This window comes from Serratia sp. 25CWL12 (assembly GCF_055790885.1).
In genome coordinates, this window is record NZ_CM147698.1 from 1,093,898 (window position 1) to 1,555,270 (window position 461,373).

Below are 461,373 nucleotides of genomic sequence, written 5' to 3' on the forward strand. Positions count from 1 at the left end.
CTGGAGAATGCTGGGCTAACGTTAGCCACCGGCAGTGTCACGACGGTTGGTACCGGAACGGCAAGTACTGAAACGGTGCGGGATCTGGTGATGGACGGCGGTACGCTGAAATTTACCGGTGGAGCACCGTTGTCAATTGCACAGAGTATTATCGACACCAATAATCTGACTACCACCGCTAACGGCGGCATTATCGACGTAATCACTGGAGGTAGCTGGAGCAATGACCTGCCAGTGGTAGATCCAAATCTGTCGATCCTCGATCAGAACTTGGGTACCACGGCAATGACGCTTATCACTGCCACCAATGCCAGTGGGGCTGCTCAACTGACACTGAATATTGACGGCCAGGCGGTGACGCCAGCGGGTATTGTTTCCGAGATTAACCAGAACAGTGTCCATGTGGCTGATGCGACCTACAATTACTCCTTGTCCAACACTAGCGGTAGTGCCAATGGCCTGTATCTCAACTATGGTCTGAGTGCCATTAATCTGCTGTTGGACGATGCTGATGCGTTGATTATTGCCACTGATGTCAACCCTAACTCCAATAGAGAGTTGACGGCCCTTTTGACCGGGGGTGGGGGCATCGTTTTTGATGCTACCTTGGGTTCGGGTGCGTTGACGGTAACCAATAGCAACAACCTCTACCAGGGCACGACCACGGTACAGGGCGGCACCGTGCAACTGGGGAGCAACAATGGCTTCGGTGAAACCTTGTTGCTGACAGTTGCAAGTACCGGCACGTTTAATGGCAACTCGTTTAACCAAACGGTAAAAGCGCTGGATAACCAAGGTACAGTTAACGTCGGTACCGGGGTCCTGACCAATAGCGGGTTGTTGACTAACACTGGGGTGATTGATATCACCGGCGGTACGCTGAACCTGAACGGGGGAGGCACCTCCACCGCGGTGGGTGGCCTGACCGGTGCGGGGGCGTTGAACATCAACGGCGGTACCTTGACCCTGAGCGCGGCCAACAGTGGCCTGACAACCGTGACCAACACCCTGATAGCAGCGCTGGCAATCGTCAATTTGACTGCGGCCGATGCCTTGGGTAGCAGTGCGGTGAATGTGTTGGGCTCCCTGAATCTGAATGCCGCTGATACGTTGGCCAACATTCTCAGTGGTGACGGCACCATCAATACCAATGCGGCAGTGACCTTGGAGGGGACCAATAATTTCACCGGTCAGCACAATATCAATGCCGGTGGTGTATTAACCATTACCGAGGTCAATAACCTGGGCACCTCGGATGCCAGTGTTGACCTGACAGCCGCGGGTGCTGAACTGATACTCGATGGGGTCAGCGGTACGCTGGCTAACACCTTGAGCGGTGATGCGGCCTCAACGATACAACTGACCAATACTGCAAACACCACGCTGACCGGTAGCAACACCGGTTTTGATGGCCTGTTTGATTTGGTGGGCAACAGCACGCTGAGTGTGTCGCAGAATGCCAACTTGGGTGATGGTCGCGTCAGTATCGCTGATGGCAGTACCCTTAACTTTAACGCCTTTGAAGGCGGTACCTTGACCTCGCTGGGTAATGTTATCGATGGCGCAGGGAGCTGGGTGCTGAACAACAGCAATATCGACCTGAGGGATAATAGCAATGCCTCTGGCTTTAGTGGCTTGCTGAATATCAATACCAACTCAGCATTGACCATCAACAGCGCTACCGGGTTGAATGCGGATACGGTGCTGAATGTTAATGGTGCCACCAGCACCTTGAATATCACCAATGTGGGTGACTTTACCTTAAACAACACCCTGACCGGTGCTGGGCAGGTTAATGTCTCTACCGGGGGGAATGCCTTCAACTTCGACACCGGGGTAGGCAATGCCTTTGCCGGCAATGTGACGCTGAATGACACTACCTTCTCACTGGCGGGGACCAATACCGCAACGCTGGAGAATGCCGGCCTGACGTTAGCCACTGGCAGTGTCACGACGGTTGGTACCGGAACGGCAAGTACTGAAACGCTGCGGGATCTGGTGATGGACGGCGGTACGCTGAAATTTACCGGTGGAGCCCCGTTGTCAATTGCGCAGAGTACTATCGACACCAATAATCTGACTACCACCGCTAACGGCGGCATCATCGATGTCATAACCGGAGGTAGCTGGAGCAATGACCTGCCAGTGGTAGATCCAAATCTGTCGATCCTCGATCAGAATCGGGGTACCACGGCGATGACGCTCATCACTGCCAGCAATGCCAGTGGGGCTGATCAACTGATACTGAATATTGACGGCCAGGCGGTGACACCAGCGGGCATAGTTTCACAGATTAACCAGAGCGGTAACCATGTTGCCGATGCAACCTACAATTACCAACTTTCTAACCTCAACAGCAGCAATGCCAATGGCCTGTATCTGAATTATGGTCTGAGTGCCATTAACCTACTGACAGATACTAGCAACGGCGGTGCGCTGATTATTGCCACTGATGCTGGCGCTGGCTCCAACAGAGTCTTGACGGCCCTGTTGACCGGGGGGGGTGGCATCGTATTTGATGCCACCAATGGTGGATTGACGGTAACCAATAGCAACAACCTCTACCAGGGCAGTACCACGGTGCAGGGCGGTACCGTACAACTGGGGAGCAACAATGGTTTTGGTGAAACCTCGTTGCTGACAGTTGCAAGTAGCGGCACGTTTAATGGCAACTCGTTTAACCAAACGGTGAAAGCGTTGGATAACCAGGGTACGGTCAACGTCGGTACCGGTATCCTGACCAATAGCGGGTTGTTGACTAACACTGGGGTGATTGATATCACCGGCGGTACGCTGAACCTGAACGGGGGAGGCACCTCCACGGCGGTGGGTGGCCTGACCGGTGCGGGGGCGTTGAACGTCAACGGCGGTACCTTGATCCTGAGTGCCGCCAACAGTGGCCTGACAACCGTGACCAATACCCTGATAGCGGCGCCGGCAATCGTCACGTTGACTGCTGCCAATGCTTTGGGGAGCAGTGCGGTGAATGTGTTGGGCACCTTGAACCTGGATGCCGCCGATACGCTGTCTAACGTGCTCAGTGGTAACGGTATCATCAATACTGATGCGGTAGTGACACTGAGTGGTAGCAATAGCTTTAGTGGTACCCACGATATCAATACCGGGGGGGTGTTAACCGTCAGTGCCGCCAATAACCTGGGGACTTCCGTTGCCACTGTCAATCTGAACGATGCGACCTCGCAACTGATATTCAATGGTTTGAGTGGCGATGTGGCCAATACCGTGACGGGTACACCTGATTCTACAATTACCGTGAATAACCAAGCCAACATGTCGCTGTCTGCTAACAACAGTGGATTTAGTGGTCAGTTTGGCATTGCCGGCAATAGTATCTTAAGCGTTAGCCAAAACCAGAATCTGGGAGCGGGCTCAGTCAATATTGATAGCGGTAGCCAACTGCAGTTCTCACAACTGACCGGGACGCTAAGTAATGTGATTAGCGGGGCTGGAATCTGGGCGCTGTCAAACGCCAGTAATGTTACGTTGGATGGCAATAATGCCTCGACATTTGTCGGAATGGTGAGTATCAACGGCGGCTCAGTGCTGAATCTGACCACTGCCGATTGGTTCAATCCATTAGCCACCGTGGATGTTGTTGCTGCTGTTGATACGCTGAATATCAGCAACGATGGTAACTTCAGCTTTAATAACCGGTTATTGGGTGCCGGTGTACTTAACATCAGTACCAATAATAATGTGTTCAGTTTTGGTAGCAATGTGGGTAATGGATTTACCGGACAGGTCAATCTGCAAAATACCCAGTTCAATTTGTCCGGTGATAATACCGATAGTAATACCAATACCACTCTGAACCTGGAAACCAACAGCCGTACTTCTGTGGGTGATGGGGTGCAGCGGATCGGTGCGCTGACCATGAATGGCGGTACGTTGATCTTCAATAATATCATTGACAACGATGGGATACTCTCATCTGCCGGGACAATTGAGGCCAACAGTATCAATACGACGGGTGGTGGTACGGTGAGTGTTAATCTGCCGCCTGATGTTTCCCCAAGCCTGGATGGGCTGAGTATTCTGGAGCTGGATACCGGTTACATTGTGGTTGATTTGGTGAAAGGCGCAGCCACTGGCAGTGGTCGTGAACTGACTCTGACCGATGAGAATAATGTGCCGATCACGCAACAATACCTTGAACCGCTAACCAATCCGAACAGTGACCTCATCGCGGCGATGGGCACCTTCGACTTTGGTCTGACGACGGGAGGCCAATTGGATGGGCTTTACGTCAACTATAGCCTGAAGAGCATGGAGCTTCTGTTGACTGGCAGCGATGCGCTGGAGCTTATAGCCAGTGCCACAGATAATGGAACGCTCGCCAACGATCTCTTTGCACAGGTGACTGGCGCAGGGGACTTGGCGATTAGTGAAGCTGAGGCTGGAGCAATCATTACCATCTCAGGCACCACTAACACTTACACTGGTAAAACGTTGGTGCGTTCCGGAACCTTGCAATTGGATGCGGATACCGCGTTAGGGAGAACCTCGGATCTGGTGATTAGCAGCGGAGCTGCCGTCGATATCAATGGACATACTCAGACTGTCGGGGCTTTAAACAGTGATACCGCCAGTACCTTGAACCTGAATGGTGGTAATTTAACCGTCAGTCGCGGTGGTACGGTAGATGGGGCCCTGATGGGGGCTGGTAATCTGGTCTTAACCGACAGTACGTTGGCAGTGAATAGCAACAATACCAGCTTTAGTGGCATCACCACCATCAGCAGTGCAGCAACCGCTGCTCTGACTCAGGCGAAAGGACTCGGAACCGGTGCTATTGTGGTCGATGGAACACTGCACCTTGATGGTAGTGCTGGCGGGTTGCAAAGCGCGACACTGGTCAACGTGCTACAAGGCAGTGGTAGTACGCTGTTAAGTGATGGTGCCAATGTCATACTGAGTGGTAACAACCTTGATTATTCGGGGACCTTTACCACCCAGGCTGGCACTACCCTGACAGCGATGGGGGGTGAAAACTTCGGTAGCGCATCGGTTCTCAACTCAGGGAGTGTGGTACTTAATACCGCGAGTTACTGGGATCTCACCACGCCAATCAGTGGTACTGGCAGCCTGATCAAACAGGGTAGCGGTATGGTACTGATTGGCAATAGCCTAGTCAGTGCCGGTATGACCACGGTACAATCCGGTACGCTATTGGTGGGTTCTGCACCGGTTAACGTGGTGTCACCAACAACCTTTGCTTCGCCAGTCGCTACCGCTTCAGCTCAAGCAGCAACCTTGACCAGTGATGTGACGGTACAGGCCAACGGCACCTTCGGTGGCGATGGGCAGGTCATCGGTAATGTTAGCAACGCTGGGAATATGGTGATTGGTCGCGCAGCGACGGGCGGCAACTTCAGTGACTTTATTATCAACGGCGATTATGTGGGTAATGGCGGTAACATTGCTTTCAATACGGTTCTGGCAGGCGACAATGCGGCAACCGATAGATTGGTGATTACCGGTAATACCTCGGGCGCCAGTACGGTATCGGTAACCAATATTGGCGGTAATGGTGAGAAGAATATCAATGGTATTCAGATCATTAACGTTGGCGGTGCGTCCAACGGCAACTTTACCTTAAATGGTCGTGCTCAGGCTGGTCTGTTGGAATACTTCTTGTATCAAGGGACGCCGGGTAATCCTGCAGACGGTAGTTGGTATCTGCGCTCCAATTACCAGGACAAAGAGATCACTTATAACCCTGAGGCAGGTGGTTTTATTGCTAACCTCGCTGCTGCCAATACGCTGTTCAACACTCGGTTGGAAGACCTGCATTCATCTGATGCACGGGATGCAAACGAGCTGAATGGTGAGGGTACCCGCTCTAGCTTGTGGTTACGTCAGGTGGGTTCGCGTAATGAGTTTGAGGACTCCTCTGGACAGCTTTCCAACTCAAGTGATCGCTATGTGGTGCAATTAGGTGGCGAAGTCTGGGAGACGCAGTTTACCGATCAGGATCGCTTCGCGCTGGGTGTCATGGCGGGTTATGGTCGCTCTACGGGTACCACCGATTCGCGGGAAACCAGCTACCAGTCTGATAACAGTTTGACCGGTTATACTGTTGGGGTCTACGGTACCTGGTATGCACGGGCAACTGACCGTCATAGCCCTTATGTCCACGGCTGGTTGCAGTACGAATGGTTTAATGCCTCGGTCAGTAGCAACTCTTATGACAGCGGCACCTACAATTTGAATGGGGTAAGTACTTCGTTAGAAGGCGGTTATCCAATTGCAATTTATCAAGGTGAGCGGAATCACACTTATCTGACACCACAAGCACAGGTGACGCTCAATTCGACCTCGATGGATGATGTGAACAATGGCGGAGTGAAGGTAGAGCAGGACGGTAATAACAATCTGCAAACGCGTGTGGGATTGAAACTGTCTAACGATACCTTTATCGGCAAAGACAAGTCACGCATCCTGACGACTTATCTGAATGTTAACTGGATCCATAATGGCAGCCAACCTGCTGTTATGTCTGATGGATTCGGTATTGAGCAGACTGGTAGTCGTAATGTGGTTGAGGTGAAAGTCGGCATTGATGGCAAGGTGACTGAGAATCTCAGTGCTTGGGGGAGTTTGTCTCAGCAGATTGGTCAGAATGGTTATGATGAAAAAGCAGCGATGCTTGGGGTGAAATACTCGTTCTGATGGTGATGTGTGGTTGAATCTACTGGCTGCCTTTTTAGGCAGCCAGTTTGCTATTGGGTGCACCGTAACCAAGCAGTTAACCGGAAGCATACGCTGGAAGTCCCTTGGAAGTGATATTAAGAAAAATCTTATAAATCATTGAAGTGAGGGATAATGCGCCTTGGTGGGGTTTGAAATATTTACTTACACTTATCCTGTTTATTAATTTCCTTAATGCTTCTATGGTGGTCGCCATAGGTTTTTATCTGACCATTTTTCCAGTCTCAGAAAAACTTATGATACACAGCGCTCTGCCCTTATCTTGTTATATAAATAGGTTGGTTGGTGACCCTGTTGTTGTCTGCATCCGGTGATGCAAAAGGAAGTGGTTGTTTGGCAAGGGGCCATACCGGTTTATTTCCCGAGGCAGACCGCTATTCATTATCTTCATTGAATAGGGTTAGCAATGTCAAATTCCTTCCAAAGTGAAATTCCTAAAGCTAGGATTAATCTGAAACTAGCACTGCATACGGGTGGCGCACAAAAGAAAACCGAAATACCGTTGAAATTGTTAGTGGCGGGTGACTTTAGTCATGGTCAAGAGACGGCCTCGTTGTCTGAGCGTGAAAAGGTGAACATAAATAAAAATAACTTCAATTCGGTATTACAGGATTTTTCACCCTCTGTCAATATTGCGGTGGAAAATACCTTGGCGGGGGATGGCAGTGAAGAGAATATCTGCCTGACCTTCCAGAACATGAAAGACTTTACCCCCGAACAGGTCGCCCGTCAAATCCCGCAACTGAAAGCCATGCTGGCGATGCGCAGTCTGCTGCGTGACCTCAAATCCAACCTGCTGGATAACCAGGCCTTCCGTAAAGAGCTGGAAAAAATCCTGCGTGACCCTGCCCTGAGCAATGAACTGCGTTCTGAACTGTCTGCCCTGGCGCCTCAACAGGCTTAACCGGCGACCGGATTTTAATGGATTAACACGAGATAATGCTAATGACTGTAAAACATGAAAATGCGACCGCGGGTGAAAGCGTGGTATTAGAGCGCCCGGCGGCCGGCGGTGTTTATGCCTCCCTGTTTGAAAAAATCAACCTGAGCCCGGTTTCTCACCTCAGTGCGCTGGATAGCTGGCAGGATGCCCAGGCGATGTCTGATGCCACTGCCGATGAACGTTTGACCGCCGGGGTACAGGTGTTCCTCGAGCGTTTGCGCCTGGCCGGCACCAAAGTGGAAAAACTGGATAAAACCCTGATTGACCACCATATCGCCGAACTGGACTTTCAGATCAGCCGCCAACTGGATGCGGTGCTGCATCATGAAGAGTTTCAGGCTGTTGAGAGCTTGTGGCGTGGCGTCAAATCCCTGGTGGACAAGACCGATTTCCGCCAGAACGTGCGCATTGAACTGCTGGATTTGTCGAAAGAAGATTTGCGTCAGGATTTTGAAGATGCGCCGGAGATTATCCAGACCGGGCTGTACAAGCACACGTATATCGATGAATACGATACGCCTGGTGGCGAGCCGATTGCTGCACTGATTTCTTCCTATGAATTCGATGCCTCGGCACAGGATGTGGCGCTGCTGCGTAACATCTCCAAAGTGTCAGCTGCTGCCCATATGCCGTTTATCGGTTCAGCCGGGCCCAAATTTTTCTTGAAAGAAAATATGGCCGATGTTGCCGCTATCAAAGACATTGGCAACTATTTTGACCGCGCCGAGTACATCAAGTGGAAATCCTTCCGCGAGACCGATGACTCCCGCTACATTGGCTTGGTGATGCCGCGCGTGCTGGGTCGCCTGCCGTATGGCCCGGATACCGTGCCGGTACGCAGCTTCAACTACGTGGAAGAGGTCAAAGGCCCGGACCATGACCGTTACCTGTGGACCAATGCCTCGTTTGCCTTTGCCGCCAACATGGTGCGCAGCTTCATTAATAACGGCTGGTGTGTACAAATCCGTGGCCCGCAGGCCGGTGGTGCAGTACAAGACCTGCCGATTCACCTGTATGACCTGGGTACTGGCAATCAGGTGAAAATCCCGTCCGAAGTGATGATCCCGGAAACCCGTGAATTTGACTTCGCCAACCTGGGCTTCATCCCGTTGTCGTACTACAAAAACCGCGATTACGCTTGCTTCTTCTCCGCCAACTCCACCCAGAAGCCGGCGTTGTATGACACGGCTGATGCCACTGCCAACAGCCGCATCAACGCGCGTTTGCCGTACATCTTCCTGCTGTCGCGTATCGCTCACTACCTGAAGCTTATTCAGCGTGAAAATATCGGTACCACCAAGGACCGCCGTCTGCTGGAGCTGGAGCTCAACACCTGGGTACGTAGCCTGGTGACCGAGATGACCGACCCGGGTGACGAACTGCAAGCCTCTCACCCGCTGCGTGATGCGAAGGTGATTGTGGAAGACATCGAGGACAACCCGGGCTTCTTCCGCGTGAGACTGTACGCTATTCCGCATTTCCAGGTGGAAGGGATGGATATCAACCTGTCACTGGTTTCGCAGATGCCAAAAGCGAAGGCTTAACACGGAGACAGAATGAAAATCTATCGTCCGTTATGGAGCGATGGGGCCTTTCTGGCCCCGCAACTGTTCCAGCAGCAGGCACGTTGGGACGCTCATACCATGGATTGTCTGGCGCATATGGCGCTGGCCAACCCGTGGGGGGTGGTCAGTGCCGAGTTTGATGACAGCGCGCTGGCGGTGTCCCGCCTCAGTGCCCTGGAGTTGGTGGTACGTTTCCAGGATGGGACGCTGATTGATAGCGTGCTGGCGGATAACCTGCCCCCGGCCAGTGATTTGTCGTCACTGACCGGGCGTGAGGTGGCGGAGGTGGTATTGGCGCTGCCGTTATTGCAGGCCAACGGCGGCAATGTCGATGAAACCGGCCAGGCAGAGCGTCCGCGCCGTTACCTGCGGGAGTGGGTTCGGGTGCAGGATTTGTCCGGTCAGGAGCTCACCGACATTCCGGTACAACGCCATGCCCTCTCACTGCGGTTTGCCCATGAGGAAAACAAGGAGTACCTGACGTTGCCGGTGGCACGCCTGGTGCGCAATGGCCAGGGGCAGTGGGCGTTTGACCGCCATTTTATTCCCCCGATGATGGCGCTGGTTGCCAGCCCGCTACTGCTGGAGTCGGTCCGTCAATTGACCCACCGCCTCAAGGCCAAACGGGGTCGCCTGATGGCGATGCGCCGTGAGAGTAACCAGCGCATGGCGGATTTTGCCGTGGCGGATGTCTCGCTGTTCTGGTTGCTCAATGCGTTGAACAGTCACGAGCCGATACTGGATGATTTGCTGGCCAACCCGCGTTTGCACCCGGAACTGCTGTACCGGGAGCTGGCGCGTCTGGCGGGCAGTCTGCTGACGTTTTCCCTTGAGCATGATGCCGATGCCATTCCGACCTACCAGCATTCGGCTCCGGAGCGGGTGTTTCCGCCGCTGTTGTCACTGCTGGGTGACCTGCTGGAAGCCAGTTTGCCATCACGCGTCATTGCCATCGAACTGACCCACGAAGACCAGTTCTGGCGCGGGGCGCTGCACGATGCGCGTTTGCGCGAAGAGGCCGATTTTTACCTCTCCGTGCGCTCCACCTTGCCGGCCTACCAGCTTCAGACCCAGTTCCCGCTGATGTGCAAGGCGGGCAGTCCGGACGACGTGGCCGATGTGGTGAACATTGCGCTCAGTGGCATTCCGTTGAAAGCCCTGACCCAGGTGCCGGCCGCCATTCCGCTGCGCCTGGAAAATCAATATTTTGCTCTCGAACTGACGCATCCGGCCGCTCAGGCCATGCTGACGGCCGGCACCTGCGTGTTTTATGTGCCGGAGACGTTGGGGGATGTTCAGCTTGAACTGTTTGCGGTGCTGCGCTCATGACAAATACCCGACCGGACATGACTGAAACAACGACGCCGGGTGGCAAGGCGTCGGTTAACGTTGACCAACTGTTTGCCGAGACCTGGCTGATGGTGTGTCAACTGCGTAATGGTGCGGTGGTGACCCAGGGGCGTGAACTGTATCGCAAGGCCTGCACCCTGGTGGACCAGGCACGCCGCCAATTGGAAAGTGCGCGTCTGTCCTCGGCTGCGGTGGAGCACATGCTGTATGCCCAGTGTGCCTTGCTGGATGCAAGCGTGATGGGCCGCCAGACCCAGGATGACGGCTATCGTGAGTGGCTGAAATCCCCGTTGCAGGCCCGTTATTTCAATACGTTGGATGCGGGTGAGCAGTTGTGGGACCGCATACGCCGTGTGCTCAATGAGCCTGCGCCGGATATCCGGGTGCTGACCTGTTTCCACCGGGTGCTGCTGCTGGGTTTCAATGGCCGTTATGGGTCACAGGACCCGACGCATTGTGACGAGGTGCGTGAGGTGCTGGCACAACGGGTACCGCCATTCAGCCTGCAGCAGGATTTACCGGTGGTACTGCCCGCCGGGCGTGGGCGCCGTGGGCGTCGTGCGGTCTGGTACTGGTGGCTGGCGGGTCTGGTGTTGCTGGGTTTACTGTGGTGGGGGCTGGATGCGTCACTGCATCAGACCCTGCAGCAGCTGTTACCAAAGGAATAACGGATGCCGAGCAACGCAAAAGGTGGATTGTGGTTATGGGCCGGGGTGCTGGCCCTGCTGCTGGTCTGGGGGTTTCTGCCGCTGAGTACCGGGCACCGGGTGGTGCTGACCGTGGTGGTGCTACTTCTGGTGGTTGCCATGGTCCTGTGGCTGCGCCGGCAAGCCGCTCAATTACAGAGCCGGGTCGGGCAATCATCCCCCTGGCGCTTACCGGACGCCGGGTTTGATGGCGCGCTGGTGTTGGTGTGTGGCGACAGCGACACGATGTTTACTGAGGGCAGCGAATATCGCCAGACCCATCAGGGCTGGTATCTCGCCACCCCGACCCCCGAGGCGTTTACCCTGGCGGTGGAGTGGATTGCCGCCACCGACCCGATGCTGCTGGGTCAGGTGTCAGTGGCGTTATGTGTGGCCCCGGAGCGTCACCAGGATGAGGCGCTGCTGCGTGGTGAAATTCACCAGTGGCGCATGCAGTTCATCCGCGCCCGTCGTCGGCTGTCTCGCCTGCCGACGGTGGTGCTGTGTGGTTACCTCAACGGGGTGATACCGACGGACGACCCGACGGCGAATGACTGGTTTGTGCATGACGGTGACAGCCGGCTGTCCGGGATGAGTGTGTATACCGAGGATGGGCATGGCCTAACCTTGGCACGGTGGTCACAACAGGACCAGGCTTCCTCGCGGATGGCTCAATTGTTGTGGCTGGACAGTGCCCTGGCGTGGTTGAAGGCGGTGGTGATTGACGAACTGCATCAACCGCAGACCGGGGTGTCGGCCATTCCGCTCAGTGCCGTAGCCCTGCGTTTTACGCCGCTGCCTGCGGTGGAGAACAACCTGTGGCAGCGGGCGATTGGTGAACAGACGACCTTGCCGCCGGTGACAGCGAGCGCAGACGCGGTGGCGGCTCACAGCTTACCGTTCCCCGATTGCCTGGTGCCGGGCTTGCCGGGTCGCCGTGGCCTGACGCCCGCACAGCGTGTGGGGCTGCGGGCCGGGGCGCTGGTGTGGGTGTTTGGTGTGGCGGCCTTGCTGGCGAGCTTTGCCAATAACCATCGCCTTATCCGCAGTGTGGGAGATGACCTGGCTTTTTATCATCGCCTCACTGGCACACCGCCGGAGCCGAAGATACAGGCGCAGCAACAGTTACGCCATGATGAGCAACTGCTGGCGCGTTATCAGCGCCAGGGTGCGCCGTTGTCACTGGGGTTGGGCTTATACCAGGGGCAGGTCTTGCATCCCCCGGTGCAGTTGGCTCTCAGTGACTGGGTGCCACCTAAACCGGCAGCCATTGCAGTCAAGGAGAAGGAGCAAGCCCAAATCATTCGCCTCGACAGCCTGTCGCTGTTTGATTCCGGCAAGGCGGTACTGAAGCCCGATTCCACCAAAATGCTGGTGAATTCCCTGGTGGGCATCAAGGCCAGACCGGGCTGGCTGATAGTGGTCAGCGGGCATACCGACAACACCGGCAATGCCAAACAGAACCAGACGCTCTCCTTGCAACGTGCCGAAGCGGTGCGTAACTGGATGCGTGATACCGGTGATGTGCCGGAAAGCTGTTTTGCGGTGCAGGGGTATGGCGACAGCCGACCTTTGGCACCGAATGACACGGACGCCGGACGGGCACAAAACCGGCGTGTCGAAATCAGTCTGGTACCGCAGGCAGACGCCTGCCAGGTACCCGACAACAACCCGCCGTCATCACTGGATGGTGACGGTACACAACACTAAATGGAGACAATCCCATGGCAATACCTGTTTATCTGTGGCTGAAGGATGACGGCGGTGCCGACATCAAGGGTTCTGTTGATGTCAAAGACCGTGAAGGCAGCATCGAAATCGTTGCTCAGCAGCATAACCTGTATATCCCGACTGACAACAACACCGGCAAACTGACGGGGACCCGTATTCACACCCCGTTCCTGTTTACCAAGGAAATCGATGCCTCCAGCCCGTACCTGTACAAGGCAGTGACCACCGGCCAGACCCTGAAGTCAGCGGAGTTCAAGTGGTACAAAATCAATGACGCGGGCCAGGAAGTGGAGTACTTCAACACCAAACTGGAAAACGTCAAGGTGGTGAAAGTCAACCCGGTGATGCACGACATCAAAGACCCGGCGTATGAGAAACACAACCACCTGGAGCAGTTAGAGCTGCGCTACGAAAAAATCACCTGGACTTACAAAGACGGCAACATCATTCATTCCGATTCCTGGAACGAACGTACTACCGCGTAATACCCCAGCGGACAGGTTCGCCTGTCCGCGCTTACTTTTCTGAGTACCTGTCGACGGGTATTGAGCAAAGTGGTTATCTCACTTGCCTTTCGAGTTGCGGTTCACACCTTGGCAACTGAAAGGAGATGAGGGAAACATTGAGAGAATTTTACCTAGTGCGCTTTGGTTGATAGCGAAGGGCGGTAGCGTGTCAAAAGAACAGCCTCAAAGAGAGAGAATAATGGAAAATCCAGCCATCCTGTTACGTCGTCTTAACCCTTACTGTGCCCGTGCCATGGAAGGGGCCGCTTCACTGTGCCAGACCCGCGCCCATGCAGAAATCCTGCCGGAGCACTGGTTGCTGAAACTCCTGGAACAGGGGGAAGGGGATATCACGGTACTGGCCCGCCGTTACGAGTGGGAACTGGACACCCTGTGGCAAGAACTGCTGGCCTGGCTGGATAACCGCCCGCGCTCGGTGCGTAGCCGCCCGCAGTTGGCGCAAACCACCCAGACCTTGCTGCAAGAAGCCTGGTTGCGTGCCTCACTGGCGGGGGAAGAGTCTATCCGCAGTGTCCACCTGCTGATGGCCCTCGTCGATAAACCCAAACTGATAGCCTGCGATGCGCTGTGGCCATTGCTGACCCTGGGGCAGAGCCAACTGGAACGTTTGCGCCCACTGCTGGATATGCAGTCGGACGAACGCCCGGAAGTGCAGCAGGAAGCTGAACTGGCACAAAACGGCCACTCACCGGAACTGCACACCGACGCCACCCCTGAAACGGCGCTCAAGGCCGGCGAACTGTCCGCCGCCCTGCAGAACGCGCTGGACAAATTTACCCTGGATGTCACCGCCAAAGCCCGCGCTGGTCAGATTGACCCGGTGTTTGGCCGTGACACCGAAATCCGCCAGATGGTGGATATCCTCTCTCGCCGCCGCAAAAACAACCCGATACTGGTGGGGGAGCCGGGGGTAGGGAAAACCGCCCTGGTGGAAGGGCTGGCACTGCGTATTGCCGAGGGCAATGTGCCGGAAAGCCTCAAACCGGTGGCGCTACGTACCCTGGACCTGGGGTTGCTGCAAGCGGGTGCCGGGGTTAAAGGGGAATTTGAACAGCGGCTGAAAAACGTCATTGATGCGGTACAACAATCACCGACACCGATACTGCTGTTTATTGATGAAGCGCACACCATTATCGGTGCTGGTAATCAGGCCGGTGGCGCAGATGCCGCCAACCTGCTGAAACCGGCGCTGGCACGAGGCGAATTGCGCACCATTGCCGCCACCACCTGGAGTGAATACAAACAGTATTTTGAGCGTGATGCCGCTCTCGAGCGCCGCTTCCAAATGGTGAAAGTAGACGAGCCAGACGATGACACCGCCTGCCTGATGCTGCGTGGCCTGAAATCCCGCTACGCCGAACACCACGGCGTACATATCACCGACGATGCGGTGCGTGCTGCAGTCACCCTGTCGCGCCGCTATCTCACCGGTCGCCAACTGCCGGACAAAGCGGTGGACCTGCTGGACACCGCCGCTGCCCGGGTGCGCATGAGCCTGGATACGCTGCCGGAGGCCATTGTGCGCCTGAAAGCGCAACTGACGGCACTGGAGCTGGAGCAACAGGCGCTGCTGGAAGATATCGCCACTGGCAGCCAGCAACACGGTGAGCGCCTGAGTGCCATTGAAATTCAGCGTGGCGAACTGGATACCGCACTGGAAACCTTAGACCGCCGCTTTAACGCCGAAAAAGCCCTGGTGCAACAACTGATGACCTGCCGCCAGGACCTGAGCCGTCAGGCTGAAGTGACCACGCTGCAACATCAGCTTGAACAGTTGCAACAGCCGGAACCCCTGATACAGGTGGATGTGGACACCCGCACCGTGGCCAACGTGATTGCCGACTGGACTGGCGTGCCGCTCTCTTCATTGATGAAAGATGAGCAGACCGAACTGCTGAGCCTGGAAGGGGAGATTGGTCAGCGGGTGGTGGGGCAAGATACCGCCCTGACCGTCATTGCCCAACGCCTGCGCGCCGCCAAAACCGGCTTGACGCCGGAAAATGGCCCGCAAGGGGTGTTTTTACTGGTGGGCCCGAGTGGCGTAGGGAAAACCGAAACCGCGCTGGCGCTGGCCGATGGCCTGTACGGTGGCGAAAAATCACTGATTACCATCAACCTCTCGGAATACCAGGAGCCGCACACCGTTTCACAACTGAAAGGCTCGCCACCGGGGTATGTGGGGTATGGCCAGGGCGGCATACTGACTGAAGCAGTACGTAAACGCCCCTACAGCGTGGTGCTGCTCGATGAAGTGGAAAAGGCCCACCGGGACGTGATGAACCTGTTCTATCAGGTGTTTGACCGGGGCTTTATGCGCGATGGCGAAGGTCGCGAGATTGATTTTCGTAACACCGTGATATTGATGACCGCCAACCTCGGCAGTGACTTGCTGATGCAGTTGCTGGACGAACAGCCGGAGGCCAGCGAAGGGGATTTACACGAACTGCTGCGCCCGGTACTGCGTGACCACTTCCAGCCCGCCTTGCTGGCGCGCTTCCAGACAGTGATTTACCGCCCATTGGACGCCACGGCGATGCGCACCATCGTACAGATGAAACTGAATCAGGTCAGCCAGCGCCTGCAACGCCATTACGGCCTCACTACCCAGATAGGTGGCAGCCTGTATGACGCACTGACCGACGCCTGCCTGCTGCCGGATACCGGGGCACGTAATGTCGACAGCCTGCTCAACCAGCAGATATTGCCGGTGCTGAGCCAGCAGTTGCTGACCTATATGGCGGCGAAGCAAAAACCCAAGACCCTGACCCTGGGCTGGGATGAGGAACAAGGGATTGTGCTGGAGTTTGGCGACTAGTTCACTGACTGTACCGCACTTATACCCAAGTTCAATGGCGTTGCAGGTAGACGGCAACTGAGCGAAGCCCCAGGAGCTTAAATGAGTAAGTGACTGGGGTGAGTAAAGGCAGCCAACACCCCTGCGGCTTCATTAGCGATGGGTATAGACCATGGAAGTACCTGTTATTATCACGGAGTCAAGACCATGAGCCTGATTGATACATTGCAAAATACCTTGTCGGCAATCACCACCCTGAACCGATACCACCTGAATATTCCCTCCTGTTCGTCGCCGCTGGACGTCGAGGATTTCAGTGGGTCGGAGGCGCTAAGCCAGACTTACCACTACAGCATCCAGTTCACCAGTACCGACAAGACGATTGCTGCCGAGCAGCTACTGCGCAAGCCCGCCACGCTAAGCATGGGCACCGGCCCGTTGCAGACCTTGCTGCAACAGAAGGTGGTACACGGGGTGATCACCGATTTCAGCCGCATTTCCGGCTCGGCAGACCAGGCGCTGTATCGCATCACCATTGAGCCCTATATCGCGCTGCTGGATAAACAGTTCCGTACCCACCGTTTCTTTATCAATAAAACCGTACCAGAAGTGGTGGCGGAGATATTGGCGGAACACAAGTTCAAGGATTGGGAGTTTGAATTCAAGCTGAAACAAGCTTACCCCCGGCGGGCGCAGATCAATCAGTATCAGGAAAGCGATCTGCAGTTTATTGAACGCTTGCTGGCAGAGGTGGGGATCTTCTATTTCTTCACCCTGCAACCAGACACCCAGACTGAAGTGATCCACTTTGCTGATCGGCAGACCGCTTACCAGTTTGGTAAAAAACTGCCGCTAAACAGCCCGTCAGGCATGAGTGACTCGGGGGCGGTGTCGGTATGGGGGCTGAGCTACCAACAAAATGTGGTGGAAGCCAGCGTGACCACCAAGGATTACAATCACCATCAGGCCCAAAAAGGGCTGCAATCGGCCACAGCGGATATGACGCGGGGTGATGGCGAAGGGGTCACTTACGGTGATGTTTATCATTATCAGGCCCGTCACCAGGAGGATGGGGACAAATATACCCCGGATGCCGAAACCGGTAACTTCCATGCCCGGTTGGATCATGAGCGTTTTCTGTCACGCCAGATACAAATCAGTGGCAACAGTACCGACCCCACCCTGAGCCCGGCGCAATTGCTGACCATCATGGACAGCACGCTGCCCTCAACCTTGCCGGAATTGCTACAAGCACCGATTCTGATGGTTCAGATCGGCTTTACCGCCAGCCGCAAAAATGCCTTGCGGGTGACCTTTGCCGCCGTGCCTTTCAGTGAAACCCTATGCTGGCGACCGCCGTTAAAACCCCGCCCGGTGATCAGCGGTTCGTTGACGGCACGCGTCACCAGCCCGAAAGCCAATGACATCTATGCACATCAGGATAAAGACGGCTTGTACTGGGTGAAGTTTGATGCCGACCTGGACGCTAAAAAAACCGGTTATGAAAGCATGCCGGTGCGTTTGGCCAAGCCTTATGGAGGTGACACCTACGGCTTCCACTTCCCATTGATCCAGGGCACGGAAGTAGCGATTGCGTTCCATGAGGGGGACCCTGATCGCCCATACATATCGCACGCCCTGCATGATTCGCGTCACCCGGACCATGTCACCGAACTGAATAATACCCGCAATATCATTCGCACCGCAGGCCTTAACAAATTGCGGATGGAGGACAAACGCGGGGCTGAACATATCAAGCTCAGTACCGAATATGCTGGCAAGAGCCAACTGAACCTGGGGCATAACGTTGACCAGGAACGTAAACTGCGCGGTGAAGGTGCCGAATTACGTACCGATAAGTGGGTAGCGGTACGGGGTGGTAAAGGTATTCTTATCACCGCAGATATGCAAGCTACAGCGAAAGGTAACATGCTGGAGATGCAACCAACGCTGGATCGGCTGAAAGATGCCAGTGAGCAGATGAAATCGCTGTCTGATGATGCCAAAACCGCCCAAGGGGAGCCCGCTCAGCTAGACGCACAGCTTGCTTTTATGCGTGAGCAAATTGAACAACTCAAGGAAGCGGTAGCAGTACTCAGCGCCCCGAAAGGGATCGCCCTGAGCAGTGGTAAGCATTTACAACTCACCGCAAGTCAAAACCTGATGTTCAATGCCGGGGCTGATGCGGATATGGGGGTCATCAAGCGTCTGTTTATTGGCGTGGGTGAGGGCCTTAGCCTGTTTGTGCGTAAGCTGGGGATGAAACTGATTGCCAATCAAGGGCCGGTGACCATCGAGGCGCAAAACGACCAATTGCAATTGTTGGCACGTCTTGGCTTGGAGATCGTCAGTACCGAAGATGAAATACACATTGTCGCCAAGAAGAAAATCATACTCAATGCAGGCGGCAGTTACCTCACGCTGGATCCGTATAAAATCGAACTGGGTACCAACGGTGATTTCATCGTGAAATCCGCTGACTTTTCTTACAATGGTCCGGCGAGTATGCAAGCCAACCATCCTGAATATCCGCCACTGCAGGCCAATATCAAGCAAACGTTACGGCTCAGTTCATTAGTAGCCCCTAATGCGGCGGGTTCGAGTTGGGTGGGTATGCCTTACACCCTTTATGCGGATGGGGCCCCCGTTAGTAAAGGGGTGTTGGACGCCACGGGACAAGTGGAGATTGAACACCAGGTAGTGACGAAAAAATACACACTGGAAATGGCCAACGGCGTTAGCTACAACATCCCGGTGGTGAGTGCATATAGCAACCCAGAGCAAGGGGTGCTGGCTAACCAGGGGCTGCATAAGTATTCGGGGCAGGCGAGCGATGTTGGGGAAAACACAAAGTCCCGTAACCTGTATGCAGAAGTGTTAGAAGGACGCAACAATAAGGAAGAAAGCGTATGAGTAAGCCAGAGATTACTGTACCTATCGCGACTTGTGAAACCAATCAGGCCACTATCACTCCTCCCTGGTTTGTCGTCAAAGAGGATGAGTGCAGTCTTACCAAGGCGACGTATAAACCGTTGGTGAATGGCGAAGAAGCATTTGCAGCCGTGTACCACGCAATTGCCAATGCACAAAAAACGGTCGATATTATTTGCTGGGGCTTTCAGCCGTCTATGTTTTTTCTTCGTGATGGTCAAGCACCTTGTATTGGAGAGTTACTCAGAACTCTCGTGCGGGAAAAGCAAGTACAGGTGCGTATTTTGGGGTGGGAAATGCCACTCAATGCTGCAGGAGCAGGAGGCGAGGCTAACTTGCCGGGTAAACCTGGTATAAAGCCTCGCGCTGGGCAAAGTGCCACTGATGAGCAACATGAATATGATAAAAGATGGTTTTTAGAACATACATGGTACGATCTGAAAGTGTTACCAGGCAATTCCGCAGTTTGGCCTAATACGGCAGCCAATACAATGTCAAAAACAACCCAAGCTTGGCCGAACCCACAAGCTAGCGGGATGTCACCTAATACCCAGTTTTGGCCTAATCCAGCGCCAAAAGAAGATAATTTGAAAGGTATAATGGGTGAACGTTGGCCCCTTTTTGTCGGCCGTGGATTTGGTACACTCAATCGAGCAGAAATTGCCTATCGTGCCTCTTTTAAAGCCTTTGACAAAGATCTCAGTCTATCAACAATTGGTGGTCTAGCTGGAGCTCCCTCTCACCATCAAAAAACTGTGCTGGTAGATTTTGAATTACCCGAATCGGCGGTGGGATTTGTTATGGGGCATAATATGCTGGACGAATATTGGGATACTGATGCCCACACCGCAGAGCGTCGCCCTGGTGCAGATTCATTAGAATATCGTGAGAACGTATTCGGTTTTCTCCGGGAGCCCAATAAGGGGCCAACCGGTTTCTTGCCGCGCCAAGATATCTCTAGCCAGGTAACTGGCCCGATTCTGGCTGGCCTGCATAAAAACTTTGCCACTGCCTGGCAGAAGGAAACCGGTGAGGATTTGCTTACTGCCCGCAAGGCTGATGAGGTGGCCAAACGGCTGGAGCCTCGGCCGGAATATGGTACGGAACTGCCGGCACAACTGGTGCGTACCCAACCGCAGGAAGGAATGCGTGAGATAGAAGCGCTTTATCTTAATGCGGTGAATAATGCTACTCAGTTTATCTATATTGAAAACCAGTATTTTCGCTGGCCCGCATTTGCAGAGGCGATCAAAACAACAGCGGCGGCTCAGACAGCCGGGGGTAAACAGGGGGCGATACATCTGTTTGTAACCACCAATGTGACCGACGGCGGAATAGGTGCTGGAACGGTGAATACCCAACGTATGATGGCAAGCCTAGGGCGTGCGGATATGATCCCCGAAGTGACTAAATTGGGTAAGATAAAGAAAATTCCTGTACCTGATATAGATATAGACTTTAGTAATCCCCCTGATAAGGCAGCCATGGATAAATATCAGCAGGAAGTAAAAGAGTATGAAGCGAAAATTGAGGAGATTAAAAATACCCCTATTATGCAAGGCCCCACTCCCCCAGGCCTGAAAATGCATATCTGCTCGTTGGTGGCGCCAGATTCACCAGGAAACAGTTGGATGCCGGTTTATATCCACTCCAAACTGATGATTATTGATGATGTTTTTACCACCCATGGTTCGGCAAATATCAACACCCGCAGTATGCAGGTGGATAGCGAAATGAATATTGCCCACGATTCGCACCTCGTGACTAAAGCCATGAGGCAACGGTTATGGAAATTGCATACTCACCCCCCTGCGGGTACTAACGAAACAGATGGGAACGATAAGCAGGAGGGGCCTAATATAGCAGCAGAAGTGGCGTGGGGAGATGATCCGGCGGAAGCATTTGAGACTTGGGGTCAACTCCTTAAAGAAAACAAGAGACTTCAGGGGAAAAAATTCCCTCCTATAGCTTCAATAATTGAGTTTCTTTATCCCTCTGCAACTTGGGCGGACCTAGACTAATGCGCACCCTATTACTGCTATTTTCCTGCCTGCTGCTGATCGCTTGTGATCCCGGTAGCACAACCAATTCGATTAAAAAAGAGGCCCCGATGGACCCACTCAGTGATATTAAAGCCAAGCTGGCGTTTACCTGCAAACATGAAGTGATCCCCGAACCAACGGCAGAGGCCGATATGCTGTTTAAGTACGCCCGCTGGCTGCAAGTGAATAACCAGCTAAAACCGGACCCCAAGGTGGACCAGGAGGTGGAGCGGTTGTATCGTATTGCGGCCACCAACGGGCACTATAAGGCCAGTATCAATCTGCAAAATGGCGGCATGCGTGGTCAGTTTCATCTGCGCAGTGCAGAATATTTACGCATCAGCCAGCAGTTGATTGATGCCAAGGTCGCCTCGGGCTACTACTTTATCGCGGTCTATCTGGAACAAGGTGCCGCTGGGTTAAAACAAGACCCGGAGATGGCGCTGCGTTATTACCGCAAAGCGGCGGATGAGGGCAGTGCACTGGCACAAGCCTATGTCGCTGATAAGCTGGAGCCCATTGATATTGCCCCCGATATTGCGCGCCAAATGCGCCATTGTGCCGCAGAACAAGGCAATGGTGATGCTGCTCTGGCTTTAGGGATAGATCTTAAAATAGATGGCCATTATGCAGAAGCTTTGAAGGTTTACCAGTTAGGGGTGACAGCTGGTAATTCTACTTCTGCTTATACCTTAGCAAATACATTTTCTGGGGTTTCTTCCCGCGATAGAGTGAACTATCTTGCTCAACAAATAGATCCTGAACGTGCCCAACGTTACAAACAAATCTGGAAGGTGTTAAGTGACTACTCTTATGCCAACCCCTCAGTACCAGAAATCAATGAGATTGTACCGCTACCCCCGGCACCATTGCCTGCCTGGGACGGTAAGTTGAAATGGCTAGAAGCGCGCGAAGCCAATATTCCGCCCCCAAAACCAGCCGAATCACTGATCGCAGAATTGGCACGAGCGAAAAAGCTTAATCCGCTTACTGGTCGCCCCCTGCCAGACTCACCAGATTTTGATAAAAACACCGGTGCGCAGTTGTTGTGCCATAGTGGTGACGTTTGCCCGAAAAGTGGTTACTGGGTGGCTTGGTCGGCCTATGGCAGGATCAATCAACAAAATCGCTATTTTAAGCAGGGTATGCTGATGCCCATTGCACGAGTAGAAAGTTATCGACCACGCATTTGGCCGCTGAACCCTAAATATGTGGTGCAGGATATAGCCGTAGAATGGAGCCTCCTAGGCGAAGCATGAGATTAACGCTTATTTTTATCGACTGATTATGTTGAAGGAACAGGACTGATGCGCTGCTTGTTATTGCTGGTTTGTTTTCTGCTGGTCGCTTGTGACCCAGGCAGTGCATCTAGCTCGGTGAAAAAGGGTGTCTCGCTAGACCCACTCAGTGATATTAAAGCCAAGCTGGCGTTTACCTGCAAACATGAGGTGATCCCCGAACCGACGGTGGATACCGATATGCTGTTTAAGTACGCCCGCTGGTTGCAAGTAAATAATCAACTAAAACAGGACCCCAAAGTGGATCAGGAGGTGGAGCGGTTGTATCGCATTGCCGCCGCTAACGGCCACGTTAAAGCAAGTATTAATCTGCAAAATGGCGGCATGCGCGGTCAGTTTCACCTGCGCAGTGCAGAGTATTTACGCATCAGCCAACAGTTGATTGATGCCAAAGTTGCCTCTGGCTATTACTTTATTGCGGTCTATCTGGAACAAGGTGCAGCGGGGTTAAAGCAAGACCCGGAGATGGCGCTGCGCTATTACCGTAAAGCGGCTGATGAGGGTAATCCGCAAGCACAGGCTTATGTTGGCAAAAAACTGGCCCCGATCGATATTGCCCCAGAGATTGCGCGCCAAATGCGTCGTTGTGCCGCTGAACAAGGTGAAAGTGATGCGGCTCGAGCTTTAGCTACTGATTTAAGAATTGATGGACATTATAAAGATGCACTGGAATCTTATCAGCTTGCTGTGGGCGCTGGTGATGAGTTTGCCGCCTATTTTTTGAGTAATGGATTTAATGGGCCCGCTTCCTCCGATAATATGTACTATCTTGCCCTACAGAAAGACCCCGAGCGTGCTCGGCGTTATGAACAGATCAGTGATATATTGGGCAATTATTCCTACGCCAACCCCTCAGTGCCAGAAATCAACGAGATTGTGCCGCTGCCGCCAGCACCACTGCCTGCTTGGGACGGTAAGTTAAAGTGGTTGGAGCCACGCGAGGCCAATATTCCGCCCCCCAAACCGGCTGACTCACTGATTGCAGAATTGGCACGAGCGAAAAAGCTCAATCCGCTTACCGGTCGCCCGCTGCCTGATTCCCCGGATTTTGATAAAAATACCGGTGCCCAACTGTTATGCCAAAGCGGTGAACCGTGCCCGAAAAGTGGTTATTGGCAGGTGGCTTGGGCGCCTTATGAGGGGCTCAGCCAACAAGAGGTCCGCTATTTTAGACAAGGTACCCCGATGCCCACTGATCGTATAGAAACCTACCAACCCCGCATTTGGCCGCTCAGCCCCAAAATGATAGTACAGGATAAGTCAGTGGCTTGGCGGTTCTTGGGTGAGGCGTAGTGATTAACGCTTATTTCTATCAACGGATTATCTTGAAGGAACAGGACTGATGCGCTGCTTGTTATTACTCGTTTGCTTTCTGCTGGTCGCCTGTGATCCAGGTAGTGCATCAAACTCGGTAAAAAAGGGTGTCTCGCTAGACCCACTCAGCGATATTAAAGCCAAGCTGGCGTTTACCTGCAAACATGAAGAGTTCCCTGAACCGACGGCAGAGGCCGATGTGCTGTTTAAGTACGCCCGTTGGCTGCAAGTAAATAACCAGCTAAAACAGGACCCCAAGGTGGATCAGGAGGTGGAGCGGTTGTATCGCATTGCTGCCGCCAATGACCATTATAAAGCCAGCATTAATCTGCAAAATGGCGGCATGCGTGGGCAGTTCCATCTGCGCAGTGCCGACTATTTACGTATCAGCCAGCAGTTGATTGATGCCAAGGTGGCGTCTGGCTATTACTTTATCGCGGTCTATCTGGAACAGGGTGCTGCGGGGTTAAAGCAAGACCCAGAAATGGCGCTGCGTTATTATCGTAAAGCAGCGGATGAGGGTAATTCGCAAGCGCAAGCCTATGTCGCTGATAAATTAGCCCCCATTGATATCGCCCCGAATATCGCGCGCCAAATGCGCCGTTGTGCCGCTGAACAGGGTAATGGTGAGGCGGCTAAAATGTTGGCAGCTGACTTAAGAATTGACAAACAATATCTGGCAGCACTGGATGTATACCAATTAGGGGTGGCGGCAGGTAATTCCACTTCAGCCTCTACGTTAGCTGATGGATTTGCTGGAGCTCTCCACTCAGATACACTGAATTATCTCGATCTACAGAAAGACCCTGAACGTGCCCAGCGTTATGAAAAGATCTGGAATATGTTAAGTAATTACTCCTACGCCAACCCCACGGTACCGGAAATAAATGAGATTGTACCGCTGCCCCCAGCGCCGTTACCAGCCTGGGATGGTAAGTTGAAGTGGTTTGAAGCGCGTGAGGCCAATATTCCGCCCCCAAAACCAGCCGAATCACTGATTGCAGAATTGGCGCGAGCGAAAAAGCTTAATCCGGTTACCGGTCGCCCGCTGCCAGATTCCCCAGATTTTGATAAAGACACTGGGGCGCAGTTGTTGTGCCAAAGTGGTGAACCGTGCCCGAAAAGTGGTTACTGGCAGGTGGCTTGGGCTCCTTATGACGGCAGTAGTCAACATGGGGTTCGCCATTTTAAACAAGGCACCCCAATGCCCACGGATCGTGTAGAAACCTACCAACCCCGCATTTGGCGGCTCAGCCCTAAAGTGGTGATGCGTGTCTGGATAAATGAAATCACGTTAAGCTCTTTTTTAGGTGCATAGCGGCGAGTGACATGGAGTTCAATTTAGGAGCCTAATCGTTATGTTGAAAAATGAAAAATTCTGGCTGTTAGTTGCCATATTGTTAGGTGGTGTTGGTTTTTTTAGCGGGTTTTTGAGTCTAGTGGGTGCTTCGGGAATTGGTAGTATCGCTTGTTACAGTTGTTTATCTAATGCAAAGATTGCAGCAGTTGTAGGCATTTTCTCTTTTGGTGCGGCATTCTTTTCTGCCATTTGCGCAGTTTGCCTTTCTGGGAGCGAGGAGGAACGTTCTTCAGGCAATACGCTAGTGAAAATACTGGGGATTTTGACTGCGCTGATAGCAGGTTTGTTTTTTTTCCTGCTCATTGGGTTGATAGACCAGATATAACCCACTTACCTTAAAGGAATGATTCTATTTAACAAGTTGTTATTTTTTTATAAAAACCCCTTGAATTTTATTGCTAATAATACTGACGAGGATGGAATAAAAAATGAAAGGCATTATTCGCATTGGTGATAACAATACCGGCAATGGCTCGGTACTGAGTGGATCTGGCAAGATGAAATTCATGGGGATTGGCGTGGCGCGCCAAGGTGATCCGGTTAGCTGTTCAAAGCATGGGCAAAACAGTATTGCTGAAGGGCACCCTAGCTTTAAGGACAACGGCGTTCCTGTTGCCTTTAACGGACACCGTTGTGCTTGCGGTTGTGTGCTTATTTCGAGCTTGCCACAAGCGGCGGCAAGCTAACATGGCGGTTAATCTTAAACTGGTCCCACCACCTGCGCCTCTTCCCAAAGCCCCTAAATGGTGGGTGTGGTTACTGTTACTGATTGTCGCGTTATTAGCTGGCATTGCTTATGCCGTATTCATTAACCAAGCAAAAACCCAGATAAATAACCAAGACTTTTGGCAAACAGCGTTGGCTATCCCGACCTTGTTCTGGCTTATCTTACTGCTGTTGCGTATGGCGTGGTATCAAGGGGTATCAGCAACGGCAAAGGGGTGGAATCGTGACCGCGAAAAAGTCATTGAGCGTGAAACCCAACGGGGTCGGCGTTCTTTGCAAATATTGGGCCTCAGCCTGAATAGCGCATTGCGCGAGCTTGATGATACAGATGGGCAGACCCAGTGGGACGCATTGCAGGCCAGAACACAGGCGCTTAAAACACAGGCATCCTGGCAGAGTGATAAAGGGATACGCCATAGTCGGTTGGCACGGCGAGCGCACGAGGCCCTGGAGCCGTTGTTGACCCGTGAATTCACTAACCTGCTGGATGAATTGAGCCGTTTGCTATTATCGGTGCCTGCGGATGTGCCATTGGCATTATTGATAGAAAATCACAGTCGTTTGCCTAATGAGCAGGTGCAGGCTCTCTGGCAATCCAGTTGGCAGGCCAGCCAGATCAAACACCGTGTGATACCGGTTGAGGGCAGCGGCCTGGCTGCGGTGGACCAGTGGCTGGATCAACGTGCCCATGAGCAATCGCTGTTACTGGTGGTGGCAATGCAAATTGAACCGGAATCACCGGAAGGGACAGCGGAAGCAGTCATTGGTTTATTACTGGGAAATCCTCACCTGCAGACTGAACTGGCACCGATGGCCTGCCTGCATCGGCCGGAACAAGCCCATGGAATCGCACCTGAAGACGTGAACTATGCGCTGGTACAGTCTCTGGATTGGGGGCAGGTATCTGCGGATGAGGTCACCGCAGGTTACATGATAGGTGTTGATGCAACGTGGCATACGGCGATTGCCACGGGGCTGGAAGCTTTATCAAGCCCGATGAAAATCGGCCAGGATCTGCACGACCTGGGCAGTAGTCTGGGCTATGCTGGGCCCGCCGCCCCTTGGCTTGCCGTTGCCTGTTCAGCAGTAGAATGCGCTGGCGGTAAACCTCAACTCATTGTCAGTGGTGATAACCAGGCGAATACACCGCTTTGGGCCACACTGGTCACGCCAGCAACCCAATCCTAGGGGAAATCCCCGCGCAGGCATTCAGTCGCGAAATCATTACCGTCAACATGTCGGGTTTCGTCTGGCGGACTGAAAGAATCAAAATAATAAAACGTATTGTGGTATCTCAGGGATTGTTTCACCCTGGGTTGCCGCTGCATTAGACGCTGACTTTACTTGTATTGGGCAACAATCAGGGTTGGCATCATCGACGACAGGAGCGGAAAGTTTTGTCTATACCATCACATCAGGAAGTAGGAATGAACACATTGAGTCGAGTCTGGCGTGTCGGTGGGCTAACGCTCTTGCTGCTGGCGGCGCTAGGACTGATTGGCTGGGCTATCTGGCATCATGGCGAAATGATAGGGCTCGATACGCCGCGACAAAAGGCGATAGCTATCCTGCTCATTAGTTTGCTGGGGGTGGCACTGCGCGTTGGGCCAGCATTGTTTCGGCGGTTACAACACAAGGGGTATCACCAAGAGGAACAGAATACGCCGGCAGGTCGTGAAAATAGCCTGAAACAGGCGCGCCATTCGACCATCACCGAACTACGCCAAGCCCTCCGTAACACCTATGGCCGCTTTTGGGCGAGCAAGGTGCGTATTTTACTGATTACCGGCAGTGCGGCGGAGGTGGAACAACTAACCCCGGGCCTGACTACCCAGTCCTGGCAAGAAAACAATGCGACGGTGCTGCTATGGGGCGGTGATCTCGCGGCCCCCGTTGATGCAGCCTGGTTAGGGGCCTTGCGTCCATTGCGTCACTGTCCGCTCGATGGCATGGTTTGGGTCACTGCGGCATTCGCCTGCGACACCACCTTGGGGCAAGAGACGGCCAGGACAACGCTGTCTGCCGATATGATGGATAACGTAGCACGAGCGTTTACTGCGCGTTTCCAAACACTTGGTTGGCGGTTGCCGCTGTATGTTTGGTCACTGCAAGAGAGCTCCTGGGATCAACAAGGGCGTATCAGTCAGTCAGTGGGTTGTCTGTTACCGACTGGCTGTCAAGAGGAAGAGTTGGCGCAGCGCCTGACCCAACTGCTGCCCACGCTGGCCGAACAGGGTACCCAGCAAGTACAAGTCGACTCACGCCATGATTTTCTGCTGTCGTTGGCCCATGGCTTGCGCCATGGGGGTATCGACCGGTTAAAAAATTCGCTGTCGGTGCTGCTCAGCCGTTATCAGCCGCTGCCGTTGGCGGGGGTGTTTTTCAGCCTGCCTTCGGCCTATACAACAACCCGAGTGCCACATTATTGGGGCAAAGATAACCGCTGGGATGTGTTACTCGATTCATTACCCGCCTTACCGAAAGGGCTGGCCACCAAAAAAATGGGGGGAGCTTGGCATCAGGTACTGGCCATGGTGGCAGCGGGCGCGATGGTACTGTGGGGGGCCGGTATGCTGGGCTCGTTCTATGCCAACCGCACACTGATTAACGGCAGTGCGCAGCAAAGCCGGCAGGCGCTGGACAACCAACGCCCGCTGACGGAACGTTTGCAGGCCCAGTATGCACTGCAACAGACCCTCGCCAGTTTGCAATACCGAGTGGCCACCGGCAGCCCGTGGTATAGCCGTGCCGGGTTGAACCAGGATGCGGCACTGTTGCAGGCGCTATGGCCCTTCTATCAGCAAAGCAATAACCAGTTGATACGCGATGAAGCCGCCCGTTATCTGCAACAGCAACTGGCGACACTGGTGGCGATGCCGCCGGAAACGCCACAGCGTATTGCCCAGGGCAAGCTGGCGTACAACCAGTTGAAAGCCTACCTGATGATGGCGCGCCCGGAGAAAAACGATTCGGCCTTTTTGAGCCAGACCTTGCAGACTACCTGGGCGCAGCGCCCGGGGGTGGATGCCGGGCAGTGGCATGCGCTGTCACCGGCCTTGCTGGGGTTCTATGCCGAGAACCTGGCGGCACACCCGGAATGGAAGATTGAGCCGGACAGCAACCTGGTGCGTGACGTACGCCAGATTTTGTTGCGTCAGTTTGGGGTGCGCAATGCCGAAGCCACGCTGTATCAGAACCTGTTGCAGCAAGTGGCCAAAAACTATGCCGACATGACCCTGAACCAGATGATTGGCGATACTGATGCCAGTCTGTTGTTCTCCACCGAAGAGGTGGTGCCGGGGATGTTTACCCGTAAAGCCTGGGAAGAGAACGTATCGAAAGCCATCGACCGGGTGGTGAAGGAGCGGCGTGAAGAGATTGACTGGGTGTTGACCGACAGCACCCAACCGCTGGGCAGCGATATCTCCCCGGAGGCATTGAGAACGCGCCTGACGGAACGTTATTTCACTGATTTTGCCAGCAGTTGGCTGGATTTCCTTAACAGTATCCAGTGGCACCGGGCGGAAAGCCTGTCGGATGCTATCGACCAGTTGACGCTGATGAGCGATGTGCGTCAGTCGCCACTGATTGCTCTGATGAATACGCTGGCGTGGCAGGGCAAGGCTGGGCAGACGGGGGGGCGCTTTCTGACTCCCTGGTCAAATCAGCCCAGAATCTGTTCAACAACAATGGTCAGCCCAGTATTGACCAGGAGGCGGGGCCGAAAGGGCCGCTGGACAGCAGCTTTGGGCCGTTACTGGCCTTGATGGATGGCAAGGCAGGCGGGCAGGGCAATACCAACCTGAGCCTGCAAACCTTCCTGACCCGCGTGACCCGTGTGCGCCTCAAACTGCAACAGGTGACCAACGCCACCGACCCGCAAGCCATGACACAATCCCTGGCGCAAACGGTGTTTCAGGGCAAAGCGGTGGACCTGACCGATACCCGCGATTACGGTAGCCTGGTTGCCGCCAGTCTGGGGCAGGAGTGGAGCAGCTTTGGTCAGGCGATGTTTGTCCAGCCAATGGAGCAGGCCTGGCAACAGGTGCTGACCCCGACGGCGGACAGCCTGAATGCCCAGTGGAAAAGTGCCATTGTGGATGACTGGAACAGTGCCTTTGGCGGGCGTTATCCGTTCAAGTCAGTGTCTGCCGATGCGTCGCTGTCGTTGATGTCACAATACCTGCGGGCTGACAGCGGGCGTATCCAGCGTTTTCTGGAAAGCAATCTCGGCGGTGTGTTGCACAAAGAGGGCAGCAAATGGGTGGCGGATACCGTTAATGCCCAGGGGCTGACCTTTAACCCGGCGTTCCTGGCGGCGGTGAACAAACTCAGTCATCTGGCGGATGTGGCGTTTACCAACGGCGATGCCGGGCTCTATTTTGAGCTGCGTCCGGGTACCGCCAAGGAAGTAATGCAAACTGATTTGGTTATCGACAGCCAGCGCTTGACCTATCTGAATCAGATGCCGGCGTGGAAACGCGTTGCCTGGCCCAACGACACCTCCGCCCCGGGGCAAGCCTCAGTTGGATCAGCACCCAGGCAGGAACGCGGCTGTATGCTGACCTGCCGGGGCAGTGGGGGCTGATACGCCTGCTGGAGAAAGCCACGGTCAAAGGGTATATGGGGGGCACCACCGTCTTTGACGTCAGTTGGAAGACGCAAGACGGGTTGCCGCTGAATTACTCACTGCGTACTGAACTGGGGGAAGGCCCACTGGCGCTGCTGGCCCTGAAAGGGTTTGTGATGCCGGAGCGTATTTTTGTCACTGGCAATGCGGCGGTGGCGGACGCCGATGTGGCTAGTGCGAAATAACCTGAGTTACCGGGCGTGGTGAGGCAGTTACTATGCCCGGTTGCCCGGTGATACCCCTTTAATTGATTTGAGTCATAAGGACGTCGTATGGAACAATCGGTTTTTGCCTGTTATCTGGCGGGTTGGAAAAAGTGCTTTGTCTATCAAGGCACTGCCAGCCGTAAAGAATTCTGGTCATTTATCCTTGGCAATCTGTTGATTGGGATTTTGCTGCAGTTTTTGATCATTATCTTGGCGGTTGTTTATGCGGGGAGTGGGGGGATAGCACTGGACTTGATTTCCTATGTGGTATTTCCCATGTTGATTCTTTTTCCCTTGATGTTACTGCTAGCGGTGACTGCCTTGGGTATTCGGCGTATGCATGACATCGGCAAGTCAGGGTGGTGGTTCGGTGGGATGCTGGTGTTTAATCTGATTATTCTGCCTGTTATTCAGATGAGTATTTTTTCCTTTTTCATTAATTCAAGGGGATATGATGAAGGACTTGAAGTGGTCAGTATCATTATTATGCCCCTGTTTTTGATATCCTTGGCTTACCCTCTCTGGCTCTGCAGCCAACCAACAAAAATAATTTCATCCCCTTCATCGCCGGATGTCACGAATTAATATTATTGAGGTCGTTTATTGTCATGAAGGACTTAACCCTGCGTTATTTTGACGCCGAAATGCGCTACCTGCGCGAGGCGGCCAAAGAGTTTGCCGAGGCACACCCTGACCGGGCAGCAGCGCTGGATCTGGACCGGGCCGGTGTGCCGGACCCGTATGTGGAACGCCTGTTTGAAGGTTTTGCCTTCTCGATGGGGCGCTTGCGCGAGAAGCTGGACGACGACCTGCCCGAATTGACCGAAGGGCTGGTCAGCCTGTTATGGCCCCATTATCTGCGTACCATTCCCTCACTGTCGGTGGTGGAAATGGCCCCGCCTGCGGGCAATATGAAAATGAGCGAAACGGTGCCGGCCGGGTTTGAAATCCTCTCCCAGCCAGTAGGGCCGAAGAAAACACAATGCCGTTACCGCACCACCCAGGACCTGACGCTGCAACCGGTGTCTCTGTCCAAGGTTGAGCTGTTGACCGAGCCCGATGGGCGCTCGGCTATCCGCTTGCGTTTTGTCTGTAGTGATCTGACGGACTGGACCACTGTAGACCTCAGCCAACTGCGCTTCTATCTCAATGGCGATGCGCCCCTGACCTGTGCCCTGCATCTGGCCCTGACCAAGCGTCAGGCTTCAATGTCGTTGAGCTTCTTCTCCCATCAGGGTCGGATGGCGGAGCCGCAACCGCTGGCGGGGCATTTTTCCCCAGGCGGGTTTGCCGAAGATGACCGGCTGTGGCCAAAAGGGGATACCGCCTTCAGCGGCTATCAGTTGCTGCTGGAGTATTTCACCTTTCGTGAAAAATTCATGTTCGTGTACCTCAATGGGCTGGAGAAGGTCACCTTCCCCGAGAATATCACCGGGTTCGATATTGACATCGTGCTGAGCGAATTGTGGGATCACCAGTTGCCGATCTCCACCCACCACCTTCGCCTGCACTGTGTGCCGGTGATTAACCTGTTCAAGGTGGAAGCCGACCCGCTGATTATCAACGGGCTGGAAAGCGAATATCTGCTGCGCCCCCGTCGTTTGCAGGATGGCCATACGGAAATCTATTCGGTGGATGAGGTGGTGGGCTCCCTGCGCACCGATGATGCGGTGTATGTGCCGTTCACCAGTTTCCGTCACCGGGGGGGCATGCTGCGCCGCACCGCGCCGGAGCGCTATTACCACACCCGCGTCAAACGCGGCGTCTCGGGGCTGCATGATACCTGGCTGATCCTCGGTGGGCAGGCGTGGGAAGATGACCGGCTGTTTGAGCGGGAAACGGTGTCACTGCTACTGACCGGCACCAACGGCCAGTTGCCGCGCAAGGCACTGCAAAGCACCTTACTTGACCGGGCGGAGCAGGCGCTGCCGGTGCCGCTGAAGATCCAGAACCTGTGCAAACCGACGTTACCGGCCTATCCACCGGCGGAAGACCGTTTCCACTGGCGGGTACTGAGCCACCTGGGCTCCAGCTTCCTCAACATGATGGCCAGTGCCGAAGTGCTGCGCGGCACCCTGGCGTTGTATAACTGGCTGGATGACGAGATGGTCAACCGCAAACTCGATGCGATAGTGGACGTCAAACACTTCCAGACCCAACGCTTTGAAAAGGGCTTTTTACTCCGGGGGATCGACATTGTGGTGACCCTGGATGCCAACGGATTCAGCGGTGAAGGGGATATCAACCTGTTTGGTGAAATGCTCAACCGCTTTTTTGCCCTGTATGCCGATATCCATTTATTTAACCAGCTGACGCTGGTTATTCAGCCCAGTGGAAAACACCTGCGATGGAAAGAGAATCACAATCAGCGCATACCCGGCTGATCGACAAACTGGGGAAGAAAGCCCCCTACATCAACTTTTACCGCTTTTGCCAACTGCTGGAGCAGAGTCAGCCAGGGCAACCGGGTTTGGGGACCGGGCAATCGCCGCACCCTGACCCGGTGCGTTTTCGTCCCCACCCGGGGATGGGGTTCCCGGCCAGTGAGCTGAAAAGTCTCAGCGCCGATCCGGATTATCCGCACCGGCCGCCTACCGCCCGGGTGACGTTCCAGGGGCTGTATGGGGTGGAGTCGCCGTTGCCGACGTCATACATTGATGACATTGCGCAACAGCGTGAAGGGAGCGAGGCGGTCAGTGATTTTCTTGATATATTCAACCATCGGCTGACCACGCAGTTTTACCGCATCTGGCGTAAATATTCCTACCCGGCCACCTTTGAGCCCGGGGGCACCGATGAAACCTCACAATATCTGCTGGGGCTGGTGGGGTTGGGGATCCCGGGGAGTGCGGCGCATATTGGCACGCCGATTTCGCGCTTTCTGGCGTTGTTGGGGGTGTTGCGTTTACCGACCCGCACTGCCGAGGGCATCTCGGCGTTAGTCAAACTGTTGGCCCCGAATACCCGGCCGACCGTGACCCCTCATGATCGCCTGTCCATTGCGCTGGACAATCCGACCATGATGTCTTGCCGCCAGCCGGTGACGTTAGCCAGCTACCCGGTGATGGGGCGCAGTACCGTTGAGGTCAACAGCCAGGTGCTGCTGACACTGACCACCTCGGATCCGCAGGAAGCTCAGGGGTGGCTGCCGGGGGGCGAACTGTATACGGACTTGTTTGCCTTGCTGCATGTTTACCTGGGGGCACGGTTGCATGCGCGCCTGCAATTGCGCGTGCCACGGCCGTTGCTGCCGGATGCGCAGCTTTCCTGTTCTCCCCGGCTCGGTAGCCCGCAGTTGGGGAGAACGGCGATCATGCGGCGCATGGCGGCCCCCCCGAGCCCGGCGGTGGAGGACATTGTTACCATCAGTTTAGGGCGTTATCAGTCCGTTTTTGAGAATACTAACTACAGGGAGGCCGAAAGTGGCGAATATCAATATTAAGGGCGCGATGTTGTTTAAAAACGCGGTGTTCTGGCGGCGTAAACCGGCGGCGGCGCTACTGTCGCTATTAATGGTGAGCGGGCTGTTGTCCGGTTGTGGACTGACGCAACGGGTGTCTGACGGGGCGGTGTCGATGACCAAAGCCGTTTTTTACAAACAGGTGAATACCTTGCATCTGGACATCATGGCGCGGCCGGCCACCAACAATAATGCCAGTGGTGCGCCGCTTTCCACGGTGGTGCGTATTTATCAATTGAAAGACCGCAAGACGTTCGATAGCACCGATTATCCGTCGTTGTTTGCCAGCGACAGCCAGGCCATCAAGGCGGATTTACTGGCTGAAAAAGATGTTTCAGTCAGGCCGGATGAAACGGTCTCCATTGATATGCCGATGGAGAAGGAGACCCAGTACGTGGCGGTGGCCGGGATGTTTTTGTCGCCGAATCAGGAGAAAAACAACTGGCGTGTGGTTCTCAAGCGCGATGAGCTGGATCCGGACAAGGCACGGCAAATCGAACTTAAAGATCAGGGTCTGACCCTGCTCCCGTTAAAGGAGTAACCCATGCCCCGTCCCTCATTATATGAAACCCTCTACGGCAACTTTGCCGGGGGGCTGGATTTACACCAAATTAGTGAAGAGAACCAGTTGATTATGTCGGTGCTGGACAATATGCAGCGTATACTCAACTGCCGCGCGGGGACCTTGTCGCACTTGCCGGACTATGGCCTGCCGGATATGAGCAAAATCCTGCAGGGGATGCCCGGTACGGCTCACCAGTTAATCACTACCCTGTCTGACGTGTTGCTGAAATATGAGCCGCGCCTGAAGAGGATTGATGTGCTGATGCTGGAACAGAGCACCCCCGGTGAGTTACGCTATGCCATTGATGCCGAGCTGAAAGGTGTGGGTCTGGTGCGCTATGGCACCGAATTTACCCCACAGGGCAAAGTGTTGCTGCGCCACCTGCGTCAGCAACAGTTTATGGATAGCCAGTCACTTTATTGATTAATGTTCTTTGGGAACAGATGGTTGTCATCGTATTACAGGTGTGAGTGATGCACCTTAGCCGATCACCCCTCGCTGGGACGCGTGATACGCGCCCTCAAGGATGGGTTCACGACGTGTCGGCGTTGCGCTTCACTTTCACCACCCTGATGCTTAGTGTGAAGTGATAGTAAGTGTAGTTATTGAGAACAGAGGGAGCTTGTCACATGAATACACGCAAACAACTTAAAAACGGCGGTGACCCGCGCGCCCTGGCGGATTATGCTGCGCTACGGGATGAGATGATGAAGCTTTCCCATCCGGCTCGGCCGGATGTGAACTGGAAGCAGGCGGAAACCCTGTGCCTGCGGCTGTTTGAACAAAATGGCGTCGAGCTGCAGACCGCTGCCTGGTATACCCTTGCACGTACCCATATCGCCGGGGTGGTGGGGTTTAACGAAGGGCTGGCGCTGCTTGATGCGCTGGTGAGTTATCAATGGGCGGTGATGTGGCCGGGGCATAGCCATGCGCGGATAGAAATCATCGCCGGGCTTAGCCCTCGTTTACAGGCGGTGTTGCGCACCTTTCCCCTGGATACCCGTGATGAATTGCCGGCGTTGTATCAGGCGGAGAAAGGGCTGAACAGCTTTTGTGAGGCGCTGGCGCGCCATGAACTGAAACAGGCCAGCCGCATGGACGGGTTGTTGAATCAGGTCAAGCAGGCCATTACCCGGTTGGAAAATTCCCCCCATGAAGAGCAATCTGAGCCGACGGTGGCTCTGCCGCCACAAGCCGTCACGGCAGAGCCGGAGACTGAACTGAGCGGTCATCAACCGCTGGTGTATGTTGCCCAATCGCTGCCGGAACCGCCGCCAACATCATCACTACCCCCATCAACACCCTTACCTCAATCACCGCTACCTCAATCATCGCTACCCCCATCACCACCGCCACCAGCGGATAAACGGGGTTATGTGTGGTCGTTTATCGGCGGGGCCAGTAGTGCCTTACTGGTGGGGGGCCTGCTGCTCTGGGGTTGGCAGTACCAGTATTCGCCTATGGCGGTGGAGCAACAACTGGTGGCATCAATAACGCCGTTGCCGGAACTCCCGCGTCAGGCGGGTCAACTCAATGCATTGCGTGAGCCCGGTTCACTGGCCCAGCGGCAGGCGGAGAGTCTGGTACAGCAACAGGGGGCGCAGCTTAACTGGTTGATGGCACTGCCCCCGGGTTGGTCGCAGCAGTATGGACAGCAACTGATTACGCAGTCTCAGACCCTGTGGCCGGATAACCCGGAGGCAGAACAGATGCATACAGCCTGGCAACAACAGCTGGAAGCCAATGCCTTGCCATTGACGGCACTGGACAACTGGCATCAGGGGATGGTGAAACTCCAGCAATTGACTGACAGCCTGAATGCGCTGGATGAACGCAAGGGTAAATACCTGACGGGAAGTGAACTGAAAACCATGGTGTTTGCCATTACCCAGGAATTTGGCAAAACAGTGCCGATGGAAGAGCAACTGCGCCAACTGGCGGCGGTCTCAACAGATAACAGCTTATCGGCCAATGCGCAGTCTCAGGCAGAGCAGCGACTGGCGCAATTGCTTAACCGTTATGTGCTGATAAAACAACAGGTAACAGCGCCATGATACCACTCCCCGTCTGGTTCTTTGATGCCTTTGAACATCTGGCAAAACAAGATATCGATGCATTGAAACAGTTATGGGGAGCGGAGCCCGTGCTGCGAGCAGCAGTGGTACGCCTGGATAAAGATAACCCCGCATTGCATCCCCACAAATACTGTCCTCATTGTGGCAGTGATCACTATGTGCCTAATTCCCGCGAATGGGAATACCGTTGTCTGGACTGTCTTAAACAGAGTTCCCCTGCTACCGAAACCCCCTTTGCAGGCTTGCACCGTCGGAAATATTATATTTTGTATGCCGTGCTGATGACACACTGGGTTAATGACTATATTGAAGATGTGGTCTGGCTTTCAGGGTGCCATAACAAAATCTACTGGAAAGAGTATGCCAGCCGTCTTGAGCCGATATTGGCTGCGTTACCGGCACCTGTTACCCCTTTTCCTCGCTATCTGCATGGGTTCACACCCGAGCAGCAGGGGATGACCTGCCCGTCTTGCCACTCTCACCAGGTGAGGTATAAAGACCTGATGCCTGCGGCTAACCCGGATTTATCCTGCCAAGTCTGTCAGCACCACTTTGTGATGCATCCGAATATGCCCAGGGGGATGCTGCGTGATGGTACTCAACCAGAGGTGCCTGACTGGTTTGAAAAGGAGTTTGATCATACGTCAAATGCCGAGTATGAACACCTGGTAACAGTCTGGCACCGTGAACTGGTACTGCGTGAATTGGTGGATCGTCTGGATGAGCAGAACCCGGATCTGAATCGCGTACAGGAATGCCCATATTGCCATAATCACCGTATTATCCAGCCAGCAAGCGACTCGGAAAGCTATGCCTGCCCCGCCTGTGGTGCAACCTTTGTCGCTGCTACAGGAACAGTTTTTTATAAAATGCCCAAAGACCGTTATTTGGGACTCTATCGTGTGCTGGTGTTACTGTGGGGGCAGTGGTACCTGACAAAAGCGCTGCCGATATGCCGGATCTCTTCGGTCAATCAATTTCGAATCTATGAAAAACGGCTTCAGCCGTTATTTGAAGAACTGAAGGGTAGGCCGCTCACCCCACGGCCCCGCTGGTTGCTAGGGTTTACACCAGGGGAGCAGGGGGTAAGATGTTTGCATTGCCATTCGTTGAATTTAACGACGGAGGGGCGCACGGTGTCGCCATTGGATGACCCGAAAATAATCTGTGAGGCATGTGGTCATGAGTTTATGTTGCGGGAATGGTTCAAAGAGCGCGCAAGGAGCAACATGCAGCAAAAATCATGAGCCTGCTGGAAACCGCGAACCTGGCTGATGGGTGTTCTGCGGCGTCTGCAGGCTGGCCGCAAGCGCATCTGTAGGTGTTGCTGCCGCTGCAGGGGGCACCTTGTCGACTGGAGAGTGCAGACTGTCGTTTCGCCAGTTCCACACTAAGGACTGGCGCTACTGAGAGGGTAAATATCGGAACTCTACGCAAGGCGTGGCTTCAATGCCATGCACAACTGACTCAGCGCCTGTACCAGAACTCCTCCAACATCCCACTCAGTACATCACCACCTGACCAGCGCCTTACCAGGAAAGCTGTCAATATGAGTTAACCGTAACCAGCCATTAACTAAACAGGGTTTGTGCCCAGCGTGCTAAACCTGCAGTGACCGAACCAAAATCGTTACCACTGATGATGGGAATACCGGGTAATTGCTGTTGCAGTGCGCTACGCAGTAATGGCGAACGGGCACTGCCCCCGGTCAGGTAAATCACTTGTGGGTTACACTGACTGGTGGCCAGTGTCGCTCTCACTTGCTCCAGAATGCGTTCCAAAGGTTGCTCAATCGCGCTAGCCAGTTGCTCCTGAGTGATGGTTTTCTCCAGTCCCGAGTGCACAAACGCCAACTGAGTACAGTTGCTCTTCTGCTCAGACAGGGCGATTTTGCTCTCCTCCGCACTTCTTACCAGCCGGTAGCTTAAATGTTGCTGGTGTATTTTTAACAGGTATTTCACTTTCTCTGGTTCAGCGGCATCACGGATTAAATCACGTAGCAGGCGACCGGTGGGGGTACTGTAAAAATCCATTTGTGCCGGAACATCGTTAGTTGCCACGGCGTTCCAGTAAGGCAATGCGGGTAGGGCGATACCTTTTTCGGTTTTGCCACCCAAGCCAAACAGTGGCATCAACTGCTTAAAGGCCAGCATGATATCGAGGTCATTACCCCCTACACGGCAACCGCTATGCCCGAGCAGACTCTGCTGACGCTCCACGCGATTTCGCCATTGCGGGCCCATCAATAGCATTGAGCAGTCCGTTGTTCCCCCACCGATATCGACCACCAGCACGGTTTTCTCTTCGCTCAGTGTGGCTTCAAAATCCAGCCCGGCAGCCACCGGTTCGAATTGGAATTCAATCTGCTTGAAGCCCACTCGCTCGGCGGCGCGTAGTAAAATGCCTACCGCCTGACGATTAGCCTCTTCACCGCCACTTCCCTGGAAGTTGATGGGGCGGCCAATCACCGTTTGCTCAATATTCTGTTGTAAAACGCTTTCTGCTTGGCACTTAATGTGCCACATCATGGCGCACACCAGATCCTCAAACAGGGCAATTTGCTGCGGTTTCAACCCATTGGCACCCAGGAAGGATTTCGGTGAGCGGACAAAGTAGGTCTCTTCCGGCTCAGCAAAATAGTGTGCCAGTGCCTGCTGACCAAACGACACGCAGTCACTGCTGACCAGGATATCTTCGTGGCGATTAAAGGTGATGGCACGTTGCAACAGTTGCTGATTATCATCACTGCCGGTAGGTACCTGAGCATAACGATACAGCCACTCACTGACCGCCTCGCGTGTTGGCGCACACAGCATAGAAGGTAAATAAGGGCTGTTGTTTTCTAGCGACAATAATTCCGGGTGATTATTGTGCATGATGGCAACAGAACAGTTGGCGGTGCCATAGTCAAAACCAATAAACATTTTCTTTCCCCATGCCAATGAAGGGGGGCGACTTTACATTAGAGTGTTACGCTGGGCAATATCTATACTCGTAATACTTCAAGTTGCTTGGGTGTTGGCTGCATCCGTTCGCACCAGTCACATAGTGGCCTATGCTCCTGGCAACTCTCGGACTTGCCGCCTACAGGCAACACGAATTATTTAGAGTAAATACCGTCAATGAATAAATATTTAGCCAAGGTCGCGTCTACCTGTTTATCTTGATCAGGTTGATGTCCGGTTCCCGCACGTCAACGCTGGGTTTAAGTTTCATAATCCAGAAAAGTCGATTGAAGTGATGCCATGAAAAACCAACAACACGCGCTGTATCGTGCATTAAGTGCACGAGACCCTAAATTTGATGGCCGTTTTTTTGTCGGCGTCTCTTCCACCGGTATCTATTGCCGCCCAGTGTGCAGTGCTCGCACGCCAAAAATCGAAAACTGTACCTTTTACCCGAGTGCTGCCGCTGCTGAGTTAGCGGGGTTTCGTCCTTGTCTGAAATGTCGCCCGGAGCTGGCACCAGGATTGGCACTGATCGATTTGGGCAATCGTTATGCCCAGGTAGCGGTGCAATTGATTGAACAAGGCTATTTGGTGGAACATAGTTGCCAACAACTGGCGGCTCGATTGGGTATTTCTGATCGCCACCTGCGGCGTATTTTTGCCGAACAGTTTGGTGTATCGCCGATTGATTATGCGCAGTCATTTCGTTTATTACAGGCTAAACGACTACTGATGGACACCGACTTACCACTGGGTGAGGTGGCGTTTGCCGCTGGGTTTGGTAGCCTACGGCGTTTCAATGAGCTGTTTAAAAGCCGTTATCGGTTGATTCCTTCGCAATTGCGCAGTAATGCCGGTCAGCATCGGCAGACCACCCAGGCGGGGTTGGTGTTTCATCTGGGTTATCGTCCCCCTTATGATTGGCAACGTATGCTGGATTTTCTGCAGGCGCGTGCCGTCAGTGGGGTAGAGAGTGTAGTCGGAAAACACTATCTGCGTTCAATCACTATCCGCCAAGGGGGGGCTGATTATTCTGGTTGGGTGAGTGTCAGCCCGGAAACGTCACGTCACCGGGTACGAGTGGAAATTGCCCCTTCACTCAGTCGCGTGACCACAGAGGTTTTGCAGCGGATCCGGCAACTGTTTGATTTGGATGCCTCACCAGACTGTATTGTTGATGTCTTGGGGGAACTGGCGATGGATAAGCCAGGGATGCGCTTACCCGGTTGTGTTAATAGTTTTGAACAGGCAATGCGGGCGATATTGGGGCAACTGGTGAGTGTCAAAATGGCGGCCACCTTTGCCAGCAGGATGGCAAAACAGTGGGGGGAATCCTTGCCACAACCTTATGGCGAGATCACCCATCTGTTTCCCGATGCGACACGGATAGCGCAGTTGCAACCGGAAGAACTGCGTCCATTAGGGGTTCAATTGAAACGCGCTGCGGCGTTGATCGGTGTTGCGCGTGCGGTGAGCGAAGGGCGGCTGCAACTGGATAATGTGCTGGATATTGAGCAGGGCATCAAGGCGTTGACAGCATTACCGGGAATTGGCAGTTGGACGGCCAGTTATATCGCCATGCGTGCCTGGTCGTGGCCGGATGTTTTTCTGGCAGGGGACTATCTGATTAAACAGCGTTTCCCCGGCATGACACCGCGCCAGATTGAACGCTATGCCGAACGTTGGCGGCCTTGGCGCTCTTATGCCACGTTACATCTCTGGCATAATGACGTGTTATACGTTAATTGAGTTTAGTCGCTGCTTTCATTGGCTTGATAGCGGTAAACCTGCCCACGCCCGCCATTTTTGGCTTTGTAGCACGCAGCATCGGCCTCGGCGAGCAACGCTTCACTGGTGCCACTCTGGGCATCAATGGCGGTGATGCCGGCGCAGGCACCGACATGGTGTATTTTGCCTTCCCAATAGAATGGATACTCTTTTATCTGGGTAATCATCTGTTGCATCAGAGTCTGGGCATTTTCTAGCGTACAACCAAATAAGATCATGCCAAATTCGTCACCGCCCAGTCGCGCCAGACAGTCGTTATTACGCAGTTGGCGTAGCATCAACTGGCTAATCTCTTTCAACAGAGCATCACCTGCCGCATGCCCAGCACTGTCATTAACCGCCTTGAATTTATCAAGATCGAGGAAGACCAAGACATGGCGTTGGTGGTTATCTCTGGCATTGGCAATAGCATATTTCAGCTGTTGTTCGAAGCTGGTGCGGTTTTTCAAATTGGTCAGGGCATCGTGTGAGGCGTTGTAGCTGAGTTTATTCATCAATTCCCGTGCGGCACTCACGTCTTGCAGTACGATTACTGTACCTACCACGTCGCCATCAATGGTTTTCAATGGTGATATTGACTCTTGTACATCAAAACAATGACCATGTTGGTTATGGAGCACCAGTGAATTATCTGAGGGTAGGGCTTTGCCTGCCTGCAGAGTGTATTGCAGCGGGTTTTCCACCTTGGGGCCATCGATACCATCAGTTAAGTGTACGATGTTGTTGATGGGCATGCCCAGTGCCTGGGCTAACGGCCAACCACACATCTGCTCAGCCACGGGGTTCATAAAGGTGATGCGCATTTCGCTATCAGTAGAAATAACCCCTTCACCGATGGCGTCCAGGGTAATGTGTAAACGCTCTTTTTCTTGGTGCAGAGCCTCGGTCAGTGACTTTACTTCCGTCATATCGATATGCGTGCCGATGATCCGCTGTTGATTACCCTGTTTATCCAGAATCACGTTACCTTGGCTGCGCATATGGCGGATCTCGCCTGAAGGTTTTTTGATACGAAATTCCATGACAAATGCTTGGGCATGCTCGGTTATCGCCATCATTTGCTGTTTAATACGTTCTCGATCTTCCTGTAGCAGCATTGATTGCCAAAGTTTGAGTGTTGGGGTCTGGTCTGCCGTCAAACCATACAGTTCGAACATCCGTTTATCCCAATTGAGTTTCTTCTCACTGGGCACCCATTCCCAAATACCAATCCCACCTGCCTGATTGGCCAAGGTAATACGCTCCACCAAGCGGCGATTCTCTGCCTCGGTACGTTTCAATTCGCTGATATCTTCCACCTGGAAGATAAAATAGAGGGGGTGGTTTTTCGCATTACGCACCAGTGATACCGCTTGTAAGGTCCAGATGCTATCCCCTCCCTGACGAAGGTAGCGTTTTTCCATGGTGTAGCTACTGATACGGTTCGCCAGCAGATCTTGCCGTTGTGCCAGGTCACTCTCCAAGTCGCTTGGGTGGGTGAGTTCTTGGTATGTCAGGTGGTGTAGTGCCTCAGCAGGGGAGTTCAGCAGTTTGCATAAAGCCTGATTAACCTGTAGCCATTTTCCTTCCGGTGACACTAACGCCATACCGATGGCTGAATACTCCAATGCATTACGGAAACGGGTCTCACTTTCTACAATATGCCGCTTTTCTACCCGCAGGGTATGCATGACCATCGCCATGGCATGCGCTGGGATCAAAATCAGCAACAGTGGCATATAGACCTCTAAATCACTCAAAAAGGGCAGCCGACCCTGAAGATCTAGCACTCCGAGGGAGGTCATAATGGTAATCATTAAGGTGGCCGCAAAGCCGGTGATAAAGGTTTCCAGCCGGGGGAGGCTGAGTGCGGCCAACAGCAGTGGAGGAATAATAAAAGTAAAGGGAAATGGCAGATTGAGCAGGGCCAGATAGGTCAGCACCAAGGTGCCCACCAATACCAATAACAACTTGAACAGATTATCTATCTTTAACATTGAGCGGCGATAGACCAGCCCGATCGGTGCCAGAGCCAATACCCCGATGGCCTCCGAAATAAACCAGGTACCGACGGGGCGCCAAAATGAGACTTCGGGTTTGGCTACCACGGTTGCTGCCAGCAGGGCGGTGATCAAAGGGGTAAAAATGACGGCACAACCGACAAATTTCAGCCAATTGATCATACTGTTAAGGGGATCGTTTGCTGGCAGTATCTGCTGTAACAGCATGGTGCTGAGGGAAGCCCCCAGCAGGTTAATCAACATCAATTTGACGGGTAACCAGCCTAGACCGAACAACAGGAAATTGGCAGCACAGATAGCGGTGCCACTGAAGAGTAATGATAACCCCCAGCTATGCCTTGGGCGGCGGTAGAGCTGCATAATGATGGCTGCCGTGGGGAACCAGAGTGGGGTAAATGCCTTGGCTTCAAAGGAAAGCGTCAGGCAAATATAGGCCAACAGGAAAACAATAATTGCTGTTAGCAAGGCGTGAGTGAAGACAGAACCTTGTTTTTTGCTTGGCGGGGTAACGGTACTGATATCCATGGAGAACCTTACTGTTCTGTCGGCGACTGCACTATCCCCATGGCTCTTCTGGCTATTGGGGCAGGTTATTATTGCGCCTTTCCATGGCTTTTCCCCTTTCGGAGGGGTTGCGAACAACTGTACAACAGGATAAGAAGTCGCATTCCGGCGATTTTTCTTCAGGTTGCTTTTCTTAATATTTTTAGGTTACGGCATGCAAATCAATTTCTGACTGATTTTCCTCAACTTTCTCGTTAGCAAGCAACTTGAAAGCTAACCCCTATAGTATAATAAGGTCACAAACGATTATGTAATTATATTGTTTCTAATTGGTATTGAAATAAACATATTTATTCTATTTACAATAGGAAAATAGTCGCCAAACCGAGGAAAATAAAGAAACCACCGGTATCGGTCAGCGCGGTAATCAGTACGCTGGAACCCACCGCAGGATCACGGCCCAGTTTAAGCATGGTCATCGGTATAACAACGCCCATCAAGGCGGCGACCAATAGGTTGAGAAGCATCGCCAGTGCCATCACGCTCCCCATTGCTGGGTCGTCATACAGCAAATAGGTGACCAGCCCCATAATGCCCCCCCAAACGATGCCGTTAATCATTGCCACCCCAAGCTCCCGGAGTAACAGCCGGGGGATATTACCGGCTTCGATCTGGTGTAATGCCAATGCGCGTACAATCATGGTAATGGTTTGGTTACCGGTATTTCCACCGATCCCGGCAACAATAGGCATTAAGGCCGCTAACGCCACTAACTGTGAAATGGTGTTTTCAAACAGCCCAATAACCCGTGAAGCGATAAACGCGGTGCACAGGTTGATAGCTAACCAGGTCCAACGGTTTTTTACTGCTTTATAGACCGGCGCAAACACATCTTCTTCCGGACTTAATCCCCCCATGCGGCGCAGGGTGCTATCACTCTCTTCGGTAACGGCATCCACCACTTCCTCAATACTGAGACGGCCCATGAGTTTGCCTTTGCCATCGACGACGGGGGCGCTGATCAGGTCATAGCGCTCGAAAGCACTGGCTGCAGCTTCCGCTTTGTCTTCAGGTTGAAAGGTCGTCGGGTCATTATCCATCACTTGTGATACCGGCGTTTGCGGATCATTAAGTAAGATAGCGGTTAAAGGCAGTTCACCGAGCAGCGTATTTTTACGGTCGGTCACAAACAGTTTATCGGTCGCTTGGGGGATGGTTTTACGTTGGCGCAAGAAACGGTGCACGGTGCCGAGAGAGACTTCTGGACGTACGGCAATCAATTCAAAGTCCATCATCCAACCCACCGTATCCTTACCGTATTGAATCACTTCACGGACTTGGGCACGTTTATCGGGTTGCAGTGATGTCAGCAGGCGCCCCATCAGATTTCGCGGTAGATACTGCGCCAGATAGGCTTGCTCATCGACATCCAATGTTTTGATCGCTTTGAGCAGGTCTTTATCGCTCATGGTTTCGATCAGGCTATCCCAGACCGGTTCTGCGACTTCCACCAGTGTTTGACCACGTTTGGTATTGTCCACCAGACGCCATAGCGCAAGACGTTCATCCTGTGGCAAGGCTTCCAGTAGGTCTGCCAGGTCGGCAGCGTGCATCTCATCCAGCAGATGAGTGATTTCGGCAGTATCGCTCAGCAGGCTCCTTTTGCGAAACTGTTTTCCTACTGTGGGGCGGCCAAGTATATCATCGACCAAGGGTTTGTTGTTTAATAGCAGCCCGAGAATGCGTTGACGATGTTCGGCGACTTTCTTAACGTTATGTGTAGTATTGGACATGCTATGCCCTAGTCTATTCAAAGTGCAGTCAATATACCCGCAGCTTGAATAGCTACGAGAGTATTGGGACTATAGATAAGGAATATTCTAGGGTTTTTTATTGGTTTTTGCTCTATATAATTGATTATGACTCAATGTTAAGCTATGCCTATGAGTAGAATTTACAGCCGTTCTTGATGTGAGCCGAATGTATTAGTCAACTCTTCGAATGGACTGGCGGCTGGATAGGACCCTGCCTTATCTACGGTTTAAATACCCTTAAGTACCAAAGTGAATCATGTCTTGGCGGATACAGTATCTTGATGGTTATTTTAAAGTTTTGGGATAAATTACGTGACCATTGGTGGGGGCAACCGCTCGTGTTGAGCCTGCTATTGTTACCTATTGCTGGCTGGCTTTCACCGCGCTTGATGTTGCCCGGTGGTAAAATTTACCTGGTTTATTTGCCACTAGCCGCCTGCCTTTCTTTGCTGATGGTGTATAACTGGCGTGCGCTGCCAGGCATCGCGCTGGCGATACTTATCCGTTATTCCAACCGTGGAAGCTGGCAAATTGATCTGCTCATGATGTTGGTCTACGTTGGCTGCTTGAGCGCGTGCTGGTGGGGATATCGTTGTCAGACCCAGCGCCAATGGTGTTTGGGGTTTACTGAGCTGAAGCTGGGTAAACATCGGCTAATCTGGCTGGTGGTGTTGCCACCGATAGTCATGATTTTCACATTACAGATAATTATCAATTTGGGTCTGCTGCCTGACGAATTGGGTATGCTGTCTAATAAAGACAATAATCTGTATGCACTCATTAACCTCCAGGCGATGGTGCTTGGTTGCCTCTCTTCCATGCAACTGTTCTATTGCGTGCTACGGGTGCTTAAAACCCCTAGATTTGCTGGCGTTCTGTTGGGGCGAATTCGCCGGGAGATGGCACCCTCAGTAAAAAATAGCGAGTTACAGTTGTGGTTTGCGGTACTGGCTATTCTCTTGCTAGTCCTGTCTTATCACACCGCCGAAATTGGCTTTTTGCAGGTTCCTGATTATACGCTAACGCTGTTATTACCGGTGATGCTGTATAGTGCCATGCGCTATGGTTACCAGTTTAACGGTATTGTCTGGGCGGCAAGCCTGCTGGTACTGTTTTTCAACTATCAGGGCTATGTGCAGTGGAATAATTTGTTGCATAACCTGACCATGATCTCTGCAATGATGCTGGCCTTCACCCTCAGTATTTTATTGACCTCTGCGGTGCACACCCGGCAACGGATTGATCATGCCAAGGCGCAGAGTGCTTCATTGAAGGATCCAGTCATTGGTTTGCCCAACCTGCGTGCGTTAAAACTCGATCTGGCTAAAGCGTCACGTTCAACACTCTGTTTTTTGCGTATCTCCGAGCTGGATCTGCTCAGCCGTAACTATGGCATGCAACTGCGTATTCGCTTTAAACAGGCGTTGGCGGCGGAATTGCGCAACAAGGTGTTGGAAGAGGGGAAGAAGTTTACCATATGCCAGGTTATGAACTGTTGATTCGTCTGAATAGTTTTGAGGCAGAATCCCGGCTGGCTAATATCCAAGAGGTACTGGATAAGTTCCGTTTGGTGTGGAACGGTCTGTTAATTCATCCGCCATTAGGTATGAGTTATTGCACCGTCTATTCAGAGGTTGAGCATTTGCATGTGCTGCTGGGGGAAATGAGCTCATTGGCGGAGTTATCCTTGACCACGGGTCAGCCGGAAAATATGCAAGGTACTCAGCATATCGTACAAAATGAGATCAAGCGGAAAGTCTCTTTGTTACATTCGGTGCAAGGCTCATTGGATAACGACAGTTTTATTTTGATGGCTCAACCCATCGTCGGTATCCGTGGTGATGTTTACCATGAAATTCTATTGCGTATGCTCGATGATCAGGGCAACTGCCTGCTACCTGATCAATTTCTACCGGTGGTCCATGAGTTCGGCCTGGCCTATAAATTGGATATGTGGGTGTTAAACCAAACGCTGAAATTTATGGATAGCAACCGCGATACGCTACCCAGTGTACGGTTGTCGGTAAATTTGTCACCTTTTTCGCTGTGCCGACCCGGTTTGGGGCAGGATGTACGGCACGCGTTGCGGCAATATAACATTGAGCCTTATCAGCTTATTCTGGAGATCACTGAGTCCCATTTGATGGGGGATATCAAATATGCACAAAATTCGTTAAGAGAATTGCGCAAATTAGGTTGTCGCATTGCTCTGGACGATTTTGGTACTGGCTATGCCACTTACAACCGTCTTAAAGCACTGGATGTGGATACGGTGAAGATCGATGGGAGTTTTGTGCAGAATATGTTGACCAACAGGGTGGATTACCAGATTGTTTCCTCAATCTGTAAGGTGGCTCTGATGCGCAGGTTATCCATTGTGGCGGAGTATGTGGAGTCGGCAGAACAGCGTGATGCCCTGCGAGGTTTGGGGGTAGATTACATGCAAGGGTTCTTTATTGGCCGGCCTCAGCCGTTGAAATCCTTGCTGGTAAAGCCGCCAAAGGCAAACCAAGAGTAAAGCTGCCAAAGGCAAACTAGGAGTAAACCAGCGTGTTTGATTCTCCGCCTCTCTTTGTTATAGAGGCGGAGTTATAGAGGCGGAGGGGTTACCAATAACCACCAACCAATGATCCTCGACGACGATATTAGTCTGACTGAACTTTGTCTGCCTCACCCTCTTCTTCAATAATCAACCTCCAGCCAACCACATCATTCCAGTAGGTTTGTTCCCGCTCAAAGTCCAACTGGACCAGGTTATTCTGAGTGAGATAGCCAGCGGGAAAACGTAGCGTCCAGTGGTTATCATCGGTTGTCAGGCGGAGTGTTTCTGGCGTGGTGGTGGATTGACGTTGGTTGTTGAGCAGGGTGCTCAGACGTAATAGCTGTATTAATGGCAGGTAATATTTTTTCTTGAACAGATTTAGCCGGGGTAATTCGTCAAGCTTGATTGCCTTACGTTGAAAACGTACCAATGCTGCCAGCAGCAGTTGTTGCTCTTGATTGAAGCCGGGCAGATTGGTGTTTTGCAGAATATAGGCAGAATGGCGGTGCATACCGCTGTGGTTGATACTCAATCCGACCTCATGCAGCATGGCGGCCCATCTTAACAACGCTTCGAGCTGCGGTTGTACTAGCTTGGTATTTTGAGCCATCCATTGGGCGTACAGCAGTTCGGTGGTTTCCAGCACTCGCTTGGCTTGTTCTCGGTCGATATTGTAGTGTTCAGCCAGGCTGGCTGCAGTACGGCTGCGAATATCTTGATGGCGGAAACGACCTTCCATTTCATAGAGCACGCCCTCGCGCAGTGCACCGTCGGAAAGACGGAGTTCGCGTACCGCCAGCGCATCAAAGACGCCACAAAGGATGGCTAAGCCGGGAACAAACACAAATTGGCGGTCTTCCGACAGCCCGGGTAAGTTCAGGGTGCTGAAGTCTTTAAACTGCAAGACTTGTTCCACCAGCATTTCGAGCCTTTCAGGGGTAATCAGGCCCTCTTTTTCGCCGATGGCAACCAACACCTCATAAGCCGCCTTAATGGTACCTGAGGCCCCCAAGGCATATTGCCAGCCTTGAATACGGTATTGCCAGGCCAGAGTTTCCAGCTTCTGGGCGGCGGCCAGTCGGGCCCGCTTGAAGTTGGTTTTGCTTATCTCACCGGCGGGGAAAAATTGTTGAGCAAAGCTCACACACCCCATACGGCGACTCTCTGCCAACAAGGGTTCGAAGCCTTCACCAATCACCAGCTCAGTGGAGCCACCGCCAATATCAATCACCAGCTTACGGCCTTTTTCTGGTTGGGTATGTTCTACCCCCATAAAGATAAGACGCGCTTCTTCCTGGCCCGAGATAATTTCGATGGGATAAGGGATCACTTTAGCAGCACGTTTCAAGAAAACTTCGGCGTTGACCGCCTCGCGCAAGCTATGAGTGCCGACAATTGTCACGTTGTCAGCGGGGAAACCCTGCAACCGTTCAGCAAACAGTGCCAGACAGGCCAGCCCTCTTTCTATGGCTTCCTCGCTGAGCACATTATTGCTGTCCAAGCCATCAGCGAGGTGCACTCGTTGTTTTAAACGGCCTAATATCTGTAAGGCACCATTGACGACGCGGGCAATGACCATATGAAAGCTGTTCGAACCCAGGTCGATAGCCGCGATTTCTTGTGGTTTATTGGTCGTGGAACTGGTGGTTAGTGGCATAGGCTGACCTGATTTTCCGGTTGTTCCTGAGCTTTTAAGTACTCATAAATCGCCATCTGGGCACGTACTTTACGGCGATTACCACGAGGGACGTACTGGTTGCTCAGTTCTTTATCAAGATAACGGGCTTTAACGGTATCGCTGAACAGGATCTCCAGGATATCCAGAACACGTTGTTTCAGTGTGGGATCCAGTACCGATACCGCGACTTCAATACGGTAATCGATGTTGCGTGTCATCCAGTCGGCAGATGAGAGATAAACCCGTTTATCGCCTTTATTTTCAAAAACATAAACCCGATCATGCTCAAGAAAACGGTCTACTATACTGATTACCTGAATATTTTCACTGATTTTCGCCAGGTTGGGGATCAACGAGCACATACCACGAACCAGTAGACGGATCTTCACGCCAGCGGCGGAAGCGGTATATAAACGATCAACCAGCCCCTTATCCACCAGGTTATTTATTTTTAGCATAATGCCGGCATTTTCCCCAGCCAGTGCATTGGCAATTTCCTGGTCGATCAGGTCATATAACATCCGGCGCGAGTTCTGAGGCGAAACCATCAAGTTATCGAAGGTCACTGGCCGATAAGGATGTTGAATGAAATTGAATACTCTGCGTACTTCATTGGTGATGCGAGCATCAGCCGTTAGCAATGAATAGTCGGTGTAGAGCCGAGCGGTTTTCTCATTAAAGTTGCCAGTACCAATATGAGCATAGCGCACAATGTCTTCGCCTTCACGGCGTGAAATCAAGAACAGTTTGGCGTGGATCTTCAAGCCAGGTGCGGAGAAAATGACATGCACTCCCGCTTCTGTTAGCCGTTTGGCCCAGTGAATATTGGCTTCTTCATCAAAACGAGCTTGCAACTCCACCACCACCGTCACTTTCTTGCCGTTATGTGCGGCGTGGATCATTGATTCGATAATGCGCGAATTTTTGGCTACCCGGTAGATATTGATTTTGATCGCTAAGACGCTCGGGTCGAACGATGCTTGACGCAACAGTTCTAACACATGCTCAAAGGTATGGTAGGGGTAGTACAGCAGCACGTCTTTTTCGCGGATGGCATCAAAGCCGTTGCGGAATTTATCAAACCAGATATGGCGCAGGCGTGGCAGCGGCGGGTTGAGTAGATTGGCCTTGCCGACATTAGGAAAGCTGATGAAATCTTTGAAATTGTGATAGCGGCCACTGGCAATCACCGAGTCATAATTCGAAATCCCTAGCTTGAGACGTAACATTTCTACCATTTCACTTGGCATATCACGCTGATAAACAAAGCGTACCGGTTCTGCTGTCAGGCGCTGTTTGAGGCTGGATGACATTAATTCCAACAGGCTGGATTCCATTTCGGTCACCAGGTCGTATTCTGCATCACGGGTCATCTTCATTGAATAGGCATTGAGTGCGTCATAATCAAAGAACCCCTTGAAGATGTCATCCAGGCAATAGCGTAGAATATTATCCAACAGGATCATCGGCTTGCGGCGTCTTGGTGCTTCAGGTGGCAGATTAACGAAGCGGGGAACCTTATCAGCAGGGATTTCCAGTAACGCATACTCGATATGTGTGCCACGAATAATCTCCACCGCCAGGTAGGTGTAATCGTCTTTTAGGAATTCCACCAGATTGGTATCGCGGTTGAGCAGTATCGGTGTGATATGTTGGCGTAGGTTGTGCTTAAAATACTGGCGCAGCCAGATTTGCTGGTTTTCTGATACTTGGCGTTCGTTAATCAAGAAGATTTGGTTACGTGCCATTTCCAACAAGAGTTCGTTGTACAAAGTGTCGAATTCTTGATCCGTTTTTAATACTTTGGCCTGAATTTTTTTCAGTAAATGACGGGAAGTGCCTACTGAACCTTGCTCTTCACTGATTAATAGGCGCCGCTTCAGATCGGCAAAACGGACTTTATAGAATTCATCAAGATTGTTGGAGTAAATGCCCAGAAAGCGCATACGCTCAATCAAGGGATTGCTCTTATCTGCCGCTTCCTGTAATACGCGTTCATTAAAGGATAACCAGCTTAATTCTTTATCGATGTAGAGCTTTTCCTGACTCATGGTCACTCCAGTTCAATGTTAGAAAAGGATCTGCGATACCGCTTTGTCTCCTACGCTATTATCGCGAGAGATTGACAGGAATGTCCAACTTATCTGCGGGGTTGCCCCCGCCGTTATGTCGTGTCAGTAATCTTTCGCGAGAATAAAGGAGAGATTACTGACCAAGGGGGCTTAGGTTTTACTGACCTGGTCGAATATGTTGGCCTGTTCATCCTTTTCTGACTTGGCCGAGTTGCTGCCTATTTTCAGCGGAGCGGCCTTTTCTTTCCCTGGTTGTATCTGCGGAGGCGTTTTTTGCATCAGATGAGATTGACCAATAAACAAGCCGCCTTTCTCAATAGAAATTTCATCGGCATAAATATCACCCTGCATACTCCCTTTGGTCAGAATTGACAGTGAGTCCGCATAGCAACGCCCTTCGACTGACCCATTGATCATGATCTGCTGGGCACGGACCTCACCTTTCACTTGACCACTGTGTTCAATACGAACGCTTTGTGTACAGGTAATATTACCCTCGATTCTCCCTTCAACGATGATACTCCCCTCCGCTTCGAACATGCCGGTAAACTGGGTACCTGTGGAGATAAAGGTATCTTTTTTAGCCCGGACAGGCTTGATGGCATCGATGGCGTCGGCCATTACGGCTGATTCAGTGGGCGGTGAAGGCTGTTCGGGCAGCTCATCGGGGGTTGGTTCGTTGTTGGTTTTTTTTTGTTTGTTGAATGACAGCATTTTATTCACCTTTGTTATTTTGCAGATAAAAACCAGTGTCGCTAATGACGCTAATATCAAAACGGTCAGTAGCCCACGTTTAAAGTAGACACCTGCAAGGCTGAACCCTGTTAGCCAGAGTATGATAAATAGAACCCATAATGCCCAGATACACCATAACAAGTTGTAATTACGCATATTTTTAGGTCAGTTAACGTTCATTTTGCAACGGAGCGTGGTGTGTCCGGCACAACCTGCCCACAGTAAGATCACTGTTCCTGTGAGCGTTATCCGCTTTGGTGTGGGGGATAATACTCAATACTTCAATTGTGGTTCAAGTTATCTGGTAGAGACTTGCCATATTCATTTTTTATGGATGCTGGCAGAACCCTCTGTTTAGCTGATTTATTCATCTGTTATCGGGGAGGTGAGTCCCCCCAATTTATTGCCATTATGCTTGTGGTTTTTTGAATATCGCCAGATATTGGGGCTGGAATATACACATACGCAACACCGTACGGTATTCACCATTAACAAAGAACTCGTCAATCAGCTCCCCCTCAACTTCAAAACCCAGTTTACGGTAGATATGGATCGCTTTGGGATTATCTTTGTCGACGATCAGATACAATTTATAGAGATTAAGTACCGAGAAACCGTAATCCATGGCTAACTTGGCAGCGGTGCTGGCATAGCCTTGACCTTGATGGGCGGGGTCGATAATTATCTGAAATTCCGCACGACGATGGATATGGTCGATCTCCACCAGCTCTACCACGCCAACCTTGGCGCCTTGATGCTCGATGATAAAACGCCGCTCACTTTGGTCGTGAATATGTTTATCGTAGAGATCGGCAAGCTCGACAAAGGCTTCATAGGGTTCTTCGAACCAGTAACGCATCACACTGGCGTTGTTATCCATCTGATGAACAAAGACCAAATCGTCTCGCTCTAATGGACGCAGTTTAACGTTGGTGGTGCTTGGCATATTTTCTCCTGACAGTTTTCATCTGTGGAGAGTATAAGGTATAACCCCTGAGCCTGATTAAAAAAATAGAGCCTGGATAGTGTGTATCCAGGCCATCTCGTCAGCGTTATTTCAAGGGTAGATATTAGTCTGCTGCGTATCCTTGTGCGGATAAACGTTGCCCATCCAGCCAGGCGGCGTTATCACGCATCTCCAGTCGCCCTTCGATAAACCAGTTCACCACCAGCGGATAGAGGGTATGTTCCTGAGCCTGCACCCGCTCAATCACCTCATCTTCCTCATCACCGGGGAAGATCGGCACTTTAGCTTGCAGGATCACCGGGCCACCATCGAGTTGCTCAGTGACAAAGTGTACCGAGGTGCCGTGTTCACTATCACCGTTATCAATAGCCTGGCGGTGAGTATGTAACCCGGGGTATTTGGGCAGCAGGGAAGGGTGGATGTTTAACATACGCCCAGCATAATGTTGCACCAAGGGGTTACTGAGGATGCGCATATAACCCGCCAACACGATGAGATCCGGTTGATATTGGTCGATGGTTTGTTGCAGTGCACTATCAAAGGCTTCGCGGTCAACAAAGTTTTTGGCCTCGAGCACATCAGTGGCAATACCCGCTTCTTTGGCCCGTTGCAGGCCATAGGCTTGGGGAACATTGCTGATCACCGCCACAATATTGGCGGTGATCCGGCCCTGTTGGCAGGCATCGATCAGTGCCTGGAGGTTACTTCCTTGGCCTGAAATCAACACCACAATCTTTTTCATTACTGAATAACCACTTGTTGTTGGTCAGAAGAGGCCATCAGTTTACCGATTTTCCAGGCTTTTTCACCTGCGGCGGTGAGTAAAGCGAGCGCTTTTTCTGCTGATTCTGCTGGCAATGCAATCACCATACCTACACCACAGTTAAAGGTACGGTACATTTCATGGCGGCTGACATTACCGGCTTGCTGTAGCCAACTGAAGATAGCGGGCCATTGCCAACTCGATTCATCAATCACTGCTTGCACACCAGCGGGTAACACCCGTGGAATATTTTCCCAGAAGCCGCCACCGGTTAAGTGAGCGATGGCATGCACATCGACCTGTTCAATCAACGCCAGGACCGATTTTACGTAAATCCGGGTTGGGGCGAGTAGGTGGTCAGCCAGGGGTTGGCCAGCCAGTAACGTGGTGGAGGGGTCGGTCTGACTGACTTCCAGAATTTTGCGTACCAGCGAGTAACCATTGGAGTGCGGGCCTGAAGCGCCCAGAGCGATCAAGACATCCCCTGACTGTACCTTACTGCCGTCGATGATTGCTGATTTCTCGACCACACCCACGCAAAAACCGGCGACATCGTAATCCTCACCGTGGTACATACCTGGCATTTCGGCGGTTTCGCCGCCAACCAGCGCGCAACCCGATTGTTTACAGCCTTCGGCAATGCCACTGATCACACTGGCAGCGGTGTCGACATCCAGTTTGCCGGTGGCATAGTAATCAAGGAAGAAGAGGGGTTCTGCCCCCTGAACCACCAGATCGTTAACACACATCGCTACTAGGTCGATACCAATGGTGTCATGGCGTTTAAGATCCATAGCCAGGCGCAGTTTGGTGCCAACACCATCGGTGCCGGAAACCAGTATCGGCTCACGATATTTTTGTGGTAATGCGCATAGGGCACCAAACCCCCCTAAGCCACCCATGACCTCTGGGCGACGGGTCTGTTTTACTACACCTTTGATGCGGTCCACCAATGCATTACCTGCATCAATATCGACACCTGCGTCTTTATAGCTGAGAGAGGTTTTATCGGTCACTGCGCGATCCCCACGACGGTTTGCGGTTTGAAATGGTGCTGCCGGTGTTGATTCCGGAACAAGGCGCGCCAATTCTAACAGCGTAAGCAAACGTTTGCGAGAGGCTTTGTGACACGCACTGGGATTTTCGTCTATAAGTTATCATTTGAACTGATAGCTCACCGGTGATCATTTGCCTTACCCAGAGCCTATGGTGATTATTACGCTTTTATTGATCTTGATCGGGCTCTGGGTAGTGGCGTGCTCAGGAAAAGGCGGTATAATCCGGCGATTTTTTTGGCCGCACCGCCTTAAACCGCCTTAATAGGAGAAGAACAATGAAGATCGTTGAGGTGAAACACCCGCTAGTTAAACACAAGCTCGGACTGATGCGTGAACATGATATCAGCACCAAACGTTTTCGTGAGTTGGCTTCTGAAGTGGGTAGTTTACTGACCTATGAGGCGACGGCCGATCTGGCGACAGAAACCGTCACCATCGAAGGTTGGTGCGGGTCAGTAGAAGTGGAACGAATCAAAGGGAAAAAAATTACCGTCGTGCCCATTTTGCGTGCCGGTCTTGGCATGATGGAAGGGGTATTAGAACATGTGCCAAGCGCGCGTATTAGCGTGGTAGGGGTTTATCGTGACGAAGAAACCCTGGAGCCAGTGCCTTATTTTCAAAAGCTGGTTTCTAATATCGCCGAGCGTATGGCCTTGGTGGTCGACCCAATGCTGGCTACCGGCGGCTCGATGATTGCCACCATCGACCTGCTGAAAAAAGCCGGTTGTAGCAGCATCAAGGTATTGGTGCTGGTGGCGGCCCCTGAAGGGTTGGCGGCGTTGGAAAAAGCCCACCCGGATGTTGAAGTGTATACCGCTTCTATTGACCAGTGCTTGAACGAGAAGGGGTATATCGTGCCCGGCTTGGGGGATGCAGGCGACAAGATATTCGGTACCAAATAAATGATCAGCCGACCAGAGAGTCGGCTTTTTAATGCTCTTTGTCTTTCAGGCGTCAGCGTTGTTGTTGTTAACACGTCGGCGAGCAATGAGCAGAGCAGAGATAAAATCGCTACTAGAATAGACACTATTGATTTAACACGAGGAAAGCCACCCATGACCCGTCGCGCCATTGGCGTTAATGAACGTCCACCACTATTACAGACCATCCCACTGAGTTTCCAACATTTGTTTGCGATGTTTGGTGCCACGGTGGTGGTGCCGATCATGTTCAATATTAACCCAGCTACCGTACTGCTGTTTAATGGCCTCGGCACGCTGTTGTATCTGTTTATCTGTAAGGGAAAAATTCCCGCTTATCTGGGCTCCAGCTTTGCTTTTATCTCCCCGGTCATGCTGTTATTACCCTTGGGATATGAAGTGGCCCTGGGTGGTTTTATCATGTGTGGCCTACTCTTTTGCCTAGTGGCCTTGATTGTGAAAAAGGCCGGTACCGGCTGGCTGGATGTGATGTTCCCGCCAGCAGCAATGGGGGCGATTGTTGCGGTCATCGGTTTGGAATTGGCCGGTGTAGCAGCCAATATGGCCGGGTTATTGCCAACGGAAGGTAGCCCCGCCAATAGCACCACTATCATTATCTCGGTGGTAACCTTGGGTGTGACGGTGTTAGGTTCAGTGCTGTTCCGTGGGTTTCTGGCGATTATCCCCATCTTGATTGGGGTGTTGGTAGGGTACGCACTGTCGTTCTTTATGGGGGTGGTCGATTTAACCCCCATTAGTGAAGCTCCCTGGTTTGCTCTGCCCACTTTTTATACCCCACGGTTTGAGTGGTTTGCTATCTTTACCATTCTGCCTGCAGCGCTGGTGGTGATTGCTGAGCACGTTGGTCATCTGGTGGTGACGGCGAACATCGTCAAAAAAGATTTGATGCGTGACCCGGGCTTACACCGTTCGATGTTTGCCAATGGGATTTCAACCGTGTTCTCCGGTTTCTTCGGTTCAACACCGAACACTACCTACGGGGAAAATATTGGCGTCATGGCCATCACCAAGGTATACAGCACCTGGGTTATCGGTGGTGCGGCAATTTTAGCCATTCTGCTTTCGTGCATCGGTAAATTGGCAGCGGCGATTCAGGCAATTCCAGTACCAGTGATGGGCGGTGTTTCTCTGTTACTTTACGGGGTGATTGCCGCTTCCGGTATTCGCGTATTGATTGAATCCAAAGTGGACTACAACAAGGCGAAAAACCTGATCCTGACTTCGGTGATCCTGATTATTGGTGTCAGTGGTGCCAAGGTGCATATTGGTGCGGCAGAATTGAAAGGGATGGCACTGGCGACGGTGGTGGGTGTTGGCCTAAGCCTGTTATTCAAACTGATCAGCCTGTATCGCAAAGATGAAGACGTGATTGATGTGCTGGAAGTCCCTTCCAAGGATCAATAACCTTCCAAGGATCAATAAAAGGTAACAACCTGAAGAACACTATTCAGGTTGTCGTTACCACTCCTCCAGGCCAAGGGCGCACCAGTGCGCCCTTATCAGCCAAGAGCTGTTGCAACTCATTATTTATTGATGGTTTTTTTGTTGGCGATGCCATTGCCATCATCGTTAATCAAACTGTAACTGATACTGTCCGGTTGCCAGGCTATCGCACCACTGATATCCAACGTTTTGCTGGAGAAAGGGGGTAACATGCCAATATCTACCGGGTATGATTGCGTTTTCCCCATTATCTTGGCGGCATTGAAGGTCGCATAATAAGGTGAACTATTTTCCACCTTAAGTTTTAGCGCCCCCGGCAAGCGGATTAGACTAAATTGTTGCAGTTCCAATAGTTTATTAACGCTGGGTTGCAGGTTTTTGGGCCGGTAAAACATCTTCAATTGCAGGCGAATCGCCACTTTCACCCTAGGAACCCCAGGGGGTAATTGGCTGTCGGTAGGTGGGATTTCGTAAATATTGAGCCAGTACAAAGACTCACGATCCTGTGGTTGCTCAGTCTGGGTTGCCAATAGACGAAGGTTCTTTTTCTCCCCTTGCTCCAGGCGAAACTGCCCTGGCAAGGGGATTACGGGAACCTCTCCCGCTGTTTCTGGGGTTCCTTCCGGTGCCCCATCGTCAATCCAGGTTTGTACTATCACCGGATAGGGGTTTCCGTTTGACAACAGCAGCGAGCGTTCTCGATCGGTGGCCGAGAAAACCACTCGTGATGATTCAATAATCACCCCGGCTTGTACCCAACTGCTGATAAATAATCCACCGACCACACAGAGTTTGATTAATTTCCGCATTATTGCACCTGAATAATGACTTGTGCTGTGGCAGACACTTTACCCGCGGTGACTGGTTTAGCGGGTAACGCTTTCAAGGTGGCATTCAGGGTTTTGGTATAGGTGGTGACACCATTGGCCACAGCCCCTGGGGTCGCATCATCCAATACCGGGTACCAACCTGCATTGTTACCGCCAAGTACCGCACCACTGAGGGTACTGAGCAGGTTTAATGGAGTACCATTGGGGCGTGAAATCTGAATGCCGACCCCGGTAGCTACATTGGGGTCCTTACCATAACCATCAGATAACAGGTATTTGACCCCGGAACCCGCGGTTCCAAAACCCGCATCGATGGCCGCCGCGGCATTGGCTGGCTTGACCAGAATCCCCATGGCGGTCTGGTTAGCAGCAATACCGCTGGCTATTGCTGCTACACTGTTATTGGCCGGCGCCCCGGTTTGGCAGTTAAACTGAATGGTAATTGGCATCTGGCGTGTGACACCGGCTTTTAATTCTGGCACCGAAATTATCGGGAAGGTGACGGTGGGGGTGACATTGGTGACTGAGCAAGTGGCCGAACGGCGGATGTAAATGCGATGATACAGGTTTATTGCGCCAGGCCAATAGGCATACCAACCAAGATAGTAGTATGCGGAATCTGCTCCTACGCTTAAGTTTGGGGAGAGGCTTCCGCCCTTGAAAGCGATATAGGCAGCCGGTTGATATCGTTCATAAATGCCAGGTTCTGACCATGCAACAGCACTGCTTAATTTGAATAACTCCACTTTTGAATCACTGAAGTTTTTGGCTTTAACCAGTATCCACCCCAGCGAGTCGGTATCCAGATTGGTCAATAGACGTGCTTTCCAGTAACGGGAATAATATTCTCCGGTTGTCAGATTGGTGGCGCGTATCCCCAGGCCAGTAATCCAAGTCTGGTAGGTCTCCGGTAGGCCATAAGGTGTGCCGATTTCCAAGGAACCCCCGTAAGGGTCATCACCATTGGTGGCATAGTATTCATACAGTTTACCTGCTTCACTGGCGGTACAACGGAACAGCACTTGGTCAGAGGTGTAAGGTTGCTCTCCGGATTGTAAAAAACTGACTATCCCACTGGCGATCAAAGTGCCATCTGGCTGGAAAGTCGAGTTATTGATATTGATGACGGTTGGCAAAGTCCCGGTGGATCCCGCTGTATCAACGGAACCAGCCCAGTAACCGACGGTTCCCCTACCTGGCTCGATATAAGTGGGTGAATTTTTATCGGTGCTGGTGTAATTCAAAGCATCAATTCTGTAACATTCAGCCCAGCCTGGCATGCTTGTGGTCAAACCCGCCGTTGCCAGCAACAGACTGGTGAAGCATTGACGCCAGGTTTTTTTTGTTGTTAGTGGTTGTTGCATGATAACTCCAGACGATAGAGAGACTGATTCATTTCTTGATCACGTAAATCATAATTCAGCGTACATTGTTCACTGGGTGAATCGCCCAATCTCACCCGTAATACACCTTGTTTATCTGCGGGACGGGCATAAATTTGATTACTCTGCCCCACTAGGCCGACGATAGTATTTTGTTTGTCATAAACATTGCTGCCCAGGATTAAATTGTTAACCTGTGGTCCACGTACTTTGATCAATAACGGGTAACCTTCCCGGGTTTTGAAGTGGATTTTGACCACGGAGCCAGCATAGGGCGCGACACGTTGTTGGTTTTCCGACAGTTCAGCATTGGCATTCTCAATCCCCTTGGCATCAAGACCAATATCGTTATAACGGTAAGGGATCAACGAGGGGGCAATGGCATAACCGAAACTATTTATTTTTGCTCCCATCCCGTTAATCACGTCAGCGCCTTTTACCCCTTCTGCTTTAACCAACGCGAAGGTATCACCCAGATAAGGTCCTAGAGTGATACCATCACGGTGCAATACTGCAGCGCCGCGAACACTGGCTCCACCCTGGGTATAGTTTTGGCCTTGCGAGAAGTTGGCCCCTAATGTGGCCAGCGATGCCTGCTTGGTCAGATTACCGCCCATACTGGTTCCCGTACCGCTGGAATTAAAGGCACCATTCACCGCATAACTGAGGCTTTGGTCTTCCCCCAGCGTTCCCGCTAATGAGGTTTGATAACTGGTATTACTGTTCTCGCCAGTAGAATGACTGACGCTGGAAGAGAGGGTTGGAGAATGTGAACTTGCACCTAACGGGATTGAAACCGATAACATAACGATGTTCTGCACTGTACCGCTGGCAACCTGATCGGTTGATTGCATCCCATAGCGGGTACTGCCGGTTTTTTGGCGACCAATTGACAAGTTATAGCTGATATTATTGAAATGATTCGAATAGGCCATTTGATACTGGGTATCACGGCCACGACCACCGCGATAAGTGCTGGTTGAACCAGAAAAGTATAACTGACCGTACTCACCTAAACTTTGGCTGATGCTAGTGACGAATTGATTACTCTGTTGATAGGTACTGGATGACCAAACGTTATCGCTTTTATCGGCATCACGGGTTCCCAGAACATCAACCAAGTCACGATAGCCTTGAGTAGAATGGTGATAGCCTGCCAGTGTGAGGGTGGTGGCAGTGGGTGTAAAGGTACGGCTGTAAGTGGTGCCCAGTCGCCAACCATCAACAGTCTGCTCCCGTATATCTGCCCGTGAATAAGCGGTGTTAAAGCCTAATGCGCCAAACCGACTGGTGAAGACGGCACCACCGAGTAGTGACTGGTAGCCATCAGAAACACGAATCCCTGAATTGGCGGTAATGGCGTTGGTTATCCCTCTCTGATAGGTTAAATCAGCAAATTTGGCCTTGCTGTCAGCGATATTGCGCACCTGTCCGGCCACCAGGCTGAAGTTTCCGTGGCCGGGGCGCATCGAGTCAGGTACGGCAGCAAATGGCACGGTAAATGAGGAAACGCGCCCATCGGCCTCTTGAATCTCTACCGCCAGATCCCCCTGGAAGCTGGTGGGATACAAGTCATCAATAACGAAGGCACCCGGTGCCACCGTGGTTTGATAAATCAGTACACCGGATTGGCGCACGCTGACTTTGGCCGTGGTGGCGGCGACACCACGAATACTCGGCGCATAACCTTGCTGTGATTGTGGCAACATACGCTCATCGGTCTGGAGCATCACGCCACGGAACCCCACACTGCTGAATAAGTTACCGGAGGTGAAACTGTCTCCTACGGTTAACTGGCTACCGAGGGAAGGTAATGGTCGTTGCACGTAAGTGCGTATGGAGTTCCAACGGGTATTACTTGGACTATTGTCACTGGTATAGCGGGTAAAACTGGATTGTTGACGGAACTGCCACAAGCCGAGGTTGATACCTGAATTTAACCCTAAAAAGGCCGAATCCGTCGTATTACCCGATGCTTTGGCGCGATAGTAGTTGGTATCGTAACTGGTAAATGCGGCAGTTTCCCCAACTGATAAATCGTTGACTGGCACTGCACCGCGGGCATCCCGTTGCATCATTATTTGTGGCACGGAAAGATCGAGACGCAGCCGCGCAAAATCGAAACGGCTAGTGGCACCATCAACTTGCTGCTCCGGGCTAAGGCAGTGGGGGCTCTGGTCAGTTTGTTTTTGTATGGCAGCAGGTAAAACACCGGCATCAAGTAGCATCTCTGCTGTTAAACAAGCAGAGGTCTTCCCGGGCGTAGCAGTGCTGAATAGCAGGGACTTACGGGCAAAAAAAACGCCATTGACGAAGATATCAACCTGATAACTACCAGGTTCCACATGGTTAGCCTGGTTGAATTGGGTAATACTGTTTTCCCCTGTGGTTTCGCCGACCAGCATACTGGCGTCGAATTCAAACTGTTTATGCTCTGTGGCGGCAAAGGCGTGTGGTATCAACAGCCCCAGTAAAATGACCAATGGCTTGATACGGGGGGCATTGACACGACAATGACCCAAGGCGACTCTCCTAAGAGGAACATTGATGCAGTGCGAGGAATTGGTTATTTTAATGTGCATTCCTTTGGTTCCTTAAACGCAAAGATCTTGATGATGACTCAATACGGTTGTTGATCAGTTCAATCTGCTCTCAAGGTTGGTATGGCCGCCATAGTCATTGACTAAGGTAAATTTCACTTTCTGTGCTCCGGCAGGGGATTGGGCACCTTTTTCTAATACCCAGCTTGCTTGCGATTTAGGTGCGACCATATCGACTTTAAAGGGCACTTCTTTATTGCCGATAACGGCGACTGCTTTAATAAAAGAGGCGTAATAACCAGAGTCATTATGTACGGTCATTATCCATTGGCTGTCTTTTTGATTAAGCGAAAAACGCAACTGCTGAGCGACGGTATCTGAACTTCCGCTAATGTTTTTCGGACGGTAGAATATTTTTACCCGGTTGCGTAGTACTACCAGCATCTGATTTTCTGCCTGGTTTGCCATATTTTTTGGAGGGATCTGTACACTGTTGAAGTAAAAAACCGATTCACGGTCTTGAGGTAAATCTTTACCCGTAAATATTAAGCGCACCGATTGACCGGTTTGTGGTTCAATACGGAAAAGTGCAGGTACTACGACAAACGGCCCATCAGCGTTCTCCGGTGTTGATGCCGGATTGTTAATGTCCGACCACATCTGCATCACATACGGAATGTTGTCTTTGTTAGTCAGCTGTATAGTTTGCGATTGTGAATCAGCCGGGTAAATGACCCTGGTGTTGAGCATCACTACGCTGGCACTCACAGGGGTAGGGAGCAACACAGACAGCGCCAATAAAGCACTAAATACCATTGGTGGATATTTGATTGCCACGGGAATTATCCTCTTGGTAAGCCCCTTCCATTCACCTGGAAGGAGCATACTGGTTAGTTACTGATAAGAGACAGCGTACTGAACGCTACCGAAGACTGAGCCCGGTGCTGCGGTACCTTCAGCATAATATTGCACTGCGAAATCATGGCTGGCTGTAGTGGCACCGCTGGCCAGAGACAGGCCAGGAGCCCCAGTTTGCCCAGTCAGGTCCAGGGCAACAGTGGGTGCCACTGGGTCAACCAGTCGCAGGGCAACGTTACTGGCATTGCCGGTATTACCCATATTGTTAGCCACTGTCAGGTTGTTACCGACAAACACCGTTTTGATTGCCGTAACGCTGCCAGACGCGGTGCAACCCGTCAGGCTGATGGTGAAGGGAGTTAGACCAGCCGTTTTTCCGCTGCTGTCAAGATCTGCGGCTGACACCGTGGGCAGCAGGATGAGCGGTGTAGATGCATTACCGTTGATGTTGATCGCACAAGTCTGGTCGGCAACTTCACCTTGGAAATTAATCGTGTTGTTGGCCAGTGCAGATGCGGATAAAGTCAGGCCTGCAGCAATAATGGCAAGTTTGTTCATTTTCATAGTTACTATTTCCTTTTAGTTCAAATTATCGGTGACGTCTTAATGTCACGATTACGGGGGTTACAACGTTGTGTTTTTATTATTCTTAGGTTACGACTTAATTAAATTCAAACAACAATATATTTCAATAATCCATTGTTTTAGGAATAATCTTATTAATCATTAATAATAATCATCCCATTGGTAATATATTGTACAATGGTTTTAATTTTCTTTATTTATTTTATGTTTTTTATTAACTTATTTTTATTTTAAGTGTTATTTTGTTAGAGGTGATCATATTATTTGTTATCATTTTAATACTCATTGGTGACGTAATTTCAAATAGAGCTGCTTGACTTGATTAACCTGATGCGATTTGCTCCAACTGCCTGTGATTTTCCCCTTGGTTGAAAATCAGTGCTGAAGTTCAACAGCGTCACGGTTTTGTGCTAGACTGAGGGCGTTTTCTTGCCAGTCTTGGTTGGGGTGCTTTTCTGAATACGTCGGCACAGCTTTCACTGCCACTTTTCCTTCCCGATGATGAAACTTTTACCAGTTTTTATCCGGGTGAGAACTCGTCTCTATTAGCGGCGATCCAGTCTGCACTTCATATGGAGCATGGTAGCTATATCTACTTCTGGTCACGTGAAGGTGGTGGGCGTAGCCATCTGTTACATGCGGCTTGCGCGCAACTTTCTCAGTGTGGCCAGGCGGTGGGCTATGTGCCACTGGATAAACGGGCCTACTTTGTGCCAGAGGTGCTTGATGGCATGGAACAGTTGGCCTTGGTGTGCATTGATAACATTGAATGCATTGCTGGCGACCCTGCGTGGGAAATGGCGATTTTCAATCTCTATAATCGTATTCTGGAAACCGGCTGTACACGTCTATTGATTACTGGGGACCGCCCCCCACGCCAGCTGAATCTGAGTTTACCGGACCTAGCTTCTCGCCTCGACTGGGGGCAAATTTATAAGCTACAACCTTTGTCTGATGAGGAAAAACTGCTGGCGCTGCAATTGCGTGCCAAACTGAGAGGTTTTGAACTGCCAGAGGATGTGGGGCGTTTTCTGCTCAAACGTCTTGATCGTGAGATACGTGCGCTGTTTATGACCCTTGATCAGCTTGATCAGGCATCAATCACCGCACAACGTAAACTGACCATCCCTTTTGTGAAAGAAATTTTTAGCTTGTGATGGCGCGGTTGAACACGCCAACACAACAGAGTTTGCCGAGTGGCACAGAGGTTAAATAATTTCCAACACCTGCTCTGGTGGGCGGCCGATGCGGGCCTGGTTGCCTTTTACCACAATTGGACGTTCAATTAATTTAGGGTTTGCCACCATCGCGGCGAGTAGTTGCTCTTCACTCAACGTTTCATCGGAGAGTTTCAGTTCCTGATAGGTATCTTCTTTTTTGCGCATCAGTTCACGGGCAGAGCGAAAACCGAGCTGTTGCAACAGGGTTTTCAGCTCAGCCACTGAAGGGGGCGTTTCCAGGTAGAGAATCACTTCCGGTTCAACACCCTGTTGTTCCAGCAGTGTCAAGGTTTCTCGGCTCTTGGAACAACGCGGGTTGTGATAGAGAGTGATGTTTTTCATTTCAATGATTCCTTAAATCAAGAGCGCTGGAACTGGCGGAAAGTTTGCTGCAATTGGCGCAATTGGTCGATACGTGCGTCATAGCGTGCCTGTTTCAAACTCCCGAGTTTTTGCAATGCACTGGCGTCACTGAGCAACTTGATCGCCTGGTCCAACTGGCCTGCCAGTGCCAGACTCTCAGCCCGGGCAGCCAGTTCTTCATCGCGTAGCCCTTGTGCCGCACTGGCCTGAGCCAACAGATCCCAACCGTTTTGGTCATTTGGATGGGTAAAGGTATAGCGGTTTAGAATTTGTGAGGCCTTCGCCGGTTGCTTGCCTTCAACGTAAGCATTAGCCAGGTTCAGTAATAACACAGGGTTTTTACTTTGGGCAGCATTGATGGCTTCCAGGCGTGCGATGGCTTGAGGGGCTTTATTCTGACCCAGATCGATATCGGTGATCAGATCCAGCAGCCAGGGGTTTTTCGGGTCAGCAGCCAGCAGGGGCTGGAGGATATTGCGGGCTTCATCGTACTTTTTCGCTTGGTAGTACAGAATAGCTCTGCCGTATTTTGCCGCCAGCTGTTCCCGTACATTGCCCTGACTGTAGCTCATCAGGATATTTTCGTTCAAACCATAGCCTTCTGCACTGTACATACCCAAGGTTCGCACTCTAGCCAACAGATAGTCCTGGCTGGATTGCACCACAATACGCGGCATTTGGTTGGCGCGGTTACGGGAATCAGCAAGGCGACTGTCCGGCAGCGGGTGGGTTAATAGCATTTCCGGTGGTTTGGAGGAATAACGCGAGAGGTCTGACAGCTTTTGCAGAAAATCGGGCATTGCTTCCGGATCGAATCCAGAACGCTGCAGTAACTGAATGCCGATGCGGTCAGCTTCTTGTTCATTTGATTGTGTAAAACTGATAATTCCTTGCTGCGTCCCCGCCATTGTACCGCTGAGTGCCGCCATGCCCATGGCCGGGTTGGCCATCGCCAGTAAAACCGAACCTAATGCACCTGCCCAGGTGAGTGGTGCATTACGCCGTTGGTCTTCCATGGCTCGTGCCAGATGACGTTGTGTGACGTGAGATATTTCATGCGCCAGCACCGAAGCCAGTTGATTCTCGTTGTCGGTTTCACGAAACAGCGCAGAGTGCAGTACCACGTTACCACCGAAGAAGGCGAAGGCGTTTATTGAGTCATTACGTACCAAAAAAAAGTGGAACGGCGTGAGCACCGAAGACGCATTGGCCACCAGTCGGTTACCCAGTTGGTTAATATATTGGGTCAGTAAGGGATCATTGATTAATGGCGCGCTGGCGCGCAATTGGCGTACATAAAAATCGCCCATGATCAGTTCCTGACCAATAGTCAGTGTTCCCCCAGCGGCGACACCCATATCAGGTAGTTGGTCTTGGGTTTCAGCTTTTACCGGCGTTGGTGTAGCGGTAAAAAGTGAACTGAGCAACAATACAGCTAATGCTGTTTTGGTAAACCGAGTGGTCATTGTCAGCAATTTCCTCAAAACATAAGTCATTAACTAAGACGCTTACATTAGATAAGAGTTCTTTAGATAAGAGTTCTTTTTCCGGGCCACACTCTCCAGTACAATCGATCCGAAATTGTGTTGGCTCACAAAAATGCCCTTTCTGCGGATGAACAGTTTGACTCGTGTTGTTCATCACACCATAGCCAGCCGCAATCAGCAATCAAACGTTTATAAGATGTAACCTAGTGCTATATACCCAAGTTCAATGGAGTTGCAGGTAGGCGGCAACTGAGCGAAGCTCCAGGAGCTTACACAAGTAAGTGACTGGGGTGAGTAAACGCAGCCAACACCGCTGCAGCTTCATTGGTGACGGGTATAGCCATGGTCCTATCTGCTGGGGTGTAGAGTAACAAGTTACGCGCCACAATCATTAATGAAATTAAGGAGCAATCTCTGATGTTGGAGATGTTACTACAGTGGTACCGTCGTCGCTTCACTGATCCGCAAGCCATAGCGTTATTGGTTATCTTGCTAGTCGGGTTTTGCATCCTTTACTTTCTGCACGATATTTTGACGCCACTGTTTGTGGCCATCGCGCTGGCCTACCTGTTGGAGTGGCCCACGGCGCATTTACAGCATTTGGGCGCATCGCGAACTTGGGCGGCGAGTATGGTGTTGTTCCTGTTTGGTGGTATCACCCTGCTAATGGCGTTTGTTGTGGCCCCCACAGCTTGGCAGCAGGGCATCAATCTGGTGAAGGACTTGCCGAGTATGCTCAACCAGTTCTACAACTATGGAGTAACCTTGCCACAGCGTTATCCAGCTTTGGTGGACGTGGGTATCATCGATATGATGGCGGACAATATACGTGGCCGCTTGTCGGGTATGGGCGATTCGGTGGTGAAATATTCGCTGGCTTCATTAGTTGGGTTGGTGACCCTGGCTATCTACCTGATCCTGGTTCCCCTGATTGTGTTTTTCTTGTTGAAGGATAAAGAACAGATGCTTAATGCGGTACGCCAGGTGTTACCGCGTAACCGCGGGCTGGCCGGGCAGGTATGGATTGAGATGAACCAGCAGATCACCAATTATATTCGCGGCAAGGTGCTGGAAATGGTGATTGTAGGGGTAGTGACATATCTGGTGTTCTTTACTTTGGATATGCGTTATTCGTTGTTATTGGCTGTGCTGGTGGGGGTTTCGGTGTTGGTCCCTTATATTGGAGCCGTGCTGGTCACCATTCCGGTGGTGTTGGTGGCGCTGTTCCAGTGGGGTATCGGTGCAGACTTCTGGACGTTGATCATCGCTTATTTAGTGGTGCAGGGGTTGGATGGCAACGTGTTAGTACCTATTCTGTTCTCGGAAGCGGTGAATTTGCATCCACTGGTGATCATTCTTTCGATCATTATTTTTGGCGGTTTGTGGGGGTTCTGGGGGGTATTCTTCGCCATCCCATTGGCCACGCTGATCAAGGCAGTGATCAACGCTTGGCCGGACGATACGGTGGCTGGTATGGATGAAAACGCTAATTAAAACGGTTAATCAAGCGCAGCAGTCGTTAAACTGCTGCGCAGGGTTGGGTTACTGCTTGAGATAGTTTAAAACAATGTCGTGATGATTGGTGGTCTTGAAATCATCAAACACTTTTTCAATTTTGCCGTTGGCATCAATCAGGAAACTGATACGGTGGATGCCATCATAGGTTTTCCCCATAAAGGTTTTCTCACCCCAAACGCCAAACTGTTGCGCGACTTGGTGGTCCTCGTCAGATAACAGCGTGAAATTAAGTAACTCTTTCTCAGCAAAACGTGACAGCTTTTCTGGCTTATCAGTGCTGATGCCGAAGATTTCGACACCGGCTTTTTTCAGTTCCTCCATGTTATCCCGTAAACCACAGGCTTGCACGGTACAACCTGGGGTCATAGCTTTAGGGTAAAAGTAAACAAGGACTCGCTGTCCCTGGAGGTCGGCCAAATTAATAACCTCCCCATCCTGGTCGGTTAAACTAAATTTTGGCGCTATATCACCGGCTTTCAATGGGTTCATCACTAATCTCCCTCTTTCTCATCATGCTGCGGATAATTCACAATGCTAATACTGCCTTGTGCATTCAGTTCTGTACATAGGCGATAAAACACTTGCTCAATATTTGATGCATCTTGTACACCGGTACTGTGAGCGGTGATCTGAATATAGAGCTGGGCAGGGAGGCCCCCCTCGGTGACTTGCGTGCGTGATACCAGCTCAGCGATGTTCATTTGCCAGGCGCTGAACAGGCCGGTAAAACGCTCAATAATATGCGGGGAGTCTTTGACTTCCACCTGTACCCACACGGTGGTTGGCATCGGTGGTCTTTCTTGCGAGTTTGTGCGCTTCATCACAATCAATAAATCCAGCTCAGCGCCTTTTTGCGGCAAAGTGGACTCGATCAAGGTGATTGCGTTCCAACTGCCTGAAAGCAGCATGATAAAGGTGAACTCTTCACCCAGCATGGCCAGACGGCTATCTTCAATATTGCACCCGCAGCTACTGACGTGGCGGGTGATGGTGTTGACGATACCGGGGCGGTCAGCACCCAGTGCGGTAATCACAAGATAGTGTTCATCTGGCTTAGGCAAAATGCAGCTTCCTGTCGTGTTCAATGGAGTTACCATGGTACACATAAAAAAAACTGCCTGCCAAGCGCTTACCGCACGTTGTTTGCTTGCTTTTACATAGTCGTCAAAAGTACCATGGGGAACTTGTTTGTAGAGGGGACGGCCAATGTTTACGGGAAGTATTGTTGCACTGGTGACGCCGATGAACGACAAAGGTGCTGTCGATCGTGCGAGCCTAAAAAAACTGATTGATTATCATGTATCCAGTGGGACTGCGGCGATCGTTTCCGTAGGAACAACGGGTGAGTCTGCCACACTGGCTCATGACGAGCACATTGAGGTGGTGCTGCAGACGCTGGAACTGGCTGCAGGGCGTATTCCGGTGATTGCCGGAACCGGTGCCAATGCCACCAGCGAGGCGATTTCGTTAACGCAACGCTTGAGCAACACTGGCATCGTGGGGTGTCTGACGGTCACGCCGTATTACAACAAACCGAGTCAGGAAGGTTTGTACCAGCACTTTAAAGCGATAGCCGAAAGTACTGATTTACCTCAAATCCTCTATAACGTGCCCTCACGTACCGGCTGTGACATGCTGCCGCCGACGATCGCGCGTTTAGCCAAAATCAAAAATATTGTGGCGGTAAAAGAGGCAACCGGGAACTTAAGTCGAGTGAGTCAGATCCAAGTATTGCTTGATGATGAAGACTTTATTCTGCTCAGTGGCGACGATTCCAGCTCTTTGGACTTTATGCAACTCGGGGGAGAGGCGTTATTTCCGTGACCGCCAACGTGGCTGCGCGGGAAATGGCACAACTTTGTCATTTGGCGGAACAGGGCAATTTTGCTGAGGCTCGTCGTTTGAACCAGCGCTTGATGCCATTACATCAGGACCTGTTTGTGGAGCCAAGTCCGACTCCGGTGAAATGGGCCTGTAAAGCATTGGGGTTGATCTCAACAGATACTATGCGCCTGCCGATGCTTCCGTTGACTGATGCTGCTCGTCCTGTGGTAGAGCGTGCGTTGAAAAGCGCCGGTTTGCTGTAACCTATTAGGGATATTTGATGGCTTATTCATTACAGAAGTCGACGGTAGCAACAGTTGTAGGGTTGGCGTTGATGATGACACTGGCGGCTTGTTCTTCCGATCAGCGTGATAATCGCCAGGTCAGTGGCGATGAGTCCTATCTTAACACCGCCCCGCTCAGTCCGTTGAATGCACCGTCTGGTTTGATTTTACCGGTGCAAACCGGTACCTATGACGTGCCAGTCATTACCCGCAAAGGTGATGTTGGCAAGCAACTGGATATTCGTCCACCATCGCAGAGAGTGGCTCCGACGACTGGTGGAGTAGAAAGACCGAGTGTGGTTGCTCCTACTGCTACTGGTGCGCTGGATGTGCAAAGTGGTACCGATGATACCGGTTTGCCGGTGGTGATTGTTCGCGCCCCTTATGTTGTCGTGTGGGAGCGCTTGCCGCCTGCATTGACCAAATTGGGGATGACAGTGAATGATCGCAGCCGTTCGAAAGGCGCTGTAGAGGTTACTTATAAACCCCTGAGTAGCAGTGACTGGCGCGCCTTGGGCGTAACAGACCCGGGGCTATCAAGTGGGGATTACAAGCTGCAGGTGGGTGATTTGGATAACCGTACCAGCTTGCAGTTTATTGATGCCAAAGGTAAGCCGTTGGCACAGCCGCAGAATGATGCCTTGGTGGCGGCATTCCAGGCTGCTTTCAGTCAAACCAATAGCAAATAATCATCATTAAGGGGCTACGGCCCCTTTTTGTTTTGTTGCTACGGTATCGTTTGCGTCACGGATTTGGCACAATATACCCAGTTAAAGCAAGCTCGGTATGGCTATTGGTAGCCACGGTATTTATCTGTTCAATTTTATGTTCAGCCAGTTGTCACCTACAGCGCTATATCTCTGTGGTTTACAGGCTGGAAGCTATAACCCTATTGGAGTCACTAAGATGCAAAAGCTAGCTGAGTTGTATCGCGGAAAGGCAAAAACTGTCTATGCCACTGAAAACCCGGATCTGTTAGTGCTGGAATTTCGCAATGATACATCAGCACTGGATGGTCAGCGCATTGAGCAGTTCGATCGCAAAGGAATGATTAACAACAAGTTTAATCATTTCATCATGAGTAAGTTAGAAGAAGCCGGTATTCCAACCCAGATGGAGCGCCTGCTTTCCGATACTGAGGTATTGGTGCAGAAACTGGACATGATCCCGGTTGAGTGTGTGATCCGCAACCGTGCCGCAGGTTCATTGGTGAAACGTCTGGGCATCGAAGAGGGGCTGTTGCTGGATCCGCCACTGTTTGATCTGTTCCTGAAAAATGATGCGATGCACGACCCTATGGTTAATGAATCCTATTGCGAAACGTTTGGTTGGGCGAGCAAAGCTCATCTGGCTCGGATGCGTGAGTTGAGCTACAAGGCCAATGAAGTGTTGAGTAAGCTGTTTGATGATGCAGGGCTGATCCTGGTGGATTTCAAGCTGGAGTTTGGCTTGTTCAAAGGTGAAGTGGTGCTGGGGGATGAGTTTTCACCAGACGGTAGCCGCCTGTGGGACAAAAAAACGTTGGATAAAATGGATAAAGATCGTTTCCGCCAGAGCTTGGGGGGGCTGATCGAAGCCTATGAAGATGTTGCCCGGCGTATTGGGGTGAAATTAGACTAACGGCTTGTCGCCATTCAAGCACCAGGTAACAACGCTGCAGTTTGAATGGCGATGGTTATATAGCAGGGCGGGAGCACACTTTGCTTTTTATTTAACCAAAGAATAACTGGGCCCGATAATTGTCATCCCAACTTGCCTTTTTTAGCTTGTTTCTCTGACTCGGCGCACCACAATTGCTCTGCTTTATGATGTTCAGAACAAACCGCCGGAATAGCGCCATATTCTCGACCGCATCCTCCATCGCTATTCTGGAGGCATCTTCATTGAACACCACATCAAGAATGTAATGCTGGCTGTTCTCGATCCGCCAGTGTTGACGAATATAGTGCCCGAGCAGCTTGTGTTTGGGGGATAACGAGCTGACATAGTAGGCGGTCTCTACCGTTCCTTTTCCGTTGGCGCTACGGTGACGCTCAACGGCGATGATGCTGCGGATTGTCGGCCATTTCTCCGCCAGCTCAGGCGGTAGTCTTGATTTTAATTGAAAGACATAACGCTCTTCTTGGCGGCCATGACCACTCTCTTTGTGCTCGACGATTATCTTCTCTTTCTGTGCGTCAAAGAGTGCCTGAAATTGCGATTGAACGGCTTGATACAGCTTCGGTTGGTTCTTCTTTACCTGAACCACCACATGCGCCTTCTTCTCGCTAATTTTCTCCAGCGTCTCACGCTGACAATGCAGGGCATCAAGCGTCACAACGGCGCCTTTGAGCTCAAGAATTTCCAGCATTTCTTTGACCGTTTCGAGTTCCCCTTTCTTATTTGGGGTTGTTTTCTGGCTTAAAACCAAACCATTTTCGGTATCGTAGGCTGTAACCAGTTGCAGAGCTTCGGCGGCATTTCCGCGGTAGGAGCCGCGTAACACCTTGCCGTCAAAGGCAATTATGGGTTTGCCTTGATGGGTACGCTGTTCATTGACCCAGCAGAGCAACGCTTCAAGCAGGGTATCGATGACAATGCAGCGCAAAATGCGGGCAATGGTGTGACGGCGCGGGATACCGTTGGCAAAAGGTCGATACTGACGGAGCCAATCGGCCTTTGAATTGCCATAGGTCTCTATGTCCCGCCAGCCTTCGGCACCACTCATGATGGCACTGATGACAAGAAACATGACGTCAACAAGGTCATGTTTACGATTGATGTCAGAGCGAGTTTCTTCAACAAGGGTAAGGTGTTCAATCAATGTCATCGAGCGTGCCTCCTACATGGAGACGTGATTAGATCACAGACGATCTGCCCGTTCAAGTTTCATTAACAAAGTGCGATCCCGCCCTGGGTTATATAGGGCAATGGTTTAATTGTGCGATAACATCGATGAGGTAATGTAGGTGACTAAAGGCATTTCGGGTTATACTCGTCATCCTTCAAGTTGCATGGGTGTTAGCTGCATTCGTTCGCACCAGTCACATAGTCATCTATGCTTCTGGCGACTCTCGAATTTTCCGCCTACATGCAACTCGAATTATTTAGAGTATAAAGGCATGGGAAAGTCATATCAAAAAATAGCATATTACCCGACAATGCCTTAACGCGATAAATCCTTTATCCATCCTATTTCCACACCCAAAATTGGAGATTTTACACGGCAATCAACACATTGAATATTTGACTCGCTCGGACTCTGTCGGAAAACAGGATAAATTGCCTAAAATACGATGGGTTAGGAAATGACAACCTTACCCTATGCATTAACCCTCCAAACAGAATTATTTAAAAATCCAACGCAAAAATTTTATTTTATCTTTATAAGGTGCATAGAGTAATGGTAGATCAATCCAGGTTCTCGACTTAAGGATACTTTTCTGATGAGAGAATCGCTTAAAGCCGTGAATGCCATGATAACTTCCGATACCACTTTCCCCCACTCCGCCAAACGGTAAATAGGAATTAGCGATATGCATAACGCAGTTATTAATACAGCCGCCGCCAAATTGAATATTTTCGATCAATTCGTTTTGAACTGCATCACTGGAAGAATAAATATAACAAGCTAGGGGATGCTGGGGCAGTTTGGAGATAATGTCATAGACTTCATTAAAATCACTGTAATCTAATACAGGTAAAACTGGCCCGAAAATTTCGTCCTGCATCGCCTTGTCATCTAGTTGACAATCACGCAGCACAGTGGGCGCTATAAATTTTGTCTTATTATTGGTCTGACCACCGATAACCACTTTTTCTGGTTCTATCATCGCCGAAATGCGGGCGAAATGACTATCGTTGACGATGCGACCATAATCAGGACTTTGTTCTGGATCATCGCCATAACATTCGCGGATACGTTGCAGCATTTTTTGTAAAAAGACGTCTTTGACATCTCGATGCACCAGTACATAATCCGGCGCAATACAGGTTTGCCCGGCATTCATAAACTTACCGTTGCAAATCCGTTTGACCGCCAAATCCAAATTCGCATCGTGATGCACTATACAAGGACTCTTACCACCTAACTCTAATGTTACCGGAGTCAAATTTTTTGCCGCCGCAGCCATAATTATGCTGCCTACGCGCGGACTACCCGTAAAGAAAATATGATCGAATTTTTGTTGTAACAGCAAAGTGGTTTCTGCAATCTCGCCCGGAATATAGGCGATATAATGTGGCTGGAAGTATTCTCCTAGCATTTTCTGGATTACGGCGCTGCATGCTGGGGTCATTTCGGATGTTTTTAACACTACAGTATTACCGGCGGCTATCGCTGCAATTAACGGCGAAAAAGACAGATTAACTGGATAATTGTACGGTGCTATAATCAGATTAACCCCCAATGGGGAATGATAAATCTGGCTGCTGCCAGGTTGGCAAAGCAAGGAAGTCCAAGTACGTATTGGCTTCATCCAGACCTTCAGTTTTTTTATAGTTTCACTAATTTCATGCTGACAAAAGCCAGTTTCAGCCAAAAAAGCCTCAAATTCTGATTTGCCCAAATCTTGCTTCAAGGCTGCGTGCAATTCATGCTCATAGCGCTTCAACGCTTCTTTCAGTTTATTCAAACAATCAACACGATGTTGGTAGCCACGTGTTATGCCGCTATTAAAGTATTCCCGCTGTTTTTTGATGATTGAAACAATCTCTTGCTCTTGCATTATTAGGCTCTCAGTTAATGTAATGAATGTAGTGACATTTCCTTAAGATTTCCCTCTGATAAGGACGCTAACTCAACAGATTATAATATAACCGGGCGTAGGCGGTAAGAGCCAAGATTGTTGTCTCCCCAGATTAGTTTATGCGGCCTGTTTTTCACGCTCTGGATTGAGCGTGGTAATTGCCTTGCCATTACCCAGCCTAAACTGCTTGTGGAACCGGTATCCAGCGGTCATCTGGGGCAGACCATGGCTGGCTTTGGCTACTCGAAGATACTGATAGTCACCGATGCCATGATCGTCAAATTGGGATTACTCAAAAAACTGACCAATGCCCTCAGTGCTGGTGGTACCAGCTATGTGTCTGTCCCGCGAGCCTAAATACCGACTCCTTTTGCTACCTAACTGCATCTTAATTTCACTTGGGTATATAATATTCGTCACTCTTCCGACGATAGCGCTATTTTCAGGTTGAATTTGAATGTTACAGACAATGCAACAATGCATGCAGCGGCAAGGGATCCGGCGGCTCTTGGTGATTAGTGGCGAGCTGCTCTGGTGTCGGGAGCAGGCTCAACAGCTTGCCACATCGCTTCTGGGAGATGTGCTGTGGGTGAGTGATGATGCTCCGTTGGGCGTTGAAGCACTGACTGGCAACACCGTTAAAACCTTGTTGGGGCAAGAGCGACGCCATGCCGTTTTTGATGCAACAGCAGGGCTGGACGTAGAAGCATTGGCGCAACTTTGCGGAGCCTTATGTGCCGGTAGTTGGTTACTATTATTGGTGCCATCTTGGCAGCATTGGGCGCAACAGCAAGATAGTGACAGCCTGCGTTGGGCCGATTGTTCACAGCCTATAGCCACCCCAAATTTTATCCATCACTTACAGCAACAGCTATTGGCTGACAGTGAAGTGTCGATTTGGCGTCAAGATGAGCCATTACATTTGGCCCCTTTACCACCGCGCCAAGATTGGCAACCACCACCAGGGCACCCTAGCGCCGAACAGCAGGCGATTCTCACTCGCTTGTTGGCGGCAGAGTCCGGTATCTGGGTATTAACTGCCGCCCGTGGACGGGGCAAGTCCACGTTGGCAGGGATGCTAGTCTCCCAGAGTCCGTTAAGTTGCTGGGTCACCGGGCCAAGCCGTGGCGCCACCGAAGTTGCCAGTCAATGGGCTCAGGGGCGGGCTCAATTTTGGTCCCCGGATGCTTTACTGCAACATTGCCGTCAAAATCCAGCCATTGATGCCGGTTGGCTGCTGGTGGATGAAGCGGCGGCGATCCCGGGCCCGTTGTTGCAGCAATTGATCAGTTATTTTCCTCGTGTATTACTGACCACCACGGTACAGGGCTATGAAGGGACCGGCCGAGGGTTCCTGTTGAAGTTCTGTGCTGCATTACCGCAATGGCAGCCATTAAGCTTGCAGCAACCAATGCGTTGGGCAATGGGGGATGGGCTAGAGCGTATCATCGACCACGCCTTACTGTTTAATGAAGAGCCGTTCTGGCAAGCAACCCCGCAACTGCCGGTGATTGAACCGATTGAACAGACAGAACTCTGTGCCGAACCAGCTCGGTTACGGCGATTCTATGCATTACTGTGCAGCGCACATTACCGCACCTCACCGTTGGATTTACGACGTCTGATGGATGCACCGGGGATGCATTTCAGTGCTGCCACTCTGCAAGATGAAGTGGTTGGCGGGTTGTGGCTGGTGGATGAAGGGGGGCTGGAGAGTGAACTGGCCCATGATGTTTGGGCGGGGCGGAGAAGGCCACGGGGCAACCTGGTGGCGCAATCCTTGGCGGCACACAGTGGGCAATGGTGGGCACCGATGTTACGCTCACGCCGTATCAGCCGTATTGCGGTATTACCTGAACTACGTCAGCAAGGGATTGGCACCCGGTTGATTGAGCAACAGCAGCAATGCACACAGGGGCTGGATTTTCTTTCTGTCAGTTTTGGTTATACCGAATCGTTATGGCGTTTTTGGCACTCGTGCGGTTTTATTCTGGTCCGTATTGGCAATAAAGCGGAGGCCAGCAGTGGCTGCCATACCGCTATGGCGCTGTTACCCATCAGTGAGCAAGGGAAAGCCCTGTGCGATGCGGCGCATAGGCAACTCACCCGGGATTGGCGCTGGTTACGGCAGCGCAACCCGCTGCCACTTGATATTGCCGATGATGATAGCGAACCATTATTAAATGAGGCAGATTGGCGAGAACTGGCGGGGTTTGCTTTTGCGCATCGGCCATTGGAAGCCAGCTTGGCGGCATTGCAGAGTTTATTGTTGACCTCAGAACACCCTTGTTTGGCATTACGCAGCTATTTACAACAACAGCACAGCACTGAGCAATGCATCGCCGAACAGCGACTGACTGGACAAAAAGCGCTACTACGCTGTTTTCGGCAAGAGACTGCGCAGGCTCTGGAACAGCTGGACAAACAGCGCTGCCGTGACTGGCAACAGTGGTCACAATCAACCAGGGGATGATGGCCCATGCTCTGTCGCGTTTACATTACTATACCCGTGATACTTCAAGTTGCTTGAAATCCTTGTTAAGTCCGAGATACTCGGGACAATCGCACTGAGGGGCACTCCGGCGGTTCACGCCGCTACGACCCCTTCAGCACGTTTTCCCTAATAACAGGACTGGCTGCGAACGGTGATAACCCGCACCATCTAGAATAACATGGGATTTTTGCTCGTAATTAGGATGAGTTTTTCATATCTCATTGAAAAAAAGATATAAATTATATTCATTTATCGTTTTATATTCGCAGATTAGTGGTGTCGCCAGAGACTGCAGATTCAGCGTGCCCATGATGTTCAGCCGTGTACTGCTAGCCGTCGTTTTTACCGCTTTCCTGTGGCCCATGCGTATCCAGCCATAACTGATTTTAGTGGCCTGAGTCGGATGGACTGCATCAATAAAAATAATTGGCTCACTGCCTAATTTTTCTTTCAGTTCTTCATAATCTTCAATGAATTGTCTTTGTTTCTCTTCGCTGAATTTATGAGGAATACCTGACAGCTTTTTGTAAGTGAAACTGTTACGGTGCAGCCAGTTATTCATTGCTGGAACGCTGAAAGTCACATTCCACGCGCGGACAATAAACGCAATAATATCATGGATATGGTGAAACAAATTATCGGATAACTGAGCGATTAACAGAGCTGTTTGTTCAGCACTGAGTTTGTTGTTTGAGCCACCATTTTCAGGTTTTAAGCTTTCCTTTATTCAGGAACTCGCTGATATGGTGGTCAACGGTTGTCTGATGCAGGCATACAGGCCCGTTGCTGGGTCTGTATCAGCATTCTCAAATTCCCCGTATGTTACTCTGCTGCCTGAAGGGGGATGGGTAGATAACCCCCCTTGTTCCTACTGCTAGAACCGCCCTTCCTGTTGGTGTTTTAGACATTATCTCGCCTCCGTCATTGATTTATAAATCAACCATTTCATTAAATCAGAAGAATTTAGATATAAATTCTTTATATAAAATTAAATTAATAGGATTACTCTTAAACTATAGTGTTATTAAGGTTTTTATGTTGATTAAATATGCTCAGGAAGTACTCTAAGGAGAGATTAATCAATAGGAAACATCGTGTTGTACTGCTGAGAGCTACAACGTGAATAGCCGTGCGTCAATGAGTTAACTCAAAGGGACTATCGAAGCTGAAAATGAACAAACTCGCCATGATTGCTGCCAGCCTGCTTTTATCCACAGCAGCGCAGGCAAATAACACCATTAACTTTCAAGGGGAGGTTGCAGGCCAGAGCTGTGCAGTCAGTATTAATGGCAATGCATCGGCACCGTTGATCCTGTTGCCAACCGTATCATCTGCATCACTCGGTTCTGTGGGCAGCACGGCGGGACAGACAGCATTCACCATTGGTTTAACGGGGTGTACTGCCTCTGGCACGGAACAGACCATCGATACCGTATTTGTGGGTAACAACCTGAATGCGGGTAAGCGACTGACTAATACCGGTAGCGTACAGAATGTCTCTTTAGAGTTGGTTGTTCCGGTAAACGCTGCCGTTCCACTCGGTCTGACAGGGCAAAAGGGCGCGGCAGGTCTGATCCTGGTTGCTGACGCAACAACAGCAAGCCATGACTTCGCGGTGAGATATTGCACCGAAGGTACCGTGACCAAGAAACCTGCTACAGCCGCGTTAAATCGCAACACCTAATGCCGTTCTATTTTCCGTTTCAGGCAGGTATTTAGGTGAAAGGTGCAGGCAGGGAGAGCCAATACCCAAGTAACTTGAAGCATAAAAGATATCTACCGTTACCCATTAAAATAAAAGTTTCAACCAATAGGAGTAATAATATGAACGCAAATGAGTTTATCACTAATCCACGAATGCATTCTTGGAGTAAAGATGACAGGACCATTTATCCTCTGCTCAGTTTTGAAGTTAATCCCGATGTTACCGAGGAGGATAAGCAAATAAAAGTCGGTATTTACTTGGTCAATGCTGAATTTGATTTCGCCCTTGCTAGGGAAGTCCTAGGACGTGAAATACCCAGAGGGACGGCTGGTGACTTTTATTTATGTCTTAATAAACCAGCTTTAAATAGCGTTGCGCAGTCTATTTCTGATATTGGGGTTGGGGGGGACTGTGGGGGAGGTAATGGCCCGGCAGCAGCTGCTCATAGCTGCTTATCCGCATATGATCGATAACGGTATTTTAACGCCCAACTCGATGATGTTACGAGTAAACGCAGGTCAATTTACCAGCGTGATGTTGGGGGTATCGTTCTATGATGACAACGGTAAAAATACCAGTGGGGTCAACTTCTTAGTGTCTGCCTTACCTAAACCCTAAATAAGGGCTATCCTCATCTCTATTCGAACCGCATCTTGAATGGCAATGGGGTGAAATAGCGGGAAGCTACACTGACCACCAAGTGAACGGCTCAGCCAACAGGGAGTGATGGAGCGTCGTTATCAGGCTATTTCCTGGATCCTGATCATTTGAGGGGGAACCTCTAGGAGTACTTGGTGGTTGCGGTGATAATAATGGGCTTCGAAGTTATCAAATACGTCGGTACAATCGCCACTCTTTAACGACCAGAAGGAAGTTTGATGTCCGTTGGTGACAAAAAGCGATTACCCATCACTCAATAACGCTCGTGCTTCGCAACAGTGGTCACAATCGTTGCAATAAATGGAACGAGTTATTCAATAAAACCCGATTTTCTCGATGGTTCAGCAGAGTATATTGAGCGACAGTTGCCGCTAAGTAGGGGCATTGATTGAATCTGAGGAGCCACCATGAAACACGAACATTTTGTTGTCCAGAGTCCTGCTACACCGGCGGAGCAACTGATTTTGTTGTTTCATGGTGTGGGGGATAACCCCAGGGCAATGGGGGAGATCGGCAGTTACTTTACCAAAGAATTCCCCCAAGCCTTAGTGGTCAGCATCGGTGGCCCATTTGTTAGTGATAATGGCAATGGCCGCCAGTGGTTTTCGGTTCAAGGGATCACGGAAGAAAACCGTCTACAGCGTATTGCTGAGGTGATGCCAAAGTTTATTGAAGTGGTGCGTTATTGGCAATTACACAGCGGTGTGAGTAATGCGGCAACCGCTTTGGTCGGGTTCTCTCAGGGGGCGATTATGTCGCTGGAAGCGATGAAAGCTGAACCCAAACTGGCTGGCCGAGTGGTTGCTTTTAGTGGTCGTTTTGCCCAATTGCCCGATGCCCATTTTGGGGAAAGCGTGGTTCATCTTGTTCATGGCGAAATGGATAGCGTGATTGCCCTGGCGCATGCACAAGCAGCGGAAGCCCGTTTAAAGGCGCTGGGCAGTGATGTGACTTTGGATATCGAGCCTGGTGTTGGGCATGGCATCAACCAGGGGATGATGGACAATGCTTTGTCACGTTTACATTACTACGTGCCACAGCATTACTGGCAAGAAGCGATGTCAGGCAAAAAAGGTGATTTGATTGCCTTTAAATATTAAGGGTTGGGCGCATTATGCGCCCATCATTTAGGGCTTTTTCGGCCAGTCTTCGTCATCATCCCATTGGGCATTATTATCCCGATGAGGAGGTACCTCCGGCTTGTGGGCCAGAAATTGCTTATGATCAAGACGGCGTAATTCTTTGATCCCATTAAGGATCATGCCAAACAGTAGGATCAGGATAATCCACCAGTAATCCGCTAACCAATGCATATTTATCCCTCACTCGGTGGGTGTATAAAACGTGCGAATATCAAGGGTAGATGGCTTTCAAGCCAGGATGCCCCTGCAACCTCTTTACCTTGCCAGGCCGCCAGTAGCAACTCGGGGGTCAATAGCTGTTCAGCCTGTTGTGCCAGTGGTTGATAACTCAAATGCCACGGTTCCATGGCAACCCCGCCGCCATTTCCACTAAATGGGCGGTAAAAACCAAATTCAGCCATATGTGCGGTTATCCACTGATTGAGTGGAAAGAAATAACCACCTTGTTGATATTCCCATGGCTCCAAGCGCAGTTTTTGTCCTGTGGGCAGCAGTGATGGATCGTAAATATCCAGATCCGTGCCCCAGTGGTGGCGACTGGCCCCCGGCAGTGCAGACCAGTGTAAAATGGCTTGGCAACGTTCAGCGGTGGAAAGTGGCGAGAGATCGAGCGGCTGGCTTTGTTGATCCACGACCGGCCGCTCACCACAGAACTTGCCGTTCCAGATAGCCAACTGCCGATCGAAGTCACGAAAGGTACTGGCAGGTTGCAGATCAAAACCCGCTGATTTTGCGGCCAGTTGCATGGCTTGAAATGCCACCACCGCAGCCGGTTGCAAGCGATGATGACCACTGAGTACTGCCAGATGTTCTGTCGAGCGCCCGGTGATCATCTCTGCGCTAATCATGCGACTAACTGCTCCATAATCCGCTGATACATACGGCTGAGTAATTGAAGGTCCGCCGCATTAACACACTCATTCACTTTGTGGATGGTGGCATTAACCGGCCCCAGTTCCACCACTTGGGCGCCCATTCGGGCAATAAAGCGGCCATCGGAGGTTCCGCCGGTGGTCAATAACTCGGGGGTTATCTCTGCGTAATGTTCCACCGCCTTGACCACCGCATCCACCAACGCGCCACGTTGGGTTAAAAATGGCTGACCCGACAGCCACCAGTCGAGGCTGTAGTTCAATTGATGACGATCCAACAGCTCGTGTACGCGCTGTTTGATAATGGTGTCGGTGATTTCAGTGCTGAACCGGAAGTTAAATTGTACCGACATCTCACCTGGGATCACGTTGTTGCTGCCCGTACCTGCTTGTATGTTGGCAATCTGCATACTGGTGGGGGGAAGAATTCATTGCCCTGATCCCATTCTATGGCAATCAGCTCATTGAGGGCGGGTAACGCGCGATGAACCGGATTATCTGCCAGATGTGGATAGGCGACATGGCCTTGAATACCATGGATCTGTAGATTAGCGGTAATGGAGCCTCGGCGACCATTTTTTACCACATCCCCAACCTGTTTATTACTGGAGGGTTCGCCCACCAGACAATAATCAAGACGTTCATCACGGTCCATCAAGGCTTGCACCACTTTGACGGTACCATCGATGGCGCTGGCTTCCTCATCCGAGGTGATCAGGAATGCCAGGCGGCCTTGATGATCAGGATTTGCCGCCACAAAGCGCTCGGCGGCCACCACCATGGCAGCCAATGAGCCTTTCATATCAGCGGCACCACGGCCATAGAGCATGCCATTACGAATAACCGGCTCAAAAGGGGGATTATCCCACTGTTTTTCATCACCACAGGGCACCACATCAGTATGACCGGCAAATGCCAGTGTGGTGCCTTGACCACGCCAGGCCCAAAAATTTTGCGTATCACCGAAGTTCATCGGTTCTATGGTAAAACCGCTGGCTTTGAGGCGGGAAATCATGATTTCCTGGCAGCCTTCATCATGTGGGCTGAGAGATCGGCGCTTAATAAGTTGTTGCGCTAATTCAATAACAGGGCAAATCATGCATTAACCTCGGAAATAAATTGTTGATAACTTTCGCTACTGAACCCCAGCAGGGCATGGCCATGACCATCATCCAGCAGGGGGCGTTTAATGATGGCGGGCTGTTCCAGCATTATGGTAATCGCGCTATCCGCGTTATCGCAGCCATTACGCTGAGCTTCATCCAGCTTGCGCCAGGTGGTGCCACGGGTATTCAAGAGCGCTTGCCACCCCAACCGAGCGACAAAATCCCGCAGCAGAGGCTCACTCAGCCCATCTGCACGGTAGTCGTGAAATTGATAGGCTACCCCTTGTTCTTCCAGCCAGCGGCGTGCTTTTTTTATGGTGTCACAATTTTTGATGCCATAGAGCGTAAACAAACTTTTTGAGTCCATATCTACCATGCGAAAGTGCTACCTATCTCTTTGAATCAGTAAGGAAAAGCAAGCTGATAGTGACGGCATATCCCGTCAAGAAGCTATGCTATTGAGTTATATAAAAGATAATGCGGTAAAACGGGGCTGAGATCCAGATAACTATGAGCCGATTGTCGACAAGGGGAGGTCGGCATTTAAAGGCCAGCTTAGGGAAGAGACATCTGGCTTGGGGAAGTTTTTTACTCGTTTGGTTGAAGGAAATATCATTTTGTATCGTTAATAAGGAGAATAGTAGTTGTAAATTTCAATTTAAATTTCTGGTTTATAATGTGATTAGGCAATATTTTGTTAGGATTTTGTTAAAAAATTTAATTTATGTGGGGTTGTATATGTGTGATAGATAATAATCTCGGCGATATGTGTCTTTAAACAGAATTCAACAAATTGATTTTATTGTAAATAATATTTTATTATTACATGCCTATCAAAAAAGTGATTGCTTTAACAAGTAATAATTTACGTGAGTGAGTAGTTAGTTGAATTAAATTGTGATGAGAGTCACAATTATTTTAAAAAGAAAGGAAAATATTTTGATGTATCATAAGATAAATAAAAGCACACCATAAAATGGAATGGTAATGAAAAATATTTTCATATCGTATAGTTGGGACAATGACAGTCATAAAGAATGGGTAAAGAAATTAGCCGATACCTTGGAGGAAGATATAAATTTCCATGTTCATTGGGATGGTTACGATTTAGACGCGCTTTGTGATAAAAATTTTTATATGGAAAAAAATATATCAAATTCAGATTTTATATTAATCGTTTCTACAAAAAAATATAAAGAAAAAGCAGATGAACGAAAAGGTGGGGTTGGAATTGAGTCATATATTGCAACAGCTTCTCATTGGGAAAAAATGCTTGATAAAGATAAAAGAACTAATGTCATTGTCTTATTAAGAGAGCCAGATTCAACCCCAAGATATATTAGTGGGCATTTTCATATAGACTTTATAGAAGATGAACGTTTTCCTTTTGCGATAGATGAACTCAAGAGGTTGCTGTTAAATCAATCTAAACATACCAGACCAGAAAAGCAATCAATGCCTTTACCAAAAAGAACTTATCGTTTAACAAAAGCATCTGAAATTATTGGTATCGGAGCAAAGAATAGAAGTCAAATAATTAGTGCAGATGATGGAACGGATTTTTCTGGTGGAAAAAAAATAAAATTTGAGCTATGGGAGCTAAAAAATCCTGGAGGTATTAGTTCTCACGTTTTAGCTTTGCATAATAACATAAATATAAGTCAAACATTAGAGAGGGCTGCTGTTGAAATTCAAGTTAGAAATATAAATATATCCACATTGCAAATATTAACACCAAAGGAAAAAAAGAAGGGGAAAGGTAGTGTTTCATTCGAAAATATACTTAATCTTAAAGGTTATAAAAAGCAGCTGAATATTAGCGAGCTTACATATGATGAGTATGTTTGGGATTATTGCATTGGTTCCGATTTTAAAAATGTCACACCTCCAGATGCGATAGAGTTCTATACAAACCAGGAATTATGTGATGCAGATGGAAATATATTTGAATCTGCTATTCGTACGCTTGAAAATGATTTGTCGGATTTATCTGAGGTGCCAGAGTATAGTACTAATTTAATTGTTGGATCTGGAGGTATAGGGAAAACTTCTTTATGCCTTTCGTTGGTTAAACGCCTGATTACTGAAAAATCAAATGATTTCCTTACAATACTTATTCGCTCAGAAGATATAAGAAAACATATCGAGAATAAAAAGTTAACATCATTAAGTATTAATGGAATCTATGATATTTACGAATTGCAAGCTAAATACCTTAATCATGTGAATATTTTTGACAAAAACACCTTTGAATTATCTATTATTAGCGGGAGAATAATAATTGTAATTGATGGGCTTGATGAATTGTCATCAATACTAGGGAGTGGATTTGATCTTGTTGAATTTTTAAACTCAATTAATAGATTGCATGATGAGCTTGGGGCTAGCAGAATTGTTCTCACAACAAGAGAAAATACTGTTATATCAGACAGCTTAATTGAATCCCTGAATATAAAAAAATATACATTATTAGGTTTTAAAATAGAAAACTGTGCGAAATATTTAGAAACTAGATTTAAGTATCATGAAAGTAAGGAGTCTATAATATCAAAAATCATCGGAGAAATAGAACGATGTTCACTATCTAGTAGTAGCAGGATAATACCATTTTTTGTTGATGTGATATCCAATATTTATGAGGATAATCTGAATAATGGTGGGGTAAATAGTGACTTTTTTTTGAATGAAGATGAAACGCCATATCCTTCACTTAATGAAATTAATGACCATATTATAATTTCTATTTTCGAAAGAGAGAGAGTTAGGCACAAATTTTCCATTTCTCATGTGGAAATGCTGCAATTGTTTAAGGACATAAACTTTGAGCTTTCAGAATCATGGGAATTAGATAAAGTAAGGGGTATTATTAGTGCTTATTACGATACTCAAGCTTCTGAAATATTTAATTGTATATTAAAGAATCCATTATTAATAAGTGGCGAAAACAAAATAACCTATAAGTACGAATTTCTTCACTCTTACTTTAACTCACTAAGTATTTTTGAGTTAATGTTGAATCCTATTACTAATAGGCAAACGATCCCACTATTATCAAAGTCTGGGAAGGATACTCCTGAGTTTAAAGATTTGGTTAAATTCCTACAAGTAAGAACAGACTCACTAGCTCGATTGAAATCTATACTTATCGATGTAAGAACTCAAGCATTATCAGTAGATATGGCCGATAAAATATTATATCAACGCTCCGTATCCACAATAGAAAATATAATTTTATTAGTAAAATATATAAAACAATCCACAAAAAAAGTGTTTACTGATGATATTAAAGAGCTATATGATGCAACACTAACAAACAAACTGATCGGTTTATTTATTAATGGGGATTTGCCACCGCTCGATTTAACTAATATTCATATATCTCATAGCAAATTTAAAAACTATTCCAATTTTCTAAAGTGTGATTTTGAAGGGGCTCAGTTTACGAACACACAATTTTTAAATTGCCATAATGAATTACATAAAAGCTCAAATTTATTAAAAGCATCAATAGATAAACATACATGTGATGTTGGGAATTTAAACTATTCATTCAATATGCTTTCAGATGTTCAAGAAACCTCTCTTGAAATTTTAAATGAAGAATTGAGAAAGTTTCTTGCATCATTTTATAAAGGTAATAACTTCAGAGATAATAATAAACTTCACATAAGGTTCTCAAGTCATGTTTCTGGATTGCGAACGAGTAATTTCAATAAGTTAATAAGTGAAGGGTATCTAAGTATTAAGACAAAGAAAGAAGTTGATGTGTTTTATGAAGTTTCAGACCATTTTAAACCTAGTGTGAGACGGTTATTAAATGATGGCTATAAAGATGGTAAAATGAAAAAATTCATCAAATTATTGGATTGATGTAGCTTGTCCATAATTCTGTGTAATTGCCAACGCATTAAAGGTGATCGCCCAGGCAGGGCGGGATCGCACTTTGTTAATGAAAGTTGAACGGGCAGATCGTCTGTGATCTAATCACGTCTCCATGCAGGAGGCGCACTCGATGACATTGATTGGTAACCGAACGGTGAACTCGCGTTGTGTGATTAACATAATGTAATAAGCTGGCGGATATTAACTGAAGCTGTTTTCGGCGTAGGGTAATAGTTCATTGATCCAACTGTTCGGTCAGGTGGGTAAGCCAGGCCGAGATCGCGAATGTTTTTTAACCAGATTGAGATGATTTGACCGGCCAATCTGGTTGTGATCTTATACTCTCTTTTGTGGGAGTTTCGTCATGAATCATCAAGCAACATTTACCCAATTCTTCTCCGAGCTTGAAGACCCTCGGCAGGCTGGAAGAATCGCATACCCATTCTTCGATATGGTTTTTCTCACCGTTTGCGCCACTATTGGTGGTGCCCAAGGTTGGGAAGATATCGAGCTTTTTGGCGAGGCACATCTGGAATGGTTTCAGCGTAATGCTCTGTTTAATAATGGATAACCTGTTCACAACACCATAGCGAGAATCATCTCTCGTATTCAGCCTGAGCAATTCCAGAACGCTTTTGTTCGTTGGATGCAGGCAATATCAATGAGTACTAATGGTGAGCTAATTGATCCTACCCAGATAATGTGGACACAGGTCTAAAGTGCGTATTCCGCTCTGTTCAATCACGGATTGGCATCGATGTTCGAACAGTGTTTCGAATCGATTCGATGAGCCCTTCACGCTAAGATCATTGATATGCTTAAAACAGAAAGGTATTCGCCTGATGAGATCCCTAAACTATGCGACTGTGGGCGGGCTACGGTATTCAGAGTGAAAAAAATATGTTGAGTACTGAATCAGCGTAATAGGCGAGTGTGAGTTGATAGATGTTCAGCAGTTTAATCAGAGGAAAGAATAATGAAACACCCAGATGTAAAGCCTTCAGATTGGATCGAAGTTGGAGGGTATGATTGTGTTGTCATGAGAACTTATAATGAGAACTCTCCGTTTGGGGTTTGTAAAGTCGTTTTCAACAAAACTAAACCTACTACGCATGATGTTGACTGGAATGGGGAGAAATGGTTTTTTCCTGAACGTCCTGATTTCGGTGGGTATGGCAGGAATGATGATCCATATGTGATACAACTCAAAAAAGGTTGTTATTAAGCCAAAGTAATTACTTTAACTTGGCAGATTTTCTGCTGTTTTAATTTTAGTTACATTAAATTTGAAAGAATATGTGAGGCTGTCCATGATTTATATTAGCCCAGCCCAGACACGGCACCAAACTAAAACACTGGGAAGCTGGGGTAAGCAAATAATTTCAGTTTAATGAGGAATTTTTTGCTGTTGCAACAATCATGTGAATAGACGATAGGGTAGCGCACGCAAGAGATACGTGCGCTACTGGCAGGCAGGGTGTTATGCCTGAAATGACCCGTTCAACTCGGGTTTTTAATCAAGCTGACTAACGGTAAGCGTTTTGGCGTCGTAATCTAGATCGAATTGAAACAACCCCGCCTGTTCGCTTTCAAACATAAAACCTTCACTACTGTTCTCAACCAAGGTCACCGGTGTGAATAATTCGAGCCGGTTTCCAGCTTGAGGACTGCCTAGGCTTAATAAATGCCCAGTCTGATCTGTCAGATACAGTCGATGAGCTTTAAACTCCGCTTGAGGATCTTCCTGAGCGGCACCCAACCGTGTTACTAGCCGGTATTTTCCGCCCTCCAGGTGCTCAAAGCGATTTCCTCTATAAGCTTGCTTACCTGTATGGCTACCCACCAGATAGAGCTGGTATGGTGCACTGCCTTCAGTCAGTTCTGGCTTTCGGTCCGCTAAGCCAAACTGCGCATAGACACCGGTATGATCGGATACACGCCCAAAAGAACCCTGCGTAAAAATGCGCTGACTCTGTTTGACTTCAAAGGGGCTGTCATCATTGATCACCAGAAAGTCAATCCGTTTGCCGACGTCACCGCTCCAGCCATCTATCGTGCCCCCAATGGTTGGGTCAAGCAAGCCATCAGGGTTTGCCAGTGCATACTGTTCAGAATACCCCGTTCCATTTGTAATAAACTGCTGCGCTTTAGTCGCAGCAACTTGATTAAAATCCCCACAGAAAAGTGTATTGATATTCTGTGCTTTGAGTTCTTTATCCCAGGCAGTTAGACGATTGAACTGGCCTTGAAAAGGTTCTTCATTATCATTCCACCAGCCAGCGTGAATTGAAAAAACATTCAACTGACCTAAACGACCACCAAGATCAATCTGAGCCATCGGAATATTACGTGACTTCCAGAAAGTACGCGTACCATTATTAACATCGCTGATATAGCGGGAATCTTTTTTAACAATAGGGTGTCTGGAAAGTACCGCGGAACCTTCCATCCAGACATCCCATCCAAAATGGGACCAGTCCATCACATAGTCATACTGTTTATTGTCGAGCCTGGAGAGGATCTGCTTGACCATATTGCTGTCCGTCGCGCCGAATTGCACAGTCTCCAGATCGTCTCTCTGCTTACCATGCCACTCCCCGACTTCCTGCAGGCACACCACATCTGGGTTAAGTTGATTAATCGCTGCCGCTACACGGTCGAACAACACTCCGTGCTGGTTCACACGTTCCATCGCCTGGCTGTCGGTCAGATCAGACTCTTTAACACCGGGTGTCTTGAACTCCTGATAGGTATGCAGATTGACACTCAGTACCGTAAACGTATTCTCAGCGTTATTACTCGCGGGATTAGCGGTAAAAAGCAGACCATTCTTCACCCATACTTGCTCCGCACTGCTACGAAAATTTTCTGCCGGGTCTCCTTCATTATTTTCACACTTATAATGAGAACCTGAATAACACCCCTGAGTCGCGCCAAGGTTGATCATTCCGCTGTCCCCTTCAAACGCGAATTCCAGCTTGTCCGCCGTAACCACTGCCGACCACCAGCCTTCTTCATTCTTTGTCATGGCAAGGCGCTGAAACTCTGCCTCGGCAGGATTGCTGCGATAAACTAATTCACCATGGCTCCAATCGGGCATATAAAAATGTACGGTCATAACATGGGAAGCTTGTGACAATTCCTTAGAGTCATCTTTCTTGGCTTCCGAATCAGCGTTATCAGCGTTGTTACATCCAAAGAGCGATAAACTCATTAGTACAACCAGCGTTAAGTTTTTTATTGCTTTTATAATAAGCATTGTGACTTCTTCCCCATTTTTATTTTACTGGCAAAATCTTCAATGAATTTGCCGAAAGCAAGGTCAATCATACAGGCTGTTAGTTTCAGGTTTATGACTCTGCGTCCTGTAGTTGGTGGCAAAATCCCTGAGCTAAACTGTCAGGCGTTGCTACAAACTGATCTTACCCACGAACAATGGACACACAGCTAAGCGAGGTTTTGGTTTTCAAATTGTTCCGGGCTAAGACCACCACAGGCACTGTGGCGACGCCAGCGATTGTAATCGCACTCGATATAATTAAACACGGTTGTTCGCATTATTTCCCGGCTGGCAAAGTGCTCGCCGTGGATACACTCCACTTTTAGTGAGTGGAAGAAGCTTTCAACACAGGCATTGTCGTAACAACAGCCTTTTGCGCTCATACTGCCACGCAGATTATGGCGTTTCAGTAAGGCCTGGTAATCCGCTGAACAGTACTGGCTGCCTCTGTCTGTATGAACAATGACATTTTCCGGGCGTTTACGCCGCCACAACGCCATTTGCAACGCATCGCACGCCAGTTGTGCCGTCATCCGCGAGGACATCGACCAGCCGATGACGGCTCGCGACCACAGGTCAATCACCACCGCCAGGTAAAGCCAGCCTTCATCTGTACGCAAGTAGGTAATGTCACCCGCCCATTTCTGATTCGGCCCACAGGCGGTAAAGTCTTGTTTCAACAGGTTTTCTGACACCGGCAAACCATGCTCACGGTAACTGACCGGCCTGAACCGGCGCGAGGCCTTTGCGCGCAGCCCCTGACGACGTAGGCTAGCGGCGATGGTTTTGACGTTGTACGCTGGAAGCTCATCAGAAAGACGTGGCGCACCATACCGCTGTTTTGCGTCACTGAATGCCTTTCCAACGGCCTCATCGCAGACAAGACGGAACTGCTGACGCGGGGTTATCTGATGATGACGTAGACGCCAGGCATACCAGCCACTGCGGGCGACACGGAGCACCCGACACATGGCTTTGATGCTGAACTCAGCCTGATGTTTTTCGATAAAGACATACTTCATTTCAGGCGCTTCGCGAAGTATGTCGCGGCCTTTTGGAGAATAGCCAACTCTTCATCACGTTCGGCTAATTGGCGCTTTAAGCGGGCATTTTCAGTAGCAAGAGTCTGTTCACGCTCAGAAGCAGATAGGTTTTGCTGTTGCTTAGTACGCCAAGCGTAGATTTGCGATTCATACAGACCGAGTTCTCGCGCAGCGGCGGCCACCCCAATACGTTGGGCGAGCTTAAGTGCTTCGTCACGAAAGGCGGGCGTATGTTGTTTACGGGGCTTGTTTTTCGTTGTTGATGTTTTAGTCATGAGTCACCTCTGGGTTAAGAGTTTACTCACTTAGTGCCGTGTCCACTATTGCTGGGTAAGATCAAACAGATCTTTCAGGGCCTCCATCACCTGATGAAGATGTCCAGAATAGGCGCCAATGATAAAAGATAGCTGAGTTTAAACCTGTTGCTGACAATAGTGCTGTGATCAACAGCATAAGAAAAACCTTCTGTGCACAAGATGCCGATCATGACCGGTATTAAACCGTGCGGAGCATAAAATGGAAAACCCCCCGGCCTGCTGAAAATGGTGATGAGTTCCACATTGAGTGTGTCCTCGACTCAATTCATTCCTGTCATTGGCAGCAGTACACGGGCAAGGATTGGGATTAATCTTAAAATGCCTATTTTACGTGCTTTTAACGGCACATATTCTTCACTTGGTTAAAAAAACAGCGTAAAATATTAGCTTCACAGTTGTACATGAGGATGTGAAGTATCATGGTAGATCGTGAGTTAAAAAACTGGAAAGACTTCATCGACGAGATGTTAGCTAAGTAATATCTTGCTGGAGTATCCAAAGAACGATTGTTTTTTTTGTTAAAACACCGTGGGTAAAAAATTACCATTGCAGTAAAGCAACAAGGTAATCAGGCAGCATCAGAACACCGGTGCTGCCTTTTCTTTTTAGGTCAATAAGTGACTGTATCCATTCTAGTAATCCTGTTAGTGGTCACGTGCTTCCACTGATGACGCTTTCTTATCACTTGGCCCCGCAATCCTTTGTTTGCCAGGGAAACGGCGGCGTACCAGCACAAAGAACAGCGGTACGAAAAATATCGCTAGAACCGTGGCGGAAATCATCCCCCCCATCACGCCAGTGCCTACCGCATGTTGGCTGCCAGAGCCGGCTCCAGAACTGATGGTCATGGGCAGTACGCCGAAGATAAAGGCCAGAGAGGTCATAAGGATAGGGCGCAAACGCATACGTGAAGCTTCCAGTGTGGCTTCCACCAGCCCCTTTCCTTTCTGATGCAGCTCATTGGCGAATTCAACGATCAGAATGGCGTTTTTGGCGGACAAACCGATAATCGTCAATAAACCCACCTGGAAATAAACATCATTTTCCAGTCCGCGCAGCCAGGTTGCTGTTACCGCGCCAATAACGCCCAATGGCACCACCCACATCACCGAGAATGGAATTGACCAGCTTTCATACAAGGCTGCCAAGCACAGGAACACCACCAAGAGTGAGATTGCATACAGCGCCGGGGCTTGGGAGCCTGACAAGCGTTCCTGGTACGACATGGCTGTCCATTCCAGCCCGAAACCTCTCGGCAACTGATTGACCAGTTTTGTCATCTCGTCCATTGCGGTACCGGTACTGACCCCGGAAGCCGCCTCACCAACAATCTCCACCGAAGAGCTGCCATTGTAACGCTCTAGCCGTGGTGAGCCATATTCCCAATGGGTAGTGGCAAAGGCAGAGAAGGGGACCATTCCGCCACTGTTGTTGCGTACGTACCACTTGTTGATATCCTCCGGCAGCATACGAAACGGCGCGGCGGATTGGACATAAACCTTCTTGACCCGACCACGGTCAACAAAATCGTTAACATAGGTCGACCCCCAGGCGGTGGAGAGCGTACTGTTAATCTCGCTGATGGAAACACCCAGTGCTTGTGCCTTACGTTGGTCGATATCAATTTTTAACTGCGGGGTATCATCAAGGCCATTGTGGCGCACCCGTGATAACAGCGGGTTCTGCCCTGTCAACTGCAGCAATTGATCACGTGCCGCCATCAGTTTGCCATGACCTTGACCTGCGTGGTCTTCCAGTTGCATAGCAAAACCGGCAGCGTTACCTAACCCGGTAATGGCCGGTGGGCTGCTGGCAATGACGCGAGCTTCGTTGATCTGTTTAAAAGCCTGGGTGGCACGCTCAATAATATCGAACGAGCTATTGGCGCCCGAACTACGCAACGACCAATCTTTCAGGCGGATAAACATCCGTGCAACGTTCTGGCCGTTGCCGCCGGGCCCGGAACCGATAGTCGCGAATACCGACAACACATCTTGTTTCTCCTTGGTCAGAAAGTATTCTTCAACTTTTTCTACCACTTTGGTGGTTTGTTGCAGGGTAGAACCTGCTGGCAGTTGTATTTGAACCGTAAACACACCACGGTCTTCCTGCGGTAGAAATGAGGTGGGCAGTTTGATAAACAGTAGCGCCATGCCCCCCAGTAGCAGCAAATAAATCATCATATAACGGGCGCTGTGGTGCAGGACTCCGCTGACGCCTCGCTCATAGCGTGCGCTATTGCGGTTGAACATGCGGTTAAACCAGCCAAAGAAACCGCGCTTTTCATGATGCTGCCCTTTGGCTATTGGCTTAAGGATCGTGGCACATAATGCCGGGGTGAGGATCATCGCCACTAGGACGGAAAGCACCATGGCAGAAACGATAGTGATTGAGAACTGACGATAGATGGCACCGGTGGTACCACTAAAGAAGGCCATGGGGACAAAAACGGCAGAAAGCACCAGAGCAATACCGACTAATGCCCCCTGGATCTGCCCCATGGATTTGCGGGTAGCATCGCGTGGCGAGAGGCCTTCTTCACTCATCACCCGTTCAACGTTCTCTACCACCACAATCGCATCATCTACCAGCAGACCAATCGCCAACACCATGGCAAACATGGTCAGGGTGTTAATACTGTATCCGAAGGCGGAAAGGATAGTGAACGTACCCAATAGCACCACAGGGACGGCGATGGTTGGAATCAGCGTCGCGCGGAAGTTCTGCAAAAACAGGTACATCACCAGAAACACCAGCAGCACGGCCTCGAACAGGGTTTTTACCACATCTCTGATTGAAGCCTGGACAAATGGCGTGGTCTCATAGGCGACCTTGGCTTCCAACCCAGCAGGAAAGTAGTGTGAAAGTTCATTAATTTTGGCTTTTACTAATTGGTCGGTTTCCAATTCATTGGCGCCAGACGCCAGTTTAATGTTCACCCCGGCGGCTTGCAGGCCGTTATAGCGGCTCTGGAAGTTGTAATTCTCACTCCCCATTTCAACCGTTGCTACATTTCCCAAGGTGACCAGTGAACCATCCTGGTTGACACGCAGTGTGATTTGGCGGAACTGTTCCGGTGTTTGTAATTGCGATTGGGCGTTGATAGTGGCATTCAACGCCTGTTTATCCACGGAAGGGGACCCACCTAATTGACCGACGGCGACTTGAGCGTTCTGTGCTGTGATGGCGTTAATCACATCCTGAGTGGTGAGCTGATAACCGTTGAGTTTAGTGGGGTCGAGCCAGATTCGCATGGCATATTGCGAACCATAAATATCTATACTGCCTACACCGCTGATACGACTAAGGGGGTCTTGCAGATTTGAAACGATATAATCGGCAATATCCTGTTTATCCATACTCCCATCATTAGAGACAAAGGCCACCATCATTAGCGTGGTATCGCCGGATTTGGACACCGTCACGCCTTGTTGCTGCACGGCTTGTGGCAGCCGCTTGATGGCTGATTGCAACTGGTTTTGTACCTGCTGCATGGCTTGATTGGGGTCGGTGCCTGCTTCAAAGGTTAGCGTTACCGAGGCTTGGCCAGTATTGGTACTTTGCGACGACATATACATCATATTGTCGAGGCCAGTCATGCTTTGCTCAATGATCTGGGTGACGGTATTTTCCAGGGTTTGTGCTGAAGCCCCGGGATAGTTCGCACTAATACGCACGTTGGGTGGGGCGAGATTCGGGTATTGCTCGACGGGTGAAGAAAAAATTGCCAAGGTGCCAGTCAGGCAAAGAATAATCGCCAGAACCCAGGCAAAAATCGGGCGATCGATAAAAAAATTAGCCATCCAGCATCAACCTCGTCATACCTAATAAGAGATATACTCGTCATCCTTCAAACTGCTTGGGTGTTAGCTGCGTCTGCTCGCACCAGTCACATAGTTATCTATGCTCCTGGCGACTCTCTGACTTGCCGCCTACAAGCAACTTTGAATTATTTAGAGTAAATTAGTGTGTTAAGTAGTGCACTTTACTCGGCATAAGGCGGGAAAGCGTGGAGAAAAAATGGAACTCATGTAAATAAACTTGATGTTATCCAAACTCTGTTTACGCCCATTAGCCCCTTATCCCTGAGTTTTTTCTTCAGCGTGTTAACGCCGAGCCAGGGATTCCACGCCGATTATTGGCCTTTAGAACTCAAGTACAGAACGGTGGCCGCCACGCGCGAACGGACATTGAGTTTACGCAACATATTACGTATATGAACTTTCACCGTCTCTTCGGAAATATGCAACTGTGCCGCCACTTGCTTATTGGACATCCCTTGGGCAACTTCCTGCAGGACATCCAGTTCACGCTCGGTCAAGTCTGCAAAGGGATCATGCTGCTCGCGACGTGAGGCAAGATAATCTGCCACGGCGGCACTGATGACATTCTTGCCTGCGGCAGCTTCGCGAATATCAGCCAGCAGTTGTTCCGGCTCGCTGTCTTTCAGTAGATAACCGTCAGCGCCAGCATCGATTAGCGCGTAGACATCGCTGCGTGAATCGGAAACCGTGAGGACGATGATCCGTGCATCAACACCGTCATGACGTAATGCTTTCAGGGTATCAAGCCCGGAAAGCCCCTTCATATTGAGATCAAGGACGATGACATCCGGTGTCAATTGTGCCGCCAAGGCGATGGCTTCATTACCACTGCTGGCTTCGCCCACCACATTGAAAGCGGGGTCCAGCCCGAGTAATTGTTTAATACCACGTCGCATCAAGGGGTGATCATCAACGATCATTACTCTGTAATTTTTTATTATCATGGGATAGCTCCAGTAGCGAGTAACATTACCGCATGGTACCAGATAACACACATCTGGCCCTTTAAAAGCGTCGTCATCAACGACAATCCACCGGCTAATCAGGGAGCGGTTCCCTTATGGCGGGAAAGTCAGGCAAACCTCCGTGCCCCCCAGCTTGCCACGTCGGATAGCTAATGTGCCGCCCAGGCGCGCCGCGCGCTCGCTCATAATGGTTAATCCGTAATGGCCTTCCGGTTCATCCAGGCTGTCTATACCGGAACCGTCATCGCAGATGATGATCTGGTTATTGCCTTCCGCTGTCAGCTCACAACGGACCACAATTTCCTGCGCATTGGCGTGCTTGATCGCATTAAGCACCGCTTCACGCACAATCTGCAAGGCATGGACCTGTTGCTGGGCATTTAACGCCTGTGAGGCAAGCAGGCAGTGTAACTGAATCTGCGTGCTGGTTAGAAGACGTAATGGCTCCAATACCTGCCGGAGTGCGGCATTGAGATCGGCATCCTGAATGCTTAGGCGGAAGGTAGCGAGTAATTCGCGCAGTTGCTGATAAGCATCCGCCAAGGCACGATCAAAATCATCAATAATCTCGTTTGATTGTGAAGAACTCCCCGCCAGTGTGCGTTTGAGCAACGTCAGTTGGATGCGCAGAAAGGTGAGTGCTTGTGCCAGCGAATCGTGCAGCTCACGGGCAATGGTGGCACGTTCTTCCATCAGTAGAAATTGCATATGTTGCTTTTGTGCCCGGTTAAAATAGACCCCGCGGCTGAGCATATTGGTCACACTTTGCATCAACTGTGGGTGGGGGGCTTGGTGATGATATTGCCAACTCAGGCTCCCCAGCGGTTTATGGTCTTGCATAATCATCAATGAATGCCAGGGGAGTGTGGGCTGTGGCTCGCCACTAGCAACCTGCCATTGAGTGAGGCTGTCTTGCACATTGAGTTGGATACATTGTAATTGCTCACTTAACCGTACAATATTCAACAGATTCTCAAATGCGCGCTGATCGAGCTGTTCGGTGTTCAGCGCTTGGGAACAGTTGTAGAGCACTTCCAGTGTGCGGTTGGCTTGTTGTAAACGCTCGGTTTTTTCCCGTACTTTTTGTTCTAATGATTGATACAGTTTGGCTAATTCGCCGGACATGGTGGTGAAGGTTTGTGACAACACGCCTAACTCGTTCGGCAGAGAAACATCCAGGGGTGGATGATTAAAGTTACGCTGCTGCATACTCAGGCTGGCATCCATCAGATGTTTAAGGGGCGTCACCACTTGCCGGCGCATAAAACGGATACAAAATAGTACCAACCCAATGACCACGATATAACCCATCACACTGATGGCGGCTACGATGGTCAATTTCTGTTCAGAATAGCGCTGCAATGCCAGAACAAAATGGTCTATCTGATTGACATAACTGACGACGTTAGATTGATAGTTTCCTGCGGGCCCCATCAGGACCTGTTTTTCCAGATCCTGCCAGGATTGGCGTAACGCCAGATATTTCTGCCGGACATCGCCAGGAACATAAAACCGCTCAAGATTGCGTAGCGCTGGGGCTTGCAGAGACTGTTGGTACTGCAACAGATGTTCACCAAGTCGCTCGGAACCGTTGGTGAGTTCATAAGCCAGGCGGTAGCTCTGCATCCGTAAAGAGCCAGCGATATTCATCGCTTCGGCGTCCCGCAGGCTGCCAGCGACGGTGATCAATGCCAGGCCAGTCGCTAGCACTGAGAGAATCACGATGCTCACCAGAATCTTGGCGAGTGTTGCCGTTACCGAACGTTTTACCAGCAAGTTCCTCTCCTTTTTTCACCAATTTGAGTAAGCCGGGCCTAGGGTCATGACCAAGGGCTCTTTTACCCAATGAGCGTTGGATTGTCACCAACAGCCAAGCGCTATATAAAAATATAAATAACGATTTAACAGATTCATATCAATAAAGTCGCTTTGTGCCGGGCCAGAGATTGATCTAGCGCAATCAACCCCAGGATTTACCCCTAAAGAGGGATTATTTACCCCTTGTGTTCCGCCTATGTTACCCATGCCCATCCTCTGGTGGGAGATAAAAATAATAAAACGCAATAACGATTATTTGCATGTAGGCACGTAGGTGTGTTTTCAACTGATTGGGGAATGACTTTATGGCCGAATTGTCGCGGCGCAGATTGCTTAGCGGACAATGGCATCATCACGCTGACGCGATCCGTCCCCCGTGGTCGCGCGCAGCTTCACTGTTTGTTGCTGGCTGTACCCGCTGTCAGGCATGTATTGAGGCCTGTGAGACCGGGGTGTTGATCAAAGGCAGTGGCGGTTTTCCCGAGATTGATTTCCAGCGTGCAGAATGTACTTTTTGTCGGCAATGCGCAGAAGCCTGTGAAGCTCCGCTGTTCTATCCACCACAGCATTTACCTTGGCAACAAGTGGCAACCATTGCAGCGCATTGTCTGGCGTTACGTGGGGTTGAATGCCGCAGTTGCCAGGATAATTGTGAAGTACAGGCCATTCGCTTTGTTCCCCAACCAGGGGGGATTGCCCATCCCAAGCTTGATGTGCAGGCATGTACCGGTTGCGGTGCCTGTGTCGCGGGTTGTCCTGTTACGGCAATCGCCATAATTCGGAGTGAAAATAATGAATAACGAGTGGCATGTCAGCGGGCTAATGGTGCAGGCTCGGCCGGAAAAGTTCCCGTCGCTGATCCCGGCATTGCTGGCAATTCCAGAGACAGAAATTCCCACCCAAGATCAACAGCAGGGGAAATTAGTGGTGGTGATGCAAGCAGCATGTTCCCAGAGATTGCTGGAAAATATTGAGTCGGTACGCAATTTGGATGGCGTGCTGGCAGTGTCGCTGGTTTATCACCAGCAGGATGAGCAAGGTGAGGTAATAGCATGAAACTCAGTCGTCGAGACTTCATGAAAGCTAACGCTGCAGCAGCGGCCGCGGCGGCTGCCGGGCTGACGATCCCAACGGTCGCCAAAGCTGTGGTTGGTGGTGGTGACGAAATAAAATGGGACAAAGCACCTTGCCGTTTCTGCGGCACGGGTTGTGGCGTACTGGTGGGCACACAAAATGGTCGTATTGTGGCTTCTCAGGGGGATCCAGATGCTCCCGTCAACCGTGGCCTTAACTGCATCAAAGGTTATTTTCTGCCAAAAATCATGTATGGCAAAGACCGTTTGACGCAACCACTGTTGCGGATGAAAGACGGTCAATATGATAAACAAGGCGAGTTTACCCCGATTAGCTGGGATCAAGCCTTTGATATTATGGCTGAGAAATTTAAAGGTGCCATGAAGGAAAAGGGGCCAGAAGCGGTAGGTATGTTTGGTTCTGGTCAGTGGACCGTATGGGAAGGTTATGCGGCGGCCAAACTGTTCAAGGCAGGCCTGCGTACCAATAACCTTGATCCCAATGCACGTCACTGCATGGCTTCTGCCGTGGTGGGCTTTATGCGTACCTTTGGTATGGATGAGCCGATGGGCTGCTATGATGATATCGAGCAGGCTGACGCCTTCGTGCTTTGGGGCTCTAATATGGCGGAGATGCACCCGATCCTCTGGTCGCGCATCACCAACCGCCGTTTGGGCAACGATAAGGTCAATGTCTCGGTTCTCTCTACTTTTGAACACCGCAGTTTTGAACTGGCGGATAATGCCATGGTGTTCAAACCACAGACTGACCTGGTGATCCTGAACTACATCGCTAACTATATTATTCAAAATAACGCCGTCGATCAGGAATTCCTTAAACAGCACGTCAATATCCGCAAAGGGGCCACCGATATCGGTTACGGCTTGCGGCCAAACGACCCGTTGGAAAAGGCAGCGAAAAACCCGGGTAGTGATGCCTCTGAACCCATCAATTTTGAAGAGTACAAAGCCTTTGTGGCGGAGTACACCCTGGATAAAACGGCGCAGATGAGTGGTGTGCCGAAAGACCAGTTGGAAGCCTTGGCCAAACTGTATGCCGACCCCAATGTGAAAGTGGTTTCTTACTGGACCATGGGTTTTAACCAGCATACCCGTGGCGTTTGGGCTAACAACCTGTGTTACAACCTGCACCTGTTAACTGGCAAGATCTCTAAACCGGGGAGTGGGCCGTTCTCGCTTACCGGGCAACCTTCTGCTTGTGGTACCGCGCGGGAAGTGGGGACCTTTGCCCACCGCTTGCCAGCAGATATGGTGGTGACCAACGAAAAACACCGCCAGATTGCCGAAAAACAGTGGCAATTACCCGCCGGGACGATACCTGAGAAGGTCGGCCTGCATGCGGTGGCACAAGACCGCGCCCTGAAAGATGGCAAACTGAATGCCTATTGGGTGATGTGTAACAACAATATGCAGGCGGGGCCGAATATCAATGCTGACCGTATGCCGGGTTGGCGTGATCCGCGTAATTTTATCGTCGTTTCTGACCCTTATCCCACAGTGAGTGCTTTGGCGGCGGACTTGATCCTGCCAACCGCCATGTGGGTAGAGAAAGAGGGGGCTTACGGTAATGCGGAGCGCCGTACCCAGTTTTGGCGCCAGCAGGTGAAAGCACCGGGCGAGGCTAAATCAGATTTGTGGCAGTTGGTGGAGTTTGCCAAACGCTTCAAGGTCGAGGAGGTTTGGCCTGCTGAATTGTTGAATCAGAAACCAGAGTATCGCGGTAAAACCTTGTATGACGTGTTGTTCGCCAATGGTGAAGTCAACAAATACAAGCTGGAAGAGATCCCGGCAGAACAGTTGAATGATGAGTCGCGTGAATTCGGCTTTTATATTCAGAAAGGGTTGTTTGAAGAGTACGCCTTTTTTGGGCGCGGACACGGCCACGATTTGGCCCCCTTTGATATGTATCATCAGACCCGAGGTTTACGTTGGCCGGTGGTGGATGGCCAAGAAACTCTGTGGCGTTACCGCGAAGGGAAAGATCCTTATGTGAAAGCCGGTGAGAGTGTGCGTTTCTATGGTAAGCCGGATGGCAAAGCGGTGATCTTTGCGCTGCCTTATGAACCCGCAGCGGAGAGTCCTGATAAAGAGTATGACCTGTGGCTCTCTACTGGCCGGGTGTTGGAACATTGGCATACTGGTTCCATGACGCGCCGGGTGCCGGAGTTGCATCGTGCTTTCCCTGAGTCAGTGGTCTTTATCCATCCATTAGATGCCAAAGATCGCAATCTACGCCGTGGTGACAGAGTCAAAGTGGCGTCACGCCGTGGTGATGTGGTGAGTATTGTTGAAACCCGTGGCCGTAACCGTCCACCGCAAGGTCTGGTGTTTATGGCATTCTTTGATGCCGCGCAGTTGGTTAATAATCTGACGTTGGATGCTACTGATCCGCTGTCAAAAGAGACTGACTACAAGAAGTGTGCGGTGAAGTTGGAGAAGGTATAAGGCGGCGCCATGGACCAGCAACGGGATAAGGCACCAGCCAGAAGGCGTTTTCTGCGAGATGCGGCGCGTAGTGCTGCCGGATTGGTGGGAATCGGTGTGCTGTTGGGGTTGCAACAAAGACAGTCTCAGGCTCAGGGGATATTTTTACGGCCCCCTGGGGCCTTGGCTGGCTCGGCTTTCGATAGTGCCTGTATTCGCTGTGGCCAATGTGTGCAGGCTTGCCCTTATCAAACCCTGAAGTTGGCAACGTTGTTGTCAACTCAAGCGGCTGGCACACCTTATTTTGTGGCACGGGACACGCCATGCGAGATGTGTGAAGAGATCCACTGTGTGTTGGCTTGCCCCAGTGGCGCGCTGGACTCACAACTGACGGATATCAACCATGCGCGTATGGGGCTGGCGGTCTTGCTGGATCATGAGAGCTGCCTTAACTGGCAGGGGCTGCGTTGCGATGTCTGTTACCGTGTCTGCCCGCAGATTGATCAGGCGATTACGCTGGAACTGCAGCATAACGAACGTACCGGCAAACATGCCAAATTCCTGCCAACTGTCCATAGCGATGCTTGTACCGGTTGTGGCAAGTGTGAACAGGCCTGTGTGCTAGAGCAGGCGGCGATTAAAGTGCTGCCGTTGGCATTAGCGCGGGGACAGTTGGGTGAACACTATCGCTGGGGCTGGCAGGAAAAAGAACAAGCTGGGCACTCACTGGTGCCGGAAGAGCTCAAGTTGCCCGTGCGTGGCGGAATGGGAGGTGGATGATGACCAATCCTGTCGCCCAAGCTGGGCGTGAGGCGCGTTTACGCCATGGTTGGTGGCGTAGCCATCGTTTCCTGATCTTGCGGCGTTGCAGTCAGTTATCGATCTTGCTGATGTTCTTATCTGGTCCGCTTTGGGGTGTCTGGATTTTGCGCGGTAACTACAGTGCTAGCCTGCTATTGGATAAGGTGCCGCTGACCGACCCGTTAATGCTGCTGGAAAGCTTGCTGGCAGGGCATTGGCCCAGTTGGTTGGCGTGGGTCGGCGTGCTGGTGGTACTGATTTATGGCTTGATTGGCAACCGGGTGTTTTGTGGTTGGGTATGCCCCTTGAACCCGGTCACTGATCTGGCGAGCTGGTTGCGACGCAAGTTGGGGTTACGCCAGTCGGCTACGCTACCACGCAGTCTGCGCTACGGCATTTTATTGCTGATTCTGGCGGGGAGTGCCATCAGTGGCACGCTGCTGTGGGAGTGGGTGAATCCAGTCGCTTTGATGGGGCGGGGTCTTATTCATGGGGACGGTAGCGGCGTTTTAAACTGGCTGCAGGGGTTAGTCGCCGCCTTTGGTGCTGGTATCTGGCTGATTGTAGCCCTGTTTCTGTTTGACCTGCTGGTGGTTGAACATGGCTGGTGTGGTCACCTTTGCCCCGTGGGGGCCTTGTATGGGGTGATTGGCAGACACGGCATGGTACAGATCAGCGCAGAAGGGCGGGAAAACTGTAATCGTTGCATGGATTGCTTTCACGTCTGCCCAGAACCACAAATTCTGCGTGACCCAGTATTACTTAAAAAAGGCACCCCCATAGTGGCCAGTGATAGCTGTATTGCCTGCGGACGTTGCCTTGATGTCTGTGCAGAGAATGTATACGAAATTAAGAGTAAATTTTATTATTCGGGAGCCAAAAAATGAAAAGCAGTGTTGTGAAAAAGCAGCTTTCCTTATGGGGCGCGCTGTTATCACTGATAGTGGCAAGTTTGGCATTTGCAGCCAGTGATGTGGATCTCCAGCAATCGCCAGAGGTTTCCGGAACTGTTGAAGGGCAGATCAAAATGCCTAAGCAGCAGGAAAAGATGGCATTAAATTACGTCAATCAACCACCGATGATCCCCCACAGTATTGATGGTTATCAGGTGACCAAGAATACCAACCGTTGCCTGCAGTGCCATGGGGTGGGGAGTTATCGTACCACCGGGGCACCCCGTATCAGCCCGACACACTTTATGGACAGTGATGGCAAAGTATTGGGGGAAGTGGCCCCTCGCCGTTATTTCTGTTTGCAATGTCACGTACCACAAACCAATGCCGCACCTATTATCGGTAATGATTTCAAGCCGATGCAGGGCTTTGGGCACTAAGCGGGGGAGTTATGTCTGAAGGTAACAATGCAGTATCCGAGAAAAAGGTCGGTTTGATCCGCCGTATATGGCGCTGGTGGCGTCGACCGAGTCGTCTGGCCTTGGGAACGCTGCTATTGATCGGTTTTGTGGGGGGTATTCTTTTTTGGGGGGGCTTTAACACCGGTATGGAGGCGGCTAACACCGAGCAGTTCTGTATCAGTTGCCATGAAATGCGCTCTACCGTCTACGAGGAGTATATGGAAAGCGTGCACTACAGCAACCGTAGTGGTGTGCGTGCGACCTGCCCGGACTGCCATGTTCCCCATGAGTGGGGGCCGAAAATGCTGCGTAAGATCAAGGCCAGCAAAGAGTTATATGCCAAGGTATTTGGCCTGATCGACACACCGCAGAAGTTTGAGGAACATCGTCTGACCATGGCCAGTAATGAATGGGCGCGGATGAAGGCAAATAAGTCGCAGGAGTGCCGTAACTGCCATAACTTTGAGTATATGGACCTTAGCGCACAGAAAACTGTGGCGGCCAAAATGCATAACCAGGCGATTAACGAAGGCAAAAGCTGTATTGATTGCCATAAAGGGATTGCACATAAACTGCCCGATATGCGCGAAGTGCCAAACGGCTTTTAAGTTTGGCTAGCAAAACCCCATAGTGCCAAACGGTTTTTAAGTTTGGCTAAAAAAACCCCGTGGTGCGAAATGGCCTACGGGGTTTTTTATTGCAAATTTTTCAGGGTTGCGCTTTGCTATTTGCCAATCAGCCCGCTAATGGAAAAGATCCATGTCATCGAAAATTGAAAACATCAGGCAAGAGCTGCTGTCGGATAATTGGTACACACTGAATAAATACACCTATGATTTAAAAAGGGAAAAAGGGGGTTCCGTTGAGCAGGTGCGTGAGGTTTATGATCGCGGCAACGGGGCCACTATTTTGTTGTATAACCGTGCCAAGGGCACCGTGGTATTAATCAACCAATTCCGTATGCCGACCTACCTTAACGGCAACACCAGTGGCATGTTGTTGGAGGCTTGTGCCGGGCTGCTGGATAATGACTCCCCGGAACAGTGCGTCCGCCGTGAAGCGATGGAAGAGACCGGTTTTCAGCTAACCGAGGTGAAAAAAGTTTTTGAAGCCTATATGTCACCCGGGGGAGTGACGGAGTTGATCCATTTCTTTATTGCCGAGTATCAAGATAGCGAACGCACTAGCGCAGGTGGCGGTATTGAAGATGAAGATATTGACGTGGTGGAGCTGCCCTTTAGCGACGCTATCGCGATGATCGCTGATGGCCGCCTCAAAGATGGCAAAACCATTATGCTGTTACAACATCTACAGATAACCCAACTGATGGCGTAATTTTTTGGCTTTACAGTGACCGCGCTAATCGCAGGAGTAAATCAGGGGGTAAATATTGATAAAATTATCCCTACAGGTGGTTCTGGTAACAAAGCCCCCCTTTGCTGCGTTGCAAATCCCCTTGGCCGACCTATCCGGCCATCGCCACACCGGTAACACAAAATAGTGCTGCTCGATAAGTGTAATTGAACTTTTATTTGCGAATTTTACTCAAGGTTACGGGGTGCTTCAAAGTTTGGAACATTTATCTCACTATACTGGTTGCAGATTAATGCTTTACCTCAACATACATAGTAGAAAACAAGGACCCCATAATGGACGAACAACTCAAACAGAGTGCTCTTGATTTCCATCAGTTTCCTATCCCCGGGAAGATTCAGGTATCGCCAACTAAACCACTGGCTACGCAGCGCGATCTGGCTTTGGCTTATTCACCCGGCGTAGCAGCGCCTTGCCTGGAAATTGCTGACGATCCACAGGCCGCCTACAAGTACACCGCAAAAGGCAACCTGGTGGCGGTGATCTCCAACGGCACGGCGGTACTGGGGCTGGGGAATATCGGCGCACTGGCGGGTAAGCCGGTGATGGAGGGAAAAGGGGTTCTGTTTAAGAAGTTTTCCGGTATTGATGTGTTCGACATCGAAGTGGACGAACATGATCCCGATAAACTGGTCGACATCATCGCCGCACTGGAGCCGACCTTTGGTGGTATCAACCTGGAAGATATCAAGGCACCAGAATGCTTTTATATTGAAAAGAAACTGCGCGAACGCATGAAGATCCCGGTGTTCCATGATGATCAACATGGTACTGCGATTATCACCACCGCCGCAGTGTTGAACGGCTTGCGAGTGGTGAAGAAAAATATCGCTGACGTCAAACTGGTGGTGTCAGGTGCCGGTGCCGCTTCCATTGCCTGCCTCAATCTGCTGGTTGCACTGGGGATGAGCAAGCAGAACATTACGGTTTGTGACTCCAGAGGGGTTATCTATAAAGGCCGTGACGCCAATATGGAAGATAACAAAGCCGTGTATGCCGTTGCAGACCAAGGCCTGCGCACGCTGGGGGAAGTGATTCCAAACGCCGATATTTTCCTCGGTTGCTCCGGCCCCGGCGTCTTGACGCCGGATATGGTGAAAACCATGGCCAAAGACCCGCTGATTATGGCGTTGGCTAACCCTGAACCGGAAATTCTGCCGCCGCTGGCTAAAGCGGTCCGCCCAGATGCCATTATCTGTACCGGCCGTTCCGACTATCCTAACCAGGTCAATAATGTACTCTGTTTCCCCTTTATCTTCCGTGGTGCACTGGACGTAGGGGCTACCACCATCAATGAAGAGATGAAACTGGCTTGTGTGCATGCCATTGCTGATCTGGCGATGGCGGAACAGAGTGATGTGGTGGCTTCCGCTTATGGTGATCAGGATCTGAGCTTTGGCCCAGAATATATTATTCCAAAGCCTTTTGATCCGCGCTTGATTGTCAAAATTGCACCGGCAGTGGCCAAGGCGGCCATGGATTCCGGTGTTGCCTTGCGTCCGATTGAAAACTTTGCCGCTTATGTGGAACATCTGACCCAGTTTGTTTACAAAACCAACCTGTTTATGAAACCGATCTTCTCGCAAGCGAAGAAGGACATGAAACGTGTGGTACTGGCAGAAGGGGAAGAAGAGCGCGTACTGCATGCTACGCAAGAGCTGGTTGCGCAAGGGTTGGCACATCCTATTCTGATCGGGCGGCCAGACGTTATCGAAATGCGCCTGAAGAAACAGGGCTTGCAATTGACGCCTGGTAAAGACTTTGATGTGGTGAATAACCTGTCTGATCCGCGTTTTAAAGAGTATTGGTTAGAATATTATCAACTGATGAAACGCCGTGGTGTGTCACAGGAGCAGGCGCGCCGTGCCGTGATGGCTAATCCCACCTTGATCGCCGCCATTATGGTGCACCGTGGGGAAGCCGATGCCATGATCTGTGGCACCATCGGTAGCTACCATGAACATTATGAGGTGGTGGAACAGGTATTGGGGTTCCGTGATGGGGTGCATGTTGCAGGGGCGATGAATGCGCTGATGCTACCGAGTGGCAATACATTTATCACTGACACCTATGTCAACGATGACCCAACGGCGGAACAATTGGCAGAAATCACGCTGATGGCGGCCAATACGGTGCGGCGTTTCGGTATTGAGCCGAAGGTAGCCCTGTTATCCCATTCCAATTTTGGCTCTGCCAATTGCCCAACGGCAACCAAAATGCGTGAAACGCTGGCGTTGGTACGTGAGCGGGCACCAGAGCTGGAGATTGATGGTGAGATGCATGGTGATGCTGCCCTGGTGGAAAGCATTCGTCATAACTTGATGCCAGACAGCCCACTGAAAGGCGCGGCGAATATCCTGATCATGCCGAATATGGAAGCGGCACGTATCAGTTATAACCTACTGCGAGTCTCTTCTTCTGAAGGGGTGACCGTGGGGCCGGTGTTGATGGGGGTTTCTAAACCGGTACATATCCTGACGCCGGTGGCTTCAGTACGCCGCATTGTCAACATGGTGGCGCTGGCGGTGGTGGAGGCGCAGACGACGGCACTGTAATCAGTAGCCCCGCCTGGTCGCTTAAGTTGGCGACCAGGCGGGTTATCTATCTATCTACCTATCTATCAATCTATCAATCTATCAATCTATCAATCTATCAATCTATCAATCTATCAATCTATCAATCTATCAATCTATCAATGGCACTGTTGCGCAATAGCTTGAATATCTGCCGGAGTGGTACGGCAACAACCGCCGATCAACCGAGCACCTGCACGCTGCCACTCTCTGATTTGACTGTTCAACTGGTTTTGCTCTGTGCCACAACCATGCCAGGTTTTACTGACCGCATCGTAGTGTTCGCCAGAATTCGGGTAAACCACTAACGGTTTATCACTCAATATCGCCAATTGCTGTAACGCAGGGGTGACACTGTCCAATGCGATACAGTTGATCCCCACTGCTAATACCTGCGGATTGTCCGCCAGCCGTTCCATCACCAGCTTTAACGGTGAGCCATCACTCAAGTGGTGGCTGTCTTGCAAGGTGAAGGAGAACCAGGCGCCCAAGGTGGGGAATTCGTGCAACAGTTTAAGCAGTGCTTGTAATTCAGCCAATGAGGGCAGGGTTTCGCAGGCCAGCAGGTCAACGCCTGCTTTGGCCAATGCCGCGATTCTAGGGCGATGGAAAGCCGCCATTTCATTGGGTGGCAAATGGTAATCGCCACGATATTCAGAGCCGTTTGCCAGATAAGCACCATAAGGGCCGACAGAACCGGCGATCAACAACGGCAAGGCTTGCGGTTGTTGAGCCAGATAATCATCTCGCGCCTGTTGTGCCAGTTTTACGCTTTTAGCGATCAGTGCCAGCGACTGCTGCTCATTGAGTCCGCGACGTTGAAAGCCTTGTGGTGTCGCTTGATAGCTGGCAGTAATGGCGCATTGGGCCCCTGCATTGAAGTAATCAAGATGTACCTGATAAATCAGTTGCGGGTTTTCAATCAGCACTTTTGCTGACCACAACGGATCACTGAGGTCACAGCCGCGCGATTCCAACTCAGTGGCGAGGGCACCGTCTAGCACCAAGGTGCGGTTATTCGCCAGCAGTGGGGTGAGAGGGTTATTAACTGACATGTTCTTCTCCGCTATTCAGTGTGCCTTTTTGACCGCTGCTGCGCGTCAGATAATAGACCAGATAACAGAGAGCAACGAATGGCAGGCCACAAAATAAGGCCACTCGTTGTTCTGGATCAAATGCTAGACCAATACAAGCCAATAAACAGAGTATGAACCCGACGATTGGGGTTAGTGGATAACCTGGGGCGCGGTACTTCAGCCCTTCTATAGGTTGACCACTGCGCAGGTAATGGCGACGGAAAGCATAGTGTGAGGCACAGATACTCAGCCATACGGCGACTACCGCAAATCCGGATATAGCAGACAGTGCGACAAACACGGTATCAGGGGCGATCACGCTGGTCAGTAGGGCCAGTACACCACCGAGCATACTGAAAGTCAGTGCATTGATGGGAATGCCCCGAGCATTCAGGCGCGAGAAATAGGCTGGCAATGTACGTTGATTGGCTAGCGACCACAACATCCGCCCTGACGCATACAGCCCGGAGTTCGCTGCGGAGAGAATCGCCGTCAGGATAACAAAATTAAAAATATCAGCCGCATAAGGCACACCAATACGTTCAAATACCTGCACAAAGGGGCTTTTAACCACACCCGCCTGTTCCATCGGGATCAACGCCGCCAAAATAAATACGGTACCGATAAAAAATACCACCAAACGCAATACCGTGGTGCGAATAGCCAACGGGATGACTTTTTCTGGATTTTCGGTTTCACCGGCGGCAATACCGATCAGTTCGGTACCGGAAAAGGCAAAATTGACCGCCACCATGGTCATCAGAATGGGTAATGTGCCGTGAGGCAACCAACCGGATGAAGTCAGGTTATGCAGGAAGGGGGCGGGGCTGCCGTCTTTCATCGGTAACAGACCAAATACCGCAGCACCACCCAACACAATAAAGGCCAGAATAGTGATCACTTTGATCAGTGAGAACCAGAATTCGCTCTCAGCAAAAAAACGGGTGGTAATGGTATTAAGCAGAAAAATGATGGTGCAGAAGATCAAACACCACAACCACACTGGGGATTGTGGAAACCAGTATTGCATGCAGAAACCCGCGGCGGTGAGACTGGATCCTAGCGCCACCGTCCAGGTGAGCCAATATAACCAGGCGACGGTATAGCCCGTGGCTGGGCCAAGATAGCGTGCCGCATAGATATGAAATGCACCGGTTTCCGGCATGGCGACGGCAAGCTCCCCCAGACACAGCATCACCAGATAAACCACCAAGGCACCGATTAAATAGGCCAACAAGGTGCCGAGTGCCCCGGTAGTGGAAATGATATAGCCAGTATTGAAAAACAGCCCGGTGCCGATAACACCACCCAGAGACAGCATCACCAGATGCCGGGTTTTCATGGTGCGTTTGAACTTCCCTTCAATGGGCGCTACAGATTGCATGGTCATTCATCCATTTAGACGTCTATATGGCTAATAGGTATACCCTTAATAGACGCTTAAATCAACGTATCCTTACTATTGCGTTAATGGCAAGGTTAGCAACTTGATGAATGAATAAACCTCATCCTTGAGGTTTCGGCTGGCAGCTTGCCGTCGAGATGTCAGGCGATATATTGGCCTTAAGTGGCGGTAGCCTGCCGCAAAGCAACGTTTTTGCCAAAGGTAATATAGAGTATGGCTGGTATCATTAATCCAACAATCCAGGAGATATCTGTGCCGATAAAATCATACAGCGGGCCGGTATACAGTGTAGTGGAAATAAATGGGACCTGAATCAGCACACCGAGCAAATAGATGCTGATACCGAAAATATTCCAGCGACCATAGCAGCCATTCGGATCCATCAATGCAGCCTTGTCATAATGACCTTTAGCAACAAAATAGAAACTAGTGAGGTTAATGGCGGCCCAGGGGGTGAAGAGGGCGAGTAAGAACAGCAGAAATGCTCTGAGCGCGTTTAAAAAATCATCTTTAGCCAGAAACGCCAGGCAGGTAGAAACACCAACAATAAAAATAACCACCGCAAGTCGCTGGTATCTATTGTAGCTGATATGACCTTTAAAACCACTGATAATGGTTGTCAGACACATTAGGCAACCGTAGGCATTCAGTGTCGAGATGGTGATTTTACCAAAAGCGATGCTGAAATAGATCAGGGCAGCCATGATACCGTTGGCCCCGAGGCTGACGATATAACCAACTTCATTGCCAGCAAAGTGATTGCCCGCTAATGCAGCGGCAAACACCCCCAGTACCATCGAAATTTGCGAGCCGCCAACCGATCCTAACCAGATAGCGAGGAAAACTTTCGACGATGGTGTATTACTGGGTAAGTAGCGCGAGTAGTCAGATGCATAAGGAGAAAACGCAATTTGCCACGATGCAGATAGCGAAATAGCAATCAGAAATTTATCCCAGGCAAAAGAACGGTTATCCAGCAGTAAAGAAATATCATTAACAGACAGCAGGCGAATAAAAAGATAGGTAAATGCCACGATGCCAAAGATAGTTGCTATACGCCCTAGACGATGAATAAAGCGGTAACCAATCATGGCAGAGATAATAATGATGACAGAAAAAGTCAATATCCCGGCAGTATTGCTGACACTGGCCAAATGGGAGATCGCTTGCCCGGCTAGGATAATACCGATGGTATTGAACCCCATGTAGAGTGCGCAGACTAAGACAATCGGAATAGAGGCCCCAAGCACACCGAATTGCACTCGGCTGGAAATCATCTGGGGTAAGCCGAGTTTTGGCCCTTGCATACCATGCAACGCCATGATGACCCCGCCAATTAACTGGCCTATCATTAAACCGATAATGGACCAAAAGGCATCCCCGCCAAGAACAACCGCTAATGCACCGGTCACAATAGCGGTAATTTGCAGGTTGGCACCAAACCAGAGGGTAAATTGGCTGAATGGACTGCCATGCCTTTCATTTTCAGGGATAAAATCGATGATGCGTGATTCTATTAATGGTGTGGCTTTAGTCGTGGTCATAATTATCCTTATTCTTGAGTAGAATATATCTCTCAGGATTTGGCGCTATTTCACTATAACCTTCGATATTCAGGTTGTAGGGAATAAAACCTGAATAAACGAAGGTGGGTTAGCCAAATCACCGGGCACTATTTATTGGTGTAACGCTTTCTCAAGTGCCTGAAGGAACATATTGTTATCATTACGGCTGCCAACTGAAACACGTAAAAAACGGTCATAGCCTGTTTCAAGCCAAGGTTTAATAATCACCCCTTGTTGCAATAAGGCCGTATTCACCGTATTTACCGCCACTGGGCTGGCAAGAAATATAAAATTAGTGACCGATGGAATCGGTTGTAACCCTAAATGCTGCTGTAAAACCTGCTCCATACGGCGTCGTTCACTGCGAACATGTTCGACACTGGCAAGCAAATGATCCGTGTCTGCCAGGGCAGCAACAGCTGCCGCTTGAGCACAGCGGTTGACATTGAAAGGAGTACGGAGTCGGTCAATCATGTCTGCCAATGTGGCATCGCTGGTAATACCATAGCCGATGCGTAATCCCGCTAACGCATAAGCTTTAGAAAACGTTCTTAAAATCACGTAATGGCATTGGCTGTTCTGTAATATGTTCAGGCAGTCGGGATAATCCGTTTCACCGTTGGCATATTCAAAATACGCCTCGTCAAATACCAGCAGAGTATGGGCTGGCAAGTGATCAATCACATATTGCAGTTCATCCCCGTTAAGTGCTGAACCCACTGGGTTAGATGGGGATGAGAACATCAGCATGCGTGTGCGCGGTGTTATTGCAGCCATCAATGCGTGTACATCAATACGCATATCGGGCCCCATGGGAACACCGATCACTTCAGCGCCAGCCGCTTGTGGGTAGATAATATGCAGGCCAAAAGACGGTAAAATGGTGACCACCTGGTCCCCATGATCGAGAAATACCCGGCAGAGTATGCTGATAAGATCTTCAGAGCCATTACCGAAAACCAAACGTTTTTCATCAATAGCCAGTTTGTGAGCCAGCGCGGTGCGCAATAGATGGCAAGATTGGTCGGGATAAAGTGCGCTATTACGGGCTTCTGCCGTCAAGGCGGCTAAGGCTTTTGGCGAAATCCCCAATGGATTCTCATTGCTGCCCAGTTTGGCGACCTGTGAAACACCATATTTTGCTTGTACCGCTTCAATAGAGAGTCCGGCATTGTAACTACTGAGGGCTTGTACTTCAGTACGCGCAAATGTGTTTGAAGCATACATAGGATAAGATCCTTCTAGATTAAGACGATGTAGATAGGGATGGGTCTATCCCTATGGCTACACCATCAGTGTAATAATCATTTTTTAACATATACCCGTATATACAGGTAAGCGCAACTAGGCTTAGGGGCATGATTATTCATTAGCAGTAAAATAGCCATTACTGATAATATTTTTATTTATCAGTAGGTTATTTTTTTCTTGATGATGAGTAGGGGGGTGATTATGGGTTTTTAATGCGTTTTTAACGGAAAAATCAGCACGAAATTGGTTTGTTTTTGAGCTGTCGCTCACACAATATTCACATATTTGTCACATGATGGCAGGCGTTATCAGCGCAAAGCCCCCTTGGCTTGCTGTAGCCATTTGTCCAATTCATTAGCGAATTGCTGGCGCTCACGTTGATTAAGCGGGGCTGGCCCACCACTTTGAATACCGCTGGAACGTAATGTATCGAGGAAGTCACGGATATTGAGTCGTTCACGAATAGTGTCTGGCGTATAGCGTTCACCGCGAGGATTGAGGGCAATAGCCCCTTTTTCTATGACTTCCGCCGCGAGTGGGATATCGGCAGTGACCACCAGATCGGCGGTTTGACAAAGGCGCACGATTTCGTTGTCCGCAACGTCAAAACCTGCTGGCACTTGCAATGTATTGATAAATCGCGATGGGGGGGTACGCACAGGTTGATTGGCCACCAAGGTAACCAGTATCGCGGTACGCTCGGCAGCACGAAACAGGACCTCCTTGATAACATTGGGACAAGCATCCGCATCAACCCAAATCTGCATTATTATTCCCCTGTGATCCGCGACTTACCGGATGTGGCTGTGGTCATTTCTATTTTGTGCGTGACAGACTAGCTCGGTCTTCGCTGGTGTGCATCATAATATTGGAAAAAGTTGATCACACCATCCGTAATCGCATGGGCAATTTTCTCACGAAAAGCGGTGGTGCCTAGCAGGCGTTCCTCGTAAGGATTGGTGATAAATGAGGTTTCTACCAGAATTGAAGGAATAGACGGGGACTTCAACACCGCAAATGCTGCTTGTTCGGTACTGTCACTATGCAGACGGTGTACCGGACGGATCTGCCCCAACACGTGGCGACCTAGCGTCAGGCTGTTATTGATAGTATCGGTTTGTACCAAATCGAACAGTGTCTGTTGCAGATAATTGTCCTGCTGCCGGTATTTGCCACCAGCAATTTCATCAGCGGCATTTTCGCGGCTGGAGAGATAGCGAGCCATCGCGCTGCTGGCACCCCGGTTGGAAAGGGCGAATACGGAGGCCCCTGCAGCGTCTGGGCTGGTATAACCATCAGCATGGATCGAGATAAACAGATCGGCCCGATGTTGATGAGCGATGTCTACACGGCGAAATAGCGGGACAAACTCGTCAACTTCCCGTGTCAGGCGCACTTCCACCTGATCATGTTGCTGCAAAAAACGGCGCACATGGTTGGCAATTTCCAATACCACATGCTTTTCCTTTGAACCTTCAGGCCCTACCGCGCCGGAGTCGATACCCCCGTGCCCTGGGTCGAGCATGACTAATCTTTTACTGCCCGTTTGCTTGGGTGTTGGTTGGCTGCGCTGGTTACGCAACATACCGCCACGATTATTGCTGGTTTGGGCGTAGGCCGCTTTACTACCGAGTAAGGCGAAAGCCAAACCTGATAACAGTAATTGCCGACGTGTTGTTGAAGTCGTGAGGGGGGCAAAATTAAAATAAGGCTTATTTTGTTTTTTCATCACACACATCTCCAACTCAATAAATTGAACGCCGCGACGTTATAGCGCATCGACGATGATTAATCGACTTGAGAACTATTGCTATTTATTTCCTGACTATTGAGTACAGATATATTGAGAGCACTAAATAAGTATACACTTAAGATTATTTAAATTGCAGTTAGAATATAGACCCAAAATAATTCGCATCGCGTGATTTACTGCTACCGCAGCAGTAACTTCGCCATATTGATGGCCTCGATCAGTTGTGGCCGGTTTACCCGTGGTGATTGGCTGTCTAACAGCTGTTGCCACAGGGCTATCGCCTTGGCATATTCAGCATGGGAAAAGGCATCGGCCGCTAACAACATCAATGCCGAGACTTCATTCTTATCCAACGCCAGGGCCTTTTCTATATAGCTCTTTGCCTGTGGGGTAATGCGTTGCCCAGCCTGATAATAGTGCACGGTAGCCAGCGCTGAGTATAATTCTGCATTGTCACCGCGCAGGGTTAGCGCCTGCTGATAGGCAACCTGCGCATCGGCAAAATTATCGTTGTAGAGATAATATTCCCCCAGTTCGGCCCATGCGACACTGTCTTGCGGGGACTGACTGACTTTTTGCTGCAATCGCTGTAATTGGCGTTCATTCTGCTCTTGGGGCGAGAGGGGCTGAACCGGTTTGTGTATCTCGGTGAGCACGCTGGCTGGGCGGCCACTGGCTGCATACCAACAGGCACTGATGCCAAGTACCAACCCGATAAACAACAGATGAAAAGTGCCTCGTTTCATTTCTTGTCCCTACGCCGCCATAACACTAGCGAAATCAACACCAGCATCACTGCCGGAAGCGCCCAAAGTACGAGAGTAGAGCGTTCTAACGGCGGTTGATAACGGACAAAATTACCGTAGCGCGCGGTCATAAAATTCAGGATCTCGTCTGCTGTTTTCCCTTGCTCGGTCATGGCGAATACCTCGTGACGCATTGCCACGGCCGCCGGGGCATTAGACTCCAGTAAGTTCTGATTCTGACATTGAGGACAACGTATCTGAGCCGCTACGGCCAAGGCTTGGTCTTGAACCTCTGGTGAGGTAAAGGCCCAAGTATCCACAATCTGCGCCGCCAGTGGTAACGTTAGGCTTCCCCACGCTATGCTTCCCGACGCTATGTTTCCCCACAACAACAAGAAAGCTAGCCAGCGCATGCCTGTCTCCTTTGCCAACCGCTTGCCAACACACCGATGATCATCAGCCCACCTCCCCACCAGATCCAGCGGATCCCGCTCTGCACATAGAAACGCATGGCGTAACGCTGCTCTCCGCTTTTTTCGCCCATCACCACGTACCAATCATGAAACGCATTCCAGTCGATACCCGGTTCAAACATCTGTTGCCGACGGGCGGTATAAAACCGCCGTTCTGGCATCAGTTGAGCCACCCGTTTGCCTTGCTGCGAAACATCAATAATGGCCTGTTCGCTGGTGAAATTGGGGTGAGCCAATAGGTCGACTGAGCGAAGTTTAAATTCATACCCCGCGAGGGAGACAGTTTCGCCGACAGAGACATTCTGGCTGATTTCATGGCGTTGCAGCGCTGAGCTTGCAATGCCTAACGCCGTCAGCAGCACGCCGGCATGGGCAATGCATTGTGGTAACCGCTGTCGATCGAACCCGCCGTAACACATTAACAGCAAGCCAAACAGCCCAAACGGTAACAGCACCAGGTTGAAATAAGGGGCGCCGACCGAAATTTGTCCCCATCCCATCAACCGGTAAAACATCGGGTACAAGGTACCGACCAGTACAATCAGCGCGGCAGAGCTGAATAATAGCAGTGCACCCAACAGCACCGGGTTAGCTTTGGTTGTTGAAGCCTGCAGGCGGTTAGCGCGCAATGCATAGACCAGGAACGACGCGCCACTCAGGAAAGTAAACAGTATAAACAAGGGTAATGCACGCAGCTCATCCAGTGCAAAGGCATGCACCGAAACCAGCACGCCGGAACGAACGATCAGGGTGCCCAGCAGGCTGAGTATAAAGGTGCCCAATGCTAACAGTATCGACCAATGGTGCAGGCCACCGGTACGTTGGCTAACTGCCAAACTATGCAATAAGGCGCTGGCCGTCAGCCAAGGCAATAAAGAGGCATTTTCGACTGGATCCCAGAACCACCAGCCGCCCCAACCCAGTTCGCTGTATGCCCACCATGACCCCAAAATGATCCCGGCAGTCAGAAAACACCATGCAGGTTTGGCCCAGAGCAGGCACTGCTGAGCAGTCTCGGCAGTAAATGTGCCTCGCAGCAAGGAGGACAACATCAATACACTGCAAACGGCAAACCCACCATAGCCCAGATAAAGCAATGGAGGATGCAAGATCAGGCCGATATGTTGCAGCATGGGATTGAGATCGCGCCCTTCAACTGCAGGAGGAAAGACACGAACAAAAGGATCGGAGAAGAACAGAATAAAAATCAGGAAGCAGCCGTTGATCAACGCCAGAATGGCCAGGGGGAGAGGCTGCACAGAACGCTCTGATTTAGCGCTGAACAGGGCAAAGCAGGCCGACCAACCACTGAGGCACAACAACCAAAGTAGTAACGAGCCTTCGTGCCCGCCCCATAATGCGCCGACTTTCATCAAGGGCGGTAATTGACGATGGCCATGTTGGGCAACGTACAACACGGAAAAATCATTACGCCAAAACAGCAGCAGCAGAATGGCAAATGCCAGTACGATCAGGGCAAAAATGGCATAGCTCCATTCTCGTACCGGCAATAACACCTGACGGTGTTTTGTCAATGAAAACAACGTGGTGCTCGCCAACAGAAATGACGCAACACAGGCAAGTAATAAGGCAATAAATCCCAGTTCGGCTAACCACAACACAACAACCTGCCTTATTTGGTTACAGCACTCAGGCAACCGTCATTTGCCCGGCATACAGAATAAAATAACGCAGCAATAATACGCCACACAAACTACAGCCGCTGATCAACAGGATATGGAGCCGGGTTTTACCCCAACCTACGGCTTTCAGTAGCAACGGAAGAACCAGCCCCAGGCCAACAACGCCCAACCAGAACCACCAGGCCCAGAAACCACTAGCCAACGCAGCCGATAAGGCGCGTAGCTTACCGTCATCCCCCAGCGCTAATCCGATGAAGAACGCAGCCAGCAGGAAAATTTCCAGCCATACCACGGGTGTTTCAAGGCGGTGAAGGAAATGCATCTCACGGCTGTGGATATCGGCTTTGGGCCTGAGGGTGACCACCAGCATGACGACCGCTATCCCCGATGAAATACCGGAGAATAGGAACAGCGCCGGTAACAACGGGTTGTTTAGCATGGGGTAAGACTTCAATGCCGAAAGCAGGAAGCCGGTGTAAGCGCCCAACAATACCGCCAGGACCAGCATCAGTGTTTCTATTGACCGCAACAAAGGCAAGAGGCGAGCCAACAATGTTGGGATCACCGACAGCTTTGGTAGCCAGCGTTGTTGCAATGAGGCCAATTCATCACGGAAAATCAGCGCGAGCCACAACACCAGCACTAACATGTAAATCTGGAACAGCATCACGCCCATGGACATCACTGAGGTAAAGCTGTAGTGGAACATCAGTTTCCAGAAGGTCCACGGGCGGGTCAGGTGAAAAATCAGAATGAACAGTCCGAGCGCAATTGAGGTGGGCGCGATAAACAGTGTGGTCAGCATGATCTGGCTTTTTGAGGACCCTTCCTCGGGATGATAACGCCGCAGCAGGATGGACAGAGTCACCAGACCTGCAGAAATACCAATCAGAAACAGGTAAATGGCAATGGGCCAATCCCAGACCAGAGACTCAAAATGGAAGGCAGAAGTCATTGACTTATCTCCCCATATTTAAACGGAACACGATACATTTTGGGGTGTGTTCCTAATGCAATCTTGTAGCGATAAGTGGTTTTTTGCTGTAACAGACGCGAGATATCACTATCAGGATCGTCAAGGTTGCCAAATGTTAAGGCCTGAGTTGGGCAGGAAAGTACGCAGGCTGGCAACTTGCCCTGGCGAAGGTTGGTCTTGCGGCAAAAATCGCATTTATCCGCCGTTTTATTTACCGGGTGAATAAAGCGTACCCGGTAAGGGCAGGCCGCAATGCAGTATTGACAACCGATGCAGAGATCCGGATTAACGTCGACAATCCCACTGGCAGCATCCAGGAATGAAGCCCCGGTTGGGCAAACATGCACGCACGGAGCACTTTCACAATGCTGACAAGAATGGCGAAAAAAGCGGTATTTCACATCAGGAAACTGGCCTATCGGCTCGCTGCGGATAATCTCTAGGCGTGAAACGCCCACCGGTACCTGATTGACTTCACGGCAGGCATCCATACAGGCAGTACAACCGATACAGCGTGATTCATCATGAACCATGCCGTAGCGGATGCCGTTCACATTCATGCTGCGTGCCAAGAGTTTTTCCGCCGCCATAGAGGTCATGGCCAGCACACCTATTCCTGCAATAAAACGGCGCCGTGAGCAGCTCATGGCTGCTCCTTATCCAGCTTGACCGATGCTGGATTAAACGCTGGGTTCTGCTGCTGTTGGCGATGGCAGTCCACGCAGATTTGTATCCGCCCTTTGTCGCTCAGCCCTTGCATTTTCTCCTGCTCAGGATGAAGCTGGTGGCAACTAGCACAAGATACTTTGGCTAGATGCACATCATGCGGCCAGAAGGCTTTTTGCAATGCCTCGGGCAAATGGCAAGACAGACAAACGCTGTTTTGCTGCTCGACACCGAACATCGTCTCGTTGAAACGCATTACATCCTTGACCCCTTCACGGTGGTGCCATGACGGGGTTCCATGACAGTTGGTACAAGTCACCGGTAATTTGTTATTTGGGTTGATGGCACCCTCATGTTTGCCATGCATCGCACTTTGTTGCGGCTTGTGGCAACGCAAGCAGGCATCATCTGGGTTCCGTTGCAGGGTAACTTCCGCAGAATTCTGTTTGGCTGCGGGACTTTCGGTTTGTGCTGATACCGGTAATACTGTCAGCCAAAGACTGCAGGCAAGCACCCCGGTAGCTAATAACGAACGCAGTACGCTCATATTGACTCCATTTTTTTACGCCCCGCGAACGAGGCGAAGGGGTTAATGGCTTAACAGCCCGGCTTTCTTTGCCTGCTCATCCCACTGGGGAACGACTGTCTTGAGGAACTCTTGTTTTTCGGCATTCAACTTCGGCATATCCATCCCCATAGCCAATTGGGCTTTTTCTTTGGTAGAGATATCCGGCAGCGCTATCTCATGGGTGACCCCTTTGGTGGCGAGCAAACGGATGAGCTGAGTGCGAGCCTGTGCGGCTTGATCAAGCGCCGTGCCTAGAATGCGCAATGCAACATCCGGTGCATGCATATGAATACCGTGTGAAGCGATAGCAAAGTCCCAACGCCATTGGGCGTGACGGATATGGGTCAGGATAGGTTTCATCTCGGCTTCGGTTGCGCCAGCATCCCAGGCAGCCTTGGCTTCAAAGTGCGCGTGAACCAGTTGATCCTCCACTTTCAATTTGATCTCGTTAATGTCGTGCTTATGTTTGGCCACCACTGCTTCCAGGCTGGCTTTATCTTGGGTGTGGCAGTTTTTACAGGTATGTTCGAAGTTATCGAACGGGTTACCAATCTTGTGTTCGGTATAGATCTTGCCTTCAGCGTTTTGCACTTTCGGCATATGGCAGTCGATGCAGGTTACATTGTTCTTGCCATGCATCCCGGCACTCCAGGTTTCATACTCTGGGTGCTGAGCTTTGAGCAACGGTGTTTTCGATAATGGGTTGGTCCAATCGGAGAAAGCGATGTTGTCGTAATAGGCCTCCATGTCATCCACCGTTGTTCCCTTGTCCCATGGGAATTTCACCGCCTTGTCTTTGCCTTCAAAATAATATTCGACGTGGCACTGCCCACAGACCATAGATTGCTGCTCGAAACGACCCGCTTTATCAAAGGATTTACCGATCGTCTGCATGGCTCTATCGGCATAAGGGCGCGAAAGGGTCAGCATGGGCTTGCCAGCGGCAAAATCAGCGGAAGCGGTATTGTGACAATCGGCACAACCGAGGTCGTTAACAATTTCCGGCCCTCCACGCGCCCATTTGCCATGAAAATAGTTCGCTTCCCCTTGTTCGGCGATCACTCTGGCGACATCTGGACTTTTACAACTCCAGCAGGCCATGGGCAATGGCCCGTCTTCCGCTGTTTTTGGCGCGCCAGTACGTAACGTTTCACGGATATCCGTCATGGCATAGGCGTGACCACGCGGCTTATTGTAATCCTTGGCAAACGGGTAGCCGGCCCAAAGAATCACCAGACGAGGGTCTGCTGCTAAAGCGTCTACCCGCTCTGATTGTTCAGCGGTGGCTTTCCAAGATTGGTATTGATCCGGGTGAGAAGCAGAGAAAGTTTCGTTTCTGGCCTCAATCTTCCCCGGTGCCTCGGCGGCAAGTGCCGAAAACGAGAAGAACCCCGTAATCATCCCTGCTAGAAATAGCGTCAATACATTGCTGACCTTATTCATAAGCATCCCATCCAGTTGGTCTGCGTTAACGCAGTACTTTATTAGTTGTTAGGTTCGGTTAAGAACAGATTTTCAACATCACATTTTGTAGGGATAACATAGGCCACATAAAAAATGTTGTTTTTGGTCAATTTACGAAGAGATCTTGAAGACTTGATTGAATTTTGAGAAGCAGCACTAAATTTTATATACCTCTAATTAGTTATTAAAATATAAGGCATTGCGTTGAAAGAGGAATCAATAGAAATTATTGCATACTGCTTTTGATGATTGTCGGTCAAACGCGCCTTAGTAAAAACATAAGATATTTTTATGTTAATTCCTTGTTTGAGTCGTGGCTAGAAGATAAAAACCGAATTTTTGCTCGCTTAACCCTTAGTTAAGGAATAGGGGGGCAGGAACAGACTTGAATATCACCAAGCAGTCACTGTACATCGCTAAGGGCGCTGTAATTTGTGCGATAGCAGAGGCAAATTTCAGTTTGATATTGCGTCATAGAATAATCACGCGATAATCAGGTAAACAGATTAAATAACAGTGGTGAGCATCGATGGAGATTCGCGTATTTCGACAAGAGGACTTTGAAGAGGTCATCACGCTGTGGGAGCGTTGCGATTTGTTGCGCCCATGGAATGACCCTGAAATGGACATTGAGCGTAAATTGAACCACGATCCGGAACTGTTTTTAGTGGCGGAAGTGGGGGGCGAAGTGGTGGGGTCGGTCATGGGGGGCTATGACGGCCACCGTGGTTCAGCCTATTATCTGGGAGTTCACCCCGATTATCGTGGGCGTGGTATCGCCAATGCGTTAATTAACCGCCTGGAGAAAAAACTGATCGCTCGAGGCTGCCCGAAAATTCAACTGATGGTACGTGAAGATAACGATACCGTTATTGAGATGTATGAAAAGATCGGTTACGAGATCCAGAGTATAACCTGCATGGGTAAAAGGTTAATTGAGGATCAGGAATACTAAACGGTGTCCTAATAATTGACTAGGGTATTGTTCGAACAGCTGAAACGTCTTATTGAATTAAAAAAATAGTGGTTTTAAGCTCTTGTGGCAAGCTCGACAATACCCAGTCAATTGAGCTGAATTTAACCTTTATACCCGATCAACTTGAAGATGTTTGACCAAGCCTGTTATTAGGGACGGCGTGCTGAGGGTTCCTAGCGGCGTTAGCCGTCGGAACGCGTCTCAGTACGATTGTCCCGGGTATCTAAGACTCAACAAGAGTTTCAAGCCATTTGAAGTATCACAGGTCTATAGGTATTAATAGACTCTAAATAATTCGAGTTGCATGTAGGCGGCAAGTTCTATAGTCGCCAAGAGCATAGTCTACTATGTGACTGGTGCGAGTGTGACTGGTGCGACAAGTCTGCCGGGAGCAGACTTGAACGCTGCTGGCAGCGGCCAGGCTCAGGACGAGCCGAGTATCTGGACACAGCCAGCACCCATGCAACTTGAAGGATGTCGAGTATAAATAAAAAACTATGGATTGATTTTATTGATTTGTTTTACATCTATTTCCACGTTACGCCAGTCTTTATCCACTTCACCTTGGATCTCAATCAAATCCTGTGGGGCGACGGTAACGCCTTTCCAATATTTATGGTCAATGTCGACAGTGATCGTACCACTGGCATCTTTGAATATATAGGTATCATCCGATACGCGTTCGATGATGTTGCCTTGCAATCTGACCCAAGTACCTTCGCGTTGCTCTTTGGCATTGGCGATTGTGGTGATGCTGTGATTTTTGTCAACAAAGCCACCGGCTTGTGCTGTGGTTTGCGGCCCAGAAAATCCCCCTTGCTGAGCGGCAAACACTGGAGCGGTAGATAAAGCAAAGATAACCGTGCTAATCGCGAATTTTTTCATCATGTTGATCCTTTCTGTTGGTTTTCACAGTGATTAAACCTCATAATTCTTAACGATTCCTTAAGGTGTCAAAAGAAAATATTTTGCTGTACATCTGCGTGATGAGTCGCTTTGATTGACACCAGAAGAGGTGTAATAAAGGAATACTGATGCGCATACTGCTGGTAGAAGATGACAGATTGATTGGTGATGGTATCAAAGTAGGGCTGACGCGCCTTGGCTTTAGCGTAGATTGGTTTACGTCGGGGCGTGAGGGGAAAAATGCGCTGTTCAGTGCGCCTTACGATGCCGTGATCCTCGACCTCTCCTTACCTGAAATAGATGGCTTGGTTATTTTGCGCGAATGGCGAGAGAATAATCGCCAAGAACCTGTATTGATTCTCACCGCGCGTGATGCGTTGTCGCAACGGGTGGATGGTTTACGTTTAGGGGCGGACGACTATCTTTGCAAACCGTTTGCCTTGATCGAAGTCGCAACACGCTTGCAAGTATTGATTCGACGCACTTATGGGCAGACACAAAGTGAGCTTTCTCACGGCAAGGTTACGTTAGACCCAGTTCGGTTAATCGCCAGTTTTGATGGTGAGCCACTTATGCTAAAACCCAAAGAGTTTGCCTTGCTCGAACTGCTGCTACGTAACGCGGGCCGTGTACTGCCGCGCAAACTTATAGAAGAAAAACTTTATAGCTGGAACGATGATATCGCCAGTAACGCGATTGAGGTATATGTACACCATTTACGACGCAAACTGGGTAGTACCTTCATTCGCACAGTTCATGGTATTGGTTACACTCTGGGGGAGGCATGAAACGGACACAACGGCTGAGCTTGCGTGTGCGTCTGACATTACTGTTTCTGTCGCTAGCTGTCGTCGCCTGGGGTTGCGCTAGCTTTGTGGCTTGGAAGCAGACGACGCATAAATTGAATGAGTTATTCGACACCCAACAGTTGTTGTTTGCCAAGCGTATCAGTGCAATGGACTTTAGTGGGCTGAATGCATCAAAGTCGGTAGTACATCCGATGAAAAAGGATACTGGCGGTTATCCGGACGACGATGCACTGGCTTTTGCTGTTTTTACCGCCGAAGGCAAACGCATTCTACATGATGGGGAAAATGGCGCGCAGATCCCTTGGCATTATCAACATGAAGGGTTTAAGGATGGACAGTTACAAGATGATGACGACAAATGGCGTTTTTTGTGGCTCAGCACGCCTGATAAACAACACCGGATTGTAGTAGGGCAGGAGAAAGAATACCGTACAGAGATGGCGCTGGAGATTATTTTGTCGCAACTGCAGCCTTGGCTTGTTGCGCTGCCCTTGATGTTTTTATCACTGATAATCCTGCTGAGTTGGGAACTACAGCCACTTAAGCAACTGGCCAATGCGCTACTTAACCGTGCAGCCGATGCCGACGAACCCCTGGATACCGAGCAGGTTCCAGGGGAGGTGCGCCCGCTGGTTGATGCACTTAACCAACTGTTTTCACGTATTCAGGCACTGATGCTGCGTGAACGCCGCTTTACTTCCGACGCTGCTCACGAACTACGTAGCCCACTTGCTGCATTAAAAGTACAGGCGGATGTCGCACAGTTGGTGATGGAGGATCAGCAGGCGCTTAAAAAAGCATTGTTGCAGATGAATACGGGTATTGAACGTGCGAGTCGGTTGGTGGAACAACTGCTTATACTGTCACGCCTAGATTCACTGGATCATTTGGAGGAAGTTCAGGCTATCGCAATGGCAGAACTTTTACAGTCGGCAGTGATGGATATTTACCCTGTAGCGCAACAGGCGGACGTTGATATACACCTCAATCTGGAGGCAGATAATGGGCTTTACACCGGACAACCGTTATTGCTTGAGCTTCTGGTACGCAATCTGCTCGATAACGCCATCCGCTACAGTCCGTGCGGCAGTGTGGTACAAGTGACGCTCGAGAAGCATCAGTTCAGGGTCAGTGACAATGGTCCCGGTGTCACTGAGGAGGTTTTAACGCGGTTAGGGGAGCGATTTTGGCGGCCACCAGGCCAAGTAAGCACCGGCAGTGGTTTGGGGCTGTCGATTGTTAAACGTATTGCAGCACTACATAAGATGAAGATTTGCTTTGGTCATGCGGCGCAGGGTGGTTTTGAGGTGATCGTGCGCTGGTAAATTTGTGCCAGCGAGATCACATTGCTGTTATTGACATGGCTGATCCTTAAGCTAGGAGGTAATGATAACGTCAACGGGGCGTCGCTACCTACGAGAGAGATAATATCGTTATAGTTTAGCAAGTGATAAGCATAAACGAGAGTAAGTCTGAGAATGGGACTGACGTCATAAGATGAGTAAGCAACAACCTTTGAAACGCACCGTTCTCCGGTTTTCACCGGATGATTATGATCAGCATGGTGTATTGCGTTTACCATGGTGGTTTTGGGGAGTATTAATTCTGCAGGCGCGTACCTGGATACTGTTTGTCATGGCAGGAGCGTCCCGTGACCAAGGGGCCGGGTTACTGCAACTGTTCTACCCTGATACTCAGCGCTTTTGGTTTGGCATGTTGCTGGGGCTACCTGCTGCCCTGGCTTTTATCATCAGTGGACGTCGTCAGCATTGGCCCCGTCTGTGGTATTGCTGGCGCTGGGTCTTAGTCATTGCTGTGGCTGTTGCTCTACTGGGGTCAGCTTACGGCGTGTGGCAGCAGCAAGAGATGAACGACCCTCCGGTAGATATCCTCCTGGTGCTGCTTGATGCGTTGGCGCTGAGCTATCTATTACTGAATCAACGCTTGATAGTGTGCTTTTCCCAGCCGGTGGAACCGAGTTGACGCAGGTCAGTGCACCTAGTGGGTGGCGGGGCTGACAATGGGGTGTCTGGTAACGGGGTTAATTGTTTTTTGGTGGCACTTTTCCCAATTTTTGTACTCCAAACTGGCAACTTACGCTAGAGCCCTGCGGTAATGGGGCTTAAGTCGCTAATCTGTACTCAAAATAATTCGCGTTTCTTGACAAAACGCTGTGTGTTTTGAACAGCGCTTGTGCTAGCTCTGAAGGAACGAGGCTCAGGAAGCGCTGAGTATCAGAGTGTAGCCAACACCCAAGTAACGTGAAGTATTAAAATTATGTTTTATATTAAGGAGTTATTGATGACTATTCGCCCGCTGTTATTAGGGCTGCCGCTGTTGCTGGCAGGGTGTTCTAGCAGTTCCAGCTTCTCTTGGCCTAGCTTCTCTTGGTCTAGCTTGTCACCATTTAATTGGTTTGGTAGTAGCAGCATGGTGGTGAGTGAGAAAGGGGTCGGTGATATCACCGCGACAACACCGATGACAGCCTCAGCCATTAGCAAAGGCCTGCAGGATAACTATCCAATTCTGAGCGGTATGACTAGCTATCAAGGGCAAGTCGTTTCCTACTTTCAAGCGATGGCGGGGAATGACGTCAAGCTGTTGATTACTGGGGAATTTAAAGGGTCGGTACAACGGATCGAGGTCATGGACAGTAAAGTGCCTACCGAATGGGGCAGTAAACTGGGCACACCATTTAGTGAGTTATTCAGCAAGGCGTATGGTGCGTGCAAAGCGGGTGAAGGTGATAATGCTGGCAAAGTTGAGTGCGTAGCCACTCAGAGTCGCCATGTCAGCTATGTATTTAACGGCCAATGGGCAGGTCCACAAGAGATTATTCCACCTGACAATATCCTGCAGAGTTGGAAGGTGAGTAAAATTATCTGGCATGCAAAAGCACAATAATTTATCGCCGGGTTGCCGTTAACTGCTTTGTCTTCGGGTAGGGCTGCGTCTTTTACCAGGTATAGGGTGTAACGCATTTTTCGTAGGGAAATGATCTGCTTACGAATTCAGAAAGTTGAGGATAATGATATGACACAGGTTCAGAGCGGTATTCTGTTGGAGCATTGCCGGTTTGCTATTTTTCTCGAAGCCAGGCTGCAAGGGGAACTTGCCGAGGTACGTCAGGGCTGCAAACAGTTTTGTCAGGTGCTAGGTGAGTTACAGCAGAAATTTCCTGATGCCCATTTAGGCGCAGTGGTCGCTTTTGGTTCTGAGATTTGGCATGCCCTTGCCAATGGTCAAGGTGCTAAAGAACTGAAGCCTTTCGTCCCGCTAGGCAAAGGGCTGGCACCGGCAACTCAGCGCGATATGTTGGTTCATATCCAGTCACTACGTCATGACGTCAATTTCACCTTGGCACAAGCGGCGTTAGCTGCTTTTGGTGCCGCGATCCATATTGAAGAAGAAACCCATGGGTTCCGCTGGGTGGAAGATCGTGATTTAAGTGGCTTTATTGATGGTACTGAAAACCCAAAAGGGGAACAGCGTGCCGAAGTTGCGGTGATTGGTGAAGGTGAAGAGGATGCCGGCGGGAGTTACGTCCTGGTACAACGTTACGAGCATAATTTGGGTCGTCCATGGCAAGGGTTGACCACTGAACAGCAAGAAAAGGTCATTGGCCGCACCAAGCAAGATAGTGAGGAGCTGCCAGCGGATCAACGGCCAGATACTTCACATGTTAGCCGGGTTGATCTGAAAGAGGACGGGGAAGGGTTGAAAATCCTGCGTCAGAGCTTGCCTTATGGTACCGCCAGCGGCAAACATGGCCTCTATTTCATTGCCTACTGTGCTCGCTTGCATAATATAGAAAAACAGCTGTTGAGTATGTTTGGTGAGTTGGATGGCAAACATGATGCGGTGCTGCGTTTCAGTAAGCCAGTGACGGGCAGTTACTATTTTGCCCCTTCGTTGACCCGCTTGTTATCGCTTTAATCTCTTTCTTCGGAGCCAGTTTACTGGCTCTAGCTTGCTACTCTTCCTGCGTGGTACTCCTCCTGCTACCTACCGTGCGCCTTGCCTTATAGCGTTTGATGATGGTAAAGCACTAAACATTCTATAAAAGCGTTACAACTCTGCATCGAGTTATCCATACACTGGTCAATATAGAAACGTCGTTTTTCTGGTTTGATGGTGAGTGACAAGGTGCACAATGAAATATACCTGGATCCCAAATAGAGTGTTGAAAGGCTACTTGGCGGTGGTGTTATTGACCAGCAGTGGTATCGCCTCGGCAGTTGAATTACTTAACAGTTCTTATGATGTGTCGCGCGAATTGTTTGCAGCGCTCAACCCTGGTTTTGAACAACAGTGGAACCAGCAACACCCAAGCGACAAGTTAACCATCAAACAGTCTCATGGCGGTTCATCTAAACAGGCTTTGGCTATTTTGCAGGGGCTACGTGCTGATGTCGTGACCTATAACCAGGTGAGTGATGTACAGATTTTGCACGCTCGTGGGCAATTAATTCCTCAAAACTGGCAGCAGCGCTTGCCGAACAACAGTTCACCGTTCTATTCCACCATGGCATTTCTGGTACGTAAGGATAATCCCAAGGGGATTCACACCTGGGCTGATCTAGTACGTGACGATGTCAAGTTAGTGTTCCCAAACCCGAAGACTTCCGGCAATGGTCGTTACACTTATCTGGCTGCCTGGGGGGCCACCAGCCAAGCCACCGATCACAATCAGGCCGCAGTCCGTGAGTTTATGACCCGCTTGCTGAAAAATGTGGTGGTGTTTGACACCGGAGGCCGGGGAGCAACCACCACTTTTGTTGAACGTGGTTTGGGGGATGTGCTTATCAGTTTTGAATCTGAAGTGAATAACATCCGCAAACAATACGGTGAGGAGAACTATCAGGTCATCGTTCCCGACGTGAATATTTTAGCGGAGTTTCCGGTGGCCTGGGTGGACAAGAATGTTGAAAAAAACGGCACCGAAAACGTCGCCAAAGCCTATCTGAATTATCTCTACAGCCCCGCAGCGCAACAGATTATCAGCAGCTTTTATTACCGCGTCTATGACCCACAGGTGATGGCCGCAGCGAAAGGCCAGTTCCCGGCAACCCAACTATTTAGCGTTGAGGCGCAATTCGGTGGTTGGCCACAAGTGATGAGTACCCACTTTGCAACCGGTGGGGAGTTGGACCAACTGTTAGCAGCAGGGCGTAAGTGATGTTTTCTATAGCCAGCAAGCGAGTGTTACCCGGGTTCACTCTCAGCCTGGGGAGTAGCCTGCTTTACACTTGCCTGATTTTACTGTTGCCGCTCAGTGCATTGGTGATGCAATTGGCACAGATGAGCCTGGCACAGTATTGGCAGGTTATTACCCATCCTCAAGTGGTTGCCGCTTATCAAGTCACACTATTGGCTGCGGCGGTGGCCAGTATTTTTAATGCGTTATTTGGCATGTTGATGGCTTGGATCCTCACGCGCTATCAGTTTCCTGGCCGGGCTTTGCTTGATGGGCTGATGGATTTGCCTTTTGCATTGCCGACGGCGGTGGCGGGCTTGACCCTGGCCGGGTTATTTTCCACCACCGGTTGGTATGGTCAGTGGCTGGCGCATTTCGATATCAAGGTTTCCTTTACCTGGTTAGGGATTGCGGTGGCGATGGCGTTCACCAGTATTCCTTTTGTGGTGCGCACTGTGCAGCCAGTGTTGGAAGAGCTGGGCCCAGAATATGAAGAGGCAGCGGAAACCTTGGGAGCGAACCGTTGGCAGAGCTTTCGGTTGGTGGTTTTGCCTGAAGTGGCTCCTGCATTGTTAGCGGGTACGGCGCTGTCATTTACCCGTAGTCTCGGTGAGTTTGGCGCAGTGATCTTCATTGCTGGCAATATCGCCTGGAAAACGGAAGTAACTTCTTTGATGATTTTTGTGCGGTTACAGGAGTTCGACTACCCGGCCGCCAGTGCCATTGCCTCGGTGATTTTGGCGGTATCACTGCTGTTACTGTTTGCAATTAACACCTTGCAGAGCCGCTTTGGTCGGCGGATTGGAGGGCGCTGATGGCTGATCTTATTGCTGTAGATGAGGCAACACGCCCGCGCATCAATGGGCTTAAATGGTTACTGATCTTGGTGGGCGTGCTGTTTTCGATCCTGCTATTAGTGGTGCCGATGGCGATGATTTTCATTGAAGCATTCTCTTCGGGTATCGCTGCGGTAGGGCATAACCTGGCTGACCGGGACATGTTACATGCTATCTGGCTGACGCTGCTGGTGGCATTAATCACGGTTCCGGTCAATCTGCTGTTTGGTACCTTGCTGGCCTGGCTGGTGACACGTTTTACTTTCCCTGGCCGCCAGTTGCTGTTGACGCTGTTCGATATGCCGTTTGCTGTATCACCGGTGGTGGCTGGGTTGTTGTATCTGCTGTTCTACGGCAGTAATGGGCCGCTAGGGGGTTGGCTTGAGGCCCATGACTTGCAATTGATGTTTGCCTGGCCCGGTATGGTGTTGGTAACGGTATTTGTCACCTGCCCGTTTGTGGTGCGCGAACTGGTGCCATTGATGATGAGCCAGGGGAGCCAGGAGGATGAAGCGGCAGTGTTGCTTGGCGCTTCTGGTTGGCAGATGTTTCGCCGCGTAACCCTGCCGAATATTCGTTGGGCGCTGTTGTATGGGGTGGTGCTGACCAATGCCCGCGCGATTGGTGAATTTGGTGCGGTCTCGGTGGTTTCCGGTGCCATTCGTGGCGAAACCTATACGTTGCCGCTGCAGGTTGAATTACTGCATCAGGATTACAACACCGCAGGGGCATTTACGGCGGCGGCTCTGCTGACCTTAATGGCAATAGTGACACTATTTCTGAAAAGTGCCTTGCAATGGCGCTTGGCTCGTCAAAATATTCGTCTCGAACAGGAGGAACTATGAGTATTGAGATTGGTGGTATCAATAAGTTTTTTGGTCGTACCAAGGTATTGAACGATATCTCGCTGGTTATTCCTTCTGGTGAGATGGTGGCGTTATTGGGGCCTTCGGGTTCTGGCAAAACTACCTTGCTGCGCATTATTGCCGGGTTGGAAACCCAAAGTGGTGGCAAACTGGGGTTTCACGGTACCGATGTGAGCCGCATGCATGCGCGTGATCGCCGTGTCGGTTTTGTGTTTCAGCATTATGCCTTGTTTCGCCATATGACGGTGTTTGACAATATTGCCTTTGGTTTAACGGTGCTGCCACGCCGTGAGCGCCCGAATAGCGCGGCAATCAAACAGCGGGTTGAGCAGTTGCTGGCAATGGTCCAACTGAGCCATTTAGCTAACCGCTATCCGTCCCAGCTTTCTGGTGGACAAAAACAGCGTGTGGCCTTGGCGCGTGCATTGGCCGTGGAACCGCAGATCCTGCTGTTGGATGAACCTTTTGGTGCCTTGGATGCCCAGGTGCGCAAAGAGCTGCGCACCTGGTTGCGCCAGTTGCATGAAGAGCTGAAATTCACCAGTGTGTTTGTCACCCACGATCAGGAAGAAGCGATGGAAGTGGCGGACCGCATTGTGGTGATGAGTCAGGGGAATATTGAGCAAGTCGGCTCCCCGGTTGAGATTATGCGTGAGCCTGCCAGCCGCTTTGTGCTGGAATTTATGGGGGAAGTGAATCGCCTGCATGGCGAAATTCGCGGGACCCAGCTGTTTGTTGGGGCTCACCATTGGCCACTCTCTTTCCAACCTATTTATCAGGGGCCGGTTGATCTGTTCTTACGCCCTTGGGAGATGGAGCTTAGCAGCAAAAGCAGTGAGCGCTGCCCATTACCGGTGCAAGTTTTGGAAGTGAGCCCCCGTGGTCACTTCTGGCAATTGACGGTACAACCGATTGGTTGGCATCAAGAGCCCATCACGGTGGTGTTACCGATCGGTCATATCACTCCCGCTCGTGGTGACCGTTACTATGTAGGGAGTCTTAATGCGCGCCTCTATGCCGGTGAACAACTATTACAACCGGTTGCGTTAGCCAAGATCGCCTGATAGTTTTTTGTTATCTCTATTTTAAGGCAACCTTGGGTTGCCTTTTACATGATATGGGCAATAAGAGTGACGATTCTGGAACAATGTATTGGCAATACGCCATTAGTAAAACTACAACGCTTGGCTGAAGGTTCAGGCAGTGAAGTCTGGGTTAAACTGGAAGGGAATAACCCGGCAGGTTCGGTGAAAGATCGCGCCGCACTGGCGATGATCCAGCAAGCGGAACAGCGTGGTGGACTTAAACCCGGGCATCAGATTATTGAAGCAACCAGCGGCAATACCGGGATCGCACTGGCAATGATTTGTGCGATGAAGGGGTACGCACTGAAATTAATCATGCCGGATAATATGAGCATCGAACGCCAGGCGGCGATGAAAGCTTATGGTGCCGAGCTGATACTGGTGACCCGAGAGCAAGGGATGGAAGGGGCACGAGATCTGGCGCTGGAAATGCAACAACAAGGGCTAGGGGTGGTGCTGGATCAGTTTAATAATCTGGCTAACCCCTATGCCCATTTCACCACCACTGGCCCTGAAATTTGGCAGCAGAGCGCGGGCCGTATCACCCATTTTGTCTCCAGTATGGGAACCACCGGCACCATTACCGGGGTGGGGGAGTACCTGAAAAGCCAAAACCCACAGGTACAAATTATCGGGTTACAACCTGCGCCCGGCAGCAGTATTCCGGGTATTCGCCGCTGGTCACCGGGCTACATGCCGGGGATTTTCCGCCCGGAGTTGGTCGATCAGGTGCTGGATATGAGCCAAAGTGACGCCGAGCAAACCATGCGCCAATTAGCTCAGCAGGAAGGGATCTTTTGTGGTGTCAGTTCTGGTGGTGCAGTTGCGGGTGCATTGCGTATGGCGCAGGGCAACCCCGGTAGTGTGATTGTGGCGATTATCTGCGATCGTGGCGATCGCTACCTCTCTACGGGTGTCTTTGATTAACGGTTTGTCAGTACTGGGGCACTGAATACTTACTATCATTCATTTAGATGATGTGCCTAAAACTATGTTTAAACCTTTTGATAAAATAAAGTATTGCGAAAAACAATGACTGATGAATTTAATTGTCCATGTTGTGGTGGAAAAACGATAGATAACTTAGGTGACTATGAAATTTGCCCCATATGTAAATGGGAGGATGATCCAGTTCAATCGAAGGAACCATCATATGCGGGGGGAGCTAACAGAATGAGCTTGAATGAAGCTAGGGAGGCGTTTAGACAAGGTGAAAAAGTAGAATAATGAATGTGATAGTTCTATAGATAACAAAAACCCCATGTAAACATGGGGTTTAGTGGCATTACGACAGACGACAGTTACTTCTTGATGCGGATAATCGGGGTTTCGCCCACAACTACGCTACCGGACAGTTTGATCAACTCTTTGATCTCATCCATGTTGGAGATAACAACTGGCGTCAAGGTTGATTTAGCTTTCTCTTCCAACAGCGGCAGATCAAACTCGATCACCACATCCCCTTTCTTGACTCGTTGGCCTTCTTCCGCGATGCGCTTAAAGCCTTCGCCTTTCAGTTCTACAGTGTCAATACCAAAGTGAACAAACAGCTCAATACCGCTGTCGGATTCGATAGAAAACGCATGGTTGGTTTCGAAAATTTTACCGATGGTCCCATCCACTGGGGCGACCATCTTGTTGCCAGCGGGTTTGATAGCAATACCATCACCAACGATTTTCTCAGCGAATACTACATCTGGTACATCTTCGATATTGACGATTTCGCCAGAAATTGGAGCAACGATCTCAATTGTGCCGGTATCTTTCTTGTCATCAGAAACCAGAGATTTCAGTTTATCGAACAACCCCATGATCTTCTCCTAAGTATTAAATTGGGCGGCTTTCCAGTGTCGTAGCAGTTTAGCAGCGTGTATTTTCTTCGATGAATTTATCTACGCAATCCATCAATTCTTTCGCCGTGGGTTGTGCCAAGGCTTGCGCGGCTAATGCTTTCACATCTTCGAAGTTCGTGTTACGAATAATTTTCTTGATGCGTGGGATTGAAATCGAACTCATACTGAATTCATCCAGCCCCATGCCCAATAACAACAGTGTAGCACGCTCATCCCCCGCAAGCTCACCACACATACCGGTCCATTTGCCTTGCGCATGAGATGCGTCAATGACCTGTTTAATCAGACCTAATACAGATGGAGACATCGGGTTGTAAAGATGAGAAATCAGCTCATTACCGCGATCTACCGCTAGAGTATACTGGGTAAGATCGTTTGTCCCAATACTAAAGAAGTCAACTTCCTTCGCCAGATGGTGAGCAACCACAGCAGCAGCTGGTGTTTCGACCATCACGCCCACTTCAACGGATTCGTCAAACTCTTTGCCTTCCTGCCGTAGTTGCGCCTTCAAGGTTTCCAATTCGCCTTTCAGGTCGCGCACTTCTTCAACTGAGATGATCATGGGGAACATGATACGCAGTTTACCAAATGCAGAAGCTCGCAGAATAGCACGCAGTTGTGCGTGCAGGATTTCTCGGCGGTCCATCGCGATGCGGATCGCACGCCAGCCAAGGAATGGGTTCTCTTCCTTTGGCAGGTTCATATACGGTAAGTCTTTATCACCACCGATATCCATGGTACGGACGATCACTGCCTGAGAGCCCATGGCTTGTGCAACCGCTTTATACGCCAGGAACTGTTCATCTTCTGTTGGCAGAGAATCGCGGTCCATAAACAGAAACTCGGTACGATACAGGCCGACACCTTCCGCGCCGTTACGCTCAGCACCCGCGACATCACGCACGGTACCAATGTTAGCGCAGACTTCGACCTGGTGCCCATCCAGCGTGATGGCTGGCAGGTCTTTCAGTTTAGCCAACTCGTTTTTTTCAGAGACGTATTGATTGTGAATAGCTTTAAGCTGTTCGATAACATCTGCTGTGGGGTTGACGTAAATATGGTTATTGACGGCATCCAGGATCAGATAATCGTCATTTTTCACCTGCGTAGTCACGTCGCTGGTACCGACGATAGCCGGTAATTCCAAAGAACGCGCCATGATCGAGGTGTGAGAAGTCCGGCCCCCCAGGTCAGTAATAAAACCCAGTACTTTATCCAGGTTTAATTGTGCCGTTTCGGAAGGGGTCAGGTCAGCAGCCACCAGAATGACTTGGTCCTGAATGGCGCTTAAATCGACAATGGGCATACCCAGGATATTGCGCAACAAACGCTTGCCAATATCGCGCACATCGGCTGCGCGCTCTTTCAGGTACTCATCATCCAGTTCTTCCAGTGCTTTCGCCTGGCCTTCGATCACGTTGTAAGCCGCAGCATCAGCAGAGGCCAGATTGTCTTTGATGAGGGCTATGATTTCCTGTTCAAGTTCTTCGTCTTCCAACAGCATGATGTGGCCTTCGAAGATAGCTTCTTTCTCTTCGCCGAAGGTCTCGCCCGCTTTGGTCTTGATCACCTCCAACTGTTCAGAAGCCTTGGTTCGGCCAGCCAGAAAACGTGAGACCTCTTGTTCAACCTGGTCCGCCGAGATTTTTTTCCGGTTGATGACAATCTCATCTTCTTTCAGTAAGAGCGCCTTACCAAAAGCAATACCCGGTGATACTAAAATGCCTGAAATCATAACCCTACCTTACTCATGACTGGTGTTAACTAAAAAGACGAGCTGTTTATTCAAGCTCTGCCATCAGTTTTACCAAATGCTCAACGGCTTTTTGCTCATCTTCACCGGTGGCTTCGATGGTGACTACGGTCCCTTGAGTCAGACCCAGCGTTTGCAGTTTAAACAGACTTTTGGCGCTAGCGCTTTTGCCATTGGAAGTCACAGAAATGTCAGACACGAAGCCTTTGGCTTCTTTAACGAACTGAGCAGCAGGGCGGGTATGCAGACCATTAGGTGCGGTGATAGTAACTTCTTGCTGGAACATTGGTATTTCCCCAACTTATTAGGATTAATGTTGTGGAGCTAAAGTTGAGCCTGAAGGCGTCATTTTAGCTTGTCTGTTTAGCGCCTGACTATGTTGTTACAGGGGCAAGGGTTGATGCAACAAAAAACGACGCTTTAGGCAGTTCAGATCAAAAAACTTAACTTGCGACGTCGTTTGAATCAGCTTCTTATTATGCCGTGTTTTCTACTGAAGCGACAAATGGGTAAATCGATTCAGCTGAAACAATAGCAGGAAGGCGATTAATTTTATGCACCAAAATAATTGCTCGGTTAAATACTAAAGCCAGCCGCTAAAAGCAATCTTCAAGTAGTGTAAATTTTGAAGTAGACCACAAAAAAGCACCCGAAAGGATGCTTTTTGAGCGTTTTTTGAGCCATTTAGTCTATTGCTGTAACTCTTGTTCGGTAAACAAATCGGCGAATAGCGCAGTGCTTAAATAACGTTCACCCGAGGAAGGCAGAATAACCACAATGGTCTTGTCAGCAAAATCTGGCTCTGCGGCGAGTTTGGCAGCGGCTGCGACGGCGGCCCCTGATGAAATCCCCGCCAGTATGCCTTCTTCTTCCATTAACCGCCGAGCCATGGCAATTGCATCATCGTTAGTGACTTGTTCAACGCGATCTATCAGGCTCAGGTCCAGGTTATCTGGAATGAAACCGGCACCGATGCCTTGGATTTTGTGTGGACCGGGTTTGATTTCAGCACCAGCTCGCGCCTGGCTGATTACGGGTGAGTCAGTGGGTTCAACCGCTACACTGATAATCGCCTTGCCTTGCGTGTTCTTGATGTAACGGCTGACGCCAGTCAAGGTGCCACCGGTGCCAACGCCGGCGATAAACACATCGACTTTGCCGTCGGTATCTGCCCAGATTTCAGGCCCAGTGGTTTTTTCATGAATCGCTGGGTTGGCGGGGTTACTGAACTGTTGCAGCAGGATATAGCGGCCAGGATCGGTTGCCACAATCTCTTCGGCTTTAGCTATCGCCCCTTTCATGCCTTTAGTGCCTTCCGTCAGCACCAGGTTGGCACCCAGGGCTTTGAGCAGTTTACGACGCTCAATACTCATGGTTTCAGGCATGGTCAAGGTTAACGGATAACCGCGAGCAGCGGCGACAAAAGCCAGTGCAATCCCGGTGTTACCGCTGGTAGGTTCGACCAGTTCTTTACCCGGGGTTAGAATGCCGCGTTTTTCGGCATCCCAGATCATATTGGCACCGATACGGCATTTGACACTGAAACTCGGGTTACGAGACTCAACTTTGGCGAGAATACGCCCGTTGCCGATACGGTTCAGGCGAACCAGCGGCGTATGGCCGATTGTTAATGAGTTATCTTCATATATCTTGCTCATAGCCCTTCCTTTAACTCTATGAAAATTTAGGGAACATACAGAGCATACGCTAACTCTGCCAGCAGGGAAGAAAGGAATTGCTATAACGATATGTTATTAAGAAATAAGTTTTATACCCCTAATCATGCGCGCTGTAACGGAGTTGGTAGCAATGCAAATAAACCTGGTTGCTTATCCGACAAGCTACAGTGAGATTACCGTGATGTTGGGCATTAACTACAACTTCTAATTGGGTACTTTTTCTCCCTGTCAGCGAGTTATCGGCTGCGGACAGGGAGAAAATATGCGTTTTTGTCAGTTCCTTCCTTTGGTCGACTTTATGGCACTCTCCATACCACAGAGTCTCTAGCGGACGAATTGCGCACGATAGTGGTCCACCCACATTGCCGTTGCACCACACACAGCGACGGGCAGGATCACCAGATTGAGGATCGGGATCATGGTGAAGAGGCTCACCAAGGCACCAAACTGCAGATTATCGGCTCTGCGTGCACGCAAGGCTTTGCGCATATCGGCAAAACTGATTTTGTGGTTATCAAAAGGGTAGTCACAGTATTGAATTGCTAACATCCAGGCACTGAACAGAAACCATAATAGCGGTGCGACGGTTTGGCCGATGCCTGGTACGAAAAAAAGCAATACCAGGACTAACGCACGTGGCAGGTAGTACATTAGTTTGCGCCACTCACGGGACATGATACGTGGCAGATCTTTAACGATCCCAAGTATACCGGTGTCCGGCAGAGGTTGACCGGTGAGGCTTTTTTCCAACTGTTCCGCCAGTAAACCGCAAAACGGTGCGGAGATCAGGTTGGTGATGGTGCTGAACAGATAGCTGAATACCAATAAAACCGTAACCACCGTCAGTGGCCAGAGCAAGTAGCTTAACCATTGCAACCAGCTCGGTATATGGCTCATGAGGCTTGGGATCCACTGGCCTAACTGGCTGAATAGCCACCAGAAAGCGGACCCCATCAGCAGCACATTGACCAGCAATGGTAAGACGACATAGCGTTTGATCCCCGGGCGTGAAATCAGTCGCCACCCTTCGGTAAAATAATGTATACCGCTGCGGGGTTTGGCTGGAGGCTGCATATAGGACATGTTAAGTTTATCTCTTCATCTGAATGGGCAGCGCTATCATATCGGGATGAGTTTTTTCTTGCTAGGGTGTGATTGGCTGAAAAAGAAGCAAAAAAATGCAATATCATCATCTTTATGGCCATAAAGTTCAGTCCGGGCTTGCACTTGTGCCTGCAGGCAAATAAAGTTAAAGAGTGAATGTTTGCCGTGGTGGCAATGTATCGAAACAACTAGAGATAGCAATGATGCAAGATTTGCGTCTTATATTAATCGTTGTTGGCGCGATCGCCATAATAGCGTTGTTATTGCATGGGTTGTGGACCAGCCGTAAAGAACGCTCGTCAATTTTTCGTGATCGCCCAATAAAACGTGCCAAAAACGAGCGTGAGCTAACCCCACTTGATGATCCTGACGAAGGCGTAGGAGAGGTTCGTATTCGTTCCACTCGTTCGCAGAGTGAGCCGACAATGGGGCGTTTTGATACGGAACACGAAGAACCCGCGATCTCCTCACAGACCGTTGACTCCTCTTCGTCAGACATATATCAGTCTGAGCTATTGGCAGCGCAGCAGGATAATGGTGATATTCTGCTGGATAACTACGGGCAGAATGACGACGCTCATCAGCAGCCGTTTTCAGCATCACATCGTGAGCCTCAGCGTGAAGATTTATCGCCAGTCTCCCAGCCAACGGAACCGCTGCATCAGTCTAAACCAGAAACAAAAGTGGCTGAAGTATCACCGTCCTCACAGCCGGCTCAAGAACCGGTAAAATCAGCAAAACGGGCAGAGACAGTTCTGGTGTTGCATGTATCGGCACATCATGGGGGCCTGATTGGCGGTGAGTTGTTGCTACAGAGCATCTTGCAGGCGGGTTTTCAGTTTGGCGAAATGGGCATTTTCCACCGTCATATCAGCCCGGCCGGGAGTGGCCCTGTGTTATTCAGCTTAGCTAATATGGTCAAACCGGGTTCTTTTGATCCTGAAGCCATGTCAGACTTTTCTACACCGGGTGTATCAATATTTATGATGGTGCCGTCTTATGGCGACGCCAGTCAAAATTTCAAGCTGATGCTGCAGTCGGCCCAGCGTATTGCTGATGATGTCGGTGGTGTGGTATTGGATGATGAACGCCATCTGATGACACCACAAAAGTTGGAAACCTATAAAGCCCGCATCCGAGCAGTGTTGGAAAGTAGGTCCTGATAAATTGCAGCGTTCCCCCATTCCTGATGGGGGGCGTGACTGACAACTAGGGTGAGCCAACGGGTATCGTGGTGCAAATCTTCGATAGTTTGCTGGCAAAACTGTTCTTTTGTTAACAACTCTAAACCTCCGCCAGCCGGGGGTTTTTTATCTTTAATGGTGGGTCATGGCCTCGATTAACGAAACAATCAATCAACTACGAACCTCATTACGCCACCACGAATATCAGTATCACGTACTTGATGCACCACAGATCCCAGATGCGGAATATGATCGCCTGATGCATCAACTGCGTGAGTTGGAAGCGGCACATCCAGAACTGGTCACCGCAGACTCACCCACGCAACGAGTCGGTGCCGCACCGTTGACCGCCTTTGAACAGGTGCGCCATGAAGTTCCGATGTTATCGTTGGATAACGTTTTTGATGAAGAGAGCTATCTGGCATTTTACAAGCGTGTGCAGGATCGATTGAAAAGCAGTGAAGCACTAACCTTTTGTTGTGAGCTAAAGCTGGATGGGTTAGCGGTGAGTCTGCTGTATGAGGATGGTGAACTGGTACAAGCGGCCACGCGTGGTGATGGTACCACTGGCGAGAACATTACTGCCAATGTGCGTACTATCCGGGCCATCCCGCTGCGTTTGACTGGAACCGATATTCCGCGCCGTTTGGAAGTGCGCGGCGAAGTGTTTATGCCACAGGCCGGTTTTGAACAGATGAACCAGGAAGCACGGCGTAAAGATGGAAAGATTTTCGCCAATCCGCGTAATGCGGCTGCAGGTTCACTGCGTCAGCTTGATCCACGCATTACCGCCAAGCGACCGTTGACCTTTTTTTGTTACGGGGTAGGGGTGCTGGAAGGGGGCGAATTGCCGCGCAGCCATTGGCAACGTCTGATGCAATTCAGAGACTGGGGCTTGCCTGTCAGTAATCAAGTCAAGCTTTGTACTGGCAGTGCTGAAGTGCTGGCATTTTATCACCAGGTAGAAGCAGCGCGTGCTCATCTTGGTTTTGATATTGATGGTGTGGTGGTCAAGGTTGATGATATCGACTTGCAGGAAGCCTTGGGTTTTGTTGCCCGGGCACCACGTTGGGCGACGGCATTCAAATTTCCGGCACAAGAGCAGATTACGCTAGTGCGCGAAGTGGAGTTCCAGGTTGGTCGCACCGGGGCCATCACGCCAGTAGCACGTTTGGAACCGGTACAGGTGGCGGGTGTGGTGGTCAGCAATGCCACATTGCATAATGCCGATGAAATTGAACGTCTCGGCCTGCGTATTGGTGACACCGTGATTGTGCGTCGTGCGGGGGATGTGATCCCACAAGTGGTGGGGGTGATAACAGAAAACCGCCCACTGGATGCGCGTGAAGTGGTGTTTCCATGCCATTGCCCGGTTTGTGGGTCTGATATCGAACGGGTAGAAGGGGAAGCGGTTGCTCGTTGTACCGGTGGTTTGTTCTGTGCCGCTCAGCGCAAAGAAGCATTGAAGCATTTTGTTTCCCGTCGTGCGCTGGATGTTGATGGTATGGGCGATAAAATCATCGAACAACTGGTGGATAAAGAGTATGTCAAAAATCCGGCTGATCTGTTCCATCTTTCGGCGGGTTTGCTCACAGGTTTGGATCGAATGGGGCCTAAGTCGGCACAGAACCTGGTTAATGCATTAGAGGCTGCCAAACAAACCACCTTTGCTCGCTTCCTGTATGCGCTGGGTATTCGTGAGGTGGGTGAAGCGACAGCAGCCAATCTGGCGGCACATTTTGGTTCGTTAGAAAGCCTGCAAGCGGCAACCTTGGATTCGCTAAAACAGGTGCCAGATGTTGGGGAGATCGTCGCACGTCATGTGGTGAATTTCTTTGCTGAAGCGCATAACCAACAGGTGATTGCCGAGCTGATCAGCCCAGCGGTAGGTATTCATTGGCCAGCGCCGGTGGTGATTGTTGCCGAAGAGATAGACAGCCCGTTCGCCGGTAAAACCGTGGTGTTGACAGGCTCGCTCAGCCAGCTTTCTCGCGATGAAGCTAAAGATCGACTCACGGCGTTAGGTGCCAAGGTCAGCGGCAGTGTTTCTAAAAAAACTGATCTGGTGATTGCTGGTGAGGCAGCCGGTTCCAAGTTGGCCAAGGCTCAGGAGCTGGGTATCAAGGTGATCGACGAAGCGGAAATGATCCGCCTGTTGGGTGCCTGATGGAAAAAGAGAACCTGATTGAGATCGCCAACACTATTATGCCTTTTGGTAAGTATCAGGGCAGGGCATTGATTGATTTACCGGAGGAGTATCTGCTGTGGTTTGCCCGCAAGGGTGAATTCCCCAACGGTAAGTTGGGCATGCTGATGGAAATGACGCTGGCGATTAAAATTGAAGGGTTGGACTATCTGGTTAAACCGTTGAAGAGAAACCCACCGCAGTAATATACGGTGGGTCTATATTCACTAACCGATAGGTCTGGCAACGGGTAGTGTCCTATTTTTACATGGCGTGGAGATCACGAGTCAGTAACCAACTGTTGTGCCAGGCGATTGTGCTGCTCGATCACCAGCGGCATATCTACCGTTACCACTTTCCCATTCTCCACCACGATGCGGCCATTGATGATGTTGTAGGCCACTTTCCCTGGGTTACAAAACACCAGTGCTGCGAGGGGATCGTGCTGTGCGCCAGCCAAGCCGATATTATTGAGATTGAACACGGCAATATCAGCCATCATGTCGGGTGCCAGTGAACCGATATCGTCACGGTTAAGGTTTTTAGCCCCACCCAAGGTGGCAATCTCCAATGCTTCACGGGCAGTGAGTGCTTCCGGGCCAAAACCGACGCGCTGTAATAATAATGCCTGGCGTACTTCCGCTATCATGTCGGCACTGTCGTTGGAGGCGCAGCCATCAACGCCAAGGCCAACATGCATGCCAGCATCAAGCATCTGGCGAATTGGTGCAATACCCGACCCCAGTCGCATATTGGAGCATGGGCAATGGGCTACCCCGGTACCGGTACGAGCAAACAGCTTGATACCGTAGTCGTCGAGTTTTACACAGTGCGCATGCCATACGTCATGGCCGACCCATTCGAGATCTTCCACATACTGAGCCGGGGTTTTATTGAAGGTTTTTTGGCTATATTCAATATCGCTGACGTTTTCTGCCAGATGTGTATGCAGCGACACGCCATAGGTGCGTGCCAGTTTTGCCGAGTCGCGCATCAGTTGCTCACTCACCGAGAAAGGTGAACAGGGGGCAACCACGATACGGATCATTGCCCCGCGACTGGCATCGTGAAACTGTTCAATCACTCTTTGCGTGTCTTTAAGGATTGCATTTTCATTTTCAACAATGGAGTCAGGCGGTAAACCACCTTGCTTACGTCCCACACTCATACTGCCGCGACAGGCGTGGAAGCGCATCCCGATCTCCTGAGCAGCTTCAATACTGTCATCCAGCTTGATGCCATTGGGGTAAACATATTGGTGATCACTGGAAGTGGTACAGCCAGAAAGCATTAACTCGGCCATCGCGGTTTTGGTGGCGATTTTCATCATTTCCGGGGTCAGTTTTTCCCAGATAGGGTAGAGCGCGGTCAGCCATTTGAACAGTTCACCATTCTGTGCATCTGGGATCACGCGGGTCAAACTTTGGTACATATGGTGATGGGTGTTAATCAGGCCAGGGATCACAATATGACCTTTAAGATCGATAACGCGGTCTGCTGTTTGCGGCACTTCGTTTTCCGTGCCTACCGCCACAATGGTATTGCCTTTGATAAAGAGGCAGCCTTTTTTAATTTCCCGGCGATCTTTATCCATTGTTACTAGCAGGTCAGCATTTTTTAGCAGTAGCGTTTTCCCAACAGTAGGGAGTGCAGCATGGGCTTTCACCTCGGCCAGCGAGGTTGCCATTCTCTCTTTTCCTTCCATCATGTTTCCTTGATTAAATGCGCTTGGCTAAGCAGTTTTGAGTGCGAGTTGTTGCACCTAGTATCGTAGAACATGGATGACAACTGTTTGACTGCGCCGACGAAAATGCCAATAAGTAAAATTAAATAGCGAGAGTGGCTAAATAGTTGCGTTTAATTGTGGGGGTAGGTAGGGATAAGTTCGTGGGATCTGTAAGGTTGAGTGTTTAGGGAATGGTTGAGTGCTATTAAGAGAGATGGTGGGTCGTGCAGGATTGAGTCGTGGGATCTATGAGGTTGAGTGTTTGGGGAATGATTGAGTGTTATCAAGAGAGATGGTGGGTCGTGCAGGATTCGAACCTGCGACCAATTGATTAAAAGTCAACTGCTCTACCGACTGAGCTAACGACCCATATTAGTGAGCTAACTGCTCAAGACATGGTTACTACTATTCAAAACTGTGCAAATCCGAGTCAGATCGTGGTGGGTGATGACGGGCTCGAACCGCCGACCCCCTCCGTGTAAAGGAGATGCTCTACCAACTGAGCTAATCACCCACAATATAACTGACTACTGGTACAACCCTGAGAAAATGATGGTGGGTGATGACGGGCTCGAACCGCCGACCCCCTCCGTGTAAAGGAGATGCTCTACCAACTGAGCTAATCACCCTCATATTCTCATTTAAACTATCAGACGAGATGGTGGGCGATGACGGGCTCGAACCGCCGACCCCCTCCGTGTAAAGGAGATGCTCTACCAACTGAGCTAATCGCCCCGTCTTGATGGAGTCGCATTATAGGGATAGTTGAAAGTGAGTCAACGGTTTTTAAAGCGTTTTTATTTGTTCGCCGCAAAATTAGGCAAGGCTCATATCGCCAAAGGAAAAGCGAGAGCGTGTAAAGCGCGTTCAATGAGCGGTGGCGATAATCTGCCAGCGTTGAGGAATTGTCATGGAGTGGTAGAATGACGTCCACTTTTTAAATTCCGAGCAATTATCGGTACTCTGCCGAGAAGCGTTGCATAATAAGGCTGTGAACCCAATGAAAATTAAAACCCGCTTTGCCCCTAGCCCTACCGGCTATCTTCATGTCGGTGGTGCCCGTACTGCGCTCTATTCCTGGTTGTTTAGCCGCCATAACGGTGGTGAGTTTGTACTGCGTATTGAAGATACTGATCTCGAACGCTCAACCCAGGAGGCTATCGACGCAATTATGGATGGCATGAACTGGTTAAATCTGGATTGGGATGAAGGCCCCTATTTTCAAACCAAGCGTTTTGATCGCTACAATGCGGTGATCGATGAAATGCTGCAGCAGGGAACCGCCTATAAATGCTACTGCTCCAAAGAGCGGCTGGAGGCATTACGTGAGCAGCAAATGACCGATGGCGAAAAACCACGTTATGACGGCCGTTGCCGTGATAGTGAGTGTAGCCATACTGCTGATGAACCTTATGTGGTGCGTTTTCGCAATCCGCAACAAGGCTCGGTCATTTTTGACGATAAAATCCGCGGTCCTATAGAGTTTAGTAATCAGGAATTGGATGATCTGATTATCCGCCGTACCGATGGCGCACCAACCTATAACTTCTGTGTGGTGATCGACGACTGGGATATGGAAATTACCCATGTGATCCGTGGTGAAGACCATATCAATAATACCCCGCGCCAGATTAATATCCTGAAAGCACTGGGCGCGCCAGTACCGGAATATGCCCATGTGTCGATGATCCTGGGGGATGATGGCAAGAAATTGTCTAAACGCCATGGTGCAGTGAGCGTGATGCAGTACCGTGATGATGGCTATCTGCCGCAGGCACTGCTGAACTATCTGGTGCGTTTGGGCTGGTCACACGGTGATCAGGAGATCTTCTCGATTGACGAAATGAAGCAACTGTTCACACTGGACGCGATTAATAAATCGGCCAGTGCTTTCAACACCGAGAAGCTACAGTGGCTAAACCATCACTATATTAACCACCTACCAGCAGAAGAGGTGGCGGTCTATCTGGCATGGCATATTGAGCAGCAAGGGATTGAGACCCGCAATGGCCCAGAACTTAAAGATATCGTTAAGTTGCTGGGAGAACGTTGCAAAACGTTGAAGGAGATGGCGGAGTCTTGCCATTACTTCTATCAAGATTTTAGTGAGTTTGATGCGGATGCTGCCAAGAAGCATTTGCGCCCGGTAGCTCGGCAACCTTTAGAGGTGGTACGTGCCAAACTGGCGGCGATCACGACCTGGACACCAGAAAATGTACATGATGCGATTCAGGGAAGCGCAGATGAACTGGGGTTAGGCATGGGTAAGGTCGGGATGCCATTGCGCGTTGCCGTTACGGGTGTCAGTCAGTCGCCAGGTATGGATGTTACCGTGCATGCTATCGGCCAGGCACGGTCGCTTAAGCGTATTGACCAGGCGTTGGCGTATATTGCGCAGCGTGAAGCCCAAGCTTAAGTCAGACCAGCAACAGATAAAGCCCAGAGAAGTGATCGGCTGAGCTTTATGCTGTTGAGCGGGTAAGGTGATTTTTTCGCATTAATGGTGTTGACGTGGTGGCTTTTTCAGCGCTTGATCGAGTAATTCAATTTAGCCGTTGACACTGTTTCAGGGGTTTCATATTATGCGCCCCGTTCACTGAATTTTGTTATTGTGGATTGGGGCTATAGCTCAGCTGGGAGAGCGCTTGCATGGCATGCAAGAGGTCGACGGTTCGATCCCGTCTAGCTCCACCAAACTCTTTTATAAAGAGTCGGTGAACACCGTAACGCCGGTTAATGCGTAGCACTTTGTGGGGTTATAGCTCAGCTGGGAGAGCGCTTGCATGGCATGCAAGAGGTCGACGGTTCGATCCCGTCTAGCTCCACCATCATTCTAAAAAGCCGACTTTAAGTCGGCTTTTTGCTTTTAGCGCATTCTACTTTCCAATATGAAGAATACCCGGTGAGTTTAACCGGGCATTTTCCTATGTTAACAACCTAATACCAGGCCGGCGATGCCAGTAGACAGAATGCTGACTAAAGTCGCGCCAGCAATAAAATGTTAATTATTGGTTTAAATGTAACGACTAATGTTACTTATGTGTGTATTTTTAGCCGGGTGTTGCCATACTCAGTCAGTAAAACAGCAAGGTTTAGCGCGATCCATGAATAAGGTTTGGCTTATTGGTTATCGCAGCGATAAGTATTATCACGATAAATGCGTTTGATAATTATTATCATTAGTGCAAAAGTATATGGCAGGGAATCATTAACAAGGGGTTCAGACAATGCTGAACAGTCGCACAGTGAATGAAACAACATCGATCCGCAGGTCGAGAAAGATCAAACTTTCTCTGATGGGGCCTGCGTTTATTGCGGCTATTGGCTACATTGACCCCGGTAACTTCGCCACTAATATTCAGTCCGGTGCTTCTTTTGGCTATACCTTGCTGTGGGTAGTGGTATGGGCCAATGTCATGGCGATGTTGATCCAGTTGCTTTCCGCCAAGCTCGGCATTGCGACCAATAAAAACCTGGCTGAACATATTCGTGATCGTTTCCCTCGTCCGGTAGTTTGGGCCTATTGGGTACAAGCAGAAATTATCGCTATGGCCACTGATCTGGCCGAGTTTATCGGTGCGGCCATCGGTTTTAAAATGCTATTGGGGGTCTCGTTGCTACAGGGGACCGTCCTGACCGCTATTGCCACGTTCCTGATCCTGATGTTGCAAAGACGCGATCAAAAGCCACTGGAACTGGTTATTGGTGGCCTGCTGCTGTTTGTGGCTGCGGCTTACATTGTCGAATTGGCCTTTTCTCAGCCCCAATTGAGTGGGGTATTGAAGGGCATGGCGATACCGGATTTACCCAATAGCGATGCCGTGTTTCTGGCTGCCGGGGTGCTGGGGGCGACTATCATGCCTCATGTGATCTATCTGCATTCGTCATTGACGCAGAACGCCGGTAAAGACTCTAAAGCTGAGCGTTATGCAGCAACCAAAGTGGACGTCGCTATCGCCATGACCATTGCCGGTTTTGTTAACCTGGCGATGATGGCGACCGCTGCTGCGGCATTTCACTTTAATGGTCACACTGGCATTGTCGATCTTGATCAAGCCTATCTGACATTACAACCGTTGCTGGGCAACGCAGCGGCAACCATTTTTGGCTTGAGCTTGCTGGCTGCGGGTCTCTCCTCCACCGTGGTGGGAACACTGGCGGGGCAGGTGGTGATGCAAGGGTTTATTCGTTTTTACATTCCCCTATGGGTACGACGTGTGGTTACCATGTTGCCATCGTTTATTGTCATTATGCTGGGGATGGACGCAACACGGGTACTGGTACTCAGCCAGGTCCTACTGAGCTTTGGGATTGCTCTGGCGCTGGTACCGTTGCTGGTGTTTACCGGTAATCGCCAACTGATGGGGGAGATGGTTAACAGCCGCACCATCCAATACATCGGTATTTCCATCGTGGTGGTGGTGGTGGGGTTGAATGGTTACTTACTGGTGAGTAGTCTTTTTTAGACCATCGTTACAACCATGCTTTTCCTCAGTGATGACCAATATTCTCACTTAACATAATGATGTCGTCAGATTGCTCGTTCTCGAGTAATGTTTGGTTGATGGGGTTAATAACAGTGAGAAGAGAAAAATGAAGGTACTGGGCTTATTAGGTGGAATGAGCTGGGAATCCACCATACCGTATTATCGCATGATTAATGAGCAGGTAAAAACTCAGCTTGGCGGTCTCCATTCGGCAAAAATTGTGCTTTATAGCGTGGATTTTCACGAAGTGGAGCGGTTGCAACATCAAGGGGATTGGGACGGGGCCGGGCGCCTGTTAGCATCCGCCGCCAGCGCGCTGCGTGCCGCAGGTGCTGAGGCCATTGTCATTTGCACCAACACCATGCATAAGGTAGCGGATGCCGTAGAGCAAGCCAGTGGCCTACCGTTAATCCATATTGCGGATGCCACCGCAGAGCAGGTATGCCAACAAGATATCCGCCGTATCGGGTTGTTAGGCACGCGTTTTACCATGGAGCAGGATTTTTACCGTGGGCGTCTGCAGGATAAATTTGGCCTTGAGGTCATCACGCCGGACGCTGCGGACCGTGAGATTATCCACCGTATTATTTATCAAGAGCTGTGTTTGGGTAATATCCTTGCGCCTTCTCGGGCGGAGTACCAGCGGATTATCAGTAAACTGGAACAGCAGGGTGCTGAAGGGATCATTTTTGGTTGTACTGAGATTAGCCTCCTGGTTGGTGCCCAAGATGCCACGGTGCCGGTCTTCGATACCACGGCAATTCACGCCTATGCCGCAGCCAGGTATGCACTGAGCTGACCCTCCCTTGACTGTCTTAAGCATCAACAAGCAATAACAGCCCAATAGATGGTTGAAAATCGTGCTGGGCGAAACATTTTTTGTGATCGGGTTCGCTATTGGAGCCTGAGGGCTGAATGGAGAGGAGATGTTTAGCGATATGCTTTTACGGTGTATACCGTTTTGCTTTACTGATTAGGGAGAAAATATCAATGACCTATGCTCTCGTAGGTGATGTGGGCGGTACCAATGCCCGTCTGGCGTTGTGTACGCTTGAAACGGGTGAGATTACCCAGGATAAAACCTACTCCGGCCTGGAATTTGACAGCCTTGAGGCGGTGGTTGGTCACTACCTGGCTGAGCAGCAGCAGTGTGTTGAAAATGCCTGTATTGCCATTGCTTGCCCGGTTACAGATGATTGGGTCGCGATGACCAATCATAGCTGGGCTTTTTCAATTAAACAGATGAAAGCTAATCTGGGGCTTAATCATCTGGAAGTGATTAACGATTTTACCGCAGTTTCCATGGCAATCCCGATGTTGTCGGAGTCTGATGTTTTACAGTTTGGCGGCGGTAAAGCGCGTAAAGATAAACCCATCGCGGTGTATGGCGCCGGTACGGGTTTGGGCGTGGCGCATTTGGTGCCGGTTAACCAGCGCTGGGTCAGTTTGCCCGGGGAAGGGGGGCATGTCGATTTAGCACCAAACAGTGACGAAGAGCACAGCATCTTACAGGTGCTACGAGCCGAAGTAGGCCGCGTTTCGGCTGAGCGGGTCTTGTCAGGCCCTGGGCTGGTGAATCTGTACCGAGCCATTGTCAAGGCGGACCAGCGTCAACCGGAAGCGCTGAAACCGCAAGATATTACTGAGCGAGCGTTAGCGGATAGCTGTACCGATTGTCGCCGCGCATTATCGCTGTTTTGTGTAATGATGGGGCGTTTTGGTGGCAACCTGGCACTGAACTTGGGAACGTTTGGCGGGGTATATATTGCTGGCGGCATTGTGCCACGTTTCTTGGCGTTTTTTAAGGCTTCCGGGTTTCGCGCAGCGTTTGAAGATAAGGGCCGTTTTAGAGAGTATGTGCAGGAAATTCCTGTATTTATGATCACTCACCCTCAACCGGGCTTATTAGGGGCAGGGGCACATTTGCGTCAAAGCCTGGGCATGCATTTGTAGGGGATCCTTCGGGCAAGGAGGCCAACATTGTGCAGAAATAGTGAAGAATACGTCTGAAACAGGTAATTGGGCTTTTTCCCTCTAGTATGCGCGCTGTGGTGGCGCTACAGTAATGGCTGAACAGGCAGATTCCATTCTGTAGGGGTTGAGTTAATGAGAAAAGCATTGTTACTGGGGATGTTACTATCATCGGCCCTGCCGATGGTGACTCATGCGGAGGTATCCATCGGTGTTAACGTGCCCGGTCTGTCACTGCATGTGGGGGATCGTGATGCACGCGGCTATTACTGGGATGGTGACTACTGGCGTGAACCACCTAGGAGGCATCGGCATCATCACCATTATGCGCCACCGCAGTATGTCCAGCCGCCACGGGGCTACTATTATGGGCCTCCACCACGGGAGTGGCATTCACGGCCACATTACCGTATGCCGCCACCAGGGTATTATTATCGTGGTCCAAAAGGCCCACGTAGATAATGACTGGCCAATACCCGTCACCATTGAAACGGCAAGGGGGAGCCCGGTGGTGAGGGAAGGTTCATTTTGTTTAATGGCTGCCGTGGTTAGGCAGCCTGGCTATTACTTGATACCTAACTGAGCTTTGCCCAGCGGGGTCAACATCTCAACACCGGCACGGCCAATAAAATCCACTTCAAAATCATCTGCAGCGAAATCAGGTGGCGTTTTACCTGACAGAAAGCTAGGCAACTGCCGCTGCAAGTAGGCATCATTTTTCTTACACCCGGGTGCTGCGGCAATGTACATGACGTTACTGTCAAATTCACCATGGTGCTCATTTTCAACAGAATGAATCACATCACAGTGCCAAAATACCGTATCTCCGGGTTCCAGATCGGGAATAGGGGATAATCCTTGTAATAAAAGGGGATGCCATTTCTCTGATATCGACAAGGCACGCCCTGGCGCTGCATCACATAAATCATCTTCAGCCACATCATCTTGTAACGCGCGCAACAAGATATAAGCCATGGCATTGGCGATCGGTACCACATTGAGTGTGCCAGCATGGGTACGTTGTGGTGTTAATGCCGTCCAGCCCTGAAAGGTTCGGAACATCGAGCATACCGCCGGTGAGGCGATTTCGCGTACTTCGGTACGACCATCGGCAGCAAAAGGATCATACTGCTGCCAATGGCCAGAAAATACATGGCGATAGACGTAGCGGAAATTTTCATCCAGCCAGCGCTCGATTGTGCCACTGTCCACGTGCGGGGAAAGCCCCAGTGATGAGGAGTTTGGCGGGCGGCGACGGGTACGGTCAGCATAAGTCGTGACGCGGGTGGGGTCAAAGTGCTGTTTACCGTTGCTTTCCGTTTCCCACAGGCTATTAAGAAACACCTGTACGGCGTGCATACGTTGGTGCTGGCGGGCTTCAACTTGCGGTTTTGACCAGTAGATACCATATATTTGTGGCTTTTTAGCTTCCAGTTTACCGAAGTAGTTATCTTCGGCGGCGTTCTTTAGCCGCTCAACGAAGTTATTGCGCTCCAGATAATCGCCGATCTCCTGATTCCAGTTTTCCGCCTGGCTTGGTGGAAATACACCACGAATCGCACAGACGCCGCGTTGTTTAATTAATGCGATTTGTTGCTCGCTGACGCGATGCTGGAGAATATCTTCAGCATCAAGCTGAGGAACCGCCTGCTGACCATTTGCCAGTTCCTGACGGATTTGCTCAACCTGCTGGCGAATATCATCTTCCAGAGCCAGGAAGACTTCACGGTAGTTAGGTAGCGTTTGGCGTAACTGCTGTTTGACCGTCTTTATTGCGGCAGGAATGTCATCGATAAGTAAGGCAGCCATGGGTGTTCTCCTTGGGTGGTCTTTGAGCGAGGGCATTCCCGTTGTCATTTAAGGCGCGGGGAGTTTGACCTCAACTTGAATGCACTGGGTACAGAGAGAAGGTTGATGTTTTGTTGTTTTTACGTTAACCATTATCCGGTTTTATTAGAGGGAAATAAAGGGAAATGTTTCATTCATAACTTCCCTGTTTTCGTTATTCGAAACTGATGTCAGTTTTTGGCAAGGGTTTCGTCAATCTTTATTCTCAGTCTGGGACTAAGTGCAAAAGCCTGTTGGTCATCAACGCTGGCTAAGGGATACAGCGCTGCTGAGCCCTGGCATCAAGCCGGAAAAAATTTTTATTGGGGGGACTCGACAGCCTTACGGCGGTGGGATATGTTCAAACACTGGCCACTCAGTGGTCAACGTCGCTCGGATGGTCCGGGCGCTAACGTCTTTTGAGGTATTTATGTCTGATAACAACCCACGCCGTTTCACACGGATTGAACGTCTTCCTCCTTATGTTTTCAATATCACTTCTGAACTGAAAATGGCTGCACGCCGTCGCGGTGAGGATATTATTGATTTCAGCATGGGTAACCCGGATGGGCCAACCCCCCCACATATTGTTGAAAAACTCTGCACGGTAGCACAACGGGAAGATACCCATGGCTACTCAACATCACGGGGTATTCCTCGTTTGCGCCGGGCCATTTCGCACTGGTACCAGGAGCGCTATCAGGTGGATATCGACCCTGAAAGTGAAGCCATTGTCACCATTGGTTCGAAAGAGGGGCTGGCACATTTGATGTTGGCGACCCTTGACCATGGGGATACGGTGTTGGTGCCAAACCCCAGCTATCCGATCCATATTTACGGTGCGGTGATTGCCGGTGCTCAGGTGCGCTCGGTGCCGTTAGTGGAAGGGGGCGACTTTTTTGGTGAATTAGAGCGGGCCATTCGTGAAACCATTCCACGGCCAAAAATGATGATTCTTGGCTTCCCGTCTAACCCGACGGCGCAATGTGTTGAGCTGGATTTCTTTGAGCGCGTGGTGGCACTGGCCAAGCAATACGATGTGTTGGTGATTCACGATCTGGCCTATGCCGATATTGTGTATGACGGCTGGAAGGCCCCTTCCATTATGCAGGTACCCGGTGCCAAAGAGATTGCTGTAGAGTTCTTTACGCTATCAAAAAGCTACAATATGGCGGGCTGGCGTATTGGTTTTATGGTGGGTAATCCAGAATTAGTCAGTGCATTGGCGCGGATTAAAAGCTACCACGATTACGGTACCTTTACCCCACTGCAGGTGGCTGCTATTGCCGCGTTGGAAGGGGATCAACAGTGTGTGCTGGATATTGCCGAGCAGTATCGTCAGCGCCGTAATGTGTTGGTGAAAGGGTTGCACGAAGCCGGTTGGATGGTGGAGAACCCCAAAGCCTCGATGTATGTGTGGGCGAGAATTCCGCAGCCCTACGCTCATCTGGGGTCATTGGAGTTTGCCAAACGCTTGCTGGCAGAAGCCAAAGTGTGCGTCTCGCCAGGAATTGGTTTTGGTGATTACGGCGATAGCCATGTACGCTTTGCGTTGATTGAAAACCAGGATCGTATCCGCCAGGCGGTGCGTGGCATCAAGGCGATGTTCCGGGCTGATGGGCTGATCAAACCCGCCAAATCGTCTACCGCGTAATCAGTTATACCAGACGATAGCCAAGGGTAGACAGCCTCCAGTAATGAACGAGAATCTTTGTGTGGCAGGGTTCCGATTTTGAACTATGCTTTTTTTACTGAATTGTACAGGGTGTGTATATTTTTTATTCAGTAAGAGTATTATTATGTCTGTAGCTTGCTTTGTGAGCTGTCAGCATCTAAGTGATAACACATTGTTTTTTTACTGTAAAACGTTCAGGAGGAGGCAATGGAAACCTTGGAAAAGTGTTACGTTTACGCAAAAAATACGAGCAACATGGATTTTCTCGCTTCTACGGTGGCATTCTTAGAATTTCAAGGGCGTGAAATCGATGCTAATGGTGTGGCTGGTAATATGTCACCTGAACAGTGCGATAATTTTTTTGAGCGTCTCAATCACTATCGCTCTATCTATAAAAAGCAATCGCAGACAGCCTAGGCAATTCTGTATAAAAGCCCCGAGGATAACCTTCGGGGCCTTTTCCTAACACAACTTAACAGTGCTTAGTGTAGCTCTGGCCAGTATTCCTTATTGGCGGCGATCAGGTCATCAAGAATAGCCTTGGCAACTGAAGCACTCGGTACCGTTTTAGACAAGGTGATCGCCTGCCACAGTTTCAGGTAACTCCTTTGTTCCCAGGCGTCGACCACCAGTTTTTCCACCGCCACTTGCTGGCTCATCAAACCTTTCTGAAATTGCGGTATATTCCCCACCACCAAGGGCTCTGGCCCGTTAGTTCCCACCAGACAAGGGATCTCCAGCATCGCTTCAGGATCAAAATTATTGATGGCACCATTATTGGGCACAATCAACAACATGCGTTCTTGAGTGTTGAAGGCGATAGCGGTGGCCAGATCAACAATATAGGAAGCGTGTTCGTCAATTTCCAAATGACCTGCGGAGGATTTCCCCGCCTGAATGATGGCATGACAGGAACCAAAGACTTGTTTTTCACGGTGTTGCATAACCTCGTTTGCCCGGGTGTGTTGCGGGTTGGCATGTTGCACCACGTAATCGGGGAACAGGTAATACTTCAGATAGGTGTTCGGCAGCGTGGTAGGATCCAAGGCCCACACATCTTTCGCTTTTGCGAAGGTATCATTCCAACTGGCTTCGGTGGCGTGATGGTCTGTTGGTGGGACATAACCGAATTTTTCTACATGTTGACGAATTTTCGGCATTAAATCATTGCCTGCCAGATCTTCGACAGACGTCCACCAGCCAAAGTGATTCAGCCCATAGTAGCGAGTGCGCATCTGCTTGCGGTCTTGCAACCCGGCAATTTGCGCCATGCGGGCTTCAATGCCAATCGGCATATCACAGATATTGAGAATTTTGGCTTGAGGGCGCAGCCGGCGCGTAGCCTCGGCAACAATCGCCGCCGGGTTGGAGTAATTGAGCATCCAGGCATTAGGGGAGTACTTCACCATATAATCGGCAATTTCCAGAACACCGCCAATGGAGCGCATCCCATAGGCGATCCCCCCTGGGCCGCAAGTTTCCTGGCCGACAACGCCATGACTGAGCGGAATTTTCTCGTCCTTTTCCCGCATTGGGTATTTACCCACCCGAATATGTGCCATCACAAAATCCACATCACTGAAAGCGGCTTGTGGGTGGGTGGTATAGCTGAATTCAATGTCTGGTGCTTGTTCTTGCAGAATGATTTTGCAGGCTTCAGCAATGGTTTCCTGACGTGCACCATCGTTATCATAGAATTTAATCGCTCGCAGCGGAAAACGGTGCTGGTTAGCTAATAACATCAAGACAATACCGGGGGTAAAGGTACTACCACCACCAGCGACAACGACTGAGAATTTTTTCATGATATAGCCTCCATCATGGTTGTTTTTTCGGGAATAGGAATAGTTTTCATCAGGGCTTCAATTTGATCCCTGACTTGAGGAACATGCAGGCCGACAATGACCTGAATACCATTGCCGCGACGCACCACACCATGTGCCCCCAGTGCTTTGAAGACATCATCACTGGCGGTTTGCGCCATATCTACCAAGGTGATACGTAAGCGAGTGGCGCAATTATTGACGCTGGAAATATTGTCACTTCCTCCTAGAGCTTGCAGGAAAGCAGCGGCCTGTTGGTTGTTAGCGCCTTGGCTTGCCATCGCGGTGGTTTGTTTACGTGCAGCTTGGTAGTCAGCTTTGTTGTAGAGCTTGATTTCACTCTCTTCGCGACCCGGGGTTTTCAGATTAAAGCGCAGGATCAGTGTGCGGAAGACCACAAAATAGATCCCGGTGAACGCGATACCGATACCTATTTGTGTGGCTATCATCGAGGCATGGTTATGGAACATCGGGATCCAGTTCTGTGGCAGGAACTGATCAAGTAAGCCACCGCCCATATTGCCGACCACGCCAAAAAGGTACATCACGGTTGCCATGGTGGCGGCGAGAACGGCATGGACAGCAAAGAGCACTGGTGAAATAAACAGGAAAGTGAATTCCAGCGGTTCAGTGATGCCAACCAACATGGCGGTGAGGGTGGCTGGGATCAATAATCCCGCTACCTTGATACGATTTTCTTTGCTGGCGGTGAAGTACAGTGCCAACGCAATACCGACAGAACCGAACACTTTCGAGTTACCGTGCAAGGCAAAACCGCCTTCAGGGAACAGCGTTTTTAACGGCACGGTACTTTGGCTGAATTCTTGCAGATGCTGCGCCCAGTAAACCTGAATCCCCCCCTCTACGGCAGCCGGGCCGTAAATGAAGGGGCCATAGACAAAGTGGTGCAAACCTGTTGGGATCAGAATACGTTCGAGGAAAGTATAAACCCAGACCCCAAGGGCTCCCGCGCTACGCAGAAAAACCTGTAAAGACTCAATACCCAGCTGGACTTTAGGCCAGCTTAGAAGCGTCAACCAGGCACAAGGGATCATCACCAGGAAAGCGATAATGACCACAAACGAACTGCCTTGAAAAATACCTAAAAATACGGGTAGGGGTTTATCGAAATAGCGGTTATGGATGGCGGTGACCAACCCGGCAATGATAATAGCCCCAATAATACTGGTATCGAGAGTTTTAATCCCGGCGATGACGGTTAAGCCGCTGCCGGCGGTGGGGTCAGCAGTGAAGTCTACACCAAAGTAGCTTCCCCAGGTCATTCCCATGGCATTAATAAAGTAGTTCCAGGTCAGAAAACTGACTAATACCGCCAGACAAGCGCGCCCCTGAGCTTGTTTAGCCAAACCAATAGGCAAGCCAGCAGCAAATATCAGCGGCATATTACGAAATACCGTCCAACCCCCTTCTTCAATGATATGAACAATTTGTGCAAATAGATGCGTGGGGTCTGCCAGCGCCTCACCAACAAACATCGGACTACGTAGCATGATGGCGATACCCACCACCATACCGGCAAAAGGAAATAGCAGCACTGGGGTGAACATGGCGCCGCCGAAACGTTGTATTTGACTGAGCATACTTAAATCCTCATGTAACAACCTGAATAATTATTGATGGTTTTTTTAGTATGAAGCTGGGGGGAGCATAAGAAGTGGTCAGTGATATAGCTTGGTCAGTTGTGGCGATTCGTGATCGCACGCATGGTTTTTATTGCACCAAAGTTGTCTAATTTTTAATGATTTTCTAGACAAAAGAATTTTAACTTAGAGAGTGGGGTGGCGAGATTAAGTATAATTAACTGTTTAATAAATATTTATAGGGAATATTACCTGATGATTTTTTGGTTAAAAGAGATCTGCTGATGATCTACAAATCCATTGCCGATCAACTGCGAATTCGTTTGAACTCTGCCGATTACAACATTGGCAGCCCGTTACCGAGTGAAAAACGCCTGGCAGAGGAGTTTAACGTCTCGCGTATGACGATCCGTAAGGCTGTAGATTTATTAATAAGTTGGGGGTTGGTGGTCAGGCGCCATGGCAGCGGTACTTACGTTGCACAAAAAGATGTGCATCATGAAACCACCAATCTGACGGGTTTTATTGAAGTGATGAAAAATCAGGGCAAGCAGGTGATCAGTGAAGTGCTGGAGTTTGTGGTCATGCCAGCGCCACCGGCCATTGCCAGTCAGCTACGTATCAAGATTGATGAGCGGATCTATTATTCACGTCGTGTCCGTTCAGTAGATGGCAAACCCTTGATGGTAGAAGACAGTTATATGCCAGTAAAACTATTTCGCAATCTGTCGCTAGCGCATCTGGAAGGGTCAAAATTTACTTATATTGAAGATGAGTGCCAAATAGTTATTTGCGGTAATTATGAAAGTTTAACACCAGTATTGGCGGATAAAAAAATGGCCGCATTGCTCAATATTGAACCGCTAACACCGATTTTAAGAATTACCTCCCTTTCTTACAGCGATAATGGCCAATTTCTTAACTATTCGGTGATGTTCCGTAATGCCAGTGAGTACCAGGTGGATTATCACCTGCGGCGCGAGTCACCGCGCCGTGATATACGTTAACTTGTTAAAATCATAGACATCACTTTGGGCAGTTATCACCCCATACGTTATTGCAACACACTAGCATCATAGGGGCAGGTAGCTTGCTCTGTAGGCTCAAACAGATCTTTTGCCCACTTTTCTGCGGCGGTGTACCAAGGAACGCTATTATTAGCTAATTCTTGTTTGGCTCGCTCAACACCATTATCGGCGGCTTTCTGTAACCAGAGGTCCCGTTGCTTGATGTTTACCATTATATCGCCGCTTTTGGCACCGATAGCATACTCATGTCCATACAAATGACTTAGTTCCAGCTGTGCATCGCCATAATTATGTTCTGCGGCCTGACAAAGCCAATAGACGGCTTTTTTATCATTGCTCTCATAACGGGGATCGATTTTGATCGTTATGCCATCAGCAGTGACTCTATAACTTTGCCCGTCACTGTCCATGAACCCGATTTGAATGTCCTGTTTCTTCCAGTACAAGTGGCTTAAATAGTATTGCGCTTCGGCATCACCTTGCTTTGCTGCTTGTTCATACCAGTACATGGCCGTTTGTTCGTTTTTATCAACCCCCGTTCCTTGCAGATAACTGACAGCCAGTTCTGTTTGCGCTAAAACAAGACCTTGCTTGGCCGCCTGTTGTAAATATGAAATCATTTTTTTCATATCAGGCTCACCGAGCAGGCCATCACGGTAAATAATTGCTATTTCAAAAGCGGCGCGCGCATTACCCAATTCGGCGGCTTTGCCATACCAACGTATTGCACCGGGATAATTTTGCTGAGTGTAATAGCTGTAGCCCAAGTTGAATGCCGCACTGGCATCCCCTTTGTTGGCTTTCTCGATCAAAACCAATTCCTGCTCGCCACTTTCTGCTGCTTCAGCGCTAACTGTGGCGGGCTGAGTGGCTTGAGCCGGGATAAAGCTGGCTGGAATAGTGGCAATAAACAGATAAAACGCGGCCCAAGGAAAACGTTTCATACATAACTCCATTTTAAAATAGTCCAGTTGCTATACGGTGAACTGTCCAATTTTAAGTGGGGCATCGGGCAATGAAAAGAAAAACAGATAGGGCAGGGAAGAGGATAGCCGCCAACGTAGCGGGTTTTTTCTGCACAACTTTGATCTGGTACCCGATATTACCCCTAATGGAGTAGCCTTGCATGAGGGTACGGGCTACGAGCACTCAATGGCTTATGTTATTATTTGGCAATCTAAAGAGGAGTATAAAGTCCCCATGCTGGAAGCTAAAAGCCTGAGTTGTTTCCGTGATCAACGTCTCTTGTTTGACGGGCTCAGTTTTTTAGTGAGCCCAGGGGAGATTATCCAGGTTGAAGGGCCTAATGGCGCGGGTAAAACCAGCTTGCTGCGCATTTTGGCGGGGCTAGTGCAGCCAGAGAGTGGTGAGGTGTGTTGGCAAGGGGAAAATACGCGCTACCACCGCAGCAACTATCATCAGCAACTGCTATTTCTCGGGCATCAGCCAGGGGTTAAATCTATGTTGACCCCATTTGAAAATTTGCAATTTTATCAAGCCGTTGATCAACAGCCGGAGCCTGGCGCAGTCTGGCAGGCATTGGAGCAAGTGGGGTTGACGGGCTATGAAGATTTGCCGGTGGCGCAACTTTCCGCCGGGCAACAGCGGCGTGTGGCGCTGGCGCGATTATGGCTGAGTCATAAACCGCTGTGGATCCTGGATGAACCCTTAACGGCAATAGACAAACAAGGTGTCGTTGCACTGGCGGCACTGTTTGAACAACATCGGCAGCAGGGGGAATGATAATACTCACCACCCACCAAGATCTGATCGGTACCCCATCGGCGGTAAGGAAAATTCGCCTGGCAGCAACAAGCGCGGAGAGTTCTTGATGTTTTTTATCATCCTGCGGCGTGAACTGAAAATAGCTTTCCGCAAAGGTGCCGAGATTGTTAACCCGTTATGGTTCTTCCTGATTGTTATTACCCTGTTTCCGTTGGGGGTAGGGCCGGAACCGCAACTGCTGGCGCGCATTGCACCGGGTATTATCTGGGTAGCAGCGCTGCTGGCATCACTGCTTTCTTTAGAGCGGTTATTCCGTGATGACTTCCTCGATGGCTCTTTGGAACAGTTATTACTCTTGCCGAGCCCTCTGGCGATGACGGTGTTGGGCAAAGTCTGTGCCCATTGGCTGGTTACTGGGTTGCCACTGTTATTACTCTCACCCTTGGTCGCGCTGTTGTTGTCGTTGGATATGCATACCTGGTGGGCGATGGCGCTGACCTTGTTGCTGGGTACGCCAGTATTGAGTTTGGTCGGGGGGATTGGCGTAGCATTGACCGTAGGGCTGCCTAAAGGGGGGGTACTCTTGAGTTTGTTGGTCCTGCCGTTGTATATCCCGGTGCTGATATTTGCTACGGCGGCCATTGATGCTGCCGCCATGGGCATGCCCATAGATGGTTATCTGGCTATCCTGGGGGCGATGTTGGCAGGCAGCATCACGTTGGCGCCTTTCGCTACTGCGGCGGCGTTGCGTGTGAGCATACATTGATTGTGAGCAGACATTGATTGTGAAGATACATTGATCCTGAGTATCCATTGATGTGGCGTGGTTATAACCCTAGTACCCAGGGCCGCCACCGAATAATTCTTTACCGTGAGCAAAAAAGATAATGTGGAAATGGTTACATCAATTTGCCCATCCAGAGCGTCTGTACTCTCTCTGTGGGCGCTTAGTTCCCTGGTTTGCCATCGCGGGGGGGCTTTGCCTGTTGATAGGTTGGGTGTGGGGATTTGGCTTCGCCCCCAAGGATTATCAGCAAGGTGATAGTTTCCGCATTATGTATATCCATGTCCCGGCGGCGATCTGGTCGATGGGGATCTATGCCTCCATGGCGGCTGCGGCGTTTATCGGCCTGGTATGGCAGATAAAAATTTCCGATACCTTGGTGGCTGCCATGGCGCCGGTTGGGGCGGTGTTCACTTTTATCGCCTTGGTTACCGGTTCCGCTTGGGGCAAACCGATGTGGGGCACCTGGTGGGTGTGGGATGCGCGCTTAACCTCGGAGCTGGTATTGTTGTTCCTCTATTTAGGCATTATTGCCCTGTACAATGCCTTTGATGATCGTCGTCTGGCTGGGCGTGCTGCGGGTATTCTGGTGCTGGTGGGGGTGGTCAATCTGCCCATTATCCATTTCTCTGTTGAATGGTGGAACACATTGCATCAAGGATCGACCAATATGCAGCAAAGTATTGCGCCAAGTATGCGCACACCATTACGTTGGGCCATTTTCGGTTATCTGCTGTTCTTTATCACACTTACCTTGATGCGTTTGCGTAATCTGATTCTGCTTCAGGAGCGCCAGCGCGCCTGGGTTATCGCGTTGATTAATCGGGAGCGTCAGTCATGAGTAGCGCGGCATTCAACTCCTGGTCGGCTTTTTTTGCTATGGGGGGCTATGGGTTCTACGTCTGGTTGGCGGTGGCGGTTACCTTGCTCTCATTGCTAGGGTTACTCACTCATACCTTATGGCAACGTAAGCAACTGTTGGTGGAGATCCGGCGTCAGGCCGCCCGTGAACAGCGCATTCGTCAATCAAATCAAAAAATGGCAGTACCGCAATCCGCCAATCGACAGGAGAAATCATTGTGAATCCACGTCGTAAAAGCCGCCTCTACCTGGCGATAGTGGTCGTCATGGGTATCGCGCTGACTATCACGCTGTTGCTGTATGCGCTGCGTGCCAATATCGATCTGTTTTATACCCCAAGTGAAATTTTACAAGGCAAGGGGCAGAAGCATGAAAAGCCACAAGTGGGTCAGCGTTTGCGCATTGGCGGGATGGTGATGCCTGGCTCGGTTAAGCGTGATCAGGACAGCTTACGGGTGAATTTCAAAGTATATGATGCTCATGGCGCCATTGATGTGACCTACCAAGGTATTCTGCCGGACTTGTTCCGTGAGGGGCAGGGGGTTGTCGCGCAAGGCGTATTAGGCGAAGGTAATGTTGTCAATGCCCGTGAAGTGCTGGCAAAACATGATGAGAAATACACACCACCAGAAGTGACCGCAGCGATGCAAGAGAACCATCAAGGCCCAGCATCCAACTATAGCAGCCAGCCTCAAGGGGAGAACCTGCCATGATACCGGAAGTGGGTAATTTTCTACTGTGCCTGGCATTAGCGATTTCACTGCTATTAAGCATCTATCCACTCTGGGGCGCTGAGCGGCAGGATAGCCGGATGATGTCAGTGGCTCGCCCGTTAACTTATGGCATGAGCGCGGCAATAACCTTGGCATTCCTCTGCCTGGTGTATGCGTTTATCACCAATGATTTCACCGTGGCTTATGTCGCCGCTAACTCTAATAGCCAACTGCCGGTCTATTACCGTATTGCAGCGACTTGGGGGGCCCACCAAGGTTCACTGCTGTTATGGGTATGGCTATTAAGTGGTTGGTCGCTGGCAGTGGCCTGCTGCAGTAAGCGGATGCCACCTGATGCTGTCGCCCGGGTCTTGGCGGTGATGGGGATGATAACGGTCGGCTTTTTGCTGTTTATTATTGTTACCTCTAACCCATTTGTACGTACTTTGCCTGATTTCCCCATCGACGGTGCCGATCTAAACCCATTGCTGCAGGATATCGGGCTGATTTTCCATCCCCCTTTATTATATATGGGTTATGTTGGCTTCTCGGTGGCGTTTGCCTTCGCCATTGCTTCGTTGATGGCGGGCAGGCTTGATACGGCCTGGGCTCGCTGGTCTCGGCCCTGGACCATGGCCGCTTGGGTATTCTTGACACTGGGCATCGTGTTGGGTTCGGCCTGGGCCTATTATGAATTGGGCTGGGGCGGCTGGTGGTTCTGGGACCCGGTAGAAAATGCGTCCTTTATGCCGTGGTTGGTGGGTACCGCATTGATTCATTCATTAGCGGTAACTGAAAAGCGTGGCTCCTTTAAAGCCTGGACGGTGTTGCTGGCGATTACCGCTTTTTCACTGTGCTTGTTGGGTACCTTTCTGGTGCGTTCCGGTGTGCTGGTGTCGGTACACGCTTTTGCCTCAGACCCGCAGCGCGGGATGTTTATTCTTGCTTACCTGGTGATTGTTATTGGTGGTTCACTGCTGCTGTATGCCGTGAAGGGCGGGCAGGTACGTAGCCGGGTACAGCATGAGGTTTTCTCACGGGAAACCTTTTTACTGGGCAATAACGTCTTGTTGATCGCCGCCATGTCAGTGGTGCTGTTAGGGACTTTATTGCCATTGGTGCATAAACAGTTAGGGCTAGGCAGTATTTCTATTGGCGAGCCCTTTTTTAACACCATGTTTACCTGGCTGATGGCACCCTTTGCGTTGTTATTAGGCATCGGGCCACTGGTTCGCTGGCGACGTGATGAACCAGGCAAGCTTTGGCGGCGTCTTGGATTGGCGCTGGTGGTGACACTGCTGTTATCGGTTCTACTTCCTTGGTTATTGCAAGACAGCATTGCCGGGATGACCGTAGTTGGGTTGGTGATGGCGTTCTGGGTGATCCTGTTAACGCTGCTGGAACTGCATGAGCGGGCCACCCATCGCCATGGTTTCTGGCGCGGTTTGCGCTGCCTTCCGCGCAGCCATTGGGGCATGACCTTGGGTCACTTGGGGGTCGCGGTGACGGTGATCGGTATTGCATTTAGCCAGAATTACAGCATCGAACGTGATGTGCGCATGCGCATGGGTGATAGCGTGGAAATTCGTGACTACCGCTTTACCTTCCGTGATGTGCATGACATCCGAGGGGCGAATTATACCGGTGGTGTCGGGATTATTGACGTCACTCGTAACGATCAACCAGAAGCGACCTTACGGGCTGAAAAGCGTTACTACAATACCGCGCGTAGCATGATGACGGAAGCGGCCATTGATGGTGGCCTGACGCGTGACCTTTATGCGGCGTTAGGTGAGGAGCTGGATGATGGCTCTTGGGCGGTACGCCTTTACTATAAGCCTTTTGTGCGCTGGATCTGGTTTGGTGGCCTATTTATGGCATTGGGTGGAGTGTTGTGTCTTCTTGACCCACGTTACCGTATCAGTAAACAGCAAAAGCTTGCCGAGAACAGCGGGGAATAGCCATGAGACGTAAGTTACTTTTTATCCCATTAATTATGTTTCTTTTATTGGCACTGGCGCTGTTGTTGCAACTAATGCGTAATGCCGGAGGGGAGGAACCTACCCTGCTGGAGTCGGCATTGATTGGCAAGCCGGTGCCGGTGTTCAAGCTTGAATCTCTCGAACATCCTGGGCAAACCTTTGATCAGGCGGTGTTGCATAAGGGTAAGCCGATGCTACTCAATGTTTGGGCCACCTGGTGCCCTACTTGCCGGGCGGAACATGAGTATCTCAATACGCTGGCTGCCAAGGGGGTACGTATTGTCGGTTTGAATTATAAAGATGACCGTAGTCAAGCAGTACGTTGGTTGCAGCAGTTGGGTAACCCTTACGCCCTGAGTTTATACGATGGTGACGGTATGTTGGGGTTAGACCTGGGGGTTTATGGTGCGCCAGAGACCTTCCTGATCGACGGCGAGGGGATTATTCGCTATCGCCATGCAGGTGATATGAACGAACGCATCTGGCAGCAAGAGGTGTTACCCCTGTATCGGCAATTTGGGGGGGATGCATGAGATTCTCCACCTGGCTGATGGCGCTGTTTCTGAGCTGGAACGCGTTTGCGGCGATCGACACCTACCAATTCGACTCCCTGGAACAGGAACAGCAATATCGCCAATTGACAGAACAGTTACGCTGCCCAAAGTGCCAGAACAATAGCATTGCCGATTCCAACGCCATTACTGCGGCGGATATGCGTACCAAAGTGTATGAATTGATGCAGCAGGGGCAAAGCAAACAGCAAATCATCGATTATATGGTCGCGCGCTATGGCAATTTTGTTACTTATGATCCCCCGGTAACGCTTGCGACGTTGATCTTGTGGATTGGGCCACTCTTGCTTGTCTTGATTGGCGGCAGTGTGGTGATCCTGAAGGCCCGTCATCGTCGCGGCGTTGAGGATAAACCAGAATTATCGGACTTTGACCAGCAGCGTCTTGCCGGGTTATTGGAAGAGCGTGACAGGAAGAAAACCTAATGACTTTTTGGTTGCTTATCATAGTGTTGTTAGCGGGTGCGGCCTGTTTGCTGGTGGTGCCGGTACTACGGCGCGGTAAAGTGAACGAGGCGGTTAATCGAGATGCCTTGAATAAAGCGCTTTATCAGCATCATCTTGATGAACTGATGCAGGATGAAGCGTTAGGCGTGGTGGCTCAACCCAGTGAACTGATAAAGGAATTACAGCAGAACCTGTTACAGGATATACCCGAGCAACCGCCAGTGCAGGGCAGTGCTATCAGCCGCTGGGCGTTGGTGCCCGGTGTGGTACTGCTGGTCGTGGTCGCGGTTGGTTTTTATCTGAAAACCGGAGGATTGACTCAGGTGGCGGCTTGGCATCAAGTCGAGCAGCAACTGCCACAGCTGCGTGAGCGAGTGGCTGATGAGCAGGCTAACCCGTTGAGTACCGAAGAGATTGCTCGTCTTGGTCTGGGACTACGCACCTCCTTACAGTATGATGACCGCAATATTAACGACTGGGTTTTACTTGGTCGCATTGGTATGGCGTTGAATAACGCAACCACCGCCACACAGGCTTTTGCTCATGCTTACCGTCTGGCCCCAGATAATATGGACGTGCGCTTGGGTTATGTTCAAGTGTTGATGCGTTCAGGCGATCCGGCTGACAATAAACAGGCGACAGAGATGTTGCGCAAGATGGTGGCAGAAGATCACTCTAATGTGCAGGTGCTGAGTCTGCTGGCATTTAATGCTTTTGAACAGCAAGATTACCCGCAAGCCATCAGCACATGGCAGTTAATGTTAAAATTGTTGCCAGCTAACGATACGCGAACAGAAATAATAAAACGCAGTATGGAGCAAGCAAAACGTCAGATGAGTGGGCAACAGGGTAGCATTGCTGTTAATGTTACCCTGTCGCCGGAAGCCGCGAAGGCCTTACCTCCACAGGGAACGCTAATGGTTTCGGTCACTGATGGGGAAAATCCGCAGCCAGTGGCGGTTAAAAAGTTGGCTCTCAGCCGTTTCCCGCAGTCATTTACGTTGGATGACAGTGACGCTATGATGCCAGAACGCCAGCTTTCGGCTCTGCAGCAGGTGAAGGTGCATGTTCGCCTTTCCGGTGATGGACTGGCTACCCCGCAACCGGGGGAGTGGTTTGGTGAAAGTGAGCTGCAGACCGTGAACGATAAGGAACCGATCAGCGTTCAGATAGACAAGCAGGTTCCCTGACAAAAAAATAATGGTTTTTGATGGAGAAAAGATATGAATTTTCGCCTGACTGGGTTGGCTTTTGCAACGGTGCTGTTAGTTGGATGCGCCAGTTCGTCCAGTAGTGATCCTCAAGGACGATCCGATCCGCTGGAAGGTTTTAACCGGGCGATGTTTAACTTCAACTACAATGTGCTGGACCCGTATGTGGTGCGCCCAGTGGCAGTGGTATGGCGAGATTATGTTCCCACCCCGGCGCGTAATGGCCTGAGCAACTTTACTGGCAACCTGGAAGAGCCAGCCAGCATGGTGAACGAGTTTCTGCGTGGTAACCCCTATCAAGGCATGATCCACTTCAACCGTTTCTTCTTGAATACCTTGCTGGGAATGGGGGGCTTTATCGATGTCGCAGGAATGGCTAACCCGAAACTGGCACGTGAAGAGCCACGCCGTTTCGGTAGCACGCTAGGGCATTATGGTGTTGGTTATGGTCCGTATGTCCATTTGCCGGTCTATGGCAGCTTTACGATACGTGAAGATGGTGGCGATTGGGCTGACAGCGTTTACCCGGTGCTAAGCTATCTCACTTTCTGGATGTCGGCGGGCAAATGGGTGGTTGAAGGGGTTGAAACCCGTGCCCAGTTGTTGGACTCTGACGGACTGCTGCGCAACTCCTCTGATCCTTACCTGATGGTGCGTGATGCCTACTTCCAGCGCAACGACTTCCTGTCGCGCGGCGGAAAACTTCAACCGCAAGTGAACCCAAATGCCAAGGTAATTCAGGGCGAGTTGGATGAGATTGATTCTGCTCCGTAGGTGTTTGACGATTTCATTAACAAATGATACGGTTAGCTTAAGTTATTGAAGTAAAGGTATAAACAGTATTCTATCTTTTTGAAGGCTCCTGGATATCAGGGGCCTTTGTCATGATGTAGAGGGAAAACGCGAATATGGATCTACTGTCTGCGGGCAATGTCCCTTTTCTCACGGCCCTGTGTCTGCTGCTGATTATTGGTGTGTTGGAAATGCTGGCGGTATTCATTGGGGCTTCATTGACCAGTCATATTGATGCAACATTCAATGCTCATTCAGACATTACTTTAGGTGAAAATCTATTTTCTCATGCTTTGGGCTGGTTGCATGTTGGGCGGCTGCCATTTTTAGTGATTATCGTTTTGTTTCTTGGGGGATTCTCCTTAACAGGGTTAGTGCTGCAATGGTTTGCTGGCGGAGGTTTACCTGTTTGGATAGCGGTTGTTGTCGCTTTTATTAGCAGCCTGTTTTGTGTGCGCTGGTTTGGACGAGGGATTGCCCGTTATTTGCCACGTGATGAAAATAGTGCTGTTTCTACAGAAAGTTTTGTTGGGCGGATAGCCATTATGGTCGGGGCTACTGCGACTGCGGGTTCCCCATCTGAGGCCAAACTGACAGACCAGCATGGGCGCATTCATTACATTCTGATTGAACCAGACGAGGCGAGTGTCGCTTTTTCCCGCGGGGAAAAGGTCTTGGTCACAGCGCGTATATCTGGCTCACTTTTTTATGGTACTGCAAATCCTTGGCCGGATTTTTTATGAGAATAGTCTGTTAATGGAATCATTTTAATAACCCTGAAGGAGGAATAATCTAGTGATAATTAATGATAATATTATTTTTTGGGGAGGGATGGCAGGTGGCATTCTTCTGGTTTTTCTTATTATTGGACTGATTTTTTCACGTTTGTATAGACGTGCTTCTGCTGAACAATCCATGGTGCGTACCGGGCTTGGGGGGCTTAAAGTCGTTTTAAGTGGTGGTGCCATTGTTCTGCCGGTGTTTCATGAAATTATCCCGATTAATATGAAAACGCTGAAGTTGGAGGTCAGCCGCGCGATGCGTGATAGCTTGATCACCAAGGACAGAATGCGGGTGGATGTGGTGGTGGCATTCTTTGTTCGCGTGCAGCCAACCATTGAAGGGATTTCTACTGCGGCGCAGACCCTCGGCCAGCGTACCTTGTCACCGGAAGATTTACGTCAACTGGTGGAAGACAAATTTGTTGATGCTTTGCGCTCTACTGCAGCGCAGATGACTATGCAGGATCTGCAGGACACCCGGGAAAAATTTGTTCAAGGGGTGCAGAACACTGTAGCTGAAGATTTGGCTAAAAACGGTCTGGAACTGGAAAGTGTGTCACTGACTAATTTTAACCAAACCTCCAAAGAGTATTTCGACCCTAATAATGCCTTCGATGCAGAAGGGTTGACTAAACTCACTCAGGAAACCGAGCGTCGTCGTCGTGAGCGTAATGAGGTTGAGCAGGATGTGGAGGTGGCGGTTCGTGAAAAAAACCGCGATGCCTTATCCCGCAAACTGGAGATAGAACAGCAAGAAGCGTTCATGTCATTGGAACAGGAACAGCAGGTAAAAACTCGGAGTGCGGAACAGAATTCGCGGATTGTCACGTTTGAAGCAGAGCGTCGGCGAGAGGCCGAGCAGAGTCGTATCTCCGCTGAGCGCCAGATTGAAGAGTCAGAAATTGAGCGTGAACAGGCAATACGAGCTCGTAAAGTGGAAGCGGATCGTGAAATCCGGATTAAAGAAATCGAGCAGAGTAAAGTGACTGAAATGGCGGCCATTGAGCAGCAAAAAGTGACAGAAATTGCTGAACAGGATAAAGCGATTGCCATTGCATCCAAGTCGGAACAACAGTCCCAGGCGCAGGCTCGTGCCAACGAGGCGCTGACCGAAGCAGTAAAAGCGGAGCAAAACGTTGAAACCACCCGCCAGACAGCGGAGGCTGATCGTGCTAAACAGGTTGCTTTGATTGAAGCTCGTCAGAAAGCGGAAACCGAAGCGATGCAACTAACGCTTAAAGCGCGTGCAGAAAAAGAAGCCGCAGAATTACAGGCTGCCGCTATTATCGAATTGGCCGAGGCAGCACGTCAAAAAGGGCTTGCCGAGGCAGAAGCACAGCGTGCATTCAATGATGCAGTTAATATGCTTTCTAACGATCAGACTAGCCTGAAGTTTAAGCTGGCATTACTGCAAGCAATGCCTGCGATCATTGAAAAATCAGTAGAGCCGATGAAGGCGATAGAGGGTATCAAGATCGTACAGGTTGATGGACTAAATCGTTCGAATATGGCTGCAGGTGTAACAGCCTCTTCAGGGGGGAATGCTAATCTGGCAGAACAGGCATTATCTGCCGCCCTTTCTTACCGGACTAATGCCCCTATTATCGACTCTTTGCTGCAAGAAATAGGGATTAATGGCGGGTCATTGCAAGCGCTAACTGCCGCTTTACCACAAACACAATCTGCAGTGATGCAGGAAGTAGAGAAAACAGCAGAGAATACAGCAGAGAAAACAGCCTCTGGGCTTGAACCTTCGTCGGAACAAGAAATATCGATAGTTAACCCAAAGCCAACTCCACGGAAGTTACAGGCAGGGGCCGAGGTAACGACGTCTCCAGAGCTTGATTAATCCCAGGTGATGAGTGAATAGTCAGCCGCAAGTGCTGATTTATCGGTATAAAAAACGGCGGATAATCCGCCGTTTTATTCTGTACTGCACCTTAAGAACTATTAGAAACGGTAGTTGACTCCAGCACCGTATAACCAGGCGCTACCGTCGGATTCAAAACGGTAAGGCCCTTCGTTGATGGTGACTTTCTGGCCATGCATATAGGACAGCCCGACATCAACCGAGGTGTTTTTATTGAAGGCGTAAGTTGCCCCGGCACTTAACCAGGTGCGGTTTTGGTCTGGAATAGAGATGCTTCGGTTTTGGGCGGGTACCGGGCTTTGGTCAAAGGCGATACCGGTGCGGAAGGTCCAGTTATCGTCATGGAAATAGGTAGTCCCGATCGCCATGCGGTAAGCATCGCGGAAGCCTTCATGCTTGTAGAACAGCGTATTACCGCCACTGCCAGTGGCTTTCAGTTCTTGGAACTGACTCCAACTGGTATAGGTCATGTTGTAGTGGACTGCCCATTGTGGTGCCACTTTGTGATAAGCAGAGAGCTCCCACATTTCGGGTAAATTCAAGGTGAGATAACCCGGGATGCTATTACCGTCAGTCCCCATTGGTAATCCGAGCTGCTGCAGTAGGCCATTGTATGCCGATGGCAGTTGACTGCTGTAGTCACCATCAAAATCTATTTTTATTTCAGAACGATAAGTGAAGCCAAAACGGTTGTTCTCATCCATTTCATACAGAATACCGGCATTCCAGCCATAACCCCACTTGCTGCCTTCCAGATGAGAAATTTGCGTATTAGCAGGAAGTTGCGCGACTTGGCCAGCTAAAGCGGGCGGTAGTTTCCCGGAACCGGCGATCAGTAACGGTAAATCACCGGCGTGCCGCTCAATTTTGGCGTCAGCATACACGGCGTCAAAGCCCAAGCCGAAGCTGAAATTCTGATTCAGCCGATAAGCAGCACTTAGGTTTAGATTCAGTGTCGTCAGCTCGGTGTTTCCCCCAACGGAGCCCGCCGGGTAATTGTCACTATATTCCGTCGACAAACCGTAGTTGCTGGTGACGGAACCACCGACTGCCCATTGGTCGTTCAGTGGCTGAATATAATGCAGATCTGGCACCCAGGCGGTTGGGGCGATATCTTTGGCATCAAGGCTCTGCCCGGAAGGTGACCTACCGGTGATATTGACATCAGGGTCGATAAATACGGCACCACCAGAGATGATTGGGCTGCTAAACATCATCATGGTTGCCGGGTTCCGGCTTGCTGACGCAGCGGTATCAGCCACTGCACCTTCACCAGAATAAGCGCGGCCTAAACCAATGGCAGAAAACTCGTTCAATTGGAATCCGGCAGCGTAGACATTGGAGGAGATAATTGCCACTGCAGCGGCAAGCGCTGATTTAGCGAACAGGTTTTTCTGGTTCATGACCAAAACCTCGTCTTATAGGTTTATTATTTGAATAATGTTACACGGTGTAACACCGAATGTACCAGTGTAATAGTCCATTGCCATATCAACAAATCGGACCAGTGCTGAATTATAAGTCTGATTTATTAAAATAGCGCAATGTTGACGGCCAAATGTTGCATATATGATCTCAAAAAAGAGATCTGTACTGCAAAAAAGGGGCTTATTTTAACCGGTGATGGTTATTTAACCAGGGAGCGACTTGGCCAGATTGAACCTGTTCAATGCGCTATTTTGCGACAGAACAATAAGCGTTAGAACAATAATTGAGAGTTCTGGTACGCTATTTGCCAGTTAAAAAACGCGATGAAAAGTAAATCTAGTGATTGGTGGGTCTGAAGCGTAAAATAGCGCTAATAACTTGGCGAGAGTTAACAGAATCAAATAACTATTTATCCGCATGCAATATGCGGTTTGTGAGGAGGTTTACGTTATGTCAGATGCAATTAACAAATGTAGTGCTCAGGAAACTGCGGCTTGCTGCTGTGTGGATGTCGGTACAGTGATGGATAACACCGATTGTACCGCCTCTTATAGCCAGGTGTTTGCCACCCAACCTGAGGCAGAAAAAGCGTTGGCGGCATTGACAGAGAAAGCGCGTAGCGTTGAGTCTGATCCTTGTGACATTAGCAGCCAGATCAAACCGGTTGAAGGTGGCGTGCAACTGGATGCTGATTTTACTTTTACCTGCCAGGCAGAAACGCTGATTTTCCAACTCGGATTACGTTAATCCCATAGTTCTATCCGCCTAGACAAGAGCAGACTCCCTGGTCTGCTCTTGTGCCCCAAGCGCCTGCGTTATTCAACGTATTAGTAATCCTATTCTGACCATGTTCCCGGAAGCTTGCCGAAAGGTCGTATTTAAATCGGCTTATGGCGGGATTTGTCATTCAACTTACTGGTTATGGCTTGAATTACCTGGCAGGAAAGTTGCTGCTGCTCGCAGTTTTCACCGCTCCCCCTTTGCCAAATGTGGCTATCTGGTTAACAATGAGCGGGTCAGGTCAGACCTCTTTGATTCGTTGTGTCAACGGCCTCTCTTTAGGAGTGTTTATGAATAAGGCATTGCCGCTGGTTACTGCTTCTGGTGATCGTATCGCCATTGTTCAGGGTTTACGTACCCCTTTCGCTAAACAGGCTACGGCTTATCACGGTGTACCGGCGGTCGATCTGGGCAAAATCGTGGTCAGTGAATTGCTGTTTCGCAGTGGTATCGATTCGGCATTGATTGACCAACTGGTTTTTGGGCAGGTGATACAAATGCCTGAAGCCCCCAATATCGCCCGGGAAATTGTGCTCGGTACCGGAATGAGTGTACACACCGATGCCTACAGTGTTTCACGCGCCTGCGCAACCAGCTTCCAGGCCATTGCCAATGTGGCAGAAAGTATTATGGCGGGTAGCATCAGCATCGGTATTGCTGGTGGAGCGGACTCCTCATCGGTATTGCCCATCGGTGTCAGTAAGGCACTGGCTCGCACCCTGGTGGATGTGAGCAAAGCTCGTACGCTATCACAACGGTTGAAACTGTTTAGCAAATTAAGACCCCGCGATCTGATGCCTGTGCCCCCGGCGGTGGCAGAGTATTCAACAGGCCTGCGTATGGGGGATACTGCCGAGCAAATGGCGAAAACCCACGGTATTACGCGTGAACAACAGGATGCCTTTGCACATCGTTCCCACCAATTAGCCGCCAAAGCATGGGAGCAGGGGGGGCTGCGGGATGAGGTGATGGTTGCCTATGTGCCGCCCTATAAGCAGCCTTGCGATGAAGATAACAATATCCGCAAAGATTCCACGCTTGAGTCTTATGCCCGCCTGAAACCAGCGTTTGATCGTAAACACGGCAGTGTGACTGCGGCGAATAGTACCCCGTTGACCGATGGTGCCGCTGCTGTCCTGATGATGAGTGAATCTCGGGCTAGAGCGCTGGGTTTGCAACCGTTGGGCTACCTGCGTAGTTTTGCCTTCGCTGCTATTGATGTTTGGCAGGATATGCTGCTTGGTCCTGCCTATGCTACCCCACTGGCCTTGGATCGAGCGGGTATCACTCTGGCTGATCTTACACTGATAGATATGCATGAAGCCTTTGCCGCGCAAGCCCTGGCCAACTTGAAGATGTTTGCCAGTACCGAGTTTGCTCAACAGCAACTGGGGCGTGAACAAGCGATCGGCGCAGTCGATATGGATAAGTTTAATGTGTTGGGGGGCTCAATTGCTTATGGTCATCCCTTTGCAGCAACCGGGGCTCGTATGATCACTCAGACGCTACATGAACTAAAAAGACGCGGTGGTGGGTTGGGATTGGTTACTGCTTGTGCGGCCGGTGGATTAGGTGCTGCGATGATTGTGGAGGTGGAATAATGAGCTTAGATCAGACCTTGCTAGAGCAGCCAGCCCAGCCTTCAGCGTTTCATTTGACTCTGCGACCTGACGATATTGGTGTGATTACCATTGATGTACCCGGGGAAAAACTTAATACCCTGAAGGCTGAATTTGCCGAACAGATCAGTCAGGTGCTATTGGCTGCGCAACAGCACACGGGGCTGAAAGGCTTAGTGATTCTGTCTGGTAAAGCGGATTCGTTTATTGCGGGTGCCGATATCACTATGATTGCCGCCTGTCACAGTGCTAAAGAGGCAGAACAGCTGTCACAGCGGGGGCAGCATCTATTGGCGCAGATTGCGGCGTTTCCGGTACCGGTAGTGGCTGCTATTCACGGTGCTTGCCTGGGCGGGGGGCTAGAGTTGGCACTGGCTTGCCATAGCCGTATTTGTTCGCAGGATGATAAAACAACCCTCGGCTTGCCGGAAGTACAGCTCGGCCTGCTACCAGGTTCGGGGGGTACCCAGCGTTTGCCACGTCTGGTTGGGGTGGTTAAGGCGTTGGATATGATGCTGACAGGTCGACATATCCGCCCCGCTCAGGCGCTGCGTATGGGGCTGGTCGATGATGTGGTGCCCGCTGCTATTTTGCTGCAAACGGCCATTGAGCGAGTCAAACAAGCGGGCCAAGCACCGCGCAGGTTACCCTGGTTGGCGCGTGCGTTTAATTTGCCATTAGCCAGAACTTGGCTGCTAAACCAGGTGCGTAGCAAAACCCTAGCGAAAACCCACGGCAACTATCCGGCAGCAGAGCGTATTATTCAAGTTGTGCGCATTGGGCTGGAGCAAGGGGAGAGCCAAGGCTATCAGGCAGAGGCCAGTGCTTTTGGTAAACTGGCAATGTCATCTCAATCGGCGGCATTACGTAGCCTGTTTTTCGCATCAACGGCGGTGAAGAAAGAGTATGGCGTTACCTCAACAACGCGTGAGTTACAGCGCATCGGTATTCTGGGTGGCGGCTTAATGGGCGGCGGAATTGCCTTCGTTACCGCTATCCGCGCAGGATTGCCGGTACGCATTAAAGATATCAACTCGCAAGGGATTAATCATGCGTTGAAATATACCTGGGATTTGCTCAGCAAACGGGTGCGTAACAAACTGATGCGCCCAGCAGAGCGTCAGAAAAAAATGATGTTGATCTCGGGCTCAACGGATTATCGCGGTTTTGAACGCGTTGATATCGTGATTGAAGCGGTATTTGAAGATATAGAACTGAAACAGCAGATGGTGCAGGACATTGAACAGTATGCCGCGCCACAGACTATTTTTGCCTCCAATACCTCCTCGTTGCCGATCGGCCAAATTGCTGCCAAGGCGGCCAGGCCACAGCAGGTGATTGGCCTTCATTACTTCAGCCCGGTAGACAAAATGCCATTGGTGGAGGTGATCCCCCATGCGACTACCAGTGACGAAACGGTGGCCACCACCGTAGCCTTGGCACACCGACAGGGTAAAACGGCGATAGTTGTCGCTGACCGGGCGGGGTTTTATGTTAACCGAATACTGGCGCCTTATATTAGTGAAGCCGCGCGCTGCTTGCTGGAAGGCGAACCGATCGAGTCGTTGGATAAGGCCTTGGTTGACTTCGGTTTCCCGGTGGGGCCGTTTATGTTGCTGGATGAAGTGGGTATTGATGTTGCCACCAAAATCACCCCGATTCTTAAGGCGGAATTAGGGGCGCGCTTTGCTGCACCAGCGGCATTGGACGCGGTGCTGAATGATGGGCGCAAAGGGCGTAAGAATGGCCGAGGTTTTTATCTCTACCCGACAAATATCCTGCGCAAGTGGCAACGCAAACAGGCAGACAAGAGTATTTACCCCTTGCTGGGGATCACCGCGAAAGTGCATATTCAGCATGCGGTGATTGTTCAGCGCTGTGTGATGATGATGCTTAATGAGGCGGCCCGTTGTCTGGAAGAAGGGGTGATCCGCTGCGCTCGAGATGGGGATATTGGTGCGGTCTTGGGCATTGGCTTTCCCCCTTTCCTTGGCGGCCCATTCCGGTATATGGATGAGCTGGGGGCAGAGAAGATGGTGAAAACATTGCGATATTTGCAGCATCATTATGGCGAACGGTTTACTCCCTGTGAGAGCCTGTTACGTATGGCCGATCAAGGTGAGCGTTATCACCCTTTGTAGTAAGCGCTATTTTTAACCGTAATTTCAATAATAACCGTGGGATAGGGAAGAGTAACGTCGCGTATTGTGATCTACGTGTGGATGTTAAGCTGTGATGGGTTTACCTTGGTGCTCAAGTGGTGTAAAAACAGCGTTTTCTTTCATACGAACTTTCAGGCAAAATGCCTCACCGCTATGATACCGGCCGTTATTTAAGCTGGGTATGGAAAGGAAAAGTGTCATCGCTATTCATTTTGGTTGGAGTTGGAATTGATAAACTCAACACGGCGATACCATCCTGTATAGCGCTATTTTGTCAACAACAGCGGTGCAATATGCAAGTTTTTATTATGCGGCACGGAGAGGCGGCAATGGATGCCGCCAGTGATTCAGTTAGACCCCTGACAACCTGTGGTCGAGATGAGTCGCAACAAATGGCGACTTGGCTGAATGCCAAATCAGTGGATATTGAATGCGTGCTGGTCAGTCCTTATCTGCGGGCCATGCAGACCTTAGAAACGGTACGTGAAGTATTAACCCTGCCAGACGGTGAAGAGGTACTGCCTGAGCTGACGCCGGGTGGTGATGCTGGGCTGGTAAGTTGTTACCTGCAAGCATTGGCGAAAGAAGGGGTTGGAGCGGTGTTGATCGTTTCCCATCTGCCGTTGGTTGGCTATCTGGTTGCTGAGCTCTGCCCGGGTGAATGCCCCCCGATGTTTGCCACTTCGGCGATTGCTAACGTTGAACTGGATGTTAATGGCGCTAGTGGCAAGTTTGTCTGGCAGTGCAGCCCCTCCAATATCGATTCGATGTAACTATTTCCTGTCCCTCTGGTCGTAACAGAGGGAATAGTGACCTGTTGCTGCCGTTGATTTAAATAACGGCGGCCAGATTTTATCCAGTCAACTCTACCAGCACTAATACTGCCGCATTCCCTCCCCACTCTTTTGGGGCCTGGTGAAACGCCAGTACATCTGGATGTTGTGCCAACCACAGTGGCGCTTGTTGCTTAAGAATATGTTTTCCATGACCATGCATTACGCAGGCACAATGGACATGTTCGCGTTTACAGGCGGCGATCATCGCCCCCAGTTCCTGCTTGGCTTGCAATTGTGTCAAACCATGCAAATCGAGAAACAGGTCTGGAACGTAATCCCCCCGGCGTAGCTTCTTCAATTCATAATGGTTATAACCCGGGCGAACATAACGCATGGGCCCCTCAGCATCTAACTGTGGCTGAAATTCATCAGAAAAGTAAAAACTGGCATCCACCTGTTCTTGCAGCAGGCGTTGAGGCGTCACTTTCCTGCTGATTATTTTGGGCTTGGGATGGACGATAGTATCCTGCCGCAATCTTCTGGTGCCCGCGACCGATTCCCTGAAGAGCTGCAATTCGTCTTTGCTCAGCGGGTGACTATTTTTCATCATTAACTCACTGAATATCATTCACTCTATGGCGATAGTTTACCTTGTCGAGAGGTGCTGTCGACGCAAAACTTAATCCGTGAGCCCTTTGTTGCCGTTATAGCTGCTGATTTGTCGTCGGCTTCATGGCAAACTATGCCGATAAATCATGAAACAGCTTGTCTGCTGGAGGGTAAATTGGACAAAATTTTCGTCGAAGAAGCAGTGAGTGAGCTGTACAGCATCCAGGATATGCTGCGTTGGGCCGTGAGCCGTTTCAATGCGGCCGACATCTACTATGGTCACGGAACAGATAATCCGTGGGACGAGGCGGTGCAGTTGGTTTTACCTACGCTGTTCCTACCGCTGGACATTCCTGAGGAGATGTATACTTCGCGTTTGACCTCCAGTGAACGTCATCGCATTGTCGAGCGGGTTATCCGCCGGGTGAGTCAGCGTATACCGGTAGCTTACCTGACCAACAAAGCCTGGTTCTGTGGCATGGAGTTCTATGTTGATGAACGCGTATTGGTTCCGCGCTCACCGATTGCTGAACTGATCAATAATCGCTTCAGTCCACTACTGCCCAATCCACCTCGCCATATTCTGGATATGTGCACCGGCAGTGGTTGTATTGCCATTGCTTGTGCGGATGCTTTCCCGGAAGCAGAAGTGGATGCGGTGGATATTTCCACTGATGTCTTGGCGGTGACTGAGCGCAATATTCAGCAACATGGTGTTGAGCACCAGGTGATCCCGATCCGTTCTGATTTATTCCGTGAACTACCGTTGATCCAGTACGATCTGATTGTCACCAATCCCCCTTATGTCGATGCGGAAGATATGTCTGATTTGCCGCAAGAGTTCCGCTGTGAGCCGGAACTGGGGTTGGCTGCCGGGAGTGATGGCCTGAAACTGGTGCGCCGCATACTGGCTTGTGCGCCAGACTACCTGAGCGAGCAGGGTGTGCTGATTTGTGAAGTGGGTAACAGCATGGTACACCTGATGGAGCAATACCCGGATATTCCGTTTATCTGGCTGGAATTTGAAAACGGTGGTGATGGCGTATTTATGCTGACCAAACAACAACTGATTGATTGCAAAGAGCACTTCAGCATCTATCGTAGTTAACCAACGGTAAGGAGCCGGGATGGCAGGCAACAGTATTGGGCAATTTTTCCGTGTTACCACCTTTGGTGAGTCTCACGGCGTGGCATTGGGTTGTATTGTTGACGGTGTGCCCCCCGGCATCCCGTTAACAGAGGCTGATTTACAGCACGATCTGGATCGTCGTCGGCCAGGCACCTCACGTTACACCACACAACGCCGCGAGCCGGATCAGGTACGCATTCTTTCCGGCGTATTTGACGGGGTGACCACCGGGACCAGCATCGGCTTGATGATCGAAAATACCGACCAACGTTCGCAAGATTACAGTGCGATTAAAGATCTCTTCCGTCCGGGCCATGCTGATTACACCTATGAGCAGAAATACGGTGTGCGTGATTATCGTGGTGGTGGCCGTTCATCGGCACGTGAAACCGCGATGCGCGTGGCGGCGGGTGCTATCGCCAAAAAGTATCTAGCGCAAAAATTTGGGGTAACAGTACGCGGCTACCTGGCTCAGATGGGTGAAGTGTACTGTGAACTGAAAGATTGGCAGCAAGTTGAACAAAACCCCTTCTTTTGTCCGGATCCCGACAAGCTGGAACAGCTGGATGAACTGATGCGGGCGCTGAAGAAAGAGGGCGACTCTATTGGGGCCAAAGTCACGGTGGTGGCGGAGCATGTCCCCGTTGGCCTGGGTGAACCCGTTTTTGACCGTCTGGATGCTGATTTGGCCCATGCCTTGATGAGCATTAACGCCGTGAAAGGGGTGGAGATAGGCGACGGCTTTGCGGTGGTCACCAAGCGCGGTAGCGAAAACCGTGATGAGATCACCCCACAAGGTTTCCAGAGTAATCATGCCGGCGGTATTCTCGGCGGGATCAGTAGCGGGCAGCCAGTGATTGCCCATTTGGCGTTAAAACCCACTTCCAGCATCATGGTGCCGGGTCGTACCATTAACCGCCAGGGGGAAGAGATGGAGATGGTGACCCGTGGGCGCCACGACCCTTGTGTGGGCATCCGCGCAGTACCGATTGCGGAAGCAATGATGGCGATAGTGCTGATGGACCATCTGCTGCGGCAACGGGCGCAAAATGGCGATGTGATTTCTGACGTTCCACGCTGGTAAGGGTAATAACAATGAAAAAATGGATGTTAGTCATTGCCGCCTTGGTTGCCTCCAGTTCTGCCATGGCACTAACCCCGTGGCAAAAAATCAATAACCCGGTCACTGGCACTCCCCAGGCGGTCGGTGAATTCTCCAACGGGTGCATTATTGGCGCACAATCTTTGCCGGTGAATTCTGCGGATTATCAGGTAATGCGTACCGATCAACGGCGTTACTTTGGTCACCCGGACTTGGTGGCATTTATCCAGCGACTCAGTCAGCAGGCTAGTCAGAAATCATTGGGAACGGTGTTGATTGGGGATATGGCGATGCCTGCTGGGGGGCGCTTTAGTAGCGGCCACGCCAGCCACCAGTCTGGGCTGGATGTGGACATCTGGTTACAATTGCCACGGCAACGTTGGAGTGCCCAGCAATTACTCAAACCGCAACCGATTGATCTGGTCGCGGCGGATGGTAAGCAGGTGGTAGATCGTCTGTGGCAGCCACAAATCGAATCCTTGATCAAACTGGCTGCTCAAGACAGTGAAGTGACACGTATCTTCGTCAACCCGGCGATCAAACAGCGTCTATGTCAGGATGCTGGGTCAGATCGTAGTTGGTTACACAAGGTTCGCCCGTGGTTTGCTCACCGCGCGCATATGCATGTGCGTTTGCGTTGCCCTGCAGGGAGCCAGGAATGTCAGGATCAAGCGCCACCTCCAGATGGTGACGGCTGCGGAGCCGAACTGGCTAGCTGGTTTAAACCGCAGCAACCTAACGCCAACCCGGTCAAGACTGAGCCGCCACCATTGCCGCCAACCTGTCAGGCGTTGTTGGACAATCACTTTGCCAAGCGCTGAGCAGGCATAATCTCGCTGTAACGAGCTGAGTTAGGGAAGCCAATGCTACTGCAGCCTTAAATGGCGACGGGTAAATACCCTGCTCTTAGGGCTGCACTGGCATGAATTAGGCATGGTTTCACTTTTTAGGCAGAAAACTTATGGATGGGCTGGCGTTAGCTCCCGAAATACTCGGAATACTGTTTTTTGTGGCGCTGTTTGCTGGGTTTATTGATTCAATCGCTGGTGGTGGTGGGTTGTTGACGGTACCGGCATTGTTGGCTGCGGGGGTGCCTCCGGCACAGGCGTTGGCCACCAATAAGCTGCAATCAGTTGGCGGCTCATTTTCTGCCAGCCTCTATTTTGTTCGCCGTCGGGTGGTGGATCTTAATACCCAGAAACTGACGATTTTCCTGACGCTGATAGGGTCAGTGATTGGCGCGATTCTGGTTCAGCACCTGCGCTCTGACTTGTTGCGCCAGATGTTGCCCTTGCTGGTGATCAGTATCGGTATTTACTTCCTGTTAACCCCGCGCTTGGGGGAAAACGATCGCCAGCGCCGTGTGGGTGCATTGGCTTTTGGCCTGATTGCAGGGGCCGGTATCGGCTTTTATGACGGTTTCTTTGGCCCCGGTGCCGGTTCGTTTTATGCCCTGGCTTATGTGACGTTGTGTGGTTTCAATCTGGCTAAAGCGACAGCACATGCCAAGGTATTAAACTTTACTTCTAACCTGGGTAGTTTGGTGATGTTTATCATGGGCGGGAACGTGGTCTGGACCATTGGCCTGGTGATGCTGGTGGGCCAAGTGTTGGGGGCGCGTTTAGGGGCACGAATGGTGCTGACCAAAGGGCAAAAACTGATCCGGCCAATGATCGTCGTAGTGTCACTACTGATGAGTGGTAAGCTGCTCTACGATAGCCATGGGGCGGAAATTCAGCAGTGGTTGGCCGGGTATTTTTAGTGGTATTTGAACTTGCGCTGGTACTGCATAGCTGAAACGTAAAACCCCTTCGGTATATAATGCCTACTTATTTTATGGTTATTTGAGTTTTTTATATGTCAGAGCAACACCAATATTTACAACTGATTGAAATTTTTAATCAATGTTTTAGTGAAGACTATAATACCCGCCTGGTTAAAGGCGACGATGAACCTATCTATCTGCCCGCTGATGAGCAATTTTCCTATCATCGGGTTATCTTTGCCCACGGTTATTATGCCAGCGGGATGCATGAAATTTCCCATTGGTGCATTGCCGGTGCCGAGCGCCGCAAACTGGTGGATTTTGGTTACTGGTATTGCCCGGATGGGCGTGATGCGCAGACACAAAAGCAATTTGAAGTGGTTGAGATCAATCCCCAGGCGTTGGAGTGGATGTTTTGCGTAGCCGCAGGGTTCCCGTTCAATGTCAGTTGCGACAATCTTAGTGGTGATGTTGAGCCGGATCGTATTGATTTCCAGCGGAAAGTGCGTACCCGAGTGCTGGAGTTGCTCGAAAAAGGCATACCCACACGCCCAGCACGCTTTATTCAAGCACTACAATCGTTTTACCATACGCCTCCGCTCGCCGCTGAGCACTTCCCGTATCCGGAAGATCTTAACTGACATAACCCCTGGCCAATTCAAGTGGTAGCCATCGTTATGTCATTTGAATCATAAGCACGACAAGAGGAAATAAGATGATCGCAGAGTTCGAAACACGCATTCTGGCACTGATTGATGATGGGGTAGAACAGGCCAGCGATGATGAGCTATTTGCTGGTGGCTACTTACGCGGTCATCTGACTTTGGCGGTAGCCGAGTCGGAACAACAAGGGGAGCAGCGTGCCGAACAACTCGACGCACGGGTGCAGAGCAGCCTGGATAAAGCCATCAAGGCCGGGGAACTTTCCCCGCCCGACCAAGTGTTAGTCTTTGAGATGTGGCAGAAGCTGTATCAAGCCGCGTTGCAGGCTAACTAGTCAAACCTCCCGTCCCTTTAATAATTTTCTGATCCACATACGGTTTGGGTTTAGCGCTGCCAGCATCTGAGCATCGCCAGGTAATGGCTCAGCAAACAACTGGGCCGCCAGGATTTCTGCGACCAAGGGCGCGGAGCACAGGCCACGTGAACCCAACCCGCTAATCATAAACAACCCCGAATAGAGCGGTGCTGGGGCAATGGTTTCCCCACCTTGGCGTTGCTGCTGCAAATCACTGTATTGCGCCAATGTGGCGGCATAGTCTGGCACCGCACCGACCATGGGCATATGGTCGCGGGTGGCGCTGCGTACACTACAGCGTGCTTGCTGGTCACTGATATCGACCTGCTGCGGCCATGACAGTTGCGGCAGACAACGCAGCAGGCGTGTACGGTTCTCTTGCTGTTCTGTTTCACTGTAGTGCGTTTCTGATATGCCGCGCTGGTAACTGGCACCGATACAGTGCTGTTGATGGCGCGGGTTGACCGGCGTCAGATAACCTTCGTAACACAGCACCTGTTTTAATGCACTTAAGGCTGGGGTGGTTGGAATATGTGAAACCTGGCCGCGCACTGCATAGATCGGTAGTGCGGAGCAGGGCGCCAAAGTGGAGAGTTGGTGGCCATTCGCCAGGATCACCGTGGCATGTTGCCGTGCTTCGCCATTGGCAAAAAGTAGTTGCCAGCCTTCAGCCAGCGGCTGTAAATCAGTGAGCCGATGCTGATAGTAGCAGTGCAATCCTTGCCGTTGCGCCAGAACCATGGCCTCGGTAGTCAAGTCTGCTGGGCATAGCCACCCTGCCAAGGGGTAATAAATACCACCAACGCCGCTATCAATGCCGCAGAGATGGCTCAGAGTGGGGTGATCAACAGCTTGCACCAAGGCCGGGGGCCAGTCAGTGGCTACTATTTTGGCAATCTTGGCGGCACTTTTCTGGTTATAAGCCAACTGGCTGACGCCGCACCATTGATGATCGAATCTGACCCCTTGCTGTAACAGAGCATCGTACTGGCGGCGGGCGAAGAGAAAGGCGTTGCTGAAGAAGTTTTCTCGCTCATCACCGGAACCATTCAATAACGGATAGAGTGCGCCCTGGCGGTTGCCAGAGGCCCCCGTGGCAGGGCGGGTATCGGCACAATAGAGCGTCACCTTGGCGCCACGGCGTAACAAGGCTAAAGCGGTGAGTACACTGGCGATGCCACCGCCAATAATGGCGATATCATCACGGTTTTTTGCCGCCGGGCGCAGGAACCAAGGGGCCTGATGTGCCACAGGCGCGGTGTTAACCGGTAATTGCCCAATGAGCATCTCACGTTTTTGGCCAAACCCTTTACTGCGGGTGACATTAAAACCCGCCTGTTGCAATCCGCGCCGCACAAATCCTGCTGCGGTAAAGGTCGCAAAACTCCCTTCCGGGCGGGCAAAACGTGCCATGGTGGCAAATAACGCATCGCTCCACATATCGGGGTTTTTTGACGGTGCGAAACCATCAAGGAACCAGGCATCAATTTGACCATTCATACTACTGTCAAGCTGCGGTAACAAATCATTGATATCACCGAACCACAGGTCGAGCGTGATGCGCCCTTCGGCAAGCAGCAGACGGTGGCAGCCGGGTAAAGGCAATGGCCATTGGCTGCGTAATTCATCGGCGAAAGGGGCCAACTCTGGCCATTGTGCATGGGCGGCAGCCAGATCAGCCTGCTGCAAAGGGAATTTTTCAAAACTGATGAAATGTAACCGTTGCAAGTGAGCCGCAGGGTGGTGGAAATCGGCAAATGCTTGCCACAGGGCAAGAAAATTCAGCCCGGTGCCAAAACCGGTTTCAGCGACAATAAATAGAGCGCGGGGGTGCTCAGTGAAACGTTGCGGTAATCGGTTACCGGCAAGAAACACATAACGGGTTTCTTGTAACCCATCCTGATTGGAAAAATAGACGTCATCAAACTGTTTCGAAACAGGTGTACCCTGTTCATTCCAGCTTAATGCTGCGGGTTGGATGGGGGCATGGCTCACGGTAAGAGGCTCGTTATTCAAGGGATGGGGTGATTTTAACCAGGGGCGGGTAGCGGTGCAAACAAGATGGTATTAATAGAGAATTATTCTGATCGGACTTGTTCGGCGTACAACTGTACGCTAAAGTGCGAACAAAATCCCGAATGTGAAATAGTGGAAGAGGTACCGAATGAAACGTGCAGTGATTACTGGCTTGGGAATCGTCTCCAGCATTGGTAACAACCAGCAGGAAGTTCTGGCAAGTTTGCAGGAAGGACGCTCTGGGCTCACCTTCTCTCAGGAGCTGAAAGATTCCGGCATGCGTAGTCACGTATGGGGCAATGTTAAGCTCGATACCACTGGCCTGATTGACCGTAAAGTGGTTCGCTTTATGAGTGATGCCTCGATTTATGCTTATCTGGCTATGCAGGAGGCGATTCAATCTGCTGGGCTAGAGGAGTCGGTTTATCAGAACAACCCGCGTGTTGGCCTGGTGGCTGGTTCAGGCGGTGGCTCACCCCGTTTTCAAGTGTTCGGTGCCGATGCCATGCGCAGCCCACGTGGCCTGAAAGCGGTTGGCCCTTATGTGGTCACCAAAGCGATGGCTTCCGGTGTTTCTGCTTGTCTGGCGACACCGTTTAAAATCCATGGCGTCAACTACTCAATCAGCTCTGCTTGTTCCACCTCTGCTCACTGCATTGGTAATGCGGTAGAACAGATCCAGATGGGTAAACAGGATATTGTGTTTGCTGGTGGCGGTGAAGAACTGTGCTGGGAAATGGCCTGCGAGTTTGATGCGATGGGTGCCCTGTCGACCAAATATAACGACACGCCAGAGAAAGCCTCTCGCACCTATGATGCCAACCGTGATGGCTTCGTCATCGCCGGTGGTGGCGGTATGGTGGTGGTTGAAGAGCTGGAGCATGCTCTGGCCCGTGGTGCGCATATCTATGCCGAGGTGGTGGGCTACGGTGCCACTTCCGATGGTGCTGATATGGTGGCACCATCCGGTGAAGGTGCGGTGCGTTGTATGCAATTGGCAATGAGTGGTGTGGATACCCCTATCGATTACATTAACGTACACGGTACTTCGACCCCGGTTGGTGATGTTAAAGAGCTCTGGGCTATCCGTGAAGTATTTGGTGATCAGGTCCCGGCGCTTTCGGCCACCAAGGCGATGACCGGCCACTCACTGGGGGCTGCGGGTGTGCAGGAAGCAATTTACAGCCTGCTGATGTTGGAGCATGGTTTTATTGCACCGAGCATCAATATCGAGACCCTGGATGAGAAAGCGGTGGGCATGAACGTTGTCACCGAACCGACTAAGCGTGAACTGACCACAGTGATGTCCAACAGCTTCGGTTTCGGCGGGACTAACGCGACATTGGTGATGCGTAAACTGGCGTAAACTGGCGTAATCAAGCGCTATTCGCAGTCAATGTATTGAGTTATCAGGCACGGTTTACCGTGCCTGAACTTTTTTTAGTAGTGCTCAGGTGAGCGTAGTGGTTTCCCTCTGATTAAGGCAGTTTGATTCTGCTGAGTCGTTCAACTGCCAAACTAATCTCACCCGGTGTTAATGCAGAAAACCCAAGCAACCAACCATCACGTTGTGCCGTAGCCGTTTGATACTGTCTGGATAACGGGGGGGTGATAACGCCCAATTGTTGTGCCTGCCTGGTTAACGCGCTTTCTTGACCTGTGGGTAGCCATACCGTGAGCTGTAAACCCCCACTCGCCGCTTGTGGTGTAGCAACATGCTTTAAATGCTGTTCGATTTGAGTTAACAACCAATCACGACGGCTGTGGTAAAGCTGGCGCATATAGCGAATATGCGCGGCAAAATGCCCTTGTTGAATAAACTCTGCCGTTACCGCTTGCATCAATTGGTTGCTATGCCCGTCATACAGGGTGCGTGCGGTAGTGAATGCATTAACTAACGTCGGCGGGACAACCAGATAAGCCAAGCGTAGTGATGGGAACAATGTTTTGGAAAAGGTGCCGACGTACAGCACCGAACCGTGGTTATCAACCCCTTGCAGTGCAGGCATCGGTTGACCGGTGTAATGAAATTCGCTGTCGTAATCATCCTCAATAATCCAGGCATGGTTTTTCCGTGCAGTCTCTAACAGCATCAAGCGCCTTTCCAGACTCAGCGCGACACCAGTGGGATAATGGTGGCCCGGTGTTACGTAGATCAAACGTGGAGCAGGGAGGGTATTATTGGGTTGTAGCCCATCCTGATCGACGCTGACGGGGATGAGATTGGCACCGATACTGATAAAGGCATTTCTCGCCCCCACGTACCCAGGTTCTTCCATCCACACATCATCACCATGGTCGAGTAACAAGGTGGCAATTAACTGTAATGCTTGTTGTGAACTGGTGAGGATGATGACCTGCTGTGCATCACAGTTCACTCCGCGCGTCTGACCAAGGTAACCGGCAATGGCCTCGCGCAGTGGCCGGTAGCCTTGTGGATCACCGTAGCGCAGTAATTGCTCCCCTCTGATGCGTAATTGTTGGTTGGTGATCTGCTTCCATAGTTTCAGTGGGAAAGCGCGCAGTTCTGGTGAGCCAGCGGCAAAAGCTTGTGGTTGTAGTGGGTCCTGGCAACCCCCGGTTTGGACAATTTGGTTACCGCGCTGAGAAAGTTGTAATAACCGAGAAGGTCGAGGCGTCTTGGGCGGCTTGATAATTTTGATTGAAACATAGGTACCCACCCCCACTTTACGCTGCAGATACCCCTCCGCTTCCAGTTGTGAATAAGCAGATTCGACAGTAACACGTGAAATATTCAAATCAGCCGCCAGCACTCGGGATGAAGGCAAGCGTTGCCCGATAGGCAGTGCCCCACTATGAATGGCATTGCGTAAACTACTGCACACCTGTTCACGTCGTGTTCCTGCAGTGTTTTTTGCCTGTTGAAACAAGGGAATCAGTATCTGGCGTGTCATTGGTCTTATTGTGCTGGCTAAATGGGTCTTATTGATAAGACCAAAATCAGGCAAAATTGTCATTAAATTTTAGCCAGACAGGAGCAATGACCATGGGCGACGTTTCACTAGTGTTAGCTTTTCCCCCACCAACGGCAGCCGAGAGTCAAAACTACTTGGCCGCAAAGCTGAGCTATTACACGGATTCTGCCGATGTGGCAGCAGATCTGCGTAATGGCATTGGCGATATTGTGGTGATTGACACGCGATCCGAGGCTTTGTATGGGGCAGGGCATATCCCCGGGGCAATCAGTTTCCCCCATCGTCTAATGAATGAAACCACTACTCGCCATCTCGACCGGAACAAAGTTTATGTGACCTATTGTGATGGCATTGGCTGTAACGGCTCGACTAACGGGGCTTACAAGTTGGCAAAACTCGGCTTCCGGGTGAAAGAGCTGATAGGTGGGTTGGATTTCTGGCAGCGTGATGGTCATCCGTTAGCGCTGGGTGATCAGCCGGGCAGCATGCAAGGTGAAGAAAGTCATCTGGCGTGCGGCTGCTAACCGCATAAGGTTGATTAAATTGGCGGAGTATCCCGCCAATTTGGGTGACTTGTTCTCTATTTACTCAGCAGTGGACAAACGGCGTTGGCGAAGTTTGCGCAACACCGGTGGCAAGATCAAGACGGCGACCGCCAGCCCTAAGAGACATTGCGCAATCGGGCTGCTCCACAGAATAGCAAACTCACCGTTACTGATAGATAACGCACGGCGCAGGTTCTGCTCGAGCATTTCACCCAGCACAAAACCCAGGATCAACGGCGACATGGGAAAGTGCAATTTCCGTAGAATATAGCCAAACACCCCGAGCCCTACCATCAACAGTAAATCGAAGGTAGTACTGTGAACCGCATAAACACCCACTGCCGAGACCGTAGCAATTGCGGGAACTAGCAGCCACAATGGAATGTTCAACATGCGGGTGAACAGACCGATTAACGGAATGTTCATAATCAGTAGCATGACGTTGGCGATCAGCAGTGCGGCAATCAGCCCCCAGACGATATCGGGTTGTTCGGTAAACATCGCCGGGCCCGGGGTAATATTATAGAGCGTTAATGCGCCTAACATTACCGCGGTAGTACCGGAGCCTGGGACCCCCAAGGTTAACATCGGGATAAACGAGCCACAGGCGGAGGCGTTGTTGGCCGCCTCCGGTGCTGCGACACCGCGAATATCGCCCTTGCCGAATGAGTCGCTGTTACCGCTGATCCTTTTCTCGGTCATATAAGTTAGCGCACTGGCGATGGTAGCTCCGGCCCCCGGTAAAATACCGACGAAAAAGCCAATCACCGATGAACGCAGGGTCGGGCCGACGCACTCTGCAGCCTCTTTACGGTTAAACAGCATACGCCCAGTTTTGCGGATCAATTTCTGCCCGCCACTGCTATTTTCCAGCATCAGCAGGATTTCACTGACAGAGAACAAACCAATCACCACCACGATAAATTGAATGCCATCGGAAAGGTGTACGCTGTCGAAGGTAAAGCGATAAACCCCGGTGTTGGCATCGACCCCTACTGTGGCTAAGCCCAGGCCAATCAACGCTGCCAGCAGCGATTTCAATGGGTTTTGACTCATCATGCTGCCCAGGCAAGCAATAGCAAATACCATTAAAGCGAAGTACTCTGCCGGACCAAATGCCAGCGACCAGTGGGCCAGGATGGGGGCAAACAGAATAATTCCACTGATGGCGATCAGTGAACCGAAAAAAGAACTGACGGCGGAGATAGACAGCGCCACCCCGGCACGTCCTTGTTGCGCCATCGGGTAACCATCCAGTGCGGTCATGATGGCGGCTGCATCCCCAGGGACATTCAGCAAAATTGAAGAGATACGCCCACCGTATTCACAACCGATATACACCGTTGCCAGCAGAATCAACGCCGATTCGGCGGGTAATTTTAGTGCAAAGGCCAACGGCAGCAAGATTGCCACGCCGTTAATTGGCCCAAGACCGGGTAATAACCCAACGATGGTACCGACGAAGCAACCAATCAGTGCAATGACCAGATTTTGTGGTAGCAGAGCCACTTCAAAACCTTGTGATAAATATTGCCAGGTTTCCATCATAGCTCCTGTTAACTTAGCCAAATGCCGAGTGGCAGCGTGACATCAAGTAAATAATCAAAGGCGTAGAACAGTGAAATGCTCATGATAACGCCAGAGATCAGCGCTGCAATCAGGCTGGCTTGGAATAGCATGCCAATACTGAAGGTCAGCAGGGTGGTGGCCAGAGGGAAGCCGAGCCATTCGAAACCCCAGGCATAAAGCACCAAGGTGATGACCAAGACCAGCAGGCGTTGCAGGACTTTATGGTGCGGCCAAGCGATCACTTGTGGCTTACTGAATAACAATAGGGCGGCACACAAGGCCATCAGGCTTAGAATAACCAGCGGAAAGGGGCGTGGCCCCAGCGGTTCATAGCTATATTCACTTTGAATATTCCAGCCGACAAACAGACCAGCGAGACACAGCAACAACCATAAACCGGCAAAAATACGTTCACTCATGGCATGTTCCTGGGTTATTTGGCGAGACCAAATGATTTAGCCATTTCACGGTATTGGTTAACCTGTTGTTTCACGTAGGCATCCAGTTCTGGCCCCGTTAAATTGAATTCAAACAGACCGCGTAAATTACGTTGTTTTTTGAATTCCTCGGTTTCTACCAATTTCTTGAAAGTATCGTTCCACCATTGATATTCGGCCTCGCTCACTTTAGGCCCCATATAAAAGCCACGGATGATAGGCCATACCAGGTTGTATCCTTGCTCTTTAGCGGTGGGAACAGAGGCGAGATCACCGGGTAGACGTTGTTCAGCATAGACCGCCAGTACGCGCAGTTTATCGCCATTCAAATAGGGCACCATTTCGCTGAGGTCACCGGATACGGCCTGAATATGGTTACCGAGCAGTGCGGTGACCGGTTCGCCGCCCCCTTCAAAGGCGACATAGCGCATCTTGTGAGGGTCGACACCCACTTCCCGTGCTAGCAAGGCAGTTTTCATCCAATCCTGGCTGCCAATAGAAGCACCAGCACCAAATACCACCGCGTTAGGATCCTTTTTGAAGGCTTCCATCAGATCGTTGAGTGTTTTGTAGGGGGAATCCGCACGCACAGCAATGGCACCATAGTCCGTGCCTATCGCCGCCAGCCATTTCACATCATTAACGTCATAACGGCCAAATTTGCCTTGTGACAGATTCAGTAACGAACCGCCCGAGAATGCGACAACGGTACCAAATTCTGCTGGTCGCTGGGCGACAATCGCGTTATAGGCCACCGCACCAACGCCGCCGGGCATATAGGTGACGCGCATTGGTTTGCTGATGGCGTTGGTTTCTTGTAATGAAACCTGAAGGAGTTTACAGGTGAGATCAAACCCGCCACCCGGCTTGGCCGGGGCGATACATTCGGTACGTCCTGGTGCGTCAACGGCCCAGGTTTGATTGGCAGCTAACAACAGCAGTGCGGCGGTAAAGGTATGAGTCATTATTTTTTTCATGGTTTTCCCCATTGGTTTTATTTCAGTTTGTGATATCGCCACCTGACAGGTAGTTAATATCTTGTTAAAACATTTACCTTTCATTTACCTTTCACCGTCGGGAAAAATTGACAGGATGTGATATGCGTCTCTTGCTTGTAGAGGATCACCCGGAGTTGTCACACTGGTTACAGAAAGCCCTCACCGGACTGGGGTTTGCTGTGGATGTCGCTTTGGATGGTGTGGTTGCAGACCATCTGCTATTAAACGAAAAGTATGCGCTGGTGGTATTGGATGTCGCCCTGCCACGGTTGGATGGTTTTCAACTGTTGGCACGTTTACGTAAGCGTGGTCAGGCATTACCGGTATTGCTTCTGACCGCGCGAACGGAGGTCACTGATCGTGTGAAAGGGCTGAATCTGGGGGCTGATGATTACCTTACCAAACCGTTTGAGCTTGATGAGCTAGAGGCCAGGATCCGTGCGTTACTGCGCCGCAGTGTCGGTATTACGCAACAGGCACTGGAGTTCGGTGCACTCACTTATCACCATGAAGGTTATTTTGCCTTGGACGGTCAACCGTTGGCACTGACCCCGCGTGAGCTGGCGGTATTGACGGTGTTAATCCATCGTCGTGGTCGGCCGGTTGCCAAAATGCAGTTATTTGAACAAGTTTTTACCCTCAATGATCAAGCCAACCCTGAAAGTATCGAATTGTATGTGCATCGCTTACGCAAGAAATTGCTGGGCAGCAATGTGGCGATTATGACCTTAAGAGGGTTGGGGTACAGCCTGGAGTTGTGCAATGAAGTGGTTTAAGGCACCGCGCTCACTGTTTTATCAATTAATGTTGTTCTTCGGTTTACCCTTGTTGGTGTTGGGCAGCGTTTCAATCTATATCCATTATTTTAGCGCCATGAATGCCGCCAGATTAGCCTATGATCGTACCTTGTTGGCTTCCGCTCGGACGGTGGCGGAAAGGGTGGTGGTGCGTAACCAGAAATTGGAGGTGGACGTCCCTTATGTGGTGCTGGATAGCTTCGAACGTAATATGAATGACCGTTTGTATTATCAGGTGATCTCGCCGCAGGGAACCACGATTTCAGGTTATAACGACTTGCCACCGATGCCACAGAAAACCTCTCGTTCCGAGCTTTATCCGGCATTGGTGCATTTTTATGATGCGCAATATCGTGGCCAGCCGATCCGGGTGGCGGCCCTTTTTCAGCCAGTTAATGAAGCGGGTGTTATGGGGGTAGTCACCATTCTGGTGGCAGAAACCTTGGTGTCGCGCCATTATCTGGCACGACAAATGCTGTTAAGCGCGCTGCTCACTCAGGGGGGCGTGGTCATTTTGACCTTGGCGTTGGCCTTTATTTTACTGAAACAAGTATTAAAACCCTTAGGCAAACTTTCCAGCCTGATGTTGCGCCGCGATCCGGGAGAATTGACACCACTACCCATGGTTTTACCTTGGTCTGAAATGCGCCCCTTACTGTTGGCATTTAACCGCTATATCGAGCGGTTACGCTTGATGGTGGCACGTCAAGAGCGGTTTAGCGCTGATGCCGCGCATCAATTACGCACACCTTTGGCGGTACTGAAAACTCAGGTTGGTGTCGCCTTGGCCAGTGATCAACCGGAACAATGGCGTGAGAGCCTGGAAGGGATGAATGCAACGCTAGACAGCACTATTGCGCTCACCGCGCGTCTTTTGTCTCTCTCTCGGCTGAAGAGCGATGGTCAACAGGCTAACCATCAGTTACAGCCGGTGAATTTAGTACAAATATTGCGTGATACCTGCTTTTCATGTTTACCCCAGGCTCGCAGTAAACAGATCGATTTGGGGTATGAAGGTGTTGATGCCGGTTGGGTGGCGGGAGAGGCGCTATTGCTGGCCGAATTATGTGCCAACTTGCTCGATAATGCCTTGAAATATACCCCCTGCGGCGGAACGGTCACTGCACGAGTGAGAGTGACTAGTGAGTTTATTCAGTTAGAAATTGAAGACAGTGGGCCGGGTATTGCTCAGGAACAGCGGGTGGCGGCCTTGCAACCCTTCCATCGCCTGGATAATGCCGGTGATCAGCCCGGTGCTGGGCTGGGGTTAGCATTGGTGAACGATATCTGCACCTATCATGGTACCCGCCTGGAACTCTCCCGAGCTGATTCGTTAGGTGGCTTGCTGGTATCTGTCCGTTTTATCCCTACGGCTATTTGAACCGCAAAAAAACTGCCTTGCTCCGCGCAATGCGGGCACTGCTCGGCTTCATGAAACTTGATCCACTTTTCTGTCGATGCCAGCCTGCAACTTAATGGCGCTTGGGTATAGAATAGGGCGATTGCAAGATGATGGGAGAGAAACGTGAAGATCCTGGTTGATGAAAATATGCCCTATGCGTTGGAACTGTTTGGGCGCCTGGGAGGGGTGCAGGCGGTTCCTGGGCGGCCTATCCCGCAGCAGGCACTGGCTGAAGCCGATGCACTGATGGTGCGCTCCGTGACAAAAGTGAATCAGGCATTGTTAGCCGGGACGCGAGTCAGCTTTGTTGGCACCGCCACTGCAGGCACCGATCATGTGGATGAAGCCTGGTTGCAGCAGGCGGGGATTGGATTTTCAGCGGCCCCCGGATGTAATGCCATCGCGGTGGTGGAGTATGTGTTTTCTGCCTTGCTGTTCTTGGCAGAGCGGGATGGTTTCCATTTGCGTGATAAAACGGTGGGGATTGTCGGCGTGGGCAATGTGGGCTCCCGCCTTGATGCGCGCCTCAAGGCATTAGGGGTACGTACCCTGTTGTGCGACCCTCCCCGTGCCGAACGTGGGGAGAGTGGTGAATTTTGGCCACTGGAAAAACTGGTGGCAGAAGCAGACATTCTCACCTTCCACACCCCATTGAACAAAACCGGGCCTTATAAATCGCTGCATCTGGTGGATGCCGATCTGCTGGATGCGCTGCCGGATGAGCGGATCCTGGTTAATGCCAGCCGTGGTGCGGTGGTGCACAATGCCGCGTTGCTGAAAGCATTAGAGCGCGGAAAAAGGTTGAGCACGGTGCTGGATGTCTGGGAACCGGAACCGGATCTTTGCGTACCACTACTGGAGTGGGCGGATATTGCTACCCCCCATATCGCCGGTTATTCGCTGGAAGGCAAGGCGCGCGGGACCACACAGGTGTTTGCCGCGTTGGCACAACACCTGGGGCAACCCCAGGATATTGAGCTGTCGTCGCTGTTACCGGTGGCGGAGTTCAATGAGATCTGTTGCCACGGTCCGTTGGATGAAGGGAAATTAAAACGATTGATTCACTTGGTGTATGATGTGCGCCGCGACGATGCGCCATTGCGCCAGGTTGCCGGGCTGCCCGGTGAATTTGACCGCCTGCGCAAGTATTACCCGGATCGACGGGAATGGTCATCACTGCGGGTACAGTGTGATGACAGTGCCAGTGCTGAACTGTTGCAGCGACTCGGTTTTTCTGTTCGCTAAACGGTGGCGCAAGGTGAAATCCCTGTCGCCATATAAATAGATACTCTGGAGAACATCCCATGTCTGATGGTTGGAACATAGCTCTGCTCGGTGCCACTGGTGCCGTTGGTGAGGCGTTACTGGAGTTGTTACAGGAGCGCCAGTTTCCGTTGGGTGAGCTGTTTCCTTTAGCTAGTGAGCGCAGTGCTGGTGCGACGGTTCGCGTTAACGGCAAATCCATACGGGTAGAGAATGCCGAAGGGTTTGACTGGTCGCAGGTGCAACTGGCTTTTTTTGCTGCTGGTTGCGAAGCGGCGGCTCGTTATGCTGATGAGGCGGCCAATATGGGCTGCCTGGTGATTGATACCAGTGGTTACTTTGCCTTGGAACCAGATGTTCCGTTAGTGGTACCCGGTGTCAACCCGCAGGTATTGGCGGATTATCGTAACCGCAATATCGTGGCGATAGCCGACAGCATGGTCAGCCAATTGCTGACCGCGATTAAACCACTGACCGAACAGGCGGGTCTTTCCCGTTTACAGGTAACGACGCTGATGTCAGCTTCATCACGCGGTAAACTGGCGGTGGATGAGCTGGCTGGGCAGAGTGCGCGCTTGCTTAATGGCATTCCTGCCGAACCCGGTATCTTTGCCAAGCAGTTGGCTTTCAACCTGTTACCTCTGATCAGTGATGAACAGGGGAGCGTGCGGGAAGAGCGTCTTATCGTTGACCAAGTGCGTAAAGTGTTGCAAGACGCCGGGTTGCCGATTTCCGTCAGTTGTGTGCAAACGTCGGTATTTTACGGTCATGCACAAGTGGTGCATGTGGAAACCTTGCGTCCGCTGACAGTTGAAGAGGCGCGCGGTGAACTAGAACAAGCCGATGATATTCAACTGAGTGAAGATGACGACTACCCGACGCAGGTGACGGAAGCTTCCGGGAGTGAGGTGTTAAGTATTGGCTGTCTGCGGCAGGATTATGGTATCCCGGAAATGCTGCAGTTTTGGTCAGTGGCCGATAATGTGCGCTTTGGTGGTGCCTTGATGGCTGTTGAAACCGCAGAACGCTTGTTGCAGGAGCAGATGTACTGATGTCTGCAGAGTCACCCATTCTCCCGCCAATGCTGAAAATTGCGCTGGGGGTTGAATATGATGGTAGTCGTTATTATGGTTGGCAGCGCCAGCAGGAAGTCACCAGCGTGCAGGCTTGCCTGGAGCAGGCGTTAAGTAAAGTGGCCGATGCGCCAATCAGCGTATTTTGCGCCGGGCGTACTGATGCCGGGGTGCATGCCACAGGGCAGGTGGTGCATTTTGAAACCACGGCGCGTCGTCAGGATGCTGCCTGGACAATGGGCGTCAATACGCATTTGCCGCCAGATATTGCGGTGCGTTGGGTTCAGGGGGTGAGCAGCGATTTTCATGCGCGTTTCAGTGCCACCGCGCGCCGCTATCGCTACATCATCTATAATCATCGCTACCGTCCGGCGATTATGCAGCAGGGGGTAACGCATTTTTATCACCCGCTGGATGCCGAACGGATGCATCGTGCCGCCCAGGCTTTATTGGGTGAGAATGACTTTACCTCATTCCGTGCGGTGCAATGCCAGTCACGCACGCCATGGCGCAATGTAAAACAGGTGAAGGTTTCGCGTTATGGTGGCTATATCCTGGTGGATATCAAAGCCAACGCATTTGTTCATCATATGGTGCGAAATATTGTTGGCAGCTTGTTGGAAGTGGGGTGTGGTAACCAGGAAGAGAGCTGGATAGCCGAACTGTTGGCGTTGAAAGATCGCAACCTGGCAGCCGCCACGGCACGGCCAGACGGTTTGTATCTGGTGGCGGTGGATTACCCAGAGCGTTTTGCGTTACCTCGCCCACCGTTGGGGCCGTTGTTTTTAGCTGACGATTAAACCGTCAGATAGTAGATAGATAAGTATTTAGTACTGGGTAGCGTTACCCGGTTAAAATGAGAGAGTTTATGGACGTTATCAAGTTTATCATTGATTTTATTCTGCATATTGATGTGCATTTAGCCGAGTTGGTGGCGCAATATGGCGTCTGGGTTTATGCCATTTTGTTTTTGATCCTGTTTTGTGAAACGGGATTGGTGGTTACCCCGTTCCTGCCAGGGGACTCACTGCTGTTTGTTGCCGGAGCTTTGGCGGCGTTACCATCTAATGATCTCAATGTTCATACCATGGTCGCTTTGATGGTGGTGGCAGCGGTGCTTGGCGATGCGGTGAACTATACCATTGGGCGTTTGTTCGGTGAAAAGCTGTTTACCAATCCCAATTCCAAAATTTTCCGCCGCAGTTATCTGGATAAAACTCACCAGTTTTATGAAAAATATGGTGGTAAAACCATTATCCTGGCACGGTTTGTTCCCATTGTGCGTACCTTCGCCCCCTTCGTGGCGGGGATGGGGCATATGAACTATCGCCATTTTGCCGCTTATAACGTGGTTGGCGCACTGGTTTGGGTATTGCTGTTTACTTATGCGGGCTACCTGTTCGGGGATTTACCGATAGTGCAAGAAAACTTGAAACTCTTGATTGTTGCCATCATTGTGGTTTCAATTCTGCCGGGTATTATTGAGATCTGGCGCCATAAACGTGCGGCAGCTCGGCAGCAAAAACAGTAAAAGTATCGGTTAACCCGTCAGTTAACGCAGTTTTTTGTCTACAGTATCGGGCCGATATGGTTTAATAAGCAGTATCTATGGTCTGTTTTTGTGAACCCGCCTATAGCCAGAGGTCTGGTGGTGGTTATCGCATAAACAGCGGGCTGGCATCTGCCTGGTTCAAACAGAAAGGTCATCAATGAGCTGGATTGAACGAATTCTTAACAAAAGTAATGTGACTCAAACCAATAAGGTGAGCATTCCTGAAGGGGTCTGGACCAAATGCGCTAGCTGTGGTCAGGTTCTTTATCGTGCTGAGTTGGAACGTAATCTCGAAGTGTGCCCCAAGTGTGATCACCATATGCGCATGTCTGCGCGTATGCGCTTGCATTCCTTGCTGGATCAAGGTAGCGAGGTTGAGGTGGCGAGCGAACTGGAGCCGAAAGACGTTCTCAAGTTCAGGGATTCTAAAAAATATAAAGATCGCCTGAGTGCGGCGCAAAAAGCGACGGGTGAAAAAGATGCGCTGGTGGTAATGAAGGGGACACTTTACGGTATGCCCATCGTCGCCGCTTCGTTTGAATTCGCCTTTATCGGTGGTTCGATGTCTTCCGTGGTGGGTGCCCGTTTTGTGCGTGCGGTTGAGCAAGCCTTGGAGGATAACTGCCCATTGATCTGCTTCTCTGCCAGTGGTGGCGCGCGTATGCAGGAAGCGTTGATGTCGCTGATGCAGATGGCCAAAACCAGTGCGGCGTTAGCCAAATTGCAGGAACGTGGTCTGCCCTATATTTCGGTGTTGACTGACCCGACCATGGGGGGCGTTTCCGCCAGTCTGGCGATGCTCGGGGATATCAATATCGCCGAGCCTAAAGCATTGATTGGTTTTGCCGGTCCGCGTGTTATTGAGCAGACAGTGCGTGAGAAACTGCCGCCAGGTTTCCAACGCAGTGAGTTCCTGATTGAAAAGGGCGCGATCGATATGATTGTTCGTCGACCAGAAATGCGCCGGACTCTGGCAAACATCATTTCTATGTTGACTAACCAACCCCTGCCAGATTTTGATGGTGTTGCTCCGCTAGCCGCAGAGGAAAACCAGGCCAACGCCTAAGGTATGTCAGACCCTGCGTGTCACCATTAGCGGGGTCGTCGTCACTTTATGGTTATACCCAAGTTCAATCAAGTTGCAGGTAGGCGGCAAAGGAGTGAGTCCCTAGGAGCATAGAAAACTATGTGACTAGGGTGAATGAGAGTAGCCAACAACCCTGCAGCTTGAATGGCGACGGGTATATCACGGAATGCCCTCTTGGATTGACTTAAGAGGCGCACCTGACGGATTTTGAACCTAAAGTCAGTGATAGGATGTATGCAAAACCACCAAGCTCCCCAAGCTACGGCACCCCTGAATACGTGGCTCTACTATCTGGAACATCTGCATAGCCAAGCGATAGAACTCGGTCTGGAGCGTGTACGGCACGTTGCCGCTCAACTCGATCTGCTTACGCCGGCTCCGACGGTGTTTACGGTGGCCGGCACCAACGGCAAAGGTACTACCTGCCGCACGTTGGAGGCCATTATGTTAGCCGCCGGGTTACGGGTAGGGGTTTATAGCTCCCCGCATCTGGTGCGCTATACCGAGCGGGTGCGTATCCAGGGGGAGGAACTCAGCGAAACGGAACACTGCCGTTCATTTGCCGCTATTGAGGCCGGTCGCGGTGAAACCTCGTTGACCTATTTCGAATTTGGTACCCTGTCGGCATTATACCTGTTTAAACAAGCTAGACTTGATGTCGTCATCCTCGAAGTGGGGCTCGGCGGGCGTCTTGACGCCACCAACATTGTTGATGCTGACGTGGCGGTAGTGACCAGTATTGCGCTGGACCATACTGACTGGTTGGGGTGCGATCGTGAAAGTATTGGCCGTGAAAAAGCGGGTATTTTCCGTGGTGGCAAACCTGCTGTGGTCGGTGAACCGGATATGCCTCACAGTATTGGGCAAGTGGCTGAGGAGCTGGGGGCCCGCTTGTATCGCAGTGGTGACAACTGGGTGTTCAGTGAACAAGGGGAGCGTTGGCAGTGGCAAGGGGAGGGCACCAGCCTGACTGAGTTGCCGATGCCTAATGTGCCCTTGGCCAATGCGGCAACCGCGTTGGCTGCGTTATACTACTCAACATTAGACATTGATGAGAAAGCCATTTTCAGTGGCTTACAGCAGGCTACGCTGCCTGGGCGTTTTCAAACTGTACAGCACAACCCACGGGTGATCCTGGACGTGGCTCATAACCCGCATGCTGCAAGCTATCTGGCGCGTCAACTGGCAAAATTGCCACGTAACGGTGGCAAGGTTCGTGCGGTGGTGGGGATGCTATCGGACAAAGATATCGCCGCTACGTTGGCTTGCCTGAGTGAAGTAGTGGATATATGGTACTGCGCATCGTTGGATGGCCCAAGAGGGGCAAGTGCAGAACAACTGGCACAATATTTAGTGCAGCCACAACAGTTTGATGATGTTGAAACTGCCTGGCGCCAGGCTATGCAGCAAGCAGATATTCAAGATATTGTGATCGTCTGCGGCTCATTTCATACGGTAGCACCGGTGATGGCAGCTATAGACGAGGGGCGGGGAGTGTGAGTGGCAAGTAAATTTCAGAATCGACTGATTGGCACGGTGATTTTGGTCGCCTTAGGGGTCATCATTCTGCCGGGTTTGCTGGATGGCAAAAAAAGGCATTATGAAGATGAGTTTGCCGCTATTCCCCTGGTACCCAAACCCGGTGACTCCCATGAAGCTGACATGATCCCGCCAGCGTCACAACCATTACCTTCTCACCCCCCTGAAGGGGCGGGGGCATTGGTTGAACAGCAGGCAGCGGTAGAAGCGGCAGCCCAACAGGCCGCCAGACAAAATACTCAGCAGCAGCAATCGGCACCAGTTGTGGTGCCTCCGGCAACCAGTCAACCGATTCAACCCCCGGCGCAGCAGGAAACCAAGCCAGCAGAGGTGAAACCCAAGCCAGTGGTTGAACCGAAACCGGAAGTGAAGCCTGAAACCAAACCGCAGCCTAAACCTGCAACCGAAGAAAAAGCACCGGTGGGGCAGGCCTATGTGGTGCAGTTAGGTGCGTTGAAAAATGCCGCCAAGGTCAATGAAATTGTCGCTTCATTACGTTTGTCTGGCTACCGGGCCTATACCGTGCCTTCGACACCGGTTCAAGGGGTGATTACCCGGATCTATGTGGGGCCTGATGCATCGAAGCAGAAATTGCAGTCATCTTTGGCTGAACTCAATGCCATTAGTGGGTTGAGTGGTCAGGTGAAGCCGTACAGTGTTCGTTGATGGGGCTGAACGGTTCTCTGTTGGCGGCAAACACGGAAGGTGAATGGTATGGCGTTCAGTTTTTTTACCGTTTTATATTTTTAATGTGGCGGGAAATCCGCTACGCAAACGTTTTCTTTTTCTGTTAGAATTCGCCGCGAATGAGATGCAAGGGCGATTCATCATTGGAATAGTTCATGGTCTGGATTGATTACGTCATTATAGCGTTGATTGGATTTTCGGCTTTGGTCAGCCTGGTCCGAGGTTTTGTACGCGAAGCATTGTCACTTGTGACATGGGGATGTGCGTTTTTTATAGCCAGCCATTTTTACCCTTACCTTGCAGCCTATTTCACTCGTTTAGAAGATGAACTGGTGCGGAATGGCGTTGCGATAGCCCTATTATTTATCGCAACGTTGATTGTGGGCGCTATTGTTAACAACGTGATCGGTACATTGGTTGATAAGACCGGGTTATCGGGTACTGATCGCGTGTTAGGTGTCTGTTTTGGCGCATTGCGTGGCGTATTGATTGTGGCGGCGCTCCTGTTTTTTCTGGATACCTTCACCACCTTGTCACAAAGTGCGGATTGGAAACAGTCGCAATTTATCCCCTATTTCAAGCCCATCATCACTTGGTTCTTTGACTATCTGCAAAGCACGTCGAGTTTATTACCCCCCTAGTTACCGGGGCGGTAACGGCTTAGAGGAAAAGACAACATGTGCGGTATTGTTGGTATCGCCGGTTTTATGCCGGTAAACCAGTCTATTTATGATGCGTTGACAGTGCTTCAGCACCGTGGGCAGGATGCCGCTGGCATCGTAACGATTGATGCCTATAACGGGTTTCGTCTGCGTAAGGCCAATGGCCTGGTGAAAGATGTGTTTGAAGCACGTCATATGCAGCGTTTGCAGGGTAACATGGGCATTGGCCATGTGCGCTATCCTACTGCAGGCAGCTCCAGTGCTTCAGAAGCCCAACCATTCTATGTCAACTCGCCATTCGGTATTACGCTGGCACACAACGGCAATCTGACGAATGCCCATGAACTGCGCCAGAAACTGCTTGAAACTGGCCGCCGTCATATCAATACGACCTCCGACTCGGAGATCCTACTGAATGTGTTAGCCACTGAGCTTGACCGTTTCCAGCACACCCCGCTGGAAGCTGATAATATTTTTACTGCCATTGCGGCAATGCACCAGCAATTACGCGGTGCCTATGCCTGTGTGGCGATGATTATCGGTCATGGCCTGGTGGCATTCCGTGATCCTAATGGTATTCGCCCGCTGGTGATTGGCAAGCGGACATTGGATGATGGGCGCTGTGAATATATGGTGGCATCCGAGAGCGTGGCGCTGGATACATTAGGTTTTGAGTTCTTGCGTGACATTGCACCTGGTGAAGCGGTCTATGTCAGTGATCAGGGGCAGCTTGCCACCCGCCAGTGTGCCGAAGATCCTAAAAACCACCCCTGTTTGTTTGAGTATGTCTATTTTGCCCGTCCAGACTCGTTTATGGACAAAATCTCGGTCTACAGTGCGCGAGTGCGCATGGGGCAGAAGTTGGGTAAAAAGATTGCCCGCGAATGGGAAGATCTGGACATTGATGTGGTGATCCCAATCCCGGAAACATCTTGCGATATTGCGCTGGAAATTGCCCATATTCTGGGAAAACCTTATCGCCAGGGATTTGTTAAAAACCGTTATGTGGGCCGTACTTTTATCATGCCGGGTCAGCAAGTGCGCCGCCAGTCGGTACGTCGCAAGCTGAACGCCAACCGTGCTGAGTTTCGTGACAAGAACGTGTTATTGGTGGATGACTCCATCGTGCGTGGCACGACCTCAGAGCAGATTGTCGAGATGGCCCGTGATGCGGGAGCCAAACGGGTTTATTTGGCCTCTGCGGCCCCGGAAATCCGTTTCCCCAATGTCTATGGTATTGATATGCCGAGCGCCTCAGAGCTGATTGCTCATGGGCGTGAAGTGGATGAAATCCGCAAGATGATTGGTGCCGATGGGTTAATTTTCCAGGATCTGACTGATTTGATCGACGCGGTTCGGGAAGAGAACCCAGATATCACTCAGTTTGAATGCTCGGTGTTTGACGGTATTTATGTCACCAAAGATGTCGACCAAGGCTATCTGGAGTATCTGGAGACATTGCGCAATGATGATGCCAAAGCGTTGCGCGGCCAAACCGAAGCGGAAAATCTGGAAATGCACAATGAAGGCTAACCGCTAATCGGGCTGCTATATTCCGGTTCATTCAAGTTGCAGCCTATATTGCTGCAGCTTGAATGGCGATGCGGGTCTAGCATAGAGTTCACTCACCATCCCTTCTGCTGGGGGGCTGCAAAGTCTACCCCAATTCAGCTATGCTAGCGGCCTATCTCCAGGCAGAGACTCGTGTTATGAAAAAACTCATTGTCGGAATTTCTGGTGCCAGTGGCGCCATCTATGGTGTGCGTTTGCTGCAAGTTTTGCGCAGTGTGGAAGGGGTTGAGACCCATTTGGTGATGAGTCAAGCGGCGCGCCAGACGTTAGCACTGGAGACCTCGTTAAATCTGCGTGATGTACAAGCGCTGGCGGATGTGGTCTATGATTCGCGCGATATTGCCGCCAGCATCTCTTCGGGTTCTTTCAAAACCATGGGCATGGTGATCCTGCCTTGCTCAATCAAAACATTATCTGGCATCGTCAACAGCTATACGGATGGGTTATTGACCCGTGCTGCTGATGTGGTGCTGAAAGAACGGCGGCCTTTGGTCCTCTGCGTGCGTGAAACCCCCCTGCATCTTGGCCATCTGCGTTTAATGACTCAGGCAGCGGAGTTGGGGGCGGTGATTATGCCACCGGTGCCTGCCTTCTATCATCGCCCACAAACCCTTGACGATATTATCGATCAAACCGTGAACCGGGTTATCGACCAGTTTGATATTGAATTGCCGCAAGACCTGTTTACGCGCTGGCAAGGCGTTAATTAACAAATTTACAATTAAATCTATACATTTTTGCAGCGTTGCACTGATTTAGTGCCACCTATGCACCATAATAGTTCTGCTGCACCATGCTTTCATACGGGTGTTTACCCAAGGTGAGAAGGGCTAGACTCAAATAACGGTCTATTTCACCAACTGGGTCCTGTAAGATTCACGCCAGCGAATGGAATAGGTGCAGAGTCAATGGCTTATCGTGTTCTGTAACAAGAAATGGCATGATTGCTGCATCCTTGGTACCGGAAGAAGGTCACCTCTGTGTGGACATCGGAAAAATCTAATCGAGGAATATTATGAAAAATCTTGTTAAGGCTCTTCCCTTAGTGTTACTGCTGGGGGCGATGGGTAGTGCTTTGGCTGCTTTGCCCACGACAATAAAAATTGGTACTGACCCAACTTATGCTCCTTTTGAATCCAAAAATGCACAGGGTGAATTGGTGGGTTTTGATATCGATTTGGCCAAAGAGATGTGCAAACGGGCGAATATCCAGTGCACTTTTGTCGAGAGCGATTTTGATGCGCTTATCCCTTCACTGAAAGCGAAAAAAATTGACGCAATTCTCTCCTCACTCTCCATTACTGAAAAGCGCCAACAGGAAATCGCCTTTACCGACAAATTATTTGCCGCTAATTCACGCCTGATCGCACCGAAAGGTTCAACGATTTTACCCACCATAGAAGCACTGCAAGGCAAAAGTGTGGGGGTGTTACAAGGAACCACACAAGAGGCTTATGCTAACGCTTTTTGGCAGCCTAAAGGCATCACGGTGGTCCCTTATCAGAACCAGGATTTAGCCTATGCGGATTTAGCTTCCGGGCGTATTGATGCGGCGTTTCAGGATGAGGTGGCGGGGAGTTATGGCTTCCTTCAACAACCTATGGGTAAGGATTATGCCTTTGCGGGTGAGTCAGTCAAAGATGACAAATACTTTGGTGTCGGTACTGGTATGGGGCTACGCAAGGATGCAACTGAGTTGAAAGCAGCATTGGATAAGGCTTTTGCTGAAATGCGCCAAGATGGCACTTACGATAAATTGGCCAAGAAGTACTTTGATTTTGATATCTATGGTGGTTAATTCTCGTCCTGTCGCATGTTGAAGCCACTGGGTGAGCTTCAATAGGCTGGCATGATCTCGGGAACCGCCGACAAGCTGTGGCGGTTCTATACTCGTCATACTTCAAGCTGCTTGGGTGTTGGCTACGTCAGTTCGCACCAGTCACATAGTGGCCTATGCTCCTGGCGACTCTCGGACTTGCCGCCTACAAGCAATTCGAATTATTTAGAGTATAAGTCAATCAAAACAGGATAAAAGAAATGCTACAAGGCTATCCTCTATTGATCTTCGAGGGGGCTCTGGTGACACTGGAGCTGGCCCTCAGTTCCGTTCTGTTGGCGGTGGCGATCGGCTTGTTCGGTGCTGGCGGTAAGCTTTCGTCCAACCCTATCATCTCAACAATATTCGGTGCCTATACCACGCTGATCCGCGGAGTCCCTGACTTGGTGCTGATGCTGCTGATCTTTTATGGCTTGCAGATTGCCTTGAATAGCGTGACGGAGTCACTGGGTTTTACGCAGATCGATATAGACCCTTTAAGTGCCGGTATTATCACCTTGGGGTTTATCTACGGTGCCTATTTTACGGAAACTTTCCGTGGTGCCTTTCTGGCAGTACCGAGGGGGCAAATTGAGGCGGCCACGGCGTTTGGTCTTTCCAAAGGGCAAATTTTTCGCCGTATTCTGTTCCCGGCGATGATGCGTTTTGCGTTACCTGGCATTGGCAACAACTGGCAGGTGATCCTGAAGGCGACCGCATTGGTGTCGATCCTGGGTTTGAATGATCTGGTAAAAGCGACACAATTGGCAGGAAAAGGCACCTACCAGCCTTTTTTCTACGCCATTGTTGCTGGGGCGGTCTACCTGCTTTTCACCACCCTTTCTAATGGTGTTTTGCTGTGGCTTGAGCGGCGTTATTCACTGGGCGTCAAAAGGGTTGAGCTATGATCGACATCTTGCAACAGTATTGGCAACAACTACTGTGGACTGATGGCTACCGTTTTACTGGTGTGGCGGTGACGTTATGGTTGCTGATTTCATCGGTGGTGATGGGGGGGCTAATGGCTGTCCCGATGGCGGTGGCGCGAGTCTCTTCTGTTCGCTGGCTGAGTCTTCCCGTTTGGCTGTATACCTATGTGTTTCGCGGCACTCCGCTGTATGTACAACTACTGGTGTTTTATTCTGGGGTGTACAGCTTGGAGATGGTGCGTGGCACCGAACTGCTGAACGTATTCTTCCGCAGTGGGCTTAACTGCACCATTTTGGCACTGACACTGAATACTTGTGCCTATACCACCGAGATTTTTGCTGGGGCAATCCGTTCGGTACCCGAAGGTGAAATTGAAGCTGCCAAAGCCTATGGTTTTTCGCGCTTTAAACAGTATCGCTGCATTATTTTACCTTCAGCACTGCGTACCGCATTACCGGCATACAGCAATGAAGTGATTCTGATGCTGCACTCGACGGCATTAGCGTTTACCGCCACGGTACCGGATTTGTTGAAGATTGCGCGTGATATTAATGCGGCGACGTACCAACCCTTTTATGCCTTCGGCATCGCAGCAGCACTGTATTTGATTGTCTCTTACGTGTTGATCAGTCTGTTCCGTAAAGCGGAGAAGCGTTGGATGGCACATGTTACTCATCGATAAATGGCGGAAATAGTCATGTCTGAAAATAAATTAGCCGTCAGTGGATTATACAAACGTTATGGTGACCATGAGGTATTGAAAGGCGTTTCTCTGGCGGCGAACGCCGGGGATGTGATCAGTATTATTGGTTCATCTGGCTCGGGGAAGAGTACGTTTTTACGCTGCATTAATTTTCTGGAAAAACCCACCGAGGGAAGTATCAGACTAAACAATAAAGATATTTCCATGGTACGTGATCGTGATGGTCACTTAAAAGTTGCGGATAGTAAGCAACTGCAGTGGTTACGTACCCGGCTAACCATGGTATTCCAGCATTTTAACTTATGGAGCCATATGACCGTGTTAGAGAATGTCATGGAGGCTCCTATTCAGGTATTAGGCTTGAGTAAAGCGCAAGCTTTTGAGCGGGCAGTGCGCTATCTGGAGAAGGTCGGCATTGATGAACGCGCGCGGATTAAATATCCCGTCCACCTTTCTGGTGGTCAACAGCAACGGGTGTCGATTGCCCGGGCACTAGCGATGGAACCGGAAGTCTTATTGTTCGATGAACCGACTTCCGCCTTGGATCCTGAACTGGTGGGGGAGGTGTTGCGCATCATGCAAAAGCTGGCGGAGGAGGGGAAAACCATGGTGGTGGTGACCCATGAGATGGGTTTTGCACGCCATGTATCCAACCACGTTATTTTCTTGCATCAGGGCGTGATTGAAGAGCAAGGCTCACCAGACGAACTGTTCGATCATCCGAAAAGTGCCCGTTTACAGCAGTTCCTTTCCGGTTCACTGAAGTAAGCGCCGTGATGGTCATTATTTGAAGCTGGTGTTGGTTAAATGGGTCACCTTTTTGCTGGACCAAAACGTTGAATATTTTGGTCCAGCGACTTGCATGGAGTTGCTCTCTATAAACTCTGACGTTGTGACTGGCGATTAACCACATCATCCAGTGCCTGCTCCAACTCCATAAAGTGGAATTTGAAACCCGCCGCCTCCAATTTCCTTGGTATCGCTCGTTGCCCTTCGAGAACCAGTACTGAGGCCTCCCCCATCAGCAAGCGTATGGCAAATGCCGGGGTACGCAGAAAGGCGGGTCTAGCCAACACATTAGCCAAGATGGCGCTGAATTGCTCATTGTGCACTGGGTAAGGGGCCACCATATTAAATGGACCGGACAGTGAGGGATGATCTAACAGATAAATAATGGCATTGACCATGTCGTCAATATGGATCCAGGGCATATATTGGCGGCCATTACCTATTGGCCCACCCAAGCCTAAACGAAACAGGGGGATTAACTTTGCCAATGCGCCCCCTTTGGGGGCCAGTACAATACCGGTACGTAGCAAGCAGACTCGAGTGTGGCTACTTTGCGCCTGAAGTGCCAGGGCCTCCCAACGCTGGCAGAGTTGATGAGTAAACCCAGGCTGGGGTGGCTCATCTTCGGGCACTACCGATTGGCCTTGATCGCCATAATAGCCCACTGCGGAGCCAGAAATCAGTACCGTAGGGGGGAGGGAGCTGGCCTTGATCAAGCCCGCCAGCCGTTCAGTCAGTTCCCAGCGGCTACGGCACAGGCGCTCTTTTTGTGTTGCACTCCACCTTTTATCCGCAATGGGTTCTCCTGCCAGGTTGATCACCGCATCAAATCCATCCAGAGAACGTTGTTCATCCAGCGAAGACCAAAAGCTCACGGTATCACCGAATTTTTCCCGCGCTTTACTGATATTACGGGTCAATAAGGTGAGTTGATGCGAAAGATGCAGAAGCTGCCTGGTGAGGTGGCTACCGATCAATCCTGTTGCGCCGGTAATCAGGATCTTCATGGGCGGATCTCCCTGATAGGTATAAATAGGCTGTTATTCAGAGAGATAATTTATCTCTCTGAATCAGTTTAAGTATAGGAGGGCTCCCGGCAGTAACTCAAGGTCATCGAGACCGAGTCGGCATAACGCAGGGCCAACAATTTATCTATTTCCACTTCAGCATAGGTGACCCAAGGATGTTGTTTCACGATATCGAGCACATCTTGAGTTAATTTTTCCAATAAAGCGAAACGGTTATCTTCGATATGGCGAATGATCGATTTAGTGATCGTGCGGTAATTGAGAGCATCGGCAATATCTTCACTATGACGGGCTTTATCGGCTGGATAGCGAATCACCACATTAACCAGGATATCCTGGCGGTTGTTGATTTCTTCTTCCTTGATACCAATAAAAGTACGTAAGCGCAGGTTTTTAATACGGATAATGGCATCGTTTGGCGGAACAGGCATCGGAAGTCCTCTACAGGTCAGTATGTTGCTACCCAGCATAGATGGAAAATAAGGAAAGACAAAACATTGATCACTGTTACAAGCTAAACGGCGCTGTTTCAGCCGTGGTCGATACCCTTACGGCGGGTTAGGGCCCGCTAATAAAAGTTATCCAGAGCAAGAATGCAATAGTTTAAGAGCCCGAACCAAGCGCAGAACGATTTTCTGCTAATGCTAAGGCATGTTGTTGAATCGTCAGTCGCAACCAGCGGCGCAACCGATCATTATGTGTTCGCTCATGCCAGATCTGCATCATGTCGACACGCGGTAGTTCTAGGGGTAAAGGGTAAAGGCGCAATTCAGGATCGCGAGTCACTGCCTCTTCGCCCACTGAACGCAGACAGGTGAGCAATAAGTCACTGCCTCGGATTAAACGGCTTGGTGCAAGAAAACTGGAGAGCCCAGCAACGACGTTACGCGCGAGGCCTTGGCGTTGAAGATAACGATCAACCACCCCATTGAGATCACCAGTTAATGTTGTCAGAACATGCTCGCAGGCCAGATAAGTGTTCAGGTCGAGCCCATCCTGCAGCAAATGATGACCTGCCGCGGCGAGTACCACAAAATCCTCACTCAGCAAGCGTTGCTGATGAAACGTATCCGGCAGTTGATCGTAGAAACCGGCAATAGCCAGGTCACAGGTTCCCTTTTCGAGTTCTTCCCGTGGTAATAGGCCACGTGTGTTATGGGTGATCAGCACCAGATTGGGCGCCTCTTGTCGCACTATTGGCAACAAGCCTGGCATCATGATCTGCTCCATGTAATCGGTGGTATAGATGTGGATGCGCTCGGCGCGGGCAAGAAAATCACGACCTTCACATTGATCGTAAAACGTCTCAATATCCTCCACTAGCTTTTGCACCTGAACCGCAATTTGATGGGCACGTGGGGTAGGGGCCAGACCGCGTGGTGCCCTAACAAAAAGCGGATCGCCAAACTCATGGCGCAACTTACTGAGTTTATGGCTCATTGCGGGTTGGCTGAGAGACATGCGAACCGCCGCCATTGAGGCGTTACGCTCTTGATATAACACGTGGAAAAACAGCAGCAGATTGAGGTCTTTATTGAATATATTCATTTTTTGAATACCTGAAATGAAAGCTTTTAATTTTTAGAATTATAGCGACTCATCTATGCTTATATCCAGTTCACTGATTCAGGCGCAATAGCGCTCAATGGAGATAAATGATGAAAATCCTGATGGTATTGACCTCTCACGATAAACTGGGTAACACCGGCCACAAGACCGGGTTCTGGCTGGAAGAGTTTGCGTCACCCTATTATGTTTTCCGCGATGCGGGTGCGGATATTACTCTGGCCTCACCGCAAGGGGGCCAACCGCCTCTGGATCCGAAAAGCAGTCAGCCAGATGCACAAACGGCGTCTACTCGTCGGTTCGATCAGGACACCACCGCCCAGCACGCGCTGGCGAATACCGTGAAGTTGCAGGATATTAACGCTGACGATTTTGATGCGCTGTTTTACCCAGGCGGCCATGGCCCGCTGTGGGATTTGGCGGAAGATAGCGTCTCTGTTGCTCTGATAGAACAATTCCACGCGCAGGGTAAACCGGTTGCTGCGGTGTGCCATGCCCCAGCCGTATTGCGCCACGCCAAGAATACAGCAGGCCAGCCCTTGGTTATGGGCAAGCAGGTTACGGGATTCAGCAACAGTGAAGAAGAGGCGGTACAACTGACTCAGGTAGTGCCTTTCCTGGTTGAAGAGATGCTTAAAGGTAACGGTGGGCATTACAGCCGTGCTGAGAACTGGCAGAGCCACGTCGCAGTGGATGGTTTGCTGATTACGGGGCAAAACCCAGCATCTTCCGATGCAACCGCTGAAGCGGTACTCAAATTGCTCAAATAACGAGAGACGCGAACCATCGCTAATCAAACTGCGGGACTCCATTCACAGGGAATGCCTGTGTCTGAGGGCCCGCAGTTATCTGGTTATTTCAAAAAGTCTTCACGCTGAGGGGTAAAGGTATCCAGCAGCGTTCCCGCCTCCAGACAGACACAGCCATGTATCACATCAGGCTTTTTATACAGGGTGTCACCAGCGCCCACTTCTTGGGTAACGCCATCAATGGTAAAGCTGAAACGCCCGGAAAGTACGTAGGTCAACTGCTCGTGGGGATGACTGTGCAATGGACCTATCGCGCCCTGGCTGAAGTTGACCTCCACCGCCATCATGGTGCCACCATGGGCGAGGATACGCCGCGTAACACCATTGCCTAAATCTTCCAGTGGACACTCATTTTTATAGATAAACATAACTTTTCCTCATTACATGCGACAGATCAGGCAAACAGATTTTCAGGTAGTTGCGCCAGATAGAGGGCAGGTTGACCTTCAAAATCTGAAGTGAATAGCACCTGCCGATTGTCCGGAGTAAAGGAAGGATGCGGGTGGGTAACTTGGCGGTCACCGTTGAGCACACGCCATGAGCTGTTATGGGCAGCCAGACGAGCCTGACGTTTCTGCTTGGCATCGAACACATAAAGCCAAGGATCGTTTTCAATGGTATAACCCTGCGCATCTTTAATATCGACCGGTGAGTCGGAACCGTCCCCGACCAACAGGCTACCGTCGTAGTTGCTCATCAGGTGTGAACAAGCCGGCATGGTCATCACAATTTCATCTTTACCGCTTTCAGGATCATAACGGCAGATATTACGCTCTTGCTGGCCTTTTAAATAGGAGACGTACATCAGCGCTGAGCCATCGGGTACCCAGAATTCATGAGTGCAACTCTCCCCTTCAGCATGGTTCTTCACCTTGCGCATATTACTGCCATCTTCATCAATCAACCACATACGCGCATCAACCAGATCGTGTGGCCCTTCATGGCAGAAAGCGACACAATTATTGTGATAAGGGCGATAGATAGGATGGCCCAGCCAGAGGTTATCTTGATAGATGACTCGAGACTCACCACTGTTGAGATCGACGCGTAGCAGGCGGCAGTGTGGTTTTTTGGTAAAGAAACTGTGGAAAATTTTCCAATCGGTCAGGGGTTGCCAATCTTTGCGTGAAATTTCAATCCCCACCAGGCTGGTACAATCGCTGTTCGCCACCCAGGTACCGTAGCCGACCCACTCTTCAGGCACTTGATAGATGGTCTGCTCATCGCCAGTAGTCAACTCGACCCGGCGCAGCTGGCGTTCATTTTTTACGTAAAAGAGAAAACGGTCATCGGGTGATAAAAAACCGCCAAAGGTATTATCGCCAGCCCCTTCGGTCAGTTGAACCGCTTGCTGTTTTTGCAGATCCAGCAGGTAATAGTTGCGATTACCGTCAAACTCACCAGCAAATAGCAGCTTGCTGCCGTCATTGGTAAAGCATTTTTGGTAGAAATAATTGCGGTGGCATAACACATCGGGTGGAGTCAAACGGGTGATCTGCGCGCCGGTACCGGCATCAGTTGAATGATGGAAATTGAAATTGAGAACTGAACCTTTAGCCACAATGGCCTCCCTTAATCTTAGCGATAAACTGTTCAGTGAATACCTGCGCGGTTCAAGCTGTTGTCATGGGGCGGCGTGATTTGGCCTATGTGTAAGCTTTGTCTTGCTGCCGCCAGCCAACAACTCGAAATAGCATGGCGATATGAACAGTAACTTAATTATTAAAACATTATTTCATAAAATAAGAAAAATGAAATCAAATTTACACCCAAGGCCAATCAAGTCGAGCAATTTATGCGAGAGGTATCGCATAAATCGTTTAGTGCTGTGCCGCCTCAGTGCGGGATGACTGCACTTCACCAAGCCTAGCGAACTGTCATGACATACCGTTCAATCACACTAGGGCCTTGTCGCCAAATCCACCGTATAGGTGCTGAGTGACAAATTGATAACTGATGTTTTTGTGATTTATATCACATCAATCTCACCTGCCAAAATGTATAAACTGCGTTCCTTTAAAATTGAAACAATGGTTTATTTTTGTTTAAGAGAAGAGTAGATGAAAACAAGTAGTCGCATTCCCTCGGGAAAGGAGCATAGCGTCACATTTGGGCATCAATTGGCTTATGGTGGGGGGAACCTGCTAGGCAGTGGCGCGTTGGCAATCAGTGGCGCCTGGTTGCTCTATTTTTATACTACTTTCTGTGGTTTGACGCTGTTGGAAGCGTCATTCATCTTCTCTGTTGCCAGTGTTATTGATGCTATCAGTAACCCGGTGATGGGCTATCTGACGGATAATTTTGGTCAGACCTGGCTTGGAAGGCGTTTTGGACGGCGGCGTTTCTTTGTGCTGATTGGTGCGCCATTGATGCTGTTTTATCCGCTGCTGTGGATAGAGGGCTTTGGTTTTTGGTACTACCTCTCCACTTATGTGATATTCGAACTGATTTATACCTCAGTGATGGTGCCTTACGAGACCTTGGCCACCGAAATGACCGATGACTTTGCCGTGCGTTCCAAACTGACGGGTTATAAGGCGATTTTTGGCAAGATGGCCAACTTCCTGGCGGCATTTATTCCTGGGCAATTTATTTTGATCTACGGTAAAGAGTCGGCCACACCGTTCCTCTATACCGGTATTACTTATGGTGTGATCCTGTTTTTTGCTATCGGGACGCTTTATCTGTTCTCGTGGGAGCGCAAAACTGACATCGTGGCCTCGATACAGCAGAAGAAAAAGTCACTGCTAGAAACACTGGTCAATCTGGCGCGTGATATGCAATCCACTTTCTACCTGCGTGTGTTCCGCAAACATCTGGGAATGTATTTGTGTGGCTTTGGTGCTGAGTGGTTGTTTGCGTCGATATTTACTTATTTCGTGATCTTTGTCTTACAGTATGATCCAGCGATGCTGGCGGGTTTGAATAGCCTGAATGCCATACTGCAATTGGTTTCGACCGCTGTTTTCATTGGCATTTGTGTGAAAAAGGGTTTCAGCAAACCTTACATATGGGCACTGGGTATCGTTATCTTTGCCGTTTGTTGTTACTCATTGCTGCATTTCTTCCATCTGCCAGTTTATATCGCAACCATCGCAATTATCGGTATTACGGTGGTATTTGGCCTGGGTACTGGGGGGGTTTATTACATTCCCTGGACGGTGTACACCTTTCTGGCGGATGTAGATGAGGTTTTTACCGGTCGTCGTCGTGAAGGGATCTATGCGGGTGCCATGACCTTCTCCGGCAAAATCATGCGTTCCATTATTGTCTTCACCATGGGGGCTATCCTTAGCTACTACGGTTTTCAATCGAAATCCCATACTCAACCCGAAACCGCGATTGCTGCCATTTCCTGGGTATTCTTTGCTGGCGTGATTTTATTGGCACTGATGGCGATGGTTTTCAGTAGCCAGATGGCGCTTAACCGCCAAACCCACCAAGTGGTGTTATATGAAGTTGCTCGAATCAAGGCGGGCGGCAAGATCAGCGATATTCAACCCGAGGTGCGTTTGGTGATCGAGAAATTGGTGGGGTTACCTTATGAGCAATGTTGGGGTAACAGCAAAATCTGCCAGAAGATGAATATCACTCCTGAGGTTCCCACGACGTTAAGTCAATCATCCTCAACGGTCTGATTAATCTAAACCGGGGCCTCTCACGACATTAAGGGGCCCCGATAACAGGCTGAAAATATTGGGAAATAGTGAAAACCAAACGGGGGCTATTTCTTCATTTGGCAACGTGCAGTTTTTATCATCGGTTGGCAGCGTTGTTTGCTGCCCATTGGCATAAACCGCACTATAGTTGTCATCAATATTAAGCAAGAAAATCAATTTTATTTAAAATAAAACAACGTTTCATTTATTCTTGATTGCAATAAAGATACGCGCTAGACTTGGCATATCCTGATGACAGCAAGGAGACATTGTTTTTCCTTGTGTAACTGCAAGTTGCAGACAGAAAACCATGTGCATCCAAGTGATCGGTAACTGGGGCAGGGCGTGATGCCGAGTTATAGACTCATGCCGGTTCACTTGAAAATAACGGGTATAAACGGGATTGCAAAACGATCCTGACTTTTGATAAGGGCTGTAACGCCCTGAGTAATAAGGATAACAGCATGATTCTCGACAATTTTTCATTACAAGGTAAAGTAGCGATTGTGACCGGTTGTGACACCGGCTTGGGTCAGGGCATGGCGATTGGGTTGGCGCAAGCTGGCTGTGATATCGTCGGTATCAATGTGGTCGAACCCGAAGAAACTATCACTAAAGTGACTGAGTTGGGGCGCCGTTTTTTAAGCTTGAAAGCCGACCTGAGCAAGCTGGAAGTGTTACCTGAGTTGCTGGAAAAAGCGGTGGCTGAGTTTGGCCATGTTGATATTCTGGTTAATAACGCCGGGATTATTCGCCGCCAGGACGCAATCGCCTTCACTGAGAAAGATTGGGATGATGTGATGAACCTGAACATCAAAACTGTTTTCTTTATGTCTCAGGCTGTGGCTCGTCAATTTATTGCTCAAGGTACTGGCGGCAAGATTATCAATATTGCTTCCATGCTCTCTTATCAAGGCGGCATCCGGGTGCCTTCTTATACGGCATCAAAGAGCGCCGTGATGGGTGTAACCCGTTTGTTGGCCAACGAGTGGGCCAGCCATGGTATCAACGTTAACGCATTGGCCCCAGGCTATATGGCGACCAACAATACACGTCAGTTACGTGATGACCAAGCGCGCAGCGAAGCGATTCTTGAGCGTATACCTGCAGGTCGCTGGGGATTACCGCAAGATCTGATGGGCCCAGTGGTATTCTTGGCTTCATCGGCTTCAGATTACATTAATGGTTATACCATTGCCGTAGATGGCGGCTGGTTGGCTCGCTAAGCTTGAGTCAAGTTTGGCATAAAAAATAACTGTTTGATTTTACTGATTGAGAGGAAAAGATGAATATTGCGCTGATGATGGAAAACAGCCAAGCTGCTAAAAATGCGCTGGTTCTCGCACAACTGCAAGCTGTTGCAGCAGGTAATAAGGATGCGGTATTTAACGTTGGCATGTGCGATGACCAAGATCACCACCTGACCTATATCCACCTGGGGATTATGGCCAGCATTCTGTTGAATGCCGAAGCGGTTGACTTTGTGGTCACCGGTTGTGGTACTGGTCAAGGGGCATTAATGTCATTAAACATTCACCCGGGTGTCGTGTGCGGCTACTGTATTGATCCAGCAGATGCGTTCTTGTTTGCTCAGATCAACAATGGCAATGCACTGGCGCTGCCTTTTGCCAAAGGCTTTGGCTGGGGTGCTGAATTGAATGTCCGTTATATCTTTGAGAAGGCGTTTACTGGGCGTAAAGGTGAAGGTTACCCGCTTGAGCGTAAAGAACCTCAGGTGCGTAACGCCGGGATCCTCAATCAGGTTAAAGCTGCAGTGATCAAAGATAATTACCTGGATACCTTGCGCGCTATTGATCCTGAATTGGTGAAGACTGCAGTGAGTGGTGCTCGTTTCCAAGAGTGCCTGTTCTCTCAGGGCAAGAAGCCGGAAATTATAGCGTTTGTTAAGCAGATCCTCGGTCAATAAATCGAGACTGGGTATTTTAGTGGCTGGTGACCTTAGGTCGCCAGCCCTAAATCAAGTTGGCCCTAAATGAAGTTAGCCCCGGCCATTTGAATGCAGTAGGTTATCCCGTTAAAATGGTTTCATATTCTGCATGTGCGAAGGAAAGAGTATGAAGCTGATGTTCGCCTCTGATCTACATGGTTCACTCTCCGCCACTGATAAAATCCTTGAATTGTTCGAGCAAAGCCAGGCCAGCTATCTAATGCTGCTGGGAGATGTGCTCAACCACGGTCCGCGTAACCCCTTACCCGATAATTACCAACCTGCACAGGTCGCTGAATGCTTGAATCGCTATCGCCATAAAATCATCGCGGTTCGTGGCAATTGCGATAGTGAAGTTGACCAGATGTTGTTGTCATTTCCTGTTATGGCGGATTTTCAGCAGGTGTTATTGCCCGAAAGACGACTGTTTTTAACCCACGGGCACCTTTATCATCCCAACAATCTTCCCCCGTTAGCCAATGGTGATGTACTGGTATATGGCCACACGCATTTGCCACAGGCAGAAAGGCAAGGGGAGTTTTATTGTTTTAATCCGGGTTCACTCAGTATGCCGAAAGGCGGTTTTGCTGCCAGTTATGGTACCTTGATAGATAATGTTTTGAGCGTGAATGCACTGCATAGTGGCAAGATGGTTGCTGAGGTAGTATTAACACACTAACTTATACGCTTAGTATATTAACACACTGATGGATCAACCCAGGCGCGGCTGGCATCGTGCCCTAAATAGAAGGTTTTAAAGGATGGCGGAACAGGTTCAGGCTAAAGATATCGAGTGGGTCGATATCGTTAATGAGCAAAATGAAGTGATTGCTCAGTCCACTCGCCAACAGATGCGCGCTCAACGTTTACGTCATCGTGCGACTTATATTGTGGTGCATGATGGGATGGGCAAAGTTTTGGTGCAACGCCGCACTGACATTAAAGATTTCTACCCGGGATGGCTGGATGCCACGGCGGGTGGGGTGGTACAAAGCGGCGAAAATATCCTGGATTCTGCCCGCCGTGAGGCCGTTGAAGAACTGGGTATTGCCGGGGTGCCGTTTGCTGAGCATGGCCAGTTTTACTTTGAAGCTGAGCAATGCCGCATTTGGGGCACCTTATTCAGTTGTGTCTCTCATGGTCCTTTTGCGTTACAAGAAGAAGAAGTTGCCGAAGTAAGTTGGCTGACACCGGAAGAGATCACCGCACGTTGTGATGAATTTACGCCAGACTCGTTGAAAGCGCTATCACTGTGGTTAACGCGTAATCAGAGCCAAAGTCATGGCAAGCCATTGCAGCCAGAAGATATCGCCAGTTCTTCTGATGAAGAAAAGGCCTGATAGACTCTTGGTGTGGCTTTGCAGAGCGTGATGTTGCATGGAGCTATCTTGCTGAGTCCGACTTTGTTGCCGAGTGGGGCATGTTCCACGTGATCGTTCCCGGCCCCGCTATCAATTGAGGGGCTATCTATTAACGCCTTTATGGTTCCCGATAGGGCATCATTTGACCATCCTGTTCACCTTCCCCCCGCTCAGGCTGTTTTGGTTCCATCACAGTTAGCTAACAAGTCCATTTCAAACCCTTAGCGCTCACGTTACATTTAAATCAAAATAATTTATTTTAAATCAGCAGTTTAAGTTTTTTTTGTTGTCTTTTTTTGTTTTCTTATGTAGGTTTGAAAAAAAACAAAACAGCGTTTTACCTTGATCACACTTTAGCAATTCACTGCATGACGTGGGAGAAAATTGCGATATAATAATTTGAAATTGCGTTTCAGTTTGTTTGGTTTTGCGTTTTGTTTAACAGGGAGAAGCTAACATGGACCTGGTGTACCGTATCAAGAGGCTTTTCACGACTCTGTCAATTAAGTTATCCAACAGAATGCCTGCAGCGAAACAACCGCCGCTGGAAAGGGAATGTACAGATACGGTGTTGATATGACGAATAGTAAATAAATTTATGTGGTTATACACAAACTTGTTCGAGTAACAGATAAACGGAAGCTCACCGCAGTTCATCTCTGAACTAAGAAGGGTCGCTGGTATATCTATTTCTTGAAGGGGAAAGAGTTTTTATTGATTACATTATGCTGTGCTTAATCACAGCAGGGCTCATGCTACCTGTTATTGGTAGGTAAAGGATATGGCCAGGTTAATTTTATTTATATCTAATGGACTATTCCTATGAATGAAAACAGAGTGTTGGGGTTGGCCTATATATCACCCTATATAATAGGCTTGATAATATTTACCGCATTTCCTTTTGTGTCATCATTTGTATTGAGTTTTACGCAATATGACTTGATGAGTCCGCCCGTATTCAACGGGATAGAAAACTACCGTTATATGTTTACCGAGGACCATCTTTTCTGGAAGTCCATGGGTGTCACCTTTGCCTATGTGTTTTTGACTATTCCATTAAAACTGGCATTTGCACTCGGCATCGCTTTTGCTCTTAATTTTAAATTGCGTGGCATCGGTTTTTTCCGAACTGCTTACTATATCCCTTCTATTCTTGGCAGTAGCGTCGCCATTGCGGTGTTATGGCGGGCGTTGTTTGCCATTGATGGTTTACTAAACAGCTTTATCGGTGTTTTTGGTTTGGATCCGGTTAACTGGTTAGGTGAACCTTCGTTGGCATTGATGTCAGTTACTTTATTGCGGGTATGGCAGTTTGGCTCCGCGATGGTGATTTTTTTGGCGGCACTGCAGAATGTTCCTCAGTCGCAATATGAAGCGGCAATGATTGATGGCGCTTCTAAGTGGCAAATGTTTATGAAGGTGACGGTACCGTTGATTACCCCGGTGATCTTCTTTAATTTCATTATGCAAACCACGCAGGCGTTTCAAGAATTTACTGCCCCGTATGTGATTACCGGCGGTGGGCCGACGCATTACACCTATCTGTTCTCACTCTATATCTATGATACCGCCTTTAAATATTTTGATATGGGCTATGGTGCGGCACTGGCGTGGATATTGTTCCTGGTCGTCGCTGTGTTTGCCTCGATTGCCTTTAAGTCTTCGAAATATTGGGTCTTTTATTCAGCAGATAAGGGAGGCAAAAATGGCTGATATTCAACCGAACACATTAACGATGACTGATGAACAGCAAATCGCTGAGCGAGAAGTGAAGCGTACCTTACGCAAGGAAAAAATCAGTGCCTCGCTGCGTTACCTCGTGCTGCTGGGGGTCGGGTTATTGATGCTTTATCCATTGGTTTGGATGTTCTCTGCATCGTTTAAACCTAACCATGAAATTTTTACTACCTTGGGGTTGTGGCCTGATAATCCGACTTCAGACGGGTTTGTTAACGGTTGGAAAACGGGTACCGAATATAATTTTGGTCACTATATGCTTAATACCTTTAAATTTGTTATCCCTAAGGTGTTATTGACCATTATCTCTTCGACGATTGTGGCGTATGGTTTTGCCCGTTTTGAGATCCCATGGAAGAAGTTTTGGTTTGCGACGTTGATTACCACCATGTTGCTCCCGAGCACCGTGTTGCTGATCCCGCAATACATTATGTTTCGTGAAATGGGCATGCTGGACAGTTATTTACCCCTGTATTTACCACTGGCTTTTGCCACCCAGGGATTCTTTGTTTTTATGCTGATCCAGTTTTTGCGTGGGGTACCGCGTGATATGGAAGAAGCAGCGCAGATCGACGGTTGCAATTCTTTCCAGGTATTGTGGTATGTGGTGGTGCCGATTCTAAAACCAGCCATTATTTCTGTCGCACTATTTCAGTTTATGTGGTCAATGAATGATTTTATTGGTCCACTGATTTATGTCTACAGCGTGGATAAATACCCGATTGCACTGGCGTTGAAAATGTCTATCGATGTCACCGAAGGTGCGCCGTGGAATGAAATATTGGCGATGGCAAGTATCTCCATTCTGCCTTCTATCATCGTGTTCTTCCTGGCTCAACGTTATTTTGTGCAGGGTGTTACCAGTAGCGGAATTAAAGGTTAATTAAGGATTGATCATGGCTGAAGTCGTATTTAATAATCTGCAGAAAGTGTATAGCAACGGTTATAAAGCCGTTCATGGCATTAACCTGACTATTGCTGATGGCGAGTTTATGGTGATTGTCGGTCCTTCTGGTTGCGCCAAATCGACGACATTACGGATGCTGGCTGGGCTTGAAACCATCAGTGGTGGCGAAGTGCGTATTGGGGACCGTGTGGTTAACAACCTCGCCCCTAAATCCCGTGGTATTGCCATGGTATTTCAAAACTATGCGCTATACCCGCATATGACCGTGAAAGAGAATCTGGCGTTTGGACTTAAGCTGAGCAAACTGCCTAAACAACAGATTGAAGAGCAGGTCAATGAAGCCGCCAAGATCCTGGAGCTGGATGAACTGCTTGATCGTCTGCCACGTCAGTTATCGGGTGGGCAGGCGCAGCGTGTGGCGGTTGGCCGGGCCATTGTCAAGAAACCCGATGTGTTTCTGTTTGATGAACCGCTTTCCAATCTGGATGCCAAACTGCGGGCTTCAATGCGTATTCGTATTTCCGATTTGCACAAGCAACTGAAAAAGAGCGGAAAACCGGCAACCACCGTTTATGTGACCCACGATCAGACCGAAGCGATGACCATGGGGGACCGCATTTGCGTGATGAAGCTAGGGCATATCATGCAGGTGGATACACCAGATAATCTTTATCATTATCCGAAGAATATGTTTGTCGCCGGATTTATCGGTGCACCAGAAATGAATATCAGGCCGAGTAAGCTGGTGGAAAACGAGGGCAAAATCGGCCTGACCGTTGGTGATTATTTCTTGGCTTTAAATCAACAGCAGCAGGATAAAGTTGCCAGCTTTGTGGGTGAAGAGGTGTTCTTTGGGGTTCGCCCTGAATTTATCACTATCTCAGAATCGCCTTTTGCCGATGGACATTCTCAGGGTGAACTGGTGCGGGTGGAAAATATGGGGCATGAATTCTTTGTCTATCTGAAAGTTAATGACTTCGAATTAACTTGCCGGATTCCATCTGATGAAGTGAAACCCATTTTGGAAAAGGGATTACATCGCCCTATTTACTTTAAGTTTGATATGAATAAATGCCACATATTTGATGCAAAAACGGAAAAGAACATCTCTCTTTAACAGGAGTTTTAACCAATGAAAAAAGTAGCATTAAAAGCGCTGATTACCGCTTCTTTATCGATGTTTGCCTATCAATCAGTGGCAGCGGAACCGGTTGAATTGCGTATGTCCTGGTGGGGAGGAAATGGTCGTCATCAGGTCACGCTGAAAGCCATCGAAGAGTTTCAGAAGCAAAATCCGGATATTAAAGTTAAATCAGAATACACCGGTTGGGATGGTCATCTATCACGTTTGACCACACAGATTGCTGGCGGAACAGAACCCGATGTGATGCAGACCAACTGGAACTGGCTGCCGATCTTTTCAAAGGATGGTAATGGATTTTATGATCTGAACAAGGTGAGTGAATATCTCGATTTGACTCAGTTCGATCCGAAGAATCTGCAACCTACAACGATCAATGGCAAGTTGAATGGTATCCCGGTATCGCTCACAGCACGTATCTTCTATTATAATGATGTCACTTGGAAGAGTGCTGGGCTGGAGTATCCCAAGAATTGGGATGAACTATTAGCGGCAGGGAGAACCTTTAATGAAAAACTGGGTGAAAAATATTACCCAGTGGTCTTAGAGCACCAGGATACCTTTGCGCTGTTACGCTCTTATATGATCCAAAAATATAATGTGGATATTATCAATGAGGCGGACAAAAAGTTTGCTTATACCGAAGAGCAATGGGTAGATTTCTTCCAGATGTATAAGACATTGGTTGAGAACCATGTTATGCCTTCGTCCAAACTTTATGCTTCTTTCGGTAAAAGCAACATGTATGAGATGAAGCCATGGATTGCGGGTGAATGGGCGGGGACCTATATGTGGAACACCACCATCAGCAAATATTCCGACAATCTGAAGCCACCAGCCAAACTGGATCTCGGCCCTTATCCGATGTTACCTGATGCCAAGGATGCGGGATTGTTCTTTAAACCCGCTCAGATGTTCTCCATTGGCAAAAGCAGCAAACACCCACGCGAAGCAGCAATGTTGATTAACTTCCTGTTAAACAGCAAAGAAGGTGTTGATGCTCTGCGATTGGAACGTGGTGTCCCACTGAGCAAAACGGCGGTGACTCAATTACGTGCCAGTGGTGTGATTCAGGATCAGGATAAATCTGTGGCAGGTTTGAATTTGGCACTGTCCTTACCTCATGGCATTACCGCTTCACCGTATTTTGATGACCCACAAATTGTGGTGTTGTTCCAAGATGCCATTCAATCAATCGATTATGGCAAGAAAACGGTAAAAGAAGTGGCTGAAGATTTCCAGCGGCAGGGAGATCGTATTCTGAAACGAGCAATGAGATAACAGACATTAAATCTCAAACGGTTATGTATTAATACTCAATGACCGGGCTGTATGTAAGATTCAGGCCCATGGATGGGCCCAATAGTGAATGGATAGCGAATATCATCATCACGGAATTTCTTTAATATATGATGGCTACCTATCAATAATTTAATTATTCACTGGTAAAGCCTCATCCCGTGTGGATGACAATTTTCAGTATTTATCGTGCCCATTCTTTAGAAAGGGAACGTGATTTTATAATTTAATGGTAAGGATGTGTAATAATGAAAATAAAGTTATTAACTTTAATGGTAGCTTCTGTCGTGAGTGTCCAGGCCATGGCAATGAGTATCGACTTAAGACATGAATGGATGGATACCGGCAAAGGTGATCATAAAGATCGCATGCTAGTTTCGCACCGTTTTGCTAACGGTTTTGGTTTCTCTTTAGAAGGGAAATGGAAACAGGATTCCTCAGATGCCACGCCGAATAAACCTTTCAACGAAACAGTGAGTAATGGTACGGAAGCGGTAGTAAGTTATCAGTTTAACGTAAACGATAGCTTGAGTTTGCAACCCGGGTTCTCTATGGACTCTACTAGCAGTAGCAATGGTTATCGCCCTTACTTGCGCGCACAGTATAACTTGACCAAAGAGCTGTATGTTGCAGCCAGATATCGTTATGAATATAAACGTACCCCATCAAAGGGTTCTGACTATGATGCAAAAACCAATCAAGGTGATTTTTGGATAGGTTATACTTTCCTTAATGATTGGCAGGTTGAATATAATTATCTTTATAAAAGCAGTAACCAAGTCATCTTTGATAATGATAAAAACGATTACGAGCATAATGTAAAATTGGCGTACAAATGGGATAAAAACTGGAAGCCCTATATCGAAGTGGGTAACGTCAAGCAAGATAGCTACAATGATAATCGCCAAACACGTTATCGCGTTGGGGTCTCTTATAGCTGGTAATGTAGTGGAATCGTGACCTCGTCACCCTTCAAGCAGTGGGGGAGTGACATGGTCGATTACGAGCAAGATATGCGGAACGGCAAATTGATTACCGATCAATTTGCCGTTCGGCTATTGGCGTTCCGCATCATTAGCACTGAGCTGAAGTGTAAACTGAAGCAAGATTGAGCATCACTATTTAGCAACTACTGCGGCGGCATAACACCGAAGGAATCGACCCTTCCGGTTGCCACTCTTCTTCATTCAAGCGTGCCAAAAGTGCCTTGCCTGCCTGAATACCAATCTCTTTATGGGGGATGGTCATGGTGGTCAACGGGGGTTGGCAAACCTGGCTGAACTCCTGATTACCAAAACCGACAATGGCCAATTGCTCTGGCACCTTAATTCTACGTCGCTGGCACTCATATAACGCCCCGCAAGCCAATTCATCAGCGGCGCAGACCAAGGCATCCAATTCTGGCCAAGCCAGCAAAAATTCCGGCAATTGTTGAGCACCAGTCTGGAAGGTGGCAGGTTGTGCGGCATTAATCACCCGATGAGGGGAGATATGGTTACGCAGTAATGCCTTATGCCATCCCTGCAAATGCTGTTGGAAAATCCACTGTTCCTGATTGGCACAGAGCAAACCGATATTTTGATAGCCGCTGGCAATGACCGTTTGTGTTAACTGATACATGGCAGCGACATAATCTATCCCAATGTTCATGTCGATGGGATCGGCACGGATGGCACCGATTTCGACCACCGGAATATTGGCGCTTCTCAATGCTTGGCGGGTATTGGGCGAATGTTCAACGCTCAATAGTACCGCTGCCGCCAGATTGTAAGAGAGCAGTGTTTCCAATACTTTTTCTTCACGCTCCAGGTGATGTTGGGACTCCGCCAGCATGATCTGGTAACCCGCTGGTTGCAGCACTTGCTGCAAGCCAGCAAACATATCGGCACAACCTGATTCGGAGAAACTCGGTACCACCATGGCGATGGTATAGGAAGAGGCAGAGGCTAATGAACTGGCCGCCAGATTGGGTAAATAGCCTAACTCATTGACGGCAGCTTCAATTTTTTCTCTTAATTTATCAGAAACTTGCTCTGGCGAGCGTAACGCACGCGAGACCGTCATCGAGCCCACGCCTGCCAATTGTGCTACGTCAGCCAGAGTCACCCGGCCGGTACTACGTCGTTTTCTAACGATCGACATGCATAATCCTGACTGAAATCGGTGTATGGCACATTAATAAACTTATGGGTTGAGACGGCACAAGTCTGATGTGCACTGTTGCAACGTTGGCACACATTCTACTCGGTTCATCGCCGGAACGATAAGAAAACTGTGGCAGAGAACCGGCGTCTGATAGATTTGATAGCGCTATCACAAATTGAGAGAATAGCGCTTTGGTAGCGCTATCTTTGTGAGGCGCGTCACTGTTTAACAACCTACGGTTGATTAAGGTTTCACTACTCAGAAGTTTACAGGACAGATAACAAGGAGCGAGTGTGCTTAATCAATGGCTAAATTCCGACCATATTCAATTATGTGATGAGGTTGCCGACTGGCGGGAAGCCGTCACCTTAAGTGCGCAACCGCTGTTGCAGCGCGGCACTATAACTGATGACTACCTGACAGCCATATTCCATCAGTACCAGACGCTGGGGCCCTATTTTGTACTGGCACCAGGTATTGCCATGCCTCATGCCAGACCGGAAGAGGGGGCCAGAGCACTGGGCCTTTCATTACTGAAAATTAATCAGGGTGTCCGTTTTCATTCAGAAGATAACGATCCTGTATTTATAGTGGTTATGCTTTCGGCTCCGGACAGTAGCAGTCATATTGAATTAATTTCATCGTTGGCGGAATTGTTTTCGGACAATGACGCCATGGCGAAGTTATTTAAGGCGGAAAACAAACAGCAAATTGAGGATATTATTACCAACTATTAATATCTGTATGGTGTCATTAAGTTCAATAGTCATAGATACATCTTAATCATTTTAGATGTGGCAGGCTCATATTCTAAATAATTAAACGTGCATGATCTACAACTAGCATCATACAACTTTAATGGTGTTCAATATTTCAATCAAATTCAATAGGTGAAATAATGAAAATTATGGCGATTTGTGGTTCTGGGTTGGGCAGCAGCTTTATGGTGGAAATGAATATCAAAAAGGTGCTGAAAAAGATGAATTTTGAGGCCGAAGTTGAGCACTCCGATCTTTCTTCCGCCACCCCAGGGGCGGCCGATATTTTTGTCATGGCCAAGGATATTGCTGAGAGTGCCAGCGTACCAGCGAGTCAGTTGGTGGTCATCAGCAACATTATCGACATCAATGAGCTTGAAGCCAAGTTACGTGCTTACTTCGAAGCCCATTCTCTTATTTAACTTAACCCATAGGCGAGGTGGATATGTTTATCCAAGAAGCACTTAAGTTTGTGGTTGATATATTAAAAGTGCCAGCAATATTAGTGGGTCTGATTGCTCTAATCGGTCTGTTGGCGCAGAAAAAATCCTTCTCCGATGTGGTGAAAGGGACGATTAAAACCATTTTAGGTTTTATTGTGCTGGGCGGTGGTGCCGGTGTATTGGTGAGCTCGCTGAATCCGTTGGGGAATATGTTTGAGCATGCCTTCAATATTCAAGGGATTATTCCGAATAATGAAGCCATTGTCTCGATAGCATTAGAAAAATATGGTGCCTCAACCGCGCTGATTATGGCGTTTGGTATGGTGGCCAACATTGTGGTGGCACGTTTTACCCGCTTGAAATATATCTTCCTGACCGGTCACCACACATTCTATATGGCCTGCATGATCGGTATTATTCTGACAGTGGCGGGTTTTGAAGGGGTACAACTGGTCTTTACCGGGTCGTTGACGTTGGGACTGGTTATGGCGTTCTTCCCGGCGATTGCCCAACGCTATATGCGGCGCATCACCGGTAATGACGATATTGCTTTTGGTCACTTTGGCACCTTGGGCTATGTACTGTCTGGTTGGATCGGTTCACGGGTCGGCAAACACTCTCGCTCTACCGAAGAGATGGATCTGCCGAAGAACCTCAGTTTCCTGCGAGATAGCTCGATCTCTATTTCGATGACCATGATGATTATTTACATGATCCTGGCGGTCAGCGCAGGCCAAGCCTATGTAGAAGGGCAACTGAGTGGCGGGCAGAACTATCTGGTGTATTCGATTATTCAGGCAATTACCTTCGCTGCTGGGGTATTTATTATCCTGCAAGGGGTGCGGCTGATCCTGGCTGAGATTGTCCCGGCCTTTACCGGTTTCTCTGAAAAGCTGGTGCCTAATGCCCGTCCTGCACTGGATTGCCCGGTGGTCTATCCTTACGCCCCCAATGCGGTCCTGATTGGCTTCCTGTTCAGTTTCCTCGGTGGATTGGTGGGTTTGTTCCTGCTTGGGCAAATGAAGATGGTACTGATCCTGCCTGGTGTTGTGCCGCACTTCTTTACCGGTGCCACAGCGGGTGTGTTTGGTAATGCGACTGGCGGACGCCGTGGTGCCATGTTAGGGGCCTTTGCAAATGGTCTGCTGATTACCTTCCTGCCAGTGCTGCTGTTGCCGGTGCTCGGGGCGTTAGGGTTCGCCAATACCACTTTCTCGGATGCCGACTTTGGGGTCATCGGTATCGTGCTGGGTAATATGGCGCGTTTCTTAAGCAAAGAGATGATTATGGTGGTGATTGTGGCCATCTTTGCCTTACTGGTCGCCCACAATTTGCTGGCTAAGCCAAAAGCGGCGTCAGATACCGAGAGTGCTGATAAGTAACCGCTGACCGCTTGAGGAATAACGCAATGACAGACATTGGAGAATTGCACCGATTAGCTCGGCAGATCCGCTTGGAAACCTTGAAAATGCTCACGGGGCTGGGGTTTGGTCACTACGGTGGCTGTATGTCGATAGTGGAAACGCTGGCGGTGTTGTATGGCGCGGTGATGCGCATTAACCCTGCGGATCCGGATTGGTCTGGGCGTGACTACTTCGTTTTGTCGAAAGGTCATGCCGGCCCCACGTTATATAGCACCTTGGCAATTAAGGGTTACTTTCCGCTGGAGCAACTGAAAACGTTGAATCACAACGGTACCCACTTGCCAAGCCATCCGGATCGCTTATTGACGCCCGGGGTAGATGCCACCACCGGGTCGCTCGGGCAAGGTGTTTCTATTGCCGCCGGTATGGCACTGTCGCATCAGTTGGCGGGTCGAGAGAACCGGGTGTTCACTATTCTAGGGGATGGTGAGCTGAATGAAGGGCAGTGCTGGGAAGCATTTCAATTTATTGCCCACCACAACCTGCATAATCTGACGCTATTTATCGATTACAACAAACAGCAACTGGATGGCCCACTGGAGGAAGTGATTAAACCCTTTGATCTGGCGGCCAAATTCAGCGCGTTCGGTTTTGATGTCCAGACTGTTCGCGGGGATGATATTGCGGCGATCTATGATGCGGTGATGCCAGCGCGTAGCGGTGAACAGCGGCCGTTGGTGGTGATCCTCGATAGCATCAAGGGGCAGGGTGTCGCTTATCTGGAGCAGTTGAAAAACTCACACCATTTGCGTTTGACTCCCGAGGTTCAGTTGGAAATCGAAAAGGCGATAGCCATCCTGGAGGCCGCTTATGTTTAATGTCGACCCACAACAGGGCAAAGACAACATAGAAATGCGCAAAGTGTATGCGGGGGTGATGCGCGAACAAATGGCTGCGGGCAAGCCGGTGATTGCACTGGAAGCGGATCTGATGAGCTCGATGGCGATGGATAGCGTGCATCACGATTATCCACACCATGTTATCAACTGCGGGATTATGGAGGCCAATGTGATCGGCGTCGCAGCCGGTTTGTCGCTTACCGGGCGAGTGCCTTTTGTCCATACCTTTAGCGCTTTTGCCAGTCGCCGTTGTTTCGACCAGCTGTTTATGGCCCTTGATTATCAGCGCAATAACGTCAAGGTGATCGCTTCTGATGCGGGGATTGCTGCCTGCCATAACGGGGGCACCCATATGTCATTTGAGGATATGGGGACGGTCCGTGGCCTGGCTCATGCGGTGGTGCTGGAAGTAACCGATGCCACCATGTTCCAGGACATTTTACGGCAATTGGTTGAGCTGAAAGGGTTCTACTGGGTACGTACTATCCGTAAACAGGCAACGCGTATCTACCAGGAGGGCTCTCGCTTCACCATCGGCAAAGGCAATCTGCTGCGTGATGGCAATGACATTACCTTGATTGCCAATGGCATCATGGTGGCTGAGGCATTACAGGCGGCGCAGATGCTGGAACGGCAAGGTGTCAGTGCGGCGGTGATAGATATGTTCACGCTTAAACCGATCGACCGTGACATCATCAAAACCTATGCCGCGAAAACGGGTCGCGTAGTCACTTGTGAAAACCACAGTATCCATAATGGCCTCGGCTCGGCAGTCGCCGAAGTCTTGGTGGAAGAGTGCCCAGTGCCAATGCGGCGAGTGGGGGTGAAAGGGCGCTATGGGCAGGTGGGAACACAGGCATTTCTACAACAGGAGTATGGGCTGACGGCGGAGCATATTGTGGCCGCCGCCAGGGAGTTGCTGTAAGCAGACCAAACAGGGGGTCACTAGCTGTGTCATTAGCTGTGACACCCCCTGGCTTTTTGCACTGATACTCGCCATCAATCACCCACACATTTTGTCCTACCAGGTGAATGAACTTAGTTATCCAAGGCGAAGAAGGTTTCCAACTGCTGATTAAATAGTTCCGGACAAGCCAGGTTGGAGATGTGCGACGCCGGCAAAATTGCCAGTTGCACATCGGCGGCGTGGCTAACCAGCCATTTGGCATCGGCTACGGTGGTGACGGGATCCTGCTCCCCGGCAATCACCAACATAGGTACGCTCATCTGTGGCACTTCAGCACGCAGATCGGCTAATGCCAGCGCTTGGCAACAGGCGGCATAACCTGCCGCATTCCCTTGCGCCAAGGCTTGCACCAAGGCAGAACACTGTTGCGGTTGCTGGCGTAGGAAATCTGGTGAAAACCATCGTTCGGCGGCGGTTGCGGCGATCGGTGCCAAACCTTCCTGACGGACTTGTTGAGCCCGTTGTTGCCAGCCTTCCGTGCTGCCGATACGCGCGGCTGTATTCGCCACCACTATTTTTTTGAAACGCTTCGGGTGATAGCGGTTGAGCCACAAGCCGGTGAGCCCTCCCATGGAGATCCCGCAGAAATAAGCACGTTCCACATCCAGCTTATCCAGTAGATCAATCACATCCTGCCCGAGAATATCGAGGGTTAATGGGCTAGCAGGGAGTGGGGTGGCACCATGACCACGCTGGTTGTAACTCAGAACGCGGAATGATTGCGCCAACCGCTCGATTTGGGGTTGCCACAGTTCTAGCGTGGTGCCCAGTGAGTTGGAAAACACCAGCATAGGGGCATCCTGTGGGCCCTGCAGGCGATAGTCAATATTCATGTCATACCCTCTCGATAATCAAAGCGATCCCTTGGCCGACACCGATGCACATGGCACACAGGCCATAGCGTCCGCCGGTTTTCTGCAGTTGCCGGGCGGCATTCATCACCAGCCGGCCACCGGAAGCCCCCAGAGGGTGACCGAGGGCTATTGCGCCGCCGTTCGGGTTAACGTTGGCAGCATCATCCGCTAACCCGAGGTCACGCATGACGGCCAAGGCTTGGGCAGCAAAAGCTTCATTAAGTTCGAAGACATCTATCTGATCCAGCTGCAAGCCAGCGAGATGCAATACCTTACGCACTGCCTGGGCGGGGCCAAAACCCATAATGGTCGGTTCGATACCGGTGACGGCACTGGCAACGATGCGCCCCAGCGGTTGCAGACCATGCTGCCGCAGCCCCTGTTCACTAGCTAAGAGTAGAGCACAGGCTCCGTCGTTAAGGCCAGAGGCGTTACCTGCGGTGATGGTCCCTTGCGCATTGACCACTGGCTTGAGTTTTTCTAATGCCGCCAAGGTGGTGGCTCTCGGGTGTTCATCTTGTGTAAAGCACAATGGCTCCCCTTTTTTCTGCGGCACATTCACTTCGATCAACTGTGAATGGTAGAAGCCACTCTCTTGTGCAGCAGCGGTGCGTTGTTGACTGCGCAACGCAAAGGCATCCTGATCCTGGCGGTTGATGCCAAACTTTAGCGCCACGTTTTCGGCTGTTTGTGGCATAGACTCGACACCATACAAGGCTTTCATCTGTGGATTGATAAAACGCCAACCCATGGTGGTATCTTCCAACTGCATGGTGCGGCTGAAGGCACTCTCCGCTTTGCCCATAACGAAGGGGGCTCGCGACATGCTCTCAACGCCACCGGCAATCACCAGGTGGTTTTCACCGGTCTTGATGGATCGGGCGGCCATTGCCACGGCATCCAGGCTGGAACCACAGAGTCGGTTCAAAGTACAACCGGGAACCGAAGGGGGCAACCCCGCCAGCAGCAGAGCCATACGCGCCACGTTACGGTTATCCTCACCCGCCTGATTGGCGCAACCGAACAGCACATCATCCAATGCACTCCAGTCTAGCGCTGGGTGGCGCTGCATCAGTGCCTTCAGCGGTAGCGCGGCCAGATCATCGGCACGAATGGTCGCCAAGCTACCGTTTAGCTTGCCGAATGGGGTACGGACGGCATCACACAGATAGGCTGAGTGCATGTGGTTTCTCTCCATGCTGAAGGGCAAAGGTCAGTTCGACTGGGGTAATATCTTGCAGTTGCTGTGGGGTCAAACCGCCAAAAATTTCTCTCACCACCAGCCCTTGTGGTGTGACATCAATCACCGCCAAGTCACTGTAGATACGGTCGATGCAGCCAACCCCCGTTAGCGGATAGGTGCACTGTTTAACGATTTTACATTCGCCTTTTTTAGTCAGGTGCTCGGTCATCACAAATACCTGACGTGCTCCGATGGCCAAGTCCATCGCCCCGCCCACCGCCGGGATCGCCCCTGCAGCACCGGTACTCCAGTTGGCCAAGTCACCTCGCTCAGAGACTTGATAAGCCCCTAATACGCAGATATCCAAATGGCCGCCGCGCATCATGGCGAAGGAATCACCATGGTGGAAAAAACAGCCACCGGCTAGCAGGGTAACTGGTTGTTTACCGGCATTGATCAGCTCGGGATCTTCTTCCCCGGCTGAAGGGGCGGGCCCCATGCCGAGGATGCCATTTTCGCTGTGCAGGAAGATCTCTTTATCGGCAGGGAGGTAGTTGGCAATCTGGGTGGGGATGCCAATGCCCAGATTCACGTAGGCCCCTTCTGGGATATCACGAGCAATCCGTTGGGCTAACTGTGGATGAGTGAGTTTTAACATAAAATGCCGCCTTAAGCCGATAGTTGCTGTGGCGTTGCCGGAGTGACAACCACACGTTGTACGAAGATCCCAGGAGTAATGACATTTTCCGGGGCCAGTTCACCCAAAGAGACCAACTGATTGACTTCTGCAATGGTGCAGGTGGCGGCCATAGCCATGATGGGGCCGAAATTACGCCCGGTCTTGTTGTAGACCAGGTTGCCCCAGCGGTCGGCACTCTCGGCCTTGATCAGCGCAAAATCAGCTTTCAACGGCAGTTCAAACACATATTGGCGACCATTGATCTCGCGGGTTTCCTTGTTTTCTGCCAACAAGGTGCCAAACCCGGTTGGGGTATAGATCCCGCCCAGCCCCGAGCCCCCGGCCTGGATCCGTGCGGCGAGATTGCCCTGTGGGATCAGCTCTAACTCCAGTTCGCCACTGCGATAGAGATCATCAAACACCCATGAATCTGATTGGCGTGGGAAAGAACAAATCACCTTGCGGACACAGCCGGCTTTTAGCAGTGCTGCCAGGCCAAAATCACCGTTACCGGCATTGTTGCTAATCAGCGTCAGGTCCCGTGGACGCCGGCGGATCAGCGCATCGAGCAGGGCATAAGGCTGCCCGGCAGGGCCAAACCCGCCTACCATCAAAGTGGCTCCATCCGCGATATCGGCTACGGCGCTATCGATGGAAGCTATGCTTTTGTTGATCATCTCTTCTCCTGCATCTGCGGTTGTTTTTACTTGAGGATCTCAACTTAGGGGATTAAAATTTGAGCGACAAGTTCGATTATCGGTTGTTTGTGCGATTATCGGTTTATTTGTTATTTTGATGTTAATTTTGTGATGCAGGTAGATAATTTGATATTTGCCGCTGTACGTCCTGTACTGCCTGCCGACTATCTGCTTAATACGATGATTCATATTAAAAAAGAGGAGCAGTGATGAGTGATGAACCGAAGTTCCCTAGTGACCTGAAGTTACCTAGCGAAGAGCTACAGCGATTGCAGGAAATTGGTGAGTTAACCAACGATAAATATAAGGGCGACCCAAACTTTATGGCCTCGTTGGCCAGAGGGCTGGAAGTGTTACAGGCGTTCAAACCGAACTATTCGGAGATGTCAGTCTCGGAAATTGCACAGATCACCGCCATTCCCCGGGCAGCGGTGCGTCGTTGTCTCTATACCTTGAAAGCGTTGGGCTTTGTCCATTGCCCAGATGGCCGTCACTATCGCCTGTTACCCCGGGTGCTGACGTTAGGGCATGCTTATCTCTCGTCTTCGGAACTGGCGAAAGCGGCACAAAATTCGCTGGATTACCTGAGTAAGCTGCTCAATGAATCCTGTTCCGTGGCAACGTTGGATGGTGACCAGATCCTCTATGTCGCCCGTGCTGGGGTAAAACGCATTATGACCATTGATCTGGGCCGTGGCAGCCGCTTGCCGGCCTATGCGACCTCAATGGGGATGGTATTACTCAGCGCACTTGATACTCAACAGCTAGATAATTACTTATCACGGGTCACGCTCTCGCCACTCACTGAGTTTACCATTACCCAAGCCGAGGTATTACGTGCCGAATTAGCACAAGTTCGCCGCCAGGGATACGCCATCAACGAACAGCAACTGGAAATCGGCCTGCGTTCGATCGCCGTTCCCATGTATTCGCGTAAAGGGGGCGTGGTGGCGGCGATGAATGTGGGGGTTAATGCCTCACAGGTTTCCGCGTCGGAACTGCGGGAACGGGTATTACCCCAGCTACAGCGGGCTGCGATGGAACTGGCGTTATTGCTGTAGTTCCAGCAACGGGCTCAGGGTAATGGCGCGGGTTTAATATAGCTAATGCCTTCTTCTTCATACAGGCTGTAGATCATTTTCAACAGGGTCTTGATATCATCCGATTCATCCAGCAAGCGGGTGCTCATGATAATGGGGGAGACCAGGTATTGCTCATTTAGCGTCTTGTAGACCACATCCTGGCGTTTCAAGCTGTGCAGGCACTGGGGAACCAAGGTGATACCTTCCCCGGCGGCGACCAATCCTAAAGCCACCTGCAACTCACGTACCTCCATGATCCTGGCAGGTTCAAGTGCACGATCACGGAAGGTGGCCAACACCTGGTCGGCAAAACTGGGTCGCGGAGTTTGCGGGTAAACAATCAGGGTTTCTGCTTGCAGGTTGCGTAACGTCAATTGAGCACTTTGTGCCAGAGGATGGTCGGCAGCCATGGCGGCCATTAAGATTTCATCCCGCAGCACTACGCGGCGTACGTTGGCATCCTCATAGCGGATACGGCCAAACCCGACATCGATCTCGCCCATTTTCAGTGCCTGGATCTGCTCCATGGTGGTCATTTCTTTCAGACTCATGGCGACTTCCGGGTATTGGGTGCGAAAGCGACGGATCAGGCGCGGCAAAATGCCATATAACGTTGAGGCAACAAAACCGATCGACAGTGATCGTTCGAGCTGACCAACGCGTTGAGTCATCGACTTGAGTTCCACACTTTGCGCCAGGAATTGTAATGCATGGCGGTAAAAAAAACGGCCAGCTTCGGTTAGCTTCAGTGGACGGAAACCCCGTTCAAACAGCGAGACACCCAGATCCTCTTCCAACTGCTGAATCTGCCGACTCAGCGGCGGTTGGCTGATATGTAGCCGTTCTGCCGCGCGACTGAAATTCAACTCTTCCGCGACAGCGACAAAATAACGTAAATGGCGCAGCTCCATAACTCTCCCTTTCCTAGAATGACATCAGCCCTAGAGTTACACCCGCCCTTGATTATACCTTTAAGGTATCAAGTTGATGCTAAATCGGTGTTAGACGGCCAGCATAAGCTGGTTATATGGTCATATACAACCTGAATATATCAACTTGATACCGTAAAAATATGATTAAAACGATTGAAACCCTATTGTTGGATGTACCCGCCATCCGTCCTCACCGGCTGTCGATGGCCACGGTCAATGTGCAGACCTTGGTCCTGGTCCGGGTGTTGTGTGAAGACGGCATTGAAGGCTGGGGGGAGGCGACCACTATCGGTGGCCTGAGCTACGGCGAAGAGAGCCCGGAAAGTGTCAAGGTGAACATTGATACTTATCTGGCTCCGATGCTGGTGGGGATGGAAGCGAGCCAAGTAGCCAAGGTCATGGCCAGGCTGCGTAAGTCGATTCAAGGGAATCGCTTTGCCAAGTGTGCGTTGGAAACCGCCCTGTTGGATGCACAGGCACGGCGGTTGAATATTCCACTCAGTGAACTGTTAGGGGGGCGGGTCCGCGATGCCTTGCCAGTCGCCTGGACACTGGCGAGTGGTGATACCCAAAAAGACATCGCTGAAGCAGAGAAAATGCTGGATTTGCGTCGCCACCGTATTTTTAAGCTCAAGATTGGCCTGCGTGCGGTAGAGGATGATGTCAAACATGTGCTGGCTATCAAGCGCGCATTGGGCGATGCGGTGAGTGTGCGTGTTGATGTTAATCAGGCCTGGAGCGAGCGGGATGCAGAACAAGGCATTGCGGCACTGGAAGCGGGGGGCATCGATTTAATAGAACAGCCAATCCGGGCAGAAAACCGTGAAGGTTTGGCCCGTTTGGCCCGGCGTTTTACGGTGCCGATCATGGCTGATGAAGTGCTAAAAGGACCACAGGACGCATTTGAATTAGCCTCTCGTGCTGGTGCCGATGTGTTCTCGGTAAAAATCACCCAGTCCGGTGGGTTAACTCAGGCGAGGCAGGTTGCCGATATCGCCAGCCAGGCGGGGATCGACCTCTATGGTGGCACTATGCTGGAGGGGGCAATAGGCACCGCCGCTTCAGCTCATCTATTTGCCACTTTCAGTGAGTTGAAACTGGGCAGCGAACTGTTTGGCCCATTATTGCTGACGGAAGATATCCTGACAGAACCCCTGGTCTACCGTGATTTCATGTTGCACGTGCCCACTGGTCCAGGCTTGGGCATTGAGATTGACCGTGACAAGCTGGCTGCTCTACGCCGCCCCCGATAGAATCTGCTACCAAGGACACCCGCTATGTTATTTCACGTGAAAATGGATGTGAACTTGCCAGCCACGATGCCGGAGGCAGAGGCCGCGGCACTGAAGGCGACGGAGAAGGCTCAATCACAAGCCCTGCAGGCCAGTGGACAGTGGCGTCACCTGTGGCGTATTGCAGGTCACTATTCCAACATTAGCCTGTTTGATGTCAGCAGTATTGATGAACTGCATCAACTGCTGTCGCAATTACCCCTATTTCCTTACATGACGATTCAGGTAATGCCTTTGTGTCGCCATCCCTCTTCGATCAGAGAGGATGACCGCTAAGCCATTCTAATAGCCATTACCCTAGTTTATGTCGCTGTTCCCTGGCAGGGAAATACTGCCGGGGAGAATAAAAAAGAAAACCGTTAAACCAAAAAAAAACAGCCGCAGGAATGTACCCCCTCGGCTCAGTAATTTTTTACTGCCAATATCAATACGGAGCAATGACATGACGCACAATGACATCGATACCTTGGTCAACAGCTTTATTGTTGACACTGCAAAAGGCGAAGTGGATCCACGTGTTCAACAGGTGACGGTACGTTTAGTCAGTGACCTGTTTAAAGCAATTGAGGATCTGGATCTTCAGCCCAGTGAGATCTGGAAAGGGTTGGAGTATATGGCACAAACCGGTGCCAGCCATGAAATGGGGTTACTGGCTGCTGGGTTGGGACTTGAACGTTTCATTGATATTCGCGCCGATGAGGCTGAAGCGAGAGTCGGCCTGACCGGCGGTACACCACGCACCATCGAAGGGCCGTTGTACGTGGCTGGTGCGCCGGTTTGCCAAGGTTTCGCACGCCTGGATGATGGTAAAGAGAGTGCCGAAGGTGAAGTGCTGTTTATGCAGGGGAAGGTATTGGATGCTAATGGCACACCGTTGCCTGGTGCCACTGTAGAGGTTTGGCATGCCAACCTGATGGGCAATTATTCATTCTTCGACAAGAGCCAATCGGCGTTCAACTTGCGTCGCACCATTATCACCGATAGCGAAGGCAATTATCAGTTCCGCAGTATTGTACCCCGTGGCTATGGCTGTCCACCGGAGGGTACCACTCAGCAGTTGCTGAACTTACTGGGCCGCCACGGTCGCCGCCCTGCGCATATCCACTTTTTCGTCTATGCCGATGGTTATCGCAAACTGACTACCCAGATCAATATCGACGGTGACGAGTATCTGTGGGATGACTTTGCCTTTGCGAGCCGTGAAGGACTGGTACCACAGGTGAAAAAGATCTCTGCAGCGGAGCAGCTAGACCGTAAGCAACTCAGCCAGCCTTTTGCCTCCATCGATTTTAACTTTACGTTGCATAAAGAGCGTGCGGCTGCACCGGAAGCTAACGTTGAGCGCAAACGCGCCAAGGCTTGATCAGGCTGTTCACTGTCTCGCGCTGAGGCAATGGAGCCAGCTTAACATTGCGTTGTTCTCAACCGGGACAACGCCTCTCCTCACCATTTTACGATACCCAGATTCAGATATGTTGCAGGACAAAACGCATGACGTTGTGAACCACGTTTGCGCTGGCTGCAAAGGAGCGAGGCCCAGATGGGCCCGAGTCATGCAGACAACACTGCGACAGCTTGAATGGCGGCGGGTAACTATCAGCTACCTGGGGTGGCAGGGGACCAGTCAGAGGCCAGGTACCCAAGGTATAACAGGAGTATTGATGTGAGCACACCACAAGAATTACAAAACTGGCAACAGGTGATTGAGAATAGCCTCGATTTTCGCCCGCAAGAGGGGGTCTATCGGATTGCTCGATCGATGTTTACCAACCAGGCGTTGTTTGAGTTGGAAATGGAGCTGATTTTTGAGAAGCAGTGGATTTTCGCCTGTCACGAAAGCCAGATCCCCAACCCCCATGATTTTATTACGGTGCAAGCGGGCCGACAGCCGATGCTGGTCACCCGAGATGGCAAAGGGGAGCTGCATGCTCTGGCGAATACCTGCCAGCATCGAGGGGCGACATTGACCCGTGTTTGCCAAGGGAATCAGAGTACATTTACCTGCCCATTTCATGCCTGGTGCTATAAATCCGATGGTGCCTTGGCGAAAGTGAAAGCACCAGCGGAATATGGCAGTGATTTTGATAAAAGCCAGCACGGTTTAAAACAGGCACGTATTGCCAGCTACCGAGGTTTTGTTTTTATCAATCTGGATAATGAGTCCGAACAGAGTTTAGACGAGTTTCTGGGGGATACCCGGTTGTTCTTCGACATGATGCTGGAACAGTCAGACACCGCCGAGCTTGAGGTGTTGCCTGGCATTTCAACCTACACCTATCCCGGTAACTGGAAATTACAGAATGAGAATGGGCTGGATGGTTATCACGTCAGCACCGTTCACTATAACTATGTTTCGACGGTCGCCCATCGGCGCGAGTTGAATATCCAGCGCAATGGCGCCAGCGATAACACACTGGATTACAGCAAGTTGGGGGCCGGGGATAAAGACACTGACGATGGCTGGTTCTCGTTCAAACAAGGCCATGGCCTGTTGTTCAGTGATATGCCCAATGCCGCCGATGTGCGCCCCGGTTATCGCCGTATCATGCCGAAACTACTGGATAAATACCCGCAGGAACGTGCTCAGTGGACCATGCATCGTCTGCGTAACCTTAATATTTACCCCAGTCTGTTTTTTATGGATCAGATCAGTTCTCAACTGCGCATTATTCGCCCGGTGAGTTGGAACAAAACCGAAGTGATCAGCTTGTGTCTCGGGGTTAAAGGGGAGTCAGACAGCGATCGCGAAAGCCGTATTCGCCAGTTTGAGGATTTCTTCAACGTTTCAGGCATGGGGACGCCAGACGACCTGGTGGAGTTCCGTGAGCAGCAGCGGGGTTTTGAGGCCCGTAGCACACTATGGAACGATATTTCACGTGGTCACCAGCATTGGCAATATGGTCCGACGCGGCACAGTGAGATTTTGCAGATCTCGCCAGCGATCACCGGTGTCGAAATTACCCATGAAGGATTGTATGTCAACCAGCACCGCGCATGGCAGCAGATGATGCTCGCGGGATTAAAGAAAAAAATACAGGCGGCCTGCTGAATCGGCGATTAGCCCGCGATGACGGAGAGACATCATGCAGAATATGACACCTGAGCAACGGCAATATGCCGTCGAGCAATTTTTATACCAGATGGCTGAGGCTTGCGATAATCAGGATTGGGATCACTACCTCAGTTACTTTGCAGAAAATGTTGAGTTTCATGTTCCTCAGTGGCGCAGTGAGCATGAATATACCCAGGATCCGCGACGGGAAATGTCGCTGATCTATTATGCCAACCGTGCAGGCTTGGAGGATCGGGTATTTCGTATCCGTACGGGTAAGTCCGCCGCCTGTACGCCAATGCCACGCACGTTGCATTTGATTAATAACGTCCGTTGCCAGCCTGAACAGCAGGGGCAACAGGTTATCCATGTCAACTGGTTGACCCATTATTACCGCTTTGGTGAAAGCCGCCATTTTTTTGGCCGAGCGACTTACCATCTGCTTTGGCAAGACCAACAACTAAAAATCACGCGGAAACACGTCCTGGTGCTGAATGACAAAATTGACTCAGTGCTGGATTTTTACCATCTCTGATTGACTACAGCGCGGTGGCGGTGACCACCGCGACGACTAGCCGTATAAACATCAACCGTATAAACATCAACCGTATAAACACAGGAGCAATCATGACTCACAGCGCAGCCATTATTTTTCGCGATGGGCTTACGCAATTTATCCAGGTTGAGCCGAGTGAAACCCTGCTGGATGCCGCTTTTCGTCACGGGATCCAGCTCCCCCTGGATTGCCGTGAAGGGGTGTGCGCCACCTGCCGTGGGGTATGTGAAGCGGGCAGCATCGAAATGGAGTATGTCGATGATGAAGCGCTGAGTGCTCACGAGCTTGAACAAGGGCATATGCTGGCTTGCCAGACAAGGTTGAAGTCATCTGGGACTTTCTATTTTGATATCGACTCCAGCATTTGCCATCTTGCCCAGCAGAGCTACCGTGGGCGAGTGAGCGCGTTAGCGTTGCTCTCGGATACCGTAGCAACGCTGGAAATTACTCTGGAGCCAGGGGAAGCTGAATTGCACTATCTGCCCGGGCAGTACGCACGTATTGAGGTGCCTGGCAGTGGGGAAAGCCGCGCTTACTCTTATGCCAGTGGTAGTGTCCAATCAGGCCGGGTGCGCTTTTTGATCCGCTTGTTGCCGAGCGGATTGATGAGTGACTATCTACGCTCGGGTTGTCAGGTGGGGGAGAGCATTAACTTTACCGCTCCGTTTGGTGCATTTTATCTGCGTGAGGTAACGCGCCCACTGCTGTTTATTGCAGGCGGCACCGGGTTATCCGCGTTTCTCAGCATGCTGGAGAGTCTGGCAGATAAGGGGGGGAGTTACCCGCCGATCCGGCTTTACTATGGTGTTAATCGCGAGAGTGAAATCAGTGAGTTGCAACGGCTCGATGCGCTGGTGGAACAGCTTGATCATTTTAGCTATCAGGTGGTGGTCGCTACCCCGGGCCCCGAGTGGCAAGGTAAAAAGGGCTGGGTGACGGATGCGCTAGAAGAACATCAACTGCAACAACCCTTTGATGCCTATTTATGCGGGCCTCCACCGATGATTGAAGCGGCCAGTAACTGGTTGTCGGCTCACCCCATTGCCGAGCATAAGGTCTATTTCGAGCGCTTTATTTCCAGTTAAGACCTTAGCAGTGCCATTTTCTTGCTTTTGGGCGGGGATTATTTTTGGTGATGGTGATGGTGATGGTGATGGTGATGGTGCGAAAATACATGGAGCATGAGTAGAAATTGGGGGGAGAACAGCAAACAGTCAGCTCCAGGCTAGGTGTGCTTGGAGCTGACAAGGTGCTTACTGCTTGGTTATTAGTGCTTAGGCTTTGGCTGCTTGCGCATCCGCCTGAGCAGACTGAATTGCCGTCAGTGCTACGGTATAGACAATATCGTCAACCAGCGCACCGCGGGACAAGTCGTTTACTGGCTTACGCATCCCTTGCAGCATTGGCCCGATGGACACCAGATCAGCAGAGCGCTGTACCGCTTTGTAAGTGGTGTTACCGGTGTTCAGGTCAGGGAAGATAAACACCGTGGCTTGACCCGCAACCGGTGAATTAGGTGCTTTGGACTGAGCCACATCCGCCATGATCGCCGCATCGTACTGCAGTGGGCCATCAATGATCAGGTCTGGGCGTTTTTCTTGTGCCAGACGCGTGGCTTCACGCACTTTATCAACATCGCTGCCAGCACCGGAGTTACCGGTAGAGTAAGAGATCATCGCTACACGTGGGTCGATACCAAATGCCGCCGCAGAATCAGCAGATTGAATAGCGATTTCTGACAACTGTTCAGCCGTTGGGTCTGGGTTGATGGCACAGTCGCCATAAACCAGTACCTGATCCGGTAACAGCATAAAGAATACTGAAGACACCAGTGAACTGCCCGGTGCAGTTTTGATCAACTGCAAAGGTGGGCGGATGGTATTGGCGGTGGTGTGGACCGCACCGGAAACCAGGCCATCAACCTCACCTTTCTCCAGCATCAGCGTACCCAGAACCACATTATCTTCCAGTTGCTCGCGGGCAACCACTTCGGTCATCCCTTTACTCTTACGCAGTTCAACCAGACGTGGTACGTAGAGTTCGCGCACCGCGACTGGGTCGACAATCTCGATGCCTTTACCCAATTCAACGCCTTGCGCTGCCGCAACGCGCTTAATATCTTCTGGATTACCCAGCAGCACACATTCGGCAATACCACGTTCGGCACAAATAGCTGCGGCTTTCACGGTACGTGGCTCGTCGCCTTCTGGCAGCACGATACGTTTGCCTGCATTGCGTGCCAGTTCAGTCAGTTGGTAACGGAACGCTGGTGGCGACAGGCGACGTGAACGCTCTGACGCTGCGGTCAACGAATCGATCCATTCATTGCTGATGTGGCTTGCCACATAGTTTTGCACTTTTTCGATACGTTGATGGTCATCTGCGGGCACTTCAAGGTTGAAGCTTTGCAGGCTGAGTGACGTTTGCCAAGTGTTGGTATCAACCATAAAGACCGGCAAGCCGGTTTCAAAGGCACGTTCACACAGTTTGTTAATTGAGGCTTCGATCTGGTAGCCACCGGTGAGCAAAATAGCACCGATTTCCACCCCGTTCATGGCGGCCAGACAAGCGGCAACCAGCACATCAGGACGGTCGGCTGAGGTGACCAGCAGAGAACCCGGGCGGAAGTGCTCCAGCATATGCGGGATACTGCGCGCACAGAAGGTGACGGATTTGACCCGGCGGGTCATGATGTCACCTTTGTTAACCACACAAGCTTTCAGGTGGTGAGCCATATCGATAGCACGGGTGGCGATCAGATCAAAGCTCCAAGGTACACAGCCTAAAACCGGCAGGGGGCTGTTGGCAAACAACACCGCAGGGTCAATATTAGCTATGCTGGCTTTGCTTGAGTCATCAAAAATTTCAGACAGGTCTGGGCGTGTACGGCCCTGATCATCCACCGGAGCGTTTAATTTGTTAATGATCACGCCGGTAATGTTTTTGTTCTTGCTGCCGCCAAAACTGGTACGGGCCAGTTCAATACGCTCGGTCAGTTGTGCCGGGGAGTCATTGCCCAATGCCAGAACAAAGACGATTTCGGCATTCAGCGTTTTGGCAATTTCATAGTTCAGCGCATTGGCGAACTGATGCTTACGGGTAGGAACCAGACCTTCGATCAGCACCACTTCTGCATCTTTGGTGTTCGCGTGGTAACGGGCCACGATCTCTTCCATCAACACATCTTGCTGGTTGGAACTCAGTAGACCTTCCACATAACTCATGCGCAGCGGTTCTGCTGCCGGAATGGTGGAGTTACTGCGGATGATCGCCGTCGTCTGGTCAAGAGTGTCGCCGCCGCTGCGTGGCTGAGCAATCGGTTTGAATACGCTCAGACGAACGCCTTTCTGCTCCATGGCGCGGATAACACCCAGGCTGACGCTGGTCAAACCAACGCTGGTGCCGGTTGGGATCAACATAATTGTACGTGACACAGAATAGTCCTCTTCACGGTTTATAGCCTGCAACGGGGCGCAGACAAAATGTGGCTCTAAAACAATATGCGGCTCTAAAACATATTTGGGTCTAAAACCATATATGGGCTCTAAAACAACACCGTCAGCCTAAGCTGACGGTGTGAAGAACCTTAATGGGTTAGACGGAACGCATCTTGTGCGATGACCAACTCTTCATTGGTTGGGATCACCAGCGCCAAGCGGCTGCCATCTTTAGTGATATTACCCGATTTACCGAAACGAGCAGCCAGGTTGCGATCATGGTCAATCTCAAAACCGAGCAGGCCCAGTTTGTCGAGGGCCATTTCACGGACCATGGCAGCATTTTCACCGATACCACCAGTGAAGATAACGGCATCCAGGCGGCCATCCATCAGAGCACAATAAGCGCCGATATACTTGGCCAGACGGTGGCAGTAGACATCCATAGCACGTTTGGCATCGGCTTTGGTTTCGTAGTTATCTTCTACATAACGGCAGTCACTGGTGACTTCAGTGAGGCCCAGCAGACCTGACTCTTTGGTCAGCATCTTGTTGATCTCGTCAATGCTCATCCCCATAGCATCGTGCAGATGGAAGATGATGGCCGGGTCGATATCACCACTGCGGGTACCCATCACCAAACCTTCCAGTGGGGTCAAGCCCATAGAGGTATCGACAGATTGACCGTTGCGAACCGCAGTAACGGAACCGCCATTGCCCAGATGACAGGTAATGAGATTCACTTCTTCAACCGGTTTGTTCAGGACTTTTGCCGCTTCTTGTGTGACGTAGAAGTGGCTGGTGCCGTGTGCACCGTAACGGCGAACGCCATGGTCGCGGTATAAATTGTACGGCAGGGCATACAGATAGGATTCTTCAGGCATCGTCTGATGGAACGCGGTGTCGAAGACGGCAACGTTTTTATCCGTCAGCTCAGGGAAAGATTTTAACGCTTCTGCAATACCGATCAAATGGGCAGGGTTATGCAGTGGTGCAAAAGGGACGGCATCTTTGATACCCTGTAGCACTTCGTCGTTGATAACGGCAGAGGCGGTGAACTTCTCGCCACCGTGAACAATGCGGTGACCGATGGCGACCAATTGGGCGGAAAGCTCAGGTTTTTGTGCCAGAATAGTATTAACGATGAAGTGCAGCGCTTCGCTGTGCGCAGCCCCAGCACCCAGTGCCGCTTCTTGTTTGCTGCCATCCATTTTCCATTTAATGCGGGCCTCAGGAAGATGGAAACACTCGGCCAGACCAGAGAGGTGTTCTTCACCGTTGATGGCATCAATAATGGCGAATTTCAGAGAAGAACTGCCGCAGTTAAGAACCAGTACTAGCTTACTCGACATGGAAGTACCTACTTAAATTGTTGGTGTTGGTATTAAAAAGTCCAATACACGTGGTGAATAAAATGTCAACTACTCATCAAGCGTAGCGCATAATGGCTTTGACATTTATGATTAACATCATGTCAGTGACAGAAAGGCCATGATGATGAATAACGTGTTGATTATCCGGTGATTAAATTACCCGGCTCTGCATTCCAATCGCATGCAAGTTGCCGCCAATCAGGCGGCGCCTTGTAAAATGACAGAGAACAGAGCAAAAAGCTGGCGGATCTCATATCATCTATTATTGGCATAAGATACCGATAGCCAGCTATAAATACAAAATAAATTTAAAGCTTCAACTTTTTTGTTGGTGTTTTTATGGAATTATTTTATTTTTTGTACATAAAGTTGAGGTTGGCATGACAAGCAAACCCCCCGGTTCGTTAAGCTGGTTCCAGATTTTCCAGCGTGGACAGCATTACATGAAAACCTGGCCATCAGACAAACGTTTGGCACCGGTATTCCCTGAAAATCGCGTGGCGAAGGCAACGCGTTTTGCGGTGCGTTTTATGCCGCCATTGGCGATATTTTCGCTCACTTGGCAAATTGCCCTGGGTGGTCAACTCGGCCCGGCCATTGCGACTGCGCTGTTTGCCTGCAGCTTGCCAATGCAAGGGCTATGGTGGTTGGGTCGCCGTTCAGTTACGCCTCTGCCGCCCACTTTATTACAGTGGTTCTTTGATCTGCGTAACAAACTGGTGGAGGCCGGGCAAGCTGTGGCCCCAGTGGAGGGGACGCCAACCTATCAGGCATTGGCGGAGGTGCTCAAGCGTGCCTTCAATCAATTGGACCAAACTTTTCTCGATGACCTTTAAACCGTTCAGGGGAGTTGCTCCGGCTTTTCCCCAGGCTACCCTTCGATAACCCCGGTCAAATCAAAAAAAGGCCCGGTTGTGATTCCACACCCTAACTCAGTATGCGATGCTTTCATCAATATGCAGTGTCAATGTGTAGTAATGAGGACTATAAAATGGAAATGACTAACGCCCAACGTTTGATTTTATCAAATCAATACAAGATGATGACGATGCTTGATCCCGATAATGCAGAACGTTATCGCCGCTTGCAGACCATTATTGAGCGCGGTTTTGGCTTGCAAATGCGTGAGCTGGATCGAGACTTCGGTGAAATGAGTGAGGAAGTGTGCCGTACCATCATCAATATTATGGAAATGCACCATGCACTGCAGGTATCGTGGGAAAACCTCAAGGAGCGTCAAGGGATAGATGAACGTCGTCTGGCTTTCCTGGGTTTTGATGCGGCGACCGAAGCACGTTTTCTGAGTTATGTCCGTTTCTTGGTGAATACCGAAGGGCGATATACGCATTTTGATTGCGGCAGTCACGGCTTTAATTCTCAGACTAAAATGTGGGAAAAGTACCAGCGTATGCTGGCAATCTGGTTATCGTGCCCACGTCAGTATCATTTAAGCGCGGTTGAAATTACGCAAATTATCAATGCCTGATCAAACTTAATGGGGTTTGCCGTGGAGTGTAAGGGGTTTCTGTTCGATCTTGATGGAACGTTAGTCGATTCATTGCCAGCAGTGGAGCGTGCTTGGATCCATTGGGCCAAGCGTCATGATATTAATGAGCAACAGGTATTGGATTTTATCCACGGAAAACAAGCGATAACCTCGCTGCGCCATTTTATGCCCAATGCCACGGAAGCCGAACTGGAACATGAGTTTGTCCTGTTGGAGCAGATAGAATCACAGGATACGCAAGGGGTGGTGGCCTTGCCGGGAGCCAAAGTGCTGCTGGAAGGGCTTACCGATATGGGTATTCCTTGGGCGATAGTGACTTCTGGCTCCATTCCGGTGGCCACTGCGCGCCGTATTGCTGGCGGGTTACCGCATCCTGAGGTGTTTATAACCTGTGAACGGGTCCAGCGGGGTAAACCGCAGCCAGATGCCTATCTGTTAGGTGCGGCAAGTTTAGGTTTGGCACCTGAGTCCTGTGTGGTGGTAGAGGATGCTCCCGCAGGGATTTTATCCGGGCTGGCAGCGGGTTGCCAGGTGATAGCCGTCAATGCCCCTGCCGATACGCCCAAATTGGATCAGGTTAATCTAATCCTCTCTTCGTTGACCCAAATCCGGGTGAGCAAGACGCCAGAGGGGGGGCGTATTGAACTTGTTGTTTAAACGCTATCTGATGATGATTAGCCGCAGGGTTACTCATCAACCACGCTTTAAACGACAACGTTTCAAGCTATATATAGCGATTCAAACAATATATCGCGTTTCAAACTAGATATAGCGTTTCAAACAATAGCGATTCAAACAATATAGCGTTTCAAACAATAGCGATTCAAACGACAGGTGCGGGCTGCATGACTTGGCCCGTACCTGAGTCTCTCACCTGTTTTTTCTGACCTGCACCACAGACCGCAAGAGGTTGTTGTGAACGGCGAATTACTCTGGGTTTTGATGTTACTGCTGGCAGCCATAGTGCTGTTTACTACCAACAAGTTGCGCATGGATGTCGTGGCGTTACTGGTCATTATTGCTTTTGTGCTAAGTGGTACTTTGACCTTGCAGGAAGCAACAACCGGTTTTAGTGATCCCAATGTGATTTTGATTGCAGCCCTGTTTGTGGTGGGGGAGGGTTTGGTACGTACTGGTGTGGTTTACCAAGTGGGTGATTGGCTGGTGAAAGTCGCGGGCAGCAGTGAAACCAAAATGTTGGTTTTGCTGATGCTCTGTGTTGCCGGGCTTGGGGCCATCATGAGTTCGACGGGCGTGGTAGCGATTTTTATTCCTGTGGTGCTCAGTGTCGCTGGGCGTATGAAGATCTCTCCAGGGCGGTTGATGATGCCGTTAAGCTTTGCTGGTTTGATCAGTGGCATGATGACGTTAGTTGCTACACCGCCCAATATGGTGGTCAATAGTGAACTGGTACGTGAGGGAATAGAGGGTTTTGGTTTCTTTGCGGTGACACCGATTGGTGTACTGGTTTTGGTTTTGGGAGTGGGATACATGTTGGTGGCGCGGCGCTGGTTAGTGGACAATCGCGGTATTAACGCCAACGTTGACTGGCAGCGCCGGACCTTCCGTGATTTGATCCGCGACTATAAACTGTCTGGTCGGGCACGCCGTTTGGCGATCCGCAGTGGTTCACCGTTGATTGGTTGTTCGCTGGATGAGTTGCACCTCCGTGTTCGCTACAGTGCCAATGTGATTGGCATTGAGCGTTGGCGGCGCTTTCGACGGGTGATGGTCAGTGCTTTTGCCAACACAGAACTGCGAGAAGGGGATGTCTTGTTGATCGATATATTTGATGACGATATCGATTTACGCCAGTTCTGCCGAGAACAACTATTGGAACCGATGGTATTGCGTGGCGAATATTTCTCTGAGCAGTCACGCAACGTCGGGATGGCAGAGGTTTCCTTAATTCCCAATTCGGCGCTGCTGGGGAAAAGTTTACGTGATGTCGGCTTTCGTCGCCGTTACGACCTCAACGTGGTGGGCATTCGTCGTAACGGTGAAACGTTGAAAGGTCAGTTGGCGAATATCCCGATCGAATTGGGGGATATTCTGTTGGTCATCGGTGATTGGAAGGCCATTCGTCAGTTACAGGCTGAAAACCATGACTTTATGGTGTTGAATCTACCGGCAGAAGTTGATGAGGTGGCACCGGCAATCAATCAAGCCCCACACGCGTTGTTCTGCCTGGCGCTGATGGTGGCGATGATGCTGACCAAAGAGATCCCGAATCCAATAGCGGCATTGATTGCCTGCCTGTTGTTGGGGGCATTTCGTTGTATCGATATGGAGAGTGCCTATAAGGCCATCCATTGGCCGAGTCTTATTTTAATTGTCGGTATGATGCCCTTTGCCCAAGCATTGCAGAAAACCGGTGGTGTTGATCTGATTGTACGCGGTCTGATGGATATTGCCGGTGATGCCGGGCCCCGCGTGATGCTGGCTTGCCTATTTGTCTTGTGCTCAGTGATTGGGTTATTTATCTCTAACACCGCGACGGCGGTATTGATGGCACCCATTGCGATAGCCGCCGCTCAAAAGATGGGCGTCTCGCCTTATCCCTTCGCCTTGGTTATCGCTATTGCCGCTTCTGCTGCCTTTATGACCCCGGTGTCCTCTCCGGTCAATACGCTGGTATTAGGACCAGGGAATTACAAATTTGGTGATTTTGTCAAAATAGGCGTGCCTTTTACCGTACTGGTGATGATGGTCAGTCTGATCGTTATTCCTTGGCTATATGCGTTTTAGACAAAATAGCCCCAGACGCGTAAATGACTAGGCGGCTGGGGCACTTGAGTTGGTGTGGTGACGAAAACCGGCCGGTTATAACGGCGTATCAATGCTGATTTCATCCAGTGACAAGCTGAAACTGGGAATAAACACCGTCATAAAATAGTCCATTTCTGGGCTATGGCGTAGCTGGAGTGTTTTTTCCAGGCGCGCTTTAGCCAGCTTGAATTCATTATTACCGGCCGATAACTCTTCCAGACATTTAACAAAGGCACATAACGCATCTGCCTGCTTGACGATCAGCTTCTCATCTTCGCTGTAATAATGTTCATCAAGGATTGGACGGAAATCGCTTTGTAACTCTGCTGGGATCATATCAAGCAATTTTTGTTGGGCCACTTTCTCTATTTTTTTGTATTCGTGGGCAATTTGCGGGTTGTAATATTTAATCGGGGTGGGCATATCCCCGGTCAACACTTCGCTGACATCGTGGTACATCGCCAGCAGCGCCACGCGTTCTGCATTCAGGTTGCCATTAAATTTCCGATTCTTGATCACTGCCAGCGCATGGGCGACAAACGCAACCTGCAGGCTGTGTTCAGAAACGTTTTCAGTACGCACGTTGCGCATTAACGACCAGCGGCTAATCAGTTTCAAACGGGACAGGTGAGCAAAGAAATGACTCTGGTTCATGGTGCTCTCTTTCTACAGCGATATGACAACAACAGGCAGACAGTATGGGTGCACAGCGTGCACCCAACAAGCTGATTACTGACGGTAGTTTTCGAGGAAACGCCCCAATTTACCTACGGCCATTTCCAGTTCATCTACACGGGGTAGGGTGACAATACGTACGTGGTCTGGATGAGGCCAATTGAACGCACTGCCCTGAACCAGCAGGACCTTTTCTTGTAACAGCAGGTCCAGAATCATCTTCTGGTCGTCATGAATATTAAAGCGTTTGGCGTCAATCTTCGGGAACATATAGAGTGCCCCTTGCGGTTTTACGCAGGAAACGCCAGGGATGTTATTCAGCAGTTCCCAAGTGCGATTACGTTGTTCATACAAACGGCCACCAGGCTGGATAAACTCGCTGATACTCTGGTATCCCCCCAGCGCGGTCTGAATGGCATGCTGCATAGGCACGTTGGCGCACAGGCGCATGGAGGCTAGCATTTCCAGCCCTTCAATATAACCTTTGGCATGTTTTTTCGGCCCGTTGAGCACCATCCATCCCTGGCGAAAACCCGCGACACGATAGGTTTTCGACAGGCCATTAAAGGTGATGGTCAGCAGGTCTGGTGCTAGTGCGGCAATCGAGTGATGAACCGCGTCGTCATAGAGGATCTTGTCGTAAATTTCATCAGAGAAAATGATCAGGTTATGCTGGCGGGCGATTTCGACAATCTCTTCCAGCAGGGCTTTACTGTATACCGCACCGGTCGGGTTATTAGGGTTGATAATCACAATGCCACGGGTGCGCGGTGTGATCTTGCGGCGGATATCATCCAGATCCGGAAACCAGCCAGCCTCTTCGTCACAGAGATAGTGCACCGCTTTACCACTGGAAAGCGAAACGGCGGCGGTCCACAGTGGGTAGTCTGGGGCTGGCACCAGCATTTCATCACCAGAATTGAGCAATGCCTGCATGGATTGAACGATGAGCTCGGATACCCCATTGCCAATATAGATATCCTCGACGGTCACATCACGCATATCACGGGCCTGATAGTGCTGCATGATCGCTTTACGCGCAGAGAACAACCCCTTGGAGTCGCAATAACCCTGTGCGGTAGGAAGATTACGGATGACATCCACCAGAATTTCATCTGGGGCATCAAAACCAAACGGTGCCGGATTGCCGATGTTCAGCTTCAGTACTTTGTTGCCTTCTTCCTCAAGACGCTTGGCTTCTTTGAGTACTGGGCCTCGAATGTCGTAACAGACGTTGTCCAGCTTGCTGGATTTATCAATGGGGGACATAAACAGTTGAGCCTTTTACTTAGATTGAGCTTTTATACTCGTCATACTTCAAGCTGCCTGGGTGTTGGCTTTCCTCACTCACCCCAGTCACTTACCTGTGTAAGCTCCTGGGGATTCTCTGCGTCGCCGCCTACATGCAACTCGAATTATTTAGTGTATAGAGAGGGGTGTTTCTGCCATGGAACACCACAGTTGGTCCAATGTACTCCTGCAAGCGCTCTTTTTGAAGAGTCTTGTAAAGCTTTGGTGCTAACATTCGACTTGAACGGCATTCTAAGTGATTAAAGGTTTTGGCTGGTTTGTTATTGGTGATAAAATCTTAAAAGATGATTATTAATAGTGTATTGATTTAAGTTTATGCTATTAAAGCAGGAGAACGGTTTTGTTGGTATGGCACACGATGAGCGTTCGGAATGTCAAAATCAGTATAAATGATAACAAAATGTAAAAAACTGTTTGCAGAGTTATTATATAGTGGATGAAAAAGGTAAATGCGGCCACAATTCAGTTATCGGAGATCACATTAAATATATTTCAGTAATTCACTGAAGTTTTTTTTGATTACAACTTTATATATTCTAACTATCTCTAGTTGCTGGATAAAATGCGGTATGGTTTGAACAGCGCAGGCGCTTGCAGTGCGAGGGCGACTAGGGTCGAGTAACACAGTAAGCTCTTGAGTATCTGGGCATTGAGCCGAAATAATTCGGATTGCTTGTCAGCCGCAAGTCTGAGATAAATCGATTCCTGACCGATTAGCTCAATGGCGTTGTTACTCAGTTGGTTGTCTTTGGGGGTTCATTGTGATGTGTGCATTCGCCACTTGGCCGCCGCTCGTATGAGCTTGGTTATAGAAAAAGCGATAGAGGTAACGAAATATAAGGAATTTTTTGCCCTCTTCTAATGAGTGGGTTACTGTCATGTCCGGCGCTTGCCATTTTCGGCGGCGTCTTGGAAATACACCAGGGTAGTTTGTAAGTAATAATTTAAAAAGTGAAGAAAACACTATGATAAGTGCAAAACGTCCGTTACTTAATCTCGATCTCGATCTGCTGAGAACATTTGTTGCTGTGGCTGATTTAAAGACGTTTGCGTCGGCGGCAGTTGCCGTCCGTCGTACTCAATCAGCCGTGAGTCAACAAATGCAGCGGTTAGAGCAATTAGTTAACAAAGAGTTGTTTGCTCGCCATGGGCGCAATAAGTTATTAACCGAACATGGTATCCAACTTCTCGGTTATGCCAGGAAAATTCTGCGTTTCAATGATGAAGCCTATGCTTCTTTGGTTTATGACGATGTCGATGGCGTGCTGACTATCGGTGCTTCTGACGATACCGCAGATACTCTTCTGCCTTTTCTGCTTAATCGTGTGACCACGGTTTACCCACGGCTGACCGTCGATGTGCGGGTGAAACGTAGCGCACAAACTATCGATATGCTGGAAAAAGGGGAAGTGGATTTAGCCATTACCACCACCGCTACAGGTGATCATCCGCATGTTGTACTGCGCAACTCCCCAACGTTGTGGTATTGCGCGGCAGATTACTTTTTACAGCCAGGGGAGCCGCTGCCGTTGGTGGTGCTCGACGAACCTAGCCCGTTCCGTGACATGGCGATTAAACATCTGGATGCTGCTGATATTCCTTGGCGTATCGCCTACGTTGCTTCCTCCTTATCTGCGGTGCGTGCTGCATGTAGGGCAGGTTTAGGAATTACTGCCCGGCCTATTGAGATGATGACCCCAGACTTGCGGGTACTGGGTGTAGCAGAGGGGTTACCTCCATTGCCGGATACTCAATATTCACTATGCAAAAATGTGACGTGTGAGAACGAACTGGCCATGACGATTTTTAATGCCGTGAAAAAGGGTAATGAGACTTACCATTTCGATACGGATAGTGTCTTGGTTGCGGAAGATTTCGGCCTCTTGGAGGATGACGAGTAATATCGTCAATTACCCCCTTGGCGACTTGAGGGGGTAACCGATTGAAGCGTACATACGATTTGAATGGGGTATCACCGGCGCTGTTTTGCGCCATGGTGAGACCTCGTTAAGCAAAACCTCTGTCTTTTGGGCAGAGGTTTTTTTTATAGCGCGATCCGGCAGGTACGAAAGGCGAATCCTTGTTATTTGCAAGGTTATCCGGCTGATTTGTTGTGCATTTTTTGAACGAAAGTTGACAAAAATGGTTAAGCCGCCACACTTATTTTTAGTTTTTTCCCCGAAACGTGTCCTGGATCAAAAAAATACCCCGAGCTAGTGAGTGGAACAACAGGGAATTCCTGAGAGAATGGTATAGTAAAACTGAAATGTCGCCATTGGGTTATCTCTGAGTGCAGTTATCTAACGACTAACTGACACGATTTAGCTGAGCTTCTGGTGCGATGATGTTAACAAATTGGTTTGTGTGTAAATTAATGTGTAGATTCTTTTGTTGAAATTGACAAAAGGCTATTGAAAGGAGTAAAAGCTCACAGCAAAATATTGCCTAATTCTCTGTAAAAGCAATGTGTTTGCGTGGCTCTACTCAACCTCTTTCAGGTTATATACACTAAATAATTCGAGTTGCAGGAAGGCGGCGACGCAGAGAATCCCCAGGAGCTTACACAGGTAAGTGACTGGGGTGAGTGAGGAAAGCCAACACACATGCAACTTGAAGTATGACGAGTATAGCCAGCTGGCACGCGGGTGAATTGTCAACCAGGCAAGAGAGCCGAGTTCTGTAGTCAACTGTTTGTTACTTGAAAGATGATGGGTATATAGACCCAAGTTCATTCCAGTTGCAGGTAAAAGGCAAACGAATGAGTCTCTAGCAGCATAGTCAACTATGTGACTAGGGTGAATCAGCGCAGTCAACAACCCTGCAGTTAGAATGGCGACGGGGATATCTCCTTCCCTTGAATCGATGTGGTTCGCTCACCGCCGGTGATTAGAGCAGGCGTTCGCCACCACTTTTGATGAGTAAGCATAGAGTATGTCAACAACCACTGAAGTTATCGCTCATCACTGGGCATTCGTCGTATTTGTCATCATGGCTATTGGGCTTTGCGGCTTTATGTTGCTGGGCGCATTTTTCTTGGGTGGGAGAGCCCGGGGGCGTGCTAAAAACACACCTTATGAGTCGGGGATCGACTCTGTCGGCTCAGCGCGTATGCGCCTTTCAGCCAAATTTTATCTGGTCGCCATGTTCTTCGTTATCTTCGATGTTGAAGCCTTATATCTGTACGCTTGGTCGGTCTCGATTCGTGAGAGCGGTTGGGTAGGCTTTATCGAAGCCGCCATTTTCATTTTGGTGTTATTGGCAGGGTTGGTTTATCTGGTGCGTATCGGCGCATTGGATTGGGTCCCTGTGCGCTCTCAGCGCCTGAGCAAACCAAGCACAATCAAGAACGCCAGCAACAGTCATCCGCAGTAACAGTGAGGCATTAAGATGGACTATACGCTCACCCGCATAGACCCTAACGGTGAGAACGACCGTTATCCCCTGCAAAAACAGGAAATCGTTGGTGATCCTCTGGACCAGCAGGTTCATCGCACGGTCTACATGGGTAAACTTGAACATGCATTGCATGACATGGTGAACTGGGGGCGTAAAAACTCTCTTTGGCCCTATAACTTCGGCCTTTCATGCTGTTATGTGGAGATGGTGACATCATTTACTGCCATTAACGATGTGGCACGTTTTGGTGCAGAAGTATTGCGTGCATCCCCACGTCAGGCGGACTTTATGGTGGTAGCCGGGACTTGCTTCACTAAAATGGCCCCCGTTATTCAGCGTTTGTATGAACAGATGCTGGAGCCCAAGTGGGTGATCTCCATGGGCGCCTGCGCCAATTCCGGTGGTATGTACGATATCTACTCTGTGGTGCAGGGGGTGGATAAATTCCTGCCTGTTGATGTGTATATTCCAGGCTGCCCACCGCGTCCAGAGGCTTATATGCAGGCGTTACTGCTGCTGCAGGAGTCAATTGGTAAAGAGCGCCGCCCATTGTCGTGGGTTGTGGGCGAGCAGGGGGTTTACCGTGCCAATATGCAGTCAGAAAAAGCGCGAAAGCACGCGGAGCGTATTGCGGTAACCAATCTGCGGACGCCAGACGAGATTTAATCGAACTTGCGGCGAAATGACCCTTTAGTGTGGTGAAAAAATTATGACAGATTTAGCGACGCACGACGCCCTACCTGCCTGGGAAACCAGGGATCATCTGAATGATCCGGTGATTGGTGAACTGCGCAACCGTTTTGGGCCGGAAGCCTTCACTGTTCAGCCTACCCGTACCGGAATGCCGGTGGTATGGGTCAAACCTGATCAGTTACTGGACGTCATGACGTTCTTGAGAAAACAGCCGAAGCCTTATGTGATGCTGTTTGACTTGCATGGTATGGACGAGCGTTTGCGCACTCATCGCCAAGGCTTGCCAGCGGCAGATTTTTCTGTTTTCTACCATCTGATCTCTGTTGAGCGTAACCGCGACATCATGCTGAAAGTGGCACTGTCTGAAAAAGACCTTCATGTGCCCACAGTGACCAAGATATTTCCTAATGCCAACTGGTATGAGCGTGAAACTTGGGAGATGTTCGGTATCACTTTTGATGGTCACCCGCACCTGCGGCGCATCATGATGCCGCAAAGCTGGGAAGGTCATCCCCTACGTAAAGATTATCCGGCGCGCGCAACCGAATTCGATCCCTTTGTGTTGACCAAGCAGAAAGAAGATCTGGAAATGGAGTCGCTGAAATTCAGACCGGAAGAGTGGGGGATGAAGCGCAGTACAGACAATGAAGACTTCATGTTCCTTAACCTGGGCCCGAACCACCCCTCTTCCCATGGTGCGTTCCGTATCATTTTGCAGTTGGATGGTGAAGAAATTGTCGATTGCGTGCCGGATGTGGGTTACCACCACCGTGGCGCTGAGAAAATGGGTGAGCGGCAATCCTGGCATAGCTATATTCCTTACACCGATCGTATCGAATACCTCGGTGGCTGCGTAAACGAAATGCCTTACGTACTGGCGGTTGAAAAACTGGCCGGGATCGTGGTGCCGGATCGTGTCAACACCATTCGTGTGATGCTTTCTGAACTGTTCCGCATCAACAGCCACTTGCTGTACATCAGTACCTTTATTCAGGATGTGGGGGCGATGACCCCGGTGTTCTTCGCCTTTACCGACCGTCAGAAAGTGTATGATCTGGTGGAAGCGATTACCGGGTTCCGTATGCATCCCGCCTGGTTCCGTATTGGTGGTGTCGCCCATGATCTGCCCCGCGGTTGGGACCGTCTGCTGCGTGACTTCCTCAACTGGATGCCTAAGCGCCTCGACTCCTATGTAAAAGCAGCACTGCAAAACTCGATTCTTAAAGGGCGCTCTATTGGTGTCGCTTCCTACAATGCCAAAGAGGCATTGGAGTGGGGCGTGACGGGTGCAGGCTTGCGTGCCACCGGGGTTGAGTTTGATGTGCGCAAATGGCGCCCTTATTCCGGCTATGAGAACTTTGATTTTGAAGTACCGGTGGGTGACGGCAACAGTGACTGCTATACCCGAGTGATGCTCAAGGTAGAAGAGCTGCGCCAGAGTTTGCGTATTCTTGAACAGTGCTTGAACAACATGCCGGAAGGGCCGTTCAAGGCGGATCATCCGCTGACCACGCCGCCACCGAAAGAGCGCACGTTGCAGCATATTGAAACGATGATCACTCACTTCTTGCAGGTTTCCTGGGGCCCGGTGATGCCGGCTAACGAGTCATTCCAGATGGTGGAAGCCACCAAAGGGATCAACAGCTACTATCTGACCAGTGATGGTAGCACCATGAGTTACCGCACTCGAATTCGGACACCCAGCTATGCTCACCTGCAGCAAATTCCAGCGGTGATCCGCGGTAGCCTGGTTTCCGATTTGATCGTCTATCTGGGTAGTATCGATTTTGTAATGTCAGATGTGGACCGCTAACTATGCATGATCATGAAAACAATCACCCGGTGAAGCAGGTGCTTGAGTCTGAAGCCGATGTCTTTGTGCTGAGTGCGCACGAACGTCAGGCGATCGAGCACGAGATGCACCATTACGAAGACCCGCGCGCCGCTTCCATTGAAGCCCTGAAAATAGTGCAGAAGCAGCGTGGTTGGGTTCCCGATGGGGCGATTTATGCCATCGCAGAGGTGCTGGGTATTCCTGCCAGCGACGTAGAAGGGGTGGCCACATTCTACAGCCAAATTTTCCGCCAACCCGTAGGGCGCCATGTGATCCGTTATTGTGACAGTGTGGTTTGTCACATCAATGGTTATCAGGGGATTCAAGCCGCTCTGGAGAATAAATTGGCTATCAAGCCAGGTCAAACCACGTTTGATGGCCGTTTTACATTACTGCCTACCTGCTGTTTGGGTAACTGCGACAAGGGGCCGAGTATGATGATTGATGAAGACACCCATGCTCACCTGACGCCGGAAAGCGCGGTCGAATTGTTGGAGCGGTATAAATGATGATGGATATCAAACGTACTGCTGAAATGCATCCGCTCACCTGGCGTTTGCGTGATGATCAACAACCGGTATGGTTGGATGAGTATCGTAGCCAAAATGGTTATCAGGGGGCAGAAAAAGCCCTGAAAGGAATGGCGCCTGACGAGATAGTCAACCTGGTGAAAGAGGCCGGGTTGAAAGGCCGTGGTGGGGCCGGTTTCTCCACCGGGTTGAAGTGGAGCCTGATGCCGAAAGATGAATCCATGAACATTCGCTACCTGTTGTGTAACGCGGATGAAATGGAACCAGGCACCTACAAAGACCGTTTATTGATGGAGCAATTGCCACACCTGTTGGTGGAAGGGATGTTGATTTCAGCTTTTGCGCTGAAGGCCTATCGCGGTTACATCTTCCTGCGTGGTGAATATGTTGAAGCTGCAGAACATTTGCGCCGCGCGATTAGTGAAGCGACGCAAGCGGGTTTGCTGGGCAAAAATATCCTGGGTAGTGGATTCGATTTTGAGCTGTTGGTGCATACTGGAGCTGGCCGTTACATCTGCGGTGAAGAAACGGCGCTGATCAACTCGCTGGAAGGCCGCCGTGCCAATCCACGTTCCAAACCGCCGTTCCCGGCTACCTCTGGGGCCTGGGGTAAACCCACCTGTGTCAACAACGTAGAAACCTTGTGTAACGTGCCTGCCATTCTTGAACACGGTGCGGATTGGTATAAAGGGATCTCGGCAGGTAAGAGTAACGACGCCGGTACCAAATTAATGGGCTTCTCTGGCCGGGTGAAAAACCCGGGTTTGTGGGAGTTGCCGTTTGGTATCACCGCCCGTGAAATTCTGGAAGATTACGCCGGTGGCATGCGTGATGGTTTGCGTTTTAAAGCCTGGCAGCCAGGGGGAGCGGGTACCGATTTCCTCACCGCTGACCACCTGGATCTCCCGATGGATTTTGAAAACATCGCTAAGGCGGGCAGCCGTTTGGGCACTGCGCTGGCGATGGCGGTAGACCATGAGATTGGTATGGTGCCGCTGGTGCGCAACCTGGAAGAGTTTTTTGCGCGCGAGTCCTGCGGTTGGTGTACCCCTTGCCGGGACGGCCTGCCATGGAGCGTGAAGATTCTGCGTGCTCTGGAGCGGGGTGAAGGGCAGCCGGGGGATATTGAAACCCTGGAGCAGTTGTGCCGCGCCTTGGGGCCGGGCAAAACGTTTTGTGCCCATGCACCTGGTGCCGTAGAGCCGCTACAAAGTGCGATTAAATATTTCCGCGATGAGTTTGAAGCCGGTATTGCGCCACAGTATTTGGGCAATGTTCAGGCGATTGGTGGTATTCAGCCAAACAACTTATTGAAGCAACGCTGGTAATCACATCGGTGTCAAGAGACGCAATGGCGGCTCCTGGCCTACCAGCCAAGAAATTTTTTATAATTAACGCTTGAAAAGTAACCGGCAATTTACCTGGCAGCGAGACTGCGAAGTAAAAGCTGACAGTTACCTCAGGCCATTTGGAAGCATGCTGACTATGGCTACGATTCATGTAGACGGCAAAGAATACGAGGTTGATGGAGCAGATAACCTGTTACAGGCATGTCTCTCTCTGGGCCTTGATATTCCCTATTTTTGCTGGCATCCGGCGCTTGGAAGCGTCGGCGCTTGCCGCCAATGTGCGGTAAAGCAATACCAAAATGCGGACGATACCCGTGGCCGTTTGGTGATGTCTTGTATGACACCAGCATCGGATGGAACCTTTATTTCCATTGATGATGCTGAAGCCAAACAGTTTCGTGAGAGTGTGGTCGAATGGTTGATGACCAATCACCCGCACGACTGCCCTGTGTGTGAGGAGGGCGGTAACTGTCACTTGCAGGATATGACGGTGATGACCGGACATAGTTTCCGTCGCTACCGTTTCACCAAGCGTACCCATAACAATCAGGAATTGGGGCCATTTATCTCTCATGAGATGAACCGTTGCATTGCCTGTTACCGCTGTGTGCGTTACTACAAAGACTACGCGGATGGTACCGACTTTGGCGTCTATGGGGCACACGACAATGTCTATTTCGGCCGCCCGGAAAGTGGCACGCTGGAAAGCGAGTTTTCTGGCAACCTGGTAGAAGTCTGCCCAACGGGCGTATTTACCGACAAAACCCACTCCGAGCGCTATAACCGCAAGTGGGATATGCAGTTTGCGCCAAGCATCTGCCAACAGTGCAGCGTGGGGTGTAATACCAGCCCTGGTGAGCGCTATGGTGAATTGCGCCGCATTGAAAACCGCTATAACGGTAGCGTAAACCACTACTTCCTGTGTGATCGCGGCCGTTTTGGTTATGGTTATGTGAATCTGAAAGATCGTCCTCGGCTGCCACAACAGTTGCGCGGCAGTGACTGGATCACCTTGAATGCCGAACAGGCAATGCAAGGGGCGGCAGATATTCTGCGTCAAGCGAAGAAAACCATCGGTATCGGTTCCCCTCGCGCCAGCCTGGAAAGCAACTTTGCGTTACGTGAACTGGTTGGGGCGGAAAACTTTTATAGCGGCAATAGCCAAGCGGAACAGCAACGTTTGCACCTGATGCTCAACGTGCTGAAAAACAGTGGGGTTTATACCCCGAGCCTGCGCGAGATCGAAAGCTACGACGCGGTACTGGTATTAGGTGAAGACCTGACCCAGACAGCGGCCCGTATTGCGCTGTCGGTTCGTCAGGCGGTGAAAGGTAAAGCACGTGCCATGGCAGCCGCGCAACGGGTGGCTGATTGGCAGATCGCCGCAGTACAGAACATTGGCCAACATGCGAAACATCCGCTGTTTGTCACCAATGTTGATAGCACGCGTATGGATGATATTGCCGCCTGGAGTTATCACGCGCCGGTTGATGAGCAAGCCCGTCTCGGTTTCGCCATCGCCCATGCACTGGACCACTTAGCGCCAGCGGTAGCCGGGTTGTCTGATGATCTCAACAAGAAGATTGATGTGATCGTGCAGGCCTTGGCGGGTGCACAGAAACCATTAATCGTCACCGGCAGCAATGTGGGCAGCGAAGCGATTATTGCGGCGGCCGCCAACATTGCCAACGCATTGAAAGCTCGTGGTTCTAACGTGGGCATCACTTTGGTTGCTGCGGATGCCAACAGCCTCGGCTTGTCGATGATCGGTGGTGGTTCCCTTGATGAAGCGCTGCGGGAATTGGAAAGTGGCGCGGCAGATACCGCGATTGTGATGGAGAACGACCTCTATCGTCATGCGCCTGCGGCCAGAGTGGATGCCGCATTGGCACAAGTTCGCAACCTGATCGTTGCTGATCATCAGCGCACTACCCTGATGGATAAGGCTAACCTGATCCTGTCTGCCGCCAGTTTTGCTGAGAGTGATGGCACCGTGGTGAATCAGGAAGGGCGCGCACAGCGTTTCTTCCAGGTATACGATCCGGCTTATTACGATGATGCCAAGAAAGATATTCATAGCATCATATTGGAAAGCTGGCGTTGGATGCATTCATTGCACTCTGCTTATGCCAGTCGCCAAGTGGACTGGACGCAGTTGGATGATGTGATTGCCGCTTGTGTGGCAGCATTACCTCAACTGCAGGGGGTTCAGGAGGCGGCACCGGATGCAACATTCCGTATTCGTGGGCAGAAACTGGCTCGTTCACCGCACCGCTATAGTGGACGTACTGCGATGCGGGCTAACATCAGTGTGCATGAGCCCCGTCAGCCTCAGGATAAAGACAGTATGTTTGCCTTCTCGATGGAAGGGACCAACAGCCCACTGGCTGATCGCCAGCAGATCCCTTTCGCCTGGATGCCGGGTTGGAACTCACCACAGGCCTGGAACAAATTCCAAGCGGAAGTGGGCGGCAAACTGCGCCATGGGGACCCAGGGATACGCCTGATCGAAGCGGGGGAGGGCAACCTGGGTTACTTCTCTTCAATTCCGCTGCCATTTATGGCGGAAGGCTGGCGTGTAGCCCCTTATTACCACCTGTTTGGTAGTGACGAAACCTCACAACGTTCAGCGGTGTTCCAACAGCGGATGTCACCCGCTTACGTGATGCTCAACGTTGCAGATGCCGCACAACTGGGTGTTAACGCCGGTGCGATGCTGGAGTTCGACTGTGTGGGTCAAACGTTACGTTTGCCGCTACGTTTGAGTGAAACCTTAAGCCAGGGCCAGATCGGTCTGCCGCTTGGCTTGCCAGGGATCCCGCCGATACTGGTGGGGGAAATGGTTGAAAATCTGCGGGAGGCAGCACGATGAGCTGGTTTACACCTGAGGTAATCGACATTCTGATCGCCATTCTAAAAGCGGTGGTGATCCTGCTCGTGGTGGTCACCTGCGGTGCCTTTATGAGTTTTGGCGAACGCCGCCTGTTGGGGCTGTTCCAGAACCGTTACGGGCCAAACCGTGTTGGCTGGGGGGGATCACTGCAGTTAGTCGCTGACATGATCAAAATGTTCTTCAAGGAAGACTGGGTACCGACCTTTGCTGACCGGGTGATCTTTACCCTGGCACCGATGATCGCCTTTACTTCCCTGTTACTGGCCTTTGCCATTGTCCCGGTCAGCCCGACTTGGGTGGTGGCGGATCTTAACATCGGCATTCTGTTCTTCCTGATGATGGCTGGGTTAGCGGTGTATGCAGTGCTGTTCGCTGGCTGGTCGAGTAACAACAAATACTCGTTGCTGGGGGCGATGCGTGCTTCTGCGCAAACGCTAAGCTATGAAGTGTTTCTCGGCCTGTCGCTGTTGGGCGTCGTCGCCCAGGCGGGCTCGTTCAACATGCAGGCGATTGTCGAGTCGCAAGCCCATGTCTGGAATGTCATCCCGCAATTTTTTGGTTTCCTGACCTTTGCCATTGCCGGGGTTGCGGTGTGTCACCGTCATCCCTTTGACCAACCCGAGGCTGAACAGGAACTGGCGGATGGTTACCATATTGAATACTCCGGCATGAAGTTCGGTCTGTTCTTTGTGGGGGAGTATATCGGCATCGTGACGGTATCAGCCTTGATTGTCACGCTGTTCTTCGGCGGTTGGCATGGGCCGTTTTTGCCACCATTTATCTGGTTCGCACTGAAAACCGCCTTCTTCATGGTGATGTTCATTCTGATCCGTGCTTCGCTGCCACGTCCGCGTTATGACCAGGTGATGTCGTTTGGTTGGCGCGTTTGTCTGCCATTGACGTTGCTGAATCTGTTGGCAACCGCTGCGGTCATTTTGTACCAAGCTGAATAAGGGGTGAATAAACCATGACATTGAAAGAGTTGGTGGTTGGTTTCGGCACCCAGGTGCGCAGTCTTTGGATGATTGGCCTGCATGCCTTCGCCAAACGCGAAACCCTAATGTATCCGGAAGAACCAGTCTATCTGCCACCACGTTACCGTGGTCGCATCGTGCTGACGCGTGATCCCAATGGTGAAGAGCGTTGTGTGGCCTGTAACCTGTGCGCCGTGGTCTGCCCGGTGGGCTGTATTTCACTGCAAAAAGCCGAGCATGAAGATGGGCGTTGGTACCCGGAGTTTTTCCGTATCAACTTCTCACGTTGCATCTTCTGCGGTTTGTGTGAAGAGGCCTGCCCAACCACCGCGATCCAATTGACCCCTGATTTTGAAATGGGTGAGTTCAAGCGCCAGGATTTGGTCTACGAAAAAGAAGATCTGTTGATCTCGGGGCCGGGTAAATATCCGGAATATAACTTTTACCGCATGGCCGGTATGGCGATTGACGGCAAAGCTAAGGGCGAAGCCGAAAATGAAGCCAAACCGATCGACGTCAAAGGTCTGTTGCCGTAGGAGCAAGCATGGAAATTGCCTTTTATTTGGCAGGTTTGATTGCGATAGTCGCGACGATACGCGTTATTTCGCATACCAATCCTGTACATGCGCTGCTGTATCTGATCGTGTCTCTCTTGGCGATCTCGGCAGTCTTTTTCTCACTGGGGGCTTATTTTGCCGGGGCGTTGGAAATCATCGTTTATGCGGGTGCCATCATGGTGCTGTTCGTGTTTGTGGTGATGATGCTCAACCTGGGTGGTTCCGTACAACAGCAAGAGCGTGAGTGGTTGAAACCCTCTGTTTGGATTGGCCCCGCGTTGTTGTCACTGGTTTTATTGCTGGTGTTGATTTTTGCTATCCGCAGTGTGGCGGATCAAGGCATCAGCGGGGAAGTGATCGATGCCAAAGCGGTGGGTATCAGTCTGTTCGGCCCTTATGTGCTGGCGGTTGAACTGGCTTCAATGCTGCTGTTGGCGGGGCTGGTGGTTGCCTTCCATATTGGCCGTGAAGAAAAAGCCGGTGAAGTGCTGAGTAATAGCGCCGCAAGCAGTGACATGGCGAAAAGAAAATCGGAGGAGCAAGCATGATCCCTCTTCAACATGGGCTTATCCTGGCGGCAATTCTGTTTGCACTGGGGCTGGGCGGGTTGATATCCCGGCGTAATCTGCTGTTTATGCTCATCAGCCTGGAAGTGATGATCAACGCTGCGGCATTGGCGTTTATCGTAGCGGGGAGCTATTGGCATCAGCCAGATGGGCAGATTATGTATATCTTGGCGATCAGCCTGGCAGCCGCCGAAGCCAGTGTCGGCTTGGCATTGCTGCTGCAGCTCTACCGTCGCCGTCATACCCTGAATATTGATACTGTCAGTGAGATGCGCGGATGAATCTATTATATTTAACCATTCTGCTGCCGCTGCTCGGCTTCCTGTTGCTGGCGTTTTCCCGGGGGCGCTGGTGTGAAAACCTGGCCGCAACCGTCGGCGTTGGCTCAGTTGGCCTGGCAGCACTGGTCACGGCCTATGCCGCTGTGGATTTTCTTGCTCAACAGGCTACGGGTGTTCAGCTGTTTGAACAACACCTGTGGACCTGGATGGCGGTAGGCAATTTCAACATTGGGGTTACCCTGGTGTTGGATGGCCTGTCACTCACTATGCTGTCGGTGGTCACGGGTGTCGGTTTCTTAATTCACATGTATGCCTCTTGGTATATGCGTGGTGAAGAGGGATATTCACGCTTCTTCGCTTATACCAACCTATTTATCGCCAGCATGGTGGTTCTGGTTCTGGCCGATAACCTGTTGCTGATGTACCTGGGCTGGGAAGGTGTTGGTCTGTGCAGTTACCTGTTGATCGGTTTTTACTATAAAAACCCGGCTAATGGGGCGGCGGCAATGAAAGCCTTTATCGTCACCCGTGTGGGTGATGTGTTCTTGGCTTTTGCGCTGTTTATTCTGTATCAGCAACTGGGCACGCTGAACATTCGTGAACTGATGGTGCTGGCACCACAGAAACTGGCGGTGGGCGACAGTGCAATTACCTGGGCAACCCTGATGTTACTGGGTGGTGCGGTGGGTAAATCGGCACAGTTACCGTTGCAAACCTGGCTGGCAGATGCGATGGCCGGCCCAACCCCGGTATCTGCTTTGATTCACGCGGCCACCATGGTGACTGCGGGTGTTTACCTGATTGCCCGTATGAACGGTTTGTTCCTGATGGCGCCACAAGTGTTGGAGCTGGTGGGCGTGGTCGGTGGGGTAACGTTGCTATTGGCGGGTTTTGCCGCGCTGGTGCAGACCGATATCAAACGCGTGTTAGCCTACTCAACCATGAGCCAGATTGGTTATATGTTCCTGGCGCTGGGCGTACAGGCTTGGGATGCGGCAATCTTCCATCTGATGACACACGCCTTCTTCAAAGCCTTGCTGTTCCTCTCCTCTGGCTCAGTGATTCTGGCCTGTCACCATGAACAGAACATTTTCAAAATGGGGGGCTTGCGCAAGAGCATTCCACTGGTTTATGTCTGCTTCCTGGTGGGGGGCGCTGCTTTGTCGGCACTGCCTATGGTTACCGCAGGTTTCTTCAGTAAGGATGAGATCCTGGCTGGCGCGATGGCTAACGGCCATTTCAACCTGATGATGGCAGGGCTGGTGGGGGCATTTATGACTTCACTGTATACCTTCCGTATGATCTTTATCGTGTTCCATGGTGAAGAGAAAATCAAAGCCCATGCCGTGAAAGGGATTACTCACCACTTGCCACTGCTGGTGCTGTTGGTGCTGTCCACCTTTGTGGGTGCGATGATTGTTCCACCACTTTCTGGGGTACTGCCGTCAACCACCGAGTTGCCACATGGCAATGTGCTGACACTGGAAATCACCTCTGGGATGGTGGCCATCATCGGTATCCTGCTGGCAGCTGCGCTGTGGTTAGGTAAACGCACCTTGGTGAACAGCATCGCACAAAGTGCGCCGGGGCGTTTCTTGTCAACCTGGTGGTTTAATGCCTGGGGCTTTGACTGGCTGTATGACAAGGTGTTTGTCAAACCCTACCTGGCGATTGCCAGATTGCTGCAAAGCGATCCACTGAACTCACTGATGAACTTGCCTGCAATCTTTGCCCGCTGGGGGAATCGTGGTTTGGCGGTGAGTGAGAACGGTTATATCCGCTGGTATATCGCCTCTATGGGGGTGGGCGCCGTGCTGGTATTGGCGCTGTTGATGATGGTTTAACAGAGCAGTTTGGACACAATTATCGGGCGTAGCGCTCGTTAATTTAGCGCTATGTACAACGTTTTTGCTTTACACCCAAGAATTTCAAATTGGAGCTAGGCGGCACGTGCACGAATCCCCAGGAGCTTACACAAGTAAGTGACTGGGGTGAGTAAACGTAGCCAACAACGCTCCAGCTTGAAAGAGACGGGTAGAATAAGGGATACAAAACGCCATGATATTAACTTGGCTAATTCTTCTCCCCTTTATCGGTGGTCTGCTGTGTTGGCAGAGTGAGCGTTTCGGCACTAAAATGCCGCGCTGGATCGGATTGATCGCGATGGGGCTGACATTAGTTCTCACCTTGCAACTGTGGTGGCAGGGCAACTATTCACTGCTTAAGCCGTTGGGGATTCCACAGTGGCAGTCTGAGTTTTCTGTGCCGTGGATCCCGAGCTTTGGTATCAGCTTCCACCTGGCACTGGATGGTTTGTCGCTACTGATGGTAGTGCTGACCAGCTTGCTGGGGGTGGTGGCAATTCTCTGTTCCTGGAATGAAATCCAGCGAAATCAGGGTTTTTTCCACCTGAACCTGCTGTGGATCCTCGGTGGGGTTATCGGGGTGTTCCTCGCCATTGACTTGTTCCTGTTCTTCTTCTTCTGGGAAATGATGTTGGTGCCGATGTATTTCCTGATTGCTCTGTGGGGGCATAAGGCATCGGATGGTAAAACCCGTATTACGGCGGCTACCAAGTTCTTTATCTATACCCAGGCCAGTGGTCTGGTGATGTTGGTTGCCATCCTCGGCTTGGTGTTTGTTCATCATAATGCCACTGGTGCCTGGACCTTCAACTATGTAGAACTGTTGAACACACCAATGTCGCACCAAGTGGAATACCTGCTGATGCTGGGCTTCTTTATCGCTTTCGCGGTGAAAATGCCAGTGGTGCCATTACACGGCTGGTTGCCGGATGCTCATAGCCAGGCACCGACTGCGGGTTCGGTGGACTTGGCAGGGATTTTGTTGAAAACGGCGGCCTATGGCCTGTTGCGTTTCAGCTTGCCGCTGTTCCCTAATGCTTCGGCTGAGTTTGCACCGATCGCCATGTGGCTGGGGGTGATTGGTATCTTCTACGGTGCCTGGATGGCATTTGCCCAAACCGATATCAAACGTCTGATTGCTTATACTTCCGTTTCCCATATGGGCTTTGTGCTGATTGCCATCTATACCGGTAGCCAATTAGCTTACCAGGGGGCGGTGATCCAGATGATTGCTCACGGCCTTTCTGCCGCCGGGTTGTTTATTATCTGTGGCCAGTTGTATGAACGCCTGCATACCCGCGATATGCGCCAGATGGGCGGCTTGTGGGGGCGGATCAAGTATATCCCTGCGCTTTCCCTGTTCTTTGCCGTGGCCACTCTGGGGATGCCGGGTACCGGTAACTTTGTCGGTGAATTTATGATCCTGTTTGGTAGCTTCCAGGTTACCCCGGTGATCACGATAATTTCAGCTTTCGGTCTGGTGTTTGCTTCGGTTTATGCCTTGATGATGATGCAACGTGCTTACTACGGTGCGCCGAAGTCAGACCAACCGTTGCCGGGCATGAGTGCTCGTGAATTGTTTATCGTTCTGCTGTTGGTGGTGCTGTTGGTGCTGTTGGGGGTCTATCCTCAACCGGTTCTGAATACCTCAAGTGCAGCGATGGACAACGTGCAACACTGGTTTGGTCCGTCAGTTTCAGCCATTTTAACTACAAGGCCGTAATTCGCCATGACAATAACTCCTCAACAACTGATCGCACTGTTACCGCTGTTGATCGTCGGATTGACGGTGGTGGTTGTGATGCTGTGCATTGCGTGGCGACGCGACCACTTTATCAATGCTACTCTGGCTGTCGTCGGCCTTAACCTGGCACTGCTTTCGCTCTATTTTGTCGGACAAGTTGGTCCGATAGACGTCACTCCGCTGGTGCGGATTGACGGTTATTCGATGTTCTATACTGGGCTGGTGCTGTTGGCCAGCTTGGCAACCTGTACCTTTGCCTACCCTTGGCTGGCGGGTTACCCGGATAACCGTGAAGAGTTCTACCTGCTGGTATTGATTGCTACCATGGGGGGGCTGTTACTCGCCAGTGCCAACCATTTGGCTTCGCTATTCCTCGGCATTGAACTGGTTTCGTTGCCGCTGTTTGGCCTGATTGGTTATGCCTACCGCCAGAAGCGTTCGTTAGAAGCCGCCATCAAGTATATGGTGCTCTCTGCCGCTGCCTCCAGCTTCCTGCTGTTTGGTATGGCGCTGCTGTATGCCGAATCGGGTGACCTGTCATTGGCGGGCCTGGGCAAGAGTTTGCAGGAACATTTGGTTCACCAGCCACTGGTGTTGGCAGGGATGGGCATGATGCTGGTTGGCCTCGGCTTTAAACTTTCGTTGGTGCCATTCCAGTTGTGGACGCCGGATGTTTATCAAGGCGCCCCAGCACCGGTTTCAACCTTTCTGGCAACTGCCAGCAAGGTTGCGATCTTTGCGGTAGTGATGCGTTTGTTCCTGTATGCGCCCGCTGCTGATCATGAAGCGCTGCGCATCGTGCTGGCGGTGATCGCCTTCTGTTCGATCCTGTTTGGTAACCTGATGGCGATTAACCAGACGAACATTAAGCGGTTGCTGGGTTACTCCTCTATCGCTCATCTGGGTTATCTGTTGGTGGCGCTGATCGCGGTACAAAGCCACGATCTGGCACTGGAAACCGCTGGTGTTTATCTGACCGGTTATCTGTTCAGCAGTTTGGGCGCCTTCGGGGTGGTGAGTTTAATGTCCAGCCCTTACCGTGGACCGGATGCCGATTCGCTGTTCTCTTACCGCGGTCTGTTTTGGCATAAGCCTATTCTGTCGGCGGTGATGACGGTGATGATGTTGTCATTGGCCGGTATCCCGATGACGCTGGGCTTTATTGGTAAGTTCTATGTGGTTGCCATGGGCGTTAGCGCGCATCTGTGGTGGTTGACTGGTGCGGTGGTGGTTGGTAGTGCCATTGGTTTGTACTACTACTTGCGTGTGATCGTCAGCCTCTATTTAAGCGCCCCAGAAACCTTGAGACGGGATACCCCCAACAACTGGGCATTGACTGCCGGTGGGGTGGTGGTGCTGATTTCAACGGTGTTGGTACTGTTGTTGGGGCTCTACCCGCAACCACTGATTACCCTGGTGCAGATGGCAAAACCGATGTTTTGATCGTTGGCGGGTCATAACTGGACAACAAACATGAGTACAGAAGGGCAGGCCGATGTGTCTGCCCTTAATATCAATAGAGCACCCGTTGTTGGGTGCTTTTATTTTTATGCAAAACTACGATGAATGGCATCACAGTCAAGTAGGATGGTGCCGCCAATATTGCCGAGCTGAAACTGGGCGTGGAAGGGCAAGTCAACAAGCAGGTGAATCTGTGGGGCAACGTTGGCCAGCAACTGGGCAACAACGGCTACAGCGATACTGCGGTAATGCTGGGTGTTAAATACAACTTCTAAAGCGTGAACACTTTCCCTGTCTCCGGCGCTGTTTGTTAGCGTAATAGCCGCAGGCAGGGAAGGCGACACTTTACCCCCTGTTTTTGGGGCCGATTCTCAACTCATTGAGCTACGGCTGGATGAGGTCAATCAACGCCCCAATATCACTTCCACTTGATAGATTTTCCCCTCATCGAGCAAGGTAATCACTGGTTGTGGTTGCCGTTCACCGTCAACGAACACTTGCGTGTGGCCCTCGCCTTGGCGCAGGACTAAGCGATATTCGCTGCTTCCTTCACGGTAGGTTAGCGTAACTGGCGGCCAACCAACGGGCAACCGGGTGTTGATGGCCAGGGTATTGCCACGGCGTTTTAGCCCAAGTAGTGACTCTATGATCAGCCGATACATCCAGCCTGCGGAACCGGTATACCAACTCCAACCACCACGGCCAATATGCGGGGCGACGGCATAAATATCCGCCGTAGCAACATAAGGCTCAACTTTGTAGCGATCTGCCGCCATGCTGTCTAGGCTATGGTTGATTGGGTTAATCATGGCCATCAATTCCCAGGCGCGTTCGATATTGCCCATTTCGGCGAAGGCCATTACTGCCCATATGGCCGCATGAGTATATTGTCCGCCGTTTTCCCGCACACCGGGCAGATAACCACGGATATAACCTGGGTTCGGGCCCTTGCCATCAAAAGGTGGCGTCAGCAGTTTGATGATCCCGGCCTGGTTATCCACCAGGTGCTTATCCAACGATTGCATCGCCTGCGTACTGCGTGCCGAGTCGCCACCGCCGGAAAGAACTGACCAGCTCTGGGCGATGGCATCAATGCGGCACTCCGCGCTGTGCTGCGACCCCAAAGGTTCGCCATTGTCGAAGTAGCCACGGCGGTACCACTCACCATCCCAGGCGTGAGCGTGCAGGTTAACGCGCAGTTGTTCCGCTTGCTGTTGGCACCATTGCGCTAATTCTGGATCACTATGCTGGTGAGCCAGCTTGCCGTAGCGTTGCAGAATAGAGAACAGGAAGAAACCGAGCCAAACACTCTCGCCACGACCTTCCGATCCGACTTTATCCATGCCGTCGTTCCAGTCACCACTGCCCATCAGTGGCAGCCCGTGCTCACCCAGTCTCAGGCCATGCTTCAGCGCTCTGACACCGTGCAGATACAGGCTCTCTTGTTCGGTACTGGTACCCGGCTGTTCGTAACATGACTCTTCACCCGCTGCCAATGGGCGTGCTGTCAGATAACTTACCTGCTGTTGAAGAACGGCCTGATCGTCCGTGGCATCAAGGTAATGGCAAATAGCCAAAGGCAACCACAGGTAATCATCGGAACAGCGGGTGCGTACCCCATTGCCCTGTGGCGGATGCCACCAGTGCTGAACATCCCCTTCAATAAATTGCCGCGAAGCACATAACAGGATTTGTTCGCGTAGACGTTCAGGCTGGGTGTGTGTCAGTGCCAGCGTATCTTGCAGTTGATCGCGGAAGCCAAACGCACCACCCGATTGATAATAGCCACTGCGGGCTTGAAGGCGGCAGGCGATGGTTTGATACAGCAGCCAGCCATTAGCCAGCAGATCGACAGCCGGATAGGGGGTGGCGATTTGTACCTTGTTCAGCAGCCCGTCCCAGTGTTGCTCCACCAGGTGTAACTCGTGATGCAGCACATCTTCTTGCAGATAATGGCGTAGCAGGGCTTCGGCTTCGTCAGTATCTTGCCCCAGGCCTAGAGCGAATACCCAACTGCGTTGGTCGCCATCAATGAGGCTAATGGCAGACTGCACCGCCCCACAAGGGTCCAGACCGCCGCCGGTCTTGCCGGATAACCGTCGTAATTTCAGAACGGCAGGGTCGGCCAGCGTACCGTTGCGGCCAATAAATTCCCGCCGATCACCGGTGATTGAACAATGTACGCCAGTCACGCCGAAGAACGCCGTGCGTGGCGAACCACTACTGGTGTAATAGTTGTTGGCGAGGATGCCGCAACCCCCAGGCACGGTTGCGCTGCGGGTCACTACATGCATTGCCGCTTTTTGGCGCGAATCACCGAGGATAAACTCCATATATCCGGTGGTAGAAAGCCTACGGGTGCGCCCAGAGGCATTGGTCAGGGTGAGCAGGAACAACTTCACTGGTGCATCTTTGGCCACCAGCACCGTCAGTTGGCTATCGATACCGCTTTCCCGGTGCTCGAACACGCTATAGCCAAAACCGTGGCGCGTCAGGTAATGACCACTCCCTTTGGCGGGGAGTGGTGTAGGTGACCAAATATGCCCACTCTCTTCATCACGCAGGTAGAAGGCTTCACCGCTACGGTCACTCACCGGGTCGTTATTCCACGGGGTCAAGCGGTACTCGTGGGCGTTTTCATACCAGGTATAAGCCTGGCCACTTTCTGAGACCACTGAGCCGAACATCTCATTGGCAATCACGTTTGCCCAAGGTGCTGGCGTGACCCGGCTTTCGTTAACGGCGATGACATATTCGCGGCCATTTGCCGAGAAGCCCCCATAGCCGTTGTAGAATTGCAGGTTATCGATGTCAGGTAGCTGGGGTGAATGCAGGTTGTGCGGTAAACGAGTCAGGACAGCCAGCTTAGAGGCGGCGGTTGGCGGGCCTAATGGTTGCTGTTGGGTTGGTGGCTGTTGCAAACGTTGGTTGAGTTGCTCCACCAGCCCACCGCGCCGATCATCCAGATAAATCCGCGCTACGCTCAGTAGCAGGGTACGGTCTTCCGGCGACATCAATTCGCCGGAGCGAACGAAGATCCCGCCAGGCTTGTCAGTCAGGCATGACTCCATGCCAGCGGCAATCATCTCCATGATCTGATTTTGCAGATCTTGCCGATAGCCCCCGAGATCCTGATTAATAATCACCAGATCAACCTGTAGCCCTTTCAAGCGCCAGTAGTTATGTGCCTGGATCAGCTTTTTCACCAGTGCGATATTCTCACTGTCGCTGACAGATAACAGCACAATAGGCAGATCACCGGAGATGGAATAGCCCCAAAGCCCGGATTGCCCACGGCGGTTATTGATGATTTCACTGCTGGCGGCACGCATTTCTTGTGCCGGGAATACCACCGCGCTGGCCAAGCGATTAAACAGATTGGCGTCTTCTTCATTGGCATTAAGCTGGCGTAGCACTACTTGGCTGTGTGACCAGGCCAGTTCGAAAATACGGTCCGCCATATAGCGGTCACGGTATTTCTCCAACATTGCCAGGCTGCTGTCACGGTCTTCACAAACGCCATAGAAGATATCTAGCGTCAACGGTTGATTGGGTTTAAGCACCACCTGCTGGCGGATAGCCATTATCGGGTCGAGTACTGCGCCGGCGCTATTGGTCAGGGGGCGGTTCTGATGCAGCGCCTGCGGGTTGGCTGGCGTGCGACCCCGGCCGATAAACTTGGCCCGATCGGTTTCAAACGAGGTCTGGTTACTGCCCCCTGGCAGGATCATCATATGCAGCAACCACGGCGATTTTTCTTGCGGTTCACGGGGGCGGCGGTGGCACAGAATGGCGTCCTGATCAGGCAGTAACTCAGTTTGTACAAACAGATTGCTGAATGCAGGATGGGCCAGGTCATTGTTGGCTGGGGCCAGCACCACTTCGGCATAGCTGGTAATTTCGATGATACGCGTTTGTTTGCCACGGTTAACCAAGGTCAGGCGGCGCAGTTCGATATCATCCTCTGGTGAAATCACCACTTGAGTTTTCACCGAAAGCATCCCCTGCTGGCGTTGGAACTCCGCACCTGCGTCGTTGAAGGTGGCGCGGTAACCCCCTTTCTCGCTTCCTCCGGTAGGTTGCCAGGTGTTACTCCACACCTCACCGGTTTGTGGATCACGCAGGTAACAGAAAGCCCCCCAGTTGTCGCAGGTGGCATCCTCGCGCCAACGTGTCAATGCCAGATCCTGCCAGCGACTATAGCTACCCCCACTTTGGCTGATCATTAGGTGATAGTTGGCATTAGACAGCAGTTGCACTTCGGGAATGAAGGAATCAACACCGGTGAATTCGCGGGCAGCAAAACTGGCCGGTGTAATGGTGCCTTCATGAGTTTCGAAGTGGCGGCGGGTGCTGTAAAGCTCGATGGCATCCGGCACCCGTTCCTGCAAAACCAGCCGGGTTGACTGGAAAGCAGGGTAGCGGGAAAAACGTTTTACCATTGGTGCATCCAACAACAGATGCGATAACGCCAGGAAGCTCATCCCCTGATGGTGAGCCATATAGGAACGGACAATCACATACAGTTGCCCCCAACTGAGGCGGGATGCGGTGTAATCCAGTGCTTCGTAGAAACCATAACGCCCTTTGGCGCCGTTTTTTTCCAGCGTCAGCAAATTGTTGCAGGCACTGTCGGGGTCAACCATCAACGCCAGTAGGGTGGCGTAAGGGGCAATGACCATGTCATCCCCCAGCCCGCGTCGCAAGCCTAATCCCGGCACCCCAAAGGCGTGATATTGGTAGTTTTGCAACACATCAAAGCCAAAATAGCCGGATTCAGAAATCCCCCACGGGACACCGCACTCTTTGCCCCAGGCAATTTGCCGTTTTACGGCCGCACGGCACATTTGCACCAGAACGGTATTGGGGTAGGCCGGCATCACCAATTGCGGCATCAGATATTCGAACATCGAACCGCTCCAGGACATCAGGGCCGGTTCTTTATTGATCAGGGTAAACAGTCGCCCCAGTGCAAACCAACTGCGCTGCGGGATTTGGTTGGTGGCAATGGCGACATAGTTGGTCAGGCGGATTTCTGAGGCCAACAGATCATATTTACTGCTGTCTGCGCGGTTTTGATCGCAGTTGAAACCGACAGTCAGCAAATGTGTGGTTTTGTCGTACAGGAAACTGAAGTCCATATGCGCCATGTTTTCTAACCGCTGTTGCAACAGCGTCAATTGTGCCAGGCGTTCGGTAGCCAGTTGAGTCACGCTATCAAGTTGCACTTGCTGCTCTGCTGATAGCCTCAGCTGTTTGGGCGGGTTGGCTAACCAGTGCAGGCTGGGCACTTGCTCCAGTGCCGGCAGGCTGTTGTTCAACCAACCAAACCATAAGCTCCACTCGCTGCTGAGTTCGTTGAGTTGTTGCTGAAAAGCCGCTGCCCAGCGTTGAGTCGCTTCGCCCTGTTGCCGTGCGCTTTCCTGTAGGTTTTGGCTCTCACTAAGCAGCGTATTCAGTTCAGTTTGCAGTGCTGCCGGAGGGGCATTGTTTGCCCGTTGCCACAGTTTGCGCAACTGCTGCAAGGCTTGGGGGGCGGTGGCTCCCCAGTGCTGCTCTAGCAACAACAGGGTGTCATCAAGCCCGCCAAGCAGGCGGGACGGGTCGATCACCGGTTGATTGGCCAACGGCGGTAACCCGGCACTCAATGTCAGTAGATGAGCAGCGAAGTTCCCACTGTCCACGCTGGAGACATAGCGCGGGCTCAGGGGTTCCAGTGTCCGGGTGTCATACCAGTTGTACAGATGACCCCGGTAACGCTCCATACGCTCCAGTGTGCCCAAGGTCAGAGTAATGCGCTGTAAGGCACCACTGAGGGTGAGATAACCGAAGTCATAGGCGGTGAGATCCGCCAGCAGCGACAGCCCGATATTGGTGGGCGAAGTACGATGCGCGATCATCGGCTCCGGGATCTCCTGGAAGTTATCCGGCGGTAACCAATTCTCTTGTTCAGTGACAAAGGTGGCAAAAAACGCCCAGGTTTCGCGGCTGGTCTGGCGCAAGTAGCGGCGTTGCGTAAGGGTGAGGGCAGCTTTAACTCGCAGTGGCTCAAGGCTGAGGTGATAAAGCAGGAACGGCGACAGCACCCACAAAATGGCTAATGGCAGGGCGAGCAATATAGCGATCGCGCCAGAAAACGCCGCCAGTAGCAAGAGCAGTACACCAGCCAACGGGTTGAACCACAGCTTGCAGTAGTAATTGGCCAGCGTGACCGCCTGGTGCTGTTGGGATTGAGCATAGCTGCTCCACTCTTGCAGACGATGTTTGCTCACCAGTAAACGCCACAGCGTGATAGCAATGGCCTGCAGGCTGTAGAGGGCTTCATGGGGTAATTCGGTTAGTCGTAGGCCAACCTGCGCCAGCCGGTGTAGTGATCCTTTGAGTTTCAACTGTAAATGCTGGCGATAAGGCTGGTGCGGCGGTTTGCGTACCCCATCTTGCAACAGTGCCAGCAGCGTGGGTAGCAGCAGAATAATGGCGAAGACAGCAAACCAGTAGCCGGTATCCGGTAACCAGCCAATGCTAAGGAACAACAGCAACAGTAAACAAGGGGAGACCAGGCTACGGCGCAGGTTATCCAGCAGTTTCCAGCGCGATAGGTGGCTCAGCGGATTGGCTGCACGGGTGCCATCCTCAGTGACCACCTGGGGGCGCAGCCAGTTGAGTAATTGCCAGTCGCCACGGATCCAGCGTGAACGGCGCGCCACGTCTACCAGATAAGTGCCGGGATATTGCTCATAAAGCAACACATCACTGAGTAAACCCGAGCGGGCATAGCAACCTTCCAACAGGTCGTGGCTTAAGACCATATTTTCTGGGAAAGAGCCTTGCAGACTGTGGGAAAAGACATCGACGTCATAAATCCCTTTACCAATAAACGAACCTTCACCAAACAGATCCTGGTAAATATCAGAGGAGATCTGCGTGTAGGGGTCATTGCCCGGTGTGCTGCTACAGAGTGCCGCATAGTGGCTCTGACCATAAGTGGGGATCTCTTCTGCCATTCGTGGCTGCAGGACAGCATAGCCAGCCACTACCCGATTGTGTGTGGCATCGTATTGTGGTTGATTCAATGGGTGTGCCATAGCAGCAATCAACTGATGGGCGGTTTCACGCGGCAAAATGGTGTCGCTATCGAGCGTAATAACATATTTAACGGTTTTTAACTGCGTTAACCCTTGCCCTATTTGGCTGGAAAATCCATTACCTCGATTACGTAGCCAATCATTCAAGGCATTCAGCTTGCCACGCTTACGTTCCAACCCCATCCAGGTTTGCTGCTTTTCATTCCACAGGCGTTCCCGGTGGAACAGAAAGAAGTGACTGGCACCTTCGCTGCTATAGCGGGTATTCAGCTCATTGACCTTTTGGCTGGCATAAGCCAGTAACTCGGCATCATCCGCCTGGTGTTGCTGTGCGGCATCATTAAAGTCGGTCAGTAAGGCGAAATGCAGATGCGGCATCGAATTGCCCAGATAACAGACTTCCAACGTATTGATCAATTGGTCAATATTCGCTTTATGGCTGATCAAGGTCGGGAACACCACCAGGGTGCGGTATTTTTCCGGGATGCCGTTGGAAAAATCGAGCCTGGGTAGCGGTTTTGGTGAACAGTTACGGCTGGTGGTTTCACTGAGTAAGTTGACCATCAACTGACTGACCACGACCACTAATGGGCAGATCAGCAGCAGCAACCCCCAAGTGATGCCGGTGCGATAAGTATGGTGCAATACCACGGCACAGGCCGCGGTAGTGAGCAGGCTGAGGCTACCGACCCAAGAGAGCAGCGGGTACTGATTGAAGAGTTGACTGATACGGCTCATGCGCCCAAAACGGACCTGGAGTTGTTGTTCCAGTTGTGGGCGGCCATCATCAATCAGGTAATAGCCGATATGGTGCGTTCGTGGGTTGCTATTGGCCTGTTCAGCGGCGGCCCGTGCCATATTCAGCGCCTGCTTTGCCACTTGGACCTCACTATGCGGGCACTGGCGCGCGAGCGTTTCGATCACATGGCGATAGTGGTCACGGGTATTGAAATGCATTAATGGGTAGATGCCCGCAGGATCTTCACTCAAAGTATGGTCAACGTGACTCATGGCTTCGACAAATTCCGCCCAATCCATTTCGCTCAGTTGACGCAGACCCGCAATACTGTTGCTGACAGAGAGTTGATTAGAGGCCAACTGCTGGTTGAAACGATGAATCAACTCATCTGAGGTCAAGCTGACTTCCGCCAGGCGTTGTTCAACCCAGGTCAGTGGTAGCGCCAACATGGTGCCATGGCCCCGTAGGCGACGGGCCAGTTCGGCCACGAAGGCACTGGTGCGCGGCGGGTTAGAACGCGCCATATCGGCAATGACGATAATCAAGTTGGCGGGGTCGTTTTTTGCCGACTCGAGCATTTTAGTCACCCAGCTATCCGCCAGATTGCGTTCCTGTTGCACCTGGGCTACTTCTAACGCCACTCGGCGTAAGTTTTCAATCAGTGCCAGCCTGAGCATACCGGGTAACGCCCAGAGTTCCCCCAGCGTTAAATTCACTTCTGTCTGGTAGGCGGCAATATAGCGCATCAGGCTTTCGGCATCCCAACGCCCATCACCATGAGCAATCGCCTCGGTGGCGATATCGTAAATCCGTGGGCAGTTGTGTGGCACCATCAACCGGGGCAACCAGCGGCCAAAGGTTTTTGGCAGATGATGGCGGACCACGCGAATTTGTTCTTCAATCAGGTAAAAATTGTCCAGCAGCCAATCGCCTGCGGGGGTCATGATGCTTTTCTTGCCGTTGCTTAATTGGCGGCAACTTTCCGCCAAAACCTGTTCGTTATCATTAAGGCGTTTGAGCAAATGGTAGGGGGATTTACCGCTTGCCAGTTTATGTGAACGAGCCAAGCGTTGGCCGTAGCGTTCCATTTGGTCGATAGAAAATAGCTCGGCTTTGATGTTGCTGGCGGGAAGAATGTCGGCAACCGCCTGGTGATGCCGTGATAGCCACTGGGTGACTTTGGTGTTTTTTTGGGTGTTTTTCAACCAACCTATAAATCTTTCTTTCATGTAAAAGCTCCTTGCATCTGACCAAAAGGGCTGGTGGCATTAGCGCGGGAAGGCTGTGAGCATCATTTTTAACCCTTAATTTGATCTGGATAGGGTTAATGGTGATGGGAACCCGGTAGCCAACGCGGATCCCGTTTTTTTCTCGAGCTTGTTTTTTAATCAAAATAATTATTTTTAATAAACAATCGTGTTGTCAGCGCATTGATAAATAGACACTATTTTTCCGCCCCTAAATGCTGATTTGCCGTATAATTCCCCCCGACGAGTCTGGTGAATGAGGTGGTAGTGAAACAACTTTCGGGATTGCTGCGGCAGCTAAGCCAGCAGTTGGAGCAGGACTTTCCCTTGGAAGCCGGATTTCGGCAGATCACCATGGCGGTTCCCGGCCACCTGACTGTGCGGTTGTTAGAGTGGCTGGCGGCACAGCGTCTGTTCCCCCAGTTTTACTGGTGCCATCGCGATGGGATGCAAGAGGCGGCGGTATGCGGCTCAGCAAGACAATTTGCCGAACCTGCACAAGCACAGGCCTTTGTTGATGCTCACCCGGGAGCCCGTCTCTGGGGGCTTAATGCTTTCGACGGTGATGCACTGTTGCTATTGCCGCGCTTGGAAATTTTCAGTTGTAAAGGCAAAGGCGAACTGACGCTTAATCTGTTCTCTGAACATGCGTTGCAAGAAGACGCCAGGGCCGCACGAGCCTGGCTGGGAAAGCTATTGGTGGCAAAACCGATCGCCGGTTTACAGGTGAAAGTGCGTTCGGTGCAACATCAACCGGTACGTTCCGGTTGGGAAATCATGCTGAGCGATGCGCTGAAAGCGATAAAAAGTCAGCAGATGGATAAGGTGGTATTGGCTCGTAGCTCGTTGTTAACGCTCGAGAGCCCGTTGTTTGCGCCAGCGTTGATGGCCGCCAGCCGTAGGGTGAATCACCAATGCTACCACTTTATGCTGCGCATTGATGCACATTCCGCTTTTCTTGGCTCCAGCCCTGAACGACTATACCGGCGTGAAGGGCATCATCTGTCCACCGAAGCATTGGCCGGAACGGTGAGTAATCACCAGGATGAACAGCAGGCTGAGGCATTGGCACAGTGGTTGCTGCAGGATAGCAAGAACCAACAAGAGAACTTGCTGGTGGTGGATGATATCTGTCAGCGTCTGCAAGGTGGTGCCAATGCGGTGGACGTCTTGCCCCCTGAGGTGGTGCGCTTGCGCAAAGTGCAACATCTAAGACGGCGTATTGAAGCACAGCTGAATGGCAGTAATGATGCCGACTGCCTGCGGCGGCTCCAGCCTACGGCGGCAGTGGCCGGCTTGCCTCGCCAGGCGGCGCGTGATTTTATTCGCCAGCACGAGCCGTTCTCGCGCCATTGGTATGCGGGGTCTGCGGGCTATCTTTGCGCCACGCAAGCCGAATTTTGTGTGGCGCTGCGCTCTTGCCAGATTGAGGGGGCCGAGGTGCAATTATACGCCGGGGCCGGGGTTGTTGCCGGGTCAGATCCTGAACTGGAGTGGCAAGAGGTTGAAAGTAAAGCAGCCGGTTTGCGCACATTATTGCAACCGGAGTTAAACGGTTGAGGTGTATAATTCGCAACGACTGTTTGGGGCATATGACCTTGCCCGGTTGACCTCAAGAGCCGTGCCGAATTGTGCTACCGGTGGGCGTGATGCAAGTTAGCTGACCGTTGAGCGCAAGGGCGCGCGATACGAGCCCCCAGGGAGGGGTTCACGGCGTGTCGGCGTTCTGCATTCTGCATCATGCCTACTTTCCTGAACTGAAAAGGGGAACGGTATTAAGCGCAGCTAGTTAGGTTACATCGCCTGTTTTATTGACTTGTGAGCGAATTATGTCGACAAGTGTTTTTAATCGCCAGTGGGCCACGTTATTGTTGGAAGCGCTCGCCCGCCATGGGGTGCAGCATGTCTGTATCGCTCCTGGGTCACGTTCGACACCACTGACACTGGCGGCGGCGGCAAATCCTGCTTTTGTCTGCCATACCCATTTTGATGAGCGGGGCTTGGGCCATTTGGCGCTGGGCCTGGCAAAAGCCTCCCGTCAACCGGTCGCGGTGATCGTCACCTCAGGGACTGCGGCGGCCAATCTCTATCCTGCGTTGATCGAAGCTGGGCTCACTGGCGAACGGCTGGTGTTTCTAACTGCAGACCGACCGCCAGAACTGATTGACTGTGGTGCCAATCAAGCTATTCGTCAACATGGCCTCTATGCCAGCCATCCTACCCTCAGTATTGATTTACCCCGCCCCAGCCCGGATATTCCGGCTCGTTGGCTGGTGTCGACGCTCGATAGTGCTATGGCACGTCTATTACAGGGCGCGTTGCATATTAACTGCCCGTTTGCCGAACCGCTGTATGGCGATGATGGGCAGCAGTACCATGAATGGTCGGCGGCACTGGGTGATTGGTGGCAGGCGTCGCATCCCTGGTTGCGTGAAATGGACCATCATCAGGTATTAAAACAAGAGGATTGGCTTCTCTGGCGGCAAAAACGTGGCGTGGTGATCGCCGGGCGAATGAGTGCCGAAGAGGGGGTACGCCTGGCTGAATGGGCCGAGAGGCTGGGCTGGCCATTGATTGGTGATGTGCTGTCGCAAACCGGCCAACCGTTGCCTGGTGCCGATTTGTGGTTGGCCAAACCACAAGCCCGCCATTTACTGGCAAAGGCACAATTGGTGGTGCAGTTTGGTAGCAGCCTGACGGGTAAACGGTTATTACAATGGCAGGCGAACTGTCAGCCAGAAGAGTTCTGGTTGATTGATTATCTGCCTGGTCGTCTGGATCCTTCACATCATCGTGGTCGCCGTATTCGCTCCAGCGTGGCTGAATGGCTTGAGTTGCACCCGGCTCAAGAGTGTTCACCCTGGGCGGGTGAGTTGGCGACCTTGGCGCAGCAAGCCTTTCAGGTCAGCGCGGAATATCTGCATAACCGTTTTGGTGAAGCACAATTGGCCCAACGCCTGCCCGAGCTATTAGCCGAAAATGGCCAATTGTTTGTTGGCAATAGCCTGATTGTTCGCCTGATCGATGCATTAAGCCAATTACCCGCCGGTTACCCGGTGTTCAGTAATCGTGGTGCCAGTGGCATTGACGGTCTGCTGTCTACCGCAGCAGGGGTACAACGCGCTACCGCCAAACCTACACTGGTGTTGGTGGGGGATATCTCAGCTTTATATGATTTGAATGCTCTGGCGTTATTACGCCAAGACTCGGCACCGATGGTACTGATAGTGGTGAACAATAACGGTGGGCAGATCTTTTCATTGTTGCCAACGCCACCAGCAGAGCGCCAACGTTTTTACTGTATGCCGCAGAATGTGGAGTTCAGCCATGCGGCAGCCATGTTCCAGCTCAGTTATGCCTGCCCGCAAAATTGGCCTCAATTGCAGCAGGCGGTAGAGCAGGCCTGGTGCCACAGCGGGACGACATTAATTGAGTTGCAGGTTGCCTCCAGTGAGGGTGCCGAAACCTTGCAGCACTTGGTACAACTGATGGCGGCTGACTGATGCTGGCCGCGCGCGTGTTACAACCAGGCGAAAGCCAGCGCCCATGGCTGGTTTGGTTGCATGGCTTGCTGGGGAACAACAATGAGTGGCGGGTTATTGCTTCCCGTTGCCCGCATTGGCCCTCACTGGCCATTGACCTGCCCGGTCATGGCGACTCTGTCGGGCAATCTTGCCGCGATTTTGCCGATGTCAGCCAGCAGATCAGCGCAACATTGCAGCAGCACAACATCGAACGTTACTGTTTGGTGGGGTATTCGCTGGGGGGGCGCATTGCCATGTACCATGCTTGCCACGGTGATAGCCGGGGGCTGCAAGGTCTGCTGATTGAAGGGGGCAACCCAGGGCTAAATGATGAAGGCTTGCGTGCGCAACGCCGGGTGCATGATGCCCATTGGGCCCAACGTTTTCGTATTGAGCCCATCAGCCAGGTACTGTCGGATTGGTATCAGCAGCCGGTATTTGCCGATCTGGATGTTATACACCGCCAAGCCTTGATTGAGGCACGAGCCAATAACCAGGGGCAGGCAGTGGCTGATATGCTGGAGGCCACCTCTCTTGGCTGTCAACCTTGGCTGGTCCCGCAATTACAACAACTGACCATGCCGATAAAAGTGGTATGTGGTGCGGATGATGCTAAGTTCCAAGGGTTGGCCCGAGAGGCTGGCTTGCCATTAGCCACCGTCCCGCAGGCGGGTCATAATGCTCATTTAGCCAACCCGGTGGCCTTTGCCGCCGTGTTAGATGAATTTCTTGATAATCTTGATAATAAAGGAAGCGAACATGCTTTATCCGAATGAAGAGCAACTGTATGCCGCTGTTGAGTGGCAGGATTGTTCTGGCGATTTCGAAGATATCCTGTATCACAAATCCAGTGATGGCATTGCCAAAATCACCATTAACCGCCCGCAAGTGCGTAACGCTTTCCGTCCACTGACGGTAAAAGAGATGATTGAAGCCCTGGCGAATGCCCGTTATGACGATGGGATTGGGACCATTATCCTTACCGGTGCGGGTGATAAAGCCTTCTGTGCCGGGGGCGACCAGAAAGTACGTGGTGATTACGGTGGTTATCGTGATGATAGTGGGGTGCATCACCTGAATGTGCTCGATTTCCAACGTCAGATCCGCACTTGCCCGAAACCGGTGGTGGCGATGGTGGCGGGTTACTCTATCGGCGGTGGTCATGTGCTGCATATGATATGTGACCTGACCATTGCTGCCGATAATGCCATTTTTGGTCAGACCGGGCCGAAAGTAGGCTCCTTTGACGGCGGATGGGGCGCCTCTTATATGGCACGTATTGTGGGCCAGAAGAAAGCGCGTGAGATCTGGTTCCTGTGCCGTCAGTATGATGCCGCTGCCGCACTGGATATGGGGCTGGTCAATACCGTGGTACCGTTGGCGGATTTAGAAAAAGAGACGGTACGCTGGTGTCGTGAGATGTTGCAAAACAGTCCGATGGCACTGCGTTGCCTGAAAGCCGCGCTGAATGCGGACTGTGACGGTCAGGCCGGTTTGCAGGAGCTGGCGGGTAATGCCACCATGCTGTTTTATATGACCGATGAAGGTCAGGAAGGGCGTAACGCATTTAATGAAAAGCGCCAGCCGGACTTCAGCAAATTCAAGCGTAATCCGTAATGACCAATTCAACGCGTATGGCGGCTCTCTATCGCTATAGTGTGCCGATGGAGGCAGGGGTGGTGCTGCGCAATCAGCGCTTGAAAACCCGTGATGGTTTGTTGCTCCACTTGCAGCAAGGGGAGCAACAAGGCTGGGGGGAAATTGCCCCCTTGCCGGAGTTCAGTGTCGAAACCTTAGAGCAGGCGCAACAGGCGGCATTAGCTTGGGGGCAAGCGTGGGTGGCGGATCAGTCACCGGCACCCACACTGTGGCCTTCGGTGGCGTTTGGCACCAGTTGCGCGCTGGCTGAGTTGAGCGGGCAGTTGCCACAGCAGGCGGATTACCGCAAGGTACCGCTGTGCAGTGGCGACCCGGATGAATTGTTTGACGTGCTGGCGGCACTGCCCGGTGAGAAAATCGCCAAGGTGAAGGTGGGGCTGTACGAGGCGGTGCGTGATGGTATGGTGGTCAATGTGCTGCTGGAGGCATTGCCGGACCTCAAATTGCGGCTGGATGCCAACCGCAGTTGGACGGCAGCCAAAGCGGACAGTTTTGCCAAATATGTCAATCCGCAGTGGCGTGATCGTATCGCATTTTTGGAAGAGCCCTGTAAAACCCGTGATGAATCACGCCATTTCGCCCAATCACAGGGTATTGCCATTGCCTGGGATGAAAGTGTGCGTGAGGCAGACTTTGTGGTGCAGGCCGAACCAGGCGTCGCCGCCATTGTGATCAAACCCACCTTGGTGGGTAGCCTGGAGCGTTGCCAAGAGTTGGTAACACAAGCACATCAGGCGGGTTTGGTTGCGGTGATCAGTTCCAGCATTGAGTCCAGCCTGGGGCTCACGCAGTTGGCACGTATTGCCCACTGGTTAACGCCAGACACGGTGCCGGGGTTGGATACACTAAACCTGATGCAGGCACAATTGCTGCGTAGTTGGCCTGACAGCACCTTACCGTTATTGCAGAGCGAGGCTCTGGAGTGTGTATGGCGCAGTTGAATAACTGGCCATGGCGGTATTGGGCAGCACACCGCCCACAGGAGACAGCGCTGCTGGTGCAACAGCAACCGATCAGTTGGTTAATGTTACAACAGCAGGTTGATGCACTTGCTGCTGATTTTCAGCAGCAAGGGGTGCAGCCTGCCTGTGGTGTGGCGCTATGCGGTAAAAACAGTTATCCGTTACTGTTGGCCTATCTGGCCTTGTTGCAATGTGGCGCGCGCTTGCTGCCACTTAACCCCGGGTTGCCCGCTGCGATGCTGGATCGGTTACTGTCCGATCTGAATATTGCTTTTGTGTTCAGCCCTGACAGTTTGCCCACCTTACCCGCTGAGCTGACTATCTTATCCTCCACGGAAGGGGATGTTGGCCTATGGCAACCGGTACCATGGCAACCGCAGCGGCTGGCGACGTTAACCTTGACTTCCGGTTCCAGCGGCCTGCCGAAAGCGGCAGCGCATAGCTATGCCGGGCATTTGGCTTGTGCGCAAGGCGTTTTACAACGGATGGATTTCCAACCATCGGATAGCTGGCTGCTCTCTTTACCGTTGTTTCATGTTTCTGGTCAAGGGATTGTCTGGCGCTGGCTGACAGCCGGGGCACAGTTGGTGCTACGCGAGATGCAACCGTTGGCAGACGCCTTGGCGGGCTGTACTCATGCTTCTCTGGTACCGACGCAGTTGTGGCGGTTATTGTCTGCACCTCAAACAGAGCATAGCTTGAAGGAAGTGTTACTCGGCGGAGCGATGATCCCGGTTGAGCTGACCCGGCAAGCGGAGGCGCAGGGGATCCGCTGTTGGTGTGGTTATGGCCTGACGGAATTGGCCTCGACGGTTTGTGCCAAGCGTGCTGATGAATTGCCGGGGGTAGGGTTACCGCTGCCCGGGGGCGAGATTCGGCTGGTGGAACAGGAAGTATGGATCCGTTCTGACAGTCTGGCATTGGGGTATTGGTACCAAGGGGCGTTGCTGCCAGTCACCGATGCTGAAGGTTGGTTCCATACCCGTGATCGTGGGGTGATGGCGCAAGGTGAGTTGCGGATTATTGGCCGCTTGGATAACCAGTTCTTCAGTGGTGGCGAAGGGATACAGCCAGAGGAGGTCGAGCGAGTGTTGCTGGCACATCCGCAGATATCCCAGGTATTTATCGTGCCGCTTGATGACCCTGAGTTTGGTCAGCGGCCAGTGGCGGTGGCAGATTGGGCCGGGGAGTTGTCGTTGGATTTATTACTGAACTGGGCACAAGACCAATTGGCAAACTTTCAGCGGCCCATTGCCTTGCTCGCCTTACCCATTGAACTGAAAAATGGCGGGATTAAAATTTCACGCCATCGTTTACAACAGTGGGCTGCCGAGCAATGGCAGCCAGCCCGATAAAGCAGTCACGGATATCAGTGATCAGATACTCAGCACTTTCTGTGATCCGAACTTTGGAAATCAGTGCAAGGCCTGTTGAAAATACACAGCACTTTGTCAAATAACTCGAATGATTTTGAATATAAGTCGATTCTATTAAACTTCTTTCATTCTCATTTTCAGATAACATATTGTCACTTTTGATAATTCAGAGTTAAAAAAGGAACAATCATGAATAAATTTTTAGTCGCGTATGCAGCTGCTTTGCTGTTTGTGACTGGTTCTGCTAATGCCATTGGCGTGAGAGGCGAGGTGGGGCAAGATTATACCCATCTCAGTGCTGGCATGGGGTTGCTTATTCCAGGGTTGGGCGTCAATGGCAACTGGATACGTAGCGACCATGATGGCAGTGTTGGCAGCGTGGGTTTGGATTTCACCTTGCCATTTTCCCCACTTAAGGCAATGGTAGGGGGCAAAGCGCTCTATCTTAGCCCACAAGAGGGGCGCAGTGGTGCTGCACTGGCTTTAGGCGGGGGGCTGCAATGGAGCCTCAACCGTTACTTTGCACTGTATGGTGAAGGTTATTTTGCTCCTGATGCATTAACCAGCGGTGTCAAAGCTTATAACGAATTCAATGGTGGCTTGCGTTGGAATGTCTTTCAACCGCTGAGTGTTGATGTGGGCTATCGTTATCTCAATCTGCAAGGGAAAGAGGGCAAGCGGGATAATGCGGTAGCCGATGGCCCTTATCTGGGCGTGGGTTTGAACTTCTGATAGTTATTGGCTTATTACCCGCAATTTAGGTCTATGTTATCCAGATCAAAAGGAACATCAATGTTAAGAGTGGAGATGCTCAGTACCGGTGATGAGGTGCTGCACGGGCAAATTATCGATACCAATGCTGCCTGGTTGGCAGATTATCTGTTTCAACAAGGCTTGCCGATGAGTAGCCGTGAAACTGTCGGGGATAGCCTCTCTTCTCTGATTGAAACGCTACAAGAGCGTAGCCATATTGCGGATGTGTTGATAGTGAATGGTGGCTTGGGGCCCACCAGTGATGATCTCAGTGCGCTGGCAGCTGCCAAGGCCTGTGGTGTTGAATTGGTTGAACACCCTTCCTGGATCACCCGTATCGAGGCCTATTTTGCTGAACGAGGCCGGGTGATGGCGGATTCCAACCGTAAGCAGGCACAATTGCCAGCGAATGCTGAAATGCTGGATAACCGTGTGGGTACCGCTTGCGGTTTTGCGTTGAGGTTGAATAAATGCCTGATGTTCTTTACTCCGGGTGTGCCATCTGAGTTTAAGGTGATGGTGAAAGAGCAGATTTTCCCGCATTTGCAGCAGCAGTTTAGCCTGCCAGAGCCACCGTTATGTTTACGTTTAACGACGTTCGGTACTTCAGAAAGCGACTTGGCAGCAGAATTGGACCCAATATCGTTACCGCCGGATGTGGTGCTCGGGTATCGCTCTTCCAGCCCAATTATTGAGTTAAAGTTGACTGGACCACACCGTCAGCGCGTTGCCATGGAGCAGATATGGCAACGGGTACGAGGCATTGTGGCGGATAATACTATTTATGAAGGAACGGTGGGGTTAGCGGCGCAGTTAGCGCAACGACTGCAGCAACAAGGGATGAAACTGGTGCTGAGTGAGCAATTTACTGCCGGGTTGATCAATCTGCAATTGCAGAGCGAAGCGGCACCTTTGGCGGGAGGAGAGTTACTCCCCACTGATTGCCACGAGACACTGGAAACCTTGCTGGCACGTGCACAGAGGTTGTCTCAGCTTAGCCATGCACCTCTGGCGTTGGCTGTCAGTGCCATGGAGGGTGAACGGGTGAGTATCGCCTTGCATACGCCCAAGAGCGGCGTGGGCCAGACCGTCAGCTACCGTGTTTCCCGTCATAGCCTGCGTTTGCGGCAGGAATCTGTAGCGATGTTGGCGTTGGATATGCTGCGTCGCTGGCTCAATGAGGACCAAGTTTGCGGTAGACATAATTGGTTGGAAACGGTGGCAATTATCGAGTAACACACTGTATAGGCGGTGTGACACCGCCTAAATTTCCAGCTCAATATCCATCAAGGGCATACAGCAGCAGGGCAGGATCTCGCCCTCATTGACAAAAGCCAGTGGCGCTTGGCGATAGGCGACTTTACCTTTCAGTAACTTCAAGCGGCAGGCACCGCAATAGCCTGATCGGCATTGGTATTCCACCGCAATATCATGCAACTCGAGTATCTCAAGCAGGCAGCTTTCCCCTGCGGAAGCTGAGAGCTGCGCACCACTGGCACGCAGCGTGATGGTTGGACTGCTCACTTACAGCTCGAAATCACTCAAGTCGTCAGCATTGACTTCTGAGTCAATCTGACCGACCAGATAGGAGCTGACTTCCACTTCCTGCGGAGCCACTTGAACATTATCCGAAACCAGCCAGGCGTTGATCCAGGGGATAGGGTTGGAGCGGGTCTGGAATGGCAGATTTAAGCCAACGGCCTGCATACGGATATTGGTAATATATTCGACATATTGGCACAGAATATCTTTGTTCAAGCCAATCATTGAACCATCACAAAACAGATACTCCGCCCACTCTTTTTCTTGTTCAGCCGCCATGACGAACAGGTCGTAACACTCCTGCTGACACTCTTCAGCGATCTCGACCATCTCTAGGTCATCTGCACCCGAACGCATCAGATTCAATATATGCTGGGTACCGGTCAGATGCAGGGCTTCATCACGGGCAATAAGCTTGATGATCTTGGCATTGCCTTCCATCAGTTCACGCTCGGCAAAAGCAAACGAACAGGCGAAACTGACATAGAAACGGATGGCCTCAAGGGCATTGACACTCATCAGGCACAGATACAACTGTTTTTTGATGGCGCGTATATTCACCACAACGGTTTTACCATTAACCTGATGGGTGCCTTCACCCAGCAGATGGTAGTAATTGGTCATCTCAATCAGTTTGTCATAATAGCTGGAGATGTCTTTCGCCCGTTTTTTGATCTCTTCATTGGTCACGATATCGTCAAATACCACTGCCGGATCATTAACGATATTACGGATGATATGGGTGTAGGAACGTGAGTGAATGGTTTCAGAGAATGACCAGGTTTCCACCCAGGTTTCCAGTTCCGGGATTGAGATCAACGGCAGGAAGGCAATGTTCGGGCTGCGACCCTGGATGGAGTCCAACAGGGTCTGATACTTCAGGTTACTGATAAAAATGTGTTTTTCGTGTGGGGGGAGAGCCTGATAGTCGATACGGTCACGGGAAACGTCAACCTCTTCTGGGCGCCAGAAAAAGGAGAGCTGCTTTTCGATCAACTTTTCGAATATTTCATGCTTTTGCTGATCAAACCGCGCTACGTTGACGGGTTGGCCGAAGAACATTGGCTCAAGTAGCTGATTGTTTTTATTTTGTGAAAATGTGGTGTAAGCCATAAGTTTGGGTCCGTATTCAAGTTGCGGGGGAGTGACCTGGGTAATTCGCCCCCATTGGGGCTGCTACCCGCTGCATTTAAATCTCATCCTTGAGATTTCCCTTTCAGGTAGGCGCGCGCATGGTGGCAGTCAAACCAGTTTCCGGCCGGTTTGCCCCAGTAGGCAATATCAAAAATTAGATTTTGCAGGCGCCGCCTTCACAGTCATCATTACTTTGCGTTGACTGCAAATCTTCCTGAATATCTTCCGCACCGTCGCGGGTATTTTGATAATACAGTGTTTTTATACCCAGCTTGTAGGTGGTCAGCAGGTCTTTCAACAACTGCTTCATTGGCACCTTACCCGCTGGGAAACGGGTTGGATCGTAGTTGGTATTGGCCGAAATCGACTGGTCGATGAACTTCTGCATCAAGCCAACCAATTGCAGGTAGCCATCATTATTGGGCATTTCCCACAATAGCTGATAGTCATTTTTCAGACGCTCATACTCAGGAACCACCTGGCGTAAAATACCATCTTTCGACGCCTTGATACTGATATGACCCCGTGGTGGCTCAATGCCATTGGTGGCATTGGATATTTGTGACGATGTCTCTGACGGCATCAGTGCCGACAGGGTTGAATTACGCAGCCCAGTCTGTTTAATCTCTTTACGCAGTGTTTCCCAGTCATAATGCAAAGGTTCGCTGCAAATCGTATCTAGATCTTTCTTATAAGTATCGATTGGCAGAATACCTTTCGCATAGGTCGTTTCATTGAACCATGGGCAAGGCCCTTGCTCTTGCGCCAGGCGATTCGATGCTTTTAACAGGTAGTATTGAATCGCTTCGAAGGTTCTGTGGGTCAGTGGGTTGGCACTGCCATCCGAATAACGGACCCCATTTTTTGCCAGATAATAGGCAAAGTTGATCACACCGATACCCAGGGTACGCCGCCCCATTGCACCACGGAAGGCCGCTTTGATGGGGTAGTCCTGATAGTCGAGTAGGGCATCAAGTGCGCGCACCGCCAATGTGGCTAACTCTTCCAGATCATCCAGGCTTTCAATCGCCCCAAGGTTGAAGGCTGACAGGGTACAGAGGGCGATCTCACCGTTTTCGTCGTTGATGTCATCCAGTGGTTTGGTTGGCAAGGCGATCTCCAAACAGAGATTCGACTGGCGCACCGGGGCGACCTGCGGATCGAACGGGCTGTGCGTGTTGCAATGATCAACGTTCTGGATATAGATACGGCCGGTTGAAGCACGCTCTTGCATCATCAATGAGAACAGTTCTACTGCTTTGACTCGCTGTTGGCGAATGCTGCTGTCTTTTTCATAACGGGTATAAAGCCGCTCGAATTCATCCTGATCGGCGAAGAACGCATCATATAACCCAGGGACGTCAGAAGGGCTGAACAGGGTAATATCTTCGTTTTTGATCAAACGCTGGTACATCAGGCGGTTGAGTTGTACACCATAATCCATATGACGTACTCGGTTACCCTCAACGCCACGGTTGTTCTTCAGTACCAGTAAGCTTTCCACTTCCAGGTGCCACATGGGGTAGAACAGGGTGGCAGCACCGCCGCGCACTCCCCCTTGAGAGCAAGATTTCACCGCAGTCTGAAAATGTTTGTAGAACGGGATGCAACCAGTGTGAAAAGCTTCACCACCACGGATCGGGCTACCTAAGGCGCGAATACGCCCGGCATTGATGCCGATGCCGGCGCGCTGCGAAACATATTTAACGATAGCACTGGAGGTGGCGTTGATTGAATCCAGGCTGTCACCGCATTCGATCAGGACACAAGAACTGAACTGGCGGGTTGGAGTGCGCACCCCAGACATGATAGGGGTAGGCAGTGAGATCTTGAAGGTGGAAATGGCGTCATAGAAACGTTTTACGTAGTCCAGACGGGTTTCACGTGGATAGCCGGAAAACAGGCAGGCCGCAACCAAAAGATACAAAAACTGCGCGCTTTCGTAAATTTCGCCGCTAACGCGGTTTTGTACCAGATATTTACCTTCCAGCTGTTTAACCGCCGCGTAGGAGAAATTCATATCGCGCCAGTGATCAATAAAGCTATCCATCTGGGCGAATTCTTCTGCGGTATAGTCCGCCAGCAGATGTTTGTCATACTTGCCCATCTCAACCATGCGGACAACGTGGTCATACAGTTTTGGTGGTTCAAACTGACCGTAGGCTTTTTTCCGTAAGTGGAAGATGGCCAGGCGGGCGGCCAGATATTGATAATCAGGGGCGTCACGGGAGATAAGATCCGCCGCCGCCTTGATGATGGTTTCATGAATATCGGCAGTCTTGATGCCATCATAAAACTGAATGTGTGAACGTAACTCTACTTGAGAAACCGAAACGTTGTTTAAACCTTCTGCAGCCCAATCAAGGACCCGGTGGATTTTGTCGAGGTTAATGCGCTCTTTACTGCCATCGCGTTTAGTTACAAGTAGGCTTTGGTTCATTTTTACCTGTCCGTTTGTTTCCCAGAAGCAGGCAGGTCTAGTGCTTTCGCTTAACCTGCAAATACTATATATAGGGGGGAGGAGTCATTAAGATAACAAGATAGTGATAAAAGCGTGGATTTGCAAGTGAACAAAATCGGCTGATTTTGTGAATAACCTGGGGGTGAAATGTGAATGAAGAGGGGGAGTCGTGTAGTGTCAAGGGGTCTAAGCTTGTCAATAGTTTTGTTCGCCTCAGCAAAATGATAACTGTTTGCCGCTTTATTAAACGTTAGAAAAAAACGGTATATTGATCTGCTTTAGTATTCTTAAAAATGATTTGCATGGCAGTTTTTGATCACAGACAGAAGATAACCCTGCATGGTGAGTCACAAACAGACCGGCGTTGGCAAGAGCAACCCCGGTCGCGTCTCTCTTGCTTAACCTTGGTGCTGCGTATGCACCATATAATTCACATCCACATTGCCGCCCAGTTTGAAATGATCAGTCAATGGGTTGTAATGCAGACCGATCATATGCTTTTCGCATAGTACGCTACCATCAAGCCAGCTAATCAGCTCAGAGGGGCGGATAAACTTGCGATGATCGTGTGTCCCCTTCGGTACCATCTTGAGCAGATACTCGGCACCAACAACGGCCAGCAGCCAAGCTTTGACATTACGGTTGATGGTAGAGAAAAAAACATGGCCCCCTGGTTTCACCAGATGCGCGCAGGCTCGCACTACCGAGGAGGGGTCAGGCACGTGTTCCAGCATTTCCATACAGGTGACGATGTCATATTGCTGGTGATGGGCTTGTGCATGGCTCTCTACGGTTTCCTGCACGTAAGTGACCTGGATACCGCTTTCCAACGCATGTAAACGGGCAACCTGCAATGGCTCGAAACCCATATCTAACCCGGTCACCACCGCACCTTCGCGGGCCATACTTTCTGACAGAATGCCCCCACCACAACCCACATCGAGCACCTTTTGGCCAAAAATACCCCCCGAGCGTTGCATGATATAATCGAGGCGTAGTGGATTGATTCGGTGCAAAGGTTTGAACTCACCTTCCAGGTCCCACCAGCGTGCGGCGACAGCTTCAAATTTAGCGATCTCTTGGTGGTCAACATTTTGGGCGTGATGCGATGAGTGGGCTTTCATAAGTCTTATTGGTTCCTTATCTTTCTCTATGCGGATTATATACCCAAGTGGGGCAAGTTGCAGCCAGCAACTCTACCGCTTGAATGGCGACCAGTATTCCATAATCCTTGCTGCAGCACGGCGGTTGTTAATGGCCGTTATCGCATTTGTCCTGATATTTGCGTTAAACAATGGCGGTAATTTTCCCGTAAAGCCTGCTTTGTGGTATAATTTCACCTCTTTGGCACCATGCCAAGGCAGATGAATCATTCAGTATGAGGGATAGTAGCTCTATGAGCGATCTTGCCAGAGAAATCACACCGGTAAATATTGAGGAAGAGCTGAAAAGCTCGTATCTGGATTATGCCATGTCCGTTATTGTCGGGCGTGCGTTGCCAGATGTCCGTGATGGACTCAAACCGGTGCACCGACGCGTTCTGTTCGCGATGAATGTACTGGGTAACGACTGGAATAAACCCTATAAGAAATCGGCCCGTGTCGTTGGGGACGTAATCGGTAAATATCACCCCCATGGTGACAGTGCTGTCTATGACACCATTGTCCGTATGGCCCAACCCTTCTCTTTACGTTATATGTTGGTCGATGGGCAGGGCAACTTCGGTTCTGTTGATGGCGACTCTGCTGCCGCAATGCGTTATACCGAAGTGCGGATGGCAAAAATTGCCCATGAATTGCTGGCTGATCTGGAAAAGGAGACCGTGGATTTTGTACCTAACTATGATGGTACAGAACAGATCCCGGCAGTGATGCCAACCAAGATCCCGAACCTGCTGGTTAATGGTTCATCGGGTATTGCCGTGGGGATGGCCACCAATATTCCCCCGCATAACCTGTCTGAGGTGATCAGCGGCTGCCTGGCTTATATTGATGATGAAGACATCAGTATTGAAGGGTTAATGGAACACATTCCTGGCCCTGATTTCCCCACAGCAGCAATAATCAATGGCCGTCGTGGCATTGAAGAAGCTTATCGTACTGGCCGTGGCAAGGTGTATCTCCGCGCTCGAGCTGAAGTTGAAGCGGATGCCAAATCTGGCCGCGAAACCATCATTGTGCATGAGATTCCCTATCAGGTGAATAAAGCCCGCCTGATTGAAAAGATTGCTGAACTGGTAAAAGAAAAGCGCCTTGAAGGTATTAGCGCCTTGCGTGATGAGTCTGACAAAGACGGCATGCGTATTGTGATTGAAGTCAAACGTGATGCTGTAGGCGAAGTGGTCTTGAACAACCTTTACTCGCTGACCCAACTGCAGGTGACGTTTGGTATCAATATGGTGGCGCTACATCAAGGCCAGCCAAAACTGCTGAATCTGAAAGATATTCTGCGGGCATTTGTTCGCCATCGCCGTGAAGTGGTGACCCGCCGTACCATCTTTGAATTACGCAAAGCTCGCGACCGCGCCCATCTCTTGGAAGCGCTGGCGATCGCACTGGCAAACATCGATCCGATTATTGAATTGATTCGCCATGCGTCAACTCCCGCAGAAGCAAAAGTAGCGTTGATCGCTCAACCTTGGGCTCTGGGCAACGTTGCTGCGATGCTGGAGCGTGCTGGTGATAATGCCGCACGTCCTGAGTGGCTGGAACCTGAGTTTGGCATCCGTGATGGCAAATATTACCTGACCGAGCAACAAGCACAGGCAATCCTGGATCTGCGTTTGCAGAAACTGACGGGCCTGGAGCACGAGAAACTGCTGGATGAATATAAAGAACTGCTCACTGTGATTGCTGAGCTGATCTTTATTCTGGAAAATCCGGAACGCTTGATGGAAGTGATCCGTGAAGAGCTGGTTCTTATCCGTGATCAGTTCGGTGACGCCCGCCGCACCGAGATTACCGCTAATACTTCTGATATCAATATTGAAGATTTGATCAATCAGGAAGATGTGGTGGTGACATTGTCGCATCAGGGTTATGTGAAGTATCAGCCGTTGAGCGACTATGAAGCACAACGCCGTGGTGGCAAAGGCAAGTCGGCTGCCCGGATTAAAGAAGAAGATTTTATTGACCGTTTATTGGTGGCCAATACCCACGATACCATTCTGTGCTTCTCTAGCCGTGGGCGACTATACTGGATGAAGGTCTACCAATTACCGGAAGCGAGCCGTGGTGCCCGTGGCCGTCCGATTGTCAATTTACTGCCGTTGGAAGCCAACGAACGTATCACTGCCATATTGCCAGTTCGTGAGTATGAAGAAGGACGTCATGTGTTTATGGCGACCGCCAGTGGTACGGTGAAGAAAACGGCACTGACCGAGTTCAGCCGTCCGCGTAGTGCTGGCATCATTGCCGTTAACCTTAATGACGGTGACGAACTGATTGGTGTTGATTTAACGGATGGCAGTAACGAAGTGATGCTGTTTTCTGCCAATGGGAAAGTAGTACGTTTCCCGGAAGGGCAGGTTCGTTCTATGGGCCGTACCGCCACCGGTGTCCGCGGTATTAACCTCGGTGCAGGGGATAAGGTAGTCTCACTGATTATTCCTCGTGGTGACGGTGATATCCTGACGGTCACACAAAATGGCTACGGCAAGCGTACTGCGGTGACGGAGTATCCCACCAAATCACGTGCCACCCAAGGGGTTATCTCCATCAAGGTCAGCGACCGTAATGGCCAGGTTGTTGGGGCGGTACAAGTGGATACCACGGACCAGATCATGATGATCACCGATGCAGGTACGCTGGTGCGTACTCGTGTGGCGGAAGTCAGTGTGGTTGGTCGTAATACTCAAGGCGTCACCTTGATCCGTACCACGGAAGAAGAAAACGTCGTGGGCTTGCAACGTGTTGCTGAACCGGTTGAAGATGAAGAGCTCGATAGCCTTGAACCGGGTGAAGAGGAAGCAGAAGAACAGGCTGAACCACTCGATGAGGATGATGTCGAAGACGGTACAGATGATGAAAACGCTTAAGTTATAACCGATGCTGCAACTTGAAGTATGACGGGTATACTCAAGTTGCAGTCCATTCTTGCCACATGAATCATGACGGGTATACCACCGGCTTTGGTATGGTATCAGATTGAGATATTTGACTTCTTTTCGAACTATTTTAGAAGTTTCCCGCTATCTGTTCCGGGTTATGGCATTCATGCTATGGTCGTTAGGCGTGTTGCTTACCTTTTTTCATATTCGGGATATTCTGAATAAGAAAGAGTCTGAAGTCCTGCAGGAATATGATCTTAACTTCGAGCATGCTCAACGCTATCTACACCGTTCTGCGGACCTTATCCGTGACTTCCAATATATAGTCGAAAAACACCTTACCAACCCAACCGATACTCAGCAACTATTGACCAATCAGGAAAATAGCGGGCAGCAGCTTACGTTTAACCCGCTGTATGGTGAATTAAATTGCTTAATCGATACTGCCTCGCACGATTCGCTGCGTGTTCTAAACCAGCAGATTGAGTATTGGAAGAAGAGCTTTGTGGCGGACTATGACCTGAATAGGCTGTTTTTTATCACCGCGGATAGCTGGTGTCTCACGGAGTTTGCCAGTAATTATAGTACTGTCGATCAGCAAACCTTGTTTAATTCGTTGCGTGCACGTATTCCTAAATACCGTAATAGCAATAGTTCAGATAAAGGTCATGATCTCTATTGGGTTATCCCCAGCGCCGAACAGTCGGATGTGGGATATCTGTATGTGATGACGCCGGTTTATATCAACGATAAATTGACCGCACTGCTAGGCATTGAACGTACTGTACGGCTGGATAATTTGATCACTTCAAGTCATTTGCCACTGGTTGTCGCGGTGCTTGATGAAAACAACGAACCACAGTTGCGGTTGGTAAGCGGTGATGGTCCGCACTCTTCACTCAATGAATATCCGCAGGAGCACAACTATTTTGGCTATGCCGATAATTACCATGACCTGACTTTGAAAAAGGGTTTGCAGCCTTCTTCATTAAGCATTGTTTATGTATTGCCAGTTAATAATGTGGTGTCGCGTTTCGATCTGTTGGTCAATGCACTGCTGTTTAATCTGTTCACGGCTGTACTGCTATGGGGCCTAGTGTGGTTGTTGGAGCGCAAGATAATCTTGCCAACTCAGGAAGATGCTCTTCGCCTAGAGGAAAATGAACAGTTTAACCGCAAAATTATCGCTTCAGCGCCGGTGGGCATCTTTATCTTGCGTATCAGTGATGGGGCCAATATTTTGAGTAATGAGTTGGCCTATAACTATCTTAATTTACTGACTGGCGAGGACCGAGAGCGAATTACGCGCCTGATTCGGGAACAACAAGTCAATCTGATCGATGTGATAACCAGCAACAACAATAACCTGCAAATCAGTTTTGTCCATTCCCGTTATAGCAATGAAGATGTGGCCATTTGTGTACTGGCAGATATCAGTTCTCGAGTGAAAATGGAGCAATCATTGCAAGAGATCGCTTCGGCAGAGCAGTTGGCCAACCAGTCTAAATCGATGTTTCTGGCCACGGTAAGCCATGAGCTGCGTACACCACTGTATGGCATAATTGGCAACATTGACTTGTTGCAAAAGCAGACTTTACCGCAAGGCGTGGAGCGTCTGGTTAATGCAATGAATAACTCATCAGGGATGTTGTTGAAAATTATCAGTGACATCCTGGACTTCTCCAAGATTGAATCAGAACAGTTAAAGATTGAACAACATGATTTTTCTTGTCAGGAAGTGGTCACGAATATTACGGGTAATTATTTACCGTTGGTAGTCAATAAACGTCTTGGCTTGTACTGTTATATCGAACCCGGAGTGCCAGAGCGGATAAAAGGTGACCCGCTGCGTCTACAGCAAGTCCTCTCCAATCTATTGAGTAATGCCATTAAATTTACCGATACTGGCTGTATTATTTTACAGGTGGGGACCTATGACAGTTATTTGGAATTCAGTGTGCGTGACATGGGTATTGGCATTCCGGAAAAAGAAATAGCTCATCTGTTTGACCCTTTCTTTCAGGTTGGCGGCAGTGTACAGGGCCACTTTCAGGGTACAGGTCTAGGACTGGCTATTTGTGAAAAGCTGGTTCATCTAATGGGGGGGGATATCGCAGTGGAGTCCGAACCCGGGCTCGGTAGCTTATTTACTATCCGTATTCCATTATTAGGTGCGCAGTTCCCACCACCACAAGTCATTGATTGTTGGTTGGGTAAAACATTGTGGCTGCAGATGCGTAATCAACACTTGGAAAGTTATCTAATGCTACTGCTTACCGAGCAAGGGGCCAGAGTGCTGCGGTATGAAGATCAAGAGATGGCAGCCGATGATGTTTTACTGAGTGATTATTCGGTACAGGTGGCGACGCCCTTGTCGATGCGGATTGAGTTTTCTATGGCGCATATTGGACCGTCATTTGAGGTATCACCAGGTTATTGGTTACACTCTACTGCGATGCCATGGGATGTTCTCCCACTGTTAAACCGCCTGTTTAGCGGTGAAATTCAACGTGGTAGCGACACAGTGATGCCTCCGCAGGTTAAAGATACTGATGTCAATAACAGAGATATTCACTTGCTGGTGGTAGAGGATCACCCGATTAGCCGGCAGTTGTTGTCTGACCAACTGACGTTATTAGGATATCAGGTAATGACCGCTAATGATGGTCTCGATGCCTTAGATGTACTGGAGCGAACCACAGTGGATATCGTGCTGACAGATGTCAATATGCCCCGTATGGATGGTTATTGTCTGGCACAGCGGTTACGTCAGTCCCATTTTACTGCACCCGTGATTGGTATAACGGCGAATGCGCTGGCGGAAGAAAAACAACGCTGTATTGAGGCGGGAATGGACAACTGTTTATCAAAACCGGTGATACTAACTTTATTGGAACAGACACTTACCTACTATAGTCAACAAGTACGACGAAACCGGGCAGAGCATGAGCCCGGTTAAGTGCTGAGTAATGCCTGGCCTAGTCTTTCTCCAACTGAGTCATGTTGATGGAGGAGAGGTAGTTAAGTAAAGCGATATCGTTATCAACACCCAACTTCGTCATGGCTGATTTTTTCTGGCTACTGATAGTTTTAATGCTGCGATTAAGCTTTTTGGCAATTTCCGTGACCAACAGCCCCTCGGCGAACAAGCGTAACACTTCACTTTCTTTCGGCGACAAGCGTTTGTCACTATAGCCAGTGGCGTTGATTTTCTCCAGCAACCTGGTAACGCTTTCAGGGGTGAATTTTAACCCTTTCTGCAGTGCCGCCAAGGCTTGTGGCAGGTCAGTAGGCGCACCTTGTTTCAGTACGATACCTTCAATATCCAAGTCCATCACTGCACCAAGAATAGCAGGGTTATTGTTCATGGTCAGCACGATGATTGACAAGTGCGGGTAGTGGCGTTTGATGTATTTAATCAGGGTAATGCCATCACCGTATTTGTCCCCTGGCATGGAAAGATCAGTGATCAATACATTCGCATTCAGTTTGGATAGATTGTTGATTAATGATGTCGAGTCTTCAAATTCACCAACGACATTAACCCATTCAATTTGTTCAAGTGACTTGCGGATACCGAACAGCACAATAGGATGGTCATCAGCAATAATTACGTTTAGGTTATTCATGTTGTTGGCTACCTTCCTCCAACAGTCTACTGATGAAAATATCAATTTGACTGAGGTCATGGTCAATCTTAAGTGCATCACCTTCTGCGATGTGTCGTTCTAACGATTCACACAGTTGCTTTCCGGGTAGCAGGTTTAACATCGCAAACGCACCTTTCAGACGGTGTGCGGTTTGAGATAGAGCAGCGAAGTCACTATGCTCCTTGGCAGTATATAGTTTTTTAATATCAACTGGTACTGTATCAACAAACAAATCAATATAATTACTTGTTTTTAATTGTTTTTTATAGTGCTGAATATCATCCTCAGTGAGAGATATCACGTGATTTTCTTCTGCCAATTGCAGTTCTATTAGCTGTGTAATGGCGTTGAGCATCGCACCGGTGAAGTTATAGTTGACTCGAATGATCTGTTCGCCAAGCTGCTGGCAACCGGTTTCATCACTTGCCAGCAGGAGGGTATAACCGGAGATTAACTGTGGGTCATCAGTAATCACTATGTCATATGCTTGATTATTCTGACGTTCATCAGCGATCAAATAACTGGCTCCATAAGCCTCCAGAAGATGAGTAGTGATACTGCGGACCTCGTTAGAAGTGATATCCAGCCGCGCTTTTATCCCATCCAGTAGTTTTTCCTCTGCTTCTTCCGTCGGTTTCTCCAACTCCATGGTGACTCGAATCGTGTAGCGGGTACCGATATCAAGTTTACTGCGGATAGACAAATCGCCATTAAGCGCCTTACATAATCGATTACACAGGAAGAAAGTTAGCCCAGAACCATGATTGAAGCGATCTTCGCGCATTTGACTGAGGAATGGATAAGTCAGGTTACTGAGTTCATCACTGGAGATACCTGAGCCGGTATCATTGATATGAAATAAGAGATGTTCTGGGTGATCGTTTTCATACTCGACGCTCAGAACGATCTTGCCATAAGAAGTGGTGATAATGGCGTAGCGAAGCAGCAGTGAGATAACTTTGCGTAGTATATTGGCATCACCAATATAGTGCTGACCCGCATCAAGATGGAAATGGTGGAATAGGGTCAACCCTTTTTGCTCAATCAAGGGGAGCAGGTCTAGCAGTAGTTCATCCAGGAGTACTGCGGGACTAAATAGTTGGTATGAAGGTTGGATATCCTGCGTTTCCAGGCGAGTTAGCAAGATAATATTGTCAATGAGATCTAATACTGATGTCGAAGTTTGGCTCAGTTGCTTGAGGAGGCTTTGTTGCTGCTGTGGTTCGGGCTGTGTATTCAGTCTGCCAACCAGATTGTTGATTTGATTTATCGGTTGATTGAGCTCAACAGCTAAATTTTGCAGCATCAACTGACGTGCCTGAACGGTTTTATCGTATTCATGTTGAGCTTGTTGCAGCCGTTTATTGACGACCATCTCTTTTTTCTGGTCGTCAAGCAGGAACAGATAGGTTTCTGCGGAACGTTGACTATGGCACAGACGGATCTCATAGATTTCATTGTTTACTGTGGCTTGGATCACCCCATGATGTTGCTTAGCCATATGGGCGATTTTTTTTAAATTGAGATGGGGCCGTAGATGATCAGCAATTTTATTGCTGGCAATCGCTCTATTGCTGGCAAAGTCATAGACTATCAGGCCGCAAGTGAGGTTATTGATAATTTCATCAGTCAGCGAGCGCTCTTTTTCGAGTTCGACAGCCATATTTTCACTGGGGCGGATGTATTGATGGCGGATAAAATAGAACCCTATAATCGATAGCATCAGCAGTAGCAGATTGACCACCAGTAGCCAGATATTATTGCGTAGTAGGTCAATGACCAGGTTAAAGATTGAAACACGATAAATCAGTTTAAGTGGCGCATTGGATAGCGGCAGGGTGAATTCAAGCCAGCCCCGGTGCAAGGTGGTGGTGACCTGGTGTTGCTCAGCGTCAGGTGCGGCAATATTGTCAAATTCATCATTATCGTCCAATAGCAGAAAATTGCTGCGTGCCATATTCAACGGAATGATATCGTTAATGGGCAATTCAAAGGCGAGGACAGTGGCCAGATGTCCGGGTTGGTTGAACGTGGTACGAATAGAGAATGAATAGTTGCCCTGGAAACGCTGTTTACGCAAGCCTGAGAAACTCTCGCGTTTATCGAGCATATTCGTCTGTTGCAGTATTTCAGCACGTAGTTCCGAAGCGAGGGCGGTCAGGTAATTTTCTTTTAACCGTGAGGTCAGATCCTTAATCGATTGAGTGGTCACCAGACTCAGGCTGTTATCCCGCCCGTTAAGATAGTAGAGCGTATAGTTTTCTTTTTTAGTTCCCCAGCGGCTGTCAAGAAAGTTTGAAATATTGCTAATCATGGCTAACGTGTCATTGCTGTGGTTGCCAAAAATCAACACATCGGTTTTATTTCTTTTTTTATCAAGATAATAAACATCTGCATTCAAGAGCTTCTCTTTCTGCTCAGGTTCCATGACAGGGGTCGTTGGGTTGCCAAATTTAGTGTAAATCTGCTGGGTGAGATAACGATAATTATCAATACGGCTTTGCACCGCGGCAGTGATACCGATGATGGCATTTTTTTTATCAGCCAGATAGGCGTTGGTGTAGTTGTAACCATATAAAATCAGGGCAACCACCAGCAGTACACTCTGCAACCAGAAGCTGCGGATAATATGGCGAGATCGGTGTGGTGATTGTCTATTTTGCAGCATGACAACAATTTCCTGAAGTAAACGGCGGACCGCCAGCACGATACCAAGAGTTATACACGACTAAGAGTTACACACTGGCTCCCTAACAACAATACATAATATTGCCTTACCACACTCACCCCGTGAGCACCACTTCACAAGTATAATACTTGAGTGATGACGGGTGTGAAATGGCCACTCGCATGTCCAGTGGTTGGATGTTGGATTAAAATTTAATCGAATGAACCGGTTAAAGTTTTTTTTTGCATGAAAACAGTAGACAGTTTATAACGGGGTCGCTAATATTTGCGCCCATTGGAAGGATGGCCGAGTGGTTTAAGGCAACGGTCTTGAAAACCGTCGACGGGCGACTGTCCCAGAGTTCGAATCTCTGTCCTTCCGCCAAATTCTCATAAAGACTGTTTTATAACGGTTTTTATCCTAGAATCCCCTGTAGTTACACAGCAGTGTGAGACAGGGGATTTTTTATGCGTACTGGTCTGGCTAAACCTGGTTCTCATGATGACTTCCGTCGTCGTGTTCCTTTAATGACTTAATGAACGCTTTGAACCACCAGGCAAAGCAGAGAAATGACGAGTGTTAGTACAATAAGCTGATTTTTTAGTCGAAGAGACAAAAAATGCGTTGATTACCCTTGCTTATCTCGGTTCGGTTGTATTATATTGCCGTCCGCGGAAATGTAATGCCGCAAAAATTTCGCCGGCTTAGCTCAGTAGGTAGAGCAACTGACTTGTAATCAGTAGGTCACCAGTTCGATTCCGGTAGCCGGCACCATATTAAAGAACCTCAGCAGATGCTGGGGTTTTTTTATGGGCGATTGGCACCGGATAGGGTAGTGATACTTTCAGTTTTGGGGCAAACGGCAGACATAAAAAAACCAACCCTAACAGGTTGGTTTTTCTATAAAAAGTTGATCGGCATGAAAGGATTTGAACCTTCGACCCCCGCCCCCCGTGACACCGGGTAACGTTCTCTGAAAGTCTCGCCAGCTCTGGCTTTTAGTTGATTTTAATGTTTATACAAACAGTGCATTTTCTGCATAAACCGACCTCTACACATCAATAACTTAGGTAGGGGTTTTACCATGATGTTTTTGACTATCCTGTCTTATTTGGATTAGCTCATACTAGACCCGATAGTTTTCTCGGGCAGCGCACAATCAAATCTGGCGGTCGACTTTGGGCGATAAGACGACTAATTGGCTCAGTGCTCACCTGTAAATCTTGGTTAAGATCGCTAAAGTATAAAAACTTTAACGATTATTTCACCGTCTTTAGAGGCTCTTTTTCCTTCAAGATCTGATTTAAGCCCTTCTGAATTCGTAATGAACTTGTTCGGATCATAGATCACACACCATAGATTTTTGCAGTCCAGATGATGTCGGTAATGTTCAATATCGATAATGAGCTCATCACCTATTTTTTTTGCATGGGGCCGATCACGTACAATTTTTGTTTCCAGCACTAATTTATGTGCTGGCAACAAAAAATCCATTCGCGTGCTTGAACCTGCATAGCTTGGGGTAAATTCTTCGGGGCGGATATCCTGAACCCATGGTCTGAGTAGCGCATGAAGAAGGTCTTGCACATCGTATTCGCTATTAAAAGATAATACTTGGCTGCCTTTTCTCCTATGAGTTAGAGGATGCATTGCGCGATGTAAACCTCTGACCAATCTTTCTAGTAAGCTCTCAACCTTTTCTGGCATCATTGACAGTTGATAAGTGGCTGCTTGGTCTGGACAATCAAAATTGTTTCGTGGGATGTGATCTTGGGGCAGTACACGTCCAAATCGATAATATCTAAGTCCATTATCTTGTAAAGCTGCTTCTATTCTCTCACGTTTTTCTTTCCATCCCATGTATTCAGGGGTTCCTTCTTTAGGAGGAAGATCCATAAACTCCTCAATGACTTCGCCTAGCACAGACAAGCTATCAGTTTCCGGATCTTGCCCAGCTAAGAATAACCAGTCTTTCCATTTCGTACTATGAGAGCCTGCTGGAGGCTCACCTGGTGCACCTGCAGATAGAAATAACATATCTAAGGCTGTGTGAGAGCCAGAGTTAGCAATAACATCGCCAACCACTTTGCATAAGGATCTTGATAACCTCATGTAAGTCCCCAACAAATTAGTGATAGTAAAAATTTTATCATATTTGTAACTCTCTATAGCATAAGTAATGTTCGCTCCTGGCACGAAACGGACAGACTGATGGACTGCAAGGTCTGCTATGAGCGAAGAGCGGACGTTATGAGTAGCTTGCTAGTTAAGTTTATTAAGTTAAGATATTGTGTTGCCGCAGTAGCTTGCTCAAGTGAGGAACGTAAAGTTCCTGCTCGAAATGCTGGGAACAAGGTTTTAGTAGGTTAACCATATAAACTAAAAAAATTTAACGAGGTTAGAATGAGGCGGTTTTGTACTGTACTGGTTTTGTTAAGCATGGCTTATTTCATCATAGGTGGTTTATTTGCGTATTTAAATAAATTGGAACTGCCAATTTATTTAAATGGGATGGCTATTGTAGGTTTTGTAATGACTATTGTTTGCATCTATTCATTGTCGAAGCCTGCTATTACACAGTCAGATTTAGAACAGCTTGAGGCCACTTCATTAGAGTCCATAACTAAGACTATTAGTGAGTTAAAATCCCTAAAAACGAATAAAAACTCAACTCAAGAAGAAATCTTAAATCTTGAGAAAAAAAGAAAGGAAATGGAGCTTTTAGTAAAGAAAGCCAGTATGGCATTGTTTTTCCGTGAGCAACTTAACTACCATGAAAGACGTATACTTTCAGAAATAAAGGGAAGTGAAACCCTCAACCATAGTTTGTCAGAGATAAAAGAAATAAAAGGCAAACTTAAGGCATTGGATGAAGAAATTGCATGTGATCCCGAAGTTGAGTTTCTGCGTTCAATACTTTTGGAAGCAAGCAGGCGAACGCCAACACTCGATGAGCTAACAGAGGGTATGCCATTTATATTTAGAATTATGGCTCGCTCAACACAGTTAATACTTGGGAATAAGATATAAAAACCTGTTGCATACATTTACATCACAATTGCTCATAGTTTCATATCGAGCAATTGTGGGTGAAAGTTATTCACAATCAATTGGTTATTGAGCGTGGGAATCTTGAGCCTTACACTCTGCTAACCAGATAAATCTCTAATTCATCGGTCATTTTTTAGTACATTCCAGTCAAGATGATTATTCGGCGTTAGAATTTTTGAGGGCTCAACATAATCGGCATCAATCCCCTCATCACCAATTCCAGTACGGCAAAATTCAATCCCCATCGAGTTGCATATTATATTCATGGCTTCAAATAATGCCGAAGGCATTCTATGCCCTGCTATTACTCGTCGAACTGGTTTATCTAAGTAAAACCACTCATTCGTTTGCAAAATCCTAACTTCCTGTTCGTATTCCCATTCTCGATATTTAGAGGATAAAACTTGGTTAGCAAGTTCATCAGGACTATAAATATTGGGTATTGCTAAATTTGCAAATACACCTCTATATTCAATTTGTTTAATGCTGTGATGATTGTCTGGGATTTCAATTTCGATAGCGCAACCATCAAACCCCCCAGCATAGTGAGCCCAAAGTAAATGAGACTCATATGTAGCTGAAAGAGAACAAACCTTAAGCCGTTTCTTTTCTTCTATTATCTGCTGAATTTCTTTTTTATAGTCGTAACCATCAGATGTTTGATGAGAGAAAACAAACATACCTTCCATTGGGTCATTCAACATTTTCCAGTCAGAGCAAAAAAGCCTACGATTAAAAATTATATCTAGGGTAAATGCTATTTGAGAAGCCGACCTAAATTTATATGCTCTCATAATTTTTTGATTCCTTATCTAACACTAATAACTGAGACAGGTGGGAAATTTAAAAGACAGTAGATGATATCATATAGACTGACATTTTTTGTTGTGTATTAGATAATGTTAGCAATGTCCGCTATTGGCACATAGCTGCCCGACAGATTAGCTATAGCTCTATACTGTAACAGTCTCAGGTCAGGTTCGATCTAATACATTTTTATTTTGTTGCAATCTCGCCATGGGGTACTACCACCCAATCAATATGATTGCTGGTATAGATCTTGGTAGATTTTGCGTCACTGTGCGCCATGCGTCCCTGAGGTCTATCCCTTGAATATCGAACAAGTGTGCGGCCAGTGTACGGATTTCATGGAACGTTGGGCGCTCATCCATTGCTAGATGAGTGCAGAGCCCAAGCCTGTCCCGCAGGTCTGAGAATGCGCGGCTTAGGTAATCCGGTGCAACTTGGGTAGGGTGGGAAACTTCTTTGCTGCGCTTTACGTTACGCTCCGGTAGCCGGTGCACAATATATGGGCTGGCCACGTTATCCCGACTGTCATCAATGATCCGCTTTAATTCCTCACCGATTGGGATCGCTACGTGCGATGCCTCCTTCTTCTGCACCTTCTGCCTGTGAATATACAACGTACCATAGATACCGTTTTCTGGTTGTTGCAACCATACACAACCGCATACGACGTTTTTGGGCCCCTTGATTGAGTACCGGATCCGGGATACTTCAAGCCGCGCATGTGTTGTTTGTAACGCAAGAACCATTGCTGTCCGTAACCATAATGGGGCAGAACGGCGAATGGCCAGGTAGGCATCAAGTGATAAACGCTGTCTGTGCTTCTCATCAATTCTACCGCGCGGAAATTCGCTCAAAACGTCAAAAACGGATACAAGGAAGGTCAGCCGATCGATATTCCTGCAGGGCGCTGGATTGATCTGCGTGTAGAGATGCCAGGCAGTGACGAACCTGACCCGCTAGTTGAACTTGCACCACAGCAAGACCACACGCCAGTGCCTGAGGCTGTAATTGAGCAGGAAGCCGATCAAAATTTGGTGAGCGAATCAGATGCAGATAGCGGCCTTGAAACTTGCTCTGTTGGCGAGTCTGACAGCGAAACCAAGGATTAACTACAAAGCAGGGAGAAATCCCGGTCATGTGTTAATTGTTAATGTATTGTAGACATTTACATAAGGTAAAGGAGAGAACGGAATGCGACCAGGCATCAACAAAGAAGAAGTCACATTGTTTCTTGATGATCTCACCATGCTTTTAGAGGAGGGTATCGACAAGGCAGAGGTTTATAACGTGTTACGGATTTTAGAACTCAGACGACAAACAGCGAAATTGGAGTTTATAAAACGCTCATTAACCACTTCAAGTGATAATGATCATATCGGCCCTTGAAATCCCCCAAACTGCCACTAGATAGCAGTTAAGGCTGCCCCGTACCGGCTTCGTGATGTTTGTTTAGGGTTAAACATCGGGAGGGGCAGCGGTCAGAAACTTTCCTTCCTTATCGATCAGCCTCATATCATTTACTGAGTAAAAAGGAGATACGCCTGAGGCTGAAACCAAGGAGTAAAATTTTGCGCATCCCAGGCGGTTTTCGTCGGAGGTTTTACCATAGTTTTACCATGTTAAAACTATGTAAATAAAAAAACCAACCGTAACAGGTTGGTTTTTCTATAAAAAGTTGGTCGGCATGAGAGGATTCGAACCTCCGACCCCCGACACCCCATGAACCCGTTCTATAAGCATCTAAACCCAGTGCTGGCGCTGGTTTTATGTCATTTCACTGTACGTGTAAACAGTGGAAAATTTGGAAAGTTGGTATTAATAGAATCAATAGGTTGCGGCGGGTTTTACACCATCACCCTACCTTGATTTCAGCGTGTGGCACCGTTACCCATTCAACATGATTTTGCGTGTAGACCTTTGTGGATTTCGCATCGCTGTGCGCCATTCTCGCCTGCGGATCTATGCCTTGCTGCTCAAACAAGTGCGCGGCCAAGGCTCGAATCTCATGGAATGTTGGCCGCTGCTCCAGTGGCAGATTTTCACCAACACCAAGGCGATCACGAAGAGATGAGAATGCACGGCTCAGGTAGTCTGGGGCCACCTGCGTTGGGTGCTTCACTTCTTTGCTGATATCGTTACTGCGCTTCTCTGGCAACCGGTGAACAACATACGGACTGGCGACAATATCCCTGCTGCGTTCTATTATCTCTTTCAACTGCTGCCCAATTGGTATCGCAACGTGGGAAGCCTCCTTATGTTTTACTTTCTGCCGGTGTATGTAAAGAACCCCAAACACATCACTTTGTGCAGATGGGAACCAAACGCAACCACAGACACCCTCCTTGGGCTCCTTGATCGAGTATTTGATCCGCGATACTTCCAGTCTTGCCTGCGCGGTTTGCAATGCAAGATCCATGGCGGTACGCAGCCAAAGATCCGCTGCATTTCTTATCTTTATATAGTCAGCCAGGGACAGCCGGCGTCGTTGCTTTTTGTCCGTTCTACGCATCTTTTTACGCGTAGCGGGATTATCGAACATCAGCGACTCATCCATAGCATAGGCGAATAGTTTCTTTAAAAAGAGAACCTTTCTATTCTGGACGTTTGCAGAGCTATCCGCATGGAATTCAGATATGAAACCGTTAACGTGCTCAAGCGTGATATCACAGGACGCGATATCATTAAAATATTCCTTTATCCGCCCCGCATCATTCACCCAGTCAGCCAAAGTGCTTTGAGCAGGTTTCTCATCTGCAACGATCCGCTTCATTAGCTGATCGACATGTTGAGAAAACGGCAGAGCCTCACCGTTCGTACCTCCACCCTCGCGAATTATAGACTCAAGGCTAACGGCACTTTCCGGCCTCATGCGCAAATTGTACTCTCTGGCAACAGCAATAGCGTACGCTCTATCTTTTCCTATGGTTTTTCGCTTCCCGGATATCAGGGTTAAGATATAGCGCTGGCGAACCTTATCGAAATTTAGAAAGTCAGGAAGGTGGCGATACTCCCTGCTGCGTGGTCTTGCTGCCATCATTCATCCTCAATCAACGAATTAACATGGGACGTAATTGCAGAAGCTACACCCATCCGCTCCGAAGAAAAAACCCACACTGATTGATCAATAATTCTGCCATTAATCACGCCACATTGAACCCACCGTTTTATTGTCTTTGATGTGGGTACTGAGCCTTTTTCAAACTCTCTGGATGCCCACTGACTGGATTTCATTAGTTTGATTTCTTTAGCCATGGTTTGATCTCCACACAATAGGCCCGCTGCAACGGGCCATAGAAATTACAATAGTTCTTGATCTTGCTGGTGGGCGCTCATCAGTCGCCGGTAGATTGCAGACACGTATTGCGCCTGGTGAATAGCATCATCTAGGGCATTATGGCGCTCCCCGCCAAAAGGGAGGTCGCGCTTAGGGTCAAAGTCTATTTGGCGTCCCAGCATCACCATTGTTCGAACGTCGCGGTCGTTCCACCAATTCCAGAAAGGGTTTTGGCCTGTGCGTTCATAGGCAGAACGCAGGATCACATTGTCAAACGATGAGCCATTACCCCACACATTAAGACGGCCAGTGTCAGGACAAGATGAGAGGACAAAACCAGACAAATTTGGCAGCACTTCCTCTATACACATTGCATCGTCAGTCGTGATTGCTGCCCGTGCCTCACTGCCTTGCTTTAGCCACCACTTGATAGTGCCTGCATCCGGGACGGCACCGAGAGCCATTTCGCTTTCTAGATCAACGGCGGTATAAAACCGGTCACCCAGTTTGCCATTAGAAATATCAAAGAAAACGGCCCCGATTGCCACGATTGGTGAGCTTGGTTTAAGCCCTATTGTTTCAAGGTCAATCATTAAGTTGTTCATGAGTCATTGCTCCTCAGGCAATCAGTGGCGCTAATCAGTCCATTGCGGCTTAAATAGTCCATTGCAGATCCTGGTGACGCGCTATCAGGATCGGCTCTTTTTAGCTTTCTAGCTAAGACCTTAACAAGCATAACTAGATCTTCTGTATAGTCTTCTGGCAACTTGTTAGGCTGGCTTACAGGTTCAGTTGCCAGCATTGTGGAACGGCAGGCCGAGATAGCACTCTTTGCGCGATTCCATGCGTCATGGTTGCGGTCAGATATACGAATGACCTCGGCCATTGCATCCAGCAATTCTTTCGTCACCGTCGATTGCTGTATCAGCCGTTCGTTCTCCATTTTTAGGGCTTCATAACTCAGCACTGTTTGAGTGTTCATAAGATGCCACCGCGAAAGGTTGCCAACCGAACACGCTGGTAAACGTCATGGGCAAATGCACGCTCATCGCCTATATCGCAGGCACAGAAATACGCATATGCAGCTCTTTCACACTTGCGGTGTGCATTAAGAAATTCAATTTTCAGCGCTTCAACGTGACATTTGTTTATGTGATCTTTGAATGCTCTTGGCTCACCGCTAACCGGACGTAACCAAACGCAAAGCGGACCATCCTCGGTATCGTAAATTGAGCCGATAAACCAGCCATTACCATCTGGTGGAGTAGGGTTCCACTGGCTTATGTCACCATCAGCAGCTTCAATTGCTTCTAACTGTTCGTCAGTAACATCGTTTTCCATCCATACGACACAAGCAACAACACGATTAGCATCCAACCATGCAGCAAACTCACCTGGCGCACCAAACTCTCTTCCGTCTGCCGGTTCGAGATAGCCCGGGTGAGTCCAGTAGCCACAATCATCGCGCTGTGGCGCCATTGGTGTAATTGTCTTTTTCATCATCCCATCCTCTCGCCAGTCAGTTCAAAGTAGCGTTGAGCAAAGAGCCCTCGCGCCTGTACTGCGTTCAGTGGTATAGCGATCACTTTATCTGATGGCTTAATACCATCGAGCATTGGCCAGCGCTCACCGTCATCGATACCAAGATCCCGTCGCTCAGTAGCCAACATCACCAAGTCAGCCTGTTTAACTGCTTGGCTTGGTACAACAGGCAAACCGAACTTATTACGGATCACACAATCAATACCCATTTCAATTCCACGGTAGTCAGGGATCAGGCGTTTAAGTGGGCTAGGTATATCTTTGCAGTACGCCTCATGGGCGTCATGCAGCAGGGCTTCCAGAGCGAATTCAGGTGGAACGATTTCACTTACAAGAACGGAGTGCTGTGCCACTGAATAGAACTCAGGAAGATGGCCAGCGAACCGGCATTCATGAGACAACGCCTGAGCGATATCACGAATGCTGATACTCTCGACAGTTGGATGGGCATAATTAAAATGCAGCCCGGTAAACGTTTTAATCCACGACATAGTTATTCCCCTGCTTTATTGAGCTTTTCTGTCAACTCAGCAACGCAATCACGCGCATTCTTTTTGTAGGATTCTGCGGCAGATCCTGAATATTTTTCGTCAACGGCAATCTCGAAAGATGTGATCGTGTCAAAGAAGCACCCAGCAGCAATCTTGAATGTATTGCCCACCCAAACAGCAAAGATGGTTCGGCTGGAGTATCCGCAATTATCACGGTGCACTACGTTTTCAAATCGCCGCGGATCTAGATAAAGACTGTCGCAAGAAAAGTTATCCGGCAGACTGGTGATGCTGGTACCGCGCAGGTACAGATAGCCACCGACAGTGAGGTTATCCGGCAGACTGGTGATGCTGGTACCGCGCAGGTCCAGATAGCCACCGACAGTGAGGTTATCCGGCAGACTGGTGATGCTGGTACCGCGCAGGTCCAGATAGCCACCGACAGTGAGGTTATCCGGCAGACTGGTGATGCTGGTACAGTCCTGCAGGTCCAGATAGCCACCGACAGTGAGGTTATCCGGCAGACTGGTGATGCTGGTACCGCGCAGGTCCAGATAGCCACCGACAGTGAGGTTATCCGGCAGACTGGTGATGCTGGTACAGTCCTGCAGGTCCAGAGAGCCACCGACAGTGAGGTTATCCGGCAGACTGGTGATGCTGGTACCGCGCAGGTCCAGAGAGCCACCGACAGTGAGGTTATCCGGCAGACTGGTGATGCTGGTACCGCGCAGGTCCAGATAGCCACCGACAGTGAGGTTATCCGGCAGACTGGTGATGCTGGTACCGCGCAGGTCCAGATAGCCACCGACAGTGAGGTTATCCGGCAGACTGGTGATGCTGGTACAGTCCTGCAGGTCCAGATAGCCACCGACAGTGAGGTTATCCGGCAGACTGGTGATGCTGGTACCGCGCAGGTCCAGAGAGCCACCGACAGTGAGGTTATCCGGCAGACTGGTGATGCTGGTACCGCGCAGGTCCAGATAGCCACCGACAGTGAGGTTATCCGGCAGACTGGTGATGCTGGTACCGCGCAGGTCCAGATAGCCACCGACAGTGAGGTTATCCGGCAGACTGGTGATGCTGGTACCGCGCAGGTCCAGATAGCCACCGACAGTGAGGTTATCCGGCAGACTGGTGATGCTGGTACAGTCCTGCAGGTCCAGAGAGCCACCGACAGTGAGGTTATCCGGCAGACTGGTGATGCTGGTACCGCGCAGGTCCAGAGAGCCACCGACAGTGAGGTTATCCGGCAGACTGGTGATGCTGGTACCGCGCAGGTCCAGATAGCCACCGACAGTGAGGTTATCCGGCAGACTGGTGATGCTGGTACCGCGCAGGTCCAGATAGCCACCGACAGTGAGGTTATCCGGCAGACTGGTGATGCTGGTACAGTCCTGCAGGTCCAGATAGCCACCGACAGTGAGGTTATCCGGCAGACTGGTGATGCTGGTACCGCGCAGGTCCAGATAGCCACCGACAGTGAGGTTATCCGGCAGACTGGTGATGCTGGTACCGCGCAGGTCCAGAGAGCCACCGACAGTGAGGTTATCCGGCAGACTGGTGATGCTGGTACAGTCCTGCAGGTCCAGATAGCCACCGACAGTGAGGTTATCCGGCAGACTGGTGATGCTGGTACCGCGCAGGTCCAGATAGCCACCGACAGTGAGGTTATCCGGCAGACTGGTGATGCTGGTACCGCGCAGGTCCAGATAGCCACCGACAGTGAGGTTATCCGGCAGACTGGTGATGCTGGTACCGCGCAGGTCCAGAGAGCCACCGACAGTGAGGTTATCCGGCAGACTGGTGATGCTGGTACCGCGCAGGTCCAGATAGCCACCGACAGTGAGGTTATCCGGCAGACTGGTGATGCTGGTACCGCGCAGGTCCAGATAGCCACCGACAGTGAGGTTATCCGGCAGACTGGTGATGCTGGTACCGCGCAGGTCCAGATAGCCACCGACAGTGAGGTTATCCGGCAGACTGGTGATGCTGGTACAGTCCTGCAGGTCCAGAGAGCCACCGACAGTGAGGTTATCCGGCAGACTGGTGATGCTGGTACCGCGCAGGTCCAGAGAGCCACCGACAGTGAGGTTATCCGGCAGACTGGTGATGCTGGTACCGCGCAGGTCCAGATAGCCACCGACAGTGAGGTTATCCGGCAGACTGGTGATGCTGGTACCGCGCAGGTCCAGATAGCCACCGACAGTGAGGTTATCCGGCAGACTGGTGATGCTGGTACAGTCCTGCAGGTCCAGATAGCCACCGACAGTGAGGTTATCCGGCAGACTGGTGATGCTGGTACCGCGCAGGTCCAGATAGCCACCGACAGTGAGGTTATCCGGCAGACTGGTGATGCTGGTACCGCGCAGGTCCAGAGAGCCACCGACAGTGAGGTTATCCGGCAGACTGGTGATGCTGGTACAGTCCTGCAGGTCCAGATAGCCACCGACAGTGAGGTTATCCGGCAGACTGGTGATGCTGGTACCGCGCAGGTCCAGATAGCCACCGACAGTGAGGTTATCCGGCAGACTGGTGATGCTGGTACCGCGCAGGTCCAGAGAGCCACCGACAGTGAGGTTATCCGGCAGACTGGTGATGCTGGTACAGTCCTGCAGGTCCAGATAGCCACCGACAGTGAGGTTATCCGGCAGACTGGTGATGCTGGTACCGCGCAGGTCCAGATAGCCACCGACAGTGAGGTTATCCGGCAGACTGGTGATGCTGGTACCGCGCAGGTCCAGATAGCCACCGACAGTGAGGTTATCCGGCAGACTGGTGATGCTGGTGCGATATAGCGATAAATCACCAGGCACGTTAATTGCGCCGTCGTCATTTACCGTATGCTTGATGCTTTTCTTATTTAAAATGCTCAGTAATTCTGACATTGTCATTATCTCCACACAGTTTTTAGGAAATACTTCACCAAGCACCCCATTGCTGGGGTACTTGAGGCTGTACTGATGAATTAAAAATTAGGCTTTAAAACTGCCGATGAATGTCTCGACAGATTCACCAGAGAACTTGCTGATCAGCAGATCGCGAAACTCGATAGCAATGTCTTCTTCTTGCGCCTCCAGTTGAACAATGCGGAGAACGAAACATGGTTCATCACTTTTCAGCAGGCTGTTGCGTAGGCTGAAACGTCGCTCACCAAGTCCCTCATACGGTACGCACTTAAACTCAAATGCCACCGGCATGACCTCCTTACTTGTTGCTTCAACGCTCTGCATCAGTGAACGCTTGCCACTGAAATCACCGTCTTCATGATCCGATTCTTGCATCTGCTTGATACTGACGCGCCGTACTGCACTGGCGGCTTGTGCCATCGACATGGTTTCGCCGCTAGCATCGAACGCAGTGAGAAAATCAGCCCAGTCCTCAAGCCATTCTGCGATCTGCTTCTGGTTAAGACGCTTGCTATTAATTTCCAACAATGCGCGGAATGGGGCGGTCTTCTTGAGCTTAATTTCGGCGACGTTATCAGCGTGACCCGGGGCAATTAGGGTGCCGATGTTGAACACAGAGCATGCACTCATATTATCTGCATCGATAAAACAGCGGGCTGGCTCTGCAGTGTTGGCGTAGCCAGTTGAGTATCGGGCAAAATCATCAATGCTGGTTGTTTCCATGCGCCCACGGAAACGGAAGCGGTTTTTCTGGAAGCATTCCAGGCTTTCGATATTGACGTCTTTTGGTAAAACAGAAACAGGGCAATCAGTTACCTTTACGTTATCCAGATATGCTGCTGCAAGAGCCATACCCGTTACTTGACTGATCGCGGATCCGTCTAATTGCGACATAGGAATTGACCTTATTTATTGGATTGAGGAACGCACATTACTGTGCGGCTGATAATTTCCCGTCAGGCTGGCCGGCGATGGTAAATAATTGCCCTTGGTCCTCCTGCAGGATTGTGAGTTTTCCGCCCTTACCAACCCACATAGGTGTCTCGGTGGTATCTTCTTCTGAGACTTTACCGCGAGGGGTAGGGGTGACGAATTTCAGTTGATGCTTAATGTTGACGCGCTTTTCTTCAACTGAATTACTGAGGCGGTCAAGGTCGAACGTGAGAACTACCTTGCCTTTACCACCATTGTTGAGAACACCCAGCGCCGTAGCGTTTAAGGCTGCTGAGATTTTGTTTTGAAATACACCGGCATCCAGTTCACCCAGGAAGTCGGGCACATTTGTCTTACGATTTTCACTCATCCGATAGCCCTCTATAGTTGACAGTTTCTCCACACATCGGGTGGCGCACCGCGCCTGGTGTTGGCGGGTAAGGGGTATTGAAACGGTACGCCACCCGATGTGCAAAAGTGAGGGGCCGGTTACTCTCGTCCGGCGTACGCGCCATAGGCGCAAGGTGCCCCTGATTGCTGCCCACCACTACAGGGGATCGCGGCTGGTATTCGTTATGTGCCAGAATCACCAGAGGACCCGGTATTTCATCCGACTTTGCTGATTGTTAAAGAGCTACAGCGGCTTGGCTGTTTTCCAACCGCCAAAAGTTATTTGGTAGTTGGTGTTGCTCGGTCGCTGTTGATGCATTAAATATTACCAGCGGTGTTTTAATTGGTCAACACCGCAGGTAATAATTAAGATGGGAAATAATTAACTATTTGTTTTTTAAAATGTTATTTTTTTGATGATGACAGGAGGGATGAAAAAAAGGATTTTATAGCGAGGATTAATTTATTTTTGTTTTCTATATCAGTGTGTTGTGGTTTTTTTAATTCAATTTTATTCTGTCTGGCTAACTTCCTTGCGTCGGAAAGCTCTTTCTTGTGAGATGCAATATCTTGCCGTGTCCACTGACCATCAAATGAAATCGTAACATAGGGGGTTGCTACATCCGAATGATCAGGAATCCATACCCTGATTATCTCAATATCTTTAATTGAATGCCCAAGCTTCATCATTGGCGAAACATCCTTGGCTACATCCCTTGGAATAAAGCCAATCATTGCTGGTTCGCATCCGATATCTCTGGGATTTTCGATGTATACACCAATAGCATTCTTGTCACTACGATTACCACCATGCCTTCTCAAAGAAACAATTACGTCAGAATAGTCATCTGATAAATTATCAATAACTATCTCTCGGCGAGGCTCACCATCTTTGTTTTTGTGGGATATTCCTGCAACTTCAACAGTGTATTTCACTTATCACTCCATTTCCCATTTGGCATCAATGACCTTTCCAACAAACCTACAGTCCGAGTCTAACTGAATGATGGGGTATTGTGGGTTTAATGGCTTAAGCAGTGTTATCCATCCATCTTCAATGACCTTTTTAAAGGTAGCCATTCCATTCTTCACTGCTATGCAAAACTCACCGGTTTGCGCGGTTTGGTCTGGGTCAACTAAAATAAGCATCCCCTCAGGAAAGCTTGGTTTTTGCCCTATAGGTGCGGTCATTGAGTCGCCATGCACCTCAAGCCAAAACGCCTTTCCTGTGGATTTTTTGCTGGAAGAGACATACCGCTTAGCATCAGACTCCGTGAACTGCCCCTCTATCTCAGCAAAAGCTCCCGCCTGAACCCAGCTAAGCAGCGGGTACTGGTGCAGCACTTGATTTGATGAAATGGTCAGATCACTATCAATAGACTTGGACATTTGTCTGATTTCTTGAGCCATGCCGGGGCTAAATCTATCGACAGGAACTCCTAAAAACCGCGCTATTTCCGATGCAGTTTTGGGGTTGAGTCTGTTTGTGCCATTTAAGATTTGGTTAACGGCACTCTGCCCAATACCTAGGTGATGAGCTAGGGCTTCTTGAGAAAATCCAAGCTCTTTTTTTCTGAGACTAAATAGACTTTTTAAACGCTCAGCGTCCGCCAGCTCTTCACTGGTCAAGGGTTTCTTTTTATTCATATCTTTATTTTATTCCCGCGAGTAATAATCGACAATCTCCAGCGGTGTTGACTATTTTATTACTAGCGGTAATAATGTTCCCGTAAGGAGAAATCATGAACAGAGTCCATTTAAGTGAGTACGCAAAATCTATAGGCCAAGAAAAAGCAGCTACATCCCTTGGAGTAAGGCAAGGGGCGATTAGTAAGGCGCTAAAAAACAAAAGGAAAATATTTGTAATAGTCAACCCTGACGGATCTGTTCTTGCTGAGGAAGTAAGGCCATTCCCAAGTACGAAAAAAGATTCTGTTACCGGCGAAGTTTAAAGAAAAAAAACAACCAACCAACCACAGTGGATAGGGGGCAGCAGTGGGTAACGAACCGAACTGGAAAGTAGAAAAACAACCAGCATGGCTGGTGGCTTCAATCAGGAAAACCATTGCGGCGTTGCCTGGTGGATATGCCGAAGCAGCGGAAATTCTGGACGTGACACAGGATGGAATCTTTAACCGCCTCCGTGCTGGTGGAGATCAAACCTTTCCAATGGGTTGGGCAATGCTCCTGCAGAAGGCCAGCGGAAAGACCTACATAACTAGCGCAATGTCACGCGAGACAGATGGTGGTTATCACGTACCCGGTACCGATATCGACGCTGACAACGAAGAGATCGGCAACAAGCTGGCTGAGTTAGTGGGGCGGCTGGGTGATTTGGTTAACGCTTATCGCCAGTACATAACAGACAGCGTGATCAGCAAGCAGGAGTGGCAAAGCCTCAACGATATTTCGGATTCATTCAAAGTCACGTTGATGCAGTTCTTGAGCCTTGTTTCAAAGGTCTATTGCGAGGCTGAAAAAGTTGACGCCCAGAGTATGCAGCTCTAGGCGTCGGTGCAATTAAATCACTATGTGGAGAAATAACCGCATGAACAGTTTAGCAGCAACAAACCGATTACCGCAACTGCGCTGCCTGGCATTACCGGGTGGCGCTCATCCAGTCAGATTCCATTACCAACGCCGCATAGCTTCCCACTGGGTGCCATGCAACTACGGCAGAGCAGCGGCCATTCTTGAGGTCATTAAACGTAGGCGGCGGACTGATGGCAAAGCTAATTGAAGAACTCGACAGATACTACCGCGACCGGAACGGCATCGTTGTGCACGTTATTGGCTACGACCGCCTAGGCCAGCGGGTTATTTACAAGCGCACGGGTTATGAGTGGGAGTGCGCGTCACCCCTAATCATATTCCGGGCGCGTTTCAAAAGGATCGACGCATGAGCATTAAGTTGATGTCTATGGTTTGGGAGCTTCAGAGCTTGACGCAGCCAAGAAAAATGCTGCTCCTATCCATCGCTGATCATGCAAGCGATGAGGGATTGGCGTGGCCTGCGGTAAAAACGCTGATGCGTAAATGCAGTTTTCGCTCAGATAGTGGCACTCGCAGAGCAATCAATGAATTGGTTGAGCTGGATTGGTTGACGAAGATAGAGCGCCCACGTAAAGAACGTAAGGGCAAACATCAGCAAGATACGAACATGTATCAGTTGAACTTACAGAAGCTGTACGACGAAGGAAACGTACATCCATCACACGGTACAGGCCCAAGAAAGAAACATCAGCCTGTACCGTGTGAAGCCTCACAATATGAAGGCTCACCATGTGAGGGCTCACCGTATGACCCTGCACATAACAGCGAAAAAAACCAAAGTCAGCCTGTACCGGGTACAGCCGATCCATCAGTTAAAACAGATCCACCATTAGAAAACCCTTCTTGTCCGGTTGCTGTGCAACCAGACCAATCCACGGACGATGATTTTTTATCTCGCCATCCAGAAGCCGCGGTATTCAGCGCCAAGAAAAAAATATGGGGAACACATGACGACCTGAAAGCCGCTGAATGGATTTGGGGGAAAATCATCACGATGTATGAGCAGGCTGCTGAATGCGATGGTGAAATCAGCCGTCCTAAAGAACCTAATTGGGCTGCATGGGCTAATGAGATTCGCCTGATGTGCGTTCAAGACGGGCGTAATCACAAGCAGATTTGTCAACTGTTCGGAAAAGTAAACCGGGATCCGTTCTGGTGTAAGAACATCCTTAGCCCCTCGAAGCTGCGGGAGAAGTGGGACGATTTAACACTGAAACTCAGTGATACGAACACAGGAGGCCGGAAGGCCGCGCTCAACTTGAGCGATGAACTGAATGACACATCGTGGGCAGATAACGGGCTGGGGTTGTGATCATGAATACACTGAAAACTTTTGAAAATTTGCAGATAGAACGTCATGAAGTGCCCCAAGTAAGTGAGCGTGTCATTGATTTTTCAAACGCTCAAATCAACGCTGAGGCAATCAAGAACGTTAACGATATTTTTGGCGAACTCGCGATCACCTTTCCAGCCTGGCGCACTGCTTACCCTGATGCTGACAGCATGAAAAGCGCTAAGCAGGTATGGGCAAAAGGGCTTATCGAAAGCGGCGTTACCAGCATGGCGGTGATCCGCGCTGGCTTGCGTGTTGCTCGTTCTCAATCAATCCCATTCATCCCGAGCGTTGGTCAGTTTGTTGCCTGGTGCAAAGAGTGTTCAGCAGCAGCGGTAGGGTTACCAACCATAGATGAAACTGTTGCTGAGTTTGACCGCTACGCTGCAAACCGTGACCGCTACGACTCGCCAGAGGCATTCCCATGGAGCCACCCAGTGCTGTACTGGATCGTGTTGGATGCTCGTAGGCTGATGCGCCAATACAACCATACAGCAGCAGAAACCAAAAAAGCCCTACAGGCTCAACTGGCACGCTGGACCAAGAAACTTGCCGCAGGCGAAACGGTACCAACCCCAGCAGCTCAGATTGAGCACAAAACACGGGCACCATCAACTTCAGAGCTGATGGACAAAGACGGCGAATATCAACGCAAGGGTGCAGAGCTGTTAGCGATGATCCGCGCCAAGCAGAAAGGGGCTACATCATGAAAAAACTTTATCGCTGGTGGAAATTGCGCCAACTGCGTTGCTTGTGGGCTGACGATATGCAATTTCGCAGTGTTGCCCGCCGCCGTGGTTGGATCTGGGTACTTGACCAATTTAACATTGAAAGCCGCTATCACCTGATGAGGCAGCTTGCCAAAGCTGAAAAGATGAGGGGTAACCTGTGAACGCCTATTGTGAAAAACTAAACGGTTTACGCTCACAGCCCACTCATGAACTGAAAGAGATTGGCGATCAATGGCGTACTCCGGATCCGCTTTTCTGGGGCATCAATGCGATGTTTGGGCCGCTTGTTCTCGACTTATTCAGTGATGGCGAGAACAGCAAATGCCCTGCGTTTTACACTGCCGAAGACAACGCGCTTACCCATAACTGGTCAGAAAAGCTGGAAGAGTTGAATGGCGCGGCATTTGGTAATCCGCCGTACTCAAGAACCCAGCAGCACGAAGGTCAGTACATCACAGGAATGCGCCACATCATGGCCCACACAATAAACATGCGTGAGCGGGGTGGTCGGTATGTATTTCTGATAAAAGCCGCAACATCTGAAGCATGGTGGCCAGAGCAAGCCGATCACATTGCTTTCATCCGTGGGCGAGTTGGATTCGACGTTCCAGAGTGGTTTGTACCAGCCAATGAGAAACAGATACCAACCGGGGCATTTTTCGCCGGGGCTATCGCCATCTTCGATAAAGATTGGCGCGGTCCAGCCATGAGCTATGTCAAGCGTGAACAGTTAGAAGCCCAGGGTAATGCATTTTTGGCTCAAATCCGCCGTGAAGCTGAACGCCTGGTACCACAAAAGCAACCGCAAGTTACCGCAGAAATCCCAGCATATGAAGAGAACAGAGTGTGGCCACTTGAAGTGGGCCTGATGTTTGAGCAGGTACCACAAGCCGTTGAACTACCACCGGCACAGCAAAATAAATTGAAATCGCATATCAACAGGATGTGGTTAGAGCGCATGCCAAACCACGAAATTTTAGCAGCAGTGGCAAGCATGGCTGAGTCAATGGGAGGCGTACATGCGTGAAATCATCGTTGATAATTTTGCTGGTGGCGGTGGGGCGAGTACCGGGATCGAGTTGGCGATTGGTCGAAGTGTTGATATTGCGATCAATCACGACCCGCACGCCATAGCGATGCATGAAACCAACCATCCTGAAACTCTGCACTATTGCGAGTCAGTATTTGATATCGATCCTGCCGTAGCTACAGCGGGTAAAGATGTTGGGTTGGCCTGGTTTAGTCCTGATTGTCGCCACTTTAGTAAAGCCAAGGGCGGCGCACCGGTTAAGAAAGAAATACGCGGACTTGCTTGGATCTTGATCAGATGGGCGCTGGTAAAACGTCCACGCGTGATGATGCTTGAGAACGTCGAAGAATTTAAAACGTGGGGGCCGTTGATCACCGAACCCTCAAAGCCTAATTTGCCTAAAAAATTAATGGCTCAATTTGTGGGGCCGGTTTATCCAGAGCGTAGCTACCCAGATCCGGCGCGTGCTAAAGAAACGTTTGACGCCTTCGTGGGCATGCTTACCACCGGCATTGCGGCCAATCACCCGGCGCTGGCTGAATGCTGCGAAATATTGGGGCTTAAAGCTGACAGTGAAGAAGTTAGCCGCCTGGTTGCCGGTCTTGGCTACGTTGTCGATCACCGCGAATTACGTGCATGTGATTATGGTGCGCCAACTATTAGAAATAGATTTTTTATGGTGATGCGCTGTGATGGGAAAAAGGTTGTCTGGCCAGAGCCTACCCACGGGGATCTAAAGTCGCTGGAAGTCCAAAGCGGCAAACTGAAACCGTGGCGTACAGCCGCCGAATGCATTGATTGGTCAATCCCATGCCCAAGCATATTTGAACGCAAGAAGCCGCTGGCAGAAAACACACTGAAACGCATTGCCCGTGGCATTCAGCGGTTTGTCATCGACAACCCAACGCCGTTTATCGTCAAGTGCAATCACACTAGCACCAAGACAACTTACGATTGTTTCCGGGGCCAGTCACTTGATGAGCCATTGCAGACGATCACGAAAAGTCCCGGCTACGCGCTGGTATCACCACACGTAACAAAGTTTCGGACAGGAGCGACAGGGCAGGAATGTGATGAACCAATTTCCACTATCACAGCGGGAAGTTCGAAACGCCCAGGCGGTAACGGGCATGCCATGGGAATGGTTGAGGCAAGACTAACGCCAATCATCGCCCGTATTGGTCAAACTGGCTTTGGTGGCGACCGCCTAGCATATGAAGCCGGTAAGCCGCTAACTACCGTTACGACGAAAGCTGAGCACCTAGTTGTAGCCCCGGTGATCACCCGCCAGTTTGGTAATAGCGTAGGTCATGGAGTTGATGAGCCAAACGGCACTATCACCGCTGGCGGTGGTGGTAAAAGCCAACTGGTATCTGCATTTTTGGCTAAACATTTCGGCGGCAACTATACCGGCCCCGGTGCGGATCTAACAGAACCAGCCCACACGGTGACAACTGTCGATCACCATGCCTTGGTTACGTCAAATCTCATCAAGATGCGCGGCACAAACACTGGGCAAGAGGTTACCGAACCTTTGCAAACGGTAACAGCCGGTGGTAACCACTTTGGAGAAGTGAGAGCGTTTTTGTTGAAGTATTACGGTGCCGATAAGGAAGGGGTAAGCCTCAAGGATCCGCTGCATACCGTTACCACAAACGACCGCTTTGGCCTAGTAACCGTTGAGGGCGTTGATTACCAGATTGTTGATATTGGTATGCGCATGTTGCAACCGCATGAGTTATACGCCGCCCAAGGGTTTCCAGCCTGGTACATCATCGAACAGGACTACCGTGGCAAGAAGTATGCCAAGGATAAGCAAGTAGCACGCTGTGGCAACGCGGTTCCTCCGCCATTCGCCGAAGCACTGGTGAGGGCCAATTTGCCGGAAATGTGCGTACCACGCCGGGAGGTTGCCGCATGATGTTAACCCTGCCATTTCCACCAAGCGTAAACGGGTACTGGCGGGCACCAAACAAAGGGGCGTCTAAAGGTCGTCACCTTGTTAGTGATCGTGGTCGTAAATTCCAGGCCGAGGCCATTGCTCGAGTGCTCGAGCAGCTACGCCGCCGCCCCAAACCAATTACCGGAGAGGTCCACGTATCGGTGGTGTTCTGCCCACCAAACAAAGCACGCCGGGATCTGGATAACTATTTTAAGGCTCTATTTGATGCAATGACCCAAGCTGGAGTCTGGTTGGACGATAGCCAGATAAAAAAGATTGTTGCGGAGTGGGGGCCAGTAAAGGCTGGTGGATCGGTAGAGCTGCTGATCAGTGAGGTGTTGCCGTGAGAGGACTACTAACACCGATCATTGTTCGCGAGCTTGGACAAGTGATTTTACGGCCTGGTCCTGATCTGCTGCCGATGTTCGGTAGCCGTGTTCTGGTATCGACGGAGCCAAGAGAGTTTAACGAACTGCCATCTGGGCCACTGCCAGCCGCCGATCAGCTGATAGCCAACGATCCGCGCTTCCAGCCCTTCTATCAGCATGAAAAGGTATTGCGTGCTGCTGGTGGTGTTGCAGCGCTTACTGGCTGGGTTGAACGAATGACATCATGCCAGTGGGATGGCGATTATCATGATCGCAATATGACGACCCTAAGCTATGGAACCAATGCAATCCGGTTGTGTTGGCATCATGATCACACTTTGCGTGAACAGAGCACGCCAAAGCTGGACGCAATAGCGAGCGCCACCCGGGCCGCTTTCATCGTTGATCATGTGCGCAGTCATTTTTTGCTACAGGAAGGCCACCAGCTAACGCTTCCTGAATTGTGCTGGTGGGCTGTACTCCATGACCTTTTTGATCTGTTACCAGAAACAGTGGCCGCAGCTTCACTGCGCGTTAAGCCACACACGGTACCAACCGGTACAACGAAAGAGGCAGACATTACACACACGCCAGCAGCGCGTGAGATTGTCCAGCAGAAAGCAAAAGCGGTGAAGGTACTGAAAATAGACCCCGAACCGCCGCAAGCGTTTATGAAGATCCCCAAGCGGTACCGGTGGGAAAACGCAAAATATTTGCAGTGGGTGAAGTCTCGCCCATGCGTTTGTTGCGGGGGCAGCGCTGACGATCCCCACCACATCATTGGGCACGGGCAGGGCGGCATGGGTACCAAAGCCCACGACCTTCTGACAATCCCATTATGCCGACAGCATCACGACGAGTTACATAGTGACATGTGGGCATGGGAGCGGGAATACGGAAGCCAGGTTGATCTGTGGTATGCGTTTTTTGATTTGTCTGTTGCGCTTGGCGCAATTGCTTAACTGTGGGGTGAGGCTATGAGAGATATTCAGGCGGTTCTTGAGCGTTGGGGTGGTTGGGCTGCTGGTGACCATAGCGGTGTTGACTATTCACCGATTGCCGCAGGTTTTAAGGGGTTACTCCCGCAATCATCAAAATCAAGGCTATCGTGCTGTGATGATGACGGTTTGATCATCGAGGGGTGCATGGCAAGGCTGAAAGCCATCAGAGCTGACGAGCATGAACTGATAGTCCAGCACTACGTTTTTAATATTCCTAAGCGTGCCATGGCTCGTAAGCACAAGCGAGATGAGAAGCTGATACGCATAGCGCTGCAGATGGGTGAAAACTTCATTGAAGGGTGCTTGGCGATGCTCGATATAGAACTGGACATGGACCCGGAGGTGGGCGGAAAAACATTTATGAAAAAAAAGCTAGTGCGGTCCGCAAAATCTAGACTAGTGTGATAAGAGTGGTTACGCAGTCAGTAGCTTATCCAATCAAAAAACCTCGCTTCGGCGGGGTTTTTTCGTTTCTGGACCCAATAAAAAGCCCCGGCAGATGCCAGGGCGCGATGTTGTGAAATGGGCGACGGTTAAAGTGCAGCAACACTCAAACCGTCATCTGCTCATGCGTTGGATCACAAGCAAACCAAGGCCCATGCTGTACAGCAGTGAGAGCCTATCAAATCTGGCGCTTCTGATCTATGAAAAATACTGTAAATTTAAACAGTGTTACCCTCGTTAACGCTGACTCTCTCGAATACATCAAAACCCTTCCTGATAACTGCATTGACCTGATAGCTACGGATCCTCCGTACTACCGGGTGAAGTCGTGCGCCTGGGATAATCAGTGGAAAACCCAGGCTGATTATCTTGCTTGGTTGGATGAATTCTTTTGCGAGTTCTGGCGGGCATTAAAACCAAATGGTTCGCTGTATGTGTTCTGTAGCCCAAAGCTGGCCACGGATACTGAAATGCTGATGCGTGACCGGTTCAATGTGCTGAATCATATTGTTTGGGTTAAACCGTCTGGCCGTTGGAATGCGGCTTGTAAAGAGTCATTCCGGCAATACTTCCCGGCTACTGAGCACATACTTTTTGCAGAGCATTATGGTGCTGAAGGATTCGCAAAGGGTAATGCTGGCTATGCGTCAAAGTGCCAAGAGTTAAAGCAACAAGTCTTTGCTCCGCTGATTGAGTATTTCAGGTCAGCGCGTCAACGCTTGGAGGTTTCCACGCAAGAAATCAATGAGTCCACCAGCACGCAGATGTGTAGCCATTGGTTTAGTAGCAGTCAGTGGCAGTTACCAAACGAAAAGCAGTACGCCGAGTTACAGGCACTATTTAAGCGTAAGGCAGCGAAGCGCGGTGCAACTGGCTTAACAGCTGATCATGCTTCATTAGTTCGTGAGCATGCGGGCCTGGTGGATGAATACAGCGGGCTGGTGAAACAGTATGACGACTTAAGGGTTGAATACGAAAACCTCCGCCGTCCGTTTAGTGTTACGAAAGGGGTACCCCATACTGATGTTTGGGTATACCCCTCTGTTCAGTATTACCCTGGCAAGCATCCTTGTGAAAAGCCAGCGGCGATGATGGAACACATCATAAGTGCAAGCAGTAGACCGGGTGATGTTGTGGCTGATTTCTTTATGGGTTCAGGTGCAACGATTAAAGCAGCATTGAAATTAGGCCGTAAGGCTATTGGTGTAGAGCTTGAGCAAGAACGATTTGAACAAACCGCCCGGGAGATAAACCCGGACGGATAAACCAGCCTCGGTATAGTCCGGGGCTTTTTATTTCCCTGGTTGCCGCTTTCGAGCGGCTTTTTTTAAGGCTGCGTATGGAATCTGGCAACAAAGATGAAGGCGTCCGCAATGACGCATTCCGACTACTGAAATACATAAACACTTGGAAGAAGCTGGGTCTATTTATGGCGCTGGTGGCGTTTACGGGAATTTGTTATTTCTCATGGGAGAGCAGGAAGGAGATCAGCTACTGGCTCATGAGCTCCTACGGAACTCCAACAATAAACATGGATACCGTCGATATCGAATCGGCAAAATTGCTGGCTGACGTAGGCGGTAAAAGCGTCACGGTGTGGTCATACAATCTCGCCCAGAACAAGCGAACGGCCTTGTACTTCCGCATAGCAGAACGAAGGATTCCCCAGCTTGAGGGAGTTTCAGATTTAGCCCTCCGCCCTTATTCCGAGCATAGCGCCGGGATACTGAAAACAATCAACGGCAAAACTTACTGCGGTCCTCTAGTGGCAAATACGACGATTGGCGATGAGGCCCGTAATTCTGGCGTGAATTATATCTGCAATGTTGCGATACCCCCGAGCTACGGCATGTTAATCGGTGTCATGGTGGTTGGCTTTGTTACCGCTCCTAGTAACGAGGACTGGGTAAAGCTGAGGATGATAACGGCATCACAGAGGATACTTAAATAATGGGCTTTGTACTTAATGAGAGAAGTGAAAAAAATCTGGTCGGCGTAGATATTCCTTTTGCAAATGTCGTTCGTCGCGCTGCCGAAATTTGCCCTATCCGCTTTACAGTGATCGAGGGGCTACGTACCAGGGAAAGGCAAAAGGATCTGTATGCTCAAGGGAGAACTGCGCCCGGCAAGATCGTAACTTGGACTCTTCAATCTAAGCATATCGATGGCCTTGCTGTGGATTTACTGCCTGAAACTGGCTGGAATGATACAAAAGCGTTCGAGACTGTTTCGAAATCCATGTTCCAAGCGGCAAGGGAGCATGATGTAAAAATCCGCTGGGGCCGCGATTGGAATGGCAATGGTATCCAAGAAAAAGGCGAGACTGATAGCCCGCACTTCGAGAAAGCATAATGGTCAAATACCCCCTCATCTTCACAATTCTGATTGCCATTTGTCTTGGGGGCTACGCCACATGGCTTTCGGGTCGTCTTGATGTCGCAAATCAGACGATAGAGGAGCAAGCAGGAAAGCTACAAGAGCAGTCGGCGCTCATCATCATCATGAAATCTCAGGATGCAGCAAACCGGGCCCTGATCGCCGCGCAGCAGCATAGAGAACAGCAACTGCGGCAAGAGGCCAGCGACAACCAAAGGAGGTACCGTGATGCAACTAAAAACGATCAGTGCGCCGTTACTGCTGCCCCTAGCGCTGTTCTTGAGCTCTTGCAGCGGTAAAGAAATTCCTCCCGTACCACAGCCCGTGGTGCTTATGCCACCGGAAACCGTTTTTACACAATGTGAAAAGCCACAGTTCGAGGGCGTTACGTGGGCTGATATCGGCAGTTATGCCCTGCAGCTACAAACGGCGTTGGATATATGCGCCTACCGAATTGACGTGCTTGCCGCTTGGCGTGCCGGGTTACCGCAAAAAACAGATTGGAGAGAGAATGGAAAACCAACACCGTAAAATAAAAGGGTACCGCGAGTTGAGTCAGGAAGAGATTGACCTGATGAACAGAATCAAAGCCAAAGGGGCGGAACTATTGGCTCTGCAGGCCGAACTAGCTGGACGCTTGAAGACTGATTTCGATGTTAAGTTGGCTGCTGCATGTGATGCGCAGAGCGGCACTGACTTCGATGTATATCAAGGCGCATCAGATGAGGCGCAAGAGTATCGGCGCTATCTGTCGGCAGAGCCTCTGCGTTGGGCTGATATTGGCAAGACTGATATTCAGACAGGCATCATGGCTTTGGTTCGCGCCGTGGCTCAGCCATCAGAAGCGTAGGCATTACAGAGCATCTATACGTAGGTGCTCGATAATGCATAACAATCAGGGCCCCGGACTATGCCGAGGCTTTTCTCCTTGAGGTGATAATCATGGCAATAATTAAACCCGGCACTGAGTTTGTCGGCGTAGGGCTGGAAGATGCTGTTAGAAAATCAGCTACGGTTACACAGACGGTGCAGGGGTCTATAAATTTTAAATCGCCGATCACGTTTAATGGCGATCAGCATCACTTTGCAAATTCATCATCACCAAATGTACTGCTTCGTTTTAGAGATGAAGCTTCAGTAGAAAAAAGCGCAATTTATGCACAGACAGATACCGGCCAGTTGAATCTTAGATGGAGTGGTACAGCGTACACACTATCATTAAAGCCGGACGGTACAGCCACGTTTCCAGCAGCTGTATATTCTGGTGCCACCCCGCTTATAAAAAAAGGCGATTATGGCATCGGCACGGTCAATAACGGTGCAGCCCTTGATTTCACGCAGCTGTCAACAGCAGCCGGTTTTTATCGAGGAGTCGAAGGACAGACCGGTTCACCCGCAGGCACATCGGTGATGGCTGGTGTATCTGTATCTGTCAGCGGCTCGTATACGGGACATATTTACGTTGGGCACGGTGCTACGCCTAGCACAATTAAACTACACGCAGGCTACGTGCGGCCCGATGGGTCAAGGGATTGGGTAAGCGCATGGCATAGCGGGAATACTACTGTAGACGCCAACGGATTTTTGAAAAAGGCCAGCCCGATTGTCAGATTGTTTGGCGATGGCACTAGCGAACTCAATAGCGAAAGCCAGGGTGTTATCACCGAACGTATTAGTGAAGGCGTCTATCGTGTATCCGGCACCCTCGGCTTTAACTCTGACGGAGCTTGGGGCGGATCAAGTGGTGGCATCGGATTACCGAAGGATATTAACGATCTTCCTCAAATCTGGGTTGACTATGAAGTCGATGAGTCTGGCGATTTGCTGATTAAGACTTTCCACCGCATCAATTCTACCGCGCCGAAGTTCGCCCAAAACGTCAAAGACGGATACAAGGAAGGTCAGCCTATCGATATTCCAGCGGGGCGCTGGGTCGATTTGCGCGTAGAGATGCCAGCATGCGATGAACCAGAACTGATCCCAGATATCGAGGTGGCACCAGAACCAGGTACCGATCAGCAGCCTGAAGCTTCACCAGAGCCTCAGGATCCAGCCACCAACCCCAATGAAAGAGAGGAATAATTATGGCGACGACAGTTTTAGATCTGACTGCTGCATGGGTCAATATTACAAATGGCACCAACACTGTAACGGTGCAAGTCAAATCCGGGATGGTGCGCCTGGTAGATTCGCCGACTGCACCTGCCGTTGATGCACCAGGTCACGTCATTGAAGAATGGGTGACGATAACACCACCAACGGTGGCATGGATCAAGTCGGAAGCGGCAGCTAGTACCGCTGTCGTGGTTAGTTGATCCTGCGTCACCACGGTTTTTGGAGTACAGAATGACTGTGTATAACGGTATTGTTGCACGCATTGAAGTTCCCGCATCGCCACTGGTAAGGAGCAAATCAGAACTGCTTTTCACGGGTTTGAACCTGACGATACCCCAAACCGCCACGAACTTGATTACCTTACTGAAAACACTAACGCCCGTATCTGGTGTTTTCGCCCCTTTCTTTGATACATCAACTGACAAGATAAAAGCGTTTAACAGCGACACGACGATGACATTCAAGTTAAACGTTATCGGAACCTGGGGAGGTGGCAGTTCAAGCCGGTCAATGGAAGTCGACTTCTCGGGGACTATGGGTAACAAACTGGTGGAGAGTAGGGATCAAGCTGTTACAACTGACACTCTGTCATTCCCAACATTCTTTAGCGTTGATAGCGGCGGGAATTTAGCAACGAACGGCGCGGCCATTTCCATAAAGTCAAACGGTGGTAATTTTACCGCTTCCACAATATTGCTCATCGCTGAGCAGATGACGCCGGGGGTATAAATGGAGCTACTGAACACCACTGTAGCACCAGGTGATTGGGTGCAGATTTATGATGGAACCAATGATGCGGCGGTATCAATCGCCAGTGGCTATGCATACATCTGCCAAGCCAGCGCCAAGCCAGTGGCAACAATCATCGGTCTGCCTATGGTCTACGGTTCACTGAACAAATCCGTGTATACGATAGAGAAGGGAACCCCGACATGGGTTAGAGCCCTTAATCGTCCGGTAACGTTTGTTATCAATGCGTAGGTTCTCATGGCGATATACGGCAGCAAATGGCAAGCGGCAAGGCTTGAGTTCCTGCGGCTAAATCCATTGTGCGCAATGTGCAAGCAACAAGGCATCATCACCGCCGCGACGGTCGTCGATCACATCATTCCACATCGCATGAAGGAAGCTAAGACACCAGAGCAGATGAAAGCAGCACAACGTTTGTTCTGGGGTAGAAGCAACTGGCAGGCACTATGCACCCCTCACCACAACTCGACGAAGCAGCGACAAGAGAAGAGCGGGAAAGTTGCTGGATGCTCAGAAGACGGCATACCGCTTGATCCTGGGTCACATTGGGTTGCGGTGAAATGATTGCATATGAAATCATTTCATTTGCAACTATTTTTGACTGGGGAGGGGCGGGTAAAAAGTTCCAGAGCGAGCCAATCTTAGACCGCCCGCCCTCATTTTTGTGCACAACCGCGAAATGAAAAGTTTTTTTCTGGAGGGAAAATGGCCGGAAGACGCCCAAAACCCACTCATTTGAAAGTGGTCACAGGCAACCCGGGCAAACGCAAACTCAACGATAAAGAACCAAAACCCGCCAGGGAAATACCCAGCCCACCATCGCATCTTACTGACTGGGGTAAAACGGCCTGGGGCCGGATGACCGTCTTGTTAGATGGCATGGGGATTCTGACTGTTGCAGATACGTTTGCCCTTGAGCGCCTTTGCGACATTTACGCTGATATTCTCCAACTAAGAAACACGATATCCGATGAGGGGAGAACGTATACCGTCATGACTGAAGGCGGTTTCCTGATAAAAGCGAACCCTGCTGTTGCAATGCTGGCCGATGCTGATCGGCGCTTTAAAAGTTATTTGGTGGAATTCGGTTTAACGCCAGCAGCCAGATCAAAGGTAAATATTAATGGTGGAGAAAAAGAAGAAGACCCGCTCAACCAGTTCTTTGGCTGATCCTGCAACACAATACGCAATTGACGTTACTGACGGGCTAATTATCGCCGGACCTGATATTAGAGCGGCCTGTGCGCGGCACTTGCTAGATCTTGAGCGCGGGCCAGAAAGAGGCCTATTTTGGGATGTTGAGGCTGCAAATCGCGTAATTGAATTTTTCTCCAAGGTATTGAAGCTTAACGGTGGAGACCATGAAGGGAAGCCGTTTATTCTGTTGCCTTGGCAGTGTTTTATCGTTGGCTCACTTTTTGGGTGGAAAGCCCAGGACGGGACAAGACGTTTCCGCATGAGCTATATAGAGTCAGGAAAGGGCTCTGGTAAGTCCCCGCTAGCTGGTGGCATTGGCCTGTATCTGCTAATGGCAGACAAAGAACCACGCGCAGAAGTCTATGCTGCGGCAACGAAAAAAGACCAGGCAATGATTCTTTTTCGTGATGCCGTGACGATGGTGGATCAGTCTCCCGCCTTAGCCCAGAGAATCACGAAGTCTGGTACCGGATTAAACGTCTGGAACCTTGCTTTCTTGCAAACAGGATCATTCTTCAAGCCCATCAGCTCAGATGATGGGCAGTCAGGCCCGAGACCACACGGCGCATTAATCGACGAAGTGCATGAGCACAAAACAAACGCAGTTGTAGAGATGATGCGTGCTGGCACAAAAGGCCGTCGCCAGGCACTGCTGTTTTTGATCACAAACTCAGGTCATAACAAGGCCAGTGTTTGTTATGAGTATCATGAGTACGGGCGCAAGGTTGCCGCAGGTGACCTGGAAGATGACAGCTTTTTTAGCTTCATATGCTCGCTAGATGATGGTGATGATCCATTCAAAGATGAATCGTGCTGGGGCAAAGCAAACCCGTCACTAGGAAAGACGTTTACAGATAAATATTTGCGTGAGCAGGTGACGCAAGCTCGTGGGATGCCGTCGAAAGAGAGTATTGTTCGACGGTTAAACTTCTGCCAGTGGGTCGAATCATCAGACCCGTGGATCAACAGCAATACATGGATGGAGTGCGAAGAAGACTTTGATCCTAGTGATCTGGATGGCGAGGAGTGTTTTGGCGGTCTCGACTTGTCAGGATCTCGAGATTTAACCGCGCTTGCTCTTTACTTTCCGAAGTCCAAAAAGCTGCTCGTTGAATTCTGGACGCCGAAAGATTCACTGCTAGAACGGGCCAAAACTGACCACGTGCCGTATGACGCCTGGCTAAGAAATGGCTTCATTCATGCGCCACCAGGAAGGGCAGTAAACTATGGTTTTGTAGCGGTCCGCATTGGTGAGCTTGCAGCAAAGTACAACATCAAGTGCATAGCGTTTGACCAATACCGGATCAAGTACCTTGAGCCAGAGTTAAGCGCCGAGTCTGTCAGTGTCGAACTCATCCCCCATGGGCAGGGTTTCTATAAAGCGCAAGAGTCTGGCTTGTGGATGCCTCGCTCAATCGAGCTTTTCGAAGAGCATCTGAATAATCACGATATCACCATCCGTGCAAACCCATGCTTGCGATGGAACGCCGCTTCTGCAGTTCTAGAGGCAGACCAGAAAGACAACCGGATATTCGCAAAGAAAAAGAGTACGGGCCGCATAGATGGTGTTGTTGCTTCTGCCATGGCTATAGGTGCCGCTGAGGGTTACACGCCGGATGATGGGGATATAGAGGGCTTTTTTGATGATCCGATCATAGTGGGTGTCTGATGAACAAAAACAAAAAACCTGGGCGCGTAAAAAGCGCCCTTTTAAATTGGCTTGGTGTCCCGATCAGCCTGACGACCGGGACATTCTGGCAGGAATGGTTTGGCACTAGCAGCAGCGGAAAAGTTGTCACTGCTGACAAGTCTCTGCAGCTTTCCGCCGTTTGGGCTTGCATCCGCTTGCTGAGCGAGTCGGTTTCAACGCTGCCGCTGAAAGTGTACATGCGCGAAGCTGACGGATCGCGGAAACTGGCGCAAGATCACCCAGCTTACAAAGTACTTTGCCGTCGCCCCAACTCAGAAATGACGCCATCCCGCTTTATGCTTTTGGTTGTGGCCAGTATTTGCCTGAGGGGTAATGCGTTTATCGAAAAACGCTACATTGGCAAAAAGCTGGTGGCGCTAAATCCGCTGCTGCCGCAAAACATGGTTGTAAAGCGCCTCGAAACTGGGCAGCTTGAGTATACGTATACAGAGGAAGGCGTAAGGCGGGTTGTACCCGTTGACCGCATGATGCACATCAGAGGCTTTGGCTTGGATGGCGTCAGCGGGATGATGCCGCTTTATTCCGGTCGTGATGTGATCGGCGCTGCTATGTCAGTTGATGAGGCTGCGGCGAAGATTTTCGAAAACGGATTGCAAAGCACTGGGTTTCTATCGTCAGAAACCGCACTAAACAAGGAGCAGCGTGATCGACTACGGGCAAACCTTCAGTCCTTTATCGGCTCGAAAAATGCCGGCAAGCTGATGGTGCTCGAAAACAAACTCTCCTACCAAAACGTGACAATGAACCCAGAGGCGGCGCAACTTCTTGAAAGCCGAGCTTTCAGCATAGAGGAGATATGCCGCTGGTTTAGGGTGCCACCTTTTATGGTTGGCCACGTAACAAAACAGAGCAGCTGGGCGTCAAGTGTTGAAGGGATGAACCTTATCTTTCTGACCAACACGCTGCGCCCGTTACTTGTAAACATTGAGCAGGAAATAGCGCGGTGCCTTCTTGACGGTGATGAGGATTTCTTTGCTGAATTCTCTGTTGAGGGTCTACTGCGCGCTGATAGCGTCGGGCGTTCTGCGTACTACACAACAGCTCTGCAAAATGGCTGGATGAGCCGCAACGATGTACGCAAACTGGAAAACCTGCCACCGATACCAGGAGGCGAAATTTATACAGTTCAACTCAGCCTGACCCCACTGGAAGATCTGAAGCAGAATAACCTTGGCGCACAGGCCAGCAACATTGTGCAACTACACAACTATCTATTCCCTGATGTTCCTATCGAGCAATCACCGCTAAGAAAAGCGGCGTAGGAGTAATACCCCCATGACAAAAAGACAGCTTCCGGCAGCGCCGGTGGGGCGCCCCTGCGTGGGTGTATCCAGTGAACCAACGCCTTCTGCGCTTGAGCGCTGGAATGGCGGACTAAAAGCGGCCGCTACTGACGACAATAGTATCTCTATATTTGACGTTATCGGGCAGGACTACTGGGGTGAAGGCGTATCCACCAAGCGGATAGCTGCCGCTCTGCGATCAATGAATGGTGCTGACGTGACTGTAAACATTAACTCCCCTGGCGGGGATATGTTTGAAGGGTTAGCGATCTACAACTTGCTGCGTGAGCACCCCGGAAAAGTCACCGTTAAGGTGCTGGGTATTGCTGCTAGTGCTGCATCCATTGTTGCCATGGGCGGTGACGAGATACAGATCGGGCGCGGTGCGTTTTTGATGATCCATAACTGCTGGGTTTACGCGATGGGTAACCGCAATGACTTTTCTGAATTAGCCGCTTCCCTTGAGCCATTCGATAAGGCCATGGCAGATATCTACGCCGCCCGCTCTGGAATTGATATGAAGACCGTGCAGGACATGATGGATGCCGAGACCTATATTGTTGGCAGTGATGCTGTTGATAAAGGGATGGCTGATTCTTTGCTGCCTGCCGATGCGGTAAGCGGTGGCGATGATTCCCCGGCAGCCGCATTGCGCAAGCTGGATGCATTACTAGCAAAAACCAATACACCGCGCTCTGAGCGCAAAAAACTGATCCAAGCATTAAAAGGTAACATGCCAGGCGCTGTTATCGATCCCGATGGTACGCCGAGCGCTACCAAAGAAGTTAACCCCGAAACCTTAGCCAAATTAGAAGCCGCTGTTTGCGGGTTCGTGTCGGCGTGCAAATAATCTGGAGAAATTATGTCAGAAATTAATGAAGTGCTAAAAGGCGTCACGGCCTCGATCAACGAAGCAACTAGCAAATTCAACGCGAAAGCCGAAGATGCACTGAGCGAAGCGAAAAAATCAGGCCAGTTGTCAGCGGAGACAAAAGAAACAGTTGATAAAATGGCGGTCGAGCTTAACGCACTAAGGGCTGCAGAGAAAACGCTGAAAGCTGCATTGGGTGAGCTTGAGCAGCATGTTGCTGAAATGCCAATCGGCAACGCTGTTAAAACGGTTGAATCGTTGGGTAAAGTTGTCGTTAGCTCTGAAGCACTGAAAGCGTTTGCAGCCAGTGTTGAAGGCAACAAGCGCGTAAGCATCCCGGTAAACGCAGCTCTGCTATCAACTGACGTTGCGCCTGGCGTTGTTGAGCCTCAGCGCTTACCAGGGATTGATGTTGCACCAAAGCAGCGTCTGTTTATCCGCGACCTGATCGCACCCGGGCGAACCACGTCACCTGCGATCTTCTGGGTGCAGCAAACTGGGTTTACCAACGCTGCAAGAGTGGTTGCAGAGGGTACAGCTAAGCCATACAGCGACATTGAGTTTGCAACCAAATTAACCCCGGTCACTACCATTGCGCACATGTTCAAAGCGTCCAAGCAAATCCTTGACGATTTCGCGCAACTGCAATCAACGATTGATACTGAAATGCGCTTCGGCCTGAAGTATGTCGAAGAGCAGGAGATTTTGTTTGGTGATGGTACCGGCGTTCACCTTCACGGAATTATCCCGCAAGCATCGGTGTTTGATCCGGCTTTTGAAGTTGCTCAGCAAAACGGTATTGACGATCTGCGATTGGCAATGCTGCAAGCTCAACTCGCACGCTTCCCGGCGTCAGGCCATGTGCTGCACTTCATTGATTGGGCAAAAATTGAGTTAACGAAGGATAGCCTGGGGCGCTACATCCTAGCCAATCCATCAGCGTTGACCGGTCCAACCCTGTGGGGTCTGCCGGTAGTCGCAACCGAGACCGCAGCATTCCAGGGTAAATTCTTGACCGGTGCGTTTAATGTGGCCGCTCAGTTGTTCGACCGTGAAGATGCCAACGTGGTTATCTCAACGGAGAACGCTGACGACTTTGAGAAAAACATGATCTCAATCCGTTGCGAAGAGCGTCTTGCGCTGGCTGTTAAGCGCCCAGAAGCGTTTATTTATGGGCCGTTCACCGTTCCAGCAATCGGCGCGTAACCTACATGCGGCCCTTCTTGGGCCGCTAACTATCAGGTGAAATAATGAAAATAACTCTTACCCGCCCCATTTATGTCGATGGCAGCGTATTGACCGAAGGCAAGCAGTTTGAAGCGACCGAGCAACACGGGCGCGAACTTATCAAAAAAGGCTATGCAAAGCTGTGTGAGAAGCCACACTCTGCAGAGCAGCAGGAGCAGCAGGAGCAGCAGGAGCAGCAGGAGCAGCAGGAGCAGCAGGAGCAGCAGGAGCAGCAGGAGCAGCAGGAGCAGCAGGAGCAGCAGGAGCAGCAGGAGCAGCAGGAGCAGCAGGAGCAGCAGGAGCAGCAGGAGCAGCCGAAGGATAAAAAATCAAAAAAGTAGGTGCCGCATGATCAGCTTGGTTCTGGTAAAAGCCCACTGCCGCCTTGATCAAGATTTCACTGACGATGATGCGTTACTGAATATCTATACCGGGGCGGCAAAAAAGTACGTGCAGAACTACACGCGCCGTACGCTGTACGAATCCGACACTGATCCCGGCTATGCTGACGATCCTGATAGATTACTTTTTGGTGATGAAGTAGCAGCAGCCATGCTTTTACTGATCGGGCACTGGTACGAAAACCGGGAAGCCAGCTCTGCGATTGAAATAACGGACGTTCCTTTTGCTGTTGAGTCACTACTTCAGCCATACGTCATTTACGGGTTGTAGCCATGAAACGCAGAGCCAGTGAAGTTGCCGCATTTTACCGACCTCCATCAATCGGCGAGCTTAACCGCCGCGCACAGTTCCGCACCCGTGAGGATGTACCAGGCAGTGATCACATGGGTGTGGATAGCGTGTATACCAACACGTTTACCACTTGGGCGAAGTTGGCCCCAGTGGGTGATTCAGTGCGCATTGATTCAATGCAAGTTGATGACGCGATCACACACCGAATTGTTATCAGATTCAGGAATAGTGTTAGCACCGACGATGAGGTCGTGATCAATAGCATGGTCTACAGGGTTAAAGGCACAAAGGACCTTAATGATGACCGACGTTTTTTGGTTATCTCTGCCGAGGAATTAGGCACCGTAGATGCCATAGGGGGTGCTGGTGGGAATTGAAAACTCAAACAGTGGACTATACCTGCACGTTGATTTTGATAAGACACCGGAAATCACCTTCAACAAGGCCCGCGTTCGCCGTGCGTTTGTGAAAGTTGGACAACAGGTAATGGCGGAGTCTCGCCGCCTTGTTGCTCGGCGAGCGATATCTAAAGGCGGTGAGGTTCCAGGATTCAGGACCGGACGATTGTCAAAATCAATCGGCTATAAAGTACCAACTGCATCCGGTGGTCGCCCCGGGTTCATGGTGAAGATTGCCCCAAACCAAAAAGGAGGCAAAGCGAACCGAATGATTGACGGTGACTTTTACCCAGCCTTCCTATGGCATGGCGTGAAGCGCAAGGCACGTCGCGGCAAGAGCCATAAGAAAGGCGCTTCCGGGGGCGATGGTTGGAAGATTGCACCGCGTAAAAACTTTATGGAACAGGCTCTGCTCAATAAGCAGGCATGGATCCAGCGCGTACTATTTGAGGCGCTACAGGCGTCAGTGAGGCCCGTGAAAAAGTGAAACTCTCAATGATTATTGCTGCACTGCGCCTACGGTGCCCCTCATTTGAAGGGCGAGTGAGTGGGGCGGCAGAATATAAACCCATTCCTGAAAACGCAAAAATGAAGTTACCTTCGGCGTGGGTTATTCCGCTTGATGACAATGTTGGCGAACAGCGCTCACAGACCGATTACTGGCAAGAACTTACCGAGGGTTTTGCGGTGATAGTCGTAATGGACAACACAGCAGACCAGCGAGGGCAAGCGGCGGCGTTTGATGTTGTTCATGATGTTAGAGCTGAACTGTGGAAGGCGCTACTTGGGTGGGAGTTTGAGGGCTACGATCCCATTCAATACGATGGCGGCAACCTGCTCGATATGAACCGCGCCCACTTGTATTTTCAGTTCGACTTCTCAGCCAAGACGGACATTTCAGCGGAGGATACCCAGCACTGGGAAGACCTTCAGCAGCTTGAAGAACTCGCCCTTGTTGCTGTCGATGTTGACTTCATGGAGCCCGATGGAGAGATCGAGCACAGACTAAGAATCCCCCTAACCGAGTAACCCGCTATGTATGTGATCCCTGCTAATGGTCGGTCAGTTCCTGATCCGGCCAAGGGGGATTTTTTGCCCGAAAAAGGCCGAAACGTCCCCGACACGATCTATTGGCATCGTCGTTTAGCCTCCGGTGAAGTCTCACTGAAAGCCGAAGTGCCAGCCCAGCAACCTGAGCAAAAGGTTAAAAAATAATGAATTTTAATAACATCCCAAATGACATTCGGGTGCCGCTGTTTTACGCCGAAATGGACAATAGCGCAGCAAACACAATTCAGGACACCGCACCTGCATTGATTATTGCTCATGCCCTGACTGGTAGCAGCATTGAGCGTAACAAGCTGGTTATCATGCCGAGCGCTGGATTGGCTGGGCAAGTAGCCGGTCGCGGTAGTCAACTGGCGCGAATGGTCGCGGCCTATCGTGCTGTGGATCCATTCGGTGAGCTATGGGTGATTGCCACGCCAGAGCCAGCAGGAACGCCAGCAAGTGGCACACTGACAATCACCGGATCCGCTCAGGCCGCTGGTGCACTGTCTATCTATATCGGTTCGACTCGCGTGCAGGTGATAGTTGCCGCACTCGACACACCGACAATTATTGGCGCAAGCATTGCCGCTGCAATTAATTCACACCCAGACTTACCAGTCAGCGCCAATGTGCAGACCAGTAGCATTGTTGTGACTGGCGCTGGAGTGCAACCACTAGAGCCAGGTAGCTCATTGAGTATTGTTAATATCATCGCCAAAAACAACGGGCTGGCGGGCAACGATATTCCTGTGGTAATGAACTATCGCGGCACCGCAGGCGGTGAGCAGAATCCAGCAGGGGTGAATATCGCCATTTCCCCGATAGCTGGCGGCGCGGGTTCCCCTAATTTATCAGCGACAATTGCCGCAATGGGGGATGAACCTTTTGATTTTATCGCATTTCCGTTTAGTGACTCCGCTTCATTATCAACTATTGGCGCAGAGATGAACGACGACACCGGGCGCTGGTCCTGGTCGCGTCAGATTTATGGGCATGTCTACACTGCAAAAGTGGGCGATCTGTCAGAGCTGGTTGCCTTTGGTGCTACGTTTAACGATCCGCATTTAACTGTTGCCGGTTATGAGCCGGGTGTGCAGATTGCTACCGATGAACTGGTAGCGGCACGTACTGCGCGTAATGCGGTGTTTATCCGCAATGATCCAGCAAGACCAACGCAAACCGGGCTGCTCAATGGCGCGCTGCCAGCAAAAGCGGGTGAGCGTTTCATTCTGACTGAGCAGCAATCACTGTTAACTCACGGCATAGCTACTGCTTACACAGATGGCGGCGTTCTGCGAATTCAGCGCGACATTACCACTTACCAAAAAAACCTTTACGGCAATGCTGATAACAGTTTCTTGGATAGTGAAACACTGCATACCAGCGCTTACGTTTTGCGCCGGTTGAAATCTGTGATTACCAGCAAATATGCCCGTCATAAGCTGGCAAATGACGGTACCAGATTCGGCCCCGGCCAGGCGATTGTTACTCCTGCTGTGATTCGCGGTGAAATCCTCGCAATCTATCGCCAGATGGAGCGTGATGCCATCGTGGAAAACTTCGAGCTGTTCAGCCAATTCTTAATCGTTGAGCGCAACGCAACAGACCCGAATCGCTTAGATGTGCTGTTCCCGCCTGATTACGTTAATCAGTTGCGCGTGTTTGCTGTTATCAATCAATTCCGTCTGCAGTACCAAGAGGAGTCAGTCTAATGGCCCGAAATAAACGCATTGGTGGCACCTGCTATTTCAAAATCGATGGTCTGCAATTGTCGCTGACCGGGGGTATTGAAGTGCCGATGAATACCGCGCTGAAAGAGGATGTTGTCGGAATGGATGGTTCCATTCACTACAAAGAAACCCATCGCGCTCCTTATGTGAAGGGCTCTTTCAAGGTTCCGGTTGATTTCCCGATCAGCAAGATAACCACAGCTGACTCAATGACCATCACCGCCGAACTGGCAAACGGCAAAGTGTACGTCTTGTCGGATGCCTGGCTGAATGGCGAAGCCAATCACAACGCCGAAGAAGGCACAGCAGAACTTGAATTCCATGGTCCGGAGGGCTTTTATCAATGACAACTATCGCACTTACCCGTGAGATCACCGCCGCTGGTGAGCCTGTTGTGGAGCTTACGTTACGTGAGCCGACTTGCGGCGAAATGGCAACCTGTGGTATCCCGTTCACTATCACGGAAGATGGTGAAGTTAAAGTTGATCTCAAATCAACAATCAAGTACCTGCCAATGCTCGCTGGCATTCCTGCGTCATCAGTAAGTCAAATGTCACCAAAAGACATAATGACCGCATCCATGGCGGTAGTTAGTTTTTTTACGGCATCGGAAGCATAAATAACTTAAAAGAGCGGCTATATAACGTCGCTTACTTCTGGCGATTAAACCCCCTTGAGCTTATGAGATATCCGCTATCCCAGGTTACTGAACTTGAGGATCATGCGGAGCGTATCAATTCGGAGATAAACGATGGCTGACAGCTTTCAGTTAAAAGCGATCATCACAGGCGTTAACAAGCTGTCGCCTCAGTTAACGACCATGCAGAAGGATCTGCGTAAGTTCAAAGGGGAGTTTAGGGATATTATCAGCACTGCTGGCGTCGTTGGTGCTGGCATTGCTGCGGCATTTACTGTGCCAATCAAGTCTGCTATTGATTTTGAATCAACCATGGCTGATGTAAAAAAGGTGGTTGATTTTGAGAATGTCGGGCAGTTTAAGCAGATGAGCGAAGACGTCCTGAGTTTATCCGCACGGCTACCGATGGCCGCAAAAGGCATTGGTGAGATCGTTGCTGCTGGTGGGCAAGCTGGCATTGCGCGTGAAGACCTGATGCAGTTCGCAGAAGATGCGGTGAAGATGGGCATCGCGTTTGACCAGACCGCAGAGCAATCCGGCCAGATGATGGCTCAGTGGCGTACTGCGTTCAAAATGACACAGAAAGAAGTTGTTACCCTGGCTGATAAGGTCAACTATCTGGGCAACACCGGCCCGGCTAACGCCGCGAAGATTTCCGATATTGTAACCAGAACTGGTCTATTAGGAAGCACAGCAGGCGTGGCCACCGGAGAGATTGCGGCAATCGGCGCAACAATCGCTGGCATGGGGGTTGAGTCAGAGGTTGCATCAACAGGGATAAAGAATTTTATGAAAGCCTTGACGGCTGGTTCATCTGCTACAAAGGCGCAAAGGCTAGTACTAAAGCAGCTTAGAATAAATCCTAAAAAGCTGTCAGCAGACATGCAAAAAGACGCAAAGGGCACGATGTTAAAGGTGCTGTCTGCAATGTCAAAGCTACCCAAGAAGGATCAAGCGGCAGCAATGAATCAGCTTTTTGGTAGTGAATCGGCGGGAGCCATAGCGCCGCTACTCGTGAATCTTGATCTATTAAAGGAAAATCTAGATAAAGTCACTGATGCACAGCAATATAGCGGATCGATGCAGAAGGAGTATGCATCAAGGGCGGCGACTACAGCCAACTCAATACAGCTACTTAAGAATCAGGCTGAAATAGCAGGGATTACCTTGGGTGATATGTTCCTGCCAAGCATCGTTGAAGGCGCTAAAGAGATGAAGCCTTTCCTTGAATCAGTGAGGAAGTTAATAAAAGATAACCCAGAGCTGATTAAAACAACGCTTAAACTAGGCTTTTACTTGATGGGCGTTGCTGTTGGCGTGACTGCTATCACGAAAGCGATCGGCATCATGAACTTTGTGACTAAAATGTCACCCCTCGGCAAGTTGCTGACACTAGCTATTGCTGCTGGTGGCTTGATAGTTGCTAACTGGGATGCCGTAGGCCCGGTATTTAAGTCAGCATGGGATCAGATAAAGCCAATAATTGATGGCCTTGGCGGCATGGAAAACATCATGACGGGCGTAGCGATCTATGCTGCTGGCACCTTTGCTACTTCATTCATGTCTGGGATGGTTAAAAGCAGGCTTTCTGTTACTGCATTGACCGGAGCACTGAGAATGCTGGTTGGCTTTGCTGGCAAGACCGTCGCTATCGGCGTGCTGATAAGTCTTTATGAGCCTTTTATGGAGCTAAAAAAACGCGCAGATGAAGTAAAAGCTAACGTAGAAAGCCAAAGGAGCGGCAGAACCGATGAACAGATGCTTGCTGATTACGCAAAATCTGGAAAGCCGATAATAAGAGATGACTCTATTGTTTACTCAAAGCTAAAAAGTTTGTTTGGTTCTGAGGGTAAGCCGTCGACACCGCCTGATTTTTCAAAACCTGAAAAGTCGATAATAAGTGATGAATCGATTGTTTATTCTAAGTTAAAAGGTTTGCTTGGTTCTGAGGGTAAGCCGTCGATACTGGCAGGGAAGGGGCAGCAAGTTGTTAGTGGTGAAATCAAAGTATCTTTTGATGGTGCTCCGCCTGGAATGAACGTTGTTAGCACAACACCAGGATCGCAAAAAATTGGCATAAGCACTGATGTTGGCTATAGTCCATTTGCTGGAAAAACACAATCTGGATGGTGATATGAAAAAAATAATAGTATCGTCACTTTTTTTAATGACATTCTCTGTTGGCGCTAAATTTATTCATCCAATGGATTTTGATGGGTCAGATGCTCAAAAAAATGAAGTGATCGAATATATTAAAACTACAGTTAAGAGTGATTATTGCAACGATAGTGTAGACATGTGCCAAGATACGATGCTACGCATGATGGAGGAGGAGAATCTAAACGCCTTTAAACTTGCCACCAAAGCGGCAAACCGAAAGATAATGGATCGTGTAATTAAAGATTACTGCAGCAGCGAAGTTAATATGTGCAATTACGTCATGATAAATATGATGTACGAGGAAAATATTAAGGCTAGTAAAAAATCACTTGAATGGTGATCTCTTAGTCTATACAAAAGTCAGTAATTTAAAGCACAACCCACCGATGGTGGGTTTTTTTATTGGTGGTAACCATGAGCTGGAAAGACAAATTGCTGCCCGCGTCTTTTCGCGGTGTGCCATTTCAAACGAGGGATGATGAGGCCACCGTTGGCCGCAGAACGCAAACCCACGAATACCCAAACCGAGACAAACCATACACTGAGGATCTAGGCCGGGCCACGCGCCGGGATAAAATTTCCGCCTATGTGATAGGGGATGATTACCAGGCACAGCGTGACAAGCTGATCGCAGCAATCAATCAGGGTGGCCCCGGTAAGCTGATACACCCTCAATATGGTGAGCTTAACGTTTGCATAGATGGTGATGTAAGCGTAAGCCACAGCTCATCAGACGGGCGCATGTGTACGATCAGTTTCACGTTTGTTGAAGCTGGTGAACTCTCTTACCCAACATCAGGGGTGGCCACGGGGCAAAAGCTATCTTCCTCTTGCGATGAGATGAGCGAGGCTACTACTGGCGCTTTTGGCAAAACGTTTGACCTTGATGGGCTTCCTGATTTTCTTCAAGACGGCGTACTGGAAAATGCCAGCAGCATGATGGGCGTAGCAATCAAGACCTTTGACCGTGTAAATACCGCAATCAGTGACGCAGGACGCCTACTTGATGGCGATCTGTCCGTGCTGCTAATGCCGCCAAGCTCAGGATTTGATTTTACAAATCGCCTGCAAAGCATGTGGCGTGCTGGTAATGCATTGATCAGAAATAGCGATGACATTATCAACAAGATTAAGGGACTGGCTGGCTTTACTGTTGATCGCAATCTTGCCCCCCGTGGCGTATGGAAAACGGACAGCAGAACAACCCAGATACAGACAGAGCAGAGCAACTATGTTGCACAAGCAATGAGGACTACAGCACTTGCTGAAGCTGCTCAGAGCGTCTCATCATTGCCGCAGCCACGCATTCAAATAGGGAGCATCACATCACCGGTCAGATTCCCGCAGGTGTCTGACATTGGCACGGATACACCGCCGACACGGGGCCCATTAATTACTCATCCGGCAGTAACTTCACTGGACGATGGCGCTGTTATTGAACCGCCACTGAGCTATGACCGGCTTACGGAAATTCGCGACACGTTGAATAACGCAATCGACCACGAACTATTGCGCGTAACTGATGATGATCTCTTTTTATCGCTGAATAAAGTCAGGGCTGATGTTAATCGCGACATTAGTCAGCGCCTTGAGCAGACAGAGAAAACAACGCTGCTAACGCCCACCGAGGTATTACCAGCCCTTGTGATTGCTGCCGACTGGTATGACTCAGCGGGCCGTGAGCGCGACATTCTCGGTCGCAACAAAATCACTCACCCGGGATTTGTCCCGGTTGTCACCCTGAAGGTGCCTGCGCGATGAATGACGAAAACAACACTGTAACGCTGAGAGTTGGTGGGCGCGAGTGGGGCGGGTGGACATCCGTTTCAATATCGGCGGGCATTGAGCGCATCGCCCGTGATTTCAACATCCAAATAACTCGGCAGTGGCCAGGTGCTCAAGATGTTGGAAATCTGCAACCAAAGATAAAAAAAGGTGACCCGGTAACCGTAATGATTGGTAGTGATCTGGTTATCACTGGTTACGTTGACGCAACACCGGTTCGCTATGACGCACGTAGTGTATCGGTTGGCATCGTAGGCAGAAGCAAAACGGAAGACCTGATTGACTGTTCAGCAATGACAACGCAGTTTACAGGGCGCACCTTTATTCAAATTGCAACTCAGCTTGCTGCACCTTTCGGAGTTTCTGTTGTTAATGCCGGAATAGACAACGGGCCAATCACCGGTTTACAGGTGGACTATGGCGAAACCGTCATAGACGTGCTCGATAAAATGATGGGCCTGCAGCAGGTTTTGGCTTATGACAATGCCGCTGGTGAGTTGGTTGTTGGCCCGGTTGGGGTTTCCCACTGTGCGACCGCCTTGGTGCTTGGCGAGAATATCTTATCGTGCGACACAGAGCAGAGCATAAAAGACCGCTTCTCTGATTACCTGGTTGCCGGCCAGCGTGCCGGGAATGATCAGGATTTTGGCGAGGCCACAACGTCAGCCATTCGGGCAAAAACTGTTGATGGTGGCGTGAGTCGCTACAGGCCCATGGTTATCAAGCAAGCAGGTAACGCAACTGGCGGATCTGTCATTGAGCGAAGCGAGTTTGAAATGCTGCGCCGAGCTGCTCGTACTGATGAGGTTACTTATACGGTCTGGGGGTGGCGTCAGGGAAACGGAAAGCTATGGGAGCCTAACCAGCTTGTTACTGTTTACGATCCTGTATTGGATTTCAACAACCGAGACATGCTGATCGCCGAGGTGACTTACACAAAATCAGACCAGGGCACCACCACTCAATTACGAGTTGGCCCGCCTGATGCCTACCTTCCAAAACCGCCCAGCCAGAAAAAAGGCAGGAAAGGCAAGAAAGCCGAGGAAGAATTCTGATGAGTAGAATGATAACCGGTCTGCAGCGAGCAATATCAAATATCATCGTCCGTGCGGTGGTCAGGGTAACGAACAGCGCAAGCAAGAGCCAAGCACTGCAGATACAGATGATTGCTGATGAGCTGAAAGATAATATTGAGCACCTGGAGCCTTATGGTTTCACCAGCTCACCACACCCAGGATCTGAGGCTTTCGCTGCCTTCCCTGACGGCGACCGCTCACACGGCGTAGTGCTGATTGTTGCTGACCGCCGCTACCGGATTACCGGGCTAGATAACGGCGAGGTGGCGATATACAGCGACGAGGGGGATAGCATCATCCTTAAGCGTGGCAACCACATCGAGATGACAACGAAAGAGCTCACCGTCAATGCAGAGACAAAGGTGACCTTTAACACGCCACTGATTGAAACAAACGGCAAGATCACCGCTATTGGTAATGTTGAATCGTCGGCTGATGTTAGTGATGCAACTGGCACCATGGCTGGCATTCGCGACACATACAACGAGCACGATCACCCTCATGGCGAGCCAACAACAGGAACGCCAAACCAGAGGATGGAATGATGATACTTGTAGTCAATGGCAGGCAACAGCCCGTCTATGCTCCAACAGACCCACTCACTCGCTCGGTTGTTATCTCACTGTTTACGTGGCGACGCGCAGAGCCTGACGACGAAACAGTTAAACCTATGGGCTGGTGGGGTGACACGTATCCAACAGTGCAGAATGACCGGATCGGGTCGCGACTTTATCTAATCCGCCGCGAAAAAATAACGAGCAAAACCGTTGAGCTGATCCGGGGATATATCAATCAGGCGCTGCAATGGATGCTCGATGACGGTGTTATTACCGGATCGCTTATTGATGTTCAGCGCATTGGTACAGAAAAAATTGGCGCAGAAATAACGCTCTATCGAGCTGGTGGCGCAGATCACCGGATCACAATAACCGACATGTGGAGTCCAATCGATGGCTGATAGCGGATTTAACCGCCCAACACTTCCCCAGTTAATCACCCAGATCCGCAGCGATTTAAACTCAAGATTCCAAAGTGACGCAGTTTTGCGCCGTGCCGACTCGGAAGTATACAGCCGAGTGCAGGCAGCGGCAGTGCATACGCTATACGGCTATATCGATTATTTGGCGCGGAACATGCTGCCAGATTTGTGTGATGAAGATTGGCTGGTGAGGCACGGGAATATGAAGCGCTGCCCAAGAAAAGAACCGTCCATAGCTGACGGATTTATGCGCTGGGATGGGGTGACGAACGGGATAACAGTGCCGCAGGGCGCAATAGTACAGCGTGATGATCTGCAAGAATTCACCACTACTGCGTCGGCAACCTCCGTTGCTGGCATTCTTCGCGTGCCTATTGCCTGTTCAATTGCCGGTACTATTGGGAATACTGATGATGGTATTGGCATGATGCTAGCTGAGCCGATTAGCGGGCTACCGTCTTCCGGTGTTGCCGACAGCATCGGCGGAGGTGCTGACATTGAGCCCATTGAAGAGTGGCGGGCGCGTGTGATTGAGCGCTGGTATTACACGCCGCAGGGTGGTGCAGATACTGATTACGTTATTTGGGCTAAAGAAGTGCCCGGCGTAACTAGGGCTTGGACTTATCGGCACTGGATGGGGGCCGGAACAGTTGGAGTCATGGTTGCGAACAGCAATCAAGAAAACCCGGTTCCTGATGCTTCTGTTGTCGAAGATACCAGAAATCACATCCTACCCCTTGCGCCAGTTGCCGGATCCAGCCTCTACGTTTTCCCACCTATTGAAAATATCGTTCCGTTTACGATACGCGTAACTCCAGACACTCCAGCGGTGCGCTATGCGATCCTCGCTGAACTGAGGGCTATGTTTTATCGAGACGGATCCCCCGGTGGGAAGCTGGAACGCTCACGCATGAGTGAGGCTATCAGCATCGCGACTGGTGAGTTCAGTCACACGCTTGTTAGCCCGGCAGCAGATGTTGAGCTCGGAATCACTGAACTCCCAGTTGTGGGGAATATAACGTGGATCTAAAAGACTATGAGCAGCTATTAATTAACCTGTTGCCGCGAGGCCCGGCGTGGGACGGCGCTGATCCGCTGCTGCTCGGTCTTGCTCCTTCTCTTCATCGCGTACATTTGCGCGGCGATGATCTGATGTTCGAAATCGACCCGCGAACTACAAGAGAGCTCATTGATCGGTACGAGCTTATTTGCGGTCTCCCGGATTCATGCGCGCCACCAGGAACGCAAACCCTAGCACAACGGCAGCAGCGACTTGATTCAAAGATCAACATTATCGGTGGCATTAATAAGGCATTTTATCTAGCCCAGCTATATGCGCTAGGTTACGCCGGCGCAACGATAAGCCAGTTCGAGAACGATGTTTTTCGCTGTACGTCAACGTGCACTGATTTTGTCTATTCCGAAGATTGGCATTTCTGGTGGCAAGTGAACATGCCAAGCGCTACCCGGATAACAGACATGACATGCATTTCAACGTGCATTGACAGTCTAAGAACATGGGGCGACACAGTAGCGGAATGCGTTATCAATAAGCTCTGCCCATCCCATACCTATGTAATTTTTAAATACCCGGAGTAACTATGCATCGGATTGATACACCAACTGCCCAGGCCGACAAGTTCGGCACCGGAAAAAACGGATTCACCAGAGGAAACCCGCAAACCGGGGTTCCCGCAACTCAGCTTGATGATGATTATTTTGATGCAGTGCAGGAAGAGATAGCGGGGATTATTGAGGGGGCGGGGATACCGTTAAATAAAGCTGATAAAAATCAGCTATTGAAAGCCATGAATGTTTTTTTTCCAGCGGGCGCCCCAATTCCGTGGCCCACAGTCGTTCCACCCGCTGGATGGCTGAAATGCAACGGTTCTACATTCAATACATCACTATATCCAATGTTGGCTGTGGCATACCCATCAGGAGTATTGCCGGATCTGCGAGGTGAGTTTATTCGTGGGTGGGATGACGGGCGCGGTGTTGACCTAGGTCGCTCGTTACTTAGTAGTCAGTCTGACGCTTTTGGCAGCCATAACCACATTCTTCGCACAACAGCATCATTCACATCCCCATCGGATGAGGGCGACCCAGCCCGAGGTCAGACCCGTGGATCTGTGAATACGGCGGGTGGAGCGGGAACTGATAAATCCATCGGTACATCGGGAGGCAATGAAACACGCCCCCGCAACCTTGCCTTTAACTATATAGTGAGAGCGGCCTAATGAATCCTCAAAACAAATTACCTAGGGCTATTTTGGATGATAGCGGGTTGGCACTAACTGCTGGTTGGCTAACTATTCACGCCATTGAACCCACACAGCGGGAATATCAGCAGGCGCTCCACGAATACTTGCCACTCGGCGTGGGTCTCCCAGCATGGAGCTACGCAGATGCCCCGCCAGAAAAAGCACCCGGGCTTGCTATCGTGCGCAACTTGGCTGGAACTGCATGGGAAACTGTGCCCGACTACCGAGGGCAAACGGTATACAGTACGGAAATAAGAAAGCCGGAGACTGTATACACTCTAGGACCGCTAGCGGCTGGGTTAACTCTGCTGGCTCCATCCACTCCATATGATACCTGGGATGGTAAAAAGTGGGTTACTGACACGACAGCGCAACACGACGCTGATGTAGCTGCTGCACAGGCTGAGCTCGCAGCGCGACAGCGTACAGCTACAAATCGGATTGGAACGTTACAAGATGCAGTTGACCTTGAAATGGCAACACCAGAAGAAACGGCACTCTTGCTTGCATGGAAAAAATACCGTGTATTGCTCAGCCGGATTGAAGTTTCAAAAGCACCAGATATTGAGTGGCCAGTAGCACCGGAATAAGCCGATAGTCGGGATGGAACCCGGTCTTGGTTTTACACCAGAGTTACACCAGTTTTACACCGCCCGAATTCCAGGCATAAAAAAACCAACCGTAACAGGTTGGTTTTTCTATAAAAAGTTGGTCGGCATGAGAGGATTCGAACCTCCGACCCCCGACACCCCATGACGGTGCGCTACCAGGCTGCGCTACATGCCGACGCAGTGGAAGCTATACTACCGTTTTTGGCACTAAATTCAAGTTGCCATCTTACTGATCGCTTTAGATTTAAGCAGTTAGTTAGCAATAAAGCGTTTGACATCGGTCAAGACCTGCAGCAGTAGGGCTAACTGTGGTTTTTCATCCTCGATTTCTTGATCGTCTTGGTCGTAAGCGTGATAACGCCCGTTACCTTGTAATACCAGGGTTTGTGTCGGGGTGGTAATGACCAATTGGCTACCATTACCCGTGGCGACCCAGTTATTTTTACGCTGTGGGGTAAAGAGATCTTCACCTTGTGAGTAATCGTTAGCGCTGGTTTTTACATGTAGCAGGCGCTGCATCAGTGTACGCATCACATCATTGTGGTTGGTGAGTTTATTGATGCTTTGTGCAGGTGTACCCGGCCAGCGGATCACCAACGGAACCTGTAATTGGTGGCGGTTAAAGCTATTGCCAGCCCCCCAGTTTCCTTTATCGGTATCATTGAACTCCATACCGTGCTCAGCCGTAATGACGATGACTGTGTTATCCAACATGCCTTTCTCATTCAGTGTCGTCAGCATCTGGGCAATCTGTGCATCAATCTTGTTTGCTCCAGTGCGATAGCGCTGGATAAAGGCATCTGCGGGTAAGGTTTTATTGGGCAATTCACTGCCACTGAAATTGACGTAAGAAAACCATGGGCTATCGTTGCTTCGATCGGCCAACCACTGTTGCCACTGGCGTGTGGTTTGTGCATCGCTCTGTGCCAACGGTGCGGGTGGTAATGAAAAGTCGGCAAACAACGCTTGGCGGTAAAGCGCGGCATTAAAGCCATCTGATGAGAACAAGCCAAATTGATAGCCTTGATCGCTTAATGCTTTAATCAAGGCGGAAGGTTTACGCCCAGCCAGAATACCATCCAGATAGGTAGGGGAAATGCCATAGAACAGGCCAAATAACCCGGTATCAGCTTGATTACCTGTGCTGTAATGATTGCTGAAGTGAATATTTTCCTGCGCAAAATGGGTTAGGGCTGGCATATCCTGCGCAATATCTTTATTGCGAATGCCATTGACCACAATCATCAGTAAGTTATAGCCGCTACCTTTATCCCTATAGGTTAAATCACTTAGCGGATATTCAACCGCCGCCGCATCTGGGTTGCCTTGTTGTATCAGACGACGTTGATACTCTTGTGGGTCGAGCAGACCATGCTTTTCCAGAAACTTACGCGCGGTCATCGGGTAAGAGAGGGGAAGGTTAGCGCGCTGCATGGTGATAGGACGGTAAAAATTAGCATCAGCCCAGATATAGAACAGGTGGGATGCAAAGAATGAACAGATAAACAATACCGCCAGGGGCTTGCCGAAGCTGTGTCGGTTAAGACTCCGTAATTTCTGCCAGCTCCAGGTGGCAAAGAGCATTTGGACCAGGAATATCACTGGGACGCTGATAAACATTAACTGCCAAGAGCGTGCCATTTCACTCTGCTCTGGGTTGATCACTAACTCCCAGACTACGGGGTTAAGGTGCAGGTGGAAGTGGGCAAAGATTGCACTGTCGACCAACAGTAGGGTGAGCCCGGCGGTAGCCAGCGCTGCAGAGATAAATCGCAATAGACGTTGCGACATCACGACAAAGGTCAGCGGGAAGATAATGAGCAGATAGGCCGCAAAAACAATAAAACTGAATTGCCCAATCAGGCTGACAAAGGCGTAGATTCGGCCCAGGAGTGATGACGGCCAGTCGCTAACAAACAGGTAACGGCTACCCAACCCAATGCTGAGCAAAATATTAAATAAGGCGAACCAGTGCCCCCAACTGATCATCTGGGAGACTTTTTCGCGATAAAGTTGACGGTTTGTCACCATAACTAACTATTAATGTGCTTTATCTTCATGGATAGAAGCCTGTAGAGCTTCAGCAAATGACCTGGCCAGCGACTGCCGCAGTGCGGGAGCGATACTGGTGTTGATCAAGTTGGTTACCATGTTACCCAGTACCATCAAGGAAAGGTCAGTGGGTGTATGATGTTTTTCCAAAACATTGACCAGCTCAGAGAGCAGTAGTTCAACATGTTGGTCACTATAACGGGATGATTGTGGCATAAAGATTGAGCTCAAAGCCTGAAAATTTTTCTTATCTTACCGTATAGAGTCGTGATTTTCTGCTCTTTTATCAATGCTGCGCTCAAGTAGCCGCGGAGCAGGGCAAGTGGTATGAGGTTGAGTAGCGTGTCGAGGATTATTTAATGGCGTGGCTTTTGTGTTGCAGCGTAACCGCTTCAGTGCTTGAATACGCGCTCAAAGAACAGGAGAAATGATCATGAGTCTGGATATCGAGCAGATTGCACTGCACCAGTTGGTGAAACGTGATGAGCAGACGCTGGATGTGGTGTTGCGCGATTCCCTTCTTCCTACCAACGCGGCAGTGGAAGAGATGATGGCAGAGCTGCACCGCGTATACAGCGCCAAGAGCAAAGCCTACGGCCTATTCAACGAACAGAGTGAACTGGCGGATGCACTACGCCATTGCCGCAAGGGGGATGAGGATTTCCTGGCGTTTAGCCGTGCGGCCACAGGCCGTTTGCGTGACGAACTGGCTAAATACCCGTTTGCTGAAGGTGGTGTGGTGCTGTTCGGCCAATATCGTTACTTGGCCGTAGAGTACTTGCTGATTGCCGTGCTTAACAGCTGCAACAGTATGCATGTTAATGAAACGCTGGATATTAGTACCACGCACTATCTGGATATTAATCATGCAGATATTGTGGCTCGCATCGATTTGACCGAGTGGGAAACTAACCCAGAGTCAACCCGTTATCTGACGTTTTTGAAAGGTCGGGTGGGGCGTAAAGTTTCTGATTTCTTTATGGATTTTTTGGCAGCGGCGGAAGGGCTGGACACTAAAGCGCAAAACCGTGGCTTATTGCAGGCAGTGGATGATTATTGCACTGATGCACAACTGGATAAAAACCAACGCCAATCAGTACGCCAGCAAGTCTACAGCTATTGCAACGAACAACTGCAGGCGGGGGAAGAGATTGCGTTACAGGAGCTGTCTCAAGAGATTGCGCCTGTGGGGGACAAGGATTTTTTGCAGTTTTCCAGTGAGCAAGGTTACCAGTTGGAAGAGAGTTTCCCCGCTGATCGCAGCACATTACGCCAATTGACCAAGTTTGCCGGCAGTGGTGGTGGTATCAGCATCAACTTTGATGCCATGCTGCTAGGGGAGCGGATTTTCTGGGATCCAGCCACTGATACTTTGACGATTCGTGGTACGCCACCTAATTTGCGTGATCAGTTACAGCGCCGTTCTGGCAACGCTAAATAGGCTATCTCCCTGACTTCAGACAATAAAAAACGCCGCGATTGCGGCGTTTTTTGCTTCGATATTCCGAAGGCACGACAATATGGCGATTAAGCGCGCATGAAGTCGATATGAGCCAGTTTAGGCTTGAATGGGTGACGCTGAACAGCCTGAACCTTAACTTTGGTTTCTTTACCATCGATAACCAGAATGATTGCTTCGTTGTAGAATTCTGGTTTTACTTCCATATTCTTCACTGAATCATGGTCTAATTCGATGGAGATTGCAGCTTCTTTACCACCGTAAACGATAGCGGGGAATTTGTTTGCTGCACGCAGGCGGCGGCTCGCACCCTTACCCTGGTCTTTACGTACTTGTGCATTGATAGTGAACATTGTTTTTTCTCTTTAAGAAAATGTATCCTGCTACAGGCGACCCAGTAACAGGCTCGATAACCTGCTTTTACCTTGGAAATAGCCAAGTAAAGCGGGCGGCATTTTAACGGAAAGCGGCGCTGTGGGCAATGGAAACCTGCCTGATGCCCTCAAGCTCAATCAAGCTGCCACCTGGGGATAACGAGAAGCAGTAAAGGTTAGAGCTCATTGGCACGGCGAAAACGCCCTTGATAATCAAAAATTTTTTCGCGAACTTGCCAAAACTGACCACGTTTGCGGGCAACAACAAAGTCAGGATGGCGTAATAAATCCTGTTTGCTGAGGATCTCCAGCGCGGTTTGCCAATGAAAGGGCACACCGGGGGCTCGTTGATGTGGGCGCAAGAACAGCTTATCAAAAACGTTACGCTGAGCCGGTGTTTGCAGGCGAAAGCGTTCGCTGGTGCTGCAGCCATCTTCATCATAATAGGTGGCTTGCAGCCATTCACCTTTATTATCCTGACCGCTTTGTAATTCCATGCCGCTGCAGCGTAATACCAAAGCATCTTTCAGCTTGAGTGCGGCTTTCAGCATATCATCCGGGTCCACCAACAGCGCTTGGCACTGGCCGCAACGACGTGCGGCGATATCATTTTCTGCGCCACAGTGAGGGCAGCTTTTGAAGCGGAAGCGGTAATCACATTGTTCACGTTTCCCTTGGTCATCTTCAAACCACCCTTGGCAGCGGCGACCATAGTGCTCGATAATTTCACCGCTCTGGGTGCATTTGCCCCAAAACAGATTGGCGAAGCCACAACCGGGGCAAAATACCTGAACAGGTTGGCTGTCGGCATGGGGTTTACTGCCACCTACTTCCGGGGTGAACAGATCATGGGGGTTACCCGCATAGTCGAGGATCAAACAATCGGTTTTGCCGGGAAACAGCCTTAACCCGCGCCCGACGATTTGTTGGTATAGGCTGACCGATTCGGTTGGCCGCAAAATGGCAATCAGGTCGACATGAGGGGCATCGAAGCCGGTCGTCAACACGGCGACGTTAACCAAGTAGCGTAATTGCTGCTGCTTGAAGGCTTGAATCAAGGTATCGCGTTCGAGAGGCGGTGTTTCTGCGCTGACCAACGCGGCATCGCCATGGGGTAGCAAACCATATATTTCGCGCGCATGTTCCACCGTTGAGGCAAAGATCATCACCCCTTTGCGCGTTTGGGCATATCCCATAATCTGGTTGATGATCAGTGGAGTCACACGTTGTTGCTTTTTCAGTTCGCGGTTAAGATCGACTTCACTAAACAGACCATGGCTTCTTGCGGCTAATTGGCTGAAATCGTACTGCACGATAGGCATATCCAGCCGTTCCGGTGGCACCAGAAAACCGTGTTTGATCATATAACGTAGCGGCAGCTCATAGATACAGTCACGGAACAGGCTATTACTGTCTCCGCGTAGAGTGCCATGGTAGTGATATTGATAGATCCAGCCTTTACCTAGCCGATAGGGCGTCGCTGTTAGTCCCAGTAGGCGTAGCTGGGGATTGTTTTTTTGTAGGTGCCGGATAATTTGTTGGTACTGGCTGTCATCATCGTCGCTGATACGGTGGCATTCATCGATGATCAACAGCGAAAATGCATTATCAAATAGCGGCAGGTGCCGTGCGACGGATTGCACACTGCCGAAAACGACTTTGCCGTCACTCTCTTTTTGTTGCAATCCCGCAGCGAAAATGTCGGCTTCTAGGCCATAGGCGCAATATTTACTGTGGTTCTGTGCCACCAGTTCTTTAACATGAGCCAGCACCAACACTCGACCACGGGCGCGCTTTGCCAGCTCGGCAATCACCAGGCTTTTACCGGCACCGGTCGGTAGCACGATCAGCGCGGGTTCAGGGTGTTGGCGGAAGTGTCTGATGGTGGCGTCGACCGCCTCCAATTGATAAGGGCGTAGGGTAAAGCTCATGTATTAACACCATTGACGATAATGAGGAGTATACTCTTCATCCTTTAAGTTGCTTGGGGGTTGGCTGCGGTTACTCGCCTCGCTCCCGAGGTTCACCCTTTGGGCCAACGTTTGCCGCCAACAAGCAATTCGAATGATTTTGGCTATAAATGTCCATTTAGCAACATAACCAATTGCAATATAACCAATTGCAATATAACAGCCGACTAACATTGTGACATTATACTTTCGGATGGGCGGAAAAGTTTCTATTATTATGCCCCTCGCGATAGCGTTGTCGCCAATGCTGCGGCAACGTGAAGAAAGAAGAGTATACCCTTTCAAGCCTGTTTATCGGCACTTGGTGGTGCATAAGCAGGACATCATGCTCAGACGAGCAACATGATCATAACAACCACAGGCAAAGCAGACTCAATGCGATTGGACAAGTTTTTATCTCAGCAGTTAGGTATCAGCCGCGCACTGGTAGTGCGTGAACTCCGTGCAAAACGTGTCACCGTAGATGGTGAGATAGTGAAGAGCGGCGCGATGAAACTCACCCCACAGCAGGAGGTGACGTTCGATGGCAACGTCTTAGTCCAACAGACTGGACCACGTTATTTTATGCTTAACAAACCGCAGGGTTATGTGTGCTCGACGGATGATCCCGATCACCCCACGGTGCTCTATTTTCTCGATGAGCCGGTGGCTTACAAGCTGCATGCCGCAGGTCGGCTGGATATTGATACCACCGGATTGGTGTTGATGACCGATGACGGCCAGTGGTCACACCGTATCACATCACCAAAACATCATTGTGATAAAACCTATCTGGTGACATTGGAACATCCACTGGCTGCGGATACAGCAGAGCAGTTTACCCAGGGGGTACAGTTGCATAATGAAAAAGATCTGACCAAACCAGCCAGGTTGGAAAAAATCGAAGATAATCTGGTGCGTCTGACGATCAGTGAAGGGCGCTATCATCAGGTGAAGCGAATGTTCGCTGCTGTAGGGAACCGAGTGGTGGCATTACACCGGGAACGCATTGGCGGTATCGTGTTGGATGAAGATTTGGCACCTGGGGACTATCGCCCACTGACGGCAGAAGAGATTGCTAGCGCAGTAGCCCCGCAACAACCCGATTGATATTTTTATGCCAAGGAAGTGTTAAATATGCAACAAAACCGGCCGTCTCACCTCGGTTTAATTTTTATCCTGGGCCTGCTTTCCATGCTGATGCCATTGGCGATCGATATGTATCTGCCCAGCATGCCGATTATTGCCCAGCAATTTGGGGTGAGTGCAGGTCAGGTGCAGATGACGCTCAGTGCTTACATGCTCGGCTTTGCTATTGGTCAGTTGTTCTATGGGCCGATGTCAGACAGTCTCGGTCGTAAGCCGGTGATCTTGTGGGGAACCTTGGTTTTTGCTATTGCGGGTGGTGCCTGTGCGATGGCTCAATCGATAGATCAACTGATCATTTTGCGTTTACTGCATGGTTTGTCTGCCGCAGCGGCCAGTGTGGTGATCAATGCGCTGATGCGTGACATGTTCAGCAAGGATGAGTTCTCACGCATGATGTCGTTTGTCATTCTGGTGATGACGATTGCCCCTCTGTTGGCACCGATGCTCGGTGGTGCTTTGCTATTGTGGTTTAATTGGCATGCTATTTTCTGGGCCATGGGGGCGGCTGCATTGTTGGGCTCGGTGCTGGTGGCGTTCTTTATCAAAGAGACATTACCCAAAGAGCGGCGGCAAAAATTCCATCTGTACACCACACTGAGAAATTTCGGTTCACTGTTCCGCCACAAACGTGTACTGAGCTATATGCTGGCCAGTGCATTCTCATTTGCTGGTATGTTCTCTTTCCTCAGCGCTGGGCCTTTTGTCTACATTGAACTCAACAACGTGTTACCGCAGCATTTTGGCTATTACTTTGCGCTGAATATCGTATTTTTGTTCCTGACAACCTGGTTTAACAGCCGCTATGTCCGCCGAGTCGGGGCACTTAAAATGTTCCGACTGGGGTTGTTTGTGCAACTGGCAATGGGGCTGTGGCTGTTGCTAGTCAGTGCAGGTGGGTTCGGTTTCTGGGCATTGGTGTTAGGTGTTGCGGTTTATATCGGCTGTATCGCGATGATCTCTTCTAATGCGATGGCGGTTATTCTGGATGACTTCCCACACATGGCAGGGACTGCGTCTTCGTTGGCTGGTACGCTGCGTTTTAGTATTGGTGCATTGGTGGGGGCAATATTGTCACTGGCACCGGGTAACAGCGCGTGGCCGATGGTCTCCTCTATGGCATTGTGCGGTATTATTGCCGTGTCGTTGTATTTCTATGCTTATCGCTCCGGTCAGCATCCTGCCTGATTTGGCTAAGGTATTACATCCTCCCATTGGCTTGATTCAATGGGGGGATTTGCTTATCGATGGCCTGCCAGTCATTTGGTAGCCCCGAAGGCACAATAACAGTAAATAAATTGTGGGTTTATTGTTAATTTAACTCGATATTCCAAGTGAGAAGCTGTGTTTTAACCCGGAGGATATTAACCATTCTTTATCATGGTATTGATTTAATTTTGTTTTAAATCAAAGGGATTTATCATTCCAAATTCTGGGAGTAATTCAATTAATGACAAAATGTAAATATATTAAGTAATTTACGTGTCCATTTTGAAATAAAAATGTTGCCATGCGGGCTTAAAATAGGTAAATATAGCGAAAAAATGTGTTGAAGATCACAAACATGATAAGGTTTTTTTTGCCGCCAGGAAAGCTCAGTCAGGGATAATCTGTCGAGTTGCTGCTGGTACATTGTACGTTTTAGTAACGATTTTGGCGGTGAAGCCTGGTGATTAAAGCTATAACTAGATAGCGTTTAATGTAAACGAAATGTTTAATTTTGAACTTGGGAATTCTATGTGAACAGTGTTCAGCTTTCGGTGGTACATCGCTTACCGCAAAATTATCGTTGGCTATCAGGGTTTACCGGCGTTAAGGTTGAGCCCACGGCACAGAGTGGCTCAAATGAAGGTAACCATTTGATTGGCCTGAAATTGCTCAGCCCTGATGGGCTGGATGCAGAGCAAGTCATGCAACAACTCAAGTTGTCGTTGCAAACGATTAAGATCGATTGCGCGGTGGTTGAATGGGAAGGTGAGCCTTGCCTGTTTGTTCACTGTCGTGATGAAAGTGCCGCGCTATGTCGGCTAAAAGATATCGGTGCCGCAATTGCCGAACAGATCAGTGAGATCTACCCCTTCTAAATGATGTTGTTAATCCACCAATTGTAACAGTTGCTGTGTATAGCTCGCCGCCGGCGTATTGAAAATGGCTTGGCAGTCACCCTGTTCCACCACTTCACCTTGGCGCAAGACAATCACCTGATGGCAGAGTGAACGAACCACTTGCAGGTCGTGACTGATAAATAGATAAGCCAGATGATGTCGCTGTTGTAACGATTTCAGTAGCAGCAATATCTGCGCTTGTACTGATTTATCTAATGATGAGGTCGGCTCATCCAGGATCAGCAGTTGCGGTTGCAGGATCAAGGCGCGCGCAATGGCGATCCGCTGGCGTTGCCCACCAGAGAATTCATTGGGATAACGGTGCCGCAGTTCAGGATCCAGCCCCACTTCCTGTAGCGCTTCAATGACTCGTTGTTCACGTTGCTCGCTGGTTAACTGTTGGTGTACGGCCAATCCTTCGGCAATGATCTGCAGCACGTTCAAACGTGGATTCAAGGCGGAATAAGGGTCCTGGAAAACCATTTGTATTTGACTGCGATAGGGCAGCATTTGCTGGTTATTGAAGGTATGCAGTGGCTGGCCATTAAACCAGATGGCCCCTTTGGCGTTTATCAGGCGTAACAATGCCAGAGCTGTAGTGCTTTTACCGGAACCCGACTCACCCACCAGCCCGATACTTTCACCGGGTTGTAAGGTAAAACTCAAGTTTTTCAGCACGGTGTTTTGATCAACAACGCGCTGCAATAAACCGCGTTTGATGGGAAAGCTGACCTGCAAATTTTCCACTTTTAACAAGGGAATGCTCTCTTCCGGCGTTTCAACCGATGGCAGTGGCAGCGGCTCCCCCAAATCTTCAGCGGCCAACAGTTGCTGGGTATACCGATGTTGCGGCAACGTGAACAACCTTTCCCGGCTGCTTTGCTCCACGCAGTATCCTTGGTGCATCACCGCTACGTTATCTGCCAGGCGGCGAACGATATTCAGGTTATGGGTAATAAACAGCAATCCCATGCCCAGTTCCTGCTTTAGCTCTTTTAATAGCGTTAAAATTTGTGCCTGAATGGTCACATCCAATGCGGTGGTGGGTTCGTCGGCAATTAACAGTTTGGGGTTGGTGAGTACCGCCATCGCTATCATCACGCGCTGGCGTTCGCCGCCAGAAAGTTGGTGCGGGAAATCCTTCAACCGCCCTTTGGCATTGCGGATACCCACCCGATCCAGGCATTGAATCAGTTCACTGCGGGCGCTGTCGCGGCGCATCCCTCGATGCAGTATCAAAACTTCGCTCAACTGTTTTTCAATGGTGTGCAACGGATTGAGTGAAACCATAGGTTCTTGAAAAATCATTGATATCTGGTTGCCACGCACTTGACGTAGTTCTGCTTCCGTTGTGTGCAGCAGTGAATGACCGTTAAACAGGATATCTCCACCGGGATAAATCACTGGTGGGGAGGGTAACAGGCGCAGTATCGACAGCGCGGTGACACTTTTGCCAGAACCGGATTCACCCACCAGAGCCAGTGTCTCACCCTGTTCAATTTGCAGCGAAACGCCATTAACCACCTGATTAACTGTCCCCCCGTGGCGGAAGGCAATGCAGAGATCCTCAATAGTGAGCAGCGGGGGAGTCATATCAGTGCACCTTGCTGGGGTCGAAGGCGTCACGCACCGCCTCGCCGATAAAGATTAACAGTGAGAGCAACACAGCCAGAACCAGAAAGGCGGTAATACCCAGCCAGGGTGCATGCAAATTGTTTTTACCCTGTAATAGCAACTCACCGAGGGAAGGGGAGCCAAGGGGTAAGCCAAAACCAAGAAAATCCAAGGAGGTGAGTGTGGTGATCGAGCCACATAAAATAAAGGGCAGAAAGGTCAAGGTGGCGACCATGGCGTTAGGCAGCATATGACGATACATAATCACCCTGTCCGGTACGCCCAGGGTGCGCGCAGCACGAATGTAATCGTAATTGCGCGTGCGCAGGAATTCGGCACGTACAACCCCCACCAGACTCATCCAACCAAACAGAATCGTAATCGCCAGCAACCACCAGAAATTGGGTTGTATAATGCTGGAGAGCAAAATGATAAGAAACAGAGTCGGCATCCCAGACCAGACCTCGATTAGCCGTTGCCCCCAGAGATCAATCCGACCACCGTAATAGCCCTGCGTTGCGCCGACACAGATGCCGATCACGCTGGAGAACAGCGTCAGTGCCAGCCCAAACAGCATTGAGATACGAAAACCGTACAGTACCCGCGCCAATACATCACTGCCATTACTGTCTGTGCCCAACAGATTGTGCCGTGATGGTGGCGAGGGGAAGGGCACCTCAGTGGCAAAATTGATGGTGTTATAGCTAAAACGGATCGGTGCCCAAATGGCCCAGCCGTGTTTTTCAATTTGGCTGAGCACAAAGGGGTCTTGAAAATCTGTGGTGGTCTTGAACTGGCCGCCAAAAGTGGTTTCGCTATAGTTGACCATCAAGGGGAGATACCAGCGGCCTTCATAGCGCACCAGTAAGGGTTTATCGTTGGCAAGCAGATCAGCGGCCAAGCTGAGTATAAAGAAAATCAAAAAAATCCACAGCGACCAATAGCCACGGCGATTGCTGCGAAAACGTGCCCAACGGGCTTGATTGATGGGGCTTAAGCGGCTCATTGGCGGGCCTCGAAATCAATGCGCGGGTCAACCAAGGTATAGGTGATATCACTCAGGATATTGAGCAGTAGGCCGATGAGGGTAAATATGTACAAGGTGCCGAACATCACCGGATAATCGCGCTGCAAGGTGGCATCATAGCCTAGCAACCCAAGGCCATTGAGTGAAAACATCACTTCAATCAGTAGTGACCCGGTAAAAAACATGCTGATAAAAGTGGCAGGAAAACCCGCAATCACCAGCAGCATGGCATTACGGAAAACATGTCGGTAAAGAATTTTTTTCTCATCCAGCCCTTTGGCGCGGGCGGTGACCACATATTGTTTGCGGATCTCATCAAGGAACGCGTTTTTGGTTAGCATCGTCAACGCGGCAAACCCACCGATAACGGTAGCCAGCACCGGTAACGTAATATGCCAGAGATAATCAAGAATTTTGCCATGCCACGACAGGGTAGCAAAGTTACTGGAAACCAGCCCACGTAACGGGAACCAATCCAGATAGCTGCCTCCGGCAAACACCACAATCAGCAGAATGGCAAACAGAAATGCCGGAATGGCATAACCGATGATAATCAACGCACTGCTCCAGGTATCAAAAGCACTGCCACTATGAATCGCTTTGCGGATCCCCAGCGGAATCGACACCAGGTAGATAATCAGCGTACTCCACAAGCCCAGGGTAATGGAAACCGGCAGACTCTGGCCGATAAGTTGCATCACCGAGGCACCACGAAACAGGCTTTCACCAAAATCGAGGCGCATATAGTTCCACAACATGGTGAAGTAACGTTGATACAGGGGTTGGTCAAAACCATAGCGTTTAGTGATTTCAGCAATCACTTCAGGGTCGAGCCCGCGGGAACCGCGATATTGGCCTTCACCAACGTTGCCCCCCCCGGCTTTGGCATGCCCAAGGCCGTCACTAGCACCGCCGCCACTAAAGCCGCTGACTTGCCCCAGCTCAATGGTGGCAATAGCCTGATCAACCGGGCCACCAGGTGCGATTTGCACAATGAAAAAGTTGATAGTGATGATGGCCCACAATGTTGGGATCACCAGCAGTAATCTGCGTATCAGATAAGCGGCCACGGCGTCTCCTTATTGGTGTTGCGACGGCAGGCGGGCAGCCTTGTTGACGTCAAACCACCAGCTATCAAAGCCAAGAGAATAGGTTGGGCGTTGTGGTGGAGAAGAGAACTTATCCCAATAAGCGTAGCGGTCATGGTTTGAATACCACATGGGTAGCATATACATGTTCCAGGTCAGCACGCGGTCTAGCGCACGGCCAAGGGAAAGTAAGGCATTTTCATCCCCTTGATGTTTGATGATTTGCTCAATCAAGGTATCTACTGCTGGATCATTGACACCAGGCGTATTGTAGCTTGAGTCCAGATATTGTGAGCCCCAGATAATCTGCAGATCAGCATCGGGAAACGGCATTGCCGCATATACTTTTGGCATCATATCGAAGTCACGGGTTCTCATACGTCGCGTGAACTGACTGGAGTCAACTTCACGGATCTGCATATCAATACCTAAGCGCTTCAGATTGTGCTGAAAGGGCAAGACATACTGAAAGTTGCTGCCACTTAATAGCATCAGCTCAAAGGTGAATGGTTTGCCGGTTTTACTGTTGATCAGTTGCTGGTTTTTCACTTCCCAACCAGCTTGCTGCAGTAATTCGGTGGCTTTCAGCAGGTTTTCACGATCATTACCACTGCCATCAGAAGAAGGGGGCTGATAAATGGTGGTGAACACCTCTTCAGGAACTTTGCCTTTTAATGGTGCCAGCCAGGTTAACTCTGCTGCGTCGGGGTAGTTTGTTGCCGCATAGGGGGTATTCTGGAAATAGCTATTAGTGCGTTGATAGGCCTCATAATAGAGCGCTTTATTCATCCAGTCGAAATCAAAGGCTAAGGTAATGGCTTCGCGTACCCGGCGATCAGCAAAGAGGGGGCGTTGGGTATTAAAGGCTAACCAACGGGCATTTTGTGCCGCTTGGTTGGTATCGTCCTGTTTAATAATAAAGTTGCGGGCAAAATTTCCCCCCTGATACTGCGAGGCCCAATTCTTCGGTGAGCTTTCCAGGCGGAAATCATAGGCGCCGGCTTTAAATGCTTCGAGTGCGACGTTATCGTCGAGATAGTAGTCGTAACGCAGGGTATCAAAGTTAAAACGCCCACGGTTTACTGGCAGATTCGCGGCCCAATAGTCGCGCACCCGCTCGTAGGTAATATATTGGCCTAAACGATAACTCCCCACTTTATACGGCCCACTGCCCAACGGTGGGGTGCTGAGTGGTTCATTCAGCGGGTGATTTTTCCAAAAATTCTCTGCCAGGATAGGTAGCGTGAAAAGGCCGAGTAACTTGTCTTTATCGGGCTCGGGTAGTTCTATACGTACGGTAAGCCGAGAAAGGGCTTTTACCGTGACACCTTTGTAAATTGAGCGAAATTGCGGTACACCTTCGGTCATAAATTTGTTAAAGGTGAAGGCAACATCCGCAGCAGTGATCGCGCTACCATCATGAAAGCGGGCATGTGGATTGATATCCAGCTCCATCCAACGCATATCGGCAGGAAACCGCGCTGATTCAGCAATTAGCGGATAATAGCTGGAAGGTTCATCGCTGGAGGTGGTGAATAATGTGTCGTAGAGCTCACGTGTTCGCTCACCTGGCACACCGCGTGAAGCAAAACGGTTGAAGTTATCATAAGTGCCAATGGCCGCCAGGCGCACATCACCCCCTTTCGGGGCCGCCGGGTTGACATAGTCAAAATGACCAAAGTCGCTGGAATATTTGGGTTCACCGAGCGCGGCGAACGCATAGCTTTCATTCAGTGTTTCAGCCTGCAAGCAGAAACTGAGGGCCGAAAGGGCCAGCGCGGCAAAAATGCGGATAGACATCTCTACGGTAAGCTCCTGCTGCAATTTACCCATGTTATTCAAACTGTGGGGATGGCGGCCCTCAGTTATCGGGTTCATCCATTAGCCTCGCTGCGTTGCAGTATTTCAATCGATACTTTTGCGCAGTCACCTGGATGAATCTGGGTGTTAACTTATTGATTTGGCCGCTAGCATACCATTTTGCCCTGCGTTGCAGGGTAAAGAAGTTTAAAGGTCTGAGCGCGATTCGCTATAATTCAAGTTCCCTACTCAGAGGTAGCCTGGCAAAAGGCCATCAGATCCTCAATGTTAAGCGGTTTACTGAAATAATAGCCCTGTAGAAAATTAACGCCACGCTCTCGCAGGAAATTGACTTGCTCTATGGTTTCCACCCCTTCGGCGATGGTTTGCATTTTTAGTTTTTTAGCCAGTGAAATGACCGCATCTAATACTGGGACAGTAACGGTATCATGACCGATAAAACGGACGAAACCTTGGTCGATTTTCAGGTAGTCCAGGGTGAAATGTTGCAGGTAGATCAACGCACTGTGACCGGTGCCAAAGTCGTCTACAGCGATCTCGACGCCATGGCGATGTAGCCAGTCAAATTCATCTTTAGCATTCTTCTCCTCTACCATGCCGCGTTCCGTAATTTCCACAACCAACGTCAAGTGCTCGCGCGGTAATTGTGCCAACAGGTTGAGAATATCATCACGAAATGAAGCGACAGCGAGATGAGAAGGGGCGAGATTGAGGCTGATTTTGGCCCCTTTGGGCAAAATTTCCACCAACTGCGGGGTGTCCGCCACGATCAGGCTGAACAGATGGCGCGTTAGCGGAATGATTAGCCCGGCAGTTTCAGCATAGGGGATAAACAGCTCCAACGGGATCCGCCCTTCCGTAGGGTGTTGCCAGCGGATCAATGCCTCCAATCCAGCAAGCGAGCCCGTTTTACTGTGGTAGACCGGTTGGTACTCCACAAAGAACTCATTACGCTTGATGCCTCTGCGCAGTGCTCGGTCAGGGCTCTGGTTGAGTATCTGCAGAAAGTAATACAGTACGCTGACCAGCAAGGAAAGCGCCAGGCTACCGAGAACCGTAAAACGTATATTGTCAGCGGTTAGTTGCTGGTGGTAGAAACGGAGGGTCAAGGGGTATTTTTCAATGTGCAGACTACTGGCATGGGTGGTGGGTAATTGCGTTACCGGCATCAGGTCTGGGCTGAAAGTGGTCATGGCATTTTTGCCCATCACAATGGCTAGTCCTTGTGCATCATCTTGATGAGCAGTGAGCAGCAGATAAGGGGTCAGGCTGAGATCCAGCGTTGCCAATACGCCAGTATTACCTGCACCTGGCTGCTGTAGCCACAACGCGATGGCGGGTCTTTCCGGTACAAAGGCGGTACCTTGTCGCAATTTTAGGTCCAGTGGTTTTTGCCAGTCGACTTCAGGGTAAAGAACCTGTGTCTCCAGCATCATGTTTCCGATGGCGGAAGAGCAGTAAGCAATACCATTTCGTACTAGAACAAACGTGCGAACACCCGAAGTGAACGCAGCACGATAAGAGAGAGCGTCTTGAGCGGTAGGGCAGGATTTATCCGCGAGTGGCATCAGTTGCTGCATGATTTCTATCAGGCGATCGAAATAATCAACCGTAAATTTCTCTATGCGAATTTCAAATTCATGTTGATATTGACTGCGCTGATGGCTAATCAGAAATAGCGTTGTGAACGTAAAGACAACAAAAAAAGCCAGAGCGGCAATGCTGCTTTTAATCAGGCTACGTCGTTTGTGTGAAGCATGGCGTGCAAACGCCCGCTTTAAGCCCATAATTTGCTCCTACAGCCCCGGGTATTAAACCATCATTCTTCTATTGTCTGTATTATAGTCACCGCGGCTTTATAATTTGCAGCTAATATGCATGCAACGGGAAGTTTGACGAGTATAACTACTGAATGGTCAAATTGAGTATAGCAAGGGGAGGCTTACAAAAAAAACGCCACCATAGGGTCGCGTTTTTATCTCGTTTGTTCGGGATTTAGGACTCAATCTGGTATGCCGCTATTAGCTAGAGCTCTTACTTAATACTCTACGCCCTTCATGATAGCGCTTGTTCCAATAGCTGTCATTCATACTGGAGATTGTCACACCAATGCTGGTAGAGGCATGAACGAACTTGTCGTTGCCTAAATAAATACCCACATGGCGGCCCGTAGAGCCAGCACGGAATAACACTAAATCGCCGACACGCAATTTAGCACGCTGGATTTTCTTACCCATGTCACTTTGTTGGTAAGTTGAGCGGGGCAAATCCATACCAAATTGTTCGCGAAAAGTACGCTGTACAAATCCAGAACAATCAATGCCGCGCTTAGTCTCACCACCTAAACGATAACGAACACCTTTCCAAGCTGCATATTGGGTCATAATCTTTGACTTGACGTCAACATTACGCACCATGGCTTCGAATTCATCCTGAGAGGCTTGCAGTAAAAGACCATTTTTGTCATTAACTGCATGCATCTCAGTTTGTGAGCCATCTAACTTCGAAGTGTTTGTTGAGCCACAGGCTGAAAGCATCATTGCTACTGTGATTGCAGGCACGACCCGCAAAAAATATCTCATAAAAGGTTGAGACTTGACCATTGTAGTTATATTCCCTTGAAATCCTTAGCGATGAATCCGCTATCTAAAAATACCAAACTTTACGAGGGTAGCCTTCACTCATAAGAAGAACAATCAGTTATCGTCCCAGATGTGCTACAACGCACATTTTTAATCAGCGGGTTACTGACGCTCTTAGTTAGGCATAAACGCACTGAGACTACCGGAATGAGGTAATGATTGCGAGTTTTTTTTGGGCTTGATTGAAAAAAATGTAAGTGTTTACATAAATAAAACAATATGTAGTGCTTGTGTTGGCTTTGTGTTAAATGGCGGAATCGGTATCGTTCCGCCAAGTGTGAGAGTCAATTACTCACTCAAACGAATCTTTAATAGGGCAGATTGTAGGCTATTCCAATCTGCTTCGGCGCTATGGATTAATTCTACCCGGCTGTCCAACGGTGGCACTGGGCGTGTTTCAATACTGAGGTCCTGCCCTTGTCGATTGATCAGCAAGCACCCTTCGGCAATGCGGACTACGGCTTTAGCCCGTTCAACGGGGGCCAAGCGGATCCACTCCATCATGCCAACGGTATCAAACTGGGTTTGATGATCAAAAATCCAGCCGCAACTGGTAAATCCCTGGCCATGATTAAGTGCTCTGCGCCAACGATCATTTTTAGTGAGACGCAGGGCGGCCAATCCCTTGGATTGAGCAGGGTGATTATGCTGCTGTGCATCGGCTAATTCGATGTGATTGGTGCGTGGCAGGTCTAACAATTTCAGGTCTATACGCCCCTGTTCGAGGGGATAAACAGGTCGTTGTTGCCCCTGCTGTGCTTGCCACTCGCTGAGTGCCTGGGCATCCTGGGATTGCCAGGTATCCATTTTATTGGCGATGATGATATCGGCAGCCGCCAATTGGTCACGGAAATTTTCATTTTCGTAGTAACGAGGCTGACCCAATTGGCGAGGATCAAGCAAACAGAGCGTTGCCCGCAGGTCAATCCATCCGCCATAGGTCTCTTGGGTTAACAGCGCCAGGATCTGCTTGGGATGCCCCAGACCGGTGGGTTCTATCAATAATCGGTCGGGCTTTGCTTGCTGGAGCAGCAGGTTAAGCCCCAGTTGCATTGGCAGGCCATTCACACAGCACATACAACCGCCGGGGATCTCTTTTAATACCGCACCGCTATCTGCTAACAGAGCGCCATCAATACCAATCTCGCCAAACTCGTTCACCAGTACCGCCCAACGCTCATTTTCTGGCTTATTGGCGAGAAGATGACGGATGGTCGTGGTTTTTCCACTGCCGAGAAAGCCGGTGATCAGATTGGTTTTTGTCATGTTTTCCTCTTAATAAGTCGGAGTTATTTCAATGATTATTAAGGCTTGTTGATTTATTAAGCACATCAATACTGAGCTGAAATCTACAGCAATATAAATTTGCAATTGAAAACAGTTCTTATTTGAGGCATCTGATTTTTATTTTAACGATCAAGATAAAAATACTTTCCCGATCAGTACATTAAATCAAATCGCACTTTTGGTTACATAATTGTAATAAAAAACCACCTATTGATGACTCGTATTCCTAAAGAATGCACTATGTTTAAAGAGACTTAACAATAAATGTTTAAAGGGACTTAACACATGAGTGTAAAGTAACTTAACAAAAGTTGAGGTTACCATGAACATCTTACGGTTATTCTTAATCGCAGGAGTGTTGTCTTCATGGATGGCTGCAAGTCAAGCTGGCACGACGGGCGGAGTGATTAACTTTGTCGGTGCCATTGTTGAAAGCCCCTGTTTAACCAACGTGGACAATTCAACAGCTAATACTCAATGTTATCGTAATGGTCATAATTACACGTCGGCGCAGACTCTGGCAAATGTTGATGGTCGTAGTAAAGAGTTGCCGTTGAATATCGGCACTACCGAAATGAAATGGATAGATCAACAGCAGAAACTGGCCGTGATGACAGTCGTATATCGTTAGTGTATTAACTCATACCATGCCAGCGGGAAGCCTGGCATGGTATGTTATGCGATATCAATCAGCGCGGCCCATATAGCGACGCTCAGCGATATGGATGCGGATTTTGTCTCCAGCACTGAGATATTCTGGCACTTGAATAACTAAACCGGTGGCCATGGTGGCAGGTTTATTGCGCGCACTAGCAGAAGCCCCTTTGATGCCTGGGGCGGTGTCAACTATTTCCATGTCCACAGTTTGTGGCAGTTCCAATGCCAATACTTGACCTTCCAACGTCAGTACCTGCATGCCTGGCAAGCCTGCTTCCGGAATAAACAGCAGCTCGTCTTCAATTTGATCTTTCTTGAAGATATACGAACTGTAATCCTCTTCATCCATAAAGACATACTCTTCACCGTCTATATAAGAAAAGCTCACTTTTCGGCGGGATAGACTGATGGTATCGAGAATGTCATCACCTTTAAAACGCTCTTCTACCTTCAGCCCGGTACGAACGTCGGAGAAACGCATTTTATACAAAGTACTGGCCCCGCGGGCGCTTGGGCTCTGGATATCAATATCTTTCACCAACAGCAATTTGCCATTGTAGTTGATCGCCATACCACGCTTGATTTCGTTTGCTTTTGCCATGAAAAAAACCTGTCGATAGTGACCCGTTGTGATTCAAATGGCCAGGGCGCTATTTGTTCTCAATGCGCCTCTGGTTGCCAGTTGAAATCCGTAAGGGTAGAAATTTTTAAAAGTTGTCACACGTTACTCGTACCCTGCTTTTCAGGCAAGAGTCTGGTGTAAAAAGAGTGCGGCAAATGGGCGGTGAATACCGCCCTTGGTTTCTATTTAAACACTGGCAGTAAATTAAACAGCGTTAGCCCATGAGCGATAGCATTAATCAAACCAAAGAGCAGGATAAACAGGATCATACCCTGGCCTCCTAGAGCACGGTATTTGGCCAGCGGGAATTGACGGCGGCTCGCGCGAGCCATCATCGCTGGCACAATTACCGCCCAAACCGTGGCCGCCAGGCCAGCAAAACCAATGGCATACAGGAAACCGTTAGGAAACAGAACTGCAGCTAACGCTGGAGGGACGAAGGTGAGCAGTGCAGATTGCGTGCGGCCAACGGGACTATCGCTAAATTTGAAGAAGTCGGCGAGGAAATCGAACAAGCCTAGTGATACGCCAAGGAATGAACTCGCCAGTGCCATATAAGAGAACGCATTGAGTAACTGGCCGACAGCTTGGCTACTGGACGCATGCCCCATTTGTTTGAGCAGATTGCCAATATTACCGCCTTCAGCAATCACTTGTTTAAAGGCGTCGCGGGGAATATTGCCTTGAATCACATACTGCCACAGGATGTAGATCACCAGAGCTAGTAGCGTGCCATACACCAAACTACGCACTACCGCGCCACTGTCTTTCTGGTAATACTTCACTAACCCCGGGACGTTGCCATGATAACCAAACGAGGTCAGCAAATAGGGCATCGCAGCCAACGCATAGGGCAGATAGCTGGGGTGAGTCTCATTGCGATTAAATAATAGGGTTGATTGAACATGAGTAAACATATCCCCAACGGACAGCACAAAAGTGATCACCATTCCACCGATCAGAATGGTGCTGAGGCGATCAACGGCACGAGTTGATAACCAGACAATAAAGGCCACGACCATGGCAAACACCAAGCCAGACACCGCCTGACTGGTACCGATGATGTCCTCCAGAGTGTGGGCAATAATCGAGCCTCCTGCCGAGATATAGGCGTAAGTCAAAATATATAAAACAAAGGTGATGGATAAGCTATTAAGTGTATTCCACCCCTTACCCAGTAGGCTTTTTACCATCGTGGGGAAACTGGCACCGGTAGGGAAATTAAGCGTCGCTTCCAGGATCATCAAGCCGGAAATGAGCATACAGGCCCAGGTATAGACCAGCAGCACGACGGAGCCACTGAACCATACGCCAGAAGTGACAATAGGAATGGAAAACATCCCTGCGCCGACAGCGGTACCGGCAATAATCATCGCACCACCAAGGACAGAAGGGCGGGAAGGTTGATGAGTGGTGTTGGTTGGCATGGTGACTCCTGGCTAGCCATTGAAGAAGTATTGTTGTACTAGCTCAATAGTACATGCGGGAGTTGTGCATGTAAAGCCGGTATATTGCTGTTTTATATCCATGGTTAGGGTGGTTACTGCATTACTTGGTTATCCGTACCTTCAGTTCCCCCAATCAAATCAACTAGGCTCTTATCTGTGGTGTGGATTGGATTGGTGTGGATTGGCCCTACAAGTTAGCGCGGCATAACTGATTAACCACACAACCGGGTGGTAACAAGAGCAGTGGACTGGTATGGTTCGCTACCTGCTTTTGCTGGCTTGCCAAGGGAATCGCTAATGGAATGCCGCTCTGACTGTGGTGCTTGCTGTATCGCACCCTCTATTTCCAGTTCGTTACCCGGCATGCCTGATGGCAAACCGGCCAATATTCGTTGTATTCATCTGGATAGCCAATGGCGTTGCGAATTGTTTAACTCGCCGCTGCGTCCAAAAGTCTGTGCCAGTTTGCAGGCCTGCGCAGAGATGTGTGGTACCCACCGTAATGAGGCCTTAATTTACCTGGCCAAATTGGAAGTGGATACCGCCCCTTAAGCTTTTTTGAGGCGCCATAAACATTGCGTGGCTGCCAGCATCATTGCCAGCGCGAAGTAAAACACCGCGTGGTAACTCCATATTTCGGCCACTGAACCGGCGATTGAACCGGCAATGATCCAGCCGACACGCGTGGTATTGGTAAATAAGGTGGTTGCCGCGCCTGCTTGCCCGGGCATCAGATCCTGGAAATAGAGCATACCGATACCTGCCAGAATGCCAATAAACAAAGCATTGAACAGTTGCAGAGCGATTAGTGCTCCACTGCCATTGATAAACAGCAATCCGGCATAGAACAGAACCCCGGCAATTACGGCACAGCGCATTAACAAGCGTTTGCCAAAGCGTTTGGCCACCATACCAGCGAGCAACATCACTGGGATCTCCAGCCCGGCAGCGGTCCCCATCAATATCCCAGCAAGTTTCTCGGGTAGATTCAGCTCCCGGACCAGGTACAATGGCATATTAATCAAATACATCCCATTGGCTGTCCACATCAATGTGCAGGCGAAAAATAACAGTAGCGTATCGCGACGATTCTGGCGTGGGGCTTCTAACACGGCAGCGTCTTTGGCGGCGGGCACTTTAGGCATGGAAGGCAACATTTTCCAGACCAGCCCACCACAAAGAATAAAGGTCGCCGCTGCGGCTAGATACATCACCTTGAAGCCAAAACCCAGCGCCAAGGCAAACGCAATCGGCGGGCCAATCACCCAGGCCAGGGAGATCTGGGCACGCAGTATCGAGCTGAACATGACCGCTTCACGCCCGGTGTGTTCGGCGTGTTCTCGTGCCAGGGCAAACATCTGTGGATTGGCGGTAGAGCCAAAGCTACTTAACAACACACCAATAAACAGCAAGATATAATAGTTACGGTTCCAGGCAAATAACGCGCAAGCCAATGCTCCCAGTAAGCAGCAGACAAAAATCAGTGATTTCCGATCGCCTTTTTTATCCGAACGAGTAGCAAGAAATTGGCTGACCAAAATACCGATGACCGCGCTGCCGGTAAAAAACAGGCCAACCATTGCTGGGCGTGCATTGACTTCAGTGGACAGAAATAGACTTAGCGTGGGCATTTGTAAGGCACCAGCAATACCCGTGAGGAAAGCAACAATCAGGAAAGCCAGCGAAGTCGAATTAGGCAAAAAACGCGTTATTACCGAGAAGGTACTCATATAAACTGCCAAAGAGTGAGAGGTCGCGGGCATAATACGTGAAATAGAGGTTTAAAAAAACAAAACCATGACAGTCAGGTTGTTTCATTTGCCAGGTACCCATAGAGCAGAGTAGGGGGTATTCCCAGAACCTGAAGAACCTGAACTTGAAGAACAAGAACTACCTGATTAATCAAGCTATAGCAGGTACCGGCAAATAAGTGAGTTGGTTACGCCATAAGTAAATTGCCGCTTTGCTGGCTTCAAAATGGGGCTTAGGGAGTTCATCGGGTGAACACCAGCGCCATTCAGCACACTTTTCCTGCTCTTTCAATTCAGCTTTACCACCAGAATGATGAACCAGCATACAGATGGAGACGGTGTGCTTTCCCTCGGATTGCCAGGTTTGTAGATTATTACTGATACCAATAAAGCGCGGCGGTGCAATTTCTAGCCCGGTCTCTTCAGCAACTTCACGCTGAGCACATTGTTCAAAGGTTTCACCGGCCTCCAGATAACCACCGGGAATTGACCAGAAAGGGGCGTGGGAGCTGCACCGTTTCCCTAACAGGATTTGCCCTTGAGGATTAACGATGATGACACCCACACCGGTCAGCACTGCCATAATTACTCCTTCAGCTCGATTTCAGCAAAGTATGCCACTATTCTTTTTATTCGCAGGTTTCTTACAATAAAGTGTGCGCAAGGTCAAAAATTTATCACCGGAGCAGTAACGGATCTTGCTTTTATTCATCGCTAATCACAGACTGATTGAAACGTTTCAGCGCTGTTCCCCTTTGTAGAAAAAGAGGGGCAGCGCTCCTTTTAGTCGCTATAACTGAAACGATTCAACTCAGTAGGGGAGGAGAACTATGCTCCAGTTGTCACAGCAAAATATTCACCTGGGAGCTGCTGCCAGCGGTAAACAGGATGCTATCCGGCAGGTTGCGGCAGCGCTCGCCGCTGCCGGGAATGTCAGTGCCGGTTATGTGGACGGCATGCTACAGCGAGAACTGCAAACATCCACCTACCTGGGCAATGGCATCGCCATTCCACATGGTACGACGGAGACTCGTGGTCTGGTGCTGAACACCGGTGTACAGGTATTTCAATTTCCGCAAGGCATTGAATGGGGGAAGGGCAAACCGCCTATGTGGTTATCGGTATTGCAGCCCGTTCCGATGAGCATTTGGGCTTATTACGTCAATTGACCCATGTATTGAGTGATGAGGGTGTTGCTAAATCATTAGCCACTACCACGTCAGCAGAAGAGTTGCGTAGCGTGCTGATGGGTGAGCAACTGACGGCTGAATTCCAGTTTGATGCTGCGTTGGTTGCCCTGGATGTAGCGGCAGATTCTTTGATGACACTGCAAGCGTTGAATGCCGGCCGTCTGCAACAAAGAGGTGTCGTCAATGCGCAGTTTGTCAGCGAGGTGATCACCCATAAACCCTTGAACCTGGGGCAGGGGATTTGGCTAAGCGACAGCACAGAAGGCAATTTGGTCAGTGCCGCTACCGTTAGCCGCCCCGCGCAGCCATTTGATGAAAATGGTGAAAAAGTTGCGCTGTTACTGACGGTATCGGTTGCCGATCAACAACCGCTGGAAGTACTGAATTACTTAAGTGATCTGCTACAGAGTCATAAAGCTGAAAGCTTGCTGAAGGCGGATGTCTCAGGGGTACTGGCCTTGTTAACTAGCGCCGTGGCTGAAGAGAATGATTTACTGAGTGCAGAATATGTGGTGCGCAACGAACATGGTTTGCATGCCCGCCCAGGTACCGTATTGGTGAATGTGATCAAGCAGTTTAATAGCGAAATTACCGTCACTAATCTCGATGGGAGTGGTAAACCGGCAAATGGTCGCAGCTTGATGAAAGTGGTGGCATTAGGGGTGAAAAAAGGCCACCGCTTACGTTTTACCGCCAGTGGTGAGGATGCGCAAGCCGCCCTAACAGCAATCGGCGAAGCGATCAGTGAAGGGCTTGGCGAGGGTGCAGCATGAGCAGAAGAGTCGCCACTATTACCTTGAACCCGGCTTACGATCTGGTGGGTTTTTGCCCCGAGATTGAGCGCGGCGAAGTCAATCTGGTAAAAACGGCTGGATTACACGCGGCAGGCAAAGGGATTAACGTTGCTAAAGTGCTGAAGGATCTGGGTATCGATGTCACGGTCGGCGGGTTCCTGGGTAAAGACAACCAGGATGGCTTTCAGCAGCTGTTCAGCGACCTGGGCATTGCCAACCGTTTTCAGGTGGTACCCGGGCGTACTCGTATCAACGTCAAGCTGACGGAAAAAGAGGGTGAAGTCACCGATTTCAATTTTTCTGGTTTTGAGGTGACCCCATCGGATTGGGAGCGCTTTGTTACCGATTCTCTGACTTGGCTAGGGCAGTTCGATATGGTGGCGGTTAGCGGCAGTCTACCTAGCGGTGTGGCTCCAGAAGCCTTTACCGAATGGATGATTCGCCTGCGTGCGCTTTGCCCGTGCATTATTTTTGATAGTAGCCGTGAAGCGTTGGTTGCCGGTTTGAAAGCCTCGCCTTGGTTGGTGAAACCCAACCGTCGCGAACTGGAAATCTGGGCTGGGCGTCCGTTACCGACATTGGCAGATGTGGTTGAAGCTGCTCATGCACTTCGTGATCAAGGTATTGCCCATGTGGTGATCTCGTTAGGGGCTGAAGGCGCATTGTGGGTGAATGCTTCTGGGGCCTGGATAGCCAAACCGCCAGCTTGTGAAGTGGTCAGTACCGTAGGTGCAGGTGACTCGATGGTGGGTGGTTTGATTTATGGCTTGCTGATGCGGGAATCCAGTGAACATACCTTGCGTTTAGCCACTGCGGTGGCTGCCATTGCTGTTAGCCAGAGTAATGTTGGTATCTCTGACCGTCCACAACTGGCCGCGATGATGGCGCGTGTCGATCTGAAACCTTTCAATTGATAGCAGGAGGCAGAATGAAAACGCTGCTAATGATAGATAGTTCGCTGGGTCAGGCACGTAGTCACCTGGCGAAACGTATGCTCGAGGCCGCTGCGGCCAAAACTGGCCTGATACTGGTTGAGTCACTAAATGATGCGGAACTGGTGGTTGTCGCTGGGAATTCAATACCTACTGACGCCGAGCTGAACGGCAAGCGGGTTTATCTTGGTGATGTGGAACAGGCGGTGCGGGAAGCTGAGGCGTTTCTGGCCACTGCACAGGCAGAAGCTAAACCATACCACGCCTCGGCGGCAGTACCGTTAAGCCCCGCTAGCCAAAAACGGGTGGTGGCAGTCACCGCCTGCCCAACTGGCGTGGCACATACCTTTATGGCCGCAGAAGCGATAGAAGTGGAAGCTAAAAAGCGTGGTTGGTGGGTGAAGGTTGAAACTCGCGGCTCAGTGGGGGCGGGTAATGCCATCACGGCGGAAGAAGTCGCGGCTGCTGATCTGGTGATTGTTGCAGCAGACATCGAAGTGGATCTCGATAAATTTGCTGGTAAGCCGATGTATCGCACTTCAACCGGTTTAGCGTTAAAGAAAACGGTACAAGAGCTGGATAAGGCCCTGGTTGAGGCAACGGTTTTCCAACCTCAGAAAAGCGGTGCCGCTACTAGCGCGAGCAAGAAAAAAGAGAGTACCGGGCCCTATCGCCACTTGTTGACTGGTGTTTCCTATATGTTGCCGATGGTGGTCGCGGGCGGTTTGTGCATCGCGCTGTCATTTGTGTTTGGTATCAAAGCGTTTGAAGTCAAAGGGACACTGGCTGCCGCCCTGATGCAAATTGGTGGTGCTTCCGCTTTTGCCCTGATGGTGCCGGTACTGGCTGGTTATATCGCGTTTTCTATTGCTGATCGTCCAGGTCTGACGCCGGGCATGATTGGCGGTATGTTGGCGGTTAGTACCGGGGCGGGTTTTCTTGGCGGTATTATTGCTGGTTTCCTGGCAGGTTATGTGGCTAAAGCCATCAGTGGCAAGTTACAACTGCCACAGAGTATGGAAGCGCTGAAGCCCATACTGATTATTCCGCTAGGTGCCAGTTTAATCACCGGCCTTATTATGATTTACGTGGTGGGCACGCCGGTCGCGAAAATTATGGAAGGGTTGACCGATTGGCTGCAATCTTTGGGCACCGGCAATGCGGTGCTGCTGGGGGCGATCCTGGGTGCCATGATGTGTACCGATATGGGGGGACCCGTGAACAAAGCGGCCTATGCCTTTGGGGTTGCGCTGTTAAGTTCATCTGTCTATGCACCAATGGCGGCGATTATGGCCGCAGGGATGGTACCACCGTTGGCGATGGGCCTGGCGACGATTCTGGCACGCCGCAAGTTCGAGAAATCTGAGCAGGAAGGTGGCAAAGCGGCGTTGGTACTTGGTCTTTGCTTTATCAGTGAAGGTGCGATTCCGTTTGCCGCACGTGACCCAATGCGAGTGCTGCCGTGCTGTATCGCTGGTGGTGCGCTGACAGGGGCACTGTCGATGTATTTCGGGGCAAAACTGATGGCACCTCACGGTGGTTTGTTTGTTCTGTTGATTCCTGGCGCGATTTCACCGGTGCTGTTGTATCTGCTGGCGATTGTTGCCGGAACCTTGCTGGCTGGGGGATGCTATGCCGTCCTGAAGCGTTCTGAGGTGTCGGCAGCGGCATAATAGCAATCAACGATTAATACAAGTCACCATCAAAACCGGCACTGAATCAGGTGCCGGTTTTACTTAAGGATAGTGGCGACTTATTGCTGCGCTTTTAACCAGGCGATTTCTTCAGCCCAGATATCTGGGTTTACGGTTTCCAGAATCAGCGGGATATTATCGAAGCGCGTATCACGCATAATATAACGGAACACGGTTTTGCCAATGTTGCCTTCACCCAGGCTGTGGTGGCGGTCGACATGGCTATTAAACTCGCTCTTGGCATCATTAAGATGCATGCCACGCAAATAATTAAAGCCGACGATATCCCCCAGTTGCTGAAATGTGCGCTGGCAATCCTCTTCACTACGCAGATCATAACCCGCGGCAAAAGTATGGCAGGTATCGATACAAACACCGACGCGGCTTTTATCTTCCACACCGTCAATGATCGCCGCTAGATGTTCAAATTTAAAACCCAGATTCGTTCCTTGACCGGCGGTATTTTCAATCACCGCCGTCACCCCTTGGGTTTTATCTAACGCAATGTTGATAGATTCCGCGATACGCGCCAGACATTGCGCTTCATCGATCTGCATTAAATGACTGCCAGGATGGAAATTAAGTAGCGTCAGCCCTAATTGTTCGCAGCGCTGTATTTCGTCGAGAAACGCCTCACGGGATTTTTCCAGCGCTTCGCTGTCCGGGTGGCCAAGATTAATCAGATAACTGTCATGAGGGAGGATCTGCTGTGGACCATAGCCATATTGTACACAGGCACGCTTGAACTTATCGATAACCTCAGTGGTGAGTGGTGCCGCTTTCCATTGACGTTGATTTTTAGTAAACAGGGCAAATGCGGTTGCCTCTAGTTCATGGGCACGGAGTACCGCCTGGTCTACCCCACCTGAAGCACTGACATGTGCACCGACAAATTTCATTTTCATTCTCCTTTAGTATCGCAATCATTATGGCATTGATAACCGAAGGATTGAATGATTGCTTAAATCAGCGCGCAATAACGGCACACTGGATAAACAGTTAGCTGAGCGGTAAGGGTAAATCTTGCGGTAATTCACCGCTGTCACTGGGTTTTTCCCTTGTCTGTGGTACAGTTTATTCACTGTTGACCCTAAATAGCGGCGCGTAATAGTGCTAAAGGTGAGAATGAGGCAGGTTAGCCGACCGTTGAGCGCATGGACGCGCGATACGAGCCCCCAGGGAGGGGTTTACGGCGTGTTGGCGTTCCTGACCATTCCCACCGACCAAAAGCTTAAAGTGTAGCGGTATTAGGAACACTTATTTAGGTAATGGGAATTAACCTGGGTATAGCGGCTACCTTTTTACTCACTGAAACGTCGAAGGTTTTCTATGACATCACAACCTCAGGCGAAGTTTCGCCATGATTATCGTGCTCCAGATTACACCATTACGGATATCGCTTTGGATTTCGAACTGGATGCCGAAACTACACGAGTAACGGCAATCAGCCAGGTCAAACGGCAGAACAGTGCTGATGGTGCTGCGTTGGTCCTTAATGGTGAAGAGCTGACGCTGGTGAGTATTCTGGTGGATGGGCAGCCATGGCATGCTTATCATCAACAGGATAATCAACTGGCCATTGAACAGTTACCGGCACAGTTTACCCTCACTCTGGTTACCGAGATTCATCCGGCAAAAAATAGTGCATTAGAGGGGCTATACCTTTCTGGCAGCGCATTATGCACTCAGTGTGAGGCCGAAGGCTTCCGCCATATTACTTACTATCTGGATCGTCCTGATGTATTGGCGCGGTTCACCACCCGAATCACCGCCAATAAAGCCGCTTACCCCTTCCTATTGTCAAATGGCAACCGCGTTGCTGCCGGGGAACTGGGTGATGGGCGTCACTGGGTAGAATGGCAGGATCCGTTTCCTAAACCCTGTTATTTGTTCGCCTTGGTAGCCGGTGATTTCGATGTGTTACGTGATACCTTCACCACACGTTCTGGTCGCCAGGTCGCGCTGGAACTGTTTGTTGATCGCGGCAATCTGGATCGTGCTGATTGGGCGATGACCTCACTAAAGAGTGCCATGAAGTGGGATGAAGTGCGTTTCGGTCTGGAATATGATCTGGATATCTACATGATCGTCGCGGTAGATTTCTTCAATATGGGCGCGATGGAAAACAAAGGGTTAAATGTCTTTAACTCGAAATATGTGCTGGCGAAGGCGGAAACTGCCACCGATAAAGATTACCTGAATATTGAAGCAGTCATTGGTCACGAATATTTCCATAACTGGACCGGCAACCGGGTGACTTGCCGCGACTGGTTCCAACTGAGTCTGAAAGAGGGGTTGACGGTATTCCGTGACCAGGAATTCAGTTCCGATCTGGGGTCTCGTTCGGTTAACCGTATCGATAATGTTCGAGTGATGCGCGGGGCTCAGTTTGCCGAAGATGCCAGCCCGATGGCCCATGCCATTCGGCCAGACAAAGTGATCGAGATGAACAACTTCTATACCTTAACGGTGTATGAAAAGGGGTCTGAAGTGATTCGTATGCTGCATACACTGCTGGGGGAACAACAGTTCCAGGCGGGGATGCAGCTCTATTTTGAACGTCACGATGGTAGTGCAGCCACTTGTGACGACTTTGTTCAAGCAATGGAAGACGCCTCCAACGTTGATTTATCGCTGTTTCGCCGTTGGTACAGTCAATCTGGTACACCTCAGTTGACGGTGCGCGACGAGTATGATGCCGAACTGCAGCAATACCGTTTACATGTCAGCCAGAAAACTGAACCGACAGCGGACCAGCCAGAAAAACTGCCATTACATATCCCGCTGGATATTGAGCTTTATGATAGCCAAGGTAAGGTGATAGCCCTGCAAAAAGCCGGCTCACCGGTGAAGAACATCTTGAATGTCACTGCGGCTGAACAGACTTTTGTGTTTGATAACGTGGCGGAGAAGCCCGTCCCTTCATTGTTGCGTGAATTTTCTGCGCCAGTGAAGTTGGATTATCCTTATAGCGATCAGCAGTTAACTTTCCTGATGCAGCATGCACGCAATGAGTTTGCCCGCTGGGATGCAGCGCAGAGCTTGCTGGCGATTTATATCAAGCTGAATGTGGCGAAATATCAGCAAAAACAACCGCTGTCATTGCCACATCATGTGGTGGATGCGTTCCGTGCGGTGTTGTTGGATGAGAAACTGGATCCAGCGTTGGCGGCACAGATCCTCACCCTTCCTGGGGAAAACGAAATAGCGGAATTGTTTACCACCATTGATCCGACGGCGATTGCGGCGGTGCATGAATCGATCACCCATTGCCTGGCACAAGAAATGGGTGATGAGTGGCTGGCGGTCTATTATGCCAATAAAACACAAGGTTACCGAGTTGAGCATGGTGATATTGCCAAACGTTCATTGCGTAATGTCTGCCTGCATTATCTGGCCTTCGGTGAGGCGACGTTGGCAGAGCGATTAGTGACTCAGCAGTTCCATCAGGCAGATAATATGACTGATTCACTGGCTGCCTTAGCTGCGGCGGTTGCTGCACAATTGCCTTGTTGTGAGGCGTTAATGACCGAGTTTGACCAACGTTGGCATCAAGATGGCTTGGTGATGGATAAATGGTTTGTACTGCAGGCCACCAGCCCAGCAGCCGATGTGCTCAGCAACGTGCGTGCCTTATTACAACACCGTTCATTTAGCCTCAGTAACCCTAACCGCATCCGTTCGCTAATTGGTGCTTTTGCTTCGGCCAATCCTGCGGCTTTTCATGCGGTAGATGGCAGTGGTTATCAATTCCTGGTGGAGATCCTCAGTGATCTTAATCAGCGTAATCCTCAGGTCGCCGCTCGTTTGATTGAACCGTTGATTCGCTTGAAACGCTATGATGCTTCGCGTCAGGCACTGATGCGTCAGGCGTTAGAGCAATTGAAAGGGCTGGACCAGCTCTCAGGGGATCTGTACGAGAAGATCGCCAAAGCGTTAGCCGCATAAAAAAACAGGGCGGCGATGGTCGCCCTGCAATTAAAAACGCGATTTATACGGTTAATCAATTCCAATTACTGTCAGGATACCGGATAATATGCCCCCGGTTTGCAAGACTACTCAAGTTCATTCCAGTTTCATCCAGAAGCCCAATGATTCGGTTAAGTAGACACTGCCAACACCTATGCCACTTGACCAGTCTAACCGGAGAGCCTATGTACTATCCCATCATCAGGAAGGCGTTGTTTCAGCTCGACCCCGAGCGTGCGCATGAATTGACCTTTAGCCAACTCCGCCGTATTACCGGCACTCCATTAGAGTTCCTTATCCGTCAGTCAGTGCCGAGTAAGCCGGTGAACTGCATGGGGCTCAGTTTTAAAAATCCGTTAGGTTTGGCGGCAGGGCTGGATAAAAACGGAGAATGTATTGATGCTTTAGGTGCTATGGGTTTCGGTTTTGTCGAAATAGGGACCGTCACGCCACGTCCGCAGCCAGGTAATGACAAGCCGCGTCTATTCCGTATTATTGAAGCTGAAGGGCTGATCAACCGTATGGGTTTCAATAACCACGGGGTAGATAATCTGGTTGAAAACGTTAAAAAATCCCATTTTGATGGTGTGCTAGGGATTAATATTGGCAAGAATAAAGATACCCCGGTGGAGCAAGGAAAAGAGGATTATCTGATCTGTATGGATAAGGTTTATCCTTATGCTGGCTATATCGCAATTAATATCTCTTCACCCAATACGCCAGGATTAAGATCGTTACAGTATGGTGAAGCGTTAGATGATCTTTTGGCGGCGATTAAGAATAAGCAGAGCGAATTGCATGCCCGCCATCATAAATATGTGCCAGTGGCGGTAAAGATCGCGCCGGATCTTTCTGAAGAAGAGTTGATCCAAATTGCCGATAGTCTACTTCGTCATAATATAGATGGGGTGATCGCCACCAATACCACCCTTGATCGTAAACTGGTTGAGGGGCTGAATAATTGTGAACAGGCGGGAGGATTAAGTGGCCGCCCGATACAATTACGCAGCACTGAGGTTATCCGTCGTTTAGCGCAAGAATTACAAGGGCGCCTGCCCATTATTGGTGTCGGTGGGATTGATTCTTTGACCGCCGCCAGAGAAAAAATGGCAGCAGGGGCAAGTTTGATACAGATTTATTCCGGATTTATCTTCCATGGACCGGGTTTGATTAAAGATATTGTTAGCCACATCTAATATTTTTGCTCATTTTCTAGCCGGGGGTTTATTTCTTTCCACGGCTAGTCTATATTTTGTTCGTTGGCATAAATACCGTTTTCAGACTTATCTGGTATTTAGGTTTTCCATGATGAAAGGTATATTGGGTAATACCACGTTTGCATGTGGCGGCAAGGATAACAAATGAAGATAAAACCTGATGACAATTGGCGTTGGTATTTCGACGCTGAGCATGATCGGCTGATGCTGGATTTAGCCAATGGTATGATCTTTCGTTCGCGTTTTCCGGCAAAAATGTTAACTCCGGATGCATTCGGTGAATGTGCTTTCTCCGTTGATGATGCCGCCCTCTATTTTAATTATGAAGAGCAGTGCAAGCAGATAAAACTCAGCCATGAACAACGTGCCGAGCTGGTATTAAATGCGCTGGTGGCTTTCCGTTTTCTGAAACCACTGATGCCTAAGAGCTGGCATTTTGCTCAGCAGCATTATCCATTGCGGCCAAAGAACGGTGAACTGGCCTTGGTGAAAGTGATGGAAAGCGGTGAAGATGCCTGTTTGCTGGTGGTGGAAGCCGGGGATAATGCCAGCCTATGTTTGCTGGCACAGAATCAATTGTTACTGGCTGGCCGCAATATGCAACTGGGGGATGCCATCAAAGTGATGCATGACCGTTTGAAGCCTTGCATCACCGATGAGTTCTCAGCCCAGTTTTACGCCAAGGCGGTATGATAACCGCGATAGCACTAGGCTAATTGCAAATCGCTTTTGGGAATACAGCTACAGCAGAAAATGGACCCATTGCTGTTCACCGCATTCCCTTTTAATGCCGCCACTTCCCCTGCCATCAGGGTTATTTTGCAGCTACCACACAACCCTGCCCGGCAAGAATAGGGAATTCGGATCCCTTGTTGTTCCAGTTGCTCCAATAATATTTGCTGGTTATTACCGGTAAACACTTTCCCTTGATATTCAATCGTTACACTCTTGGCACTCTCTTTTGGGGGCGATAGGCTTTCGACTACCGCGCCTGCACCATAAGATGGCGGTGATTGGCGGGACAGTATCTCGACGTGATCGCCAACGCGGATAATACCACTGTTACGGGCAATCATATTTTGGCCGAAGTCGATAGCGCCATTCTCGGCTGTACGGAACTGTTGCAGCGTATTGAGTGGTTCGCCCTGTGGATGCTTGTGGCCACGCTCGGTGCTAACGGTGGTTAATACGCAGCGGCTGCAGGGATTCACCAGTTCAAATACCACACTCCCAATGCGAATCGTTTGCCAGCTATCTTCTGCCCAGGCGGGGCTGCCGGTGACCACCAGATTGGGGCGAAATTGCTCTAGTTTGATACCGGCAGGGCAGCGTTTTTGCAGATCCTGGAATGAAGACTCATTAACCAGCAGATACGGGTAACCATCAGCAAACGAGAGTGGAATCTCTGGGTGTTTTTCTACCCGACGAGTTAATTCCGGCCCCACCCAACGTAGTTGTACATCACGCTGGAAATAGCCACTCAACCAGTGGTTGATTGCTTGCGGGGCAATTAACGCCGTGAAATGATTACCCCAAACTTCGGTTGGCTGCGCGGATGCGCTAAAATCGTTGAAACGGATGCTGGCACTTTCACCATCCGGGGCGGTTAAAAACAGACCGTCGGTTAGCAACGCCGGGGTGAATAGTACCATCTGCGGATATTGGCGGGCGGTGATAAAAGTACCGTCAGGCTCAGTGATCATGAAAATACGATCGAAAGCGAGCCCGCTACTGCCTACCTGGGCGTGGGATAACTGTAAGGCGCGTAACGATTTAACCGGATGAATATAGAGCCGAGAAAGGGTGGTCACTGTTACCTCCATGCGATAAATCAATTCAATAGCTGCGGGTCATCGTGCCACTGGTATGAGCGATACCGCTAGCCCATGGGGAATTACTCAGCGACATCTTGCAAGAAGTGGCTGACAGAATCGAGCAACTTTATGACAAGCGGCCAGGATTAGCTATAATGCGCCACTATTTTCTTTTTGGTGATAAGCACGATATGAACACTCTGTTTGCCAGCACATCCCGTGGACTGGAAGAACTATTAAAAAGCGAACTGGAGCGGCTTGGTGCCCATGACTGCAAAGTGGTGCAGGGCGGGGTCCATTTTCAGGGTGACGATCGTCTTTTGTACCAGAGTTTGCTATGGAGCCGCTTGGCTTCACGTATTCTGTTGCCGTTGAATGAATTCCGTGTGCACAGTGATTTGGACCTGTATCTGGGGGTTCAGGCTATCGATTGGCCTAGCGTATTCGGTGTCGATAAAACGTTTGCCGTCCACTTCAGTGGGGTGAATGAAGAGATCCGTAACAGCCAATATGGCGCGTTGAAGGTTAAAGATGCCATTGTCGATAGCTTCACCCGTAAGATCAATCAACGGCCCACGGTGGCCAAACAGCAGCCAGATATCCGGGTTAACGTCTGGCTGCAGCGTGATATGGCCAGTGTTGCCCTTGATCTGAGTGGTGACGGGTTACATCAGCGTGGTTATCGTGATGAGACTGGCTTGGCTCCGTTGAAAGAAAACCTGGCGGCAGCCATCATCTCGCGCTCTGGCTGGCAGCCAGGAACACCGTTGCTCGACCCTATGTGCGGTTCCGGTACGTTATTGATTGAAGCAGCGATGATCGCCGCCGATCATGCTCCTGGGTTACAACGGCATCGTTGGGGTTTTACAGCCTGGAGTGGTCATCAGGCTGAACTGTGGCGTGAAGTCCTCACCGAGGCTCAGGTGCGTGCCCGGCGAGGTTTGCAGGAAACAACGTCGCGTTTCTTCGGTTCGGATAATGATCGCCGGGTACTGGAAATGGCGCGCAGTAACGCACGCCGTGCGGGTGTTGCGGAGTTAATCACCCTTCAGGTCAGCGATGTCAGTAAATTGACTAATCCTTTGCCGCAAGGCCCGGTAGGTACGGTGGTCAGTAACCCACCGTATGGCGAACGTCTGGAGAGTGAACCTGCCTTGGTTGCCTTGCATAACATGCTGGGGCGTATCATGAAGAGCGCTTTTGGCGGTTGGCAGCTTTCACTGTTTAGTGCCTCACCTGAATTGCTCAGTTGTCTGCAATTGCGTGCTGAGCGCCAATTCAAGGCGAAAAATGGCCCATTGGAATGTGTGCAGAAAAATTATCAGTTGGCAGAAAATCCTCAGGGGATGGCTGCCGTTCAGGTGGCGGAAGATTTTGCCAACCGGCTGCGGAAAAATCTGAAAAAACTGGATAAGTGGGCAAAACAGCAGGGTATTGAATGTTACCGCTTGTACGATGCTGACCTACCGGAATATAACGTCGCAGTGGATCGCTATGGCAGTAAGGTGGTGGTGCAGGAGTACGCGCCACCCAAGCAGGTGGATGCACAAAAAGCGCGGCAACGCCTGTTTGATGTGATTAATGCCACTTTGGCGGTACTGGATTTGCCCTCAAACCAACTGGTATTGAAAACCCGTGAGCGGCAGAAGGGTAAAAATCAGTATGAAAAATTGGCGCAGAAGGGCGAGTTCCTGCAGGTGACGGAATTCAATGCCAAATTGTGGGTTAATCTGACTGATTATCTTGATACGGGCCTGTTTCTGGATCACCGCATCGCGCGGCGTATGCTGGGGGAGATGAGTAAAGGCAAGGACTTCCTCAATCTGTTTGCCTATACCGGCAGCGCCAGTGTCCATGCCGGGTTGGGTGGGGCACGGACCACCACCACGGTAGATATGTCGCGTACCTATCTCGAATGGGCAGAGAAGAACTTGCGGGTCAACGGTTTGACTGGCAAGCAGCACCGGTTGATTCAGGCAGACTGTCTATCATGGTTGCATAACAGCGATGAACAGTTTGATGTGATCTTTATTGATCCCCCGACCTTCTCCAACTCCAAACGTATGGAGAATAGCTTTGATGTGCAGCGTGATCATCTGGCGCTGATGAAAGATTTAAAACGGTTACTGCGCCATAACGGGACCATTATGTTCTCGAATAATAAGCGTGGTTTCCAGATGGATTTGGCGGGTTTGAGTGCGCTGGGTCTGGAGGCGCAAGAAATTACGGCCAAGACGCAGTCACAAGACTTTGCCCGTAACCGTCAAATCCACAACTGCTGGCTGGTGACCCATGCTGGCGAAGGGAAATAATTGCTATGTCGTTAATCAGTCTGTCTGGTGCCTGGCTCTCTTTCAGTGATGCACCTTTGTTAGATAACACCGAACTTCATATTGAAGACAATGAACGCGTCTGCCTGGTGGGGCGTAATGGGGCCGGTAAATCGACCCTGTTGAAGATATTGGGTAAAGAGACCCCGCTGGACGACGGGCGTATTATTTATGAACAGGACCTGATTGTGGCGCGTCTGCAACAGGATCCGCCGCGCAATATTGGCGGTACGGTGTTTGATTTTGTGGCAGAAGGGGTGGCTGAACAGGCCGAGCACCTGAAGGCTTACCATGCTATTTCCCATCAAGTCGAACAGGATCCGAGCGAAAAGAACCTGGCAAGGTTGGCGAAGGTGATGGAAATTCTCGATCATCAGGGCCTGTGGCAGCTTGATAGCCGTATCAGTGAAGTGCTATTACAACTTGGCTTGGATGGTGATGCGGAGCTCTCTTCCCTTTCTGGCGGCTGGTTACGCAAGGCGGCCCTTGGCCGGGCTCTGGTCAGTTCTCCACGGGTGTTATTGCTTGATGAACCTACCAACCATCTTGATATCACTGCCATCGATTGGTTGGAGGGCTTCCTAAAAGAGTTTCAGGGCAGCATTGTATTTATTTCCCATGACCGCTCATTTATTCGCAATATGGCCACACGGATTGTCGATCTGGATCGTGGCAAACTGGTGTCGTGGCCAGGGAACTACGACCTGTATCTGGAAAGTAAAGAAGAAGCATTGCGGGTGGAAGAGCTGCAGAATGCTGAATTTGACCGCAAATTGGCGCAGGAAGAAGTGTGGATCCGCCAAGGGATCAAGGCGCGACGTACCCGTAATGAAGGGCGCGTTCGCGCATTGAAAGCCTTGCGCAATGAACGCTCAGAACGGCGCGAAGTGATGGGCAGCGCCAAGATGCAGGTGGAAGAAGCGGTACGTTCCGGTAAGATTGTTTTCGAAATGGAAGCGGTTAATTACCGGATCGACGACAAAGTGCTGGTGCGTGATTTTAGTGCTCAGGTGCAACGTGGCGATAAAATTGCGCTGGTGGGGCCCAATGGTTGTGGCAAAACCACCCTGCTGAAACTGATGCTCGGTCAGTTACAGGCTGATAGCGGGCGAGTACATTGCGGTACCAAATTAGAAGTCGCCTATTTTGACCAACACCGCGCTGAGCTGGATCCAGAACGCACGGTGATGGACAACCTGGCGGAAGGCAAGCAGGAAGTGATGGTCAACGGTCGTTCACGCCATGTGCTTGGCTATCTGCAGGATTTCCTGTTTCATCCCAAACGTGCCATGACGCCAGTAAAGGCGTTGTCAGGGGGCGAGCGTAACCGCTTGTTATTGGCGAAATTATTTCTGAGGCCCAGCAATTTATTAATCCTCGACGAACCGACTAATGACCTTGATGTCGAAACACTGGAACTGCTGGAAGAACTGATTGATAGCTATCAGGGTACGGTATTGCTGGTGAGCCACGATCGTCAGTTTGTAGATAACTCGGTGAGTGAGTGTTGGATCTTCGAAGGTGACGGTGTGATCGACATTTATGTCGGTGGCTATTACGATGCACATCACCAGCGGGCGACGGCCAAGCCGTTGCGCCAAACCGATGTGGAAAAACCGAAAGCCGCGGTAGAAAAGGCGGTTGAGCAACCTAAGAAATCATCAAGCAAATTGAGCTACAACCTGTTGCGTGAACTGGAGCAGTTACCACAGCGTCTCGAACAGTTGGAAGCGGATATTGCGGCTTTGCAGGTGCAAGTTAATGATGGGGAGTTTTTCTCCCGTCCACATAACGAAACACAGCAGGTGCTGGCCGATCTCGCCAAGGCAGAACAGAGTCTGGAAGAGGCTTTTGCACGTTGGGAAGAGTTGGAAGCAATGAAAAACGCTTAATCGGTAAAATGTGATGATAACCCTGTTGCATGAATGGCGACAGGTCTTTACCGATAGGCAGCACTATCAAGGAGTTATAGGGTGCCTTCCCAAGAAAATAGACTACAACAGAGTCAACAACGACACAGCCAACAACATGGCCATGCGGTGCATCGCCCGCAGTCAGCAGATCGTCTGATGTTGTGCCCGCAATGCGATATGTTAGTGGCGCTGCCGCCTTTAGCCTTTGGCTTAAAGGCTGTTTGTCCCCGTTGTAAAACAACACTGAGTACTTGCTGGGCTGAACCCCGTAAACAACCGGTTGGCTATGCTATCAGTGCATTGTTTATGCTGTTACTGGCCAATGTTTTCCCGTTTATTAATATGCGCGTTGCGGGCATAGTCAGCGAGATAAAACTGCTGCAGATCCCCCAAGTGATGGTGGCGGAAAATTACACCAGTCTGGCGACGCTGTTTTTAGTGTTGGTGCAGCTGGTTCCGATATTTTGCATGTTGACGATTATTCTGTTGTGTACCAGAGCGCCGTTACCACTGAAACTGAAAGTATGGATGGCCAAGATCCTGTTCCAGTTTAAAACCTGGTGCATGGTGGAAATTTTTCTGGCAGGTGTGCTGGTCAGTTTTGTCAAACTGATGGCCTATGGTGATATTGGTATTGGCACCAGTTTTATTCCCTATTGCCTGTTTTGTCTGCTACAAGTGCGAGCTTTTCAGTGTATTGACCGGCGCTGGCTGTGGCAAGATATCGCCCCAGCACCCCAATTAGCTCTACCGTTACAGGTTGGCCGCACGGGTTTACGCCAAGGAGTGCGCTCTTGCTCCTGCTGTACAGCCATTTTACCGGCAGACCAAACAAGATGCCCCCGTTGTTATAGCGTGGGGTATGCACGCCGTCGCCATAGCTTGCAATGGACCTGGTCGTTATTGGTGACCGCGATAATGTTATATATTCCATCCATGCTGATGCCGATTATGACTACCGAAGCCTTGGGCAATAAAATGCCCTCTACGGTGATGGCCGGAGTGATCTTGCTATGGGGAGAAGGCTCTTATCCGGTGGCGATGGTGATTTTTATTGCCAGTGTGATGGTGCCTTCGCTCAAAATGCTGGCGATTGGTTGGTTATGTCTGGATGCCAATGTTAAAGGCAAGAGTAGAGCGGATAGTGAGCGCATGCACTTAATCTATGAAGTTGTCGAATTTGTTGGCCGCTGGTCGATGATCGACGTCTTTGTTATCGCTGTGCTTTCAGCGTTGGTACGTATGGGGCAACTGATGAGTATTTATCCAGATATTGGTGCACTGTTATTCGCCATGGTGGTTATCTTCAGTATGTTTGCAGCGATGACGTTTGATCCCCGTCTGACTTGGGATCGTGCAAGTGAAATAGTTAACAAGGAGTCACAAGGTGACTGAAAGTAATCATAGCGTCGCGGAAATCGAAAAGATCAAACGCTGGTCGCCGGTATGGATTGTTCCTATTGTTACCGCATTGATTGGTGCGTGGATCCTGTTTTACCACTTCAGCCATCAGGGGCCGGAAGTCACTTTGATTACCACTTCAGCGGAAGGTTTGGAAGCGGGGAAAACCAAGATCAAGAGCCGTAGTGTTGATGTGGGAACGGTAGAAAGTGTCTCGCTAAGCGATGATCTGAGCAAAGTGGTGATACAGGCTCGCCTCAATGATGATATGGAAAAACTGTTGCACGACGACACTGCTTTTTGGGTGGTGAAACCGCAGATTGGTCGTGATGGGATATCGGGATTGGGTACTTTGCTCTCCGGTGCCTATATCGAATTGCAACCTGGTAGCAAAGGCAAGGAGGGGCAAAACCATTTTCAACTGTTGGATGCTCCACCGTTGGCTCCCCCCGATGCCAAAGGGTTGCGTATCGTGCTTGATAGTACGCGAGCGGGTCAGTTGACGGCGGGCGATCCGGTGTTGTTCCGCGGATATCGTGTTGGCTCGGTAGAAACCAGTTATTTCGATCCCAAGTTACGCTCTATGCGTTATCAACTCTTTATTGCTGCCCCTTATGACCAATTGGTCACCAGCAATGTGCGCTTCTGGAAGGACAGTGGCATTGCTTTTGATATGTCAGCCCAGGGAATGCGCATGGAAATGGGCTCACTGGCGACGCTATTTAGCGGTGGTGTCAGTTTTGATGTACCGGAAGGCTGGGAACGAGGAGTTCAGGTTAAAGAGATGGTGGATTTTGCGTTATTCGACAATCAGCGCAGTATTCAAGATTCTCTGTATACCATCCACCAGGATTATCTGGTGTTCTTCTCTGAATCGGTGCGTGGTTTACAGCCGGGCGCACCAGTAGAGTTCCGTGGTATTCGCCTGGGTACGGTGGGGCAAGTACCGTTCTACAAAGAGGGAATGCAGCAGCGGCTTGATAGTGATTTCCGTATTCCAGTGCTGATTCATATTGAGCCTGAACGCTTGAAACAGCAGTTAGGAAATAACTTCAATATTGCGCAGTATCTCAAGGATACGGAGTCTCAAGGTCTGCGTGCATCGCTGAAATCCGCTAACCTGTTAACGGGTTCGCTGTTTATCGACCTGGACTTCTATCCGCAAGAGAAGCCGTGGAAAGGGCCGCATGAGCTCTTTGGTTATCCGGTGTTACCAACAACCAATGGTGGTTTGGCCCAAATCCAACAGAAACTGGTGCAGATGTTGGATAAGATCAACGCATTGCCGCTCAATCCAATGATCAATGAAGCCACTAAAACGTTGTCCGAAAGCCAGAAAACCATGCGCGAAGTGCAGAAGACTATCCAGTCGCTTAATGACATCATCGGCAGTAAAGAGATGAAGGCATTGCCTGCAGATATGCAGAAAACGTTGCAGGAACTGAGTCGCAGTATGAAAGGGTTCCAACCTGGTTCACCGGCTTACAACAAGATGGTGGCAGATATGCAACGGCTGGATCAGGTGTTGCGTGAGTTGCAACCGGTGCTTCGCACTTTGAACGATAAGAGTAATGCCCTGGTATTTGAAGCCGCGGGCAGTGATGACCCTCAGCCGAAGAAGGCCAATAAATGATGAAATGGATTACGTTCGCCCTGGTATTGTTATTGAGTGGCTGTAGTAGTACGCCAAGTAAAACCTACTATCAGTTACCGGCGTTAGGTACGCCGGTACCGGTGAGCAACACGCTACCATCGCGCCAACTATGGATTGAGCATGTCAATGTGGCGGATTTTCTGGCCCAAAATGGGGTGGTATATCAGACTAACGATGTGCAACTTGTGATGGGGCAGAATAACCTGTGGGCCAGTCCGTTGGATCAGCAGTTACAGCAGACACTGCTGAGCAATCTGGGTGGTGCGTTGCCGGGATGGGTGGTTTCATCACAACCGATGAACAGTGAGCAGGCGGTACTTAATGTCACTATTAACGGTTTTCATGGCCGCTATGATGGCAGGGCAATTGTTCGCGGTGAATGGGTGCTAAGTTATCAAGGTAAGTTGATTAAGCAGCCATTCAATCTGGAATTGAAGCAAAGTGAGGATGGCTATGATGCGTTGGTCCGTACCTTGGCTCAAGGCTGGTTGCAGGAAGCTCAAGAGATCGCCACGCAGGTTACGCGTCTCTAATTTCCTTTGTCACAAAGTGTTTTAACGCAGACCCGGTAAGGCATACCATGCTTTTCCGGGTTTTTTGTTTTATATCATGATATTACAACCATATTAGACTTATCAGCCACTTAGCAAATTCTTCGTGCATAGCTCACAAATATGACATTGCTGTTAAATTTGCACATTGACCTTCCAGCAAAATAGCGCTATTTCTTAAATGTGACTGTATTTTATACAGGCATGTGTTTTCTTTCCAGCAGTGTAAAAATGAGGGAAACGAGGCATGAAAAGACAGAAAAGAGATCGTCTGGAGCGGGCTCAATCGAGAGGTTATCAAGCAGGTATTGTCGGGCGCTCAAGGGAGCATTGCCCCTATCAATCTTTAGACGCTCGGGCTAATTGGCTGGGAGGGTGGCGACAAGCTATGGAAGACAGGGCTGTGACCGCTTAAGCGGCTCTCTGTAAGAAAGAACAACCTCCGCCTTAGGCGGAGGTTTCTGTTTAGAAAGCTTCCGTATCTTGAAATAAGCCCACTTTCAAGTCGTTAGCTGTATAGATCACCTTGCCGTCAACCAGCACTTCACCATCCGCTACACCCATAATCAATTTACGGGTGATAACGCGTTTGAAGTTGATGCGATAGGTGACTTTCTTGGCGGTTGGCAGGACTTGGCCAGTGAATTTCACTTCACCTACGCCTAATGCACGGCCTTTACCTTTACCACCGAGCCAACCCAGATAGAAGCCTACCAGTTGCCACATGGCATCCAGACCTAAGCAGCCAGGCATTACCGGATCACCAATAAAGTGGCAGCCAAAGAACCACAAGTCAGGATTAATATCCAGTTCAGCTTCAACATAACCTTTGTTATGACTACCGCCGTCCTCGGTCATTTTAATTACGCGGTCCATCATCAACATATTACCTGCTGGCAACGGCGGACCACCCGCACCGAACAACTCACCACGACCTGATGCTTCAAGGTCTTCTTTTGTATAGGACTCGCGTTTATCTACCATGTTCTCAGTCAGCCTTATATTAATGAAGGATGCAGATTAGCTTACACGTGTACGCTGAACAACTCCGATCAGCCGTGGTTAAACCAGTTAAGCCAACGTAACGGCCATGGCCATTGACGTCGTTCATGTGAATTCACCTGTGCAATGCGCTCTTGGATAGCCGCCAGTAAACTCGGTTGCTGCTCATCGCTATAGGGATATCCTGTTAATAAGTGTAGCGCTTGACCTGCATTGTCGACCGCCCATAAATGAAATTGTTCATTACGCACCGCTTCGATGACGTCTGCTCGTAGACAAAGATGACGCACGTTGCATATGGGTAAAATGACGCCTTGTTGTCCTGTCAGGCCTCGGCGCAGACAAACTTCGAAGAAACCTTCGATCTTCTCGTTGATACCACCAATGGGCTGCACATTGCCAAATTGATCCACAGAGCCGGTTACTGCAATCTGTTGTGTCAGAGGTTGCTGTGACAGGGCGCTGATCAGCGCACAAAGCTCAGCTAACGATGCGCTGTCGCCATCAACTTCACCATAAGATTGTTCAAAAACGATTGACGCTGAAAAGGGGAGTGGTTGATCCAGTGCCAGCTCAGAAACCAGAAAAGCCTGCATGATCATCATGCCTTTAGCATGCAGATTGCCCCCTAGTTCGGCTTTACGTTCAACGTCGGTAAACTCACCATCGCCCAAGTGGACAACACAACTGATGCGTGATGGTTCACCCATACTCCGAGGATGCCCTGGATAATCCAGTACCGACAGGCCATTGATCTGACCGATGACCTCACCTTCAGTATCGATAATGATTTGACCCAGTTCAATATCGTCATGCATTCGCTCGGCAAGATAGCTTTCACGCCACTCTCGGGCATTCTGTGCTACTTCCAACGTGTTAGCGGTGATCTGCTGTTCCTGAGTGTAGAGTTTCGCTTCAGAAAGCAACTGACTAATCCATAATGGGGAGAGGGGTAAATTACCCTGATCACCAGAATAGCGAACCGCTTGAACCATTAGTGGGTACCAGGCATCAGCAGCCAACGGAGGTAACTGTTGGTCGGCAATAATACTATTGATGTAACCACACCATTGCGCCATATCATCGGGTTCGGTAAGTTGCAGATCGTCTTCATACTCACCGTAGGCAGCCTGTTCACATAACTCGGGTTCCATATCGTCAAAATCAGCCAGACTATGGCGATCACCGACGATAATCAGGCGTAACGCCAATGGCATGGGGGGGATATAAATGGGTAATGGCCGGGTTTCATCGGCAGCAAACCACTGAAATTGGCGCTGAATGATCATCTGTTTTAGACGTAGCCACATTAGCGGTTGTGCTAACAAAGCTCGAGCTGACAGGATCAACACCCCACCGTTAGCCTGGTGAATTAAACCTGGCTGTAAGCTAATTTCACCGTTATAAATTCTTACACAACCAAACAACTGTTCAGGCTCAATCCATTGCTGAAAAATGCAGTCGCCATGAGCGGCAAAAGGTTCATCATCATTAACTGCAGTTTCAATGTTGGCTTTACCTCCTGCAATCACATAGCGGCTGCCTTTAATCATATAGGGAGGTTGCAGCTGTTTTGTTACTTTGGCGATCAGCGCAAGATGCTCATGGGTTTCTTGCGCTTTTAACAGCATAAAACATGGCTGAGATTGAGGGTGCAGAAATAGAGCCAGCGAATTTTCCAGACGAGGCTGGATAGCAGCAAAGGCGACAGGGGCCAATTGAGCAGCTGATTCAAAGATAGCCTGGTAAGGCGCAGCACTAGGCAACAGAGATTGCCATTCAAGTCGGTTAATGGTCAAAGTGTTAGATGTAATCGTCAAATAATAAGTGAATAGGGGATTATACAAGAATATGTCAGCTTGATACATGCTCAGTCATGGCTGAGTGTGAGGAATTTGATATTGCGAGGTGACTGTCTAAAAAAACGGCTAAAAAGAGTTTATTGGCCGGGGAAAAATGCTATAAAACTGTTATGCTTACTAAAGTTACACGGTCACAGAAGAGTTCACCATGAAATATCAGCAATTGGAAAATCTGGAGAGCGGTTGGAAATGGAAATATCTGGTGAAAAAGCACCGTGAAGGTGAATTGATCACGCGCTACCTTGAAATCAGCGCTGCTCAAGAAGCCATTGCTGAATTGCTGAAACTGGAAAATGAACCAGTAAAAGTACTGGCATGGATTAATGAGCATATGAATCTGGCGTTAACTAACCGGATGCAGCAAACTATTCGTGCTCGGCGTAAGCGCCATTTTAATTCAGAACATCAGCATACACGTAAAAAGTCTATTGATCTGGAGTTTCTGGTCTGGCAGCGGTTGGCCGCTCTGGCGCAGCGCCGAGGGCTTACTTTGTCGGAAACCATTGTTCAATTGATCGAGGATGCTGAACACAAAGATAAATATGCCAGCCAGATGTCACTATTGAAACAAGATTTAAAAGCGATTTTGGGTAAGGATAACGGCTAAGTCGGTTAGAAATGAAAAATCTGAGTTAAAATCAGAAAAAAAAACCCTGCAGAGCAGGGTTTTTTATCAGAAGTTGACACTTAGCCTTGAGGCTGAGATACCACTTCTTTGATGCCTTTCACTTCGATCTCTACACGACGATCTGGAGCCAGGCAAGCGATTTGTGCTGGAGTAGCACGTCCAGAACGGTAACCACACTTGTCACCGGTAACTGGGTTAGCTTCGCCCATGCCACGTGCAGTGATCTTGTCTGCTGGGATACCTTTAGAGATCAGGTAGCTGACAACACTCTGGGCACGTTGCTCAGACAGACGCAGGTTAGATTCAGCAGAACCTACTACGTCAGTGAAGCCTACAACAACAACAGAACCATCTTTTGGATCCAGTGAGCTCAGTTGACCGTACAGTTGATCCAGAGCTTGTTGACCTTCTGCTTTCAGCGTTGATTTACCGAAGGCAAACAGAACGTCAGAAGTCAGAGTGAACTTCTTGGTTTCAACGGTAGGTGCTGGAGTTGGTGCTGGAGCAACAACTGGAGCCACTGTATCCTGACCAAAACGGTAAGCTACGCCAACACTCAGCTGACCATTGTCTGGACGTGCGCCAACGGTTTGTGCATCACCGATGTTGCTGGTCCATTGATAATCCAGGCGAGTAGCCCAGTTCTGATTCAGAGCATACTCAAAGCCGATGGCTGCCAGTGGAGAAACACCGGTATCATCACCAGATACGCGCTCATTGATGTTACCACCGAAGTAAGCGGTGGAGTCTACACGCCAAACCATACCACCCAAACGGGTATAGATATCCAGATCGTTCATGATCGGATAGCTCAGTTTAGTGGTCAGTTGAACGCCTTGGGCTTTTAACGCACCGTTGTTCACATTGCCTTTGTAAGCCATGCGACCAAGCCAGTCGTAACCCATTTCAAAACCCATGTACTGGTTAGCTTGGTAGCCGAAAAACGCACCAGCACCCAGTTGAGAATCGCGAGTAGGGCCGTTACCTATAGCTCCATCAACGAAACCAGTGTCGTGGTACTGGGACCAACCCAGTTTAGCACCGGTGTACCAGGTGTTATCTTTTGGTGCGGCTTGCGCTACGGTAGCGAAACCAGCCAGTGCCACTGCTAATGCGATAGCTGTCTTTTTCATTTTTTACGCCTCGTTATCATCCAAATAGGCAATGAGCTTAACGCTATGTTATGCCTTTGGTTTAAAATTCCTGCGCCAAGATTCTAGCACTCATTTGTTATTTTACCAGTATTACTGGCGTGTATAACAATCTTAGCAGAGTAAAGTTTACAACTTGGCGCGAAAGTTACAAGCGTGATGTGCTGATGCTCTAAAAAATATTGGATTAGACACATTTCTTAACACATTCAAGGAAGAATAGGGCTTATTTTGTTGAATTATTTATTGCAAAAGTGCATCTGGTCACATTTTGTGCACCAATTCCCTGGGTAATTATTCCCAGGGGGAGAATGCAAGAAAAGTCTTAAAATGACTTAATGGTATAAAGGCGAGTGAATTTTTAGAGTGGAATGGTGCCGGTGGGGGGAATTAGTATCGCGTTGTGGGCGCATAATAAACCCGTAACTATTCCCCAATTCTGCTGCCCGGCTTAATTTTATACGGTCTTGTTCAGTTAATTCAGGCAACCAACCTAGAACGACACTGTAATTTCCAGTGAGTAACGCTTTCTCCATGGCATCAACAGTGGCGAGTGGCGATATCTGACTCAGTTGTACCACCTTACTGACCGGTAACTCAGCCTGCTGAAGCCAGGATTTACTGAGCTTTTGCTGTGGGGTGAGCCACAATAACCAACGTGATTGCTGACCAAGCTGCTGCAGCAACGGCACCAGTAACTGGGTGACAACGGATTGCTGCTCACTGTAGACCAGCTCACTGATAAGGCCATTTTTTTTGTCATCCTTGGCGTTTGCAACAGTTTGACCTGCAGGCAAAGGGACTTGGCTGAAGTGGCTTTGATTAAGTGATTGAGTACGCATTGTGTATTCCCCTGCACCATTACTGTGTTTATATACAGTATAGATATAAACACAGAAGATCAACACAAATTTTCGTAACGCATCGCATAATTGAGATCATTCCTCGCACTACTGCATTTTATGATTGGCAGCTGTCGTGATAATGCGTATTTTCTTTAATTAGTTGTTCCGGTTACGTTTATTTCAACAGTGAATGTGATATCCGGGTCATTCAACTCGTCGCAGATGCCTCTGTCGAGTGAATGGGACTGGGTAATATTGCTTACTTATTAAAGGAGGACTTAATGAATGGAAGATCCGCAAAAAGAATAGTACAGGCAAAAATCTGCTTTGCTGCCTTGGGGAAAATTACGACACGTTCGCAATTTGGTGGTTACGGATTACTTGCTGATGGCACGATGTTTGCGGTTATTGCAGAAGGGGAGTTGTACTTGCGTGCGACAGAAACGCTGGAGCCGGCTTTCCGTGCACGGGGAATGGTGAACATGACGTATTTAAAACGCGGAGCACCGATGACGATGCGTTATTATCGAGTCGATGACGGATTATGGGCTGATTGCCGCGAACTGTTGATCCTGGCCAGCCAGGCATTACATGAGTCTCGTAAAGAGATAAAAGTAAAAAGACGGAGTAAAGGGCGGTTAAAAGATTTGCCGAATATTGATGCGGCAATGGAACGCTTACTTTGGCAAGTGGGCATACAAAGTAGCTATGACTTACGCTTGCTGGGCGCAAAGCGGACTTACCTACAATTGCAACAACGGCATAAAAACCTGGGGGTGAAAGTGCTACTGGCACTGGCTGGCGCGATGTCTGGATACCATCATGCTGCTTTGCCCAACGTACAGCGTGCAACATTAACCACCTGGTTCGAGGAAACTGCGGCGGCTTCCTGTCTTGAAGCGCAATGGGGTAGAAGAGCCTATATTCAAGCGGTTAATAATTAATTCTCTTTGCCGATTTGTGCGCTGAGCCGTGTTAATTCAGGCAGCAACTCAAGAACCAAACCAATTTGTTGCAACACCAAGTGTTCCTTGCTCTCTGGTGCGGTAACCAGCATTTCAATACGCCCAGAGAGGTTTTTTAATGCTTGTGTCAGACGCGGGTGGTCTTGTTCCGCATGGTGTAATGCACTATCGACATAACAGACGGCATCATTGAGCAAATCAAGTACAGTACTATTATCAAGGCGATCGCGATGTGCGCCCAAGGCAGAAATATAACTCAGCAGTGTGTGGTTTAAGCACAATAGGCGGAATGCGGCTTCCTGAATATCTTTGTCTGTTTTCGGGGCGGCTGACATGTTGGATACCACCGAAGCCAGCTCTGCATCACTATTATGGGCATCCCGGCGGGCAATGCGATAGGGCAAGCTATTATCTCTGCCCTGATAGTATTGCACCAAAATAGCATCTAGATAACGGCAATCGCTGTTCAGTGTGTTACGAACGATGGACGATAATTGACGGAACTTCCAGTCAGGCCAGATAAAGCTCACTGCCGCCCAGGCAATGGCGCAGCCCAGCAACGTATCATAGACCCGTGGGGCCATGACCTCGAATCCTTCTCCCAGCAGATTAAAACAGAGCAAGACTAACAGGGTGATAAACATCGTGGCGTGGGCATATTGTACGGTGCGGAATGCGAAGAATAGAACGCCAGAGATGACAATCAACATCATTTGCCCTTCAAGGGAAGGAACAAAATAGAGGATCGGCAAGCTGAGCAAAATACCAGCAAGTGTACCGGCAATGCGTAACGCCAGACGCCTACGGGTGGCATTGTAGTTAGGTTGGCAAACGAATAAGCAAGTCAGCAGGATCCAGTAACCGTGCTGCATACCGGTAATTTGAATCAATGCGTAACCCACACATAAAACCAAGGACATACGCACGGCATGGCGAAAAAGGGCGGATTGTGGTGTCAGGTGGCGGCTGATACGCAAGCGAATATCACTCCATCCGGTAATTCGCTCATCCGATAGCGTATCTTCTTCTGTTGGTCGGCGGATCTGGCTCTGTTCTGATTCTATATTGGCCAATTGTGCATCGATAGCGCGCAAATTCTTCAGCAGGTGCGAAAGCGCCTGAAGTAAGTCACTGTTTTCTGGTGTCACCGTAACCCGGAGCAAGGCTTCTTCTATACGGTTAAACGTCGGTTCAAAACGCGGATTATGCAGGTACTTTTGCTTCAACAGTATTGATTGAGCCAATTGCTGGCATGCACGGGCCTGCATGGTCAATAGACGTTGAAAGCGGAACAGAATATCGCTGTGGCGGAATTGTTCACTCAGCGCCTGATAATGTACGTGGGAAGAACTGGCACGTTCATGAATATCTTGCGCCACAAAATAATAGTGCAGCGTTCGGCGGGTACCGCGCTGACCTCGGTCACCCTTAAGCCGGGTAAGTAGCGACGTTTTGGTCTGGTTAAGCATCGCCACCAGCGTGCTGTTGGCCATGGCAACTTCTAACCAAGGGCGTTCGTCACGGTATTCGCCATCGGGATCAAACAGGTTGGCTTTGGCATCTAAATAGTTCGCCAACTGTTGATAACAGCGGGCCAGGTTTTCCTGTAATGGTTTGATGGGAAAAAGTAAATGCCCCAGCAGAGCCAGCAGGTTATACCCGATGGCACCGATAAGCAGCAGAATAGGTTGCTGATACCAGGTATCATACATTGATGTGCCGAGCATGGTATAGATAGAAATTAACAACGCACCAAAGGCGATGGTGGCATAACGTTGCCCCAAGGCACCCAGTAGAATAAAAGCACAGGTTGAGGTGATTAACCCCAGAGCGAACCACCAGGGATAAGGGAAGAGTAATTCGATTGATGCTGAAGCAAGAAAAAAGCACAACAGCGTAATCAACAGATTACGCAGCCGCCCTGCCAGCCGGTCATCCAGGTCCGTTAACGCGGCAGCGACCACCCCCAAAGTGAGAGGAATGGTCAGCTTCGGGCTGCCCAACCACCAAGGAACGGCGGAAGCACCTGCCAACGCAATAAAAATGCGCAGATTATAAAGCAGGTTGCTGTTATAGATATAACGTCGAATTGCCAGTGCTAAAGCGAGCACAACAAGCTCCTGAACGGCGAGCGATAATTAGCGCTGATGATACTGGCGGCGGGCATTTTCTGAACGTACGACTTGCGCCATCTCAACAGAAACCACACGACGACCTACCGGCCAAAGTGCGATGGCAGCAATCTTGAAATTAGTGATCCCAATAGGAATGCCAATAATGGTCAAGCACTGCGTGATACCCGCCGCAATGTGTAACAAACAGAGCCACCAGCCGAACAGGACAAACCAGACAATATTTAATAACGTCCCCCCTGAGGCCAGCAGAATGTTGCGTTTTTCTGGGTATAACTCATCAACACTGATCACCTCGTTGCCAAACGGCAAGAAGGAAATTTTGGTGATCTCCCAACAAGAGCGGGTCAATGGCAGGGTAAAGATCAGAATAATGGTGAAAAAGGTGGCAATGAGCCAACCTAGCGTGGTTAAGACGCCACCCAAGACAAAGTTAAGAATATTCAATACAGTACGCATAATCGTCATTTTCCTCTAATGATGGTGCGATAAAAATGCGGAGATACCTGCTACCAGCCAGATTCCAGGGGGCCTGATGCGCTTCTGGCTGCAAGTAACCTAAATCTGCGTATATTTAGAGAGGCATTCTACTTTTTTTAACACTAGAGTGTCATGGCTTATCGCAGGTAAACTGGTGATATTAATCTCAACATAATCACGGCATCAGCATATGGAACTCAAAGCGACATCGCTGGGTAAACACCTGGCACAGCACCCATACAACCGAGTGCGGTTGTTGCATGCTGGTGTTGAGGTAAGTGGGGACAAGCATGAATACCTTATTCCCTTTAACCAGTTAATACAGGTTCGCTGTAAGCGGGGCATCGTCTGGGGTGAGTTGGAGTTTGAACTACCAGATGAAAAAGTCGTTCGCCTGCATGGGACTGAATGGCAGGAAACCCAGCGTTTTTATCATCATTTACAGCATTCCTGGCAGCAATGGAGTGTTGAGATGAGTGAGATCTGCGCAAGCGTATTGCAGGAACAGGTTGATCATATCCAGCATATTGAACAACAGGATAAGTGGTTCAAGCTGGCCGAATTAGGCAAATTGCAACAGCAGATCCGTCAGGCGTTTAGTGCGTTACCGATGCCAGTGGTGCGTCTTGAGGAATTTGAACTCTGTCGCGACAACTATCACCGGTGTCAGCAATGGTTACAGCAGGGGCGGCGCAAAGTGGAACAGCGCAATCTGCGCTGGAGCGAACGTATGCTGGTCACCCATCAAGATTTTTTCCAGACTATTGAAACATCCCCGTTGAATGAGTCACAACGCCGGGCGGTTGTGAATGGGGAAGATGCGGTGTTGGTGCTTGCGGGGGCCGGCAGCGGTAAAACCTCGGTATTGGTTGCTCGGGTGGGGTGGTTGCTGCTCAGGCAAGAGGCTGAACCGGAACAGATTTTGATGCTGGCATTCGGGCGTAAAGCAGCTGAAGAGATGAACGAGCGGATTGCGCAACGGTTAGGGAGTGTGGCTGTTCAGGCTAAAACTTTCCATGCATTGGCATTGCAGATTATTCAGCAGGGGAGCCGTAAAGCCCCCAAGATCAGTCAACTTGAGAGCGATACCCATGCGCGTCGTGCGCTGCTGATAAAAAACTGGCAGCAACAATGCAGCGACAAAAAAGTGCAGGCAAAGGGTTGGCGTCAGTGGTTAAGTGAAGAATTGGAGTGGGAAATCCCCGAGGGGGATTTTTGGCACGACACACATTTAGCGGATCGCCTGGGTAGCCGTTTGGAACGTTGGGTCGGGCTGATGCGTACCCATGGGGGTAGCCAAGCGCAAATGATTGAGCAGGCGGATGAAGAGAGCCGTGATCTCTTTACCAAACGTATCCGATTAATGGCGCCATTACTCAAAGCGTGGAAAACTGCCTTAAAAGATGAAGGTGCGGTGGATTTCCCCGGGTTGATCCATCAGGCGGTGAATATTCTGGAAAAGGGGCGCTTTATCTCCCCCTGGAAGCATATTCTGGTGGATGAGTTTCAGGATATTTCGCCACAACGTGCGCAATTGTTGGCGGCGTTGCGCAAGCAGAATAAGTGCACCAGTTTGTTTGCCGTAGGTGACGATTGGCAAGCGATTTATCGTTTCAGTGGCGCTGAGTTGTCGTTAACCACTGCGTTTGCAGAGAATTTTGGTGAGGGAACCCAATGCGCGTTAGATACCAGCTATCGCTTTAATGACCGCATTGGGGACGTTGCCAACACCTTTGTTCAGCAGAATCCTTATCAATTGAAAAAAGCACTGAATAGCCTGAGCAAAGGGAATAAAAAGTCGGTGGTTATTCTGCCGCAGGAACAACTGGAAGCCTTATTGGACAAACTCAGTGGCTATGCGCTACCCGATGCGCGTATTTTGCTGTTGGCCCGTTATCACCATCTTAAACCTGAAATCTTGCAAAAAGCGGCGACACGCTGGCCCAAATTGAATATTGAGTTTATGACTATCCATGCCAGCAAAGGGCAGCAGGCAGACTACGTAATTATTACCGGTCTCTGCGATGGTTATGATGGTTTCCCGGCGGCGGCGCGTGAATCTATTCTTGAAGCGGTATTATTACCTCAACCTGAGAATTTCCCTGAGGCGGAAGAGCGGCGTTTGCTGTATGTCGCGTTGACCCGTGCCAGGCACCAGGTTTGGTTAATGCAAGATCCCGCTAACCCTTCAGTATTTGTTGAGCAGCTACAGGATATCGGTGTACCGGTACAGCGAAAACCTTAAATGACTGGTCTAGTGACCAGATAAATTCAAGCTGCAGCAACTGCAGCTTGAATGGTGATTGGCCTATTTCTGCAGGCGTGCTGCGAGGTACTTATCATAATCCGGTATGGCTATATCGACTTTGCTATTAAAGAAGGATGAGTCAATAAGAAAGTCAGCAGTTGAGCGGTTGGTGGCTACCGGAATGTTCCAGACTGTCGCCAAGCGCAGCAAGGCTTTTACATCAGGGTCGTGGGGTACTGCATTGAGCGGATCCCAGAAAAAGATCAAAATATCAATCTTGCCTTCGGAGATCAGTGCACCAACTTGTTGGTCTCCCCCCATTGGGCCACTCAACATGCTTTGTACTGGAATACCGCTGGCACGCTGGATCAGACCGCCGGTGGTACCGGTGGCATAAAGTTTATGTTGCATGAGTTGAGCTTGGTGGTCTTCAACCCATTTCAGTAAGGCATGTTTGCAATGATCGTGTGCAACCAGCGCAATATGCTTGCATACAGCGAGTGTGCGAGTGGTTTGTTCCATGTTGGTTTCCTTGGCAAATCGGATGGTTTTCCACAGATTACTGAAACTGTATTTCACTGCCTAGCATTAACCGGGGCAAAACGAAAATAAACAGGGGGAGGCTGAGGAAAAGTCGAGTATTTGTGCGTAGCAAGCACCACCGCCCTTGCATGAACGGGATACAACAAATTTTAGCAGTTACAGTTCCTTCGGTTACACTGAATGGACAGCATTCTTATCAAAGTACCAGGAGCTAAACATGCAAGATCAAGAAATTGCAGATGTACTGAAACAAGTAAAGACCATTGCGTTGGTCGGGGCCAGTGATAACCCAAGCCGCCCAAGCTACCATGTGATGGCTTATCTGCAGGCTCAGGGTTATCAAATTACGCCAGTGAGCCCAAAATTGGCTGGGCAAATATTACTGGGTCAACAAGTTTATGCCACCTTGGCGGATATTCCCTATCCTGTTGATATGGTAGATGTGTTCCGTAATGGGGAAGCGGCTTACGGTGTGGCGCAAGACGCAATTGCCATTGGTACCAAGGTGTTGTGGTTACAGATTGGGGTGATCAACGAACAGGCTGCGGTACTGGCAAGAGCGGCGGGAATAAAAGTGATTATGGATCGTTGCCCGAAAATTGAGATCCCACGTTTAGGTCTGGAACATTGATTGAACAAATAATAAGGGCTTAACATCATTAAGCCCTTACGTTTGTATGTCAGGTTTTGGTGTTTAGTTGCGTAATCGCGGTGCCAGTAATTGACTGCGAATGGATGCCGCCAATTCGTCTAATGACGGTTGCTCTGGGTGGGCATCTTGCTCTTCACCGGCCAATTGCACCTCTGCCAGATAGGTATGAACGGGCATCCCTTCTTCATCTTCCATTACGACGTGATACCAAGGAGCAAAACGTAACTCATCATTAGCAGCGATCTCGTCTGCTTTGGGTTGTTCTAGCGAGTATTGTGGGTCGATATCTATAACGACACCTAAATACCCAAGCAGTTTATGACGAACCTGCTGTCCGATACCAAATTTGCTGGCAATCATGATGGCCCCCTGAGGAACAATGTTTTGCATTTTATACCTATGATAATTCAAACTGCCTGTCGCCGCCTTGCAGCATACAAAGCGGAGTACACCTGGCACAACTGAAAACTCATAAGTTATACATAAGGGCAAAACAACGTATTTCAAGTCACATCACCCGGCAGGCAAACCCTTTTAGGTATAACCCTTCAGGATAGGTCGCAATCACTGGGTGATCTGCAGCTTGTCGGAACTGCTCTATAAATTGTATATCACATCCAGCATCTAGAGCGGCGTCAGCCAAAATTTTCTGGAACAAGTCTGTTGGCATCAGGCCAGAGCAAGAGAAGCTGAGCAGGATCCCGCCTGGGTTTAACAGCTGTAGTGCTAACATATTGATATCTTTATAACCACGACAAGCACCCGCCAACTGATTTTTGTTTTCCACAAATTTAGGTGGATCCATGATGATCAGATCAAATTTTTCGCCTTGCGCACGGTAATTACGCAGTAGTTGAAAAACATCATCACGTATAAACAGGGCTTTGTTGAGATCCAATTGGTTCAGTTCGACGTTCTGCTGGGCAATATCCAGTGCCGCCTGTGAGGTATCGACACTAATGACTTGCTTACAACCGCCCATCAGCGCAGCAACAGCAAATGCGCCGGTATAAGAAAAGCAGTTCAGTACACGGCGACCAGAAGAATAGTGACGTGCCGCTAAACGACTGTCACGTTGGTCAAGATAAAAACCCGTTTTATGGCCTTGCTGAATATCAACCAATAGCTTAAGGCCATGTTCAGTAATCGGCAGCAGAGCAGGGGGGAGCTCACCCAAGATAGGGCCTTGTGCCAGTGGCAAGCCTTCTTTCTTACGCACGGCAACATCTGAACGATCATAGATGGCACAGTCCGGGTAGCAATGCTGTAGTGCAGAGATGAGAGTGGCTCGCTGGTATTCTGCTCCGGCGGAAAGTAACTGCAAAACCAGAAAGTTTTGGAAGCGATCAATGGTTATCCCTGGCATCCCGTCAGACTCACCGGCAATCAGGCGATAACTGTCCAGCCCATCACGTTGGGCCAGCCAATCACGCCAATGTTGCGCTTGTTGCAAGCGGCGAACAAAGAACGCCATGTCGATGGCTTCATCCGGTTGAAAACTCCAGATACGAGCACGGATTTGCGATTGCGGTGAATAGGCCCCCCGAGCCAGCCATTTTCCTTGGTGATCGCAGATGTCGATGGTTTCACCAGAAAGCGGTTTGCCTTCAACACGCTCAACAGCGCCTGAGAAAATCCACGGGTGGTGGCGAAGTAAGGATTTTTCACGTCCTTTGGCAAGATACAGGCGCATAATTTTTTGCTCTTTAAATTAAATATTTCAAATAGATAAATTAACTGTCACTGACAGAAAAGTGATAATAAAGCCGATCAATACCGTCAACGGCGTGTAAGGGTGAGAAGGGCTAAAAACGGACACCGGAACCGACACCAATGGTGGCCGAACTACCGCCACTACCACCAGAAGCCGATACCCCCACCGAGGCACACCCCGTAAGCAGCATGGCTAAAACCGCACAGACTATGATTTTCATAAAATCCCCTTTGGTTGATGGCGGCCATACAGCAAGTAACTGGGGATTAAGCGCATATAACAGCAATAATCCTGCGATAGCCTATTATCTTCTATTTTAACTGCAATTATGCCCATACTCTAAATAATTCTAGTATGGGCATAAAAATCTAAAAATCGTCAGCTATAGAGTCGGCTATGCTGAGAGGGCCACCTCTAGCGGCAAGCATTTTTGACGTCACAGTAGCCCTGCATTTTTCTAAATGTTTTCATGGTAGGGAAAGGGGTTAACTGGCATAAATAATAGCCAGACGATAAATAGAAGACATTGAGTAGGAGCCGGTCATGCCACAAGTTTGTATCGCTGCTTATATCTACGGGGTCGTACAAGGGGTGGGATTTCGCTATCACACCCAGCACCAAGCCACCGCTTTAGGACTTACGGGTTACGCGCGTAATCTTGACGATGGTAGTGTAGAAGTCCTCGCCTGTGGTGATAGAGAGGCGGTTGATCATCTAATAGCCTGGTTAGAAAATGGTGGCCCCCGCAGCGCCCGGATAGAACGTGTGCTGGTGGAGCCGCGAGGGGTAACTGAATATAAGGGGTTTGGCATCCGCTATTAGCGTTTAGATGCATTTTACCGGTTTAGGCAACCCGGCAATTTTGGTTGCCTGTTTGGCTGGCCCCTTCGGGAACAGGCGATAAAGATAACGACTGCTGCCTTTCTCTTCGCCATATTTTTGCGCCATGGCTTTTACCAACATACGAATGGCGGGTGAGGTATTGAATTGCTGGTAGAAATCACGTACAAACCACACAACTTCCCAGTGTGCTTCGCTGAGTTCAATCTCTTCCTGTGCCGCCAGCAGAGGAGCAAGCCCTTCATGCCAGTCAGCGCTATTCTTTAGATAACCTTGGGCGTCAGTTTCAATAGCCTGACCTTCAAACACCAACATAATGCCTCAGCTAGGGATAATTTATCGCGGCCACCAGTTTAGCAAACTTTTGCGCAGGCAAAAATAAAGCCCCATATAGGGGCTTAGAGAAGTCGCTGATGGTGATCAGTTGCTGCGTGCAAAACCGAGGATGCTCAACAGGCTGATAAACATGTTATACAACGACACATACAGGCTTACTGTTGCGCGAATATAGTTGGTTTCGCCACCATGAATAATGTTACTGGTTTCCCACAGCATGGCACCAGCAGAGAACAGAATAAACAGGGCGCTGATTGCCAATTGCAGGGCAGGAATTTGCAGGAACAGGTTAGCGATAACCGCTACCAGTAACACCACAAAGCCAGCCATCAACATACCAGACAGGAACGACATATCTTTACGCGTCGTCAGTACATAGGCTGAACAGCAGAAGAAAACCAGTGCTGTACCACCGAGTGCCACCATAATCAGGTCGCCGGCACCTGCATTGAGGAACGAACTCAGAATCGGCCCAAGGGCATAACCCATAAAACCAGTAAAGGCGAAAGCAGCAACAATACCCGCTGGGCTATTGGCCAATTTATGGGTCAGGAACATCAAGCCATAAAAACCAGCCAGCATGAGTATCAGCCCAGGAGCAGGCAAGCCCAGCATGGTACTGGCGGTGGCGGTCAGCGCTGAAAAAGCCAGGGTCAGTGACAGTAGGAAATAGGTGTTACGCAGAACTTTATGCGTGCTTAGCAGCGAGTCGCGCGAGGAGGATGAGACGACAATACGGTCCATAATGATCTCTCTTATCAGGTCATCACAAAATTGTACATAATGATAGTCAGTGTTATCTGTTGATCATAGATTGTTTACTAATCTTTACCCTAAAGTAATCATAGAGTAAGTAATCAGCAATGGTTGGTGACTTCTCCAGCAATCACTGACTAAAAGCGAGTTTTTCGTCTATTTGAGTGGTTTCAGGCTTTACAAGTGGATCAGCTCTGTTTATAGTTCGCTTCGTTGCGGAGGGGTGGCCGAGTGGCTGAAGGCAACGGTCTTGAAAACCGTCGACGGGAAACCGTTCCAGAGTTCGAATCTCTGCTCCTCCGCCATTTCTTCCTTGATGTTGTTTCTTCACGTTCTTTTCCCTAAAAAATCCCAATTGCTACATACAGATGTTACACCGGGCTTCCTGATGTGCACGCATCTGCCTAAACGTCGATGACGCTACTACTTTAACTTTTCTGTATAATGTTATCGTCGTGACTAAGTCACTCTCTTAATAAGGAAGTTAATCTCATGTCAATCGATAACTTAACCATTCGCATCAACTGGAAAGGACCGTATACTTTAGAGCAAATACAGAACTGTGATATTGGTAATGGATTATATCTTTTGACTGGGAAAAGGCCTTATGAAAGAATTAAACAGATCCAGTATTGTGGAATTACTAAAGATTTGTTTAAGAATCGATTTAGAAATCATCATAAAATTGATGAGATAACAAAGGATCTTAATATTTGGCTCGGTGAAATATCTTATCCACTGGACTTTTCAAGATTCCACCTTCAGATAGCTGAATCTATTATCGTTTATTTTTGGCAGCCAAGTCTTAATGAAAAATTGAGGTATACACCACCACGACCAACTGCTGTAATATCAAACTGGTTTAAATGCGATAGCTCGCCAAGGATAAACCAACAAGAGATTTATGCGGATCTCCCCGATGTAATTTGCTGGGATGGTAAACTTTGGCGAACAGGTAATCTTAAAGTTTGGTCTGATGAATAGGTGTACTCTAATACTTTTTCGTAACTACCAGCCGATAAATGTGACCGTTTAGACGGTCACTTAAATAGTCGATAAAACACAGAGGGCTGCTATTGACTTTTATCAATTAATGAAGTCGTCACTAGTCATTTTCAATGTTTATGGTTTTTTCTTCATTGATATTATCACGGTAATATTCTGTACTGATTTCTGGCATGAGTGATTTTCTCCTGTTGGTATTGAAAATTCGGAAATTTTGCTTCTTAAAATATGGGGTGTATAGTTTAGCACTATTATAGGTTGGTTGGTGAGCGTAGATTAATAATGATTCAATAGCATCCAGTATTTCATTGCCAATAAATCCATATGTTTTTTTTGATTTCCATTTTTTCCAGCTTTCAAACTCTCCGCAAGAGCCAATAAATATCTTTACTAAGTCGCATTGTGATGAGAATCTTTCATAGTGTTCTGTAAATCGTTCAGCTATTCTTTGTGTTTTGCCAATATACAATAATACATCCCGGCCATAACACGGATGATCACCATAAATCTGATATAAACAATGGCCTTCATGGATTATAAATTTATCGTCTTTTTTCTTACTTTTGATTTCATCTAAAGTATAAGGGCCTTCCCAATAAATATCATATATAGTGCTGTTTGACATGATTTCATTCCTTGATTGTGTGGTGGTATTAAATTATCGTGAATTATATAGAAATCTGTAGCATTTTTCGCCACCATTCAGGCGTCATATCCTCAAAGGAGTGAGCTCCTGGCTTGAGGTCGAGATCATTTGGGGTATCAAATACCCCTGTCAACAATGCGACTGTAGGAGCATCATCTATGGCTCCAATCGAACTGCCGCAACGAGAGCAAAAAGCTCTGCTTGAATATTTTGACGAGCGATACGTAGCAGGGTGTTCACCTTCTCCTACCCATTGCACCTCCTTGGAGGAAAATTCAATCCAAACCACTGTTTGAGAGCCGGTATGCTTCTGGCAGTGGTCGCATGAACACATATGAGAGTTAGTTGGCTTTGTAGCTTCAAAGCGTATAAAGCCACACAGACATCCACCAGAAAAGATTTTACTCATCTTTTACCTCCAGATTGGTTCTATCGGACATTAACACAAGGAATCTACTATGGAAGTACCATTTATGAACAGTAACAATCGTAACAGCGTTACAGCCCGTCATATCAATGATCTTGATGTTACGGAACTAGGTTGGTTCTCGTGGCAATGTAACAAAATCAATAGGTTAGAGTTAAAAGATGCTCTTGGCGAGCCTGCTGGCATCTTGTAGACTGATTACAGGTGCTACACACAGGGTGTCCATGTGTAGCAAAATCGAATTAACAATTTGCATCTGTGAATGGATTACAACGGGCGAGAATAAGTAGGCAACTGATTGATTAAATAGGGGGTTTCAGAGTGGAAGGGTGTTAAACCGTCGACGGGAAACCGTTCCAGAGTTCGAATCTCTGCTCCTCCGCCATATTCTGACCCCAAGCTTTTAATGAGCTTGGGGTTTTTTGCTTTTATAGGTTTTAACTATTTCATTGGCTATTGGTTCTGGTTATTCTTGCTTGCTGTACATATGCTGACGAACTGGAGCACATTACGGCAAAAGCCTTTTGCGAAGGTAACCAGTCTGAGCCAGAGTCTCGGCACCGAATTCAGCAAAAATCCTCTCCGATATGGACAAGAAAATCCATACCTTGCATCCATGTCTGAAGAAAACACACCAACTAAACAGGGGATGAGGTAGGCGTTGTTAACCGGGAAAACCCGCCTAATATGAAAGGGAAATCTATGGCTTATGACTACAGTGCCAGCCGGGATGAGGGGAACTCTGCATGACTATGTGCCATTTTACTTTACCCCCTTCTCGCCGATGCTGATGAACATTAACAATCGCAACGTAATCTAACAATGCCTGTTTACGCGCGGGCCGGGTGGTACTTCTCATGATCACATTTACACAAGGTAATTTACTGGATGCGCCAGTGGAAGCATTGGTGAATACGGTTAATACCGTCGGTGTCATGGGTAAAGGAATTGCGCTGATGTTCAAAGAGCGTTTTCCTGACAATATGAAAGCCTATGCTCTTGCTTGCAAACAACAGCAGGTAATGACTGGCAAAATGTTTATTACCGAAAATGGTGATCTCATAGGGCCGCGCTGGATTGTTAACTTCCCTACCAAACAGCACTGGCGCGCCGGCTCTCGCATGGAGTGGATTGAAGACGGTTTACAGGACCTGCGCCGTTTTTTGCTCGAAGAGAAAGTGCAGTCCATCGCTATTCCCCCACTGGGTGCGGGCAATGGCGGCCTGAACTGGCTGGATGTACGGGCGCTTATTGAATCTGCGTTGGGTGACCTTCAAGGTGTTGACATTCTGATATACGAGCCCACTGAAAAATACCAGAACGTCACCAAGAGTATCGGTGTAAAAAAACTCACTCCCGCCAGAGCGATGATCGCTGAATTGGTGCGCCGCTACTGGGTATTGGGTATGGAGTGCAGCCTGCTGGAAATTCAGAAGCTGGCATGGTTATTACAACGCGCCATTGAACAGCACCAGATGGAAGATGTACTAAAACTGCAGTTTGAGGCGCACTATTATGGCCCCTTTGCTCCCAACCTAAACCACCTACTTAATGCACTGGATGGCACCTATCTGAAAGCCGAGAAACGCATCCCGGACAGCCAGCCGCTGGACGTGATCTGGTTTAACGATCAGGAAAAAGAGCACGTCAACCTCTGGCTAAACAACGAGGCCAAAGAATGGTTACCGGCGCTTGAGCAGGTCAGCCAGTTGATTGACGGCTTTGAATCCCCGTTTGGTCTGGAGTTGTTGGCAACCGTTGACTGGTTGCTTACCCGAGGAGAGTGCCAGCCGACGCTGAATTCTGTTAAAGAGGGGTTGGGCCAGTGGCCAGCGGGGGAACGCTGGGCTAACCGTAAGATGAGACTTTTTGACGATAAGAACCTGCAACTTGCCATTAACCGTGTCATGGAGTTCCATGGCTAAAGATTTAAAGATAGCGCTTTTTGAGCACAGTTGGCCGAGCGAACTCACCACATAGCAGCGTCTGGCTATGACTGAGATCATGTGGTCGAGGAGAATCACCCCAATATTATGCAGTGCGCAGAGCATCTGAATTTCACGCTACGCTGTTTTCTTCGTTAATTTCTTCGCTACCAAATAGGCGAGTGGCAAACTTTAAATTTTCTGTATTCCTATTTCCCCCCAGCCAAGTCGATAAAACTACCTGTTACGTATGATGCCTCATCAGACAATAACCATGATATCGCTTGAGCTACCTCGTCAGGTTGACCACCGCGTTTCATCGGTAAACTCTCTTTTACTCGGTCAACTCTGGTTGCTTCACCGCCATCAGCGTGCATTTCGGTATAAATGAAACCGGGGCGAACGGCATTAACGCGAATACCTTGGGCTGCCACTTCCAAAGATAAACCAATGGTTAAGGTATCAATGGCCCCTTTTGAAGCGGCATAATCGACATATTCATGGGGGGAGCCTAGTCGAGCTGCCGCCGATGATACGTTAACAATGGCACCGCCTTGGCCACCATGACGCCACGCCATACGTTTAACCGCTTCGCGTGCGCAGATAAAACTGCCAGTGACATTCGTGGCGAATAGTGTTGCCAGCCGCTGGGCATGTAAGTGTTCAATCGATGCCTGGGGCATCAATATTGCGGCATTATTCACTAACCCGGAAATGGGGCCAAATGCTTTATCAATTTGTAAAAATAGCTCGACCACCTGTTCTTCTTGGGAGATATCAGCCTGAACGGCAATGGCTTCCCCACCGAGATAGCGAATCCTTTCAATAACCTCTTGTGCGCAGGCTTCTCGCGTATGGTAGCCAATGCAAACTTTATGACCCTTACTGGCTAAGCATAGCGCTGTGGCTCGACCAATACCGCGATCGCCACCAGTGATCAAAGTGATTTTATTTTTCATACATTAACTTCCATTTGAAAATCTATTTTTGGCTTGGGTGTTTAGTGAAGCTATCACCCAAGCAACTTGAATAGCGTGTCACCACTTAAGATACCGGATAGGCTTTGAACCCCAATAATTTTGAAATAGCATAACTATTCGATTTTACTACTTGAATTAATTCAGTAATGGCCGTCCGCCCCATACGGCCACTTGGCCCGGATAATGCAATCCCGGCAATACATTGGCCATGGTTATTGAAAATCGGTGCAGCAACCGCTAACACCCCATGCTCATGAATACCATCGTTAATTGCCAAACCTTCCTGGCGGATTGTGGCGAGTTGTTCAGCGGTAATTTCAGTATATTCGGCGAGAATTGCTTGCCTGATGGGATAAGGCTGCCAAGCCAGAAACACATAACCGATGGCCCCCTGCGTCATGGGCAGAATCTCTCCTGTTTCGACAGTCCGGCGTAAAGCTTGCCAACTCTGCACACTTTCAATGCATACTCGCATATTATTATGAGCAGGAATATACAGACTGGCGGTCTCATCAAACATGTCTCGCATGTTTTCCAAGAAGGGATAAACGATTTGGCGCAGATCCTTTCTTGAGTTTTGTAACTCCATCAACTTGCTGATTTGGAATCCTAGTGTATATTTTTTATCTGAGTCTTTATAAAGAAAACCTTGAGCAACCAGGGTCATGAGCAAGCGTGATACGGTTGAGTCACTCAGCCCTGTTGCGTCACAAATTTCGGTTAATGAAAAAATCTGTTGTGTTGGATTAAATAAAGACAATATTTGCAATCCACGCTCAAGTGCTCTAACCGATAATTCTTTCACAATAAAACCCCATCATTTTTATTAATCAGCTTATTTTCCCATGCGGTGGAAGTTGAAATCCCGCACAGTGGGAAAATGACATCTGTGCTATTTTAATGAATTAAAAATAACTTTTCTATTTAAATAAAATAATTAAGATGGAGTACATTATCGTGGTCATTTCTTAAAATTTCACTAGGAGGAAAAATGATAGAAGCTATCATCAGAAAGGGGGCATACTTCGACTCGGTAAAACTTATGCTGGTTACCCAGCAGGTAAAAAGCATGCCGGGGATCATTGAGGCGGGTGTGGTGATGGGCACCGATCTCAATAAGGACATTTTAGCGCGGGTGAATTTACTGAGTGAAACCGCGCGAGCCTGCTCGCCAGCAGATTTGATTATCGCCATCAATGCAGAAGATCAGAATGCAATTGATGCGGTCATTGCAAAACTTGACGGATTTTTAAACGCCAGTACCTCATCCGGCGACAGTGTGGCCTATAAACCTAAAACCTTGGTAGGCGCAATCACTGCTCAACCCACATCTAATTTGGTCATCATCTCTACACCAGGCAATTTTGCCAAAGTTGAAGCACGCAAGGCGCTGAATGCTGGCCTGCATGTCATGCTATTCAGTGACAATATGCCACTTGCCGACGAAAAAGAACTGAAAGAATTGGCGCAAAGTAAAAACCTGTTGGTGATGGGGCCTGACTGCGGAACATCGATCATTAATGGTGCTGCACTCTGTTTTGCCAATCAGGTTCGTCGCGGAAACATCGGCATTGTCGGGGCCAGTGGTACCGGTATGCAGGAGATCAGTACCCTGATTCATAAGCAAGGAGCGGGTATCTCTCATGCAATAGGCACTGGTGGGCGCGATCTGGTTGCAGAGATTGGCGGGATTACCATGCTGCAGGGGATCCAGGCACTTAATGAGGATGAGAGTACAGAAATCATCGTTCTCGTTTCTAAACCGCCAGCAGTCGAAGTGGTCGACAAAATTCTCTCTTATTTGCAGAAAAACGTCAGTAAACCTGTGGTCATCAATTTCCTCGGGGGGAAACCAGCGGAAAGCCATCCTGGTCGTTTAGAGTATGTCGCAACATTGGAAGAAGCCGCGCTAAAAGCCGTGCAGTTGGCCAAAAAAACCACGCTTTCACCACTGATGACGGCAGATGAAATCGACTCGTTAGTCTTTGGCTTAAAGTCGAAAATAGGTTCTAACGGTAAATACCTTCGCGGCTTGTTCTGTGGTGGCACGCTTAACTATGAGGCCATTATCGCATTGGAGGAGCCTCTGGGTGGCGTTTACTCTAACAGCCCTCTCGATAAAAAATTGAAGTTGCAAGATCCCTATAAGTTAACGGGAAATGCCTGTATTGACCTGGGGGATGATGTGTTTACTCAGGGTCGAGCACACCCAATGATTGATCCGACTTTGCGTTCGCAAATGCTAGCAGAACAAATCAACCAAGATGACGTCGGCGTGATTCTTTTTGATGTTGTATTGGGCTACGGAGCACATGACGCACCAGCAAATGATGTGGTCGATATCCTAAAACGTCATGCAGATAAGTTAGCGAACAAAGTATTGGTTGCATCTATCTGTGGAACGGATGAAGACCCACAAAATTATGAGCAAACCAAGGCAGCACTTGAGAATGCTGGGGTGATTATTGCTCCAAGCAACCGTTGTGCAGCGCTGATTGCAGGGAAACTTCTTGCTTAGCTCGAGACCCAGGTAACTTTATAAGTTAATACCTTTATAACTTTATAAATCTATACCTCTATAACTCGATACTTCTATAACAATAAGCGTCTTTGGATGAGGGAAACCCAATGCTAAAAAACAATATTTTGACTACTGATCTTCAGGTTGTGAACGTCGGTCTCGAGCAATTTTATACGGATTTGCAAAGGCAGAGCATCACCGCGTTACAAGTTGAATGGAGTCCACCTGCGCACGGGGACGAAACGGTTCTGGCCGCGCTAAATACCCTCTACGGTGTAGATAGTGAGCAACGAAATGCCGCTAATGCTGAAGTGCTGCGCCGTATGCAGGATTCTGAGGTGTTCCTTGAAGGGATGGGGCTGGCCGGCGAAGTAATCCCGGGAATGGCACCTAATATGATCTTGCACGCAGGCCCACCCATTGAATGGAGTCGCATGTGTGGCACCATGCAAGGTGCCATTATCGGTGCTCTGCTGTTTGAAGGCCTGGCCAAAAATGAAGATGAGGCGAAAAAATTAGCTGCCAGCAGCGATATTATTTATTCACCGAATCATGACCACCACACCGTAGGGCCGATGGGGGGCATTATCTCCGCCCACATGCCGGTCTTTATTATGCACAATCGGACATTTGGTAATTATTCTTATTCAAATGTTAACGAAGGCCCTGGTAAAGCGTTGCGTTTTGGCTCCTATGGTCCTGAGGTGATCGAACGTTTGCATTGGATGACAGATTCGCTTTACCCGATCCTGAAGCAAGCTATCGAGTTCTCTCCTGGGATTGACTGGAAAAACATTGTTACCCAAGCCTTACAAATGGGGGATGACAACCACAATCGTCATAAAGCTTCTACATCGTTGTTTGTGCGTGAATTAGCGAAATACATTGCGCAAATCGATGCAGACAAAGCGGCGATCCATAGAGTTTTTGAACACATTGAAAAGATCGATATGTTTAACGTCAATATCACCATGGCAATGTGCAAAGCGATGAGTGATGCCGCACTCGGTGTTGAGGGGAGCACGATCGTTACTGTGATGGCACGTAATGGTATCGATTTTGGTATCAGGCTCAGTAGTACCGGCAACCAGTGGTTTACTGCCCCCGCCAACGTTCCCGAAGGGCTGTATTTCACCGGTTATAGCAGTGCTGATGCCTGTGCCGATATTGGTGATAGTGCCATTACCGAAACTTTCGGTATGGGGGGCTTTGCTTTGGCCTGTGCACCTGCAATGGTTCAGTTTATTGGTGGTACCTATGATGATGGGGTAAAAATCACCAATAGCATGTATGAGATCACCGCCACCGAAAACAAGAACTTCAAAATCCCAACAATGGGCTTTAAAGGGACACCCACCGGCATTGATATTATCAAAGTGCTGGAAGCCAATATGACGCCAGTGATCACCACTGGAATATCGCACCGGGATCCTGGTGTGGGTCAAATAGGTGCGGGCATCGTTAATGCACCTATGGAGTGCTTCACCAAAGCGGCCATTTATCTCGCGGCTGATAAGTGAGTCAGGAGAGTACCATGCGAATGTTGTTGAACTGGAAGTTACACCTTTTTGCCGCAATCATTATTTTTATTGCTGAGCTGATTGGTGTGCGTAAGATTAGCATTTTAGTTTTTATGCCAATCTTGTACGCAATTATTATTGGTGGCTTTATTAGCTATCCGAAATTTAAAATTCTGTCCATAAAGGATATGGATGATGCCAGCAGCATCTTCCCCATCGCGCTAAGTCTGCTTTTGGTCAAGATTGGGCTTGGGGTAGGGCCGAACTTGTCCATGCTGATGGAGTCTGGGGGAACGCTGTTTTTCCAAACTATTGGTCACTTCCTGGGGATCGTTCTTCTGGCTTTACCGGTCGCCATGTTATTGGGGCTAGGGCGGGAATCTATAGGTGGAAGCTATTCGTTAGGCAGGGAAATCCACGTCGCGATTATTGCTGAGAAATATGGCTTGAACTCCGCAGAAGGGCGAGGCGTCATGGGGGTATTTATCTGCGGAACCATGTTGGGGGCCATGTTCTGTGGCATCTTCATGAGTGTCTTTGTCAAGATGGATATATTCCACCCATTCGCTTTGGCGCTAGGGGCGGGTACCGGCTCTATCAGTATGTCTGCGGCAATGATGTCTGTCATTCTGGATACATACCCTCAGTATTCGAAACAAATCGAAATGTATACCGGTGCGTCAAATATTCTCGTCAACGTGCTTAACGTCTATGCGGCACTGTTTGTCACGCTTCCTCTGGCCCGCGTCATGTACAAGTTTTTAGATAAGTTTAGACCCTCATCAAAAAACGCAGACGACATGGTTGAAAGCATAGAAGGTGAAAAATGAAATCATTTGCTTGGGACAAGCTGGCAACCATGAGTGCCGTCCTTATCATTACCGCCATCTTAACGGTTATTGGTAATGTTACCGCTGGCAAGGCCGCGATAGGTCCTTCGGTGGCGGGTATTGTGGTGATTTATGCGATCGCGGTTTTTGCCCTGTTCGTGTGTCACTTGCCAGGGTTCAATAAGTTACCGGTGGTTTTTTGGGTCTGTATCATTGCTGTACTGTTTTCTGCACCGTTCTTTCCTGGTAATGAGTTTATTACACGGACGACGAGTGCGATCTCATTCGTACAAATGGGCCCGCCGACACTGGCTTACGCTGGTTTGGCATTAGGTAAAGATTTGGATCTCTTTAAAAAGTTGTCATGGCGCATCGTTGTTGTATCCTTTGCGGTTTTCTTGGGAACCTTTTTGTTAGGTGCAGTCTTTGCCCAGATTGGTTTAAAAGTAGAAGGTATAATTTGAGGATCGGCACTCTAAATAGCTGCGCGTAAAATGCTACACCGACCAAAAGCGTAAAGTGTAGCGGTATTAGGAACACTTATTTAGGAGCGCAGTGGTGATTCTCTGATGTTGATTTTTATATACCCGTCGTCAATCAAACGGTAGCTTGTATGGGGGCGGGTATATTTATCAAGGAAGTAACCATGGAGCGTACGCAAGAGCAGCAACTGACCATTTTCAAAGATCGTGGATATAGCGATGACCTGTTACCAAAAGGGGAAAAGCAACGTAATTGGCGGGCCTTTAACTATTTTGCCTTGTGGATGGGGGCAATTCATAATGTGCCAAACTATATTGCGGTAGGTGGCTTTTTGATGTTAGGGCTATCAACAGTATCAGTGATGATGGCTATCTCTTTTAGTGCACTGTTTATTGCGTTTGTCATGATCATGAATGGCACTGCTGGCTCTAAGTATGGCATCCCTGGCGTGATGTTGTTACGTGCCTGTTATGGTGTACGTGGCGCATTAGTACCTGGAATATTGCGTGGCTGTATCGCTGCTATTATGTGGTTTGGTTTGCAGAACTATGCTGGATCTTTAGCCTTACTTATCTTGATTGCTAAGGTCTGGCCTGACTTTTTGCAGATAGGAAACGGCACTGTTTGGTTGGGTATATCGATTCCTGGTTTGATCTGCTTTCTTATTTTCTGGCTGTTGAATACGTTGCTTGGCTTTGGCGGGGGTAATGCGCTAAAAAAATTCACCACCCTACTGAACCCCTGTGTTTATATCGTTTTTGGTAGCATGGCGGTGTGGGCAGCTTCACTGGCTGGCATTGACAATATTATTCATTATGCCCCCCAGCATGTTGAACAAAGTGGTAGCGGCATCTTTCTTTTTTTTGTGATCATCAATGCTATCTTGGGGGTGTGGGCCGCACCGGCAATCACCGCTGCCGATTTTACGCAAAATGCGGTCAGCTTCAAACAGCAGGCAATCGGCCAGGCTGCGAGCTATTTTGTGGGTTACACACTGTTCGCTATTTTAAGCGTGATAATATTGGTCGGTGCCACTATTCATTATGGTGTCAATACTTGGAATGTGATGGATATCATTCAAAAATGGGATAGCACGTTTGCTACACTGTTTGCTGGGCTGGTTATATTGATGACTACCGTCTCCATCAATGCGGCCTGTAATCTGATTCCAGCGGGTTATCAGATAGCCGCTTTAGCGCCTCGGCATCTTAATTACAAAAATGGTATCGTGATTGCCAGTATTATCAGTGTCATTATTTGCCCTTGGAAGTTAATGGAGAGCCAGGATAGCATCTACTTCTTTCTAGACATTATTGGCGGGATGTTAGGCCCGGTGGTGGGGGTTATGCTCGCGCATTATTTTATTGTGATGCAAGGTAGGATTGATTTAAACACCCTTTATTCTAGTCCGGGTGAGACTGGCGAGTATAATAATGGCATTAATTCCAAAGCATTTTATGCAACAATTATTGCGATTGTTATCTCTTTAGGGAGTAAGTTTGTCCCTTATTTTGAAACCTTATCTCGCTTATCTTGGTTTGTTGGGGTTATCTCTGCTGTTATGATTTATTTGTTCATGCAAAGCAGAAGTAAAAAAGGTTCTCTGGGTCAGGCTGTAAACAGCTGATCGTTTTTATTATTGATTTTTTGCACCTTGGTTTCAGTTTAGAAACCATTAATAACTATTTATTGTAATAGTGAATAGACTATTCCCGTAATGGGATTTAAATAAATATCGTAACTCGAAACGTGGTTAATCGCGTTTCCTTTAATGGATTAAATAAATGAAAGAACTTGTTGTGGTTGCCATTGGTGGCAACAGTATCATTAAAGACAATGCCAGCCAGTCGATTGAACATCAGACCGAAGCAGTAAAAACGGTCGCTCATTCGGTGCTGGAGATGCTGGCATCGGATTATAATATTGTGCTGACTCATGGCAATGGTCCTCAGGTCGGGTTGGATTTACGTCGTTCAGAGATTGCACACGAACAAGAAGGGTTACCGCTGACCCCTCTGGCCAATTGTGTGGCAGATACCCAAGGGGGGATCGGTTATCTTATTCAGCAGGCACTGAATAACCGCTTGGCATTGCGTGGTGAACAGCAGGCCGTGACCGTGATTACCCAGGTTGAAGTCGACCGGAATGACCCCGGCTTCACCCATCCAACCAAGCCGATTGGTGCTTTTTTCAGTGCGGAACAGCGTGATAGATTATTGCAGCAGCACCCCACCTGGCATTTTATCGAAGACTCAGGGCGCGGTTATCGCCGAGTCGTCGCGTCTCCTGAACCAAAGCGTATTTTAGAATCCGGTGCAATTAATGCATTGATTAACCAGGGCTTTGTGGTTATTGCAGCCGGTGGCGGTGGGATCCCGGTGATACGTGACCAGCAAGGCGATTATCAAAGCATTGACGCAGTTATTGATAAAGATTTATCCACTGCGCTACTGGCTCAAGAGATCGGTGCTGATGTGTTGGTCATTACCACGGGGGTAGAGAAAGTCTGTATCCACTTTGGCAAACCTGAACAGCGAGCGCTAAACAAGGTCAGTGTGGCAGAAATGACTCGCTATCAGGAAGAAGGGCACTTTCCTGCGGGGAGTATGTTGCCGAAAATTATCGCCAGTTTGGATTTTTTACGCCATGGTGGGAAACGCGTCATAATCACTTCGCCGGACTGTCTGCCTGCGGCGCTGCGCGGTGAAACCGGTACCCACATCGTTAACCAGTAAGAAACCCGTAGCGGCTGTAAGTTGCTCACCGCAAGCAGCGGCAATCAATTATTATCGGGTAACGGGCCTGCATCGCAGGCCCAATTTTTGGCTAGCGTAAAATAACAAATGTTGTGGTGAGTAGATTGAATTGTATTGCTAGGGCCTTGCCACACGCGTAGATGCGTCACCCAAGGTCAGGGGGTTTCAGTTGTGCCGGTGACCAAGGTGGTGACCTCTTGGCTATCCCAAATAAACTGGCCTTGATAGACTGAGCCTGCAGTATGAATAGAGTTAAGGGATTCAGTGAGTTGTAGCTGACAACGCCCTTGCTGCGGTGCAAATTCAATTACTCTGGCGGCATGGCAATCAAAGAATTTATTCACTTGTGGATAGAGTGCCTTATACAAGCTCTCTTTCAACGAAAATATCAGTGTCAGCGCCAGATTAAAAGGCATGCCACTGTGTGCCAGCAGCTGGTTTTCCTGCTCATTAATAATCATTTCTCGCAGATTCGCCGCCACGTCAGCTTTCATAATCAGCTCAGTATCAATCCCTAAGAATCCATTATCCTGAGCCTGAGAAGTGACAACAATCGCTGAACGGTGATGGTGTGAAATCGAACCAATAACCTGAGCTGGCCAGATCGGGGCACGATCCTCCCCTTGGCGTAACTCAAAGCCGTGGATACCGAGAGCGTCCAGTTGTTGCTGGGCACAATATCGCCCAGCCAAATATTCCGCCTTACGCTTGATGATTGCCTGGCAGAATTGTTCAGGCAACGGAATGTTCCATTGGTTGAACAAGGTATCGTGATAATAGCGGGGGTCGAATCTGATTTGATGAAACCTGACACTGGGCCGATCACCTAGGTAGCCTTGTACTTCCGCCGTAATAAAACCCGCTGAGTGACTGAGGTTCAAACTAGCTGTGTGGGTTAAGGTAAACATAAAAGCGTTCCAACCAACGATAGCGGCAATATGCCTCTGCCATCTTTTAATAAGAGAGATCTAAGAGCAACTTTATCCGGGCAGCCTCGCCGCACTTACCACCTGATGGCTATCCACGTGGGGCTAAAACCAGGCCTCACGACCTCTGTTCAGAAGACTTACACCACAGCATTAGTCAGCGTGTTTAGCTGTTGCACTATACCGACATGATAGCACTGTGACAAAAAAGTAAAACAGACGGTCGATGGGAAATTGTTGGCAATTCAATAAGTAGAAAGCAAGATGCTGGATAGTAAAAAAAGATCTTGCGCAATTTTTGCTATCCGGCCCATAGCCCATGTTGATGGTTGGGCGTAATATGCTGATATCTTGGCTATTTTAAGTCATAGAGAACAGTCATTGCTGGCACAGCTGCTTATACTTTGCAAAGCGAGGCTCCAGGGATAAGTGAATGATATGCAGGCGTTCGATCAGGATGAGTGCGCTCTTCTCTGCCGCTGAGGGAGTTTTCAAGGAAATACTTTCTTACTAATAACAATGAGGATGGTTATGTATAAAGTGACGATGTTGGCAGTATTGCTTGCTGGGGCGCTCAATGCGCAGGCAGCTATGGTTTATACCGGGGACAAAATTGATGGTCATCCGGTGATCAGCAAGTTGGATGTCGATGACCTACAGGCAGGTAAAGTTTATCGTTTTATGTTCCAAGGAGCGAGTAACGGCATTGGCCAGCATTGGTATGTGCCAGTCTTGGTGGCGAAAGGGGCGAAGCCGGGTCCTAAACTGGGTCTGCAAGCGGCGGTGCATGGTGATGAACTGAATGGTATCCGAGTCATACAGCAGGTGTTTGAACAGTTAAACCCGGCAGAACTGAAAGGGACGGTTGTTGGGGCGGTGGGTGCCAACCCAACGGGTATGCTGGCGAATAATCGTAATTGGCAGGTACCAACGGATGGCGGTTATACGGTTGATTTTAACCGCATCTGGCCGGGTAAAGAGAAAGGTAACCCAGCTGAACAGCAAGCTTGGTTGTTGTGGAATAATTTGTGGGCCGGCAATACCAATATGTTTGTCGATATGCATACTCAGAGCACCGGTACCGAATATCCCCTGTTTATCTATGCCGATTACCGTAACCCGCAAGTGAAGAAAATGGCTGAACTGTTCCCGGCGGATCAGATTAAAGCCGATCCCGGTGAAAAAGGCACGGTAGAAACCACGTTTGTCGAACAGAAAATTCCTGCTATTACCCTCGAAATTGGCCAGCCAAAACTTTATCAGCCAGAACTTATTGCACGCAGTCTCACTGGGGTGCGTAACCTGATGGTTGATCAAGGGATGACTCCAGGCAAATTAGGGACGACTGCGAAAGAGCAAAAAACCTATATCGGCAATGAGATGACTTCAATTAGAGCTGAGATGGGTGGGTTTGCTGAAGTTCTGGTGAAAGTCGGGGATTCCGTGGTTAAAGGGCAGAAAGTTGCGGTGCAACGTAATGCTTTTGGCGATATTCTTCGTGAATATACGGCAACCCAAACTGGCAAGGTATTGGCCATTGGCAATGATCCGCTGCGTGAGTCTGGTGCTTTGCTGGTGCGTATCCTGTTTACCAACCCAGATGCCAAGTGTGCAGACGGTTGCTAATGACTGATTGATAGCGCACAGGTTTAAAACAACTGAACCTCATCCCTGAGGTTCAGTTAGAGTGGCATCACTTCGTTAGCCAGCCGCCGCCTCCCGTAGGCGCTGCTTGATTTTGCTGTACTCCTGCTGAACAAAATATTCCGCTTGCTCCTGATCCTTGATCGTTTCGATCTGCACCGCACAATATTTATATTCCGGTGTTTTGGTAATCGGGCTCAGGTTTTCTGCCACCAGTTCGTTACAGGCACCAATCCACCATTGGTAGGTCATATAAATGGCCCCCCGGTTTGGACGGTCACTGACATTGGCACGGGTGATGACCTTACCTTGACGTGAGCGCACCCACACCAGTGCCTGATCTTCAACCCCCAGGCGTGCGGCGTCTTCAGTGTTGATCTGCGCGTATCCTGGTTCATCAGCCAATGCCACCAGTGCCTTACAGTTACCGGTCATCGAACGGCAAGAGTAATGGCCCACCTCACGCACGGTAGAGAGCACCAATGGGTACTCGTCACTGACCTGATCGATGGGGGGGGCCCAGTCACAGGTAAAGAACTCGGCTTTGCCACTGGGGCGTGAGAATTTCCCTCCCTGATATAGGTAAGAGGTTCCCGGATGTTCCAAGGTAGGGCAAGGCCATTGAATGTAGCCTAAGTCCCCCATTTTCTCGTAGGTGGCACCGTAATAGATTGGGCACAGTTCACGCAGCTCGTCCCAGATTTCCTGCGTGTCGTTGTAGTGCATGGGGTAACCCATAGCGGTAGACATCAGGCTGATAATCTGCCAGTCGGTCTTCACATCACCTACGGGCTCAACGGCTTTATAGAAGCGCTGGAAGCCACGGTCTGCAGCGGTATACACCCCTTCATGTTCCCCCCAGGAGGTCGCAGGTAAGATAACATCCGCAATGGATGCGGTTTTGGTCATAAAGATATCTTGCACGATCAACAGTTCCAGTTTTTCAAAGGTTCTGCGGATAGTGGCAAGATCAGGCTCCGTCTGTAGTGGGTCTTCCCCCATAATGTAGTGGGCTTTGAGTTTGCCATGGTCAATATTGTGTGGCACTTCACTCAGGGCATAGCCAATTTCGGCAGGCATGGCGGCGATACCCCAGGCCTTGGCGAATCTTTCCCGCGCTTGTGCATCAGTGACCTGGGCATAACCCGGCAGGGTATTGGGCAATGCCCCCATATCACAGGCACCTTGCACGTTATTCTGCCCACGTACCGGGTTGACCCCCACATTGGGTTTACCCAGATTACCCGTCAGCATCGCCAGGCTGGTAAGTGACCGCACGGTTTCCACACCCTGATAGAACTGCGTGACACCCATGCCCCACAAAATGGTTGCCGTAGGTGAGGTGGCATACATCCGCGCAGTATCACGGATCTGCTGGGCGCTAAGCCCGGTAGTTTTCTCAACCGACTCTGGCGGGTACTTGGCGACGATAGCGCGATACTCATCAAACTGTTCGGTATGATTTTCAACAAATGACTGATCGTACAGATTCTCCTCAATGATCACATAGGCGAGGGCATTGAGCAGGGCAATATTGGAGCCGTTTTTCAGCGGCAAATGGATATCTGCAATACGCGCCGTTTCAATATAGCGTGGATCGCAAACAATAATTTTTGCCCCTTTATCTTTCGCCTTAAGAATACGGCGAGCGACAATAGGGTGAGAGTCTGCGGCGTTATAGCCGAAGACAAAAATACATTGTGTGTCCTCAATCTCAACGATTGAGTTACTCATGGCGCCGTTACCGACCGAACGCTGCAGACCTGCAACCGAAGGGCCGTGTCAGACACGCGCGCAACAGTCGATATTGTTAGTACCGACCGTAGCGCGCGCAAATTTTTGCATGATGTAGTTGGCTTCGTTACCTGGTCCACGTGAAGAGCCGGTGGTCATAATGGCATCAGGACCGTACTTTTCTTTGACGGCGAGCAAACGTGAACTGGCGAACTCAATAGCCTCTTCCCAAGAAACCGACTCCAATTTTCCGCCACGTTGCCGACGGATCATCGGCGTTTTCAGGCGCGGAGTCAGGATCTTGGTATCGTGAACGAAGTCCCAGCCGTAATATCCTTTTAGGCATAACTCGCCCTGATTGGTCACACCATTTGCGCCTTCGGCTTTGATGATTCTGCCGTTGTCTACTACCAGATTGATTTTGCAACCTGAGGCGCAATAAGGGCAGACCGTGATGACTTTCTTCATCTACAGCACTCCTTTTTTATTGCCATTGGGAAGTACAGTATTCGCCTTCCCGACCCATCACTACGGCGGAGAAACCGCCAGTGATAAAAAAATCTTCACACTTATTTAGCATAATCAGCACCCGCATAATTTGATATGGATTGGTCTCTGGGCTGAATTTTGGCTAAAACTCACTCAAAGTAACTCAAAACCGTCAACGTTACCCGACGCGGATAACTGGCGATAAACCTGTTGGACTGCTTGCGATACCTTTTCGGTGATTGGAAAATAAAACGCCACAACATCCGGTTGAATACCAAGAAAAATCACTTCTTCAACAACCGACTTGCTGGTGGTAAATGGCTATTGGCAGCAACGGCAATTCACCAAGGTAAACGTAGCGCGTGTATAGAGGTCGGCTTTCTGCATCACCGCCATTTCAAACTCTTCGCTCAGCGTCTGGGGCTTAAGCGCACTACCTTGTTGTCGCGTATGAAGAAATGGGGGATCTCGGTGAATTAATAATAAAGTGGCAAATTTCGGTCGCCCTACGTTCTCCATCTTATGGATTTATGGTGCCTGCGACCGAATCAGGGGCCAAAGGCGTGGCCCCTATTATCAGGTTTAGGTCCTCAGGTTTAGTTACAGTTTGGCTATCTCCACCAGATTGGTATGTTGTGGATTACCCTTGGCCAGGGGAGAAGGGCGCTGATTAGTCAGGATATTCACGCTGCCACCGTGATCGACCTTGTCGCCAAACATATCTGCCGTCAGCCAGGCTCCTTGGCCCATGGCGGTGACGCCGGGCATGATCCTGGGTGTGACCTTTGCTTGTATCTGCGTTTCTCCACGGTCATTAAACACCCTGACGCGTTCGCCATGTTTGATACCGCGCGCTTTAGCATCAATGGGGTTGATCCAGACCTCCTGCGGGCAGGATTGTTGCAATACATCGATATTGCCATAGCTGGAGTGGGTTCTAGCCTTGTAATGGTAGCCAAAGAGTTGTAGCGGATATTTGCTACGTATAGGGTCTTGCCAACTTTCGAAACCGGCTGCATATACCGGCAAGGGATGGATCACATCTTCTTTCGCCAGTTCCCAGGTGGCGGCAATTTCCGCCAGCCGTTCGGAGTAAATCTCAATCTTGCCAGACGGTGTTTTCAGTGGGTTTGCCTGTGGATTTTCCCGGAACTCTTTAAAGGCCACAATATGTCCTTCCGGTGCTTTACGCTTATAGATACCGACCATTTTCATCTCTTGATAAGTGGGCATTTCTGGATTGCGTTCACGGGTTTTCTCACACAGATACTCGATCCACTGTTGCTGGCTGCGCCCTTCGGTGAAGAGGGACTCGGGCTCTTTACCCAGTCGTTTAGCCACTTCGGAAAGAATTTCGTAAATAGGGCGGCGTTCAAACTTAGGTGAGGTGGCGGGCTGACCCAGGATCACATAGCCCATATTGCCGGCAGACTCATGAGAGATCAGGTCTTCCTGTTCGGTAGGCATTAAGTCCGGTAGCAAAATATCGCAATACTTGGCGGAAGAGGTCATAAAATGCTCGATACCGACAATCATCTCGCATTTACTGTCGTCCTGCAGGATCTGGTGGGTGCGGCTGATATCACCATGCTGATTGATCAGGGTATTACTGGCATAACACCAGATAAATTTGATCGGCACATCCAGTTTATCTTTGCCACGGATACCATCACGCTTGGCGGTCATCTCCGGGCCACGAATAATCGCATCGGTCCAGGTATAAACAGAGATTTTGGTTTTTACCGGGTTGGTGAGCATGTCGAACCATTCCACACCAAGATCAAACGTGCCTTCACGGCAGCCAGTATTACCGCCGTTAATCCCTACGTTACCGGTTAAAATCGGCAGCATAGCGATTGCCCGGGCGGTTTGCTCCCCGTTAGCGTGGCGCTGTGGTCCCCAACCCTGGCAGATATAAGCCGGTTTGGTCATGCCGATTTCACGGGCCAATTTGATGATGTCCGTGGCAGGAATACCGGTGATCTGCGCTGCCCATTCGGGGGTTTTGGCGGTGCCATCTTCACCTTGGCCAACAATATAGGCTTTGTAGTGGCCATTCTTGGGGGCGCTGGCCGGCAGCGTTTTTTCATCATAGCCGATGCAATAGTTATCCAGAAATTCTTGGTCCACCAGGTTTTCGGTGATCAGTACATAGGCCATACCCGCCACCAAGGCCGCATCAGTACCCGGGCGGATTGGCACCCATTGGTCTTCACGGCCAGCGGCGGTATCGGTATAACGTGGGTCGATCACAATCATCTTGGCGTTAGAGATGGCTCGGGCCTGCTCCAGATAATAGGTTACGCTAGCACCACTCATGCGGGTTTCAGCCGGGTTATTGCCGAACAAAACCACCAGTTTGCTATTGGCGATATCATCCGGGCTATTACCCTCTTGCGCGCCGTATAAATAAGGCATGGCAGCGGTGATTTGCGCGGTGCTGTAACTGCCGTAACGGCTGAGGAAGCCACCACAGGAGTTCATCAGGCGGTAGGGCACATTGGAGTTGGTGATATTGCCGCCATCTACCCCGGTGCCATACAACACATGTACCGCCTCATTACCGTATTGCGCCAAGGTTTGCTTCAGTTTGCCGCTGATGGTATCCAGCGCTTCATCCCAACTGATAGGTTTAAATTTACCTTCACCCCGTTTGCCGACGCGTTTCATCGGGTATTTCAACCGGTCCGGGTGGTTCATCCGGCGGCGAATAGAGCGCCCGCGCAAGCAGGCACGTAATTGATGATCGCCATATTCATCGTTACCGGTGTTGTCGCTTTCAACCCAGTAGACTTCATCATCGCGTACATGCAAGCGTAGTGCGCAGCGGCTACCGCAGTTAACGGTGCAAGAGCTCCAGACCACTTTATCTTGCGGAGCCGTGGCATTGGCGGTGGATTCGGCCGCCACCGTTTTACGGAAAGGTAACACCATACCCGAGGTGGCGGCGAGCAAACAGCCAGTGGCACTGCCTGCTTTAATTAACTGACGGCGGGTAACGGTGTGATGTAACAAGTCTGGGACTTTGTTCTCGTTCATATTGGTTATCCCTGCAGTAATTATCTAATTTTTGAAGGGGACTTATTTTTCTAGTAACAGATTTTGTTAATAACAGACTCTAACTCGAAGCTACTGACAAATTGTTGACCCAAACGAGCATTAGATAAAAAACCGGTTATTCCGCGCTGGAAATTAGTTTGGTCAACAGCGGTAACCCGGTGATAGGCATAGTAAGTGATAAGCAAGCTAAATATTTTTTGCTGAAGCGATCTTACTCATGTTACAGAAATATTAATTTTTACCGCACTAAAGGTTGATAAAGATCAACCTGCCCTCGGCAGTAAACGACCAAAAATTGTCCACCTGCTTATACCCAGATTGATTCAGGTTGCAACCAACATCCCGGTAGCGTGAATACCGGCGGGTATAGGGCTTTTTGTGGTATTGCAGTTATTGACAGGGGATAGACAATGACCAGGGAAAACGAAACATTTTTCCGTAATGGCGTGAATCGCCGTGACTTTATGAAACTGTGTGCGGCGCTCGCTGCCACCATGGGGCTAAGTAGCAAAGCCGCCGCCGAAATTGCCCACTCGGTATCCTCACCGCAACGACCGCCCGTTATCTGGATTGGCGCCCAGGAGTGCACGGGATGTACTGAATCATTATTACGTGCCACTCACCCAACCATTGAAAACCTGTTGCTGGATGTTGTTTCAATGGAATATCACGAAGTTCTGTCAGCAGCGTTTGGCGAACAGGCGGAAGAAAACAAACACCGAGCCATTGAACAGTATCAGGGCAAATATGTGCTGGTGGTTGATGGCTCAATCCCGATTAAGGACGGGGGGATTTACTGCATGGTGGCCGGCAAACCGATTGTCGAGCATATCAAGCAGGCGGCGGAACATGCTGCGGCGATTATCGCCATTGGTTCCTGCGCGGCTTGGGGAGGCGTCCCTTCTACTGGGGGGAACCCGACGGGGGCGGTTAGCTTGCAGGAGGTATTACCCGGTAAAACGGTGATCAATATCCCCGGCTGCCCACCTAACCCGCATAATTTCCTGGCGACAGTGGCACATGTTATTACCTTTCGACGACCTCCGGCGCTGGATGCCAAAAATCGGCCCGAGTTTGCCTATGGCCGCTTGATCCACGAGAACTGCGAACGCCGCCCACACTTTGATGCTGGGCGCTTTGCCAAACAATTTGGTGATGAGGGTCACCGACAGGGCTGGTGCTTATTCCATCTTGGCTGTAAAGGGCCAGAAACTTACGGTAACTGTTCGACGCTGGAGTTTTGTGACATTGGCGGCGGTATTTGGCCAGTCGGCATTGGTCACCCCTGCTATGGCTGTAACGAGCAGGGGGTGGGCTTTACTAAAGGAATTGCGCAGTTGGCCAATGTGGAAAATCCAACGCCACGCAATGCTAAACCCGCGGTACTGGCCAGAGAGGGCGGGCATGTCAGCCCTACCGCCGTTGGGTTGTTAGGGGGCGTCGTCGGTTTGGCTGCTGGAGTGAGCCTGATGACAGTGAGAGAACTGGGGCGGCAACAGAAGGCGCAGCGTAAAGACGATGAGCCGCCGCGCAAGGAGTAAATAGTGAACCGACGTCACTTTTTAAAACTGGCTTCAGGCGGTGCGATGCTGGTAGGCGTTGTGCCTCGCGTACAGGCAGGGGCGGAAAATAAGGCCCCAATCCCCAATGCATTAGGGATGTTGTATGACTCAACCTTATGCGTAGGGTGCCAGGCTTGTGTCAGCCAGTGTCAACGACTCAATCATAGCGATGAACCGCATGGTGAAACCTATGCCTATGCCGGTACCGCAGCAACCTGGTCGAATAACGATAAACTCAGCCCCTATACCAACAATATTATTCAGGTATGGACCAGTGGCGATGGGCAGCATAAAGACCAGGTAGACAATGGCTATGCCTATATCAAAAAACAGTGCATGCACTGTGTCGATGCCAACTGCGTTTCCGTCTGCCCGGTGCAGGCGTTACGGAAAGACCCAAAAACCGGCATTGTGCACTATAACCCCGATGTCTGCACCGGTTGCCGTTACTGCATGGTGGGCTGTCCATTCAATGTGCCGAAGTATGACTACGACAATCCGTTTGGTCAGATCCACAAGTGTGAACTGTGCAACCAGAAAGGGCTGGAACGGCTGGATAAGGGCGGCCTGCCGGGATGCGTTGAAGTCTGCCCAACCGGGGCGGTGATTTTTGGTACCCGTGAACAGCTGATGGCTGAGGCCAAGCAGCGTCTGGCCGCCACACCAGGAGAGAATTACCGCTTCCCACGGCAAACCTTACAGACCGGTGACAACTATGAGCGCCCATTGGCCCATTACCAGCCGCATCTGTATGGCGAACACGAAGGGGGAGGCACCCAAGTATTGGTACTGACCGGGGTGCCTTTCGAAAATCTGGGCCTGCCGCCACTGGATGATCTGGCCACCGGTGCGCGTTCTGAGCATGTACAGCACTCGTTATATAAAGGCATGGTGCTGCCGTTTGCCGCATTGGCAGGGATCACCTTCTTGGTTCAACGCAATACGCGTCATGAATCTCAGAAGAAGAAGGAGGATGAGCATGACGACGCATAAAATGCAGCCCCTTGGCGGGCGGTTGGTCAGTTGGCCGGTGATGTTGCTGGCACCTTTTGTGGTGTTGTGCCTGCTGTTGATCCTCAAACGTCTGGTGTTCGGGTTGGGAGCGGTATCTGACTTGAATGGCGGTTTTCCCTGGGGGATCTGGATCGCCTTTGATCTGTTGGTGGGGACCGGGTTGGCGTGTGGCGGTTGGGCTTTAGCCTGGGCGGTGTATGTCTTCAACCGGGGTGAGTACCATCCGTTGGTGCGGCCTGCGCTGTTAGCCAGCTTGTTTGGCTATGCGCTCGGGGGGCTCTCCATCACTATTGATGTCGGCCGTTATTGGAACTTGCCTTACTTCTATATTCCTGGCCATTTCAATACATCGTCGGTGCTGTTTGAAACCGCCGTCTGTATGACTATCTACATCGGCGTGGTAGCACTGGAGTTTGCTCCGGCACTGTTTGAGCGCCTGGGCTGGAAGGTTTCGCTCAAGTGGCTTAATAAGGTGATGTTCTTTGTTATCGCGCTGGGGGCGTTGTTGCCAGCTATGCACCAGTCGTCAATGGGTTCATTGATGATTGCGGCAGGTATCAAGGTGCATCCACTGTGGCAAAGCTATGAAATGTTGCCGCTGTTTTCGCTGCTGACCGCCGCTATTCTCGGTTTTTCGATTGTGATTTTCGAAGGGTCATTGGTGCAAGCCGGGTTACGGGGCAAAGGAGCCAATGAAACCCCACTCTTTAGCCGTTTGACTTACACCATCGACATCATCCTGTTGTTATTTATTGTCTTGCGCTTTGGCGAGCTGATTTGGCGCAATAAAATGGGCTATCTGTGGCATCTCGATCGTTTTGCTATTTCGTTTTGGCTAGAGATTTTACTGATGTTACTGCCACTGTTGCTGTTCCGTTGGCAACGCAATCGTAGCGACTCACGCCTGCTGTTTATTGGTGCGTTGAGTATGGTCTGCGGGGCCTCGTTCTGGCGGTTAAATTACTCGCTACTGGCTTATGACCCCGGCAGTGGTTATGGCTACTTCCCGACCGCCAGTGAACTGTTGATCTCCATTGGCTTTGTGGCAATTGAAGTGTGTGCGTACATCCTGTTGATCCGGCTATTGCCGGTGCTACCTGCACGCCAACACCCGCATAAAAACAATCATAAAAACAATCATGAAAACAATCATGAAAACAAACCATTAGAGTTAGAGGTGGAACATGAGCCAACGCATCACCATTGATCCCGTTACCCGCATTGAGGGACACCTGCGTATTGATTGCGAAATTGAAAATGGCCTGGTAACCAAAGCCTGGTCTTCCGGCACCATGTGGCGGGGTATGGAAGAGATTGTTCAGGGCAATGACCCGCGGGATGCCTGGATGATCGTGCAACGGATTTGCGGTGTTTGCACCACCATTCATGCTTTGGCTTCGGTCCGTGCGGTAGAGAATGCGCTGGGTATGGAAGTCCCGGTCAATGCTCAGTACATCCGCAATATCATTATGGCTGCCCACAGTATTCATGACCATATTGTGCACTTCTATCAATTGTCGGCCCTGGATTGGGTCGACATCACCTCTGCGTTGCAGGCCGACCCACAAAAGGCGGCTGATTTGCTCAATGGCGTGTCAAGCTGGTCATTGAACAGTGCGGCCGAATTTAGCCGGGTGCAGCAGAAGATTAAAGATCTGGTGGACAGTGGCCAGTTAGGTATCTTCGCCAACGGTTACTGGGGCCATCCGGCGATGGTGTTACCACCAGAGATTAACCTGATTGCGGTGGCCCACTACCTGCAAGCCTTGGAGTGCCAGCGCGATGCTAACCGCGTGGTGGCGCTATTGGGCGGCAAAACCCCGCATATTCAAAACCTGGCGGTAGGCGGGGTAGCTAACCCGATTAATCTCGATGCCCCCAGCGTTTTGAACCTCGAGCGCCTGATGTACCTGAAAAGTTTTATTGATCGCCTGGGCGACTTTATCGAACAGGTTTATCTGGTGGATAGCGCGGTGATTGCAGCGCATTACCCCCATTGGTTAACCATTGGCAAAGGGGCAGATTGTTATCTGTGCGTACCGGAAATGCCCACCGACCGTAAGGGGCAGCAATTTCTGTTACCGGGGGGATATCTGGAAAATGGCCAGTTCCGCCCAATAGCTAACCAGTATGATGATTATCTGATTAAAGGGATTGAGGAGAGTGGCAAACACGCCTGGTATCAGGATGATAAACCACTAGCGCCGTGGGAAGGGCTGACCCGGCCGAATTACACCGGCTGGCAAGAGGATGGTAAGTACTCCTGGGTGAAATCCCCCACCTTCTACGGCAAGGCGGTGGAAATGGGGCCTCTGGCCTGGTTGTTGTGTAGTCTGGAAGCGAAACATCAACCGACGCAGAACTATTTTGCCCAGGTTAGCCGGACCTACCAAACCCTGGCTGGCAAGCCATTAACCGCAGAGCAATTACCTTCTACGCTGGGGCGGATTGTCGGACGAGCAATACATGCCTGTGTATTACATGGTACCTTGAATCAGCAGTGGCATGCGCTGGTGAGTAATATTGGCAGTGGTGACCATCAAACCTTTATCCCGCCGCAGATCCCGTTAACCGGTGAAGTGCGCGGTGTCGGCTTTATTGAAGCCCCCCGGGGCGCACTTTCACACTGGGTGGTGATTAAGGATGGCAAAATTGCCAACTACCAAGCGGTGGTGCCTTCAACCTGGAACGCCGGGCCGCGTAATTACAATGACGAGCCTGGTCCTTATGAACGTGCGTTGGTGGGAACACCAGTAGCGGATGTCGCTAAACCGCTTGAGGTGATCCGTACCATTCACTCCTTTGACCCTTGCATGTCATGTGCTGTGCATATTGTCGACACCACCGGCAATGAAGTGACGAAAGTCAAGGTGTTGTAATGAGAATATTGGTGTTAGGAATAGGCAACCTGTTGTTAAGCGATGAAGCGGTGGGGGTGCGAATCGTTGAAGCATTGGAGCAGCGTTACTGTTTACCAGCCTATGTCGAGGTGATGGACGGTGGCACCTCGGGAATGGAGTTGATGGAGGCGATGGCCGATCGCGATCATCTGATTGTGGCGGATGCGGTGCTGACCGGCAGTGCGCCAGGCAGTGTTGAAGTGCTGCATGATGAGGAGATCCCGGCGATGTTTACGCGCAAGGTTTCACCCCATCAACTGGGGCTTTCTGACGTGTTGATGGCATTGCGGCTGACGGATGAATTCCCCCAGCGGTTAACGCTGGTGGGCGTGGTACCCGAATCACTACAACCGGGTATTGGCCTGACAACCGTGGTCAACCAGGCAATTGAACCAGCATTGGCACAGGTTCTGGTGGCGCTACAACACAGTGGGGTGGTAGTGCAACCCAGAGAGGTGGCTGATGCAATCAGCGAATAGTGGTTTTCAGCTTAATCCTGCTGCACAGTTGGAATGTGCCTTTCAGCAAGTTGGTGATGGAGAAATGGCTCAGTTGCCCTTTTTCCAACCCCAGATTCCGGTGCGTGCCTGTGGTTTTCAGCTCTTTGAACAACAATGGATTGGTAGCTTGTTGACCCCGTGGATGCTTAGCTTACTGGTGCTGCCTGGCCCTGATCAAACCTGGCAGCAGCGGGCAGTAGGGGATAAATTGGCCTTGGTCCTGCCTTGTGGCAACGTGAATTTTACCGTGGGGCAAATTGAGGGCTGCGGGCAGTATCTGGCCTCGTCGTTAATGTCACCCCTGGCTCCCCATCTGAGTGCGCAACAGGCAGGGGCCTTGGCGGAACACACCGCGCGCATGGCACTGGCGTTACCGGTGGTAAATAGCACCATTCCCAGCAATCTGCGGCGCCGGGCGTTGTTACGTTTACCATTAGGGAAGGGTGTTAATGCATGAAATCAGCTTGTGCTTGAGCACCATGGAGTTGATAGAGCAACAAGCCCGACAGCACGGTGCCAAACGGGTGACTGCGGTCTGGCTGGAAATTGGTGCACTTTCCTGTATTGAGGAACAGGCTTTGCGTTTCAGCTTTGCCAGTGCCAGCCGCTATACGCTGGCGGAGGGGTGCCACCTGCGGTTGAGTTATCAACCCGCTCAAGCCTGGTGCTGGGATTGCAGCGCCAGTGTGTATATAGAACAACATGATGCCGGCTGCCCACAGTGTGGTGGCCATACACTGCGTGTTGAGAGTGGCGAAAGCCTGCGACTCAAGCAGATAGAAGTAGAGTCATTATGAGGAGTGAACCAAACCATGTGTACAACTTGCGGTTGCGGCTTGGGAGAGAAAAGCATCGAGGGTGATGAACATCATCATCACGATCATCCTGAAGATCATCATCACGACCACCACCATCACGACCACGACCATCACGACCACGACCATCATCATCACGGCCACCACCATGGCGAAGCACATCAGCATCAAGGGCCTGCGGCGGTGGTGATCAATCATCATCACTATTATTACCATCAAGGTGATGTCCACCACCATTATTCAGGCGTGCCCGCAGCGGAGCCTTTTACACCTGAAGTTCAGCCCGATACGCAAGATCTGCACTATGGACAGGGTGCTGCCGGGAACCATGCGCCGGGTATGACACAACGCCGCCTGGTGCAGATTGAGCAGGATGTTTTGAGTAAAAATAACCAGTTGGCGGCGCATAATCGTGAACATTTCAGTGCCCAGCACATTCTGGTGCTGAATCTGGTTTCCAGCCCTGGGTCCGGTAAAACCACCTTGCTGACGGCAACGCTGCAACGCTTGGCAGGCAAAATACCTTGTGCCGTGATTGAGGGTGATCAGCAAACCAGCAATGATGCAGAGCGCATTCGTGCCACTGGTGTCCCGGCGATTCAGGTGAATACCGGTAAAGGTTGCCATCTTGATGCACAAATGGTGCATGATGCGGCCCATCGCCTGACGTTGCAGGATAACAGCCTGCTGTTTATTGAGAATGTCGGCAATCTGGTGTGCCCTGCCAGCTTCGATTTGGGGGAGCGGCACAAAATTGCTGTGCTATCCGTCACCGAAGGGGAAGACAAACCACTCAAGTACCCACATATGTTTGCGGCTTCGAGCTTGATGATCATCAACAAGATTGATCTCCTGCCTTATGTGAATTTTTCTGTTGAAAAATGTATTGAATTTGCCCGTCAGGTGAATCCAGACATCCAGGTGATCACGCTTTCAGCCGTTAGTGGTGAAGGGATGGAACTTTGGTTGAACTGGTTGGAGGCACAGTAATGTGCATTGGCATACCCGGTAAAGTGACCGCCGTGGGTGAGGATATTCACCAATTGGCTTGGGTGGATGTGTGCGGGGTGACGGTGCGAGTGAATATTGCGCTGGTTTGTGAAGGGTCTCCGCAGGTATTAATCGGCCAGTGGGTACTGATTCATGCCGGTTGTGCCATGAGCCTGCTTGATGAACAGGAGGCGCAAGAAACCTTGGCGGCGTTGCAGCAGATGCAGCTCGTCGGCTTTGAACCCCTGGCAGGAGAGACTGATGTAGGAGAGACTGATGTAGGAGAGACTGATGCGCTACATTGATGAGTTTCGTGACCCGACCTTATGCCACTCACTGTTGCGGCGCATCGAGCAATTAATGTTGTCGTTACCACCGGGGCAACACTTGCCGCTACAAATCATGGAAGTGTGTGGCGGGCATACCCATGCGATTTTCAGATTCGGCCTTGATCAGTTGCTGCCGGATAACCTGGAGTTTGTACACGGGCCGGGTTGCCCGGTGTGTGTATTGCCGATGGGCAGAATTGATAGCTGCCGGGAAATTGCCGCCCATCCAGAGGTGATTTTCTGCACCTACGGCGATGCGATGCGTGTTCCCGGCCGTAATGGCTCATTACTGGATGCCCGTCGCCATGGTGCGGATATCCGCGTGGTCTATTCTCCACTGGATGCCCTGCAACTGGCGAGTGAAAACCCACAACGCGAAGTGGTGTTTTTTGGTATCGGGTTTGAAACCACCATGCCAGCCAGTGCCTTGGCCTTGCAGCAGGCTCGGCAGCGTAACTTGCGCAATTTCAGCCTGTTTTGCCAACATATTATTTTGATCCCGGCGTTGCGTTGCCTGCTGGAGCAACCGGATGTGCGTATTGACGGCTTTTTGGCACCGGGCCATGTCAGCATGGTATTGGGCATCGCCCCTTATCAGTTTATTGCTACCGATCATCATAAACCGTTAGTGGTCACTGGGTTTGAACCGCTGGATATACTGCAAGGGCTGGTGATGTTACTGGAACAATTCCGTGATGGCCGTTGCGTGGTGGAAAACCAATACCGGCGTATTGTGCCGGATCAAGGCAACCTGTTGGCACGGCGGGCGATAGACGAGGTATTTTGCCCGAAAGAGAACAGTGAATGGCGTGGCCTGGGTGAGATACCGCACTCAGGTATGCAAATTAAAGCGGAGTATGCGGATTTTGATGCCGAACTACGCTTTAAACCGCAAGCCCAACGTGTTGCCGATGATCCCCGAGCCCGTTGCGGCGAGGTGTTGACTGGCCGTTGTAAACCCGATGCGTGCCCGTTATTTGGCCAGCAATGCACACCAGAGAATGCTTTTGGTGCCTTGATGGTGTCATCTGAAGGGGCCTGTTCCGCTTATTACCAGTATCGAAGAGAGAACGCATAATGCGCCAAGAAAGCAGAGAGCGGGAGATTACCCTGGCCCATGGCAATGGGGGGCGAGCCATGCAGTCCCTGATTGAGGAGCTGTTTTTACAGGCGTTTGCCAACCCAGCGTTGAATGCGCGGGAAGATCAGGCGCGTATTGCATTAAGTGAGCTCTGTGCCAGTGGTGACCGCCTGGCGGTGTCCACCGACAGCTATGTGATTGACCCGATTTTTTTTCCAGGTGGTGATATTGGCAAACTGGCGGTGTGTGGCACCGCGAATGATGTGGCGGTCAGTGGTGCGCAACCGCGTTATTTAAGTTGTGGCATGATCCTGGAGGAGGGGCTGGCCTATAGCACCTTGCAACGTATCGTCCAATCGATGGCCAGCACAGCACAACAGGCGGGTATAGAAATTGTCACCGGTGATACCAAGGTGGTCCCTCGTGGCGCGGTAGATAAAATTTTTATTAATACCACCGGGTTTGGTGTGATCCCAACAGATGTTCACTGGGGAACCGAGCAGATCCGCCAGGGGGACAGCATTATTGTCAGCGGTACCTTGGGCGACCATGGGGCGACCATTCTCAATCTGCGCGAGGGGTTGGGGTTGGAAAGTGATCTGGTTAGCGATTGTGCCTTGTTAGCCCCGCTGATTGCCCCTTTGCTGCCGATTGCCGGTGTGCGTGCGTTGCGTGATGCCACCCGTGGCGGCGTCACAGCGGTATTGCATGAGTTTGCGGCAGCCAGCGGTTGCGGTATGGCAATTAATGAAAGCGCCTTGCCGGTAAAACCGACAGTGAGAGGCATTTGCGAGTTACTGGGGTTGGATGTACTTAACTTTGCCAATGAAGGCAAGTTGGTGCTGGTGGTAGCACCGGAAGCCGAGGCCGAAGTACTGGCCGCGTTGCATCAGCACCCTCTAGGGCGAGAGGCCGCCGTGATTGGTCATAGCACAGAAAAGCGGCGGGTTTGCCTGACCGGGTTGTTTGGGGTGAGCCGCACGCTGGACCTCCCGTTGGATGAACCTTTACCGCGAATTTGCTAGTTGGCGTAGTTGGCTTAGTTGGTGAAGTTGGTTTATTTGGTTTAGCAGGCTAGGGCATTTTGCTGAGCTTGAATGATAACGGGGACGACAAGAAGGGTAGGATGGTCCATAGCGAAGCGCTGGAACAAGATACCATGCTTGGTGATAACGGCCTGCGCCTGCGAGTCAAAGGCAAAGTGCAAGGCGTGGGGTTTCGCCCTTATATCTGGTTATTAGCCCAGCGGTTTAATCTGCGTGGTGAAGTCAGTAATGATGGTGCCGGTGTGGTGATCTGTTTGTGGCCATCCCCTGACATTGCGGAGTTTTTACGTATCTTGCCGCTAGAGTGTCCCCCGTTAGCCCGTGTTGACAGCGTTATCTCGCAACCTTTTTGCTGGCAGCAGGAGCCAAAGGACTTTGCCATTGTCAGTAGTGGGGCCGGGCCACTGGGTACTCATATTGTGGCAGACGCCGCCACGTGTGCCTGCTGCTTGCAGGAATTGAACTCACCCAGTAACCGGCGTTATCACTATCCCTTTATTAACTGCACGCATTGTGGCCCACGTTTTACCATCATTTATCGTATGCCCTATGATCGCCCCAATACTTCCATGCATGCTTTCCCGCTGTGCCCGCAATGTCAGGCTGAGTACCAGAACCCGGCGGACCGCCGATTTCATGCGCAACCTAACGCTTGCCCAGTTTGCGGCCCACAGCTTTGGCTGAGTGACGGGCAAGGTGAGGTGATGGCAACCGCAGATCAAGCGGTGCAAATGGCGGCACAAGCGCTGCTGGCGGGGAAGATTGTCGCGGTGAAAGGGATTGGTGGTTTTCATCTGGCTTGTGATGCCACCAACCCACAAGCAGTGCAGTGCCTGCGTTTGCGTAAACATCGCCCAGCCAAACCGTTGGCGGTGATGGTACCTGATACCAACTGGTTGCAAGCCTGTGTTCAGGTGGCAGAAATCAGCAAGTTACTTCAGGTGCTGCAGAGCCCGGCAGCACCAATAGTTTTGCTGCCAGAACACCCACAGAGTCCGTTGTGTGCAGAGATAGCTCCCGGGTTAGGTGAGATTGGCGTCATGTTGCCTGCCAACCCCCTGCAACACCTATTGTTGCAACAAGTTGCTCGCCCATTGGTGATGACCTCGGGCAATCCTGCGGGGAAACCCCCGGCATTAACCAATCAACAAGCGTTGTCACAGCTCGCCGGGATTGCCGACCTCTGGTTGCTGCATAACCGCGAGATCGTTCAGCGGGCAGATGACTCTTTGTTGCGGCTCACTGAGCAGGGCACTGAGATGCTACGCCGGGCGCGGGGTTATGTGCCAGATGCCATCACCTTGCCCCCTGGCTTTACTGCTCAGCCGGCTGTTTTGGCCTTGGGTGCCGATAACAAAAATACCTTCTGTTTGTTATGGGATGACCAGGCGGTAGTCAGCCAGCACTTGGGATCATTAGGTGATGAAGCGACCCAACAACAGCAGCAACAATTGATCGCGCTATTTGGTGAGATGTATGGCGTTACCCCTCAGGTTGTGGCGGTTGACGCCCACCCTGGCTATCTTAGCCATCAACAGGGGAAAGCCTTGGCTAAGCAGCAGGGGATTCCCTGTGTGGAAACCTTTCATCATCATGCGCATTTGGTCTCCTGCCTGGCGGAACATGCCTGGCCGCGTCATGGTGGCAAAGTGATTGGTTTGGCACTGGATGGATTGGGTTATGGCATTGCAGGTCAACTGTGGGGCGGCGAGTGCTTGCTGGTGAGCTATCAACACTGTGAACATCTCGGTGGCTTGCCAGCGGTGGCATTACCGGGGGGGACTTGGCAGCACATCAACCCTGGCGCAATTTGTTGGCGCAGTTTTTACGCTTTGTGCCAGATTGGCAACAGTTGCCGGAAGCCAGTGCGCTGCCGCAACCGCAAGCGACCACCTTGGCTCGGGCGATTGAGCGGCGCATCAATTCCCCCTTAGCCTCTTCTACCGGGCGCTTGTTTGATGCAGTGGCCGCGGCGTTACAGATGGTTCCAGCGCAAATATCCTGGGAAGGGGAAGCCGCCTGCCAACTCGAGGCCTTGGCACATCAGGGCCATCATGCTAACCCACCGGTGACGTTGCCTTTGCTTGGTCATCAGTTGGACTTGGCCACTTTCTGGCGGCAATGGCTGAGTTATCGTGCCTCGCCAGCCCAGCGTGCTTACGCTTTTCATTGGGCATTAGCACAAGGTTTTGCGCAACTGGCACGGAGTGCGGCAGATAAGCACGGTATTCATACCGTCGTCTTGTCTGGTGGGGTATTACATAACACCTTGTTGCGGCGATTATTAGTGCAACAGTTGTCGGGGTTACAGGTTTTGCTGCCATCACGTTTGCCTGCGGGCGATGGCGGGGTGGCATTAGGGCAGGCGCTGATTACAGCAGCCGGCTATCACTCATTATCGGATGATAAGAAGGAGTCTATACCTGAGTTCAATCAGTAATCATGGATTTTAACGTTAACCTATCCAATCAACTTCAGGTTGCAAGGGTAAAACTATTTTGGTGATCACAATGCGTATTATTGTCAAAACTATGGCTGTATCTCTATTGGCGCTATTCCCGATGTTGGCTTTGGCTCATGTGGGGCATGATGGTGGCACTCATCATGTGTTGAGTTTTACTGAAGGTTTTATCCACCCACTGACCGGGATGGACCATATGGTTGCCATGATCCTGGTAGGGGTCTGGAGTGCCGTGAATACCCGGCAATGGTGGTTGGCACCGCTGGCCTTTGCCGCTTTATTGTTGATGGGGGCAGTGGTGGGGATGGCCGGAGTGACGCTACCGGGCACTGAACTGATCGTGGCGGGGTCACTACTGGGTATCGGCCTGATGGTAGCCCTGCAACTGAAATTGTCGGCGATCAGTGGCGCGCTGATCATTGGTGCTTTTGCGGTTTTCCATGGTTTGGCACATGGCGCCGAGCTTTCTCACTCTGCCGCTGCACTTTCTGGTATGGTGATTGCCACGGTATTACTTCATCTGTGCGGTTTGGCGATCGGTTATCTGTTGGCCTCTTCGCGTACCCACATCCTGTGGCCCCGTTTGATTGGCGGTGGTTCATCATTACTGGGCATTGGCTTGCTAAGCGGTTTGTTTTAATACCGATAATCGCGTTATGGATAGAGGGAATGGGGCCTAGTCAGAGCCCCATTTTTGTTGTCTTTATCCATCGGCAATCAAACTGCAGGGGTGTTGGCTACTATCATTCACCCTAGTCACATAGTGGGCTATGTTCCCAGGGATTCACTCAATTGCCGCCTACCTGCAACTTGATTGAACTTGGCTATTTATTTAAGGACGGCAAATTGAGCGCGCAATAGTTAAAAACAGATGAAACAATAGGTTAAGATGGTGCCTGGGCGAAGTGGAGAGAGATGATGAAGCGATGTGTCATGGTGCAAGGAACGGCTTCCGATGTGGGTAAAAGCCTCTTGGTTGCCGGTTTATGTCGAATTTTTGCCCAGGATGGCTATCGTGTCGCCCCGTTCAAGGCACAGAATATGGCGTTGAATTCCGGTATTACTGCCCGTGGTGAAGAGATGGGGAGGGCGCAGATTTTTCAGGCGGAGGCCGCAGGTATTGAACCCGATGTGCGGATGAACCCGATATTATTGAAACCCACCGGGTCCCATCAGACTCAGATGGTGCTGATGGGCAAAGTCGTTGGCAATAGGGATGCGGCGACCTATCACCAAGACAAACACCAACTGCAGCAACAAATTAGTCAGGCCTACCACAGTCTGGCCAGTGAATATGAGTTGATGGTGCTGGAGGGGGCGGGTAGCCCGGCAGAGATCAACTTGCGTGAGCGGGACATGGTTAATATGGCCATGGCAGCGATGGCTCAGGCGCCGGTATTGTTGGTAGCAGATATTGATCGTGGCGGGGTGTTCGCCGCTATTTATGGCACCTTGGCTTTGTTGCAGCCTGAAGAAAAAGCCCGGGTAAAAGGGGTCATCATCAACAAGTTTCGGGGTGATATCAGGTTACTGCAGTCGGGATTGGAACAGATTGAAGCCTTGACGGGGGTGCCGGTATTGGGGGTTATCCCCTGGATGAATATTGATCTGGAAGATGAGGATGGCGTGGCGTTGCAAAATGGTCAATATGCCCCTGCCGTGGCTGAGCAAGTGCTGAATATCGTGGTGATCCAATTACCTCATATTGCCAACTTTACCGATTTTAATGCGCTTTCAGCGCAACCTGATGTGCAGCTACGTTATATATCACACCCTGCGCAACTGGCTGGGGCCGATCTGATTATCTTGCCGGGCAGCAAAAATACCCTGGGGGATTTGCAATGGTTGCAGCAAAACGAATTGGCGACGGCGTTATTGGCGCAGCATCAGGCTGGGGTGCCGATTGTCGGTATCTGCGGGGGTTATCAGATGCTGGGTAAACAGATTATCGATGGGATAGAGTCTGGCGTAGCGCAAATGGCAGGTTTGGGGTTGCTGGATGTGGAAACTCAGTTTGCACCACAAAAAGTGACCACACAGGTGGCAGCCGTTAGCCAGGCGTTTTTACCCGGTTTATGGCGTGATTGTGCTGGACAGCCCCTGGCGGGTTATGAAGTTCATCAAGGTGTTACACAACTTGGCAATCAAGCCCTGCCTTTTGCTGAGTTAACTCAACGTAATGGCCAGCCAGAGCACACCCCAGAAGGGGCGGTAAGCTGCGATGGCAAGGTGTTGGGCAGCTATATCCACGGTTTATTCAACAATGACGCCTTTTGCCGTGCGCTACTTAATGGGTTACGCCAGCGTAAAGAGTTAGCGAATTATGCTGGCCCAGAATTGAATTATGCCGCCTATAAACAACAGCAGTTTGATATTTTAGCGGATACCCTGCGCGCACATCTCGATATTGCCAGGCTTTATCAGATAATTAATGAGCATCGTGAAGAGGTTGTTGAATGATCCTGATTACTGGCGGCGCACGGAGTGGTAAGAGCTCTCTGGCAGAAAGATTGGCAGCAGAGGCCAGCAACCAGGTGTTGTATATCGCGACCTCAGTGGTGACTGATGATGAAATGGCGGAACGGGTTAAGCAGCATCGTCAGGCCCGGCCAGCCCATTGGCGTACTTGGGAAGGAACACAGCCCTTAGCACCGGTCATTGATGCTCAGGTGGCCGGCGAGGCGGTGATCCTGGAGTGTATTACCACCTGGATTGCCAACCTGATGTTTGAGCTTACTGCTGAGACGGCCATTGAAGCGATCGACTTCGACGCAGTAGAAACAGAGATTCAACAGCAGGTGACTGAATTGCTCGGTGCCTGTGCTCGCAGCCCGGCGACGATTTATCTGGTGACTAATGAGCTAGGGATGGGGATCGTACCTGAAAACCGTTTGGCGCGGCATTTTCGTGATATTGCCGGGCGGGTCAACCAACGTTTGGCAGCGGCGGCTGAGTCAGTATTTTTAATGGTTGCGGGTATTGAGGTGAAAATTAAATGAGTTTGCGCCTGTTTCTGGCTACCCTCCAATTTATGACGCGTATTCCGTTGCCTGAGCGTTACACCCAAGGGGTAGCTCTGCATCAGTATCACCGGGGTATTGTGGTTTTTCCGTTAATTGGCTTGATTGTCGGTGCTATTGGTGGGGGCGTTTTTACTGTATTAGCCCCCTGGTGTGGTGTCCCACTGGCGGCACTCGGTTATGTACTGGCATTGGCGCTGGTCACCGGTGCTTTTCATCTGGATGGTTTGGCAGATACCTGTGATGGCGTTTTCTCTGCTCGCAGCCGTGACAAGATGCTGCTCATTATGCGCGATAGCCGCCTTGGCACCAACGGTGGGTTGGCGCTGATTTTTATTGTGTTGGCGAAGGTCTTGCTGGTGAGTGAACTGGCATTGCGTGATTTGCCAATGCTATCAATGTTGGCCGCCGCAGGGGTCGCCAGCCGCACGGTATTGGTATTACAGATGTACCGCCAACGTTATGCCCGTGAAGGCGAGGGCTTGGGCAACCTCTATATTGGCCAGATCAGCCTGGGACAAACCTTATCCACGCTGATTATAGGGGCGATACTGATCATGCTGTTAGGGCATGGCAAGGCGTTGTTCGCTTTGGGCTGTGCATTGCTGGTGCAACTACTATTGCGTGCTTATCTGAATCATCGCTTGGGTGGGCAGACTGGCGATACCTTGGGGGCTGGGGTCGAAGTGGCTGAGCTGGCCTTTTTAATCGCGCTGTTATAAGTGGTTGTTATAAGTGAATGTGATGCGTTTATTTTTGGTTCGACATGGTCAAACCTTGGCAAATCAGCAAGGGGTGTTCTGTGGCATAACGGATGTACCGTTGACCCCACAAGGTGAGTTGCAGGCGCAGCAGGTGGCGCAATGGTTGGCTGCCGTGCCCTTTACCCAGGCGTTGAGCAGTGAACTATTGCGTGCGCGTCAGACCGCAACCACAGTGCTTGGGCAACGTCCGTTGGTGCTGCAAACCGATCCTGGTTTTAACGAAATGAATTTTGGTGACTGGGAAATGCGCCATCACCGCGAGTTACAGCAGCAAGATACCCAGGCTTGGGATGCCTGGTTGGCAGATTGGCAACAAGCTTGCCCCACTGCGGGTGAATCTTTCCCACTCTTTTCCCAGCGTATTAGTCAGCAGGTGCAACGGTTGTTAAGCCAGAGTAATGATGGTGATTGCCTGCTGGTAGCACATCAAGGTTCGCTGAGCTTGCTGATGGCTGGATTATTGAATATGCCTGCCGCCGGGATGTGGCATTTCCATTTTGAACAGGGGAGTTACAGCGTGCTGGAGATCAACCAGGGATTTGTCACGCTACGGGTGTTTAACAGCCGTACCCACTGGCAACCTGCAATATAAGAGAATACAACGATGCAAACCTTATCTTCGATAATCGAGATGATCACCCCGCTAGATGCTGGCGCGATGCAACAAGCGGCGGCAAGAATTGATGGTTTACTTAAACCTCCTGGTAGTCTCGGTCGCCTTGAGCAGTTGGCTATTCAATTGGCTGGGATGCGTGGCTTCGACAAGATGCTTGCCACGCGTAAGCAGATTATGGTTATGGTGGCTGACCACGGCGTTTATGCCGAAGGGGTCGCGGTTTCTCCACGTGAAGTTACCGTGATCCAGGCATTGAATATGCTAAAAGGCAATACCGGCGTTTGCGTGTTGGCGGCTAATGCCGGAGCAGAGGTGAAGGTGATTGATGTCGGTATCGACAGCGAACCACTACCGGGGTTAATCAATATGAAGGTGGCCCGTGGCAGTGGCAATATTGCCCGTGAAGCCGCCATGACACGGCAGCAGGCGGAGGCCTTGTTGCTGGCCAGTGCCCAGTTGACACTTGAGCAAGCGGCGCAAGGTGTGAAGTTGTTTGGGGTGGGTGAATTAGGAATGGCCAATACCACCTCTGCTGCCGCGCTAGTGAGCGTGTTTACTGGCAGTGATCCGCAGGATGTGGTCGGTATGGGGGCTAATTTCCCCAGTGATCGCCTGTACCATAAGGTTAATATTGTGCGTCAGGCCATTGCGGTTAACCAGCCCGATAGCTCAGATGCCTTAGCGGTGTTGGCCAAACTCGGCGGCTACGATTTGGTGGGTATGGCAGGGGTGATGCTGGGTGCAGCAGCAGCAGGGGTACCGGTGTTACTGGATGGTTTTCTTTCCTATGCTTCGGCATTGGCCGCCTGCGCTATTGCGCCTGAGGTTCGTCACTACCTGCTGCCATCGCACTTTTCCGCCGAGAAAGGTGCGACCATCGCCCTCAACCACCTGCAGTTGGCACCCTATTTATACTTGGATATGCGCTTGGGTGAAGGGAGTGGCGCGGCTATTGCCATGCACATTGTGGATGCCGCTTGTGCCATGTATCACAATATGGGGTTATTGGCAGACAGCAATATCTCTATTCCTGGCAGTGCGAGCTGATTATTTCCTGAGGTTTGATCAATCAGGTATGTCGTAGCAAATCTGCCTGTCTGTTCGGGGCATCTGAAGAGAGACGCCTTGGCTATTTGGCGGCTGTCAGCGTTGCGTGATTTGTTGTATCTTTAAAAGAGACATAGGAATCGGCATGAGAAAGCTATTGAACAAACGATGAAAAGTCTTAAGCCACGCCGCCCACAGGGGCGCTGGATCTATTACATTCTATATGAAGATATTCTGTGGCCATGCCCGGTAAAATGGGAGTGGGAGAATAATTTCGGCATGTGGCTGCCTTTTTACTATTCACCCACACTCGAATTTGTTGCTGGTGATCCGGCCAAGGCGGTTAAAGTGACCAAGTCTTTGCTAACCAGTACACAGTCAAAACGCATTTAATTTATCGGTTGCTATTCAAGGCTTATCGCTTGAATAGCAACCAACATCATTTAGGGCCTTAAATGTTCCGACGGTGCAAACTAATGGGGGAGTTTGAGTTTTTTTTCTAACCGCCGTTGTTGCCAACGGTTGATAGGGGTATGTACTAGCAGAGTTCGAAGCACCGGGAAAACGCTTGTTAATCCGATAGCACCAATGGGCCACAATGACCATAAATATTGTGGAGAGGTGAACCAATTCACTGCCAGAAGTAACAAACTGAGGAGGATAAAACTCGACAGTTTATGCAACAGTATTGTTTCATTAGCAATTTTTTGCTTAAGCTGTTGCTGTGTTTCGTCATCAGTACTTATGGACTGAGGAGAGGAAGTCAGTTCATTGACCAGTAACCCCAATGCACAAGCAATGGCATTGAGCGTATCCAAACTTGCCTGTTCACCATTTTCGATGCGTTGAATGGTGCGAGTACTCAACCCAGCAATGGTTGCTAATTGTTCCTGTGACCAACCTTTGGCGACACGCAGCTCTTTAATCCGATATTGTTGCATGCTGTTCTCCTGAATGACGTGAATGTCATTAATTTTAAGCAGTTATTGGTCAATTCTCCACGACAGTAACCCGACAGCAAGATGACGACAGCACGACAATGCGTTGTGATTGCCAATTAAAGGGGCTGGCACAGCAAGCGAGAGCACCACGCCGCACAGACTGGCGGCGTGGTGCTAATCAACTCAGACGATTTTCTTACGGCGGCAAAATTGATACCCGATCGCCAAAATAACAAACCACACAGGGGTGACGACCAAGGCTTGGCGGGTATCGTCACGCAGTGATAGCAGCACCAAGACGAAGGCGAAGAAGGCCATACATACCCAGCACATCAGTTTACCTGCTGGCATCTTGTAGATTGATTTCTGGTGTAATGCCGGGCGCTGTTTGCGATAGACCAGATACGAGCAAAGAATAATGGTCCAGACAAACATAAACAGGATGGCGGAGACGGTAGTCACCAGTGTAAAGACGGTCATCACATCGGGGATCAGATAGATCAAGACCACGCCACTTAACAGGCAGATGCAAGAGAAGGTCAGGCCGTTGGCGGGGACTGAGCGCTTAGAGAGAGTAGCAAAGGATTTTGGCGCATCTCCTTCTTGTGCTAGTCCGAACAACATGCGGCTGGTGGAGAATACGCCACTGTTTGCAGAAGAGGCCGCAGAGGTCAGTACCACAAAATTGATGACGCTGGCAGCGGCAGGCAAGCCAATCAGCACGAACAATTCAACAAAGGGGCTTTTGTCGGCAACCACTGAATTCCAAGGTGTGACGGCCATGATCACGATCAGCGAGCAGACATAAAACATGATGATGCGAATAGGGATCGAGTTGATGGCACGTGGCAGAACTTTTTCAGGGTCTTTGGTTTCTGCGGCGGTGGTGCCCACCAGTTCGATGCCGACAAAAGCGAAGACGGCAATCTGAAAGCCAGCAAAGAAGCCGCTGATCCCTTTCGGGAACATGCCACCATCATTCCACAGGTGCGAGAAGGAGGCCACGCTGCCATTGGGAGCCTGGAATTGCATGGCAATCATCACCAGCCCAATCACGATCAAACCGACGATGGCGACAATCTTGATCATCGCAAACCAGAACTCCATTTCGCCGAACATTTTCACCGTTGCCAGGTTAAGGCTGAGCAGTAGCAGCACGCACAGCAAAGAGGCAATCCACTGTGACAGCTCAGGGAACCAGAACTGTGCATAGGCAGTAATGGCCACTACGTCGGCAATACCGGTCACCACCCAACAAAACCAATAGGTCCAGCCGGTAAAAAAACCGGCCCAGGGCCCTAGTAGGTCGGCAGCAAAATCGCTAAAGGACTTGTATTGCAAATTAGATAACAGCAGTTCGCCCATCGCACGCATTACGAAGAACAACATAAAGCCGATGATCATATAGACGAAAATGATAGAGGGCCCGGCCAGGCTGATGGTCTTGCCGGACCCCATAAACAAACCTGTACCAATGGCTCCGCCAATGGCGATTAGCTGAATATGTCGGTTGGTCAGATTCCGTCGCAGATGATCTGTTGTACCACTGGGCGTGTCCGTTGTTATTTTAGAATGATCTACCATCTGGTGATGTCCTGTTTTACCTGTCATGAGAGAGATACCTGTTGCCTTCAAGCCATCGGCTATTGGCTGAGTTCCTTGCAACTGGAATTAACTTGTGGAGCAAGAGTGAGCTCTGTAGTGGCCCTTTAATTTTTTTACTGCACACCTTAGTGAAGTGGTTTTCATTCACTTTTGCTTAACATTTTTACAGCATTTTAAGGTGGGATAACAACCGATTATTCTTATTCGAGGGAGGCAAATCGGACACTCGGCGAGAGAAAGGTTACTCTTTGCCATGATAAATGAACAGATTTTAGTATTATTATCTTATTGATTACTCAGGTTTTGTTATTTTGGCATGAAAAAAACTAATGTGAAAAAAATAGTCCGTTGAATTATTTGACCGGTGCTCGGTATCGCGGGACGGGCGCATTCCTGCAGGGAATAATTGAGTTTTAACCAGTTATTGCCGTGTCTAATCAACTTTGTTGGTGACTCGCTCACTAAGTGGCACTGCTTTCTTTACTTTTGCGGTCTTAGTCACAAAAATATAAATCATTAATCCAGGCACGGTTGTCAGCGTATTGATGTCACGGCGTGCGCGCCGCTGATCACAAAAGCGGCATAAATGAGTACCTGCACTGCCTTACCCACGATAAGCTATGATTATTACGGTAAATTGAGAAGGGATTGGATATGTACAAGACCATTTTAGTACCGATAGATATTGCGGAAGATGTATTAACCGAGCATGCCCTGAAAAATGTCGAGTATTTAGCCAAGATGTCTGGTGCTCAAGTGCATTTCTTTCATGCACTGCCGGATGCATCAGCGTTTGTTACTGCTTATTCGTTTGGCATAAAAGAGTTTGAAAATCAGGCGGAAGTGAAAGCAGTTGAAGGGCTGAAGAAAATCATGGAGCAGATCGATCTGCCACAAGATCGTCTTGCTTATACCATCAGCTTTGGTTCACCGCGGGATGAAGTGCTGTTATTGGCTGAAGAGATAGGCGCGGATCTGATCGTTATTGGCTCTCGTCGCCCCAGTGTTAAAACCTATTTACTGGGTTCCAACGCCGCTGCAATTGTTCGCCATGCCAAAATATCGGTGATGGTAGTCAGATGATCATGAAAGAAAGCAGCTCCGCTCTACCCTCGGCGGGTCTGCTGCGTAATTGCCATCCGATGTTTTAAAAGGCTCACCAAGGGGCAGACCGGCAGTCTGCCCATCACAATAGATGATTATTGGCGGTAGCCGTGCTTAATCTGTTGAATACTGTTTTGGAAGATTTCAGCTTGAGCGGGATCTTCAATTTGCGCTGCAAAACGCTCCAGATTGATGATGACCTTACCCGCATCGGCTTGACCAATCGCTTTTAAAATCAGTGTCAATGTGGCTTTAAGGCAGGCAACTTCTGTTGCCAGTGCTTCTGGGGTGGTAGAGGTAGTGAAATCAATATTGCTCATTTTATCTCCTGATTTTAAGGTTTTCGGCAGCAGTTAGCTGTATAGTCAAATTTATTCAAATTGCAGCCAGAAGGCAACGCAGTAACGCATCTCAAGTCAACAACTGGTCGCCGCTGGCTGAGGATAGGGGTTTTTGAGACTGGCTCAAGGCCGAAGGATTCATTGTAGTGATACAAGTGCTGGCTATCTATCAGCAACCGATCAGCCACATAAGTGAGGCTGCGTGTAAATATTAATGGTTTACTTTAAGTCATTGAATAAATATTCAGTTCATAATTTTTGATATTTTAGCTAATTTTTTAATCAAATCTCAAATTTCCATGAGGTAGACCAAAAATTTTGGCTGAAAGTTAAACCTGGTCATGAATATGCACCAAATAATTTGATGAACTTGTTCGACACGAGTGAGAGAGTCGTAAGTAGCATAGATAATTATTGCGGTTGGCACTGCCGTGTTTGGTTGGTTTTTAGGCGGCTTTTGGTGTGCTAAATGCCATTATTTTTATTTCAAATACCTGGTTAATGCTTTTTTGATGGGCGGTTAATGTTGTAGCAAAACAGCCCTGAGTGGTGCGTGGTTTGAACGGTTCTGTATGATATTGGTTGAATTAATTGAACCCTAACTGGTTAAAGGGTAAGATTTTCGACTGATTTTGCAAGGTAACTCGAGAGTTCGCGTTAATCTGTATTCATTATTTGCCGAAAATCAAGTAATATTCATTTATACATGTCGTCATTCAAGTTGCTGAATGGGAGTGTCCTCTGACCAGACCCAAAGGTGGCGAAGGTAATCATCCAAGGTTATCGGAGTTTTTGCCGAATAATGCAGCAAACGAGTCAGCTGCTGAGACAGAGCTGGTTATGTGACTGGGTGAGGGTTCAACCAATATTCCAGCAGCTGAGTGCTGTTGGATATAATGACAAAGGTTGATTGATTACGTTACTCCCTTATTTGGAGATTTTTCCTTGATTAGCGTTCTTCTTGTTGATGACCACGAATTGGTGCGCGCAGGGATACGACGCATTCTTGATGATATCAAAGGCATCAAAGTAGTTGGGGAAGCTCAATGCGGTGAAGACGCCGTTAAATGGTGCCGCAGCAACTCCGTTGATATCGTTTTGATGGATATGAATATGCCGGGGATCGGGGGGCTGGAAGCTACCCGTAAAATTGTTCGTTATTCGCCTGATATCAAGGTTATCATGTTGACCATCCACACTGAGAATCCTTTGCCAGCCAAAGTGATGCAGGCGGGGGCCGCTGGTTACCTGAGTAAAGGGGCCGCGCCGCAAGAGGTTATTAATGCTATTCGTTCGGTACATGCCGGTCAGCGTTATATTGCCTCTGATATTGCGCAAAAAATGGCGTTAAGCCAGTTGGAACCTCAGGCAGAAAATCCGTTCAGCACCTTATCTGAGCGTGAATTGCAAATTATGTTGATGATTACCAAAGGGAAGAAGGTGAATGAGATATCAGAACAACTGAATCTCAGCCCCAAAACGGTAAATAGTTATCGGTACCGTATGTTTAGCAAGCTAAATATAAGTGGAGACGTTGAATTAACACATTTAGCCATCAAACATGGGTTATTCAATGCGGAGAGATTATCAAACAGTGAATAGCTGTTTTGATGCTCAGGCATTTCTTAAAACCGTCACCAGCCAGCCAGGCGTCTACCGGATGTATGATATGGCTGGTACGGTTATCTATGTGGGTAAAGCCAAAGATCTTAAAAAGCGTCTCGCGAGCTATTTTCGTACCCAAGTCAACAGCCGTAAAACTGAAAACTTAGTTAAAAACATTGTTCAAATAGACGTTACTGTTACGCATACCGAAACTGAAGCACTGTTGCTGGAACATAATTACATTAAACTGTACCAGCCACGGTATAATGTTCTGTTGCGTGATGATAAATCTTATCCATTGATCTTTTTGAGTGCAGACACTCATCCTAGGCTTTCAGTACACCGTGGGGCTAAGCATGCCAAAGGTGAATACTTTGGGCCATTTCCTAATTCCCATGCGGTGCGAGAAACGTTGGCGCTATTGCAAAAACTGTTTCCTATCCGCCAATGTGAAAATAGTGTTTACCGTAATCGCTCACGCCCATGCCTGCAGTACCAGATAGGGCGTTGTTTGGCCCCCTGTGTGACCGGGTTAGTGAGTGAAGAGGAGTATCAGCAACAGGTGGATTATGTGCGCCTGTTTTTATCCGGTAAAGATCAGCAAGTCTTGCATCAACTGATTGAACGCATGGAGAACGCCAGCAAACAGCTTAATTTTGAAGAAGCGGCGCGTATTCGTGATCAAATTCAAGCGGTTCATCGTGTCACAGAGAAACAGTTTGTTTCCGGTAATAGTGATGACTTGGATGTGATTGGTGTCGCTTTTGATTCAGGTATGGCTTGTGTACATGTCCTGTTCATCCGTCAGGGCAAAGTGCTTGGCAGCCGCAGCTATTTCCCGAGAGTGCCGGGGGGTACCGAGTTAAGTGAAGTGGTACAAACCTTTGTCGGGCAGTTTTACTTACAAGGAAGCCAAATGCGGACTCTACCGGCGGAGATCTTGTTGGACTTTACCTTGCCGGAAAAAGAGTTGCTGGCGGCTTCATTGAGTGAATTGGCCGGCCGCAAGATCCAGATTCAGAGCAAACCGCGTGGTGATCGTGCGCGTTATCTAAAATTGGCGCGAACCAATGCTTCAACGGCGTTGGTGACCAAGCTCTCTCAGCAATCTACTATCCACCAACGGTTAGCTGAGCTGGCAAAAACCCTCAATCTTGCTGAAATCAATCGCATGGAATGTTTTGATATCAGCCATACCATGGGGGAACAAACCATAGCCTCTTGTGTGGTGTTTGACAGTAATGGTCCACTGCGTGCGGAATATCGCCGTTACAATATTACTGGCATCACGCCGGGTGATGATTATGCGGCAATGGCGCAAGTGTTGAAACGGCGTTATGGTAAGGCGTTAGAAGAGAAAAAAATCCCTGATGTGATCTTTATTGATGGTGGTAAAGGGCAGTTGGGCATGGCGGTTGATCTTTTTAATTCGTTGAGTGTTCCCTGGGATAAAAACAAACCATTGTTAATTGGCATTGCCAAGGGAAGTGACCGTAAAGCTGGGTTGGAAACGTTGTTCTTCAAACCGGAAGGAGAGGGGGTTTCGTTGCCACCGGATTCTCCTGCTTTGCATATTATCCAGCATATCCGTGATGACTCGCATCACCATGCCATCACCGGGCATCGCCAGAAGCGAGCGAAAGTTAAAAATACCAGTTCATTGGAGTTGATTGAGGGCGTTGGTTCAAAACGGCGTCAAGCATTGTTAAAATTTATGGGCGGTCTGCAACCATTATTGAACGCCAGCGTTGAGGAAATTGCAAAAGTGCCAGGTATTTCACAAGCATTAGCAGAAAAGATCTACAATGCATTGAAACACTGAGGGCAATGTAGCAACATACTCTTAAATCTCACTCTTGCCAGATAGCTATAGTAGCATTATGCAATTGAATATACCGACTTGGCTTACCCTGTTTCGCGTAGTACTGATCCCATTCTTCGTTTTGGCATTTTATTTGCCATTCGCTTGGGCCCCGATGCTGTGCGCTATCATTTTTGTGGTTGCGGCTGTTACCGACTGGTTCGACGGCTTTTTAGCCCGACGCTGGAAGCAGACAACACGCTTTGGTGCTTTCCTTGATCCGGTGGCAGACAAAGTGATGGTCGCGGTAGCACTGGTATTGGTCACGGAGCACTATAATGTATGGTGGATGACTTTACCGGCGGCCACCATGATCGCGCGTGAGATTATTATCTCTTCACTACGTGAATGGATGGCTGAAATTGGCAAGCGCAGTAGTGTGGCGGTTTCCTGGATTGGCAAAGTGAAAACGACAGCACAGATGATGGCGTTGGTGGGGCTATTATGGCGACCCAGTTCCGTCATGCTGCATTGGTCGTTTGTGTTGTTGTTCTATATCGCTACGGTGCTGACATTCTGGTCGATGTTCCAGTATTTGAATGCGGCGCGTAAAGATTTGCGCGCTCCATGATAGAAGCGCTGCAAAAATCGGCAAACGAACGTGATGATTCAATAATTGTATTGACTCATCACGTCAGGTAAGTAGAATGCATCGCATCGGACGGCAGTGGTGAATTGCTGAAAGATTGAAACTATCAGTCAGTTCTGATTAATGCGGGAATAGCTCAGTTGGTAGAGCACGACCTTGCCAAGGTCGGGGTCGCGAGTTCGAGTCTCGTTTCCCGCTCCAAATCTCCTTCCAGTAGTTGCTTTGTTAGTTCCATAACACACTGAAATAAAAATATAAATTTTCTCAATCACTTCTGTGTGGTAGCGCAAACCTACTCAAAACCAGACCTGTTAAACTCCACTGACCCGCATTTAGTTTTTGCAAGCTGCCGCAGTAAAATCACTCACAATCTGACACCACCAATGGTAAAGCCTCCGTCCACGGCAATTTCCTGACCGGTTACAAATAATGAATCGTCAGATAAAAGCCAGGCAACGGATCCTACCACATCATCCGGTGTCCCGTTTCGACCCAACGCAGTATGGGAGGCGAGTCGGGCTGCCATATCGGGTGAAAGTGCTTCTTCAGCCATTGGACTGATTATGATACCCGGGCTGATAGCATTCACCCGAATTGCACGCGAACCAAGTTCTATTGCAAAAGTTCGCATCATTGCCAATAACGCCCCTTTGCTTGAAGCATAGGCTCCTGCACCGGGCATAACACTATTAATTGTCCATGATGCATTAATCAGGACAGAACCGCTTGCCATAAATGGCAGACAATGTTTGATCGTCAGAAAAGTACCCTGCAAATTCGTGGCAATCGGTAGGTCAAAATCTGCAATATCCGTATCGGCTAATGCTTTGAACTCCCCTAAAACTCCCGCATTGGCAAAGATTGCATCGATTGTGCCAAAGTGTTCAAAGGTTTTTCGAGCGGCGCTTTGAATCTGTTCTTCCTGAGTAATATCACAGGCGATAGCAATAGCCATCCCTCCCTCACGTTCGATTTCTGATACCAGTTTTTTAAGTGGTTCAATCCGTCGTCCAATGAGCGCAAGCTGTGCACCTTCTTTTGCCAAACGCAATGCTGAAGCCTGTCCCATGCCTGTTCCCGCACCTGTAACCAGAACAGTTTTTTTAGTAAATCGTTGTTGTCTCATGTTTTTCTCCAGTTAAATATCAACAACTGGATAGTAATTAATTAATGTTTAAATGATAATTAGCGTAATTGTGTGATTACTTTAAAGTAAAACTATCGAATGGATCTCTTTCGTGCCATGCAAGCTTTCGTGGCGGTAGTACAAACTGGCTCAATGAGTGCTGCCGCTAAACAACTTGATCTTTCCCCCGCCATGATTGGTCAGCATGTTGCTGCACTGGAGGAACGATTAAATACCCGCCTTATCAACCGCACGACTCGGCGTCAGAACCTGACAAATTTCGGATCAAGCTATTTCGAGCAGTGTCGCGATATTCTGGAGCGTCTAGCTCTGGCTGAAATGGAAGCAGAAACACTACAACAGTCACCCAGTGGAAAATTACGCATAACCGCACCGACGACATTTGGTGCAGAAGCATTGATTCCTGCTCTGAAGCGCTATCGTGAACTGGCTCCTGAAGTCAGACTCGATATAGTTCTGACGGATCGTAATGTCGATCTTGTAGGAGAAGGCATTGATGTAGCTTTTCGCATCGGCTCGCTTTCAGATAGCAGTATGATTGCACGCGCGTTATTACCTTATAGGATGATGATTTGCGCTGCGCCTGATTATCTTGCGCGTCATGGTTGGCCTCGTCATCCTGAAGAGCTTTCTTCTCATGAGGCTATCCTTTTTACATCTGCCGCAAAGTCGTTATGGCGCTTATCAAAGGGTGAAGAGGTCGTCGAAATCGCACCAGCATGCCAGCTTATCGTCAACGGCGGCCAGGCTATTCGAGTGGCTGCTTGCAATGGCCTTGGGATAGTTATGCAGCCTGAAATACTTCTTGCTGCTGATGTTCGAGACGGATTACTTGTTCAACTTTTTCCTGAGTGGCGTTTGAGTGAACGTCCAATGTGGTTGCTTTATTACCGCGACCAGCTTATGACATTGCGTTTGCGTAGTTTTATATCATTCGCTTTGGCGGAATTCGGCCTAAATTAATCGCAATAGGCAAACAGGAATCCATTATTTAACTTACTTGGACTGCATCGTTTTAAAGCATCCATCGTTGTGAATAATCCCCGCGCAAGTAAGCTGACTAAAGGACTCAATACCTCAGTTTTGGCTCAATCTAACAAAGGGTGAAAATAACGGTAATGACTCCAATTGGTTGAATTTCATGTACAATAGGTTGACTCATTCAATGTGAGGTCACCGGCCGCATACTATTAATCCTCAAAATCCTACGAATGAGCGCCTTATAGACTTGGAATCTGAAAATGAAATCATCATTATTATGCGTTTTGTTGGGGGTATCCTGCCTGCTGATTTACGCAGCAACAAACACCACCGCTATTGCTCAAACTAACCAGAAAAACCCCAGTTCACTTGAGGATAACCCCACGCAGGAACAACTGCGACAGTCTTATCTGCGCTGGCAAGCAGACTTCCGCAGCGCTCAGGATCAAGAACGACAAGGTAATATACAGACAGCGCTGGATCACGCGCAGAATGCCCGAAAAACAGCGGAGTCAATACCTGACTTCAATATGTATGTGTACCAAGATAATATCTTACTTATCATTCGCATTCTGGAACGGCAAAAAAAATTCACTGAAGCCAGTTTACTGGCAGAAGAGATTGCCAATAAACCACAGGGGGTCGTCGTAACCGAGCCCGCGAAATGGTTGAACATTGCTATTGCTGATGCTGCCAATTCCGGGCAGGCTGACGAAGTTTATCGTTTACAGAGACTGCTATTGCAGTTTTCTAATGCTTGGCCTGAGATATGGAGCATCGATAAACAGAATAATCAGCTCAACTATGCGCTGGCGAATCTGAGTTTTCCACTGAGCCTGGATGGCTGGGTTCTGGCAGGTCTGGAGCCCGCAGATAAGCGCGATAGTGAGGCCACGCTAACCTATATGCATAAAAATGCAAGCGATGACGCTGCAGTGCTCCAATTCACTATTACCTACAGTGAACCTGACTATCGTGATCCCGATACTGCTCAGGATAACGAAGGTGCTGTTGCACAGGACAATATTCAGTCGTGGCGAAAATACGCGGCAAAGAGTGAACAATCAGCCACAGCGTACACACTTCCTCAATTACACTTTCCTGACTCGCTCGCAGCAGACGCGCTGGAAATACGAAGCAAAGATGATCAGCAAGTCACTGACTTTCGTGCACGTTGGGCCATAGCACGAGGAGAGTGGATGCTTGAAGCATCTGCTAACGTTTATCAAGATAAACTCCTTGTGATAATGCCTGAAATTAAAAAGCTTTTTGCTGCTGTGCAGTGGAATAAGCCGCCAAAGTTGCATGGCAAGATAACCATGAAGCAACAGCTAGATGAGTTATCAGTGGTTCAGTTGAGGGGAGCAGAACCACAATGGGACAAAATTGCCCAACAAGTCACGCAGGTGATGAATGAGGCAAGATTTCCTTATGAATGGGTGCAACTTTATGGCTTAGAGGGTATGGCTCAGTATCGGTTGAATAACCTGCAACAGGCGCATGAGCTGTTCGGCAAAATGCTTGAACTGAAAAAATATAGCCGTAATGATTCTTACAGTATTTATGACTCCGCATTGGAGTATGCAGCTGATACAGCCTGGAAGCTGGACGATGCCGTACAGTGGAAAACTCTGGACAAGGCGCGTATCAAATCTAAATTCTTTACGGATGACTGGTCATTTGCACAAGACGATACTGTTATCAGTAGTCAAAAATATGACCTGATGTTACCCATTCGGCTGGGTGATTTTTATCTGCAAATGAATAGCGAAACTATATTTCGCTATCAAAATCTAAAGGAAAATAAACAAGTTTGGATTAATATCAGTGATCCTCAATCTCCCCAGCAGATCGAAGCGAATTTTAAAAAGTCACTCGGTGCTGGGATTATACCGGTGGAAAAAACTAACGCAGTTCCCATCTCGTTGGCAAAAGGATCTTTTGCGGCAAGCGGGACGCTTTGGGTGTTTGATGTTCTGGACCGAGACAACCCCACGCAGGTGTTTTCTATCACCATACCCAGGAAAAATGATCTTCTATATATTGAAAGTTCTATTCCCAAGAAAGAAGGTCCTGACACCAAGTCAGCAGAACAATTATTTATCGAGCAGTTTGTATGGCGATCAGTTAAGGAACCTATGAACAAGTCACAGTAAATCGCTGTCTGATGATGCCAAAACCGCCCAAGGGGAGCCCACTCAGCTAGACACACAGCTTGCTTTTATGCACGAGCAAATTGAGCAACTCAAGGAAGCGGTAGCGGTACTCAGCGCCCCGAAAGGGATCGCCCTGAGCAGTGGTAAGTATTTACAACTCACCGCAAGTCAAAACTTGATGTTCAATGCCGGGGCTGATGCGGATGGGCAGACCCAGTGGGACGCATTACAGGTCAGAACACAGGCGCTTAAAACACAGGCATCCTGGTAGAGCAGTAGTCTGGGCCACACTGGTCACGCCAGTAACCCAATCATAGGGGTAATCCCTGGGTAGGTAGCAGACGACGCCGTAATGTGACATAACCAGTGATATTCATTCGGTATGGTATAACATCCCTTGGCTCGGTTATGGTAATTAATCACCGAGGGATGCCGTGTATCAGTATGTCTTTGTGATGTCGGAATTCTCTTTTTCAATCATCAAATAGGACGATTAAATGTTAAAGAAATTTATCCTTTTCACTCTATTATCTGTGATGTCGGCGACGGGTTTTTCTGCTGAGCCCACTCGTCCTGAAGTGGCTGAGTATGTTAAGGCGTGGGAGGGCAATCAGGGTGTTCAAGTGTGGACGCTACGCTATGGCAAGCGCTCCGAAAATAAATCATTAGTGCAGGTCACAAATGCAGACCATGAATGGGATAAGAAAATTCTGTTGATGGATGTTGAGAATAAGGGGGAGCGTAGCGACTATAGCGTCAAGGTGGATGGCAAGAAATTTGTGGTGCTGATAATTAACAACAATAATTCTGGCGAATTGTATCTGCCTGGCGAGAAGACAGCACAGTATATCTCTTACAGCAAATCGCTTTCTGATGAAGGGAATGCACAGTTTTTCTTGACTGATTTTCTTAAGCAAGAAGGCAAGCTGCCAAACAGCGGGCAAAATTGATCCGATTGCTAAAGTAATGTGAGACCGGGATTGAGGTTTTGCGTACTGATTACGCTGAGGGTCGGCGATAATTTATGTACTAACTCTGTTGCCGGTTCTTCATCCTTAACTGAGGCGAATAAGGGTGACCCTATGCACGGCTCCTGTTAAGCCTCCATTGCCAATGCTGTAGATTTAGAACTTGTTTAAATAACACCATCATCTTCAGCATTGGCTACCATGACACGTCTTTAAAGCAACTTTACTCTTTCGGAATCGTATACCCTTCCGATTTCGCTAATTTGTCTAGCACGTTCAAATCTACGATCAGGTCATTCACATCGTTATCCAGCAGGCGCTGATTCATATCGCTGAAAACATGGCTCATGTCGCTAAATGCCTGCCAGGTTTGCTGGCGTATTTTAGCAAATTCGGGGGATGAGGAGCTCTGAGCGGAAAGGCGGATAAAGCGATCAAGACTGGTACGGATAATCGGCAGGTAGCGGTTTAAAAACTGCGTGCCGCGTGCGGTATCGCGCTCATCACTTTTCATACTTTGCAAGATGGCCTGGGTTTTGAGGCTGATGGTATCGATCAGGGGGATGAAATCCGCCGGTAGGGCTTTTTTGAGCCGCTGGATTTCCTGCAGTGTAGTCAGGTAAGTCTGCATATCAAAAGAGTAAGGGTTGGGGGGAGCAACAGGGGGCGGGGTATTCTCCACCACGGTCTGTTTCACAGGAACGGATGGTGAGCGTTTTTTAGTAACACGTTCAATCAGCAGTGTGATGGCATCGTGATAGACAATACCGACAATAATGATGCCGACCAGCAAAATGTAATACCACAGCGGAGCGGAGGTGATTAAAAGGGGGTTATCCGCTATAGAGGCAAAGATGACTAAGAGCGGAAATATGCTGCCAAGGCTTATTTTACGACGGTTAATCGTATAGATGATGAAAGCGGTCAGCCCGCCAAAGATCAGCCCAAGTGGGCCGTAACCCGTGAAAATACAGGTAATGGCGGCAATTATTCCTAATAGAGTGG

Annotated in this window: 404 protein-coding genes, 11 tRNA genes and 14 pseudogenes (2 of these 429 only partly in view); 285 read left to right on the forward strand and 144 right to left on the reverse strand. The window is 50.0% G+C overall.

The features are described 5' to 3' along the window. From ACX9GV_RS04770 to ACX9GV_RS04885, 24 genes and pseudogenes are all read left to right on the forward strand, one after another. A protein-coding gene (locus ACX9GV_RS04770) for an ESPR-type extended signal peptide-containing protein (RefSeq protein ID WP_473197239.1) crosses the window boundary here: on the forward strand, positions 1-6,693 show its 3' portion. 16,080 nt of this gene lie to the left of the window's left edge; 6,693 of the gene's 22,773 nt are visible here — the last part of the coding sequence; its start codon lies off the left edge, out of view; it ends in the stop codon at positions 6,691-6,693. A gap of 445 nt (positions 6,694-7,138) precedes the next feature. Next, positions 7,139-7,636 carry a type VI secretion system contractile sheath small subunit gene (gene tssB, locus ACX9GV_RS04775; RefSeq protein ID WP_037383279.1) on the forward strand — a complete coding sequence of 166 codons (498 nt, stop codon included), beginning with the start codon at positions 7,139-7,141 and terminating at the stop codon, positions 7,634-7,636. A 35-nt stretch (positions 7,637-7,671) separates the two neighbouring features. Next, complete coding sequence (gene tssC, locus ACX9GV_RS04780) at positions 7,672-9,219, forward strand: type VI secretion system contractile sheath large subunit (RefSeq protein ID WP_473197240.1); 1,548 nt, start codon at positions 7,672-7,674, stop codon at positions 9,217-9,219. Between the two features lie 12 nt (positions 9,220-9,231). Continuing rightward, positions 9,232-10,569, forward strand: a complete 1,338-nt coding sequence (gene tssK / locus ACX9GV_RS04785) for a type VI secretion system baseplate subunit TssK (RefSeq protein WP_037384369.1) — start codon at positions 9,232-9,234, stop codon at positions 10,567-10,569. Between the two features lie 17 nt (positions 10,570-10,586). Further along, positions 10,587-11,258, forward strand: a complete 672-nt coding sequence (tssL, locus tag ACX9GV_RS04790; RefSeq protein WP_473197978.1) for a type VI secretion system protein TssL, short form — start codon at positions 10,587-10,589, stop codon at positions 11,256-11,258. Positions 11,259-11,261: 3 nt separating this feature from the next. Continuing rightward, positions 11,262-12,986, forward strand: a complete 1,725-nt coding sequence (locus ACX9GV_RS04795; protein ID WP_473197241.1) for an OmpA family protein — start codon at positions 11,262-11,264, stop codon at positions 12,984-12,986. A 14-nt stretch (positions 12,987-13,000) separates the two neighbouring features. After that, positions 13,001-13,492, forward strand: a complete 492-nt coding sequence (gene hcp / locus ACX9GV_RS04800) for a type VI secretion system effector Hcp (RefSeq protein WP_037383271.1) — start codon at positions 13,001-13,003, stop codon at positions 13,490-13,492. A 220-nt stretch (positions 13,493-13,712) separates the two neighbouring features. Further along, entirely contained in the window at positions 13,713-16,349 is a 2,637-nt protein-coding gene (gene tssH / locus ACX9GV_RS04805) for a type VI secretion system ATPase TssH (protein WP_473197242.1), read from the forward strand. 186 nt (positions 16,350-16,535) lie between these two features. Further along, positions 16,536-19,241, forward strand: coding sequence for a type VI secretion system Vgr family protein (locus tag ACX9GV_RS04810; protein ID WP_473197243.1), 2,706 nt, complete (start codon positions 16,536-16,538; stop codon positions 19,239-19,241). Further along, a complete protein-coding gene (locus ACX9GV_RS04815; protein WP_473197244.1) occupies positions 19,238-21,280 on the forward strand; it encodes a phospholipase D-like domain-containing protein in 2,043 nt (680 codons plus the stop codon). Before ACX9GV_RS04810 ends, ACX9GV_RS04815 begins: the two co-directional genes overlap by 4 nt. After that, a complete protein-coding gene (locus tag ACX9GV_RS04820; protein ID WP_473197245.1) occupies positions 21,280-22,560 on the forward strand; it encodes an SEL1-like repeat protein in 1,281 nt (426 codons plus the stop codon). Before ACX9GV_RS04815 ends, ACX9GV_RS04820 begins: the two co-directional genes overlap by 1 nt. Before the next feature lie 48 nt (positions 22,561-22,608). Further along, positions 22,609-23,892: an SEL1-like repeat protein gene (locus tag ACX9GV_RS04825; protein ID WP_473197246.1), complete on the forward strand. Its 1,284-nt coding sequence runs from the start codon at positions 22,609-22,611 to the stop codon at positions 23,890-23,892. A gap of 49 nt (positions 23,893-23,941) precedes the next feature. Further along, entirely contained in the window at positions 23,942-25,231 is a 1,290-nt protein-coding gene (locus tag ACX9GV_RS04830) for an SEL1-like repeat protein (RefSeq protein WP_473197247.1), read from the forward strand. A 40-nt stretch (positions 25,232-25,271) separates the two neighbouring features. Beyond that, entirely contained in the window at positions 25,272-25,598 is a 327-nt protein-coding gene (locus tag ACX9GV_RS04835) for a hypothetical protein (protein WP_473197248.1), read from the forward strand. 103 nt (positions 25,599-25,701) lie between these two features. Then, complete coding sequence (locus ACX9GV_RS04840) at positions 25,702-25,959, forward strand: PAAR domain-containing protein (protein WP_473197249.1); 258 nt, start codon at positions 25,702-25,704, stop codon at positions 25,957-25,959. A gap of 1 nt (position 25,960) precedes the next feature. Then, on the forward strand, positions 25,961-27,187 hold the full coding sequence (locus tag ACX9GV_RS04845; RefSeq protein WP_473197250.1) for a hypothetical protein: 1,227 nt from the start codon (positions 25,961-25,963) through the stop codon (positions 27,185-27,187). Positions 27,188-27,426: 239 nt separating this feature from the next. After that, positions 27,427-30,814 (forward strand): annotated as a pseudogene (locus ACX9GV_RS04850) (ImcF-related family protein). A gap of 87 nt (positions 30,815-30,901) precedes the next feature. Continuing rightward, a complete protein-coding gene (locus ACX9GV_RS04855) occupies positions 30,902-31,420 on the forward strand; it encodes a DUF805 domain-containing protein (RefSeq protein ID WP_473197251.1) in 519 nt (172 codons plus the stop codon). Positions 31,421-31,443: 23 nt separating this feature from the next. Further along, entirely contained in the window at positions 31,444-33,219 is a 1,776-nt protein-coding gene (gene tssF / locus ACX9GV_RS04860; protein WP_473197252.1) for a type VI secretion system baseplate subunit TssF, read from the forward strand. Continuing rightward, the gene (gene tssG, locus ACX9GV_RS04865; RefSeq protein ID WP_473197253.1) at positions 33,183-34,277 is read left to right on the forward strand and encodes a type VI secretion system baseplate subunit TssG; all 1,095 of its coding nucleotides are present in this window, start codon (positions 33,183-33,185) and stop codon (positions 34,275-34,277) included. The genes tssF and tssG overlap by 37 nt, the downstream gene beginning before the upstream one ends. A gap of 7 nt (positions 34,278-34,284) precedes the next feature. Beyond that, entirely contained in the window at positions 34,285-34,836 is a 552-nt protein-coding gene (tssJ, locus tag ACX9GV_RS04870) for a type VI secretion system lipoprotein TssJ (RefSeq protein ID WP_473197979.1), read from the forward strand. 3 nt (positions 34,837-34,839) lie between these two features. After that, positions 34,840-35,283, forward strand: a complete 444-nt coding sequence (gene tssE / locus ACX9GV_RS04875; RefSeq protein WP_023489266.1) for a type VI secretion system baseplate subunit TssE — start codon at positions 34,840-34,842, stop codon at positions 35,281-35,283. A 206-nt stretch (positions 35,284-35,489) separates the two neighbouring features. Further along, positions 35,490-36,914, forward strand: coding sequence for a VasL domain-containing protein (locus ACX9GV_RS04880; protein ID WP_473197254.1), 1,425 nt, complete (start codon positions 35,490-35,492; stop codon positions 36,912-36,914). Then, positions 36,911-38,182: a hypothetical protein gene (locus tag ACX9GV_RS04885; protein WP_473197255.1), complete on the forward strand. Its 1,272-nt coding sequence runs from the start codon at positions 36,911-36,913 to the stop codon at positions 38,180-38,182. The genes ACX9GV_RS04880 and ACX9GV_RS04885 overlap by 4 nt, the downstream gene beginning before the upstream one ends. A gap of 324 nt (positions 38,183-38,506) precedes the next feature. Here ACX9GV_RS04885 and yegD read toward each other — a convergent pair whose 3' ends face one another. Further along, positions 38,507-39,859 (reverse strand): molecular chaperone, encoded by a 1,353-nt coding sequence (gene yegD / locus ACX9GV_RS04890; protein ID WP_473197256.1) that lies wholly within the window; start codon positions 39,857-39,859, stop codon positions 38,507-38,509. Between the two features lie 321 nt (positions 39,860-40,180). On the opposite strand from yegD, the gene alkA reads away from it, so the two are divergent. After that, positions 40,181-41,632: a DNA-3-methyladenine glycosylase 2 gene (gene alkA / locus ACX9GV_RS04895; RefSeq protein WP_473197257.1), complete on the forward strand. Its 1,452-nt coding sequence runs from the start codon at positions 40,181-40,183 to the stop codon at positions 41,630-41,632. Between the two features lie 2 nt (positions 41,633-41,634). Here alkA and ACX9GV_RS04900 read toward each other — a convergent pair whose 3' ends face one another. Next, positions 41,635-44,196, reverse strand: coding sequence for a PAS domain S-box protein (locus ACX9GV_RS04900; RefSeq protein ID WP_473197258.1), 2,562 nt, complete (start codon positions 44,194-44,196; stop codon positions 41,635-41,637). Between the two features lie 338 nt (positions 44,197-44,534). Continuing rightward, positions 44,535-45,968: a magnesium transporter gene (gene mgtE, locus ACX9GV_RS04905; RefSeq protein ID WP_023489272.1), complete on the reverse strand. Its 1,434-nt coding sequence runs from the start codon at positions 45,966-45,968 to the stop codon at positions 44,535-44,537. Positions 45,969-46,270: 302 nt separating this feature from the next. Here mgtE and ACX9GV_RS04910 point away from each other — a divergent pair, with 302 nt between their 5' ends. Together ACX9GV_RS04910 and ACX9GV_RS04915 are read left to right on the forward strand one after the other, a co-directional pair. Next, positions 46,271-47,488 carry an MASE1 domain-containing protein gene (locus ACX9GV_RS04910; RefSeq protein ID WP_473197259.1) on the forward strand — a complete coding sequence of 406 codons (1,218 nt, stop codon included), beginning with the start codon at positions 46,271-46,273 and terminating at the stop codon, positions 47,486-47,488. Next, positions 47,467-48,507: an EAL domain-containing protein gene (locus ACX9GV_RS04915; protein WP_473197260.1), complete on the forward strand. Its 1,041-nt coding sequence runs from the start codon at positions 47,467-47,469 to the stop codon at positions 48,505-48,507. Before ACX9GV_RS04910 ends, ACX9GV_RS04915 begins: the two co-directional genes overlap by 22 nt. Before the next feature lie 127 nt (positions 48,508-48,634). Here ACX9GV_RS04915 and ppx read toward each other — a convergent pair whose 3' ends face one another. The 6 genes from ppx to purM form a co-directional block, all read right to left on the reverse strand. After that, a complete protein-coding gene (ppx, locus tag ACX9GV_RS04920; RefSeq protein ID WP_473197261.1) occupies positions 48,635-50,188 on the reverse strand; it encodes an exopolyphosphatase in 1,554 nt (517 codons plus the stop codon). After that, the gene (ppk1, locus tag ACX9GV_RS04925; RefSeq protein ID WP_473197262.1) at positions 50,179-52,260 is read right to left on the reverse strand and encodes a polyphosphate kinase 1; all 2,082 of its coding nucleotides are present in this window, start codon (positions 52,258-52,260) and stop codon (positions 50,179-50,181) included. Before ppk1 ends, ppx begins: the two co-directional genes overlap by 10 nt. A gap of 171 nt (positions 52,261-52,431) precedes the next feature. Continuing rightward, on the reverse strand, positions 52,432-52,995 hold the full coding sequence (locus ACX9GV_RS04930; protein WP_473197263.1) for a bactofilin family protein: 564 nt from the start codon (positions 52,993-52,995) through the stop codon (positions 52,432-52,434). Between the two features lie 430 nt (positions 52,996-53,425). Beyond that, a complete protein-coding gene (gene speG / locus ACX9GV_RS04935; protein WP_473197264.1) occupies positions 53,426-53,962 on the reverse strand; it encodes a spermidine N1-acetyltransferase in 537 nt (178 codons plus the stop codon). A 124-nt stretch (positions 53,963-54,086) separates the two neighbouring features. Continuing rightward, positions 54,087-54,725, reverse strand: a complete 639-nt coding sequence (gene purN, locus ACX9GV_RS04940) for a phosphoribosylglycinamide formyltransferase (RefSeq protein ID WP_473197265.1) — start codon at positions 54,723-54,725, stop codon at positions 54,087-54,089. Further along, on the reverse strand, positions 54,725-55,762 hold the full coding sequence (gene purM / locus ACX9GV_RS04945) for a phosphoribosylformylglycinamidine cyclo-ligase (RefSeq protein ID WP_473197266.1): 1,038 nt from the start codon (positions 55,760-55,762) through the stop codon (positions 54,725-54,727). The genes purN and purM overlap by 1 nt, the downstream gene beginning before the upstream one ends. A 317-nt stretch (positions 55,763-56,079) precedes the next feature. Between purM and upp the strand changes: the two genes are divergently transcribed. Together upp and uraA are read left to right on the forward strand one after the other, a co-directional pair. Beyond that, a complete protein-coding gene (gene upp, locus ACX9GV_RS04950; RefSeq protein ID WP_023489280.1) occupies positions 56,080-56,706 on the forward strand; it encodes a uracil phosphoribosyltransferase in 627 nt (208 codons plus the stop codon). Positions 56,707-56,859: 153 nt separating this feature from the next. Further along, positions 56,860-58,149 carry a uracil permease gene (uraA, locus tag ACX9GV_RS04955; protein ID WP_023489281.1) on the forward strand — a complete coding sequence of 430 codons (1,290 nt, stop codon included), beginning with the start codon at positions 56,860-56,862 and terminating at the stop codon, positions 58,147-58,149. Positions 58,150-58,268: 119 nt separating this feature from the next. Here uraA and ACX9GV_RS04960 read toward each other — a convergent pair whose 3' ends face one another. From ACX9GV_RS04960 to ACX9GV_RS04980, 5 genes are read right to left on the reverse strand one after another with little or no spacing between them, the layout of a single operon-like run. Then, positions 58,269-58,997 carry a fimbrial biogenesis chaperone gene (locus ACX9GV_RS04960; RefSeq protein ID WP_473197267.1) on the reverse strand — a complete coding sequence of 243 codons (729 nt, stop codon included), beginning with the start codon at positions 58,995-58,997 and terminating at the stop codon, positions 58,269-58,271. Continuing rightward, positions 58,997-60,382 carry a fimbrial protein gene (locus ACX9GV_RS04965; RefSeq protein ID WP_473197268.1) on the reverse strand — a complete coding sequence of 462 codons (1,386 nt, stop codon included), beginning with the start codon at positions 60,380-60,382 and terminating at the stop codon, positions 58,997-58,999. The genes ACX9GV_RS04960 and ACX9GV_RS04965 overlap by 1 nt, the downstream gene beginning before the upstream one ends. Then, positions 60,367-62,982 carry a fimbria/pilus outer membrane usher protein gene (locus ACX9GV_RS04970; protein ID WP_473197269.1) on the reverse strand — a complete coding sequence of 872 codons (2,616 nt, stop codon included), beginning with the start codon at positions 62,980-62,982 and terminating at the stop codon, positions 60,367-60,369. Before ACX9GV_RS04970 ends, ACX9GV_RS04965 begins: the two co-directional genes overlap by 16 nt. A gap of 54 nt (positions 62,983-63,036) precedes the next feature. Beyond that, the gene (locus tag ACX9GV_RS04975; RefSeq protein ID WP_473197270.1) at positions 63,037-63,777 is read right to left on the reverse strand and encodes a fimbrial biogenesis chaperone; all 741 of its coding nucleotides are present in this window, start codon (positions 63,775-63,777) and stop codon (positions 63,037-63,039) included. A gap of 57 nt (positions 63,778-63,834) precedes the next feature. Then, complete coding sequence (locus ACX9GV_RS04980) at positions 63,835-64,356, reverse strand: fimbrial protein (protein ID WP_473197980.1); 522 nt, start codon at positions 64,354-64,356, stop codon at positions 63,835-63,837. Positions 64,357-64,838: 482 nt separating this feature from the next. On the opposite strand from ACX9GV_RS04980, the gene hda reads away from it, so the two are divergent. After that, the gene (gene hda / locus ACX9GV_RS04985; RefSeq protein ID WP_037383915.1) at positions 64,839-65,540 is read left to right on the forward strand and encodes a DnaA inactivator Hda; all 702 of its coding nucleotides are present in this window, start codon (positions 64,839-64,841) and stop codon (positions 65,538-65,540) included. Between the two features lie 51 nt (positions 65,541-65,591). On the opposite strand, the gene arsC is transcribed toward hda, so the two are convergent. After that, positions 65,592-65,945, reverse strand: a complete 354-nt coding sequence (gene arsC, locus ACX9GV_RS04990) for an arsenate reductase (glutaredoxin) (protein WP_473197271.1) — start codon at positions 65,943-65,945, stop codon at positions 65,592-65,594. A gap of 17 nt (positions 65,946-65,962) precedes the next feature. Continuing rightward, positions 65,963-67,432 carry a beta-barrel assembly-enhancing protease gene (bepA, locus tag ACX9GV_RS04995; protein ID WP_023489289.1) on the reverse strand — a complete coding sequence of 490 codons (1,470 nt, stop codon included), beginning with the start codon at positions 67,430-67,432 and terminating at the stop codon, positions 65,963-65,965. Positions 67,433-67,870: 438 nt separating this feature from the next. On the opposite strand from bepA, the gene ACX9GV_RS05000 reads away from it, so the two are divergent. Continuing rightward, entirely contained in the window at positions 67,871-68,947 is a 1,077-nt protein-coding gene (locus ACX9GV_RS05000) for an AI-2E family transporter (protein WP_473197272.1), read from the forward strand. 48 nt (positions 68,948-68,995) lie between these two features. Here ACX9GV_RS05000 and bcp read toward each other — a convergent pair whose 3' ends face one another. Both bcp and ACX9GV_RS05010 read right to left on the reverse strand, forming a co-directional pair. Then, positions 68,996-69,460, reverse strand: coding sequence for a thioredoxin-dependent thiol peroxidase (gene bcp / locus ACX9GV_RS05005; RefSeq protein ID WP_023489291.1), 465 nt, complete (start codon positions 69,458-69,460; stop codon positions 68,996-68,998). 2 nt (positions 69,461-69,462) lie between these two features. After that, a complete protein-coding gene (locus ACX9GV_RS05010; protein ID WP_200874148.1) occupies positions 69,463-70,068 on the reverse strand; it encodes a glycine cleavage system transcriptional repressor in 606 nt (201 codons plus the stop codon). A gap of 109 nt (positions 70,069-70,177) precedes the next feature. Between ACX9GV_RS05010 and dapA the strand changes: the two are divergent. The 3 genes and pseudogenes from dapA to purC all read left to right on the forward strand — a co-directional run bounded on the left by dapA (position 70,178) and on the right by purC (position 72,699). After that, positions 70,178-71,058: pseudogene (dapA, locus tag ACX9GV_RS05015) on the forward strand (4-hydroxy-tetrahydrodipicolinate synthase). Positions 71,059-71,075: 17 nt separating this feature from the next. Continuing rightward, positions 71,076-71,768, forward strand: a complete 693-nt coding sequence (gene bamC / locus ACX9GV_RS05020; protein ID WP_473197273.1) for an outer membrane protein assembly factor BamC — start codon at positions 71,076-71,078, stop codon at positions 71,766-71,768. 217 nt (positions 71,769-71,985) lie between these two features. Then, positions 71,986-72,699, forward strand: coding sequence for a phosphoribosylaminoimidazolesuccinocarboxamide synthase (gene purC, locus ACX9GV_RS05025; protein WP_023489295.1), 714 nt, complete (start codon positions 71,986-71,988; stop codon positions 72,697-72,699). A 91-nt stretch (positions 72,700-72,790) separates the two neighbouring features. On the opposite strand, the gene ACX9GV_RS05030 is transcribed toward purC, so the two are convergent. Next, positions 72,791-73,888 carry an ISAs1 family transposase gene (locus tag ACX9GV_RS05030; RefSeq protein ID WP_473195483.1) on the reverse strand — a complete coding sequence of 366 codons (1,098 nt, stop codon included), beginning with the start codon at positions 73,886-73,888 and terminating at the stop codon, positions 72,791-72,793. Positions 73,889-74,405: 517 nt separating this feature from the next. Continuing rightward, a complete protein-coding gene (locus tag ACX9GV_RS05035; RefSeq protein ID WP_473197274.1) occupies positions 74,406-75,785 on the reverse strand; it encodes an aldehyde dehydrogenase in 1,380 nt (459 codons plus the stop codon). Between the two features lie 120 nt (positions 75,786-75,905). Between ACX9GV_RS05035 and ACX9GV_RS05040 the strand changes: the two genes are divergently transcribed. Next, positions 75,906-76,163: a hypothetical protein gene (locus tag ACX9GV_RS05040; protein ID WP_473197275.1), complete on the forward strand. Its 258-nt coding sequence runs from the start codon at positions 75,906-75,908 to the stop codon at positions 76,161-76,163. A gap of 100 nt (positions 76,164-76,263) precedes the next feature. Continuing rightward, on the forward strand, positions 76,264-78,279 hold the full coding sequence (locus ACX9GV_RS05045) for a tRNA(Met) cytidine acetyltransferase TmcA (protein WP_473197276.1): 2,016 nt from the start codon (positions 76,264-76,266) through the stop codon (positions 78,277-78,279). Positions 78,280-78,436: 157 nt separating this feature from the next. Here the strand turns inward: ACX9GV_RS05045 and ACX9GV_RS05050 are convergent. Further along, positions 78,437-79,070, reverse strand: a pseudogene (locus ACX9GV_RS05050) (IS630 family transposase); the annotation flags it as partial. Between the two features lie 401 nt (positions 79,071-79,471). Between ACX9GV_RS05050 and ACX9GV_RS05055 the strand changes: the two are divergent. The 3 genes from ACX9GV_RS05055 (at position 79,472) to ypfH (ending at position 81,765) form a co-directional block, all read left to right on the forward strand. Then, a complete protein-coding gene (locus ACX9GV_RS05055; RefSeq protein ID WP_473197277.1) occupies positions 79,472-79,984 on the forward strand; it encodes a fimbrial protein in 513 nt (170 codons plus the stop codon). 140 nt (positions 79,985-80,124) lie between these two features. Beyond that, positions 80,125-80,478, forward strand: coding sequence for a hypothetical protein (locus tag ACX9GV_RS05060; RefSeq protein ID WP_473197278.1), 354 nt, complete (start codon positions 80,125-80,127; stop codon positions 80,476-80,478). Between the two features lie 594 nt (positions 80,479-81,072). Beyond that, positions 81,073-81,765, forward strand: coding sequence for an esterase (gene ypfH / locus ACX9GV_RS05065; protein ID WP_473197279.1), 693 nt, complete (start codon positions 81,073-81,075; stop codon positions 81,763-81,765). Positions 81,766-81,792: 27 nt separating this feature from the next. On the opposite strand, the gene ACX9GV_RS05070 is transcribed toward ypfH, so the two are convergent. From ACX9GV_RS05070 to ACX9GV_RS05085, 4 genes and pseudogenes are all read right to left on the reverse strand, one after another. Beyond that, positions 81,793-81,978, reverse strand: a complete 186-nt coding sequence (locus ACX9GV_RS05070; protein ID WP_023492618.1) for a YpfN family protein — start codon at positions 81,976-81,978, stop codon at positions 81,793-81,795. A gap of 2 nt (positions 81,979-81,980) precedes the next feature. After that, positions 81,981-82,655 (reverse strand): M15 family metallopeptidase, encoded by a 675-nt coding sequence (locus ACX9GV_RS05075; RefSeq protein ID WP_473197280.1) that lies wholly within the window; start codon positions 82,653-82,655, stop codon positions 81,981-81,983. Beyond that, positions 82,652-83,778, reverse strand: a pseudogene (gene dapE / locus ACX9GV_RS05080) (succinyl-diaminopimelate desuccinylase). The gene ACX9GV_RS05075 and the pseudogene dapE overlap by 4 nt, the downstream one beginning before the upstream one ends. Next, a complete protein-coding gene (locus ACX9GV_RS05085) occupies positions 83,775-84,161 on the reverse strand; it encodes an ArsC family reductase (protein WP_473197281.1) in 387 nt (128 codons plus the stop codon). Before ACX9GV_RS05085 ends, dapE begins: the two are co-directional and overlap by 4 nt. A gap of 611 nt (positions 84,162-84,772) precedes the next feature. Here ACX9GV_RS05085 and ACX9GV_RS05090 point away from each other — a divergent pair. The 3 genes and pseudogenes from ACX9GV_RS05090 (at position 84,773) to ACX9GV_RS05100 (ending at position 88,892) form a co-directional block, all read left to right on the forward strand. After that, positions 84,773-87,655 carry an SEFIR domain-containing protein gene (locus ACX9GV_RS05090; protein ID WP_473197282.1) on the forward strand — a complete coding sequence of 961 codons (2,883 nt, stop codon included), beginning with the start codon at positions 84,773-84,775 and terminating at the stop codon, positions 87,653-87,655. Between the two features lie 376 nt (positions 87,656-88,031). Beyond that, positions 88,032-88,352: pseudogene (locus ACX9GV_RS05095) on the forward strand (ISAs1 family transposase); the annotation flags it as partial. A 291-nt stretch (positions 88,353-88,643) separates the two neighbouring features. Continuing rightward, positions 88,644-88,892 (forward strand): hypothetical protein, encoded by a 249-nt coding sequence (locus ACX9GV_RS05100; RefSeq protein WP_473197283.1) that lies wholly within the window; start codon positions 88,644-88,646, stop codon positions 88,890-88,892. A gap of 288 nt (positions 88,893-89,180) precedes the next feature. Here the strand turns inward: ACX9GV_RS05100 and ACX9GV_RS05105 are convergent, their stop codons facing one another. Both ACX9GV_RS05105 and ACX9GV_RS05110 read right to left on the reverse strand, forming a co-directional pair. Further along, positions 89,181-90,881 (reverse strand): endonuclease/exonuclease/phosphatase family protein, encoded by a 1,701-nt coding sequence (locus ACX9GV_RS05105; protein ID WP_473197284.1) that lies wholly within the window; start codon positions 90,879-90,881, stop codon positions 89,181-89,183. A gap of 233 nt (positions 90,882-91,114) precedes the next feature. After that, a protein-coding gene (locus ACX9GV_RS05110) for an IS3 family transposase (protein WP_473196739.1) occupies positions 91,115-92,265 on the reverse strand; the annotation gives its coding sequence in 2 pieces (ribosomal slippage) (positions 91,115-92,004 and positions 92,004-92,265; 1,152 coding nt in all). Between the two features lie 461 nt (positions 92,266-92,726). On the opposite strand from ACX9GV_RS05110, the gene ypfM reads away from it, so the two are divergent. Next, entirely contained in the window at positions 92,727-92,786 is a 60-nt protein-coding gene (gene ypfM, locus ACX9GV_RS05115) for a protein YpfM (RefSeq protein WP_152554893.1), read from the forward strand. A 165-nt stretch (positions 92,787-92,951) separates the two neighbouring features. Here the strand turns inward: ypfM and acrD are convergent, their stop codons facing one another. The 3 genes from acrD to narQ all read right to left on the reverse strand — a co-directional run bounded on the left by acrD (position 92,952) and on the right by narQ (position 98,872). Next, positions 92,952-96,110, reverse strand: coding sequence for a multidrug efflux RND transporter permease AcrD (acrD, locus tag ACX9GV_RS05120; RefSeq protein WP_473197285.1), 3,159 nt, complete (start codon positions 96,108-96,110; stop codon positions 92,952-92,954). Positions 96,111-96,442: 332 nt separating this feature from the next. Further along, positions 96,443-97,075 (reverse strand): nitrate/nitrite response regulator protein NarP, encoded by a 633-nt coding sequence (narP, locus tag ACX9GV_RS05125; RefSeq protein ID WP_023491121.1) that lies wholly within the window; start codon positions 97,073-97,075, stop codon positions 96,443-96,445. Between the two features lie 114 nt (positions 97,076-97,189). Further along, positions 97,190-98,872, reverse strand: coding sequence for a nitrate/nitrite two-component system sensor histidine kinase NarQ (gene narQ, locus ACX9GV_RS05130; protein ID WP_473197286.1), 1,683 nt, complete (start codon positions 98,870-98,872; stop codon positions 97,190-97,192). Positions 98,873-99,219: 347 nt separating this feature from the next. Here narQ and napF point away from each other — a divergent pair, with 347 nt between their 5' ends. The 9 genes from napF to maeB all read left to right on the forward strand — a co-directional run bounded on the left by napF (position 99,220) and on the right by maeB (position 108,516). Beyond that, positions 99,220-99,714, forward strand: coding sequence for a ferredoxin-type protein NapF (gene napF, locus ACX9GV_RS05135; protein WP_473197287.1), 495 nt, complete (start codon positions 99,220-99,222; stop codon positions 99,712-99,714). Next, entirely contained in the window at positions 99,707-99,970 is a 264-nt protein-coding gene (gene napD, locus ACX9GV_RS05140; protein ID WP_023491113.1) for a chaperone NapD, read from the forward strand. The genes napF and napD overlap by 8 nt, the downstream gene beginning before the upstream one ends. Further along, positions 99,967-102,453 carry a nitrate reductase catalytic subunit NapA gene (napA, locus tag ACX9GV_RS05145; RefSeq protein ID WP_473197288.1) on the forward strand — a complete coding sequence of 829 codons (2,487 nt, stop codon included), beginning with the start codon at positions 99,967-99,969 and terminating at the stop codon, positions 102,451-102,453. Before napD ends, napA begins: the two co-directional genes overlap by 4 nt. 9 nt (positions 102,454-102,462) lie before the next feature. Continuing rightward, complete coding sequence (gene napG, locus ACX9GV_RS05150; protein ID WP_473197289.1) at positions 102,463-103,212, forward strand: ferredoxin-type protein NapG; 750 nt, start codon at positions 102,463-102,465, stop codon at positions 103,210-103,212. Continuing rightward, positions 103,212-104,120 (forward strand): quinol dehydrogenase ferredoxin subunit NapH, encoded by a 909-nt coding sequence (gene napH / locus ACX9GV_RS05155; protein ID WP_473197981.1) that lies wholly within the window; start codon positions 103,212-103,214, stop codon positions 104,118-104,120. The genes napG and napH overlap by 1 nt, the downstream gene beginning before the upstream one ends. Then, a complete protein-coding gene (gene napB / locus ACX9GV_RS05160) occupies positions 104,117-104,566 on the forward strand; it encodes a nitrate reductase cytochrome c-type subunit (RefSeq protein ID WP_023491109.1) in 450 nt (149 codons plus the stop codon). Before napH ends, napB begins: the two co-directional genes overlap by 4 nt. Positions 104,567-104,577: 11 nt before the next feature. Next, a complete protein-coding gene (gene napC, locus ACX9GV_RS05165) occupies positions 104,578-105,195 on the forward strand; it encodes a cytochrome c-type protein NapC (RefSeq protein WP_023491108.1) in 618 nt (205 codons plus the stop codon). A 151-nt stretch (positions 105,196-105,346) separates the two neighbouring features. Beyond that, positions 105,347-105,922: a GDP-mannose pyrophosphatase NudK gene (nudK, locus tag ACX9GV_RS05170; RefSeq protein ID WP_023491107.1), complete on the forward strand. Its 576-nt coding sequence runs from the start codon at positions 105,347-105,349 to the stop codon at positions 105,920-105,922. A gap of 314 nt (positions 105,923-106,236) precedes the next feature. Beyond that, positions 106,237-108,516 carry an NADP-dependent oxaloacetate-decarboxylating malate dehydrogenase gene (maeB, locus tag ACX9GV_RS05175; protein WP_473197290.1) on the forward strand — a complete coding sequence of 760 codons (2,280 nt, stop codon included), beginning with the start codon at positions 106,237-106,239 and terminating at the stop codon, positions 108,514-108,516. Between the two features lie 137 nt (positions 108,517-108,653). Here the strand turns inward: maeB and mmuM are convergent, their stop codons facing one another. The 13 genes from mmuM to nrfA all read right to left on the reverse strand — a co-directional run bounded on the left by mmuM (position 108,654) and on the right by nrfA (position 122,057). Further along, positions 108,654-109,589, reverse strand: coding sequence for a homocysteine S-methyltransferase (mmuM, locus tag ACX9GV_RS05180; protein ID WP_473197291.1), 936 nt, complete (start codon positions 109,587-109,589; stop codon positions 108,654-108,656). After that, complete coding sequence (gene mmuP, locus ACX9GV_RS05185; protein ID WP_023491102.1) at positions 109,579-110,994, reverse strand: S-methylmethionine permease; 1,416 nt, start codon at positions 110,992-110,994, stop codon at positions 109,579-109,581. The genes mmuM and mmuP overlap by 11 nt, the downstream gene beginning before the upstream one ends. Before the next feature lie 179 nt (positions 110,995-111,173). Further along, on the reverse strand, positions 111,174-112,559 hold the full coding sequence (locus tag ACX9GV_RS05190) for a purine-cytosine permease family protein (protein WP_023491100.1): 1,386 nt from the start codon (positions 112,557-112,559) through the stop codon (positions 111,174-111,176). Positions 112,560-112,691: 132 nt separating this feature from the next. Next, positions 112,692-113,807 carry a histidinol-phosphate transaminase gene (hisC, locus tag ACX9GV_RS05195; RefSeq protein WP_023491099.1) on the reverse strand — a complete coding sequence of 372 codons (1,116 nt, stop codon included), beginning with the start codon at positions 113,805-113,807 and terminating at the stop codon, positions 112,692-112,694. Positions 113,808-114,139: 332 nt separating this feature from the next. Next, the gene (locus ACX9GV_RS05200; RefSeq protein ID WP_473197292.1) at positions 114,140-114,598 is read right to left on the reverse strand and encodes a YaiI/YqxD family protein; all 459 of its coding nucleotides are present in this window, start codon (positions 114,596-114,598) and stop codon (positions 114,140-114,142) included. 68 nt (positions 114,599-114,666) lie between these two features. Beyond that, the gene (amiA, locus tag ACX9GV_RS05205) at positions 114,667-115,560 is read right to left on the reverse strand and encodes an N-acetylmuramoyl-L-alanine amidase AmiA (protein WP_473197293.1); all 894 of its coding nucleotides are present in this window, start codon (positions 115,558-115,560) and stop codon (positions 114,667-114,669) included. Between the two features lie 203 nt (positions 115,561-115,763). Continuing rightward, positions 115,764-116,330 carry a TPR domain-containing protein gene (locus ACX9GV_RS05210; RefSeq protein ID WP_473197294.1) on the reverse strand — a complete coding sequence of 189 codons (567 nt, stop codon included), beginning with the start codon at positions 116,328-116,330 and terminating at the stop codon, positions 115,764-115,766. Next, positions 116,327-116,692 carry a heme lyase NrfEFG subunit NrfF gene (gene nrfF / locus ACX9GV_RS05215; protein ID WP_473197982.1) on the reverse strand — a complete coding sequence of 122 codons (366 nt, stop codon included), beginning with the start codon at positions 116,690-116,692 and terminating at the stop codon, positions 116,327-116,329. The genes ACX9GV_RS05210 and nrfF overlap by 4 nt, the downstream gene beginning before the upstream one ends. A 38-nt stretch (positions 116,693-116,730) precedes the next feature. Continuing rightward, the gene (gene nrfE / locus ACX9GV_RS05220; protein WP_473197295.1) at positions 116,731-118,425 is read right to left on the reverse strand and encodes a heme lyase NrfEFG subunit NrfE; all 1,695 of its coding nucleotides are present in this window, start codon (positions 118,423-118,425) and stop codon (positions 116,731-116,733) included. A gap of 28 nt (positions 118,426-118,453) precedes the next feature. Then, on the reverse strand, positions 118,454-119,401 hold the full coding sequence (gene nrfD, locus ACX9GV_RS05225) for a cytochrome c nitrite reductase subunit NrfD (RefSeq protein WP_473197296.1): 948 nt from the start codon (positions 119,399-119,401) through the stop codon (positions 118,454-118,456). Further along, on the reverse strand, positions 119,398-120,069 hold the full coding sequence (gene nrfC, locus ACX9GV_RS05230) for a cytochrome c nitrite reductase Fe-S protein (protein ID WP_023492602.1): 672 nt from the start codon (positions 120,067-120,069) through the stop codon (positions 119,398-119,400). The genes nrfD and nrfC overlap by 4 nt, the downstream gene beginning before the upstream one ends. After that, on the reverse strand, positions 120,066-120,635 hold the full coding sequence (nrfB, locus tag ACX9GV_RS05235) for a cytochrome c nitrite reductase pentaheme subunit (RefSeq protein WP_473197297.1): 570 nt from the start codon (positions 120,633-120,635) through the stop codon (positions 120,066-120,068). Before nrfB ends, nrfC begins: the two co-directional genes overlap by 4 nt. A gap of 42 nt (positions 120,636-120,677) precedes the next feature. Beyond that, the gene (nrfA, locus tag ACX9GV_RS05240; protein ID WP_473197983.1) at positions 120,678-122,057 is read right to left on the reverse strand and encodes an ammonia-forming nitrite reductase cytochrome c552 subunit; all 1,380 of its coding nucleotides are present in this window, start codon (positions 122,055-122,057) and stop codon (positions 120,678-120,680) included. Positions 122,058-122,649: 592 nt separating this feature from the next. On the opposite strand from nrfA, the gene ACX9GV_RS05245 reads away from it, so the two are divergent. Then, a complete protein-coding gene (locus ACX9GV_RS05245) occupies positions 122,650-123,075 on the forward strand; it encodes a GNAT family acetyltransferase (RefSeq protein ID WP_473197298.1) in 426 nt (141 codons plus the stop codon). 516 nt (positions 123,076-123,591) lie between these two features. Here the strand turns inward: ACX9GV_RS05245 and ACX9GV_RS05250 are convergent. Next, entirely contained in the window at positions 123,592-123,981 is a 390-nt protein-coding gene (locus tag ACX9GV_RS05250; RefSeq protein ID WP_037383948.1) for a YgiW/YdeI family stress tolerance OB fold protein, read from the reverse strand. Between the two features lie 149 nt (positions 123,982-124,130). Here ACX9GV_RS05250 and qseB point away from each other — a divergent pair, with 149 nt between their 5' ends. From qseB to ACX9GV_RS05305, 11 genes are all read left to right on the forward strand, one after another. Further along, the gene (qseB, locus tag ACX9GV_RS05255) at positions 124,131-124,790 is read left to right on the forward strand and encodes a quorum sensing response regulator transcription factor QseB (RefSeq protein WP_023492607.1); all 660 of its coding nucleotides are present in this window, start codon (positions 124,131-124,133) and stop codon (positions 124,788-124,790) included. Next, positions 124,787-126,136 (forward strand): quorum sensing histidine kinase QseC, encoded by a 1,350-nt coding sequence (gene qseC, locus ACX9GV_RS05260; RefSeq protein ID WP_473197299.1) that lies wholly within the window; start codon positions 124,787-124,789, stop codon positions 126,134-126,136. Before qseB ends, qseC begins: the two co-directional genes overlap by 4 nt. 172 nt (positions 126,137-126,308) lie before the next feature. Beyond that, complete coding sequence (locus tag ACX9GV_RS05265; protein ID WP_473197300.1) at positions 126,309-126,794, forward strand: DUF2919 domain-containing protein; 486 nt, start codon at positions 126,309-126,311, stop codon at positions 126,792-126,794. A gap of 318 nt (positions 126,795-127,112) precedes the next feature. Continuing rightward, positions 127,113-127,715 carry an RpoE-regulated lipoprotein gene (locus tag ACX9GV_RS05270; protein ID WP_473197301.1) on the forward strand — a complete coding sequence of 201 codons (603 nt, stop codon included), beginning with the start codon at positions 127,113-127,115 and terminating at the stop codon, positions 127,713-127,715. A gap of 129 nt (positions 127,716-127,844) precedes the next feature. After that, positions 127,845-128,747 carry a Dyp-type peroxidase gene (locus ACX9GV_RS05275; protein ID WP_023492611.1) on the forward strand — a complete coding sequence of 301 codons (903 nt, stop codon included), beginning with the start codon at positions 127,845-127,847 and terminating at the stop codon, positions 128,745-128,747. Positions 128,748-128,964: 217 nt separating this feature from the next. Beyond that, positions 128,965-129,990 carry a sulfate ABC transporter substrate-binding protein gene (locus tag ACX9GV_RS05280; RefSeq protein ID WP_473197302.1) on the forward strand — a complete coding sequence of 342 codons (1,026 nt, stop codon included), beginning with the start codon at positions 128,965-128,967 and terminating at the stop codon, positions 129,988-129,990. Continuing rightward, positions 129,990-130,823, forward strand: a complete 834-nt coding sequence (gene cysT, locus ACX9GV_RS05285; RefSeq protein ID WP_023492613.1) for a sulfate/thiosulfate ABC transporter permease CysT — start codon at positions 129,990-129,992, stop codon at positions 130,821-130,823. The genes ACX9GV_RS05280 and cysT overlap by 1 nt, the downstream gene beginning before the upstream one ends. Beyond that, positions 130,823-131,689 carry a sulfate/thiosulfate ABC transporter permease CysW gene (gene cysW / locus ACX9GV_RS05290; protein WP_023492614.1) on the forward strand — a complete coding sequence of 289 codons (867 nt, stop codon included), beginning with the start codon at positions 130,823-130,825 and terminating at the stop codon, positions 131,687-131,689. Before cysT ends, cysW begins: the two co-directional genes overlap by 1 nt. Continuing rightward, the gene (cysA, locus tag ACX9GV_RS05295; protein WP_473197303.1) at positions 131,686-132,774 is read left to right on the forward strand and encodes a sulfate/thiosulfate ABC transporter ATP-binding protein CysA; all 1,089 of its coding nucleotides are present in this window, start codon (positions 131,686-131,688) and stop codon (positions 132,772-132,774) included. The genes cysW and cysA overlap by 4 nt, the downstream gene beginning before the upstream one ends. Before the next feature lie 66 nt (positions 132,775-132,840). Further along, entirely contained in the window at positions 132,841-133,722 is an 882-nt protein-coding gene (cysM, locus tag ACX9GV_RS05300; RefSeq protein WP_473197304.1) for a cysteine synthase CysM, read from the forward strand. Positions 133,723-133,827: 105 nt separating this feature from the next. After that, the gene (locus ACX9GV_RS05305) at positions 133,828-134,022 is read left to right on the forward strand and encodes a CPCC family cysteine-rich protein (protein WP_473197305.1); all 195 of its coding nucleotides are present in this window, start codon (positions 133,828-133,830) and stop codon (positions 134,020-134,022) included. Positions 134,023-134,096: 74 nt separating this feature from the next. On the opposite strand, the gene crr is transcribed toward ACX9GV_RS05305, so the two are convergent. From crr to cysZ, 5 genes are all read right to left on the reverse strand, one after another. Continuing rightward, positions 134,097-134,606, reverse strand: a complete 510-nt coding sequence (crr, locus tag ACX9GV_RS05310; protein WP_023491068.1) for a PTS glucose transporter subunit IIA — start codon at positions 134,604-134,606, stop codon at positions 134,097-134,099. Positions 134,607-134,655: 49 nt separating this feature from the next. Continuing rightward, positions 134,656-136,383 (reverse strand): phosphoenolpyruvate-protein phosphotransferase PtsI, encoded by a 1,728-nt coding sequence (gene ptsI / locus ACX9GV_RS05315; protein WP_473197306.1) that lies wholly within the window; start codon positions 136,381-136,383, stop codon positions 134,656-134,658. Between the two features lie 46 nt (positions 136,384-136,429). Beyond that, positions 136,430-136,687, reverse strand: coding sequence for a phosphocarrier protein Hpr (ptsH, locus tag ACX9GV_RS05320; RefSeq protein WP_023491070.1), 258 nt, complete (start codon positions 136,685-136,687; stop codon positions 136,430-136,432). 403 nt (positions 136,688-137,090) lie between these two features. Further along, positions 137,091-138,059: a cysteine synthase A gene (gene cysK / locus ACX9GV_RS05325; protein ID WP_473197307.1), complete on the reverse strand. Its 969-nt coding sequence runs from the start codon at positions 138,057-138,059 to the stop codon at positions 137,091-137,093. A 345-nt stretch (positions 138,060-138,404) separates the two neighbouring features. Then, positions 138,405-139,163: a sulfate transporter CysZ gene (cysZ, locus tag ACX9GV_RS05330; RefSeq protein WP_023491072.1), complete on the reverse strand. Its 759-nt coding sequence runs from the start codon at positions 139,161-139,163 to the stop codon at positions 138,405-138,407. A gap of 221 nt (positions 139,164-139,384) precedes the next feature. Here cysZ and zipA point away from each other — a divergent pair, with 221 nt between their 5' ends. The 3 genes from zipA to ACX9GV_RS05345 all read left to right on the forward strand — a co-directional run bounded on the left by zipA (position 139,385) and on the right by ACX9GV_RS05345 (position 142,759). Further along, entirely contained in the window at positions 139,385-140,347 is a 963-nt protein-coding gene (gene zipA / locus ACX9GV_RS05335) for a cell division protein ZipA (RefSeq protein WP_473197308.1), read from the forward strand. Between the two features lie 166 nt (positions 140,348-140,513). After that, positions 140,514-142,535 carry an NAD-dependent DNA ligase LigA gene (gene ligA, locus ACX9GV_RS05340; protein WP_473197309.1) on the forward strand — a complete coding sequence of 674 codons (2,022 nt, stop codon included), beginning with the start codon at positions 140,514-140,516 and terminating at the stop codon, positions 142,533-142,535. After that, positions 142,535-142,759 carry a DUF3820 family protein gene (locus ACX9GV_RS05345; RefSeq protein WP_023491077.1) on the forward strand — a complete coding sequence of 75 codons (225 nt, stop codon included), beginning with the start codon at positions 142,535-142,537 and terminating at the stop codon, positions 142,757-142,759. Before ligA ends, ACX9GV_RS05345 begins: the two co-directional genes overlap by 1 nt. Before the next feature lie 74 nt (positions 142,760-142,833). Here ACX9GV_RS05345 and ACX9GV_RS05350 read toward each other — a convergent pair whose 3' ends face one another. From ACX9GV_RS05350 to ACX9GV_RS05370, 5 genes are all read right to left on the reverse strand, one after another. Continuing rightward, entirely contained in the window at positions 142,834-144,240 is a 1,407-nt protein-coding gene (locus ACX9GV_RS05350) for an 8-oxoguanine deaminase (protein WP_473197310.1), read from the reverse strand. A gap of 332 nt (positions 144,241-144,572) precedes the next feature. Continuing rightward, positions 144,573-144,648, reverse strand: a tRNA-Lys gene (locus ACX9GV_RS05355). A gap of 69 nt (positions 144,649-144,717) precedes the next feature. Continuing rightward, positions 144,718-144,793, reverse strand: a tRNA-Val gene (locus ACX9GV_RS05360). Between the two features lie 39 nt (positions 144,794-144,832). After that, a tRNA-Val gene (locus tag ACX9GV_RS05365) sits at positions 144,833-144,908 on the reverse strand. Between the two features lie 30 nt (positions 144,909-144,938). Further along, positions 144,939-145,014 (reverse strand) — tRNA-Val (locus ACX9GV_RS05370). Between the two features lie 265 nt (positions 145,015-145,279). Here ACX9GV_RS05370 and gltX point away from each other — a divergent pair. The 7 genes from gltX (at position 145,280) to ACX9GV_RS05405 (ending at position 151,199) form a co-directional block, all read left to right on the forward strand. Beyond that, the gene (gene gltX, locus ACX9GV_RS05375) at positions 145,280-146,695 is read left to right on the forward strand and encodes a glutamate--tRNA ligase (protein ID WP_037384097.1); all 1,416 of its coding nucleotides are present in this window, start codon (positions 145,280-145,282) and stop codon (positions 146,693-146,695) included. Between the two features lie 202 nt (positions 146,696-146,897). Then, positions 146,898-146,973, forward strand: a tRNA-Ala gene (locus ACX9GV_RS05380). A gap of 58 nt (positions 146,974-147,031) precedes the next feature. Further along, positions 147,032-147,107 (forward strand) — tRNA-Ala (locus tag ACX9GV_RS05385). 399 nt (positions 147,108-147,506) lie between these two features. Then, on the forward strand, positions 147,507-148,745 hold the full coding sequence (locus ACX9GV_RS05390) for an Nramp family divalent metal transporter (protein WP_473197311.1): 1,239 nt from the start codon (positions 147,507-147,509) through the stop codon (positions 148,743-148,745). A 127-nt stretch (positions 148,746-148,872) separates the two neighbouring features. Beyond that, a complete protein-coding gene (locus tag ACX9GV_RS05395; RefSeq protein WP_473197312.1) occupies positions 148,873-149,565 on the forward strand; it encodes an aspartate/glutamate racemase family protein in 693 nt (230 codons plus the stop codon). Between the two features lie 191 nt (positions 149,566-149,756). After that, the gene (glk, locus tag ACX9GV_RS05400) at positions 149,757-150,719 is read left to right on the forward strand and encodes a glucokinase (protein ID WP_473197313.1); all 963 of its coding nucleotides are present in this window, start codon (positions 149,757-149,759) and stop codon (positions 150,717-150,719) included. A 153-nt stretch (positions 150,720-150,872) separates the two neighbouring features. Beyond that, positions 150,873-151,199 (forward strand): DUF2502 domain-containing protein, encoded by a 327-nt coding sequence (locus tag ACX9GV_RS05405; protein ID WP_473197314.1) that lies wholly within the window; start codon positions 150,873-150,875, stop codon positions 151,197-151,199. 102 nt (positions 151,200-151,301) lie between these two features. Here ACX9GV_RS05405 and ACX9GV_RS05410 read toward each other — a convergent pair whose 3' ends face one another. After that, positions 151,302-152,546, reverse strand: a complete 1,245-nt coding sequence (locus ACX9GV_RS05410) for a DUF1479 domain-containing protein (RefSeq protein WP_473197315.1) — start codon at positions 152,544-152,546, stop codon at positions 151,302-151,304. A 448-nt stretch (positions 152,547-152,994) separates the two neighbouring features. Between ACX9GV_RS05410 and alaC the strand changes: the two genes are divergently transcribed. Together alaC and ACX9GV_RS05420 are read left to right on the forward strand one after the other, a co-directional pair. Beyond that, a complete protein-coding gene (gene alaC / locus ACX9GV_RS05415; protein WP_473197316.1) occupies positions 152,995-154,218 on the forward strand; it encodes an alanine transaminase in 1,224 nt (407 codons plus the stop codon). A 228-nt stretch (positions 154,219-154,446) separates the two neighbouring features. Next, entirely contained in the window at positions 154,447-154,656 is a 210-nt protein-coding gene (locus ACX9GV_RS05420; protein WP_473197317.1) for a glycogen synthesis protein, read from the forward strand. Between the two features lie 65 nt (positions 154,657-154,721). Here the strand turns inward: ACX9GV_RS05420 and ACX9GV_RS05425 are convergent, their stop codons facing one another. Both ACX9GV_RS05425 and ACX9GV_RS05430 read right to left on the reverse strand, forming a co-directional pair. Beyond that, positions 154,722-156,044, reverse strand: a complete 1,323-nt coding sequence (locus ACX9GV_RS05425; protein ID WP_473197318.1) for a 6-phospho-alpha-glucosidase — start codon at positions 156,042-156,044, stop codon at positions 154,722-154,724. Beyond that, positions 156,041-157,663 (reverse strand): alpha-glucoside-specific PTS transporter subunit IIBC, encoded by a 1,623-nt coding sequence (locus ACX9GV_RS05430; RefSeq protein ID WP_473197319.1) that lies wholly within the window; start codon positions 157,661-157,663, stop codon positions 156,041-156,043. Before ACX9GV_RS05430 ends, ACX9GV_RS05425 begins: the two co-directional genes overlap by 4 nt. A 284-nt stretch (positions 157,664-157,947) precedes the next feature. Between ACX9GV_RS05430 and ACX9GV_RS05435 the strand changes: the two genes are divergently transcribed. Beyond that, complete coding sequence (locus ACX9GV_RS05435) at positions 157,948-158,670, forward strand: GntR family transcriptional regulator (protein ID WP_473197320.1); 723 nt, start codon at positions 157,948-157,950, stop codon at positions 158,668-158,670. A 47-nt stretch (positions 158,671-158,717) separates the two neighbouring features. Here ACX9GV_RS05435 and ACX9GV_RS05440 read toward each other — a convergent pair whose 3' ends face one another. Further along, the gene (locus ACX9GV_RS05440) at positions 158,718-159,635 is read right to left on the reverse strand and encodes a tetratricopeptide repeat protein (RefSeq protein WP_473197321.1); all 918 of its coding nucleotides are present in this window, start codon (positions 159,633-159,635) and stop codon (positions 158,718-158,720) included. Between the two features lie 256 nt (positions 159,636-159,891). Between ACX9GV_RS05440 and ccmA the strand changes: the two are divergent. The 12 genes and pseudogenes from ccmA to ACX9GV_RS05500 form a co-directional block, all read left to right on the forward strand. Continuing rightward, positions 159,892-160,523 (forward strand): annotated as a pseudogene (gene ccmA / locus ACX9GV_RS05445) (cytochrome c biogenesis heme-transporting ATPase CcmA). Further along, positions 160,523-161,182: a heme exporter protein CcmB gene (gene ccmB / locus ACX9GV_RS05450; protein WP_023491336.1), complete on the forward strand. Its 660-nt coding sequence runs from the start codon at positions 160,523-160,525 to the stop codon at positions 161,180-161,182. The pseudogene ccmA and the gene ccmB overlap by 1 nt, the downstream one beginning before the upstream one ends. Positions 161,183-161,303: 121 nt before the next feature. Continuing rightward, entirely contained in the window at positions 161,304-162,041 is a 738-nt protein-coding gene (locus tag ACX9GV_RS05455) for a heme ABC transporter permease (RefSeq protein ID WP_473197322.1), read from the forward strand. After that, complete coding sequence (gene ccmD, locus ACX9GV_RS05460) at positions 162,038-162,283, forward strand: heme exporter protein CcmD (RefSeq protein ID WP_473197323.1); 246 nt, start codon at positions 162,038-162,040, stop codon at positions 162,281-162,283. The genes ACX9GV_RS05455 and ccmD overlap by 4 nt, the downstream gene beginning before the upstream one ends. Further along, positions 162,280-162,774: a cytochrome c maturation protein CcmE gene (gene ccmE / locus ACX9GV_RS05465; RefSeq protein WP_473197324.1), complete on the forward strand. Its 495-nt coding sequence runs from the start codon at positions 162,280-162,282 to the stop codon at positions 162,772-162,774. The genes ccmD and ccmE overlap by 4 nt, the downstream gene beginning before the upstream one ends. Continuing rightward, a complete protein-coding gene (locus ACX9GV_RS05470) occupies positions 162,771-164,735 on the forward strand; it encodes a heme lyase CcmF/NrfE family subunit (protein ID WP_473197325.1) in 1,965 nt (654 codons plus the stop codon). Before ccmE ends, ACX9GV_RS05470 begins: the two co-directional genes overlap by 4 nt. 2 nt (positions 164,736-164,737) lie before the next feature. Continuing rightward, entirely contained in the window at positions 164,738-165,289 is a 552-nt protein-coding gene (locus tag ACX9GV_RS05475; RefSeq protein ID WP_023491329.1) for a DsbE family thiol:disulfide interchange protein, read from the forward strand. After that, on the forward strand, positions 165,286-165,753 hold the full coding sequence (locus ACX9GV_RS05480) for a cytochrome c-type biogenesis protein (RefSeq protein WP_023491328.1): 468 nt from the start codon (positions 165,286-165,288) through the stop codon (positions 165,751-165,753). The genes ACX9GV_RS05475 and ACX9GV_RS05480 overlap by 4 nt, the downstream gene beginning before the upstream one ends. After that, on the forward strand, positions 165,753-166,964 hold the full coding sequence (ccmI, locus tag ACX9GV_RS05485) for a c-type cytochrome biogenesis protein CcmI (protein ID WP_473197326.1): 1,212 nt from the start codon (positions 165,753-165,755) through the stop codon (positions 166,962-166,964). Before ACX9GV_RS05480 ends, ccmI begins: the two co-directional genes overlap by 1 nt. Before the next feature lie 33 nt (positions 166,965-166,997). Next, positions 166,998-167,759, forward strand: a complete 762-nt coding sequence (gene mlaA, locus ACX9GV_RS05490; RefSeq protein WP_473197327.1) for a phospholipid-binding lipoprotein MlaA — start codon at positions 166,998-167,000, stop codon at positions 167,757-167,759. Between the two features lie 134 nt (positions 167,760-167,893). Then, positions 167,894-168,520 (forward strand): YqiJ family protein, encoded by a 627-nt coding sequence (locus tag ACX9GV_RS05495; protein ID WP_473197328.1) that lies wholly within the window; start codon positions 167,894-167,896, stop codon positions 168,518-168,520. A gap of 88 nt (positions 168,521-168,608) precedes the next feature. Continuing rightward, positions 168,609-170,237, forward strand: a pseudogene (locus ACX9GV_RS05500) (flotillin family protein); the annotation flags it as partial. A gap of 272 nt (positions 170,238-170,509) precedes the next feature. On the opposite strand, the gene fadL reads toward ACX9GV_RS05500, so the two are convergent. Continuing rightward, a complete protein-coding gene (fadL, locus tag ACX9GV_RS05505) occupies positions 170,510-171,832 on the reverse strand; it encodes a long-chain fatty acid transporter FadL (RefSeq protein ID WP_473197329.1) in 1,323 nt (440 codons plus the stop codon). A gap of 475 nt (positions 171,833-172,307) precedes the next feature. Between fadL and ACX9GV_RS05510 the strand changes: the two genes are divergently transcribed. The 4 genes from ACX9GV_RS05510 (at position 172,308) to sixA (ending at position 177,191) form a co-directional block, all read left to right on the forward strand. Further along, positions 172,308-172,604, forward strand: a complete 297-nt coding sequence (locus ACX9GV_RS05510; RefSeq protein ID WP_023491246.1) for a YfcZ/YiiS family protein — start codon at positions 172,308-172,310, stop codon at positions 172,602-172,604. Between the two features lie 323 nt (positions 172,605-172,927). Further along, entirely contained in the window at positions 172,928-174,238 is a 1,311-nt protein-coding gene (gene fadI / locus ACX9GV_RS05515) for an acetyl-CoA C-acyltransferase FadI (RefSeq protein ID WP_473197330.1), read from the forward strand. Then, entirely contained in the window at positions 174,238-176,397 is a 2,160-nt protein-coding gene (gene fadJ, locus ACX9GV_RS05520) for a fatty acid oxidation complex subunit alpha FadJ (protein WP_473197331.1), read from the forward strand. The genes fadI and fadJ overlap by 1 nt, the downstream gene beginning before the upstream one ends. A 314-nt stretch (positions 176,398-176,711) precedes the next feature. After that, entirely contained in the window at positions 176,712-177,191 is a 480-nt protein-coding gene (gene sixA, locus ACX9GV_RS05525; protein ID WP_037384106.1) for a phosphohistidine phosphatase SixA, read from the forward strand. Between the two features lie 79 nt (positions 177,192-177,270). On the opposite strand, the gene smrB is transcribed toward sixA, so the two are convergent. Further along, positions 177,271-177,801, reverse strand: coding sequence for an endonuclease SmrB (gene smrB, locus ACX9GV_RS05530; protein ID WP_473197984.1), 531 nt, complete (start codon positions 177,799-177,801; stop codon positions 177,271-177,273). A 177-nt stretch (positions 177,802-177,978) separates the two neighbouring features. On the opposite strand from smrB, the gene prmB reads away from it, so the two are divergent. The 6 genes from prmB (at position 177,979) to ACX9GV_RS05560 (ending at position 182,796) form a co-directional block, all read left to right on the forward strand. Next, entirely contained in the window at positions 177,979-178,911 is a 933-nt protein-coding gene (gene prmB, locus ACX9GV_RS05535) for a 50S ribosomal protein L3 N(5)-glutamine methyltransferase (protein ID WP_037384103.1), read from the forward strand. Between the two features lie 19 nt (positions 178,912-178,930). After that, entirely contained in the window at positions 178,931-180,016 is a 1,086-nt protein-coding gene (gene aroC / locus ACX9GV_RS05540; protein WP_023491238.1) for a chorismate synthase, read from the forward strand. Between the two features lie 11 nt (positions 180,017-180,027). Beyond that, on the forward strand, positions 180,028-180,855 hold the full coding sequence (gene mepA, locus ACX9GV_RS05545) for a penicillin-insensitive murein endopeptidase (RefSeq protein ID WP_473197332.1): 828 nt from the start codon (positions 180,028-180,030) through the stop codon (positions 180,853-180,855). A 140-nt stretch (positions 180,856-180,995) separates the two neighbouring features. Continuing rightward, complete coding sequence (locus ACX9GV_RS05550; RefSeq protein WP_473197333.1) at positions 180,996-181,796, forward strand: sulfite exporter TauE/SafE family protein; 801 nt, start codon at positions 180,996-180,998, stop codon at positions 181,794-181,796. Between the two features lie 95 nt (positions 181,797-181,891). Further along, positions 181,892-182,440, forward strand: coding sequence for an elongation factor P hydroxylase (locus tag ACX9GV_RS05555; protein ID WP_473197334.1), 549 nt, complete (start codon positions 181,892-181,894; stop codon positions 182,438-182,440). A gap of 74 nt (positions 182,441-182,514) precedes the next feature. Next, entirely contained in the window at positions 182,515-182,796 is a 282-nt protein-coding gene (locus ACX9GV_RS05560; RefSeq protein ID WP_473197335.1) for a YfcL family protein, read from the forward strand. Here ACX9GV_RS05560 and mnmC read toward each other — a convergent pair whose 3' ends face one another. Beyond that, positions 182,797-184,812: a bifunctional tRNA (5-methylaminomethyl-2-thiouridine)(34)-methyltransferase MnmC2/FAD-dependent 5-carboxymethylaminomethyl-2-thiouridine(34) oxidoreductase MnmC1 gene (mnmC, locus tag ACX9GV_RS05565; protein ID WP_473197336.1), complete on the reverse strand. Its 2,016-nt coding sequence runs from the start codon at positions 184,810-184,812 to the stop codon at positions 182,797-182,799. Positions 184,813-184,981: 169 nt separating this feature from the next. Here mnmC and fabB point away from each other — a divergent pair, with 169 nt between their 5' ends. Beyond that, positions 184,982-186,199: a beta-ketoacyl-ACP synthase I gene (fabB, locus tag ACX9GV_RS05570; RefSeq protein ID WP_473197337.1), complete on the forward strand. Its 1,218-nt coding sequence runs from the start codon at positions 184,982-184,984 to the stop codon at positions 186,197-186,199. Between the two features lie 112 nt (positions 186,200-186,311). Here the strand turns inward: fabB and pdxR are convergent, their stop codons facing one another. Beyond that, the gene (pdxR, locus tag ACX9GV_RS05575) at positions 186,312-187,811 is read right to left on the reverse strand and encodes a MocR-like pyridoxine biosynthesis transcription factor PdxR (RefSeq protein WP_473197338.1); all 1,500 of its coding nucleotides are present in this window, start codon (positions 187,809-187,811) and stop codon (positions 186,312-186,314) included. A 29-nt stretch (positions 187,812-187,840) separates the two neighbouring features. Between pdxR and ACX9GV_RS05580 the strand changes: the two genes are divergently transcribed. Continuing rightward, a complete protein-coding gene (locus tag ACX9GV_RS05580) occupies positions 187,841-188,293 on the forward strand; it encodes a rhodanese-like domain-containing protein (protein WP_473197339.1) in 453 nt (150 codons plus the stop codon). Positions 188,294-188,353: 60 nt separating this feature from the next. Here ACX9GV_RS05580 and ACX9GV_RS05585 read toward each other — a convergent pair whose 3' ends face one another. From ACX9GV_RS05585 to ACX9GV_RS05595, 3 genes are read right to left on the reverse strand one after another with little or no spacing between them, the layout of a single operon-like run. Further along, on the reverse strand, positions 188,354-189,859 hold the full coding sequence (locus ACX9GV_RS05585; protein WP_473197985.1) for a tripartite tricarboxylate transporter permease: 1,506 nt from the start codon (positions 189,857-189,859) through the stop codon (positions 188,354-188,356). Positions 189,860-189,870: 11 nt separating this feature from the next. Further along, the gene (locus ACX9GV_RS05590; protein WP_473197340.1) at positions 189,871-190,302 is read right to left on the reverse strand and encodes a tripartite tricarboxylate transporter TctB family protein; all 432 of its coding nucleotides are present in this window, start codon (positions 190,300-190,302) and stop codon (positions 189,871-189,873) included. 14 nt (positions 190,303-190,316) lie between these two features. Then, positions 190,317-191,297: a Bug family tripartite tricarboxylate transporter substrate binding protein gene (locus tag ACX9GV_RS05595; RefSeq protein WP_473197341.1), complete on the reverse strand. Its 981-nt coding sequence runs from the start codon at positions 191,295-191,297 to the stop codon at positions 190,317-190,319. A gap of 122 nt (positions 191,298-191,419) precedes the next feature. Between ACX9GV_RS05595 and tctD the strand changes: the two genes are divergently transcribed. The 16 genes from tctD (at position 191,420) to hisP (ending at position 207,169) form a co-directional block, all read left to right on the forward strand. After that, positions 191,420-192,094, forward strand: a complete 675-nt coding sequence (tctD, locus tag ACX9GV_RS05600) for a transcriptional regulator TctD (protein ID WP_023491220.1) — start codon at positions 191,420-191,422, stop codon at positions 192,092-192,094. Further along, the gene (locus tag ACX9GV_RS05605; RefSeq protein ID WP_473197342.1) at positions 192,081-193,496 is read left to right on the forward strand and encodes a sensor histidine kinase; all 1,416 of its coding nucleotides are present in this window, start codon (positions 192,081-192,083) and stop codon (positions 193,494-193,496) included. Before tctD ends, ACX9GV_RS05605 begins: the two co-directional genes overlap by 14 nt. Before the next feature lie 144 nt (positions 193,497-193,640). Continuing rightward, positions 193,641-194,762 (forward strand): 4-phosphoerythronate dehydrogenase PdxB, encoded by a 1,122-nt coding sequence (pdxB, locus tag ACX9GV_RS05610; RefSeq protein ID WP_473197343.1) that lies wholly within the window; start codon positions 193,641-193,643, stop codon positions 194,760-194,762. Positions 194,763-194,821: 59 nt separating this feature from the next. Next, positions 194,822-195,832, forward strand: coding sequence for an aspartate-semialdehyde dehydrogenase (locus ACX9GV_RS05615; protein ID WP_473197344.1), 1,011 nt, complete (start codon positions 194,822-194,824; stop codon positions 195,830-195,832). Further along, the gene (truA, locus tag ACX9GV_RS05620; RefSeq protein WP_473197345.1) at positions 195,832-196,653 is read left to right on the forward strand and encodes a tRNA pseudouridine(38-40) synthase TruA; all 822 of its coding nucleotides are present in this window, start codon (positions 195,832-195,834) and stop codon (positions 196,651-196,653) included. Before ACX9GV_RS05615 ends, truA begins: the two co-directional genes overlap by 1 nt. Positions 196,654-196,721: 68 nt before the next feature. Further along, positions 196,722-197,384 carry a DedA family protein gene (locus tag ACX9GV_RS05625; protein ID WP_473197346.1) on the forward strand — a complete coding sequence of 221 codons (663 nt, stop codon included), beginning with the start codon at positions 196,722-196,724 and terminating at the stop codon, positions 197,382-197,384. 178 nt (positions 197,385-197,562) lie between these two features. Then, the gene (gene accD, locus ACX9GV_RS05630) at positions 197,563-198,471 is read left to right on the forward strand and encodes an acetyl-CoA carboxylase, carboxyltransferase subunit beta (RefSeq protein ID WP_473197347.1); all 909 of its coding nucleotides are present in this window, start codon (positions 197,563-197,565) and stop codon (positions 198,469-198,471) included. A 255-nt stretch (positions 198,472-198,726) separates the two neighbouring features. Then, complete coding sequence (gene folC / locus ACX9GV_RS05635; protein WP_473197348.1) at positions 198,727-199,992, forward strand: bifunctional tetrahydrofolate synthase/dihydrofolate synthase; 1,266 nt, start codon at positions 198,727-198,729, stop codon at positions 199,990-199,992. Then, positions 199,993-200,697, forward strand: a complete 705-nt coding sequence (gene dedD / locus ACX9GV_RS05640) for a cell division protein DedD (RefSeq protein ID WP_473197349.1) — start codon at positions 199,993-199,995, stop codon at positions 200,695-200,697. A 176-nt stretch (positions 200,698-200,873) separates the two neighbouring features. Beyond that, complete coding sequence (gene cvpA / locus ACX9GV_RS05645; RefSeq protein WP_023491207.1) at positions 200,874-201,359, forward strand: colicin V production protein; 486 nt, start codon at positions 200,874-200,876, stop codon at positions 201,357-201,359. Between the two features lie 36 nt (positions 201,360-201,395). Further along, positions 201,396-202,913: an amidophosphoribosyltransferase gene (gene purF, locus ACX9GV_RS05650; RefSeq protein WP_473197350.1), complete on the forward strand. Its 1,518-nt coding sequence runs from the start codon at positions 201,396-201,398 to the stop codon at positions 202,911-202,913. Between the two features lie 176 nt (positions 202,914-203,089). Further along, positions 203,090-203,662: a UbiX family flavin prenyltransferase gene (locus ACX9GV_RS05655; RefSeq protein WP_473197351.1), complete on the forward strand. Its 573-nt coding sequence runs from the start codon at positions 203,090-203,092 to the stop codon at positions 203,660-203,662. Between the two features lie 305 nt (positions 203,663-203,967). Beyond that, positions 203,968-204,750 carry a lysine/arginine/ornithine ABC transporter substrate-binding protein gene (locus ACX9GV_RS05660; protein ID WP_473197352.1) on the forward strand — a complete coding sequence of 261 codons (783 nt, stop codon included), beginning with the start codon at positions 203,968-203,970 and terminating at the stop codon, positions 204,748-204,750. A gap of 239 nt (positions 204,751-204,989) precedes the next feature. Further along, entirely contained in the window at positions 204,990-205,676 is a 687-nt protein-coding gene (hisQ, locus tag ACX9GV_RS05665) for a histidine ABC transporter permease HisQ (protein ID WP_473197353.1), read from the forward strand. Then, positions 205,673-206,380 (forward strand): ABC transporter permease, encoded by a 708-nt coding sequence (locus ACX9GV_RS05670; RefSeq protein ID WP_473197354.1) that lies wholly within the window; start codon positions 205,673-205,675, stop codon positions 206,378-206,380. Before hisQ ends, ACX9GV_RS05670 begins: the two co-directional genes overlap by 4 nt. A 15-nt stretch (positions 206,381-206,395) precedes the next feature. Next, on the forward strand, positions 206,396-207,169 hold the full coding sequence (hisP, locus tag ACX9GV_RS05675; protein WP_023491200.1) for a histidine ABC transporter ATP-binding protein HisP: 774 nt from the start codon (positions 206,396-206,398) through the stop codon (positions 207,167-207,169). 107 nt (positions 207,170-207,276) lie between these two features. Here hisP and ACX9GV_RS05680 read toward each other — a convergent pair whose 3' ends face one another. The 3 genes from ACX9GV_RS05680 to ACX9GV_RS05690 form a co-directional block, all read right to left on the reverse strand. Beyond that, entirely contained in the window at positions 207,277-208,197 is a 921-nt protein-coding gene (locus ACX9GV_RS05680; RefSeq protein ID WP_473197355.1) for a TIGR01777 family oxidoreductase, read from the reverse strand. 68 nt (positions 208,198-208,265) lie between these two features. Then, entirely contained in the window at positions 208,266-208,649 is a 384-nt protein-coding gene (gene folX, locus ACX9GV_RS05685; protein ID WP_473197356.1) for a dihydroneopterin triphosphate 2'-epimerase, read from the reverse strand. A gap of 172 nt (positions 208,650-208,821) precedes the next feature. Further along, a complete protein-coding gene (locus tag ACX9GV_RS05690; RefSeq protein ID WP_473197357.1) occupies positions 208,822-209,766 on the reverse strand; it encodes a LysR family transcriptional regulator in 945 nt (314 codons plus the stop codon). A 110-nt stretch (positions 209,767-209,876) separates the two neighbouring features. Here ACX9GV_RS05690 and ACX9GV_RS05695 point away from each other — a divergent pair, with 110 nt between their 5' ends. Beyond that, positions 209,877-210,554 (forward strand): type 1 glutamine amidotransferase domain-containing protein, encoded by a 678-nt coding sequence (locus ACX9GV_RS05695; RefSeq protein WP_473197986.1) that lies wholly within the window; start codon positions 209,877-209,879, stop codon positions 210,552-210,554. An 83-nt stretch (positions 210,555-210,637) separates the two neighbouring features. Here ACX9GV_RS05695 and ACX9GV_RS05700 read toward each other — a convergent pair whose 3' ends face one another. Continuing rightward, a complete protein-coding gene (locus ACX9GV_RS05700) occupies positions 210,638-210,961 on the reverse strand; it encodes a cupin domain-containing protein (protein ID WP_473197358.1) in 324 nt (107 codons plus the stop codon). 26 nt (positions 210,962-210,987) lie between these two features. Continuing rightward, complete coding sequence (locus ACX9GV_RS05705; RefSeq protein ID WP_473197359.1) at positions 210,988-212,154, reverse strand: oligogalacturonate lyase family protein; 1,167 nt, start codon at positions 212,152-212,154, stop codon at positions 210,988-210,990. 499 nt (positions 212,155-212,653) lie between these two features. Between ACX9GV_RS05705 and ACX9GV_RS05710 the strand changes: the two genes are divergently transcribed. The 10 genes from ACX9GV_RS05710 (at position 212,654) to ACX9GV_RS05755 (ending at position 223,589) form a co-directional block, all read left to right on the forward strand. Then, the gene (locus tag ACX9GV_RS05710; RefSeq protein WP_473197360.1) at positions 212,654-214,231 is read left to right on the forward strand and encodes an MFS transporter; all 1,578 of its coding nucleotides are present in this window, start codon (positions 212,654-212,656) and stop codon (positions 214,229-214,231) included. A 485-nt stretch (positions 214,232-214,716) separates the two neighbouring features. Then, entirely contained in the window at positions 214,717-215,478 is a 762-nt protein-coding gene (gene kduD, locus ACX9GV_RS05715; RefSeq protein ID WP_023492540.1) for a 2-dehydro-3-deoxy-D-gluconate 5-dehydrogenase KduD, read from the forward strand. 59 nt (positions 215,479-215,537) lie between these two features. Next, positions 215,538-216,179 (forward strand): RpiB/LacA/LacB family sugar-phosphate isomerase, encoded by a 642-nt coding sequence (locus tag ACX9GV_RS05720; RefSeq protein ID WP_473197361.1) that lies wholly within the window; start codon positions 215,538-215,540, stop codon positions 216,177-216,179. A 148-nt stretch (positions 216,180-216,327) separates the two neighbouring features. Then, on the forward strand, positions 216,328-216,879 hold the full coding sequence (yfcE, locus tag ACX9GV_RS05725) for a phosphodiesterase (protein ID WP_473197362.1): 552 nt from the start codon (positions 216,328-216,330) through the stop codon (positions 216,877-216,879). Between the two features lie 82 nt (positions 216,880-216,961). Next, complete coding sequence (yfcD, locus tag ACX9GV_RS05730; RefSeq protein WP_473197363.1) at positions 216,962-217,540, forward strand: NUDIX hydrolase YfcD; 579 nt, start codon at positions 216,962-216,964, stop codon at positions 217,538-217,540. An 843-nt stretch (positions 217,541-218,383) separates the two neighbouring features. Beyond that, complete coding sequence (locus ACX9GV_RS05735) at positions 218,384-219,274, forward strand: carbohydrate ABC transporter permease (RefSeq protein WP_023492536.1); 891 nt, start codon at positions 218,384-218,386, stop codon at positions 219,272-219,274. Positions 219,275-219,296: 22 nt separating this feature from the next. Then, the gene (locus ACX9GV_RS05740; RefSeq protein WP_152554950.1) at positions 219,297-220,181 is read left to right on the forward strand and encodes a carbohydrate ABC transporter permease; all 885 of its coding nucleotides are present in this window, start codon (positions 219,297-219,299) and stop codon (positions 220,179-220,181) included. Between the two features lie 13 nt (positions 220,182-220,194). Further along, positions 220,195-221,322 carry an ABC transporter ATP-binding protein gene (locus ACX9GV_RS05745; RefSeq protein ID WP_023492534.1) on the forward strand — a complete coding sequence of 376 codons (1,128 nt, stop codon included), beginning with the start codon at positions 220,195-220,197 and terminating at the stop codon, positions 221,320-221,322. Between the two features lie 15 nt (positions 221,323-221,337). After that, the gene (locus tag ACX9GV_RS05750) at positions 221,338-222,627 is read left to right on the forward strand and encodes an ABC transporter substrate-binding protein (protein WP_023492533.1); all 1,290 of its coding nucleotides are present in this window, start codon (positions 221,338-221,340) and stop codon (positions 222,625-222,627) included. 266 nt (positions 222,628-222,893) lie between these two features. Continuing rightward, positions 222,894-223,589 carry an oligogalacturonate-specific porin KdgM family protein gene (locus ACX9GV_RS05755; RefSeq protein WP_473197364.1) on the forward strand — a complete coding sequence of 232 codons (696 nt, stop codon included), beginning with the start codon at positions 222,894-222,896 and terminating at the stop codon, positions 223,587-223,589. Between the two features lie 178 nt (positions 223,590-223,767). Here the strand turns inward: ACX9GV_RS05755 and ACX9GV_RS05760 are convergent, their stop codons facing one another. Then, a complete protein-coding gene (locus ACX9GV_RS05760) occupies positions 223,768-224,787 on the reverse strand; it encodes a LacI family DNA-binding transcriptional regulator (RefSeq protein ID WP_473197365.1) in 1,020 nt (339 codons plus the stop codon). A 296-nt stretch (positions 224,788-225,083) separates the two neighbouring features. Here ACX9GV_RS05760 and ACX9GV_RS05765 point away from each other — a divergent pair, with 296 nt between their 5' ends. The 5 genes from ACX9GV_RS05765 to ACX9GV_RS05785 all read left to right on the forward strand — a co-directional run bounded on the left by ACX9GV_RS05765 (position 225,084) and on the right by ACX9GV_RS05785 (position 229,179). Further along, positions 225,084-225,527, forward strand: coding sequence for a PTS sugar transporter subunit IIA (locus tag ACX9GV_RS05765; RefSeq protein WP_473197366.1), 444 nt, complete (start codon positions 225,084-225,086; stop codon positions 225,525-225,527). Between the two features lie 161 nt (positions 225,528-225,688). Continuing rightward, a complete protein-coding gene (locus tag ACX9GV_RS05770) occupies positions 225,689-225,970 on the forward strand; it encodes a PTS sugar transporter subunit IIB (protein WP_023491534.1) in 282 nt (93 codons plus the stop codon). 23 nt (positions 225,971-225,993) lie between these two features. Beyond that, a complete protein-coding gene (locus ACX9GV_RS05775) occupies positions 225,994-227,373 on the forward strand; it encodes a PTS ascorbate transporter subunit IIC (RefSeq protein WP_473197367.1) in 1,380 nt (459 codons plus the stop codon). Between the two features lie 26 nt (positions 227,374-227,399). After that, on the forward strand, positions 227,400-228,233 hold the full coding sequence (locus tag ACX9GV_RS05780; RefSeq protein ID WP_473197368.1) for a transketolase: 834 nt from the start codon (positions 227,400-227,402) through the stop codon (positions 228,231-228,233). Further along, positions 228,226-229,179, forward strand: a complete 954-nt coding sequence (locus ACX9GV_RS05785; RefSeq protein ID WP_023491537.1) for a transketolase family protein — start codon at positions 228,226-228,228, stop codon at positions 229,177-229,179. The genes ACX9GV_RS05780 and ACX9GV_RS05785 overlap by 8 nt, the downstream gene beginning before the upstream one ends. A gap of 113 nt (positions 229,180-229,292) precedes the next feature. Here the strand turns inward: ACX9GV_RS05785 and pcaD are convergent, their stop codons facing one another. The 4 genes from pcaD to ACX9GV_RS05805 are packed head-to-tail and all read right to left on the reverse strand — an operon-like array spanning position 229,293 to position 232,614. Then, positions 229,293-230,054, reverse strand: coding sequence for a 3-oxoadipate enol-lactonase (pcaD, locus tag ACX9GV_RS05790; protein WP_473197369.1), 762 nt, complete (start codon positions 230,052-230,054; stop codon positions 229,293-229,295). Position 230,055: 1 nt separating this feature from the next. Then, positions 230,056-231,258: a 3-oxoadipyl-CoA thiolase gene (gene pcaF / locus ACX9GV_RS05795; RefSeq protein WP_473197370.1), complete on the reverse strand. Its 1,203-nt coding sequence runs from the start codon at positions 231,256-231,258 to the stop codon at positions 230,056-230,058. Continuing rightward, positions 231,236-231,916 (reverse strand): 3-oxoacid CoA-transferase subunit B, encoded by a 681-nt coding sequence (locus ACX9GV_RS05800; RefSeq protein ID WP_023491540.1) that lies wholly within the window; start codon positions 231,914-231,916, stop codon positions 231,236-231,238. The genes pcaF and ACX9GV_RS05800 overlap by 23 nt, the downstream gene beginning before the upstream one ends. Positions 231,917-231,927: 11 nt before the next feature. Then, complete coding sequence (locus tag ACX9GV_RS05805; RefSeq protein WP_473197371.1) at positions 231,928-232,614, reverse strand: 3-oxoacid CoA-transferase subunit A; 687 nt, start codon at positions 232,612-232,614, stop codon at positions 231,928-231,930. Between the two features lie 230 nt (positions 232,615-232,844). Between ACX9GV_RS05805 and ACX9GV_RS05810 the strand changes: the two genes are divergently transcribed. After that, positions 232,845-233,696, forward strand: coding sequence for an IclR family transcriptional regulator domain-containing protein (locus tag ACX9GV_RS05810; RefSeq protein ID WP_473197372.1), 852 nt, complete (start codon positions 232,845-232,847; stop codon positions 233,694-233,696). Between the two features lie 14 nt (positions 233,697-233,710). Here ACX9GV_RS05810 and ACX9GV_RS05815 read toward each other — a convergent pair whose 3' ends face one another. Further along, positions 233,711-234,628: a LysR family transcriptional regulator gene (locus tag ACX9GV_RS05815; protein WP_023491544.1), complete on the reverse strand. Its 918-nt coding sequence runs from the start codon at positions 234,626-234,628 to the stop codon at positions 233,711-233,713. Positions 234,629-234,789: 161 nt separating this feature from the next. Here ACX9GV_RS05815 and ACX9GV_RS05820 point away from each other — a divergent pair, with 161 nt between their 5' ends. The 6 genes from ACX9GV_RS05820 to antC all read left to right on the forward strand — a co-directional run bounded on the left by ACX9GV_RS05820 (position 234,790) and on the right by antC (position 240,634). Then, complete coding sequence (locus ACX9GV_RS05820; protein WP_023491545.1) at positions 234,790-235,902, forward strand: muconate/chloromuconate family cycloisomerase; 1,113 nt, start codon at positions 234,790-234,792, stop codon at positions 235,900-235,902. A 24-nt stretch (positions 235,903-235,926) separates the two neighbouring features. After that, positions 235,927-236,217, forward strand: coding sequence for a muconolactone Delta-isomerase (gene catC, locus ACX9GV_RS05825; protein WP_023491546.1), 291 nt, complete (start codon positions 235,927-235,929; stop codon positions 236,215-236,217). A gap of 166 nt (positions 236,218-236,383) precedes the next feature. Then, complete coding sequence (gene catA / locus ACX9GV_RS05830; protein ID WP_473197373.1) at positions 236,384-237,304, forward strand: catechol 1,2-dioxygenase; 921 nt, start codon at positions 236,384-236,386, stop codon at positions 237,302-237,304. A 300-nt stretch (positions 237,305-237,604) separates the two neighbouring features. Then, positions 237,605-238,990 carry an anthranilate 1,2-dioxygenase large subunit gene (gene antA, locus ACX9GV_RS05835; protein ID WP_473197374.1) on the forward strand — a complete coding sequence of 462 codons (1,386 nt, stop codon included), beginning with the start codon at positions 237,605-237,607 and terminating at the stop codon, positions 238,988-238,990. 34 nt (positions 238,991-239,024) lie between these two features. Next, positions 239,025-239,528, forward strand: a complete 504-nt coding sequence (gene antB / locus ACX9GV_RS05840) for an anthranilate 1,2-dioxygenase small subunit (RefSeq protein ID WP_023491549.1) — start codon at positions 239,025-239,027, stop codon at positions 239,526-239,528. A gap of 92 nt (positions 239,529-239,620) precedes the next feature. Next, a complete protein-coding gene (gene antC / locus ACX9GV_RS05845; protein ID WP_473197375.1) occupies positions 239,621-240,634 on the forward strand; it encodes an anthranilate 1,2-dioxygenase electron transfer component AntC in 1,014 nt (337 codons plus the stop codon). A gap of 189 nt (positions 240,635-240,823) precedes the next feature. Here antC and pta read toward each other — a convergent pair whose 3' ends face one another. Together pta and ackA are read right to left on the reverse strand one after the other, a co-directional pair. Next, a complete protein-coding gene (pta, locus tag ACX9GV_RS05850) occupies positions 240,824-242,983 on the reverse strand; it encodes a phosphate acetyltransferase (protein WP_023491551.1) in 2,160 nt (719 codons plus the stop codon). 152 nt (positions 242,984-243,135) lie between these two features. Beyond that, positions 243,136-244,338, reverse strand: a complete 1,203-nt coding sequence (ackA, locus tag ACX9GV_RS05855; RefSeq protein WP_037386249.1) for an acetate kinase — start codon at positions 244,336-244,338, stop codon at positions 243,136-243,138. A 401-nt stretch (positions 244,339-244,739) separates the two neighbouring features. Here ackA and yfbV point away from each other — a divergent pair, with 401 nt between their 5' ends. The 4 genes from yfbV (at position 244,740) to ACX9GV_RS05875 (ending at position 248,614) form a co-directional block, all read left to right on the forward strand. Next, complete coding sequence (yfbV, locus tag ACX9GV_RS05860) at positions 244,740-245,195, forward strand: terminus macrodomain insulation protein YfbV (protein WP_023491553.1); 456 nt, start codon at positions 244,740-244,742, stop codon at positions 245,193-245,195. Between the two features lie 155 nt (positions 245,196-245,350). Then, positions 245,351-245,845: a YfbU family protein gene (locus ACX9GV_RS05865; RefSeq protein WP_023491554.1), complete on the forward strand. Its 495-nt coding sequence runs from the start codon at positions 245,351-245,353 to the stop codon at positions 245,843-245,845. A gap of 21 nt (positions 245,846-245,866) precedes the next feature. Next, a complete protein-coding gene (locus tag ACX9GV_RS05870; protein ID WP_473197376.1) occupies positions 245,867-246,523 on the forward strand; it encodes a sugar phosphatase in 657 nt (218 codons plus the stop codon). A 258-nt stretch (positions 246,524-246,781) separates the two neighbouring features. Further along, positions 246,782-248,614 (forward strand): SLC13 family permease, encoded by a 1,833-nt coding sequence (locus tag ACX9GV_RS05875; RefSeq protein WP_473197377.1) that lies wholly within the window; start codon positions 246,782-246,784, stop codon positions 248,612-248,614. Positions 248,615-248,689: 75 nt separating this feature from the next. Here the strand turns inward: ACX9GV_RS05875 and yfbR are convergent, their stop codons facing one another. Together yfbR and ACX9GV_RS05885 are read right to left on the reverse strand one after the other, a co-directional pair. Continuing rightward, complete coding sequence (gene yfbR, locus ACX9GV_RS05880) at positions 248,690-249,289, reverse strand: 5'-deoxynucleotidase (RefSeq protein WP_473197378.1); 600 nt, start codon at positions 249,287-249,289, stop codon at positions 248,690-248,692. Between the two features lie 75 nt (positions 249,290-249,364). Beyond that, positions 249,365-250,579 (reverse strand): pyridoxal phosphate-dependent aminotransferase, encoded by a 1,215-nt coding sequence (locus tag ACX9GV_RS05885; RefSeq protein WP_473197379.1) that lies wholly within the window; start codon positions 250,577-250,579, stop codon positions 249,365-249,367. A gap of 1,007 nt (positions 250,580-251,586) precedes the next feature. Here ACX9GV_RS05885 and lrhA point away from each other — a divergent pair. The 15 genes and pseudogenes from lrhA to ACX9GV_RS05960 all read left to right on the forward strand — a co-directional run. Next, positions 251,587-252,522 carry a transcriptional regulator LrhA gene (gene lrhA, locus ACX9GV_RS05890; protein ID WP_473197380.1) on the forward strand — a complete coding sequence of 312 codons (936 nt, stop codon included), beginning with the start codon at positions 251,587-251,589 and terminating at the stop codon, positions 252,520-252,522. A gap of 1,030 nt (positions 252,523-253,552) precedes the next feature. Next, on the forward strand, positions 253,553-253,993 hold the full coding sequence (locus ACX9GV_RS05895; protein WP_023491567.1) for an NADH-quinone oxidoreductase subunit A: 441 nt from the start codon (positions 253,553-253,555) through the stop codon (positions 253,991-253,993). A gap of 15 nt (positions 253,994-254,008) precedes the next feature. Next, complete coding sequence (locus ACX9GV_RS05900; RefSeq protein WP_023491569.1) at positions 254,009-254,683, forward strand: NuoB/complex I 20 kDa subunit family protein; 675 nt, start codon at positions 254,009-254,011, stop codon at positions 254,681-254,683. Positions 254,684-254,726: 43 nt separating this feature from the next. After that, positions 254,727-256,523, forward strand: coding sequence for an NADH-quinone oxidoreductase subunit C/D (gene nuoC / locus ACX9GV_RS05905; RefSeq protein ID WP_473197381.1), 1,797 nt, complete (start codon positions 254,727-254,729; stop codon positions 256,521-256,523). Positions 256,524-256,525: 2 nt separating this feature from the next. After that, complete coding sequence (gene nuoE, locus ACX9GV_RS05910; RefSeq protein WP_473197382.1) at positions 256,526-257,053, forward strand: NADH-quinone oxidoreductase subunit NuoE; 528 nt, start codon at positions 256,526-256,528, stop codon at positions 257,051-257,053. Then, a complete protein-coding gene (gene nuoF, locus ACX9GV_RS05915) occupies positions 257,050-258,402 on the forward strand; it encodes an NADH-quinone oxidoreductase subunit NuoF (RefSeq protein ID WP_023491572.1) in 1,353 nt (450 codons plus the stop codon). The genes nuoE and nuoF overlap by 4 nt, the downstream gene beginning before the upstream one ends. Before the next feature lie 157 nt (positions 258,403-258,559). Continuing rightward, on the forward strand, positions 258,560-261,295 hold the full coding sequence (nuoG, locus tag ACX9GV_RS05920) for an NADH-quinone oxidoreductase subunit NuoG (RefSeq protein WP_473197383.1): 2,736 nt from the start codon (positions 258,560-258,562) through the stop codon (positions 261,293-261,295). Next, complete coding sequence (gene nuoH / locus ACX9GV_RS05925) at positions 261,292-262,269, forward strand: NADH-quinone oxidoreductase subunit NuoH (protein ID WP_023491574.1); 978 nt, start codon at positions 261,292-261,294, stop codon at positions 262,267-262,269. Before nuoG ends, nuoH begins: the two co-directional genes overlap by 4 nt. A 14-nt stretch (positions 262,270-262,283) precedes the next feature. Continuing rightward, entirely contained in the window at positions 262,284-262,826 is a 543-nt protein-coding gene (gene nuoI, locus ACX9GV_RS05930) for an NADH-quinone oxidoreductase subunit NuoI (RefSeq protein WP_023491575.1), read from the forward strand. 8 nt (positions 262,827-262,834) lie between these two features. Continuing rightward, positions 262,835-263,395, forward strand: coding sequence for an NADH-quinone oxidoreductase subunit J (gene nuoJ / locus ACX9GV_RS05935; protein WP_473197384.1), 561 nt, complete (start codon positions 262,835-262,837; stop codon positions 263,393-263,395). Beyond that, positions 263,392-263,694 (forward strand): NADH-quinone oxidoreductase subunit NuoK, encoded by a 303-nt coding sequence (gene nuoK / locus ACX9GV_RS05940; protein ID WP_023491577.1) that lies wholly within the window; start codon positions 263,392-263,394, stop codon positions 263,692-263,694. The genes nuoJ and nuoK overlap by 4 nt, the downstream gene beginning before the upstream one ends. After that, positions 263,691-265,538: an NADH-quinone oxidoreductase subunit L gene (nuoL, locus tag ACX9GV_RS05945; RefSeq protein WP_473197385.1), complete on the forward strand. Its 1,848-nt coding sequence runs from the start codon at positions 263,691-263,693 to the stop codon at positions 265,536-265,538. Before nuoK ends, nuoL begins: the two co-directional genes overlap by 4 nt. Positions 265,539-265,752: 214 nt before the next feature. After that, positions 265,753-267,282, forward strand: a complete 1,530-nt coding sequence (gene nuoM / locus ACX9GV_RS05950) for an NADH-quinone oxidoreductase subunit M (RefSeq protein ID WP_023491579.1) — start codon at positions 265,753-265,755, stop codon at positions 267,280-267,282. A 6-nt stretch (positions 267,283-267,288) separates the two neighbouring features. After that, complete coding sequence (gene nuoN / locus ACX9GV_RS05955; RefSeq protein ID WP_473197386.1) at positions 267,289-268,746, forward strand: NADH-quinone oxidoreductase subunit NuoN; 1,458 nt, start codon at positions 267,289-267,291, stop codon at positions 268,744-268,746. Between the two features lie 113 nt (positions 268,747-268,859). Further along, a pseudogene (locus ACX9GV_RS05960) lies at positions 268,860-269,039 on the forward strand (autotransporter outer membrane beta-barrel domain-containing protein); the annotation flags it as partial. Positions 269,040-269,168: 129 nt separating this feature from the next. Here the strand turns inward: ACX9GV_RS05960 and ACX9GV_RS05965 are convergent. Continuing rightward, complete coding sequence (locus ACX9GV_RS05965) at positions 269,169-277,817, reverse strand: glycoside hydrolase family 94 protein (protein WP_473197387.1); 8,649 nt, start codon at positions 277,815-277,817, stop codon at positions 269,169-269,171. Between the two features lie 285 nt (positions 277,818-278,102). On the opposite strand from ACX9GV_RS05965, the gene menF reads away from it, so the two are divergent. The 8 genes from menF to ACX9GV_RS06005 all read left to right on the forward strand — a co-directional run bounded on the left by menF (position 278,103) and on the right by ACX9GV_RS06005 (position 287,345). Further along, on the forward strand, positions 278,103-279,395 hold the full coding sequence (gene menF / locus ACX9GV_RS05970) for an isochorismate synthase MenF (protein WP_473197388.1): 1,293 nt from the start codon (positions 278,103-278,105) through the stop codon (positions 279,393-279,395). Positions 279,396-279,664: 269 nt separating this feature from the next. Continuing rightward, the gene (gene menD / locus ACX9GV_RS05975; protein ID WP_473197389.1) at positions 279,665-281,338 is read left to right on the forward strand and encodes a 2-succinyl-5-enolpyruvyl-6-hydroxy-3-cyclohexene-1-carboxylic-acid synthase; all 1,674 of its coding nucleotides are present in this window, start codon (positions 279,665-279,667) and stop codon (positions 281,336-281,338) included. Further along, a complete protein-coding gene (menH, locus tag ACX9GV_RS05980; protein WP_473197390.1) occupies positions 281,338-282,135 on the forward strand; it encodes a 2-succinyl-6-hydroxy-2,4-cyclohexadiene-1-carboxylate synthase in 798 nt (265 codons plus the stop codon). The genes menD and menH overlap by 1 nt, the downstream gene beginning before the upstream one ends. Then, positions 282,119-282,976 carry a 1,4-dihydroxy-2-naphthoyl-CoA synthase gene (menB, locus tag ACX9GV_RS05985; RefSeq protein WP_023491361.1) on the forward strand — a complete coding sequence of 286 codons (858 nt, stop codon included), beginning with the start codon at positions 282,119-282,121 and terminating at the stop codon, positions 282,974-282,976. The genes menH and menB overlap by 17 nt, the downstream gene beginning before the upstream one ends. After that, on the forward strand, positions 282,976-283,959 hold the full coding sequence (gene menC / locus ACX9GV_RS05990) for an o-succinylbenzoate synthase (protein WP_473197391.1): 984 nt from the start codon (positions 282,976-282,978) through the stop codon (positions 283,957-283,959). The genes menB and menC overlap by 1 nt, the downstream gene beginning before the upstream one ends. After that, complete coding sequence (gene menE / locus ACX9GV_RS05995) at positions 283,947-285,335, forward strand: o-succinylbenzoate--CoA ligase (RefSeq protein ID WP_473197392.1); 1,389 nt, start codon at positions 283,947-283,949, stop codon at positions 285,333-285,335. The genes menC and menE overlap by 13 nt, the downstream gene beginning before the upstream one ends. Positions 285,336-285,545: 210 nt before the next feature. Further along, on the forward strand, positions 285,546-286,088 hold the full coding sequence (locus ACX9GV_RS06000) for a YfaZ family outer membrane protein (protein WP_473197393.1): 543 nt from the start codon (positions 285,546-285,548) through the stop codon (positions 286,086-286,088). 60 nt (positions 286,089-286,148) lie between these two features. Then, positions 286,149-287,345, forward strand: coding sequence for a nicotinamide mononucleotide deamidase-related protein YfaY (locus ACX9GV_RS06005; protein ID WP_473197394.1), 1,197 nt, complete (start codon positions 286,149-286,151; stop codon positions 287,343-287,345). 27 nt (positions 287,346-287,372) lie between these two features. Here the strand turns inward: ACX9GV_RS06005 and yfaE are convergent, their stop codons facing one another. The 4 genes from yfaE to ubiG all read right to left on the reverse strand — a co-directional run bounded on the left by yfaE (position 287,373) and on the right by ubiG (position 292,370). Then, positions 287,373-287,633: a class I ribonucleotide reductase maintenance protein YfaE gene (gene yfaE, locus ACX9GV_RS06010; protein WP_473197395.1), complete on the reverse strand. Its 261-nt coding sequence runs from the start codon at positions 287,631-287,633 to the stop codon at positions 287,373-287,375. Next, the gene (gene nrdB / locus ACX9GV_RS06015) at positions 287,634-288,764 is read right to left on the reverse strand and encodes a class Ia ribonucleoside-diphosphate reductase subunit beta (protein WP_023491371.1); all 1,131 of its coding nucleotides are present in this window, start codon (positions 288,762-288,764) and stop codon (positions 287,634-287,636) included. Between the two features lie 175 nt (positions 288,765-288,939). Continuing rightward, on the reverse strand, positions 288,940-291,225 hold the full coding sequence (gene nrdA, locus ACX9GV_RS06020; protein WP_473197396.1) for a class 1a ribonucleoside-diphosphate reductase subunit alpha: 2,286 nt from the start codon (positions 291,223-291,225) through the stop codon (positions 288,940-288,942). Positions 291,226-291,644: 419 nt separating this feature from the next. Continuing rightward, positions 291,645-292,370: a bifunctional 2-polyprenyl-6-hydroxyphenol methylase/3-demethylubiquinol 3-O-methyltransferase UbiG gene (gene ubiG, locus ACX9GV_RS06025; protein WP_023491374.1), complete on the reverse strand. Its 726-nt coding sequence runs from the start codon at positions 292,368-292,370 to the stop codon at positions 291,645-291,647. 272 nt (positions 292,371-292,642) lie between these two features. Here ubiG and gyrA point away from each other — a divergent pair, with 272 nt between their 5' ends. Beyond that, positions 292,643-295,282, forward strand: coding sequence for a DNA topoisomerase (ATP-hydrolyzing) subunit A (gene gyrA / locus ACX9GV_RS06030; RefSeq protein WP_473197397.1), 2,640 nt, complete (start codon positions 292,643-292,645; stop codon positions 295,280-295,282). Positions 295,283-295,391: 109 nt separating this feature from the next. Beyond that, positions 295,392-298,253 (forward strand): two-component system sensor histidine kinase RcsC, encoded by a 2,862-nt coding sequence (gene rcsC / locus ACX9GV_RS06035; protein WP_473197398.1) that lies wholly within the window; start codon positions 295,392-295,394, stop codon positions 298,251-298,253. Positions 298,254-298,272: 19 nt separating this feature from the next. Here the strand turns inward: rcsC and rcsB are convergent, their stop codons facing one another. Beyond that, the gene (gene rcsB, locus ACX9GV_RS06040; RefSeq protein WP_037383815.1) at positions 298,273-298,923 is read right to left on the reverse strand and encodes a response regulator transcription factor RcsB; all 651 of its coding nucleotides are present in this window, start codon (positions 298,921-298,923) and stop codon (positions 298,273-298,275) included. Continuing rightward, positions 298,916-301,609, reverse strand: a complete 2,694-nt coding sequence (gene rcsD, locus ACX9GV_RS06045; RefSeq protein WP_473197987.1) for a phosphotransferase RcsD — start codon at positions 301,607-301,609, stop codon at positions 298,916-298,918. Before rcsD ends, rcsB begins: the two co-directional genes overlap by 8 nt. A 299-nt stretch (positions 301,610-301,908) precedes the next feature. On the opposite strand from rcsD, the gene ACX9GV_RS06050 reads away from it, so the two are divergent. Together ACX9GV_RS06050 and ACX9GV_RS06055 are read left to right on the forward strand one after the other, a co-directional pair. Then, positions 301,909-301,996 (forward strand) — tRNA-Ser (locus tag ACX9GV_RS06050). Positions 301,997-302,310: 314 nt separating this feature from the next. Beyond that, positions 302,311-302,386 (forward strand) — tRNA-Thr (locus ACX9GV_RS06055). A gap of 462 nt (positions 302,387-302,848) precedes the next feature. Here ACX9GV_RS06055 and ACX9GV_RS06060 read toward each other — a convergent pair. Next, positions 302,849-303,724, reverse strand: a complete 876-nt coding sequence (locus tag ACX9GV_RS06060; protein WP_473197399.1) for a PD-(D/E)XK nuclease domain-containing protein — start codon at positions 303,722-303,724, stop codon at positions 302,849-302,851. A 327-nt stretch (positions 303,725-304,051) separates the two neighbouring features. Between ACX9GV_RS06060 and ACX9GV_RS06065 the strand changes: the two genes are divergently transcribed. Continuing rightward, the gene (locus tag ACX9GV_RS06065; protein WP_338756125.1) at positions 304,052-304,642 is read left to right on the forward strand and encodes a hypothetical protein; all 591 of its coding nucleotides are present in this window, start codon (positions 304,052-304,054) and stop codon (positions 304,640-304,642) included. Positions 304,643-304,782: 140 nt separating this feature from the next. Here ACX9GV_RS06065 and ACX9GV_RS06070 read toward each other — a convergent pair whose 3' ends face one another. Together ACX9GV_RS06070 and ACX9GV_RS06075 are read right to left on the reverse strand one after the other, a co-directional pair. After that, positions 304,783-305,457: a DUF2971 domain-containing protein gene (locus tag ACX9GV_RS06070; protein ID WP_283543503.1), complete on the reverse strand. Its 675-nt coding sequence runs from the start codon at positions 305,455-305,457 to the stop codon at positions 304,783-304,785. A 202-nt stretch (positions 305,458-305,659) separates the two neighbouring features. Next, positions 305,660-306,306: pseudogene (locus ACX9GV_RS06075) on the reverse strand (site-specific integrase); the annotation flags it as partial. On the opposite strand from ACX9GV_RS06075, the gene ACX9GV_RS06080 reads away from it, so the two are divergent. After that, on the forward strand, positions 306,289-306,582 hold the full coding sequence (locus ACX9GV_RS06080) for a phage tail fiber protein (RefSeq protein ID WP_473197400.1): 294 nt from the start codon (positions 306,289-306,291) through the stop codon (positions 306,580-306,582). The pseudogene ACX9GV_RS06075 and the gene ACX9GV_RS06080 overlap by 18 nt on opposite strands. A gap of 82 nt (positions 306,583-306,664) precedes the next feature. Beyond that, positions 306,665-306,859, forward strand: coding sequence for a hypothetical protein (locus ACX9GV_RS06085; protein WP_473197401.1), 195 nt, complete (start codon positions 306,665-306,667; stop codon positions 306,857-306,859). Between the two features lie 466 nt (positions 306,860-307,325). On the opposite strand, the gene ACX9GV_RS06090 is transcribed toward ACX9GV_RS06085, so the two are convergent. The 11 genes from ACX9GV_RS06090 to ACX9GV_RS06140 form a co-directional block, all read right to left on the reverse strand. Continuing rightward, positions 307,326-308,507 carry a tyrosine-type recombinase/integrase gene (locus ACX9GV_RS06090; protein ID WP_473197988.1) on the reverse strand — a complete coding sequence of 394 codons (1,182 nt, stop codon included), beginning with the start codon at positions 308,505-308,507 and terminating at the stop codon, positions 307,326-307,328. Further along, positions 308,507-308,725 carry a hypothetical protein gene (locus ACX9GV_RS06095; RefSeq protein WP_473197402.1) on the reverse strand — a complete coding sequence of 73 codons (219 nt, stop codon included), beginning with the start codon at positions 308,723-308,725 and terminating at the stop codon, positions 308,507-308,509. Before ACX9GV_RS06095 ends, ACX9GV_RS06090 begins: the two co-directional genes overlap by 1 nt. A 45-nt stretch (positions 308,726-308,770) precedes the next feature. Next, positions 308,771-309,352, reverse strand: coding sequence for a 3'-5' exonuclease (locus tag ACX9GV_RS06100; protein WP_473197403.1), 582 nt, complete (start codon positions 309,350-309,352; stop codon positions 308,771-308,773). Beyond that, a complete protein-coding gene (locus ACX9GV_RS06105; RefSeq protein WP_473197404.1) occupies positions 309,349-309,729 on the reverse strand; it encodes a hypothetical protein in 381 nt (126 codons plus the stop codon). The genes ACX9GV_RS06100 and ACX9GV_RS06105 overlap by 4 nt, the downstream gene beginning before the upstream one ends. Continuing rightward, positions 309,726-310,250, reverse strand: a complete 525-nt coding sequence (locus ACX9GV_RS06110; RefSeq protein ID WP_473197405.1) for a hypothetical protein — start codon at positions 310,248-310,250, stop codon at positions 309,726-309,728. The genes ACX9GV_RS06105 and ACX9GV_RS06110 overlap by 4 nt, the downstream gene beginning before the upstream one ends. After that, on the reverse strand, positions 310,247-310,780 hold the full coding sequence (locus tag ACX9GV_RS06115; protein ID WP_473197406.1) for an HD family hydrolase: 534 nt from the start codon (positions 310,778-310,780) through the stop codon (positions 310,247-310,249). Before ACX9GV_RS06115 ends, ACX9GV_RS06110 begins: the two co-directional genes overlap by 4 nt. A gap of 2 nt (positions 310,781-310,782) precedes the next feature. Further along, positions 310,783-313,665, reverse strand: a complete 2,883-nt coding sequence (locus tag ACX9GV_RS06120; protein ID WP_473197407.1) for a hypothetical protein — start codon at positions 313,663-313,665, stop codon at positions 310,783-310,785. Between the two features lie 87 nt (positions 313,666-313,752). Beyond that, positions 313,753-314,580: a YfdQ family protein gene (locus ACX9GV_RS06125; RefSeq protein WP_473197408.1), complete on the reverse strand. Its 828-nt coding sequence runs from the start codon at positions 314,578-314,580 to the stop codon at positions 313,753-313,755. Between the two features lie 37 nt (positions 314,581-314,617). Beyond that, positions 314,618-314,989 (reverse strand): hypothetical protein, encoded by a 372-nt coding sequence (locus tag ACX9GV_RS06130; protein ID WP_473197409.1) that lies wholly within the window; start codon positions 314,987-314,989, stop codon positions 314,618-314,620. 425 nt (positions 314,990-315,414) lie between these two features. Beyond that, positions 315,415-315,945: an HIRAN domain-containing protein gene (locus ACX9GV_RS06135; protein ID WP_473197410.1), complete on the reverse strand. Its 531-nt coding sequence runs from the start codon at positions 315,943-315,945 to the stop codon at positions 315,415-315,417. A 3-nt stretch (positions 315,946-315,948) separates the two neighbouring features. Beyond that, positions 315,949-316,656, reverse strand: coding sequence for a LexA family protein (locus tag ACX9GV_RS06140; protein WP_473197411.1), 708 nt, complete (start codon positions 316,654-316,656; stop codon positions 315,949-315,951). A 95-nt stretch (positions 316,657-316,751) separates the two neighbouring features. Here ACX9GV_RS06140 and ACX9GV_RS06145 point away from each other — a divergent pair, with 95 nt between their 5' ends. From ACX9GV_RS06145 to ACX9GV_RS06375, 47 genes are all read left to right on the forward strand, one after another. Next, positions 316,752-316,961, forward strand: coding sequence for a Cro/CI family transcriptional regulator (locus tag ACX9GV_RS06145; protein ID WP_473197412.1), 210 nt, complete (start codon positions 316,752-316,754; stop codon positions 316,959-316,961). A gap of 43 nt (positions 316,962-317,004) precedes the next feature. Continuing rightward, entirely contained in the window at positions 317,005-317,517 is a 513-nt protein-coding gene (locus tag ACX9GV_RS06150; RefSeq protein ID WP_473197413.1) for a YmfL family putative regulatory protein, read from the forward strand. Between the two features lie 40 nt (positions 317,518-317,557). Next, on the forward strand, positions 317,558-317,749 hold the full coding sequence (locus ACX9GV_RS06155) for a hypothetical protein (protein WP_473197414.1): 192 nt from the start codon (positions 317,558-317,560) through the stop codon (positions 317,747-317,749). Then, positions 317,733-317,912 (forward strand): DUF4222 domain-containing protein, encoded by a 180-nt coding sequence (locus ACX9GV_RS06160; protein WP_023492297.1) that lies wholly within the window; start codon positions 317,733-317,735, stop codon positions 317,910-317,912. The genes ACX9GV_RS06155 and ACX9GV_RS06160 overlap by 17 nt, the downstream gene beginning before the upstream one ends. Beyond that, positions 317,909-318,874, forward strand: a complete 966-nt coding sequence (locus ACX9GV_RS06165) for a helix-turn-helix domain-containing protein (RefSeq protein WP_473197415.1) — start codon at positions 317,909-317,911, stop codon at positions 318,872-318,874. The genes ACX9GV_RS06160 and ACX9GV_RS06165 overlap by 4 nt, the downstream gene beginning before the upstream one ends. Before the next feature lie 2 nt (positions 318,875-318,876). Beyond that, a complete protein-coding gene (locus ACX9GV_RS06170) occupies positions 318,877-319,605 on the forward strand; it encodes a replication protein P (protein WP_473197416.1) in 729 nt (242 codons plus the stop codon). Continuing rightward, a complete protein-coding gene (locus ACX9GV_RS06175) occupies positions 319,602-319,787 on the forward strand; it encodes a hypothetical protein (RefSeq protein ID WP_473197417.1) in 186 nt (61 codons plus the stop codon). The genes ACX9GV_RS06170 and ACX9GV_RS06175 overlap by 4 nt, the downstream gene beginning before the upstream one ends. Then, entirely contained in the window at positions 319,784-320,653 is an 870-nt protein-coding gene (locus ACX9GV_RS06180; RefSeq protein WP_473197418.1) for a phage N-6-adenine-methyltransferase, read from the forward strand. Before ACX9GV_RS06175 ends, ACX9GV_RS06180 begins: the two co-directional genes overlap by 4 nt. Next, positions 320,646-322,577, forward strand: coding sequence for a DNA cytosine methyltransferase (locus tag ACX9GV_RS06185; RefSeq protein WP_473197419.1), 1,932 nt, complete (start codon positions 320,646-320,648; stop codon positions 322,575-322,577). The genes ACX9GV_RS06180 and ACX9GV_RS06185 overlap by 8 nt, the downstream gene beginning before the upstream one ends. Beyond that, positions 322,574-322,945, forward strand: a complete 372-nt coding sequence (locus tag ACX9GV_RS06190) for a RusA family crossover junction endodeoxyribonuclease (protein WP_473197420.1) — start codon at positions 322,574-322,576, stop codon at positions 322,943-322,945. Before ACX9GV_RS06185 ends, ACX9GV_RS06190 begins: the two co-directional genes overlap by 4 nt. Then, positions 322,942-323,928 (forward strand): DUF968 domain-containing protein, encoded by a 987-nt coding sequence (locus ACX9GV_RS06195; protein WP_473197421.1) that lies wholly within the window; start codon positions 322,942-322,944, stop codon positions 323,926-323,928. The genes ACX9GV_RS06190 and ACX9GV_RS06195 overlap by 4 nt, the downstream gene beginning before the upstream one ends. Before the next feature lie 15 nt (positions 323,929-323,943). Further along, positions 323,944-324,372 carry an antiterminator Q family protein gene (locus ACX9GV_RS06200; protein WP_473197422.1) on the forward strand — a complete coding sequence of 143 codons (429 nt, stop codon included), beginning with the start codon at positions 323,944-323,946 and terminating at the stop codon, positions 324,370-324,372. A 239-nt stretch (positions 324,373-324,611) separates the two neighbouring features. After that, the gene (locus ACX9GV_RS06205; RefSeq protein WP_473197423.1) at positions 324,612-325,676 is read left to right on the forward strand and encodes a DNA-methyltransferase; all 1,065 of its coding nucleotides are present in this window, start codon (positions 324,612-324,614) and stop codon (positions 325,674-325,676) included. Positions 325,677-325,750: 74 nt separating this feature from the next. After that, entirely contained in the window at positions 325,751-326,362 is a 612-nt protein-coding gene (locus ACX9GV_RS06210) for a hypothetical protein (protein ID WP_473197424.1), read from the forward strand. Continuing rightward, a complete protein-coding gene (locus ACX9GV_RS06215) occupies positions 326,362-326,763 on the forward strand; it encodes a M15 family metallopeptidase (RefSeq protein WP_473197425.1) in 402 nt (133 codons plus the stop codon). The genes ACX9GV_RS06210 and ACX9GV_RS06215 overlap by 1 nt, the downstream gene beginning before the upstream one ends. Next, complete coding sequence (locus tag ACX9GV_RS06220) at positions 326,763-327,086, forward strand: hypothetical protein (RefSeq protein WP_473197426.1); 324 nt, start codon at positions 326,763-326,765, stop codon at positions 327,084-327,086. The genes ACX9GV_RS06215 and ACX9GV_RS06220 overlap by 1 nt, the downstream gene beginning before the upstream one ends. 34 nt (positions 327,087-327,120) lie before the next feature. After that, entirely contained in the window at positions 327,121-327,318 is a 198-nt protein-coding gene (gene lysC, locus ACX9GV_RS06225) for an Rz1-like lysis system protein LysC (protein ID WP_473197427.1), read from the forward strand. After that, positions 327,299-327,637, forward strand: a complete 339-nt coding sequence (locus ACX9GV_RS06230) for an Acb2/Tad1 domain-containing protein (protein ID WP_473197428.1) — start codon at positions 327,299-327,301, stop codon at positions 327,635-327,637. Before lysC ends, ACX9GV_RS06230 begins: the two co-directional genes overlap by 20 nt. Before the next feature lie 92 nt (positions 327,638-327,729). After that, on the forward strand, positions 327,730-328,869 hold the full coding sequence (locus ACX9GV_RS06235) for a phage tail fiber protein (protein ID WP_473197429.1): 1,140 nt from the start codon (positions 327,730-327,732) through the stop codon (positions 328,867-328,869). 2 nt (positions 328,870-328,871) lie between these two features. Beyond that, a complete protein-coding gene (locus ACX9GV_RS06240) occupies positions 328,872-329,102 on the forward strand; it encodes a hypothetical protein (RefSeq protein ID WP_473197430.1) in 231 nt (76 codons plus the stop codon). A gap of 31 nt (positions 329,103-329,133) precedes the next feature. Continuing rightward, entirely contained in the window at positions 329,134-329,631 is a 498-nt protein-coding gene (locus ACX9GV_RS06245) for a tail needle knob protein (protein WP_473197431.1), read from the forward strand. Next, on the forward strand, positions 329,632-329,883 hold the full coding sequence (locus tag ACX9GV_RS06250; RefSeq protein WP_473197432.1) for a hypothetical protein: 252 nt from the start codon (positions 329,632-329,634) through the stop codon (positions 329,881-329,883). It begins immediately after the preceding gene. 6 nt (positions 329,884-329,889) lie between these two features. Beyond that, positions 329,890-330,216, forward strand: coding sequence for an HNH endonuclease (locus ACX9GV_RS06255; protein ID WP_473197433.1), 327 nt, complete (start codon positions 329,890-329,892; stop codon positions 330,214-330,216). Between the two features lie 141 nt (positions 330,217-330,357). Beyond that, a complete protein-coding gene (locus ACX9GV_RS06260; protein ID WP_473197434.1) occupies positions 330,358-330,822 on the forward strand; it encodes a phage terminase small subunit P27 family in 465 nt (154 codons plus the stop codon). Next, a complete protein-coding gene (locus tag ACX9GV_RS06265; protein ID WP_473197435.1) occupies positions 330,776-332,518 on the forward strand; it encodes a terminase large subunit in 1,743 nt (580 codons plus the stop codon). The genes ACX9GV_RS06260 and ACX9GV_RS06265 overlap by 47 nt, the downstream gene beginning before the upstream one ends. Further along, positions 332,518-333,822, forward strand: coding sequence for a phage portal protein (locus tag ACX9GV_RS06270; protein ID WP_473197436.1), 1,305 nt, complete (start codon positions 332,518-332,520; stop codon positions 333,820-333,822). The genes ACX9GV_RS06265 and ACX9GV_RS06270 overlap by 1 nt, the downstream gene beginning before the upstream one ends. A 13-nt stretch (positions 333,823-333,835) precedes the next feature. After that, the gene (locus ACX9GV_RS06275; protein ID WP_473197437.1) at positions 333,836-334,693 is read left to right on the forward strand and encodes a head maturation protease, ClpP-related; all 858 of its coding nucleotides are present in this window, start codon (positions 333,836-333,838) and stop codon (positions 334,691-334,693) included. A gap of 12 nt (positions 334,694-334,705) precedes the next feature. Further along, entirely contained in the window at positions 334,706-335,920 is a 1,215-nt protein-coding gene (locus ACX9GV_RS06280; RefSeq protein WP_473197438.1) for a phage major capsid protein, read from the forward strand. Between the two features lie 44 nt (positions 335,921-335,964). Then, positions 335,965-336,282 (forward strand): DUF7210 family protein, encoded by a 318-nt coding sequence (locus ACX9GV_RS06285; protein ID WP_473197439.1) that lies wholly within the window; start codon positions 335,965-335,967, stop codon positions 336,280-336,282. A gap of 7 nt (positions 336,283-336,289) precedes the next feature. After that, positions 336,290-336,613: a head-tail connector protein gene (locus ACX9GV_RS06290; protein WP_473197440.1), complete on the forward strand. Its 324-nt coding sequence runs from the start codon at positions 336,290-336,292 to the stop codon at positions 336,611-336,613. A 2-nt stretch (positions 336,614-336,615) separates the two neighbouring features. Beyond that, on the forward strand, positions 336,616-337,011 hold the full coding sequence (locus ACX9GV_RS06295) for a phage head closure protein (protein WP_473197441.1): 396 nt from the start codon (positions 336,616-336,618) through the stop codon (positions 337,009-337,011). Then, complete coding sequence (locus ACX9GV_RS06300) at positions 337,001-337,519, forward strand: hypothetical protein (protein ID WP_473197442.1); 519 nt, start codon at positions 337,001-337,003, stop codon at positions 337,517-337,519. Before ACX9GV_RS06295 ends, ACX9GV_RS06300 begins: the two co-directional genes overlap by 11 nt. Continuing rightward, positions 337,516-338,061, forward strand: a complete 546-nt coding sequence (locus tag ACX9GV_RS06305; protein WP_473197443.1) for a phage tail terminator protein — start codon at positions 337,516-337,518, stop codon at positions 338,059-338,061. The genes ACX9GV_RS06300 and ACX9GV_RS06305 overlap by 4 nt, the downstream gene beginning before the upstream one ends. Positions 338,062-338,067: 6 nt before the next feature. After that, entirely contained in the window at positions 338,068-338,247 is a 180-nt protein-coding gene (locus ACX9GV_RS06310; protein ID WP_473197444.1) for a DUF2635 domain-containing protein, read from the forward strand. Next, a complete protein-coding gene (locus ACX9GV_RS06315; RefSeq protein ID WP_473197445.1) occupies positions 338,247-339,794 on the forward strand; it encodes a phage tail sheath subtilisin-like domain-containing protein in 1,548 nt (515 codons plus the stop codon). Before ACX9GV_RS06310 ends, ACX9GV_RS06315 begins: the two co-directional genes overlap by 1 nt. Continuing rightward, entirely contained in the window at positions 339,794-340,159 is a 366-nt protein-coding gene (locus ACX9GV_RS06320) for a phage tail tube protein (RefSeq protein ID WP_473197446.1), read from the forward strand. The genes ACX9GV_RS06315 and ACX9GV_RS06320 overlap by 1 nt, the downstream gene beginning before the upstream one ends. Continuing rightward, positions 340,156-340,431, forward strand: coding sequence for a phage tail assembly protein (locus ACX9GV_RS06325; RefSeq protein ID WP_473197447.1), 276 nt, complete (start codon positions 340,156-340,158; stop codon positions 340,429-340,431). The genes ACX9GV_RS06320 and ACX9GV_RS06325 overlap by 4 nt, the downstream gene beginning before the upstream one ends. Positions 340,432-340,563: 132 nt before the next feature. Further along, on the forward strand, positions 340,564-342,582 hold the full coding sequence (locus ACX9GV_RS06330) for a phage tail tape measure protein (protein ID WP_473197448.1): 2,019 nt from the start codon (positions 340,564-340,566) through the stop codon (positions 342,580-342,582). A 1-nt stretch (position 342,583) separates the two neighbouring features. After that, positions 342,584-342,949: a hypothetical protein gene (locus ACX9GV_RS06335; RefSeq protein ID WP_473197449.1), complete on the forward strand. Its 366-nt coding sequence runs from the start codon at positions 342,584-342,586 to the stop codon at positions 342,947-342,949. A gap of 74 nt (positions 342,950-343,023) precedes the next feature. Further along, entirely contained in the window at positions 343,024-344,370 is a 1,347-nt protein-coding gene (locus ACX9GV_RS06340; protein WP_473197450.1) for a DNA circularization protein, read from the forward strand. Beyond that, on the forward strand, positions 344,367-345,449 hold the full coding sequence (locus tag ACX9GV_RS06345; RefSeq protein WP_473197451.1) for a phage baseplate assembly protein: 1,083 nt from the start codon (positions 344,367-344,369) through the stop codon (positions 345,447-345,449). The genes ACX9GV_RS06340 and ACX9GV_RS06345 overlap by 4 nt, the downstream gene beginning before the upstream one ends. Further along, positions 345,449-346,015: a phage baseplate assembly protein V gene (locus tag ACX9GV_RS06350; protein WP_473197452.1), complete on the forward strand. Its 567-nt coding sequence runs from the start codon at positions 345,449-345,451 to the stop codon at positions 346,013-346,015. Before ACX9GV_RS06345 ends, ACX9GV_RS06350 begins: the two co-directional genes overlap by 1 nt. Next, a complete protein-coding gene (locus ACX9GV_RS06355) occupies positions 346,015-346,428 on the forward strand; it encodes a phage GP46 family protein (protein ID WP_473197989.1) in 414 nt (137 codons plus the stop codon). Before ACX9GV_RS06350 ends, ACX9GV_RS06355 begins: the two co-directional genes overlap by 1 nt. Continuing rightward, positions 346,421-347,479, forward strand: coding sequence for a baseplate J/gp47 family protein (locus ACX9GV_RS06360; protein WP_473197453.1), 1,059 nt, complete (start codon positions 346,421-346,423; stop codon positions 347,477-347,479). Before ACX9GV_RS06355 ends, ACX9GV_RS06360 begins: the two co-directional genes overlap by 8 nt. Next, positions 347,470-348,048, forward strand: a complete 579-nt coding sequence (locus ACX9GV_RS06365) for a YmfQ family protein (protein WP_473197454.1) — start codon at positions 347,470-347,472, stop codon at positions 348,046-348,048. Before ACX9GV_RS06360 ends, ACX9GV_RS06365 begins: the two co-directional genes overlap by 10 nt. A 2-nt stretch (positions 348,049-348,050) precedes the next feature. Next, positions 348,051-348,689 carry a tail fiber protein gene (locus ACX9GV_RS06370; RefSeq protein WP_473197455.1) on the forward strand — a complete coding sequence of 213 codons (639 nt, stop codon included), beginning with the start codon at positions 348,051-348,053 and terminating at the stop codon, positions 348,687-348,689. Beyond that, complete coding sequence (locus tag ACX9GV_RS06375) at positions 348,689-349,303, forward strand: tail fiber assembly protein (protein ID WP_473197456.1); 615 nt, start codon at positions 348,689-348,691, stop codon at positions 349,301-349,303. Before ACX9GV_RS06370 ends, ACX9GV_RS06375 begins: the two co-directional genes overlap by 1 nt. A 119-nt stretch (positions 349,304-349,422) precedes the next feature. On the opposite strand, the gene ACX9GV_RS06380 is transcribed toward ACX9GV_RS06375, so the two are convergent. From ACX9GV_RS06380 to ACX9GV_RS06390, 3 genes are all read right to left on the reverse strand, one after another. Then, positions 349,423-349,499, reverse strand: a tRNA-Pro gene (locus tag ACX9GV_RS06380). A gap of 77 nt (positions 349,500-349,576) precedes the next feature. Next, positions 349,577-351,355 (reverse strand): LPS biosynthesis-modulating metalloenzyme YejM, encoded by a 1,779-nt coding sequence (yejM, locus tag ACX9GV_RS06385; RefSeq protein ID WP_473197457.1) that lies wholly within the window; start codon positions 351,353-351,355, stop codon positions 349,577-349,579. Positions 351,356-351,364: 9 nt separating this feature from the next. After that, positions 351,365-351,592 carry a YejL family protein gene (locus ACX9GV_RS06390; RefSeq protein WP_473197458.1) on the reverse strand — a complete coding sequence of 76 codons (228 nt, stop codon included), beginning with the start codon at positions 351,590-351,592 and terminating at the stop codon, positions 351,365-351,367. Positions 351,593-351,809: 217 nt separating this feature from the next. Here ACX9GV_RS06390 and yejK point away from each other — a divergent pair, with 217 nt between their 5' ends. Further along, the gene (gene yejK, locus ACX9GV_RS06395; protein ID WP_023490734.1) at positions 351,810-352,817 is read left to right on the forward strand and encodes a nucleoid-associated protein YejK; all 1,008 of its coding nucleotides are present in this window, start codon (positions 351,810-351,812) and stop codon (positions 352,815-352,817) included. Positions 352,818-352,903: 86 nt separating this feature from the next. Here yejK and rplY read toward each other — a convergent pair whose 3' ends face one another. Together rplY and radD are read right to left on the reverse strand one after the other, a co-directional pair. Beyond that, positions 352,904-353,188 (reverse strand): 50S ribosomal protein L25, encoded by a 285-nt coding sequence (gene rplY / locus ACX9GV_RS06400; protein ID WP_023490733.1) that lies wholly within the window; start codon positions 353,186-353,188, stop codon positions 352,904-352,906. 197 nt (positions 353,189-353,385) lie between these two features. Further along, on the reverse strand, positions 353,386-355,140 hold the full coding sequence (gene radD, locus ACX9GV_RS06405) for a DNA repair helicase RadD (protein WP_473197459.1): 1,755 nt from the start codon (positions 355,138-355,140) through the stop codon (positions 353,386-353,388). A 414-nt stretch (positions 355,141-355,554) separates the two neighbouring features. On the opposite strand from radD, the gene rsuA reads away from it, so the two are divergent. The 3 genes from rsuA to ACX9GV_RS06420 all read left to right on the forward strand — a co-directional run bounded on the left by rsuA (position 355,555) and on the right by ACX9GV_RS06420 (position 358,388). Then, a complete protein-coding gene (gene rsuA / locus ACX9GV_RS06410; RefSeq protein ID WP_473197460.1) occupies positions 355,555-356,268 on the forward strand; it encodes a 16S rRNA pseudouridine(516) synthase RsuA in 714 nt (237 codons plus the stop codon). A 27-nt stretch (positions 356,269-356,295) separates the two neighbouring features. After that, a complete protein-coding gene (locus tag ACX9GV_RS06415) occupies positions 356,296-357,492 on the forward strand; it encodes a Bcr/CflA family multidrug efflux MFS transporter (protein WP_473197461.1) in 1,197 nt (398 codons plus the stop codon). A gap of 551 nt (positions 357,493-358,043) precedes the next feature. Beyond that, the gene (locus ACX9GV_RS06420; RefSeq protein ID WP_023490729.1) at positions 358,044-358,388 is read left to right on the forward strand and encodes a YejG family protein; all 345 of its coding nucleotides are present in this window, start codon (positions 358,044-358,046) and stop codon (positions 358,386-358,388) included. A gap of 9 nt (positions 358,389-358,397) precedes the next feature. Here the strand turns inward: ACX9GV_RS06420 and yejF are convergent, their stop codons facing one another. The 7 genes from yejF to ACX9GV_RS06455 form a co-directional block, all read right to left on the reverse strand. Beyond that, positions 358,398-360,002, reverse strand: a complete 1,605-nt coding sequence (gene yejF, locus ACX9GV_RS06425; RefSeq protein WP_473197462.1) for a microcin C ABC transporter ATP-binding protein YejF — start codon at positions 360,000-360,002, stop codon at positions 358,398-358,400. Position 360,003: 1 nt separating this feature from the next. Further along, on the reverse strand, positions 360,004-361,029 hold the full coding sequence (locus ACX9GV_RS06430) for an ABC transporter permease (RefSeq protein ID WP_473197463.1): 1,026 nt from the start codon (positions 361,027-361,029) through the stop codon (positions 360,004-360,006). Next, positions 361,026-362,120, reverse strand: coding sequence for a microcin C ABC transporter permease YejB (locus ACX9GV_RS06435; RefSeq protein WP_023490726.1), 1,095 nt, complete (start codon positions 362,118-362,120; stop codon positions 361,026-361,028). The genes ACX9GV_RS06430 and ACX9GV_RS06435 overlap by 4 nt, the downstream gene beginning before the upstream one ends. Before the next feature lie 9 nt (positions 362,121-362,129). Then, the gene (locus tag ACX9GV_RS06440) at positions 362,130-363,938 is read right to left on the reverse strand and encodes an extracellular solute-binding protein (protein ID WP_473197990.1); all 1,809 of its coding nucleotides are present in this window, start codon (positions 363,936-363,938) and stop codon (positions 362,130-362,132) included. A gap of 245 nt (positions 363,939-364,183) precedes the next feature. Further along, positions 364,184-365,746, reverse strand: coding sequence for a cyclic di-GMP phosphodiesterase (locus tag ACX9GV_RS06445; protein ID WP_473197464.1), 1,563 nt, complete (start codon positions 365,744-365,746; stop codon positions 364,184-364,186). Positions 365,747-365,980: 234 nt separating this feature from the next. Then, positions 365,981-366,562 carry a bifunctional murein DD-endopeptidase/murein LD-carboxypeptidase gene (mepS, locus tag ACX9GV_RS06450; RefSeq protein WP_473197465.1) on the reverse strand — a complete coding sequence of 194 codons (582 nt, stop codon included), beginning with the start codon at positions 366,560-366,562 and terminating at the stop codon, positions 365,981-365,983. A 327-nt stretch (positions 366,563-366,889) separates the two neighbouring features. Next, positions 366,890-367,867, reverse strand: coding sequence for a CobW family GTP-binding protein (locus ACX9GV_RS06455; RefSeq protein WP_473197466.1), 978 nt, complete (start codon positions 367,865-367,867; stop codon positions 366,890-366,892). A 343-nt stretch (positions 367,868-368,210) separates the two neighbouring features. Here ACX9GV_RS06455 and ACX9GV_RS06460 point away from each other — a divergent pair, with 343 nt between their 5' ends. Then, positions 368,211-368,519, forward strand: a complete 309-nt coding sequence (locus tag ACX9GV_RS06460; RefSeq protein WP_023491613.1) for a hypothetical protein — start codon at positions 368,211-368,213, stop codon at positions 368,517-368,519. Positions 368,520-368,573: 54 nt separating this feature from the next. Here ACX9GV_RS06460 and yeiP read toward each other — a convergent pair whose 3' ends face one another. Further along, positions 368,574-369,146, reverse strand: a complete 573-nt coding sequence (gene yeiP, locus ACX9GV_RS06465; protein WP_023491612.1) for an elongation factor P-like protein YeiP — start codon at positions 369,144-369,146, stop codon at positions 368,574-368,576. A gap of 203 nt (positions 369,147-369,349) precedes the next feature. Then, on the reverse strand, positions 369,350-370,594 hold the full coding sequence (gene mtr / locus ACX9GV_RS06470) for a tryptophan permease (protein ID WP_473197467.1): 1,245 nt from the start codon (positions 370,592-370,594) through the stop codon (positions 369,350-369,352). Positions 370,595-370,912: 318 nt separating this feature from the next. On the opposite strand from mtr, the gene ACX9GV_RS06475 reads away from it, so the two are divergent. After that, positions 370,913-371,167 carry a YkgJ family cysteine cluster protein gene (locus ACX9GV_RS06475; protein WP_473197468.1) on the forward strand — a complete coding sequence of 85 codons (255 nt, stop codon included), beginning with the start codon at positions 370,913-370,915 and terminating at the stop codon, positions 371,165-371,167. Here the strand turns inward: ACX9GV_RS06475 and ACX9GV_RS06480 are convergent. Together ACX9GV_RS06480 and ACX9GV_RS06485 are read right to left on the reverse strand one after the other, a co-directional pair. Beyond that, positions 371,164-372,345: a sugar efflux transporter gene (locus tag ACX9GV_RS06480; protein WP_473197469.1), complete on the reverse strand. Its 1,182-nt coding sequence runs from the start codon at positions 372,343-372,345 to the stop codon at positions 371,164-371,166. The two genes, ACX9GV_RS06475 and ACX9GV_RS06480, sit on opposite strands and share 4 nt — an antisense overlap. A 172-nt stretch (positions 372,346-372,517) precedes the next feature. Then, positions 372,518-372,949 carry a nucleotide triphosphate diphosphatase NUDT15 gene (locus tag ACX9GV_RS06485; protein ID WP_473197470.1) on the reverse strand — a complete coding sequence of 144 codons (432 nt, stop codon included), beginning with the start codon at positions 372,947-372,949 and terminating at the stop codon, positions 372,518-372,520. A 247-nt stretch (positions 372,950-373,196) separates the two neighbouring features. Here ACX9GV_RS06485 and fruB point away from each other — a divergent pair. The 3 genes and pseudogenes from fruB to fruA all read left to right on the forward strand — a co-directional run bounded on the left by fruB (position 373,197) and on the right by fruA (position 376,955). Then, a pseudogene (fruB, locus tag ACX9GV_RS06490) lies at positions 373,197-374,329 on the forward strand (fused PTS fructose transporter subunit IIA/HPr protein). Further along, positions 374,326-375,264: a 1-phosphofructokinase gene (fruK, locus tag ACX9GV_RS06495; protein WP_473197471.1), complete on the forward strand. Its 939-nt coding sequence runs from the start codon at positions 374,326-374,328 to the stop codon at positions 375,262-375,264. Before fruB ends, fruK begins: the two are co-directional and overlap by 4 nt. A gap of 14 nt (positions 375,265-375,278) precedes the next feature. Further along, complete coding sequence (gene fruA / locus ACX9GV_RS06500; protein WP_473197472.1) at positions 375,279-376,955, forward strand: PTS fructose transporter subunit IIBC; 1,677 nt, start codon at positions 375,279-375,281, stop codon at positions 376,953-376,955. Positions 376,956-377,035: 80 nt separating this feature from the next. Here the strand turns inward: fruA and nfo are convergent, their stop codons facing one another. Beyond that, positions 377,036-377,875: a deoxyribonuclease IV gene (gene nfo, locus ACX9GV_RS06505; protein ID WP_473197473.1), complete on the reverse strand. Its 840-nt coding sequence runs from the start codon at positions 377,873-377,875 to the stop codon at positions 377,036-377,038. Between the two features lie 430 nt (positions 377,876-378,305). Between nfo and pepN the strand changes: the two genes are divergently transcribed. The 3 genes from pepN to ACX9GV_RS06520 all read left to right on the forward strand — a co-directional run bounded on the left by pepN (position 378,306) and on the right by ACX9GV_RS06520 (position 382,855). Next, positions 378,306-380,924, forward strand: a complete 2,619-nt coding sequence (pepN, locus tag ACX9GV_RS06510; RefSeq protein ID WP_473197474.1) for an aminopeptidase N — start codon at positions 378,306-378,308, stop codon at positions 380,922-380,924. A 206-nt stretch (positions 380,925-381,130) separates the two neighbouring features. After that, positions 381,131-382,141, forward strand: a complete 1,011-nt coding sequence (pyrD, locus tag ACX9GV_RS06515) for a quinone-dependent dihydroorotate dehydrogenase (RefSeq protein ID WP_037385122.1) — start codon at positions 381,131-381,133, stop codon at positions 382,139-382,141. Positions 382,142-382,306: 165 nt separating this feature from the next. Continuing rightward, positions 382,307-382,855, forward strand: a complete 549-nt coding sequence (locus tag ACX9GV_RS06520; protein WP_023490480.1) for a cell division protein ZapC — start codon at positions 382,307-382,309, stop codon at positions 382,853-382,855. 14 nt (positions 382,856-382,869) lie between these two features. Here ACX9GV_RS06520 and ACX9GV_RS06525 read toward each other — a convergent pair whose 3' ends face one another. Then, positions 382,870-383,973, reverse strand: a complete 1,104-nt coding sequence (locus ACX9GV_RS06525; RefSeq protein WP_473197475.1) for a YcbX family protein — start codon at positions 383,971-383,973, stop codon at positions 382,870-382,872. Between the two features lie 194 nt (positions 383,974-384,167). Here ACX9GV_RS06525 and rlmKL point away from each other — a divergent pair, with 194 nt between their 5' ends. The 6 genes from rlmKL to rmf all read left to right on the forward strand — a co-directional run bounded on the left by rlmKL (position 384,168) and on the right by rmf (position 392,240). Next, positions 384,168-386,288 (forward strand): bifunctional 23S rRNA (guanine(2069)-N(7))-methyltransferase RlmK/23S rRNA (guanine(2445)-N(2))-methyltransferase RlmL, encoded by a 2,121-nt coding sequence (gene rlmKL / locus ACX9GV_RS06530; protein WP_473197991.1) that lies wholly within the window; start codon positions 384,168-384,170, stop codon positions 386,286-386,288. A gap of 5 nt (positions 386,289-386,293) precedes the next feature. Then, a complete protein-coding gene (locus tag ACX9GV_RS06535; protein WP_023490477.1) occupies positions 386,294-388,198 on the forward strand; it encodes an ABC transporter ATP-binding protein in 1,905 nt (634 codons plus the stop codon). A gap of 177 nt (positions 388,199-388,375) precedes the next feature. Further along, the gene (gene pqiA, locus ACX9GV_RS06540; RefSeq protein WP_473197992.1) at positions 388,376-389,614 is read left to right on the forward strand and encodes a membrane integrity-associated transporter subunit PqiA; all 1,239 of its coding nucleotides are present in this window, start codon (positions 388,376-388,378) and stop codon (positions 389,612-389,614) included. Continuing rightward, positions 389,607-391,253, forward strand: coding sequence for an intermembrane transport protein PqiB (gene pqiB, locus ACX9GV_RS06545; protein ID WP_473197476.1), 1,647 nt, complete (start codon positions 389,607-389,609; stop codon positions 391,251-391,253). The genes pqiA and pqiB overlap by 8 nt, the downstream gene beginning before the upstream one ends. Continuing rightward, entirely contained in the window at positions 391,250-391,807 is a 558-nt protein-coding gene (gene pqiC, locus ACX9GV_RS06550; RefSeq protein ID WP_023490474.1) for a membrane integrity-associated transporter subunit PqiC, read from the forward strand. Before pqiB ends, pqiC begins: the two co-directional genes overlap by 4 nt. Before the next feature lie 265 nt (positions 391,808-392,072). After that, complete coding sequence (rmf, locus tag ACX9GV_RS06555; protein WP_023490473.1) at positions 392,073-392,240, forward strand: ribosome modulation factor; 168 nt, start codon at positions 392,073-392,075, stop codon at positions 392,238-392,240. 50 nt (positions 392,241-392,290) lie between these two features. Here the strand turns inward: rmf and fabA are convergent, their stop codons facing one another. Further along, positions 392,291-392,809, reverse strand: coding sequence for a bifunctional 3-hydroxydecanoyl-ACP dehydratase/trans-2-decenoyl-ACP isomerase (gene fabA / locus ACX9GV_RS06560; protein WP_473197477.1), 519 nt, complete (start codon positions 392,807-392,809; stop codon positions 392,291-392,293). A 68-nt stretch (positions 392,810-392,877) separates the two neighbouring features. After that, entirely contained in the window at positions 392,878-394,626 is a 1,749-nt protein-coding gene (locus ACX9GV_RS06565) for an AAA family ATPase (protein WP_473197993.1), read from the reverse strand. A gap of 211 nt (positions 394,627-394,837) precedes the next feature. On the opposite strand from ACX9GV_RS06565, the gene matP reads away from it, so the two are divergent. Next, positions 394,838-395,296 carry a macrodomain Ter protein MatP gene (gene matP / locus ACX9GV_RS06570; protein WP_473197478.1) on the forward strand — a complete coding sequence of 153 codons (459 nt, stop codon included), beginning with the start codon at positions 394,838-394,840 and terminating at the stop codon, positions 395,294-395,296. An 80-nt stretch (positions 395,297-395,376) separates the two neighbouring features. On the opposite strand, the gene ompA is transcribed toward matP, so the two are convergent. Further along, a complete protein-coding gene (ompA, locus tag ACX9GV_RS06575) occupies positions 395,377-396,450 on the reverse strand; it encodes a porin OmpA (RefSeq protein ID WP_473197479.1) in 1,074 nt (357 codons plus the stop codon). Positions 396,451-396,803: 353 nt separating this feature from the next. Further along, a complete protein-coding gene (sulA, locus tag ACX9GV_RS06580; RefSeq protein ID WP_473197480.1) occupies positions 396,804-397,310 on the reverse strand; it encodes an SOS-induced cell division inhibitor SulA in 507 nt (168 codons plus the stop codon). Between the two features lie 284 nt (positions 397,311-397,594). Here sulA and ACX9GV_RS06585 point away from each other — a divergent pair, with 284 nt between their 5' ends. Next, a complete protein-coding gene (locus ACX9GV_RS06585) occupies positions 397,595-398,257 on the forward strand; it encodes a TfoX/Sxy family protein (RefSeq protein ID WP_473197481.1) in 663 nt (220 codons plus the stop codon). On the opposite strand, the gene yccS is transcribed toward ACX9GV_RS06585, so the two are convergent. Continuing rightward, on the reverse strand, positions 398,254-400,389 hold the full coding sequence (gene yccS, locus ACX9GV_RS06590; RefSeq protein ID WP_473197482.1) for a YccS family putative transporter: 2,136 nt from the start codon (positions 400,387-400,389) through the stop codon (positions 398,254-398,256). The two genes, ACX9GV_RS06585 and yccS, sit on opposite strands and share 4 nt — an antisense overlap. A gap of 27 nt (positions 400,390-400,416) precedes the next feature. Further along, the gene (locus ACX9GV_RS06595; RefSeq protein WP_473197483.1) at positions 400,417-400,869 is read right to left on the reverse strand and encodes a YccF domain-containing protein; all 453 of its coding nucleotides are present in this window, start codon (positions 400,867-400,869) and stop codon (positions 400,417-400,419) included. 211 nt (positions 400,870-401,080) lie between these two features. Between ACX9GV_RS06595 and helD the strand changes: the two genes are divergently transcribed. Further along, complete coding sequence (gene helD, locus ACX9GV_RS06600; protein ID WP_473197484.1) at positions 401,081-403,135, forward strand: DNA helicase IV; 2,055 nt, start codon at positions 401,081-401,083, stop codon at positions 403,133-403,135. A gap of 63 nt (positions 403,136-403,198) precedes the next feature. On the opposite strand, the gene ACX9GV_RS06605 is transcribed toward helD, so the two are convergent. Beyond that, on the reverse strand, positions 403,199-403,660 hold the full coding sequence (locus ACX9GV_RS06605; RefSeq protein ID WP_023490463.1) for a methylglyoxal synthase: 462 nt from the start codon (positions 403,658-403,660) through the stop codon (positions 403,199-403,201). Positions 403,661-403,898: 238 nt separating this feature from the next. Between ACX9GV_RS06605 and ACX9GV_RS06610 the strand changes: the two genes are divergently transcribed. Then, positions 403,899-404,312 carry a CoA-binding protein gene (locus ACX9GV_RS06610; RefSeq protein ID WP_023490462.1) on the forward strand — a complete coding sequence of 138 codons (414 nt, stop codon included), beginning with the start codon at positions 403,899-403,901 and terminating at the stop codon, positions 404,310-404,312. Between the two features lie 63 nt (positions 404,313-404,375). Here the strand turns inward: ACX9GV_RS06610 and hspQ are convergent, their stop codons facing one another. The 3 genes from hspQ to ACX9GV_RS06625 all read right to left on the reverse strand — a co-directional run bounded on the left by hspQ (position 404,376) and on the right by ACX9GV_RS06625 (position 406,267). Then, complete coding sequence (hspQ, locus tag ACX9GV_RS06615) at positions 404,376-404,693, reverse strand: heat shock protein HspQ (RefSeq protein WP_037385159.1); 318 nt, start codon at positions 404,691-404,693, stop codon at positions 404,376-404,378. A gap of 148 nt (positions 404,694-404,841) precedes the next feature. Then, positions 404,842-406,026, reverse strand: a complete 1,185-nt coding sequence (gene rlmI, locus ACX9GV_RS06620) for a 23S rRNA (cytosine(1962)-C(5))-methyltransferase RlmI (RefSeq protein ID WP_473197485.1) — start codon at positions 406,024-406,026, stop codon at positions 404,842-404,844. A 112-nt stretch (positions 406,027-406,138) separates the two neighbouring features. Beyond that, a complete protein-coding gene (locus ACX9GV_RS06625; protein WP_255351358.1) occupies positions 406,139-406,267 on the reverse strand; it encodes a hypothetical protein in 129 nt (42 codons plus the stop codon). A gap of 323 nt (positions 406,268-406,590) precedes the next feature. On the opposite strand from ACX9GV_RS06625, the gene yccX reads away from it, so the two are divergent. Beyond that, on the forward strand, positions 406,591-406,869 hold the full coding sequence (yccX, locus tag ACX9GV_RS06630; protein WP_023490458.1) for an acylphosphatase: 279 nt from the start codon (positions 406,591-406,593) through the stop codon (positions 406,867-406,869). A gap of 3 nt (positions 406,870-406,872) precedes the next feature. On the opposite strand, the gene tusE is transcribed toward yccX, so the two are convergent. Both tusE and yccA read right to left on the reverse strand, forming a co-directional pair. Next, complete coding sequence (gene tusE, locus ACX9GV_RS06635; RefSeq protein ID WP_023490457.1) at positions 406,873-407,202, reverse strand: sulfurtransferase TusE; 330 nt, start codon at positions 407,200-407,202, stop codon at positions 406,873-406,875. Between the two features lie 105 nt (positions 407,203-407,307). After that, positions 407,308-407,967: an FtsH protease modulator YccA gene (gene yccA / locus ACX9GV_RS06640; RefSeq protein WP_023490456.1), complete on the reverse strand. Its 660-nt coding sequence runs from the start codon at positions 407,965-407,967 to the stop codon at positions 407,308-407,310. Between the two features lie 229 nt (positions 407,968-408,196). Between yccA and ACX9GV_RS06645 the strand changes: the two genes are divergently transcribed. Both ACX9GV_RS06645 and ACX9GV_RS06650 read left to right on the forward strand, forming a co-directional pair. Next, positions 408,197-408,284 (forward strand) — tRNA-Ser (locus ACX9GV_RS06645). 187 nt (positions 408,285-408,471) lie between these two features. Beyond that, complete coding sequence (locus ACX9GV_RS06650) at positions 408,472-408,963, forward strand: hypothetical protein (protein WP_473197486.1); 492 nt, start codon at positions 408,472-408,474, stop codon at positions 408,961-408,963. Positions 408,964-409,084: 121 nt separating this feature from the next. On the opposite strand, the gene ACX9GV_RS06655 is transcribed toward ACX9GV_RS06650, so the two are convergent. Further along, complete coding sequence (locus ACX9GV_RS06655; RefSeq protein ID WP_473197487.1) at positions 409,085-409,609, reverse strand: hypothetical protein; 525 nt, start codon at positions 409,607-409,609, stop codon at positions 409,085-409,087. A 43-nt stretch (positions 409,610-409,652) separates the two neighbouring features. Beyond that, a complete protein-coding gene (locus tag ACX9GV_RS06660; protein ID WP_473197488.1) occupies positions 409,653-410,039 on the reverse strand; it encodes a GFA family protein in 387 nt (128 codons plus the stop codon). A 49-nt stretch (positions 410,040-410,088) separates the two neighbouring features. Between ACX9GV_RS06660 and ACX9GV_RS06665 the strand changes: the two genes are divergently transcribed. From ACX9GV_RS06665 to darG, 4 genes and pseudogenes are all read left to right on the forward strand, one after another. Beyond that, positions 410,089-410,250 (forward strand): hypothetical protein, encoded by a 162-nt coding sequence (locus ACX9GV_RS06665; RefSeq protein WP_473197489.1) that lies wholly within the window; start codon positions 410,089-410,091, stop codon positions 410,248-410,250. Positions 410,251-410,543: 293 nt separating this feature from the next. Further along, positions 410,544-410,715, forward strand: a pseudogene (locus tag ACX9GV_RS06670) (HTH-like domain-containing protein); the annotation flags it as partial. A 60-nt stretch (positions 410,716-410,775) separates the two neighbouring features. Continuing rightward, positions 410,776-410,862: pseudogene (locus ACX9GV_RS06675) on the forward strand (DarT ssDNA thymidine ADP-ribosyltransferase family protein); the annotation flags it as partial. Positions 410,863-410,914: 52 nt separating this feature from the next. Further along, positions 410,915-411,982 (forward strand): type II toxin-antitoxin system antitoxin DNA ADP-ribosyl glycohydrolase DarG, encoded by a 1,068-nt coding sequence (darG, locus tag ACX9GV_RS06680; protein ID WP_023490454.1) that lies wholly within the window; start codon positions 410,915-410,917, stop codon positions 411,980-411,982. Positions 411,983-412,191: 209 nt separating this feature from the next. Here the strand turns inward: darG and ACX9GV_RS06685 are convergent, their stop codons facing one another. Beyond that, on the reverse strand, positions 412,192-412,941 hold the full coding sequence (locus ACX9GV_RS06685) for an SDR family oxidoreductase (RefSeq protein ID WP_473197490.1): 750 nt from the start codon (positions 412,939-412,941) through the stop codon (positions 412,192-412,194). An 85-nt stretch (positions 412,942-413,026) separates the two neighbouring features. Then, entirely contained in the window at positions 413,027-413,767 is a 741-nt protein-coding gene (locus ACX9GV_RS06690) for an IclR family transcriptional regulator (protein ID WP_473197491.1), read from the reverse strand. 186 nt (positions 413,768-413,953) lie between these two features. On the opposite strand from ACX9GV_RS06690, the gene fdrA reads away from it, so the two are divergent. The 6 genes from fdrA to ACX9GV_RS06720 all read left to right on the forward strand — a co-directional run bounded on the left by fdrA (position 413,954) and on the right by ACX9GV_RS06720 (position 421,051). Next, a complete protein-coding gene (fdrA, locus tag ACX9GV_RS06695) occupies positions 413,954-415,480 on the forward strand; it encodes an acyl-CoA synthetase FdrA (protein ID WP_473197492.1) in 1,527 nt (508 codons plus the stop codon). A 110-nt stretch (positions 415,481-415,590) separates the two neighbouring features. Further along, positions 415,591-417,003 carry a YlbE family protein gene (locus ACX9GV_RS06700; protein WP_023490448.1) on the forward strand — a complete coding sequence of 471 codons (1,413 nt, stop codon included), beginning with the start codon at positions 415,591-415,593 and terminating at the stop codon, positions 417,001-417,003. Positions 417,004-417,017: 14 nt separating this feature from the next. Beyond that, positions 417,018-417,833, forward strand: coding sequence for a DUF3100 domain-containing protein (locus tag ACX9GV_RS06705; protein ID WP_023490447.1), 816 nt, complete (start codon positions 417,018-417,020; stop codon positions 417,831-417,833). Beyond that, complete coding sequence (locus ACX9GV_RS06710) at positions 417,830-418,297, forward strand: hypothetical protein (protein ID WP_023490446.1); 468 nt, start codon at positions 417,830-417,832, stop codon at positions 418,295-418,297. Before ACX9GV_RS06705 ends, ACX9GV_RS06710 begins: the two co-directional genes overlap by 4 nt. 182 nt (positions 418,298-418,479) lie before the next feature. Continuing rightward, positions 418,480-419,943, forward strand: a complete 1,464-nt coding sequence (locus ACX9GV_RS06715) for an allantoin transporter (protein WP_473197493.1) — start codon at positions 418,480-418,482, stop codon at positions 419,941-419,943. Between the two features lie 157 nt (positions 419,944-420,100). Continuing rightward, positions 420,101-421,051, forward strand: a complete 951-nt coding sequence (locus ACX9GV_RS06720; protein ID WP_023490444.1) for a carbamate kinase family protein — start codon at positions 420,101-420,103, stop codon at positions 421,049-421,051. A gap of 176 nt (positions 421,052-421,227) precedes the next feature. Here ACX9GV_RS06720 and ACX9GV_RS06725 read toward each other — a convergent pair whose 3' ends face one another. After that, a complete protein-coding gene (locus ACX9GV_RS06725; protein WP_473197494.1) occupies positions 421,228-421,980 on the reverse strand; it encodes a 4'-phosphopantetheinyl transferase family protein in 753 nt (250 codons plus the stop codon). A gap of 549 nt (positions 421,981-422,529) precedes the next feature. Here ACX9GV_RS06725 and ACX9GV_RS06730 point away from each other — a divergent pair. After that, entirely contained in the window at positions 422,530-423,624 is a 1,095-nt protein-coding gene (locus ACX9GV_RS06730) for a succinylglutamate desuccinylase/aspartoacylase family protein (protein WP_473197495.1), read from the forward strand. Positions 423,625-423,699: 75 nt separating this feature from the next. Here ACX9GV_RS06730 and fdhF read toward each other — a convergent pair whose 3' ends face one another. The 3 genes and pseudogenes from fdhF to ynfF form a co-directional block, all read right to left on the reverse strand. After that, on the reverse strand, positions 423,700-425,844 hold the full coding sequence (gene fdhF / locus ACX9GV_RS06735) for a formate dehydrogenase subunit alpha (protein ID WP_473197496.1): 2,145 nt from the start codon (positions 425,842-425,844) through the stop codon (positions 423,700-423,702). A 345-nt stretch (positions 425,845-426,189) separates the two neighbouring features. Then, positions 426,190-426,279, reverse strand: a pseudogene (locus tag ACX9GV_RS06740) (formate hydrogenlyase complex iron-sulfur subunit); the annotation flags it as partial. A gap of 186 nt (positions 426,280-426,465) precedes the next feature. Then, positions 426,466-428,904 carry a selenate/tellurate reductase subunit YnfF gene (gene ynfF / locus ACX9GV_RS06745; protein ID WP_473197497.1) on the reverse strand — a complete coding sequence of 813 codons (2,439 nt, stop codon included), beginning with the start codon at positions 428,902-428,904 and terminating at the stop codon, positions 426,466-426,468. Between the two features lie 431 nt (positions 428,905-429,335). Here ynfF and hybO point away from each other — a divergent pair, with 431 nt between their 5' ends. The 19 genes and pseudogenes from hybO to ACX9GV_RS06840 all read left to right on the forward strand — a co-directional run bounded on the left by hybO (position 429,336) and on the right by ACX9GV_RS06840 (position 447,463). Continuing rightward, entirely contained in the window at positions 429,336-430,466 is a 1,131-nt protein-coding gene (gene hybO / locus ACX9GV_RS06750; protein ID WP_023490437.1) for a hydrogenase 2 small subunit, read from the forward strand. Positions 430,467-430,469: 3 nt separating this feature from the next. Then, complete coding sequence (gene hybA / locus ACX9GV_RS06755) at positions 430,470-431,480, forward strand: hydrogenase 2 operon protein HybA (RefSeq protein WP_473197498.1); 1,011 nt, start codon at positions 430,470-430,472, stop codon at positions 431,478-431,480. Beyond that, a complete protein-coding gene (gene hybB, locus ACX9GV_RS06760; protein WP_473197499.1) occupies positions 431,467-432,708 on the forward strand; it encodes a Ni/Fe-hydrogenase cytochrome b subunit in 1,242 nt (413 codons plus the stop codon). The genes hybA and hybB overlap by 14 nt, the downstream gene beginning before the upstream one ends. Then, positions 432,686-434,380 carry a hydrogenase 2 large subunit gene (hybC, locus tag ACX9GV_RS06765; protein WP_023490434.1) on the forward strand — a complete coding sequence of 565 codons (1,695 nt, stop codon included), beginning with the start codon at positions 432,686-432,688 and terminating at the stop codon, positions 434,378-434,380. The genes hybB and hybC overlap by 23 nt, the downstream gene beginning before the upstream one ends. Then, positions 434,380-434,880: a HyaD/HybD family hydrogenase maturation endopeptidase gene (locus ACX9GV_RS06770; RefSeq protein ID WP_473197500.1), complete on the forward strand. Its 501-nt coding sequence runs from the start codon at positions 434,380-434,382 to the stop codon at positions 434,878-434,880. The genes hybC and ACX9GV_RS06770 overlap by 1 nt, the downstream gene beginning before the upstream one ends. Further along, on the forward strand, positions 434,864-435,358 hold the full coding sequence (gene hybE, locus ACX9GV_RS06775; RefSeq protein ID WP_473197501.1) for a hydrogenase-2 assembly chaperone: 495 nt from the start codon (positions 434,864-434,866) through the stop codon (positions 435,356-435,358). Before ACX9GV_RS06770 ends, hybE begins: the two co-directional genes overlap by 17 nt. Continuing rightward, positions 435,351-435,698 carry a hydrogenase maturation nickel metallochaperone HypA gene (gene hypA, locus ACX9GV_RS06780; RefSeq protein ID WP_473197502.1) on the forward strand — a complete coding sequence of 116 codons (348 nt, stop codon included), beginning with the start codon at positions 435,351-435,353 and terminating at the stop codon, positions 435,696-435,698. Before hybE ends, hypA begins: the two co-directional genes overlap by 8 nt. 15 nt (positions 435,699-435,713) lie before the next feature. After that, complete coding sequence (gene hypB / locus ACX9GV_RS06785) at positions 435,714-436,706, forward strand: hydrogenase nickel incorporation protein HypB (protein WP_473197503.1); 993 nt, start codon at positions 435,714-435,716, stop codon at positions 436,704-436,706. Continuing rightward, positions 436,706-437,011: a hydrogenase maturation factor HybG gene (gene hybG / locus ACX9GV_RS06790; RefSeq protein WP_473197504.1), complete on the forward strand. Its 306-nt coding sequence runs from the start codon at positions 436,706-436,708 to the stop codon at positions 437,009-437,011. The genes hypB and hybG overlap by 1 nt, the downstream gene beginning before the upstream one ends. Next, positions 436,998-438,113, forward strand: a complete 1,116-nt coding sequence (hypD, locus tag ACX9GV_RS06795) for a hydrogenase formation protein HypD (protein ID WP_473197505.1) — start codon at positions 436,998-437,000, stop codon at positions 438,111-438,113. The genes hybG and hypD overlap by 14 nt, the downstream gene beginning before the upstream one ends. Next, positions 438,113-439,141, forward strand: a complete 1,029-nt coding sequence (hypE, locus tag ACX9GV_RS06800) for a hydrogenase expression/formation protein HypE (RefSeq protein WP_473197506.1) — start codon at positions 438,113-438,115, stop codon at positions 439,139-439,141. Before hypD ends, hypE begins: the two co-directional genes overlap by 1 nt. Before the next feature lie 134 nt (positions 439,142-439,275). Next, positions 439,276-441,602 (forward strand): annotated as a pseudogene (hypF, locus tag ACX9GV_RS06805) (carbamoyltransferase HypF). Positions 441,603-441,672: 70 nt separating this feature from the next. Then, the gene (locus tag ACX9GV_RS06810; RefSeq protein WP_473197507.1) at positions 441,673-442,263 is read left to right on the forward strand and encodes a HupE/UreJ family protein; all 591 of its coding nucleotides are present in this window, start codon (positions 441,673-441,675) and stop codon (positions 442,261-442,263) included. Between the two features lie 278 nt (positions 442,264-442,541). After that, entirely contained in the window at positions 442,542-444,083 is a 1,542-nt protein-coding gene (locus ACX9GV_RS06815) for a cobyric acid synthase (protein ID WP_473197994.1), read from the forward strand. Beyond that, positions 444,080-444,622 carry a bifunctional adenosylcobinamide kinase/adenosylcobinamide-phosphate guanylyltransferase gene (gene cobU / locus ACX9GV_RS06820; protein ID WP_023490423.1) on the forward strand — a complete coding sequence of 181 codons (543 nt, stop codon included), beginning with the start codon at positions 444,080-444,082 and terminating at the stop codon, positions 444,620-444,622. Before ACX9GV_RS06815 ends, cobU begins: the two co-directional genes overlap by 4 nt. Beyond that, complete coding sequence (gene cobS, locus ACX9GV_RS06825) at positions 444,619-445,365, forward strand: adenosylcobinamide-GDP ribazoletransferase (protein WP_023490422.1); 747 nt, start codon at positions 444,619-444,621, stop codon at positions 445,363-445,365. The genes cobU and cobS overlap by 4 nt, the downstream gene beginning before the upstream one ends. 22 nt (positions 445,366-445,387) lie before the next feature. After that, on the forward strand, positions 445,388-445,999 hold the full coding sequence (locus tag ACX9GV_RS06830) for an adenosylcobalamin/alpha-ribazole phosphatase (RefSeq protein WP_473197508.1): 612 nt from the start codon (positions 445,388-445,390) through the stop codon (positions 445,997-445,999). A gap of 12 nt (positions 446,000-446,011) precedes the next feature. Next, the gene (gene cobT, locus ACX9GV_RS06835) at positions 446,012-447,070 is read left to right on the forward strand and encodes a nicotinate-nucleotide--dimethylbenzimidazole phosphoribosyltransferase (protein WP_473197509.1); all 1,059 of its coding nucleotides are present in this window, start codon (positions 446,012-446,014) and stop codon (positions 447,068-447,070) included. Positions 447,071-447,238: 168 nt separating this feature from the next. Beyond that, positions 447,239-447,463, forward strand: coding sequence for a hypothetical protein (locus ACX9GV_RS06840; RefSeq protein WP_473197510.1), 225 nt, complete (start codon positions 447,239-447,241; stop codon positions 447,461-447,463). A gap of 80 nt (positions 447,464-447,543) precedes the next feature. On the opposite strand, the gene ACX9GV_RS06845 is transcribed toward ACX9GV_RS06840, so the two are convergent. Continuing rightward, a complete protein-coding gene (locus ACX9GV_RS06845) occupies positions 447,544-448,011 on the reverse strand; it encodes a helix-turn-helix domain-containing protein (protein WP_473197511.1) in 468 nt (155 codons plus the stop codon). Positions 448,012-448,194: 183 nt separating this feature from the next. Then, complete coding sequence (gene cycA, locus ACX9GV_RS06850; protein ID WP_473197512.1) at positions 448,195-449,595, reverse strand: D-serine/D-alanine/glycine transporter; 1,401 nt, start codon at positions 449,593-449,595, stop codon at positions 448,195-448,197. 675 nt (positions 449,596-450,270) lie between these two features. On the opposite strand from cycA, the gene ACX9GV_RS06855 reads away from it, so the two are divergent. After that, a complete protein-coding gene (locus ACX9GV_RS06855) occupies positions 450,271-450,699 on the forward strand; it encodes a universal stress protein (RefSeq protein WP_023490415.1) in 429 nt (142 codons plus the stop codon). A 116-nt stretch (positions 450,700-450,815) separates the two neighbouring features. Here the strand turns inward: ACX9GV_RS06855 and ACX9GV_RS06860 are convergent, their stop codons facing one another. Beyond that, positions 450,816-451,040 carry a DUF2594 family protein gene (locus ACX9GV_RS06860; RefSeq protein WP_473197513.1) on the reverse strand — a complete coding sequence of 75 codons (225 nt, stop codon included), beginning with the start codon at positions 451,038-451,040 and terminating at the stop codon, positions 450,816-450,818. Positions 451,041-452,006: 966 nt separating this feature from the next. On the opposite strand from ACX9GV_RS06860, the gene uvrY reads away from it, so the two are divergent. From uvrY to ACX9GV_RS06880, 4 genes are all read left to right on the forward strand, one after another. Beyond that, positions 452,007-452,663, forward strand: coding sequence for a UvrY/SirA/GacA family response regulator transcription factor (gene uvrY / locus ACX9GV_RS06865; protein WP_473197514.1), 657 nt, complete (start codon positions 452,007-452,009; stop codon positions 452,661-452,663). Further along, positions 452,656-454,488 (forward strand): excinuclease ABC subunit UvrC, encoded by a 1,833-nt coding sequence (uvrC, locus tag ACX9GV_RS06870; RefSeq protein ID WP_473197995.1) that lies wholly within the window; start codon positions 452,656-452,658, stop codon positions 454,486-454,488. The genes uvrY and uvrC overlap by 8 nt, the downstream gene beginning before the upstream one ends. 58 nt (positions 454,489-454,546) lie before the next feature. Then, complete coding sequence (gene pgsA, locus ACX9GV_RS06875; RefSeq protein ID WP_023490411.1) at positions 454,547-455,098, forward strand: CDP-diacylglycerol--glycerol-3-phosphate 3-phosphatidyltransferase; 552 nt, start codon at positions 454,547-454,549, stop codon at positions 455,096-455,098. Positions 455,099-455,241: 143 nt separating this feature from the next. Further along, positions 455,242-455,317, forward strand: a tRNA-Gly gene (locus ACX9GV_RS06880). 163 nt (positions 455,318-455,480) lie between these two features. Here the strand turns inward: ACX9GV_RS06880 and ACX9GV_RS06885 are convergent. Further along, positions 455,481-456,242 (reverse strand): SDR family NAD(P)-dependent oxidoreductase, encoded by a 762-nt coding sequence (locus ACX9GV_RS06885; RefSeq protein ID WP_473197515.1) that lies wholly within the window; start codon positions 456,240-456,242, stop codon positions 455,481-455,483. A gap of 99 nt (positions 456,243-456,341) precedes the next feature. Here ACX9GV_RS06885 and ACX9GV_RS06890 point away from each other — a divergent pair, with 99 nt between their 5' ends. The 4 genes from ACX9GV_RS06890 to ACX9GV_RS06905 all read left to right on the forward strand — a co-directional run bounded on the left by ACX9GV_RS06890 (position 456,342) and on the right by ACX9GV_RS06905 (position 460,350). Further along, a complete protein-coding gene (locus ACX9GV_RS06890) occupies positions 456,342-457,226 on the forward strand; it encodes a LysR family transcriptional regulator (RefSeq protein ID WP_473197516.1) in 885 nt (294 codons plus the stop codon). Positions 457,227-457,504: 278 nt separating this feature from the next. Further along, complete coding sequence (locus tag ACX9GV_RS06895) at positions 457,505-459,400, forward strand: hypothetical protein (protein ID WP_473197517.1); 1,896 nt, start codon at positions 457,505-457,507, stop codon at positions 459,398-459,400. 67 nt (positions 459,401-459,467) lie between these two features. Next, positions 459,468-459,671, forward strand: coding sequence for a DUF2345 domain-containing protein (locus tag ACX9GV_RS06900; RefSeq protein WP_473197518.1), 204 nt, complete (start codon positions 459,468-459,470; stop codon positions 459,669-459,671). A gap of 226 nt (positions 459,672-459,897) precedes the next feature. Further along, positions 459,898-460,350: a hypothetical protein gene (locus ACX9GV_RS06905; protein WP_473197519.1), complete on the forward strand. Its 453-nt coding sequence runs from the start codon at positions 459,898-459,900 to the stop codon at positions 460,348-460,350. 241 nt (positions 460,351-460,591) lie between these two features. Here the strand turns inward: ACX9GV_RS06905 and ACX9GV_RS06910 are convergent, their stop codons facing one another. After that, positions 460,592-461,373, reverse strand: partial view of a 5-bromo-4-chloroindolyl phosphate hydrolysis family protein gene (locus ACX9GV_RS06910; RefSeq protein ID WP_473197520.1) — the 3' portion only. 262 nt of this gene lie beyond the right edge of the window; only the last 782 of its 1,044 coding nucleotides appear in the window; its start codon lies off the right edge, out of view; its stop codon occupies positions 460,592-460,594.

Excerpts from the sequence above, each read along its gene's own strand:
- ACX9GV_RS05605 (WP_473197342.1), top strand. The coding sequence starts at position 192,081 with ATGAAGTGGTTTAAGGCACCGCGCTCACTGTTTTATCAATTAATGTTG.
- ccmI (WP_473197326.1), top strand. The coding sequence starts at position 165,753 with ATGACTTTTTGGTTGCTTATCATAGTGTTGTTAGCGGGTGCGGCCTGT.
- ACX9GV_RS05035 (WP_473197274.1), bottom strand. The coding sequence starts at position 75,785 with ATGCAAGAGCAAGAGATTGTTTCAATCATCAAAAAACAGCGGGAATAC.
- hisP (WP_023491200.1), top strand. The coding sequence starts at position 206,396 with ATGTCTGAAAATAAATTAGCCGTCAGTGGATTATACAAACGTTATGGT.
- ACX9GV_RS06130 (WP_473197409.1), bottom strand. The coding sequence starts at position 314,989 with ATGAGTGAAAATCGTAAGACAAATGTGCCCGACTTCCTGGGTGAACTG.
- cycA (WP_473197512.1), bottom strand. The coding sequence starts at position 449,595 with ATGGTAGATCATTCTAAAATAACAACGGACACGCCCAGTGGTACAACA.
- ACX9GV_RS06165 (WP_473197415.1), top strand. The coding sequence starts at position 317,909 with ATGAGCATTAAGTTGATGTCTATGGTTTGGGAGCTTCAGAGCTTGACG.
- ACX9GV_RS04795 (WP_473197241.1), top strand. The coding sequence starts at position 11,262 with ATGCCGAGCAACGCAAAAGGTGGATTGTGGTTATGGGCCGGGGTGCTG.
- ACX9GV_RS06445 (WP_473197464.1), bottom strand. The coding sequence starts at position 365,746 with ATGGGCTTAAAGCGGGCGTTTGCACGCCATGCTTCACACAAACGACGT.
- ACX9GV_RS05345 (WP_023491077.1), top strand. The coding sequence starts at position 142,535 with ATGGAAAAAGAGAACCTGATTGAGATCGCCAACACTATTATGCCTTTT.
- ACX9GV_RS06360 (WP_473197453.1), top strand. The coding sequence starts at position 346,421 with ATGGCTGATAGCGGATTTAACCGCCCAACACTTCCCCAGTTAATCACC.
- ACX9GV_RS06890 (WP_473197516.1), top strand. The coding sequence starts at position 456,342 with ATGGATCTCTTTCGTGCCATGCAAGCTTTCGTGGCGGTAGTACAAACT.
- ACX9GV_RS06185 (WP_473197419.1), top strand. The coding sequence starts at position 320,646 with ATGCGTGAAATCATCGTTGATAATTTTGCTGGTGGCGGTGGGGCGAGT.
- hcp (WP_037383271.1), top strand. The coding sequence starts at position 13,001 with ATGGCAATACCTGTTTATCTGTGGCTGAAGGATGACGGCGGTGCCGAC.
- ACX9GV_RS06215 (WP_473197425.1), top strand. The coding sequence starts at position 326,362 with ATGGGCTTTGTACTTAATGAGAGAAGTGAAAAAAATCTGGTCGGCGTA.
- ACX9GV_RS05305 (WP_473197305.1), top strand. The coding sequence starts at position 133,828 with ATGACTGATGAATTTAATTGTCCATGTTGTGGTGGAAAAACGATAGAT.
- ACX9GV_RS05690 (WP_473197357.1), bottom strand. The coding sequence starts at position 209,766 with ATGAATATATTCAATAAAGACCTCAATCTGCTGCTGTTTTTCCACGTG.
- mepA (WP_473197332.1), top strand. The coding sequence starts at position 180,028 with ATGAAAAAATGGATGTTAGTCATTGCCGCCTTGGTTGCCTCCAGTTCT.
- menB (WP_023491361.1), top strand. The coding sequence starts at position 282,119 with ATGCTTTATCCGAATGAAGAGCAACTGTATGCCGCTGTTGAGTGGCAG.
- napC (WP_023491108.1), top strand. The coding sequence starts at position 104,578 with ATGTCTGAAGGTAACAATGCAGTATCCGAGAAAAAGGTCGGTTTGATC.
- ACX9GV_RS06085 (WP_473197401.1), top strand. The coding sequence starts at position 306,665 with ATGCGACCAGGCATCAACAAAGAAGAAGTCACATTGTTTCTTGATGAT.
- nuoI (WP_023491575.1), top strand. The coding sequence starts at position 262,284 with ATGACATTGAAAGAGTTGGTGGTTGGTTTCGGCACCCAGGTGCGCAGT.
- purF (WP_473197350.1), top strand. The coding sequence starts at position 201,396 with ATGTGCGGTATTGTTGGTATCGCCGGTTTTATGCCGGTAAACCAGTCT.
- ACX9GV_RS06255 (WP_473197433.1), top strand. The coding sequence starts at position 329,890 with ATGGCGATATACGGCAGCAAATGGCAAGCGGCAAGGCTTGAGTTCCTG.
- ACX9GV_RS05010 (WP_200874148.1), bottom strand. The coding sequence starts at position 70,068 with ATGGTAACTCCATTGAACACGACAGGAAGCTGCATTTTGCCTAAGCCA.
- ACX9GV_RS04825 (WP_473197246.1), top strand. The coding sequence starts at position 22,609 with ATGCGCTGCTTGTTATTGCTGGTTTGTTTTCTGCTGGTCGCTTGTGAC.
- ACX9GV_RS05560 (WP_473197335.1), top strand. The coding sequence starts at position 182,515 with ATGATCGCAGAGTTCGAAACACGCATTCTGGCACTGATTGATGATGGG.
- ACX9GV_RS06270 (WP_473197436.1), top strand. The coding sequence starts at position 332,518 with ATGAACAAAAACAAAAAACCTGGGCGCGTAAAAAGCGCCCTTTTAAAT.
- napD (WP_023491113.1), top strand. The coding sequence starts at position 99,707 with ATGAATAACGAGTGGCATGTCAGCGGGCTAATGGTGCAGGCTCGGCCG.
- ACX9GV_RS05895 (WP_023491567.1), top strand. The coding sequence starts at position 253,553 with ATGTCAACAACCACTGAAGTTATCGCTCATCACTGGGCATTCGTCGTA.
- nrfC (WP_023492602.1), bottom strand. The coding sequence starts at position 120,069 with ATGAGCTGCTCACGGCGCCGTTTTATTGCAGGAATAGGTGTGCTGGCC.
- ACX9GV_RS06480 (WP_473197469.1), bottom strand. The coding sequence starts at position 372,345 with ATGAGTACCTTCTCGGTAATAACGCGTTTTTTGCCTAATTCGACTTCG.
- ACX9GV_RS05430 (WP_473197319.1), bottom strand. The coding sequence starts at position 157,663 with ATGCTCAGTCAAATACAACGTTTCGGCGGCGCCATGTTCACCCCAGTG.
- yejK (WP_023490734.1), top strand. The coding sequence starts at position 351,810 with ATGAGTCTGGATATCGAGCAGATTGCACTGCACCAGTTGGTGAAACGT.
- antB (WP_023491549.1), top strand. The coding sequence starts at position 239,025 with ATGCAGAATATGACACCTGAGCAACGGCAATATGCCGTCGAGCAATTT.
- ACX9GV_RS06310 (WP_473197444.1), top strand. The coding sequence starts at position 338,068 with ATGTATGTGATCCCTGCTAATGGTCGGTCAGTTCCTGATCCGGCCAAG.
- ACX9GV_RS05580 (WP_473197339.1), top strand. The coding sequence starts at position 187,841 with ATGGGCGACGTTTCACTAGTGTTAGCTTTTCCCCCACCAACGGCAGCC.
- ACX9GV_RS06330 (WP_473197448.1), top strand. The coding sequence starts at position 340,564 with ATGGCTGACAGCTTTCAGTTAAAAGCGATCATCACAGGCGTTAACAAG.
- ACX9GV_RS05720 (WP_473197361.1), top strand. The coding sequence starts at position 215,538 with ATGAATATTGCGCTGATGATGGAAAACAGCCAAGCTGCTAAAAATGCG.
- ACX9GV_RS05660 (WP_473197352.1), top strand. The coding sequence starts at position 203,968 with ATGAAAAATCTTGTTAAGGCTCTTCCCTTAGTGTTACTGCTGGGGGCG.
- nuoG (WP_473197383.1), top strand. The coding sequence starts at position 258,560 with ATGGCTACGATTCATGTAGACGGCAAAGAATACGAGGTTGATGGAGCA.
- arsC (WP_473197271.1), bottom strand. The coding sequence starts at position 65,945 with ATGAAAAACATCACTCTCTATCACAACCCGCGTTGTTCCAAGAGCCGA.
- gyrA (WP_473197397.1), top strand. The coding sequence starts at position 292,643 with ATGAGCGATCTTGCCAGAGAAATCACACCGGTAAATATTGAGGAAGAG.
- lysC (WP_473197427.1), top strand. The coding sequence starts at position 327,121 with ATGCCACCGGAAACCGTTTTTACACAATGTGAAAAGCCACAGTTCGAG.
- ACX9GV_RS04845 (WP_473197250.1), top strand. The coding sequence starts at position 25,961 with ATGGCGGTTAATCTTAAACTGGTCCCACCACCTGCGCCTCTTCCCAAA.
- tctD (WP_023491220.1), top strand. The coding sequence starts at position 191,420 with ATGCGTCTCTTGCTTGTAGAGGATCACCCGGAGTTGTCACACTGGTTA.
- ACX9GV_RS05735 (WP_023492536.1), top strand. The coding sequence starts at position 218,384 with ATGAATGAAAACAGAGTGTTGGGGTTGGCCTATATATCACCCTATATA.
- radD (WP_473197459.1), bottom strand. The coding sequence starts at position 355,140 with ATGAGCTTTACCCTACGCCCTTATCAATTGGAGGCGGTCGACGCCACC.
- ackA (WP_037386249.1), bottom strand. The coding sequence starts at position 244,338 with ATGTCGAGTAAGCTAGTACTGGTTCTTAACTGCGGCAGTTCTTCTCTG.
- tssJ (WP_473197979.1), top strand. The coding sequence starts at position 34,285 with ATGTTGTTTAAAAACGCGGTGTTCTGGCGGCGTAAACCGGCGGCGGCG.
- nuoK (WP_023491577.1), top strand. The coding sequence starts at position 263,392 with ATGATCCCTCTTCAACATGGGCTTATCCTGGCGGCAATTCTGTTTGCA.
- napA (WP_473197288.1), top strand. The coding sequence starts at position 99,967 with ATGAAACTCAGTCGTCGAGACTTCATGAAAGCTAACGCTGCAGCAGCG.
- fadL (WP_473197329.1), bottom strand. The coding sequence starts at position 171,832 with ATGAACCAGAAAAACCTGTTCGCTAAATCAGCGCTTGCCGCTGCAGTG.
- ACX9GV_RS06860 (WP_473197513.1), bottom strand. The coding sequence starts at position 451,040 with ATGAGCAATATTGATTTCACTACCTCTACCACCCCAGAAGCACTGGCA.
- pqiA (WP_473197992.1), top strand. The coding sequence starts at position 388,376 with ATGTTGTGCCCGCAATGCGATATGTTAGTGGCGCTGCCGCCTTTAGCC.
- ACX9GV_RS05395 (WP_473197312.1), top strand. The coding sequence starts at position 148,873 with ATGAAGGTACTGGGCTTATTAGGTGGAATGAGCTGGGAATCCACCATA.
- napB (WP_023491109.1), top strand. The coding sequence starts at position 104,117 with ATGAAAAGCAGTGTTGTGAAAAAGCAGCTTTCCTTATGGGGCGCGCTG.
- yfbR (WP_473197378.1), bottom strand. The coding sequence starts at position 249,289 with ATGAACCAGAGTCATTTCTTTGCTCACCTGTCCCGTTTGAAACTGATT.
- ACX9GV_RS05550 (WP_473197333.1), top strand. The coding sequence starts at position 180,996 with ATGGATGGGCTGGCGTTAGCTCCCGAAATACTCGGAATACTGTTTTTT.
- ACX9GV_RS05745 (WP_023492534.1), top strand. The coding sequence starts at position 220,195 with ATGGCTGAAGTCGTATTTAATAATCTGCAGAAAGTGTATAGCAACGGT.
- ACX9GV_RS06335 (WP_473197449.1), top strand. The coding sequence starts at position 342,584 with ATGAAAAAAATAATAGTATCGTCACTTTTTTTAATGACATTCTCTGTT.
- ACX9GV_RS05900 (WP_023491569.1), top strand. The coding sequence starts at position 254,009 with ATGGACTATACGCTCACCCGCATAGACCCTAACGGTGAGAACGACCGT.
- bcp (WP_023489291.1), bottom strand. The coding sequence starts at position 69,460 with ATGAACCCATTGAAAGCCGGTGATATAGCGCCAAAATTTAGTTTAACC.
- ACX9GV_RS06210 (WP_473197424.1), top strand. The coding sequence starts at position 325,751 with ATGGAATCTGGCAACAAAGATGAAGGCGTCCGCAATGACGCATTCCGA.
- ACX9GV_RS05695 (WP_473197986.1), top strand. The coding sequence starts at position 209,877 with ATGAAAATCCTGATGGTATTGACCTCTCACGATAAACTGGGTAACACC.
- ACX9GV_RS06280 (WP_473197438.1), top strand. The coding sequence starts at position 334,706 with ATGTCAGAAATTAATGAAGTGCTAAAAGGCGTCACGGCCTCGATCAAC.
- ACX9GV_RS05655 (WP_473197351.1), top strand. The coding sequence starts at position 203,090 with ATGAAAAAACTCATTGTCGGAATTTCTGGTGCCAGTGGCGCCATCTAT.
- ACX9GV_RS06345 (WP_473197451.1), top strand. The coding sequence starts at position 344,367 with ATGAATGACGAAAACAACACTGTAACGCTGAGAGTTGGTGGGCGCGAG.
- bepA (WP_023489289.1), bottom strand. The coding sequence starts at position 67,432 with ATGACCACTCGGTTTACCAAAACAGCATTAGCTGTATTGTTGCTCAGT.
- rsuA (WP_473197460.1), top strand. The coding sequence starts at position 355,555 with ATGCGATTGGACAAGTTTTTATCTCAGCAGTTAGGTATCAGCCGCGCA.
- ACX9GV_RS05680 (WP_473197355.1), bottom strand. The coding sequence starts at position 208,197 with ATGAAGATCCTGATTACCGGCGCAACAGGATTGATCGGTAGCCACCTC.
- ptsI (WP_473197306.1), bottom strand. The coding sequence starts at position 136,383 with ATGATTTCAGGCATTTTAGTATCACCGGGTATTGCTTTTGGTAAGGCG.
- crr (WP_023491068.1), bottom strand. The coding sequence starts at position 134,606 with ATGGGGTTGTTCGATAAACTGAAATCTCTGGTTTCTGATGACAAGAAA.
- cysA (WP_473197303.1), top strand. The coding sequence starts at position 131,686 with ATGAGTATTGAGATTGGTGGTATCAATAAGTTTTTTGGTCGTACCAAG.
- nuoM (WP_023491579.1), top strand. The coding sequence starts at position 265,753 with ATGATATTAACTTGGCTAATTCTTCTCCCCTTTATCGGTGGTCTGCTG.
- rplY (WP_023490733.1), bottom strand. The coding sequence starts at position 353,188 with ATGTTCACTATCAATGCACAAGTACGTAAAGACCAGGGTAAGGGTGCG.
- ACX9GV_RS06170 (WP_473197416.1), top strand. The coding sequence starts at position 318,877 with ATGAATACACTGAAAACTTTTGAAAATTTGCAGATAGAACGTCATGAA.
- ACX9GV_RS05785 (WP_023491537.1), top strand. The coding sequence starts at position 228,226 with ATGTTTAATGTCGACCCACAACAGGGCAAAGACAACATAGAAATGCGC.
- ACX9GV_RS05750 (WP_023492533.1), top strand. The coding sequence starts at position 221,338 with ATGAAAAAAGTAGCATTAAAAGCGCTGATTACCGCTTCTTTATCGATG.
- fabA (WP_473197477.1), bottom strand. The coding sequence starts at position 392,809 with ATGGTAGATAAACGCGAGTCCTATACAAAAGAAGACCTTGAAGCATCA.
- ACX9GV_RS06715 (WP_473197493.1), top strand. The coding sequence starts at position 418,480 with ATGGAGCGTACGCAAGAGCAGCAACTGACCATTTTCAAAGATCGTGGA.
- mmuM (WP_473197291.1), bottom strand. The coding sequence starts at position 109,589 with ATGTCAGTTAATAACCCTCTCACCCCACTGCTGGCGAATAACCGCACC.
- ACX9GV_RS05510 (WP_023491246.1), top strand. The coding sequence starts at position 172,308 with ATGTCAGATGCAATTAACAAATGTAGTGCTCAGGAAACTGCGGCTTGC.
- ACX9GV_RS04820 (WP_473197245.1), top strand. The coding sequence starts at position 21,280 with ATGCGCACCCTATTACTGCTATTTTCCTGCCTGCTGCTGATCGCTTGT.
- ACX9GV_RS06905 (WP_473197519.1), top strand. The coding sequence starts at position 459,898 with ATGTTAAAGAAATTTATCCTTTTCACTCTATTATCTGTGATGTCGGCG.
- ACX9GV_RS05405 (WP_473197314.1), top strand. The coding sequence starts at position 150,873 with ATGAGAAAAGCATTGTTACTGGGGATGTTACTATCATCGGCCCTGCCG.
- ACX9GV_RS05810 (WP_473197372.1), top strand. The coding sequence starts at position 232,845 with ATGAGTGATGAACCGAAGTTCCCTAGTGACCTGAAGTTACCTAGCGAA.
- kduD (WP_023492540.1), top strand. The coding sequence starts at position 214,717 with ATGATTCTCGACAATTTTTCATTACAAGGTAAAGTAGCGATTGTGACC.
- hypE (WP_473197506.1), top strand. The coding sequence starts at position 438,113 with ATGCGCCAAGAAAGCAGAGAGCGGGAGATTACCCTGGCCCATGGCAAT.
- ACX9GV_RS05800 (WP_023491540.1), bottom strand. The coding sequence starts at position 231,916 with ATGTTAAAACTCACTCATCCACAGTTAGCCCAACGGATTGCTCGTGAT.
- ACX9GV_RS06340 (WP_473197450.1), top strand. The coding sequence starts at position 343,024 with ATGAGCTGGAAAGACAAATTGCTGCCCGCGTCTTTTCGCGGTGTGCCA.
- ACX9GV_RS06325 (WP_473197447.1), top strand. The coding sequence starts at position 340,156 with ATGACAACTATCGCACTTACCCGTGAGATCACCGCCGCTGGTGAGCCT.
- ACX9GV_RS05435 (WP_473197320.1), top strand. The coding sequence starts at position 157,948 with ATGATCTACAAATCCATTGCCGATCAACTGCGAATTCGTTTGAACTCT.
- alaC (WP_473197316.1), top strand. The coding sequence starts at position 152,995 with ATGTCTGATAACAACCCACGCCGTTTCACACGGATTGAACGTCTTCCT.
- fabB (WP_473197337.1), top strand. The coding sequence starts at position 184,982 with ATGAAACGTGCAGTGATTACTGGCTTGGGAATCGTCTCCAGCATTGGT.
- maeB (WP_473197290.1), top strand. The coding sequence starts at position 106,237 with ATGGACGAACAACTCAAACAGAGTGCTCTTGATTTCCATCAGTTTCCT.
- purN (WP_473197265.1), bottom strand. The coding sequence starts at position 54,725 with ATGAAAAAGATTGTGGTGTTGATTTCAGGCCAAGGAAGTAACCTCCAG.
- ACX9GV_RS04970 (WP_473197269.1), bottom strand. The coding sequence starts at position 62,982 with ATGCACATTAAAATAACCAATTCCTCGCACTGCATCAATGTTCCTCTT.
- pgsA (WP_023490411.1), top strand. The coding sequence starts at position 454,547 with ATGCAATTGAATATACCGACTTGGCTTACCCTGTTTCGCGTAGTACTG.
- ynfF (WP_473197497.1), bottom strand. The coding sequence starts at position 428,904 with ATGAACGAGAACAAAGTCCCAGACTTGTTACATCACACCGTTACCCGC.
- rcsB (WP_037383815.1), bottom strand. The coding sequence starts at position 298,923 with ATGAATAACCTAAACGTAATTATTGCTGATGACCATCCTATTGTGCTG.
- mepS (WP_473197465.1), bottom strand. The coding sequence starts at position 366,562 with ATGGTCAAGTCTCAACCTTTTATGAGATATTTTTTGCGGGTCGTGCCT.
- ACX9GV_RS06145 (WP_473197412.1), top strand. The coding sequence starts at position 316,752 with ATGAACAGAGTCCATTTAAGTGAGTACGCAAAATCTATAGGCCAAGAA.
- mgtE (WP_023489272.1), bottom strand. The coding sequence starts at position 45,968 with ATGTCCAATACTACACATAACGTTAAGAAAGTCGCCGAACATCGTCAA.
- nrdB (WP_023491371.1), bottom strand. The coding sequence starts at position 288,764 with ATGGCTTACACCACATTTTCACAAAATAAAAACAATCAGCTACTTGAG.
- ACX9GV_RS05280 (WP_473197302.1), top strand. The coding sequence starts at position 128,965 with ATGAAATATACCTGGATCCCAAATAGAGTGTTGAAAGGCTACTTGGCG.
- matP (WP_473197478.1), top strand. The coding sequence starts at position 394,838 with ATGAAATATCAGCAATTGGAAAATCTGGAGAGCGGTTGGAAATGGAAA.
- ACX9GV_RS05105 (WP_473197284.1), bottom strand. The coding sequence starts at position 90,881 with ATGAGTTTATCGCTCTTTGGATGTAACAACGCTGATAACGCTGATTCG.
- pdxR (WP_473197338.1), bottom strand. The coding sequence starts at position 187,811 with ATGACAATTTTGCCTGATTTTGGTCTTATCAATAAGACCCATTTAGCC.
- ccmD (WP_473197323.1), top strand. The coding sequence starts at position 162,038 with ATGAGTAGCGCGGCATTCAACTCCTGGTCGGCTTTTTTTGCTATGGGG.
- ACX9GV_RS06250 (WP_473197432.1), top strand. The coding sequence starts at position 329,632 with ATGGAGCTACTGAACACCACTGTAGCACCAGGTGATTGGGTGCAGATT.
- ACX9GV_RS05440 (WP_473197321.1), bottom strand. The coding sequence starts at position 159,635 with ATGAAACGTTTTCCTTGGGCCGCGTTTTATCTGTTTATTGCCACTATT.
- ACX9GV_RS06770 (WP_473197500.1), top strand. The coding sequence starts at position 434,380 with ATGAGAATATTGGTGTTAGGAATAGGCAACCTGTTGTTAAGCGATGAA.
- ACX9GV_RS05805 (WP_473197371.1), bottom strand. The coding sequence starts at position 232,614 with ATGATCAACAAAAGCATAGCTTCCATCGATAGCGCCGTAGCCGATATC.
- ACX9GV_RS06065 (WP_338756125.1), top strand. The coding sequence starts at position 304,052 with ATGGCTTATTTCATCATAGGTGGTTTATTTGCGTATTTAAATAAATTG.
- sixA (WP_037384106.1), top strand. The coding sequence starts at position 176,712 with ATGCAAGTTTTTATTATGCGGCACGGAGAGGCGGCAATGGATGCCGCC.
- ACX9GV_RS06290 (WP_473197440.1), top strand. The coding sequence starts at position 336,290 with ATGATCAGCTTGGTTCTGGTAAAAGCCCACTGCCGCCTTGATCAAGAT.
- acrD (WP_473197285.1), bottom strand. The coding sequence starts at position 96,110 with ATGGCTAATTTTTTTATCGATCGCCCGATTTTTGCCTGGGTTCTGGCG.
- ACX9GV_RS06230 (WP_473197428.1), top strand. The coding sequence starts at position 327,299 with ATGGAAAACCAACACCGTAAAATAAAAGGGTACCGCGAGTTGAGTCAG.
- glk (WP_473197313.1), top strand. The coding sequence starts at position 149,757 with ATGACCTATGCTCTCGTAGGTGATGTGGGCGGTACCAATGCCCGTCTG.
- ACX9GV_RS06485 (WP_473197470.1), bottom strand. The coding sequence starts at position 372,949 with ATGGCAGTGCTGACCGGTGTGGGTGTCATCATCGTTAATCCTCAAGGG.
- gltX (WP_037384097.1), top strand. The coding sequence starts at position 145,280 with ATGAAAATTAAAACCCGCTTTGCCCCTAGCCCTACCGGCTATCTTCAT.
- ACX9GV_RS06240 (WP_473197430.1), top strand. The coding sequence starts at position 328,872 with ATGGCGACGACAGTTTTAGATCTGACTGCTGCATGGGTCAATATTACA.
- darG (WP_023490454.1), top strand. The coding sequence starts at position 410,915 with ATGATCACATTTACACAAGGTAATTTACTGGATGCGCCAGTGGAAGCA.
- ACX9GV_RS05755 (WP_473197364.1), top strand. The coding sequence starts at position 222,894 with ATGAAAATAAAGTTATTAACTTTAATGGTAGCTTCTGTCGTGAGTGTC.
- ACX9GV_RS06190 (WP_473197420.1), top strand. The coding sequence starts at position 322,574 with ATGATGTTAACCCTGCCATTTCCACCAAGCGTAAACGGGTACTGGCGG.
- ACX9GV_RS06730 (WP_473197495.1), top strand. The coding sequence starts at position 422,530 with ATGTATAAAGTGACGATGTTGGCAGTATTGCTTGCTGGGGCGCTCAAT.
- ACX9GV_RS06115 (WP_473197406.1), bottom strand. The coding sequence starts at position 310,780 with ATGTCGTGGATTAAAACGTTTACCGGGCTGCATTTTAATTATGCCCAT.
- fruA (WP_473197472.1), top strand. The coding sequence starts at position 375,279 with ATGAAAACGCTGCTAATGATAGATAGTTCGCTGGGTCAGGCACGTAGT.
- menH (WP_473197390.1), top strand. The coding sequence starts at position 281,338 with ATGCTGGCCGCGCGCGTGTTACAACCAGGCGAAAGCCAGCGCCCATGG.
- ACX9GV_RS05045 (WP_473197276.1), top strand. The coding sequence starts at position 76,264 with ATGTTACAGACAATGCAACAATGCATGCAGCGGCAAGGGATCCGGCGG.
- ACX9GV_RS04855 (WP_473197251.1), top strand. The coding sequence starts at position 30,902 with ATGGAACAATCGGTTTTTGCCTGTTATCTGGCGGGTTGGAAAAAGTGC.
- ACX9GV_RS05710 (WP_473197360.1), top strand. The coding sequence starts at position 212,654 with ATGAAAACAAGTAGTCGCATTCCCTCGGGAAAGGAGCATAGCGTCACA.
- hisC (WP_023491099.1), bottom strand. The coding sequence starts at position 113,807 with ATGTATGCTTCAAACACATTTGCGCGTACTGAAGTACAAGCCCTCAGT.
- yeiP (WP_023491612.1), bottom strand. The coding sequence starts at position 369,146 with ATGGCAAAAGCAAACGAAATCAAGCGTGGTATGGCGATCAACTACAAT.
- ACX9GV_RS05965 (WP_473197387.1), bottom strand. The coding sequence starts at position 277,817 with ATGAAAGAAAGATTTATAGGTTGGTTGAAAAACACCCAAAAAAACACC.
- ubiG (WP_023491374.1), bottom strand. The coding sequence starts at position 292,370 with ATGAAAGCCCACTCATCGCATCACGCCCAAAATGTTGACCACCAAGAG.
- mtr (WP_473197467.1), bottom strand. The coding sequence starts at position 370,594 with ATGCCAACCAACACCACTCATCAACCTTCCCGCCCTTCTGTCCTTGGT.
- ACX9GV_RS06725 (WP_473197494.1), bottom strand. The coding sequence starts at position 421,980 with ATGTTTACCTTAACCCACACAGCTAGTTTGAACCTCAGTCACTCAGCG.
- hybC (WP_023490434.1), top strand. The coding sequence starts at position 432,686 with ATGAGCCAACGCATCACCATTGATCCCGTTACCCGCATTGAGGGACAC.
- tssE (WP_023489266.1), top strand. The coding sequence starts at position 34,840 with ATGCCCCGTCCCTCATTATATGAAACCCTCTACGGCAACTTTGCCGGG.
- qseC (WP_473197299.1), top strand. The coding sequence starts at position 124,787 with ATGAAACGGACACAACGGCTGAGCTTGCGTGTGCGTCTGACATTACTG.
- ACX9GV_RS06460 (WP_023491613.1), top strand. The coding sequence starts at position 368,211 with ATGAACATCTTACGGTTATTCTTAATCGCAGGAGTGTTGTCTTCATGG.
- ACX9GV_RS06710 (WP_023490446.1), top strand. The coding sequence starts at position 417,830 with ATGAAATCATTTGCTTGGGACAAGCTGGCAACCATGAGTGCCGTCCTT.
- ACX9GV_RS05275 (WP_023492611.1), top strand. The coding sequence starts at position 127,845 with ATGACACAGGTTCAGAGCGGTATTCTGTTGGAGCATTGCCGGTTTGCT.
- hypA (WP_473197502.1), top strand. The coding sequence starts at position 435,351 with ATGCATGAAATCAGCTTGTGCTTGAGCACCATGGAGTTGATAGAGCAA.
- nuoH (WP_023491574.1), top strand. The coding sequence starts at position 261,292 with ATGAGCTGGTTTACACCTGAGGTAATCGACATTCTGATCGCCATTCTA.
- ACX9GV_RS05060 (WP_473197278.1), top strand. The coding sequence starts at position 80,125 with ATGAACGCAAATGAGTTTATCACTAATCCACGAATGCATTCTTGGAGT.
- ACX9GV_RS06100 (WP_473197403.1), bottom strand. The coding sequence starts at position 309,352 with ATGAACAACTTAATGATTGACCTTGAAACAATAGGGCTTAAACCAAGC.
- tusE (WP_023490457.1), bottom strand. The coding sequence starts at position 407,202 with ATGTTGGTGTTTGAAGGTCAGGCTATTGAAACTGACGCCCAAGGTTAT.
- ACX9GV_RS05585 (WP_473197985.1), bottom strand. The coding sequence starts at position 189,859 with ATGGAAACCTGGCAATATTTATCACAAGGTTTTGAAGTGGCTCTGCTA.
- aroC (WP_023491238.1), top strand. The coding sequence starts at position 178,931 with ATGGCAGGCAACAGTATTGGGCAATTTTTCCGTGTTACCACCTTTGGT.
- ACX9GV_RS06625 (WP_255351358.1), bottom strand. The coding sequence starts at position 406,267 with ATGAAAATCATAGTCTGTGCGGTTTTAGCCATGCTGCTTACGGGGTGT.
- ACX9GV_RS05245 (WP_473197298.1), top strand. The coding sequence starts at position 122,650 with ATGGAGATTCGCGTATTTCGACAAGAGGACTTTGAAGAGGTCATCACG.
- nuoC (WP_473197381.1), top strand. The coding sequence starts at position 254,727 with ATGACAGATTTAGCGACGCACGACGCCCTACCTGCCTGGGAAACCAGG.
- tssG (WP_473197253.1), top strand. The coding sequence starts at position 33,183 with ATGGAAAGAGAATCACAATCAGCGCATACCCGGCTGATCGACAAACTG.
- ACX9GV_RS06275 (WP_473197437.1), top strand. The coding sequence starts at position 333,836 with ATGACAAAAAGACAGCTTCCGGCAGCGCCGGTGGGGCGCCCCTGCGTG.
- ACX9GV_RS05420 (WP_473197317.1), top strand. The coding sequence starts at position 154,447 with ATGGAAACCTTGGAAAAGTGTTACGTTTACGCAAAAAATACGAGCAAC.
- ACX9GV_RS06855 (WP_023490415.1), top strand. The coding sequence starts at position 450,271 with ATGTACAAGACCATTTTAGTACCGATAGATATTGCGGAAGATGTATTA.
- ACX9GV_RS06120 (WP_473197407.1), bottom strand. The coding sequence starts at position 313,665 with ATGTCAGAATTACTGAGCATTTTAAATAAGAAAAGCATCAAGCATACG.
- ACX9GV_RS06260 (WP_473197434.1), top strand. The coding sequence starts at position 330,358 with ATGGCCGGAAGACGCCCAAAACCCACTCATTTGAAAGTGGTCACAGGC.
- ACX9GV_RS04840 (WP_473197249.1), top strand. The coding sequence starts at position 25,702 with ATGAAAGGCATTATTCGCATTGGTGATAACAATACCGGCAATGGCTCG.
- ACX9GV_RS06140 (WP_473197411.1), bottom strand. The coding sequence starts at position 316,656 with ATGAATAAAAAGAAACCCTTGACCAGTGAAGAGCTGGCGGACGCTGAG.
- catC (WP_023491546.1), top strand. The coding sequence starts at position 235,927 with ATGTTATTTCACGTGAAAATGGATGTGAACTTGCCAGCCACGATGCCG.
- ptsH (WP_023491070.1), bottom strand. The coding sequence starts at position 136,687 with ATGTTCCAGCAAGAAGTTACTATCACCGCACCTAATGGTCTGCATACC.
- yfcE (WP_473197362.1), top strand. The coding sequence starts at position 216,328 with ATGAAGCTGATGTTCGCCTCTGATCTACATGGTTCACTCTCCGCCACT.
- ACX9GV_RS05350 (WP_473197310.1), bottom strand. The coding sequence starts at position 144,240 with ATGGCAACCTCGCTGGCCGAGGTGAAAGCCCATGCTGCACTCCCTACT.
- ACX9GV_RS06315 (WP_473197445.1), top strand. The coding sequence starts at position 338,247 with ATGAATTTTAATAACATCCCAAATGACATTCGGGTGCCGCTGTTTTAC.
- hybG (WP_473197504.1), top strand. The coding sequence starts at position 436,706 with ATGTGCATTGGCATACCCGGTAAAGTGACCGCCGTGGGTGAGGATATT.
- ACX9GV_RS06605 (WP_023490463.1), bottom strand. The coding sequence starts at position 403,660 with ATGGAACAAACCACTCGCACACTCGCTGTATGCAAGCATATTGCGCTG.
- nrdA (WP_473197396.1), bottom strand. The coding sequence starts at position 291,225 with ATGAACCAAAGCCTACTTGTAACTAAACGCGATGGCAGTAAAGAGCGC.
- lrhA (WP_473197380.1), top strand. The coding sequence starts at position 251,587 with ATGATAAGTGCAAAACGTCCGTTACTTAATCTCGATCTCGATCTGCTG.
- ACX9GV_RS06375 (WP_473197456.1), top strand. The coding sequence starts at position 348,689 with ATGAATCCTCAAAACAAATTACCTAGGGCTATTTTGGATGATAGCGGG.
- ACX9GV_RS06125 (WP_473197408.1), bottom strand. The coding sequence starts at position 314,580 with ATGTCGCAATTAGACGGATCCGCGATCAGTCAAGTAACGGGTATGGCT.
- ACX9GV_RS06520 (WP_023490480.1), top strand. The coding sequence starts at position 382,307 with ATGAAGATAAAACCTGATGACAATTGGCGTTGGTATTTCGACGCTGAG.
- ACX9GV_RS06060 (WP_473197399.1), bottom strand. The coding sequence starts at position 303,724 with ATGAGGTTATCAAGATCCTTATGCAAAGTGGTTGGCGATGTTATTGCT.
- ACX9GV_RS06430 (WP_473197463.1), bottom strand. The coding sequence starts at position 361,029 with ATGAGCCGCTTAAGCCCCATCAATCAAGCCCGTTGGGCACGTTTTCGC.
- tssB (WP_037383279.1), top strand. The coding sequence starts at position 7,139 with ATGTCAAATTCCTTCCAAAGTGAAATTCCTAAAGCTAGGATTAATCTG.
- nudK (WP_023491107.1), top strand. The coding sequence starts at position 105,347 with ATGTCATCGAAAATTGAAAACATCAGGCAAGAGCTGCTGTCGGATAAT.
- nrfB (WP_473197297.1), bottom strand. The coding sequence starts at position 120,635 with ATGAGCGTACTGCGTTCGTTATTAGCTACCGGGGTGCTTGCCTGCAGT.
- nuoN (WP_473197386.1), top strand. The coding sequence starts at position 267,289 with ATGACAATAACTCCTCAACAACTGATCGCACTGTTACCGCTGTTGATC.
- ACX9GV_RS04930 (WP_473197263.1), bottom strand. The coding sequence starts at position 52,995 with ATGCTGTCATTCAACAAACAAAAAAAAACCAACAACGAACCAACCCCC.
- cobT (WP_473197509.1), top strand. The coding sequence starts at position 446,012 with ATGCAAACCTTATCTTCGATAATCGAGATGATCACCCCGCTAGATGCT.
- nuoL (WP_473197385.1), top strand. The coding sequence starts at position 263,691 with ATGAATCTATTATATTTAACCATTCTGCTGCCGCTGCTCGGCTTCCTG.
- ACX9GV_RS05000 (WP_473197272.1), top strand. The coding sequence starts at position 67,871 with ATGTTGGAGATGTTACTACAGTGGTACCGTCGTCGCTTCACTGATCCG.
- fruK (WP_473197471.1), top strand. The coding sequence starts at position 374,326 with ATGAGCAGAAGAGTCGCCACTATTACCTTGAACCCGGCTTACGATCTG.
- ACX9GV_RS06200 (WP_473197422.1), top strand. The coding sequence starts at position 323,944 with ATGAGAGATATTCAGGCGGTTCTTGAGCGTTGGGGTGGTTGGGCTGCT.
- ACX9GV_RS06815 (WP_473197994.1), top strand. The coding sequence starts at position 442,542 with ATGAAGCGATGTGTCATGGTGCAAGGAACGGCTTCCGATGTGGGTAAA.
- hypD (WP_473197505.1), top strand. The coding sequence starts at position 436,998 with ATGCGCTACATTGATGAGTTTCGTGACCCGACCTTATGCCACTCACTG.
- ACX9GV_RS05410 (WP_473197315.1), bottom strand. The coding sequence starts at position 152,546 with ATGGCTGCCTTACTTATCGATGACATTCCTGCCGCAATAAAGACGGTC.
- yccX (WP_023490458.1), top strand. The coding sequence starts at position 406,591 with ATGCCACAAGTTTGTATCGCTGCTTATATCTACGGGGTCGTACAAGGG.
- ACX9GV_RS06005 (WP_473197394.1), top strand. The coding sequence starts at position 286,149 with ATGTTAAGAGTGGAGATGCTCAGTACCGGTGATGAGGTGCTGCACGGG.
- ACX9GV_RS05190 (WP_023491100.1), bottom strand. The coding sequence starts at position 112,559 with ATGACCACGACTAAAGCCACACCATTAATAGAATCACGCATCATCGAT.
- hybB (WP_473197499.1), top strand. The coding sequence starts at position 431,467 with ATGACGACGCATAAAATGCAGCCCCTTGGCGGGCGGTTGGTCAGTTGG.
- ACX9GV_RS06095 (WP_473197402.1), bottom strand. The coding sequence starts at position 308,725 with ATGGCTAAAGAAATCAAACTAATGAAATCCAGTCAGTGGGCATCCAGA.
- ACX9GV_RS06220 (WP_473197426.1), top strand. The coding sequence starts at position 326,763 with ATGGTCAAATACCCCCTCATCTTCACAATTCTGATTGCCATTTGTCTT.
- ACX9GV_RS06160 (WP_023492297.1), top strand. The coding sequence starts at position 317,733 with ATGGCAAAGCTAATTGAAGAACTCGACAGATACTACCGCGACCGGAAC.
- rlmKL (WP_473197991.1), top strand. The coding sequence starts at position 384,168 with ATGAACACTCTGTTTGCCAGCACATCCCGTGGACTGGAAGAACTATTA.
- smrB (WP_473197984.1), bottom strand. The coding sequence starts at position 177,801 with ATGAAAAATAGTCACCCGCTGAGCAAAGACGAATTGCAGCTCTTCAGG.
- yegD (WP_473197256.1), bottom strand. The coding sequence starts at position 39,859 with ATGTTTATTGGTTTTGACTATGGCACCGCCAACTGTTCTGTTGCCATC.
- ACX9GV_RS06720 (WP_023490444.1), top strand. The coding sequence starts at position 420,101 with ATGAAAGAACTTGTTGTGGTTGCCATTGGTGGCAACAGTATCATTAAA.
- tssC (WP_473197240.1), top strand. The coding sequence starts at position 7,672 with ATGCTAATGACTGTAAAACATGAAAATGCGACCGCGGGTGAAAGCGTG.
- ACX9GV_RS06415 (WP_473197461.1), top strand. The coding sequence starts at position 356,296 with ATGCAACAAAACCGGCCGTCTCACCTCGGTTTAATTTTTATCCTGGGC.
- ACX9GV_RS05480 (WP_023491328.1), top strand. The coding sequence starts at position 165,286 with ATGAGATTCTCCACCTGGCTGATGGCGCTGTTTCTGAGCTGGAACGCG.
- napG (WP_473197289.1), top strand. The coding sequence starts at position 102,463 with ATGGACCAGCAACGGGATAAGGCACCAGCCAGAAGGCGTTTTCTGCGA.
- nuoE (WP_473197382.1), top strand. The coding sequence starts at position 256,526 with ATGCATGATCATGAAAACAATCACCCGGTGAAGCAGGTGCTTGAGTCT.
- ACX9GV_RS05090 (WP_473197282.1), top strand. The coding sequence starts at position 84,773 with ATGAAAAATATTTTCATATCGTATAGTTGGGACAATGACAGTCATAAA.
- mmuP (WP_023491102.1), bottom strand. The coding sequence starts at position 110,994 with ATGCAATCTGTAGCGCCCATTGAAGGGAAGTTCAAACGCACCATGAAA.
- ACX9GV_RS05760 (WP_473197365.1), bottom strand. The coding sequence starts at position 224,787 with ATGTCGATCGTTAGAAAACGACGTAGTACCGGCCGGGTGACTCTGGCT.
- ACX9GV_RS06475 (WP_473197468.1), top strand. The coding sequence starts at position 370,913 with ATGGAATGCCGCTCTGACTGTGGTGCTTGCTGTATCGCACCCTCTATT.
- ACX9GV_RS05075 (WP_473197280.1), bottom strand. The coding sequence starts at position 82,655 with ATGATTAGCGCAGAGATGATCACCGGGCGCTCGACAGAACATCTGGCA.
- ACX9GV_RS05475 (WP_023491329.1), top strand. The coding sequence starts at position 164,738 with ATGAGACGTAAGTTACTTTTTATCCCATTAATTATGTTTCTTTTATTG.
- ACX9GV_RS04915 (WP_473197260.1), top strand. The coding sequence starts at position 47,467 with ATGCCAGGTTATGAACTGTTGATTCGTCTGAATAGTTTTGAGGCAGAA.
- ACX9GV_RS06110 (WP_473197405.1), bottom strand. The coding sequence starts at position 310,250 with ATGATGAAAAAGACAATTACACCAATGGCGCCACAGCGCGATGATTGT.
- truA (WP_473197345.1), top strand. The coding sequence starts at position 195,832 with ATGTCTGCAGAGTCACCCATTCTCCCGCCAATGCTGAAAATTGCGCTG.
- hybE (WP_473197501.1), top strand. The coding sequence starts at position 434,864 with ATGCAATCAGCGAATAGTGGTTTTCAGCTTAATCCTGCTGCACAGTTG.
- folC (WP_473197348.1), top strand. The coding sequence starts at position 198,727 with ATGCAAAACCACCAAGCTCCCCAAGCTACGGCACCCCTGAATACGTGG.
- ACX9GV_RS05055 (WP_473197277.1), top strand. The coding sequence starts at position 79,472 with ATGAACAAACTCGCCATGATTGCTGCCAGCCTGCTTTTATCCACAGCA.
- cysZ (WP_023491072.1), bottom strand. The coding sequence starts at position 139,163 with ATGTCCTATATGCAGCCTCCAGCCAAACCCCGCAGCGGTATACATTAT.
- ligA (WP_473197309.1), top strand. The coding sequence starts at position 140,514 with ATGGCCTCGATTAACGAAACAATCAATCAACTACGAACCTCATTACGC.
- ACX9GV_RS06105 (WP_473197404.1), bottom strand. The coding sequence starts at position 309,729 with ATGAACACTCAAACAGTGCTGAGTTATGAAGCCCTAAAAATGGAGAAC.
- ACX9GV_RS06840 (WP_473197510.1), top strand. The coding sequence starts at position 447,239 with ATGAAAAGTCTTAAGCCACGCCGCCCACAGGGGCGCTGGATCTATTAC.
- ACX9GV_RS06355 (WP_473197989.1), top strand. The coding sequence starts at position 346,015 with ATGATACTTGTAGTCAATGGCAGGCAACAGCCCGTCTATGCTCCAACA.
- ACX9GV_RS05780 (WP_473197368.1), top strand. The coding sequence starts at position 227,400 with ATGACAGACATTGGAGAATTGCACCGATTAGCTCGGCAGATCCGCTTG.
- tssK (WP_037384369.1), top strand. The coding sequence starts at position 9,232 with ATGAAAATCTATCGTCCGTTATGGAGCGATGGGGCCTTTCTGGCCCCG.
- ACX9GV_RS05270 (WP_473197301.1), top strand. The coding sequence starts at position 127,113 with ATGACTATTCGCCCGCTGTTATTAGGGCTGCCGCTGTTGCTGGCAGGG.
- ACX9GV_RS06895 (WP_473197517.1), top strand. The coding sequence starts at position 457,505 with ATGAAATCATCATTATTATGCGTTTTGTTGGGGGTATCCTGCCTGCTG.
- ACX9GV_RS06700 (WP_023490448.1), top strand. The coding sequence starts at position 415,591 with ATGCTAAAAAACAATATTTTGACTACTGATCTTCAGGTTGTGAACGTC.
- yejF (WP_473197462.1), bottom strand. The coding sequence starts at position 360,002 with ATGACTCCCCCGCTGCTCACTATTGAGGATCTCTGCATTGCCTTCCGC.
- ACX9GV_RS05070 (WP_023492618.1), bottom strand. The coding sequence starts at position 81,978 with ATGCATTGGTTAGCGGATTACTGGTGGATTATCCTGATCCTACTGTTT.
- ACX9GV_RS06155 (WP_473197414.1), top strand. The coding sequence starts at position 317,558 with ATGAACAGTTTAGCAGCAACAAACCGATTACCGCAACTGCGCTGCCTG.
- ACX9GV_RS06175 (WP_473197417.1), top strand. The coding sequence starts at position 319,602 with ATGAAAAAACTTTATCGCTGGTGGAAATTGCGCCAACTGCGTTGCTTG.
- ACX9GV_RS05820 (WP_023491545.1), top strand. The coding sequence starts at position 234,790 with ATGATTAAAACGATTGAAACCCTATTGTTGGATGTACCCGCCATCCGT.
- zipA (WP_473197308.1), top strand. The coding sequence starts at position 139,385 with ATGATGCAAGATTTGCGTCTTATATTAATCGTTGTTGGCGCGATCGCC.
- ACX9GV_RS06320 (WP_473197446.1), top strand. The coding sequence starts at position 339,794 with ATGGCCCGAAATAAACGCATTGGTGGCACCTGCTATTTCAAAATCGAT.
- pqiC (WP_023490474.1), top strand. The coding sequence starts at position 391,250 with ATGATGAAATGGATTACGTTCGCCCTGGTATTGTTATTGAGTGGCTGT.
- nrfA (WP_473197983.1), bottom strand. The coding sequence starts at position 122,057 with ATGATTACGGGGTTCTTCTCGTTTTCGGCACTTGCCGCCGAGGCACCG.
- ACX9GV_RS05740 (WP_152554950.1), top strand. The coding sequence starts at position 219,297 with ATGACTGATGAACAGCAAATCGCTGAGCGAGAAGTGAAGCGTACCTTA.
- ACX9GV_RS05615 (WP_473197344.1), top strand. The coding sequence starts at position 194,822 with ATGTCTGATGGTTGGAACATAGCTCTGCTCGGTGCCACTGGTGCCGTT.
- ACX9GV_RS05210 (WP_473197294.1), bottom strand. The coding sequence starts at position 116,330 with ATGAAACGAGGCACTTTTCATCTGTTGTTTATCGGGTTGGTACTTGGC.
- ACX9GV_RS06350 (WP_473197452.1), top strand. The coding sequence starts at position 345,449 with ATGAGTAGAATGATAACCGGTCTGCAGCGAGCAATATCAAATATCATC.
- ompA (WP_473197479.1), bottom strand. The coding sequence starts at position 396,450 with ATGAAAAAGACAGCTATCGCATTAGCAGTGGCACTGGCTGGTTTCGCT.
- ACX9GV_RS06535 (WP_023490477.1), top strand. The coding sequence starts at position 386,294 with ATGTCGTTAATCAGTCTGTCTGGTGCCTGGCTCTCTTTCAGTGATGCA.
- ACX9GV_RS06000 (WP_473197393.1), top strand. The coding sequence starts at position 285,546 with ATGAATAAATTTTTAGTCGCGTATGCAGCTGCTTTGCTGTTTGTGACT.
- nfo (WP_473197473.1), bottom strand. The coding sequence starts at position 377,875 with ATGAAATTTGTCGGTGCACATGTCAGTGCTTCAGGTGGGGTAGACCAG.
- ACX9GV_RS05625 (WP_473197346.1), top strand. The coding sequence starts at position 196,722 with ATGGACGTTATCAAGTTTATCATTGATTTTATTCTGCATATTGATGTG.
- amiA (WP_473197293.1), bottom strand. The coding sequence starts at position 115,560 with ATGAAAAAACAAAATAAGCCTTATTTTAATTTTGCCCCCCTCACGACT.
- hybO (WP_023490437.1), top strand. The coding sequence starts at position 429,336 with ATGACCAGGGAAAACGAAACATTTTTCCGTAATGGCGTGAATCGCCGT.
- ACX9GV_RS04835 (WP_473197248.1), top strand. The coding sequence starts at position 25,272 with ATGTTGAAAAATGAAAAATTCTGGCTGTTAGTTGCCATATTGTTAGGT.
- ccmB (WP_023491336.1), top strand. The coding sequence starts at position 160,523 with ATGTTTTTTATCATCCTGCGGCGTGAACTGAAAATAGCTTTCCGCAAA.
- ypfH (WP_473197279.1), top strand. The coding sequence starts at position 81,073 with ATGAAACACGAACATTTTGTTGTCCAGAGTCCTGCTACACCGGCGGAG.
- yccA (WP_023490456.1), bottom strand. The coding sequence starts at position 407,967 with ATGGACCGTATTGTCGTCTCATCCTCCTCGCGCGACTCGCTGCTAAGC.
- nuoJ (WP_473197384.1), top strand. The coding sequence starts at position 262,835 with ATGGAAATTGCCTTTTATTTGGCAGGTTTGATTGCGATAGTCGCGACG.
- cobU (WP_023490423.1), top strand. The coding sequence starts at position 444,080 with ATGATCCTGATTACTGGCGGCGCACGGAGTGGTAAGAGCTCTCTGGCA.
- tssF (WP_473197252.1), top strand. The coding sequence starts at position 31,444 with ATGAAGGACTTAACCCTGCGTTATTTTGACGCCGAAATGCGCTACCTG.
- speG (WP_473197264.1), bottom strand. The coding sequence starts at position 53,962 with ATGCCAAGCACCACCAACGTTAAACTGCGTCCATTAGAGCGAGACGAT.
- yfcD (WP_473197363.1), top strand. The coding sequence starts at position 216,962 with ATGGCGGAACAGGTTCAGGCTAAAGATATCGAGTGGGTCGATATCGTT.
- pyrD (WP_037385122.1), top strand. The coding sequence starts at position 381,131 with ATGTACTATCCCATCATCAGGAAGGCGTTGTTTCAGCTCGACCCCGAG.
- ACX9GV_RS05265 (WP_473197300.1), top strand. The coding sequence starts at position 126,309 with ATGAGTAAGCAACAACCTTTGAAACGCACCGTTCTCCGGTTTTCACCG.
- ACX9GV_RS05200 (WP_473197292.1), bottom strand. The coding sequence starts at position 114,598 with ATGCAGATTTGGGTTGATGCGGATGCTTGTCCCAATGTTATCAAGGAG.
- purC (WP_023489295.1), top strand. The coding sequence starts at position 71,986 with ATGCAAAAGCTAGCTGAGTTGTATCGCGGAAAGGCAAAAACTGTCTAT.
- qseB (WP_023492607.1), top strand. The coding sequence starts at position 124,131 with ATGCGCATACTGCTGGTAGAAGATGACAGATTGATTGGTGATGGTATC.
- ACX9GV_RS04910 (WP_473197259.1), top strand. The coding sequence starts at position 46,271 with ATGGTTATTTTAAAGTTTTGGGATAAATTACGTGACCATTGGTGGGGG.
- antC (WP_473197375.1), top strand. The coding sequence starts at position 239,621 with ATGACTCACAGCGCAGCCATTATTTTTCGCGATGGGCTTACGCAATTT.
- ACX9GV_RS05390 (WP_473197311.1), top strand. The coding sequence starts at position 147,507 with ATGCTGAACAGTCGCACAGTGAATGAAACAACATCGATCCGCAGGTCG.
- ACX9GV_RS04885 (WP_473197255.1), top strand. The coding sequence starts at position 36,911 with ATGATACCACTCCCCGTCTGGTTCTTTGATGCCTTTGAACATCTGGCA.
- ACX9GV_RS05250 (WP_037383948.1), bottom strand. The coding sequence starts at position 123,981 with ATGAAAAAATTCGCGATTAGCACGGTTATCTTTGCTTTATCTACCGCT.
- nuoF (WP_023491572.1), top strand. The coding sequence starts at position 257,050 with ATGATGATGGATATCAAACGTACTGCTGAAATGCATCCGCTCACCTGG.
- tssL (WP_473197978.1), top strand. The coding sequence starts at position 10,587 with ATGACTGAAACAACGACGCCGGGTGGCAAGGCGTCGGTTAACGTTGAC.
- hspQ (WP_037385159.1), bottom strand. The coding sequence starts at position 404,693 with ATGATTGCCAGCAAATTTGGTATCGGACAGCAGGTTCGTCATAAACTG.
- ACX9GV_RS05455 (WP_473197322.1), top strand. The coding sequence starts at position 161,304 with ATGTGGAAATGGTTACATCAATTTGCCCATCCAGAGCGTCTGTACTCT.
- bamC (WP_473197273.1), top strand. The coding sequence starts at position 71,076 with ATGGCTTATTCATTACAGAAGTCGACGGTAGCAACAGTTGTAGGGTTG.
- ACX9GV_RS05470 (WP_473197325.1), top strand. The coding sequence starts at position 162,771 with ATGATACCGGAAGTGGGTAATTTTCTACTGTGCCTGGCATTAGCGATT.
- ACX9GV_RS06655 (WP_473197487.1), bottom strand. The coding sequence starts at position 409,609 with ATGTCAAACAGCACTATATATGATATTTATTGGGAAGGCCCTTATACT.
- rlmI (WP_473197485.1), bottom strand. The coding sequence starts at position 406,026 with ATGCGCCTGTATCTTGCCAAAGGACGTGAAAAATCCTTACTTCGCCAC.
- ACX9GV_RS06900 (WP_473197518.1), top strand. The coding sequence starts at position 459,468 with ATGCACGAGCAAATTGAGCAACTCAAGGAAGCGGTAGCGGTACTCAGC.
- ACX9GV_RS04815 (WP_473197244.1), top strand. The coding sequence starts at position 19,238 with ATGAGTAAGCCAGAGATTACTGTACCTATCGCGACTTGTGAAACCAAT.
- ACX9GV_RS04830 (WP_473197247.1), top strand. The coding sequence starts at position 23,942 with ATGCGCTGCTTGTTATTACTCGTTTGCTTTCTGCTGGTCGCCTGTGAT.
- ACX9GV_RS06390 (WP_473197458.1), bottom strand. The coding sequence starts at position 351,592 with ATGCCACAATCATCCCGTTATAGTGACCAACATGTTGAACTACTGCTC.
- cysW (WP_023492614.1), top strand. The coding sequence starts at position 130,823 with ATGGCTGATCTTATTGCTGTAGATGAGGCAACACGCCCGCGCATCAAT.
- ppk1 (WP_473197262.1), bottom strand. The coding sequence starts at position 52,260 with ATGAGTCAGGAAAAGCTCTACATCGATAAAGAATTAAGCTGGTTATCC.
- helD (WP_473197484.1), top strand. The coding sequence starts at position 401,081 with ATGGAACTCAAAGCGACATCGCTGGGTAAACACCTGGCACAGCACCCA.
- ACX9GV_RS06285 (WP_473197439.1), top strand. The coding sequence starts at position 335,965 with ATGAAAATAACTCTTACCCGCCCCATTTATGTCGATGGCAGCGTATTG.
- ACX9GV_RS05700 (WP_473197358.1), bottom strand. The coding sequence starts at position 210,961 with ATGTTTATCTATAAAAATGAGTGTCCACTGGAAGATTTAGGCAATGGT.
- ACX9GV_RS06705 (WP_023490447.1), top strand. The coding sequence starts at position 417,018 with ATGCGAATGTTGTTGAACTGGAAGTTACACCTTTTTGCCGCAATCATT.
- ACX9GV_RS06090 (WP_473197988.1), bottom strand. The coding sequence starts at position 308,507 with ATGGCAGCAAGACCACGCAGCAGGGAGTATCGCCACCTTCCTGACTTT.
- ACX9GV_RS05815 (WP_023491544.1), bottom strand. The coding sequence starts at position 234,628 with ATGGAGCTGCGCCATTTACGTTATTTTGTCGCTGTCGCGGAAGAGTTG.
- ACX9GV_RS06205 (WP_473197423.1), top strand. The coding sequence starts at position 324,612 with ATGAAAAATACTGTAAATTTAAACAGTGTTACCCTCGTTAACGCTGAC.
- rmf (WP_023490473.1), top strand. The coding sequence starts at position 392,073 with ATGAAAAGACAGAAAAGAGATCGTCTGGAGCGGGCTCAATCGAGAGGT.
- ACX9GV_RS05100 (WP_473197283.1), top strand. The coding sequence starts at position 88,644 with ATGAAACACCCAGATGTAAAGCCTTCAGATTGGATCGAAGTTGGAGGG.
- cvpA (WP_023491207.1), top strand. The coding sequence starts at position 200,874 with ATGGTCTGGATTGATTACGTCATTATAGCGTTGATTGGATTTTCGGCT.
- ACX9GV_RS06585 (WP_473197481.1), top strand. The coding sequence starts at position 397,595 with ATGAATGGAAGATCCGCAAAAAGAATAGTACAGGCAAAAATCTGCTTT.
- menC (WP_473197391.1), top strand. The coding sequence starts at position 282,976 with ATGACCAATTCAACGCGTATGGCGGCTCTCTATCGCTATAGTGTGCCG.
- ACX9GV_RS06070 (WP_283543503.1), bottom strand. The coding sequence starts at position 305,457 with ATGAGAGCATATAAATTTAGGTCGGCTTCTCAAATAGCATTTACCCTA.
- cysT (WP_023492613.1), top strand. The coding sequence starts at position 129,990 with ATGTTTTCTATAGCCAGCAAGCGAGTGTTACCCGGGTTCACTCTCAGC.
- alkA (WP_473197257.1), top strand. The coding sequence starts at position 40,181 with ATGAAAAACCAACAACACGCGCTGTATCGTGCATTAAGTGCACGAGAC.
- ACX9GV_RS06650 (WP_473197486.1), top strand. The coding sequence starts at position 408,472 with ATGTCAATCGATAACTTAACCATTCGCATCAACTGGAAAGGACCGTAT.
- ACX9GV_RS04880 (WP_473197254.1), top strand. The coding sequence starts at position 35,490 with ATGAATACACGCAAACAACTTAAAAACGGCGGTGACCCGCGCGCCCTG.
- ACX9GV_RS05865 (WP_023491554.1), top strand. The coding sequence starts at position 245,351 with ATGGAAATGACTAACGCCCAACGTTTGATTTTATCAAATCAATACAAG.
- ACX9GV_RS05670 (WP_473197354.1), top strand. The coding sequence starts at position 205,673 with ATGATCGACATCTTGCAACAGTATTGGCAACAACTACTGTGGACTGAT.
- ACX9GV_RS06660 (WP_473197488.1), bottom strand. The coding sequence starts at position 410,039 with ATGAGTAAAATCTTTTCTGGTGGATGTCTGTGTGGCTTTATACGCTTT.
- pcaF (WP_473197370.1), bottom strand. The coding sequence starts at position 231,258 with ATGCACTCAGCCTATCTGTGTGATGCCGTCCGTACCCCATTCGGCAAG.
- yejM (WP_473197457.1), bottom strand. The coding sequence starts at position 351,355 with ATGGTGACAAACCGTCAACTTTATCGCGAAAAAGTCTCCCAGATGATC.
- ACX9GV_RS04965 (WP_473197268.1), bottom strand. The coding sequence starts at position 60,382 with ATGCAACAACCACTAACAACAAAAAAAACCTGGCGTCAATGCTTCACC.
- nrfD (WP_473197296.1), bottom strand. The coding sequence starts at position 119,401 with ATGACTTCTGCCTTCCATTTTGAGTCTCTGGTCTGGGATTGGCCCATT.
- narP (WP_023491121.1), bottom strand. The coding sequence starts at position 97,075 with ATGATAATAAAAAATTACAGAGTAATGATCGTTGATGATCACCCCTTG.
- ACX9GV_RS06245 (WP_473197431.1), top strand. The coding sequence starts at position 329,134 with ATGACTGTGTATAACGGTATTGTTGCACGCATTGAAGTTCCCGCATCG.
- ACX9GV_RS05085 (WP_473197281.1), bottom strand. The coding sequence starts at position 84,161 with ATGGTAGATATGGACTCAAAAAGTTTGTTTACGCTCTATGGCATCAAA.
- ACX9GV_RS06610 (WP_023490462.1), top strand. The coding sequence starts at position 403,899 with ATGCAAGATCAAGAAATTGCAGATGTACTGAAACAAGTAAAGACCATT.
- hypB (WP_473197503.1), top strand. The coding sequence starts at position 435,714 with ATGTGTACAACTTGCGGTTGCGGCTTGGGAGAGAAAAGCATCGAGGGT.
- hisQ (WP_473197353.1), top strand. The coding sequence starts at position 204,990 with ATGCTACAAGGCTATCCTCTATTGATCTTCGAGGGGGCTCTGGTGACA.
- ACX9GV_RS06845 (WP_473197511.1), bottom strand. The coding sequence starts at position 448,011 with ATGCAACAATATCGGATTAAAGAGCTGCGTGTCGCCAAAGGTTGGTCA.
- menE (WP_473197392.1), top strand. The coding sequence starts at position 283,947 with ATGGCGCAGTTGAATAACTGGCCATGGCGGTATTGGGCAGCACACCGC.
- sulA (WP_473197480.1), bottom strand. The coding sequence starts at position 397,310 with ATGCGTACTCAATCACTTAATCAAAGCCACTTCAGCCAAGTCCCTTTG.
- napF (WP_473197287.1), top strand. The coding sequence starts at position 99,220 with ATGGCCGAATTGTCGCGGCGCAGATTGCTTAGCGGACAATGGCATCAT.
- napH (WP_473197981.1), top strand. The coding sequence starts at position 103,212 with ATGACCAATCCTGTCGCCCAAGCTGGGCGTGAGGCGCGTTTACGCCAT.
- ACX9GV_RS05885 (WP_473197379.1), bottom strand. The coding sequence starts at position 250,579 with ATGTCCCCCATTGATAAATCCAGCAAGCTGGACAACGTCTGTTACGAC.
- ACX9GV_RS05425 (WP_473197318.1), bottom strand. The coding sequence starts at position 156,044 with ATGAAAAAATTCTCAGTCGTTGTCGCTGGTGGTGGTAGTACCTTTACC.
- uraA (WP_023489281.1), top strand. The coding sequence starts at position 56,860 with ATGACCCGTCGCGCCATTGGCGTTAATGAACGTCCACCACTATTACAG.
- ACX9GV_RS06295 (WP_473197441.1), top strand. The coding sequence starts at position 336,616 with ATGAAACGCAGAGCCAGTGAAGTTGCCGCATTTTACCGACCTCCATCA.
- cobS (WP_023490422.1), top strand. The coding sequence starts at position 444,619 with ATGAGTTTGCGCCTGTTTCTGGCTACCCTCCAATTTATGACGCGTATT.
- ACX9GV_RS05030 (WP_473195483.1), bottom strand. The coding sequence starts at position 73,888 with ATGACATTGATTGAACACCTTACCCTTGTTGAAGAAACTCGCTCTGAC.
- ACX9GV_RS04960 (WP_473197267.1), bottom strand. The coding sequence starts at position 58,997 with ATGCGGAAATTAATCAAACTCTGTGTGGTCGGTGGATTATTTATCAGC.
- catA (WP_473197373.1), top strand. The coding sequence starts at position 236,384 with ATGACGCACAATGACATCGATACCTTGGTCAACAGCTTTATTGTTGAC.
- ACX9GV_RS06265 (WP_473197435.1), top strand. The coding sequence starts at position 330,776 with ATGGTGGAGAAAAAGAAGAAGACCCGCTCAACCAGTTCTTTGGCTGAT.
- ACX9GV_RS06685 (WP_473197490.1), bottom strand. The coding sequence starts at position 412,941 with ATGAAAAATAAAATCACTTTGATCACTGGTGGCGATCGCGGTATTGGT.
- fadI (WP_473197330.1), top strand. The coding sequence starts at position 172,928 with ATGAATAAGGCATTGCCGCTGGTTACTGCTTCTGGTGATCGTATCGCC.
- ACX9GV_RS05595 (WP_473197341.1), bottom strand. The coding sequence starts at position 191,297 with ATGAAAAAAATAATGACTCATACCTTTACCGCCGCACTGCTGTTGTTA.
- pepN (WP_473197474.1), top strand. The coding sequence starts at position 378,306 with ATGACATCACAACCTCAGGCGAAGTTTCGCCATGATTATCGTGCTCCA.
- ACX9GV_RS06885 (WP_473197515.1), bottom strand. The coding sequence starts at position 456,242 with ATGAGACAACAACGATTTACTAAAAAAACTGTTCTGGTTACAGGTGCG.
- ACX9GV_RS06370 (WP_473197455.1), top strand. The coding sequence starts at position 348,051 with ATGCATCGGATTGATACACCAACTGCCCAGGCCGACAAGTTCGGCACC.
- ACX9GV_RS05555 (WP_473197334.1), top strand. The coding sequence starts at position 181,892 with ATGTCAGAGCAACACCAATATTTACAACTGATTGAAATTTTTAATCAA.
- ACX9GV_RS06440 (WP_473197990.1), bottom strand. The coding sequence starts at position 363,938 with ATGTCTATCCGCATTTTTGCCGCGCTGGCCCTTTCGGCCCTCAGTTTC.
- cysK (WP_473197307.1), bottom strand. The coding sequence starts at position 138,059 with ATGAGCAAGATATATGAAGATAACTCATTAACAATCGGCCATACGCCG.
- folX (WP_473197356.1), bottom strand. The coding sequence starts at position 208,649 with ATGCCTGTTCCGCCAAACGATGCCATTATCCGTATTAAAAACCTGCGC.
- ACX9GV_RS06665 (WP_473197489.1), top strand. The coding sequence starts at position 410,089 with ATGGAAGTACCATTTATGAACAGTAACAATCGTAACAGCGTTACAGCC.
- ACX9GV_RS05775 (WP_473197367.1), top strand. The coding sequence starts at position 225,994 with ATGTTTATCCAAGAAGCACTTAAGTTTGTGGTTGATATATTAAAAGTG.
- ACX9GV_RS06595 (WP_473197483.1), bottom strand. The coding sequence starts at position 400,869 with ATGCGTACTGTATTGAATATTCTTAACTTTGTCTTGGGTGGCGTCTTA.
- fdrA (WP_473197492.1), top strand. The coding sequence starts at position 413,954 with ATGATAGAAGCTATCATCAGAAAGGGGGCATACTTCGACTCGGTAAAA.
- pcaD (WP_473197369.1), bottom strand. The coding sequence starts at position 230,054 with ATGAATATTGACTATCGCCTGCAGGGCCCACAGGATGCCCCTATGCTG.
- ACX9GV_RS06455 (WP_473197466.1), bottom strand. The coding sequence starts at position 367,867 with ATGACAAAAACCAATCTGATCACCGGCTTTCTCGGCAGTGGAAAAACC.
- menD (WP_473197389.1), top strand. The coding sequence starts at position 279,665 with ATGTCGACAAGTGTTTTTAATCGCCAGTGGGCCACGTTATTGTTGGAA.
- ACX9GV_RS05770 (WP_023491534.1), top strand. The coding sequence starts at position 225,689 with ATGAAAATTATGGCGATTTGTGGTTCTGGGTTGGGCAGCAGCTTTATG.
- ACX9GV_RS04900 (WP_473197258.1), bottom strand. The coding sequence starts at position 44,196 with ATGGATATCAGTACCGTTACCCCGCCAAGCAAAAAACAAGGTTCTGTC.
- ACX9GV_RS04810 (WP_473197243.1), top strand. The coding sequence starts at position 16,536 with ATGAGCCTGATTGATACATTGCAAAATACCTTGTCGGCAATCACCACC.
- yfbV (WP_023491553.1), top strand. The coding sequence starts at position 244,740 with ATGACAAGCAAACCCCCCGGTTCGTTAAGCTGGTTCCAGATTTTCCAG.
- upp (WP_023489280.1), top strand. The coding sequence starts at position 56,080 with ATGAAGATCGTTGAGGTGAAACACCCGCTAGTTAAACACAAGCTCGGA.
- ACX9GV_RS06830 (WP_473197508.1), top strand. The coding sequence starts at position 445,388 with ATGCGTTTATTTTTGGTTCGACATGGTCAAACCTTGGCAAATCAGCAA.
- ACX9GV_RS04980 (WP_473197980.1), bottom strand. The coding sequence starts at position 64,356 with ATGAACAAACTTGCCATTATTGCTGCAGGCCTGACTTTATCCGCATCT.
- accD (WP_473197347.1), top strand. The coding sequence starts at position 197,563 with ATGAGCTGGATTGAACGAATTCTTAACAAAAGTAATGTGACTCAAACC.
- ACX9GV_RS06235 (WP_473197429.1), top strand. The coding sequence starts at position 327,730 with ATGGCAATAATTAAACCCGGCACTGAGTTTGTCGGCGTAGGGCTGGAA.
- ACX9GV_RS06810 (WP_473197507.1), top strand. The coding sequence starts at position 441,673 with ATGCGTATTATTGTCAAAACTATGGCTGTATCTCTATTGGCGCTATTC.
- ACX9GV_RS05590 (WP_473197340.1), bottom strand. The coding sequence starts at position 190,302 with ATGAGTGAACGTATTTTTGCCGGTTTATGGTTGTTGCTGTGTCTCGCT.
- mlaA (WP_473197327.1), top strand. The coding sequence starts at position 166,998 with ATGAATTTTCGCCTGACTGGGTTGGCTTTTGCAACGGTGCTGTTAGTT.
- ppx (WP_473197261.1), bottom strand. The coding sequence starts at position 50,188 with ATGCCACTAACCACCAGTTCCACGACCAATAAACCACAAGAAATCGCG.
- fadJ (WP_473197331.1), top strand. The coding sequence starts at position 174,238 with ATGAGCTTAGATCAGACCTTGCTAGAGCAGCCAGCCCAGCCTTCAGCG.
- ACX9GV_RS05495 (WP_473197328.1), top strand. The coding sequence starts at position 167,894 with ATGGATCTACTGTCTGCGGGCAATGTCCCTTTTCTCACGGCCCTGTGT.
- tssH (WP_473197242.1), top strand. The coding sequence starts at position 13,713 with ATGGAAAATCCAGCCATCCTGTTACGTCGTCTTAACCCTTACTGTGCC.